Origin of the sequence: Nocardioides segetis (assembly GCF_051390595.1) — a bacterium.
Taxonomy (GTDB): Bacteria; Actinomycetota; Actinomycetes; order Propionibacteriales; family Nocardioidaceae; genus Nocardioides.
The window spans coordinates 1-456433 of the sequence record NZ_JBNINR010000001.1; the positions used below are offsets into that span (position 1 = coordinate 1).

At 72.7% G+C, this 456433-nt stretch carries 393 protein-coding genes, 2 tRNA genes and 1 pseudogene (1 of these 396 cut by a window edge); 236 read left to right on the forward strand and 160 right to left on the reverse strand.

Annotated elements, in window-relative coordinates; all coding sequences use genetic code 11:
• The 3 genes and pseudogenes from fbiC to ACPZVR_RS00015 all read left to right on the forward strand — a co-directional run.
• Positions 1 to 603, forward strand: a pseudogene (gene fbiC, locus ACPZVR_RS00005) (7,8-didemethyl-8-hydroxy-5-deazariboflavin synthase); the annotation flags it as partial.
• 227 nt (positions 604 to 830) lie between these two features.
• The gene (locus ACPZVR_RS00010; RefSeq protein ID WP_436697508.1) at positions 831 to 1700 is read left to right on the forward strand and encodes an alpha/beta hydrolase; all 870 of its coding nucleotides are present in this window, start codon (positions 831 to 833) and stop codon (positions 1698 to 1700) included.
• On the forward strand, positions 1693 to 2940 hold the full coding sequence (locus ACPZVR_RS00015; protein ID WP_436697509.1) for an MFS transporter: 1248 nt from the start codon (positions 1693 to 1695) through the stop codon (positions 2938 to 2940). The genes ACPZVR_RS00010 and ACPZVR_RS00015 overlap by 8 nt, the downstream gene beginning before the upstream one ends.
• 152 nt (positions 2941 to 3092) lie before the next feature.
• Here ACPZVR_RS00015 and ACPZVR_RS00020 read toward each other — a convergent pair whose 3' ends face one another.
• Positions 3093 to 3551, reverse strand: coding sequence for a universal stress protein (locus ACPZVR_RS00020; RefSeq protein ID WP_436697510.1), 459 nt, complete (start codon positions 3549 to 3551; stop codon positions 3093 to 3095).
• Between the two features lie 53 nt (positions 3552 to 3604).
• Between ACPZVR_RS00020 and proC the strand changes: the two genes are divergently transcribed.
• Both proC and ACPZVR_RS00030 read left to right on the forward strand, forming a co-directional pair.
• Positions 3605 to 4453 (forward strand): pyrroline-5-carboxylate reductase, encoded by an 849-nt coding sequence (proC, locus tag ACPZVR_RS00025; RefSeq protein ID WP_436697511.1) that lies wholly within the window; start codon positions 3605 to 3607, stop codon positions 4451 to 4453.
• 71 nt (positions 4454 to 4524) lie between these two features.
• Complete coding sequence (locus ACPZVR_RS00030; RefSeq protein WP_436697512.1) at positions 4525 to 6000, forward strand: DHA2 family efflux MFS transporter permease subunit; 1476 nt, start codon at positions 4525 to 4527, stop codon at positions 5998 to 6000.
• Positions 6001 to 6016: 16 nt separating this feature from the next.
• Here ACPZVR_RS00030 and ACPZVR_RS00035 read toward each other — a convergent pair whose 3' ends face one another.
• A complete protein-coding gene (locus ACPZVR_RS00035) occupies positions 6017 to 6202 on the reverse strand; it encodes a hypothetical protein (RefSeq protein WP_436697513.1) in 186 nt (61 codons plus the stop codon).
• A 97-nt stretch (positions 6203 to 6299) separates the two neighbouring features.
• A complete protein-coding gene (locus ACPZVR_RS00040; protein ID WP_436697514.1) occupies positions 6300 to 7325 on the reverse strand; it encodes a YeiH family protein in 1026 nt (341 codons plus the stop codon).
• A 71-nt stretch (positions 7326 to 7396) separates the two neighbouring features.
• Between ACPZVR_RS00040 and ACPZVR_RS00045 the strand changes: the two genes are divergently transcribed.
• Positions 7397 to 8299 (forward strand): LysR family transcriptional regulator, encoded by a 903-nt coding sequence (locus ACPZVR_RS00045; RefSeq protein ID WP_436697515.1) that lies wholly within the window; start codon positions 7397 to 7399, stop codon positions 8297 to 8299.
• 7 nt (positions 8300 to 8306) lie between these two features.
• On the opposite strand, the gene ACPZVR_RS00050 is transcribed toward ACPZVR_RS00045, so the two are convergent.
• Positions 8307 to 9986 (reverse strand): SulP family inorganic anion transporter, encoded by a 1680-nt coding sequence (locus tag ACPZVR_RS00050; RefSeq protein ID WP_436697516.1) that lies wholly within the window; start codon positions 9984 to 9986, stop codon positions 8307 to 8309.
• The gene (locus tag ACPZVR_RS00055) at positions 9983 to 10318 is read right to left on the reverse strand and encodes an ArsR/SmtB family transcription factor (protein ID WP_436697517.1); all 336 of its coding nucleotides are present in this window, start codon (positions 10316 to 10318) and stop codon (positions 9983 to 9985) included. Before ACPZVR_RS00055 ends, ACPZVR_RS00050 begins: the two co-directional genes overlap by 4 nt.
• A gap of 115 nt (positions 10319 to 10433) precedes the next feature.
• Between ACPZVR_RS00055 and ACPZVR_RS00060 the strand changes: the two genes are divergently transcribed.
• Entirely contained in the window at positions 10434 to 10691 is a 258-nt protein-coding gene (locus ACPZVR_RS00060) for a hypothetical protein (protein ID WP_436697518.1), read from the forward strand.
• 72 nt (positions 10692 to 10763) lie between these two features.
• Here the strand turns inward: ACPZVR_RS00060 and ACPZVR_RS00065 are convergent, their stop codons facing one another.
• The 3 genes from ACPZVR_RS00065 to ACPZVR_RS00075 all read right to left on the reverse strand — a co-directional run bounded on the left by ACPZVR_RS00065 (position 10764) and on the right by ACPZVR_RS00075 (position 13246).
• Positions 10764 to 11618, reverse strand: coding sequence for a hypothetical protein (locus tag ACPZVR_RS00065; protein ID WP_436697519.1), 855 nt, complete (start codon positions 11616 to 11618; stop codon positions 10764 to 10766).
• A 120-nt stretch (positions 11619 to 11738) separates the two neighbouring features.
• A complete protein-coding gene (locus tag ACPZVR_RS00070) occupies positions 11739 to 12647 on the reverse strand; it encodes an LLM class flavin-dependent oxidoreductase (protein WP_436697520.1) in 909 nt (302 codons plus the stop codon).
• A gap of 5 nt (positions 12648 to 12652) precedes the next feature.
• Complete coding sequence (locus ACPZVR_RS00075; protein WP_436697521.1) at positions 12653 to 13246, reverse strand: TetR/AcrR family transcriptional regulator; 594 nt, start codon at positions 13244 to 13246, stop codon at positions 12653 to 12655.
• 74 nt (positions 13247 to 13320) lie between these two features.
• Between ACPZVR_RS00075 and ACPZVR_RS00080 the strand changes: the two genes are divergently transcribed.
• Complete coding sequence (locus ACPZVR_RS00080) at positions 13321 to 14490, forward strand: acyl-CoA dehydrogenase family protein (protein ID WP_436697522.1); 1170 nt, start codon at positions 13321 to 13323, stop codon at positions 14488 to 14490.
• Positions 14491 to 14619: 129 nt separating this feature from the next.
• On the forward strand, positions 14620 to 15339 hold the full coding sequence (locus ACPZVR_RS00085; RefSeq protein ID WP_436697523.1) for a GntR family transcriptional regulator: 720 nt from the start codon (positions 14620 to 14622) through the stop codon (positions 15337 to 15339).
• A gap of 7 nt (positions 15340 to 15346) precedes the next feature.
• On the opposite strand, the gene ACPZVR_RS00090 is transcribed toward ACPZVR_RS00085, so the two are convergent.
• The 7 genes from ACPZVR_RS00090 to ACPZVR_RS00120 form a co-directional block, all read right to left on the reverse strand.
• Complete coding sequence (locus ACPZVR_RS00090) at positions 15347 to 16585, reverse strand: amidohydrolase family protein (protein WP_436697524.1); 1239 nt, start codon at positions 16583 to 16585, stop codon at positions 15347 to 15349.
• On the reverse strand, positions 16582 to 17049 hold the full coding sequence (locus ACPZVR_RS00095) for an OsmC family protein (protein WP_436697525.1): 468 nt from the start codon (positions 17047 to 17049) through the stop codon (positions 16582 to 16584). The genes ACPZVR_RS00090 and ACPZVR_RS00095 overlap by 4 nt, the downstream gene beginning before the upstream one ends.
• Before the next feature lie 254 nt (positions 17050 to 17303).
• On the reverse strand, positions 17304 to 18245 hold the full coding sequence (locus tag ACPZVR_RS00100; RefSeq protein ID WP_436697526.1) for a HipA domain-containing protein: 942 nt from the start codon (positions 18243 to 18245) through the stop codon (positions 17304 to 17306).
• On the reverse strand, positions 18212 to 18562 hold the full coding sequence (locus tag ACPZVR_RS00105; protein WP_436698206.1) for a HipA N-terminal domain-containing protein: 351 nt from the start codon (positions 18560 to 18562) through the stop codon (positions 18212 to 18214). The genes ACPZVR_RS00100 and ACPZVR_RS00105 overlap by 34 nt, the downstream gene beginning before the upstream one ends.
• 3 nt (positions 18563 to 18565) lie before the next feature.
• Positions 18566 to 18931 (reverse strand): helix-turn-helix domain-containing protein, encoded by a 366-nt coding sequence (locus ACPZVR_RS00110; protein ID WP_436697527.1) that lies wholly within the window; start codon positions 18929 to 18931, stop codon positions 18566 to 18568.
• Positions 18932 to 19050: 119 nt separating this feature from the next.
• Complete coding sequence (locus ACPZVR_RS00115; RefSeq protein WP_436697528.1) at positions 19051 to 19587, reverse strand: gamma carbonic anhydrase family protein; 537 nt, start codon at positions 19585 to 19587, stop codon at positions 19051 to 19053.
• A gap of 16 nt (positions 19588 to 19603) precedes the next feature.
• Complete coding sequence (locus ACPZVR_RS00120) at positions 19604 to 20092, reverse strand: winged helix-turn-helix transcriptional regulator (protein WP_436697529.1); 489 nt, start codon at positions 20090 to 20092, stop codon at positions 19604 to 19606.
• A 45-nt stretch (positions 20093 to 20137) separates the two neighbouring features.
• Here ACPZVR_RS00120 and ACPZVR_RS00125 point away from each other — a divergent pair, with 45 nt between their 5' ends.
• The gene (locus ACPZVR_RS00125; protein ID WP_436697530.1) at positions 20138 to 21427 is read left to right on the forward strand and encodes an MFS transporter; all 1290 of its coding nucleotides are present in this window, start codon (positions 20138 to 20140) and stop codon (positions 21425 to 21427) included.
• Positions 21428 to 21506: 79 nt separating this feature from the next.
• Here ACPZVR_RS00125 and ACPZVR_RS00130 read toward each other — a convergent pair whose 3' ends face one another.
• The 3 genes from ACPZVR_RS00130 to ACPZVR_RS00140 all read right to left on the reverse strand — a co-directional run bounded on the left by ACPZVR_RS00130 (position 21507) and on the right by ACPZVR_RS00140 (position 25249).
• Entirely contained in the window at positions 21507 to 23285 is a 1779-nt protein-coding gene (locus ACPZVR_RS00130) for an acetyl/propionyl/methylcrotonyl-CoA carboxylase subunit alpha (RefSeq protein ID WP_436697531.1), read from the reverse strand.
• A 16-nt stretch (positions 23286 to 23301) separates the two neighbouring features.
• The gene (locus ACPZVR_RS00135; RefSeq protein WP_436697532.1) at positions 23302 to 23553 is read right to left on the reverse strand and encodes an acyl-CoA carboxylase subunit epsilon; all 252 of its coding nucleotides are present in this window, start codon (positions 23551 to 23553) and stop codon (positions 23302 to 23304) included.
• A 109-nt stretch (positions 23554 to 23662) separates the two neighbouring features.
• On the reverse strand, positions 23663 to 25249 hold the full coding sequence (locus ACPZVR_RS00140) for an acyl-CoA carboxylase subunit beta (protein ID WP_436697533.1): 1587 nt from the start codon (positions 25247 to 25249) through the stop codon (positions 23663 to 23665).
• Between the two features lie 49 nt (positions 25250 to 25298).
• Here ACPZVR_RS00140 and ACPZVR_RS00145 point away from each other — a divergent pair, with 49 nt between their 5' ends.
• From ACPZVR_RS00145 to ACPZVR_RS00180, 8 genes are all read left to right on the forward strand, one after another.
• On the forward strand, positions 25299 to 25979 hold the full coding sequence (locus ACPZVR_RS00145) for a TetR/AcrR family transcriptional regulator (protein WP_436697534.1): 681 nt from the start codon (positions 25299 to 25301) through the stop codon (positions 25977 to 25979).
• A 139-nt stretch (positions 25980 to 26118) separates the two neighbouring features.
• A complete protein-coding gene (locus ACPZVR_RS00150; RefSeq protein WP_436697535.1) occupies positions 26119 to 27657 on the forward strand; it encodes a S8 family peptidase in 1539 nt (512 codons plus the stop codon).
• 73 nt (positions 27658 to 27730) lie between these two features.
• Entirely contained in the window at positions 27731 to 28381 is a 651-nt protein-coding gene (locus tag ACPZVR_RS00155) for a GTP pyrophosphokinase (protein ID WP_436697536.1), read from the forward strand.
• Between the two features lie 76 nt (positions 28382 to 28457).
• Positions 28458 to 30179 carry a cation:proton antiporter gene (locus ACPZVR_RS00160; RefSeq protein ID WP_436697537.1) on the forward strand — a complete coding sequence of 574 codons (1722 nt, stop codon included), beginning with the start codon at positions 28458 to 28460 and terminating at the stop codon, positions 30177 to 30179.
• 63 nt (positions 30180 to 30242) lie between these two features.
• A complete protein-coding gene (locus ACPZVR_RS00165) occupies positions 30243 to 30440 on the forward strand; it encodes a hypothetical protein (protein ID WP_436697538.1) in 198 nt (65 codons plus the stop codon).
• Positions 30441 to 30681: 241 nt separating this feature from the next.
• Complete coding sequence (locus ACPZVR_RS00170) at positions 30682 to 34536, forward strand: DUF7507 domain-containing protein (protein ID WP_436697539.1); 3855 nt, start codon at positions 30682 to 30684, stop codon at positions 34534 to 34536.
• Between the two features lie 140 nt (positions 34537 to 34676).
• On the forward strand, positions 34677 to 37256 hold the full coding sequence (locus ACPZVR_RS00175; protein ID WP_436697540.1) for a helix-turn-helix transcriptional regulator: 2580 nt from the start codon (positions 34677 to 34679) through the stop codon (positions 37254 to 37256).
• A 231-nt stretch (positions 37257 to 37487) separates the two neighbouring features.
• Positions 37488 to 38636: a zinc-binding dehydrogenase gene (locus ACPZVR_RS00180; protein WP_436697541.1), complete on the forward strand. Its 1149-nt coding sequence runs from the start codon at positions 37488 to 37490 to the stop codon at positions 38634 to 38636.
• Positions 38637 to 38740: 104 nt separating this feature from the next.
• On the opposite strand, the gene ACPZVR_RS00185 is transcribed toward ACPZVR_RS00180, so the two are convergent.
• Entirely contained in the window at positions 38741 to 40462 is a 1722-nt protein-coding gene (locus ACPZVR_RS00185) for an FAD-binding dehydrogenase (protein WP_436697542.1), read from the reverse strand.
• 190 nt (positions 40463 to 40652) lie between these two features.
• Between ACPZVR_RS00185 and ACPZVR_RS00190 the strand changes: the two genes are divergently transcribed.
• Both ACPZVR_RS00190 and ACPZVR_RS00195 read left to right on the forward strand, forming a co-directional pair.
• On the forward strand, positions 40653 to 43763 hold the full coding sequence (locus ACPZVR_RS00190; protein WP_436697543.1) for an MMPL family transporter: 3111 nt from the start codon (positions 40653 to 40655) through the stop codon (positions 43761 to 43763).
• Positions 43760 to 44347: a TetR/AcrR family transcriptional regulator gene (locus ACPZVR_RS00195; protein ID WP_436697544.1), complete on the forward strand. Its 588-nt coding sequence runs from the start codon at positions 43760 to 43762 to the stop codon at positions 44345 to 44347. Before ACPZVR_RS00190 ends, ACPZVR_RS00195 begins: the two co-directional genes overlap by 4 nt.
• Before the next feature lie 89 nt (positions 44348 to 44436).
• On the opposite strand, the gene ACPZVR_RS00200 is transcribed toward ACPZVR_RS00195, so the two are convergent.
• Positions 44437 to 46008, reverse strand: coding sequence for an adenylate/guanylate cyclase domain-containing protein (locus ACPZVR_RS00200; protein WP_436697545.1), 1572 nt, complete (start codon positions 46006 to 46008; stop codon positions 44437 to 44439).
• 47 nt (positions 46009 to 46055) lie between these two features.
• On the opposite strand from ACPZVR_RS00200, the gene ACPZVR_RS00205 reads away from it, so the two are divergent.
• Together ACPZVR_RS00205 and ACPZVR_RS00210 are read left to right on the forward strand one after the other, a co-directional pair.
• Positions 46056 to 46709, forward strand: a complete 654-nt coding sequence (locus ACPZVR_RS00205; RefSeq protein WP_436697546.1) for a nuclear transport factor 2 family protein — start codon at positions 46056 to 46058, stop codon at positions 46707 to 46709.
• Positions 46706 to 47272 carry a PGPGW domain-containing protein gene (locus ACPZVR_RS00210; RefSeq protein ID WP_436697547.1) on the forward strand — a complete coding sequence of 189 codons (567 nt, stop codon included), beginning with the start codon at positions 46706 to 46708 and terminating at the stop codon, positions 47270 to 47272. The genes ACPZVR_RS00205 and ACPZVR_RS00210 overlap by 4 nt, the downstream gene beginning before the upstream one ends.
• A gap of 94 nt (positions 47273 to 47366) precedes the next feature.
• Here the strand turns inward: ACPZVR_RS00210 and ACPZVR_RS00215 are convergent, their stop codons facing one another.
• From ACPZVR_RS00215 to ACPZVR_RS00235, 5 genes are all read right to left on the reverse strand, one after another.
• Entirely contained in the window at positions 47367 to 48872 is a 1506-nt protein-coding gene (locus tag ACPZVR_RS00215; RefSeq protein ID WP_436697548.1) for a hypothetical protein, read from the reverse strand.
• Complete coding sequence (locus tag ACPZVR_RS00220; protein WP_436697549.1) at positions 48869 to 49543, reverse strand: hypothetical protein; 675 nt, start codon at positions 49541 to 49543, stop codon at positions 48869 to 48871. Before ACPZVR_RS00220 ends, ACPZVR_RS00215 begins: the two co-directional genes overlap by 4 nt.
• A 302-nt stretch (positions 49544 to 49845) precedes the next feature.
• The gene (locus ACPZVR_RS00225; protein WP_436697550.1) at positions 49846 to 50538 is read right to left on the reverse strand and encodes a response regulator transcription factor; all 693 of its coding nucleotides are present in this window, start codon (positions 50536 to 50538) and stop codon (positions 49846 to 49848) included.
• Positions 50535 to 52586: a sensor histidine kinase gene (locus ACPZVR_RS00230; RefSeq protein WP_436697551.1), complete on the reverse strand. Its 2052-nt coding sequence runs from the start codon at positions 52584 to 52586 to the stop codon at positions 50535 to 50537. The genes ACPZVR_RS00225 and ACPZVR_RS00230 overlap by 4 nt, the downstream gene beginning before the upstream one ends.
• Positions 52587 to 52710: 124 nt before the next feature.
• A complete protein-coding gene (locus tag ACPZVR_RS00235) occupies positions 52711 to 53229 on the reverse strand; it encodes a hypothetical protein (RefSeq protein ID WP_436697552.1) in 519 nt (172 codons plus the stop codon).
• Between the two features lie 133 nt (positions 53230 to 53362).
• Between ACPZVR_RS00235 and ACPZVR_RS00240 the strand changes: the two genes are divergently transcribed.
• The 9 genes from ACPZVR_RS00240 (at position 53363) to ACPZVR_RS00280 (ending at position 66291) form a co-directional block, all read left to right on the forward strand.
• Positions 53363 to 53947 (forward strand): sugar O-acetyltransferase, encoded by a 585-nt coding sequence (locus ACPZVR_RS00240; RefSeq protein WP_436697553.1) that lies wholly within the window; start codon positions 53363 to 53365, stop codon positions 53945 to 53947.
• A gap of 67 nt (positions 53948 to 54014) precedes the next feature.
• Positions 54015 to 54971 carry a patatin-like phospholipase family protein gene (locus ACPZVR_RS00245; RefSeq protein WP_436697554.1) on the forward strand — a complete coding sequence of 319 codons (957 nt, stop codon included), beginning with the start codon at positions 54015 to 54017 and terminating at the stop codon, positions 54969 to 54971.
• A 15-nt stretch (positions 54972 to 54986) separates the two neighbouring features.
• The gene (locus ACPZVR_RS00250) at positions 54987 to 56171 is read left to right on the forward strand and encodes a TetR/AcrR family transcriptional regulator (protein ID WP_436697555.1); all 1185 of its coding nucleotides are present in this window, start codon (positions 54987 to 54989) and stop codon (positions 56169 to 56171) included.
• 35 nt (positions 56172 to 56206) lie between these two features.
• Positions 56207 to 56458 (forward strand): type II toxin-antitoxin system Phd/YefM family antitoxin, encoded by a 252-nt coding sequence (locus ACPZVR_RS00255; protein WP_436697556.1) that lies wholly within the window; start codon positions 56207 to 56209, stop codon positions 56456 to 56458.
• A 7-nt stretch (positions 56459 to 56465) separates the two neighbouring features.
• A complete protein-coding gene (locus ACPZVR_RS00260) occupies positions 56466 to 56897 on the forward strand; it encodes a type II toxin-antitoxin system VapC family toxin (RefSeq protein WP_436697557.1) in 432 nt (143 codons plus the stop codon).
• Between the two features lie 48 nt (positions 56898 to 56945).
• Positions 56946 to 60383, forward strand: a complete 3438-nt coding sequence (gene recC, locus ACPZVR_RS00265) for an exodeoxyribonuclease V subunit gamma (RefSeq protein WP_436697558.1) — start codon at positions 56946 to 56948, stop codon at positions 60381 to 60383.
• Complete coding sequence (locus ACPZVR_RS00270) at positions 60380 to 63769, forward strand: UvrD-helicase domain-containing protein (protein ID WP_436697559.1); 3390 nt, start codon at positions 60380 to 60382, stop codon at positions 63767 to 63769. Before recC ends, ACPZVR_RS00270 begins: the two co-directional genes overlap by 4 nt.
• On the forward strand, positions 63766 to 65610 hold the full coding sequence (gene recD / locus ACPZVR_RS00275; protein WP_436697560.1) for an exodeoxyribonuclease V subunit alpha: 1845 nt from the start codon (positions 63766 to 63768) through the stop codon (positions 65608 to 65610). Before ACPZVR_RS00270 ends, recD begins: the two co-directional genes overlap by 4 nt.
• A 72-nt stretch (positions 65611 to 65682) precedes the next feature.
• The gene (locus ACPZVR_RS00280) at positions 65683 to 66291 is read left to right on the forward strand and encodes an ACT domain-containing protein (protein ID WP_436697561.1); all 609 of its coding nucleotides are present in this window, start codon (positions 65683 to 65685) and stop codon (positions 66289 to 66291) included.
• An 88-nt stretch (positions 66292 to 66379) separates the two neighbouring features.
• Here the strand turns inward: ACPZVR_RS00280 and ACPZVR_RS00285 are convergent, their stop codons facing one another.
• The gene (locus ACPZVR_RS00285) at positions 66380 to 66826 is read right to left on the reverse strand and encodes a nitroreductase family deazaflavin-dependent oxidoreductase (RefSeq protein ID WP_436697562.1); all 447 of its coding nucleotides are present in this window, start codon (positions 66824 to 66826) and stop codon (positions 66380 to 66382) included.
• A 55-nt stretch (positions 66827 to 66881) separates the two neighbouring features.
• On the opposite strand from ACPZVR_RS00285, the gene ACPZVR_RS00290 reads away from it, so the two are divergent.
• Positions 66882 to 67826, forward strand: a complete 945-nt coding sequence (locus tag ACPZVR_RS00290; RefSeq protein ID WP_436697563.1) for a 1,4-dihydroxy-2-naphthoyl-CoA synthase — start codon at positions 66882 to 66884, stop codon at positions 67824 to 67826.
• 27 nt (positions 67827 to 67853) lie between these two features.
• On the opposite strand, the gene ACPZVR_RS00295 is transcribed toward ACPZVR_RS00290, so the two are convergent.
• Positions 67854 to 68282 (reverse strand): tyrosine-type recombinase/integrase, encoded by a 429-nt coding sequence (locus ACPZVR_RS00295; RefSeq protein WP_436698207.1) that lies wholly within the window; start codon positions 68280 to 68282, stop codon positions 67854 to 67856.
• On the opposite strand from ACPZVR_RS00295, the gene ACPZVR_RS00300 reads away from it, so the two are divergent.
• Positions 68227 to 68805, forward strand: coding sequence for a hypothetical protein (locus tag ACPZVR_RS00300; RefSeq protein ID WP_436698220.1), 579 nt, complete (start codon positions 68227 to 68229; stop codon positions 68803 to 68805). The genes ACPZVR_RS00295 and ACPZVR_RS00300 overlap by 56 nt on opposite strands.
• 99 nt (positions 68806 to 68904) lie before the next feature.
• Here ACPZVR_RS00300 and sigJ read toward each other — a convergent pair whose 3' ends face one another.
• Complete coding sequence (gene sigJ / locus ACPZVR_RS00305) at positions 68905 to 69834, reverse strand: RNA polymerase sigma factor SigJ (protein WP_436697564.1); 930 nt, start codon at positions 69832 to 69834, stop codon at positions 68905 to 68907.
• Positions 69835 to 70151: 317 nt separating this feature from the next.
• Between sigJ and ACPZVR_RS00310 the strand changes: the two genes are divergently transcribed.
• The 3 genes from ACPZVR_RS00310 (at position 70152) to ACPZVR_RS00320 (ending at position 75748) form a co-directional block, all read left to right on the forward strand.
• Positions 70152 to 70454, forward strand: a complete 303-nt coding sequence (locus tag ACPZVR_RS00310; protein ID WP_436697565.1) for an antibiotic biosynthesis monooxygenase family protein — start codon at positions 70152 to 70154, stop codon at positions 70452 to 70454.
• A gap of 321 nt (positions 70455 to 70775) precedes the next feature.
• Positions 70776 to 74378 carry an SdrD B-like domain-containing protein gene (locus ACPZVR_RS00315; protein ID WP_436697566.1) on the forward strand — a complete coding sequence of 1201 codons (3603 nt, stop codon included), beginning with the start codon at positions 70776 to 70778 and terminating at the stop codon, positions 74376 to 74378.
• 308 nt (positions 74379 to 74686) lie between these two features.
• Complete coding sequence (locus ACPZVR_RS00320; RefSeq protein ID WP_436697567.1) at positions 74687 to 75748, forward strand: phenylacetaldoxime dehydratase family protein; 1062 nt, start codon at positions 74687 to 74689, stop codon at positions 75746 to 75748.
• Here ACPZVR_RS00320 and ACPZVR_RS00325 read toward each other — a convergent pair.
• On the reverse strand, positions 75745 to 76668 hold the full coding sequence (locus ACPZVR_RS00325) for a LysR substrate-binding domain-containing protein (RefSeq protein WP_436697568.1): 924 nt from the start codon (positions 76666 to 76668) through the stop codon (positions 75745 to 75747). The genes ACPZVR_RS00320 and ACPZVR_RS00325 overlap by 4 nt on opposite strands.
• A gap of 259 nt (positions 76669 to 76927) precedes the next feature.
• Between ACPZVR_RS00325 and ACPZVR_RS00330 the strand changes: the two genes are divergently transcribed.
• From ACPZVR_RS00330 to ACPZVR_RS00360, 7 genes are all read left to right on the forward strand, one after another.
• A complete protein-coding gene (locus ACPZVR_RS00330; RefSeq protein WP_436697569.1) occupies positions 76928 to 78301 on the forward strand; it encodes a purine-cytosine permease family protein in 1374 nt (457 codons plus the stop codon).
• Between the two features lie 29 nt (positions 78302 to 78330).
• Positions 78331 to 79371, forward strand: a complete 1041-nt coding sequence (locus ACPZVR_RS00335; RefSeq protein WP_436697570.1) for a carbon-nitrogen hydrolase family protein — start codon at positions 78331 to 78333, stop codon at positions 79369 to 79371.
• A gap of 249 nt (positions 79372 to 79620) precedes the next feature.
• Positions 79621 to 80922 (forward strand): flavin-containing monooxygenase, encoded by a 1302-nt coding sequence (locus ACPZVR_RS00340; protein WP_436697571.1) that lies wholly within the window; start codon positions 79621 to 79623, stop codon positions 80920 to 80922.
• A gap of 11 nt (positions 80923 to 80933) precedes the next feature.
• Positions 80934 to 81347, forward strand: a complete 414-nt coding sequence (locus ACPZVR_RS00345; RefSeq protein ID WP_436697572.1) for a RidA family protein — start codon at positions 80934 to 80936, stop codon at positions 81345 to 81347.
• Positions 81344 to 82012, forward strand: a complete 669-nt coding sequence (locus ACPZVR_RS00350; protein WP_436697573.1) for a DUF1028 domain-containing protein — start codon at positions 81344 to 81346, stop codon at positions 82010 to 82012. Before ACPZVR_RS00345 ends, ACPZVR_RS00350 begins: the two co-directional genes overlap by 4 nt.
• Positions 82002 to 83144: a M20 family metallopeptidase gene (locus tag ACPZVR_RS00355; RefSeq protein ID WP_436697574.1), complete on the forward strand. Its 1143-nt coding sequence runs from the start codon at positions 82002 to 82004 to the stop codon at positions 83142 to 83144. The genes ACPZVR_RS00350 and ACPZVR_RS00355 overlap by 11 nt, the downstream gene beginning before the upstream one ends.
• Positions 83141 to 84622 (forward strand): aspartate ammonia-lyase, encoded by a 1482-nt coding sequence (locus ACPZVR_RS00360; RefSeq protein ID WP_436697575.1) that lies wholly within the window; start codon positions 83141 to 83143, stop codon positions 84620 to 84622. Before ACPZVR_RS00355 ends, ACPZVR_RS00360 begins: the two co-directional genes overlap by 4 nt.
• Before the next feature lie 17 nt (positions 84623 to 84639).
• Here the strand turns inward: ACPZVR_RS00360 and ACPZVR_RS00365 are convergent, their stop codons facing one another.
• From ACPZVR_RS00365 to ACPZVR_RS00400, 8 genes are all read right to left on the reverse strand, one after another.
• Positions 84640 to 85629: an asparaginase gene (locus ACPZVR_RS00365; RefSeq protein WP_436697576.1), complete on the reverse strand. Its 990-nt coding sequence runs from the start codon at positions 85627 to 85629 to the stop codon at positions 84640 to 84642.
• On the reverse strand, positions 85626 to 86456 hold the full coding sequence (locus ACPZVR_RS00370; protein WP_436697577.1) for an alpha/beta fold hydrolase: 831 nt from the start codon (positions 86454 to 86456) through the stop codon (positions 85626 to 85628). The genes ACPZVR_RS00365 and ACPZVR_RS00370 overlap by 4 nt, the downstream gene beginning before the upstream one ends.
• 5 nt (positions 86457 to 86461) lie before the next feature.
• Positions 86462 to 87175, reverse strand: a complete 714-nt coding sequence (locus ACPZVR_RS00375) for a maleate cis-trans isomerase family protein (protein ID WP_436697578.1) — start codon at positions 87173 to 87175, stop codon at positions 86462 to 86464.
• Between the two features lie 58 nt (positions 87176 to 87233).
• On the reverse strand, positions 87234 to 87950 hold the full coding sequence (locus ACPZVR_RS00380) for a TetR/AcrR family transcriptional regulator (RefSeq protein WP_436697579.1): 717 nt from the start codon (positions 87948 to 87950) through the stop codon (positions 87234 to 87236).
• 115 nt (positions 87951 to 88065) lie between these two features.
• The gene (locus ACPZVR_RS00385; protein ID WP_436697580.1) at positions 88066 to 88821 is read right to left on the reverse strand and encodes an ABC transporter permease; all 756 of its coding nucleotides are present in this window, start codon (positions 88819 to 88821) and stop codon (positions 88066 to 88068) included.
• Positions 88821 to 89681: an ABC transporter permease gene (locus tag ACPZVR_RS00390; protein ID WP_436697581.1), complete on the reverse strand. Its 861-nt coding sequence runs from the start codon at positions 89679 to 89681 to the stop codon at positions 88821 to 88823. The genes ACPZVR_RS00385 and ACPZVR_RS00390 overlap by 1 nt, the downstream gene beginning before the upstream one ends.
• An 88-nt stretch (positions 89682 to 89769) precedes the next feature.
• Entirely contained in the window at positions 89770 to 90771 is a 1002-nt protein-coding gene (locus ACPZVR_RS00395; protein ID WP_436697582.1) for an ABC transporter substrate-binding protein, read from the reverse strand.
• 40 nt (positions 90772 to 90811) lie between these two features.
• On the reverse strand, positions 90812 to 91669 hold the full coding sequence (locus tag ACPZVR_RS00400; RefSeq protein WP_436697583.1) for an ABC transporter ATP-binding protein: 858 nt from the start codon (positions 91667 to 91669) through the stop codon (positions 90812 to 90814).
• Positions 91670 to 91890: 221 nt separating this feature from the next.
• On the opposite strand from ACPZVR_RS00400, the gene ACPZVR_RS00405 reads away from it, so the two are divergent.
• The 13 genes from ACPZVR_RS00405 (at position 91891) to ACPZVR_RS00465 (ending at position 106751) form a co-directional block, all read left to right on the forward strand.
• Positions 91891 to 92682: an IclR family transcriptional regulator gene (locus tag ACPZVR_RS00405; protein WP_436697584.1), complete on the forward strand. Its 792-nt coding sequence runs from the start codon at positions 91891 to 91893 to the stop codon at positions 92680 to 92682.
• Between the two features lie 105 nt (positions 92683 to 92787).
• On the forward strand, positions 92788 to 93258 hold the full coding sequence (locus tag ACPZVR_RS00410) for a (2Fe-2S)-binding protein (RefSeq protein WP_436697585.1): 471 nt from the start codon (positions 92788 to 92790) through the stop codon (positions 93256 to 93258).
• Complete coding sequence (locus tag ACPZVR_RS00415; protein ID WP_436697586.1) at positions 93255 to 96632, forward strand: molybdopterin cofactor-binding domain-containing protein; 3378 nt, start codon at positions 93255 to 93257, stop codon at positions 96630 to 96632. Before ACPZVR_RS00410 ends, ACPZVR_RS00415 begins: the two co-directional genes overlap by 4 nt.
• 75 nt (positions 96633 to 96707) lie before the next feature.
• Positions 96708 to 97658: a DODA-type extradiol aromatic ring-opening family dioxygenase gene (locus ACPZVR_RS00420; RefSeq protein ID WP_436697587.1), complete on the forward strand. Its 951-nt coding sequence runs from the start codon at positions 96708 to 96710 to the stop codon at positions 97656 to 97658.
• Entirely contained in the window at positions 97655 to 98512 is an 858-nt protein-coding gene (locus tag ACPZVR_RS00425; protein WP_436697588.1) for an alpha/beta fold hydrolase, read from the forward strand. The genes ACPZVR_RS00420 and ACPZVR_RS00425 overlap by 4 nt, the downstream gene beginning before the upstream one ends.
• Positions 98509 to 99528, forward strand: coding sequence for an LLM class flavin-dependent oxidoreductase (locus ACPZVR_RS00430; protein WP_436697589.1), 1020 nt, complete (start codon positions 98509 to 98511; stop codon positions 99526 to 99528). The genes ACPZVR_RS00425 and ACPZVR_RS00430 overlap by 4 nt, the downstream gene beginning before the upstream one ends.
• Positions 99528 to 100823 carry an MmgE/PrpD family protein gene (locus ACPZVR_RS00435; protein ID WP_436697590.1) on the forward strand — a complete coding sequence of 432 codons (1296 nt, stop codon included), beginning with the start codon at positions 99528 to 99530 and terminating at the stop codon, positions 100821 to 100823. Before ACPZVR_RS00430 ends, ACPZVR_RS00435 begins: the two co-directional genes overlap by 1 nt.
• Before the next feature lie 76 nt (positions 100824 to 100899).
• Positions 100900 to 102132 (forward strand): MFS transporter, encoded by a 1233-nt coding sequence (locus ACPZVR_RS00440; RefSeq protein WP_436697591.1) that lies wholly within the window; start codon positions 100900 to 100902, stop codon positions 102130 to 102132.
• Positions 102129 to 103079, forward strand: coding sequence for a PDR/VanB family oxidoreductase (locus ACPZVR_RS00445; RefSeq protein ID WP_436697592.1), 951 nt, complete (start codon positions 102129 to 102131; stop codon positions 103077 to 103079). The genes ACPZVR_RS00440 and ACPZVR_RS00445 overlap by 4 nt, the downstream gene beginning before the upstream one ends.
• Before the next feature lie 50 nt (positions 103080 to 103129).
• Positions 103130 to 104422: a Rieske 2Fe-2S domain-containing protein gene (locus tag ACPZVR_RS00450; RefSeq protein ID WP_436697593.1), complete on the forward strand. Its 1293-nt coding sequence runs from the start codon at positions 103130 to 103132 to the stop codon at positions 104420 to 104422.
• A 23-nt stretch (positions 104423 to 104445) separates the two neighbouring features.
• Positions 104446 to 104598 carry a hypothetical protein gene (locus tag ACPZVR_RS00455; RefSeq protein WP_436697594.1) on the forward strand — a complete coding sequence of 51 codons (153 nt, stop codon included), beginning with the start codon at positions 104446 to 104448 and terminating at the stop codon, positions 104596 to 104598.
• On the forward strand, positions 104595 to 105407 hold the full coding sequence (locus ACPZVR_RS00460) for an alpha/beta fold hydrolase (protein WP_436697595.1): 813 nt from the start codon (positions 104595 to 104597) through the stop codon (positions 105405 to 105407). Before ACPZVR_RS00455 ends, ACPZVR_RS00460 begins: the two co-directional genes overlap by 4 nt.
• 18 nt (positions 105408 to 105425) lie before the next feature.
• Entirely contained in the window at positions 105426 to 106751 is a 1326-nt protein-coding gene (locus tag ACPZVR_RS00465; RefSeq protein ID WP_436697596.1) for a M20/M25/M40 family metallo-hydrolase, read from the forward strand.
• A 29-nt stretch (positions 106752 to 106780) separates the two neighbouring features.
• Here ACPZVR_RS00465 and ACPZVR_RS00470 read toward each other — a convergent pair whose 3' ends face one another.
• From ACPZVR_RS00470 to ACPZVR_RS00490, 5 genes are all read right to left on the reverse strand, one after another.
• Entirely contained in the window at positions 106781 to 108052 is a 1272-nt protein-coding gene (locus ACPZVR_RS00470; RefSeq protein ID WP_436697597.1) for a 2-oxo acid dehydrogenase subunit E2, read from the reverse strand.
• Between the two features lie 11 nt (positions 108053 to 108063).
• Entirely contained in the window at positions 108064 to 110706 is a 2643-nt protein-coding gene (gene aceE / locus ACPZVR_RS00475; protein WP_436697598.1) for a pyruvate dehydrogenase (acetyl-transferring), homodimeric type, read from the reverse strand.
• Between the two features lie 90 nt (positions 110707 to 110796).
• Positions 110797 to 111705 carry a LysR family transcriptional regulator gene (locus ACPZVR_RS00480; RefSeq protein ID WP_436697599.1) on the reverse strand — a complete coding sequence of 303 codons (909 nt, stop codon included), beginning with the start codon at positions 111703 to 111705 and terminating at the stop codon, positions 110797 to 110799.
• 87 nt (positions 111706 to 111792) lie between these two features.
• Positions 111793 to 112455, reverse strand: coding sequence for a lipoyl protein ligase domain-containing protein (locus ACPZVR_RS00485; RefSeq protein WP_436697600.1), 663 nt, complete (start codon positions 112453 to 112455; stop codon positions 111793 to 111795).
• A gap of 134 nt (positions 112456 to 112589) precedes the next feature.
• A complete protein-coding gene (locus tag ACPZVR_RS00490) occupies positions 112590 to 112850 on the reverse strand; it encodes a hypothetical protein (protein WP_436697601.1) in 261 nt (86 codons plus the stop codon).
• A 340-nt stretch (positions 112851 to 113190) separates the two neighbouring features.
• Between ACPZVR_RS00490 and ACPZVR_RS00495 the strand changes: the two genes are divergently transcribed.
• Positions 113191 to 114084: a helix-turn-helix domain-containing protein gene (locus ACPZVR_RS00495; RefSeq protein ID WP_436697602.1), complete on the forward strand. Its 894-nt coding sequence runs from the start codon at positions 113191 to 113193 to the stop codon at positions 114082 to 114084.
• Here the strand turns inward: ACPZVR_RS00495 and ACPZVR_RS00500 are convergent.
• Positions 114081 to 115913 (reverse strand): sigma-70 family RNA polymerase sigma factor, encoded by a 1833-nt coding sequence (locus ACPZVR_RS00500; protein WP_436697603.1) that lies wholly within the window; start codon positions 115911 to 115913, stop codon positions 114081 to 114083. The two genes, ACPZVR_RS00495 and ACPZVR_RS00500, sit on opposite strands and share 4 nt — an antisense overlap.
• Positions 115914 to 116149: 236 nt before the next feature.
• Here ACPZVR_RS00500 and ACPZVR_RS00505 point away from each other — a divergent pair, with 236 nt between their 5' ends.
• Positions 116150 to 117064 (forward strand): helix-turn-helix domain-containing protein, encoded by a 915-nt coding sequence (locus ACPZVR_RS00505; protein ID WP_436697604.1) that lies wholly within the window; start codon positions 116150 to 116152, stop codon positions 117062 to 117064.
• 33 nt (positions 117065 to 117097) lie between these two features.
• On the opposite strand, the gene mftR is transcribed toward ACPZVR_RS00505, so the two are convergent.
• Positions 117098 to 117736 (reverse strand): mycofactocin system transcriptional regulator MftR, encoded by a 639-nt coding sequence (mftR, locus tag ACPZVR_RS00510; protein ID WP_436697605.1) that lies wholly within the window; start codon positions 117734 to 117736, stop codon positions 117098 to 117100.
• Positions 117737 to 117825: 89 nt separating this feature from the next.
• On the opposite strand from mftR, the gene mftA reads away from it, so the two are divergent.
• From mftA to mftF, 7 genes are all read left to right on the forward strand, one after another.
• Positions 117826 to 117924, forward strand: a complete 99-nt coding sequence (mftA, locus tag ACPZVR_RS00515) for a mycofactocin precursor MftA (protein ID WP_436697606.1) — start codon at positions 117826 to 117828, stop codon at positions 117922 to 117924.
• Positions 117924 to 118214 carry a mycofactocin biosynthesis chaperone MftB gene (gene mftB / locus ACPZVR_RS00520; RefSeq protein WP_436697607.1) on the forward strand — a complete coding sequence of 97 codons (291 nt, stop codon included), beginning with the start codon at positions 117924 to 117926 and terminating at the stop codon, positions 118212 to 118214. Before mftA ends, mftB begins: the two co-directional genes overlap by 1 nt.
• Complete coding sequence (mftC, locus tag ACPZVR_RS00525) at positions 118211 to 119440, forward strand: mycofactocin radical SAM maturase (RefSeq protein WP_436697608.1); 1230 nt, start codon at positions 118211 to 118213, stop codon at positions 119438 to 119440. Before mftB ends, mftC begins: the two co-directional genes overlap by 4 nt.
• Before the next feature lie 7 nt (positions 119441 to 119447).
• Positions 119448 to 120689 (forward strand): pre-mycofactocin synthase MftD, encoded by a 1242-nt coding sequence (gene mftD, locus ACPZVR_RS00530; protein ID WP_436697609.1) that lies wholly within the window; start codon positions 119448 to 119450, stop codon positions 120687 to 120689.
• 2 nt (positions 120690 to 120691) lie between these two features.
• The gene (mftE, locus tag ACPZVR_RS00535) at positions 120692 to 121381 is read left to right on the forward strand and encodes a mycofactocin biosynthesis peptidyl-dipeptidase MftE (RefSeq protein WP_436697610.1); all 690 of its coding nucleotides are present in this window, start codon (positions 120692 to 120694) and stop codon (positions 121379 to 121381) included.
• 179 nt (positions 121382 to 121560) lie between these two features.
• Positions 121561 to 122343 carry a mycofactocin-coupled SDR family oxidoreductase gene (locus ACPZVR_RS00540; RefSeq protein WP_436697611.1) on the forward strand — a complete coding sequence of 261 codons (783 nt, stop codon included), beginning with the start codon at positions 121561 to 121563 and terminating at the stop codon, positions 122341 to 122343.
• Positions 122340 to 123797: a mycofactocin biosynthesis glycosyltransferase MftF gene (gene mftF / locus ACPZVR_RS00545; RefSeq protein WP_436697612.1), complete on the forward strand. Its 1458-nt coding sequence runs from the start codon at positions 122340 to 122342 to the stop codon at positions 123795 to 123797. The genes ACPZVR_RS00540 and mftF overlap by 4 nt, the downstream gene beginning before the upstream one ends.
• Positions 123798 to 123816: 19 nt before the next feature.
• On the opposite strand, the gene ACPZVR_RS00550 is transcribed toward mftF, so the two are convergent.
• Positions 123817 to 124404, reverse strand: a complete 588-nt coding sequence (locus tag ACPZVR_RS00550; protein WP_436697613.1) for a tetratricopeptide repeat protein — start codon at positions 124402 to 124404, stop codon at positions 123817 to 123819.
• Between the two features lie 247 nt (positions 124405 to 124651).
• On the opposite strand from ACPZVR_RS00550, the gene ACPZVR_RS00555 reads away from it, so the two are divergent.
• The 3 genes from ACPZVR_RS00555 (at position 124652) to ACPZVR_RS00565 (ending at position 127700) form a co-directional block, all read left to right on the forward strand.
• On the forward strand, positions 124652 to 125806 hold the full coding sequence (locus ACPZVR_RS00555) for a BclA C-terminal domain-containing protein (RefSeq protein ID WP_436697614.1): 1155 nt from the start codon (positions 124652 to 124654) through the stop codon (positions 125804 to 125806).
• Positions 125807 to 125887: 81 nt separating this feature from the next.
• A complete protein-coding gene (locus ACPZVR_RS00560) occupies positions 125888 to 126973 on the forward strand; it encodes a glycosyltransferase (RefSeq protein ID WP_436697615.1) in 1086 nt (361 codons plus the stop codon).
• A 34-nt stretch (positions 126974 to 127007) separates the two neighbouring features.
• Positions 127008 to 127700: an NAD-dependent deacylase gene (locus ACPZVR_RS00565; RefSeq protein ID WP_436697616.1), complete on the forward strand. Its 693-nt coding sequence runs from the start codon at positions 127008 to 127010 to the stop codon at positions 127698 to 127700.
• A 64-nt stretch (positions 127701 to 127764) separates the two neighbouring features.
• On the opposite strand, the gene ACPZVR_RS00570 is transcribed toward ACPZVR_RS00565, so the two are convergent.
• On the reverse strand, positions 127765 to 128526 hold the full coding sequence (locus ACPZVR_RS00570; protein ID WP_436697617.1) for a TetR/AcrR family transcriptional regulator: 762 nt from the start codon (positions 128524 to 128526) through the stop codon (positions 127765 to 127767).
• 124 nt (positions 128527 to 128650) lie between these two features.
• Between ACPZVR_RS00570 and ACPZVR_RS00575 the strand changes: the two genes are divergently transcribed.
• Positions 128651 to 130813, forward strand: a complete 2163-nt coding sequence (locus ACPZVR_RS00575; protein ID WP_436697618.1) for an MMPL family transporter — start codon at positions 128651 to 128653, stop codon at positions 130811 to 130813.
• Positions 130814 to 130896: 83 nt separating this feature from the next.
• Here the strand turns inward: ACPZVR_RS00575 and ACPZVR_RS00580 are convergent, their stop codons facing one another.
• From ACPZVR_RS00580 to ACPZVR_RS00595, 4 genes are all read right to left on the reverse strand, one after another.
• Entirely contained in the window at positions 130897 to 131661 is a 765-nt protein-coding gene (locus tag ACPZVR_RS00580; RefSeq protein WP_436697619.1) for an ABC transporter permease, read from the reverse strand.
• The gene (locus ACPZVR_RS00585) at positions 131658 to 132677 is read right to left on the reverse strand and encodes an ATP-binding cassette domain-containing protein (RefSeq protein WP_436697620.1); all 1020 of its coding nucleotides are present in this window, start codon (positions 132675 to 132677) and stop codon (positions 131658 to 131660) included. Before ACPZVR_RS00585 ends, ACPZVR_RS00580 begins: the two co-directional genes overlap by 4 nt.
• Positions 132678 to 132868: 191 nt before the next feature.
• Positions 132869 to 133498 (reverse strand): PadR family transcriptional regulator, encoded by a 630-nt coding sequence (locus ACPZVR_RS00590; RefSeq protein ID WP_436697621.1) that lies wholly within the window; start codon positions 133496 to 133498, stop codon positions 132869 to 132871.
• Positions 133499 to 133507: 9 nt separating this feature from the next.
• Entirely contained in the window at positions 133508 to 136336 is a 2829-nt protein-coding gene (locus ACPZVR_RS00595; protein ID WP_436697622.1) for an AAA family ATPase, read from the reverse strand.
• Positions 136337 to 136455: 119 nt separating this feature from the next.
• Between ACPZVR_RS00595 and ACPZVR_RS00600 the strand changes: the two genes are divergently transcribed.
• The gene (locus ACPZVR_RS00600; RefSeq protein ID WP_436697623.1) at positions 136456 to 137601 is read left to right on the forward strand and encodes an acyl-CoA dehydrogenase family protein; all 1146 of its coding nucleotides are present in this window, start codon (positions 136456 to 136458) and stop codon (positions 137599 to 137601) included.
• A gap of 81 nt (positions 137602 to 137682) precedes the next feature.
• Here ACPZVR_RS00600 and ACPZVR_RS00605 read toward each other — a convergent pair whose 3' ends face one another.
• From ACPZVR_RS00605 to fdxA, 3 genes are all read right to left on the reverse strand, one after another.
• Positions 137683 to 138447 (reverse strand): IclR family transcriptional regulator, encoded by a 765-nt coding sequence (locus ACPZVR_RS00605; RefSeq protein ID WP_436697624.1) that lies wholly within the window; start codon positions 138445 to 138447, stop codon positions 137683 to 137685.
• A gap of 91 nt (positions 138448 to 138538) precedes the next feature.
• A complete protein-coding gene (locus ACPZVR_RS00610) occupies positions 138539 to 139519 on the reverse strand; it encodes an NAD(P)/FAD-dependent oxidoreductase (protein WP_436697625.1) in 981 nt (326 codons plus the stop codon).
• Positions 139516 to 139815 carry a ferredoxin gene (gene fdxA / locus ACPZVR_RS00615; protein ID WP_436697626.1) on the reverse strand — a complete coding sequence of 100 codons (300 nt, stop codon included), beginning with the start codon at positions 139813 to 139815 and terminating at the stop codon, positions 139516 to 139518. The genes ACPZVR_RS00610 and fdxA overlap by 4 nt, the downstream gene beginning before the upstream one ends.
• Positions 139816 to 140053: 238 nt before the next feature.
• On the opposite strand from fdxA, the gene ACPZVR_RS00620 reads away from it, so the two are divergent.
• The 15 genes from ACPZVR_RS00620 to ACPZVR_RS00690 all read left to right on the forward strand — a co-directional run bounded on the left by ACPZVR_RS00620 (position 140054) and on the right by ACPZVR_RS00690 (position 157092).
• Positions 140054 to 141361 (forward strand): aromatic ring-hydroxylating oxygenase subunit alpha, encoded by a 1308-nt coding sequence (locus ACPZVR_RS00620; protein WP_436697627.1) that lies wholly within the window; start codon positions 140054 to 140056, stop codon positions 141359 to 141361.
• Positions 141358 to 141882: an aromatic-ring-hydroxylating dioxygenase subunit beta gene (locus ACPZVR_RS00625; RefSeq protein WP_436697628.1), complete on the forward strand. Its 525-nt coding sequence runs from the start codon at positions 141358 to 141360 to the stop codon at positions 141880 to 141882. The genes ACPZVR_RS00620 and ACPZVR_RS00625 overlap by 4 nt, the downstream gene beginning before the upstream one ends.
• 13 nt (positions 141883 to 141895) lie before the next feature.
• Positions 141896 to 143104 (forward strand): Dabb family protein, encoded by a 1209-nt coding sequence (locus ACPZVR_RS00630; RefSeq protein WP_436697629.1) that lies wholly within the window; start codon positions 141896 to 141898, stop codon positions 143102 to 143104.
• A 130-nt stretch (positions 143105 to 143234) separates the two neighbouring features.
• Positions 143235 to 144467: a M20/M25/M40 family metallo-hydrolase gene (locus ACPZVR_RS00635; RefSeq protein WP_436697630.1), complete on the forward strand. Its 1233-nt coding sequence runs from the start codon at positions 143235 to 143237 to the stop codon at positions 144465 to 144467.
• Between the two features lie 260 nt (positions 144468 to 144727).
• Positions 144728 to 146116, forward strand: a complete 1389-nt coding sequence (locus tag ACPZVR_RS00640; RefSeq protein ID WP_436697631.1) for a dihydroorotase — start codon at positions 144728 to 144730, stop codon at positions 146114 to 146116.
• Positions 146106 to 146741 (forward strand): cysteine hydrolase family protein, encoded by a 636-nt coding sequence (locus ACPZVR_RS00645; protein ID WP_436697632.1) that lies wholly within the window; start codon positions 146106 to 146108, stop codon positions 146739 to 146741. Before ACPZVR_RS00640 ends, ACPZVR_RS00645 begins: the two co-directional genes overlap by 11 nt.
• Positions 146734 to 147201, forward strand: coding sequence for a (2Fe-2S)-binding protein (locus ACPZVR_RS00650; protein ID WP_436697633.1), 468 nt, complete (start codon positions 146734 to 146736; stop codon positions 147199 to 147201). Before ACPZVR_RS00645 ends, ACPZVR_RS00650 begins: the two co-directional genes overlap by 8 nt.
• Positions 147198 to 150572, forward strand: a complete 3375-nt coding sequence (locus ACPZVR_RS00655; protein WP_436697634.1) for a molybdopterin cofactor-binding domain-containing protein — start codon at positions 147198 to 147200, stop codon at positions 150570 to 150572. Before ACPZVR_RS00650 ends, ACPZVR_RS00655 begins: the two co-directional genes overlap by 4 nt.
• 12 nt (positions 150573 to 150584) lie before the next feature.
• A complete protein-coding gene (locus ACPZVR_RS00660) occupies positions 150585 to 151109 on the forward strand; it encodes a hypothetical protein (protein WP_436697635.1) in 525 nt (174 codons plus the stop codon).
• Positions 151110 to 151176: 67 nt separating this feature from the next.
• The gene (locus ACPZVR_RS00665; RefSeq protein ID WP_436697636.1) at positions 151177 to 151779 is read left to right on the forward strand and encodes a thiamine pyrophosphate-dependent enzyme; all 603 of its coding nucleotides are present in this window, start codon (positions 151177 to 151179) and stop codon (positions 151777 to 151779) included.
• A complete protein-coding gene (locus tag ACPZVR_RS00670) occupies positions 151776 to 153257 on the forward strand; it encodes an amidohydrolase family protein (RefSeq protein ID WP_436697637.1) in 1482 nt (493 codons plus the stop codon). Before ACPZVR_RS00665 ends, ACPZVR_RS00670 begins: the two co-directional genes overlap by 4 nt.
• Positions 153258 to 153524: 267 nt before the next feature.
• Positions 153525 to 154349, forward strand: a complete 825-nt coding sequence (locus ACPZVR_RS00675; RefSeq protein WP_436697638.1) for an ABC transporter permease — start codon at positions 153525 to 153527, stop codon at positions 154347 to 154349.
• Entirely contained in the window at positions 154342 to 155184 is an 843-nt protein-coding gene (locus ACPZVR_RS00680; RefSeq protein WP_436697639.1) for an ABC transporter permease, read from the forward strand. Before ACPZVR_RS00675 ends, ACPZVR_RS00680 begins: the two co-directional genes overlap by 8 nt.
• A gap of 28 nt (positions 155185 to 155212) precedes the next feature.
• A complete protein-coding gene (locus ACPZVR_RS00685) occupies positions 155213 to 155992 on the forward strand; it encodes an ABC transporter ATP-binding protein (RefSeq protein ID WP_436697640.1) in 780 nt (259 codons plus the stop codon).
• A gap of 95 nt (positions 155993 to 156087) precedes the next feature.
• A complete protein-coding gene (locus ACPZVR_RS00690) occupies positions 156088 to 157092 on the forward strand; it encodes an ABC transporter substrate-binding protein (RefSeq protein WP_436697641.1) in 1005 nt (334 codons plus the stop codon).
• A 93-nt stretch (positions 157093 to 157185) separates the two neighbouring features.
• On the opposite strand, the gene ACPZVR_RS00695 is transcribed toward ACPZVR_RS00690, so the two are convergent.
• The gene (locus ACPZVR_RS00695) at positions 157186 to 158661 is read right to left on the reverse strand and encodes an aldehyde dehydrogenase family protein (protein ID WP_436697642.1); all 1476 of its coding nucleotides are present in this window, start codon (positions 158659 to 158661) and stop codon (positions 157186 to 157188) included.
• 211 nt (positions 158662 to 158872) lie between these two features.
• Here ACPZVR_RS00695 and ACPZVR_RS00700 point away from each other — a divergent pair, with 211 nt between their 5' ends.
• The 4 genes from ACPZVR_RS00700 to ACPZVR_RS00715 are packed head-to-tail and all read left to right on the forward strand — an operon-like array spanning position 158873 to position 163751.
• A complete protein-coding gene (locus ACPZVR_RS00700) occupies positions 158873 to 159985 on the forward strand; it encodes a BMP family ABC transporter substrate-binding protein (protein WP_436698208.1) in 1113 nt (370 codons plus the stop codon).
• A gap of 49 nt (positions 159986 to 160034) precedes the next feature.
• Positions 160035 to 161597, forward strand: a complete 1563-nt coding sequence (locus ACPZVR_RS00705) for an ABC transporter ATP-binding protein (RefSeq protein WP_436697643.1) — start codon at positions 160035 to 160037, stop codon at positions 161595 to 161597.
• Positions 161594 to 162841: an ABC transporter permease subunit gene (locus tag ACPZVR_RS00710; RefSeq protein ID WP_436697644.1), complete on the forward strand. Its 1248-nt coding sequence runs from the start codon at positions 161594 to 161596 to the stop codon at positions 162839 to 162841. Before ACPZVR_RS00705 ends, ACPZVR_RS00710 begins: the two co-directional genes overlap by 4 nt.
• A gap of 1 nt (position 162842) precedes the next feature.
• Positions 162843 to 163751: an ABC transporter permease gene (locus ACPZVR_RS00715; protein WP_436697645.1), complete on the forward strand. Its 909-nt coding sequence runs from the start codon at positions 162843 to 162845 to the stop codon at positions 163749 to 163751.
• A gap of 113 nt (positions 163752 to 163864) precedes the next feature.
• Here the strand turns inward: ACPZVR_RS00715 and ACPZVR_RS00720 are convergent, their stop codons facing one another.
• Complete coding sequence (locus ACPZVR_RS00720) at positions 163865 to 164974, reverse strand: NDMA-dependent alcohol dehydrogenase (RefSeq protein ID WP_436697646.1); 1110 nt, start codon at positions 164972 to 164974, stop codon at positions 163865 to 163867.
• A gap of 152 nt (positions 164975 to 165126) precedes the next feature.
• Here ACPZVR_RS00720 and ACPZVR_RS00725 point away from each other — a divergent pair, with 152 nt between their 5' ends.
• The 7 genes from ACPZVR_RS00725 to thpR all read left to right on the forward strand — a co-directional run bounded on the left by ACPZVR_RS00725 (position 165127) and on the right by thpR (position 172104).
• Complete coding sequence (locus ACPZVR_RS00725) at positions 165127 to 167349, forward strand: cytochrome P450/oxidoreductase (protein WP_436697647.1); 2223 nt, start codon at positions 165127 to 165129, stop codon at positions 167347 to 167349.
• Positions 167350 to 167527: 178 nt separating this feature from the next.
• Positions 167528 to 168361, forward strand: a complete 834-nt coding sequence (locus ACPZVR_RS00730) for a fumarylacetoacetate hydrolase family protein (RefSeq protein WP_436697648.1) — start codon at positions 167528 to 167530, stop codon at positions 168359 to 168361.
• 86 nt (positions 168362 to 168447) lie between these two features.
• Positions 168448 to 169608 (forward strand): amidohydrolase family protein, encoded by a 1161-nt coding sequence (locus ACPZVR_RS00735; RefSeq protein WP_436697649.1) that lies wholly within the window; start codon positions 168448 to 168450, stop codon positions 169606 to 169608.
• Positions 169605 to 170378, forward strand: coding sequence for an HpcH/HpaI aldolase family protein (locus ACPZVR_RS00740; RefSeq protein ID WP_436697650.1), 774 nt, complete (start codon positions 169605 to 169607; stop codon positions 170376 to 170378). The genes ACPZVR_RS00735 and ACPZVR_RS00740 overlap by 4 nt, the downstream gene beginning before the upstream one ends.
• Positions 170375 to 170749 (forward strand): cupin domain-containing protein, encoded by a 375-nt coding sequence (locus ACPZVR_RS00745; protein WP_436697651.1) that lies wholly within the window; start codon positions 170375 to 170377, stop codon positions 170747 to 170749. The genes ACPZVR_RS00740 and ACPZVR_RS00745 overlap by 4 nt, the downstream gene beginning before the upstream one ends.
• 59 nt (positions 170750 to 170808) lie before the next feature.
• Complete coding sequence (locus ACPZVR_RS00750) at positions 170809 to 171543, forward strand: VIT1/CCC1 transporter family protein (RefSeq protein ID WP_436697652.1); 735 nt, start codon at positions 170809 to 170811, stop codon at positions 171541 to 171543.
• Between the two features lie 3 nt (positions 171544 to 171546).
• A complete protein-coding gene (thpR, locus tag ACPZVR_RS00755) occupies positions 171547 to 172104 on the forward strand; it encodes an RNA 2',3'-cyclic phosphodiesterase (protein ID WP_436697653.1) in 558 nt (185 codons plus the stop codon).
• Between the two features lie 131 nt (positions 172105 to 172235).
• Here the strand turns inward: thpR and pntB are convergent, their stop codons facing one another.
• The 3 genes from pntB to upp all read right to left on the reverse strand — a co-directional run bounded on the left by pntB (position 172236) and on the right by upp (position 176044).
• Positions 172236 to 173660 carry a Re/Si-specific NAD(P)(+) transhydrogenase subunit beta gene (pntB, locus tag ACPZVR_RS00760; protein ID WP_436697654.1) on the reverse strand — a complete coding sequence of 475 codons (1425 nt, stop codon included), beginning with the start codon at positions 173658 to 173660 and terminating at the stop codon, positions 172236 to 172238.
• A gap of 3 nt (positions 173661 to 173663) precedes the next feature.
• Positions 173664 to 175211 (reverse strand): Re/Si-specific NAD(P)(+) transhydrogenase subunit alpha, encoded by a 1548-nt coding sequence (locus ACPZVR_RS00765; protein ID WP_436697655.1) that lies wholly within the window; start codon positions 175209 to 175211, stop codon positions 173664 to 173666.
• Positions 175212 to 175399: 188 nt separating this feature from the next.
• A complete protein-coding gene (gene upp, locus ACPZVR_RS00770) occupies positions 175400 to 176044 on the reverse strand; it encodes a uracil phosphoribosyltransferase (protein WP_436697656.1) in 645 nt (214 codons plus the stop codon).
• A gap of 326 nt (positions 176045 to 176370) precedes the next feature.
• Here upp and ACPZVR_RS00775 point away from each other — a divergent pair, with 326 nt between their 5' ends.
• From ACPZVR_RS00775 to ACPZVR_RS00790, 4 genes are all read left to right on the forward strand, one after another.
• On the forward strand, positions 176371 to 178647 hold the full coding sequence (locus ACPZVR_RS00775) for a sensor histidine kinase (RefSeq protein WP_436697657.1): 2277 nt from the start codon (positions 176371 to 176373) through the stop codon (positions 178645 to 178647).
• Positions 178648 to 178706: 59 nt separating this feature from the next.
• Complete coding sequence (locus ACPZVR_RS00780; RefSeq protein WP_436697658.1) at positions 178707 to 179201, forward strand: tRNA adenosine deaminase-associated protein; 495 nt, start codon at positions 178707 to 178709, stop codon at positions 179199 to 179201.
• A 35-nt stretch (positions 179202 to 179236) separates the two neighbouring features.
• Entirely contained in the window at positions 179237 to 179671 is a 435-nt protein-coding gene (locus ACPZVR_RS00785) for a nucleoside deaminase (protein WP_436698209.1), read from the forward strand.
• A 66-nt stretch (positions 179672 to 179737) separates the two neighbouring features.
• Complete coding sequence (locus tag ACPZVR_RS00790; RefSeq protein ID WP_436697659.1) at positions 179738 to 180313, forward strand: TIGR03086 family metal-binding protein; 576 nt, start codon at positions 179738 to 179740, stop codon at positions 180311 to 180313.
• Between the two features lie 4 nt (positions 180314 to 180317).
• Here the strand turns inward: ACPZVR_RS00790 and ACPZVR_RS00795 are convergent, their stop codons facing one another.
• From ACPZVR_RS00795 to ACPZVR_RS00810, 4 genes are all read right to left on the reverse strand, one after another.
• Positions 180318 to 180686 carry a VOC family protein gene (locus ACPZVR_RS00795; protein ID WP_436697660.1) on the reverse strand — a complete coding sequence of 123 codons (369 nt, stop codon included), beginning with the start codon at positions 180684 to 180686 and terminating at the stop codon, positions 180318 to 180320.
• Positions 180687 to 180697: 11 nt separating this feature from the next.
• Positions 180698 to 181105: a DUF779 domain-containing protein gene (locus ACPZVR_RS00800; RefSeq protein ID WP_436697661.1), complete on the reverse strand. Its 408-nt coding sequence runs from the start codon at positions 181103 to 181105 to the stop codon at positions 180698 to 180700.
• Entirely contained in the window at positions 181105 to 182628 is a 1524-nt protein-coding gene (gene exaC / locus ACPZVR_RS00805) for an acetaldehyde dehydrogenase ExaC (RefSeq protein ID WP_436697662.1), read from the reverse strand. Before exaC ends, ACPZVR_RS00800 begins: the two co-directional genes overlap by 1 nt.
• Before the next feature lie 99 nt (positions 182629 to 182727).
• A complete protein-coding gene (locus tag ACPZVR_RS00810) occupies positions 182728 to 183906 on the reverse strand; it encodes a GAF domain-containing protein (protein ID WP_436697663.1) in 1179 nt (392 codons plus the stop codon).
• 230 nt (positions 183907 to 184136) lie between these two features.
• Between ACPZVR_RS00810 and ACPZVR_RS00815 the strand changes: the two genes are divergently transcribed.
• Positions 184137 to 184226, forward strand: a tRNA-Ser gene (locus tag ACPZVR_RS00815).
• A gap of 418 nt (positions 184227 to 184644) precedes the next feature.
• On the opposite strand, the gene ACPZVR_RS00820 is transcribed toward ACPZVR_RS00815, so the two are convergent.
• From ACPZVR_RS00820 to ACPZVR_RS00830, 3 genes are all read right to left on the reverse strand, one after another.
• Positions 184645 to 185529, reverse strand: a complete 885-nt coding sequence (locus ACPZVR_RS00820; RefSeq protein WP_436697664.1) for a hypothetical protein — start codon at positions 185527 to 185529, stop codon at positions 184645 to 184647.
• A 242-nt stretch (positions 185530 to 185771) separates the two neighbouring features.
• Entirely contained in the window at positions 185772 to 186950 is a 1179-nt protein-coding gene (locus ACPZVR_RS00825) for a C39 family peptidase (RefSeq protein ID WP_436697665.1), read from the reverse strand.
• A gap of 710 nt (positions 186951 to 187660) precedes the next feature.
• On the reverse strand, positions 187661 to 188323 hold the full coding sequence (locus ACPZVR_RS00830) for a GntR family transcriptional regulator (protein ID WP_436697666.1): 663 nt from the start codon (positions 188321 to 188323) through the stop codon (positions 187661 to 187663).
• A gap of 136 nt (positions 188324 to 188459) precedes the next feature.
• Here ACPZVR_RS00830 and ACPZVR_RS00835 point away from each other — a divergent pair, with 136 nt between their 5' ends.
• Both ACPZVR_RS00835 and ACPZVR_RS00840 read left to right on the forward strand, forming a co-directional pair.
• Complete coding sequence (locus ACPZVR_RS00835) at positions 188460 to 189272, forward strand: DsbA family protein (RefSeq protein ID WP_436697667.1); 813 nt, start codon at positions 188460 to 188462, stop codon at positions 189270 to 189272.
• A gap of 5 nt (positions 189273 to 189277) precedes the next feature.
• On the forward strand, positions 189278 to 190114 hold the full coding sequence (locus tag ACPZVR_RS00840; protein ID WP_436697668.1) for a cytochrome c biogenesis CcdA family protein: 837 nt from the start codon (positions 189278 to 189280) through the stop codon (positions 190112 to 190114).
• On the opposite strand, the gene ACPZVR_RS00845 is transcribed toward ACPZVR_RS00840, so the two are convergent.
• Positions 190068 to 191411, reverse strand: a complete 1344-nt coding sequence (locus ACPZVR_RS00845) for an MFS transporter (RefSeq protein ID WP_436697669.1) — start codon at positions 191409 to 191411, stop codon at positions 190068 to 190070. The genes ACPZVR_RS00840 and ACPZVR_RS00845 overlap by 47 nt on opposite strands.
• Before the next feature lie 104 nt (positions 191412 to 191515).
• Here ACPZVR_RS00845 and ACPZVR_RS00850 point away from each other — a divergent pair, with 104 nt between their 5' ends.
• The 8 genes from ACPZVR_RS00850 (at position 191516) to ACPZVR_RS00885 (ending at position 200873) form a co-directional block, all read left to right on the forward strand.
• Positions 191516 to 192052 (forward strand): GNAT family N-acetyltransferase, encoded by a 537-nt coding sequence (locus ACPZVR_RS00850; protein WP_436697670.1) that lies wholly within the window; start codon positions 191516 to 191518, stop codon positions 192050 to 192052.
• Between the two features lie 196 nt (positions 192053 to 192248).
• The gene (locus ACPZVR_RS00855) at positions 192249 to 193841 is read left to right on the forward strand and encodes a sigma-70 family RNA polymerase sigma factor (RefSeq protein WP_436697671.1); all 1593 of its coding nucleotides are present in this window, start codon (positions 192249 to 192251) and stop codon (positions 193839 to 193841) included.
• Between the two features lie 79 nt (positions 193842 to 193920).
• Entirely contained in the window at positions 193921 to 194250 is a 330-nt protein-coding gene (locus ACPZVR_RS00860; protein WP_436697672.1) for a hypothetical protein, read from the forward strand.
• 195 nt (positions 194251 to 194445) lie between these two features.
• The gene (locus tag ACPZVR_RS00865) at positions 194446 to 197382 is read left to right on the forward strand and encodes a VaFE repeat-containing surface-anchored protein (protein WP_436697673.1); all 2937 of its coding nucleotides are present in this window, start codon (positions 194446 to 194448) and stop codon (positions 197380 to 197382) included.
• A 796-nt stretch (positions 197383 to 198178) separates the two neighbouring features.
• Positions 198179 to 198739, forward strand: a complete 561-nt coding sequence (locus ACPZVR_RS00870) for an LPXTG cell wall anchor domain-containing protein (protein WP_436697674.1) — start codon at positions 198179 to 198181, stop codon at positions 198737 to 198739.
• Positions 198732 to 199361 (forward strand): 2OG-Fe(II) oxygenase, encoded by a 630-nt coding sequence (locus ACPZVR_RS00875; RefSeq protein ID WP_436697675.1) that lies wholly within the window; start codon positions 198732 to 198734, stop codon positions 199359 to 199361. Before ACPZVR_RS00870 ends, ACPZVR_RS00875 begins: the two co-directional genes overlap by 8 nt.
• Before the next feature lie 47 nt (positions 199362 to 199408).
• Positions 199409 to 200542, forward strand: coding sequence for a hypothetical protein (locus ACPZVR_RS00880; RefSeq protein WP_436697676.1), 1134 nt, complete (start codon positions 199409 to 199411; stop codon positions 200540 to 200542).
• A gap of 109 nt (positions 200543 to 200651) precedes the next feature.
• Entirely contained in the window at positions 200652 to 200873 is a 222-nt protein-coding gene (locus tag ACPZVR_RS00885) for a hypothetical protein (RefSeq protein WP_436697677.1), read from the forward strand.
• A gap of 5 nt (positions 200874 to 200878) precedes the next feature.
• Here ACPZVR_RS00885 and ACPZVR_RS00890 read toward each other — a convergent pair whose 3' ends face one another.
• Positions 200879 to 203230 carry a sensor histidine kinase gene (locus ACPZVR_RS00890; RefSeq protein ID WP_436697678.1) on the reverse strand — a complete coding sequence of 784 codons (2352 nt, stop codon included), beginning with the start codon at positions 203228 to 203230 and terminating at the stop codon, positions 200879 to 200881.
• A 150-nt stretch (positions 203231 to 203380) separates the two neighbouring features.
• On the opposite strand from ACPZVR_RS00890, the gene ACPZVR_RS00895 reads away from it, so the two are divergent.
• On the forward strand, positions 203381 to 204052 hold the full coding sequence (locus ACPZVR_RS00895) for a response regulator (protein WP_436697679.1): 672 nt from the start codon (positions 203381 to 203383) through the stop codon (positions 204050 to 204052).
• Between the two features lie 189 nt (positions 204053 to 204241).
• Here ACPZVR_RS00895 and ACPZVR_RS00900 read toward each other — a convergent pair whose 3' ends face one another.
• On the reverse strand, positions 204242 to 206077 hold the full coding sequence (locus ACPZVR_RS00900) for a DUF7507 domain-containing protein (RefSeq protein ID WP_436697681.1): 1836 nt from the start codon (positions 206075 to 206077) through the stop codon (positions 204242 to 204244).
• Positions 206078 to 206421: 344 nt separating this feature from the next.
• Between ACPZVR_RS00900 and ACPZVR_RS00905 the strand changes: the two genes are divergently transcribed.
• The 5 genes from ACPZVR_RS00905 to ACPZVR_RS00925 all read left to right on the forward strand — a co-directional run bounded on the left by ACPZVR_RS00905 (position 206422) and on the right by ACPZVR_RS00925 (position 215807).
• Positions 206422 to 207117, forward strand: coding sequence for a response regulator (locus ACPZVR_RS00905; RefSeq protein ID WP_436697682.1), 696 nt, complete (start codon positions 206422 to 206424; stop codon positions 207115 to 207117).
• A gap of 376 nt (positions 207118 to 207493) precedes the next feature.
• Positions 207494 to 208063: a class F sortase gene (locus ACPZVR_RS00910; RefSeq protein ID WP_436697683.1), complete on the forward strand. Its 570-nt coding sequence runs from the start codon at positions 207494 to 207496 to the stop codon at positions 208061 to 208063.
• 294 nt (positions 208064 to 208357) lie between these two features.
• Positions 208358 to 209935 (forward strand): helix-turn-helix transcriptional regulator, encoded by a 1578-nt coding sequence (locus ACPZVR_RS00915; RefSeq protein WP_436697684.1) that lies wholly within the window; start codon positions 208358 to 208360, stop codon positions 209933 to 209935.
• Positions 209936 to 210106: 171 nt separating this feature from the next.
• Complete coding sequence (locus ACPZVR_RS00920; RefSeq protein ID WP_436697685.1) at positions 210107 to 214885, forward strand: SdrD B-like domain-containing protein; 4779 nt, start codon at positions 210107 to 210109, stop codon at positions 214883 to 214885.
• A gap of 127 nt (positions 214886 to 215012) precedes the next feature.
• Positions 215013 to 215807 carry a hypothetical protein gene (locus ACPZVR_RS00925; RefSeq protein WP_436697686.1) on the forward strand — a complete coding sequence of 265 codons (795 nt, stop codon included), beginning with the start codon at positions 215013 to 215015 and terminating at the stop codon, positions 215805 to 215807.
• Between the two features lie 34 nt (positions 215808 to 215841).
• Here the strand turns inward: ACPZVR_RS00925 and ACPZVR_RS00930 are convergent, their stop codons facing one another.
• From ACPZVR_RS00930 to ACPZVR_RS00940, 3 genes are all read right to left on the reverse strand, one after another.
• Complete coding sequence (locus tag ACPZVR_RS00930) at positions 215842 to 216912, reverse strand: Dyp-type peroxidase (RefSeq protein ID WP_436697687.1); 1071 nt, start codon at positions 216910 to 216912, stop codon at positions 215842 to 215844.
• Positions 216913 to 217077: 165 nt separating this feature from the next.
• Complete coding sequence (locus ACPZVR_RS00935) at positions 217078 to 218412, reverse strand: right-handed parallel beta-helix repeat-containing protein (RefSeq protein WP_436698210.1); 1335 nt, start codon at positions 218410 to 218412, stop codon at positions 217078 to 217080.
• 119 nt (positions 218413 to 218531) lie between these two features.
• Positions 218532 to 218918 carry a hypothetical protein gene (locus tag ACPZVR_RS00940; protein ID WP_436697688.1) on the reverse strand — a complete coding sequence of 129 codons (387 nt, stop codon included), beginning with the start codon at positions 218916 to 218918 and terminating at the stop codon, positions 218532 to 218534.
• A gap of 130 nt (positions 218919 to 219048) precedes the next feature.
• On the opposite strand from ACPZVR_RS00940, the gene ACPZVR_RS00945 reads away from it, so the two are divergent.
• Both ACPZVR_RS00945 and ACPZVR_RS00950 read left to right on the forward strand, forming a co-directional pair.
• Positions 219049 to 219933, forward strand: coding sequence for an AAA family ATPase (locus ACPZVR_RS00945; protein ID WP_436697689.1), 885 nt, complete (start codon positions 219049 to 219051; stop codon positions 219931 to 219933).
• A gap of 7 nt (positions 219934 to 219940) precedes the next feature.
• Positions 219941 to 221371, forward strand: coding sequence for a VWA domain-containing protein (locus ACPZVR_RS00950; RefSeq protein ID WP_436697690.1), 1431 nt, complete (start codon positions 219941 to 219943; stop codon positions 221369 to 221371).
• A gap of 20 nt (positions 221372 to 221391) precedes the next feature.
• Here ACPZVR_RS00950 and ACPZVR_RS00955 read toward each other — a convergent pair whose 3' ends face one another.
• From ACPZVR_RS00955 to ACPZVR_RS00970, 4 genes are read right to left on the reverse strand one after another with little or no spacing between them, the layout of a single operon-like run.
• Positions 221392 to 222858: a flavin-containing monooxygenase gene (locus ACPZVR_RS00955; RefSeq protein ID WP_436697691.1), complete on the reverse strand. Its 1467-nt coding sequence runs from the start codon at positions 222856 to 222858 to the stop codon at positions 221392 to 221394.
• Positions 222859 to 223569, reverse strand: a complete 711-nt coding sequence (locus ACPZVR_RS00960) for a TetR/AcrR family transcriptional regulator (RefSeq protein ID WP_436697692.1) — start codon at positions 223567 to 223569, stop codon at positions 222859 to 222861.
• Between the two features lie 20 nt (positions 223570 to 223589).
• A complete protein-coding gene (locus tag ACPZVR_RS00965) occupies positions 223590 to 225287 on the reverse strand; it encodes an FAD-dependent oxidoreductase (protein WP_436697693.1) in 1698 nt (565 codons plus the stop codon).
• A gap of 22 nt (positions 225288 to 225309) precedes the next feature.
• Positions 225310 to 226314 (reverse strand): AurF N-oxygenase family protein, encoded by a 1005-nt coding sequence (locus tag ACPZVR_RS00970; protein ID WP_436697694.1) that lies wholly within the window; start codon positions 226312 to 226314, stop codon positions 225310 to 225312.
• A 138-nt stretch (positions 226315 to 226452) separates the two neighbouring features.
• On the opposite strand from ACPZVR_RS00970, the gene ACPZVR_RS00975 reads away from it, so the two are divergent.
• Positions 226453 to 226587: a hypothetical protein gene (locus ACPZVR_RS00975; protein ID WP_436697695.1), complete on the forward strand. Its 135-nt coding sequence runs from the start codon at positions 226453 to 226455 to the stop codon at positions 226585 to 226587.
• 76 nt (positions 226588 to 226663) lie between these two features.
• On the opposite strand, the gene ACPZVR_RS00980 is transcribed toward ACPZVR_RS00975, so the two are convergent.
• The 4 genes from ACPZVR_RS00980 to ACPZVR_RS00995 form a co-directional block, all read right to left on the reverse strand.
• The gene (locus ACPZVR_RS00980) at positions 226664 to 228118 is read right to left on the reverse strand and encodes a hypothetical protein (protein ID WP_436697696.1); all 1455 of its coding nucleotides are present in this window, start codon (positions 228116 to 228118) and stop codon (positions 226664 to 226666) included.
• Complete coding sequence (locus ACPZVR_RS00985) at positions 228115 to 229062, reverse strand: hypothetical protein (RefSeq protein ID WP_436697697.1); 948 nt, start codon at positions 229060 to 229062, stop codon at positions 228115 to 228117. Before ACPZVR_RS00985 ends, ACPZVR_RS00980 begins: the two co-directional genes overlap by 4 nt.
• 8 nt (positions 229063 to 229070) lie before the next feature.
• Positions 229071 to 229523: a WXG100 family type VII secretion target gene (locus tag ACPZVR_RS00990; RefSeq protein WP_436697698.1), complete on the reverse strand. Its 453-nt coding sequence runs from the start codon at positions 229521 to 229523 to the stop codon at positions 229071 to 229073.
• 67 nt (positions 229524 to 229590) lie between these two features.
• Entirely contained in the window at positions 229591 to 230760 is a 1170-nt protein-coding gene (locus tag ACPZVR_RS00995; protein ID WP_436697699.1) for a pyridoxal phosphate-dependent aminotransferase, read from the reverse strand.
• Positions 230761 to 230951: 191 nt separating this feature from the next.
• On the opposite strand from ACPZVR_RS00995, the gene ACPZVR_RS01000 reads away from it, so the two are divergent.
• Positions 230952 to 234371 carry an HtaA domain-containing protein gene (locus ACPZVR_RS01000; RefSeq protein ID WP_436697700.1) on the forward strand — a complete coding sequence of 1140 codons (3420 nt, stop codon included), beginning with the start codon at positions 230952 to 230954 and terminating at the stop codon, positions 234369 to 234371.
• A gap of 150 nt (positions 234372 to 234521) precedes the next feature.
• Here the strand turns inward: ACPZVR_RS01000 and ACPZVR_RS01005 are convergent, their stop codons facing one another.
• Positions 234522 to 236039 carry an FAD-binding protein gene (locus tag ACPZVR_RS01005; protein ID WP_436697701.1) on the reverse strand — a complete coding sequence of 506 codons (1518 nt, stop codon included), beginning with the start codon at positions 236037 to 236039 and terminating at the stop codon, positions 234522 to 234524.
• A gap of 62 nt (positions 236040 to 236101) precedes the next feature.
• Here ACPZVR_RS01005 and ACPZVR_RS01010 point away from each other — a divergent pair, with 62 nt between their 5' ends.
• On the forward strand, positions 236102 to 237604 hold the full coding sequence (locus ACPZVR_RS01010; RefSeq protein ID WP_436697702.1) for a potassium/proton antiporter: 1503 nt from the start codon (positions 236102 to 236104) through the stop codon (positions 237602 to 237604).
• A 15-nt stretch (positions 237605 to 237619) separates the two neighbouring features.
• Here the strand turns inward: ACPZVR_RS01010 and ACPZVR_RS01015 are convergent, their stop codons facing one another.
• Together ACPZVR_RS01015 and ACPZVR_RS01020 are read right to left on the reverse strand one after the other, a co-directional pair.
• Positions 237620 to 238162: a LytR C-terminal domain-containing protein gene (locus ACPZVR_RS01015; RefSeq protein WP_436697703.1), complete on the reverse strand. Its 543-nt coding sequence runs from the start codon at positions 238160 to 238162 to the stop codon at positions 237620 to 237622.
• 7 nt (positions 238163 to 238169) lie between these two features.
• Positions 238170 to 238466: a type II toxin-antitoxin system VapB family antitoxin gene (locus ACPZVR_RS01020; RefSeq protein WP_436697704.1), complete on the reverse strand. Its 297-nt coding sequence runs from the start codon at positions 238464 to 238466 to the stop codon at positions 238170 to 238172.
• An 81-nt stretch (positions 238467 to 238547) separates the two neighbouring features.
• Here ACPZVR_RS01020 and ACPZVR_RS01025 point away from each other — a divergent pair, with 81 nt between their 5' ends.
• Positions 238548 to 240164, forward strand: coding sequence for a helicase HerA-like domain-containing protein (locus tag ACPZVR_RS01025; RefSeq protein WP_436697705.1), 1617 nt, complete (start codon positions 238548 to 238550; stop codon positions 240162 to 240164).
• 133 nt (positions 240165 to 240297) lie between these two features.
• Here the strand turns inward: ACPZVR_RS01025 and ACPZVR_RS01030 are convergent, their stop codons facing one another.
• The 3 genes from ACPZVR_RS01030 to ACPZVR_RS01040 all read right to left on the reverse strand — a co-directional run bounded on the left by ACPZVR_RS01030 (position 240298) and on the right by ACPZVR_RS01040 (position 241700).
• Entirely contained in the window at positions 240298 to 240522 is a 225-nt protein-coding gene (locus ACPZVR_RS01030) for a hypothetical protein (RefSeq protein ID WP_436697706.1), read from the reverse strand.
• Between the two features lie 112 nt (positions 240523 to 240634).
• Positions 240635 to 240952 (reverse strand): hypothetical protein, encoded by a 318-nt coding sequence (locus ACPZVR_RS01035; RefSeq protein WP_436697707.1) that lies wholly within the window; start codon positions 240950 to 240952, stop codon positions 240635 to 240637.
• 4 nt (positions 240953 to 240956) lie between these two features.
• The gene (locus ACPZVR_RS01040) at positions 240957 to 241700 is read right to left on the reverse strand and encodes a helical backbone metal receptor (protein WP_436697708.1); all 744 of its coding nucleotides are present in this window, start codon (positions 241698 to 241700) and stop codon (positions 240957 to 240959) included.
• A gap of 17 nt (positions 241701 to 241717) precedes the next feature.
• Between ACPZVR_RS01040 and ACPZVR_RS01045 the strand changes: the two genes are divergently transcribed.
• Positions 241718 to 242065, forward strand: coding sequence for a YrdB family protein (locus tag ACPZVR_RS01045; protein ID WP_436697709.1), 348 nt, complete (start codon positions 241718 to 241720; stop codon positions 242063 to 242065).
• Positions 242066 to 242068: 3 nt separating this feature from the next.
• Here ACPZVR_RS01045 and ACPZVR_RS01050 read toward each other — a convergent pair whose 3' ends face one another.
• Complete coding sequence (locus ACPZVR_RS01050; protein ID WP_436697710.1) at positions 242069 to 243286, reverse strand: DUF480 domain-containing protein; 1218 nt, start codon at positions 243284 to 243286, stop codon at positions 242069 to 242071.
• 25 nt (positions 243287 to 243311) lie between these two features.
• Positions 243312 to 243809 (reverse strand): thioesterase family protein, encoded by a 498-nt coding sequence (locus tag ACPZVR_RS01055; protein ID WP_436697711.1) that lies wholly within the window; start codon positions 243807 to 243809, stop codon positions 243312 to 243314.
• A gap of 142 nt (positions 243810 to 243951) precedes the next feature.
• Here ACPZVR_RS01055 and ACPZVR_RS01060 point away from each other — a divergent pair, with 142 nt between their 5' ends.
• Complete coding sequence (locus ACPZVR_RS01060; protein WP_436697712.1) at positions 243952 to 245223, forward strand: MFS transporter; 1272 nt, start codon at positions 243952 to 243954, stop codon at positions 245221 to 245223.
• Positions 245224 to 245321: 98 nt separating this feature from the next.
• Here ACPZVR_RS01060 and ACPZVR_RS01065 read toward each other — a convergent pair whose 3' ends face one another.
• Both ACPZVR_RS01065 and ACPZVR_RS01070 read right to left on the reverse strand, forming a co-directional pair.
• Complete coding sequence (locus tag ACPZVR_RS01065; protein ID WP_436697713.1) at positions 245322 to 246914, reverse strand: 4-hydroxyphenylacetate 3-hydroxylase family protein; 1593 nt, start codon at positions 246912 to 246914, stop codon at positions 245322 to 245324.
• Positions 246915 to 246924: 10 nt separating this feature from the next.
• Positions 246925 to 247506: a flavin reductase family protein gene (locus ACPZVR_RS01070; protein WP_436697714.1), complete on the reverse strand. Its 582-nt coding sequence runs from the start codon at positions 247504 to 247506 to the stop codon at positions 246925 to 246927.
• A gap of 195 nt (positions 247507 to 247701) precedes the next feature.
• On the opposite strand from ACPZVR_RS01070, the gene ACPZVR_RS01075 reads away from it, so the two are divergent.
• Positions 247702 to 248637, forward strand: a complete 936-nt coding sequence (locus ACPZVR_RS01075) for an AraC family transcriptional regulator (protein WP_436697715.1) — start codon at positions 247702 to 247704, stop codon at positions 248635 to 248637.
• Here ACPZVR_RS01075 and ACPZVR_RS01080 read toward each other — a convergent pair.
• From ACPZVR_RS01080 to icmF, 3 genes are all read right to left on the reverse strand, one after another.
• Entirely contained in the window at positions 248618 to 249889 is a 1272-nt protein-coding gene (locus ACPZVR_RS01080) for an RNA polymerase sigma factor (RefSeq protein WP_436697716.1), read from the reverse strand. The genes ACPZVR_RS01075 and ACPZVR_RS01080 overlap by 20 nt on opposite strands.
• Before the next feature lie 181 nt (positions 249890 to 250070).
• Positions 250071 to 250454 carry a YciI family protein gene (locus ACPZVR_RS01085; RefSeq protein WP_436697717.1) on the reverse strand — a complete coding sequence of 128 codons (384 nt, stop codon included), beginning with the start codon at positions 250452 to 250454 and terminating at the stop codon, positions 250071 to 250073.
• 215 nt (positions 250455 to 250669) lie between these two features.
• A complete protein-coding gene (icmF, locus tag ACPZVR_RS01090; protein WP_436697718.1) occupies positions 250670 to 253840 on the reverse strand; it encodes a fused isobutyryl-CoA mutase/GTPase IcmF in 3171 nt (1056 codons plus the stop codon).
• 84 nt (positions 253841 to 253924) lie between these two features.
• On the opposite strand from icmF, the gene ACPZVR_RS01095 reads away from it, so the two are divergent.
• Complete coding sequence (locus ACPZVR_RS01095) at positions 253925 to 254428, forward strand: MarR family winged helix-turn-helix transcriptional regulator (protein ID WP_436697719.1); 504 nt, start codon at positions 253925 to 253927, stop codon at positions 254426 to 254428.
• 30 nt (positions 254429 to 254458) lie between these two features.
• Here the strand turns inward: ACPZVR_RS01095 and ACPZVR_RS01100 are convergent, their stop codons facing one another.
• Positions 254459 to 256069, reverse strand: coding sequence for a sigma-54-dependent Fis family transcriptional regulator (locus tag ACPZVR_RS01100; RefSeq protein ID WP_436697720.1), 1611 nt, complete (start codon positions 256067 to 256069; stop codon positions 254459 to 254461).
• A 183-nt stretch (positions 256070 to 256252) separates the two neighbouring features.
• Here ACPZVR_RS01100 and ACPZVR_RS01105 point away from each other — a divergent pair, with 183 nt between their 5' ends.
• The 5 genes from ACPZVR_RS01105 (at position 256253) to ACPZVR_RS01125 (ending at position 262626) form a co-directional block, all read left to right on the forward strand.
• The gene (locus ACPZVR_RS01105) at positions 256253 to 257365 is read left to right on the forward strand and encodes an NDMA-dependent alcohol dehydrogenase (RefSeq protein WP_436697721.1); all 1113 of its coding nucleotides are present in this window, start codon (positions 256253 to 256255) and stop codon (positions 257363 to 257365) included.
• A 6-nt stretch (positions 257366 to 257371) separates the two neighbouring features.
• Positions 257372 to 258274, forward strand: a complete 903-nt coding sequence (locus tag ACPZVR_RS01110; protein ID WP_436697722.1) for an AAA family ATPase — start codon at positions 257372 to 257374, stop codon at positions 258272 to 258274.
• A gap of 206 nt (positions 258275 to 258480) precedes the next feature.
• The gene (locus ACPZVR_RS01115) at positions 258481 to 259224 is read left to right on the forward strand and encodes a vWA domain-containing protein (RefSeq protein ID WP_436697723.1); all 744 of its coding nucleotides are present in this window, start codon (positions 258481 to 258483) and stop codon (positions 259222 to 259224) included.
• 89 nt (positions 259225 to 259313) lie between these two features.
• Positions 259314 to 260822 carry an aldehyde dehydrogenase family protein gene (locus ACPZVR_RS01120; RefSeq protein ID WP_436697724.1) on the forward strand — a complete coding sequence of 503 codons (1509 nt, stop codon included), beginning with the start codon at positions 259314 to 259316 and terminating at the stop codon, positions 260820 to 260822.
• Positions 260823 to 260901: 79 nt separating this feature from the next.
• The gene (locus tag ACPZVR_RS01125; protein ID WP_436697725.1) at positions 260902 to 262626 is read left to right on the forward strand and encodes an AMP-binding protein; all 1725 of its coding nucleotides are present in this window, start codon (positions 260902 to 260904) and stop codon (positions 262624 to 262626) included.
• A 78-nt stretch (positions 262627 to 262704) separates the two neighbouring features.
• Here the strand turns inward: ACPZVR_RS01125 and ACPZVR_RS01130 are convergent, their stop codons facing one another.
• From ACPZVR_RS01130 to ACPZVR_RS01145, 4 genes are all read right to left on the reverse strand, one after another.
• Positions 262705 to 263550, reverse strand: coding sequence for a 3-hydroxybutyryl-CoA dehydrogenase (locus ACPZVR_RS01130; protein WP_436698211.1), 846 nt, complete (start codon positions 263548 to 263550; stop codon positions 262705 to 262707).
• Positions 263551 to 263679: 129 nt separating this feature from the next.
• The gene (locus ACPZVR_RS01135) at positions 263680 to 264183 is read right to left on the reverse strand and encodes a low molecular weight protein-tyrosine-phosphatase (protein WP_436697726.1); all 504 of its coding nucleotides are present in this window, start codon (positions 264181 to 264183) and stop codon (positions 263680 to 263682) included.
• Between the two features lie 11 nt (positions 264184 to 264194).
• Positions 264195 to 264587: a phage holin family protein gene (locus ACPZVR_RS01140; RefSeq protein WP_436697727.1), complete on the reverse strand. Its 393-nt coding sequence runs from the start codon at positions 264585 to 264587 to the stop codon at positions 264195 to 264197.
• Between the two features lie 52 nt (positions 264588 to 264639).
• Positions 264640 to 265323, reverse strand: coding sequence for a GntR family transcriptional regulator (locus ACPZVR_RS01145; protein ID WP_436697728.1), 684 nt, complete (start codon positions 265321 to 265323; stop codon positions 264640 to 264642).
• A 55-nt stretch (positions 265324 to 265378) separates the two neighbouring features.
• On the opposite strand from ACPZVR_RS01145, the gene ACPZVR_RS01150 reads away from it, so the two are divergent.
• The 6 genes from ACPZVR_RS01150 (at position 265379) to ACPZVR_RS01175 (ending at position 271808) form a co-directional block, all read left to right on the forward strand.
• Entirely contained in the window at positions 265379 to 265831 is a 453-nt protein-coding gene (locus ACPZVR_RS01150; protein WP_436697729.1) for a hypothetical protein, read from the forward strand.
• Positions 265828 to 266847 (forward strand): Rv0361 family membrane protein, encoded by a 1020-nt coding sequence (locus ACPZVR_RS01155; protein WP_436697730.1) that lies wholly within the window; start codon positions 265828 to 265830, stop codon positions 266845 to 266847. The genes ACPZVR_RS01150 and ACPZVR_RS01155 overlap by 4 nt, the downstream gene beginning before the upstream one ends.
• Positions 266848 to 266961: 114 nt before the next feature.
• Positions 266962 to 267837, forward strand: coding sequence for a hypothetical protein (locus ACPZVR_RS01160; RefSeq protein WP_436697731.1), 876 nt, complete (start codon positions 266962 to 266964; stop codon positions 267835 to 267837).
• A 463-nt stretch (positions 267838 to 268300) separates the two neighbouring features.
• A complete protein-coding gene (gene pdhA, locus ACPZVR_RS01165) occupies positions 268301 to 269434 on the forward strand; it encodes a pyruvate dehydrogenase (acetyl-transferring) E1 component subunit alpha (protein ID WP_436697732.1) in 1134 nt (377 codons plus the stop codon).
• Positions 269431 to 270408 carry an alpha-ketoacid dehydrogenase subunit beta gene (locus ACPZVR_RS01170; protein ID WP_436697733.1) on the forward strand — a complete coding sequence of 326 codons (978 nt, stop codon included), beginning with the start codon at positions 269431 to 269433 and terminating at the stop codon, positions 270406 to 270408. Before pdhA ends, ACPZVR_RS01170 begins: the two co-directional genes overlap by 4 nt.
• An 11-nt stretch (positions 270409 to 270419) precedes the next feature.
• Positions 270420 to 271808: a dihydrolipoamide acetyltransferase family protein gene (locus tag ACPZVR_RS01175; protein WP_436697734.1), complete on the forward strand. Its 1389-nt coding sequence runs from the start codon at positions 270420 to 270422 to the stop codon at positions 271806 to 271808.
• Between the two features lie 187 nt (positions 271809 to 271995).
• Here ACPZVR_RS01175 and ACPZVR_RS01180 read toward each other — a convergent pair whose 3' ends face one another.
• Positions 271996 to 272862, reverse strand: coding sequence for a DUF1707 SHOCT-like domain-containing protein (locus tag ACPZVR_RS01180; protein ID WP_436697735.1), 867 nt, complete (start codon positions 272860 to 272862; stop codon positions 271996 to 271998).
• 120 nt (positions 272863 to 272982) lie between these two features.
• Here ACPZVR_RS01180 and ACPZVR_RS01185 point away from each other — a divergent pair, with 120 nt between their 5' ends.
• The gene (locus tag ACPZVR_RS01185; protein WP_436697736.1) at positions 272983 to 274065 is read left to right on the forward strand and encodes a serine/threonine-protein kinase; all 1083 of its coding nucleotides are present in this window, start codon (positions 272983 to 272985) and stop codon (positions 274063 to 274065) included.
• Positions 274066 to 274122: 57 nt separating this feature from the next.
• Here the strand turns inward: ACPZVR_RS01185 and ACPZVR_RS01190 are convergent, their stop codons facing one another.
• Positions 274123 to 275589, reverse strand: a complete 1467-nt coding sequence (locus ACPZVR_RS01190; protein ID WP_436697737.1) for a M1 family metallopeptidase — start codon at positions 275587 to 275589, stop codon at positions 274123 to 274125.
• Positions 275590 to 275716: 127 nt separating this feature from the next.
• On the opposite strand from ACPZVR_RS01190, the gene ACPZVR_RS01195 reads away from it, so the two are divergent.
• Positions 275717 to 278314, forward strand: coding sequence for an amidohydrolase family protein (locus tag ACPZVR_RS01195; protein WP_436697738.1), 2598 nt, complete (start codon positions 275717 to 275719; stop codon positions 278312 to 278314).
• Positions 278315 to 278494: 180 nt separating this feature from the next.
• Positions 278495 to 281977 (forward strand): (Fe-S)-binding protein, encoded by a 3483-nt coding sequence (locus ACPZVR_RS01200; protein ID WP_436697739.1) that lies wholly within the window; start codon positions 278495 to 278497, stop codon positions 281975 to 281977.
• A 79-nt stretch (positions 281978 to 282056) separates the two neighbouring features.
• Here ACPZVR_RS01200 and ACPZVR_RS01205 read toward each other — a convergent pair whose 3' ends face one another.
• The gene (locus tag ACPZVR_RS01205) at positions 282057 to 283034 is read right to left on the reverse strand and encodes a hypothetical protein (RefSeq protein ID WP_436697740.1); all 978 of its coding nucleotides are present in this window, start codon (positions 283032 to 283034) and stop codon (positions 282057 to 282059) included.
• A 135-nt stretch (positions 283035 to 283169) separates the two neighbouring features.
• Between ACPZVR_RS01205 and ACPZVR_RS01210 the strand changes: the two genes are divergently transcribed.
• From ACPZVR_RS01210 to ACPZVR_RS01230, 5 genes are all read left to right on the forward strand, one after another.
• On the forward strand, positions 283170 to 284795 hold the full coding sequence (locus tag ACPZVR_RS01210) for an AMP-binding protein (RefSeq protein ID WP_436697741.1): 1626 nt from the start codon (positions 283170 to 283172) through the stop codon (positions 284793 to 284795).
• 154 nt (positions 284796 to 284949) lie between these two features.
• Positions 284950 to 285492 carry a toxin-antitoxin system HicB family antitoxin gene (locus tag ACPZVR_RS01215; RefSeq protein ID WP_436697742.1) on the forward strand — a complete coding sequence of 181 codons (543 nt, stop codon included), beginning with the start codon at positions 284950 to 284952 and terminating at the stop codon, positions 285490 to 285492.
• 108 nt (positions 285493 to 285600) lie between these two features.
• On the forward strand, positions 285601 to 286437 hold the full coding sequence (locus tag ACPZVR_RS01220) for a DUF4097 family beta strand repeat-containing protein (RefSeq protein WP_436697743.1): 837 nt from the start codon (positions 285601 to 285603) through the stop codon (positions 286435 to 286437).
• A 144-nt stretch (positions 286438 to 286581) separates the two neighbouring features.
• Entirely contained in the window at positions 286582 to 287724 is a 1143-nt protein-coding gene (locus ACPZVR_RS01225; protein ID WP_436697744.1) for a delta-60 repeat domain-containing protein, read from the forward strand.
• 110 nt (positions 287725 to 287834) lie between these two features.
• Positions 287835 to 289928 (forward strand): CocE/NonD family hydrolase, encoded by a 2094-nt coding sequence (locus tag ACPZVR_RS01230; protein ID WP_436697745.1) that lies wholly within the window; start codon positions 287835 to 287837, stop codon positions 289926 to 289928.
• Positions 289929 to 289961: 33 nt separating this feature from the next.
• On the opposite strand, the gene ACPZVR_RS01235 is transcribed toward ACPZVR_RS01230, so the two are convergent.
• Positions 289962 to 290726, reverse strand: coding sequence for an IclR family transcriptional regulator (locus ACPZVR_RS01235; RefSeq protein ID WP_436697746.1), 765 nt, complete (start codon positions 290724 to 290726; stop codon positions 289962 to 289964).
• 69 nt (positions 290727 to 290795) lie between these two features.
• Between ACPZVR_RS01235 and ACPZVR_RS01240 the strand changes: the two genes are divergently transcribed.
• From ACPZVR_RS01240 to dmpG, 3 genes are read left to right on the forward strand one after another with little or no spacing between them, the layout of a single operon-like run.
• Positions 290796 to 291638: a 2-keto-4-pentenoate hydratase gene (locus ACPZVR_RS01240; protein ID WP_436697747.1), complete on the forward strand. Its 843-nt coding sequence runs from the start codon at positions 290796 to 290798 to the stop codon at positions 291636 to 291638.
• A 5-nt stretch (positions 291639 to 291643) separates the two neighbouring features.
• Positions 291644 to 292624, forward strand: coding sequence for an acetaldehyde dehydrogenase (acetylating) (locus tag ACPZVR_RS01245; RefSeq protein WP_436697748.1), 981 nt, complete (start codon positions 291644 to 291646; stop codon positions 292622 to 292624).
• The gene (gene dmpG / locus ACPZVR_RS01250; RefSeq protein ID WP_436697749.1) at positions 292621 to 293661 is read left to right on the forward strand and encodes a 4-hydroxy-2-oxovalerate aldolase; all 1041 of its coding nucleotides are present in this window, start codon (positions 292621 to 292623) and stop codon (positions 293659 to 293661) included. Before ACPZVR_RS01245 ends, dmpG begins: the two co-directional genes overlap by 4 nt.
• Before the next feature lie 83 nt (positions 293662 to 293744).
• On the opposite strand, the gene ACPZVR_RS01255 is transcribed toward dmpG, so the two are convergent.
• Positions 293745 to 295076 carry an aspartate aminotransferase family protein gene (locus ACPZVR_RS01255; RefSeq protein WP_436697750.1) on the reverse strand — a complete coding sequence of 444 codons (1332 nt, stop codon included), beginning with the start codon at positions 295074 to 295076 and terminating at the stop codon, positions 293745 to 293747.
• 133 nt (positions 295077 to 295209) lie between these two features.
• Between ACPZVR_RS01255 and ACPZVR_RS01260 the strand changes: the two genes are divergently transcribed.
• The 13 genes from ACPZVR_RS01260 (at position 295210) to ACPZVR_RS01320 (ending at position 308310) form a co-directional block, all read left to right on the forward strand.
• Positions 295210 to 296436: a M20 family metallopeptidase gene (locus ACPZVR_RS01260; protein ID WP_436697751.1), complete on the forward strand. Its 1227-nt coding sequence runs from the start codon at positions 295210 to 295212 to the stop codon at positions 296434 to 296436.
• Positions 296433 to 297275, forward strand: a complete 843-nt coding sequence (locus ACPZVR_RS01265; RefSeq protein WP_282402692.1) for an IclR family transcriptional regulator — start codon at positions 296433 to 296435, stop codon at positions 297273 to 297275. The genes ACPZVR_RS01260 and ACPZVR_RS01265 overlap by 4 nt, the downstream gene beginning before the upstream one ends.
• Positions 297272 to 298237: a thiamine pyrophosphate-dependent dehydrogenase E1 component subunit alpha gene (locus ACPZVR_RS01270; RefSeq protein WP_436697752.1), complete on the forward strand. Its 966-nt coding sequence runs from the start codon at positions 297272 to 297274 to the stop codon at positions 298235 to 298237. The genes ACPZVR_RS01265 and ACPZVR_RS01270 overlap by 4 nt, the downstream gene beginning before the upstream one ends.
• On the forward strand, positions 298230 to 299255 hold the full coding sequence (locus tag ACPZVR_RS01275; RefSeq protein WP_436697753.1) for an alpha-ketoacid dehydrogenase subunit beta: 1026 nt from the start codon (positions 298230 to 298232) through the stop codon (positions 299253 to 299255). The genes ACPZVR_RS01270 and ACPZVR_RS01275 overlap by 8 nt, the downstream gene beginning before the upstream one ends.
• On the forward strand, positions 299252 to 300046 hold the full coding sequence (locus ACPZVR_RS01280) for an acetoacetate decarboxylase family protein (RefSeq protein WP_436697754.1): 795 nt from the start codon (positions 299252 to 299254) through the stop codon (positions 300044 to 300046). Before ACPZVR_RS01275 ends, ACPZVR_RS01280 begins: the two co-directional genes overlap by 4 nt.
• The gene (locus ACPZVR_RS01285) at positions 300043 to 300528 is read left to right on the forward strand and encodes a nuclear transport factor 2 family protein (RefSeq protein ID WP_436697755.1); all 486 of its coding nucleotides are present in this window, start codon (positions 300043 to 300045) and stop codon (positions 300526 to 300528) included. The genes ACPZVR_RS01280 and ACPZVR_RS01285 overlap by 4 nt, the downstream gene beginning before the upstream one ends.
• Before the next feature lie 70 nt (positions 300529 to 300598).
• Positions 300599 to 301741 carry a substrate-binding domain-containing protein gene (locus ACPZVR_RS01290; RefSeq protein WP_436697756.1) on the forward strand — a complete coding sequence of 381 codons (1143 nt, stop codon included), beginning with the start codon at positions 300599 to 300601 and terminating at the stop codon, positions 301739 to 301741.
• Positions 301741 to 303261: a sugar ABC transporter ATP-binding protein gene (locus ACPZVR_RS01295; protein ID WP_436697757.1), complete on the forward strand. Its 1521-nt coding sequence runs from the start codon at positions 301741 to 301743 to the stop codon at positions 303259 to 303261. Before ACPZVR_RS01290 ends, ACPZVR_RS01295 begins: the two co-directional genes overlap by 1 nt.
• Positions 303258 to 304262, forward strand: a complete 1005-nt coding sequence (locus ACPZVR_RS01300) for an ABC transporter permease (protein ID WP_436697758.1) — start codon at positions 303258 to 303260, stop codon at positions 304260 to 304262. The genes ACPZVR_RS01295 and ACPZVR_RS01300 overlap by 4 nt, the downstream gene beginning before the upstream one ends.
• Complete coding sequence (locus ACPZVR_RS01305) at positions 304259 to 304744, forward strand: nuclear transport factor 2 family protein (protein WP_436697759.1); 486 nt, start codon at positions 304259 to 304261, stop codon at positions 304742 to 304744. Before ACPZVR_RS01300 ends, ACPZVR_RS01305 begins: the two co-directional genes overlap by 4 nt.
• A complete protein-coding gene (locus ACPZVR_RS01310; protein WP_436697760.1) occupies positions 304738 to 306156 on the forward strand; it encodes an amidase family protein in 1419 nt (472 codons plus the stop codon). The genes ACPZVR_RS01305 and ACPZVR_RS01310 overlap by 7 nt, the downstream gene beginning before the upstream one ends.
• Complete coding sequence (locus ACPZVR_RS01315) at positions 306149 to 307183, forward strand: zinc-binding dehydrogenase (RefSeq protein ID WP_436697761.1); 1035 nt, start codon at positions 306149 to 306151, stop codon at positions 307181 to 307183. The genes ACPZVR_RS01310 and ACPZVR_RS01315 overlap by 8 nt, the downstream gene beginning before the upstream one ends.
• A 14-nt stretch (positions 307184 to 307197) precedes the next feature.
• Positions 307198 to 308310, forward strand: a complete 1113-nt coding sequence (locus ACPZVR_RS01320) for a sugar ABC transporter substrate-binding protein (RefSeq protein ID WP_436697762.1) — start codon at positions 307198 to 307200, stop codon at positions 308308 to 308310.
• Between the two features lie 7 nt (positions 308311 to 308317).
• On the opposite strand, the gene ACPZVR_RS01325 is transcribed toward ACPZVR_RS01320, so the two are convergent.
• A complete protein-coding gene (locus ACPZVR_RS01325) occupies positions 308318 to 309310 on the reverse strand; it encodes a siderophore-interacting protein (protein ID WP_436697763.1) in 993 nt (330 codons plus the stop codon).
• A 99-nt stretch (positions 309311 to 309409) separates the two neighbouring features.
• Positions 309410 to 309985, reverse strand: a complete 576-nt coding sequence (dcd, locus tag ACPZVR_RS01330) for a dCTP deaminase (RefSeq protein WP_308086840.1) — start codon at positions 309983 to 309985, stop codon at positions 309410 to 309412.
• 64 nt (positions 309986 to 310049) lie between these two features.
• On the opposite strand from dcd, the gene ACPZVR_RS01335 reads away from it, so the two are divergent.
• The 3 genes from ACPZVR_RS01335 to ACPZVR_RS01345 all read left to right on the forward strand — a co-directional run bounded on the left by ACPZVR_RS01335 (position 310050) and on the right by ACPZVR_RS01345 (position 311778).
• Positions 310050 to 310823 (forward strand): SGNH/GDSL hydrolase family protein, encoded by a 774-nt coding sequence (locus ACPZVR_RS01335; RefSeq protein WP_436697764.1) that lies wholly within the window; start codon positions 310050 to 310052, stop codon positions 310821 to 310823.
• A gap of 29 nt (positions 310824 to 310852) precedes the next feature.
• A tRNA-Gly gene (locus tag ACPZVR_RS01340) sits at positions 310853 to 310925 on the forward strand.
• Between the two features lie 217 nt (positions 310926 to 311142).
• The gene (locus ACPZVR_RS01345; RefSeq protein WP_436697765.1) at positions 311143 to 311778 is read left to right on the forward strand and encodes a DUF2461 domain-containing protein; all 636 of its coding nucleotides are present in this window, start codon (positions 311143 to 311145) and stop codon (positions 311776 to 311778) included.
• Positions 311779 to 311861: 83 nt separating this feature from the next.
• On the opposite strand, the gene ACPZVR_RS01350 is transcribed toward ACPZVR_RS01345, so the two are convergent.
• The 7 genes from ACPZVR_RS01350 to ACPZVR_RS01380 form a co-directional block, all read right to left on the reverse strand.
• Positions 311862 to 313031 (reverse strand): mandelate racemase/muconate lactonizing enzyme family protein, encoded by a 1170-nt coding sequence (locus ACPZVR_RS01350; protein WP_436697766.1) that lies wholly within the window; start codon positions 313029 to 313031, stop codon positions 311862 to 311864.
• A 103-nt stretch (positions 313032 to 313134) separates the two neighbouring features.
• Complete coding sequence (locus ACPZVR_RS01355; protein WP_436697767.1) at positions 313135 to 313662, reverse strand: HD domain-containing protein; 528 nt, start codon at positions 313660 to 313662, stop codon at positions 313135 to 313137.
• Between the two features lie 116 nt (positions 313663 to 313778).
• Positions 313779 to 314630, reverse strand: a complete 852-nt coding sequence (locus ACPZVR_RS01360) for an ABC transporter permease (protein ID WP_436698212.1) — start codon at positions 314628 to 314630, stop codon at positions 313779 to 313781.
• A gap of 19 nt (positions 314631 to 314649) precedes the next feature.
• On the reverse strand, positions 314650 to 315456 hold the full coding sequence (locus ACPZVR_RS01365; protein WP_436697768.1) for an ABC transporter ATP-binding protein: 807 nt from the start codon (positions 315454 to 315456) through the stop codon (positions 314650 to 314652).
• Positions 315453 to 316463, reverse strand: a complete 1011-nt coding sequence (locus ACPZVR_RS01370) for an ABC transporter substrate-binding protein (RefSeq protein ID WP_436697769.1) — start codon at positions 316461 to 316463, stop codon at positions 315453 to 315455. The genes ACPZVR_RS01365 and ACPZVR_RS01370 overlap by 4 nt, the downstream gene beginning before the upstream one ends.
• A 702-nt stretch (positions 316464 to 317165) precedes the next feature.
• A complete protein-coding gene (locus ACPZVR_RS01375) occupies positions 317166 to 317657 on the reverse strand; it encodes an FBP domain-containing protein (protein WP_436697770.1) in 492 nt (163 codons plus the stop codon).
• A 61-nt stretch (positions 317658 to 317718) separates the two neighbouring features.
• Positions 317719 to 318171 (reverse strand): nuclear transport factor 2 family protein, encoded by a 453-nt coding sequence (locus tag ACPZVR_RS01380; RefSeq protein WP_436697771.1) that lies wholly within the window; start codon positions 318169 to 318171, stop codon positions 317719 to 317721.
• A gap of 107 nt (positions 318172 to 318278) precedes the next feature.
• Here ACPZVR_RS01380 and ACPZVR_RS01385 point away from each other — a divergent pair, with 107 nt between their 5' ends.
• Complete coding sequence (locus ACPZVR_RS01385) at positions 318279 to 318947, forward strand: hypothetical protein (RefSeq protein ID WP_436697772.1); 669 nt, start codon at positions 318279 to 318281, stop codon at positions 318945 to 318947.
• Between the two features lie 77 nt (positions 318948 to 319024).
• Here ACPZVR_RS01385 and ACPZVR_RS01390 read toward each other — a convergent pair whose 3' ends face one another.
• Positions 319025 to 319483 carry an RrF2 family transcriptional regulator gene (locus ACPZVR_RS01390; RefSeq protein ID WP_436697773.1) on the reverse strand — a complete coding sequence of 153 codons (459 nt, stop codon included), beginning with the start codon at positions 319481 to 319483 and terminating at the stop codon, positions 319025 to 319027.
• 206 nt (positions 319484 to 319689) lie between these two features.
• Here ACPZVR_RS01390 and ACPZVR_RS01395 point away from each other — a divergent pair, with 206 nt between their 5' ends.
• A complete protein-coding gene (locus ACPZVR_RS01395; RefSeq protein WP_436697774.1) occupies positions 319690 to 321558 on the forward strand; it encodes an acyl-CoA dehydrogenase in 1869 nt (622 codons plus the stop codon).
• Positions 321559 to 321685: 127 nt separating this feature from the next.
• On the opposite strand, the gene ACPZVR_RS01400 is transcribed toward ACPZVR_RS01395, so the two are convergent.
• Entirely contained in the window at positions 321686 to 322324 is a 639-nt protein-coding gene (locus tag ACPZVR_RS01400) for a response regulator (RefSeq protein ID WP_436697775.1), read from the reverse strand.
• Positions 322312 to 323544 carry a sensor histidine kinase gene (locus tag ACPZVR_RS01405; RefSeq protein ID WP_436697776.1) on the reverse strand — a complete coding sequence of 411 codons (1233 nt, stop codon included), beginning with the start codon at positions 323542 to 323544 and terminating at the stop codon, positions 322312 to 322314. Before ACPZVR_RS01405 ends, ACPZVR_RS01400 begins: the two co-directional genes overlap by 13 nt.
• A gap of 109 nt (positions 323545 to 323653) precedes the next feature.
• Here ACPZVR_RS01405 and ACPZVR_RS01410 point away from each other — a divergent pair, with 109 nt between their 5' ends.
• The 7 genes from ACPZVR_RS01410 (at position 323654) to ACPZVR_RS01440 (ending at position 331152) form a co-directional block, all read left to right on the forward strand.
• The gene (locus ACPZVR_RS01410) at positions 323654 to 324475 is read left to right on the forward strand and encodes an ABC transporter ATP-binding protein (protein ID WP_436697777.1); all 822 of its coding nucleotides are present in this window, start codon (positions 323654 to 323656) and stop codon (positions 324473 to 324475) included.
• A complete protein-coding gene (locus ACPZVR_RS01415) occupies positions 324475 to 326973 on the forward strand; it encodes an ABC transporter permease (RefSeq protein WP_436697778.1) in 2499 nt (832 codons plus the stop codon). The genes ACPZVR_RS01410 and ACPZVR_RS01415 overlap by 1 nt, the downstream gene beginning before the upstream one ends.
• Positions 326974 to 327050: 77 nt before the next feature.
• A complete protein-coding gene (locus ACPZVR_RS01420) occupies positions 327051 to 328148 on the forward strand; it encodes a family 43 glycosylhydrolase (protein ID WP_436697779.1) in 1098 nt (365 codons plus the stop codon).
• A 25-nt stretch (positions 328149 to 328173) separates the two neighbouring features.
• Complete coding sequence (locus ACPZVR_RS01425) at positions 328174 to 328989, forward strand: maleylpyruvate isomerase family mycothiol-dependent enzyme (RefSeq protein ID WP_436697780.1); 816 nt, start codon at positions 328174 to 328176, stop codon at positions 328987 to 328989.
• Between the two features lie 51 nt (positions 328990 to 329040).
• A complete protein-coding gene (locus ACPZVR_RS01430; protein WP_436697781.1) occupies positions 329041 to 329970 on the forward strand; it encodes an oxidoreductase in 930 nt (309 codons plus the stop codon).
• Positions 329970 to 330248, forward strand: a complete 279-nt coding sequence (locus ACPZVR_RS01435; RefSeq protein WP_436697782.1) for a DivIVA domain-containing protein — start codon at positions 329970 to 329972, stop codon at positions 330246 to 330248. The genes ACPZVR_RS01430 and ACPZVR_RS01435 overlap by 1 nt, the downstream gene beginning before the upstream one ends.
• Before the next feature lie 139 nt (positions 330249 to 330387).
• A complete protein-coding gene (locus tag ACPZVR_RS01440; RefSeq protein WP_436697783.1) occupies positions 330388 to 331152 on the forward strand; it encodes a hypothetical protein in 765 nt (254 codons plus the stop codon).
• Between the two features lie 182 nt (positions 331153 to 331334).
• Here ACPZVR_RS01440 and ACPZVR_RS01445 read toward each other — a convergent pair whose 3' ends face one another.
• The 5 genes from ACPZVR_RS01445 to ACPZVR_RS01465 all read right to left on the reverse strand — a co-directional run bounded on the left by ACPZVR_RS01445 (position 331335) and on the right by ACPZVR_RS01465 (position 335212).
• Complete coding sequence (locus ACPZVR_RS01445) at positions 331335 to 331484, reverse strand: hypothetical protein (protein WP_436697784.1); 150 nt, start codon at positions 331482 to 331484, stop codon at positions 331335 to 331337.
• Between the two features lie 121 nt (positions 331485 to 331605).
• A complete protein-coding gene (locus tag ACPZVR_RS01450) occupies positions 331606 to 331749 on the reverse strand; it encodes a hypothetical protein (RefSeq protein ID WP_436697785.1) in 144 nt (47 codons plus the stop codon).
• A gap of 136 nt (positions 331750 to 331885) precedes the next feature.
• The gene (locus tag ACPZVR_RS01455; protein WP_436697786.1) at positions 331886 to 332692 is read right to left on the reverse strand and encodes a crotonase/enoyl-CoA hydratase family protein; all 807 of its coding nucleotides are present in this window, start codon (positions 332690 to 332692) and stop codon (positions 331886 to 331888) included.
• 56 nt (positions 332693 to 332748) lie between these two features.
• On the reverse strand, positions 332749 to 333990 hold the full coding sequence (locus tag ACPZVR_RS01460) for a fatty acid desaturase family protein (RefSeq protein WP_436697787.1): 1242 nt from the start codon (positions 333988 to 333990) through the stop codon (positions 332749 to 332751).
• A 76-nt stretch (positions 333991 to 334066) separates the two neighbouring features.
• The gene (locus ACPZVR_RS01465) at positions 334067 to 335212 is read right to left on the reverse strand and encodes a ferredoxin reductase (protein WP_436697788.1); all 1146 of its coding nucleotides are present in this window, start codon (positions 335210 to 335212) and stop codon (positions 334067 to 334069) included.
• Positions 335213 to 335307: 95 nt separating this feature from the next.
• Here ACPZVR_RS01465 and ACPZVR_RS01470 point away from each other — a divergent pair, with 95 nt between their 5' ends.
• Positions 335308 to 336492, forward strand: coding sequence for a PucR family transcriptional regulator (locus ACPZVR_RS01470; protein WP_436697789.1), 1185 nt, complete (start codon positions 335308 to 335310; stop codon positions 336490 to 336492).
• A 22-nt stretch (positions 336493 to 336514) separates the two neighbouring features.
• Here ACPZVR_RS01470 and ACPZVR_RS01475 read toward each other — a convergent pair whose 3' ends face one another.
• The 3 genes from ACPZVR_RS01475 to ACPZVR_RS01485 form a co-directional block, all read right to left on the reverse strand.
• Positions 336515 to 337396: an HpcH/HpaI aldolase/citrate lyase family protein gene (locus tag ACPZVR_RS01475; RefSeq protein ID WP_436697790.1), complete on the reverse strand. Its 882-nt coding sequence runs from the start codon at positions 337394 to 337396 to the stop codon at positions 336515 to 336517.
• Entirely contained in the window at positions 337396 to 338487 is a 1092-nt protein-coding gene (locus tag ACPZVR_RS01480; RefSeq protein ID WP_436697791.1) for an HpcH/HpaI aldolase/citrate lyase family protein, read from the reverse strand. Before ACPZVR_RS01480 ends, ACPZVR_RS01475 begins: the two co-directional genes overlap by 1 nt.
• Positions 338488 to 338635: 148 nt before the next feature.
• A complete protein-coding gene (locus ACPZVR_RS01485; protein ID WP_436697792.1) occupies positions 338636 to 339232 on the reverse strand; it encodes a DnaJ family domain-containing protein in 597 nt (198 codons plus the stop codon).
• Positions 339233 to 339341: 109 nt separating this feature from the next.
• On the opposite strand from ACPZVR_RS01485, the gene ACPZVR_RS01490 reads away from it, so the two are divergent.
• Together ACPZVR_RS01490 and ACPZVR_RS01495 are read left to right on the forward strand one after the other, a co-directional pair.
• On the forward strand, positions 339342 to 339530 hold the full coding sequence (locus ACPZVR_RS01490) for a DUF1918 domain-containing protein (protein ID WP_436697793.1): 189 nt from the start codon (positions 339342 to 339344) through the stop codon (positions 339528 to 339530).
• Positions 339531 to 339610: 80 nt separating this feature from the next.
• Positions 339611 to 340792, forward strand: a complete 1182-nt coding sequence (locus ACPZVR_RS01495; protein WP_436697794.1) for a PucR family transcriptional regulator — start codon at positions 339611 to 339613, stop codon at positions 340790 to 340792.
• 81 nt (positions 340793 to 340873) lie between these two features.
• Here ACPZVR_RS01495 and ACPZVR_RS01500 read toward each other — a convergent pair whose 3' ends face one another.
• Genes ACPZVR_RS01500 through ACPZVR_RS01510 form a run of 3 tightly spaced genes read right to left on the reverse strand, consistent with a single transcriptional unit; the run spans position 340874 to position 343072 of the window.
• Positions 340874 to 342169 carry an ArsB/NhaD family transporter gene (locus ACPZVR_RS01500; protein WP_436697795.1) on the reverse strand — a complete coding sequence of 432 codons (1296 nt, stop codon included), beginning with the start codon at positions 342167 to 342169 and terminating at the stop codon, positions 340874 to 340876.
• Entirely contained in the window at positions 342166 to 342651 is a 486-nt protein-coding gene (locus ACPZVR_RS01505) for a TrkA C-terminal domain-containing protein (RefSeq protein WP_436697796.1), read from the reverse strand. The genes ACPZVR_RS01500 and ACPZVR_RS01505 overlap by 4 nt, the downstream gene beginning before the upstream one ends.
• Positions 342638 to 343072 carry a hypothetical protein gene (locus tag ACPZVR_RS01510; protein WP_436697797.1) on the reverse strand — a complete coding sequence of 145 codons (435 nt, stop codon included), beginning with the start codon at positions 343070 to 343072 and terminating at the stop codon, positions 342638 to 342640. The genes ACPZVR_RS01505 and ACPZVR_RS01510 overlap by 14 nt, the downstream gene beginning before the upstream one ends.
• A 113-nt stretch (positions 343073 to 343185) precedes the next feature.
• On the opposite strand from ACPZVR_RS01510, the gene ACPZVR_RS01515 reads away from it, so the two are divergent.
• Positions 343186 to 344142 carry a sensor histidine kinase gene (locus ACPZVR_RS01515; RefSeq protein WP_436697798.1) on the forward strand — a complete coding sequence of 319 codons (957 nt, stop codon included), beginning with the start codon at positions 343186 to 343188 and terminating at the stop codon, positions 344140 to 344142.
• Complete coding sequence (locus tag ACPZVR_RS01520; protein ID WP_436697799.1) at positions 344139 to 344813, forward strand: response regulator; 675 nt, start codon at positions 344139 to 344141, stop codon at positions 344811 to 344813. Before ACPZVR_RS01515 ends, ACPZVR_RS01520 begins: the two co-directional genes overlap by 4 nt.
• Before the next feature lie 38 nt (positions 344814 to 344851).
• Here the strand turns inward: ACPZVR_RS01520 and ACPZVR_RS01525 are convergent, their stop codons facing one another.
• A complete protein-coding gene (locus tag ACPZVR_RS01525; RefSeq protein ID WP_436697800.1) occupies positions 344852 to 346837 on the reverse strand; it encodes an ABC transporter ATP-binding protein in 1986 nt (661 codons plus the stop codon).
• A complete protein-coding gene (locus ACPZVR_RS01530) occupies positions 346837 to 347502 on the reverse strand; it encodes a nitroreductase family protein (RefSeq protein ID WP_436697801.1) in 666 nt (221 codons plus the stop codon). Before ACPZVR_RS01530 ends, ACPZVR_RS01525 begins: the two co-directional genes overlap by 1 nt.
• Before the next feature lie 107 nt (positions 347503 to 347609).
• Here ACPZVR_RS01530 and ACPZVR_RS01535 point away from each other — a divergent pair, with 107 nt between their 5' ends.
• The 4 genes from ACPZVR_RS01535 (at position 347610) to ACPZVR_RS01550 (ending at position 352302) form a co-directional block, all read left to right on the forward strand.
• Positions 347610 to 347762, forward strand: coding sequence for a hypothetical protein (locus ACPZVR_RS01535; protein ID WP_436697802.1), 153 nt, complete (start codon positions 347610 to 347612; stop codon positions 347760 to 347762).
• 52 nt (positions 347763 to 347814) lie between these two features.
• Positions 347815 to 349917, forward strand: a complete 2103-nt coding sequence (locus tag ACPZVR_RS01540; protein WP_436697803.1) for an ATP-binding protein — start codon at positions 347815 to 347817, stop codon at positions 349915 to 349917.
• Positions 349847 to 350797 carry a response regulator transcription factor gene (locus tag ACPZVR_RS01545; RefSeq protein WP_436697804.1) on the forward strand — a complete coding sequence of 317 codons (951 nt, stop codon included), beginning with the start codon at positions 349847 to 349849 and terminating at the stop codon, positions 350795 to 350797. Before ACPZVR_RS01540 ends, ACPZVR_RS01545 begins: the two co-directional genes overlap by 71 nt.
• A 101-nt stretch (positions 350798 to 350898) precedes the next feature.
• Complete coding sequence (locus ACPZVR_RS01550) at positions 350899 to 352302, forward strand: cytochrome P450 (protein WP_436697805.1); 1404 nt, start codon at positions 350899 to 350901, stop codon at positions 352300 to 352302.
• 40 nt (positions 352303 to 352342) lie between these two features.
• On the opposite strand, the gene ACPZVR_RS01555 is transcribed toward ACPZVR_RS01550, so the two are convergent.
• Positions 352343 to 352789 (reverse strand): hypothetical protein, encoded by a 447-nt coding sequence (locus ACPZVR_RS01555; protein WP_436697806.1) that lies wholly within the window; start codon positions 352787 to 352789, stop codon positions 352343 to 352345.
• Positions 352790 to 352921: 132 nt separating this feature from the next.
• On the opposite strand from ACPZVR_RS01555, the gene ACPZVR_RS01560 reads away from it, so the two are divergent.
• Complete coding sequence (locus tag ACPZVR_RS01560) at positions 352922 to 353281, forward strand: VOC family protein (protein WP_436697807.1); 360 nt, start codon at positions 352922 to 352924, stop codon at positions 353279 to 353281.
• Positions 353282 to 353454: 173 nt separating this feature from the next.
• Here ACPZVR_RS01560 and ACPZVR_RS01565 read toward each other — a convergent pair whose 3' ends face one another.
• The gene (locus ACPZVR_RS01565; protein WP_436697808.1) at positions 353455 to 354624 is read right to left on the reverse strand and encodes a sulfotransferase family protein; all 1170 of its coding nucleotides are present in this window, start codon (positions 354622 to 354624) and stop codon (positions 353455 to 353457) included.
• Positions 354617 to 355411 carry an SDR family oxidoreductase gene (locus tag ACPZVR_RS01570; RefSeq protein ID WP_436697809.1) on the reverse strand — a complete coding sequence of 265 codons (795 nt, stop codon included), beginning with the start codon at positions 355409 to 355411 and terminating at the stop codon, positions 354617 to 354619. Before ACPZVR_RS01570 ends, ACPZVR_RS01565 begins: the two co-directional genes overlap by 8 nt.
• A 261-nt stretch (positions 355412 to 355672) precedes the next feature.
• Here ACPZVR_RS01570 and ACPZVR_RS01575 point away from each other — a divergent pair, with 261 nt between their 5' ends.
• On the forward strand, positions 355673 to 356521 hold the full coding sequence (locus ACPZVR_RS01575; RefSeq protein WP_436697810.1) for an aldo/keto reductase: 849 nt from the start codon (positions 355673 to 355675) through the stop codon (positions 356519 to 356521).
• 207 nt (positions 356522 to 356728) lie between these two features.
• Here the strand turns inward: ACPZVR_RS01575 and ACPZVR_RS01580 are convergent, their stop codons facing one another.
• Both ACPZVR_RS01580 and ACPZVR_RS01585 read right to left on the reverse strand, forming a co-directional pair.
• Positions 356729 to 357889: a hypothetical protein gene (locus ACPZVR_RS01580; protein ID WP_436697811.1), complete on the reverse strand. Its 1161-nt coding sequence runs from the start codon at positions 357887 to 357889 to the stop codon at positions 356729 to 356731.
• A complete protein-coding gene (locus ACPZVR_RS01585; protein WP_436697812.1) occupies positions 357889 to 358779 on the reverse strand; it encodes a TIGR03619 family F420-dependent LLM class oxidoreductase in 891 nt (296 codons plus the stop codon). The genes ACPZVR_RS01580 and ACPZVR_RS01585 overlap by 1 nt, the downstream gene beginning before the upstream one ends.
• 46 nt (positions 358780 to 358825) lie before the next feature.
• On the opposite strand from ACPZVR_RS01585, the gene ACPZVR_RS01590 reads away from it, so the two are divergent.
• The 4 genes from ACPZVR_RS01590 (at position 358826) to ACPZVR_RS01605 (ending at position 361117) form a co-directional block, all read left to right on the forward strand.
• Positions 358826 to 359311, forward strand: coding sequence for a nitroreductase family deazaflavin-dependent oxidoreductase (locus ACPZVR_RS01590; RefSeq protein WP_436697813.1), 486 nt, complete (start codon positions 358826 to 358828; stop codon positions 359309 to 359311).
• A 61-nt stretch (positions 359312 to 359372) separates the two neighbouring features.
• Entirely contained in the window at positions 359373 to 359804 is a 432-nt protein-coding gene (locus ACPZVR_RS01595; RefSeq protein ID WP_436697814.1) for a nuclear transport factor 2 family protein, read from the forward strand.
• Positions 359805 to 359833: 29 nt separating this feature from the next.
• On the forward strand, positions 359834 to 360433 hold the full coding sequence (locus tag ACPZVR_RS01600; protein ID WP_436697815.1) for a hypothetical protein: 600 nt from the start codon (positions 359834 to 359836) through the stop codon (positions 360431 to 360433).
• 18 nt (positions 360434 to 360451) lie between these two features.
• Complete coding sequence (locus tag ACPZVR_RS01605; protein ID WP_436697816.1) at positions 360452 to 361117, forward strand: HAD family hydrolase; 666 nt, start codon at positions 360452 to 360454, stop codon at positions 361115 to 361117.
• Positions 361118 to 361145: 28 nt separating this feature from the next.
• Here the strand turns inward: ACPZVR_RS01605 and ACPZVR_RS01610 are convergent, their stop codons facing one another.
• Positions 361146 to 362489: an SLC13 family permease gene (locus tag ACPZVR_RS01610; RefSeq protein WP_436697817.1), complete on the reverse strand. Its 1344-nt coding sequence runs from the start codon at positions 362487 to 362489 to the stop codon at positions 361146 to 361148.
• A gap of 115 nt (positions 362490 to 362604) precedes the next feature.
• Here ACPZVR_RS01610 and ACPZVR_RS01615 point away from each other — a divergent pair, with 115 nt between their 5' ends.
• The 6 genes from ACPZVR_RS01615 to ACPZVR_RS01640 all read left to right on the forward strand — a co-directional run bounded on the left by ACPZVR_RS01615 (position 362605) and on the right by ACPZVR_RS01640 (position 368525).
• Positions 362605 to 363231, forward strand: a complete 627-nt coding sequence (locus tag ACPZVR_RS01615; protein WP_436697818.1) for a FadR/GntR family transcriptional regulator — start codon at positions 362605 to 362607, stop codon at positions 363229 to 363231.
• An 89-nt stretch (positions 363232 to 363320) separates the two neighbouring features.
• Positions 363321 to 364094, forward strand: a complete 774-nt coding sequence (locus ACPZVR_RS01620; RefSeq protein WP_436697819.1) for a sulfite exporter TauE/SafE family protein — start codon at positions 363321 to 363323, stop codon at positions 364092 to 364094.
• Positions 364095 to 364260: 166 nt separating this feature from the next.
• A complete protein-coding gene (dnaK, locus tag ACPZVR_RS01625) occupies positions 364261 to 366120 on the forward strand; it encodes a molecular chaperone DnaK (protein ID WP_436697820.1) in 1860 nt (619 codons plus the stop codon).
• Positions 366117 to 366779 (forward strand): nucleotide exchange factor GrpE, encoded by a 663-nt coding sequence (gene grpE, locus ACPZVR_RS01630; RefSeq protein ID WP_436697821.1) that lies wholly within the window; start codon positions 366117 to 366119, stop codon positions 366777 to 366779. The genes dnaK and grpE overlap by 4 nt, the downstream gene beginning before the upstream one ends.
• Positions 366780 to 366858: 79 nt before the next feature.
• A complete protein-coding gene (dnaJ, locus tag ACPZVR_RS01635; RefSeq protein ID WP_436697822.1) occupies positions 366859 to 368076 on the forward strand; it encodes a molecular chaperone DnaJ in 1218 nt (405 codons plus the stop codon).
• A 62-nt stretch (positions 368077 to 368138) separates the two neighbouring features.
• Positions 368139 to 368525 carry a heat shock protein transcriptional repressor HspR gene (locus ACPZVR_RS01640; protein ID WP_436697823.1) on the forward strand — a complete coding sequence of 129 codons (387 nt, stop codon included), beginning with the start codon at positions 368139 to 368141 and terminating at the stop codon, positions 368523 to 368525.
• A 32-nt stretch (positions 368526 to 368557) separates the two neighbouring features.
• Here the strand turns inward: ACPZVR_RS01640 and ACPZVR_RS01645 are convergent, their stop codons facing one another.
• The gene (locus ACPZVR_RS01645) at positions 368558 to 374500 is read right to left on the reverse strand and encodes an alpha-L-rhamnosidase-related protein (RefSeq protein WP_436697824.1); all 5943 of its coding nucleotides are present in this window, start codon (positions 374498 to 374500) and stop codon (positions 368558 to 368560) included.
• Positions 374501 to 374762: 262 nt separating this feature from the next.
• Between ACPZVR_RS01645 and ACPZVR_RS01650 the strand changes: the two genes are divergently transcribed.
• The gene (locus ACPZVR_RS01650; RefSeq protein ID WP_436697825.1) at positions 374763 to 376094 is read left to right on the forward strand and encodes a DUF445 domain-containing protein; all 1332 of its coding nucleotides are present in this window, start codon (positions 374763 to 374765) and stop codon (positions 376092 to 376094) included.
• Between the two features lie 40 nt (positions 376095 to 376134).
• Complete coding sequence (locus ACPZVR_RS01655) at positions 376135 to 377058, forward strand: Abi-alpha family protein (RefSeq protein ID WP_436697826.1); 924 nt, start codon at positions 376135 to 376137, stop codon at positions 377056 to 377058.
• 29 nt (positions 377059 to 377087) lie between these two features.
• Here the strand turns inward: ACPZVR_RS01655 and ACPZVR_RS01660 are convergent, their stop codons facing one another.
• Positions 377088 to 378581 carry a helix-turn-helix domain-containing protein gene (locus ACPZVR_RS01660; RefSeq protein WP_436697827.1) on the reverse strand — a complete coding sequence of 498 codons (1494 nt, stop codon included), beginning with the start codon at positions 378579 to 378581 and terminating at the stop codon, positions 377088 to 377090.
• A gap of 448 nt (positions 378582 to 379029) precedes the next feature.
• Here ACPZVR_RS01660 and clpB point away from each other — a divergent pair, with 448 nt between their 5' ends.
• Both clpB and ACPZVR_RS01670 read left to right on the forward strand, forming a co-directional pair.
• Complete coding sequence (gene clpB, locus ACPZVR_RS01665; RefSeq protein ID WP_436697828.1) at positions 379030 to 381627, forward strand: ATP-dependent chaperone ClpB; 2598 nt, start codon at positions 379030 to 379032, stop codon at positions 381625 to 381627.
• A 124-nt stretch (positions 381628 to 381751) separates the two neighbouring features.
• Positions 381752 to 382873, forward strand: coding sequence for a hypothetical protein (locus ACPZVR_RS01670; RefSeq protein WP_436697829.1), 1122 nt, complete (start codon positions 381752 to 381754; stop codon positions 382871 to 382873).
• A 3-nt stretch (positions 382874 to 382876) separates the two neighbouring features.
• Here ACPZVR_RS01670 and ACPZVR_RS01675 read toward each other — a convergent pair whose 3' ends face one another.
• Positions 382877 to 384052 (reverse strand): pyridoxal phosphate-dependent aminotransferase, encoded by a 1176-nt coding sequence (locus ACPZVR_RS01675; RefSeq protein WP_436697830.1) that lies wholly within the window; start codon positions 384050 to 384052, stop codon positions 382877 to 382879.
• Positions 384053 to 384161: 109 nt separating this feature from the next.
• On the opposite strand from ACPZVR_RS01675, the gene pyrE reads away from it, so the two are divergent.
• Positions 384162 to 384704, forward strand: coding sequence for an orotate phosphoribosyltransferase (pyrE, locus tag ACPZVR_RS01680; protein ID WP_436697831.1), 543 nt, complete (start codon positions 384162 to 384164; stop codon positions 384702 to 384704).
• 62 nt (positions 384705 to 384766) lie between these two features.
• On the opposite strand, the gene ACPZVR_RS01685 is transcribed toward pyrE, so the two are convergent.
• Positions 384767 to 385201, reverse strand: coding sequence for a VOC family protein (locus tag ACPZVR_RS01685; protein WP_436697832.1), 435 nt, complete (start codon positions 385199 to 385201; stop codon positions 384767 to 384769).
• 112 nt (positions 385202 to 385313) lie between these two features.
• Between ACPZVR_RS01685 and ACPZVR_RS01690 the strand changes: the two genes are divergently transcribed.
• Positions 385314 to 385973: a DedA family protein gene (locus ACPZVR_RS01690; RefSeq protein WP_436698213.1), complete on the forward strand. Its 660-nt coding sequence runs from the start codon at positions 385314 to 385316 to the stop codon at positions 385971 to 385973.
• 25 nt (positions 385974 to 385998) lie between these two features.
• Here ACPZVR_RS01690 and ACPZVR_RS01695 read toward each other — a convergent pair whose 3' ends face one another.
• Positions 385999 to 386778: a DedA family protein gene (locus ACPZVR_RS01695; protein WP_436697833.1), complete on the reverse strand. Its 780-nt coding sequence runs from the start codon at positions 386776 to 386778 to the stop codon at positions 385999 to 386001.
• Positions 386779 to 386904: 126 nt separating this feature from the next.
• Here ACPZVR_RS01695 and ACPZVR_RS01700 point away from each other — a divergent pair, with 126 nt between their 5' ends.
• Positions 386905 to 387552 (forward strand): TrmH family RNA methyltransferase, encoded by a 648-nt coding sequence (locus ACPZVR_RS01700; RefSeq protein WP_436698214.1) that lies wholly within the window; start codon positions 386905 to 386907, stop codon positions 387550 to 387552.
• 20 nt (positions 387553 to 387572) lie between these two features.
• Here ACPZVR_RS01700 and ACPZVR_RS01705 read toward each other — a convergent pair whose 3' ends face one another.
• Both ACPZVR_RS01705 and ACPZVR_RS01710 read right to left on the reverse strand, forming a co-directional pair.
• On the reverse strand, positions 387573 to 388070 hold the full coding sequence (locus ACPZVR_RS01705) for a SigE family RNA polymerase sigma factor (RefSeq protein ID WP_436697834.1): 498 nt from the start codon (positions 388068 to 388070) through the stop codon (positions 387573 to 387575).
• Positions 388067 to 388921 carry a hypothetical protein gene (locus ACPZVR_RS01710; protein ID WP_436697835.1) on the reverse strand — a complete coding sequence of 285 codons (855 nt, stop codon included), beginning with the start codon at positions 388919 to 388921 and terminating at the stop codon, positions 388067 to 388069. Before ACPZVR_RS01710 ends, ACPZVR_RS01705 begins: the two co-directional genes overlap by 4 nt.
• A 116-nt stretch (positions 388922 to 389037) precedes the next feature.
• Here ACPZVR_RS01710 and fbaA point away from each other — a divergent pair, with 116 nt between their 5' ends.
• From fbaA to ACPZVR_RS01730, 4 genes are read left to right on the forward strand one after another with little or no spacing between them, the layout of a single operon-like run.
• Complete coding sequence (gene fbaA, locus ACPZVR_RS01715; protein ID WP_436697836.1) at positions 389038 to 390069, forward strand: class II fructose-bisphosphate aldolase; 1032 nt, start codon at positions 389038 to 389040, stop codon at positions 390067 to 390069.
• Positions 390070 to 390079: 10 nt separating this feature from the next.
• Complete coding sequence (ilvA, locus tag ACPZVR_RS01720; RefSeq protein ID WP_436697837.1) at positions 390080 to 391378, forward strand: threonine ammonia-lyase IlvA; 1299 nt, start codon at positions 390080 to 390082, stop codon at positions 391376 to 391378.
• Between the two features lie 57 nt (positions 391379 to 391435).
• Positions 391436 to 391672 (forward strand): type II toxin-antitoxin system Phd/YefM family antitoxin, encoded by a 237-nt coding sequence (locus ACPZVR_RS01725; protein ID WP_436697838.1) that lies wholly within the window; start codon positions 391436 to 391438, stop codon positions 391670 to 391672.
• Positions 391669 to 392079 carry a type II toxin-antitoxin system VapC family toxin gene (locus ACPZVR_RS01730; RefSeq protein WP_436697839.1) on the forward strand — a complete coding sequence of 137 codons (411 nt, stop codon included), beginning with the start codon at positions 391669 to 391671 and terminating at the stop codon, positions 392077 to 392079. Before ACPZVR_RS01725 ends, ACPZVR_RS01730 begins: the two co-directional genes overlap by 4 nt.
• Before the next feature lie 17 nt (positions 392080 to 392096).
• Here the strand turns inward: ACPZVR_RS01730 and ACPZVR_RS01735 are convergent, their stop codons facing one another.
• On the reverse strand, positions 392097 to 393584 hold the full coding sequence (locus tag ACPZVR_RS01735) for a DHA2 family efflux MFS transporter permease subunit (RefSeq protein WP_436697840.1): 1488 nt from the start codon (positions 393582 to 393584) through the stop codon (positions 392097 to 392099).
• Positions 393585 to 393635: 51 nt separating this feature from the next.
• Between ACPZVR_RS01735 and ACPZVR_RS01740 the strand changes: the two genes are divergently transcribed.
• Positions 393636 to 394058 carry a DUF3151 domain-containing protein gene (locus ACPZVR_RS01740; RefSeq protein ID WP_436697841.1) on the forward strand — a complete coding sequence of 141 codons (423 nt, stop codon included), beginning with the start codon at positions 393636 to 393638 and terminating at the stop codon, positions 394056 to 394058.
• Between the two features lie 49 nt (positions 394059 to 394107).
• On the opposite strand, the gene ACPZVR_RS01745 is transcribed toward ACPZVR_RS01740, so the two are convergent.
• From ACPZVR_RS01745 to ACPZVR_RS01765, 5 genes are all read right to left on the reverse strand, one after another.
• Positions 394108 to 394281: a hypothetical protein gene (locus ACPZVR_RS01745; RefSeq protein ID WP_436697842.1), complete on the reverse strand. Its 174-nt coding sequence runs from the start codon at positions 394279 to 394281 to the stop codon at positions 394108 to 394110.
• Positions 394282 to 394369: 88 nt separating this feature from the next.
• On the reverse strand, positions 394370 to 396067 hold the full coding sequence (lysS, locus tag ACPZVR_RS01750; RefSeq protein ID WP_436697843.1) for a lysine--tRNA ligase: 1698 nt from the start codon (positions 396065 to 396067) through the stop codon (positions 394370 to 394372).
• Positions 396068 to 396094: 27 nt separating this feature from the next.
• A complete protein-coding gene (locus ACPZVR_RS01755) occupies positions 396095 to 396988 on the reverse strand; it encodes a diacylglycerol/lipid kinase family protein (RefSeq protein ID WP_436697844.1) in 894 nt (297 codons plus the stop codon).
• Between the two features lie 28 nt (positions 396989 to 397016).
• Positions 397017 to 398855 carry an FtsX-like permease family protein gene (locus tag ACPZVR_RS01760; RefSeq protein WP_436697845.1) on the reverse strand — a complete coding sequence of 613 codons (1839 nt, stop codon included), beginning with the start codon at positions 398853 to 398855 and terminating at the stop codon, positions 397017 to 397019.
• Positions 398855 to 399598 (reverse strand): ABC transporter ATP-binding protein, encoded by a 744-nt coding sequence (locus ACPZVR_RS01765; RefSeq protein ID WP_436697846.1) that lies wholly within the window; start codon positions 399596 to 399598, stop codon positions 398855 to 398857. The genes ACPZVR_RS01760 and ACPZVR_RS01765 overlap by 1 nt, the downstream gene beginning before the upstream one ends.
• A gap of 132 nt (positions 399599 to 399730) precedes the next feature.
• On the opposite strand from ACPZVR_RS01765, the gene ACPZVR_RS01770 reads away from it, so the two are divergent.
• From ACPZVR_RS01770 to ACPZVR_RS01780, 3 genes are all read left to right on the forward strand, one after another.
• Positions 399731 to 401011 carry a sensor histidine kinase gene (locus ACPZVR_RS01770; RefSeq protein WP_436697847.1) on the forward strand — a complete coding sequence of 427 codons (1281 nt, stop codon included), beginning with the start codon at positions 399731 to 399733 and terminating at the stop codon, positions 401009 to 401011.
• 50 nt (positions 401012 to 401061) lie between these two features.
• Positions 401062 to 401712: a response regulator transcription factor gene (locus tag ACPZVR_RS01775; protein ID WP_436698215.1), complete on the forward strand. Its 651-nt coding sequence runs from the start codon at positions 401062 to 401064 to the stop codon at positions 401710 to 401712.
• 88 nt (positions 401713 to 401800) lie between these two features.
• Complete coding sequence (locus ACPZVR_RS01780; RefSeq protein WP_436697848.1) at positions 401801 to 403261, forward strand: carboxyl transferase domain-containing protein; 1461 nt, start codon at positions 401801 to 401803, stop codon at positions 403259 to 403261.
• Positions 403262 to 403334: 73 nt separating this feature from the next.
• Here the strand turns inward: ACPZVR_RS01780 and ACPZVR_RS01785 are convergent, their stop codons facing one another.
• Positions 403335 to 403709 carry a nuclear transport factor 2 family protein gene (locus tag ACPZVR_RS01785; RefSeq protein WP_436697849.1) on the reverse strand — a complete coding sequence of 125 codons (375 nt, stop codon included), beginning with the start codon at positions 403707 to 403709 and terminating at the stop codon, positions 403335 to 403337.
• A gap of 238 nt (positions 403710 to 403947) precedes the next feature.
• On the opposite strand from ACPZVR_RS01785, the gene ACPZVR_RS01790 reads away from it, so the two are divergent.
• Positions 403948 to 405231 carry an adenylosuccinate synthase gene (locus ACPZVR_RS01790; RefSeq protein WP_436697850.1) on the forward strand — a complete coding sequence of 428 codons (1284 nt, stop codon included), beginning with the start codon at positions 403948 to 403950 and terminating at the stop codon, positions 405229 to 405231.
• Positions 405232 to 405245: 14 nt separating this feature from the next.
• Here the strand turns inward: ACPZVR_RS01790 and ACPZVR_RS01795 are convergent, their stop codons facing one another.
• Entirely contained in the window at positions 405246 to 407465 is a 2220-nt protein-coding gene (locus ACPZVR_RS01795) for a serine/threonine-protein kinase (RefSeq protein WP_436697851.1), read from the reverse strand.
• A gap of 200 nt (positions 407466 to 407665) precedes the next feature.
• Between ACPZVR_RS01795 and ACPZVR_RS01800 the strand changes: the two genes are divergently transcribed.
• The 15 genes from ACPZVR_RS01800 (at position 407666) to ACPZVR_RS01870 (ending at position 424154) form a co-directional block, all read left to right on the forward strand.
• On the forward strand, positions 407666 to 409417 hold the full coding sequence (locus ACPZVR_RS01800) for an Ig-like domain-containing protein (protein ID WP_436697852.1): 1752 nt from the start codon (positions 407666 to 407668) through the stop codon (positions 409415 to 409417).
• 94 nt (positions 409418 to 409511) lie between these two features.
• Positions 409512 to 410810: a phosphoribosylamine--glycine ligase gene (purD, locus tag ACPZVR_RS01805; protein WP_436697853.1), complete on the forward strand. Its 1299-nt coding sequence runs from the start codon at positions 409512 to 409514 to the stop codon at positions 410808 to 410810.
• Entirely contained in the window at positions 410803 to 411327 is a 525-nt protein-coding gene (locus tag ACPZVR_RS01810; protein WP_436697854.1) for a GNAT family N-acetyltransferase, read from the forward strand. The genes purD and ACPZVR_RS01810 overlap by 8 nt, the downstream gene beginning before the upstream one ends.
• 111 nt (positions 411328 to 411438) lie before the next feature.
• Entirely contained in the window at positions 411439 to 412059 is a 621-nt protein-coding gene (locus tag ACPZVR_RS01815) for a hypothetical protein (RefSeq protein ID WP_436697855.1), read from the forward strand.
• Positions 412052 to 412546, forward strand: a complete 495-nt coding sequence (locus ACPZVR_RS01820; protein ID WP_436697856.1) for a GNAT family N-acetyltransferase — start codon at positions 412052 to 412054, stop codon at positions 412544 to 412546. Before ACPZVR_RS01815 ends, ACPZVR_RS01820 begins: the two co-directional genes overlap by 8 nt.
• A 280-nt stretch (positions 412547 to 412826) precedes the next feature.
• On the forward strand, positions 412827 to 413393 hold the full coding sequence (locus ACPZVR_RS01825) for a Uma2 family endonuclease (RefSeq protein WP_436697857.1): 567 nt from the start codon (positions 412827 to 412829) through the stop codon (positions 413391 to 413393).
• Positions 413394 to 413410: 17 nt separating this feature from the next.
• A complete protein-coding gene (gene purB / locus ACPZVR_RS01830) occupies positions 413411 to 414859 on the forward strand; it encodes an adenylosuccinate lyase (protein WP_436697858.1) in 1449 nt (482 codons plus the stop codon).
• Entirely contained in the window at positions 414787 to 415263 is a 477-nt protein-coding gene (locus ACPZVR_RS01835; RefSeq protein WP_436697859.1) for an SRPBCC family protein, read from the forward strand. Before purB ends, ACPZVR_RS01835 begins: the two co-directional genes overlap by 73 nt.
• 138 nt (positions 415264 to 415401) lie before the next feature.
• Entirely contained in the window at positions 415402 to 416190 is a 789-nt protein-coding gene (locus tag ACPZVR_RS01840; protein ID WP_436697860.1) for an ABC transporter ATP-binding protein, read from the forward strand.
• Entirely contained in the window at positions 416187 to 417008 is an 822-nt protein-coding gene (locus ACPZVR_RS01845; protein WP_436697861.1) for an ABC transporter ATP-binding protein, read from the forward strand. Before ACPZVR_RS01840 ends, ACPZVR_RS01845 begins: the two co-directional genes overlap by 4 nt.
• Positions 417005 to 418846 (forward strand): AMP-dependent synthetase/ligase, encoded by a 1842-nt coding sequence (locus ACPZVR_RS01850; RefSeq protein WP_436697862.1) that lies wholly within the window; start codon positions 417005 to 417007, stop codon positions 418844 to 418846. The genes ACPZVR_RS01845 and ACPZVR_RS01850 overlap by 4 nt, the downstream gene beginning before the upstream one ends.
• Positions 418843 to 419730 carry a branched-chain amino acid ABC transporter permease gene (locus tag ACPZVR_RS01855; RefSeq protein WP_436697863.1) on the forward strand — a complete coding sequence of 296 codons (888 nt, stop codon included), beginning with the start codon at positions 418843 to 418845 and terminating at the stop codon, positions 419728 to 419730. Before ACPZVR_RS01850 ends, ACPZVR_RS01855 begins: the two co-directional genes overlap by 4 nt.
• A complete protein-coding gene (locus ACPZVR_RS01860; protein WP_436697864.1) occupies positions 419727 to 420851 on the forward strand; it encodes a branched-chain amino acid ABC transporter permease in 1125 nt (374 codons plus the stop codon). Before ACPZVR_RS01855 ends, ACPZVR_RS01860 begins: the two co-directional genes overlap by 4 nt.
• A gap of 33 nt (positions 420852 to 420884) precedes the next feature.
• Positions 420885 to 422183 (forward strand): ABC transporter substrate-binding protein, encoded by a 1299-nt coding sequence (locus tag ACPZVR_RS01865; RefSeq protein ID WP_436697865.1) that lies wholly within the window; start codon positions 420885 to 420887, stop codon positions 422181 to 422183.
• A 108-nt stretch (positions 422184 to 422291) separates the two neighbouring features.
• Positions 422292 to 424154 carry a carboxypeptidase-like regulatory domain-containing protein gene (locus ACPZVR_RS01870; RefSeq protein ID WP_436697866.1) on the forward strand — a complete coding sequence of 621 codons (1863 nt, stop codon included), beginning with the start codon at positions 422292 to 422294 and terminating at the stop codon, positions 424152 to 424154.
• A 16-nt stretch (positions 424155 to 424170) separates the two neighbouring features.
• On the opposite strand, the gene ACPZVR_RS01875 is transcribed toward ACPZVR_RS01870, so the two are convergent.
• The 6 genes from ACPZVR_RS01875 to ACPZVR_RS01900 all read right to left on the reverse strand — a co-directional run bounded on the left by ACPZVR_RS01875 (position 424171) and on the right by ACPZVR_RS01900 (position 437679).
• The gene (locus tag ACPZVR_RS01875; RefSeq protein WP_436697867.1) at positions 424171 to 424488 is read right to left on the reverse strand and encodes an antibiotic biosynthesis monooxygenase family protein; all 318 of its coding nucleotides are present in this window, start codon (positions 424486 to 424488) and stop codon (positions 424171 to 424173) included.
• A 57-nt stretch (positions 424489 to 424545) separates the two neighbouring features.
• Positions 424546 to 425847, reverse strand: coding sequence for an HNH endonuclease signature motif containing protein (locus ACPZVR_RS01880; RefSeq protein ID WP_436697868.1), 1302 nt, complete (start codon positions 425845 to 425847; stop codon positions 424546 to 424548).
• Between the two features lie 114 nt (positions 425848 to 425961).
• Positions 425962 to 428898 (reverse strand): LPXTG cell wall anchor domain-containing protein, encoded by a 2937-nt coding sequence (locus ACPZVR_RS01885; protein WP_436697869.1) that lies wholly within the window; start codon positions 428896 to 428898, stop codon positions 425962 to 425964.
• Between the two features lie 138 nt (positions 428899 to 429036).
• Positions 429037 to 431658 (reverse strand): helix-turn-helix transcriptional regulator, encoded by a 2622-nt coding sequence (locus ACPZVR_RS01890; protein WP_436697870.1) that lies wholly within the window; start codon positions 431656 to 431658, stop codon positions 429037 to 429039.
• 281 nt (positions 431659 to 431939) lie between these two features.
• The gene (locus tag ACPZVR_RS01895; protein WP_436697871.1) at positions 431940 to 437117 is read right to left on the reverse strand and encodes an Ig-like domain-containing protein; all 5178 of its coding nucleotides are present in this window, start codon (positions 437115 to 437117) and stop codon (positions 431940 to 431942) included.
• 10 nt (positions 437118 to 437127) lie between these two features.
• Positions 437128 to 437679: a hypothetical protein gene (locus ACPZVR_RS01900; RefSeq protein ID WP_436697872.1), complete on the reverse strand. Its 552-nt coding sequence runs from the start codon at positions 437677 to 437679 to the stop codon at positions 437128 to 437130.
• A gap of 82 nt (positions 437680 to 437761) precedes the next feature.
• Between ACPZVR_RS01900 and ACPZVR_RS01905 the strand changes: the two genes are divergently transcribed.
• Positions 437762 to 439237, forward strand: a complete 1476-nt coding sequence (locus ACPZVR_RS01905; RefSeq protein ID WP_436698216.1) for an MFS transporter — start codon at positions 437762 to 437764, stop codon at positions 439235 to 439237.
• Here the strand turns inward: ACPZVR_RS01905 and ACPZVR_RS01910 are convergent.
• Complete coding sequence (locus ACPZVR_RS01910) at positions 439176 to 441731, reverse strand: helix-turn-helix transcriptional regulator (RefSeq protein WP_436697873.1); 2556 nt, start codon at positions 441729 to 441731, stop codon at positions 439176 to 439178. The genes ACPZVR_RS01905 and ACPZVR_RS01910 overlap by 62 nt on opposite strands.
• A 95-nt stretch (positions 441732 to 441826) precedes the next feature.
• The gene (locus tag ACPZVR_RS01915; RefSeq protein ID WP_436697874.1) at positions 441827 to 442189 is read right to left on the reverse strand and encodes a hypothetical protein; all 363 of its coding nucleotides are present in this window, start codon (positions 442187 to 442189) and stop codon (positions 441827 to 441829) included.
• Positions 442190 to 442362: 173 nt separating this feature from the next.
• Between ACPZVR_RS01915 and ACPZVR_RS01920 the strand changes: the two genes are divergently transcribed.
• From ACPZVR_RS01920 to ACPZVR_RS01935, 4 genes are all read left to right on the forward strand, one after another.
• Complete coding sequence (locus ACPZVR_RS01920) at positions 442363 to 442941, forward strand: RNA polymerase sigma factor (protein ID WP_436697875.1); 579 nt, start codon at positions 442363 to 442365, stop codon at positions 442939 to 442941.
• Positions 442938 to 443987 (forward strand): hypothetical protein, encoded by a 1050-nt coding sequence (locus ACPZVR_RS01925; protein WP_436697876.1) that lies wholly within the window; start codon positions 442938 to 442940, stop codon positions 443985 to 443987. Before ACPZVR_RS01920 ends, ACPZVR_RS01925 begins: the two co-directional genes overlap by 4 nt.
• A gap of 13 nt (positions 443988 to 444000) precedes the next feature.
• Positions 444001 to 444912 carry a phosphoribosylaminoimidazolesuccinocarboxamide synthase gene (locus ACPZVR_RS01930; RefSeq protein ID WP_436697877.1) on the forward strand — a complete coding sequence of 304 codons (912 nt, stop codon included), beginning with the start codon at positions 444001 to 444003 and terminating at the stop codon, positions 444910 to 444912.
• A gap of 119 nt (positions 444913 to 445031) precedes the next feature.
• The gene (locus ACPZVR_RS01935; protein ID WP_436697878.1) at positions 445032 to 446588 is read left to right on the forward strand and encodes a long-chain-fatty-acid--CoA ligase; all 1557 of its coding nucleotides are present in this window, start codon (positions 445032 to 445034) and stop codon (positions 446586 to 446588) included.
• Between the two features lie 200 nt (positions 446589 to 446788).
• Here ACPZVR_RS01935 and ACPZVR_RS01940 read toward each other — a convergent pair whose 3' ends face one another.
• On the reverse strand, positions 446789 to 447298 hold the full coding sequence (locus tag ACPZVR_RS01940) for a YflT domain-containing protein (RefSeq protein ID WP_436697879.1): 510 nt from the start codon (positions 447296 to 447298) through the stop codon (positions 446789 to 446791).
• A 235-nt stretch (positions 447299 to 447533) separates the two neighbouring features.
• Between ACPZVR_RS01940 and purS the strand changes: the two genes are divergently transcribed.
• Both purS and purQ read left to right on the forward strand, forming a co-directional pair.
• Positions 447534 to 447791, forward strand: coding sequence for a phosphoribosylformylglycinamidine synthase subunit PurS (purS, locus tag ACPZVR_RS01945; RefSeq protein ID WP_436697880.1), 258 nt, complete (start codon positions 447534 to 447536; stop codon positions 447789 to 447791).
• The gene (purQ, locus tag ACPZVR_RS01950) at positions 447788 to 448456 is read left to right on the forward strand and encodes a phosphoribosylformylglycinamidine synthase subunit PurQ (RefSeq protein WP_436697881.1); all 669 of its coding nucleotides are present in this window, start codon (positions 447788 to 447790) and stop codon (positions 448454 to 448456) included. The genes purS and purQ overlap by 4 nt, the downstream gene beginning before the upstream one ends.
• A gap of 61 nt (positions 448457 to 448517) precedes the next feature.
• Here the strand turns inward: purQ and codB are convergent, their stop codons facing one another.
• The gene (gene codB / locus ACPZVR_RS01955; RefSeq protein ID WP_436697882.1) at positions 448518 to 449840 is read right to left on the reverse strand and encodes a cytosine permease; all 1323 of its coding nucleotides are present in this window, start codon (positions 449838 to 449840) and stop codon (positions 448518 to 448520) included.
• Positions 449837 to 450295 carry a nucleoside deaminase gene (locus tag ACPZVR_RS01960; protein ID WP_436697883.1) on the reverse strand — a complete coding sequence of 153 codons (459 nt, stop codon included), beginning with the start codon at positions 450293 to 450295 and terminating at the stop codon, positions 449837 to 449839. The genes codB and ACPZVR_RS01960 overlap by 4 nt, the downstream gene beginning before the upstream one ends.
• Before the next feature lie 112 nt (positions 450296 to 450407).
• On the opposite strand from ACPZVR_RS01960, the gene ACPZVR_RS01965 reads away from it, so the two are divergent.
• The gene (locus tag ACPZVR_RS01965) at positions 450408 to 451949 is read left to right on the forward strand and encodes a PucR family transcriptional regulator (RefSeq protein WP_436697884.1); all 1542 of its coding nucleotides are present in this window, start codon (positions 450408 to 450410) and stop codon (positions 451947 to 451949) included.
• Positions 451950 to 451985: 36 nt separating this feature from the next.
• Here the strand turns inward: ACPZVR_RS01965 and ACPZVR_RS01970 are convergent, their stop codons facing one another.
• Positions 451986 to 453227 (reverse strand): glycoside hydrolase domain-containing protein, encoded by a 1242-nt coding sequence (locus ACPZVR_RS01970; protein WP_436697885.1) that lies wholly within the window; start codon positions 453225 to 453227, stop codon positions 451986 to 451988.
• A 121-nt stretch (positions 453228 to 453348) separates the two neighbouring features.
• Between ACPZVR_RS01970 and ACPZVR_RS01975 the strand changes: the two genes are divergently transcribed.
• Positions 453349 to 454791: a serine/threonine-protein kinase gene (locus tag ACPZVR_RS01975; RefSeq protein ID WP_436697886.1), complete on the forward strand. Its 1443-nt coding sequence runs from the start codon at positions 453349 to 453351 to the stop codon at positions 454789 to 454791.
• A gap of 43 nt (positions 454792 to 454834) precedes the next feature.
• On the forward strand, positions 454835 to 456433 hold the 5' portion of the coding sequence (purL, locus tag ACPZVR_RS01980; RefSeq protein ID WP_436697887.1) for a phosphoribosylformylglycinamidine synthase subunit PurL. 675 nt of this gene lie beyond the right edge of the window; only the first 1599 of its 2274 coding nucleotides appear in the window; the start codon lies at positions 454835 to 454837; the stop codon falls past the right edge of the window.

Genomic DNA, 456433 nt, shown 5'->3' on the forward strand with positions numbered 1-456433 from the left:
GGGCTGGGATCACTGCCCGGCACCGCGGCGGAGATCCTCGACGACGAGGTCCGCTGGGTCCTGACCAAGGGCAAGCTCCCCACCGCGACCTGGATCGACATCATCACCACCGCCCACCGCATCGGGCTGCCCACCACCAGCACGATGATGTACGGCCACGTCGACAACCCCCGCCACTGGATCACCCACCTGGGCGTCTTGAAGACCATCCAAGACACCGCGACCGCCAACGGCAGCGGCGGGTTCACCGAGTTCGTGCCCCTGCCGTTCGTCCACACCTCCGCACCGATCTACCTCGCCGGCGTGGCCCGCCCCGGACCCACCCTGCGCGACAACCTCGCCGTCCACGCCATGGCAAGGATCCTGCTCCACGGCCGCATCCCCAACATCCAGACCTCCTGGGTCAAACTCGGTATCGAGGGCACCCGAGCCATGCTCAACGCCGGCGCCAACGACCTCGGCGGCACCCTCATGGAAGAGACCATCTCCCGCATGGCCGGCTCCCAACACGGCTCCGCCAAGACCATCGACGAACTCACCACCATCGCCGCCGGCATCAACCGACCCGTCCACCAACGCACCACCCTCTACGAGCCGCTCTGACCCGACCCGTCACCCCGCGACGACCCCGGCAACGAGGTGTAACTGCCTGTCCACGTCACTACCGCACCCGTCGACCGGTCACCCAGTGACAACAACAGATAGTTACAGCAGGTGCGGACCGACCCCTCAGAGCAGCTGACCCACTGCCGTGGGTGGCGGGCTGCGCCGGCCGGCGCGACTAGCCTTCGTGTCATGTCGCCCACCCCAGCCTCCGAGGAGCTGGTGTGGTGAGGGCGGGCGCCGAGCCGTGGCGCGCGCTGCCGCCGGCCGAGCTGGCGCGGGAGTACTCGCCCAGCTCGATGGTCGCGTCCATCGACGCCGAGCTCGGCGTCTACGCCGCGGCCAGCGCCGCCGCCCGCGCGCGGCACCCGCACACTGAGCACGCCTACGGTCCGGGCGCGAGCCAACGTCTCGACCTCTTCCATCCGGGCCGCGTCTCGCTGCCGGGCCCGGTGCCGGTGCTGGTGTTCGTGCACGGCGGCTACTGGCAGGCCGAGTCCAAGGAGCGTGCCTGCGGTGCGGCACCGGACGTCCTGGCCGCGGGTGCGGCGTACGTCGCGGTCGAGTACACCCTCGCGCCGGCGGCCTCCCTGGCGCAGATCGTGGCCGAGTGCCGCGCGGCGCTCGCCTGGCTGGTCGCGCACGCCGCGGAGCTGGGCATCGACCCGGCCCGGATCCACCTCGCGGGCAGCTCCGCGGGCGCCCATCTGGCGGCCCTGTTGGCCCTCGGCGGCGACGCCGGGCCGGGGGCGACGATCCGGAGCGCGACCCTGCTCAGCGGCGTCTACGACCTGCGCCCACTGGTCGCCACCTATGTCAACGAGCCGCTCGGGCTGGACGAGCCGACCGCCTGGGAGCTCAGCCCGCTGGCCCGCGTGCGGGCGTCGGACGTCGCGCTCGTCGTCACCTGTGCCGAATACGAGACGGCGGAGTTCAAGCGCCAGAGCCGGGAGTTCGCCGCGGCCTGGGAGGCACGCGGCAACCGGGTCGACGTCGTCCCTGACGTGCCGGGACGCAACCACTTCGACCTTCCCCTCGACCTGGCCGATCCCGCGACGGGGCTGGGCCGGGCGGTCCGCGGGCTGCTGGATGGTTGAGCTCCGGCCGGCGTCCCGCGCGGGCCGCACCGGCCGGTGGGGATCGGGCACCTTCCTGCTGGTCGCGGCCGTGGCGGTGCTCGCCGTCAACCTGCGGCCGCCGCTGGTCGCCGTCGGGCCGCTGACCGAGCAGCTGCGCGCCGACACCGGACTCACCGCCGCCGCCACCAGCATGCTGACGACGCTCCCGCTGCTGTGCTTCGCCGTGCTGTCGCCCGCCGCTCCCGGCATCGCCCGCCGGTTCGGGCTGGAGCGCGCCCTGGTCGCGGCGGCGCTGGTGCTGCTCGCCGGCTGCGCCATCCGGATGCTGCCGTCGATCCCCGCGCTCTACCTGGGCTCCGCGGTGATCGGGGTCGGCATCGCGATCGCCAACGTGCTGGTTCCCGTCGTGATCAAGCGCGACCTCGCGGCCCATCTCGGCGCCGTCATGGCGCTCTACTCCGTGACGCTCAGCCTCGGCGCGGCCGGTGCCGCAGGTGCGGCGGTGCCGCTGGGAGACGGTCTGGGGCTCGACTGGCGGGCGGCCCTCGGCCTGTGGGGGCTGCCGGTGCTCGTCGCGTGCGGGCTGTGGTGGACGGTCCAGCGGCGTCGGGTCGCGGCCGCGGCGGTCGCGCCGGCCGTGCCGGTCGTCGGGTCGCCGCCGTCGGTGCGGGTCTGGCGCTCGCCCACCGCCTGGGCGGTCGCGGCGTACTTCGGACTGCAGTCCGCGGTGTTCTACACGTTGACGGCATGGCTGCCCGCGCTGCTGCGCGACGCCGGACTGGGCGAGACGGCGGCCGGCGTGATGGCCGGACTGCTCAGCGCCAGCGGTGTCGCCGGCGCTCTCGTCCTCCCGCTGGTCGCCGTCCGCGCGCGATCGCAGCGCCTCGCCGCGGCGCTCTGCGCCGCGACCATCGGCGCCGCCGTCGCCGGCCTGGCCCTCGTCCCTGCGACCGGTGTGCTGGTGTGGATCGTGCTCTGGACGGTGCTCCTCGGCCTCGGGTGCGGCGGTGCCGTCGGGCTGGCGTTGACCTTCTTCGCGCTCCGCGCCCGCCGGCCCGCCGGCGCCGCCGCGCTCTCCGGCATGGCGCAGTCGGTGGGCTACGCCCTGGCGGCGACCGGGCCGCTGCTGGTCGGCGTCCTCCACGACCGGACCGGTGGCTGGGGCGCGCCCCTGGCCGCGCTGGGCGTGGCGTCGGTCCTGCTGGCCGGTGCCGGCCTGCTCGCGGGCGCGGACCGGTACGTCGACGAGCCGGTCTGACGCAGAGGGGGCCCGCCCCGTCGTGCCGGAGTCCGGTGGTCAAGTCCCGCGGGTCAGTCGTCGATCCGCTCCACCCGGTGCTGCATGATCCGCTCGCGCCACTCCGTCCACGGGTGGGCCGAGGACGGAGCGGCGGCGGCAAGCCGATCGGGTCACGGCACGACCAGGACCGGCCAGCGGCGCAGCCGCATCAGCTGCACGGGGAGCGGGCCACCGGGCCGGAGGTAGGCGTGCTGGCGCGAGGAGCCCAGGACGATGAGGCCGGCGGACAGCTCCTCGGCGATCGCCGCCAGCACCCGGACCGGTGGTCCGACCCGCACGAACAGCTCGACGTCGACCGGCCAGGCCGTGGTGGCGATGGCCTCCCGCAGCTCGGCCTCGACCTGGTCCTGGCCCTCCACGGCGGCCCGGACCGCGGCCTCGTTGCCGAGGGAGGCCTCGGTGCTCACGTCTCGGGCAAGCACCAGTGCCAGGCGGCTGCTCTGGCGGCGGGCCAGGCCGGCGGCGTACGAACCGGCCCGGCTCGAGGTCACGCTCCCGTCGACGCCGGCCACGATCCATGCGGCGCCATCGCGCCCGAGCTCGAACGCCGCGCTCTGCTCACCTGGCACAGGGGCAGGCTACGCGGCGCCGCGGCCCCGGCCGGCCTTGGCAGGATGCGGGGATGAGCACGTCGATCGCCTTCCTCGGCTGCGGGTCCATGAACGAGGCCATCATGGCCGGGCTGCTGGCCTCCGGTGTCCCCGCGGACCGGGTCGTCGCGACCGTCCGCACGGCCGAGCGCGCACACCTGCTCGCGGAGAGGTACGGCGTCCGGGTGGGCGCGACCACGAGCGCCGACGCCGCTGCCGGCGGTGCCAACGCGCGTGCCGTCGCCGGCGCGGGCCTGGTGGTCCTCGGCGTGAAGCCGGCGCAGGTGGCCGAGCTGGCCGCGGAGATCTCCGCCGGCCTGGCCCCCGACGCCGTCGTGGTGAGCGTCGCCGGCGCCGTGCCGCTGGGGCGCATCGAGCGGGCGCTGCGACCGGGACAGCCGGTGGTGCGGGCGATGCCGAACACGCCGACCCGGCTCGGCCACGGGGTCACCGCGATCGCCGCCGGCAGCCAGGCGTCGGCCGACCAGGTGCGCGCCGTCCGCGACCTGTTCGCCACCGTGGGACTGGTCGTCGAGGTGACCGAGAAGCAGCTCGACGCGGTGGGCGCGGTGAGCGGGTCGGGTCCTGCCTACGTCTTCTACCTGGCCGAGGCGATGGCGGCGGCGGGGGAGCGGCTGGGACTGCCGGCGGACCTCGCCCGCCTCCTCGCCGCCCGGACCGTCGCCGGAGCCGGCCACATGCTCGACGGCGCGCCCGACTCGCCGGACCCGGCCGACCTGCGTCGTGCGGTGACCAGTCCGCACGGCTCGACCGAGCGCGCGATCGCGGTCTTCGCGGAGCGCGACCTGCCCGCCATCGTGGCGGCCGGCGCCGCAGCCGCGGTGGCGCGAACCGAAGAGATCTCCCGCGAGCTGGAATAGACCGGACGTCTCCGCAGGTTGGCGATGCGGCGTACTCTCCCGTCGTCGCGCCCCAGCCCCAGGAGGATCACTTGTCCGCGTCCGCAACACCCACCGGCGAATCCCTCGGCGGAGCCGACGACGACCGGATCACTCCGGACATCCTCAAGGTCGCCGGCGTCGTGGTCCTCGGCTCGATCATGGCGATCCTCGACACCACGGTCGTCAACGTCGCGCTGCCGACGTTCATGGCCGAGTTCCGGGTCGACTCGTACTCCACGGTCGCCTGGACCATCACCGGCTACACGCTGGCGCTCGCAGCCGTCATCCCGGCGACCGGCTGGGCCGCTGACCGGTTCGGCACGAAGCGGCTCTACACGGCCGCGCTGGTGCTGTTCACCCTCGGCTCCGTGCTGTGCGCGACCGCGTGGAGCATCGAGACGCTGATCCTCTTCCGGGTGCTGCAGGGCCTCGGCGGCGGCATGCTGATGCCGCTGGGCATGACCATCATGACCAAGGCGGCCGGCCCGCACCGGATCGGCCGGCTGATGGCGATCCTCGGCATCCCGATGCTGCTCGGCCCGATCCTCGGCCCGATCGTCGGCGGCTGGCTGATCGACTCGGCCTCCTGGCACTGGATCTTCCTCATCAACCTCCCGCTCGGCATCGCCGCCATCATCTACGCCCTGGCCGCCCTCCCGGCCGACGCCCCGGAGCCCAGCGAGTCGTTCGACGTCATCGGCATGGCGCTGATGTCGCCCGGTCTCGCGCTCTTCCTGTACGGCGTCTCGTCGATCCCCGGCGAGGGCACGGTCGCGGCGACGAAGGTGCTCGCCCCCGGCCTCGTGGGACTCGCCCTGATGGTCGGCTTCGTCTTCTGGGCGTTCCGTCCCGAGCACCCGCTGCTCGACCTGCGCCTGTTCCGCGACCGCAACCTCACCGTCGCCACCATCGTCATGTTCCTGTTCGCCGGCTCCTTCTTCGGTGCCCTGCTCCTGGTGCCGACCTACTTCCAGGAGATCCGCGGCGAGAGCGTGCTCAAGGCCGGACTTCTCGTCGCGCCGCAGGGCCTCGGCGCCATGCTGACCATGCCCCTCGCAGGCGCGCTGGCCGACAAGATCCCGGTCGGCCGGATCGTGCCGTTCGGCTTCATCGGCATCATCGTCGGCGTCGGCGGACTCGCGTTCAGCACCGACCCCGACACGTCCTACGCGCAGATCATCGCGTTCCTGTTCATCATGGGCCTCGGCATGGGCGGCACGATGATGCCGGTCTTCACCTCGGCGCTGAAGACGCTGCGCGAGCACCAGGTCGCGCGCGGCTCGACCCTGATCAACGTCCTGCAGCAGGTCGCCAGCTCGGTGGGCGTCGCCGTGATGTCGGTCGTGCTCACCAACCAGCAGAAGACCGTCGCCGACCCGTCGGAGGCGTTCCGGGCGCCGTACCTCGTCGCCGCGATCGCGCTCATCGTCACCCTGATCCCCGTCGCGCTGCTGCCGCGCCGCCGCGAGGAGTCGCACCTGCTCGACGACGAGGACCAGGGCGGCCGTCCGGTCATCCTGCACTGATCGCGGCGCGCCGCGATCAGCGGTGGGCGCCGCCGAGGCGGTGGAGATGTCCTCCGAGATAGCCGGCGACGGCGGCGGCGAGGGCGGCGGCCAGCGGGATGACCACCGGGCGCACCACGCCGCGCCGGCCGTCCAGGGCGCGGATCCCGGCGATCGCGTCCGACCAGCCCGCGACCGCGGGGTCGCCGAGGTCCGTCGTCATCGAGATCGCCTCCGGAGGTGCGCCATCGCCGTGGGAGCAAGCGAGGTGTTCATGTCCACCGGTACCCGGTCGTGCCGGGACGCAGACGCGAGGACCGTCAGCCGATCGTGACGACGCCGACGAGCGAGACCGTCGTGACGACGAGGGTCGCGACCAGTCCGAGCGCGAGCGCCCGGCCGCCGGTGCGCAGCAGCCTCCCGAGATGGACGCCGGTGCCGAGGGCGAACAGCGCCGCCGTCAGGGTGGCGGTCTGCGCGGCGCCGGCCAGGCCGAGCACGGGTTCCGGCACCAGCCCGGTGGTGCGCAGCAGCACGCAGCCGAGGAAGCCGAGCACGAAGGCCGGGACGAGGGCCGGCCGGGCCGCGGTCGCGTCGGTGCTCCGGCGGGTGCGCCGGGTCGCGCCGACCACCGCCACGACCGGAGCCAGCAGCAGCACCCGGGCCAGCTTCACCGCGGCGGCGACAGCGACGGCGGTGGTCCCCGCCGGCCCGGCCGCGGCGACGACCTGGCCGACCTCGTGGATGCTCGCTCCGGCCCAGATGCCGAGCTGACGGTCCGAGAGGCCGAGCGGCGCCTGCAGCAGGGGCAGGGCGAGCATCGCGACGGTGCCGTAGAGCGTGACCATGGTGATCGCCGTCGCCACGTCGTCCTCGTCGGCGTCGGCCGTGCGCTCCATCCCGGCGACGGCCGATGCCCCGCAGACCGCGGTGCCGGTCGCGATCAGCAGGCTGCGGGCGGCACCGACCCGCATCCGCAGACCGAGCCACCAGGTGACGGCCAGCGTGCCGACCAGGGTCAGCACCACCAGCGCGATGACCGGTACGCCGAGCGCGGCGATCGTGGTCAGCGACAGGGAGAGTCCCAGCAGGACGACGCCGATCCGCAGGAGCCGCTGGACGGCGAGGCGCAGGCCCGGCCGCGCGGTGCCGGGCACCAGGTCGAGGTTGGCGACGACGGCGCCGAGCAGCACGGCCCAGGTCAGCACGCCGACGGCGGGCACGAGCCGGTGGCCCACCCACGCGAGGACGACGCCCGCCGCCGTCAGGCCCAGGCCCGGCAACACGGAGGAACGCATGCCGTCGCGCCGCGTCGTCGTACGGTCGGTCGTGGTGGTCGGGGCCATGTCCTCCAGACTGGGTCCGTCCCGCGGCGCTCGGTAGTGAGCACCTGCACATCACGTCATACGGAGAACGCATGAGCACCCGACGGCCGGACCTCGACGATCTCGAGGTGCTCGCGCTGGTCGCCCGGACCGGCAGCATCGGTCAGGCCGCGCAGGAGCTGCGGCTCTCCCAGCCGAGCGTCTCCCGGCGGATGCTGGCGCTGGAGCGGCGGCTCGGCGTCACCCTGCTGCACCGCACCACGCAGGGCACGACGTTGACGGCGCACGGCCGGCTCGTCGTCGACTGGGCCGGCGAGCTGCTCGATGCCGCCGACCGCTTCACCCGCTCCGTCGCGACCCTGCGCGCGGAGGGCGACCTCGTCGTACGCGCGGCGGTGTCGATGACGATCGCCGAGCACTACGCGCCCGCCTGGCTCGCGCGACTGCACGCGGCAGCGCCGGAGCTGGAGGTGTCGCTCGTCGTCGCCAACTCGGCCGACGTCGAGCGGCTGGTCCGCGGCGGTGGGGCCGAGCTCGGCTTCATCGAGGTCCCGACCGCGCCGGAGGGGCTGCGCCGGCAACGGGTCGGCGAGGACCGGCTGGTGGTCGCCGTGGCACCTCGGCACCCGTGGGCCGAGCGCACCGGCCCGGTCAGCGCCGCCGAGCTCGCCGAGGTCGGCGTCCTGGTCCGCGAGGCCGGGTCGGGCACCCGGGTCACGCTGGAGGAGGCGCTGCGCGGCGCGGGTCAGGAGCTGGCGCCCGGCCTGGTCATGGCGTCGAACAGCGGACTGACCCATGCCGCGATGGCCGGGATGGGACCGGTGGCGCTGTCCGAACGCGCGCTCGAGGCCCACCTGCGCCTCGACGAGCTGCGCGCCGTACCCGTCGAGGACCTCGCCCTGGTCCGCCCGCTGACCGCCGTGTGGCGCAGTGACGTCCCGCTCCCGGAGGCCGCCGCGCGTCTCCTCGCGGCGGCCGCAGCCGCAACGGGATGAGGCGGGCTCAGCGGGCCGAGGCGTCCGCGTCGTGAGCCACCCGTGCGGAGTGCAGGCGGGCGTGCGCGATCGCCTCGGGGGTGGTGGCGAAGACGTGGCGCTCGTGGGCGAGGCGGTCGGGGACGCCCAGCCGCTCCAGCACCGTGAGGTGGGCGGGACGGATGCCGGAGAGCAGCACTGTCACGCCGCGCCGCTCCAGCCGCTCGATCGTGTCGGCCAGGACGTGGGCCCCGGTGGCGTCGATGGTCGTGAGGCGGGACATCCGCAGGACGACGACGCGGACCTGTCGAACCTCGGTGAGGTCGAGCAGGAAGTCGTGCGCGGCGGCGAAGAACAGCGGTCCGTCGAGGCGATAGGCGACGATGTGCTCGTCCAGCAGGCGCCGCTCCTCGTCGTGGTGGTCGCCGCCGTCGAGCGGGACCTCCTCCAGTCGGGCGGTGGTCGCGGTCTGGCGTAGCGCGAAGAACCCGGCCGCCACGAGGCCGATGACCACGGCGAGGACCAGGTCGAGGGCGACCGTCGCGACGGCGGTGACCAGCAGCGTCGCGGCGTCGCCGCGGGTGGCGCGCAGGAGCGGCACGAGGCTGGAGACCCGGACCATCTGCACGGCCGTCGCGATCAGCACGCCGGCCAGTGCGGCGAGCGGGATGTGACCGACCCAGCGGGCGGCGGCGGCGACCACGATCAGCAGCAGGAGGGCGTGGCTGAGGGCCGCCAGCCGGGAGCCGGCGCCGGAGCGGACGTTGACGGCGGTGCGCGCGATGGCGGCGGTGGCGGGGATGCCGCCGAAGAGCGGGCTGGCGACATTGGCGAGCCCCTGCCCGAGGAGCTCGCGGTCCGGGTCGTGGCGCTGGCCCACGCTCATCGCGTCGGCCACGGTCGCGGAGAGCAGGCTCTCCAGGGCGCCGAGCGCGGCGACCGCCACCGCGGCGAGCAGCAGGGTGTCGAGGTCGCCCCAGGGCACCGAGGGCAGCCGGGGTGCGGGCAGGCCGGACGGGATCGCGCCGATGGTCTCCAGGGGCCGCTCACCGCCGCGACCGAGCAGCGCGTTCGCCCCGGTCGCCAGGGCGACCAGGACCAGCGCCGCCGGGAACCCGGCGCGGACCCGGGCGAGCGCGACGATGACCGCCGCGACGGCCAGCGCGGTCACCGGCGCGGCCGGGTCGGGCGCCGCGACCCAGGCGCGCACCGCGTCGCCCGTGAGCACCAGGATCCGCTCGGCGTGCACGTCGACGCCGAGGGCGGCGGGCAGCTGCTGGAGCGCGATGATCACGGCGATGCCGGCGGTGAAGCCCTCGATGACGGGGACCGGCACGTAGCGGATCGCGCGGCCCGCGCCGGTCACCGCCAACGCGAGCAGCATCAGACCGGCGAGCAGTCCGACGACCAGGACGCCGTCGGCACCGTGCGCCGCGACGATGGGGATGAGGACGACGGTCATCGCGCCGGTGGGGCCGCTGACCTGGACATGACTGCCCCCGAAGACGGCCGCGACGGCGCCGGCGACGATCGCCGTGACGATGCCGGCTCCCGCGCCGACCCCGGAGCTCACCCCGAAGCCGAGGGCGAGAGGCAGCGCGACCAGCGCGACCATGACGCCGGCCATCAGGTCGCGGCGCGGACGGGCCGGGGTCCAGTCCTCCCGCCGCGGCGCGAGCTGCCGGACCCGCGCCGTGAGGGCGCTCATCGGCGGTCGGGGACCATGAGCTCGTCCTCGAAGTCGGACCGCGTCTCGGCGAGCCCGACCAGGATCCGGCGGGCCGAGAGCAGGAGGTCGCGGACCTCGGGGACGCTGATGGAGTAGACGACCGCGGTGCCCTCGCGGCGCGAGACCACCAGCGACGTACGGCGGAGCACGGCGAGCTGCTGCGAGAGGTTGCTGGGCTCGATGGCGATCTGTTCGAGCAGTTCGTGGACCGCGTGGTCGCGCTCGGCGAGCAGCTCGAGGATCCGGATCCGGGCGGGGTGGCCGAGGGTCCGGAAGAACTCGGCCTTGGTCTGGTAGAGCGGAACGCCCATCGCGGGCTCCTCCCTCTCGCATGCCCACGGACGCCCGCTAGGATACATGACTTGAAGAAGTTTTCATGTGGTGGTTCCGCCAGGGAATCGGATACGAAGGGAGCCGGCAGGACGCATGGACGAGGGCATCGCCGAGACCGTCACCGCCGCGCTGCTCGAGCCCGGCGACATCGTCACGCTGCCCGGCGTGGCCGGTCGCTGTCGGATCCAGGTGGCCCGCGCCGCCGTCCCCGGCGTGGTGTGGCTCTATGTCGTCGACGCGGCCACCGGCGTACGACGCCGAGGCCATGTCGCGCTCCCGCTGCACCGCACGGTCACCCGGCATGCCGCCGGTCGGGTCACCGCACCCGGGGTCGAGACCGAGAGCACCTGACGCCCCCGTCGTACCGGACGAATCGGTCGCCGATCGGGCGGATCCACGACCGATCGGTCCGGTACGACGCCATCAGTTGATCATCTCGACGTCGACCTGCTGGCTGGTCCGGACGACTCCGAGGAGGTTCGTCTGGACGAAGACGGTGACCGTGTCGCCCGCCGCGACCTCGACGAGGAAGTCGTGGGCGAGGCGCTCGCTGGCGAGGGCCGCGTTGTTGACCGTCCGGCTGATCCGGCTGCCCGGCACCACGGGGTCGGTCGGCAGGCCGCCGGCGCCCTTGGTGGCGAAGGCCGACAGGGTGGTCGTGACGAGCGGCGGCTGGAGGTCGACGCCGAAGCTGATCCGGTAGGTACCGGCGCGGGTGAACGTGAGTCCGTTGGGTCCGAGGAAGTCGGGGCCCGAGCCGAGCTTGGTGTACGACATGCCGCTGACGTTCTGCGGGGTGTTCACCACCAGCATCGGGATCGCGATGCTGTTGGGCGCGCTGTCGGTGTAGTAGGCGTACGCGCTGCGCTCACCGCTGGCGCCCTGGGGTCCCGGTGGGCCGACGGGGCCCTGGGGTCCGGCCGGACCGGGGACCCCCTGCGGCCCCTGAGTTCCCTGGGCTCCGGCCTGCCCCGGCGCGCCGTCCGCCCCCGCGGCGCCCGGAGCCCCTGCGGCGCCCGGTGCTCCCGGTGCGCCTGCGGGCAGCTCCCCGGTGCGGAAGTCGAGCGCACGCAGGCTGCCGTCGCGCACCTTGCCCGAGCCGACCGCGCCCTGGTCGATCTTCGATCGGGTGACGGCATGGTGCTGGAGGGCGGCCGTGTCCACCGAGTTCTTGTGGGCCACCACCGCGGCGTACGAGCTGCCGGACACGGCGACGAGCAGGGCGAGGAGGGCGAGGACGACAGCGGCCGGACCGCTGCCCTTGACGGGGATGCGCATGGAGCTGACCTCTCGGGTCGGGTGGGGGAGCCACCGGGGGTCGGACCGTGTCACGCTAGTGCCGACCGCCCGCCCGGAGAGGGTCTTTCGGTCAAGGTCACCCGCCGGATCGCCCGCCCGTCACCGGTCCCGACTGAGCAGGTCCGCCACGAGGTCGACCTGCCGCGGGTCGTCGCTGGTGGGGATCAGCTGGACCTCGTCGGCGCCGATCGCCGCGAACCGGTCGAGTACGCCGCGCAGCTCGTCGAGCGTGCCCGCGAAGCCGGCGCTCGGGGCGAGGGCGTCGACGAGGCCCGCGGGCAGCCAGTTCATGTAGTGGCGCAGGTGCCCGTGGATCTGCCCGCGCGGATCGGACGAGGTCTCGGCGAGAGCGAACCAGAAGGACGTCGTCAGCCGGGGCGCGGGTCGCCCGGCCCGCGCCCAGGCGTCCCGGGCGACATCGAAGAGGGTGGCGGTCGCGTCCACGTCCAGGTCGAGCGTCATGCCGGCCAGGCCGTCGGCCCACCGTGCCGCATGCCGGACGGTGCGGTGGCCGAGGGTGCCGACGAGCAGCTCGGGACCGTCGGGCCGCGCGGGCCGGGGGCCGACCGGGCGGGTGGCGTCGGTGACGTTCTCGCCGGCCCACACCCGGCGCAGGACGTCCGCCCGCTCGGCCATCACGGCCATGGTCCGGCTGCTCCAGTCCGCGCCCACGGCCCGGTAGTCCTCCTCGCGGCCGCCGACCCCGAGCCCCACGCTGAGCCGGCCGTCGCTGAGCCGGTCGCCGGTGGCGAGGGCCTTGGCGAGGTGGACCGGGTCGTGCAGCTGCGGGACGACGACCGTCGTACCGATCCGCACGCGCCGGGTCCAGGCGGCGACCGCGCCGAGCAGGGTCAGCGCGTCGGGGTTGTCGAAGGCGATCCGCTCGCCGAAGCACAGCGAGCTGAACGGCCCGGCGTCGATCCGCTCCGACCAGTCGCGCAGCACGTCGGGCGCGATGTCGGGCTCCATGACCGGCAGGGTCATGCCGACGTCGAGTGGGTGGCTCATGGGGATCAGCCTCGCGCCCGCAGTCCGGTCGACACCAGGTCGACCAGTGCTTGGTAGGCCTGCGCGTCGTCGAGGCCCGTGGCGGCGCCGATCCGGCCGTCGCCGATCGCGTCCATCACCTCCGCGACCGCCGCGCCGACGAAGGTCGCGTCGACCCGGCGGAGCGCGCCGGCCTCGACCCCCTCGGTGACGAGCTGCTGGACGCGCTTCGCCGCGTGGGCGGTGTTGGCGCGGTAGACCTCGGCGCCGGGCGGGAAGCCGGCGAGGTCGGCGTAGAACCGCGGCGAGGCGGGGGCGAGCTCGTCGGCGACCGCCGTGAGGTACGTCGCCAGGCGGTCCGCCGGCTCAGCGACGGCAGCCACCCGCGCCCCGATCCGCTCCGCCGCGCGCTTGAAGAAGTAGCGCACGGTGGCGGTGATGAGCTGCTCCTTGCTCGGCGCGACGAGGTAGAGCGTGCTGCGGGAGCAGGACAGGCGCTGGGCCAGCTCGCCGATCCCGAAGTCCGCGAAGCCCTCGGCCAAGAAGAGCTCGACGAGCTCGTCGAGCAGGGCGTCCCGCCGCCGGCGGGAGCGCGCGGGCTGGGTCGGGGAGGGCGGCACGGTCGCAGGCTAGCAACCGGGCGGGTACTGTGGTCCGTACCAGAAGCGCCATTCTAGTACTCACCGGAGGAACCATGCCCGCACGCCGCCTGATGCCGTCGGAGGAGACCGCCGACCTGCTCCGCCTCGCGCGCCAGCTCGCGACCGACGAGCTGCTGCCGCGGGCCGCGGAGGCCGAGGCGACGGGCACCTTCCCACGCGAGGTCTTCCGGCTCCTCGGGCGGGCCGGCTTCCTGGGCCTGCCCTATCCGGAGGAGGTCGGCGGTGGCGGGCTGTCCTACGAGGCCTACCTGCAGGTGCTCGAGGAGATCGGCGCGGTCTGGTCGAGTGTCGGCGTCGGCGTCTCGGTGCACGCCCTGAGCTGCTTCGGCCTGGCCACCTTCGGCACCGACGAGCAGCGGGCGACCTGGCTCCCGGAGATGCTGGGCGGCGAGCTGCTCGGCGCCTACTGCCTCTCCGAGGCCCATGCCGGCTCCGACCCGGCCGCGATGCGCACCCGCGCCCGCCGCGACGGCGACGCCTACGTGATCGACGGCGCGAAGGCCTGGGTCACCCACGGCGGGCAGGCCGACTTCTACAAGGTCATGGCGCGCACCGGCGACGCCCGCGGCGACATCTCCTGCTTCCTGGTCCCGGCCGACACGCCCGGCCTCGCCGCGGACGCGCCCGAGGACAAGATGGGGCTGATGGGCTCGACCACCGCCACGGTGCGGTTCGAGGGCGTCCGGGTGCCCGTCGAGCGACGGCTCGGCGAGGAGGGGCAGGGGCTGCGGATCGCGCTCGCCGGTCTGGACGCCGGCCGGCTCGGGATCGCCGCCGTCGCGACCGGGCTGGCCCAGGGCGCTCTCGATCGCGCCGTGGCCTATGCGCAGCAGCGCGAGGCGTTCGGTCAGCGGATCATCGACCACCAGGGACTGGCCTTCGTCCTCGCCGACATGGAGGCCGCCGTGCAGTCGGCGCGCGCCACCCTGCTGCACGCCGCCCGCCTCAAGGACCTCGGCCTCCCGTTCTCCCGGGAGGCCTCGATCGCCAAGCTGGTCGCGACCGACACCGCGATGAAGGTCACCACCGACGCCGTCCAGGTCCTCGGCGGCGCGGGGTACACCAAGGACTTCCCCGTCGAGCGCTACATGCGCGAGGCGAAGGTGATGCAGATCTTCGAGGGCACCAACCAGATCCAGCGGATGGTCATCGGCCGCTCGCTCGACCGCGAGGCCGGCGCCGGCGCGATCGTCAGCGCCTGACGCCGGGCGGGCCAGGCGCGGGCCCGCGCCGCGTCGTACCCGGCGATCGGGTCGCGTTGGTGCGGGTCCGACGACCTGGATGCCGGGTACGACGTCCCGGCGGTGCACGGCACGCCCTAGGGTGACGCCGTGAGTGGAGCGGACCTGCCCGAGCCGGTGGAGCGTCGGCTGCAGCGGCTGTGGACCGAGGCTGCGGAGCGCGGCGGGCCGATGCCCAGCGAGATCGCGCTCGCGTCGTCGCTGGAGATCAGCCGGCCCGCCGTCCGTGAGGCCCTGGTGCGGTTGGAGGAGCGCGGCTTCATCCATCGCCGCAAGGGAGCGGACACCGCGGTCAACAGCTCGCTGCTCGCCATCCCCGCCCGCTTCGAGCAGCGCCTCGAGAGCGCCGAGCTGATCTCCGCGATGGGCCGGACCCCGTCGGTGCGTGTCGTGTCGGCGGCGGTCGGTGAGGTCACCCTCGACGAGGCCAGGGAGCACGACGTCTCGCCACGCCAGCCGGTGCTGCGCACGACCAAGGTCTGGTCGGCCGACGACGAGCCGGTCCTGGTCGCCCGCGACGTGGTCCCCGTGCTGACCGACGCGGACCCCGCCTCCCTCGACCCCGCGACGCCGATGCCCCGGCTCGCGCGGACGTTGGCGGGGGAGCAGGTCGGCTGGGAGCTGGTGTGGCCCGGCGCCGACGGCCTGACCGCCGAGGACGCCGGGTTGACCGGCCGTCCGGAGGGTGAGCCCGCCATGACGCTCGACGCGACGGGGATCAGCAGGTCCGGCACCGTCTGCTACTGGACCCGCGAGGTGCACCTGCGGGGCGCGTTCCGCTACGCGCTGGTGCGCCGGGCCGACTGGTAGCGCGCCCCTACCGCTGCAGGCGCGTCGTCGTCTCCGACTCCGCCACGACCCGGCCCGCGCGGATCACCCAGCGCGGGCGGGCGTGCTCGGTGAGCACGTCGCGCAGCCGCCCGTCGGGGTGGACGCAGAGGTTGGCCGGGTTGCCCTCGGCGATCGCGTGGTCCGGTACGCCGAGCACGTCGGCCGCTCGCGTCGTGATCATCTCGAGCAGCAGGCGCTGGTCGTCGGCGGTGAGGAAGCGCAACAGGTGGGCGGCGAGGAACGCCACCTCGAGCATGCTGTGCCGGCCGAACGGGTAGTAGGCGTCCTCGATGTCGTCCTGGCCGAGGGCCACCGGGATCCCGTCGTCGAGGAACTCCCGCACCGGCAGGTGCAGCGGCCCGGTGTGCGGGTCGGAGACGAAGCCCAGGCCCGCGGCCTGCGCGAGGTCCATCAGCCGCTGCAGGGTCGGCTGCGGGTAGGTCGCCAGCGCCCGCGCATGGCAGGCGACCCCCCGCCCGAGGAGGCCGTGCTCGAGCATCGACTCGGCCAGCATCTGCGTGGTCCGCAGGCCCGGGTCGCCGGCGTCGTCGACCAGCATGGCGACGCGGCGGCCGTGTGCGGCGGCGAGCCGGCAGGCCCACTCCACGTGGGCGCGGGCGTCGGTGTCGGTCATCTCGATCCAGGGGATGCCGCCGACGACGTCCGCGCCCATGCGCAGCGCCTCCTCGCACAGCTCGGCGGCACCGGGGTCGCGGAGCAGCCCGTCCTGGGGAAAGGCCACGACCTGGAGGTCGAGCAGGTCGCGGTACTCCTCGCGCACGGCGAGCACCGCCTCCATTCCGACCAGCCGTGCCGTCGTGTCGACGTCGACGAACGCCTGGATGTGCAGCACCCCGTGCGCCACGGCGGCGTCGAGCGCGCTCCGGATGTTGGGCTCGAGCCAGGACCGGTCGTAGTGCCGCTTCACCTGGCTGGCCTCGCGCACGATCGAGCGCAGCGCCGCCCCCATGTTCCCGGAGGTGTACGCCGCCAGCGCGCCGTCGCCGGCGCGGTCCAGCGTGTGCACCTTCTCCAGGTGCATGTGGCCGTTGACGAAGGACTCGGTGACCAGCCCGCCGCCGGCGTCGATGGTCCGCGCGGCGCTCGCGCCCTCCGGAGCCGTGGGCCCGACGTGGGCGTAGCGGCCGTCGCGGATCCCCAGCGTGACGGGGGAGCCGTCGGCGAGACACGCGTCGGTGACCAGCAGGTCGTACGCCGCGCTCATGCCGCGGCCTCGAACGCGATGGACTCCTGCAGGGTGAGGCCGCGGCGCAGCGTATTGCCGACCGGGCAGGTCTCGATGCCGTGCCGTAGGGCGTCCTGCTGGTCGGCGGTGAGGTCGCCGTGGACGGTCACGTCCGCGATGATGCGCGAGATCCGCAGCTCCCGCTCGCCGGGGTCGAGGGGGCCCGACGTCGGCCGGTTGATCCGCAGCGAGAGCCGGATCTCCGCCCGGTCGTAGTCGAAGCCCTGCTGGCGCGCGACGCCGCGCAGGGTGCCGGCCATGCAGCCGCCGAGGGCCGACAGCACGAGGCCGAACGGGTTCGGCGCCGTACCCCCGCCCTCGAACTCGCGCGGCTCGTCGATGACGACGGTGTGCTCGCCGCCGACGACGGCGAGTGAGGCGAAGTCGGCCAGGCTGTGCACGACGACGTCGCGGTTGGCCGACGCGTGGGTGGGTGCAGTCATGGGTCCTCCCGGACTGGAGTCGATCTGTCAGACAGGACGTTCCTCACCTGTCAGACAGGTGTCAAGAGGACCGGACGGGGTCGGCCGCCGGCTCGTCAGATGTCGACGAGCCAGCCCGGGCGTTCGGGTCAGGAGTTGACCTCGACCACCGATCGTCCCTGTCGACTTCTTCCGTCGACCGATCGGAGCCGACACCTGCAGTTGTTGCTGGACATCGCCCCGACAAGGGCGCCGTGATGTTGCGGCTGCCGAGGTCACTCGTCCAGGCGTGCAAGAACCTCGGAGCAGTGCTGTCGAAGGGTGGGCAAGGTGCGCTCGGCGACTTCCGGAGTGCCCGGTGCATCGGCGATCTCCGCAAGCGCGGTCTCGAATGCCTCGGGGAAGGTCTCGGCCATCGTTGCGACGCGCTGGGTGAGGAGGTCGGTGTCGAGCTTGAGGATCTCGGCGGCCTTCCGCCACTGCTTCCCCCGGATCCTGCTGACGATCCGTTCGCCGCCGATCGAGAGGGCGACGGTGCGCTCGACGGCTTCGGGGTCGTAGGTCAGCCCCGTCGCGAGGTCGTAGAGCGGGGCGATCGAGCGACTGCCGTCGGGAGCGAGGACGAGCGAGATGTTCTTGGCATCGCCGTCCGGGGCGCCGGCGACCAGGTTGACGGCCACGAAGTCGGCCAGGGCGCGGAGGTCGTCCTCGGGATCCGTCATCTGCTTGCGGACCAGGTCGGCCATGTCGCGGAGGCCGGGGCCGCCGACCGACTCGTACCTCCTCTCCGGAAGGCGCCCCAGCGCTTGGCAGAAGTCCTCCTGATGGAGGCGGAACACCTTGTCGACGACGGTCACCCGATCGAAGCGGTCGATGACGATCGCCCACTGGTCCTCGAAGGGCAGGAGCCGGCTGTCCGCGACGCTGACGCCGGTCGCAGCGGCGGCGCGCATGGTGACGTGCTCGACGAGGGCCTGGTGGTGCAAGACCTTGATGCCGGGCTTGATGATGTGGGTGGTCGCAGCCGAGCCGCCGGCCTCGTGCCACTGGTCCTCGAGCCAGGTGAGGGCGAACTTCTCCTGTTGCCCGCCGAGCGACCAGTGCTCCCCCGGCATCGTCCAGGAGGCGGGCTGATCCTGCAGCGTGCGCAGGCGGTCCGCGATGTCGTGCTCGGTCAGCGGCGTCAGGTCGGCCGCACGCTGATGGAGCTCTTCCACACGGCCCTCCGGGGTGAACTGGACCGCTCCCGGGCAGTCCCACCCCATCGTCGCGAGGAGGCCGAAGGCATCATCCGGTGCGGTGCGGTGCCGAGGCGGGCGGCCCACTGCTGGCGGGTCTGGAGGTTCTCGGGAAGTAGCCCGCGGAGGTAGGGGAGGATGCGATCGGAGCGGTAGGTCCGCGGCGCGATGGGGAGGCGCGATGACAGCGGGGCGCGGCCTGACGCGGCGTACTCGGCGGTGTAGGTGAAGTCGGGATCGTCGGAGTCGGTGCGGTCGAGGTGCCCGACCTGCTGACCGTAGAGGGGGACGGTCAGCGCTCACCCATCGTCATCTCGACGCTCGGTGGCGGTCCAGGCTCGAGACCGAGCATCCATGTCGCGAGAGCGCCGGGTCAGGAGGGATTCCAGGGCGGCGGCGTACGCCGGGTCGTTCGGCCCCGCCGGCGTCGGCGGTTCGTCGTCGGCGGACGCCCGGCGGAGGACCAATGTGAGGTCGAGGGCGCGGAGCAGGCGCATGATGCTCTCGAGCTCTGCCGTGCGGTGGCCGGCCTCGAGGCGGGCGAGCCAGGATCGGGAGAGCGAGGCGCGCTCGGCGAGTGCCTGCTGGGTGAGGCCGGCGCGTTTGCGCTCCGAGCGGACCGTCGATCCCAGCTTGGTCCAGTCGGGAATCTCGATGTCGGGCATCCGCGTCTCCTGGTGTCTTCGTACGAGGACATCATCTCTCTGTCCTCGTACGAAGACAACCTGCGAATGTCCTCGTACGAAGACAGGTGGGCAACGTCCTTGTACGAGGACGTAGTGGGTCAGGAGTTGCCGTCGACCGGTACGACGCCCGCGCGGTGCCGATGCGCGAGGTCGGCGTAGTAGGGCGCATTGGTCTCGATCCAGAACTGGGCGCCGGTGCCCTCGATGGGCCGCTTCGCCTCGGCCGGCGCCCCGGCGGCGAGCACGCCCTCGGGGATCGCGGTGCCGGGAGTGATGACGGCGCCGGCGGCGACCAACGAGCCCGCGCCGATGGTGGCGCCGTCGAGAATGGTGCTCGCGTTGCCGAGCAGCGACTTCTCGCCCATCGCGTCGCCGTGGAACACGCAGCCGTGGGCGACCGTGGCGTTCGGCCCGATGTCGACGACGACGTCGGGAGCGCCGTGGACGACCGAGTTGTCCTGGATGTTCGAGCCCTCGCGCACGATGATCGTGCAGATGTCGGCGCGGAGCACGGCGCCGTACCAGACGCTGGCGCCCTTCTCGACGCGCACGTCGCCGATCAGGGTCGCGGTCGGCGCGACGAACGCCTCGGGGTGGACCTGGGGCCGCCGGCCCTCGAACTCGTAGAGGAACACGCGCCCACGGTAGAGCTCACGCTCCGGCGCCGCGCAGCCGGTGCTCCGCCCCACGCCACGGCTTGACCCAGGTCATGTCCTCGGGCACCAGGCGCTCCCCGCAGGCGCTGCAGGTCTCCGCCCGGGTCGTCTCCTGGCCGCAGGGCTCGTGGCGCAGGGTCATGTGCCCGCCGCCCGGCGGCTCGCGGGTGTGCTTCTCGCCCCAGATCGCGAGCTGGTGGAGCAGGGGGAGCAGGTCGGCGGCGGCCTCGGTGGCGACGTACCGCTGCCGGGTGCGCCCGTCGCGCACGTAGTCGACCGTGTCGAGCAGTCCCGCCTCGCGCATCGCGCGGAGCCGGCGACTGAGCACCGCTTCGGAGATGCCGAGGTTGTCGCGCAGCTGCTCGAACCGGCCGCTGCCGTGCAGGACGTCGCGGACGATCAGCAGCAGCCACGGGTCGCCGAGCACGTCGAGCGAGCGGCGGACGGGGCAGTAGTCGGCCGACCAGTCGGAGCGCAAGGCCATGCGTGCTAGCGTACCGGTCTGACTTCGCTCAAGAAAGCCTGCTCGATGACCGCGACCTCCACTCCGACCGCCACGCGCGGCGGTCTCCATCCGGCCTGGGGCGTGGCCGCGGTCGCCTTCCTCGCCCTCATCGGCGCCGCGGGCTTCCGGGCCGCCCCGGGCGCGCTGATGGTGCCGTTGCACGACGAGTTCGGCTGGTCGACGAGCGTGATGTCGCTGGCGGTGAGCATCAACCTCGTCCTGTTCGGGCTCACCGCGCCGTTCGCGGCCGCGCTGATGGACCGGTTCGGCATCCGTCGGGTGGTGGCCGGCGCCCTCTCCCTGGTCGCCCTCGGTGCGGGCGGCAGCGTGCTGATGACCGCGTCCTGGCAGCTGCTCGTGACCTGGGGCGTCCTCATCGGGCTCGGGACCGGCTCGATGGCGCTGGTCTTCGCGGCGACCATCGCCAACCGCTGGTTCGAGCGACGCCGCGGGCTGGTGATGGGCGTGCTGACGGCGGGCTCGGCGACCGGGCAGCTCGTCTTCCTGCCGATCGTCGCGGCACTGGCCGAGGGCGCGGGCTGGCGGCCGGCGTCGCTCGTCATCGCGGCGGCCGCCCTGGTCGTCGTACCGGTGGTGTGGCTGGTGCTGCGCGACCACCCCGCGGAACGCGGCGTCCTGCCGTACGGCGCGGACGTGTCCTGGACGCCGCCGCCTGCCGTCACCGGCAGTGCCACCCGCCGCGCGCTCGAGGGCCTGGCGTACGCCGCCCGGACCCGGTCGTTCTGGGCGCTGGCCGGCGCCTTCGCGATCTGCGGGGCGACCACGAACGGGCTCATCGGCATCCACTTCATCCCCTCGGCGCACGACCACGGGATGTCCGCCACCACCGCCGCCGGCCTGCTGGCCGTGGTCGGCGTCTTCGACATCGTCGGCACCATCGCCTCGGGCTGGCTCACCGACCGCTTCGACCCGCGCGTCCTGCTCGTCGCCTACTACCTCTTCCGCGGTCTCGGCCTGCTCCTGTTGCCGAGCCTGCTCGCGGACGCCGTCCACCCGAGCATGGTGCTGTTCATCGTGATCTACGGCCTCGACTGGGTCGCCACCGTGCCGCCCACCGTCGCGCTGTGCCGGGAGGCCTTCGGCGAGCGCGGCACCATCGTCTTCGGCTGGGTCTTCGCCTCCCACCAGCTCGGCGCCGCCGTCGCGGCGTTCGGTGCCGGCGTCATCCGCGACACCCTCGGGGCCTACACCTGGGCCTGGTGGGGTGGCGCGGCCCTCTGCGCCGTCGCGGCCGTGCTGTCCCTCGTGTCCGCCCGACCCGGCGCCCGAATTGCACCGACCCGTCGCGTTTGAACGCGACGGGTCGGTGTTGATCCGGGTTCAATCTGCACCGGGTCAGGGCCGGACAGAGTTCAATCTGCGACGGGTCGGGTCAGTCCTTGATCTCGCAGACGACCTCGCCGTTGCCGATGGTGGCGCCGACCTCCGCGGAGAGGCCGGTGATGGTGCCGGCCTTGTGGGCCTTGAGCGGCTGCTCCATCTTCATCGCCTCGAGGACGATGACGACGTCGCCCTCCTCGACCGCCTGGCCCTCCTCGACGGCGACCTTGACGATGGTGCCCTGCATCGGGGAGGTGACCGAGTCGCCGGACGCCGCGGCGCCGGCCTTCTTGCCGCCCGCCCGCTTCGGCTTCTTCGCGCCGCCGGCGGCCGCGCCGCCGCCCAGCCCGCCGAGACCGGCGGGGAGCACGACCTCGATCCGCTTGCCGCCGACCTCGACGACGACCTTCTGCTTCTCGCCCTGCTCTTCGGCCTCAGCCGCCGCGCCGCCGTACGGCGTGATCTGGTTGTCGAAGTCGGTCTCGATCCACGTCGTGTAGACGTCGAACGAGCCCTCACCCGACGGGTTCGAGGCGCCGACCCAGGCCGGGTCGTTGACGATGACCTCGTGGAAGGTGATCGCGGTCGGCATCCCGTCGACCTCGAACTCCGACAGCGCCCGACGCGAGCGCTCGATCGCCTGGGTGCGGCTCGACCCGGTCACGATCAGCTTGGCGATCAGCGAGTCGAACGCGCCGGGGACCGTCTCGCCGACCTCGTAGCCGCCGTCGACGCGCACGCCGGGGCCCTGCGGCGGGTTCCACGCGGTGAGCGTGCCGGGGGCGGGCATGAAGTTGTTGCCGCCGTCCTCGGCGTTGATCCGGTACTCGATGGAGTGGCCGCGGATCTCCGGGTCGTCGTAGCCGAGCTCCTCGCCCGCGGCGATGCGGAACATCTCGCGGACCAGGTCGATGCCGGTGACCTCCTCGGACACGCAGTGCTCGACCTGGAGCCGGGTGTTGACCTCGAGGAAGGAGATGGTGCCGTCGGCGGCCACGAGGAACTCGCAGGTGCCGGCGCCGACGTACCCCGCCTCGCGCAGGATCGCCTTCGACGACTCGTAGAGGCGGGCGTTCTGCTCGTCGGTGAGGAACGGCGCGGGCGCCTCCTCGACCAGCTTCTGGTGGCGGCGCTGCAGCGAGCAGTCGCGGGTCGAGACCACGACGACGTTGCCGTGGGAGTCGGCCAGGCACTGGGTCTCGACGTGGCGCGGCTTGTCGAGGAACTTCTCGACCAGGCACTCGCCGCGGCCGAAGGCGCCGATCGCCTCGCGGGTGGCGGACTCGAACAGCTCCGGGATCTCCTCGAGGGTGCGGGCGACCTTGAGGCCGCGACCGCCACCGCCGAAGACCGCCTTGATGGCGACCGGGAGGCCGTGCTCCTTGGCGAACGCGACGATCTCGTCGGCGTCCTTGACCGGGTCCTTGAGGCCCGGGGCCAGCGGGGCGCCGGCGGCAAGGGCGATCTGCTTGGCCTTCGCCTTGTCGCCGAGGCCGTCGATCGCCGTGGGGGAGGGGCCGATCCAGATCAGGCCCGCGTCGAGCACGGCCTGCGCGAACTGGGCGTTCTCGGCGAGGAAGCCGTAGCCCGGGTGGACCGAGTCGGCGCCGGACTGCTTCGCGACGTCGATGATCTTGGCGATGTCGAGGTACGTCTCCGCGGGGGTGGCACCGCCGAGCGAGTACGCCTCGTCGGCCAGGCGCACGAAGAGCGCGTTGGCGTCGGGCTCGGCATAGACGGCGACCGAGCCGATGCCCGCGTCCTTGGCCGCACGGATGACCCGCACCGCGATCTCGCCGCGGTTGGCGATCAGGACCTTCTTCAACGACATGGTGTGGCCTTCCAGTTCAGCGGGGCAGGGCGCTGGCGCGCCAGGCGCCGCGTCCGGGGTTCGGGTGGGAGCTGGCGGTACGACGGAGGCGGCGGGCCGGGTTGGTCCACTCCGAGCGTGGCGTCTCGGGCGCGGGGGCGCCACCGCCGAGCGCGGACAGCACGGCGACGATCGCGGCGACCTCCTCCGGTGTGGTGCCGGGGGTGACGACGCGCAAGAGAGGCGAAGACTCCGCCCGGCTCGCCACGTCGGTGAGCTCCTCGGTCATGCCGTCCTCCCTGTGTTGGTTCGGCTTCGGTTGGTCTGAGCATCGACCCGGCGCGTTTGAACACGACGGGTCGGCGCTTCTCAGGCGTTCAGACGCGACGGCTCGGCGCTCACAGCGGGATGTTCCCGTGCTTCTTGGGCGGCAGCACCTCGCGCTTGTTGCGCAGCAGGCGGAGCGCCTTGACCACCTCGGCGCGGGTCTCCGACGGCTTGATGACGCCGTCGACGTAGCCCCGCTCGGCCGCGATGTAGGGGTTGGCCAGCGTCGTCTCGTACTCGTCGATGAGCTCGGCGCGCTTGGCCTCGACGTCGCCACCGGCGGCCTCGAGCTCGGCGAGGGTACGGCGGTGCACGATGTTGGCCGCGCCCTGGGCGCCCATCACGGCGATCTGGCCGGTGGGCCACGACAGGTTGATGTCGGCGCCGAGGTGCTTGGAGCCCATGACGTCGTACGCGCCGCCGTAGGCCTTGCGGGTGATGATCGTCACGAGCGGGACGGTGGCCTCGGCGTACGCGTAGATCAGCTTCGCGCCGCGGCGGATGATGCCGAGGTGCTCCTGGTCGACGCCGGGCAGGAAGCCGGGGACGTCGACGAAGGTCAGCACCGGGATGTTGAAGGCGTCGCAGAACCGGACGAACCGGGCGGCCTTCTCGGAGGCGTCGATGTCGAGGGTGCCGGCGAACTGCATCGGCTGGTTGGCGACGACGCCGACCGAGCGGCCCTCGACCCGGCCGTAGCCGACGATGATGTTGGGCGCGAAGAGCGGCTGCACCTCGAGGAAGTCGCCGTCGTCGACGATCGTCGTGATGACGTCGTGCATGTCGTAGGGCTGGTTCGGGGAGTCCGGGATCAGCGTGTCGAGGGCGAGGTCCTCGGCGGTCGCCTCGAGGTCGGCCGCCTCGTCGTACGACGGCGCCTCGTCGAGGTTGTTCTGCGGCAGGAAGGCCAGCAGCGCCTTGACGTACTCGAAGGCGTCCTCCTCGTCGGAGGCCATGTAGTGGGCGTTGCCCGACTTGGTGTTGTGGGCCCGGGCACCGCCGAGCTCCTCCATCGAGACGTCCTCGCCGGTGACGGTCTTGATGACGTCGGGGCCGGTGATGAACATCGCCGAGGTCTGGTCGACCATGATCGTGAAGTCGGTGACCGCGGGGGAGTAGACGTGCCCGCCCGCGCAGTTGCCCATGATCATCGAGATCTGCGGGATCACGCCCGAGGCGTGCACGTTGCGCTTGAAGATCTCGCCGTAGAGGCCGAGCGAGACGACGCCCTCCTGGATGCGGGCGCCGGCGCCCTCGTTGATGCCGATGATGGGGCAGCCGGACTTGATCGCGAGGTCCATGACCTTGGTGATCTTCTCGCCGTAGACCTCGCCGAGGGAGCCGCCGAAGACGGTGAAGTCCTGCGAGAAGACGCAGACCTGGCGGCCGTCGACGGTGCCGTAGCCGGTGATCACGCCGTCGCCGTACGGACGGTTCTTCTCGAGGCCGAAGGCGGTCGAGCGGTGGCGCGCGAACTCGTCGAGCTCGACGAAGCTGCCCTCGTCGAAGAGCAGCTCGATGCGCTCGCGGGCGGTCTTGCGCCCCTTGGCGTGCTGCTTCTCCTGCGCCTTGGCGGCGGGAGCGTGCACGGCCTCGTCGGTGCGGCGGTCGAAGTCCGCCAGCTTGCCCGCCGTCGTGTGCAGGTCGATCTCCGTCATGAAACTGAGTATCATCCATTGACACTGGAGTTCACAAGGGGGGTGGGGTGTGACGCAATCGCGCGAGGAGGACCGGCGTGGCAGGAGTGCTGCCGCGGCGATCGTCGACGCCGCCTTCCGGCTGTTCGCGGAGTCCGGGTACGACGAGACCAGCGTCGACGACATCGCCGCCGCCGCGGGCGTGAGCCGCAGCTCCTTCTTCCGGCTCTTCGGGTCGAAGGAGATGGTGATCTTCCCCGACCACGACGCGATCCTCGCCGCGGTGGAGGAGCGGTTGGCCGCCTCGACCGAGAAGAGCGCCATCCTGGCCGTGTCCGACGCCGTACGGGTGGTGCTCTTCCACTACATCGCCGAGGGGCCGCTGGCGCGCCGGCGTTACCAGCTCACCTCCACCGTCGCCGCGCTCCGCGAGCGCGAGCTGATCAGCGGCGCCCGCTACCAGCAGCTGTTCCGGCAGTACATCAGCGCCTGGGGCGACGGCTCGGAGGAGTCCGAGCGCCGCGGCGAGCTGATGGCCGCGGCCGTGGTCGCGGCCCACAACCGGGTGCTGCGCCGCTGGCTGCGCGAGGAGTGCGAGGACCCGCACGTGGAGATCGACGAGGCGATGGCCCAGGTCAACGCGCTCTTCGCCCCACAGCCTGGCCCCGCACCGGCGGCACCCGGCGCGATCGTCGTCGTCCGCACCGACCAGGACCTCGGGACCGTCGCGGAGCAGCTCCGCTCGCTCTGATCGGTCCGCGCCGGGTGCTGCCGGATCCGGTCCGGCTGAACTGAGATTTCACGACGGGATCTCTCGCCAAGAGCGCCTCCGAGAGGACAGGATGTGGCCTGGCGCACATCCGCGCCTTCTCTCTCGGAAGGGTTGATCCATGCCTCAGTTCAACCGGCGGCTCCGTGCCGCCAGCGTCGCGGTCGCGGCCGGCCTCACCCTGGCCGGCCTGTCCGTGACCGGGTCCGGCGCTGTCGCCGCGCCCGGCGGCGCGACGGTCGACGGCCCCCCGTCGACCCCGGTGCCGCTCAGCACCCCCGACGGGGTCGTGTCGGCGTACCTCCTCAACGCGAGGAAGGCCAACCCCGGCCAGACCCGCCTGGTCGAGCGCGCGGTCGTCCGGGCCGGCGGCGTCGTCGTCCAGACCTGGCCGCAGATCGGCGTCGTGGTCGCGCACAGCGACCGGGCGGCCTTCCGCGACGACGTCAAGGCGTACGCCGGCAACGCGCTCGAGTCGGTCGGCGCGACCCGCTCCGTCCCGGTCAGCGAGGGCACGCCCGACGGTGTGCAGGCCCCCTGGGGACCGGGCCGCGGCCAGGACCGCACGGCCGCGCCGCGGACGGAGGGCGACGTCGGGGCCGAGGCCACGCTCGCCGTCGTCCCCGACCCACGCGAGGCGGAGCAGTGGGACATGCAGATGATCAAGGCCGACCAGGCCCACGCGATCACCGACGGCTCCCGTGACGTCCTGGTCGGCGTGCTCGACTCCGGCATCGACCCCGACCACCCGGACCTCGCCGCGAACATCGACGTCGCCGCCTCGGTCAACTGCAGCGACGCCGGCCGTCCGGACACCTCACCGACCGGCTGGTACCCGACGACCAGCGACCACGGCACCCACGTCGCCGGCACCATCGGCGCTGCGCGCAACGGCACCGGCATCGTCGGCGTCGCGCCCGGCGTACGGATGGCCTCGGTCAAGGTCGTCAACGACGCGGGCTTCATCTACCCGGAGTACGCCGTGTGCGGGTTTGTCTGGGCGGGCAGCCACGGCATGGACGTCACCAACAACAGCTACTACGTCGACCCCTTCGAGTTCTACTGCGAGGACCAGCCCGACCAGTACGCCGCCAAGGAGGCCGTGCGCCGCGCGGTCGCCTGGTCCACCGGCCAGGGCGTCGCGCACGTCGCGGCGGCCGGCAACTCGGCCTACGACCTGGCGAACAAGACGATCGACAACGGCAGCCCCGACGACGCCGAGGTGCCGGTCCAGCGCACGATCAACAACGGCTGCCACGACATCCCGACCGAGCTGCCGGGCGTCGTGACCGTGTCGTCGCTCGAGCGGTTCCCCGCGACGGGCCTGGACAACCGGCTCTCCGGCTTCAGCAACCGCGGTCTCGGCGTCATCGACGTCGCGGCCCCGGGCTCGAGGATCCTGTCGACCATCGTGAGGGACAACGGCTACGGCCTCAAGAACGGCACCTCGATGGCGTCGCCGCACGTGGCGGGCGTGCTCGCCCTCATGAAGTCGGTGCACCCCGACCGGTCGCCGGCGCAGCTGGTCGCCCGGCTCCGGGCCCAGGCCGACGACCACCCCTGCGGTACGACGACGGCCGGAGCGCCGTGTGTCGGCACCGATGCCGAGAACAGCTACTACGGCGACGGCGTGGTCGACGCGCTCGACGCCGTGAGCTGACCCGGGAGCCGGGGACCCGGGTCGACCGGTGGCCGCCTTCCGGCGGTCACCGGTCACCAGGCAGACTCGATGCGTGACCACGACCAGCGCGCCGCCGAGCGAGGAGTCCGCCGAGGACCCGTCCGCGTTCGACCGGTCGCTGGTCCCGTTCCTGATGAACTACAAGTTCGGCCTCGACGAGATCCTCACCAAGATCAACATCCTGCGCGAGGAGCTCGCCTTCCGGGGGACCGGGAACCCGATCGAGCACGTGAGCTCACGCCTCAAGACCCCCGAGAGCCTGCGCGCCAAGGCGGTACGGATCGGCTGCCCCCTCGACCTCGACGCGATCGGCGAGCAGATCACCGACATCGCCGGGGTCCGGATCGTGTGCAGCTTCATCGCCGACGCCTACCAGGTGCTCGACATGCTGACGACGCAGCCCGACGTCACCGTGCGCGCGATCAAGGACTACGTCGCCAACCCCAAGCCCAACGGCTACCGCAGCCTGCACGCCATCGTCGAGATCCCGGTGTTCCTCTCCGACACCGCCCGCACCGTGCCGGTCGAGCTGCAGATCCGCACCGTGGCGATGGACTTCTGGGCCAGCGTCGAGCACAAGATCTACTACAAGTACGACAAGGACGTGCCCGGCGACCTGGTCGAGGAGCTGTCCGCGGCCGCCCGGGTCGCCCACGACCTCGACACCCGGATGGCCGAGCTGCACCGGATCGTGCACGGGTGAGTCCCTAGGGAAGCGCTGATCGATGTCGCGGCGCGCAGCAGGCGAGATTGATCAGTGGTTCCCTAGGCTCGACCGGGTGAGCCACGAGTTCGTCGTCATCGCCGGCGCGGGACTGGCCATCAGCATCGCAGCGGCCGCGTTCGCGCGGCGTACCGGTGTCGCGGCACCCCTGCTCCTGGTCGCCCTCGGCATCGCCGCGAGCCTGGTTCCCGGGACGCCGCTCCTGGAGGTCGATCCCGAGTTGATCCTCGCCGGTGTGCTGCCGCCGCTGCTGTACGCGTCGGCCGTCCAGCTGCCGGTGCTCGACCTGCGTCGCAACCTGTCCCTCATCGGCTGGCTGTCGGTCGTGATGGTCATCGTCTCGTCGGTGTGCGTCGGCGTCCTGGTGCATGCGGTGTTCCCGGCGATCCCGCTGGCACTCGCCATCGCGCTGGGTGCGGTGGTGAGCCCGACGGACGCGGTCGCCGCGACCGCGGTGGGCCGCCGGGTCGGGCTGCCGCCGCGGCTGATGACGGTGCTCGAAGGGGAGAGCCTCGTCAACGACGCGTCCGCCCTGGTGGTCCTGCGTACGGCGGTCGCCGTGGTCGGCACCACCAGCGCCTTCAGCATCGGCGGCACGATCGGCAGCTTCGCCTGGGCGGTCGTCGGCGCGGGTCTGGTCGGGTGGCTCGTGGCGTGGGTGACCGTCCTGGTGCGCCAGCGCCTCGACGACCCGGTGCTCAACACCACGATCTCGTTCATCACCCCCTTCCTCGCCTATGTGCCGGCCGAGGAGGTGAACGCCTCCGGGGTGCTGGCCGTGGTCGTGGCCGGCCTGGTCACCGGAGCGAGCGGAGCAAAGAGGTTCAGTGCCCGTGACCGGCAGACCCAGACCACGACCTGGGCGACCATCAACTTCATCCTCGAGAGTGGCGTCTTCCTCGCCCTCGGCTACCAGTTGCCCGCCCTCGTCGACGACGCGCGGGCCGAGACCAGCGTCGGCCAGGTGGTCGGCATGGTGAGCCTGGTGTTGGCGACACTGGTCGCCCTGCGCTTCGCCGGCCTGGCCTGGCCGGCGCTGATGGGCCGGTTCGGTCCCGGCGACCGCAGCACCCGGATGCGGGAGCGGCTGGATCAGATCGAGCAGCAGGTCTCCACCTGGGAGCCGAAGGACGACCGGGAGGAGAACCGGCTGCGCTGGGCCCGTCGGCGCATCGCGCGGGCCAATGCCGACGTGGCGTTCGAGGAGCGCGAGCCGATCACCGCGCGCGGCTACCTCGTCCTCGCCTGGGCGGGGATGCGCGGCGTCGTCACCCTGGCCGCGGCGCAGACCATCCCCAGCGGAACGCCGCACCGCGACACCGTGGTGCTGGTGGCCTGCCTGGTCGCGATGGTGTCGCTCGCCCTGTTCGGGCTTTCCCTCCCGGCCCTGATCCGCCGGATGCGGTTCCCGACCGACGACCCCGCCGACCGACGCGACGACGTGCTCACCCTGATGCGCCAGATCGGCGAGGACGCGACGGACGCCCTCGGCCCGCTCGACGAGCAGCGCATCGACGGTGAGCCCCTCGACCCCGAGGTGGTGGAGCTGCTCAAGGAGCGCTTCCTACCGATGCTGCTGGCCGGGGTACGCCGCGGCGCGGCGAGCCGGCCGGGGCAGCGGGAGCAGGTGTTCATCATCCAGCGCCGCTACGTCGACGCGCTGCGCGACGGGCTGCTGCGGGAGCGTTCGGTCGGTGCATTCAGCACCGAGACCTACAAGCAGGTGGAGGCGATCCTCGACCGCGAGGAGCAGCGGCTCGGTTCCGCGACCGGGTGACATCCGGGGTGACAACCGCCGGACCGCCTGCGCGCCGACCTCGGGCGTGCCCACCATTCGTCCATGCACAGCGGGCTGCCGGTCGTCCGGCGCACCACGGAGTTCGACGCGCTCGTCGAGCACCGGCTCGCCCGCCTGCGCCGGGAGATCGACGACCCCCGCTCGCGGCTCGCCGACGAGCCCGAGATCGAGATCCTGACCCACCTGTGCGGGGTCCTGGCCGGCCTCGGCGAGACCCTGTCGCGGACCGGCGGGCGATGACGGCGGCGCCCGGACCTCGGGTGACCCCGTCGGGGCGTCCGCGGGCGGTGCGCGGGCTCGGCGGTTCAGCCGGCTGAACCGTTACCTCACCGCGGGTGAGATGTCGGGGGAGATCGCGGTCGATGCCGTGTCCCCCGTCGGGCCGGGTCGGTATCCGTGGTGCCGGGCCGCTCCACCTCGCCACTCGGAACGAGGGCTGCGCCCTGCTCTCCCGCACCGACTCGGAAAGGGTCCCCCCACCTTGAAGAAGCTCCTGCCCGGTCTCTCGCTGGCGCTCGTCGCCGGCGCGGCGGCCGTCGTACCCACGGTGGCCCTGGCGCCGCCCGCCTCCGCCGCGCCCGGTGACCCGGGCGTCCCCTCCGACCCCGTCGTGATCTTCCACGAGGACTTCGAGAACGACATGGCCGACGGCGAGGTCGTCCGTCTCGGCGACTACGTCGGCGCGAACGGCGAGACCTACTCCGCCGAGGGCCAGTGGGCCAACCCGGCCAACCAGAACGGCTTCGTGCTCGACGGCACGTCGACTGACGCTGCACAGCAGGCGGTCGGCAACACTGGCGGCTTCTCGCAGCTCCGTGGACTCGCGGACTCCCTGGGCGCCTTCAACGGAAGCACGCCCAGCAACGTGAACCACGCCGTGGCCGCCTACACGGCAGGAGACCCCGGTCCTGGCCTGGTCGAGTTCCGGACGGCCTCGCCGCTCCCGCTCGCTGTGGACAACCGCTTCTTGACCTTCTCGGTCAATGTCGGCGTGACCAACTGTCACGCGGCGCATCCCTTGCTGCGGTTCTACCTGGACGACGGCAACGCCGAGATCCCGGTGACCGACGCCGCGCTCGATCCGTGCCCCAACGGCAGCCGCGAGCTCGTCTCCGACGACTCGATCCTGTTCACGGGCACTGAGCTGGGCGTCGTGTTGCGCAACCAGCAGGGCAGCGGCGGCGGCAACGACCACGCCTTCGACGACATCAAGGTGCTCGACGCGACCCCCCAGCTGGACAAGGCGTTCAGCCGCCCCACGGCCGCTCCGGCCGGTGTGACGACGCTGGTCTTCACGGTCACCAACACCTCCGAGCTCGCCGCGAAGGCGGGCTGGGCATTCACCGACGCCCTGCCGGCCGGCATGGAGGTGGCTCCCACCCCGAACTTCGCCACCACCTGCGCCAACGGCGCGGTCACCGCCGGCGGCCAGGCCGGTGACACGAGCGTCGCGCTGACGGGCGACCTGACCACGGGGCAGGCCTCGTGCACGCTGTCGATCGACGTCGTCACCCCCGGCGCGACCGTCGGCGACACCTTCACCAACGGCCCCTCGAACGTCGACCCGACGGTCGGCATCGACCCTCCGGGCACGTCGACCCTCACGATCGTGCCGCCGCAGCCGCTCGTCGGCGACTGCGCCACCCCGATCACCTTCGACAGCGACAACGAGGGCTGGCGCGTCGCGACCATCAGCGGCGCGAACACCGTCGTGATCCCGCCCTCCGGCTCGGGCTGGGACGCCACCGGCGGCAACCCGGACGGTGCGCTGCGGACGAACGACCTCGACAGCAACTGGACCGAGTTCTGGTCGCCGGCACTGCTGGCCAACAGCTTCACCGACGACTACAGCGCGTTGCTCGGCACGACGCTGCGCTTCGACTACCGCAACGACACGGGCATCGGCTACAACCTCTACCTCGCACTGCGGGGCACCAACGGTGGCACCGTCTACTACAACTTCCGTCCCCAGGTGCTCAACTCGCAGGCGCCGAACCGGATCCGAGTTCCCCTGGACCCCACCCTGTGGCACACCGGCTTCTCGGCGGCGGCCGGCGTGGACCTCGGCTCGCCGGCACCCACGGCGACCGAGTTCTCCGACATCCTGGCGAGCCTGGACCGGTTCATCGTCTCCGCCGAGGGCCGTAGCGGCCCCGACATCACCTTCCTCGACAACTTCGGCAGCTCGTGCGACGACCTGGGCGACGCGCCCGCGTCGTACGGCACCGAGGGCGGCGAGGCCGCGGCCCACGGCATCGTCGGGTACGACGCCGGCGCCGGCACCGCCGACCTGATGCTGGGCGCGACGGTGGACAGTGAGAGCGACGGCGTCCCCGGCGCCACCGCCGACGGCGACGACCTGGCCGGCCGCGACGACGAGGACGCCCTGAGCGGCGCCGTGCTCGTCACCGCCGGGGAGACGCCGACGGTCCAGGTCGAGGTCACCAACGACACCGCGGAGGCCGCGACCCTGGCGGGCTGGATCGACCTGAACGAGAACGGCGCGTTCGACGCCGGTGAGCGGTCCGACGTGATCACCGTCCCCGCCAACGACGGCACCGACACCCACACGCTCACCTTCCCGGTCGCGTCCGCGCTGGCGGACGACAGCTACCTGCGGATCCGGCTCTTCGACGGCACGGTGGCCGACCCGGCGCCCACGGGCGCCGCCGACGGCGGCGAGGTGGAGGACCACCTGGTCCAGGCCCGCCTGGCGGCGTTGGAGCTGGTCAAGACCGCGGCGCTGACCACCGACAACGGCACCGCCGGCCAGGCGGACGCCGGTGACGTGATCACCTACACGTTCACCGTGACGAACACGGGCAACGTGCCGGTCACCGGAGTGTCGATCGCCGACCCGCTGCCGGGGCTGAGCGCCATCAGCCCGGCGACGGTCCCCACGCTGGCGCCCACGGACGAGGTCGAGTTCACCGCGACGTACACCGTCACCCAGGCCGACGTGGACGAGGGCGGCCAGATCGTCAACGCCGCCACGGCGAACGGCACCGACCCGGACGGCGACCCGGTCGCCTCCCCGGCCGGCCCGCCGACCACGACGACCACGCCGATCGCGCCCGCCGACCCGGACGTGCAGGTGGTGAAGTCCGCTGCCATCACCACCGACGAGGTGCCGCTGGGCAAGGCCGACGACGGTGACGTGATCACCTACACCTTCACCGCGACCAACCACGGCACGGCCACGGCCTTCGACGTGTCGGTCGAGGACCCGCTGCCGGGCCTGGGCACCATCACCCCGGCCTCCGTGCCCTCGCTGGCCCCGGGCGCCTCGCAGAAGTTCACCGCGACGTACACGGTCACCGCCGCCGACGTGAAGGCGCAGAAGATCGAGAACACCGCCGCGGTGACCTCGACCGGGCCGACCCGCGGTGGCGTGACGCCGCCGGCGGTGACGTCGTCGTCGAACACGGTGAACACCGCGACCGGTCCGCTCGGCGCCCCGTCGATCCAGACGAGCGCGGAGAAGAAGGTCGCGCTGAAGGTGGGCAAGAACGGCCAGCCCAAGCCGGTCGCGCTGCACGACTCCGTCACCGTCACCGGCCTGGTGCCGGGCGGCGGCACGCAGGGCACCGCCCAGCTGTACGGTCCGGTCGCCACGCCGTCCGACGCGATGTGCACGCCGGAGAACCTGGTGGGCACGGTCGCCTTCACCCCGACCGACGGGACCGTCGACACCCCGTCGGTGAAGGTGTCGGAGCCGGGCTACTACACCTGGGTCGTCTCCACGGGCGCGGACCGTCGCAACCTCGCGGCCACCCACGCCTGCGGCCTGCCGTCGGAGACCACGCTGGTGCACCGCGCCGACTACGGCAAGGTGCGGATCGAGACCGGGTACGCCGGCACCGACGCCTCGGTCCAGGGCCGCAAGGTCCGCCCGGCCCAGGTCGCGATCAAGGCTCTCGGCATGAAGGCCAAGCTCGACACGGTGGGCCTGCGCAAGGGCTCGATGGTCATCCCGGGCAACGTCGCCAGGGGCGGCTGGCTGGGGCAGTCGGCCCTGCCGGGCGATCTGGTGGGCTCGACCGTGATCGCCGGCCACGTCTCGGACCGCAAGGACCGACCGGGCGCCTTCGGCAAGCTCCGCAAGGCGAAGAAGGGCCAGGTCGTGTCCGTGCGCGCCAGCGACGGCACCGTGCAGAGGTACCGGATCGACCGCGTCTTCACCCAGCCGCGGAAGAAGGGCTTCTCCGGCGCCGAGGTCTCCACGACCGGTGCGCACCAGCTGACCCTGGTCACCTGCACCGGCAAGGTGAGCTACGCCAACGGTCGCTTCCACTACACGAAGAACCTCGTGGTGGTCGCGACACCGATCGGCTGACCCTGAGGTAACCGGGCACCGGGTGGTCGGCGGGCTTGCCCGCCGGCCACCCCGGTGCCCTCGAGGCCGCTCCCCTGAGGCACGATGCACGGGGCGGCTTCCCCCCGAGCTGCCCTCCCTCTCCCCCCGAGGTACTGACCGTGCATGCCGGTGCGATCCTCCGACCCCGCCTGATCGACCTGCTCGACGTCGACCCGGCGCCGGTCACGGTGCTGCAGGCGCCGTCCGGCTACGGCAAGACCACGCTGGTCCGGCAGTGGGCGGCCGGACCCCGCCCGGCGGGGGAGCGGCTGGTCTGGCTCGCCCTGAGCGCCGAGGTCGAGTCCGACCGCGCGTTCTGGACCTCCGTCATCGCCGCGGGCCGTCGACTCGGGCACCTCTCTCCCGAGCGCGCCGACGTCGTCTCCGACGACGTCGGCGCCCAGGACGATCCGGTCCCCGTGCTCCGAGACCTCCTCGCGGGCGGCCGGCCCGTGACCGTCGTCGTCGACGCCTACGAGCACGTGCGCGCCGCCACCGCGCAGGTCGACGGCGACATCCTGCGCCTCACCGCCGAGCTGCCGCACCTGCGCTTCGTGGTCACCACCCGCGCCGCGACGACGCTCGCGGACCCGGTGCACCTGGTGCGCGACGCGGTCCGGCTCGTCGGCGAGCACGACCTGGGATTCACCCGCGAGGAGACCGTCCAGCTGTTCGCCGAGCACCTGCCCGGTGACCTGGCCGGGCTCGCGGAGGACGTCCACCACGACACCCGCGGCTACCCGCTCGCGATCCGCGCGGCCGAGCTCGCGCTGCGGAACCGGACGCGGCCACCGGCGCGGGGCTCGGCCGAGTGGCGGGCGATCGTCGCGCAGGACCTGAGCTCGCAGATGCACGACCCGGCACTGTCCGCCTTCGTCCGCGACACCGCGGCGGCGCCGTACTTCGACCTCGAGCTCGCCCAGGCCCTCACCGGTCTCGAGGACGCCGCTCCGGTCGTGGAGCAGCTGGAGTGGAGTGGCTTCGGGCGCTGGGTGCCGTATCTCGCCGACCGTCCCGTGTTCCAGTACGTCCAATCGCTGCGCGAGGCCGTCCGCGGCGACCTGCGCGACAACGACTCCGACCGCTATCGCCGCAGCGCGGGCATCGCCGCCACCTGGCTGCATGACAACGACGAGCATGAGCAGGCGCTGGAGCTGGCCGTCGACGCCGGCCGGTACGAGCTGGCCGGTCGGATCTTCCGCAGCGTCCTGCTCAGCGCGCCGGAGAGCTACACGACCGACCATCTCGACCTGCAGCTGAGCCGCATCCCGCGGGCGGCCCTGGCGCAGCACCCGTCGCTGGCCTTCGCGCGTGGGCTGGCGCTGCTCAGCAACCCCGCGACCCGGGGCGCGGCCGTCGAGTACCTCGTGCGCACCGCCGAGCAGACCCCGGCGGACTGGCGCTCGCTGGACCGGCCGTCGTCCTTCTTCCAGCGGGTCGCGAAGTCGGCGTGCCTGCGCTACGTCGGCCGCTACCTCGAGGCCGGGCCGGCTGCCCAGGCGGCGCTCGACTTCTACGACGACATCGACATCGGCGACGACGGGCGGCTGATCGAGCTGCGGGCGATCGGGCTGCGCCAGCTCGGCTACTCCTTCTTCCAGGTCGGCGAGCTCGATCGCGCGCACGAGGTGGTCGCGCGGGCGATCACGACCGCGACCCGACCGTGGTCGCGCAACTACACGGTCGTCTATGGCCTCGGGCTGTCCGCCATCGACGGCCGCTCCCGCGAGGCCGCGCACACCGCGCGACTGGTCGATCCGCGCGCCTGGCCCCGGGACCACGCCCACACCTTCGTCAACGCGCTCGGCCGGATCGGCAACGCGATGCTGCGGCTCGACGAGTTCGACTTCACCGGCGCCCTCGCGGAGTACGACGGCTGCGAGTCCTTCCTGCACACCGCCGAGTTCTGGCCCTTCCTCAGCTGGACGCTGTTGCAGGCGCGCCTCGGGCTGGGGGAGTCGGGTCCCGAGGCCCGCCGGATCGCCGACGCGCTGCAGGCCTCGCCCCCGCCGCCCGGCGTCGGCGAGAACTTCGGGACCAGCGCGCTGCACGGGCTGCTCGCCGTGGCCTGGCTGTCCGAGGGCCGCAGCCGCGAAGCCGCCGAGCTGCTGCGACGTTCCAGCCACTGGCCCGGCCAGCTCGCGACCGCTCAGGTGTTGAGCCGCCTGACCGGCGGAGACGCGGCTGCCGCGCTGCACGTCGTACCGCGCCTCGAGTCGCTGCCGGGCCACAGCATCCGCTCCCGCGCCGGCCTCGCCACCCTCGGCGCCGCGGCCGCTCTGCGCGCCGGTCACCCGGACGCAGCGGGCGCCCTCCTGGACCGGGCCGCCTCGCTCCATGCCGAGCACGGCGCCCGGGCCCACCTGCTGTACGTGCCCGGCAAGGACCTCGAGGCGCTGCGCGACTTCGCCCGGCACTCCGGTCGCGCCGCGGCGAGCGCCTATCTCGACGTCGACGTGGTCGGCACCATCGACCCCGGCGTCGAGGTGAGCCCGCTGACCGCGCAGGAACTGACGGTGCTGCGCACCTCGATCGACCATCCCCGCCGCAGCGACCTCGCGGCCGCGCTCCACCTCTCGCCGGAGACCGTCAAGTCGCACATGCGCAGCATCTACCGCAAGTGGGGGGTCAACTCGCGGGAGGCCGCGCTCGAGCGGGGCATCCGGCTGGGCCTGCTCTCCGACGACGGCTCCGGGTGAGCCGATCCCGGGTGAACTGCTGGGTGAGATGACCTCACCCGAGGCTCCCGGGCGCCGTACCGCACCCAGAATCGGACCGGGCCTCCGAAAGGGGGCTCATCCCCCCAGTACGCGGCCCGGGTGAGACTCCCGGGTCGCGTCATTTCCGGGACAGGTCGCCGCGCTGTTCGTCGGGCGTCTCTCCGGGCGTCCTTCGGGGCGGGCGGGGATCCGGGACGGCATGATGTCCGCATGCGTGCCGTCGTCTGCCACCGGGCCGAGCTCACCGTCGAGGACCTTCCGGCGCTGGAGCCGGAGCGGGGTCAGGTCCTCATCGACGTGGAGCGGTGCGGCATCTGCGGCTCGGACCTGCACGCCCGGCTGCACTGCGACGAGACCGCCGCCGACGTCGCGGAGCTCGGCTACGACCACTTCATGCGGTCCACCGACCGCGTCGTGATGGGCCATGAGTTCGTCGGCACCGTCGCCGACTACGGCCCACGCACCCGCCGGATCCACCCCGTCGGCACCCGGGTCGTCGCGCTGCCGGTCCTGCGCGCCGGTGGATCCACCCACCTGACCGGCCTCAGCCCGCTGGCCTCCGGCGGGTACGCCGAGCAGGTGCTCGCCGTTCCGTCGATGACGATGCGCGTCCCCGACGACCTCGACGCCGACGCCGCCGCGCTCACCGAGCCGATGGCGGTCGCCCTGCACGCCGTACGCCGCGGCGAGGTCGGGGCGCGCGACACCGCCGTGGTCATCGGATGCGGCCCGATCGGACTGGCGGTGATCGCCATGCTCAAGGCCACCGGCGTGCGCCACGTCATCGCCAGCGACTTCTCCGCCGGCCGCCGGGCCCTGGCCGAGCGGATGGGCGCCGACGTCGTCGTGGATCCCGCCGACGAGTCGCCGTGGGCGTCCTTCGCCTCCTCCCGGCGCTACCTCACCGAGGCCATCGCCCTGGCCGATCTCGGCATCGACGCGATGGACAAGCTGCGCGCCGTACCCCTCCTGCCGTGGGCACACCTCATGCGCGCCGCCGAGAAGGCCGGCGCCACCCCGCGCGGACCGGTCGTCTTCGAGTGCGTCGGTGTCCCGGGCATGATCGAGCACATCGTCGCCCAGGCCCCGCTCCTCTCGCGGGTGGTCGTGGTCGGCGTGTGCATGGGCCAGGACTCCTTCCGCCCGTCGATGGCCATCAACAAGGAGATCGACCTGCGCTTCGCCTTCGCCTACGACCCCAGCGAGTTCCACCAGACGCTGCAGTGGATCGCCTCCGGCAAGGTCGACGTCCGCCCCCTCGTCACCGGGACGGTCGGGCTCGACGGCGTCGCCGGCGCCTTCGACGACCTCGGCGACCCCGAGCGCCACGCCAAGATCCTGGTCGACCCGTCGCGGTAGCTGTGGAGAAGTGCCGGGGTTGGACGAGGAAACTCACGCTGGGACGAGGAAGCTTCCTCGTCCCAGCGTGAGTTTCACCGGCCGGCCGGTGAATCTGTCTTCGCTCAGCCCCCCGCGATCGCCCGCCCCGCCGCCCGCCCCGAGAAGATGCACCCGCCGAGGAACGTGCCCTCCAGGGCGTTGTAGCCGTGCACCCCGCCACCACCGAACCCGGCCACCTCGCCGGCGGCGTACAGCCCCGGGATGACCTCGCCGCTCGCGGAGACGGCTCGGGAGGACAGGTCGGTGGCGATGCCGCCGAGAGTCTTGCGGGTGAGGATGTTGAGGCGGACGGCGATGAGCGGACCGTGCTCGGCGTCGAGGATGGCGTGCGGCTTGGCGACCCGGATCAGGCGGTCGGTGCGCGAGCGCCGGGCGTTGTTGATCGCCATCAGCTGGAAGTCCTTGCTGAAGCCGTTGCCGAGCTCCGCGTCGCGCGCCTCGATCTGGCGACGCAGCACCGCGGCGTCGAGGTGGGGGCCGCGGGCCGGGGTGTCGCCGTCGACGATGGCGTTCATGCCGTCGACGAGGTCCTCGAGCGTGGCGGCGACGACGAAGTCGAGGCCGTCGGTCTTGAAGCGCTCGACCGGCGCGGGGGCGCCCTTGGCCAGCCGTGCCCGCAGCATCACGCGCAGGTCCTTGCCGGTGATGTCGGGGTTCTGCTCGGAGCCGGAGAGCGCGAACTCCTTCTCGATGATCGACTGGGTCAGCACGAACCACGTGTAGTCGTAGCCGGTCGCGCCGATGGTCGCCAGCGTGCCGAGACTGTCGAAGCCCGGGTAGTTGGGTGCGGGCAGCCGCCGGCCGGTGGCGTCGAACCACAGCGACGAAGGACCGGGGATGATCCGGATCGCGTGGTCGGGCCAGATCGGGTCCCAGTTGTGGATGCCCTCGGTGTAGTGCCACATCCGGTCCGGGTTCACCAGGCGGGCGCCCGCGGCCTCGGCGATGGTGAGACCGCGCCCGTCGACGTACGCCGGGACGCCGGTGATCATGTGCGCCGGCGCGGGTCCGAGGCGCTCGGTCGGCCAGTTGGCGCGGATCAGGTCGTGGTTGTGGCCGATGCCGCCGGTGGTGACCACGACGGCCGGCGCGCGGTGCTCGAAGGCGTCGACCTCGACCCGGGTGGACGCGAAGCCGCGCTCCGCGTCCGAGGGCTCCAGCACCGCCCCCGAGACGCCGACGACCGCGTCGCCGTCCTTGACGAGCGCGTCCACGCGGTGCCGGAAGCCGAAGCGCACCAGGCCCCGCTCCTCGGCCGCGAGGACCGGCTCGAGGAAGACCCGCACCACCTCGGGTCCGGTGCCCCAGGTGAGGTGGAAGCGGGGCACGGAGTTGCCGTGGCCCGACGCGTCGCCGCGGCCGCGCTCGGCCCAGCCGACGAAGGGCAGCACCCTGAGCCCGAGCTCGCGCAGGTAGGCGCGCTTCTCGGTGGCGGCGAACCGGACGTACGCCTCGGCCCACTGGCGGGCCCAGTGGTCCTGCCCCGGTGCCCCGTCGGCGCCGGGGGCGAGCCGGTCGAAGCCGGCGGAGCCCTGCCAGTCCTGCCAGGCCAGCTCGGCGGAGTCCTTGATCCCCATCCGCCGCTGCTCGGGGGAGTCGACGAGGAACAGCCCGCCCAGCGACCAGAAGGCCTGTCCGCCGAGGTTGGCGCGGTTCTCCTGGTCCAGCACCAGCACCCGCTTGCCGGCCCGGGTCGCCTCGTAGGTCGCCACCAGCCCCGCCAGCCCGGCGCCCACCACGATCGCGTCCGGCTCGAATCCCTGCTCCACGCTGCCCGCACTCACGCGGGGGAGCCTGCCACACCGGCGGTCGCGCCCTTGTAACTAAGGGTTACCGAGCGAAAAGGGGCGCAACAACACCAGGGTAGTAGCAACAGCACCCGGGTAGTCGCGCGCGACAGGACGGCGGCGAGACGGGAGTGGCCCGCACCACACTTCCTTGCCACTGGCAAGGAACCGGTTCTAGTTTCCCAGGATGCCCCCACCGCGCGACGAGGTCGCCCGCTACGCCCGGTTCGTCGTACGACGGGCCGGGTGGGTCGTCCTCGCCTGGCTGACCGTGACGGCGGTGATGAACGTGGCCGTCCCGCAGCTCGAGGAGATCGCCGGCCGCGACTCCTCGCCGATGGTGCCGAAGGACGCGCCGTCGATGCGCGCGGTCGAGTTGATGAACGAGGAGTTCAGCAGCGGCGACAGCGAGAGTTTCATCGTCGTCGCGATGGAGCGCACCTCGGGCCTGACCCGGGCCGACCGCGCATACGCCGAGCTCCTGGTGACCGAGCTGGCGAAGGACCGCGACGACGTCGCCTTCGTCCAGGACGTGCGGGACCCGGCGCTGCGCAAGGCGCTGACCAGCGAGGACCGGCAGGCGCGCTACCTCCTCGTCGGCATCACCGGCGCGACCGGCGCGCCGTCGTCGCTGCGTCAGGTGGCCGCCGTGCGCGACATCGCGGGCGAGCACGCGCCCGCCGGCCTGACCGTCGAGGTCACCGGGCCGACGGCGACGGTGGTCGACCTCGCGACCGAGACCGAGCACAGCGTCCTGCGGATCACCATCGTCACCATCGGCCTGATCGCGCTGATCCTCTTCCTGATCTACCGCTCCTTCGCCATCCCCGCGTTGATCCTCGCCGTCGTCGGCCTGGGCCTCGGGCTCGGGCGCGCGGTCGTGGCCTGGTGCGGTCTGCAGGACCTCTTCGCGGTCTCCACCTTCAGCGGCTCCTTCCTGACCGCCATCGTGCTCGGCGCCGGCACGGACTACGCCGTCTTCCTGGTCGCGCGCTACCACGAGCAACGCCGGCTGGGCGTGGAGCCGACCCGGGCGGCCGCGATCGCCGCCACCCGGGTCGGCTCGGTGATCGCGGGCTCGGCGGTCACGGTCGTCCTCGCCACGCTCGCGATGGCGCTCGCCGACCTCGGCTTCTTCAACACCACCGGCCCCGCCGTCGCGGTCAGCATCGCGGTCAACCTGCTCGTCAGCCTCACCCTCACGCCCGCGCTGCTGGCACTGGCGGGACGCCGGGGCTGGGCCGAGCCGCGCGCGTCCCGCGCCGCCGGCGTGTGGCAGTGGGTGGCCGACCTGGTGGCCGCGCACCCGGTGCGGACGCTGACCGCCTCCCTGGTGCCGTTGGCCCTGCTGGCGGCACTGTTCCCCCTCGCCGACCTTTCGTACGACGTGCGCGACCCGCTCCCGGACGGCGCGGAGAGCAACCGGGGCTATGCCCTGCTCGCGCGCCACTTCCCGGTCAACGAGGTGCTGCCGGACTACGTGCTGGTCCGCGCCGACCACGACCTGCGCACCAGCAAGGACCTGGCCGTCCTCGACCGCGCCGCCGCCGCGGCCGCGCAGCACGACGGCGTCGAGCTGGTCCGCAGCGTCACGCGGCCGCTCGGCGTACCCATCGCGGAGGCGTCGGTCGCCCACCAGGCCGGTCTGGTCGGCGACGAGCTCGGCAGGGCGCGGGGCGAGGTCGCCGAGGGCGCCAGCGGCGCCGAGCGGCTGGCCGACGGGGCCGGGCAGCTCGATGCCGGTGCCGGGGAGCTGGCCGACGGCGCGGGCCGGGCGGTCGCGGGGGCCGATCGGATCGCGTCCTCGACGGGCAAGCTGACTCGCGGGATGACCCAGCTGCTCGACGGCGCCGACGCCGCGATCACCGGCACCGGAGACCTGCGGGCCGGCGCGAGCGGCCTCGCCGACGGTCTGGAGGCCGCCGCGGGCCAGGTGCAGCTCGCCGTGGACGGGCTCGCGCTGGTCCACGACGCCCTGGCGACCAAGAGCCTCACCTGCGGGCTGGACCCGGCCTGCCGGCAGGCCCGCACCGGGCTGAAGAAGATCTGGGAGGCCGAGCGCGACCAGCTGCTGCCCGGGTTGCAGCAGGCCGCCGCGGGCGCCCGCGCGCTGGCGGACGGCACCGGCGACCTGCAGGCGGGCCTGCAGCAGCTGCGGGCCGGGCTGGCGAAGGCGCGTGCGGGGAGCAGGAAGCTGGCCGACGGCCAGCGGGAGTTCGCCGACCGCCTCGGCGACCTCTCCTCCGGCGCCGAGGAGCTGGCCGACGGTGTCGGGCGTCTGCACGGTGGGACGCGGGAGGTCGCCGCGTCGCTCCCGGCCCTCGAGGACGGCCTGGAGAGCGCGGCGCGGCACCTGCGCAAGACCCGATCCGCCGCCGACGACCCGGTCAGCGGAGGCTTCTACCTGCCGCCGACCGCCCTCCAGGACCAGGACTTCGCCGCCGCCATGCGGCTCTACCTCTCACCGGACGGTCGCACGGCCCGGTTCGCCGTCCTCGGGGCCACCGACGCCTTCGGCCCCGAGGCATCGGAGCGGGTCGAGGAGATCCGCGCCCTCGTGGAGACCTCGTTCAACGGCACCCGCCTCGACGACGCCGAGGTCGTCACGACCGGGATGGCGAGCACGAACGCCGACCTGCGGCGCTACTCCGTCTCCGACCTGGAGGTCATCGCCGGCTTCGCTCTGGTCGCGGTCTTCCTCGTGCTGCTCCTGCTGCTGCGCAGCCTGGTCGCGGCCTTCGCCCTGATGGCGACCGTCGTGCTTTCGTACGGCGCCGCGATCGGCCTCTCGGTGCTCGTGTGGCAGTACGGCCTCGGCATCCAGCTGGACTGGACCGTGGCCGCGGTCGCCTTCGTGGTGCTGGTCGCGGTCGGCGCCGACTACAACCTGCTGCTCACCAAGCGGATGCATGAGGAGGCGCCTGACGGCTCGGCGGCCGGGATCGCCCGCGCCACCGCCGTCACCGGCGGCGTCATCACCTCGGCCGGCGTGATCTTCGCGGTGTCGATGATGGCGCTGCTGGCCGGGCGCGTCACGACCATCGGCCAGGTCGGCTTCACCATCGCCGTCGGACTGCTGCTCGACACCTTCGTCGTCCGTTCGCTGCTGGTGCCGGCGCTGGCCACGGTGTTGGGCCGCCGGCTGTGGTGGCCGCAGCGCCCGGCCGCCGGTGTGGCGGCCGCCGGTGTGGCGGCCGGCGGTGTGGCGGCCGGCGATGCGGAGGCCGGCGCGGGGGACGCCGGCGCGCGGGCCGAGGCGGGGGACGACGGACGCGATCGGGCAGGATCGGAGACATGAGGAACGCCGACCTGCGGCAGCGGCTGCTGCGCGCGGCCGAGCAGGAGATCGCCTCCTGCGGCCTGGCCAAGGCCAGCCTGCGCGCGATCGCCCGCCGGGTCGGCGTCTCCCACCAGGCGACGGCGCACCACTTCGACGACCGGGCCGGACTGTTCACGGCGCTCGCGGTCGAGGGCTTCGAGCTGCTGCTGGACCGCACCCACGCGGCGGTGGCCGGCGTACCGGCCGAGGGGGGACAGCAGGTCATCGCCTCCGCGGTCGCCTACGTCGAGTTTGCCGCCACCCGGCCGACCATGTTCGACGTGATGTTCCGGCCCGAGCTGCTGCACGCCGACGACACCCGGCTCGGCGCGGCACGGCTCGAGCACCGGGTGCTCCTGCGCGAGCTGGTCGGCACCGCCCAGGCGACCGGCTGGGCGGCGTCCGTCCCGGCCGAGGAGCTGGCCACGGTGGGGTGGGCAGCGGTGCACGGGCTCGCCGTCCTCCAGCGCGACGCCCAGCTGACCGCCGTACCCACGGGCGTGGAGGTGGATCCGGCGCGGCTGATCGCGCAGGTCGGCCGGGCGCTCGACGCGCTGGCGTGATGTGCTCGGCGTGACCGAATCGCGACTACCCGGGTGCTGTGGCTCCTACCCGGGTGCTGTTGCGGCGGATTTCGTGGGGTAACCCTTAGTTACAAGCGCAGGACCGCGAGCCGGGTCGGCTCCGTCCGCCCCCGCAGCACCGTCTCGCCGTCACCGACCCAGTGGGCGGCCTCGGCCGGGTCGGCGGCGACGACGGAGTCCCAGGAGGCGAGCACCCGGCCGGGCACGTCCTTGGCGAGGTCGGTCAGCCGGGCGGCGGAGTTCACGGCATCGCCGATGACGGTGTACTCGAAGCGCTGCTCGTGACCGACGTTGCCGGCGACGACCTGCCCGGTGGCGACACCGATCCCGGCCGCGACCTCGGGCACCTCGGCGGCCAGTCGCGCGGCCGCGGCCCGGGCCGCGGCGAGCGCTGCGGTGGCATGGTCGGCCAGCTCGACGGGGGCGCCGAAGACCGCCAGCACGGCGTCGCCGATGAACTTGTTGACCAGGCCGTGCTGCCGGTCGACCTCGTCGACGACCATCCCGAAGAACCGGTTGAGGACCGCGACGACCTCCGTCGGCCCGTGCTGGGTGGCGTACGTCGTCGAGCCGACCAGGTCGACGAAGAGCACCGAGCACTCCCGGGTCTCGCCGCCGAGCTCGATCTCGCTCGCGCCGAGCGCGGCGGCCGCGGCGGCGACCTCCTCGCCGACGTGGCGGCCGAACAGGTCGCGGATCTGCTCGCGCTCCCGCAGGCCGTGGACCATCGAGTTGAACCCGCTCTGCAACTGGCCGAGCTCGGTGCCGTCGTACACGACGACATCGGCGTCGAGCCGGCCGTGCTCGACCTCCTGCATCGCGTCGCGCACCGACAGCAGCGGCGCCACCACGGAGCGGGCGTTGAGGTCGGTGAGCAGGAACCCGAAGACGAGCACGATCCCGCACACGATGATCGTCACGACGGCGAGCTGCGCCAGGCTCGCGTCCGACCCGGCAGGGGTGAGGGCGAGGATCGCGGCGATGAGCAGGCCCACGATCGGCGCGCCGGTGCCGAGCGTCCAGAAGATCGCCATCCGCGGACCGACGCCCACGCCGCGCACCCGCTGGGTCACCTTCACGTCCGCGAGCGCGCGGGCCGCGATGGGGCGCAGCGTGAACTCGGTCAGCAGGTAGGCGATGCCGGAGACCACCACGGCGCCGATCCCGACGGTGAGGCCGGTGCCCACCGCCCGCGCGGGCTGCAGCAGGACGGTCAGGACGGTGAACAGGATCGTCCCCACCAGCCAGATGAAGAACTGCGCGGCCGTCAGCGACAGGGGGACCCGCAGCGCCCGCGCCCGCTGCGAGCGGTCCGGGTCGACCTCGGGCTGGGTCGCCCACCGCAGCGCCCGCAGCGAGGACGTCGTCCCCCAGATCGCGCCGACGATCGCGGCCAGCACGACATAGGTCGGGATGGCGATCGCGAGCGCCAGCACCATCGCCCGGTTGGGCGAGGGCGACGGGATCGCCCAGGTGTTGACGACGAACACCACGGCCGCCCCGACCAGGTTGGTCGTCACCAGCATCACCGTCAGCAGCACCTGGATCCGGATCCGCAGGTGCCGGGGATCCTGGTCGCGCGGACCCAGGATCCGCGCGCCGAACGGGCCGCGCCGGAGGGAGCGTGACCGACCTGGCATGGCCAGAAGCGTAGTGCGGGTTGTCGTCCTCTGATTGGATCGGCGACATGAGCGCCGCCGAGATCACCGAGGCCTATGCCGCCTTCCACGAGAAGGTCGCCGGCTTCGTGGCGACCGGCGACTGGAGCGGGTACGCCGACCTGTTCACTCCCGACGCCGTCTACGTCGAGCACGCGATGGGCACGTTCACGGGCCGCGACGAGATCCGGGACTGGGCGGTGCGCACCATGACGTCGTACCCCGGCCGGATGATGCCGGGATTCCCGATCTCCTGGCAGGTCGTCGACGCCGATCAGGGCCGACTGGTCTGCGAGGTGGTCAACCCGATGCCCGATCCCGGCGACGGGACGATGCTCGCCGAGCCCAACATCACGATCATGACGTACGCCGGCGACGGGCTCTTCTCGCGCGAGGAGGACGTCTACAACCCGCTGCGCTTCCACACGATGGCGCAGCGGTGGGCGCGGATCGCGGCCGAGCACGGCAACGCCGACGAGGACGTGCTGGCCTGGCTCGACCGTTGGGGTGGGTCCGGCGGCGCTGCGCCGTCGCGAGCGGCGCAGCGCGCCGATCTGGCAAGACCACGGAGCGATGGCATGCCGGATCGCACGTCGAGCGACGTGGACGCCGCCAGATCGGATGCGATGCGTCGCGCAGCAGGCGCGGCGCTGCCGGAGGCGCCCCAAGGCGGCGGCCGGTGACGGGGGCCGCCAAGCGGGTCCTGCTCGAGATCCTGGGCTGGGTGCTGCTGCTCGCCGGCATCGCCGCCCTGGTGCTGCCCGGCCCGGGCCTGCTGTTGATGGCGGCCGGCCTGGGCGTGCTGTCGCAGCAGTACACCTGGGCCGAGCGGCTGCTCGACCCCGTGCTGCTGCGGGCGCTGCGGGCCGCGGCGGAGGGGGTCGAGACCTGGCCGAGGATCGTGATGTCGACGCTGGGGGCGCTCTGCCTCGCCGGCCTCGGCGTGCTGTGGATCGTCAAGCCGGAGGAGCCCTCCTGGTGGCCGGTCGCGGAGCGCTGGTGGCTCCCGGGCGGCGTGTGGACCGGCGTGACGCTGCTGCTGTCCTGCGTCATCGCGCTGGCGCTGATCGTCTACTCCTACCGCCGGTTCCACGGGAAGCCGGAGGCCGTCGCGGCCCTGGAGAGCCGGATCGACGAGGCCGACGAGGAGGCGCACGAGCAGCGCGGGCGGATGCGCGACCGCGTCGACGAGCGCCGGCACCGCGACGACGACGAGCGCCACCACCCGGACCCGCCCGAGCGCTAGCGCCCCGCGAAGGCGACGAACGGGGTGGCGCCGTGCGGCACCACCCCGTCCCCGTCTGCCGGGTGCAGGTCCCCGGCGGACCGTCAGCGCGGACTCAGCGGACCTTCGCGCGGACGGTGGCGCCGGCGGCCTCGACGGCCGTGGACCCGCCGTAGGCGACCGTCAGCCGGACCTTGCCCCGCGGCAGTCCCTTCCTCAGCACGAGCGTGGCCCGGCCGTCCTTCAGCACCGCCGTGCCCACGACCTTCTTGCCGCGACGCACGACCACCGTGCCGTCGGCGAGGACGGGGGCGGTGACGGCGACCTTCACCTTCACCTTGCCCCGGGCCTTCGGCTTGGCCGTGGCGACGACCTGCGCCGCTGCCCGGGCCACGGGTGCGGTGCCGGCGCTCTGCAGGGTGAGCGGCTCGAACTGCGGTCGCTGCACGGTCAGCCGCACGCTGAGCGAGCGGCCGGCGTCCGCGGCCCCGGGCCGGTACGTCGCCGCGGTGGCGCCGGCGATCGGCTGGCCGTCGCGCAGCCACTGGTAGGCGTGCGTGTCGCCCCCCGCCCGCTCGGGGAGCAGGGTCTCGACCTGGACCTCGGTGACGCCGGGGGCGACCGCGGTGAGCAGGCCGCCGACCCTCGCCTCGCCGGTGATCCGCGCGGGCCCGTCGGCTTCGAGCGACTTCGCGATGGTGAGCGGGCTCGACGTGGCCGGGACGCCGTCGTGGTGCTCGAGGACCGGGACCGACGCGTAGTGGATCGCGCTGCCCGCGTCCTGGGGCCGCACGGTGTAGGTCGGCTCGTCGAAGCCGGTGAGCACGGAGCCGTTGCGGTACCACCGGTGCTCGACCGCCGTCGGCTCCGGGGCGAAGGTCGCCGGCGTCGCCGTGAGCGTCTCGCCCACGCGGGGCGCACCGGAGATCGTCGGCGGCTGCTGGACGGTGAACGTGCCCCTGCGGACGTGGTAGGTCAGGGTCGCCTGCCGGGCGTTGCCGACCGGATCGGTGGTCGTCACGACGAGCGTGCGGGTTCCGGGGGTGCTGGTGTTCAGCGGCGCACCGTTGGCGACGCTGCCGTTGCAGGTGGCCACGCCGGAGTGTCCGTCCCAGCAGCTGAAGCCGCTGAGGACCCGTTGGCCGAGCGCGTACTCCGCGCCCTGACCCAGGTGCCCGGCGAACGTGATCGTGGGCGCGACCCGGTCGATGCCGACCCAGATCCGGGCGTCGGCCCGGTTGCCGTTGCCATCGACCGCGACGATGTCGATCTGGGTGGATCCCTCGTTGCTGACCGGGATGCTGCCCCGGTGGCCCTCGAACATCTCCTCGTGCTCGGTGGCGCCGGTCATCGTGTAGCTGACCTGCCCGACGCCGGAGCTGGCACCGCCGCCGGTGCCCTGGTCGACGACGAGGACCGGCACCGTGCGCGGTCCGGGGAACCAGCCGTCGACGCCGCCCGTCGGGTAGTCGATGTTGATCGTCGGCGGCGTCCGGTCGATGGGGCCGGGCACCGGACCCGGGTCCTCCGGGTTCTCGGGCTCCATCGGCTGGGCCGCCGCGGGGCTGGCGACGAGCAGCGCGGCGGCGGTGAGCGCGCCGAGGATGCGGGACCTTCTCATGACAGTTCCTCCTGGGTGATGCGGCTGCGGCTCAGCGAGAGCCAGGCGCCGACGAGGACGAAGCCGGGCAGGGCGACGAACGGCAGGCCGGGGACGCCGGTCGCGGCCACGGCCACGAAGGCGAGCACGCAGACCAGGCCGGCCAGCACCGCCGGCCCACGGGCCACCAGGCCCTCGCGCAGGCCCATCCAGGCGACGCCGCCGAGTGCGACGGCCAGGGGGAGCGCGGCGATGAACGGGCTGAAGTCGTTCATCACGTAGTAGGTGTAGAGCCCGGCGTCGTCGTAGGTGCCCTCCTCGATCGCGCCGTGGAGGTAGTTGCCGAGGGCCCCCTTCCAGCCGTAGGCGAGGGTCAGCGTGGCGGCCGCGGCGACGGCGCCGAAGGACACGACGGACGCGCCGACCGACCAGTCGTAGCGCTGGCTCACGTGACGGCGCCACACGGCGGCGAACACCAGCAGGGCGGCGACGCAGAGGAAGCCGCCGAAGCCGCCGATGCGGAACGGCAGATGGTCGAGCTCGGGCATGTCCGCCACGGAGACGGTGTAGTCCGAGGACTTCTGCTCGCCGGCGGGCCGCTGGTCGGTGAACAGGGTGCCGACCATGCCGAGCAGGCCGGCGACGCTCATCCACAGCGGCCAGGCGTGGAAGCGGGCGGAGTCCACGGGCACGGGGGCTCCCCGTGGGTCAGTGGCGAGTGACATGAGGATCTGCTCTCTCGGGAGCGGCGCGCGAGCGCCGTCCGCCGTGCTCTACGGCGGTGCCGTCACCCTCCTGCGCCCCGCGGCCCGGCCGGCAGGTGCACGTGTCCTCAGTCCGCTGGGTCGCCGCCTTCGGGAAACACGGACCCATCCCGCCTGCTGCGCGCCGCGATGCACGCACGCTGGCTGCGGCACGGACACTCGACGTGCCCCGGCACGCCTTCGCGCCCGTGTCTTGCCATCGCACGCGCCTCGCGACGCTCGCGACGGCGCTATGAGTCCGTGTTCCCCTCAGGCCGGCTGACGCCGATGCCGGCCTCCCGCGCCTTCACGACGAGCGCGGCGCGGTCGTTGACGTCCAGCTTGGTGAAGATCGCGTAGACGTAGTTGCGCACGGTCTTGGTGGTGAGCACCAGCATCCGCGCGATCGTGGCGTTGTCGTGGCCCCGCGCCACCAGCTCCAGGACGTCGCGCTCGCGTTCGGTGAGCTCGGCGAAGACACCGCCGCGCGCGCTGCGCGCACCGGTGAGGAAGTCGACGGCGCGGCCGGCGACCTGGGGACCGAGCATGACGGCGCCGTTCGCGATCGCCCGCACGGCGCTCTCGATCTCCTCGGGCTCCGCGCCCTTGACGAGATAGCCCCGCGCCCCGGCCCGCAGCGCGCCGAAGAGCGCCTCGTCGTCGCCGAACATGGTGATCACCAAGACGCCGGTCGCCGGCCGTCGGCGCAGGATCTCGCGGGTCGCCTCGGCGCCCGAGCCGCCGCCGAGGTCGAGGTCCATGAGGACGACGTCGGGAGCGGTCGCGTCGACCACGGTGACCGCCTCCTCCTCGCTCGCGGCCTGCCCGACGACGTCGAAGCCGGTCTCCTCCAGCAGCGACGACATCCCGATCCGGAAGACCGGATGGTCGTCGACGACCACGATCCGGATCCGGGCTGGATCGGGAATCTCGTCGGGGCTCATGGCAGCACCATCCTCACGCGGGTTCCGGGAGCCTCGGGACGAGACTCCACCACGACGCTGCCCCCGAGCTCGTCGGCCCGCTCGCGCATCGACGACAGACCGACCCCCGGGCGGGGAGCGTCGCCGAGGCCGCAGCCGTCGTCGACGACGTCGAGGACCACTCCGCCGTCCGCCGGTGCGCTCACGGCGAGGTCGACCGTATCGGCCCGGGCGTGCCGGTAGGCGTTCATCAACGCCTCCGTAGCGACGTGGTAGACCGCGATCTGGTGGCGGGTGTCGAGCACCGCGGCCGGGTCGACGTACGTCCGGACGTCGAGACCCGCGCCGCGGAACCGCTCGGCGAGTACGTCGAGCGCGGCGGCGAGGTCGCCGTCGTCGAGCTGGGCAGGTAGCAGGGAGCGCGCCAGCATCCGGATGTCCTCGGTGCGCCGGGTCAGCTCGGCGCGCATCTCGTCCAGCAGCGCGGAGGCGCCCGGGGGATCGTGGCGCAGCCGGCGCTGGGCGGCGGCGAGGCCCAGGCCGACACCGGCGAGTGCCGGGCCGAGGCTGTCGTGGAGCTCGCGGCGCAGCATCCGGCGTTCCTCGTGCCGCACCTCGCCGAGGCGCTCCGACGCGGCCTGCAGCCGGAGCTGGGACTGGACGAGGTCGAGGCTGAGCGCGAGGACGTCGGACAGCGACCGGAGCACGCGACGGGTCCGCCCGTCGAGGCGTTGCCCCGGTGCCGCCAGCGCGGCCAGGTCGCCGACGTGGCGGTCGTCCACCACCAGCCGGACGACGGCCCGGTGCTCGGCGGTCGCCTGCGGCCGCTCGGTGCCGCTGCTCACCTCGATCAGCGGCTCGGCCGTCGACACCACGGACACCCGGGCGAGCCGCAGGCCGTCGCGGACGCTTTCGACCAGCGCCGGCAGGACGTCGTGCCGGCCCTCGCCGCGCACCTGGCGGCCGAGCTGGGTGAGCAGGCGGACGGGATCCGCGGCGCCGCCGTGCACGAGTCGGTCCACCCGGCTCTGCAGTCCCTGGCGCAGCGGGTGGATCACCAGCGCCAGTCCCGCCACGACCAGCGTGCGCGCGGTGTCGTCGCTCACCGGCAGCAGCCGGATGGCCAGGCCCACCGAGCCGACGTAGAGCAGCGCGACGACCGAGGACAGCAGCGCCCACACCGCGGGCCGGGGTACGACGACGTCCTGGCCCCGGTCCCAGGTGCGCAGCACGACGACCACCACCGACAGGCACAGCACGACCTGCGCGACCGCGATGGTGGGGACGCCGAGTGGCTGGACCGCTGCGCGCCCCCAGCCGGGCGGCCACAGCTGCAGCATCGCCATCCCGGTGAACATGAGGGCGACGGCGGCGACGAGCACGCCGTACGCGCGAGCACCGTCCCGCGCCTCGCGCCGCCACTGCCGCGCGACCGCGACCACGGCCGAGAAGCCGGTCGCGGCGCAGACCCCCAGGCTCGGCCAGATCAGCCGCCCCAGGGCCGCACCGACCGTCGTGCCGTCCAGGGAGAGGGGGTTGCCGGGCGCGCCGACCTGCTGGACCGTGGCGCTGGTGAACGCCAGCACCGCGGTCGCCGCCAGACCGAGCCCGGTCATCAGCCGCCGTGGCACCCGCGCGCGGTCCGGGGGGAGAAGCAGCCAGGGCAGCACCGCGATGGCCAGGAAGCCACCGGGCGCCGCGAGCCAAGCGGATGCGTGCGCGGTGAGCCCCTGCCCCGGCAGGTGCGGGTGCGACCAGGTGAGGAAGCTCCAGCCGAGTGCCGCGACGGAGCCGGCGAAGCCGACCCCGATCACCGCGCTCAGCCAGCCGGCCGGGTGGTCGCCGCGCCGCAGGATCATCGCGGCCGTCGGTCCGGTGGTCAGCGCGACGAGGACATAGAGCAGGAAGAAGCGGCGCTCGGCGTACCACGACACCTCGGCGAACGGCGCCCCTGCCGCCAGGGTCATCCCCGCGCCGGCGAGCACCAGACCCCAGGTCACGACGACGATCGCCAGCGCAGCCCACCGGCGCCCGACGCTGTCGGGCCGATCCCCGACCAGGTCGTCCATGGGCGGCATTGTGCTGGATCCGGCGGCCCGGCGGGCACGGTCCGCAGTCCCCGTCCGTCCGGGCCGCCCGGTCCTCAGCCCGCATCCACCGATTCCCCGCTGCGGCGAATCGACGGATACGGGATCAGGAGGGATCGAAGGCGAGTCGGAAGCCGCCGTCGCGCGGGTCCACCTGGAACCCGGCGTCGCCGGCCAGCCCGCTGACGACCTCGTGGCCGAGGCCGGGCGGCTCCTCGCGGCTGACGTCGTAGCCCTCGGCGCCGCTCAGTGCGTCCTCGTAGTGGTCGAGGACCGCCGCGGCGTCCTCGTCGGTCGCGTAGTCGACGGTCTGCACGCTGCCGTCGCCGCCGGACACCGCGCACAGCACCGCTCCGGCGGGCGGCTCGGGCCAACCGGCCGGCAGGGCCGCGTCGGACAGGTCCGGCTCGCCCCACGCCATCGGGAACGCCGTACCGCACTCCTCGGGCACGCCCGAGTCCGCCTGGGCGTCGGCGAGGTCCTCGGCGGCCGCACCGGTCCCGTCCCCGGTGGCGCTGTCGCCGGAGCCGTCGCCGGCTGCGTCGTCACTGCCGCACGCCGTGAGGGCGAGGACGGCGAGGACCGCGGCGGCGGCCGCGGCGGGGCGGGTAAGGGTGGTCGACATGGCTCTCCTCGGTCGGACGGGTCCGCATCTGTCGCGGACCACGCAACGGGTGGGACGAGCCTGCGGGGACGCGCGACCCGGGATCGAGAGGCCGCGGTCCCCGAACGCTCGGGCCGTCGGGCAGGCTGGGGCCATGACCGGACGACCCGAGACCGACGGCCGCACCATGCGCGAGCGGATGGATGCCGGCGAGCTCTACCTCGCCGACGACCCCGAGCTGATCGCGGCCTACGTGCGCGCGCAGGAGCTGACCGAGGACTACAACGCGACGGGAGTTCGCGACCGCGAGCGGCGTACGGCGATCCTGGGCGAGCTCCTCGGCGCGGTGGGCGAGGAGACGGCCGTCCGTCCGCCGCTCCGGGTCGACTACGGCAGCCAGGTGCGGATCGGGGCGCGGGCGTTCGTGAACTTCGGCCTGGTCGCCCTCGACGTCGCGCCCATCACCATCGGCGACGACGTGCAGATCGGGCCGAACGTGCAGCTGCTGACGCCGCTGCACCCGCTGGAGGCCGGGCTGCGCCGGGAGAAGTGGGAGAACGCGCTGCCCATCACGATCGGCGACAACGTCTGGCTGGGCGGCGGCGTGATCGTGTGCCCCGGCGTGACCATCGGCGCGAACACGGTGGTCGGGGCCGGCTCGGTCGTCACCCGGGACCTGCCGCCGGGCGTGCTGGCCGTCGGCAGCCCGGCCCGGGTGGTGCGCGAGCTCCCCGCATGAACAGCCCCGCGAAGCCCTGCGCCTCCCCCACTGCGCTCCTCCGGCGCACGACGTCGCGGGGAGCCCGATGAGCCACGCCACGACCGCGTCCCTCCTCGCGGCCCTCCGGGAGCGCCGGCGCGCCGGCAGCCGGCCGGGGCAGCGCACCGACGGTCACCGGATCGCCCTCGCCATCGAGGGCGGCGGCAGCCGGGCGGCGTACTCCGCGGGGATGGTGCTGGCGCTCGACGAGGCGGGGCTGACCGACTCCTTCGACGACGTCTACGGCACGTCCGGCGGCGCACTCAACGGCGCCTGGCTGCTCAGCGGCGAGGCGCAGCGCTGGATCCGCAGCTGGGCCTGGCCGGAGGTCGCCGCGGCGAAGGTGACCGACCCGCGGCGGCTGCTGCGCGGCGGGCCCGTGGTGGATCTCGGCCGCCTCGTGCACCACGTCTACGAGAAGGTCACGCCGATGGACTTCGACGCGATCCTCGCCAACCCGATCGGCTTCCACCCGATCGCGACCGACGCCGCCACCGGCGAGGCGGTCGACCTCGCGCCGTACGTCACGGACCGGCTCGGCGCCCAGACCGCGCTGCGCGCCAGCTCCTGCATCCCGCTGCTCGCCGGCCCTCCGGTGCGGCTCGGTGGCCGCACGTACGTCGACGGGGGACTCTCCGAGGGCGTGCCCTTCCGGACCGCGCTCGTGCAGGGTGCGACCCAGGTGCTGGTGCTGCGCACCCGCCGCACCGACCAGCGGGCCGTCCCGCCGTCGCGGGTCGAGCGGGCGCTCCTCGCGCCGTACTTCCTGCGCCACGGGCGGGCGGCGGGCGTCGCGCACATCGGGCGGCACCGGACCTATGCCGAGGACGACCGCCGGCTCGCCGCGGGCAGCGCCGCCGACGTCCCCACGCTCGTCGAGGTGCGGCCTCCACTGGGCTCCCCCGACGTGTCCCGGCTCAGCGGCGATCTCGGCATCATCGACGACGCCATCGAGCGGGGGCGGATCGTCATGAACGCCTTCCTCGACCGGGAAGACGGCTGACGGGGACCCGCGTCGATGTCCGAGACCCCGCAGCGTCGCCCTCGGGACCGCAAGCAGCAGATCGTAGCGGTCGCCGCCCGGCGGTTCGAGCGCGCCGGGTTCCACGACGTCTCCGTCGCCGACATCGCCGCGGAGGTGGGGGTCGCCGGCTCGGCGCTCTACCGCCACTTCAGCGGCAAGGCCGGACTGCTGGCGGCGGCCGCCGAGCAGGAGATCGAGTTCCTCGAGCGTGCCTACGTCACGGCTGAGGACCTGCCCCGCCTGCTCGACGAGGCCGCCGGGCTGCTGCTGCGTCCGGACCGGCCGGGCAGCGTTTGGCAGGGCGCGCAGGTCTTCCTCGAGCCGGGCCGGGCGGCGGAGCTGGAGCGGCGCCACGACGCGGCCCTGGACCCGTTGCGCCGCGCCGTCCTGGCGGAGACCCCGGGCACGGGCGACGCCGACGCCGCCGTGCTCACCTGGGCGGTCCACGCCGTGCTGGGCACCGGACGGGCCTTCGAGCGGGCCCGGGTCGACCGCGACCGGGCCCGGCTGCTGATGGTCGAGGCGGCGCTCGCCGTCGCCCGTCTGGGCTCTCTCGTGCCGTCCGGAGCCGTCGCGGCGCCGGCACCGGGACCGCCCGGAGGGCTGCGCCCGGCGTCGCGGCGCGAGGCGGCTCTCGCGGCCGCCGTCCGCCTCTTCGCCGAGCGCGGCTTCCACGCCGTGGGCATGGACGACATCGGCGCTGCCGCGGGGATCTCCGGTCCGACGCTCTATCACCACTTCCCGCGCAAGTCCGCGCTCCTGGCCCACGTCACCACCCGGTGCCTCGACGCGATGCACTTCGACCTGGCCGGCATCCTGTCCGCCACCGCCGACCCGGCGGAGGCGCTGGACCGGGCGCTCGCGTCGCTCGTGCGGATCAACGTGGCGCAGGGCGACGCGCTGGCCGCGCTGTTCTCCGAGGTGGTGCACGTCCCCGAGGAGGAGCGCGCGCCGATCCGGCGGATGCAGCAGGACTACGTCGACGAGTGGGCCGCGCTGCTCGGCGCCTGCCGGCCCGAGCTCACCCGGTCCGACACGCACGCGCTGGTCCGCTCGACGCAGACGGTCATGAACCGGATGCGGCTGCGCCTGCCTCTCGCCGAGGCCGACCAGCGGGCGGCGCTGGTGCGGATCGGCCGGGCGGTGCTGGGGACGCGGTCGGCAGCCAACGGTTTGTAGATGAAGGTAGATAAATCTCGGATAGCATGTCTCCCATGAAGTCGATCACCGTCGCCGAGCTCCGACAGAACCCCACGGAGGCCTTGCGTGAGGTCGCATCGGGCGAGACGTACGTCGTGACGCGTCATCGCCGCGAGGTGGCGCGCCTGGTGCCACCGGTCGCCGGCGCGGAACTGGCGCCCGCGAGGGTGCGGGCCGGGTCGCGATTGGCCGAGCGTCCCCGACGCCGGCTGCGGACGGCCGGCTCGGTCGAGGAGCTGCTCGCCGCCATGGAGTCGGACCGGTGAGGAGCCGGTGACGACCTACTACCTCGACACCTCGATCGCGGTCCACGCCCTCCTGGGCACCCCTGCCGCCGAGGCGTGGTTCGACACCGTCACGGCCGACCCCGATGACCTGGTGGTCTCCTCGCGCCTCCTCCGCACCGAGCTCACCCGCGTGCTTCGTCGGGAGGGTATCCCCGTCCGCGAGCGGGATGCGGTCCTCGACCACGTTGCCACGATCCTCCTCACCGAGGGGATCTTGACCGGCGCTGAGGCGATCGCCGATCACGTCAAGACCCTCGACGCCGTCCACCTGGCCTCGGCGATCGCGTGCGGCGCGGACACGGTCCTCGTCACGCACGACCAGAACCTCCGGACGGTTGCGACCGGGCTCGGCTTCCGGGTCCGCGATCCCCTGGCCGACGACCTCGACAACCTCGACGATCACGGCGATGCCGGCTGACCGGTCCCGCCTCCGAACGATCGGACCCCGCCACTAATCTCGGCCCCGATGGCCCTCCACCTGCACCGCGCCGCGCGCACCGACCTGCTCGCCGACCAGCTCGGCGAGCTCCTCGCGTCGCCGCTGGCCGACCCGTTCGCCAGCGAGGTCGTCGTGGTGCCGGCGCGCGGGGTGGAGCGGTGGCTCACCCAGCGGCTCTCGCACCGCCTCGGTGCCGGACCGTCGGGTGGCGACGGCGTCTGTGCCGGCGTGCGCCTCCTCCAGCCCGCGTCGCTGGTCGGCCTGCTGCTCGACCGTGACCGCGACGACCCGTGGCACCCCGACCGCCTGGTCTGGCCGCTGCTGGCCACGATCGACGACGTCCTCGGCGAGCCGTGGTGCGCGACGCTGGCGACGCACCTCGGCCACGGGCTCCCGGGCGAGGAGGGGGAGCTGCGCCGGAGCCGTCGGTGGTCGGTCGCGCGCCGGCTCGCGGAGCTGTTCGCGTCGTACGCCGTCCAGCGGCCCGCACTGGTCCGCGACTGGCGCGCGGGGCGCGACACCGACGGCGCCGGCGAGCCGTTGGCCGCCGACCTGGTGTGGGAGGCCGAGCTGTGGCGCCGGCTGCTCGACCGGATGGCGGCCGCGGGCCACCCCGAGCCGCCCGACGTGCGCCACGACCGGGTGTGCGCGGCGCTGCGCGCCGGCGAGGTCGACGGCCTCGACCTGCCCGACCGGCTCTCGCTGTTCGGGCACACCCGGCTGCCCGAGACGGAGGTCGACCTGCTGGTAGCGCTGGCCGCGCACCGCGACGTCCACCTCTGGCTCGCCCAGCCCTCGGCGGCGCTGTGGGACGCCGTCGCGGCGGCGGACGTCGAGGTGGGCGCGCGTGACGTCGCCGCCTCCGTGGAGCTGGCGCACCATCCGCTGCTCGCCTCGCTCGGTCGCGACGCGCGGGAGCTCGCGACGGTGCTGGGGGCGCGGGTGCGCGCCGGCGAGGCGATCGACGCGGGCGCGGCTGCCGACCCGAGCGCGCCCGACGACCTGCTCGGCTGGCTGCAGACCGACCTGCGCGCCAACCGGACGCCCGGCCCCGACGAGCGGGCCCGCCGGGTGCTGCGTGCCGACGACCGCTCGCTGCAGGTGCACGCCTGTCACGGCCCGGCCCGTCAGGTCGAGGTGCTGCGCGAGCTGCTCGTCGGCCTCCTCGAGGACGACCCGACGCTCGAGCCGCGCGACATCGTGGTGATGTGCCCCGACGTCGAGACCTATGCGCCCCTGATCTCCGCGGCCTTCGGCATGGGCGAGCTCATCGGCGAGGCGCCGGGAGCCGCGACCTCCGAGCTGCATCCCGCGCACCAGTTGCGCGTCCGGCTGGCCGACCGCGCGGTGAGCAGCACCAATCCGCTCCTGGCGGTCGCGGTGGTGCTGGTCGAGCTGGCGGGCGGCCGGGCCACGGCCTCCCAGGTGCTCGACCTGCTGGCCAGGCCGGTATGCCGGCGGCGGTTCGGGTTCAGCGACGACGACCTGGCGCGGATGACGCGGTGGGTCGCCGAGGCCGGGGTGCGGTGGGGGATCGACGCCACCCAGCGGGCGGCGTACGCCATGGAGGGGTTCGCGCACAACACCTGGCGGGCCGGGCTCGACCGGCTGCTGCTCGGGGTCGCGATGAGCGACGACGACCACCGTCACGTCGGCCGCGGGCTGCCGGTCGACGACATCGCCAGCGGCGAGATCGAGCTCGTCGGCCGGCTCAGTGAGGCCGTCGCCCGGCTCGGCGCCTGCCTGACCGCCCTCGACCGGGCCACCGGCGCCGACGCCTGGTTCGCCGCGATCGCCGACGGCGTGCGCGACCTGTGCGAGGTCGACGAGGACGACGCCTGGCAGCTGCCCCAGTTCGAGCGGGAGCTGGCGCGGGCCAGGGCGGGCGCCGACCGTGCCGACCGTGCCGACGGCGCCGACGCACCCCCCGCCCGAGACGCCGACGGCACCGACGTGCCGCTGCGCCTGGCCGACGTCCGGGCGCTCCTGCAGGCCCGACTGGCGGGGCGCCCCACCCGCGCCAACTTCCGCACCGGCACGCTCACCGTCTGCACGATGGTCCCGATGCGGTCCGTGCCGCACCGCGTGGTGTGTCTCGTCGGTCTCGACGACGGCGTCTTCCCTCGCAGCAGCGGCGTCAACGGCGACGACGTCCTCGGCCGACGGCCCCGCGTCGGCGAGCGCGACCTGCGCGGCGAGGACCGCCAGCTGCTGCTCGACGCGCTCCTCGCGGCGCAGGAGCGCGTCATCGTCACCTACACCGGTGCAGCCGAGCACACCGGCCAGCCGCGCCCGCCCGCCGTACCACTCGGCGAGCTGCTGGACGCGCTCGACCGCACCGCCGCGGCCCCGGTGCGCCCGGCGGTCCTCGTCCGTCATCCGCTGCAGGGCTTCGACCCGCGCAACCACCTGCCCGGCGAGCTCGTGGGGCCCGGTCCGTTCAGCTTCGACCGATCGTCCCTCGCCGGTGCCCGGGCCTCCGTGCGCGAGCGCACCCCGGCCCCGCCGTTCCTCGACGGCGCCCTGCCGGCCCCTCCGGCCGCGGACGTGTCGCTCGCCGACCTCGTCGACTTCGTGCTGCGTCCGGCGCGCTCCTTCCTCCGCGGGCGGCTCGACGTCGCCACGCCGTTCGAGCCCGGTGAGGTCGCCGACGCGATCCCGGTCGATCTCGACAACCTGGAGAAGTGGGCGATCGGCGACCGGCTGCTGGGGGCCGTGCTGTCCTCCGACGACCCGGCGCGCACCGGTGAGGCGGTCATGCTCGCCGAGCAGCTGCGCGGCTCGCTGCCTCCGTTCGGCCTCGGGTACGCCGCCCTCAGCGACGTCGTCCGCGACTGCCAGGCGCTCCTCCAGCAGAGCGCGCCGCTGCGGTCGGGCCCCGCCCGCAGCGTCGACGTCGATGTCGACCTCGGCGGAGGCCGGCGCCTGACCGGCACGGTGCCGCGGGTCCACGGCAACCAGGTCGTCGACGTGACCTACTCCCGGCCCGGGCCCAAGCAGCGGATCGCCGGCTGGCTGCGGGTCGTCGCCCTCAGCGCCACGCACCCCGACGAGAACTGGACCAGCCATGCGGTGGCCCGCGCCCGCGGGGGTCCGCAACGGGCGCTGGCCGGACCGCTCGACCATCGCGCGGTCGAGTGGCTGCGCGCCGTCGTCGCGCTCTACGACGAGGGAGCCACCCGGCCGCTCCCGATCCCCCTCAAGACGGCGCACGCCTGGGCCGAGGCCCGGGCCAAGGAGCTGCGCGGCATGGACGTCGACCCGGTCGACGCGGCGGCCGCCGCCTGGACCACCGACCCCTACCACCCGTGGGGCATCAAGGGAGAGGACGACGACGCGGTCCACCGCCGGGTCTGGGGACACGCGGCGCCGGTGTCGGTCCTGATCGACGCCGGCCTCCCGGCGTACGCCTGGACCCTGTGGGAGCCGCTCCTCGCCGGCGCCGAGAAGGTGGGCCCGCTATGACCACCCCGCGACGTCCGGACGCGACGCCGATGGCGCCGTTCGACATCCGCGGCCCGCTGCCGGCGGGCACGACCCTGCTCGAGGCCAGCGCGGGCACCGGCAAGACCTGGACCATCGGCGCGCTCGTGACGCGGTACGTCGCCGAGGAGGGCGTGCCGCTCGAGCAGCTGCTCGTGGTCACCTTCGGTCGCGCGGCCAGCCAGGAGCTGCGCGAGCAGGTCCGCCACCAGCTCGTCGAGGCCGAGCAGGCCCTCGCGGGCCTGCCCGTCGAGCCCCGGACCGAGGTCATCGAGCAGATCCTCGACTGTCCGCCGGACGAGCGGCGCCGGCGTCACCGGCGGATCGCGCAGGCCCTCGCCGACTTCGACGCCGCCACCATCGCGACCATCCACCAGTTCTGCTCGCTGGTGCTGGAGTCGCTCGGCGTCGCCGGCGACACCGACGCCCGGGCCCGGCTCGTCGAGGACCTCGACGACCTGCTGGTGGAGGTGGTCGACGACCTCTACCTCCGGGCGTTCGCCCAGCTGCCCGACGGGACCCGGCCCACGTTCACGCATGCCGAGGCCCTCGCCATCGCCCGGACGGTCGTCGGCGACCCGCAGGCCCGGCTCGAGCCCGCGGACCTCCCACGCGACGACCCCGCGGGGCGTCGGGTCGCCTTCGCCGCCGCGGTCCGCGCGGAGCTCGACCGGCGCAAGCGGCGTCTGGGCGTGCTGTCGTACGACGACCTGCTCCGCCAGCTCGCCGACGCGCTGGAGCACCCCGACTCGCCCGCCCGGGTGCGGATGCGGGCACGGTGGCGGATCGTCCTGGTCGACGAGTTCCAAGACACCGACCCGGTGCAGTGGCAGGTCTTCGACCGGGCGTTCACCGGCCACGCGACCATGGTGCTCATCGGCGACCCGAAGCAGGCGATCTACGCCTTCCGCGGGGGCGACGTGACGACGTACCTCACGGCCGCCGAGACCGCGACCACCCGCCAGACCCTGGCGGTCAACCGGCGCAGCGACGCGGGTCTGGTGGCCGGCTTCGGCCGTCTCCTCGGTGGGGCCGAGCTCGGCGACCCGCGCATCGTCGTCCACGAGGTGCGGGCCCACCATGAGGAGGCGCGTCTGGCCGGCGCGCCGCGTCCGGCGCCGTTCCGCATGCGCGTGGTGCGTCGCGAGACGTTCGGCAAGCGCGGCAGCACCGCCCTGCCGATCGCGAAGGTGCGCGCGCACATCGCCCGCGATCTCGCCCACGACATCCGCGCGCTGGTCACCAGTGGCGCCACCTTCGGCGGCCGTCCTCTGCGGCCCGACGACGTGGCCGTCATCTGCTACCGCCACGCCGACCTGGCCGCCGCCCGGGCGGCGCTGCAGGAGGTCGGTGTCGCGGCCGTGATCGCCGGCGGCGGCAGTGTCTTCGCGACCCCGGCCGCCGTGGAGTGGCTCTCGCTGCTCGAGGCGCTGGAGCAGCCGCATCGCACGGCGCGGGTGCGGGCCGCGGCGCTCACCTGCTTCCTCGGCTACGACGCCGCGACCCTCGACGCCGGCGGCGACGAGCTGAGCGACGAGCTCGGGGACCGGCTGCGGTCGTGGTCCGAGGCGCTGAGCCGGCGCGGCGTCGCCGCGGTCGTCGAGGCCGCCACGTCCGGCGGCCTGCCCGAGCGGCTGCTGGGCCAGGTCGGCGGCGAGCGGACGCTCACCGACGTCCGCCACATCGGAGAGGTGCTCCACGAGGCGGCGCTGCGCGAGCAGATGGGCGCGGTCGCCCTGCTGGCCTGGCTGCGCCAGCAGGTGCTCGAGGCGCGCGAGGGCCGGGGCGCCGAACGCACCCGGCGCCTGGACTCCGACGCCGACGCCGTCCAGCTCGTGACGATCCACGCCAGCAAGGGCCTGCAGTACCCCGTCGTCTACCTGCCCTCGCTCGCCGACCGCTGGGTCGGCAAGCCCGACAAGCCGCTGTTCCACGACGCCGCCGGCGCGCGCTGTCTCGACATCGGCGGCTCCGGGCCCGACTGGTCCGACCACGTGCGCCGCTGGACCGACGAGGAGAACGGCGAGTGGCTGCGGCTGCTCTACGTCGCCCTGACCCGGGCGCAGAGCCAGGTCGTCACCTGGTGGGCGCCGACCCGCAACGCGGAGGCCTCGCCGCTGCACCGGCTGCTGATGCGCCGGCCCGCGGCCGACGGGCCCGGTCTGCGCGGCGAGGTGCCGGCCGGGCCGCCCGTGCCCGACGAGGATGCCGCGACGGCGCTGTTCGCCGCCTGGCGCGACCGCGGCGCCTTCGTGCCCGAGGTCGCCGAGCCGGTCGGGGTCCTGCCCGCGGTCGCCATCGACCCTCCGGCCCGGCTCGACGCACGCGCGTTCACCCGCACCGTCGACACCGGATGGCGGCGCACGTCCTACTCCGCGCTGAGCAATGTCGACCTCGGTGCGCCGCCCCCCGGCGTCGCCAGCGAGCCGGAGGTGGCGCCGAAGGACGACGAGGACGACATCGCGGTCGTCGCGGCCGTGCCCGACGACCCCGCGCTCGCCGTACCCTCGCCGATGGCCGGACTCCCGGTCGGCGCCACCTTCGGCTCCCTCGTCCACGCGGTCCTGGAGCACGCCGACCCGGCGACCCCCGACCTGCGCACGGAGCTGCTCGGCCACATCGACGAGCAGCTGTCCTGGTGGCCGGTGCCGCTCGATCCCGAGGAGCTCGCCGACGCCCTCGTCGCGGTGCTCGACACCCCGCTGGGCCCGCTGATGGACGACACGACGCTGCGCCGCATCGGCACGACCGACCGGCTCGCCGAACTCGACTTCGAGCTGCCGCTCGCCGGCGGCGACCACCCCAAGCGCCGGTCCCGGTCCGACGACGTCCTCCTCGGCGACATCGCCGCGCTGCTGCGCGCCCACCTCCCCGCGGGCGACCCGGTGCGGGCCTACGCCGACGCCCTCGACAACCCCCTGCTCGGCGGCCAGGTGCTGCGCGGCTACCTCACCGGGTCGATCGACGTCGTGCTCCGACTGCGACCGCCGGCGGGCGGCGAGCCGCGCTATGTCGTCATCGACTACAAGACCAACTGGCTCGGTCCCGCCGACGAGCCGCTCACCGCGGCGTCGTACCGGCCGACCGCGCTCGACGACGCGATGGGGCACTCCGACTACCCGCTCCAGGCCCTGCTGTACGCCGTGGTGCTGCACCGGTTCCTGCGCTGGCGGCAACCCGGCTACGAACCGGCCCGACACTTCGGGGGAGTGGCCTACCTCTACCTCCGCGGCATGTGCGGCCCCGACACCCCCCGCCCGGACGGCCCCGACGGCAACCCGTGCGGCATCTTCACCTGGCAGCCACCGGTCGAGCTGGTCGTGGCGCTCTCCGACCTGCTCGACGGCGCCGCGGGAGGTGCACCGTGACCGAGATCTTCGAGCCCACCTCGGCCCACGACCCGCGCCTGGCCCGCGGTGCCGGAGGGCTGCTCGGTGCCTTCAACGCCGCCGGCGTCGTCGACGCCGCCGATGTGCGGGTCGCCGAGCGGGTCGGCGCGCTCGCGGGCGAGGACGACCCGCGGGTGCTGCTCGCCGCGGCGCTCGCCGTCCGCTCCGTGCGCGGCGGGTCCGTCGGCCTCGACCTCGCCACGCTGCCCGACCTGACCGCACTGACCGCACCGACCGACCTGTCCGACATGTCCGACCTGTCCGGCGCGGTCGCGCTCGCGTGGCCGGACCGGTCGGACTGGGTCGCCGCGATCGAGGCCTCCGCGCTGGTCGCGGCCGAGGTCCTCCACCTGGAGCACGACCTGGTCTACCTCGACCGCTACCACCGCCTCGAGCGCCAGGTCGCGGGCGATCTCGTCGCCCGGGTCGAGCTCGGGCCGCCCCCGGTCGACGAGGCGGCGCTCGCCGCGACCCTCCAGCGGGTCAGCGGCGCGCACCTCAGCCCCGAGCAGGCCGCCGCCGTCGAGCATGCCGCGCGGCACCGCACCACCGTCCTCACCGGGGGACCGGGCACCGGCAAGACCACCACCGTGGCGCGACTGGTGCTGGCGCTCGCCGACCAGTTCGCGGTCGCCCACGAGCGGCGGATGTCGATCGCGCTGGCCGCGCCGACCGGCAAGGCAGCCACCCGGCTGCAGGAGGCGGTGACGGGGGAGCTCGGTGCGCTGGGGGCGCTCGGCGACGCCGAGCACCAGGTGGCGCCGCCCGAGGCGATGACTCTCCACCGGCTGCTGGGCTGGCGTCCCGACAATGCCACCCGGTTCCGTCACGACCGCGGCAACCGGCTCAAGTACGACCTCGTTGTGGTCGACGAGGCCTCGATGGTCGACCTGACGATGATGGCCCGCCTCCTCGAGGCCGTCCGGCCCGAGAGCCGGCTGGTGCTCGTGGGCGACCCGCGGCAGCTGACCTCCGTCGGCGCCGGCGCGGTGCTCTCCGACCTGGTGGCCGGCTTCGCCGGCCACCCCGATCCGCCGGTCGTGGCGCTGACCGAGAACCACCGCTCCACCGAGGAGATCAAGCGCCTCGCCGCCGCCCTGCGCGACGACTCCCCGGACCTCGACGACACCGCCGACCGGGTGCTCGAGGTGCTCCGGGCCGGCACCGGCGAGGTCACCTGGATCGAGACGGACGACCCGGTCGCCGCGCTGCAGGCCGAGTGCACCGCCGCCGCTCTCCGGGTCCGCGAGGCGGCCCTCACCACCGGCCCCGAGGCCGCCCTCGCCGAGATCGAGGGCTTCCGCCTGCTCTGCGCCCACCGTGACGGTCCCTACGGCGTCCGGGTCTGGAACAGGTACGTCGAGCAGTGGCTCGCCGCCGAGATCGGCGCCCCGCTCGGCTCCGCCTGGTACGCCGGGCGGCCGCTCCTGGTCACCAGCAACGACTACGCCCTCGACGTCTACAACGGCGAGACCGGCGTCGTGGTCACCGACCCCGCGGGCCGTCCGCGGGCCTGGATCGCCGGCGCCGGCGCCCCGCGCCCGTTCGCCCCCACCCGACTCGACGCCATCGAGACCATGCACGCGATGACGATCCACAAGAGCCAGGGCAGCCAGGCCACCCGGATCGCCGTCCTGCTGCCCGAGGAGGGATCGCGCCTGCTCAGCCGCGAGCTCTTCTACACCGCCGTCACCCGGGCCCGCGAGAGCCTCCTCGTCGTCGGATCCGAGGCCGCCGTACGCGCGGCGGTGACGACGACCGCCCAACGCGCGACCGGCCTGCGTCACCGCCTCGCGGCCGGCGCCGCAGGCGTCGCGTAGCCGGCAGGCCGACCGAGCCCATCCCGTGGGCCCGCAATCACGCCGAAACCTCACCGGGTTAGTGTCGAGACCATGCCGTACCTGCTGCGCGTGCTGCTGCCCGACGTCCCCGGTTCGCTGGGGCGGGTCGCGACGGCGATCGGTATGGCGGGCGGTGACATCGAGGCCATCGAGATCGTCGAGAAGCGCGACGACGGTGCCGCGGTCGACGACGTCCTCCTCGAGCTCGACCAGGGGATGATGCCCGACTCCGTCGTCTCGGCGTGCAACGCGCTCGAGGACGTCGAGGTGCTGTGGATCAGCCGCTATCCCGCCGGCGGCAACCTGATGATGGACCTGGAGGCGGTCGAGGAGCTGACCGCCTCCCCCGACCACGCGTTCGACAAGCTGATCGACCTGCTGCCCGCGACGTTCCGGGTGGACTGGGCGGCCCGCGTGCACCGGGCGAAGGGTGTCGTCTACGGCACCAGCGCCGCGCCCGACGAGCTGGAGTTCGTGGAGATCGAGGCGCCGACCCGACTCGAGGTCCCCGACGACGAGGTCACCCTCTTCGCCGCGGCGCGCATCGACGGCAACGAGATCGTCGTGATCGGCCGCCGCGGCGGCCCGGAGTTCGCTGAGTCCGAGATCATGCGCCTGGGCCACCTCTGCGGCCTCGCCGTCACCATCGCCAACAGCTGAGTAGAGACAGTTTCTCCGGCCGGCCGGTGAAACTCATGCTTGGACGAGGAAACTTCCTCGTCCAAGCATGAGTTTTGTCGTCCAGGCCTCAGCCGTCGGCAGGCTCCAGCAGGAAGACGGGGATCTGGCGGTCGGTCTTCTCCTGGTACGACGCGTAGGTCGGCCAGGTCGCGACCGCGTGCTCCCACCACTCCTGGCGCTCCTCGCCCTCCGCGATGCGCACCGTGTACGACTTCGGCTCCGGTCCGTCCTGGAGGTCGACGACTGGGTGCGCGACGAAGTTGGCGTACCAGCTGGGGTTCTCCGGCGCCCCGCCCTTGGACGCGATGGCGGCGTACACGCCGTCCTTCTCGACCCGCATGACCGGGTTCTTGCGCAGCTTGCCCGACTTCGCGCCGACCGACGTGATCACCACGATCGGGTCCTTCCCACCCTGGAGCGTGTTCGCCTCGCGACCGCCGGAGGCCTCGTACGCCGCGACCTGGTCGCGGACCCACTTCTGGCTGCTGGGCTCGTACTCACCGTGAAGAGTCATGTCTCCACAAGACCACGCGACGGGCCGCTATTCCAGACCGGTTAGCGTTCGGCCCATGAGTGCGATCGAGGGCGTGAGCGAGACGTTCGACGCGAGCCAGTGGGACGTCGTGCCCGGGTTCGAGGACCTGACCGACCTGACCTATCACCGCGCGAAGGCGCACGGCACGGTCCGGATCGCCTTCGACCGCCCCGACGTGCTCAACGCCTTCCGCCCCCACACCGTCGACGAGCTGCTGCGTACCCTCGAGCACGCCCGGACCTCCGGCGACGTCGGCTGCGTGCTGCTGACCGGCAACGGCCCGAGCCCCAAGAACGGCAAGTGGTCCTTCTGCAGCGGCGGCGACCAGCGCATCCGCGGCAAGGCCGGCTACCAGTACGAGGACGTGTCGGCCGGTGCCGCCGACACCGGCGCGGAGGAGCCCAGCCCGATCGACAAGGCCAAGCTCGCCCGCCTCCACATCCTCGAGTGCCAGCGGCTGATCCGCTTCATGCCCAAGGTCGTCATCTGCGTCGTCCCCGGCTGGGCGGCCGGCGGCGGCCACAGCCTCTTCGTCACCTGCGACCTCGCCCTCGCGTCGGCCGAGCACGCCCGCTTCAAGCAGACCGACGCCGACGTCGGCTCCTTCGACGGCGGCTACGGGTCGGCGTACCTGGCCCGGCAGGTCGGGCAGAAGTTCGCCCGCGAGATCTTCTTCCTCGGCCAGGAGTACTCCGCCGAGGACGCCGTCCGAATCGGCGCCGCCAACCGCGCCGTCCCCCACGCCGAGCTCGAGGCCACCGCGCTGGAGTGGGGCCGGATCATCAACGGCAAGAGCCCCACCGCCCAGCGGATGCTGAAGTACTCCTTCAACCTGCTCGACGACGGACTCGTCGGCCAGCAGCTCTTCGCCGGCGAGACCACCCGGCTCGCCTACATGACCGACGAGGCGCAGGAGGGCCGCGACCAGTTCCTGGAGAAGCGGGAGCCGGACTGGTCGCCGTACCCCTGGTACTACTAATCGACCCTGTTTGCCCAGGTCATAGCCCTAGTTGACCCTCTCGGTCCCCCATGAGTCCCCAAGAATGGCCTTCGCCAACCGGGAGGCCGCGTTGCGGGTCCGGTCCTCGGCCGTAGGCCAAAGGTGGGAGTACGTGTTCAGGGTCGTGGTTGCCGTTGAGTGACCCATCGCGGTCTGCACGGCAACGACATCGCAGCCGGAGGCGATGAGACCCGAGGCGTAGAAGTGGCGCAGGGCGTGCAGGCGAGTGGACAGGCCCGCTGCTTCCCGTGTGGCACTCCACGGGACTGCTGCACGAACGGGTGTCGAGATGTCACCTATCCGTGCAGCAGTCCCAGTCCCCAGACGGGCTTTCGCCACGCCCAGAACTGTCCGCCGAGGAGTGGGGCAGACTGCCACGGTGACGAACTTCCTTCGGGCCGCGCGGTCTGTGGTTCTGCTCACCGGCATCGCCATGTCACTTGCTGCCTGTTCGTCGGAGAGCGACGCGTCGCCGACGTCCAGGGAGGGGCCGGTCTCCTTCGTCGCCGATGACGAGTTCACGCAGGCAGCGTCGATGCTGGCCGACGAAGGACAGCGGGTCGTGTTCGGCGCGCTCGCAGTGACCAACGAGGGCGATCATCCCGCGACCCTGCACAGTGCCGAGCTGACCGGGCCCGGTTCCGAGGTGCGCGATGACGGCGCCAAGGTCTCGGAGGTGAGAGTCCTCGACGTGACCGGCGGCAAGGATCTCGTCGGCGCCGGGCCATGGCCCTACGAGTACTACGAGCGCGACTCAGTCCCACTCGACGGCTACGAGATCGCTCCGGACGCCCGGGCTGAACTGCTCTTCGTCGTCGACGTCGAGGAGACCGGCAACTGGGCCTGGCCGCAGACCGAGTTGACCTACCAGGCTCGCGGCGAGACCTACACGATCCGCACGAACACCGGGTTCCTCATCTGCCCGACGACGGAGGACTTCTGCGACCTCCCGGGGTGACGGGTCGGCATAGAGACTGGCGACGAACGGGGGACGGCCGAACAGCCCTCCCTCCGTACATTGACGCCGATCTCGGATCCGCGGCGCGCCCGCATCTGGCTAGCGCCAGACCTCGAGCTTCTGCGGGTTGCGCACCGCCCACACCTGCCCGACCCTGCCGGTGGGGATCGTGACGAGCGCGATCACCGCGAGGGTGTGGTCGTCGCTGTCGGTCGCCACCAGGCCGAGCTCGCCGTTGACCAGTTCCTCGCGCAGGGTGAGGTCCGGCTGTCGGCTGACGACATCGAGGAGGAACGTTGCCACGGCCTCCGCGCCCTGCACCGGTTCGCGTGATGCGGAGACCAGCCCGCCGCCGTCGGTGATGGCGCCGGCATCGGGGTCGAGCAGGTCGATGAGGGCCGCGAGGTCCCCGGACTGCCACGCGGTCTTGAAGGAGTGCACCACCGCGGCATGGTCGGCGGGGGAGACGGGGGTGCGCTGTTGTTCGCGGACCCGGCGACGGGCCGACGAGGCGAGCTGGCGGCACGCAGCGGGGGTACGTCCCACCACGTCGGCGATCTCGGCGTAGGGGTAGCGGAAGACCTCGTGGAGGACGAACACGACCCTTTCGGCGGGCGTCATGGATTCCAGGACGACGAGCAGGGCCATCGACACCGAGTCGTCCAGGGTCACCCGCTCCGCGGGGTCGACGGCGGCCGACACGTCCCGGCTGGTCCACCGGCTCGCCGTCGGCAGGGGCTCCGGCAGCCACGCGCCGACGTACCGCTCCCGACGGGCGCGAGCGGTGCTGAGCGTGTCCAACCCGATGCGGCTGGCGGTCTTGACGAGCCAGGCCCGCGGGTGCGCGATGCCGCGGCGGTCCTCCTCGGCCAGCCGATACCAGCGGACGTAGGTCTCCTGCACCACGTCCTCGGCGTCGGCGAGGGACCCGAGGAGGCGGTAGCTCAGGCCGAGCAACACGCTGCGCTCGCGGATGGCGTCGACGAGCTCCGGTGGCTCGCCGGGTTGCGGCCGAGCTCCGATCGGCATGGTCCCTCCCTGCATCGCGTCCGCGCGCACGCTGCCCTGGTGGCAGGCCCAACTTCTACCGGAACGCCTGACCTCGACAAGGAGACGAAGCAGCCCCGCGATGTGTGAGGTCGGATCGGCGAGCCTGGCTCGCGGTCCACGTCGGCCCTCGGTGCGGAACGTCTCGGGAGCGTCGCCTGACAGTTCGCGCGGCTGTCTCGTCTACCTCAGCGAGCGGGCCTCCCGCACGCTCACCGCTCGACGCCCAGGTCTCTCCGCGAGACGGCGGCGTCGGCGCGCCCGACAACACCGTCGCGAACGCGATTCAAGGAGAAGAGATGTCCGACCCCGTCACGTTCATCAATGTCATCGAGGTGGATCCCTCCAGGCAGCAGGAGGTGATCGATGTGCTGGTCGAGGGGATGGAGAAGGCGATCTCCCAGCGGCCCGGCTTCATCTCCGCGACGCTCCTCGCGAGCCTCGACAAGACCCGGGTCGTCAACATCGCGCTCTGGGAGAGGGCCGAGGACCTGCAGGCCACGCAGCGGGACGCCGAAGCGGCCGCGTACGCACGGCGCACCGCTGCCATCGCCCGGCCCGGGTCCGGCATCTACACCGTGATCGGGGAGTTCTCCGCCTGACCCGTTCCCTGCGGGGAGACCGGCACCTCAGGTTGTCCGCCACCCGCGGGACTGGTGCTGGCGTCAACGGGGGAGGCCTTGTCACCCGCTTGGGGGGCAAATCGGCCGTTCTGAGAGATGTGGGTCGCGGCAGCGCCGTCGGCTCGGCCAGTCTGGGCGCGAGGGTTTGTCCAGGCCACCGGTGCCCAGGAGCGCGGCCGGTCCGAGGCGGTGAGCAACTTCTTCGGGCTCCGGCGTCATGTTCTGCGGCCCCGGTGGTCTTGTACTCCGAAGGACCTGCCGAATGGGCGGTAGGTCGCCCGAGGGAATCGAGGCGAGTAGATGCAGGCGATCCGTCCGATCAGAGCGCGCCGGCGCGCGACCGCGCTGGCGAGCGGCCTCGCCGTCGTCGTCAGTGGACTGGCGTGGGTGACGACAGCCACGCCGGCGGCAGCCGAACCCGGCGACGGCCCACTCACCATCGCGGTCGCGCGTGACGTGAGTGGCGATGGCGTCTACGACCCCATCATCGATCCGCCGCAGGCCGGCATCGAGGTCAAGGTCACCGACTCCGCCGGGCACGTGGTGAACGGCGTGACCGACGCCGCCGGCGAGGTCGTCATCACCGCCGCCTCACCCCTGGTGGGCGGCAGATATCGGGTGGAGACGGCCGTTCCGGCCGCGCTCTCCCACCTGATGCCCGCCCCGGCGTCCGCGTCGGGGACGCCCAACGCGTTCCGGAGCGCGACGACCTTCGTCGATGTCAGCGCCGGTGCCGCCGAGACGGTGCGGTTCGGTGTCTGGAACCCCGCCGACTACGCGCCGGTCGACCCCGACTACGTGCTGGCGATCCAGCCGTCCCGATCGTCGCCGGGCACCTCGCGCTCCCTGGTCCGCGCCAACTGGGCCCACCGGGGCAATGGCAACGGCAACGGGACCACGCCCAACACCGAGAACATGACCACGCTGGCGACCAAGGCCCAGACGGGATCCGTCTTCGGTCTGGCCGCCGAGGGCGAGGAGCGCCTGTTCAGCGCCGCCTACGCCAAGGCGTTCGTTCCCTACGGCCCGGGTGGCTCGGGTGCGGTCTACGTCACGGACCTGACGAGCGGATCACCGAACGCGAGCGTGTTCGTGACCATCCCGAACGCCGGGTCGACCGCGCACGGGAACATCGCCGGCGGGCGGGACGACGACTACTACGCCGCGGCCGGTACCGAGGGACTCGGCGCCATGGCGATGTCCGAGGACCGGTCCACGCTGTACGTCGTCAACCTCAACGACCGCCGGCTCTACGCGGTCGACGCCACGGGCGCCACCGGCACCATCACGGGTTCGACTGCTATCGCCGACCCGGGTTGCGTCGGCGGCCAGTGGCGGCCGGGCGCGGTGACGGTGAGGGATGGGGCGGTCTACGTCGGCGGTGTGTGCGACGCCTCGGCGTCGGGAGACCGGTCGAACCTGCGCGCGTACGTGCTCCGCCTCGCCGGCGCTTCCTTCGACACCGTGCTCTCGCAGCCGCTGGACTTCGTCCGGGGAGCGGCTGCCAACGGTGGCACCGCCGTGTCGCGGCAGTGGAACACGTGGCGCAGCACCTGGTCGCGCACGGCTGTCGACGGCCTGCCGGCATCACCGACTCCCGGGGCCGGGTACAACACCGAGTACCCGACCCCGTTCCTCACCTCGCTGGAGTTCGACGTCGACGGCTCGCTGTTCTTGGGCTTCCGGGACCGGCACGGTGACCAGATCGGCGTCGGGGGTTTCGAGCCCGGTGTCGCCAGCGACGCGGCGCTGGTGAGTGCCATCACGGGCGGCGACGTCAACAAGGCCTGCATCAACCCCGACGGCAGCTACGCGTGGGAGGGCACCGGCGGGTGCCCGGACAACACCACCAGCATCCCGGACGGCGGCCAGGCGGCGGCGGTGCAGGAGTTCTTCGCGGGCGACTGGATCTCCCTGAGTGGAAGCACCACGACCAGCAGCCACCAGGAGCTCGCCCAAGGAGGTCTGGCCTACGCTCCGCGCAACGGCGAGCTGGGCAGCATCGCCATGGACCCCACTGGTCTGGTCGGTACGGGTGGCATCGGCTTCTTCGACACCGCCACCGGTGAGGGTCCCGGTGGCGCGCCCTCCCCCGGCGTGCCGGTGACACGCGGCTGGCTCGTGAACACCTACCCCGAGTCCTTCGGCAAGGGCAACGGCCTGGGCGACCTCGACCTGCTCGCTGGTCTCGCGCCGGTCCAGATCGGCAACCGGGTGTGGTTCGACGCGGACAAGGACGGCGTCCAGGACGCCGACGAGCTGCCGATCCCCGGCGCCACGGTGACCCTGCTCGACGCCACCGGCGCCGTCGTCGCGACGACGACCACCAACGCGGACGGCGAGTACTACTTCGGCGGCGACGGCGCCGCCTACCAGATGGTCCCGGGCGCGTCGTACACCGTGCGGTTCGACGTGAGTACGGCCGACACCTCGGGGCTGCCGTCCTCGCCGCCGTCCAGCGCCCTGGGCTACACCACGCCGAACGCCGGAGGCGACGACAGCCTCGACTCGGACCCGACGCCGGTGAGTGCCGGCATCGCCGAGGTCGCGATCACGGCGCCCCTGACCCCGGGCAGCGTCGACCACACGATCGATGCCGGCGTGGTCATCCCGCCCTCGGTGTCGGTGGGTGACTACGTGTGGGTCGACGAGGATCGCGACGGCCGTCAGGACGCGGGCGAGCCCGGGATCCCGGGTGTCGTGCTGGTGCTCACCGGTCCGGATGGTCAGCCGGTGACCGATGTGTTCGGCAACCCGGTGGGTCCGGTGACGACGGACGCGAACGGTGGGTACACCTTCGACGACCTGCCGGTGTTGCCGGCGGGGCAGCACTACACGGTGACGATCGACCAGACGGCGCCGTCGACCCAGACGGCGCTGCAGCCCTACCAGCCGACCCAGGCAGGTCAGGGTGATCGTGAGGGCGACTCCTCGACGTGGTCGGCGGAGTCGTCGGACCTGACCGAGGACGGTGACCGCGACCCGACCCTGGACTTCGGGTTCGTCCTCAAGCCGCCGCCCGCCCAGCCGGGCAACCCCACGCTGACGACCGCCACGTCGGACGCCAAGGCACTGGTCGGCGCCGAGCTCCACGACGCGGTGACCATCACCGGGTTCACGCCGGGCGGCACGTCCACGGGCTCGGCCACGCTGTACGGGCCGTTCTCCTCACCCTCGGCGGCCACGTGTACGTCGGACACCCGGGTCGGGTCGGTCCCCTTCACGCCGACCAACGGCACGGTCCGTACGCCGTCGGTCACGGTGACCAAGCCCGGCTACTACACCTGGGTGGCGTCCATCACCGCGGATCAGTTCAACAACGCGGCCACCCACGCCTGTGGACTCGCGGCGGAGACCAGCCTGGTCCACCGTCCTGAGAACAAGGTGCGCTTCATCGACACCGGGTTCACCGGAGTCGACCCCGGGGCTGCCGGCCGAGCGGCCCTCCCGGGCTCGCCGAAGCGGGTCAAGGTGCCGTTCCTCGGCCTGAACGCGAAGGTCACCCAGATCGGGCTGACCGACGTACGGGCCAATGTCCCCAAGAGCCGCAACCTCCTCGGCTGGCTCCAGACGTCGGCTCGCCTGGACGACGCGATCGGCACGAGCGTCGTCGTCGGGCACGTGTCCGACAACCACGACCGTCCGGGGGCGTTCTACGACATCAAGCGCCTCAAGGCCGGGAAGACCGTGAAGGTGAAGGGCAACGACGGCCGGACCTACCGGTACAAGGTGGTCGCCAAGAAGCGGTTCAGCAGGGCCAAGCCGCTGCCGGAGAGCCTGTTCTCCATGACGGCCGCCCCGCGGGTGCTCCTCGTGACATGCACCAACAAGATCACCCGCCCCGATGGCCGCTTCCACTACCGCGACAACCTGGTGGTGACGCTGAAGCCGCTGAAGAAGTAGAGACCGGGCTACGGGTGCCGAGCCGGGAGCGCTGATCCTGTGGTCCCTTCAGGTGCAGCGGGCCTGCACCTCGGCAGTTGGGCTCCGTAGCCCCCAGGGTGGCCCCGATCGCGACCACGCGGTCGGGGCCACCGCCTTCGTTCGGCACCACAACCTGCGCGGACGCTCGTGAGAGCATCGGCGCAGCTCCCCGGTGCCCGCCCTCGAGTCATCGGGAAAGCCGATGCAGTGCTCAGGAAAGCAGCGCTTTCCCTCAGCAACGGGCGCGGCCAGGATCGACCCATCCGAAGCGAGAGGGTGGTTGGTCCATGTCGAAGGTCGTGCAGGTCGAGAGTGCTGTCGCGTCCCATCTGTGTCCGGTCGGCAGCTCGACGTCATCGCGGGAACGCCCGGAGTTCGACTCCTACACGGGCCGCCTCGACATCGGCGTACGCCAGGTCGTCATGGCCTACTTCGGTGCTCAGGAGCCGTCGGCCGCGGCCGACGCCGCGCTGGAGGACGTGCTGCGGATGAGGTCCCTCATGCGCCGACCGGACGGGCCGGGCCACCTGGAGATCTCGCGGTACGTCGACGAGGCCGGCTTCGGCACCGCCCTCATCGTCGGCTACTGGCTCTCGCCCGAGACCTTCGATGCCTGGTACGCCGCGCATGGCGCCGCCTGGACGAGTGGCGAGGCCTCGCTCGGTCACTTCGTCGAGGTCGTCCGTCCGTCGGTACGCCGCTTCGAGACGATCTACTCGTCGAACCGTGAGCTGCAGGGCATCGGTGCGCTCGCCGCACGGCCGAGTGGCCCGATCCTGGAGCACGGGTACTGGGGCGGCATGCGCGAGCGCCTCCCCGACGCGCGCGAGAGCGACCTGGCCGCGTCCGGTACGCCGGAGCGGGAGTCGCGCGACGGGGTCGTCGAGATCGTGCCCCACGACGGGCTGTGCCTGATCCGCTCCGGCCAGGACTTCAGCAGCACGGAGGGAGCCGAGCGCGCCTTCTACCTGGAGGAGGTCGAGCCCCAGTTGCGCGCGGGCATGGACTTCCTGCGCGACGACGGGCGCAGTGTCGGATGCTTCGCCAACCGGTACGTGTCGGTCCTGGCCGAGGACGGGGCGCGGCGGGAGAAGACGTACGCGATGAGCTGGTGGAACGACCTGGCGGACCTCGAGGGGTGGGCCAGGTCGCACCGGACGCACGTGCGCATCTTCGGTGCGTTCACGGCCCACATGAAGAGGTTCGGCGCTGACGCCCGCCTGCGGCTCTACCACGAGGTGGCGGTCGTCCCGCGCGAGCACCAGTTCTTCCGGTACTCCCGGTGCCACGAGGGCACCGGCATGCTCCGGGCGGTCCCGAGCCAGAGGCGCAGCCCGGGGCATCGCTAGGCCGACCCCTCGCGCCACCTGCCCACGGTCCGGCGACACATGCGTACCATCTCCCGTGCCCGCGCGGTGAGCCGAACGCCGCGCATGGTGGCCACGACCATACTCAGCGGCGGCACCTCGTCGCGGATCCGGAGCGCGACCACCTTGCCGCCGTCGTAGGTCAGGTCGTGCGCCGGACGCTGGTTCAAGATGGCGAAGCCGTGTCCGTGGGCCACCATGGAGCGCACGGTCTCGAAGCCCGTGGTCTGGTGCCGGATCCGAGGGGCGAAGCCGGTGGTCTCCATGATGGAGCTCATGTACCCGGCCGTGTGGGGCAGGTCGAGGATGACCATCGGGTCGTCGGCGAGCTCGTGCAACGACACCTGTCGGCGACGTGCGAGACGATGCTCGGCACCGACGAGGACGTACGGCGCCACCTCGTAGACCACGACGTGGTCCAGGTCCTCGTCCAGGTCGTAGCCGTACATCAGCGCGACCTCGCACCGCGCCTGACGCAGCATGCTCTTCAAGGTGGCGTGCTCGGCCTCGATGACGGAGACGTCCACCCGCGGGTGCTGCGCGTTGTACGCCGCCAGCAGTCGCGGGAGCTCGAACGGCCCCAGCGTGCTGAAGCAGCCGATGGTGAGCTCGCCGGTGAGGTCGTCGCCCGCGGTGCGCGCCGCCTCGGCGAGGTCCGACGCGTGGGCGAGGAACCCGCGCAGCTCCTGGTAGAACGACTGGCCCGCAGCGGTCAGGGTCAGTCCCCGGGCGTGGTGGCGGATGAGCAGCTGGATCCCGAGATCCTTCTCCAGCTGGGCGACCGCGGTGGAGACCGCGGACTGCGAGACCATCAGCGCCTTGGAGGCGCCCGTCATGCTCAGGTGCTCGGCTGCTGCGGCGAAGTAGCGCAGCTGCGTCAGAGTGAAGGCGGGGTCCGCCACGGGTCCTCCCGGGAGTTGGGGTACGCCGACCGGTCGTCGGGACCCCACCCTACGCCAGTCATCTATCCGAGCGATGCTGTTCATCGGAAAGATTGGTTTGACTGATGCATCACGCCGGGATCAGGCTGCTGCCAATCGCACAGCCTGGCGGCCGGTCCGTCGCCCGAACATGGAGATCCCGATGACCGATTCACGATCCACCTCTGCACCAGGCTCAGGCTCGGCCGGCCCCCTCCTCGAGACGCGAAGCGTCGACTACGTGCCGCCGCAGGAGCGCTACGGCACAGCGAGGAGCCTCTTCACGCTCTGGTTCGGCGGTACGGCAATGGGGGTCACGCTGCTGACCGGCTCGCTGGCGGCGCTGACCGACCTCAGCCTCCTGTGGAGCGTCGTCGCCATCGTCTGCGGCACGTTGATCGGCGTCGTCTTCGTGGCGTACCACTCGGCGCAGGGGCCGGTCCTCGGCCTGCCGCAGATGATCCAGTCACGCGCTCAGTTCGGGTTCTTCGGCGCCAACCTTCCGCTCGTGGTCGTCATCGCGATGTACCTCGGGTTCTTCGGAGGCGGCGCGATCCTCGCCGGGCAGGCGACCGGTGAGCTCTTCGGGATGAGCGCCAAGGCGGGCATCTTCATCAGTGGTCTCGTCTCGATCGTCCTGGTCGTCTTCGGATACGACCTCCTGCACCGGGTGGCGAGGGTTCTCACGCCGGTGTTCATCGTCTCGTTCGCCGTCCTGACCGTCGTGCTCGTCGTCAACTGGCCCGGCACCGCCGACCGTGTCGTGGCGGAGAACGGGTTCTCCGCCACGGGCTTCTTCTTCGTCCTCGGGATCGTCGCCGCGTACTTCATCACCTACGGGCCGTACGTCGCCGACTACTCGCGCTATCTTCCGGAGTCCACCAGCCATGCCGCGACGTTCTGGTACACCTACGCGGGCATGGCTCTCGCCGGGATCTGGTTCATGTCCCTCGGCGCGGCGATCCAGATCGGCTACAGCCGGCTCCCGATCGTGGAGGCCCTCGCCGCGGCCGGCGACAGCGCGAGCGGTGCGCTGCGGATCCTGGTGCTCCTCGCCCTGCTGGTCGGGCTCATCAACATCGGCGCCCTCAACATCTACGGAGCGGCGATGTCCGGCATGACGATCGCGACCTCGTTCCTGAGCGACGTCCGGCCGAGCAAGGGGCTGAGGATGGCGTTCATGCTGGCCACCGGCGCCATCGGCACGATCGGGGCGTCGCTGCTCTCGGGCGACCTCATCGTCTCCTACGAGAACTTCATCTTCTTCCTGATCGCCTTCCTCGTCCCCTGGTCGGCGATCAACCTCGCCGACTTCTACGTCGTCGCCCGGGGCGAGTACGACGTCAAGGCGCTCTTCGACCCGCGGGGCCGGTACGGCCTCTTCAACGGCCCCGGCGTGCTCGCCTACGTCATCGGCTGTGTCGCGCTCGCCCCCTTCGTCTCGACCGTGTACTGGAGCGGGCCGATCGCGAAGGAGCTGGGCTTCGACATCTCGTGGCTGGTGGGTCTGGTCGTCCCGGCCGCGCTCTACATCGGCATCTGCCGCGTGTGGCGGACACGTCCTACTGTGGACGAGCTGATCGCCCCGCGGGTCGACGCATTCGACCAGGCCTGATGGTCACCGACTCGAGAGGAACAGAACCCATGGCACACATCGACCCGATCGTGCGGGTGGCCGCGGTGCAGGCCGCGCCCGTCTGGATGGACAAGGACAAGTCGGTCGACAAGGCGATCCAGCTCATCGACGACGCCGCCGCGCGCGGTGCGCAGCTGGTCGCCTTCGGCGAGAGCTGGCTGCCCGGCTTCCCCTTCTGGATCTGGCTGGGAGCGCCGGCCTGGGGGAGCGACTACTTCGTCGAGCTCCACCAGAACGCCGTCGAGCTCGACGGTCCGGAGCTGCGTGCGCTGCGCGCCGCCGCTCGGCGCGCGGGCGTGGAGGTGGTGATGGGGGCTACGGAGCGCGACGGGGGCAGTCTCTACTGCACCCTCTTCTTCATCGGAGCGGACGGCTCGCTGCGCGGGCGTCACCGCAAGCTCAAGCCCACGCACGTGGAGCGCAGTGTCTGGGGTGAGGGCGACGGCAGCGACCTCTTCGTCCTCGACACCCCCGTCGGCCGGCTCGGCGGCCTGAACTGTTGGGAGCATCTGCAGCCGCTGTCGAAGTATGCGATGTACGCGGCCGGGGAGCAGATCCACATCGCGGCGTGGCCGGCCCTGTCCATCTATCGGGAGCAGGCCTACGCGCTCGGCGTCGAGGCGAACATGGCCGCCTCGAAGGTCTATGCGCTCGAGGGCCAGGCGTTCGTCCTGGCGTGCACCAGCATCGTCGACGAGGACGTGATCTCCCGGTTGTGCGACACCCCGGAGAAGCAGCGCCTGCTGGAGCTCGGTGGGGGGACGACGACCATCTTCGCGCCGTCCGGCGCCGAGTTGGCCGGACCGCTTCCCTACACGGCGGAGGACATCTTGGTGGCCGATCTCGACTTGGCGGAGATCCGTCGCGCCAAGCAGGCCGCGGACCCGGCCGGGCACTACGCCCGTGCGGACGCGACCCGGCTCGTCGTGAACCGGGAGCCCCGTCGTCCGGTCGACCACGCGGCCGTCGCCGGCGGTGGCGACGGTGCGGGACTCGCCGCGCCGGGCGCGCTCCCCGCCTTCGACGAGGACGACGAGGCCTCCCTGTAGGCGGGCTATTGCCGGTCGCGGCGCGGCCGTGGCGACGGGGTGCGGCGCTGCCGCGCCCCGTCGCGGTGATGAGCTCTCTCGCTCGGGGCTCCATCGCTCCGCGGCGCCCGGATGCATCGAAATTGCAGATCTAGAAGTCCAACAAGATCCGTTGGACATGTGTAGATGGCGCCGTCAGGATCGAGATGCGGTCCCGGCCGGCGAGTCGCCGGTGGCGCGAGAGCCGCGAAGAGACGTGGAGGTTTGGAGATGTCGAGTGAGGACGTGGAGGTCGTCGTGGTCGGCGGCGGCCAGGCGGGCCTGGCGATGAGCGAGCACCTCGGTGCGCAGCGCATCGCGCACGTGGTGCTGGAGCGCCACCGGATCGCGGAGCGATGGCGCACCGAGAGGTGGGACTCGCTCGTCGCGAACGGTCCGGCCTGGCACGACCGCTTCCCCGGCATGGAGTTCGCGGACGTGGAGCCCGACGGCTTCGCGACCAAGGACCAGGTCGCGCAGTACTTCGAGACCTACGCGCGCAGGATCGATGCCCCGGTGCGGTGCGGCGTCGAGGTGACCGCGGTACGACGTCGGCCGGGTCGGTCCGGCTTCCGGGTCGTGACGACCGACGGCGTCATCGAGGCCCGGTTCGTGGTGGCGGCGACCGGACCGTTCCAGCGTCCCGTCATCCCGCCGATCGTCCCCGCGGACGCCGTACCCGCGCAGCTCCACTCGAGTGCCTACCGCAACCCCGGGCAGCTCGTGGACGGCGCCGTCCTGGTGGTCGGGGCCGGATCGTCGGGGGTCCAGATCGCCGACGAGCTCCGCAGGTCGGGACGACGGGTCCTCCTGTCCGTCGGCCCGCACGAGCGGCCCCCGCGGAGCTACCGCGGCCGGGACTTCTGCTGGTGGCTGGGAGTCCTCGGACTGTGGGACGCCGATGCCCCACCGCAGGGCGCGGAGCATGTCACCATCGCCGTGAGCGGTGCTCGTGGTGGGCGCACGGTCGACTTCCGCGCGCTGGCGGAGACGGGCGTCGAGCTGCTCGGGATGACCAGCTCCTACGCGGACGGTGTCCTGCGGTTCGCGCCCGATCTCGGGGCGACGATCGCCCGCGGTGACGCCAACTACCTGGCGCTCCTCGACGCAGCCGACGCCTATGTGGAGCGTCATGGGCTCGACCTGCCCGAGGAGCCGGAGGCGCGGACCCTGCGCCCGGACCCGCCCTGCATCACGGAGCCGGTGCTCTCCCTGGACCTGTCCGCCGAGGGCGTCACGACCATCGTCTGGGCGACCGGCTTCGCCGCGGACTACGACTGGCTCCAGGTCGACGCCTTCGACGAGGCGGGCCGGCCGCGCCACCAGCGCGGGGTGTCGGCCGAGGCAGGTGTCTACTTCCTGGGCCTGCCGTGGCTGTCGCGCCGCGGATCCAGCTTCATCTGGGGTGTCTGGCATGACGCGAAGTACGTCGCGGACCACATCGTGACGCAGCGCCGCTACCTCTCCTACGCGCCGGATCCGACGCCGGGTGAGCACCACGAGCGGCTCGGCCTGACGGGAGCGATGCGGTGAACGGTCCGATCGTGGCAGGCGGCCACACGCGCATCCGCCCCTTCAACACGCGTGACACCTACCCGGAGCAGCAGCTCGACAACGACCTCTGCCAGGCGGTCGTCGCCGGCGACACCGTCTACGTCCGTGGCCAGATCGGCCAGGACCTCGACACCAGCGCGTCCGTCGGAGTCGGCGACGTCGAGGCGCAGACCGAGCGGGCGATGGCGAACATCGAGCTGCTGCTGTCCGAGGCCGGCGCCCGGATGGAGCATCTGGTCAAGCTGACGATCTACATCGTCGACCCGCGCTATCGCGAGACGGTCTACCAGACCATCGGACGCTGGACCCGTGGCGTCCACCCGATCTCCACCGGGCTCGTCGTGAGTGCTCTCGCCCGACCGGAGTGGCTGGTCGAGGTCGACGCGATCGCGGTGATCCCATGACCATGTCGTTCATCGGCGCCGACCCGAGTGGCTTCGGCATCGCGATCGCCTCGTCCAGCCCCGCGGTGGCCGCCCGGTGCGCGCACCTGCGCTCCGGGGTCGGTGTCGTCGCCTCCCAGAACGTGACGGATCCCCGGCTCGGACCCCGCCTGCTCGATCTCCTGGAGGATCTCGGTGATGCCGATGCCGCGATGCGCAGGCTCACGACGTCCACCGAGCTCGTCGACTACCGCCAGCTGACGGCGCTGGATGGCAACGGCGGCGCGTCGTACTCCGGCGGACGTGTCCTCGGCATCCATGCGGCGGTGCACGGCGGTCGTGTCGTGGGGGCAGGCAACATGCTCGCGGACGAAGCCGTGATCACGGCCGGGGTCGCGGCGTTCGAGAGCGCCGCGGGCGATCTCGAGGAGCGCCTGCTCGCCGCGCTGCGAGCAGCGGTCGACCGCGGCGGCGAGGAGGGGCCGTTGCACTCGGCGGGCCTCATGGTCACGCGCGTCGGCCGCGCCTGGAACGAGACCGACCTCCGGGTCGACTGGTCCGACGGCGACCCGGTCGAGGAGCTCGACGGACTGCTGCGTCGCTGGCTCCCCGAGCGGGACGACTACGTCGCGCGTGCCATGGAGCCCGCCCGGGCGCCGAGCTACGGGGTGCCCGGTGACCTCTGACGTCAAGGACGTCGCGGCCAGGCGCGTCGATCGGCTGATGCCCGATCTCGTCACCCTCTCCCGCGACCTGCACCGCCACCCCGAGACAGCCTGGGAGGAGACCCGGGCCGCGGCATGGGTGGCGGAGCGCCTCTCCTCCTACGGCTACGCCGTCACGCCGTCGTACCTCGGCCTGCCGACCGCCCTGCACGCGCGGATCGGCGACGGCCCGCTCCGGATCGGCGTCTGCGTCGAGTACGACGCCCTCCCGGGCCTCGGTCATGCCTGCGGTCACAACCTGATCGCGGCGATGTCCACGGGCTGCGCCGGCGCACTGGCGCGGGTCGCCGACGACCTGGGGCTCACCGTCGAGGTCTACGGCACGCCCGCGGAGGAGGGCGGAGGCGGCAAGATCGAGCTGCTCGAACGCGGGGCGTTCACCGGTCTGGCTCTGGCGATGATGGCCCATCCGGCACCGGTGGACGTGGCCGAGGCTCGGCCGTACGCCGTGTCCCACTCCGCGCTCACGTTCCGGGGCCGGGCCGCGCATGCCGCCGCGTATCCGGAGGACGGCGTGAACGCGGCGGACGCCTTCACCGTCGCGCAGGTCGCGATCGGCCTCCTCCGGCAGCAGCTGCCCGACAGCGTCCGCGTCCACGGCATCGTGACCCAGGCGGGAGAGGCGCCCAATGCCATTCCGGAGACCGCCCGCGGTCGGTGGTACGTCCGAGCCGAGTCGCTCGCGGAGCTCGCGGACATCGAGCCGCGGATCTGGCGGTGCTTCGAGGCCGGCGCCCTCGCGACGGGGTGCGAGCTCGACATCACCCCCGAGTCCAAGCCCTACGCGGAGTTCCGGACCGACGGGTCCGCCCTCGCGTCGTACGTCGCGAACGCCGAGCGGCTGGGGCGGCGGTTCGACACCTCGGGGCGCGCGGCTCGGATGAACCGTGCGTCGACCGACATGGGCAACGTGTCGCAGGTCGTGCCGGCGATCCACCCCTATGTCGGCATCGACTCGCTGCCCGCGGTCAACCACCAGGCCGAGTTCGCGGCCCACACCCTCGGCCCCGCTGCGGAGCGGGCTCTCCACGACGCCGCGGTGGCCCTGGCCTGGACGGCGATCGACCGGGCCCGACAGGGAGGTCGACGATGAGCCTCCCCGGTCCCGTCCCCACCCGCACGGAGGCGGACTTCCTCGGCGAGGTCGACCTTCCCGCCGACGCGCTCTGGGGCATCCACACCGCGCGGGCCCTGCAGAACTTCCCGATCAGCGGCGTCCCGCTGCGAGCCCATCCCGAGCTGGTCGAGGCGCTCGGTCTGACCAAGCTGGCCGCCGTCCGTGCCCATCGCGACCTGGGGCTGATCGAGCCGGCGCTGGCCGACGCGATCGAGCGAGCGGCGTCCGAGGTGGTGGACCATCGGCTCGACCGCTTCTTCGTGGTCGACGTGATCCAGGGCGGCGCCGGCACCTCGACGAACATGAACGCGAACGAGGTGATCGCCAACCGCGCGCTCGAACTTCTCGGGCATGCTCCTGGCGCCTACGACATCGTCCACCCGATCGATCACGTCAACCGCTGCCAGAGCACGAACGACGTGTACCCGACCGCCCTCCGGCTCGCGCTCGCGCGCGCACTCGACCAGCTCGCCGGGAGGCTGCTCGCCTGCGTGGAGACCCTGCGCGACAAGGGCGAGGAGTTCGCCGGGATCGTCAAGGTCGGGCGCACCCAGCTCCAGGACGCCGTGCCGATGACGGTGGGCCGGGAGTTCCGCGGCTGGGCGGTGACCCTGAGCGAGGAGCTTCCGCGGCTGCGGGAGACGCGGACACTCCTCGCCGAGGTCAACCTGGGTGGCACGGCGATCGGCACCGGCATCACCGCGCCCCCGGCGTACTCCGCGCTCGTGTGCCGACATCTCGCCGACCTGACGGGCATGCCGATCGCGCCGGCGGTGGATCTGGTCGAGGCGACGTCGGACACCGGCGTCTTCGTCCTGGCCTCGGGCACGATCAAGCGCATCGCGGTGAAGCTGTCGAAGATCTGCAACGACCTGCGCCTGCTCGCGTCCGGACCGCAGTCGGGCCTCGGCGAGCTCCGGCTCCCGGCCCGGCAGGCCGGCTCCAGCATCATGCCCGGCAAGGTCAATCCGGTGATCCCCGAGGTCGTCAACCAGGTCGCCTACGCGATCTGCGGGAACGACGTCAGCATCACGATGGCGGCCGAGTCCGGGCAGCTCCAGCTGAACGCCTTCGAGCCGCTGGTCGCCCACCGGCTCCTCGAGGGCGGTCGCTGGCTCGACCGGGCGCTGGAGACCCTGACCGTGAACTGTCTCGCCGGCATCGAGGTCGACCGTGCCCGACTGAGTGCCGAGGTCGATCGCAGCGTGGGGGTCGTGACCGCGCTTGCGCCGACGATCGGCTACGCGGCGGCCTCCGAGATCGCCAAGGCGGCGCTTCGCGGCGAGGGCACCGTGCGTGAGCTCGTGGTCGGTCGAGGACTGCTCGGCGAGGCGGAGCTGGCGGAGCTCCTGTCGCCCGCCCTGCTCTGCGGTCACGATCCGGCGCTCCCCGAGGGAGATGATCCGGTCGCACGGGCGCGTGGACTGATGGCCGGGACGTCGCTGCGCTGGTGAGCCCGCGCGCCGCGGCGTCAGGCAGTCCCGGCGGTCCCGGGGCGGGACGCGTCGAGCAGCCGTTGCAGCTCGGGTGCGCCGGGCGTCCGCCCGTCGGCGAGCGCGACGGCCAGCAGCAGCCGGGCCTTCTGCGGGCTCAGTCCGCCCGCGCCGAGCAGCGGCGCGGAGGTCGGGGCGACCCTGCCGTACGGCGTGCGCTGGGCCTGGCACACCACGACGCCGGCCGCCGCGGCGTCCTCGAGGGCCTGCCGCTCCCCGCCGGTGGGGAAGCCGGCCCCCGTGCCGGCGGAGACGATCGCGCGCACTCCGCGCTCGGTGGCCGAGCGGACGGCGGCGCCGTCCGCGCCGACGTAGGAGGTGACGATCTCGACCGGCGCCAGGGCGGCGGGAAGGGGGTGGTCGCGGAGGGGGGCCGGGGCCGCGGGGCGGCTCCAGTGCGGTACGCCGGAGCGGAGCTCGCCGAGCGCAGTCGCGCTGGCCCGGAACGAGTCGACGCGTGAGCTGTGGCTCTTCGTCGCCTCCGCCGGGTGGAGCACGGCGCCGTCGGAGACCACCACGACCCCGTGCTCGCGCGCTCCGCCGGACCGGGCGACCGCCACGGCGTCGACCAGGTTGGGCAGCGCGTCGCTGCCGATCGCCGTCGGGGGCCGCATCGACGCCGTCACGGCGACCGGCACCGGTGCGCCGAGGAGCCAGATCAGGAAGGCGACCTCCTCGAGACCGTTGGAGCCGAGGGAGACGACGGCGCCGGCGACGTCGGCCGGGTCGAGGGCGCGCAGTCGGGCGACGAGTGCGAGCAGGTCGTCGGATGTCAGGTCGTGGCTCGGCCGGGCGTCGACGGCCTCGACCCGCACCGGTCCGAGCAGCGCGCGGACCGGCGCGAGCACCTCCTCGGGCGTCAGCGATCGGCCGGTCTTCCAGTAGCGGTCGGCGTCGAGCGGGTCGTGTCCCCGGGCCTGGATCGTCCCGCCCAGGCTCAGCCAGTGGACCGGGAGCCCGGCGCTCACCGTCCTGCCGCTCCGTCGTCGAGGAAGCCGGCGACGGCGGCGGCGAAGAGGTCGGGGCGATGGTCGACGGAGGCGACGCCCGTGGCGGGGAGCACGGTCGACACGGCGCCGGGGATCGACGAGCACAGCCGCGGGACGTCGGGGAGGGAGTAGCTGTCGTCCTGCCCGCACAGCACCAGGGTGCGGCTCCGCACGAGACCGATCCGGTCCTCCATCCGGTAGGCGTTCACCGCCCGGTGTCCCTCCTCGACCCGGTCGACCACGCGCAGGCCGTCGGCGACCAGGCGGGCCAGCAGGTCGGGCCGGTCGGCGGGGTAGAACGCCCGACGCCGGTTCCACAGCTCGCCGAGGTGGCTGCCGTCGGCAGCGGGCGTGACGTGGTCGATCGGGGGAGCGCCGGCGACCCGGGCGCGCCGGGCCGCATCGACGTACGGGACCCCGGAGAGGACGAGGTTCTCGATCGCGGAGCCGCGCCGGGCAGCGACCTCGATCGCGACCACGCCGCCGGTGTGGTGGCCGACCAGGCTCAGGCCGCTCAGTCCGAGCGTGTCGATCAGGTCCTCGACCGCGTCGGCGAACAGCTCGATGCGGAAGGGCTCGGGCGTGCGGGCGGAGGCGCCGAAGCCGAGCGTGTCCATGGCGATGGCGCGCCGCTCCGCGCCCAGGAGGGGGAGGACGTCGCGGTACTCGTCCCACGAGCGCGGCGTCTGGTGCAGCAGCAGCACCGGGGCGCCCGAGCCGCACTCGGCGTAGTGCAGCTGGCCGAAGCGGGACCCGGCGTAGCCCTTCACGATCGCCGGCGGGGCCGGCCTCTGGTCGACGGACATGATCCTCAGTGCTCCTCGCTCAGTAGACGGCCGTAGCCCGGGACCGGCGCCCGGAGGTCGAGCAGGCGCAGGACCTTCCACAGCAGCGCCTGGTTGCTGGCCACCACGGGGATGCCCAGCGCGTCCTCGATCTGCGCGATGCTGGTCGCCACCTGGGCGCCGGCACAGCTGATCAGCACGGCGTCCGCGTCCCGCGCGTCGACGGCGCGGGCGATCCGGCGCCACTCCTCGGGCGGCAGGCAGCCCTGCTCGACCGGCGTGGCGCACTCGGGACCGCCGCGCGCGACGACCTCGTGCCCGGCCGCGGACAGGTGCGCGACCTCGGCGTCCTCGACCTCGCGCGGATACGGGTCGAGCAGCACGAGACGGCGGGCGTCGAGATGCGCCAGCGCCTCGAGGACGGCCTCGATCGTGGTGACGGCGGCGATGCCGGTCGCGGCGGTGATCCGCTCGTTGACCCGGTCGGCGCCGAGCAGCATGCTCGCCGCGGTGCAGTTGAAGGCGATCAGGTCGACCTCCGCGTCCGCGAGCAGCCGGGCGTGCGCCTCCAGGTCCGCGGCCAGGGCGAGGTCGTCGGCGACGCCGGTACGCCGGAAGGGCATCCGCGTGGTGAGGAACTGGACGCCGGCGGGTGCCATGAGCTGGATCTCGTAGTCGCACAGGCCGCCGGAGGGGTAGAGGTGGCCGACGCGCGCGGCCGTACCGAAACCGATGCTCACCGGGACCCCCTCGCTCTTTTGGTACAGCGTACGGGATGCTGTACGGAGCGAGCAACGGTCAGGAGCGGCGCGTCTCCCTCTCGAGTGCGCGGGCCAGCACCTCGACGAGGAGGTCGACGCCCCAGTCGAACTGGTCCTCCGTCGGCAGCATCACCAGCTGCGGTGCCAGCTCGACGACCAGGGGGAACTCGCTGGCCGGCAGGCCCGCCCAGTAGTGCTGCTGCTGGCGGCGCAGCTCGGCGCCGTCCTCGCCGCTCGCCGCGCCCCACTGGCGCGGGGCCTGGTAGGCGGCGAAGCCCAGCGCGAACTGGATGAGCAGGCCGTAGCAGCGCACCGCCGTCTCGGCCGGGATGCCGGCGTTCACCAGGCGCTGCAGCACGTCCTCCATCGCCGCCTTCAGCGACGCGTGGGACCGGGTGACCCGGGAGGAGAGCAGCCAGGAGACGCTCGGATGCTCCGTCATCAGCTTCACGAAGGCCTGGGCCACGACCCGCAGCGCCTGCTCCGGGGTCTCGTCCTCCACCGGCGGCAGCTCGATCCCGCTCATCACGTGGTCGGCCATCGCGTCCAGGATCTCGTCCTTGCTGCGGAAGTAGCCGTAGAGCGTCATGGTGCCGGTGCCGAGCTTGGTGGCCAGGCTGCGCACCGTGACGGCGTCGAGGCCCGCGCTGGAGTCGGAGACCTCGAGCGCCGCGGCCACGATCGCCTCCCGGCTGATCTTGCCGCGGCTCCCGCTGCGACGGCCCTTGGACCCGGCCTTGGCTGTCGTGGTCACGTTTCCCCTGTCTCCTCTGCTCGCGGCGGCAGGCATCCGCGCCGGTTCGTCGTACACAGTACGACACGAAGCACCGGGCCGGATCCGCTTCGGGCGGACCCGGCTCCGGAGTCGGTCAGAGGTGGGCGCCCCAGTGCAGCTGCTTGGTCTCGACCCGGACGTAGAGCCAGTTGATCAGGTTGCCGAGTACGCCGAGGATGACCAGGGCCGAGAACATGCCCGCGATGTCGAACAGCGACTGGGCCTGGGTCAGGTAGAAGCCGATGCCGTTCCGGCCGCCGACGAGCTCGGAGACGACCATCATGATCAGCGCGATCGGCAGCCCGACGCGCAGGCCGGCCGAGATCATCGGCACCGCAGAGGGCAGGATCACCCGGCGGACGACCTGGAGCCGGCTCAGGCCGAACATCTCGGCGACGTCGATGCGCTCCTGACGGCAGCTGCGCGCTCCCGAGGCGGTGTTCACCAGCACGGGGAACAGCACGCCGAAGGCGATGATCGAGATCCGCATGCCGTCGCCGAGGCCGAAGAGCAGGATCGCGACGGGCATGACGGCGACGGCCGGAAGGGCGCGCAGGAACTCCAGGGTGGGGCCGGTGTACTGCGCGACCCGGCGCGACGAGCCGATGGCGAGCCCGACCGCGATTCCCAGCACGCTGCCGGCGACGTAGCCCAGCGCGAACCGCTTCAGGCTGGGCAGCAGGTCCCGCGTGGTGTGCTCCCACATCCAGTCGTCGCGCAGCGCCCTCGCCACGTCGCTGGCCGGCGGCAGGTAGATGCTCGCGGTGTGCCGCCCGGCGTACTCCCAGACGACGAGCAGCAGCAGGGGCGCCACCCAGGGCAGCAACCGGGTCGTGAGTGCCGACCGCATCACCGGTCACCGCCCTCTCGGATGTCGGAGTTCCAGAAGATGACCCGCCGCTCCAGGCCGGCCACGGCCAGGGCGACGAGGTAGCCGATCACGCCGACCACGAAGATGCCGGCGTACATGTCCTCGGTGCGGATCGCGACCTGCATCCGGACGATGTAGTAGCCGAGCCCGCCGCTGCGGGTGAGGATCTCCACGGTGATCACGAGGATCAGCGCGATCGCGGAGCTGATCCGGATGCCGGCGGCGATGTTGACCGCGGCGCTCGGGATCTGCACGCGGAAGAAGACCTGACGGCGGTTCAGCCCGAAGATCCGTGCCGACTCGATCGCCACGGGGTTCACCGCGCGCACGCCGTAGTAGGTGTTGAAGAGGATCGGCCAGAAGGACGCGAAGACGATCATGGCCACCGTCGTGGTGGTGCCCACGCCGAGGAGCAGGATCGAGAACGGGATCAGGGCCACCGAGGGCAGCGGTCGCAGGAACTCGATGAGGACCCGGAAGGTGTGGTACGCGAGATCGGAGGCGCCGAGCGCCGCGCCCAGGACGACGCCGGCGACCGCCGCGATCGCCAGGCCCTGCAGGTAGGCGCCGAGGGTGATGCCGATGCCGCTCATCAGGTCGCCGCGCTGCAGCTCGGAGACCAGGGCCCCACCGACCTCCGAGGGACGGGGCACGTAGACGGACGTCACGACCGTCGCGGTGAGCAGCTCCAGGACCAGCACCAACCCGATCGCGAACGCCAGGCCGCGCAGGTTGACGGCGGAGCGCCACCGTCGCGTCGGTCGTCGGCGGCGCGTCGCCGCGGTCTCGGGTCGGTCGGCGCCGGCTGCGTCGACCCGCTCAGCGGTGGTGGTGCTCATCGTTCATTCCCTCCGGCCGTCGGCCAGCTCGTGTCGTCCACGATCGATGCCGGTGGAGGCCCGGACGGGGCCTCCACCGGCACGCCGATCACTTGACGTCGGCGATGATGTCGTCGGCCTTGACCGGCCGGGGGAGCACCTCGAAGTGCTCCATGATGTCGATGACCGGCTGGATCAGCTCCGGGGTCACGTCGTCGCCGAACTGCAACAGCTGCAGGCCGTTGAGCATCTCGTCGGCCAGGTCCGTGTACTCCTGCAGGATCTGCTTGCGCTCGGCCTCGTTCGCCGGGTCGTTGGCCCAGGCGTTGGTGTCGCGCAGCGCGTCCTGGAACTTCTTCACCACGTCCGGCTGCTTCTCGGCCAGCGCGCTCTGGCCGAACCAGATCGTGTTGTAGAAGTCCTCGCTGTCGTTGACGGCGTCGTACGGCGAGGCGATCGCGTGCCCGAGGCCGTCGCCCTCGATCTGGTAGTTGAACGGAGCGGTCACGGTCGCGGCGTCGACCTGGCCGCTCTCGAAGGCCTGACCGACCTGGGTGAAGTCCAGCGTGACGACGTCGAGCGACTTCGCGTCGACGTCGACGCCCGCGGCCTCGAGCGTGGCCAGGGTCGAGAGGTGCGGCATGGTGTTGAGGGCGTTGACGGCGATGCTCTTGCCCTTGAGGTCGGCGGGCGAGTCGATGTCTCTGCCCTCGGGCACCATGATCCACACGCCCGGGTTGTCGACGGTGTACACCGCCCCGCCGGCGACGATCGTGAAGTCGACGCCCGCCGACTTGGCCGACGCGATCGACGTCGGCGACGTCAGGGCGAACTGCGCGTCGCCCGACTCGACGGCGGCCGCGAGCTCGGGGACGTTCGCGACGATCTTGACCTTCACGTCCAGGTCGTGGTCCTCGAAGAAGCCCTCCTTCTCGGCGATGAACGCCTGGGACCCGGAGTCCGAGCCCACCGTCGCGATGGTGATGCTGGCCGTGCCGTCCTCGTTGGTCGTCACCTCGGAGCCGCCCGAGTCTCCTCCGCAGGCACTCAGGACGGTGGAGGCCGCGAAGGCGAGTGCGACCAGTCCGCCCATCGTCTTGTGGTTGCGCATGGTGTGACCTGCTTTCCTCATGTCTCTTCCAGGGGGCCTTTCAGTGGGTCGCCGGGGAGCCGGCCGCGCCGCGGCGCTGGTCGGTGAGTCCCATGACGTCGTGGATGTGCGCCCGGATCCGCAGGAACTCCGGGTGGCTGCGGGTCTCGATCTGGTTGCGCGGCTTGGGCAGGTCGATGACGAGCTCCTCGGCGACCATGCACGGCGGCTTGCTCAGCACCACGATCCGGTCGGCGAGGTAGATGGCCTCGTCGATGTCGTGGGTGACCATCAGCATCGTGTTGCCGGCGTCCTGCATCCGGTCGCGTACGTCGAGCAGGGTGTCCTCGAGGCCCTCCTTGGTGAGCGCGTCGACGGAGGCGAACGGCTCGTCGAGCAGCAGGATCTGCGGCTGGAAGGCCAGCGCGCGGGCGATCGAGACGCGCTGCTGCATGCCGCCGGACAGGGCGCCGGGGTGGTACGACTCGAAGCCCGTCAGCCCGACGTTGTCGAGGGCGCGCGCGACACGCTCGGCCTTCTCGGCCTTGGAGAGCGACTTGTCCTTGGCCAGTGGGAAGCGGACGTTGCGCTCGACGGTCAGCCACGGATAGAGCGAGCGGGTGTAGTCCTGGAAGACCAGCGCCATCTCCGGCGGCGGCTTGGTGATCGCGCGCCCGTGCAGGCTCACCGTGCCGGAGGTCGGCTTGAGGATGCCGGACATCATCCGCAGCAGGGTCGACTTGCCGCAGCCCGAGGGGCCGATGATCGCGACGAACTCGCCCTCCCGCACCTGGAACGTGAGGCCGTCGCAGACCAGGGGCCGGTCCGGGGCGTACCGCTTGCGAAGCTCGCTGACGTCGAGGATCGTGCGCGCGGGAACGCGGTCGTGGACCTGGGTCGGCTCGAGCGAAGTCGTCATGTGTCATTCCCTTCGGGTCGCGTCCGCCAGGTGGGGCGCGGGGTCGTCCGCGTGTGACGGCGAACACTTGCGTACGACGTACGGTACAGTTTCTCCCGACGGAATGGGAGCCCGTCCCGGAAACTTTTCCCAGCCGAAACATTTCCGGTGGGCGGCAGGGTGTGCCGGTGCCGCCTCGGTCGCCACGGTCCCGCGCGGGGATCGCAGAGAAGGGAAGTTCCGTGGAGCGGAAGGAAGTCCGCGGCCAGCCGACCATGCTGGAGAAGTGCCTGCGGATCCTCCGGGCGTTCGACGGCGGGGCCGCCCCGCTGCGCCTCTCGGACCTGGCGCGACGTACCTCGCTGCCGCTCTCGACGGTGCACCGGCTGGCCGGTGCCCTCGTCGAGCAGCGCCTGCTCGCGCAGGACGAGGGCGGCTACCAGCTGGGCATCGGGCTGTTCGAGCTCAGCAGCCTCGTCCCGGTGGAGCAGGAGCTGCGCGTCGCCGCCCGTCCCTTCCTCCAGGACCTCTTCATGGCGACGCACGAGACGGTCCACCTCGGCGTCCGGGAGGGAGCCGACGTCGTGTACGTCGAGAAGATCCACGGCCACTCCGACCTCGGCCTGCCCTCGCGGGTCGGCGGCCGGCTGCCGCTGGGCTGCACCGGCATCGGCAAAGCGCTGCTCGCGTTCAGCGGCGAGGAGGTGCGCGCGGGCTACCTCTCGGAGCCGCTGCGCGCGATCACCCCGAAGTCGATCGTCGACCCGGAGCGACTCGAGCGCGAGCTCGCCGAGGTGCGTGCCACCGGCCTGGCCTTCGAGCGGGAGGAGGCGACCGTCGGGCGCGAGTGCGTGGCGGCGCCGGTGCTGGTGCAGGGCGTCGCCGTCGCGGCGATGTCGATCTCCGTGCCCGTCTCGGCCTACCGGATGCCCCAGCTCGCCGCCGCGGTCAAGACCTCGGCCCTCGGGCTGGCGCGCCAGCTGCGCACCGCGCGCGAGCAGCGCCGGCCGCCCGGCGAGGAGATGTTCGGCTGAGTCGGACCGGGCGGGGGCCTCGGTGGACGGCTTGTCCGGTACAACGTACGGAATCTCGGGATAGAGTCGCACTGCCGCGACGCCGGTCGTGGCGAGGAGGATGGCATGCAGCGCTTGAAGATCAACGGCGAGCAGGTCGCGGTCGACGTCCGGGGCGCGGAGTCCCTCGCGGCGGTCCTGCGGGAGCGGGTCGGGCTGACCGGGACGAAGATCGCCTGTGAGCGGGGCGAGTGCGGTGCCTGCACCGTGCTGGTCGACGGCCGGGCCACGATGTCCTGCATCGAGCCGGCCGCCCTGGTCACCGGCGAGGTCGAGACGATCGAGGGGCTCGCGGAGGAGATCCGCGACCTCCGGGAGGAGTTCGCCGACCGCGGCGCCTTCCAGTGTGGCTTCTGCACGCCGGGACAGCTCGTCCGGGCGACGGCCCTGCTGCGCGAGGAGGCGGCCCGCTCCGGCCTCGACCCCGACGTCGTCCGCCATCAGATGTCCGGCAACATCTGCCGGTGCACCGGCTACCAGGCCATCGTCGCCGCCGTGGTCGACGTCGCCGAGCGTCGATCGGGAACGGCGCGATGAGCTACGTCGGCACCTCCCAGCGGCCGCACGACTGGGCCGCACGCACCGATGGCAGCACTCTCTTCGCGGCCGATCTGCGCCTCCCGGCCCTGCACGGGGCGGTCCTGCGATCGCCCCACCCGTTCGCCGACATCGTGGCCCTGGACACCTCGCGCGCGGAGCGGATGCCCGGTGTGGTCGCGGTGATCACCGCGGCCGACTTCGCCCCCGACGCGGTCTACGTCCATCGCGGCGCACCCCTCTCCGACCGACCGCCGCTCGCCCGGGGCGCGGTCCGGCACGTCGGCCAGGAGGTGGCCGCCGTCGCGGCCGAGACCTACCCGCAGGCGGTCGCGGCGCTCGCCGCCATCCGGGTGCGGTACCGCCCCCGCCGGGCCCCGCTGACCGTCGCCGCGGCCACGGCGCCCGGCGCGCGCCGGCTGCACGAGCGCGGCACCGCGGAGCCCAACGTCTCGGTCCTGTTCCAGACCGAGTGGGGGGACGCGGCGGCCGGCCGGGCGCACGCGCGCGCCGCGGTCGAGGGTCGCTTCGTCTACCCGAGCGTCTCGCACGCCTGCATGGAGACCAACACGACGCTGGCCCGCTGGAACGAGGCCGACGGAACGGTCGAGCTGTGGACCTCGACCCAGGCGCCGTGGTTCATCGGCAAGGAGGTCTCCCAGCTACTCGGGCTCGACCACGACCAGGTGATCTTCCGAGAGATCGCCACCGGCGGCGGGTTCGGCTCGAAGTCCAAGGCCTCCGAGCACGAGGTGCTCGCCGCGGCCCTCTCCCGCAAGGCGAAGCGGCCGGTGCTGCTGAGCCTGACCCGGGAGGAGGAGTTCGGGGCCAACAAGCCGCGGCACCGCTTCGAGACCTGGCTGCGCACGTCCGTCGACGAGGACGGCCTGGTCCGGCTCTACGAGAGCGACATCCGCGTCGACAACGGGTCCTACAACCACATGGGTCCCTCCGTCATGCGGGTCGGCGCGATCACCCTGGGATCGATGTACCGCCCGGACGGCGCGGTCGTGGAGGCGCGGCTGATCGACACCGCGACCCAGCCCGGCGGGCAGTTCCGGGGCTACGGGACGCCCCAGGTCTCGCTCGCCGCCGAGTCGCAGATGGACGAGCTGGCCGACCGTCTCGGGCTCGACCCGCTCGAGATGCGGTTGCGCAACGTCAACCGCGAGTACACCACCACGCTCTGCGGCTACGACGTCACGACGGCCCGGCTCGCCGACTGCCTCGACGCGGTCCGCACCGGGCTGGACTGGGACCGCCGTCGCGCCGACCCGCGTCCCGACCGCGGGGTCGGGGTCGCCGCAGGCAGCCACGGCAGCGGCGCGTACGCCTACGACCTGGCCAACCGCAGCGACGCCGCGGTCGACGTCTTCGACGACGGCCGGGTCCGGGTCCGGTACGGCGGCTCCGACGCGGGCACCGGCCAGAGCACGATCCTGGCCCAGATTGCGGCCGACGAGCTGGGCGTCGACCTCGCCGTCGTCGAGGTGCTGTCGATGGACAGCGAGCACACCCCGTTCGAGCTGGGCGCCTGGTCCTCCCGCGGCACCCACATGACCGGCTTCTCCGTGGGTAAGGCGGCCGGCGAGCTGGCCGAGCGGCTGCGCGACCTGGCGCGCGCCAAGCTCGGCACCCAGGACGTCGTGCTCCGCGACGGGCAGGCCGTCGGCGAGCACGACGCGGTGGCGCTCGGCGACCTGGTCCGCCTCAGCGACGAGGCCGCCGACGGCATGCTGTCGCACGAGACGACCTACCTGCTCGAGGGCACCGAGCCCCTCGCGCCCGGCAGGTCGACGGCCAATCTCTCGCCGACCTACGCCTACGCCGCCCACGGCGCCTACGTCGAGGTGGACCGCCGCACCGGCGCCGTCGAGCTGCTCGACTACGTGGCCGCCCACGACGTCGGGCGGGCGATCAACCCGACCGCGGTGGAGGGGCAGATCGCGGGCGGCGCCGTGATGGGGATCGGCGCGGCGCTCGGCGAGGAGCTGGTGCGCGAGGGCGGCCGGGTCGTCAACACCGACTACCTGCACTACGCCATGCCGCGCTCCGCGGACGTGCCCTCGGTGCGCCCGGTCATCGTCAACGCGCACGACCCCGCGGGCCCGTACGGCGCCAAGAGCGTCGGTGAGATGTCGATCATCCCGCCCGGCGCGGCGCTGGCGAACGCCGTGCACGACGCGGTGGGAGTGCGCATCCGCGAGCTGCCGCTGACCCCGGACAAGGTGATCACCGCGCTCGCCGAGAAGGAGGGGCGCCGCCGTCACCACCGGATCTGGCGGCGGCCCGGACGCTGGTGGATCGCGCTGATGCGCGCGCTCTACCCCCTGGGCCTGCACCACGTGCTCCATCGCTGGGGCACCCGGTTCGGTCGCGGCGTCGGCACCGGCGTCCCCGACCCGGAGTCCGTCGCGTCGCTGAGCGCGCCCGACACCCTCGACGGCGTCCTGAGCGAGGCGGCTGCCGGCGCGCAGGTGATCGGCGGCGGCAGCGACGCGCTGGTGGAGCGTCGCCGACAGGCCGCGCCCGCCACGGTGCTGGTGTCGACGCGCAGCGTGCTCGCCCTGCGGGGCGTGCGCTGGGCCGAGGACGGCGCGCTCCACTGTGGTGCCGCGGTGACGCTGGCCGAGCTCGCCGAGGCCACCCGCGAGACGGTGCCGGTGATCGCCGACGTGGTCGACTCCATCGCGTCCGCGCAGATCCGCAACGTGGCCACGGTGGCGGGCAACCTGGTGCAGGAGAAGAGATGCTGGTTCTTCCGCAACGGCTTCTCCTGCTACAAGCGCAACGGCGTCACCAGCCCCTGCTACGCGGTCATGGGCGATCACCGGTTCCAGCACGCGGTGATCGACGGGCACCGCTGCCAGGCGGTCACGCCGTCGGACCTGGCGACGGTGCTGACCGCCCTGGATGCCCGCGTCGAGCTCGCCGCCGAGGACGGCCGCCGGACGCTGACGATCGAGGAGTTCTTCGTCGGTCCGGGGGAGACCGCGCTGCGTCCGGGCGAGGTCGTCGTCGAGATCGTGGTGCCGGCCGCTGCCGTCCGCCGCCGCAGCGCCTTCCGCAAGCTCAACCTCTACACCGGCGACTTCGCGGCCGCCTCGGCCGTGATCTCCGGCGAGGTCGACGCCTCCGGCACCTGGGGCGAGAGCCGGCTGGTCCTCGGCGCCGTGGCGCCGGTGCCCTGGCGTGCCGTGGAGGCGGAGCGATGGCTGCGCGGGCGGACGGCGCCGACCGCGGCACAGCTGCGTGCGGTGCTCGACCGCGAGCTCGACCGGGAGGCACACCCGCTGCCGGGCAACGGCTGGAAGCTGGACGCCGTCGCGGGTCTCGCGGAGCACGTCCTGGAGGCCGTGACCGCGACCCGCTGAACCTCTCGTCGTTCGCTGTCGACGGCGGCATCCTCCGTACCGTACGATGTACGGAACAAGCGAAGGAGTGGTGCCATGAGCCGGATCGTGCTGGGCGTGGGGGCATCCCACAGCACGCTGATGAACACACACTGGGATGAGGTCGACCACCTGCCCGCCGCCCACGGGTTCCGCGACGGCCTGGGCCGCGCGGCCGCCGCGATCGCCGCGGCCCGCCCGGACGCGGTCGTCGTCATCGGCAGCAACCACTTCCGCGGACTCTTCCTCGACCTGATGCCCTCGATCACCGTCGGCGTCGCCGAGGTGATCGGAGCCGGAGAGGCGGACACCCCGGCCGGGCCGCTCCCGGTCGACCGCGACCTGGCCAAGCACATCGTGGACACGCTGGTCGACAGCTCGTTCGACCCCGCGTTCTCGCTGCGGCTCACCGTCGACCACGGGATCACCCACGGGCTCCAGCACCTGGTGCCCGCGCTCGACGTACCGATCGTGCCGATCGTGCTCAACATGTTCGCGCCGCCGCTCATCCCGCTCGCGCGGGCCGAGGCGATCGGCCGGACGCTGCGCGCGGCGCTGGCGTCGGACGGGGAGGACAAGCGGATCGTCGTCATCGCCTCGGGCGGCCTGTCGCACCGGCTGCCCTGGCCCGACTGGTCGCAGACGCTGTCCGACGACGACCGCTTCCTCGTCGAGGCCTGGCTCAACGGGCGGGAGCAGTGGAAGGAGTTCGAGGTCCGGCGCCGCCAGATCATCCGCGCCGCGCCGGCCCAGATCAACCCGGCGTTCGACCGGGACTTCCTCGAGCAGCTCGCGGCGGGCGACCTGTCGCGCACCATCGCGAAGTCGAGCGACGAGATCGAGAAGGAGGCCGGCAACGGCGCCCAGGAGGTCCGCTCCTGGATCGCCATGACGGCCGCCGTCGGCGCCGGCCGCGGCACCACCTTGGCCTACGCCCCGATGGACGAATGGCTGACCGGAATGGCAGTGGCTCTCTACGAGCCGCTCGACGAAGGAGACCGAGCATGACCCTGTGGACCCAGCTGAGCACGACCGACTACCGCCACGGCTTCATCGACGCGGGCGGGCTCCGCACCCGCTACGTGCGCGCGGGCGCCGGTGACCCGGTCGTCATGCTGCACGGGACGAGCGGGCACCTGGAGGCCTTCGTCCGCAATCTCACCGTCCTCTCCGACGAGTTCGACTGCCACGCCGTCGACATGGTGGGGCACGGCTACACCGACGGTCCGGACGCCGACTACCGGATCCCGCGGTACGTCGAGCACGTGCTGGCCTACCTGGACGCCCAGGGCATCGAGCGGGCGCACTTCATCGGCGAGTCGCTGGGCGGCTGGGTCGCCGGGCGGCTCGCCGCCGACCACCCCGAGCGGGTCGGCAGCCTGATCCTCGTCGCGCCCGGCGGCACGGTCGCCAACCCGCCCGTCATGGAGCGGATCCGCACCAGCACCCGCGCCGCGGTCGAGGGCGACGACATCGCGCTGACCCGCAAGCGGCTCGAGCTGCTCATGTTCGACCCCGCGAACGTGTCCGACGAGCTCGTCGACGTCCGCCACGCGATCTACCACCGCCCCGAGTTCGTGGCGCGCATCGACCGGCTGCTGTGCCTGCAGACCATGGAGAACCGGGTCGAGGACCTCCTCTCGCCCGAGCAGATGGCGCGGATCGCCGCCCCGACCCGCATCGTGTGGGGTGCCGAGAACCCGTTCGGCGACGTACCCGAGGCGGAGCGGATGCACGCCTCGATCCCGGGCTCGGAGCTGGAGATCTACGGCGAGTGCGGGCACTGGCCGCAGCACGAGCACGCGGACCGCTTCAACAAGGAGGCCCGCGAGTTCTTCGGCCGGGCCGGCGCACTGCGATGAGCCTGCCGATCGGGATCCGCCTGCCTCCCTGCACGCGGGCCGACGAGGTGGCGAGGCTCGCCCGCCGGGCCGAGGAGCTCGGCTTCGCGCAGGTGTTCCTGCCCGACTCCCAGGTCCTGTGGCGCGACGCCTTCCTCACCGCCTACGCGGTGGCGCTGGAGACGGAGTCGATCCGGATCGGCACCGCGGTCAGCAATGTCGTGACCCGGCATCCCAGCGTCGTCGCGGGTCTGACCCGGACCGTCGGCGAGGTCGCGGTCGGCCGCTTCGACCTCGGCCTCGGCGTGGGCAACAGCTCGGTGGAGCCGGTCGGCCTGCGGCCCAGCCGCCAGGACGACCTCCGGGCCGGGGTGGGCGTGATCCGTGCCAGCCTGGCCGGCGAGACGGTCGACTACGGACCGGTCAGCTCCCGGATGCGCGACCCGCATCCGGGAGTGCCGGTCCTGCTGGCCGCGAGCGGCCCGCGCAACCTGCGGCTCGCCGGCGAGATCGCCGACGGCGCGATCCTGCTGAGCGGCGTCTCGGCCGCGGCGATCGCGCGCTCGCGCGGTCTCGTCGAGGCCGGCGCGCGGGACGCGGGCAAGGCTCCTGAGGACGTCCGGATCATCGTCTCCGCCCACGCCCGGGTCAGCGACGACATCGAGCGCGACGCGCGGGTGCTCAAGCCGATCTGTGCGGGCATCGCCCAGCACGGCGGGCAGGCCGCGTTGCGGGCGGCCGGCATCGAGATCGAGGTGCCGGCCCACGTCCCGGAGGTCTACCCCGACCTCGTGCACGCCGAGGACTGGGACCGCGCGGTCGACGTCTGCGGCCGCTGGGTCAGCGACGCGGACGCCGTGCGCTTCGCGCAGGAGTTCTGCCTGTTCGGCACCGCCGGCGAGATCGCGGCCAAGCTCGACCTCGTCGAGCAGGCCGGCGCGACCTCGGTCTTCATCCAGCACGTCGGCTCCTACGACCTCCCGCGCGACCTCGTCGAGCAGGTCGGCGCGGAGGTGCTCGGGGCGCCCGCGCGCTGATGGCCGGAGCGACCCTCGACGCCCTCGCGCGGCGCGGTACGACGGTCGCCGGGCGGGTCCGCGCGGGCGAGGAGGACCTGGTCCGGGCCGCCGCCCTGCTCTGCGTCGACACGCTGGCGTGCCTCGTCGTCGGTGCCGACCACCCGACGGTGGGCCGGCTCCTGGACTCGCAGGAGTCGGCCACGTCGGACCTGGCCTGGACGCCGCTGGCGGCACCGGCCGCCCGCCGGAGCCGCGACGATGCCGTGGTCGCCGACGTCACGGCGGCGCACATCGACGAACTCGACGCGGTCCACCCCGGCTCGGGCACCGTGCCGGGAGCCGTGGTGGTGCCGCTCGCCGTCCAGCTCGGCGCCCGGGCGGACGCCTCCGGGCCGGGCCTGCTGGCCGCGGTCGCGGCGGGCTACGAGGTGACCGCTCTCGCGGCCGGCGTGCTCGGCGGTCCGCGGCTCTACGGGTCGTCCTGGTGGCCGGGCGCGGTCGCCGGCCGGCTCGGCGCCGCGATGACGGCCTCCTGCCTCCTGGGGCTCGACGAGGACCGGACCCGGCAGGCGCTCTCTCTCGCTGCCGCCTCGCTCGGCGGTCTGCTGACCGAGGACGTCTTCGCCGACGGCCACTACGTGCTCCTCGGCGACGCGGCCGCCGCCGGGCTGCGGGCGGCGGTGCGGGCCGCCGCGGGGCTGCGCGCGTCGTCGACCCTCCTCGACGGTCCCGCCCGGCGGGCGTTCGGCGCCTCCCCGGACGCCGTGCTCGACGGGCCGGCGCGGATCGTCGAGGGGATGGTCAAGGAGTTCCCCTGCTCGACCCCGCTGCAGGCCGTGATCCGCGGACTGTCGAGCCTCACGGAGCGTTCGGGCCGCGCGTCGATCGGCGCGGCGCCGGCGATCGAGGTGACCCTGCCTGCGGCCATGACCGCCTACGTGTCGATCGACCGGGTCGTGGACGGCCCGCCGGAGGCGGCCGCGAGCCTCGCCTACGCGGTCGGTGCGGTCGTCCGGGGCCGGGAGCGCGACGTGCGGTACTTCCGGACGGCCGACCCGGCGACCGCGTTCGCGGGCCGGTTGACGCTGACGCCGAGCGCGGCGGCCGACGCGGTCGAGCTCGCCGTGACGCTGCCGGGCGCGACGCTGCGGCACCGCGAGCCCCTGCGCCGCGACGTCGACCCGGCGGAGGTTCTCGCCCGCAAGCTCGGTGCCCTCGTCGGGGACGACCCGCGCTGGGCCGGCCTGGCCGGCGACCTGGCCCGTGGTCTCGCGCCGCGGGAGCTCACCCGGCTCCTCGCCGAGCCGCGCTGAACGGGCGGACACCGGCCCTTCCCCAGCCCCGGTGAGTTCCTGTACGGTACAGCGTACGGCGAAAGGACCTCAGCCCATGACCAGCACGACCGAACCGAGCACGACGACCGGCGTCCGTGCCGTCGCCGGCGTGCTGGGGACGCTCGTCGCGGTCTCCGTGCCCCCGTTCCTGGTCGGCACGCTCGCCCTCCAGATGGGCCGGACCATGGCCTTCGGTGCGGGGGAGGTCGCCACGGCGGTCGCCGGGTACTACGCGGTCTCGGCGCTGCTCTCGCCGTTCTCGGGCCGGTTCGTCGCCTGGTGCGGGCCGCTGGCGGCGCTCCGGCTCGCCGCGCTCGGCAGCATGCTCGGGCTGGTCGGCGTGGCCCTCGCCGGGGACGCCGGCTCCGTCGTCGTCGCGCTGACCCTCATCGGGATCCCGAACTCGCTCGTGCAGCCCGCGTCCAACCAGATCCTCGCGGGCATCGGAGCAGGGCGGGTGCGTGCGGTCGCGTTCGGCGCCGTGCAGTCCGCCATCCCGGCCGCGACCCTGATCGCCGGCGCCCTGCTCGCCGCGGTCGGTGGTACCGGATCGTGGCGGGTGGCGGTCTGGACGGTCGTCGCCCTGGTGGCGGCGGTGCAGCTGGCCATCCCGTTCGACCGTGACGCGGTGCCCCGGCCCCCGCGGCCGTCGGCCTCCCGCCCCGCCGGCGGGCCGACCTCGGTCCCGACGCCGGTCCGGGCGCCGGTCCCGGTCGGCGGCGCGCCGCTGGTCGCGGCGCTCGTCGGCGGTGCGTTCCTGGGCTCCGTCGCGGCGACCACCCTGCCGTCGTTCCTGGCCGTCACCGGGCAGCACGCGGGTGTCTCCCCGCAGGCCGTGGGCGCCGTCCAGATCGCGGGGAGCCTGACCTGCATCGTCGCCCGGGTGCTGGCCTCGTGGTCCGGCGGGCGTCACGAGGGGGCCGACTCCCTGCGCGCGGTGGGCATCATGCTCGCCGGCGGGGCCCTCGGCTACGTGCTGCTCGGCACCGGCTCGGGGTGGGGCTTCCTGCTCGGCGCGCTCGCGGCCTATGGCCTCGGCTGGGGCTGGAACGGGCTGTTCAACCTGAGCGTCACGCAGGCGCGACCGCACAGCATCGCCGCCGTCACCGGCCTGACCCAGGGCGGCGTCTTCTTCGGCGGGATGTGCGGACCGCTGCTGTTCGCCGCCGTCGCCGGGGCCGGCCGCTACGGGCCGGCCTGGTACGTCATCGCGATCGCCGCGGCCGCCTCGGCCGCGCTGATCGCCCATGCCAGACAACGTTGGGTGAGAAGCGGAGTGGAGATATGACCAACTGGGACGACGAGGGCGTCTTGGACCTGATGATCGGCGCGATGCGGGTCGAGGCCGACGGCGTACTGAGTCTCGAGCTCGTCGATCCGGAGGGCGGGATCCTGCCCGAGTGGACGCCGGGGGCTCACATCGACCTCGGGATGCCCGACGTCGTGCGGCAGTACTCGCTGTGCGGCGACCCGGCCGACCGCGACCGCTATGTCGTGGGCGTGCTCGCCGAGCCGCAGTCACGAGGTGGCTCGAGCTACCTGCACGAGGAGGCCCGGCCCGGCGACCTGGTCGAGGTCGGCGGTCCGCGCAACCACTTCGCGCTGGTGCCGGCCAAGCGCTACCTCTTCGTGGCCGGCGGCATCGGCATCACCCCGATCCTGCCAATGATCCGGCAGGCCGAGGCCGAGCGGGTCCCGTGGCGCCTGGTGTACGGCGGACGGACCCGCGCGTCGATGGCCTTCCGTGACCTCCTCGCCGGCTACGGCGACCGGGTCCTGATCCAACCGGAGGACGAGGCCGGGCGGCTCGACGTCGCCGGCATCCTGGCCGACCCCGAGGAGGGCACCGCCGTCTACTGCTGCGGTCCCACGGGGCTGATCGACGCGGTCGAGGCCGCCTGCGAGAGCTGGCCCGAGGGCGCGCTCAACGTCGAGCGCTTCGCGGGCAAGGACCTCTCCGGCCTGGAGTCCGCGCCGGTGCGGGTCCGCTGCGCGAAGTCCGACGTCACCGTCGACGTCGCCGCCGACGAGAGCATCCTCGACGCCCTCGAGACGGTGGGCATCAGCGTCGCGAACGCCTGTCGCGACGGGGTCTGCGGATCCTGCGAGGTGCGGGTGCTGCAGGGGGAGCCCGAGCACCGCGACTCGTTCCGCTCGCCGGGCGAGGGCGACGACACGGCCCTGGCGGTCTGCGTCTCCCGCGCGCGCACGCCCGAGCTGGTCCTGGACATCTGAGCCCGGCATCCGAGTCCGGCACCGACGTGAACCTGGAGGAAGGAAAGACCATGAGCCTCACCGAGAACGAGCAGTCCACGACGGACGCACCCGAGCGCCGGGCCGCCCGCCGGCGGGCGCCGGGCGAGGCGCCGCCCGCCCCGCGCCGCGTCGCCGGCGAGCGCCGACCCCGCGCCGGGCGGCGCCGTACCGCGTCCAACGAGCACGGCAACGACTGGTCGTCGTGGCCGCTCTACGACGCCGCCGAGCTCGGCTTCCGCGACTACTGGTACCCGGTCATGTGGGCCGAGCAGGTCGGCAAGAAGCCGGTGCCGGTGGAGCTGCTGGGCGAGCGGATCGTGCTCGTGCGCGAGAAGGACCGGATCTTCGGCCTGCACGACCGCTGCCCGCACCGCGGCGTGCCGCTGTCGCTGGGCCGGCGCCAGTACGAGGGCACGATCAGCTGCCCGTACCACGGCTGGACCTACCAGCTCGACAGCGGCCGGATGTGCGCGGCGCTGACCGACGGCCCGGACTCGCCGATCAACAACAAGGTCTCCGTGTCGACCTACCCGGTCGAGCAGCGGCTCGGCCTGGTGTGGATCTATGTCGGCGACGCCCAGGGCGACGACGTGCCGCCGGTCGAGCGGGACATCCCGGACGAGCTGCTCGACAACGACTTCGTGATGGGCGGCCGGTGGGACATCCGCGAGGGCAACTGGCGCTTCGCGGCGGAGAACGGCTTCGACGAGGGCCACGCGAAGTACCTCCACAACACCGCGCTGTGGCGGCTGTTCAAGGTGATGCCCGCCTGGAACATGACGCGCATCGTCGAGGAGGACGGCTGGCTGATCCGGGTGCAGGACGAGGTGCACTGGGAGGCCGAGTTCCCGGGGCTGGGCACCTGGACCAACAAGCGCTGGTGGAAGCGGATGCCGCTGCCCGACGCCCCCGGCAAGGGCAAGCGGGTCAACCCGGTCATCAAGGGGCTCAACATCCCGGGCTTCGTGTCCTTCCGGCTGCCCGGCCTGCTGCGCGTCGCCTACCCGGAGTTCATCCACTTCGAGTGGTACGTCCCGGTCAACGAGGACCAGGTCCGCTACGTCCAGATCCTGGTGCGCTTCGAGAAGGGCGCGAAGGCCTCGATCTTCAAGGCGAAGTACCTCTCCGCGATCCGCTGGCTCTTCCACGGTCAGTTCACCGGTCAGGACGCCTGGATGGTCGACGTGATGAACGCGCCGCCGGAGAAGCTCTACCGCCCCGACCTGTCCCTGACGGCGATCCGCCGTCACATCGAGCAGGTGGCGCCGACCGTCCAGGTCGACCGCACGCCCGGCTCGAAGCGCCAGCCCCCGGCCGAGTGACCGACCCGAGAGGACTTTCGAGGATGAAGCTCCACCCCAAGGCACTGCTCCGCGTCGTCGCCGTGCTCGCCGTCCTGGCCGTGCTGCCGCGGCTGGTGCAGGCGGTGCTGCTGCGCCTGACCGGCACGGTCGTGCGCGACGTACGCCGCCAGGACCGGCCCGCCTCCCTGCGATGACCGCCGCCCGCCCTCGCCTCGCCGTCGAGCGGCGGGGCGAGGGGACGGCGTCTGCGCCGCCGATCGTCGTGCTGCACGGTGGCGGGCCCGGCTGCCACGCCGCCGCCGACTTCCGGGCGCTGTTGCCCGCCCTCGCCGACCGGGTGCTGTACCTGGTCGACCTGCCCGGGTACGGCGGGTCGCCGCTGCCCGCCTCCCGCGGGCCGCGGATGACCGGTGGCGCCGACGCGCTCGCCGCGCTGCTCGACGAGCGGGGGCTGGCCCGGTGCGACGTGCTCACGACATCGCTGGGCGGGATCGTCGCGATGGTCCTGTCGGCGCGCCGGCCGGACCTCGTCGGCCGGCTGGTCGCCTGCGGCAGCCAGCCGCTCCCGGCGCCACCGGGCATCGCGGCCGACCTGGGGCTGGGCCCGCGCGCCCGCGCAGCGTACTACGACTCCGCCGAGCCGACGCCCGAGCGCCTGCGCGAGACCGTGCTCGCGCTCGAGTGGCGGGACCCGAGCCGGATCCCCGACGAGCTGGTCGCCCTGCGCCACGCGGCGAGCCTGACGCCCGCGAGCCGGGCGGTCGCCGCGGACCCCGGCCTGCTCGGCGACCCCGAGGACCTCACCGGCCTGCTCGGCGAGGTGCGCGCCGAGACCCTCGTGCTGTGGGGCGAGCACGACCCCTTCGGCGAGCCGGCGTACGGCGCCTGGCTCGCGGACCGGCTGCCGCGGGGGTCCGCGGCGGTGGTCCACGGCGCCGCCCACCACCCCCAGGCCGAGTTCCCCGAGCGCACCGCGGCGCTGGTGCGCGCCCACCTGTCCTGAGCAACGAGGAGAACGAGCATGACGACACCCGACCCGAACGCCGTCCGGACCGCGATCGACGCCGCGTGGCGCGAGATCGACCGCGACCGGCTGGCCGAGCTGGTCGTCGGCCTCGTCGACATCCCGTCCCCGACCGGAGAGGAGGCCGAGCTCGCGCAGTGGGCCGCCGCCGAGCTCGACGCGCACGGCGTGTCCGCCCGCACGCAGTGGCTCGACGAGCGGCAGGCCAACGCCGTCGGCGAGCTCGCCGGCAGCGGTGGCGGTGAGGACGTGCTGCTCTACGCGCCGATCGACACGCTGACCGTCGGCGACGCCGCCGAGGACGTGCCGTGGATCGGCCCCGTCCTACGCGAGGACATGGAGCCCCGGGCCCGGGTGGACGGCGACCACGTGCTCGGTCTCGGCGCCTCGAACCCCAAGGGCCACGCGGCCTGCGTGATGGCCGCCGCCGAGGCGATCGCCGCCGCCGGGCTCGAGCTCCCGGGCAGCGTGCTCGTCGGGCTCGGCGCCGGCGGGATGCCGACCAACGGGCGCATCGAGCGCGGCCTGACCCGGCACAACGCCGGCCAGGGCGCCGGCTGCTCCTTCATGCTCGAGCAGGGTGTCTGGGCCGACCACGCGGTGATCGCCAAGCCGGGCTGGGCGGTGGCCTGGGAGGAGGTCGGCCTGTGCTGGTTCGAGGTCGAGGTGGAGGGCAACTTCTCCTACGTCGGCAGCCGGCACCGGATGCCGTACCGCAACGCGATCGCGGGCGCCTCGGTCGTCGTCCTCGAGCTCGAGCAGTGGTTCGCGACGTACGCCGAGTGGCACACCGACGGGCTCGTGGCGCCGCAGGGCATCGTGTCGGCGATCGAGAGCGGCTGGCCCCGGATGTCGTCGGTGACCCCCGCCCTGTGCCGGTTCTACGTCGACCTGCGCACGAGCCCCCGCACCCCGCTCGCCGACGTGCGCCGCGAGTTCGGTGCGGCCGTCGACGAGATCCGCGCCCGGCACCCCGAGCTCGCGGTGCGCTGGCGCTCGCGGCTGACCATCCCCGGCACCGCCACCCCCCAGGACGCCCCGGTGGTCGCCGCCGCCGTCGCCGCGTGGGAGGAGCTCGCCGGTGCGCCGCACCGCCCGATCGTCGCCAACAGCGGTGCGACCGATGCCAACATCCTGCGTCAGAAGGGCCTGCCCACGGCGCGCATCGGCATGGACCGGATCGGCCCGGACGCGCCGTTGCCCCTCGACTTCCCCGCGGGCATGAACGTCGTGGACCTGCGGGAGGCCGAGCGCCTCACGCGCCACCTGGTGCACACCGCCGTCACGCTCGCCAGTCGCCCCGCGGGTCGCCCCTCGGCCTAGCCCGCCGCCCCGGCAGCCGCGTCCCCGCGTCAGAGCACCAGGCGTCGTACGTCGCCGGCGAGGTGCGCGAGGTGCGCGGTGAAGCGGGCGGCGAGCGCGCCGTCCACGACCCGGTGGTCGTAGGACAGGCACAGCGGCAGCATCAGGCGCGGCACGAACGTCTCGCCGTTCCAGACGGGTGCCGTCTTCGAGCGGACGACTCCGAGGATCGCGACCTCGGGAGCGTTGACGATGGGGGTGAAGTGGGTGCCGCCGATGCCGCCGAGGCTGCTGATCGTGAACGTGGCGCCCTGCAGGTCGGTGGCGGTGAGCCTGCCGTCGCGGGCCCGCGCGGACAGATCGGCGAGCTCGCGGCTGAGCTCGAGGATGCCCTTGCGGTCGACGTCGCGCACCACGGGGACGACGAGGCCGTCGGGCGTGTCGACGGCGACACCGATGTGGACGTAGTCCTTGAGCACGAGCTCCTCGCCGACGAGCGAGCTGTTGACCTCGGGGTACTGGCGCAGGGTCGCGGCGGCCGCCTTGAGCAGGAAGCTCAGCAGGGTCACCCGGTAGCCGTCGGCGCGGGCGGCCTCGTCGAGCTCGCGGCGGTAGGCGTCGAGGTCGGTGATGTCGGCCTCGTCGGCATGGGTGACGTGCGGGACGTTGAGCCAGGAGCGGTGCAGGTGCGGGCCCGAGATCCGCTTGATGCGGGAGAGCGGGACCCGGCGGACCGGGCCGAACTTCGCGAAGTCGACCTCGGGGAGCGCCGGGATCCCCGCACCTGCGGCGGATCCGGGGGTCGCGGGAGCGACGCCGCGGTCGTAGTGGGTCAGCAGATCCTGCTTGGTGACCCGGCCCTTCGGGCCGCTGCCGGTCACGGTGGTGAGGTCGACGTCGAGCTCGCGGGCGAGGCGTCGTACCAGGGGCGTGGCCCGCAGGCCGCCGTCGTCGGAGCCGGCCGTCGCCGGCTCCGTTACCTCGACCGCCTCGGCTACGACGGCCGGAGCGGGCGCCGGCTCGACGGAAGCCTCGACCGGAGCCGCCTTCACGGCGGCGCTGTCGGCGGCGCTGTCGGCGGCGGCGCTCTCCGCGACCGCGATCACCGTGCCCTGGCTGACCGTGTCACCCACCGTCACCGAGACCGACACGATGGTCCCCTCGACGGGCGACGGCACCTCCATCGTGGCCTTGTCGGTCTCCAGGGTGACGAGCGGGTCCTCCACCCGCACGACGCTGCCGGGGCCGACGAGCACCTCGATGACGGGTACGTCGGCGAAGTCGCCGATGTCCGGCACGCGAATCTCCACGGGGCTCTCCATCGTTGCTGTCCTCACGCGTGGGCCGGGTCGGCCCGGTCGGGGTCGATGCCGTACTTCTCGATCGCCTGGGCGACCACGGCCGGGGTGACGGTGCCCTCGTCGGCGAGCCGGCGCAGGGCGGTGACGGCGATGAAGTGGCGGTCCACCTCGAAGTGCCGGCGCAGGTTGCGGCGGTAGTCCGACCGGCCGAAGCCGTCGGTGCCGAGCGCGGTGTAGCTGCCGGGCACGAAGGCGCGGATCTGGTCGGCGTACGCCTTCATGTAGTCCGTCGCGGCGACGACCGGACCGGGCCGCCCCGCCAGGCAGGACGCGACGTACGACGCCCGCGGCTCCTCGAGCGGGTGCAGGGTGTTCCAGCGCTCGGTGGCCAGGCCGTCGCGGCGCAGCTCGGTGAAGCTCGGGGCGCTCCACACGTCGGCATCGATCCCGAAGTCCGCCGCGAGCAGGTCGGCGGCGGCGAGCACCTCGCGCAGGATGGTGCCCGAGCCGATCAGCTGCACCTGCGCGGCACCCTCGGCCGGCCGCAGCTCGTAGAGCCCCTTGAGGATGCCCTCGGTGACGCCCTCGGGCATCGGCGGGTGCTCGTAGTTCTCGTTCATGAGCGTGAGGTAGTAGAAGACGTCCTCTTGCTCGGCGTACATCCGGCGCAGGCCGTCGGCGACGATCACCGCCAGCTCGTAGCCGTAGGTCGGGTCGTAGGCGACGCAGTTGGGGATCATCGCCGCCTGGAGGTGGCTGTGGCCGTCCTCGTGCTGCAGTCCCTCGCCGTTGAGCGTCGTGCGTCCCGCGGTGCCGCCGACCAGGAAGCCGCGGGCCCGGATGTCGCCGGCCGCCCAGGCGAGGTCGCCGACCCGCTGGAAGCCGAACATCGAGTAGTAGACGTAGAACGGGATCATCGGGGTGTCGCTGCTCGAGTACGACGTCGCGGCGGCGATCCACGACGACATCGCGCCGGCCTCGTTGATGCCCTCCTGGAGGATCTGCCCGCTGGCGTCCTCCTTGTAGAACATCAGCTGCTCGGCGTCCTCGGGCGTGTAGAGCTGGCCGCTCTGCGAGAAGATCCCGATCTGGCGGAACAGCCCCTCCATGCCGAAGGTCCGCGCCTCGTCCGGCACGATCGGGACGACCCGCTTGCCCACCTCCTTGTCGCGCAGGAGCTTGGTGAGGATCTGGACGAAGGCCATCGTCGTGGAGATCGCGCGCCCGTTGGAGCCGGCCAGCTGCCCGGAGAAGGCCTCGACGCCGGGCACCGCCAGCGCCGACGACGTACGCCGCCGGGCGGGGAGGTAGCCACCGAGGTCCCGGCGACGGGCGTGGAGATAGGCGTGCTCGGGGGAGCCCTCGGGGAACGACACATAGGGCAGGTCGAGCAGGTGCTCGTCGGCGACCGGGATCGCGAACCGGTCGCGGAAGGCGCGCAGCGCCGGCTCGGCGACCTTCTTCGCCTGGTGGCTGATGTTCTGCGCCTCGCCGGCGCTGCCGAGGCCGTAGCCCTTGACCGTCTTGGCGAGCACGACCGTCGGGCTGCCGGTGTGGGCGGCAGCGGCGGCGTAGGCGGCGTACACCTTCTGCGGGTCGTGGCCGCCCCGGGTGAGCCGCCAGATCTCGTCGTCGCTCCAGTCCGCGACCATCGCGGCGAGCTCGGGATCGACGCCGAAGAAGTGCTCCCGGACGTAGGCGCCGTCCTTGGACTTGAAGGTCTGGTACTCCCCGTCGACGCACGCCATCATCCGGCGCTTGAGCGCCCCGGTGCTGTCGCGGGCGAGCAGCTGGTCCCAGCCCGAGCCCCAGATCAGCTTGATGACGTTCCAGCCGGCGCCGCGGAAGACGCCCTCGAGCTCCTGGATGATCTTGCCGTTGCCGCGCACCGGGCCGTCGAGGCGCTGGAGGTTGCAGTTGACGACGAAGACGAGGTTGTCGAGCTTCTCGCGGGCGGCCAGGGAGATCGCGCCGAGCGACTCGGGCTCGTCGGTCTCGCCGTCCCCGAGGAAGGCCCACACCTTGCGGCCGGCCGTGTCGGCGAGGCCTCGGGCGTGCAGGTACTTGAGGAAGCGCGCCTGGTAGATCGCCATCAGCGGGCCGAGGCCCATGGAGACGGTGGGGAACTGCCAGAAGTCCGGCATCAGCCACGGGTGCGGGTACGACGAGAGGCCGTCCCCGCCGGTCTCCTGGCGGAAGTTGTCCAGCTGCGCCTCGGTGAGCCGGCCCTCGAGGAAGGCGCGCGCGTAGATGCCGGGGGAGAGATGGCCCTGGACGTAGACGAGGTCGCCGCCGTGGTCGTCGGTGGGCGCGTGCCAGAAGTGCTGGAAGCCGACGTCGTAGAGCGTCGCGGCGGACTGGAAGCTGGCGAGGTGACCGCCGAGCTCGGTCGAGTCCTTGTTGGCGCGCAGCACCATGGCGATCGCGTTCCAGCGGATGGCCGAGCGGATCCGGTGCTCGATCTCGCGGTCACCGGGGTGGACCGGCTCGTCGGCGGTGGCGATCGTGTTGACGTAGGGCGTGGTGGCGACGAACGGGACGCGCGACCCGAGGCGCTGCGCCTCCTCGAGGACCTGGTCGAGCAGGTACGCCGCGCGCGGCTCGCCCTCGAACTCGAGGACGGCCGCGAGGGCGTCGCGCCACTCCTGCGTCTCGGCGGGGTCGATGTCGCTCATCCCGGGGTCCTGTCGCTCGGAGGTGGGGCGGCTCCATCCTCAGCGCGGCAGGAACATGCGTCCAATGCCTAGTTCACAGGACAACGATGTCTACTGCGCATGGATCTCGTGGCTGGTGCGCAGCGCGTGCGCTCGGAACGCCGCCGAGGCGGGCGGCAGCGCACGGTCCCTCACCCAGGCCAGGCCGATCTCCCGGGAGGCCGGGACGTCGGTGACCCGCAGGTGCGGCGTCGTGGGCGCCGCGGTGCTGCGTGGCTCGGGCAGCAGGGCGACGCCCAGGCCGGCGGCCACCAGGCCTCGGAGGGTCTCAACCTCCTCGCCCTCGAAGCCGATCCGCGGCGTGAAGCCCACCTCCCCGCACAGCTCCTCGGTGATCGCGCGGAGGCTGAAGCCCTTCTTGAGCACGATGAACTGCTCGTCGGCGACGTCCGCGAGACGCGCCCTCCGGCGTCCGGGGGCGGTGCGGCGCCCGGCCAGCCGGTGGTCCGGCGGCACGACGAGCCGGAGCGGCTCGAGGAACAGGCGGCGACTCTCGAGCTGCGGATGCTCAGGGCGGTCGCCGGTGATCGCGAGGTCGACCAGCCCGCCGAGCAGGTCGTCGACCAGGCCGGCGTCACCGTGCTGGCGCAGGTCGAAGCGCACGTGCGGTCGCTCGACGCGGAAGCTGCGGATCAGCTCGGGCACCAGCCAGGTCCCGAGCGTGTGCAGGAAGGCCACGGGGACGAAGCCGGCGTCCGGCGCGGTGAGGTCCTGCACGGAGCGCACGCCCCGTTCGTAGGCGTCGATCGCCTCGCGGGCGTGCCGGGCCAGCTCGCGCCCCGCGGGGGTGAGGGTGAGCCCGCGACCCACGCGCTGGAAGAGCGGGGTGCCGACGTCGCGCTCGAGGCGCGCCAGCGCGCGGGAGACCGCCGGCTGAGTGCGGTGGACCCGCTCGGCGGTCTCGGTCACCGTGTGGCCGTCGGCCACCGCGAGGAATGCGCGGATCGTGTCGAGCTCCATGACCCCATGCTCCCAGTGCATGGGTCGCCCCCGCGTCGTCCCGGACGGATCGGTCGTGGATCAGGCGGCTCCGCGACCCGCCCCGCCTCAGGTGCCGAGCAGCTCGCCGAGGACCGCCGCGCGGAGCTCGGGGAGACGCGGCCCGACGCCCGTCGCCCGATCGGCGAGGTCCGCGCCCGCGCGGCGCCGGTCCGCCTCGCCGAGCTCCAGCAGGTCGAGGACGGCGTAGGGGTCCCAGTGCTCGTAGACGATGCACTGGAAGCGAGCGCCCACGCGGGTCCGGCGCTGCGAGATCCCCACCAGCTTGCGGCCCTCGACGAGCACCTCGCCGGGGCCGAGCGCCGCGAAGCAGACCAGCCGCCCCCACGGGGTCTGCTCGAGCCCGCCGCGGTAGAGCTCGGCCGCCACGCCCAGGCTCGCCAGTGCCCGTTGCCACGCCTCACCGAGCCAGTGGACGGAGGCGCGGACGTCGTCGCTCCACCGCGGGTCGTCACGGGGCACGACCACGTCGAGCCACAGGGAGCGGTCCGGGTCGACGTACACCGCGCCGCCCCCGCTGCGCCGGCGGACGACGTCGACCCCGGCCGCCGCGGTGGCGACGGCGTCGGCCACGGTGGGGTCCTGCGCGCTGCCGAGGACCAGTGCCGGGCGGTCGGGGAGGAAGGACCAGACCTCGGCCCGGGCCAGGTCGTCGGGCACCGGCCGGGCATGGAAGTCCGCGATCGACCCGGTGACCTCGCGCAGCAGCACGTCACCGGATTCTGCCCGAGCCGGTGTCGGGTTGCGGGGTCGGGCCGGAGGGGAGACCCGTCCGGCGCGGTGCGGCGACGACTCGCCCCGGATGTCGCTGCCGCACCGACGGGGGTGGGCGTGGGCGCGGACCACTAGTGACGGGAGGCCCGCGGCTCGCTCCCGTGCTGGTGCAGCTCCTCGGTCCCGGCGGCGACGAGCAGCTCGGCCTCGACCTGCCACACGGACTCGGCGTAGGTGAGCGCGGCGCTGAGGCGGCGGTAGTCGGCCACGTCCTCCTCGCTCGGCGCGATCCCGGCGGCCCACCGACGGGTCAGGCGGTCGGCGGCGCCGTTCGCTCGCTCGAGCGCGAGCTGCAGGGCGCGGGCCGCGCGGTCGTAGGGCGTCTCGGTCACTGTCGCTCCTCCGTCCGGGCGGTGTCGCTGCCGGCTGTCGTCGTCCGCATGGGATCCCCTCGGGTCGAGGTCTCCTGCCGACGGGTGGTCGGGGGAGGCCGTTGGGTGTTCAGGTGGCCCGAGCCGGGGCACCCCGAGCGGTGCATGTCGACGCTACCCACGCGATCGGGCCCGGGCACGGGATCCGCGGGCATGGTTCTCTGATGAGGTATCGATCCCACGTCCCCGTGAGGCAGATCGCGTCGGGGTGGGGAGACTCGGTGTGGGCTTGGCGGGATCGGGGAGACTGAGCCCGAGCGTCGCCGGTGGGGAGGCCGCGGCGCCGACACCGGAGGGGCGCATGTGGAGCATCGTCGAGCGATTCGAGACACGACATCGCGGCGACGTACCCCTGCGCCACGTGTGGCGACGGGGGCAGTGGGCGATCCGGCCCGCCGAGGGCCCGCGGCACCAGGTACGACGCGTGGTGCTGGCCAACGCCCTCGCGCTGGTCTCCTTCGCCGACGACGCCGACCTGGACGATCTCGAGGAGCTCGCCCGCCAGCTCGGCGTCGCCCGCCTGGCCGACCTGCAGGAGGAGGTGCTCGCCGCGATCGACCCCGCGTCGAGGCGACCGCGCACCACGGCGCTGGTCGTGCGGCTGGCCCGGGCGGCCTGGGCCGAGACCGCCGGTGACGAGGACGGTCGGGACGGCCGGGACGGTCAGGACGCCGACGGCACCGAGGGCGTGGAGCTGCGGCGCGCCGCGCGCCTGCGGTGCGCCGACCTGGTCACCCACCTCCTGCTCCGCGGCGACGATCAGCACTCCGCGCCCCCTCCCGCCGCGTCCCGGGCCGACGTCCTGCGCGCCTTCGACGACGGCGACCTGCCGTCCTGGCGCCGGCACGTGGCCGCGATCGCGGCGGAGCCGTGGGCCGGCCCGGGCTCGGACTGGATGGCCCTGCTCGACCCGGACCGCGACGCCTTCGCCCTCGCCTGCCTGCGGGCCCACGTGGCCCGCGCGCAGCGGGACGCGGCGGACCGGGAGCGCGGCGCGGTCGCGAAGCACATCCGGCGCACGATCGCCGAGGCCGGGATCTCCCAGCGCGAGTTCGCGCAGCTGATCGGCACCTCGCAGTCGCGGCTCTCGACGTACGTGTCCGGTGCCGTGATGCCGTCGGCCGCGATGCTGGTCCGGATCAGCCAGGCCGGCGACGGGCTGCGCCGCTCCACCCGCACGACCCGGTCGGGCTAGGACGCCTCCTCGACGCCCGCGGCAGCCGGGACCGGCTCGGCGATCGGCACGGAGTCGACGAGCGCGTCGTCGGCGTACAACAGCACCGCGGACAGGAACTCCGCGGGCGCGAGGCCGAGGGGCGGGAGCAGCAGGAGGTCGAGCGCCGCGGGGTCGGTGCCGTCGTAGTCGAAGGTGCACGCGACCGGATGCCACGGCGTGGCGATGCCGACCTCGCCGAGCGCCGGACAGGTCCAGCCGTCCGGCCACGTCGGATGCTGGTAGAGCACCGTGCGGGTGAGGGTCACCACGACCCGCAGGGTGCGGGGCGGTCCACCGTCGAGCTCGGGCAGGACGCGCAGGCGCCAGCGCCCGGAGCCGAGGTCGTCCGCGGGGGCGATCGTGACGGGGCCGAGCCGGGTGCACGGCCCGAGCTCGCCGAGGTCGCCGGTGAACCGGGCGGGCGTGTCGGGCGCGAGCTGGTAGCCGGGCTCCGCGTGGGCGACCACGGTCCACGGCCCGGTGCGGCCGTCGCCCTCGACGAGCTCGTAGCGGATCCCCTCGGTCACCGGCAGGACCAGCCGGCCCGGCGTCGCGCAGTCCGCGACCGGGTACGCCGCCGGCGCCACGGGCGTCACCGTCACCCGCGGCACGACCGTGGGACCCGCGGTCGGAGTGCCCGTCGGGGCCGCGGTCGGCCCCGGCGTCGGCTTGCCCCCCGGTCCCGGCTTCCCGGGCTCCGGGTCCTCGGGCTGCGGCGCGGGCTTCGCCGGTGTCGGCGCCGGTGTCGGCGCCGGCGGGGGCGCGACCGACGGTGGCGTGGTGGGCGTCGGCTCCTCCTCCACCGACGGCGGCACCGAGGGAGGTGCCGGCGGCGGGGCCACGCGGTCCGGGTCCGATGCCGCCGACGACGCGGAGGGCGACGTGATCGCCGGTGCCTCCGCCGCGGCCGGGTCCTCGGTCCGCGCCTCCGACAGCACGAAGCCGGTCGCGACGGCGAGCGCGCCGGCCGCGGCGCCGGTGGCGAGCGTGAGCCGCAGCGGGTTGGTCCGCGGTCGTGGGACGACGACGGCCCCGCCGCCGGCGCCGGCGGCGGTCCCGCCCGCCAGCCAGGCGACCGGAGCGCCCGCCGCGGGCAGCGCGCCGAGCAGCACGACCGGGAAGAGGTACGCCGCGAGCCGGGTGTTGAGCCGGTCGAGCATGAGGTACGCCGCGCGGCACTCGGCGCACTCGTCGAGGTGCGTCGCCATCCGGGCGTGGGCGCCACCGGTCAGCCGGCCGCGGACGTAGCGACTGAGCCGAGGACGGGCCCAGGCGCACCCCGCTCCGAACGGGGCCTCGTCCAGGTGTCGGTCGAGATAGGCCTGGCGCAGGCCCTCGCGCGCGCGGTGCGCCAGCGAGGAGACCGCCCGGGCGCGCATGCCGAGGATCGCGGCGGTCTCGACCGGCTTGCGGCCCTCGACCTCGACATGCCACAGGACGCGCTGCCAGGACTCGGGCAGGGTCGCGAACGCCTCCCGCGCGGTGTCGGCCTCGACCCCGTCGAGGACGGCGTCCACCGGCGGCACCTCCGTGTCGAGCAGCCACTCCTGGTCGGAGGCGGGCCGCTCGCGCGGGCGGCGGTGCGACTCGCGGAACCCGTTGCGGATCGTCACGTGGAGATAGGCCCGGAAGTCGGCGATGGAGCCGGGCTCGGCGCGGAGCCGGGCGATCACGCGCGAGAAGGACTCCGCGACGAGCTCCTCGGCCCCGTCCTGCCCGACCAGGATCGTGGCCAGGCGGCGAGCGTCGTCGACGTGGTCGCGGTAGAGCTTCGCCGCGTCGTCGTGCGATGGCGCGCGGTCATGCATGTCGTGTGGTCCCCCCGATCAGGGCAGCTGGGCCCCGATCCCCTCGCGACAGGTGTCGCGTCCTGCCTCGCATGGTAGGCCGCCTACCCCGAGGTCAGCGAGCTTTCGCCGACCAAGGGTAAAAGTTTCACGTTCCGCGTGATATCCGGCGATCTCGCGCATCTAGGTCTGCAGGCGTCGCCTCGCGATGGTCCGGCGCCTTCCGTCCGTACCGCCTCGCCAGGAACCGCCGATCGATGAGCAACGCACCGAGCCGCCTGCACCCCGTCCACCCCGCGCTGACCGCCGCTGTCATCGAGGGCGTGCTCGCGCGGCGCGAACGGGTGCGCCGGAGCGACCGGGTGGTCTGGGCCCGGTTCCTGGCACTGCTCGACGAGCGGACGGACGAGGCGCGCTCCGCGCAGCTCTTCGCGGTGCTGGCGAACCTCGTCGGCGTGGTCGCCTTCGCCGATCCCGACGACCACCGCACCACCGCTCAGCTCGCCGAGGCGATCGGCGAGCAGCAGCTCGCCCGGCTCCAGCACCGGGCCGCGAGCCTCCTCGAGGCCGACGCGGCGGGGCGCTGGACGGCCGAGGCGTGCCGGCGCTGGACGGCCGACGACGTCCCGGCCGAGGTCGCGCGGGCCTGCGCCGCGACGGCGTACGCGCTGGTGCTGCACGACATCGAGTCGGGCCCCGCGGTCCCTTCCGCCTCCGCGGCCCCCGCGGCGCCCGCGGCGCCGCCGGTGCGCACCGTCGGCCAGCTCCTCGCGCTGCTGGCCCGCGGCTCGACCGCCGAGTGGCGCGCCCAGCTCGACGCCGTCGCCGCGAGCCCCTGGGGTCCGTACGCCCACGAGCTGCTCCGCCTCGCGGAGCGGAGCCGGTCGCCGCGCGCACGGGCCGTCGTCGAGACGGTCGTCGACCGGTGTCGCGAGCGCCGCGAGGCCTCGGAGCGCGCGCTGGTCGCCCGCGACATCAAGGCGTGCATCGCCCGGGCCGGCATCTCCCAGCGGGCCTTCGCCGCCCACATCGGCACGTCGCCGTCGCGACTCTCGAGCTACGTCACCGGAGCCGTGGTGCCGTCGGCCGCCATGCTGCTGCGGATCCGCCGGGTCTCGCGCCGGCTGCGCGACCGGGCCGCCGAGGAGATGGCGGCGACGCGGGGCGCCTGAGCGTGGATCCAGGCTGAGGCCGGACGGCGCCCGTCACACCGCCAGGTAGGACCGCAGCCCGGCCATCGCCCGGTCGATGATCTCCGGCAGCTCGGGCGCATCGGCGTCGGGCTCGGCCAGCCACGTCTCGTACGCCGACAGCGAGATCGCCAGGGACGCGTGGCCGGCGACCCGGGGGACCAGGTCGTCGGGGTGCGCGCCGGTGCGCCGGGCGACGTACTCGGCGATCACCCGCCGCCACTCGGCGTACCGGAGCACGGAGTGGGCCTGCAGCTCCGGGGTGGTCAGGATCAGTCGCATGCGCTCGCGGTGCGGCGGCCGGGCGTCGGCCGGGAAGCGGTTGAACTCCATGACGCCGCGGTGGATGGCGGCGTGGACCGGCAGGTCGTCGGGCTGGTCGTCGAGCAGCGCCCGGAAGTGGTCGAGGGTGCGGTCGAACCGGCCCCACGGGATGTCGTTCTTGGACTGGTAGTAGCGGAAGACCGTCCGCTTGCCGATCCCGGCCTCGCGGGCGATGGCCTCCATCGTCGTACCGGCGAAGCCGTGGGAGGCGAAGAGCCGGAACGCGGCCTGCTCGATCGCGGCGTGGGACGTCGCGACGGGGCGTCCGCGGGCGGAGGAGCGCGCCGGCGTCGGTCCGGCGGCGACCGCATCGGGCGCGGGTTCGGGCATGGGGCCGGAAGTTAGCACGTCGGCCCCCTTCCATTTTGGCATCCGGTGCCATTAGTGTGGCGCGAACCACAACCGACGAGAGGATCACGATGAACCCCGAGCTCGAGAACCAGACCCCGTCGACCGAGCTGGCGGCCGAGGACCTCATCGAGGAGGTCTCGATCGACGGCATGTGCGGCGTCTACTGATGGACGCCCTGCTGGGGGAGCCGTGGGCGCTCTCGCCGTCGGTGGCGCTGCGGCCCGAGCCCTTCGGGGCCCTGGCCTACCACTTCGGCAACCGGAAGCTCACCTTCTTGAAGCGGCCCGAGCTGGTCGCCGTCGTCCGCGGCCTGGACGCGGCGCCGGACGTGCGGACCGCACTCGAGTCGGCCGGCGTCCCGGCCTCCCAGCACGCCGCCTATGCGGCGGCCCTGCGCGGCCTGGCCGCGACCGACATGATCCGCCCGCGCACCACCTTCCAGGAGGACCCCGCATGACGATCGCGCCCGACCGGCCGCAGACCGCGAGCCTGGTCCAGCAGTTCGAGTACGGTCTCGACGCTCCGATCTGCCTGACCTGGGAGCTCACCTACGCCTGCAACCTGGAGTGCGCCCACTGCCTCTCCTCGTCCGGTCGCCGCGACCCGCGCGAGCTGAGCACCGAGCAGTGCAAGGCGGTCATCGACGAGCTCCAGCGGATGCAGGTCTTCTACGTCAACATCGGCGGCGGCGAGCCGACCATCCGCCCCGACTTCTGGGAGCTGTTGGAGTACGCCGTCGACCACCAGGTGGGCGTCAAGTTCTCCACGAACGGCGTCCGGATCACCCCCGAGCGGGCCCGCTTCCTCGCCTCGCCCGCCTGTCGTGGCTACGTCGACGTGCAGATCTCGCTGGACGGCGCGACCGCCGAGGTCAACGACTACGTCCGCGGCCCCGGGTCCTACGACACCGCCCTGCGTGCCCTGCGGAACCTCCAGGACGCGGGCTTCCAGGACGCCAAGATCTCGGTCGTCTGCACCCGGGAGAACATCGGTCAGCTCGACGAGTTCAAGGCCCTCGCCGACGCGTACGGCGCCACGCTGCGCCTCACCCGGCTGCGCCCGAGCGGCCGCGGCGCCGACGTCTGGGACGAGCTGCACCCCCGGCCGGAGCAGCAGCGCGAGCTCTACGACTGGCTGATGGCCTACACCGCCGACGGCGAGCAGGTCCTCACCGGCGACTCGTTCTTCCACCTCGCCGCCTTCGGCGAGTCCCTGCCCGGCCTCAACCTGTGCGGCGCCGGTCGCGTGGTCTGCCTGATCGACCCGATCGGCGACGTCTACGCCTGCCCGTTCGCGATCCACGACGAGTTCCTGGCCGGCAACCTGCTGGCCGACGGCGGCTTCCAGCGGGTCTGGCAGACCTCCGCGCTGTTCCAGGAGCTGCGCTCGCCGCAGACCGGCGGCGCCTGCTCGTCGTGCCGGTTCTTCGACTCCTGCCGCGGCGGCTGCATGGCGGCCAAGTTCTTCACCGGCCTGCCGCTCGACGGCCCCGACCCCGAGTGCGTCCAGGGGTACGGCGAGCAGGCGCTCGCCGCGGACCGGGTGATCCCGCCCGCGAGCCAGGACCACTCCAAGTCCAACCCCACGCGCAACCAGCCGGTGATGCTCACGCTGCGCACCCGACCGCCGGTCTCCGACTGCGCGGAGAGCCCGCTCGCCGGCTTCGTCCCCGATCAGACCTGAGGAACCCATGAAGCTCGAGAACCCCTGGAAGCAGAACCCCTGGTTCGAGTCCGTCGCGGTCGCCCAGGAGCGCGCCCGCAGGCGCCTGCCGCAGCCCGTGTACGGCGCGCTCGTCGCCGGATCCGAGCGCGGCCAGTCCGTGACCGACAACCAGGCCGCCTTCGCCGAGCTCGGCCTCGCGCCGCACGTCGTGGGCCAGCTCCCCGAGCGCTCGCAGGCGACCACGGTGTTCGGGCACACGATCGGGTCGCCGGTGATCATCTCCCCGACCGGCGTCCAGGCCGTCCACCCCGACGGCGAGGTCGCCGTGGCCCGCGCGGCGGCCGCCCGCGGCACGATCATGGGCCTGTCCAACTTCGCGTCGAAGTCGGTCGAGGAGGTCACCGCGACCGGGGCGACGACCTTCTTCCAGATGTACTGGACCGGCGACCGCGACACCATGGTCCAGCGGATGACCCGGGCCCACGACGCTGGCGTGCAGGGCCTGATCGCCACGCTGGACTGGTCGTTCTCGATGGGCCGCGACTGGGGGAGCCCGGAGATCCCCGAGAAGGTCGACCTCAAGGCGATGATCCGGCTGGCCCCCAAGGTGGCGACCAAGGGCCGCTGGCTGTGGCAGTTCGGACAGCAGTTCCGCGAGACGGGGAGGCTCCCGGACCTGACGGCGCCCAACCTCGCGCCCCCGGGCGGCGCGGCGCCGACGTTCTTCGGGGCCTACTACGAGTGGATGACGACACCGCCGCCCTCCTGGGAGGACGTCGCGTGGATGCGCGAGACGTGGGCGCAGATCAGCGGCACCCCGTTCGTGCTCAAGGGCGTGTGCCGCGTCGACGACGCCCTCCGCGCGGTCGACGCCGGGGTGGCCGGCCTCTCGGTCTCCAACCACGGCGGCAACAACCTCGACGGCACGCCGGCCGCGATCCGCATGGTCCGTCCCATCGCCGCGGCGGTCGGCGACCAGGTCGACGTGGTCATGGACGGCGGTGTGCGCCGCGGCTCCGACGTGGTCAAGGCGCTCGCCCTCGGCGCCAAGGCGGTGCTGATCGGCCGAGCGTACCTCTGGGGCCTGGCCGCCAACGGCCAGGCGGGCGTCGAGAACGTCCTCGACGTGCTGTCGGGCGGCATCGACTCCGCGCTGCGCGGACTCGCGCTGTCGTCGACCGCCGACCTGCGCCCCGAGCACCTCCTCATCCCCGACGGCTTCGACCGCGCGCTCGGCGTGCCCGAGCCGACGGCCGTAGGGCGCTGACGATGGCCCGCGCGCTCCGGACGCTGGCCGCCGTCGCCTCGCCCGCGGTCCCGGTCGCGGCGACCGTCCTCGTGCCGGTGGGCTCGATCGAGCAGCACGGGCCGCACCTGCCGCTCGACACCGACACGGTGATCGCCACCGCCGTGGCCACCGAGGCCGCGCGGCGCCTGACCCTGCGCGACCTCGACGTCCTGGTGGCGCCGGCCCTGGCCTACGGCTCCAGCGGCGAGCACCAGGACTTCCCCGGCACCAGCTCGATCGGCACCGAGGTCCTGCACCAGGTGGTGGTGGAGCTGACCCGCTCGATGCGCACCTGGGCCCGCCGCGTGGTCCTGGTCAACGCCCACGGCGGCAACGGGGCGGCGCTGCGGGGCGCCGTACGCCAGCTGACCGCGGAGGGACACGACGTCGGGTGGGTGCCGTGCGCGACCGAGGACGTCGACCTGCACGCCGGGCGGACCGAGACGTCGCTCATGCTGCACCTCGCGCCCTGGCACGTGCGCCTCGATCGCGCCGAGGCCGGCAACACCGATCCGCTCGAGGAGCTGCTCCCCGCGATGGTCGCGGGCGGCGTCAAGGCGGTCTCCCCCAACGGGGTGCTCGGCGACCCGGCCGGCGCCAGCGCGGAGGAGGGCGCCGCGGTGCTGGCCGCGATGGTCGGTGACGTGGTGCGCTTCGTGAACGGCGCCTAGATGATCGACTCCGAGGGATCGTGCCAGCGAGCGGCGCTCGACGCGGGCGATGACCGAGGCCATGTCGTTCAGGCCTCGATGCGAGGGCATCGCGGGCGCACGTCGAGCGTCGGTGACGCCGCCAGCGCGCGTGGAGAGCGCCGCGGAGCGTGCGCGACCTCGGAATCGATCGTCTCGCGATGAGCGCCCGGGTCGTGCTCGTCACGGGCGCCGCCCGCGGCATCGGTGCGGCGACGGTGCGCGCGCTCGTGGCCCGCGGCGACCGGGTGGTCGCCGTCGACGGGTGCGCCGGACCGCCGTTCGCGACCCGAGCGGACCTGGACGCCGTGGTCGCGGCCGGTGCGGACGAGTCCACCGGCCAGGTCATCGGCCACGTCGCCGACGTCCGGGATCGCGCGGCGCTCGCCGCGGCCGTCGACCTCGCGATCACCCGCTGGGGCCGGCTCGACGCGGTCGTGGCCGCGGCCGCGGTCATCGCCGGCGGCCGGCCGCTGTGGGAGACCCCGCCCGCCGACCTCGACCTGCTCTGGGACGTCGACGTGCGCGGGGTGTGGAACACCGCCGCCGTCGCCGTCCCGGCCATGCTGGCCGGCCCCGACCCGTCGGGCTGTCGCTTCGTGGCGATCGCGTCCGCGGCGGGTGCCCACGGACTCCACCACCTCGCCGCCTACACCGTCGCCAAGCACGCCGTCGTCGGCCTGGTGAAGGGCCTGGCGGCCGACCTGGTCGGCACCGGCGTCACGGCCTGCGCGGTCTCGCCCGGGTCCACGCGGACGCCGATGCTCGACGCGACCGCCACGCTCTACGGGCTGCCCGACGTCGAGGGCTTCGCCGAGAACCAGCTGGTCCGGCGCGTCCTCGACCCCGCCGAGGTCGCCGCGGCCGTCGTCTTCTGCTGCTCGGCCGAGGGCGGGGTCGTCAACGGCTCGGTGGTGCACGCCGACGGCGGGTTCGCGCCATGACCACCGCGGCGGCCGACCCCGCCGCGCTGCCCGACGGGTTCGTCATCCGCCTCCGCGCCGACCTCGCGGTGGCCGACCGGGGCCGGCTCCTGGTCGGCGGCTCACCCGTGCGGGCGGTGCGCCTCGCGGCCCGGGCCCGCCGGCTGCTGGCCGGCGGTCGGCTCACCGTCGACGGTCCGGCGACCGCCACGCTCGCCCGACGCCTCCTCGACGGCAACCTCGCGGACCCGGTGCTCGACGAGCTCACGGTGCCGCACGCCGACCTCACCGTCGTCGTACCCGTCCGCGATCGGGCCGCGCAGCTGGACCGCTGCCTGGCCGCCCTCGTGCCGTTGCCGGTCGTCGTGGTCGACGACGCGTCCCACGACCCCGCCTCCGTCGCCCGCGTCGCCCGCCGCCGCGGCGCCCGGTTGGTGGCGCTCTCCCGCAACCGGGGTCCGGCCGGCGCCCGCAACGCCGGACTCGCGGAGGTCCGCACGCCGCTCGTCGCCCTGGTCGACTCCGACGTCGAGGTCGACGCGAGCGCGCTCCTCGATCTCGCCCGCCACTGCGCGGATCCGCAGGTCGCGCTCGTCGGCCCGCGGGTCGTCGGGCGGGTGGCCGCCGCGGCGCACGGCCGCCGGCTCCGGTGGTACGAGCGGTACGACGTCGCCGCCTCCTCCCTCGACCTCGGTCGGGTCGGGGGGCGGGTCCTCCCGGGCGCCGCGGTCGGCTGGTTGCCCTCGGCCTGCCTGGTCGGTCGCACCGCGGTCCTCCGTCCCGGCGGCCCGGTCGGCGTCGGCGGGTTCGAGGACACCTGGCGCGTCGCGGAGGACGTCGACCTCGTGTGGCGGCTCGCCGACGCCGGGCACGTCGTCCGCTACGACCCGACGGTCGTGGCCCAGCACGACGTCCGGCCGAGTGTGCGGACCTGGCTGGGCCGCAAGTTCGTCTACGGCACCGGGGGCGCCGACCTCGCCGCGCGTCACGGCGCCAAGGTGGCGCCCGCGGCCCTCTCCCTGCCGGTCGCGCTGGGCGCCGCCGCGGTCCTCCAGCGCCGCTGGTGGTCCGTCCCGGTGGCCGGTGCGGTGGTCGCTCTGACGACGCGCTCGGTGCGCCGCCGTCTGCCCGACGGAGAGGACACCACGGCCGTCGCGACCCGCCTCGCGCTGCGCGGACTGGGGTGGGGGGTCCGTCAGGAGTCCGCGCTCCTGCTCCGGCACTGGTGGCCGGTCGCCACCGTCGCCGCGACCCGCAGCCCCGCCGCGCGGCGGGCGGTCCTCACCGCGGTCGCCGTCGACCTCGCCGTGTTCCTGCGGGAGCGGCCGGGGATCGATCCGGTCACGGCGCTGGTCGCGCGCCGTCTCGACGACCTCGCCTACGGTGCGGGGCTGTGGTGGGGTGCGCTGCGCCGCCGCAGCCTCCGCTGCCTGGCGATCCGCTGGACCGGGCGCGGCTGGTCCGGGCGCGGCTGACCCGGCCGCGGACGCGCGCTCACCCGGCGTACGACGGGGCCGGCACGTCCTTCATCGCCGGGTCGAGCTCGATGCCCTTCGCGAGCAGGGTCGCGGCCTCGTCCTTGCGGCCCAGGTGGTGCAGCGCGAAGCCGAGGCGCATGTGCGTGGCGGCGTCGTCCGGCTTGACCTCGAGCACCCGGCGGTAGAGGTCGACCGCCGTCGCGAGATCCGCCGACTCGGTGAGGAGGGCGAGGTTGTAGAGGGCGGGCGCGAACTCCGGGTCGCTGGTGAGCGCCTCGTTGTACTCCTCGATCGCCCCGGCCACGTCGCCGTCGTCCTGGGCGAGATAGCCGAGGTTGTAATGCGCGTAGGCGTTCTCCGGGTCGAGGGCGAGGACGCCCCCGAACGCCTTGCGCGCACCGTCGACGTCGCCGGCGGCGATCCGGTCCAGCCCCGTGGCGATCAAGGTGTCCGTCGCGGCCGCGGTCGACGTCGCCGCTGCCGGCCGTCCGGCGGCGGATTCGTCCTCCCCGCCGCCGCATCCGCCGAGGAGGAGGGTGCCGGCGAGCGCCAGCGCGGTCAGGGCGGAGGCGAGGCGGCGATGACGGCGGGGGATCGAGAGCACGGGTGACCTTCCAGGGCTGCGAGCGGGGACGCGGTGATCACCTCATCGGCCGGCAGGGGTGCCCTTCTGAGAAAGATCCGCCGGCGAATGTCTCAGTCCGGCCCGCGGGCTGCCGATGGGGCCGCTCGGTTCCGGCGTTCCGCCGTGCCGCTCCCCCCAGGGCCTCGCTGCGGGCCCGCGCCCCCGAGGAAGATCGATGTCGATGAACAAGAGATGGCGCCAGGCAGGGCTGTACTCCGTGTCCGTCATGGCCACGACGGCTGCGACCCTGTTCCCCCACATCCCGGCCTCCGCCGCCGACGCGGCGGACGCCGCCGGCAAGGCGAAGCTGCGGCAGGTGATCGGCTGCTACGACCAGGAGACCGGCGCGCTGCGCCTGGTCATGAAGAACGGCCGCTGGCTGGTCGACGGCGCCGATCGGCAGTGCCGGCCCGGCGAGCGGGTGATCCGCTGGCGGATCGGCAAGGTCACCAAGGGCGGCGAGCGCGGGCCGGCCGGGCCGCAGGGCGTGCCCGGTGCCCGCGGCGCGGACGGCGCTGACGGGGCGGACGGCGTCGACGGCGCGACGGGCGCGACCGGTGCCACGGGTGCCACGGGCGCCACGGGTGCGGCCGGGATCGCCGGCGCGGACGGTGCGACCGGCGCGACCGGCGCGACGGGTGCCACCGGCGCGACGGGCATCACCGGTGCGACGGGCGCCGACGGCCTCGACGGCACCGACGGTGTCGACGGCGCGACCGGTGCCACCGGCGCGACCGGCGCCATCGGCGCGACCGGCCCGACCGGACCCACCGGCGCGACGGGTGCCACGGGCGCGACCGGCGCCGACGGCCTCGACGGCCTCGACGGCACCGACGGTGTCGACGGCGCGACCGGTGCCGCGGGCGTCGACGGCGCCACCGGCCCGACCGGTCCGACCGGCCCGACGGGCGCGACCGGTGCGACCGGTGCGGACGGCGCCACCGGCGCGACGGGTGCCACGGGCGCCCCCGGCGCCGGTGTGGCTCCGGCGTACGGCTCCTTCGCCAACACCGACGGTGACACCATCGCCGTCCTGCTCGGCGGCACGCCCGTCTCCCTCCGGACGGCGGGCGCGACCCTGGGCGTCACGTCGAACGGCACCGACAACGTGTTCACCGTCGCCGAGGCAGGCATCTACCAGGTCTCCTACGCGATCCAGACCACTGCCGGACTCCTGATGAACTCCCGGGTGACCGTCAACGGGGTGCCGTCGCCGCTGCTGGACGACCAGGCCGCGGTATCGACGAACACCTGGACCGGGTCGGCCACGCTGCCGTTGGCCGCGGGGGACAATCTCGCACTGCAGCTGTACGGACTGATCGGCACCGCCGTGCTCGAGGGCGGCGTCGGCGCCCGTCTGTCGGTCGTCCGGGTCGGCTGACCGGACCGACCACTCCGCGCCGGGGCGGGCCGTCGTACGGCGGCCCGCCCCGGTGCCCGTCCACGAAGGGAGCCGCGAGGCATGCCCGGCATCGGCCTGATGATGATCGTCAAGGACGAGGCGCCCGTGATCCGGCGCTGCCTGGACAGCGTGCGGCCGTTCGTCGACTGGTGGGTCGTCGCCGACACCGGGTCGAGTGACGGGACCCAGGAGCTCGTCCGCGAGGCGTTGCGCGACCTCCCCGGCGAGCTCGTCGAGCGGCCCTGGGTCGACTTCGGCCAGAACCGGCAGGAGGTGCTCGACCTCGCCCGGCTCTCTCCGCACCGCGGACCCGACGACTACGCCCTGTGGATCGACGCCGACGAGCAGCTGCGCGGCATCCCGCCGCGGCGCCCCGACCTCGCCGCCGACGGCTATCACCTGCAGGTCGCGTATGACGCGACGCGCTACGCCCGTCTGTGCCTGGTCCGCCTCGCCGCGCCGTGGCGGTGGAGGGGCCCGATCCACGAGTACCTCGACCTGCCCGGCGCGAGCCTCGGCTCCCTGGCCGCGCCCACGGTCCTCGTCAGCCACGACGGGGCCCGGGCCGGCGATCCCGACACCTACCGCAAGGACGCCGGGCTGATCGAGCGCGCTCTGCGCGACGACCCCGACGACCCGCGTCTGCAGTTCTACCTCGCCCAGTCCTGGCGCGACGCCGGGGAGCTCGAGCGGGCACTGGCGGCCTATGCGGTCCGGGCCGCCAACCCGGCCGGGTGGGACCAGGAGCGCTGGCAGGCGCTCTTCCAGGCGGCCCGGCTGCGCGAGCGGCTCGGCGAGCCGGCCGCCGCGGTGATCGACGCCCACCTGGCGGCATACCAGCACTGCCCCTGGCGCGCCGAGCCGCTCGTCGAGGCGGCCCGGCTGGAGCGCTCCCGCGAGCGCTACGAGATCGCCCTGCTCTACGCGCGCACCGCCGCGGCCCTGCCCCAGCCGGGCGGCGAAGGGCTCTTCGTCGACACCGAGACCTATGCCTGGCGGGCCTGGGACGAGGTCGCCGTCAGCGCGTACTGGACCGGAAGGTACGACGAGGGCCTGGCCGCCGCGCGCCGCGCCCTCGCCGCCCGGCCGGACGACGAGCGGCTGCGCGCCAACGTCACCTGGTGCGAGCAGGGACTGGCCGGGTGACCGTCGTCACCCGGTGGGCGGGTAGCCTCCGGTCGTGCCTCAGATCGTCGTCCTGACCGGTGCCGGCATCTCCGCCGAGAGCGGAGTCCCGACCTTCCGCGATGCCGACGGGCTGTGGGAGGGCCATCACGTCGAGGACGTCGCGACACCGGAGGGCTTCGAGCGCGACCGCGCGCTGGTGCAGCGCTTCTACGACGAGCGCCGCGCGGCGCTGGCGAGCGTCGAGCCGAACCCGGCGCACCGCGCGCTGGCCGAGCTCGAGGAGACTCTCGGCAGCGGCCTGCTCGTCGTCACCCAGAACATCGACGACCTCCACGAGCGTGCCGGGTCGCGCCATGTCGTCCACATGCACGGCGAGCTGCTCAAGGCGCGCTGCCGCTCCTGCGGCGTGACCTCGCCCTGGCGCGGCACCCTCCGCGACGAGCCCGCCTGCCCGGGCTGCGGTGCCCACGACCTGCGCCCGGACGTGGTGTGGTTCGGCGAGGTGCCCTACGAGATGGACCGGATCGCCGACGCGCTCGCGGAGGCCAGCCTCTTCGTCTCCGTCGGCACGTCCGGCGCGGTGTACCCCGCCGCCGGCTTCGTCCAGCACGCCCGCCGCCATGGTGCGCGCACCCTCGAGCTCAACCTCGAGCCCAGTGAGGGCAGCCACTTCTTCCACGAGTCCCGGCAGGGCCGGGCCGGCGACCTCGTGCCGGTGTGGGCGCGCGAGGTGCTCTGGTCCTGACCGACCCGGCGGGTTTGAACGCGCCGGGTCGGCGTCGCTGAGACGTTCAGATGCGCCGGGTCGGTCAGGGGCGGGCCAGCTCCTCGTCGAGGATCGCGGTGAGCCGGCCCCGCTCGTGCTGGAGGCCCAGCGGCTCGAGCCAGTCGAGGATGGTGGCGCGGAAGAGCTGCCCCGACTCGATCACCCGGGGGTCGCAGTGGCCGGTGGACTCAAGGGTGACGACGCCGTAGAGCGCGGACCAGGCCCGCATGTAGATCCACAGCAGGCCGCGGTCCTCGGGCGGGATGTGGTCGGACTTCGCGGGGATGAGCGGATCGAGGACGGCGTCGCGGATGACCGGGTCCAGGTCGTCGAGGGCGGGGTAGGGGAACTGGTAGAGCTCCCAGATCCGCCACATCAGGTCGGTGAAGTAGTGGCCGGAGGTGGCGAGCGTGAGCAGGTCCCGGCGCTCGGTGTCGGCCTCGGCGATCGGGTTGGCGAAGATCAGTGCGAACTCCCGCGGCTTGGTCAGCGCCCACTGCCGGAAGCGCGCGCAGGCCACGACGAGCCGGGCGGCCGGGTCCTCCTCCGGGAACCGGGACGCCGCCTGCGCCCAGGCGGCCGTCGCCGCCTTGTCGAGCTCGAAGGCCACCAGGTCGACCAGCTCCTGGTAGTTGCTGACGTAGCGATACAGCGCCGGCGCCGTCATCCCCATCCGGGCGGCCACCGCCCTCAGGGACAGGTCTGCTCCCTCGGCGAGCAGGTCCGCGGAGACGGTGACGATCTCGTCGTACGTCGCCTCGCGCTGACGTTCGCGGCGGGTGACGGGCGCACGGAGATGGGCCACGGGACTCCTCGAGATCGATGGGCGTGCACCTGCGTGAACGCTTGACGACTGCAGTTTACACCGTTTACCGTTAACGGTGTTCACCAAACTGACATGAGTTCACCAAGGCCGGGAGGTTCGACAGATGATGGAGCGATGGGGCGGCCTGCTCGTACGCCGGGCGGTGGCGGTCCTGCTGGTCGGCCTCGGGATCACGGCGCTCGCCGGGATCGCCGGGATCGGCCTCGAGGACAAGCTCTCGGCCGGCGGCTTCGAGGACCCCGGCACCGAGTCGGCCCGGGAGCTCGCACTCGAGCGTGAGACCTTCGGCAACCGCTCGATCGATGCCGTGGTGATCTTCTCCAGCGACGACGAGGAGGCCGCCGCCCCCGCGTTCCGGGAGGAGGTGGAGCGGACCCTGGCCGCCATCCCCGAGGACAGCGTGGTCGCGGTCCAGACCTGGTACGACGTCCAGGACCCCGCCATGGTGAGCAAGGACGGGCACGCCACGGCGGTCTACGTGTCGCTCGCCGGTGAGAGCCAGAACGACTTCATCGACTCCTTCGACCGGATGCGCCCCGAGGTCGAGGACAGCGCGCTCGAGACGGCGTTCGCCGGGCCCTACGCCGTCTACACCGACGTCAACGAGGAGACGAAGTCCGACCTCCTCCGGGCGGAGATCGTGTCGATGCCGATCGTCCTCATCTTGTCGCTCATCATCTTCCGCAGCGTGGTCGCGGCCCTGATGCCCGTCCTCGTCGGTCTCGTCGCGGTGCTCGGCGCGCGGGCCACGATCGCGGGACTCAACGAGCTCGTCGACGTGTCGATCTTCGCGCCCAACATCATCACCCTCCTCGGGCTCGGCCTGGCGATCGACTACGCCCTCTTCGTCGTGTCGCGCTTCCGGGAGGAGATCGCGCGCGATCCGGACGACGCCCGCGGCGCGGTCACCCGGACCATGGCGACCGCGGGGCGCACCGTCGCCTTCTCCGCACTGACCGTCGCGGCGGCGATGAGCTCGCTGCTGGTGTTCCCGCAGACCTTCCTCAAGTCGATCGGGTACGGCGGCATCGCGGCGGTGCTCATCGCGATGGTGGCCGCACTGACCCTCCTGCCCGCCGTGCTGGCGCTGCTGGGCACGCGGATCGACGCGTGGCGGATCCCGTTCCTCCAGCGGTCCACGCCCGTCGAGACCGACCACGGCGCCTGGGCCCGGCTGGCCCGGGCCGTGATGCGCCGGCCGGTGGTCGTCGCGACCGCGGTCGTCGCGGTGCTCCTGGTGGTCGCGTCGCCGTTCCTGGGCGTGAACTGGGGCAGCGTCGACTACCGGGTGCTGCCGGCGGACACCCCGTCGCACCAGGCGTCGGAGCGGCTCAACAGCGACTTCGGGCCGGAGCGCTCGACCGCGAACATCCTCGTGGAGGGTGCCGACGAGGCCGGCGTGGCGTCGTACACGCAGGCACTGGCGGAGGTCGACGGCGTCGTCGACGTCCGACCGGTGGCGACGGAGGGCGGGACCACGCTGCTGCGCGCGGCGTGGGAGGGCAACAGCCAGACCGACCACTCCCAGCAGGTCGTGCGCGATCTGCGGGCGGTGGATGCCCCGGGCGACGCGGAGGCACTCGTCGGCGGCCTGACCGCCGACACGGTCGACCTGGCGGGCTCGGTCGGCGACCACCTGCCGCTGATGGGCCTGATCGTGGTCGGTGTGATGCTGGTGCTGCTCTTCCTGGCCTTCGGCTCGGTGGTGCTGCCGGTCAAGGCGGTGTTGATGAACGCGCTGTCGATCACGGCGTCGTTCGGTGTCGTGACGTGGATCTTCAGCGACGGTCATCTCGCGGACCTGCTGGGCTTCACGCCGCAGGGCTTCCTCGACCTGACCAACCCGATCGTGATGCTCGCGGTCCTGTTCGGCCTGTCGATGGACTACGAGGTCTTCTTGCTGTCGCGCATCCGCGAGCAGTGGGACGCGACCGGTGACAACGACCTCGCTGTGGAGACCGGCGTCCAGAAGACCGGTCGCATCATCACCAGCGCCGCGTTGCTGCTGGCCGTCGTGATCGGCGCCTTCAGTCTCAGCGGGGTCGTGTTCATGAAGATGCTCGGCATCGGCATGCTGGTCGCGATCCTGGTCGACGCCACGGTGGTCCGGGCGCTCCTCGTGCCGGCGACGATGAAGCTCCTCGGTCGCTGGAACTGGTGGGCGCCCGCCCCGCTCGCCCGGTGGTGGGAGCGCTACGGATTCCGTGAGGGGCCGGCCGCCGCGCCGGGCGCCCCGGAGGCGCCGCAGGACCGGGTGCTGGTCTGAGCCAGCGTGGATCCAGGCTGAGCCGGACCGGTCGTACGTCGTCCGCCCGACCGGTGGCGGGGCGGACGACGTGCGGCCGAGGATCAGGCGTTCTCCTTCTTGAACACCGAGGTGCCCCACCACACGGCGAGAGCGAAGAGCACCGCGGTCCAGCCGACGCCCCACAGCATCGAGCTGTCGAAGTCGCCGAAGAACGCGGCGCGGACGGCGTCGACGATGTGGCGGATCGGCATGAAGTCGCTGAGCCGCTCGAGCCAGCCGGCGCCGAAGCTCATCGGGAGCAGGATGCCGCTGAGGAGCAGCACGGGCATCATGATGAGGTTGATGACCGGCGCCATCACGTCCTCGCTCTTGGTCGTCAGCGCCAGGGCGTTGGACGCCGCGGCGCAGGCGCCACCGAGCATCAGGGTGAGGACCACGCCGACGACGATGCCGCCGAACGAGGCGTCCATGCCCATGACCAGGCCGAGGACGACCAGGATGACCGCCTGGACGAAGAGCTGCAGCAGGTCGCGGTAGAGACGGCCGAACAACAGCGCCGAGCGGTGGGCGGGAGTGACCCGCTCGGCCTCGATGACGCCCTCGCGCCACTCGCCGATGAGGGAGAAGCCGGCGAAGAAGGCGCCGAAGATGCCGAGCTGGACGAGCATGCCCGGCACGAACCAGGTGTACTTGTTGCCGCCGAGCTGGGCGATGACCGGCTCGAGCAGGGGACCGAAGAGCAGCAGGTAGAGGACCGGCTGCAGCATGCCGATGATCACCCAGGCGGGATTGCGCAGGTTCATCCGCAGCTGGCGGTTGAAGACGATCCAGGACTCCCGGAAGAAGGTGTTCGACGGGGCGGTCACGCGGGGGCTCCTTCGGTGAGTACGTCGGCGTCGGGACTGTCCGTCGCCTCGGCGGCGGCCTCGGCGTCGCGCAGCGAGCGCCCGGTGAGGGTGAGGAAGACGTCGTCGAGGGTGGGGCGCACGACCTCGATCGACTCGAGCCCGACGCCCGAGATCTCCAGGTCGCGCAGCAGGCCGGGCACCGCCTTGCCCGCACGGGCGACCCGACCGCGGACGTGGTGGCCCTCGACCTCGACGTCGGCGCTGATCGAGGCCAGCTTGTCGCGGGCGATCGTCACCTCCTCGTCGGTGGCGACCTCGAGGTCGACCAGGTCGCCGGCGACAGCGGCCTTGAGGTTGTCGGCGGTGTCGCTGGCGACGATCTCGCCCTTGTCGATGATGACGATCCGGTCGGCGAGCGCGTCGGCCTCGTCGAGGTAGTGGGTGGTCAGGAAGACCGTCGCCCCCTCCTTGGCCCGCAGGTCGGAGATGTGGTGCCACAGGTTGATCCGCGCCTGGGGGTCCAGGCCGGTGGTCGGCTCGTCGAGGAACACCAGCGACGGCGAGTGGATGAGCGCCATCGCGATGTCGAGGCGCCGCTTCTGGCCGCCGGACATGTTCTTCGGCATCCGCCGCCACAGCCCGTCGAGCTGCAGCTTGTCGAAGAGCTCCTGGCCCTTGGCCACGGCCTCCTTCTTCGACATCCCGTAGAGCATGCCGTGGTCGACGACCTCGTCGCCGGCGTAGGCGCCGGAGAAGGTCGAGCCGACCTGGGAGCAGTAGCCGATGCTGCGGCGTACGTCGACCGCCTGGGTCGCGACGTCGAAGCCGGCCACGCTCGCGGTGCCGGCGGTCGGCTTGAGCAGCGTGGTCAGCATCCGCAGGGTCGTGGTCTTGCCGGCGCCGTTGGGCCCGAGGAAGCCGACGACCTCGCCCTCCTCGACGTCGAGGTCGACGCCTCGCACGGCGTGGACCTCCTTCTTCTGCTTGCCCTGTCCGCTGTGGAAGGTCTGCACGAGTCCTCGTGCACGGATCATCTTCGAATCCCCTCGTAGTCAAGGTTGAACAGGTGAGTATTCAAACTTGAACACCCACCTGTCAAACGGCGTCCCCGAGGTACGACAGCACCAGCCGCCGACATTCATCGCAACCGGGTTTCCGGTTCAACTACCGAATTGGTCGCCGATCGGCCGGAATCACCGCACATTCGGTAGTTGAACCGTGCAGATCAGCCGCCGAGCAGCGCGCGGTAGCGCTCGCGGTCGGCGTTCATCTGCCAGCCCGGGTCGTCGGCGGGCGGCGTCCACGTCGCCGGGTCCAGCGCCAGGCGCCCGGCCTTCATCAGCTCGATCGTCTCGCGCAGCCAGGCCAGCTCGGCGACCGCGAGGTCGAGCCACATCACGACGGTCCGCAGCGCATGGGGCGGGGCCTCGGCCGGCGCCGTCGGCTCCGCGAGGCGCGCGACGAGGTCCTCGAGCGCGACCCGGCGCCGGATGAGCGAGCGCAGCGCGCGGTCGGGCGGCACCAGCGGCAGCAGGCCGAACGCCGCGCTGAAGCCCTTGCGGTCGACGACGCTGACCTCCTCCAGGCCGGCGGTGACCAGACGCTCGAGCTCGGTCCGGCCCGCGCCGGTCACCTCGTAGACCGCGACCTCGCGGCCGCCGTCCTCGAGGTCGTGGCGGAGCAGGAAGCCCTGCTTCGTCAGCGTGGCCAGGCCGTTGTAGATCGAGCCCGGATTGAGGTTGGCCCAGTCGTCGACGGTCCAGGACAGCAGCTCGCGCCGGATCTGGTAGCCGTTGACCGGCTCGAAGAGCGCGACGGCACCCAGCAGCAGCATGCGGGTGTCGTGGGCGGCCATGCCCGGATTCTAGGAGTCGCCGGTGCCGTCGCCGGAGGAGAGCAGCCCGCGCAGGCCGTCGCGGCCGACGCCGAGCTTGCGGTAGGCGCGCGACAGGTGCACCTCGACCGTCTTGGTGGTGACGAACAGGCGCTGCGCGATGTCCCGGTTGCGCAGTCCCGTCGCGGCCAGCTCGCACACCCGTCGCTCGGCGGAGGTCAGGGCCGCGACGCCGGTGACCTCGATCCGCCCGGCGCGCCCGCCCGCGAGCGCGAGCTCGGTCGTGGCCCGCTCGGTGAGGACGCTGGCACCGAGACGGTGCGCCAGCTCGCGGCCGATGCGGAGCTGCTCGCGCCCCTCCACCCGGCGTCCGGTACGACGCAGCGCGGAGCCCAGCGCGACCCGCGACCGCGCCTCCTGGAGTCGTGCCTGGGATCCGTCGAGCACCGCGACCGACCGTTCCAGCAGGGCGATCTGGCCGGCACCGGCGACCTCGCCGGCGATCCGCAGCGCCTGCCCCAGCACTCCGGCCGCACCCTTCTCCTCCGCCCGCGCGAGCTCGACCGCGGCCAGCTCGCGTGCCTCGTCGACCCGGCCCAGCGCCCAGAGGCTCTCGACCGCGGCCGCCCGCCACGCGCACCAGGTGGGGGAGTCGACCTGGAGGGCGTCGAGGCGCCGCCCGCAGGTGCGCAACGAGTCCAGCGCCGCGGCGTGGTCGCCGAGCGCGGCCAGGACCAGGCCGCGGGCGCGCAGCAGGTGGATGCCACCGGCGTGCATCAGGTCGGCGAGGATCTCGTCCGGGACGCTGTCGACGGCCGCCCGCGCCTCGACGTACCGACCCTGCTCGAGGAGCGCCTCCGCGCGACCGGCGTGCGACAGGACGCCGACGATCGTGCCGCCGGCGACCAGGTCGGCGTGCTCCAGGGCCGCGTCGAAGTCCGCCATGCCGTCGTCGAGCCGCCCGGCCCACAGGTGCGCCCAGCCGCGGACGAAGGACGCCGCGACGTGCATGAGCACCGAGCCCTCCCGGGCGGCGAGGTCGAGACCCTGCGCGCACAGGCCCGCCACGACGGCGTACTCACCCGCGGCGGCCAGCTGGAGCCGCGCGATCGTCCACTCGAAGGGGTTCGCGACCTGCTCGGGAGTGAGCCCGTCGCCGATCGCCCGGCGGGCCAGGGAGTGGACCTCGGTGCTGGGAGCGCTGACGGCGTTGGCGACCGCGGCCTGCTGGATGAGGAGCAGCCGCTCGCCGGGAGTCTCGCCGGAGAGCCGGCCGTGTGCCGCGAGGCGGGCGCGCGCCGCCGTGACCTGGTCCGGAACCTGCAGCGCTGCCGACACCAGGACCGCCTCGACCACCAGGGCGAGGTCGCCGTGCTCCGGGCCGAGGCCGGCGAGCGCGGCGGTGAGGATCGGCACCGTGCGGTCGTAGAAGCCGCCGACGTTGTACGCCGTCGCGAGGGCCAGCGCGGACCGGGCGCGCAGCGCCGGGTCGCTCACGCCGTCCCCGGCCCGCTGGAGGGTCGCCACCGACGCGGGGTCGCCGGCGTGGAGCTCGGCGGTGCCGAGCTCCAGCAGCACACCGGGAAGGTCGGTCGCCGCGGGCGGCTCGGCGATCGCCCGCCGCAGCAGGTCGACGGCCGCCTGGGGGGCGCCGTCGGCGAGCGCCGCCCGGGCGGCGGTGCGCAGCAGCTCGACCGACCAGGGATCCCCGACGCCCTCCGCCTCCAGCAGATGGCCGGCGGCCAGGTGCAGCCCGTCGGCCTCGGCCGCGAGCGCCCGCGCGGCGCGGCGGTGCAGATCGTCGCGCGCGGCGGCTCCGGTCGCCGCCGCGACCGCGCTGCGGAGCAGGGCGTGCCGGAACCCGAGCCGCCGTTCGGTGGCCAGGAGGCCGGCGTCGCGGAGCCGGTCGGCCGCCGTACCCGCCGCGGCCGGGGTCAGCCCCGCCAGGTCGGCCGCCACCCGCAGCGGCGCGGTGTCGAGGACCGCGACCGCGCGGGCCAGCGCCTGCTCGGGCGCGTCGAGCGCCGTCAGCCGCTGCACCACCGCGTCCACCACCGTGCGGGGCACGAGCGTGCGCACGTCCGTCGTGGCGGTGTGCGCGGGATCGGTCGCCGCCAGCAGGTCGGCCAGGGCGACGACGAGGAACGGATTGCCGCCGGTCACGTCGGCGCACGCGGCGGCCAGCGCGTCGTCCACCTCGGCGTGCCACAGCTCCGCCAGGCAGGAGTGGACGCCGCCGACGCTCAGTGGAGCGAGGTCGAGCCGGGGCGTGTCGGCGACCAGCGCCGCGAGGGCCGGACTGCGCCGCTCGGGCAGCACGTCGCGGGCGGCGACGACCAGGAGCACGGGGAGCTCGTCGGCCCGGCTCAGCACGTGGTGGCAGAAGAGCAGCGACGCCTCGTCGGCCCAGTGCGCGTCGTCGACCGCGAGGACGAGCGGTCCGTCGGCGGTCAGCCCGTCGAGCAGCCAGTACAGGCTGTTGAGCATCACCGACGGGTCCGCCACCGGTGCCCCGCGGTGCAGCACGAGGTCGACCGCCGGCCGGGCCGCACCGTGCGCGACGCCGTCCAGGCCGTCCAGCGCGACCGCGTCGAGCGCGGCCAGGACCCGTCCGAAGAGCTGCCGTACGACGCCGTACGGCGCATGCGTCTCGAGCTCGGCGCCCCTGGCCCGGAGGACCCGCACCCCGCCGTCGGCGACGGGAGGGGTGGTGAGGGCGGCGTCGAGCAGCGCGGTCTTGCCGACGCCGGCCGGCCCCAGCAGTCCGAGGGCGCCGCCCCTGCCCGCGCGCAGCCGGTCGAGGGCGGCCCGGGCCTCCGCGAGGCTCGCCTCCCTCTCGAGCAGTCGCGCCGAGATCACGCTCGTGAGCGTAGGGGACGAGCGGCCCCCGGGTGGCGGCGTGCGACCGATCTCCGAGCGGGATTCCTTGTGCCCGGGGACAAGGACCGCGGATGTGACCCGCGAGTAGAGTCGCGGGCATGAAGCGTGAGATCTACGACGAGGACCACGAGGCCTTCCGCGCGTCCGTCAAGGAGTTCGTGGACCGGTCCGTCCTGCCGCACACCGAGGAGCACATCGCCGCGAAGGCGCTCCCGCGCGAGTTCTGGCTCGAGGCGGGCAAGCAGGGCCTGCTCGGCCTGTGCATCCCGGAGGAGTACGGCGGCTCGGACGCGGGCGACTACCGGTTCAACGCCGTCCTGCAGGAGGAGCTCGCCAAGGCGGGCGCGGCGTACCCGACCTGTCACGGCATCCACGCCGACATCACGGCGCCGTACATCGTCGAGCTCGGCACGGAGGAGCAGAAGCAGCGCTGGCTCCCCGGCGTCGCGTCGGGCGAGATCCTGCTGGGCATCGGCATGACCGAGCCGTCGGGCGGCTCCGACCTCGCCGCGCTGAAGACCACCGCGGTGCGCGACGGCGACTCGTGGATCATCAACGGATCCAAGACCTTCATCACCAACGGCTACTCCGGCGACCTCTTCGTCACCGCCGTGCGCACCGACCCGGAGAAGGGTCCCAAGGGCATCACGCTGTTCGGCATCGAGGCCACGATGGAGGGCTTCTCGCGCGGCCGGAAGCTCGACAAGGTGGGCATGGAGGAGTCCGACACCGCCGAGCTGTTCTTCGAGAACGTCCGCGTCACCGACGCCGAGATCATCGGCGAGCTCAACATGGGCTTCATCCACATGATGCAGAAGCTCCCGCAGGAGCGGCTCGGCTGCGCGGTCGCGAACATCGCCCACGCCAAGCAGATCCTGCTCGAGACCGTGGACTACGCCAAGGAGCGCCACGCCTTCGGCGCGCCCATCGGCACCTTCCAGCACAACAAGTTCCTGCTGGCCGACCTGGTCACCCGGATCGAGGCCGCCGAGGCGTACATCGACAAGTGCGTCCTCAACCACTCCCAGGGCACGCTCACCGCGATCGACGCGGCCAAGGCGAAGTGGTTCTCCTCGCAGGTCCAGTCGGAGGTGCTCGACCACTGCGTGCAGCTGCACGGCGGCTACGGCTTCATGAACGAGTACCGCGTGGCGCGCGCCTGGCGCGATGCCCGCGTCACCAAGATCTGGGCCGGCTCCAACGAGATCATGAAGGAGCTCATCGGCCGCGACCTCGGCCTCTGACCCGCATCGACCCGGCGCATCTGAACGTCTCAGACGCATCGACCCGGCGCGTTCAGACGCGCCGGGTCGATGCGTCTGCGCTCAGTGGCCGCCGAGTCCCTCGGAGAGAGCGCGGGTGGTGCGCAGGAGGGCGCGCGCCATCGGGCTGTCGACATCGGCCGAGACGGTGACGGCCGTGCCGACGATGGCCATGGCCGCGACGATGGTGTCGCCCTCGAAGATCGGCGCCGCGATGGTGCGCACCCCGTTGATGTCGGGCGAGTTCAGCGACAGCCCCAGCTCGCGGATGTTCTCGAACTCGGCGGCCAGCTCGGGGGAGCGGCGCAGGATCGACTTCAGGCCGGGGACCTGCTCGGGCGGCAGGAACGAGCAGAAGACCCGCCCCTGCGCGGAGTCGGTGAGGTCGAGCCGGGCTCCGGAGCGGACGCCGATGCGGATGATGTGGTCGGTGTTGTCGACCGAGCGGACGACTGTCGCCGTCTCGCCGTCCCACACCGAGAGCACGACGGTCTCGTCGACCTCGTGCAGCAGCGCCTCCATGTAGGGCTCGGCCGCGGCGACGATCGGCAGGCCCGCGCGGGCGGAGGCGGCGAGGGTCAGTACCTGGGGGCCGAGGGAGTACAGCGCGGTGCGCTCGTCGTACCGGAGCAGGTGGGCGGCGCGCAGCGCCTTGGTGTAGCGGTGGGCCGTCGCCTTGCTGGTGCCGAGCGACGCGGTCAGCTCGTTGAGGCTCAGGTAGGGCTTGGCGACCGTGAAGGAGCCGAGCACGACCGCGGCCCGCTCCACCGTCTGGATGGTGGGAGCGGTCTCGCTCGTCTCTTTCTTGGGGCTCTTGCTGGTGCTCATGTGACCTCGAATCGGGGCGCTGGGCTCGACGGAGTATCGCACGGGTGGAGCGCCGCGCCGCCGTGCCCGGCGGGCGCGGACGCCCGTGTCGTCACAGGTCCGACGAATGTCCCGGCGTGAGCGCGGATCCGGGGCGGACCAGCGCGGTGATGTGGTTCACGGCGAGGGCCGCCTCGCCGAAGCCGATCGAGATCAGCTTGACCTTGCCCTCGTAGTGGGCGAGGTCTCCGGCGGCGAACACCCGGGCCCGGTTGGTACGCATCGTGCGGTCGACCAGGATGTGCCGGCGGTCCTGCTCCAGGCCCCAGCCGTCGATCGGGCCGAGGTCGGCGATGAAGCCGAGTGCGGCGACGACGGCCTGCACCGCGAGGGTGCGGCTCTCGCCGTCGCGGGTCTCGACCACGACCTCCTCGATGCGCTCCTCGCCCGACACCTTGGCGACCTCGTACGGCGTCAGCACCTCGACGCTCGACGTACCGAGCTGTGCCACGCTGCGCTCGTGGGCGCGGAACTGCGGGCGGCGGTGGACGAGGGTGACGCTGCGCGCGATGTCCTCGAGGCCGAGTGCCCAGTCGAGCGCGGAGTCGCCGCCGCCGACGACCAGCACGTCCTGGCCGGCGAGCTCGGCCAGCCGCGGCACGAAGTAGCGCAGGCCCCGGTCGAGGTACTCCGAGCCGACGGGCAGCTCGCGCGGGGTGAAGCTGCCGATGCCGGCGGTGACGAGCACCGCGCCGGCGCGCACGGTCTCGCCGGTGTCGGTGGTGACCTCGACGCCGTCCGCGTGCTCCTCGAGGGCGACGGCGGTGCGGCCGAGCAGCATCAGCGGGTCGGCGGAGCGGGCCTGGGCGTGCAGCGCGTCGACGAGCTCCTGGCCGCGCACGGACGGGAACCCGGCGACGTCGTACAGCGCCTTCTCGGGGTAGAGCGCGGCGACCTGGCCGCCGACCTCGGGCAGGGCGTCGAGGAGGGCGACCCGCAGCTCCCGGAAGCCGGCGTAGTAGGTCGCGTAGAGGCCGGTCGGTCCGGCGCCGACGACGAGCAGGTCGACCTCGTGGACCGTGCCGGTGCTCATGCGACGTCCGGGTGGTCGGCGCCGACCCGGCCGACCTTGCGGGCGCCACCGGGGGAGCCGAGGTCGGTGAAGAACTCGGCGTTGATCCGCTCGTAGTCCTTGGCCTCGTCGGGGAGGTCGTCGTGGTGGTAGATGGAGATCTGGGGGCAGACCGGTTCGCAGCGGGCGCACTCGACGCACTCGTCGGGCTGGATGTAGAGCATCCGGTCGCCCTCGTAGATGCAGTCGACGGGACATTCCTCCACGCACGACCGGTCCATCACGTCGATACAGGAACCAGTGATCACGTAGGGCACGGCGTCTCCGTTCGTTGTGCAGTCCGAGATAGCGTCTCTTATTACAAGACAGGACAATGAACCCAGAAGGGCGTCGTCGTCAACCCGTCGGACGGATTCATCCGACCTCTTGACAGCCCCGGTGGGGTGGGCGAGGCTATGTCGCATCGCGAGATGGCATCTCGCAATGGTGATCAGGCCAGACGGTGAAGGAGCGATCGACATGTCAAGCGAAGTGTCCGAGCGAGTAGCGGAACCCATGCTCGTCGAGGACTGGGAGCGGCTCACGTTCCGCGTCAACCGGGAGGCCTACCGGTCCCCGGAGATCTTCGCCCGCGAGCGGGTGGACGTATGGCTGCGGACCTGGCTCTACCTCGGGCACGAGACGGAGATCCCCGACGCCAACGACTTCAAGGTCCGCACCATCGCCGGCCGGCCGCTGATCTTCTGCCGCGACACCGAGGGGCAGGTGCGGGCCTGGCTCAACTCCTGCCCGCACCGCGGCACCGTCCTGTGCCGCGAGACCGAGGGCTCGCAGCGCCGGTTCCAGTGCTTCTACCACGCCTGGACGTTCAACAACGACGGCACCGTCGCGGCCATCCCGGACGACGGCGCCTACGAGGACATCGCGTCGCTGCAGCAGAACATGATGCTGCGCGCGGTGCCCCGCCTCGAGATCCACGAGGGCTACGTCTTCATCTCGTTCAACCCCGACGTGCCGCCGCTGCTCGAGCACCTCGGCGACGCCGCCGACTACATGACGATGATCGAGCAGCAGCACGCCAGCGGCGTCACCACCCTGCCCGGCGTCCAGCTCTACAGCGTGCGCGGCAACTGGAAGCTCGCGGTCGAGAACGCGATGGACGGCTACCACTTCTCGCCGACCCACAACACCTTCGTGGGCTACCTGCGCGAGTCCGGCTTCGCGGTCACCGACGACGACCAGTACGCCTACAACCTCGGCAACGGTCACTCGCTGCTCGTGCTGACCGGCCACGGCGGCCGGATCTCCATGGTCTGGGAGCCGCGCTTCGGCGAGGACGAGAAGGTCCGCACCGAGGAGCACCGCGCCGAGATGGTCGAGCGACTCGGCGAGGAGCGGGCGCACTACGTCGCCGACGAGAGCCACATCCTCTTCGTCTTCCCGAACCTGCTGCTCTTCGACATCGAGGGCCTCTCGATCCGCCAGCTCGAGCCGGTCGCGCCGGGACACACCGACGTCCGCGCCTGGCAGCTGGTGCCGCGCGAGGAGCACCCGGACTCACGCGCGCTGCGGATGAAGACCGTCGTCAGCTTCGTGGGCCCCGGCGGTCTCGCGACGCCCGACGACATCGAGGCCTACGAGGCCGTCCAGCGCGGCATCGAGGCGACCAGGGGTGCCGGCGAGCTCGACTACAGCGACATGTCCCGCGGCATGCGCGACGAGGTCAAGGGCGAGCAGGGGCGCTCGATCGACGAGGGCGCGATGCGCGGCTTCTGGCGGTACTGGGAGCAGGCCGTCGGCGGTGGCCTCGAGGTGATCGGCGACCGGCCGGAGCGCTTCCTCGAGGGGAGGGACGTGCGATGACGCAGGCAGACGTGCGCGGCCAGGTCGAGGTCGCCGGCCGCACCATCACCCGCGGCGACGTCGAGGACTTCCTCTACGCGGAGGCCGACATCCTCGACGCCTGGGACTACGACGGCTGGTTCGCCCTGTTCGAGGAGGGGGCCCGCTACGAGGTCCCGACCACCGACTACCGCGGCTGGTCGCTGCACACGGGCGGCTCGTTCGTCGACGACGACTACGACCTGATCAAGGCCCGGGTGAAGCGGCTGAAGTCGCGCAAGGCGCACGCGGAGAACCCGCACTCGCGGACCCACCGGCTGATCTCGAACGTCCGGCTCTTCCCCGGTGAGGAGGACGGCACGCTGCGCATCCGCGCCTCCTTCGTCGTCCACCGCGCGCGCGACGGCCAGTTCGACCAGTACGTCGGCTGGTACGAGCATGTCGTGGTCCCCACCGACGACGGGCTCAAGTACCGACTGCGCCGGACGATCCTCGGTCACGAGGCGCTGCCCGTCGGCGCCCGCCTGAGCTTCATCCTCTGACAAGGACGGACCGATGATCCGACACACCCTGCTCTTCCGGTTCGCCGACGAGGTCCCCGCCGGGACCCGGCAGGCGATCCTCGCGGAGCTGGAGACCTTCCCCGAGCGCTATCCCGCCATGCGGCACTGGTCGATGGGGGAGAACATCAGCAGCCGGGACCAGACCTACACCCACGGGATGTCGGTCGAGTTCCCCGACGAGCAGGAGCTGCTCGCCTACCTCAACAGTGAGTCGCACGAGACCTTCGTGCGCGAGAAGTGGCGGCCGGTGATCGCCGACCAGGCGATCGTCGCCTACGAGTTCGCGGGCCCGGAGGGCGACGCGGGAAGGGAGGGACGCGTGACCCAGCGTCCGCACGGGCCGTTCGGCATGGAGTACGCCCGCATCGAGGTTCCGGACATGCAGGCGACGATCGACTTCCTGGAGTACCACGTCGGTCTCCAACTGGAGCAGCGCACGGACGAGTACGCCTACCTGCGTGCCGACATCGAGCACCACGCGATCGAGCTGATCAGCGCCCCTGAGCGCACCGACGGCTGGACCACCGCGGTCGGCTTCAGCGTCGAGAGCGAGGAGGTGCTGGAGCAGATCAGGCAGCGCGTGGTCGACGCCGGCCTCGAGGTCCTCCCGCTGCAGGAGCGGCAGCAGGCGCTGTGCGACAACGGCTTCGCGGTTCTCGACCCCGAGGGGCTGATCGTCGAGCTCTTCACCGGCTTCCAGGAGTACGCCGAGCCGCCGAGCATCGAGATCCGCCCGCTCGACCTGGTCCACCCCTTCCTCGCGACCACCAAGTACGAGGAGATGCTGGACTTCTACATCAAGGTGCTGGGCTTCATCCCGTCCGACCACATCGTCGGCTCGGCGACCTTCCTGCGCTGCGAGGACCGCTACCACCACAGCCTGGCGATCCAGAAGAACGACGAGCACTACGTCGCGCACCTGTGCTTCGCGATGAAGAGCCTCGACCACGTCATGCGGATGCGGGCCCGCGCGCTCTACAAGGGCGCGCCGATCGCCTCGGACATCGTCAACCACTCCGCGTCGACCTCCATCGCGTTCTACCTGCACGACACCAAGTTCGGTCCGCGCTTCGAGCTGTGCGACAGCCACCGGGTGTTCACCCCGGAGGAGCACGAGACGCACCGGGCCCGGAAGATGCCGGCCGACCCGCGCAACATCGACGTGTGGCGCCCGGCGTCCGACGACTGGGGCCGTTTTTGAGCCTGGACCCGCGGGTGGGCGCCTACTACGCGACACCACAGCGGCACGCTCGCTGCGTTGCGGACGCTCGACGGCCAACCAGACCGCCGTCGCGCCCGCGCCTTGCGATCGCACCGCTGTGGCGCCGCTCGTGACGGCGCCCTCCCACGGCTCCAGGCCCAGCGAGCAGCTAGTCGAGCTCCTCCGGGTGCTCGACCGGACGCCGGCGCCCCGTGGCCGCGAGCGGGTCGCGGCCACGGCGCTGGCGCAGTGGTGCGCTCAACGGTGGCCCGCGATCACCTGGACCGTGCAGGACTACGGCGCCGAGGGCGCCAACCTGGTCGGGTACGCCGGGCCGGGGCCGCTGCTCTACTCGCACCTCGACACCTCCCTCGACGGCGACGGGAGCTCCGCGCCCCTCGTGACCGGTCGCGACGACCCGGTCGGTCCACTCCGGATCGCCGACGGCACGGCCGAGGGGTTCGGCCTCGGTGTGGCGCGCGCGCCCGCGGCCGCGGCCCTCGCCGCCTTCGCGACGGCGCGCCGTGGCACGCTCCTGCTCGCCGGCAGCGGCACCCATCGCCGCGGTGGCCGGGGCGAGGGCGTCCGCGCCTTCCTCGCCGACGCCCCCGCGATCCCCTCGGCGATCGTGGCCAAGGGCGGACCGCGGGGACCGCTGTGGGAGGAGCCGGGCGCGGCCTACCTGCGGGTCCGGGTCACCGGCACCTCCGGCGCGGCGCTCGCTCCCGAGTCGGCATCGCCGCCGGGCGGCGTACTGCGCCACGCGGGCGTGGTCCTCGATGCGGTGGAGCACTGGCGCGAGCGCTATCTCGCCAGCCGCGCGCCGGTCGGCCAGGTCGGGCCGCAGGTCGGTGTCGGCGCCCTGCGCGCCGGCTGGCCGGACAAGCCGGACCTGCTGCCGGCCGAGCTCCTCGTCGACCTGTACGTCGTCACGGTGCCGGGTGAGCGTCCGTCGCGGCTGGCCACCGAGCTGACCGCCTGCCTGCACGCGCTGCTGGCGTCGACCCCCCTGGCCGGCTGCGGCTGCGCGGTCGAGGTGGAGTGGCTCCACGGGGCGCAGGCGACGCCCGAGCGGGCGCCGGTCGTCCGGGCGGCGCAGGACGCGTGGGAGCGCGTCTTCGGCGCGCCGCCGGCGCGGATCACCGGCTGGACCGGGTCGACCGACGGGGTCGTGCTGCGTGAGCACGGCATCGACACCGTCCGGGTCGGCCCGCAGAGCGTACGATCGACCTCCGACCCGCGACGCGACGTCGTGGACCTGGCCGAGCTGGAGCGCTATCGGGAGCTCTACACGGCCCTTCTCGGGAGTGACCACCACCCGCATCAGCGGCCGCCGCGACACCGCCACGCGCACGAGCACTGAGCGGTAGGACCGGACTGCGATCGCCGTGAGCAGGACCTGAAGGTGATATCGCATTGCGAGATGTCATCACGCATGCTTGACGAGTGTGGCCCGGCTCACTAGAGTCTCCGACGACGGCATCGCCTCCCGACCGGGAGTCGATTACAGCCCTGACGCACTGTGCGCCGGGTGTGCGGCCGACAGCCACCCGAGATCTCCTGCCAGTGCATCGCGAGGCGAGGTTGCGCTCTACGAGAGCGGGAACTGGAGGTCGGATGCGCGTGGACACCATCGTCGTGAATGGCCGGATCGTCAGCCCCAGCGGCGTGGTCGACGCCGCGGTCGCCGTGCGGGACGGCCGCATCGTCGCCGTCGCCGACGAGAGCGTGCTCCCGGAGGCCGCCGAGCGGATCGACGCCCAGGGGCGCTACGTCCTGCCCGGCATCGTGGACCCGCACGTCCACCTGGGCGGCGGGCGGCCGCTGTCGGAGATCTTCGCCTCCGAGACCGCCTGCGCGGCGGTCGGGGGCGTGACGACGGTGCTGCAGTACCGCCGGTCCCCGTCGACCTTCTTCGACACCTTCCCCGCCGAGCTGGAGACCGCGAAGACCCGGATGCTGGTCGACACCCAGTTCCACTTCATCATCTCCACGATGGAGCAGGTGGAGGAGATCCCCCGCTACGCCGAGGAGTTCGGCGTCACCAGCTTCAAGTTCTACATGGGCGGCTACGAGCCCGGTAACCCCATCGGCCTGGTGTCGGTCAACGACGCCGTGCTCTACGCGGCCATGGAGAAGATCCGCGAGCTCGGCCCCTACGGCTGGTGCATGGTGCACTGCGAGGACGACTCGCTGGTGTGCCACCTGACCGCCAAGGTCAAGGAGAGCGGCGGCGACGACCTGGCGGCGTACAGCGCGTCGCGGCCCGACTTCGTCGAGGAGCAGGACCTGCTGCGCGCCATCTGGCTCGCCGACCTGCAGGAGTGCCCGCTCTACGTCCCGCACACCACCGTCGGCATGGCCGTCGACGCGGCCGCCGAGTCGCGGCGCAAGGGCCGCACGGTCGTCCTCGAGACCTGCCCGCACTACCTCGCGCTGACCGCCGACGACGAGCGTCTCGCCGGCTCCGGCGTCGGCAAGGTCGCCCCGGCGCTGCGCAACGAGGCCCACCAGGCCGAGCTGTGGCGCGGTCTGCGCGAGGGCTGGATCTCCACGATCGGCTCCGACCACGTGCCGATCCCCAAGTCGGGCAAGGGCATCTGGGAGGAGGCGCCCGGCTTCGCCGGCCTCGCCACCATGCTGCCCGTCGTCCTCACCGAGGGCGTGCTCAAGGGCCGGATCGCGATCGAGAAGGTCGCGGAGACCATGGCCTACAACCCCGCCCGCCTGTTCGGCCTCGCGCCGACCAAGGGCTCGATCCAGGTCGGCGCCGACGCCGACCTGGTGATCGTCGACATGGAGGCCGAGAAGGTCGTCGGTCCCGACGTCACCCAGAGCGAGTTCGTCAGCGCCTTCGAGGGCGTGCCGCTGCGCGGCTGGCCGACGCTGACCATGCGGCGCGGCGACGTGATCTACCGCGACGGCGAGGTGCTGGCCGAGCCGGGCAGCGGCCAGGTGGTCGTGAAGCCCGAACCCGACAAGGACAAGGAGAGGAACTGGCATGCCGCTTAGCGTGAAGCTCGACCCGCGGGACGTGGGCCTGCTCGTCGTCGACATGCAGAACGGCTTCTGCCACCCCGAGGGGTCGCGAGGCCAGGCGTTCGGCGCCGACGCGGTGAAGAACCCGCAGGACATCATCCCGAACGTCGAGAGGACGATCGACCTGGCGCACCGCCTGGACATCCCGGTGTGGTTCACCCAGCAGGTGCACTACGACGACGACGTGCTGCGCAGCCGCCGCCGGATCCCGTCGCACCTGGAGCGCCGGGGCGTCAAGCTGGAGCTGTGCCGCCGCGGCACGTGGGACGCCGAGCTGCTCGACGAGATGAAGGCGATCAAGGAGGACCGCGACGAGGTCGTCGTCAAGCACCGGTCGAGCGCGTTCTTCCAGACCACGCTCGAGGTCGAGCTGCGGATGAAGGACGTGCAGGTGCTCGTCGTCACCGGTACGACGACCAGCTTCTGCGTCGACTCCACCATCCGTGACGCCTATGCGCGGGACTTCGACGTCGTCGTCCCGGCCGAGTGCGTGGCCGACTCCGACGACGCAGCGCATGCCGCGACCCTGGCGAGCATCGAGCGCTTCCACGGCGTCGTCACCGATCTTCCTGGGTTGACCGCCGCCCTCGATGGCTGAGCTCCCGGCTGAGCACCTCCGGGTCGATGGCGACGTCGTCCCGGCCGGGGGGCCCGGCGCCTCCCTCCTGGAGGCTCTCCGGGCCGCCGGGATCCACGCCGCGAAGCAGGCCTGCGGCCGCGGCGAGTGCGGCGCCTGCACCGTGCTGGTCGGCGACCGCGCGGTGATGTCCTGCACGATGCCGGCGGCGACGGTGGCCGACGAGGTCACCACCGCCGCCGGCCTCGGCGACGACGCGGCCGACCTGCGCGCCGCCTTCGCCGACCATGCCGCCTTCCAGTGCGGCTTCTGCACGCCCGGCCAGGTCGTGCGCGCGGCCGCCGTGCTCCGCGCGTCCGTCGACCGGACCCGCGACGAGATCGTGCGCGCGATGTCGGGCAACGTGTGCCGCTGCACGGGGTACAAGCAGATCGTCGACGCCGTGTGCGCCGTCGCCGAGAGCCGGCGGGCCGCCCGATGATCGGGGAGTCGATCCGTCCGCTCGACTGGGCAGAGAAGACCTCCGGCACCGCGCGGTACGCCGCCGACGAGCCGCCGGCCGGCACGTTGGTCGCGCGGGTCCTGCGCTCCCCGCTTCCCCACGCCGACATCAAGCGCCTCGACGTGTCCGCGGCGCTGCGGGTGCCCGGCGTCCACGCCGTGGTCACCGCTGCCGACTTCCCCGCGGGCCGGCTCTACGAGCACAGCGGCGCTCCCTACTCCGACCGGCCGCCGATGGCCGTCGACCGGGTGCTGTACGTCGGCCACGAGGTCGCCGCCGTCGCCGCCGAGACCGCCGCGGCCGCGGACGAGGCGATCCGCCGGATCGTCGTGCGCTACCGCCGCCGCAAGGCCGTGCTGACCGTCCCCGACGCGCTCGCCGCCCGCGCGCCCCGGCTCCACGAGCGGGAGGCCGGTGGCAACGTGGCCGTCGCGACCGCCGACGCCTGGGGCGACGTCGACCTCGCGCGCCGCAACGCCGCGTTCACCGCGCGCGGCACGTTCCACTACCCCCGCGTCAACCACGCCTGCATGGAGCCCAACACCACGATCGCGTGGTGGCACGACGAGCGCCTGGAGATGTGGACCTCCAGCCAGGCGCCCCACTTCGTCGTGCACGAGCTCGCGGCGCTGTTCGGGCTCGCGCTCGACCAGGTGGTGTGCCGCGACGTCGCGGTCGGCGGCGGCTTCGGCTCGAAGTCGAAGATCTCCGAGCACGAGGCGCTCGCCGCCGCGCTGTCCATGAAGTGCGGCCGCCCGGTCCTGCTGGAGCTCACCCGCGACGAGGAGTTCGCGTTCACCAAGCCGCGGCACGCGTTCACCACGCAGCTGACCGCGCACGCCGACGCCGGTGGACGGCTCTGCTTCCTCGACGCGGTCATCGACGTCGACAACGGCGCCTACAACCACTACGGCCCGTCGGTGATGCGCGCCGGCATCAAGCAGCTCGGCTCGATGTACCGGCCCGACGCGGTGCGCTGGGACGCCCGCCTGGTCGACACCAACCTGGTGCCCGGCGGCCAGTTCCGCGGCTACGGCCAGCCCCAGACCGCGATCGGCCTCGAGACGCTGATGGACGAGCTCGCCGAGCAGTGCGGCCAGGACCCCATCGACTTCCGCATCGCCAACGCCGGCCTGCCCGACACGACGCAGCTCTCCGGATCGCAGGTCGGGTCCAACCGGCTGCGCGAGTGCCTGGTCGAGGTCCGCGACCGGATCGGCTGGGACGCCAAGCGCGGGCCCGACCGCCGGCCCTTCCGCGGTGTCGGCGTCTCCTCCGGCATGCACGCGAGCGGCTCCTATGCCTACCCCGGCGGCAACACGAGTGCCGCCGGCATCGAGGTGCGCAGCACCGGCGAGGTCGTCGTCCGCTTCGGCGGCGCCGACGCGGGCACCGGCCAGCGCACCATCCTCGGCCAGATCGCGGCCGACGTGCTCGGCGTACCGATGGACCGGGTGAGCGTCATCATGGCCGACTGGGACGAGACGCCGCCCGACATGGGCGCGTGGTCCTCGCGCGGCACGCACATGGGCGGGCACGCCGTACGCCAGAGCGCCGAGGCCATGGCCGCCCGCCTGCGCGAGCTCGGGGCGGCGAAGCTCGGCACCGCCGAGGTGGTGCTGGCCGACGGCCACGTCGCCTCGGCCGCCGACCGGGTCGCGATCGCCGATCTGGTCGACCTCGCCGACGAGTCCGCCGACGGCGCGCTGCGCATCGACACCGAGTACGTCGAGCCGAGGATGCAGCCCTACTGGACCGGCATCGAGCGCCCCAACATCTCGGCCACCTACGCCTACGCGGCACACGCGGTCGAGGTCGAGGTCGACCCCGGCACCGGGGTGATCCGGGTGCTGGACTACGCCGCGGTCCACGACATCGGCCGGGCCATCAACCCGGCCCTCGTCGAGGGACAGGTCGTCGGCGGCGCCGTGCAGGGCCTGGGCGCCGCGCTGGGGGAGAAGCTGCACTACGAGGGCGGGCGGCTGGTCAACGCCGGCTACGTCCACTACCCGCTGCCGCGGGCCACCACCGTGCCGTCGATCGGGGTGACCCTCATCGAGGGTCCCGAGCCGGCCGGCCCGTTCGACGCCAAGAGCGTCGGCGAGATCGCGCTCATCCCCGCCGCGCCCGCGCTGCTGAACGCGGTGTACGACGCCACCGGCATCCGCTTCCGGGAGCTGCCGCTGACGCCCGATGTCGTGTTGGCCGCGCTGCGGGAGCGTGACGGCACCGCGCCGCGCAGGCACCATCTGGCCCGGCGCCCGTCGCGCTGGCAGATCGGGCTCTTCCGCGCGCTGTACCCCTATGGCATCCACCTGCTGCTCGACCGCTGGGGCACGCGCTTCGCCCGCCGTCGTACGCCCCGGCCGGTGGAGCGCTTCGCCCGGCCGACGACGGTCGCCGAGGCCGCCGCCGAGCTCGTGTCCCCCGACGCGACGGTCGTCGGCGGCGGCACCGATGTCCTCGTCCAGCGCGACCAGGAGCTGCTGTTCCCGACCGTACTGGTCGGCACGGGAGCCATCGCGTCGATGCGCGGGATCGACGAGGAGCCCGGTGGCGCCTGGCGGATCGGCGCCGCGGTGACGCTCACCGAGCTCGCCGACTGGGCGCGGACGCGGGTGCCGATGGTGGCCGACGCGATCGCGACGATCGCCTCCGCCCAGATCCGCGAGGTGGCGACGGTCGCCGGCAACCTCGGCCAGGAGAAGCGCTGCTGGTTCTTCCGCAATGGCTTCGACTGCTACAAGCGCGGGGGCGTCAGCTGCCCGTGCTACGCCGTCGACGGCGACCACCGGCTGCACCACGCCGCGATCGGCGGGCACCGCTGCCAGGCCGTGACCCCGTCCGACCTCGCCACCGTCTTCGACGCGCTGTCGGCGACGGTCGTGATCGCCGGTCCGGCGGGCAGCCGGGAGGTCTCGATCTCCGGGCTGTACGCCGGCCCCGGCGAGCTCGACCTGCGGCCCGGCGAGCTGGTCGAGGCGGTCGTCCTCCCGGCCGCGGCGCTGCACAGCCGGGGTGCCTTCGTCAAGCTCCAGCAGTGGGACGGCGACTTCGCGCTGGTGTCGCTCGCCGCGTGCGCGAGCGTGGGCGCCGACGGTCGCTGGACCGCGGCGCGGTACGTCTTCGGTGGGCTGGCGCCCAAGCCCTGGCACCCACCGCGGCTCGGGGGCGCGCTGTCCGGCGCCACGCCGACGCCCGACGCGGTGGCCGCCGTCCTCGAGGAGGACCTCGCCTGGGAGGCCCATCCGCTGCCGGGGAACCGGTGGAAGCTCGACGCCGCCGTCGGCCTGGCCCGGCAGGCGACCGAACTGCTGCTGCGACAGCGCCGCGAAGTGACGAACAGATGAGGAGGAGTGGCGATGACTGACGTCGACACCGCGACGGCGCGGGGCACGGCGATCGTCGATCGGCTCAAGGCCGGCGGGGTGGGCCTCGCGGCCTACCTGCCCGACAGCTGGCTGAGCCCGCTGATCGGCGAGGTGGTGGCCGATCCCGGTCTCGTCGACGTCCGCGTGACGCGCGAGGACGACGCCGTGGCCGTTGCGGGTGGTGCCGCCCTGATGGGCCTGCGCTCGGCGGTGCTGTGCCAGAACGCGGGGGTGCTGCTGTCGGCCAACGTGCTCGCGGCGTTCGCCCACCACCACGAGCTGCCGCTCGTGGTCGTGGCCGCCGCGCGTGGTGGTGCCGAGGACGGCTTCTACTACCAGATGTACAAGGGGCAGGTGACCGCCGGCGTGGCCGCGGCAGCGGGCCTCACCGTGCACCACGTCGACGGGCCCGCCGACGACTGGCTGTTCGAGAGGGCGAGCGAGCAGGCCTGGCTGCTGCGGCGTCCCGTCGTGCTCCTGTGCTCGCGCCGCGCACTGCTGGGGGAGTCGGCGTGAACCACCCCACGAAGCTCTATGTCTCCCTCGCCTCGCTCCACCGCCGCACGACGTCGCGGAGGCCCCGATGAGGCGCGCCGACGTCGCGGGCGCGCTCGCCGCGGCCGCGCCCGGCCATGTCGTCGTCGCGAGCCTCGGCACCGCCGGGCGGGCCTGGCGCGAGCACGGCGGTCCGAACCCGACGTTCTACGCGTCCGACCCGATGGGCGCGGCGCCCGGTCTCGCGCTCGGTGCCGCGTTGGCCAGGCCGGACCTGGACTTCGTGCTGCTCGAGGGCGACGGCGACCTGGTGATGAATCTCGGCTCGCTGCTCGCCATCGCCGACGCCGCGCCGCCGAACCTGCGCGTGGTCGTCTTCAACAACGGCCGGTACGAGACGGGCGGGGGCCAGCCGCTGGCGGCCGGTGCGTCCGCCGACCTGGCCGCGATCGCGCGCGGAGCCGGCTGGCCGTTTGCGCGCACCGTCGTACGCGACACCTCCGCCGAGGAGCTCCCGGAGCTGCTCGGCGAGCTGCTCGGGGCAGCACCCGGACCGGCGATGCTCGTCGTCGAGGTCGACCCGGAGCCCTCGCCGTACGGCGGGCCGGGCGAGCTCTCGGGCGCGGAGGCGCAGCGGGAGTTCCGGACGGCACTGGCGAACTGGGAACGATCGAAGGGTGACGAAGGATGACGACACGGCTGCTGCGCAACGCCCGGCTGCTGGACCTCGAGCTCGGTGGTGAGCTCGGCGACGTGGTGGTCGTGGACGGCGTCATCGCCGACCTCGGCCCCGGCGCCGCCGACCGCTGGCTCGCCCAGGCGGGCTCCGCCGCGAGCGCGGCCGAGTCGACCGACCTCGGCGGCGACCTGCTCATCCCGGGTCTGGTCAATGCGCACACGCACTCCAACCAGACCATCGAGAAGGGCCTGTGCGACGCCCTCCCGCTCGACGCGTGGATGGTCGTGGCGTCGTACGGCGGCGCGGGCGCGCGGCTGTCTCCGCGCGACCTCTACGTCTCGGCGATGGTCGGCGCGATCGAGATGATCCGCAGCGGCGCGACCTCCGTGCTCGACTGCGCCCGCTCCGACAGCGAGTGGGTCGACGACGGCATGGACGCGATCATGCAGGCGTACGCCGACCTCGGGTTCCGCGCCAACGTGGCGATCCAGTACTCCGACCTCGACTTCTTCTCCTCGATCCCGGTCGACCTCGTGCCGGGTGGCGCGGAGCTGCGCAAGCCGCCGGTCGCGTCGCCCGACGTGGTGTTGGCGGCGGCCAACCGGTTCGTCGACCGCTGGCAGGGAAGGTCGCCGCTGCTGCAGCCGCTGCTCGGACCGTCGTCCCTGCCGCGCTGCTCGACGGAGCTGTTCGAGGCCAGCGTCGAGACGGCGCGCTCGCGCGGCGTCCGGATGCAGACGCACCTGCTCTCCGCGCAGTCGCAGATCCGGATGGCGCAGCAGCGCTACGGTGTCTCGACCGTCGAGTTCCTCGCGAAGCTCGACGCCCTGCAGGACTGGGCGTCCTTCGCGCACGCGATCTGGCTGAGCCCCGAGGAGGTCGAGCTCTTCGCGCAGACGGACGCGGTCGCCGTCCACAATCCGGCGAGCAACCTCAAGCTGGGCGCGGGCGTCGCGCCGGTGCCGGCACTGTTGAAGGCGGGTGCGAAGGTCGCCATCGGCTCGGACGGGGCGTCGAGCAACGACACGCAGAACATGTTCGAGACGCTCAAGCTCTCCACGATCCTGCATCGCGTGCAGGGCCCGCCGGAGACGTGGCCGACCGCCAACGACGGCCTGGGCATGTGCTGGACCAACGGTGCCGCCGCGCTCGGTGCCGACGTCGGTCGCCTCGCCGTGGGCGCCCAGGCCGACCTCACCGTCATCGACACCGACTACGTCTGGCCGGCGCCCGCGGAGCAGTTGCGCCACCAGCTCGCGTACGCCGAGCTCGGCTCGGCGGTGCGCAGCGTCTACGTCGCCGGCGAGGGCGTGTTCGTGGACCGCGCCTTCCCCGGCATCGACGAGGACGCGATCCGTGCCGAGGCGCGCGAGATCGCCACGCGGATCTGGACGACCCTGCCCGACCGGCTCGCCCGGTTCGAGGAGGTGCGGCCGGTCCTGGAGCAGGTCGAGGCCGCCGTCGGCGGGGGATCGGCCGTCTGCCACTGAGTCGGTCGGCGCTGTAACACGCCGTTGCCCGCAGTAACACGCCGTCCACGTCGCTGGGACGGCGTGTTACTGCCGATTTCGGCAGGTGGACGGCGTGTTACTGCGGGGCTGGCACGTGATCCCCCGCCCTCACTGCTCCGTCGCGCCATATTGCTATGCGAGATGTCGGATTGCATGTTGACATGGGCGACGGCGGACCTCTAGGTTCGATCGCAACGTGACGCGGGTCACGTCGCCGAGAGATCGCCGTCCTCGCCAGGGGGTCCGATGAAGACCGACCACGCAGCCGTCCGCGGCCCGGAGCGGGTCGACGGCTCCGGCCGGGCCCGCTGGACCGAGCGGACGGCCCCGGTCGCGCTGGGAGTGGCCGGGGTGGTGAGCCTGCTGCTGCTCTGGCAGTTGCTCGGCACCCTCGACATCGTGCCGCGCTCCTCGCTGCCCGGTCCGTGGTCGGTGCTGGGTGCGCTGCCCACGATCCTCGGCGACCGGGACTTCCTGGCCGGCGCGGTCGACAGTGCCGCGGCCACGGGCATCACGGTCCTGGTGGGCTCGCTGGTCGCGGTGGCCGTCGGCCTGGTCGCGAGCAGCTTCGCCTTCCTGCAGCGCCCGACCATGGTCGTGGTCAACACCTTCCGCTCGGTGCCGGCCACGGCGCTGATCCCGATCGGCGTCCTCATCTTCGGCCTGGGCATGGAGATGAAGGTCTCCATCGGCCTGTACGCCGTGGTGTGGCCGATCCTGATCAACACCATCTACGGCGTCGCGACCACCGAGCCGATGCGGCGCGACGTCGCCCGCTCGCTGCGCTGGGGCTGGTGGCGCCAGCAGGCGTGGGTCACGCTGCCGAGCGCGCTGCCCTCGATCCTCACCGGTGTCCGGGTCGCGGTCGGCATCGCGCTGGTCGTGGTGATCTCGACCGAGCTGCTCGGCGCGCGGTACGGCGTGGGCACGGTGCTCGTGCAGTACACGCAGGCCTCGCGCCCCGAGGTCGTCTACGCCGGGGTGCTGCTGCTCGGAACCGGCGGCGCCCTGCTCTTCTCCGCGCTGGTCCGTGCGGAGCGCCGGCTCGTGAGGTGGGTGGCCCATGACTAGCCGAACGACGAGGACGGGCCCGCGCCGCGTGGCGACCGCGCTGCGGCGAGCGGCGTCGGCGGTGGGGAACCTCTGGCTCCTGGCGCTCGTCCTGGTGCTCTGGGAGGTCTACGGCCGCGTCAGCGAATCGCTGTTCGTGCCGCCGATCTCCCGGATCCTGGAGAACTTCGGCGAGGTGTGGCTGGGCGGACCGGCCTCGCAGCTCTTCCTCTCCGACCTCTTCTGGAGCGAGGTCACGACCAGCCTGTCGCGCTTCGCCCGCGGCTGGGGACTGGCAGTCGTGGTCGGCATCGGGTGCGGCGTGGTGCTCGGCCGGAGCCCCGTGATCGCCCGGATGTACGGACCGGTCGTGCGCTTCTTCGCCGCCATCCCCAACACGGTGCTGCTGCCGATCGCGGTGCAGATCTTCGGCGTCGCCAGCAGCATGAACGTCTTCCTCATCTTCCTGGGCAGCGTCTGGGTGGTCATGATCAACACGGCGGACGGCGTCGCGGGGGTCGACCCGATGTGGCTGCGCAGTGCCCGCAGCATGCGGGTCTCACGCTGGATCCTCTACCGCCGGGTGATCGTCCCGGCCGCGGCACCGCAGATCCTGGCCGGCCTGCGGGTCAGCCTCGGGATCGGGCTGATCCTCATGGTGATCTCCGAGCTCTACGCCACCACCGAGGGCCTCGGCTTCCAGATCGTCGTCGCCCAGTCGAGCTTCCGCTACCTCGACATGTGGTCGGCCTTCGTCCTGATCGGCCTGATCGGGATCGTCCTCAACCTGGCCTTCGGCCGGATCGAGACCCGGCTGCTGCGCTGGCAGCGGCGGACCGGTCTCGACGCGCTGTGACCCGCCGGCACCCACAGGGAGTGAACCGATGAACGTCGTCGTCGACCGAGTCCGCAAGTCCTACGGCCGCGGTGCCGAGGCCAAGGAGGTGCTCACCGAGACCTCGCTGACCATCCGGTCCCAGGAGTTCGTCAGCATCGTCGGGCCCTCGGGCTGTGGCAAGTCGACGCTCCTCATGATGATGGCCGGTCTGCTGAGGCCGACCGGTGGCGAGATCCGGCTCGGCGACGAGCCGGTCACCGGTCCACCGGCCGGGCTCTCCGTGGTCTTCCAGGACTACAGCCGCTCCCTCTTCCCGTGGATGAGCGTGCGTCGCAACCTCACCACGGCGCTGACGGCCGCGCGGCTGGGCAAGGAGGAGCAGCGGTCCCGGGTCGAGCACGCGCTGGAGTCCGTCGGACTGGCGGGCAAGGGGGAGATGTACCCCTGGCAGATGTCCGGCGGCATGCAGCAGCGCGTCGCCATCGCCCGCGCACTCGTCACCGAGCCCACCGTGATGCTGATGGACGAGCCCTTCGCCGCCGTCGACGCCCAGACCCGCGCCGACCTCGAGGACCTCGTGCTCCGCGTGCGTCACGAGTACGACGTCACGGTGGCGTTCGTGACCCACGACATCGACGAGTCGGTCTACATGGCCGACCGGATCGTCGTCCTGGCGGCCAACCCCGGCCGGATCGCCGCCGACCTCACGGTCGACCTCCCGCGGCCGCGGGACCAGGTCGAGACCAAGCTCGACGCCCGCTTCGCCAAGCTCCGCAGCGAGGTGTTCCGCCTGGTGATGCGGCCCGACACCCCGACCGTGGCCTGACCGATCCCGGCGTCGCCGGGTCGCCCGCTCGCCCGCGGCGCCGCCGCGGGGCGATGTCCCTCCCCAACGAATCCCTCCCACCGAAAGGGCGCGCCATGAGAGCTCGTCATGCATCCACCCTGCGTCGCCGACTCGCGGTCGTCGGCGTCCTCGGCCTCGGCGTCGGTACGACGCTCACCGCGTGCGGCTCGTCGGACGACGACGCCGGAGCCGACGCCGGGGGCAGCCTTCGCGTCACGACCCTGGGCCTGTGCAACGAGGTCGTCTACTGGGCCCAGGAGAAGGGCCTGTTCGCCGAGCACGGCGTGGACGTGGAGCTGGTGAAGTCCACGGGCGGCGCGGCGGCCCTGACGGCGCTGCAGAGCGGGGACATCGACCTCGCCTTCGCCAACCCGTTCTCCACGATGATCGCCATCGACCAGGGCCTGGACCTCAAGTGGATCGCCACCGCCTACGAGACCACCAGCGTCGAGGCCGACGCCGCCAACGCCATGGTCGTGGCCAAGGACGCCGGGATCACCGAGGCCGCCGACCTGAACGGCAAGACCATCGGCGTCAACGAGGTCGGCGGCATCAACCAGATCGCGTCGAGCCAGTGGATGAAGCTCGAGGGCGGCGACCCGAGCACGGTCAAGTTCGTGGCCCTGCCCTTCAACGAGCTCGCCTCCGCCGTCGCGTCGGGCAAGGTGGCGGCCGCCCAGGTCCCGGCCCAGAACGTCGACCCCGAGCTCGGCCTGGTCAGCCTCGGCGACCCCTACGTCGTCGCGGGCGAGGGCAGCAACCTGGTCTTCGCCGGCTATGTCGCCACCGGCAAGGAGGCCGAGGAGAAGGAGAAGCAGCTCAAGGCCTTCCAGGACGCGCTGATCGAGACCAACGAGGCGTTCAACGACCCCGCCAACGACGACGAGCGCTTCGCGATCGCCTCGGCCCAGTGCAAGCAGGACGCGGCCGTGCTGAAGACCCTGCCCGAGAACATCTACGAGGCGCGCGTCGACACCGACGCCCTCGAGCGGATGGGCGAGATCCTCGTCGGCCAGGACCGGCTCGACGACCCGCCCTCGCCCGAGGACTTCGTGCCGTCGTACGTGACCACGAAGTAGCGGCTTCCCGCGCCGCCCGGCGCGGGCTGCCGGTGACGGACGAGGGCGCCCGGACCTTCGGGTCCGGGCGCCCTCGCGTCGGGTCGGGTCGGGTCAGCCGAGCAGCTTGACCGCGACGGCCTTCTCGCGCGTGAACTCGTAGAGCCCGCGGTAGCCGTTGCCGGAGGAGAACCCGCTCTGCTTGGCCATGTTGAACGGCATGCCGATCACGCCGGCGTCGGAGAACTGGTTCACGGAGATCTGCCCGGCGCCGATCTCGGCGGACATGCGCAGCGCCCGCGAGACGTCATTGGTCCAGATGCAGGCGAGCAGGCCGAAGTCGGTGCCGTTGGCGAGCGCGATCGCGTCGTCGTCGCCGGCGAAGGTCTCCACGGTCAGCACCGGACCGAAGATCTCCTGGCCGACGATGGCGGCGGCGCGGTCGGTCACCTCGAGCACGGTGGGGGCGAGGAAGTTGCCGGTGTCGCGGCCCGCCGGCCGGGCGCCGCCGAGGAGCAGCTCGACGCCGTCGCCGAGCGCACCCTCGATGAGGTCGCTCACGCGGGCGTGCTGGACCTGGTTCACCAGGGGACCCATGTCGAGGTCCTCGTCCCAGGCGCCGATCCGGATCTCGGCCATCGCGGCGAGCACCCGGTCCCGGACCTCGCCGGCGATGCCGGCCTCGACGAGGAGCCGGGAGCCGGCGTTGCAGTTCTGGCCGGCGTTCTCGGTGATCGACCGCACGATCGCGGGGACGGCGACGTCCAGGTCGGCGTCCGCGAAGACGACGTTGGGCGACTTGCCGCCGAGCTCGACCTTGATCGGGACGAGGTTCTGGGCGGCGGCCTGCATGACCAGGCGTCCGGTGGCCACGGAGCCGACGAAGCTGATGTGGTCGATGCCCGGGTGGCCGACCAGGGTGGCGCCGAGCTCGGCGCCGACGCCGGTGAGGACGTTGAGGACGCCCGGAGGCAGCCCGGCCTCCTCGGCGAGCTCGACGAGCGCGTGGATGACCAGGGGGGCGACCTCCGACGGCTTCAGCACGACGGTGTTGCCCGCGGCGAGCGCCGGTGCGAGGTTGGCGGCGCACAGGACCGCGGGGACGTTCCAGGGCAGCACGATCGCGCACACGCCGTGCGGCTCGCGGCGCGTGAAGCCGAGGTAGTCGGGGGAGCGGGTCGGCAGCGTGGCACCGGTCAGCTTGTCGGCGCCGCCCGCCGTGAACTGCAGGATCGAGCCGGCGATCTGGACGTTCAGCAGGCCGCCGGACAGCGGCTTGCCGACGTCGCGCGCCTCGAGCGCGGCCAGCCGGTGCTGGTGCTGGAAGACCAGCCCCGCCCAGCGGCCGAGGATCGCGCCGCGCTCCGAGGGGGACGTGCGTGACCAGTCGCGCGCGGCCGCGCGTGCCGCGGAGACGGCGCGGTCGACGTCGGCGACCTCGCTCGCCGAGATCCGGCCGAACGTCTCGCCCGTCGCCGGGTCGACGGAGGGGAACGCGGAGCTTCGTTCGAGCCAGCTCCCGCCGATGAAGGTGCCGAGGTGATCACCGCTCGGAGCGGCTGCTGCGGGGGTCTTCGCATCCGTGGTCACCCTCCGATCGTCCGACCCGCCCATAACAATAGTCAAGATGATGTGTTGCATTGCGAGACGGGCTGGTGCATGCTGGCGCAGTTCCCGGGGCTCGGCCGGCAGGCACTCGGACCAGGTCGGAACGACCCGCAAGTCACGCACTACTCGGATGGATCGAGGGCGGAGAAACATGCGAATCCAGAAGTTCTCAGCAGCCTGCGTTGCTGTGGCCATGCTCGCGATGGCCGGCTGCGGCTCCAGCGACGACGAGCCGAAGAAGGCGAAGGGCTTCGACGGCCCCGACCCGTTCGCCGTCGCGCGCGGAGCCACCATCGGAGAGCCCGGTACGGCGACCGCGCCCCAGTGGGCGGGCGAGGGCGCCGTCCCGAAGGGACAGCCCGACCAGAACGGGGACGGCAAGGTCTCCGTCGGCGTCATCACCTCGGGCGACACCAACGACGGCACCTACTACCAGAGCACCGCGGACGCGGTGGCCTACGCCGCGGACAAGTACGACTGGGAGCACACTGTCCAGGGACTGGTCCCGCTGACCCAGGCGGTCACCGCGGCGGAGAACCTGTGCCGCCAGCGGGTCGACCTGATCGTGATCAGCGACGCGCAGCTCGCGCAGGCCGTCACGGCGGCGTCCAACCCGCTGTGCAAGGACACCTTCTTCTACCTGCAGGGCGGCTACGGCTCGCCGGAGCAGGACGAGACCTTCACGCAGTCCTACGACGTGGGCCTCGACTACGCGTACGTCGCCGGCATCGCCATGGGCGCGTACATGAAGGCCAACGACATCAAGAAGACGGGCTTCCTGTCCGGCATCGCCGCGCCGTTCAACACCACCATCGGCAAGGTCTTCACCGAGGGCGTCAAGGCCCAGGTGCCGGACGCCGAGGTCGTGGAGACCTACACGGGCGACCAGATCGACGTCGGCAAGGCCGTCGAGGGCTTCAACGCCCAGGCATCGCAGGGCATCGGCGCGGTGTACCCGTACTTCGGGGCGCCGACGATCGCGGTCGCGAAGAAGGCGAAGGAGGCGGGCATCCCGGTGCTCGGCTCGCCGAAGACCTTCTGCGACTCCGGCGAGGCCGATTTCATCGGCGATGTCGTCTTCGCGCCCGGCTACTACCTGGCCCCGATGCTCGACCTCTTCGCCGAGGGCGAGCTCGAGCTCGGCGTCACCCGCAACTGGCGCCTTGGTGTCGACCCGGTGCCCGCGGTCCACGCGTGCGACGGCGCGGGCGACGGCAAGGACGCCATGAGCCAGGCGATCGAGCAGGCCCAGGCCGACATCAACGCCGGCAAGATCGACCTGTTCGGCATGGCCGGCGCGTCCTGATCCGACGATGATGAGTGAGGCTGCGGCTTCCCGACCGGAGGTGGAGCCGATGACACCGGCGCTCCGCATGGCCGGCATCACCAAGCACTTCAACGGGGTCCCGGCCTGCTTCGACGTCGACCTCGAGGTCGCGCCGGGGGAGATCCACGGCCTGCTGGGGCAGAACGGCGCCGGCAAGTCGACCCTGATGAACATCCTCCTCGGGCTGGTCCGCCCCGACCGCGGAGAGGTGATCCTGGCCGGTGAGCAGGCGGTCATCCGCGACCCGAACGCGGCCCGCGCACTCGGCGTGCGGATGGTGCACCAGCACTACAGCCTCATCCCCACGCTGTCGGTCTGGGAGAACGTCGTCCTCAGCGGGGAGGGTCGGGTCGACCGGGACCGCACCATCGCGCAGATCGAGGAGGTCAGCGAGCGCTTCGGGCTCGAGGTCTCGCCGCGGGCGCTCGTCGCCGACCTTAGCGTCGGCGAGCAGCAGCGCGTCGAGCTGGTCACCTGCCTGATCGACCGGCCGCGGCTGCTCGTCCTCGACGAGCCGACCGCGGTCCTGACCCGGCAGGAGTCGCGCTCGCTGTTCACCATGCTCCGCCGGCTGGTCGACCAGGACGGCTGCTCGGTCGTCCTGATCAGCCACAACCTGGCCGAGATCACCGCGGTGGCCCATCGCGCCACGGTGATGCGCGGCGGTCGCGTCGTCTCCCGGGTGATCCCCGCGGAGACGCCGGTGACCGAGCTCGCCCGTCACATGATCGGGCGCGACCTGCCCGGTACGGCGGACGTGGCCGCCGCGATCGGCGCCGACCCGGCTCCGGTCGCGGGCGAGGCGCGCGGGCCGGGCGGGCGGGGCGAGTCGCCCCCGATGGCGGACGACGAGCCGGTGCTGCGCATCGTCGGCGCGACGGCGACCCACGACGGGACCCGCGCGCTCGACGCGCTCGACCTCGAGATCCGGGCGGGCGAGATCGTCGGCGTCGCGGGGGTCGAGGGCAACGGCCAGCAGTGGCTGTCCGCGCTGCTCGCGGGCTCGCTCCCCCTGCAGGCGGGCGAGGTCCGGGTGCACGGGCGCAGGGTCCCGGTCGGCCGACCGGGCTCGACGCGCAAGGCAGGCGTCGGCGTCGTACCGGAGGACCGGAAGACGTCCGGCTGCATCCTCGACATGTCGGTCGCCGACAACCTCGCCCTCGCGGGCCTGAAGTCGCTGTCGCGCGCGGGAGTCGTCTCCCGGCGCCGGCTGCACGGCCTGGCCGAGCGGCTGGTCGAGGAGTTCGACATCGCCGTCGCGACGGTCGACCAGCCGATGCGGTCGCTCTCGGGCGGCAACCAGCAGAAGGTCGTCCTCGCCCGGGAGATGTCCGCCGGGCCGGCGGTCCTCGTGCTCGCCCAGCCCACCCGGGGCCTGGACGTCGGGGCCGTCGCCGACCTGCACGAGCGGATGCGCCAGGCGGCCGCCGCCGGCGTGGCCGTGCTCCTGATCTCGTCCGACCTGAACGAGATCATGCAGCTCTCCGACCGCATCGCCGTGATCTACCGGGGCCGGATCCAAGGAGAGCTGGCCCGCGCCGAGGCCGACCCCGAACGGCTCGGTCTGCTGATGGGAGGAGTGAGCGCATGACCACCCCAGGACCTTCGTCCCCTCCGCTGCGCTCCCCCGAGCAGGCTCCCGGGGACGGCGTTCGGAGCACCGAGGTCTCCGAGCCGGCCGCGACCCCGGGCGGTACGCCGTCGCCACCGTCGGGCGGAGGAGCCGACGCGGTCGCCGCCGGGCTCCTCGGCTCCCTGCGCTCGGGAGCGCGGCCCGCGACCGAGCAGGTCCTGGCGTTCGTGGCCTTCCTCTCGCTGGGCATCGGCGTCGGACTGCTGCTCGGCTGGGCGACCGGCCACGACCCGGGCGTGATCCTGGGCGACCTGTTCGAGGGCAGCATCGGCAGCAGCATCTCGATCGGCTACATGCTCACCGCCGCCGCGCCGTTGCTGCTCGTCGCCGTCGGCGCGGTGATCTGCATGCGTGCCGGCCAGTTCAACATCGGCCAGGAGGGCCAGGTCACCCTGGGCGCGATCGGCGCCGGCTTCGTCGTCTTCCACGTCGACGCCTCCGGCCCGGTGACGATCGTGCTGGCCTTCGTCGCCGCCGCGCTCGCGGGCGCCGGCTGGGCCTTCCTCGCCGCGCTGCTCAAGTTCGGACGCGGCGTCGACATCGTGGTCAGCTCGCTGCTCCTGGTGTTCCTCGCCGAGCAGCTCCTCACCGCCCTGATCAGTGGCGACGGGCCCCTGCACGATGACGGGGACGGGGTCCTCGGCGGTGGGACGGCGTCCCAGTCGCCGCGCGTCCCCGAGAAGTCCATGCTCCCCTCGATCCACATCCTCGGCGTCGACGTGCCGCTGGCGTTCGTGCTGGCGCTCGTCGCCGCGGCCCTCGTCGCCTGGTTCCTGGCGTCCGCGCACGCGGGCTACCGACTGCGGATCCTCGGCCAGAACCCGGCGGTCGCCGGCACGATCGGCATCAGCGCACCCAGGCTGGGCTCGCTCGCGGTCGCGGCGTCCGGTGCCTTCGCCGGTACGGCGGGCGCGGCGATCCTGATGGGCCAGAGCTTCCAGCTCAACCCCGGCGTCTCCAGCTCGATCGGCTGGAGCGGCCTGCTCATCGCCCTCGCCGCCCGGACCAACGCCGGCGTGAGCGTCCTGCTGGCCCTGGTGTTCGGTGCGATGGTCGCCGGTGGCGGCCTGCTCGGTGGTCACGGCGTCCCCGTGGACATCGTCAACGTGATCACCGCCGCGATCGTGGTCGCCCTGCTGTGTCCCCCCGTCCTGCTCGCGGCGCTGCGCCGCCGCCGGATCCGCCGTTCCGTGGAGGCCTGAGATGAACCTGACGACGGACCTCGAGACGATCCTGACCGCGTCGGTGCCGTTGATGGTGCCGCTGCTCTTCGCCGGGCTGGGGGAGTACGTCGCCCAGCGGGCCGGCACCTTCAACCTCTCCGTCGAGGGCATGATGCTCGGCTCCGCCTTCGCCGCGGCCTACGCCGCCTCGGAGACGGGATCGCCCGTCGTGGGGCTGCTGTGCGGCATGCTCGCGGGACTCGCCGTGGCCTTCGTGCACGGCAACCTGAGCCACCGGCTGCAGCTCAACACCTACGTCGTGGGCCTCTCGCTCAACGTGCTCGTGCTCGGCGTGACCAACTACCTGCTGTCGACGACGATGCTCGACATCCCCGGCAGCTCGGCCTGGCGGATCCCGCTGGTGTCCGACCTTCCGGTCATCGGCAAGGCGTTCTTCGTGCAGCCCTGGGTGGTCTACCTGCTCTTGCCGCTGCTCCTCGTCATCTGGTGGGTCCGCCGCCGCCGTGTGGGCCTCGAGCTCCGGGCCGCCGGCGACGACCCGGTGGCCGGCGACCTGACCGGCATCGACGTCAACGCCCGCCGCCGCCAGGCGCTGCTCTTCTGCGGCCTGTGCTCGGGCGTCGGTGGGGCGTACCTCTCGGTCTTCCAGTCCGGCTCGTTCACCTCCGGCATGACCGCGGGGCGCGGCTACATCGTGATCGCCGCCGTCATCTTCGGCGGCTGGATGCTGCGGGGCGTGATCGGCGCCTGCGCCGTCTTCGGCATCGCCCAGGGCCTGCAGCTGGCCCTGCCGGCCATCGGGTACTCCGTGTCGCCGCAGCTGCTCGCCGCGACGCCGTACCTCCTGGCGCTGGTGTCGCTCGCCCTCCTCGGCGCCCGGTCCCGACGACCACTCGCGCTCGGCCAACCCTTCGCGCCGGCGCGTTAGCGCGGCGGACGCCTCCGGCCGGTCGCCGGTGCCGTCCGGCACGACGCGACGACAACAGGGCCGCATCCGATCGGATGCGGCCCCGTTGTCGTGTCGAGCGTCTGCTGCGGCAGTCAGTCGAAGAGGACGACCCCGCGCAGGTTGCGGCCCGCGTGCATGTCCTCGTAGCCCTGGCCGATCTCGTCCAGCGCGTAGGTGCGGGTGACGATCTCGTCGAGCTTGAGGACGCCGGCGCGGTAGAGGTCGAGCAGCGCCGGGATGTCGGCGGTCGGGTTGCACTGGCCGAACAGGGAGCCCTGGATGCGCTTCTGGTAGAGCGTGAGCTCGGTCAGGCTGATCGGCGCCCCGACGGCGGCGTTGTCGCCCAGCCCCGTGACGACGGCCGTGCCACCCTTGCGGATGGCCGAGAAGGCCTCGCCGACGTGCTCGCCCGTGACCACGCCGACCGTGACGATGGCGGCGTCGGCCCCCTGGCCGTTGCTGTGCTGGCGGGCGATCTCGGCGGCCTCGGCCATCGTCGCGAAGGCGTGCGTCGCGCCGAAGCGCTTGGCCTCCTCGCGCTTGAACTCGACCGGGTCGACGGCGATCACCGTGGTGGCGCCGGCGTGCACCGCCCCCTGGACCGCGTTGATGCCGATGCCGCCGATGCCCATCACGATGACGATGTGGCCGGGCCGGACGGCGCCGGAGTTGACCGCCGCACCCCACCCGGTCGCGACGCCGCAGCCGACGAGGCACGCCTTGTCGAGGGGCAGGTCGTCGCCGATCCTGACGACGGAGCGGGCGTCGACCGTGGTGGTCTCCACGAAGGCCGAGACGCCGCACATCTGACCGACCGGGTCGCCGCCGTCGGCGAGGTGGAGGCGGGGCATCTCCGGTGCCATCCAGACCTTGCCGCCCTCGTCGCAGAGGTTCTGCATCCCGCTCGCGCACCAGCGGCAGCGGCCGCAGGCGGGCAGGAAGGAGAAGATGACGTGGTCGCCCTCGGCGAGGCCGGTCACGCCGCGACCGACCTTGGTCACCACGCCCGCGCCCTCGTGGCCGAGGGCGAAGGGATAGATCGCGACCGGGGAGTCGCCGACGGCGATGTGGTCGTCGGAATGGCACAGGCCGGCGGCGGCCAGGCGGACCTGGACCTCGCCCTCGGCGGGGTCGGCGACCTCCAGGTCGACCACCTCGTAGGGGCCCGGAGCCGTCCGGACGATCGCGCCTCTGGTTCGCATGAGCAGATCCTTCTCGTGTCCTCGCAGGTGTGTCGCTCCGACGGTAAGGGACACCGACTGATCGCGCAATGCGAGACGTTGACTCGTCTTGCGAGACGGTCTAGTCTCACTTGAGAGTTCGCTCACACAGGTACGGCCGATGAGGACGGGGTATGTCAACCTACGAGAAATTCGACCACCACTCGCCGGAATGCCGCGATGACATCGTCGGCTACTACGCGGCGTTCCGAGAGAAGTGCCCGGTGGGCCGGTCGGATGCGCACGAGAACGGCTACGTCTACCTGACCCGGTACGCCGACGTCTTCCACGTCGCGCGCAACGACGCCCTGTTCTCCTCCACGCGCGCGGCGGGCAACCTCGAGGGCACCGCCATCGTGATCCCGAGCGGTCCGTTCGGCGGCAACATGCAGCAGCCGCTGGAGCAGGACCCGCCGGACAACGTGGAGTACCGCCGGCTGCTGGACCTGATCCTCTCGCCGGCCGCCGTCGACGAGCTGCGCCCGATGATCGCGCGGCACGCGTCCCGCATCGTCGACGAGTTCATCGAGTCGGGCAGTGCCGACCTGGTCGAGGTGCTGACCAACCCGCTCCCCAGCGCGGTGACGCTGGACTGGATCGGCTTCCCCGAGGAGGACTGGATGCGGATCGGCCGTCCGATCCACGACGTCTTCACCTCCGAGCCCGGCAGCGAGCGCGCCCAGCGCGCGTACGAGGGCATGGCCTACATGGAGAAGCGCCTCGCCGAGCTCATCGCCGAGCGTCGCGCCGCGCCGAAGGACGACGTGATCAGCCGGTTGCTCCAGGAGCGCAAGGCCGACGGCACGGAGTTCACCGACGCCGAGCTGTTCTCGGTGATCGGCATCGCCATCACCGGCGGCGTCGACACCACCACCTCGCTGACCGGCTCGGTGCTCGTGCACCTCGACGAGCACCCCGAGATGCGCCAGCAGCTCATCGACGCGCCCGACCTGCTCGTCGACGGCACCGACGAGTTCCTGCGCCGCTACGGCTCGGTCACCGCCATGTCGCGGACCACGACCACCGACACCGAGATCGGCGGCTGCCCCGTCCGGGCCGGCGAGCGGGTGCTCGTGCCGTGGTTCGCGGCCAACCACGACCCCGAGGTCTTCAGCGAGCCGCACGAGGTCCGCCTCGACCGCGACGCCAGCCGGCACCTCACCTTCGGCATCGGCACGCACCGCTGCCCCGGCGCGCACCTGGCGCGGGCCATGTTCCAGGAGATGATCCACCAGGTCCTCACCCGGCTCCCCGACTACAAGGTCGACCGCGACCGCGTCGTCGGCTACGCCTCGCGCGGCAACCACATGGGCTGGGACGTCATCCCCGCGACGTTCACCCCCGGCCCGCGGGTCGGCGACCAGGTCGACCGGTTCACAGGCGCCAGTCACGGCACCGAGACCTACGACGTCGTCCTCGACACCGTCGACGTGGCCGCCGAGGACGTGCTGGCCATCACCGTGCGGGCGACCGACGGCCGCGCGCTGCCCCGGTGGCAGCCGGGCGCGCACCTCGAGGTGCGGCTCCCCTCCGGCCGGCTGCGGCAGTACTCCCTGTGCGGCGCGCTCGACGACCGCTCGTCGTACCGGTTCGCGGTGCTGCGCGAGCGCGCCGGCCGCGGCGGGTCCGAGGAGCTGCACGACGTCGCGGTCGCCGGCCGTGAGCTGACCGTCCGCGGTCCGCGCAACCACTTCCCCCTCGTCGACGCCGACGGCCACCTGCTCATCGCGGGCGGCATCGGGGTCACGCCGATCCTGGCCATGGCCCGCTCGCTCGCGGCGCGCGGACGACCGGCCCGCGTGGTGTACGGCGGCCGTTCGCGCGCCACCATGGCCTTCGCCGACGAGCTGACCGCCCTGCCCGGCATCGACGTGCAGCTGGTGCCCCAGGACGAGCACGGCCTCCCCGACCTGCGGGCGGCCGTCGCCGCGACGCCGCCCGGCACGGCCGTCTACTGCTGCGGTCCCGGCGCCATGATCGCGGAGGTCCAGCGGATCTGCGACGAGCTCGGCCGCCGGGCCGACCTCCATATCGAGCGGTTCGCCGCGAGTGACGAGATGGAGGCGCGGCTGACCTCGACCGAGGGCAACACGCCGTTCCGCGCGGAGCTGCGGCGCTCGGGCGTCACCGTCGACGTCCCGGTCGACAAGCGGCTGATCGAGGTCGTCCGGGAGGCGGTCCCGGGCATCGCCTACGACTGTGAGAAGGGCTTCTGCGGCTCCTGCGAGACCCGCGTGCTCGAGGGCACGCCCGACCATCGTGACGAGGTGCTGAGCGAGACCGAGCAGGCCGCCGGTCGGTCGATGATGATCTGCGTCAGCCGGTCGTGCACGCCCACGCTGGTCCTCGACCTGTAGCGACGCCACCGGCGTGATCTGACCCACGCGACACCCGGCACCGAAGACCCGGTGCCGGGTGTTCGTGCTGCCCAAAACCCTGTCCCCATGCGGGTTCTGGGCCTCGGCGACCCCTGGCCGTCGGGTGCCGCCATCTCGCGTGCGTATCGCTTGACATGATGCCATCTCGCAATAAAAGATGACTGCCATGCACGCGGTGACGACCGAACACGGGCTCGGACGAGTCGAGGGCGACGAGATCGCCCTCCTCGCCACCCCGTTCCCCGATCTCGGCGCGGTCGTCGAGGCGACCGGCTCGCTCGCCTGTCTCGACGACTGCGCCGTCACGGGTCGGATCCCGACCGACGCCACCCGGCTGCTCGCGCCGCTGGGCCGGCCCCGGGCGATGTGGGGCGTCGGGCTCAATTACCGGTCCAAGGCCGCGAAGGCCGGGCGCGACCTGCCCACGGAGCCGATCCTCTACCTGGCGGCGTCCTCGGCGATGCTCTCGCCGGACGCCGAGGTCCCGTTCCCGGCGGACGCGACCGAGCAGCTCGACTACGAGGGCGAGATCGCCGTCGTGATCGGGCGCCGTCTCCACCGCGCCGGTCCGGAGCAGGTCTGGCCGGCCGTCGCCGGCATCACCGCCGCCAACGACATGACGGCGCGCGACGTGATGAAGCGGACCGCGACCCCGACGCTCGCGAAGAGCTTCCCCGGGTGCAACCCGCTCGGCAGCTCGGTCTGCTCGGTCGAGGAGCTCGCGGACGCCGACGCGATCCCGGTGCGGACGTGGGTCAACGGCGACCTGCGTCAGGAGGACACCAGCGCCGGGATGATCTTCGCGATCCCCGACCTGGTCTCCCGCATCTCCTGGTACGCCGCGCTCGAGCCGGGCGACGTCGTGCTGACCGGCACCCCGGCCGGCACCGGCCAGGACCTCGACCGGTTCCTCGCCCCGGGCGACCGGATCCGGATCGAGGTCGGACCCGTGCTGCCGCTCGTCACCACCGTGGGCGCGTCGACCGGCTGAGCCGATCGCCCGACCCTCCGGGTGATCCGTCCCGGATCCGCCCGTTCCCTCCGGCCCAGCCACGACCTTCACAAGGAGCCAGCAGCATGTCCGACACGCAGGGGTACGACCTCGTTCTCACCGGCGGCACCGTCCTCGATCCCGCCTCGGGGCGCGACGAGCGCGCCGACATCGCGGTCAGCGGTACGACGATCGCCGCGATCGGCCCGGACCTCGCCACCGCCGGCGCCCGGGTCATCGACTGCTCCGGCTCGACCGTCGTCCCGGGCCTGGTCGAGGGCCACAGCCACATCTTCCAGCACGTCTCGAAGGTCGGCGCCCCCGCCGACGAGGCGCACCTGCGCCGGGGCGTCGTCGCGGTCGCCGACGCCGGCACGGCGGGTGCCTCGACGTTCGACGCCTTCCGCAAGGTCGTCGTCGAGGGCAACGCGATCCGCGTGGTCAACTTCCTCAACGTCTCGGTGCTCGGTCTCATCGACTTCCGCTTCGGCGAGCTCCTCAACCCCGACACCCTGGTGGTCGACGACGCCCTCGCCGTGGCCGCGGCCCACCCCGACGTCGTACGCGGGTTCAAGATCCGCCTCTCCGAGGATGTCGTCGGCCACCACTGGCAGGCGCTGCTGAAGAAGTCGGTCAGCCTGGCCGAGCAGGCCGGCCTGCCGCTGATGGTCCACATCGGCGAGACCGAGGAGCCGGTGCCCGCCGTGCTCGACTACCTGCGGGCGGGCGACATCGTCGCGCACTGCTACACCGGCAAGCCGCACGGCATCCTCGCCGAGGACGGCACCGTGCTGCCCGGGGTGATGGCGGCGCGCGAGCGCGGCGTCCTGTTCGACTCCGCCCACGGCAAGAGCAACCTCAGCTTCGAGATCGCCCGCCGGGCGATCGCCGACGGCTTCCTGCCCGACATCCTCAGCTCCGACACGAGCGCCCGGAACTGGCGGGGACCGGTCTTCGACCTGGTCACCAGCATCTCCAAGCTGCGTGCGCTCGGCGCTCCGCTCGACGAGTGCATCCGCCGCGCCACCGTGGTGCCGGCGCAGGTCCTGGGTCTCGAGGAGGAGGGCTACGGACGGCTCGAGGTCGGCGGCCGGGCGAACGTCACCGTGCTCACCGAGACCAGCGAGGTCACGCTCCCGGACGCCTCCGGCAACAGCATCGTCGCGCCGCGACTCGAGCCGACCACCGTCCTCCACGACGGCGCGCTCGTCGAGACCACGCCGTGGCGAGGTGGCGTGACGGCGTGAGGACCGTCCACCGGCTGCGGCGACAGGTCCGCGAGGGGCTGACGGGCGGGCGCCGCCAGGTCGGCATCTTCGTCAAGCTCGCCTCGCCGGACGTCGTCGAGCTGGCCGGACGCGCCGGACTCGACCTGGTGGTCGTCGACCTGGAGCACTCGACCCTGACCGAGCGCGACGCGATCGGCCTCGTCCGGCACGCCGTGCTGTGCGGTATCCCCGCGCTGGTGCGGCTGCCGGAGGTCGACGCGCCGCTCGTCGCGCGTCTGCTGGAGAACGGCGCTGCCGGCATCCAGCTGTCCACCCTCCGCTCGGCCGCCGAGGCCGCGCGGCTGCGGGACGCATGCCGGTTCGCGCCGACCGGGGCCCGCTCGGTCAGCCTGGCCAACCGGGCGGCCGGCTTCGGGTCGGTACCGCTCGCGGACTTCCTGCGGATCGAGGCCGCCGACCCGCCCCTCCTGGTCGGCCAGATCGAGACCCGGGTCGACGAGCCGCTCGCCGAGGTCGTCCGCGGGCTGGACGTGGCCTTCGTCGGCACCACCGACCTCGCCGTCAGCCTCGGCCTGCCCCCGCCGGACGTGATGGCTGACGCTGTCGGCGCCGTAGGCGCGGCAGCGGCGGAGGCGGACGTGGCCTTCGGCGGCTGGGCCGGCGCGCTCGCCGACGCCGACCGGCTGGGACTCGCCACGGCGTCGTACCTGCTCGTCAGCTCGGACCTGCAGCTGCTCGCCCACGGCCTGGGGGCCGTCGTACCCGTCGCATCTGAGGAGGAAGCGTGACCGCACTCAACCCGTCGCTGTTCGGCAAGGTCGTCAACTGGGACGACATCCCCCAGCGCGAGATCCGGCCCGGCGTCCGGCGTCGGATCTTCGCCACCGACGAGGTCCTCATCGCCCACCACGAGCTCGAGGTGGGGATGACGCTCAACCCGCACTCCCACGAGGACTTCGACCAGCTCGTCTTCATCGCCTCGGGACGCTGCCGCTACCACGTCGCCGGGACCCCGCACGAGATGGGCCCGGGCTCCTTCCTCCTCGTCCCCCGTGGCGCGGAGCACTACGTCGAGCCGACCGAGGGCCCCTGCGTCAACATCGACTACTTCGTGCCGCCCCGCGCCGACCTGCTGGAGAAGCTCGAGCTCCCCGTCTGACCCGACGGGTCGGCGGAACTGGATCGCGCCGGGAGCGCGTCGTGGGGGATCATGAGGGCGTGGTCGATGCGGACGCGACAGGGCAGGCGATCGGGCCCCACGAGGACGAACCCCACGAGCAGGGCTTCAACGACCGGCTCAACTGGCTGAGGGCGAGTGTTCTCGGCGCCAACGACGGCATCGTGTCGACGGCGGGCATCGTGCTGGGGGTCGCCGGCGCCACGAGCGACCGGTCGGCGATCCTGATCGCGGGCATCGCCGGCCTGGCGGCGGGAGCGATGAGCATGGCCGCCGGCGAGTACGTCTCGGTCAGCACCCAGCGTGACTCCGAGGAGGCACTGCTGGCCAAGGAGCGCCGCGAGCTGCGGGAGGATCCCGAGGACGAGCTCGCCGAGCTGGCCGGTCTCTATGTCGACAAGGGCCTCGACCCGGACCTGGCCCTCCAGGTGGCGCGCCAGCTCACCGCCAACGACGCGCTGGCCGCGCACGCCGAGGTCGAGCTCGGCATCGACCCCGACGACCTCACCAGCCCCTGGAAGGCGGCCTTCGCGTCGATGCTGTCGTTCACGGTCGGCGCCCTCCTGCCGCTGCTGACGATCGTCCTGGTGACGGCCGACGCCCGCGTCCCGGTCACGGTCGTCGCCGTCGTCGCGGCCCTGGTCCTGACCGGCTGGCTCAGCGCCCGGTTCGGCTACGGCTCGACCGGTCGCGCGGTCGTGCGCAATGTCGCCGGCGGTCTGCTGGCCATGGCGGTCACCCACGGCATCGGCCAGCTGGTCGGCACCCAGGTCTAGCCCATGTCGCGGATCTTCACCGCCGTCGTCCCTCCGGACGAGGCCGTCGAGCATCTCGACGCCTTCCTCGACCCCCGCCGGGCCGCGGCGTCGTTCCGCTGGACCCGGCCCGAGCACCTGCACGTCACCCTCGCGTTCATGGCCGACGCGGCCGACCACCGCGTCGACGGGTACGTCGACCGCCTGGCCGAGGCGCTCGACGGCATCCCGCCCGCGGAGCTGTCCCTCGCCGGTGCCGTGGTCTTCCCGAACGTCGCCGAGGGCCGGGTGCTCGCCACCGGCGTCGCCGGTGGGACCGACGTCCTCGCCACCGCCTCGGTCCGGGCGCGCAACGCCGCCGTGGCCTGCGGCATCGAGGTCGACGGCCAGCGGTTCCGGCCGCACGTCACCGTCGCGCGCACGGGCGGCCGACCCACCGAGCTGACCAGCTGGGTCCGGCTGCTGGAGACGTACGCCGGCCCGGCGTGGCCGCTGCGGGCGGTCCAGGTCGTCGCCTCCCATCTCGGCGAGGGGCCTCGCCGCTCGCCGCGCTACGAGACCCTCGCCGAGATCCTGCCCTAGCCTGCTCGAGCCCGCTGTTGCCCCATGCCGCCCACGCGTCCACCTGACCGCTGTCGGCGCCTCGGCGGCGCGTGACACGCCGAGGGCCCGGTCCGCGCTGGCGGAACCGGGCCCTCGACGTACGACCGGGGTCAGTTGAGGTGGTGCACGATCTCCTCGACCTTGTCCTTCGCGTCACCGAACAGCATCTGGCTGTTCTCGCGGAAGAACAGCGGGTTCTGCACGCCGGCGTATCCCGCGGCCATGGACCGCTTGAAGACGATGACGTCCTTGGCGTTCCAGACCTCGAGGACGGGCATGCCCGCGATCGGGGAGGACGGGTCCTCGGAGGCCGCCGGGTTGACGGTGTCGTTGGCGCCGATGACCAGGACGACGTCCGTCTCGGGGAAGTCGTCGTTGATCTCGTCCATCTCGAGCACGATGTCGTAGGGCAGCTTGGCCTCGGCGAGCAGCACGTTCATGTGGCCCGGGAGGCGACCGGCGACGGGGTGGATGCCGAACCGGACGTCGACGCCCTTGGCCCGCAGCTTCGAGGTGAGGTCGGCGACCGGGTACTGGGCCTGCGCAACCGCCATGCCGTAGCCCGGCGTGATGACCACCGAGGACGCGCCGGCGAGGAGCTCGGCGACCGCGTCGGCCTGGATCTCGCGGTGCTCGCCGTAGTCGACGTCGGCGCCCGCGGGCGCCTCGATGCCGAAGCCACCGGCGATGACCGAGATGAACGAGCGGTTCATCGCCTTGCACATGATGTAGGACAGGTAGGCACCGGAGGAGCCGACGAGGGCACCGGTGACGATGAGCAGGTCGTTGCCCAGCAGGAAGCCCGAGGCGGCCGCGGCCCAACCGGAGTACGAGTTGAGCATCGACACCACGACCGGCATGTCGCCGCCGCCGATGGAGGCGACGAGGTGCCAGCCGAGCGCCAGGGCGAGCAGCGTCAGGACACCGAGGAGGAGGTCGGCCGAGGTGTTGTCGTGGGTGTCCATCGAGACGTAGACCGCGGTCAGGACCGCGAACAGCACGAGCGAGCCGATGTTGATGAGGTTCTTGCCCGGCAGCATGAGCGGGGCGGACTTCATCTTCGCCGACAGCTTCAGGTTCGCGACGATCGAGCCGGTGAAGGTGACCGCTCCGATGAAGATGCCGATGGCGACCTCGGCCTCGTGGATGTTGACGAGGCTGTCCATCGACTCGTGCGAGCCCAGGATGTGGCCGTTCCAGCCGATCGCCACCGCGGCGAGACCGACGAAGGAGTGCAGGAGCGCGATGAGCTCGGGCATGCCGGTCATCTCGACGATCTTGGCGCGCCACAGGCCGATCGCGGCCCCGATGGCGATGGCCGCGAGCATCAGGATGATGACCAGGGCGCGGTCGTCGAGGAACTCGCTGACGTCGATGACGGCGGCCACCGTGGCCACGAGCGCGATCGCCATGCCGACGATGCCGTAGGTCAGGCCGTTCTTGGCCGACTCGTGCTTCGACAGGCCGGCGAGCGAGAGGATGAAGAGCAGCGAGGCGATGATGTACGCCGCGCCGGTGATGGAGATGATGTCCATGGCTCAGGCCCCCTTGCTGAACATGCTGAGCATGCGCCGGGTGACCGCGAAGCCACCGAAGATGTTGATCGAGGCGAGCAGGATCGCCGCGGCCGAGAGGCCGACCACGAGCTTGTCGTCGCTCGCGACCTGGACCAGCGCGCCGACCACGACGACGCCGGAGATCGCGTTGGTGACCGACATCAGCGGCGTGTGGAGGGCGTGCGCCACCTTGCCGATGACGTAGTAGCCGATGACGATCGACAGCATCAGCACGGTGAAGTGCCGGCGGAGGTCCTCGGTCGGGGCCAGGGCGTTGACCAGCCAGAACAGGCCGATGGCGCCGAGCACGAGGCCGACCTTGGTGCCGGCCGACATCGGGGCCTTGGGCTCCGGGGCGGGCGCGGCCGCGGCCGGGGCCGCCGCGGGTGCGGCGGAGACCTGCACGGCCGGCGGGGGCCAGGTGATCTGCGCGTCCGCCTCCCGGCCGTCGACGACGGTGATGCCGCGCTGGACGACGTCGTCGAAGTCGAGCGTGAGGATGCCGTCCTTCTCGGGGGTCAGCAGCTTGAGCAGGTTGACGATGTTGGTGCCGTAGAGCTGCGAGGTCTGCGCGGCCAGACGACCGGCGAGGTCGGTGTAGCCGAGGATCGTGACGCCGTTCTCGGTGACGACCCGCTGGTCGGTCACGGTGCCCGCGGCGTTGCCGCCGTTGGCCGCGGCCATGTCGACGATCACGGAGCCGTTCTTCATGCCGGCGACGGTCTCCGCGGTGAGCAGGCTGGGGGCCGGGCGTCCGGGGATCAGCGCGGTCGTGATGACGATGTCGGCGGCGCGCGCCTCCTCGTCGTACATCGCGGCGGTCGCGGCGACCTGGGCCTCGGACATCTCCTTGGCGTAGCCGTCGGAGGAGACCTCCTGCTCCATGTCGACGTGGACGAACTGCGCGCCCATCGACTCGACCTGCTCGGCGACCTCGGGACGCACGTCGAACGCGCGGACGATGGCGCCCATCGCGGACGCGGCGCCGATCGCGGCGAGGCCGGCGACGCCGGCGCCGACGACGAAGACGCGCGCCGGCGGGATCTTGCCGGCCGCGGTGACCTGGCCGGTGAACATCCGGCCGAACTCGTGGGCCGCCTCGACGACGGCGCGGTAGCCCGCGACGTTCGCCATCGAGGACAGCACGTCCATCGACTGGGCACGCGAGATCCGCGGCACCGCGTCCATGGCCAGGGCCGTCGCGCCCTGCGCCCGCAGCTTCTCCAGGAGCTCGGGACTGCGGCCCGGCGCCATCATCGAGATGATCGTGGCGCCGCGGCGGAGCCGGGCGATCTCCTCGTCGGTCGGGGCGTTGACCTTGACGACGACGTCAGCGGCCCACACCTCCTGGGTCGTCCCCACCCGCACGCCGGCCTCGGTGAACGCGCCGTCGGGCTGGTCGGCGAGCTCGCCGGCGCCCGACTCGACGATCACGTCGTAGCCGAGGTTGGTCAGTTGGGTTACGGTCTTTGCGGTCGCCGCTACCAGGGTTTCGCCCTGTTTCGACTCGCGCGGGATGCCGATCAGCATCGAGCCTCCAGCCCTTCTGTGGATAAACGCGAGCCAACCTACACAGAGCGCACCCCCTCTCGGGGGGCGTCTTACGTGTGACGAACATCTAGGGACACACCCTTGCGCCCGACCGGTCGGGGGTGCCTGCGGAGGCGTCTCCCGGGTGGCTCGCGGGGTGGTACTCGCGGGAGACGCGCCGCGACGCGTCAGCCGGCGGCGATCCCGTACATCCGGTCGCCCGCGTCGCCGAGCCCCGGGACGATGTAGCCCTTCTCGTTGAGCCGCTCGTCCATGGCCGCCGTCACGATCGTCACGGGGATGTCGAGGTCGCCCAGCTCCTCCTCGAGGCGGGCGCAGCCCTCGGGGGCGGCGAGCAGGCACACGGCCGTGATGTGGTCGGCGCCGCGGTCCACCAGGAAGCGGATCGCCGCCGCCAGCGTGCCGCCGGTGGCCAGCATCGGGTCGACGACATAGCACTGCCGGCCGGACAGGTCGTCGGGGAGCCGCTCGGCGTACGTCGTCGCCTCGAGGGTCTCCTCGTTGCGGACCATCCCGAGGAAGCCGACCTCGGCGGTCGGCAGCAGCCGGACCATGCCGTCGAGCATGCCCAGGCCCGCGCGCAGGATGGGCACGACCAGCGGCCGGGGAGCCGCGAGCCGCGTGCCCGTGGTCGGCGCGACCGGCGTCTCGATCCGGGCGGGCTCGACCCGGACGTCGCGGGTCGCTTCGTAGGCCAGCAGCGTCACCAGCTCGTCGGCCAGGGACCGGAACGTCGGCGAGTCGGTCTCCTTGTTGCGGAGCACGGTCAGCTTGTGGGCGACGAGGGGGTGGTCCACGACGAGGGTGCGCATGCACCGGAGCCTAGTGCCGCTGCCGGCGGCACCGCCTGCTACCGGGGGACGCAGCGCCGGTCCTACCCCGCCCGCCGGGTCCCGCGCCGCAAGACGTTCCGCAGCTGGGGTCCGGAGCAGCTCGTGGTCGTCGGGTGCTCGGGCAAGCCGCTGGGGCCGGGCCGCTGGGGCCGGGCCGCTGGGCCGGGCGCACGATCTGGTACGCCGCGCCGGTCACCGGCTGAGGTGTCGACAGCGGCGCCGGCGGGGCGTTCGGTACCTTCCTGGTGCTCCACCGACGCCGGTCGCCGGGTCGAGCCAGTTCGGGTGAGGGAGGGGGAGGCAGGGTGACCGATCGGGGATGGGCGACCGCCAGCTTCCAGCAGGCGGTCCGCCGAGCGTTCCTCGCCGGCATCGTGGTGTGGACGCCCGTCGTGATCGCGGCGTACTTCGTCGGTCCTGAGCGTCACCACGACCCCACGCTCATGGTGGCGGTGAACGCCGCTCTCCTCGTCGTCGCTGCTGCCGCCGGCGTGCTCCGAAAGATCCCGGCACGGTGGGTCTTCCTGCTCCAGCTCGCCGTGTTCGTCTTCGACTGGGCCCAGACCACCGGTCCCTCGACCCCGTTCGCGGTGGCGACCTACCAGATCTTCGTCTTCTCCGCCGTGGCCCAGGGGCTGCTGCTGCGGCGTCGTTCCGACCTCGTGCTCTCGATCCTGTGCTGTCTGCTGGCCGCGGCCGCGCTGAGCCTCGCATCACCCGACGACGGTGTCCGGGTCTCGATCTCGGCCGCGGTGACCGGACCGTTGGCCATCGTCGTCGGGCGCCCCGGCCTGGAGCCGCTGCTGCGCTTCGCCCGGTCGGTCGACGCGAACCACGACGCATCGGTGCGGGCGCTGGTGCGGCTCGACGCCCAGCGAGCGACCCTGCGCCGGGCCGCCGAGGAGCAGCGACGGGTCCACGACACCGCGATCAACACGCTGGCGGCCGTCGCCCGCGGCGGCTCCGCGGTGGCGGACGTCGAGGCGGTCCGGGTCCGGTGCCGCGCCGACACGCTCGTCCTGGAGCAGCTGATCAGCGCCTCCGCGCGCGAGGCCGCCGCGTCAGCGTCGCCCGACGAGCCGCTCGCGCGACGGGCGATCGACGTCTCCCTTCCCGGACTCGCGGGAGCGGCACTCGCCGCGCGCTGGGCGGAGCTCCCCGTCGGCGTACGGTCCGCGCTGGGCGGTGCGATCGGAGAGCTGGTCACCAACACCGAGAAGCACGCCGGCGTGGGGGAGGCGATCGTCGACATCCGTGACGAGGGCGACGGCATCCGGGTCGTCGTCCGTGACCACGGCCGGGGCTTCGCGCCGACGAGCACCCGAGAGCGTGGGCTCGCGACCTCCGTCCGGGCGCGCCTGGCCGAGGAGGGGATCGACCTCGACCTCCACGCGGCGCCCGGAGAGGGAGTCCGGGCGGAGATGGTGTGGCGCCCCGGGGCCGGACGAGGGGAGGAGACCACCGACTTCCGTGGCGACGTCGACCGGATCCGCATGATCGGCGCGCTCCTGATGTCCTCGCTGGTCGCGGCGGGCGGGGTCGTCATCGGCGCGTCGAACCATCCGGGGGAGCTCTCCCCGGACTACCTGCTGGTCGTTCTCGTCGTCGCCAGCACCGCGATGGTGTGGCGGAGTTGGCGGCGAAGCGAGCGGCTCACCCGCGCCGCGACGGCCGCACTGGTGGCGGTCGCGCCGATCGCCTTCCTGGTCTCGGGATCCAGTGTCGGCTTCGGCACGGGCTACAACCTCGCGTGGCAGGCCGTGGCGCCGATCGGCCCGCTGTTCGTCCTCGTCGCCGGTGCCCGATCGCGCCGGGCCGTGGCGTGGGGGGTGCTCGCCTATGCCGCTGTCGGAGTGGCGGCGGCGCTGGTGCTCGCGGACACGCCGACGGCCAGGGCCACGACGGCGGTCGTCCTGATCACCGGTTTGGTCTGGGTCGCGGGATGGTGCCTGTTCAACCACCAGCTCCGTCGGATCGCGTCCCGCGGCGTCCGCGAGCACGAGCTGACGGTCCGGACCGACGAGGCCGCCGAGGTCCAGGCGGCTGCCGCCCTGATCCGCGCGCGCTGGCGCCTGGCCGGGATCGAGAGCGCCACGAAGCTCCTGCGGGAGCTCGGCGGGTCGATGGACCCCGCGTCGGCGGAGGCGCGGCGGCGCAGTGGACGCGAGGAGACCTACCTGCGTCAGGTGGTCCTGCTCGCCCCCGAGCTGGTGCACGTCGGCGCCTGGTTCTGCCAGGCGCTGCTGGCCGCTCGAGAACGCGGCGTGAACCTCCAGGTCCGAGCCGGGACCCAGGACATCGCGGCCGAGGTCGCCGAGGCGTTGGGCACCTATCTCGTCGACGCGACCTCCGCGGTCGCGCCGGGCGCCACGGTGACCGTCTCCCTCTTCGAGGAGGGCGAGGGTCTGCAGTTCCGCCTGGTCGCCGACGACCCGCGGGTCGCCGATCTCGCCCGCGCGCGCGACTGGGACCGCCGGCTCCGGCCCGAGATCCGGCAGTACGGCGAGCAGGTGCTGGTCCGGGTCGGGCCGGTGCGCGCCGAGGACCCGTGGACGACCGCCGCCGCCACGGCGCGCCCCTGAGCCGCCCGCGCCGGGAAACCCTCTGGCCCTGCGCCCCGTCCCGTGTCAGGCTTGATGCCATGACCGCTAGCGGGACGGCCATCGAGTCGGTCGACTTCGCCCTCGCCGCGTACCGCGAGGAGGGCGTGTGGCAGGTCGCCGAGCTGGCGCCCGACCACGCCGTCGACGTCGACACCCTGGCCGCCGCGCTGCGTCGCTTCCCCGGTGACGGTGGCGCGGTGGGGCTGGTGGCGGTCGAGGAGGACTTCTTCATCGTGGTCCGCGTCGCGGGCCCACGGACCCGGGTGATGCTCTCCGACGTCACCGCGGCGACCGAGTGGGAGCTGGCCGCGATCGTGGTCGAGCACCTCGGGCTGCCGGCGGTCGACGACGAGGACGACCCCGAGCCCGCGGGCGACCTGGAGCTGCTCAGCGACCTCGGGGTCGACGCCATGGACCTCGCGGCGATCCTCGACGACGACGAGCTCTACCCCGACGAGATGCTGTCCGAGATCGCCCGCGGCCTCGGCTTCGGCGACCTCTTCGACGACGCCGTCGGCCTCACCTCCGCGTGACGGCGCCGGTCCCGGTCGCCCGCTGGGTGGAGCCGATGCGGGTGGCGCTCGCGGAGGCCTCCGCCGCGCTGGGCACGGGCGACGTCCCGATCGGCGCGGTCGTCGTCGATTCCGCCGGTGCCGTCGTCGGCACCGGGCGCAACGTCCGCGAGCGCGACGCCGATCCCACCGGCCACGCCGAGGTCGTCGCCCTCCGGGAGGCCGCCGCGGCCCGAGGCGAGTGGCGCCTGGCCGGCTGCACCCTCGTCGTCACCCTCGAGCCGTGCACCATGTGCGCCGGCGCGGCCGTGCTGTCCCGCGTCGACCGCGTGGTCTTCGGCGCCTACGACGACAAGGCCGGCGCGGTCGGCTCGCTGTGGGACGTCGTGCGGGACCGGCGGCTCAACCACCGGCCCGAGGTCGTCGCCGGTGTGCTGGCCGAGGAGGCCGCCGCGCTGCTGGACGGGTTCTTCGCCACGCACCGCCGGTGAGATCCCGGTGAGATCCGATCGGGGATCGCCGATGAGTCCGGGCCGCGCCGCGGGTCCGTACCCGTCATGACGACCCTCGACCTCGGACCTGCCACCGCCTCGATGCGCGACCTGGTGACCGCCGTGCGCGACGACCAGCTCGCACTCCCGACCCCGTGCTCGGCGTACGCCGTCGGCGACCTGGTCGACCACGTCGGCGGGCTCGCCCTCGCCTTCACCGGCGCCGCCCGCAAGGAGCCCGTGCCGGGCGCCGAGCAGGGCGGCAGCGGCGATGCGTCCCGGCTCGAGCCCGGCTGGCGGGACCGGATCGACCGGAGCCTGGCGGAGCTCGCGGAGGCCTGGCGCGACCCCGCCGCCTACGACGGCGACACCCTGGCCGGCCCGGTCGAGATGTCCGGTGCCGAGGCGGCGGCGGTCGCCCTCAACGAGGTGGTCGTGCACGGCTGGGACCTCGCGACCGCCCTCGGGGTGCCGTTCACGGTGCGGGAGGAGGACGTCGCCGCGTGTCTCGCCTTCGCGGAGCCGTTCTCCACGCCCGAGGCCGCGGCCTTCCGCGGTGACGCCTTCGGCGAGGTGCTGCCCGTCGCGGCCGGGGCTCCACCGCTGGTGCGGCTGCTCGCGCTGCTCGGCCGCCGCGGCTGACGGCTCAGAGCTCGGCGGCGGCCTCGTCGGCTCCGGCCACGCAGAACTCGTTGCCGGCGGGATCCTTCAGCGTGACCCAGGAGAAGCCCTCCTCGCCGCGCCGCCCGACCATCGTGGCCCCGGCCGCGACCAGCCGCTCGACCTCGGCGTCCAGGTCAGGCGCGCCCAGGTCGAGGTGGAGGCGGTTCTTGCCCGGGCTCGGGTCGTCGACCTTCTGGAAGGCCAGCGCGACCGGCAGCGAGCCCCCGCGCACGAAGACGAACTCGCCGCCGTAGGGGTCGTCGACCTCGGCCCCGAACCGGCCGGCCCACCACGCGGCGAGCGGAACGGGGTCGGTGGAGTCGGTCGTGATCATGCCCAGGGTCAGTGCCATGCCCCGGGACGCTAGACCCCGCCACCGACACCCGGCCCCGGGAGCGCGCGCAGCTCCTCGTCGGTGAGCAGCCGCGACCGGATGAGGAAGCGCACGCCGTACGGCGCCTCGAGGGAGAAGCCGGCGCCGCGCCCGGTCACCACGTCGATCGTCAGGTGGGTGTGCGACCAGTAGGCGAACTGGGCCCTCGACATCCAGACCGGCACCGCCCGGTCCAGGCCGATGTCGAGGTCGCCGAGGTGGACGTCGGCATCGCCGAGCAGCAGGTCGCCGTCGGGGTAGCACATCGGCGCCGAGCCGTCGCAGCAGCCGCCGGACTGGTGGAACAGCAGCGGACCGTGGGCCGCGGTGAGGCGGCGGAGCAGGTCCACCGCCTCACCCGTGACGTCCACCCGCCGTGCCCCGCGGGTCGGGCTCATCAGAAGAAGCCGAGCGCGTCCGGGCTGTAGGACACGAGCAGGTTCTTCGTCTGCTGGTAGTGGTCGAGCATCATCTTGTGGTTCTCGCGGCCGATGCCCGACTGCTTGTAGCCGCCGAAGGCCGCATGCGCCGGATAGGCGTGGTAGTTGTTCGTCCACACCCGGCCGGCCTGGATCTCTCGGCCGGCGCGGAAGGCCTGGGACCCGTCGCGCGACCACACGCCGGCGCCGAGACCGTAGAGGGTGTCGTTGGCGATCTTCAGAGCGTCGGCCTCGTCGTCGAAGCTGGTCAGCGACACGACCGGGCCGAAGATCTCCTCCTGGAAGATCCGCATCGAGTTGTCGCCCTCGAACACGGTGGGCTGCACGTAGTAGCCCTCGGCGAGGTCGCCGTCGAGGACCAGCCGGTCGCCGCCGGCGAGGACCTTCGCACCTTCCTGGCGGCCGATCTCGAGGTAGCTGAGGATCTTCTCCAGCTGGTCGTTCGACGCCTGGGCGCCCATCATCGTCGTGTCGTCGAGCGGGTTGCCCTGCTTGATCGCCTTCACTCGTTCGATGGCGTCGGGCACAAACCGGTCGTACATGCTGCGCTGCACGAGGGCCCGCGACGGGCAGGTGCAGACCTCGCCCTGGTTGAGCGCGAACATCGTGAAGCCCTCGAGGGCCTTGTCGTAGAACGCGTCGCGCTCGGCGGAGACGGAGTCGAAGAAGATGTTCGGGCTCTTGCCGCCGAGCTCCAGGGTCACCGGGATGATGTTCTGGCTGGCGTACTGCATGATCAGCCGGCCGGTCGTGGTCTCGCCGGTGAAGGCGATCTTCGCGATGCGCGAGCTCGACGCGAGGGGCTTGCCGGCCTCGACGCCGAAGCCGTTGACGACGTTGACGACGCCGGCGGGCAGCAGGTCGCCGATGATCTCCATCAGCTTGAGGATCGACCACGGTGTCTGCTCGGCCGGCTTGAGCACCACGGCGTTCCCGGCGGCCAGCGCCGGCGCGAGCTTCCAGACCGCCATCAGGATCGGGAAGTTCCACGGGATGATCTGGCCGACGACGCCGAGCGGCTCGTGGAAGTGATAGGCGTAGGTGTTCGCGTCGATCTCCGAGATCCCGCCCTCCTGGGCGCGGATGCAGCCGGCGAAGTAGCGGAAGTGGTCGATCGCCAGCGGCAGGTCGGCGTTGAGGGTCTCCCGGACCGCCTTGCCGTTGTCCCAGGTCTCCGCGACGGCCAGGGCCGTGAGGTTCTCCTCCATCCGGTCCGCGATCCGGTTGAGGACGGTGGCCCGCTCGGCCGGGGAGGTCCTTCCCCACGACGGCGCGGCGGCGTGGGCGGCGTCGAGGGCGGCCTCCACGTCCTCCGCGGTGCCGCGGGCGATCTCGGTGAAGGCCTTGCCGTTCACCGGCGAGACGTTCTCGAAGTAGTCGCCCTTGATCGGGTCGACCCACTGGCCGCCGATGAAGTGGCCGTAGCGGCTCTCGACGGCGACCAGCGAGTCGGGCTGTCCGGGCGCGGCGTAGACGGTCATGTCTGCTCCCTGTGAGGTGTCGGGACCGTCGGTGTGACGGTCGTCACGACGCTAGGGAGCGCAACGTTGCAGGCCCGTTGCGTGGACCGCCTCGTGTCCTCAGGCGAGCTCCGCGTCGAGCCGGGCGACCTGCCCGTCGACGAGGGCCCGCATCGGCGACGACGCCGGTACGACGGCGCGCTGGGCCAGCCACATCTCGTAGTCGTCGCGTCCCCACCCGGACCGGGTCCAGGTCGACATCAGGTCCGGCGCCCCGGAGCGGAGCAGCGCCTGGCGCAACGAGGCCGCCAGGCTCTCGCGCAGCCGCACCACGCCCGGCGCGGTGGAGCGCGGGAGCACGGGACCGGTGTACCCGCGCATGGCGCCGCGCAGGTCGCCGGCCGCGAGCTGCGCCTCGACGGCCAGCCAGTCGCCGCTCACCGGCGCGCCGAGCCGGTAGGGGCGGGAGGCGAGGAGCTCGTCGCCCAGCAGTCCGCGCAGTCGGTTCAGCTCGGCACGCAGGGTCGACGTACCCCCGTCGGACTCGTAGAGCAGGACGCCCAGCTCGTCGCCGGTCAGGCCGGCGGGGGAGGCGGCGAGGAGCGCGACGATCTCGCTGTGGCGGCGCGAGAGCCGCAGTCGGCCGGGGCGGCCGCGCCCGTCGTCGACGCTCACCAGCGCCTCGTCGTGGCCGAGCAGCTCGAGCACCAGCCGCATCCCCGTGCCGCGGTCGGTGCGCGCCGGGGGAGGCGCCTGACGGGCGAGCTCCGCCTCGGCCAGGCGAGCGGCCGCCCGCACCATCGCCATCGTCTGGGGTACGACGATCGCGTCGCCGCCGGTCACGTCCAGCACGCCCAGTAGCCGGCTGGTCCCCGGGTCGTGGATGGGCGTCGCGGCGCAGCTCCACGAGCGCACCGACGAGCGGAAGTGCTCGTCGCGGGTGATCAGTGCCTCGCGGCCGGTGGCGAGCGCGAGTCCCGGTGCGTTGGTGCCGGCCAGCCGCTCGTCCCAGTTGCTCCCCTCGACGAAGCCGATCCGCTCCGCCTCGCGCAGTCGCTCCGGCGTACCGCACACCCAGAGCAGGGTGCCCTCCGCGTCGGCCAGAGCCATCACCGCACCGCAGGCCCGCACCTCCCGTCCCAGCACGTCGTCGAGCAGCGGGAACACCCGGGCCAGCGGATGCGCCTCCCGCTGCCCCCGCAGGTCCGGGATGTCCAGCGCGATCGGAGCCTCCCGCAGGGTGACGTCCACCCCGGCGGCCGCCGACCGCTCCCACGACGCGGCGACCTCCGCGCGCATCCCGCCGCCTCGGCGCGGTCCGGCGGTGGCTGTCGTGAGTCCGGGCACGGCGTCTCTCCCCCTATGACGAGCGTCTCTCGCGCCGACGATCCCGCACAGAGGTTGCAACCAGGTTGCATCGGACCGATGCGCCCCGGCCCGCGGGCTGCCCGAGCGTCGGCCGGACCTGCCGCACGCCGTGGTCCCGGGCGATTTCGGGCCCGCCCCGCCGCTCCGGTAAGGTCTCCCGCGGTGGCGTGTCCGAGCGGCCTAAGGAGAACGCCTCGAAAGCGTTTGTGGGCGCAAGTCCACCGAGGGTTCAAATCCCTCCGCCACCGCCAGATGAATCAGGTAGGAACCCTCGGTGAGCGAAAGCTCGCCGAGGGTTCTTTCGTTTCTGGCCCCCCTTTGCGGCGCCGTGTCGGGCGGTGTGGCCGCCGTCCGGGTCGGGTGTGGCGAGGACGGCTCCGATGAGGGGGTTGAGCGGCCCGTGGGCGGTGACGGGGCCTGTGGGCGGTGACGGGGCCTGTGGCGGCGTCGTCCGGGTGGGTGTCGACCTCGAAGGGTCCGAAGACGGCGGTGTTGAGGAGTTGGCGGGCTTGGTCCGGTTCGTGCAGCAGGCCCACATCATCCGCATCGCCGTCGCTCTCCACAGCCCGAGCGCGAACGGCAGGCGTGGGATCGGGCGACTGCGGACGGAGCCAAGGGTGCGGCCTGGGTGCCGACCGGCCGACGCCGTCCTTGCTGGCGGGTATCGCGCTAGGGCGTCGCGTGTGCGCGCGCACTGTGGATGACTTCTGTGGTTCCGGCGCGCTTCTTCTCTCGTGATTCGAAGATGGCGATGGAGTTGCCCGAACAGACGGGAGCTGACAGGACCGCGACCTGCTCGGAGGCGGGAAGTTCGAAGGCTAGTTCCAGGCCACGCTCGGGGCTCCACCGCATGAGTCGGCCCTCCATCTGCCGGAGGAACCATGCCGAGTCTCCGCACCACGTAAGTGACCCCGTCGTGCCGTAGCCGAGAGACTCGACCTTCTCTCCCGGCAATCGGTACTTGATCTCACTGACTTCGATCTGACGCGGCTTCGGCACCTCGCCCCAAACGGCACCGTCGCCCTTGAGAGGCAGGACGTCCCACACCTTGCACGCGGTCGGTCCTGGGACGTCGGCCACGGACCCCGGTGCTCGCTGTGCCCGCGCTGTCCCGCAGGAGGCCGGCCGGCGGTCGTCGAACCGCGCATAGCCGATGCCATACGGTGATTGGCCGACCTGATGGAATCCGTGCCGCGGAGGCACGCACTCCACCATGGCGCCCTCCGTGGAGTCGAGCGTTGTCGCTGCCAGGCAGTAGCGGTCGCCGCTATCGCGTGCTCCGTAGGTGACTCTTCCCGCGCGCAGCGACCAGCCGCCCGACCAGGTCTGCGGTGTCACTGCGGGGAGATCGCGCTCGGTGTGTGATTCGAGATCGATCACGACCGGGTGGTCGCCCTGCTCGTCGGTGGGGTCCGAGTTGACGACCATGAGGTGCGGGGGCTCGAGGAACACCTCTCTGATCTCGAATCCGTCTGGAGCCTCGTAGGTGAACAGGGTGCGAAGAGAGCGACGGTCGCGCACGTTCGCGGTCGACTCACCCGAGGTGGTGACCACGTACTTGCCGCCGGCCGCCTGCGCACCTTCCTCTCGGGGAAGGGCATCTGTGCTTGCCCACGCGAGGTCTGTGGCAGCAGGCGGCTCCGCGGGAGCGGACGGCGTGCGTGAGGTAGGCGTGTCAGGGACGGTCGCAGTTGGCCCTGCTACGCGCGGTGGGTCCTTCTCCTCGCCCGAGCATCCGGCGAGGAGAAGGACCGCAACGGTCAGAACGACTGTCCCGCGCAGAAGTGCGCAGCGCATCAAACTCCGATGTTGTGCTGGAAGTGCTCCTTGTTGGCCAGATAGGAGTTCTTTGCCCAGCGCTTCTGCTTGCGCGGGATGAAGGGCTCGGAGGGGTTGAAACGCTGCTGGTTCCACGGCTCATAGTACTTCAACTGCCAGGAGTCGGCTTTGTGGGACTCGAAATCCCATCCTCGGCCCAGTTGGAAGTGCCCAGAGCCGTTGTCGTCGAGGTAGGGGTAGTACTTCTTGAGCAAGATCGGGTGAAGCACGACCGGCGTCGACCAAGTGGAGTAGTGGTTCACGTTGAGCTGGTACCACTGCGCGTAGGTGTGACCACTGATGTCTAGCGCCAAGTACTTGGCGCCCTGTTGGGTCACCCATTTGCTCAACTGGCCATTGTTGTTGATCACCCGGATCATGTCGCTGATAGCCGTTCCGGCGCTAGTGGTGTTGAGACGCGTGGCCCACGTCGACTGCGCGACCTTGGCGTGGCTGCCATAGTTCCAAGCCATCATCTGCAGAGTGGTCGGCCCGCACCAATAGGTCGTCTCCTGCTCTGAGACCCGGCCTTGCAGGATGCCCCCGCTTTCAGGGTAGGTGTAGCCGCCTATCACCGCCCTCGCGCCGACACTGCCCGCAGGTGCGTCGATCGACACCGGATCCGGACCGAGCCGAAGCTCCTCGAGCTGAATGAACTTCTCGATCCCGGTGGCGGCATCTTCAAGCTCTCGTCGATCCGCAAGGGCCCGCTCGTCAACGGACATGGCCGAGGAGCGGTCGATCATCTCCTGCAGCGAGAGGTCGCCCGTCTCCTCGGCCGCCGAGCGTCGCGTGCTCTCCGTGACCGCCACTGCTTGCAGTTCAGCCTGCACCGCATCTTCGGTCGAAGTCGTCCATCCGTAGCCGAGGCAGTACCGCGCGGTCTCCATGAACTCTGCGCACCGGAAGACGTTCTCGACCTGCTGATCGACACCTGGTACGCCCGCAGCGGGCTGGCTCTTCAGCTTCCGGAGATCTTGAACTTCGGCGACAACCCTGTCGATCTCGGCGCTGATGGCGTCTGCGTCCGGGATCTCGTGCACGACCTGTGAGCCGGGCGGTGGTTCGCTGGCTATCGCGGGACCTTGATACGCCGGTGCAAGGATGGTAATAGCGACTGAGAGGCCCACGGCCAGCGGAACCGATTTCCGGCGCATTTCTTCTCCTAGATTAGTCAAAAGATGCGAATGAAAGCCGGCCTCGACGTTAATTGGTGCGGCGAGTTCTTGTAGGGCGTCACAAGAAATTGTCCTTGCGCGAAGGGGGAGTTGTCACGGGGGGTGACAACTCGGTACGCGGCCGTAGTGGGGTTGACGCGCGACCTGCGATTGCCGGGATTTCCGCGGTAACACTGGCTTCGCGGGATGCCTCGCTATTGGGGGCCTTGGGGTCGATCGGCCGGTTGGTAGTCGGGGTGCGATGCGCTCGTAGGTCCAGCCCTCAGCGCGGAGCGCAATCACCCGCTTCAGGTCGTCACCGGAGATGGCCTGCGGATTGGTTGGCCGTGGTGTGATGCCGCGAGCGTGCAAGTTGTTCAGCACAGTCTGGGGATCGATGCCGTACTTCTTTCCGACTGCTATGGCCGAGAAGCCGGCCAAGTAGTCCCTGGTGACCAGATCCATGCCCGCTTCGGACAGCCGTCGTTGCCGCTGGACCGGCCGGTGACCGGGTCCTCCCGAGTATCGGCCGGCGCCCCGACGGCAGCCACCTCAGCTACATGATCCCAGACTGTCTTGTTCCAACCCTGCGTCAGTTGGGCCGCCAGAAGATGTCGCACGACATCGGCGACGGACCCACGGAGACGTGGGTCCGTTCGTCGTTCTGGGACGTCCCGGTCCACCACGGCGCGCGCGGCGCCGCCTCCGGATCAGTACGCCGCGGCGGGCGAGCCGCCCTCGAACCCGTGGCTGCGCGCCTGGTGGCGCTCGAGCAGGTCGGCGAACCGGGCGCTGTCGCCGGCGAGGGCGGCGTCGAGCAGCCCGCGGTGCTCGGCGAGGACCTGCTGCGGCTCGCCGACGATGCGGCCCGCGCTCTGGTTGATCGACAGCAGTTGGCGGTCCTGGAGGCGGTCGTACATCGCGAGCATGAGGTCGTTGTCGGCGAGCGCCACGAAGGTGCGGTGGAACCGCAGCGCCAGGCGGGCGAACGCCGGGACGTCGCCGGCCTCGAGGGCTCGCTCCTGCTCGTCGAGGTTCTCCCGCTGCCGGCTCTCGCTCTCCTGGCGCGCGGGCGCGGCCGACCGCCTGACGCCCGCCGTCTCGAGCGCGTGGCGGACCTCGGCGGACTGCTGCACCTCGCGCGCGCTGAGGCCGTTGACCAGGGCCCCGCGCTGGGCGTAGATGGTGACCCAGCCCTCCTCCTGCAGGCGCACGAGGGCCGCGCGTACCGGAGTCCGGCTCATCGCCAGCGACGTGGCGAGCTCGTTCTCGCTCAGCATCGTGCCGACGGCGAGTTCGCCGCCGAGGATCGCCTCGCGGATGTGGGCGTAGGCGCGCTCGCCCGCGCTCGGGCCTGTCCCCCGACCGCTCATGGCGTCTCCTTCCGCTCCCGTGCCCGGTGTCCGAGGCGATCCTAGGGATGTCGCGGAGCCGATCGGACGGCACGACTGGGATGCATCTAGGATACAAGTCTCCTGTCCCATGCACTCCCGAACGCGGAGGTTCCCTGTGCCACCCCTCGACCGCCCCGACCCCACCCAGCCGAGCGAGGGCCGCCGCCGCGCACTCCTCGTCGTGGTGCTGGCGATCGTCGGTGTGCTCGGGGTCGTGCTCCTCGTCTCCGGTCTGCGCGGCGACGGCGGCGACGGGGGCGACGGCGGCGACGGCGGCGATCAGGCGGCGCGGAGCGAGGGCGACGCCGCGCGCGGAGAGGAGGATGGTGCGTCCACGGACCCGGCGCCGCGGGACGACGACCCGGGCCTGGCGCGTCGGCTCCCGGGCGACCCGATGGCCGTCGGCGACCCGCGAGCACCGGTGGCGATCGTGGAGTACGCCGACTTCCGCTGCCCCTTCTGTGCCAAGTACGCGCGGGAGACGTTGCCGCGCCTGGTCGAGAAGTACGTCGACGCGGGCCTGGTGCGCTACGAGTTCCGGGACCTGCCGATGTTCGGGGAGGATTCGGAGAACGCCGCGCTCGCCGGCCGCGCCGCGGGCAGCCAGGGGCGGTTCTGGGAGTTCTTCGACGCGCTCTACGGGGCGGCGCCGGACTCGGGCCACCCGCCCCTCCCGCGGCAGCGCCTCCTCGAGCTCGCGGGGGAGGCGGGCGTGCCCGATCTCGGTCGCTTCGAACGGGAGATGGACGACCCGGCCACCCGACGCGCGGTCGAGGCCGACCTCGCCGAGGCCCGGGAGCTGGGCCTCACGTCGGTGCCCTTCTTCGTGATCGACGACGTCGCCCTCTCCGGCGCGCAGCCGTGGGAGGTCTTCGAGCAGGTCATCGACGAGCAGCTCGAGGAGCGCGGTCTGCCGGAGGGGGACTGAGCACCGTGCAGCTCCAGGCCGGGGTCGACGTCGGGCTCGTCGCCGCCGTGCTCGCGGGACTGCTCACCCTGCTGAGCCCCTGCTCGGTGATGCTCCTGCCCGCCTTCTTCTCCGCCGCCTTCGGCGACCCGCGTCGCCTCGTCGGGCGCACGGCGGTCTTCTATCTGGGGCTCGCGACCGTGCTGGTGCCGATGGGCGTGGCGGCCGCGACGCTGGGTGGCGTCCTGGTCGAGCACCGCTCGACGATCGTCGCCGTCACCGCGGTCGTGCTGGTGCTGCTCGGCTGCGGTCAGGCGCTGTCCCTGCGGCTGCCCGGACGGACGGCGGGACCGGCCCGGTCCACCTCGGCGGTCTCGGTCTACTTGCTCGGCACCGTGTACGGCGTCAGCGGCGCCTGCTCCGGTCCGCTGCTCGGCGCGGTGCTGGCCTACGCCGCCTTCGGCGCGGGCCCGGCGTACGGCGGCACGCTGATGGCCTTCTTCGCGGCGGGCATGGCGATCCCCCTGCTGGTGCTGGCCCTGGTCTGGCGACGCTCCCCGGGGGCGCGGGTCGCCGTACGGCCGCGACCGGTGGCCGTCGGTCCGGTGCGGACGACCTGGGCGCAGGTGGCCGGCGGCGCTGTCACGATCGCGATCGGCGTCCTGCTCCTGCTCACCGACGGCTTCGCCGAGGTCGGCGGGCTCGGCTCGGTCGGGACCCAGGCCTGGTTCGAGGAGCGGGCAGCGGACCTCGCCGCGCACGCGTCGGATCGCGCCCTGCTGGGGGCGCTCCTGATCATCGTCGCGGTCCTCGGGTTCATCCGGTTCCTGCGCCCGGCACCCCGCCGCGATCCGGACGCGTAGCCGCGCGTCGGCCGGTCGCGTACCAGAGGGCGACCGGGACGAGGACGAGGGCCAGCATGCCCCCGCCGATGGCGAGCGTGGGGAAGCTCGTCAGCCGGACCACGAGCCCGGACGCGGCGCCGCCGGTCGCGCCCGCGAGGGCGATGAGGACGTCGACCGAGCCCTGGGTGCGGGCCCGGTCGTCGCCCGTGGTCGAGTCGACGATCAGGGCCGTACCGGCGAGGAGACCGAAATTCCAGCCCAGACCGAGCAGGACCAGCGCGAGCGTCAGCCAGGTCGTCGACGTCGGCGGCGCCGCCGCGGCGACGATCCCGGCCGTCAGGAGCGTGGCCCCGGCAGCGGCCGCCATCGGCAGCCGGCCCACCCGGTCGACGAGCCGGCCGGTCACCAGGGACGGCAGGTACATCGCGGCGATGTGGAGGCTGATCACCAGTCCGACGGCCCGCAGCCCGTGATCGTGGTGGCGCATGTGGATCGGTGTCATCGTCATGATCGCGGTCATCGTGCACTGGGTCAGCACCATGACCGTCGCGCCGACGACGACCCCGGGGGCGATGCCGCTCCGCCGCGGAGCCCCTCCGGGCGCGGCCTGCTCGCTCGTGGGCGCGCCCGGCTCCACGACCAGGGCGCGCGCCACGTGCAGGGGATCGGGGCGCAGCAGGACGAGGAGACACAGGCCGGCGGCGCCGTACGCGACCGCCGCGAGCAGGAACGGTCCCGCGAGGTGGGGTACGCCGACGACGCCGGCGAGCTCGCCCAGCGGGCCGATCAGGTTGGGGCCGGCGACCGCGCCGACGGTCGTCGCCACCATCGCCGCCGCGGCGGCCGTCGCACGCGTCGCCGGCGTCGCCAGGTCGGTCCCGGCGTACCGTGCCTGCAGATTCGTCGCGGTCCCCGACCCGTAGACCAGCAGGGACGCGAACAGCAGGACCGGGCTCTCGACCACGGCGGCGACGACGATGCTGACCGCGCCGGCGGCTCCGGTGAGGAAGCCCGCGGCCAGGCCGAGGCGACGTCCGGCGCGCTGCGAGTAGCGCCCGATCGAGAACGCGGCCAGTGCCGACCCGAGCGTGAAGACGCCGGAGGGCAGCCCGGCGACACCCTCGCTGCCCAGCATGTCCTCGGCGATGAGCCCGCCGACCGTGACTCCGGCCGCGAGGCCGGCGCCGCCGAAGACCTGGGAGGTGATGACGACGGCCAGCGTCCGGCGCTGGATCGCGCGGACCGCCGGGTCGTCGGCCGTCGCCCCGTGGGGCGGTGCAGGGGCGTGCGTGGAACGCGATGAAGAGGGGGCCACGGTGACTGCGCTTCTTGTCGTGCGGCCGGGCGCCGCAGGGGCGCAACTAGGGTACAACTTGTATCCCAATAGGGTCGCCTCGAACCCGGGGGAGGATGGAGGCCATGCGCCCCGACCACGAGTTCCGCACCGCCACCCCCGCCGACGTCCCCGCGCTGGTGGCCCTGGTCGAGTCGGCGTATCGCGGCGACGTGTCCCGCCAGGGCTGGACGACCGAGGCGGACCTGCTCGAGGGTCAGCGCACCGACGCCGACGACGTCCGCCGGGTGGTCGAGGCGGCGGACAGCGTCGTGCTGGTCGCCGTCGCGCCCGAGGACGGCCGCCTCGTGGCCTGCTGTCACGTGGAGCGGCGGGGCGAGCGCGCGTACTTCGGGCTGTTCGCGGTGGACCCGACCCGGCAGGGCGGTGGCCTGGGCCGGCAGATGATGGAGCGTGCCGAGGAGGTCGCCCGGACGACCTGGAGGAGCACCCACCTGGAGATGACGGTGATCCGCCAGCGCACGGACCTGATCGCCTACTACCTGCGCCGCGGGTACGTCGACACACAGGTGCGCTCGCCGTTCCCGTACGGCGACGAGCGGTTCGGACTGCCCCAGCGCGACGACCTGGAGTTCACCCTGCTGGAGAAGCCGCTCGGCTGACGCGGGGCCTGCCCCCCGTTCGGGGGACAAAACCGGCCCCGACCGCCATCCGTACCCCCGAGGAGGGACCTTCGGCCTAACCTGCGGTAGGGATAGGTGTTCGGCCAGCGGCCGACGGGTCGCCCGGAGAGGTGCCGCCGTCGCGGCCCGGGCCGGGCTCAGGGGGGACATGGAGTTTCACTCCGAGGAAGAGCTGTTGGACCGGGTTCGTCGGGGGGACGAATCCGCGTTCGACGTGCTCTTCGTCCGACACCGCGCGTACGCGCTGGGCGTGGCCCGACGCGTCGTCGGGCCACGCGACGCCGAGGACGCCGTCGCCGAGGCCTTCGCCCGGATCTTCGCCATCCTCAAGAACGGCGGCGGGCCGACGACGACCTTCCGGCCGTACCTCAGCGTCACGGTCCACAATGTCGCCGTCAACCGGCTGCGGACCCAGAGCCGCGAGCTGACGACCGAGCCGAGCGAGTTGATCCCCCTGCTCGTCGAGGACGACGCCTCCGGGCGGCACCTCACCAACCGCGTGGTGCGGGACGCGTTCACCACGCTGCCCGCCCGCTGGCAGCAGGTCCTGTGGCTCTGCGAGGTCGACCGGGTTCCGCACGAGGAGGTGGGCGAGCTCCTCGGCATCAAGCCCAACGCCGTCGCGGCGCTCGCCGTGCGGGCCCGGCGCGGACTCGCGGACGCCTATCTCGCGCAGTACGCCCAGGCCACGGACTCGACCGAGTGCCGCAAGATCGTCAGCTACCTGCCCGGGTACGTCAACGGCCATCTCAGCCGACCGCGGCGGGAGACCGTCGACCGCCACCTGCGGGCCTGCGGCTCCTGTCCGGTCGCCCTCCTCGAGCTCGGTGAGGCGCGCCACGACGTCAGCGCGCTGCTCGCTCCGCTCGCCCTGTCGGTGGCCGCGTCGGGAGCGGCGGGGGCGGCGGCGACCGCCGGCGGCGTCGGGGCCTTCCTCGGCGGTTCGACGGGCAAGACGCTCACGGCCGTCCTCGCCTCGACAGCGGTCGCCGGCGCGGTGGTCGGCGTCGCGCTGGCGGCGGTCCGCATGGCCGCACCGGACGTGACCGACGAGCCGGTCGCGGCGGCACGGACGCAGGTCGGCGCGGAGGCGTCGGAGGCTCCCGCCTCCTCCCTGCACCCCCGGGCCGACTCCACGCCTCCGAGAGCCACGACCCGACCGCACCCTCGGGTCGCTCCGCCCGGGAGCCCGTCGGGGCGCGGCCGCTCCGTCGACGAGCTGGGCGGTGAAGCCGATTCGACGGCGGGGGAGACGACGCCGCTGCCGCCGCGTGCCGAGGCCCCGGCGGACCCGCCGAGCACCGCGCCGCCCTCGCCGACGGACGCTCCGACGGATGTCCCGACGGACATCCCGACCGACACCGTGTCGCCCGGGGCGGGCGACCCTCGCCTCGCCGTCCCGGTCTGGAGCACGTCGCCGGCCGGCCCCGCGTGGCGGCGGGTCACGATCCAGGTGGACGGAGATGGGCAGCCCGTGCAGGTCGCGATCAACGGCGTCGGCGCGACCCGCTACTGCGTGGCCGTCGGCGACGCGGGGGTGAAGGCCTGCGCCTCCGGCCCCGGGAACGCGCTGTGGGTCGACACGGTCCTGGCCGGGTCCGGGACCACGCAGCTGACGGTCGACGTCAAGGCCGCGCACACGACGTACCTCGGCTTCGGCATCGTCGGAGTCGAGGGTCGCGACGCCGACCTGGGCAACAACGAGCGGGCGATCTCGGTGCCCTCGCCGGGACGCGACGACGAGGAGACGACCGGCTCCGTCGACTGAACCGGCGCCCGTCCCGGGACGATCGGAACTTTTTCTTCCGAGTCGCGTCATATCCACCGGGCACGGGTGTCTCCCGGGCATGGGAGCCGTCACCACGAACCGCTGGTCGGACGATCCGTCACCCGATCGGGCTGACGATCGCCGGACCGAGGCAGCACTGCAGCTGCTGCTCGACCACGTCATCAGCGAGGGCGTCGCCGACCTCGACCGTCCGCACGTCCTGACCATCACCGAAGGTGGTTCCACCTACGTCTCGGGTCCGTACGCCGACGCCCTGGCGGCGTTGTGCGCATCGGAGGACGACCGACGGGTCAACGCGGACGTCGAGGGCGAGCGCAGCTATCGCGTGACGCCGTTGCTGCCGCCGTTCTGCCCCCATCTGGTGGAGCGATCGGGAGAACGCGGATGAGCGACGCGCTCCTGTCCCCCGAACGGGGGACATTCGGCCGTGGCACCGGCGCTCCTGGCGCCATGGCTCGTTTCAGTTCGTACGGGAGCCCGGCGGCCGGGGTGGGGCCCGGGGCAGGGACGGAGACGTGCGGATCCATGTCGAACGACCTATGCGTCGCGCACCACGCGACGTCGAGATGAAGGGGACAGATCAGTGAGCAAGTGGAGTTGGAGCCACCGCGCGTGGCGGATCTGGGTGGTGGGCCTGGCCCTCGCTCTGGGGGCGGCGGTGTTGCCGTCGCTGGCGACGTCGGCGTCGGCGACGAGCGAGCCGGGAGACGGCGACCCCGTCTGGATCGGCTCGGCGACGGAGGGCTACAGCGGGACCAGGATCCACAGTGTGTACTCGCCGATGCCGGCCAATACGGCCAACCCGGGTACCGCCGACTACTGGGCCTACTGCCTCGAGAACCGGATTCCGGCGAAGTCCAACAGCACCGCGGTCGCCGGCGACTTCTCGTCGTTCCTGGGTGTCAACTACTTCGACACCGACCCGACCGTGGCCGGCAAGGTGCTCTGGATCGTCATGCACAGCTACCCGTCGATGAGCCTGGCTGCGTTCGGCGCCCAGGTCGGTGCGCCGGGGATCTCCGTGAACGACGCCGTCGAGGCGACGCAGTACGCCATCTGGCGCTACACCGACCTCGGCTTCGACGCGCCCTGGAGCTGGTCGTCGCCCGACTCGCAGGCCGCCTACGAGTACCTCGTCAACGCCGTGAACGGCGGCGCGACGATGTCGCCCGGTGACATCCCGTCCGTGACCGCGACGGTGACCGCGCCGGCGGGTGCCCAGCAGGCCGGCACCCTGGTCGGGCCTTTCACGGTGCACACCAACCAGCTGACCGTCAGCGTGACCGGGCCGTCCGGTGTTCCCGTGACCGACGCGTCGGGCAACCTGATCGACACCTCGGCCGTCGTCGACGGCCAGGAGGTCTACCTCGACCTGCGCGGCTCGACCACCGCGGGCTCCGCCACCGTCACCGTGACCGCTCAGGGTGCGGGTGGCTCGGGCATGGTGATCTCGGTGCCGACCACCTCCGGCGGCACGCCCACGGAGGGCAGCCACGCGCAGTCGATGATGCTGGTCGCGGGCAGCACCGCGACCACCACCGGCTCGGCCGACGTCACCTGGGCCGCCGCGCCCGCTCCGTCGATCGGCACCACCCTCGTCGACGACGCGGACGGTGACCACGTGATCCCCGCCGACGGCGGCACGGTGGTCGACACCATCGCCTACCAGAACCTCGTGGTCGGAACGTCGTACACCGTGACCGGTGAGCTGCGGAAGAAGTCCGACGGCTCGGCGACCGGGATCACCGGCACCACGACCTTCACCCCGACCACGGCCAGCGGCACGGTGGACGTGACGTTCACGGTCCCGTCGGGCTACGCCGGCGAGCAGCTGGTCGCGTTCGAGGAGCTGAAGGTCACCGGTCAGCCGGCCGTCGTCGCCGAGCACAAGGACATCAACGACGCCGCGCAGACCGTGACCGTCTCCCCGGCCCCGTCGATCGGCACCACGCTGGTCGACCAGGCCGACGGTGACCACACCATCCCCGCCGGAGGCGGCACGGTCGTGGACACGATCGCGTACCAGAACCTGGTCCCCGGCGTGGAGTACACCGTGACCGGTGAGCTGCGGCGCAAGTCGGACGGGTCGGCGACCGGGATCACGGGCACCACGACGTTCACCCCGACCACGGCCAACGGCACGGTGGACGTGACGTTCACGGTCCCGGCCGGGTACGCCGGTCAGTCGCTGGTGGCGTTCGAGACGCTGACGACCAACAACGGCAGCACCATCGTCGCGGAGCACAAGGACATCAACGACGCCGCGCAGACGGTGTCCGTCTCGCCGGCTCCGTCGATCGGCACCACACTGGTCGACAAGGGCGACGGTGACCACACGATCCCGGCTGGGGGCGGGATCGTGGTGGACACCATCGCGTACCAGAACCTGACCCCGGGTACGTCATACACGGTGACCGGTGAGCTGCGGAAGAAGTCGGACGGCTCGGCGACCGGGATCACGGGCACGACGACCTTCACCCCGACCCAGGCGAACGGCACGGTCGCGGTCGAGTTCACGGTTCCGGCCGGGTACGCCGGTCAGTCGCTGGTGGCCTTCGAGGAGCTCAAGGTCACCGGTCAGTCGGCCGTCGTCGCGGAGCACAAGGACATCAACGACGCCGCGCAGACGGTTTCCGTCTCGCCGGAGACGGGTGGGGGTGGCCAGTCCACGGTCTCGCTGACGACGGAGACCTCGCACGACCGGGTCAAGCCCGGCGACCGGGTCTCGGACAAGGTGACGATCACCGGCTTCGTCCCAGGGTACGGCGCCACCGGCTCGGCCACGCTGTACGGTCCGTTCGCCTCCCGTGCCGAGATCACCTGCACGCCGGCCCACGCGGTGGGCACGGTGAGCTTCACGCCGGCCAACGGCACGGTCCAGACGCCGAGCGTGCAGGTGAACCGGACCGGGTACTACACCTGGGTCGCGTCGACCACCGCGGACAGCCGCAACACCGCGGCGTCGCATGCGTGTGGCCTGGTGTCGGAGACGACGCTGGTGCACAAGCCGTCCTACCCGGCGCCGACCGTCAGCACGGGCTACGGCAACGACGGGTGGACGCCTGCGGGTCGTCGTAGCGTCGAGCGGATCCGGATCCCGTCGCTCGGCGTCAACGCGCGCACGTCGCCGGTCGGCATCAAGCGGGGCACCATGCAGGTGCCGGGCAATGTCGCCCGCACCGGCCAGCTCAGCCAGTCCGCCGCGGCCGGCGACCTGATCGGTACAACGGTCATCGCCGGCCACGTCTCGGACCGGCAGGACCGGCCGGGGGCGTTCTGGAAGCTCACCAAGATCCGCAAGGGCAAGGTCGTCACGGTCCGGCAGGGCGGCAAGAAGCTGCGCTACCGCGTCACCTCGATCGAGAGGTTCTCGCGGAAGTCCACGCTGCCCGACCGGTTCTTCTCGACCACGGGTGAGCACAAGCTGGTGCTGATCAGCTGCGCCGGCAAGGTGACGACGTCGGGTGGTGGCTTCCACTACCGCCAGAACGTCGTGGTCACCGCGGTTCCGCTGGGCTGAGCCCGGCACGGAAGCCGACACAGACTCCGGTGGCGGTGGCGGTGGTGGGCCAACTTTCCGTCACCGCCGCCGGACTCGCATCATTCCCACTTCATCTCCAGCAGAGAAGGAACAGACCATGCCACCACGTCCAGAGTTGGGGTATCTGGCCACCGTCTCGGGTGTCATGACGTTGAGTGTGCTGGCCGTGGGCTCCCAGGCCCAGGCTCAGCCCGAACCCACCGCCGCGGCGCAGGAAGGCGTGACCTGCCTGCTGCCGTCCGCGCCGGACGGGAAGGCCGGCGCCGACGGGGCCGCGGGCCCCGCCGGCGACCCGGGAGCCAATGGCGCCGACGGCACCGACGGCGAACCGGGACCGGCGGGTCCAGCCGGCCCGCAGGGTCCGGCCGGACCGCAGGGCGAGACCGGCCCCGCCGGACCGCAAGGAGCGCCCGGCGAACCGGGTGCGCCGGGACCGCCCGGCGCGCCCGGAGCCCCTGGTGCGGCGCGGCAGGTCCACGCCGCGCCAGGCCCTGTCGACTGCGGCGCCGTGCCCGGCGTCTGCGTCGTCGTGGTGCCCGGCGTGGACGGTGCCCCGGGCGCGACCGGCCCGAAGGGTGAGACCGGCCCGGCGGGAGCCGACGGCCTGCCGGGCGACGATGGGGACCCCGGACCGACCGGTCCGGCTGGTCCGGTCGGAGCGCCTGGCGACACCGGGGAGTCCGGTCCGGCCGGTGAGCCCGGCCTGCCGGGCGAGCCCGGGCCTCCGGGAGAGCCAGGGACTCCGGGTGCCGGGCCCGCACGGATCGTCCACGCCGTGGTGGCCACCGACTGCTCCGCGTTCGACCCCGCGTGCGTCGCGACCGTCACCGGTGCGCCGGGCCCGGCCGGCGCCACCGGCCCGAAGGGACCCACGGGCGAGCCCGGCGAGGCCGGCCTCGACGGCGCGCCCGGAGCGCCGGGACCGCAGGGCCCCGCCGGCCCACGAGGCGACACCGGGGAGCCCGGTGCTCCCGGACCGCAAGGACCACAGGGACCGATGGGCGAGCCCGGACCCCCGGGAGAGCCGGGAACGCCGGCCGGGCCCGGGCGCGTCGTGCACGCGGTCGCCGCCACCGCGGGCACCGTGCACACCTTCCCGGAGATCTGCGCGGGCAAGGTCGCAGGCGAGAACGACCAGAAGAACGACGGGAAGAGCGGCGGGAAGAAGGACGATGGCGACGTCGAGGCGGCATCGGCCGGCAACGGCTCGGGCGGCCTCCCGGCGACGGGTGCGGCAGCCGGCACGCTCGGCATGCTCGCGCTCGGCACCGCCATGACCGCCGCCGGCGTGGTCGTGGTCCGGCGCTCGCGCACGGACCGGACCGCTCATGAGTGAGAGCCTCGTGGAGACGGAGGGCGCCGCGGCGTCCCCGTCTCCACGGAGCATCGTCTACCGGCTCTGGAACGGCGTGATCCCGCCCGAGGTCTGCCAGGCGGTGATCGACTCGTTCGCCGACGAGGAGCTGTACCCCGCCACGATCCAGCTCGCCAGCCGCCCGGTGGAGGTCGTCTCCGAGCAGCGCAAGACCAAGCACACCTTCATCGAGCCCGGTCACTGGGCCGGGGCACTGGTCTCGCACTTCGCCCATCTCGCGAACCTGCTGTGGAGGTTCGACGTGACCGGTCTCGGCACGCTGAGCATCCTGCGCTACGACGTGGGCGACCAGTTCGCCTGGCATGTCGACGCGCTGAGCTACAACAGCACGGACTACGGGGAGCTGGGTACCGGACTCGAGCGCAAGGTCAGCGTGACCGTCAATCTCTCGGACCCGAGCGGTTACCAGGGCGGCGACCTGGAGTTCATGAACGGCGTCGGGCAGTTGCTGGCCCAACCCCAGCTGCGCGAGCAGGGTTCGGTCGTCGTCTTCCCATCGACGGTGGGCCACCAGGTCACGCCCGTGACCTCGGGAACGCGGTACTCGCTGGTGGGCTGGATGGTCGGGCCGCCCCTGAGGTGAGGGCGGGCACGAGACACCGAGGAAGGTGGGTCCTGGCGGCGCTGGCGGTGATCGGCCTGTTCGCGCTGCCAGGACCGCTCCCGGGGACCGCCGACGGGACGGCGCGGACCGTGGTCCAGGACACCATCGAGGTCTGGGTCTGCACGGTCCCGCTCGACACCCAGGCGCCCATCTACCAGCCGTCGGCGCTGCGGCTGGACCTTGACCCAGCCGTCGTCGCGGGACAGCTCGACGAGCCCGTGCGGCGCTGGTTCGCGACCCTCTCCCACGGCCGTTACGCCCCGCGCTTCGTCGCCGGCGGGGTGCTGGCCCTGGGCGTCGCCGAGGGCGGGGACGAGTGTCTGGGGCGGGCCCAGGACCGCTCGCGCCGGACGGCGGACGCCGTTCTCGCCGTCGCGAACGCGGAGCACCGTGCCGACGCCCACGGCGGCCACGGCTACGCCGGCGCCGGGTGCGCACCGGCGGCCGCGCCCTGCCCGGCGAGCGTCTCCCGGCGCGGCGCCTACGTCGGCGCCAGCGATTTTCACCCCGACTGGGGGCCGTTGCCGGCCTTCGACCTCGTCGAGCACGAGTTGGGGCACACCCTGGGCTGGCCGCACTCCGGAAGCCCGGCGTCGGAGTACGACAGCGCGCTGGACGTGATGAGCGACAGCACCGCACCCCGGTCGGCGTACCCCGGCGAGCGCCACGCCGGTGGCACCCTCGGCGTCAACCTGGCCGACGCCGGCTGGATCCCGGAGAGCGACATCGTGCAGGCGCCTCGGGACGGCTCCGTCTCGGCATACCGGATCGAGCGTTCTGCCGGACCGACCGGACTGCGGCTGCTCGAGCTACCGCTCACCGCGGACCGGTATCTCTCCGTGGAACTGCTGACCGCGGACGATCTCCACCGCCATCTCCCCGAGTCGGGCATCGCGATCACCCTGGTCGACGCGTCGGCGGCGGCCTGCGGTACGCCGTGCAACCGGCTGCGGCGCCGGCATGTCGCGCAGGGGCACGTCCCGCCCTACACGGATCTGCTCCAGGCCGGCGAGGGCCCGTGGTCGGGCCATGGCTGGCGGGTCGAGGTCGACAGCATCGATGACGGTACGGCGGTCGTCACGGTCACCCATCGACCCGTCGCTCCGGTGCGGTCTGCTGAACCGGTCCGGTGGGCCCGGCCGTTCGACCGAGTCAGGTGACCGGAGGCGCATCATCAATCGCGCTGCCCGGTGTCTACCAGGTGTGATCCCACCACATGAAGACGCAGCAGGCGACGACCCTGGTGATGCCAGCCGTAAGCTCGACCTGGTGGTCGAGCGCTGGGCCCGTGACCTGGTCGCCCGACTGGACCAGCCCTACGCGGTCATGGTCCGCACCACGTGGGTGACGGAGTACCTCGGCCCCTTCCCGAGCGCGCTGGCCGCCGCGTGCGCCGCCGAGCACGAGACGCGTGACAACGACCTGCTGCCCACGGACGAGCAGGTCTCGGTGCGTCTGCTTCCGCTCCGCCCGCCGACGGACGCCGCCTGATCGGATCAGGCTTCGAGGTCGACGACGATCTCCACGATGTCCTGGGCGGCGACGGAGAGCACCCGGGCGCCGTCGGCGAGCGGGCCGTCGGCCGCGCGCACGCCGCTGGCGAGGTGCGGATGGGGGCCGACGAGCGTCATCCGCGCACCCGTGGGGCCGGGGAAGAGCGTCACGGTCAGCTCCTGGCCGGCCGGCGTCGCGGCCACCGCGGCGAGCAGCAGGCGGCCCAGCTCGGCGGCGACGTCCGCGGAGGGGTCCTCGCCGCCGGCGCGGACGACCAGGCGTACGCCGCGGTCGTGGGCGTCGCTCAGGGCCCGGGCGAACCACTCGCCCATGTGCACCAGGTCGGGGTGGAGCAGGGTGAGCTGGCGCAGGTAGGCCTCCTCCACGGCGCACTGGGCGCGCAGCGCCGGATCGGCGGGGTCGACGGCCGCGCGTGCGGTCTCCAGCAGCCCGAGGGAGCGGTTCAGCCCGGCCGTCCGCCAGCGCGCCCGGGCCCGGTCGGCTGCCTCGCGCTCGGCCAGCCGGGTGCGCGCGGCCCAGGCGGCACGCTGGTCGGCGGCGGCGCGGACGCCGATCGCGCCGATCGCGTGCTGGAACCGCCGCCACGCCCCGATCAGTCCGAGCGCCGCGGTGCCGGCGATCAGCACGATGGTCCGGGCGGCCGAGGAGGACTCGCCGACGGCGACGGCGACGGCGAGCACCACGACCGCGTAGCCGAGGCCCACCCACACGATGGTGGTCCGACGCGGGGCCAGCTCGGCGAGGATCACCAGGAGCCCGGTGGCGCCGACGGCCTGCCAGAGCACCGGATCGTCCCGGCCGTAGTCGACGGAGGCCGCGGAGAGCACGAAGGCCGCGCCAGAGGCGACGGCGAGGGCGAGGACCACCCAGGCCGGCAGCGTCCGCCGACTCCGGGTGCACCACCAGGCCAGCGCGGTGCCGAGGGTGGAGAGCAGTGCCATGAGGTACTCCGGCGTCGGCTCGCCGGGATGGTTGCCGACCGCGAGCACGAAGCCGATGGCGGACACGCCTCCGGCGTAGACGAGGCAGGCACGACGGCGCAGGACCCGCACGACACGGGTGATGTCACCGCGACGACGGCGGGGTCGGGGCGCGCTGTCCGATCCGCCCGGCACGGTGAGTCGGACCCGGGTCCCGGCTCCCGGGGCGGTGTCGAGATCGACGTCGATGCCGACCTCGCGCGCCCGGTCGAGCACCGACGTGGCCAGCCCGCCGGCCCGGCCGGCGCGAGCGGCCCGGGGGTCGAAGCCGACACCGTCGTCGGCCACCGTGACGACGAGATCGCCGTCGCGCGTCTCCGCGTGCACCCGGACCTCGTCGACGCCGGCGTGCTTGGCCGCGTTCTGCACCAGCTCGGTGGTCGCGCGCCGCAGGGCGCGCAGGCGCGCGGGAGCCAGGGCGTCCTCGATCCTCGTCAGGTCGGCGTCGTCCAGCCCCAGGTGACGGACCCGGACCCGAGCGTCGTACGACGCCGCGCGGATGCCGTCGTCGTCGCCGGTCGGCTCGGCGCCGGCCTGCAGCGCGGCGACGGTCGCGATGTCGCGGGCGCAGCGCTGGCGGACCGCCTCGGCGTCGCGGACCGCGCCCCCGCCGCTGGCGATCGCGGCCAGGGTGTTGATCACCGTGTCGTGCAGCACCCGGGTGTCCTCGGCCGCCGCGCGGCTGGCGGCGACCTGGGACGCCACGGCCGCCTGGTCGCGGTGTGCCGCCGCTGCCTCCGCGTCGGCGCGGCTCGCGAAGTCGAAGAGGTAGGACTGGCCGACCCGGGTGGCGAGCACGATGGCCCAGACGGTGACGAAGACCGCCACGGGCAGGGTCGGCGGCAGGTCGGGCCGTAGCGCCAGCATGGCGGCGGGCACCAGCACGGAGGAGAGCGCCGGGAGCACCAGCGCCGTACGACCGCGCAACACGAACGCCGGCGTGACGCCGCCGAGGTTCATCATCCAGCAGGACGCGAACAGCAGCGGGTCGTCCATCGAATCGGCCGCCGCCCAGTCGGCGAGGAAGAGCGCGTAGACCCCGAGCACCGGCAGCCAGGTCGGCAGCCGTCCGTCCCGTGTGGCGAGGGTCGCGACCAACATGCCGGCATGAGCGACAAGAAGGGGGAGCAGGGCGGACACGCGGCCCGGTGACGCGACGACGGCGATCAGCATGACGAGCTGCCACGCGGCGGTGCCCATCAAGAAGGCTCGCGTCAGCGCGTCGGTCAGGCTGCGCGTCGCCCAGCCGCTGACGTCCGGAGTGAACGGTGCCGTCCGCCGCAGCAGGTCGCGGACCAGGCGGTGGACCAGCTCCCGGCGCTGCCCGCGACCGGGCTCTCGGACGATCTGCACCCGACCACCCTGCCGCACGGACCGGCCGGGCGTGGCGACAGTCTGTCCTTCCGGCCGCGATCCCGCCCGCGATGTCACCCGGCATCCTTCGGCGGGCGAGTTCTGCTCACCTGTGCACGGCCGGACGCCGGACCTGCCAGAATGCGACTCGTGGGAGCGGGGGAGGCGACGACCGAGGTCTGGCGCGTGGCGCTGGTGGAGGATCACCTGCTGCAGCGACGCCGCACCGAGGAGATCCTGGGACGCGAGTCGGGGCTGACCGTCGTCGCGAGCTGCAGCACGCTTCCGGAGTTCCTCGCCTGGGTCCAGCGGACCCCCGTACACGGGCGCCCGCACCTGCTCGTTCTCGACCTCAGCGTGGACCGCGGACCGAGCGTGGATCCCGACGTCGTGGCCCGGTTGATCGATGCCGGGCTGCGGGTCCTGGTGCTCTCCGCGCTCGCGTCGCCCGGTCTGGTCCGCTCGGTGATCAAGGCCGGCGTGGCCGGCATCGTGGGCAAGCGCGACTCCGAGCAGGACGTGATCGACGCCGTGTGGACGGTGCTGCGGAGGGGTGAGTGGATGACGCCCGACCTGGCGGCCGTCATCGCGGCCGATGTCGACCGCCCGCAGCTCAGCGACCAGGAGGAGCGCGCACTCGTCCTGTATGCCTCCGGACTCACCCTCGGCGCGGTCGCCGAGGCGCTGGGCGTCAAGCCGGAGTCGGCCAAGACCTACATCGCCCGGGTGAAGTCGAAGTACGCCGCGGCCGGTCGGCCGGTCCGGTCGAAGGTCGACCTCAGCCGGATCGCCCTCGACGACGGGTACGTCGAGCGCGGCTGACGACGCCCCACGAGCAGGTCTCGGTGAGCGCTCTCCTCCGTCCGCCGCCGGAACGCCGGCCGACCGCGTCGCGACGGGCCGTCCTGCGCCTGCCTCGACTCCTCGTTCCTGCATGACGAAGGGGCCGCACCCGGTCGGGCGCGGCCCCTTCACCTTCGACATCCTCCCCCCGGGAGATGCCTGTCTGGATCAGCGTCCGGAGAGGCTCCGGGCGCCGGTCGCGGGCGTGCCCGCCACCTTCTTGGTCTTCTTCAGCTTCGGCGTCTTGACCTTGGCCTTCGACGGCAGCGACTGGACCGGGTTGCCGGCGGGGGTGGTGCCGGTAGCCGTGGCGACGTTGACGACCTTGCCGGCGACCAGGTCGCGCTTGTGGACCTTGTAGGTGGCCGTGCAGGTGATCGAGGCGCCCGGGGCGAGGCCGGTGGCCGCGAGTGCCGGGCACTTCGGGGTCAGGGTGCCCTTGCCGCTGAACTCCTGCTCGGCGATGGTGACGGTCTTCAGCGCGATGTTGCCGGTGTTGGTCACCGTGAAGGTGTACTTGATCTTCTGGCCGAGCTTGGTGACCTTCTTGGGCGTCGCCTTCTTGACCAGCGCGACGCTCGGAGCCGCCGGCTGCACGGTGGCCGCCGCGGTGTTGTTGGCCGGGTTGCCACGGTCGGTGACGCTCACGTTGTTCAGCACCGGCGCGTTGCCCGTGAGGACCTTGCTGTAGACCAGGGTCAGCTTCTCGCCGTTGTCGAGACCGCGGACCCCGTCGCCCACCGGCCGCGAGCAGTCGAGCTCGCCGTCGGCGGGGATCGCCGATCCGACCGCGGTGTCACAGGTGAACGGCGTGCCGCTGCCGCTGGCCTGGACGGACACCAGGGTGCCGCCGCCGGCCTTGTCGTCGGTCACGGTCACGGTGTCGTCGATGCCCATCAGGTCGGGACCGTTGTTGGTGATCACCAGGGTGTAGGTCACCGGCGTGCCGGACTCGAACACCTCGGCCGCGGCCGTCTTGGTGACCGACAGGTCGTAGTTGCACGGCACCCACTCGATCTCACCGGTGCCGTTGCGGCTCGGCTCGTCGTCGGCCAGTTTCTCGCCCTCGGCCTGGGGGATGAAGTCCGCGCCCTGGGCGGTGTCGAAGTAGCTGGAGCCGCCGCCACCGCCGCCGCCGATGATCAGACCGTTCCCGCCGTTGACGTCGCCGATGGTGGTGGCGCCGCCGCCGCCGCCGAAGTAGCCGGCGCCGCCGCCGCCGCCCTGGTCGAGGCCGTTCGGTCCGCCGCCCTGGCCGCCGTTGCGGCCGTCCCCGGGAAGGCCGTTGTTGTCGGCGTCGGTCGCGTGGACGCCGCCGGCGCCGGGCGCGCCGGTGTCGCCGCCCTGGCCGCCGCCGGGAGCTTCAGGCGTGTCCGCGGCGGCGTCGTTGCCGGCCGCACCGTCCTGGCCGGCCCACGCTCCGGGACCGTCGACGACGCCGGCGTGACCGCCGCCGCCCGCGTCGGGGTTGTGGCCGCCGCCGGATCCGCCGCCGCCGCCGACCAGGGCGACGAGGTTGTCGTTGAGGGCGAAGCTGGTGTAGCCGCCGCCACCGCCGCCGGTGTGGCCGCCCGGACCGCCGTTGCCGCCCTTGTCGTCACCCGACGCGCCGCCGAGGCCGCCGCCGGTGCCACCGGCGCCGACCACCCCGGTGAGCACGTCGCTGGGTGCGAGCGGGATCCGGAACTGGACCCGGGCGCCCTGGCCGCCGCCGATCTGGACCGGATTGTCCGGGTCCTCCGTCTCCGGGTCGTCGTCGCCACCCGAGACGGCCGTGCCGCCGTTGGCGCCCTCGAGGGTGACCACTGCCGCGCAGGAGCCGGGCGCGGGGGTCACCTCGAACTCGCCGACGTCTAGCGTGAGCGGCTCGTCGGGGGGCGTGGCGGGATCGGCGTGCGACGTGGGCACGCTGCCGAAGATGCTGATCGTGGCGGTCGCGGTGGCCAGCGCAGCGATGCCGGCGAGCCTCACGCGGCGACGGGGGTGCGTTGTCAGTACGGACATAGCCGGTTTTGTAGCGGCCTTCCAGCGCTGGGGATCCCCAAAATTGGGGAACTCGGCTCAAATGCCCCCCGAACGGGTGACGGGGCGATGCGCGTGGCGTACGACCATGCTGGAGCCGCGGGCGTGGAGCCCCACCCCAGTGATGCCGACCGATGGCCGGTGTGCCGCTGCCCGCACGCCGACCGGGGCCTCGAGCGGCCGTCGACGGACCCTGGCGTGCCTGCCGAGCGTCCCCCCATCCTTCCACCGGATCGTGTCCGAGCGGGCCTTCGCCTGCGCCCGAGACGTCGGTGATGCCCGGGGACAGGTGACGAGACAGCGCGAGATTCAGGAGGGTTCCAGCGGTGACAGAGGTGCAGGAGGGCGGGCCGGCGTGCTGGCGCGTCGCGATCGTCGAGGACCACCGGTTGCAGCGACTGCGAACCGAGGAGCTGATCAACCGGCAGCCGGGCCTGCGGGTCGTGCGCTCCTGCGAGACACTCGACGAGCTGACCGCCTGGATGGCCGACGGCTCGCCGCAGTCCATGCCCCACGTCGTCATCCTCGACCTCGTGGTCGACCGTGGTCGCGACGCCGACCCAGCCGTCGTCGCCCGGTTGATCCGCTCCGGAATGCGCGTCCTGGTGCTCTCTGCGCTGGTTTCGGTGCCGCTCGTGCGCGCCATGATCCGCGCCGGAGTCTCCGGTTTCGTGGGCAAGCGGGACACCGAGGAGGACGTCATCGCCGCGGTCTGGGCCGTGCTGCGGCGCCGGCAGTGGGTCACCCCGGAGCTGGCGAGCGTGATGGCGGGGGACGCCCAGCGGCCCCGGCTCAGCGACCAGGAAGAGCGTGCCCTGGTTCTCTATGCCTCCGGGCTGACTCTCGACGCGGTTGCCGTCGCCCTCGGCGTGAAGCCCGACACCGTCAAGAAGTACCTCGAGCGGGTGAAGGCCAAGTACGCCGAGGTGGGGCGTCCCGTGCGGACCAAGATCGATCTCAACCGGGAGGCGATCCGAGACGGACTGATGACTCCGTCGCCCGTCGAGAACGACGGCGGGTGAACCGCGTCCCCTTGCTGGCCGCGAGTGTCGCGTACCAAGGCGTCCAATTCGATGACCCGACTCTGCCCCCGTTTCAGGGGACATTTCGCGACCGGATCTGCGGACGCACGGAGTCGGCCGCGCTTGTGCGGCTAGCGTCGTCCGGCGTGGCGGCCGGAATCGTCCGTGCGCGCTCCGGATCGCCCGCAGGCCCCAAGGCATCGGCTTCCTGGAGGTACTCGTGCCCCCCGACCAACCCGGAGTGCGGCAGGTCGAGCAGACTGCCGGCCCCTTTGTCAGGTTCCCTGACCATGCCCGCCCTGCTCGGGGCGGCCGTAGGAAGGGGTTCGCCGGCCTCCGCACCGCCGCCCACGCCGGCCTCGCCGCGGTCCTGACCGTGACCGTCGCCGTCGCGCTGGGGAGTGCCGCCGTCCCTCGTGCGGACGGGACCCCGGACGAGAGGCTGCGCGTCGCCACTGCGTGCACCACGCCGGCCGGCCCGCTCTCGCCGGCGACGGTCAGCATCCCGGCGATCGACCGGTCCGTCCGCGTCGTTCGTGTGCGCCGTACTCCCTCGGGTGCGGTCGGCACTCCGCCGGTCACCCAGCGCGGCAAGTGGCTGATGGGCCTCGACCCGCAGGTGCGGCCGGGAGGTGGCAAGGGCACGGTGATCATGGCGGCGCACACCTGGCCCGACAACTCCGCGCTCGGCAACGCGCTCCTGCGTTCGCTGGCCGTGGGTGACCGGCTGGTGCTCGGCAACGGGTCCGCGACCGCCTGCTACCAGGTCACCAAGCGCAAGAAGTACGGCGCCGCCAAGGTCCCCCGCAAGAAGGCCTTCCGCTGGTGGGGGCCGGAACAGCTGGTGGTCGTGGTGTGCTCGGGCAAGCGGCTCGGTCCGGGGCGCTGGACACACCGCACGATCTGGTACGCGACGCCCGTCTCCGGCGGTGCTGCGGCAGGGTGAAACCGGACCGCCTGTTGCGCCCTGGAACACCCTCGGCGCCTCCGCCGGCTCGAAGCGGGCCTCATGGGCCGCGTCGCCGGATGCGCGCCGGCAGCCTCCGTGGTGCTGGGCGGTCGAGGGCCGGTCGATCTCGAGTGGGGTGATGACGCGTCCCCCGATCGGGGGGCAAATCGGCTCCCATCGAGGGACATCGGGGTCGTCGGCCTCCGCCCTGCGCCAGGCTGCACCGCGACGCAACAGCGCGCGCCCCGGCGGCCGGCCGGGGGATGAGCCCCGGCGAGGAGGCCCCACCCGATGTCCACGGTCAGATCCGTCGACGCCCTCGGCGCGCTGGTGGCCGCGGGGCGGACGGGTGAGGCGATCGACGCGTTCGAGTCCGGCTGGGTGGAGCTGTGGTACGTCACCGAGCCGGCCGCGCTCCGCGCCTTCCTCGCCGCACTGCCGCCTGACCGGATCGCCGGGAGCCCGGGCCTGCGGTTCGTCGCCGTCGCCAGCGGCCTGACGACAGGCCCCGAGGCTTGGGCGCTGGTCGACAAGTCGATGGCGCGGATCCGGAGCGGCCACCGCAGCGACGAGGAGGTCCTGCTCGCCCATCTGCTGTCGAGCCACCAGCACCGCGCCACCGGGCAGTACCTCCAGGCCCGCCTGCTCCTGGACGGTGCCCGGCCGGTCACCACCCGGATCGCCTTCGTGAGCGAGGGTGACGTCGACCCCGCGCTGCTCGCCTTCTCCCGCCTGCAGTACGGGATCACCGCCCTGCTCGGCGGCGACGTGGCCGGCGCCCGCAACCTGCTCCAGGCGGCGTACGACGCCGAGGGGCTCCACGGCTCGCCGGCCGGCCGGGCGTACGTCGGCTCCCACCTGGCGCTGGTGTGCGCCGTCGCCGGGGAGCTGCTCGCCGCCGAGGAGCACCTCGCCCGGGCCGAGGCGTTCGCGGCCGGTCTCGGGCGCGTCGTCACGGCGACCGCGGACGCGCTGCGGCTGGCCCGGCTGATCCTGTTCATCGACCGCCGCATCCTCCCCGGCGCCGGCCGGATCGTGCAGGCCCGCAAGCCCGCCTCCTTCGGCGTGCTGTGGCCGCTCGCCCTGTGGGCGCACGTCCAGTTCCTGCTGCTCACCGGGCGGCACGAGGCCGGCCTGCGCCTGGTGGCCCAGGCCGAGACCGCGACGCTCGGCGACGACACCGGCGAGGGCATCGCGTCCGAGGTCGGCCGAGCGACCCGCGCCGACCTCAACCTGGCGCTGGGCAACGTGCGGGAGGCCTGGGTCGCCGTCGAGCCGGGCAGCTCCCGGTCGCCGTGGTCGGCGGTCGCGGAGGCGACGGTGCTCTACGTCAGCGGCGAGTTCGAGACGGTCCGGTACGCCGCCCGGGTGGCCCGCGCCGCGCACGACCTCACCCCCCGGGAGTCGGTCCGGCTGCGCGGCCTCGAGGCGGCCGCCTGCATCGCCGGCGGCGACGACGACAGTGCCCGCCGCATGCTCGACGCCATCGTCGCCCTCGCGCGCAAGCAGGGCTGGCGCTCCTTCGTCTCGTGCCTGCCCCGGCCGCTGGTCGCCTTCGCGCTCCGGGAGGGCCGGCTGCCGGCCGAGCTCGCCGAGGGCGCCCGGGACGCGGTCGGGATCTGGGTGCCCGGGCCCGCGCTCGCCGCGCCGCTGTCGCCGCGGGAGCGCCTCGTCTTCCGGCTGCTGCTCGAAGGAGTGGCCCGCGCCGACATCGCCGACCGGCTCGGGGTCTCGATCAACACCGTCAAGACCCAGATCCGCAGCCTCTACTCCAAGCTCGGCGTCACCAGCCGCGCCGAGGTGCTGCAGAAGGTCGCCCTGATGCCGCCCGACTGGACCTACGACGTGCCCGACTGGTCGGGGACGTGACGTGGTCCGCACCCCCGTTCCAGACCGCCTGCCGGGCATCGACCATCCGTCGTGGGTGAGCGCGCCTCGCCCCGATTCATCCCTTTTTACGAAGGAGTCCGGGTGCTCCCGCACCGGAAATACCATCGCGCGCATGTCCGAGGCATGCTCCGACCGAGGAGAGACAACCTGATGAAACGCTGGCTCGAGCAGGTGAGGTCGTCGCTGTCGGCGGCTCCGGTCCGGGGGCTGACGGCCCTGGCCGTGGTCGCGTCGGGCACCGCGGTGGTGGGTGTGGCCCAGGTGGCCGCGCCGGCGTACGCGGCGCCGGGTGACGGCACGGTCAAGGTGCGGGTGGTCCAGGACTACAACGGCAACGGCAGCTGGGACGATCCGTTCGTCGAGCCGGGACTCGCCGGCGTGACGGTGCGGGTCACGGACAGCGCTGGCGTCAGCCAGGACCTGACCACGGACGCGGACGGCCTGGTCACCGTCGTCGGCACGCCCGGCAGCTACCGGGTGCAGGCGATCAACCCCGACCCGGCGACCCTTCAGCCGGCGTTCGCTCGGGAGAAGACCGGCACGGCCGACACGCCCAGCGCCAAGTGGCTGTCCTCGAACGACGAGTTCGTGACCGTGGCGGCCGACAAGACGGTCGACGTCACGACCGCCTTCTGGGACGTCCGGGACTACTGCCAGTCGAACCCGTTGATCGTCAACGCCTGCCAGCCGCCGATCTTCACGCCCGGCGGCGCGCTCGCGAACAACGACACCGCGGAGACGCTCTTCACCGCGCCGTACCGGGCGTGGGGCAACGACCGCGGCAAGACCTCGATCGCCACCAAGGCCGACACCGGCGCGGTCTACGGCATCGGCTACCGCAAGCAGGACAAGCGGATCTTCGCGGCGGCCTTCGCCAAGCGCGGTATCGCCTACGGCCCCGGCGGCCCCGGTGCGATCTATGTGACTCCGCGCGACGGTGGCGCGACCTCTCTGTGGGGAACCGTGCCCAATCCCGGTACCCGCGCTCACAGCTTCGACACCGCCGGCCTGCGCCAGGACTGGGACTTCGCACCGGCCGTGGGCAAGGAGTCGCTGGGTGACCTCGACATCTCCGAGGACGGCGACGACCTGCAGGTGATCAACCTCAACGACCGCAAGCTCTACGTGTACGACGCGACGGCAGCCACGATGGGCGCGCCGACCCACGTCGTCGACCTGTCGGCGAACCCCGGCTGCGCCGCGGCCTCCGACTGGCGCCCGGGCGCGCTCGGCGAGCGCAACGGCGTGCTCTACGTCGGCGGTGTCTGCACGGCCGAGTCGACCCAGGACCCCGCCGACCAGCGGGCGATCATCCTGACCTTCGACGCGTCGACCTACACGCAGACCGGCACGGTGATGGACCAGACCATCAACCGCAAGCGCGAGGCGCAGTGGTTCCTCGCCGCGCAGTGCGACCCGCGCGACACCGCGGACGGCGTGCACAGCACGTCCTTCCGTCCGTGGAAGGACGGGATCAGCTGCAACTTCAAGAGCGGCGGCCGGCTGCCCGACCCGCAGGCGTGGATGGACGACATCGTCATCGAGAACAACGGTGACCTCGTCATGGCCTTCCGGGACCGCACCGGTGACCAGCAGATGGGCGCCAGCTCGCGCTACTACGCCAACACCGACGGCACCGGCGCCCTCGTCGGCGTCATCGACTACGTCGTCGCCGGTGACATCAACAAGGCCTGCCCGCCCGCCGGCGGCGGCGACTTCGTGCTCGACATCAACGGTGGCTGCGGCAAGGAGAACCGCGCCCAGACCGCGGTGTCGGACGAGTACTTCGGAGGCGACGGTGGCGTCCACGAGGAGGAGGCCTTCGGCGGTCTGGCGCTGAGCCGCGGCGAGCGCGGCATCGTCAGCAGCGCGATGGACCCGGCCGGCGGCATCTTCACCCAGGGCTACTTCCGGGTCGACCGTGAGACGGGCCGGCCGCTCATCTCCGGTGACGGCGGCACCCAGCCGACCTCGCCCGAGAGCCTGCAGGCCGACGGCGGCAACAGCGGCGGCAACCGGATCAGTGGCGCCGACAACTTCAGCAAGGGCCAGGGCATGGCCGACATGGAGGTGCTCTGCGACCTGGCGCCGATCCAGATCGGCAACCGGGTCTGGAACGACGGCAACGGGGACGGCGTGCAGGACCCGGGTGAGGACGGCATCGCCGGCGTCACCGTGAACCTGTACGACGCCCAGGGCAACCTCGTCGCAACGACGGTGACCAACTCGCGCGGCGAGTACTACTTCGACTCCGTCACCGACGGCGTCGAGTTCAACACCGACTACGTCATCCGCCTCGACAAGCCGACCGACTACACCGGCAGCGGCAAGCTGGCCGGCGTCGCGCTGAGCGACGCGGACCAGGGCACCGGCCCGGAGCAGGACCGGCTCGACTCCGACGGCACGACCGTCGGGGGCTACCCGGAGGCGTCGATCACCACCGGCAACCGCGGCGAGAACGACCACACCATCGACTTCGGCTTCAGTCCGGCGTCGGTGTCGGTGGGCAATTACGTGTGGATCGACAGCGACGGCGATGGCATCCAGGACCCGGGCGAGTCGGGCATCGAGGGTGTCGTGTTGAAGCTGACGGACGCGAACGGCGACCCGGTCGTCGACGTGAACGGGGACCCGGTCGGTCCGGTGACCACGGACGCCAACGGCCACTACCTGTTCGACAAGCTTCCCGTCCTCCCGCCCGGTGAGCACTACACGGTCACCATCGACCAGACGGCGACGTCGACGCAGACCGCGCTCGCGCCGTACCTCCCGACGCAGGCCGGTCAGGGCGGCGACCCCGCACTGGACTCGTCCCTGTGGACCGCGGACTCCACGGAGCTGACCACCGCGGGCGCGAAGGACCTGACCCTGGACTTCGGGTTCACCCCGAAGCCGGTCGCGGTCGGTGACTTCGTGTGGGTCGACAGCGACGGCGACGGCGTCCAGGACCCGGGCGAGCCCGGGATCCCCGGCGTCACGCTCACGCTGGTGGGCCCCGACGGCAACCCGGTTCCCGGTGTCGGGCCGGTCGTGACGGACGCGAACGGCTTCTACAGCTTCACGGACCTCCCGGTCCTCACCAACCCGGACGATCGCTACACCGTCCGGATCGACAACAGCCAGCCGGCGTTGGCGCCGTACGTCCCGACCCAGGCGGGTCAGGGCGGCGACCCGACGAAGGACTCGTCGACCGGCAGCGCCACCTCCGGGCCGCTCACGCAGCCCGAGGACCGCGACATGACCCTCGACTTCGGCTTCGTGCCGGCGAAGGTGTCGGTCGGCGACCTGGTGTGGGCCGACACGGACCGTGACGGCGTCCAGGACGCCGGCGAGCCGGGCATCGAGGGCGTCGTCCTCACGCTCGAGGGTCCGGACGGCGAGCCCGTGACCGACATCCACGGCAACGTCGTGGGTCCGGTGACCACGGACGCGGACGGCAACTACTCGTTCGACGACCTGCCTGTCCTGCCGGCCGGCCAGCACTACACGGTGAAGATCGACCGGACCGACCCGTCCACGATCGACGCGCTGGCCGACTACATCCCGACCCAGACGGGTCAGGGCACGCCGGCCACCGATTCCTCGACGTGGTCCGCGGAGTCGGGCGACCTGACCCGCGACGGCGACCGGGACCCGACCCTCGACTTCGGCTTCGTCCGTCCGGCGGTCTCCGTCGGCGACTTCGTGTGGGCCGACGCCGACCGTGACGGCATCCAGGACGCCGGCGAGGCCGGCATCCCGGGCGTCGTGCTGGTCCTGACCGGTCCGCGCGGCGAGACGGTGACCGACATCTACGGCAACCCCGTGGGCCCGGTCACCACCGGTGCCGATGGTCGCTACGTGTTCGAGAACCTCCCGGTGCTCGCGCCCGGCCAGAGCTACACGGTCGCCATCGACCGTGACGCACCGTCGACGCAGACGGCGCTCGCGCCGTACAGCCCGACCCAGGCCGGTGCGGGCGGCGACCGTGGCGCCGACTCGTCGACGTGGTCCGCGACCTCGGGCGATCTGGTCGAGGACGGCGACCGGGACCTCAGCCTCGACTTCGGGTTCGTGCTGCTGCCGGCCAAGGTCACGCTGACGACCGAGACGTCGCACGCCGAGGCCAAGGTCGGCGTGGCGCTGTCGGACGTCGTCACCATCAGCGGGTTCCGCAGCGGTGGCACGGCGACCGGGTCGGCGACGCTCTACGGCCCGTTCAGCAGCCCGGGTGCCGCGACCTGCACGCCCGCCACCGCGGTCGGCACCGTGGCCTTCACGCCGCAGAACGGCCGGGTGACCACCCCGTCGATCACGGTCAAGGCGCCGGGCTACTACACCTGGGTGGCCAGCACGACGGCCGACGACCTCAACGAGGCGGCGACCCACGCGTGCGGTCTCAAGGAGGAGACCAGCCTGGTCCGCCGTGCCGTCAACCCGGTCCGGGTGATCGACACCGGCTTCGAGGGCACCACGGCAGGCGGCACCAGCGCCCGCAAGGCCCAGCCCGCGAAGCTCGGGTTCGCCAAGCTCGGCATCCAGGCCAAGGTCAAGCCGATCGGCGTGACCGGCAAGAAGGCCAACGTCCCCGCGAACCGGAACCTCACCGGCTGGCTGCGGACCTCGGCCGAGCTGGGTGACGTCATCGGCACGGCGGTCATCGTCGGTCACGTCTCCGACAACCACGACCGGCCCGGTGCCTTCTTCGACCTGAAGAAGGCCAAGAAGGGCCAGACGGTCGAGCTGACGGACAAGTCGGGCGTGGTCCGGACCTACAAGGTCGTCAAGACCAAGCGGTACCTCCGGTCCAAGCTGCTGCCGAAGAAGCTCTTCTCGATGACGAGCCAGGCGCGGGTCCAGCTGGTCACCTGCACCGACAAGGTGACCTACGGCAACGGCCGGTTCCACTACCGCAAGAATCTGGTGGTGACCCTGGTCCCCGTGAGCTGAGCTGGGGGGCTCAGCAGCACGGACGAACCTCACCCCGGGCTTCCGCGTCAGCGGGACCCGGGGTGAGGTTCGTCAGGGGCGGTCCGAGAGCATGGCCCCGGCGCAGGAGAGGAACGAGGATGGGCAGATGACGGTGCGAGTACAGCGCAGGACCCTGCTCGGGGGCGCGCTCGGCGTGGTGGGCCTGGCCGTGACGGCGACCGGCTGCGGGGCGGACGACGCCGCCGCGCCGACGCCGGAGGAGCCGCGGGCGCTCGGCGGCGAGGAGGCCGAGGCGCTGGCGCTGGTGCGCTTCCAGCTCTACTCCGCCTCCCCGGTGGCGGTGCGCATGGCCTGGCCCGGATCACCCGCGATCTCCTACGCCATCACCCTCGACCTGCGCGAGCACCTCGCCTACGGCACCTTCGAGACCCGCGAGGGCGACGAGACCGACGGTGGCTTCGCGGCGTGGGACCTGGCGACGGTCGCCACGGCACCGGGTGCCGCCGGCGACCCGCCCCCGGAGCCGGGCGCCTGGACCCAGCGCGCGCTGTCGACGCAGTATCCCCACGACATCTTCCTGGCACTCGCCCTCAACCTGGGCAGCGACCGGCCGGAGAACCCGGCGCTGCTGCGCCAGAGCACGGCTCGCTTCCTGCGCTCCGACGAGGTGGACGGCGTCGAGGTCTCGGTCCTCGAAGGTCCGCAGCCCGCATCCGCGACCGCGTCGCCGACGGCCGGGGGCGGATCGACGGAGTCCGGCCGGACCCGGTACTGGATCGACGCCGAGGGGGCGCTGCTCCGCTTCGAGGCCTACCTCGGCCAGGCCCAGGGCGAGTTCGCCCGCGTCGACGTGGTCCGCGAGGACGCCGCCTCCTCGCCGGCAGCGGGTGACGCCGCCCTGCGCGCCCGGGCCGCGGAGGTGCTGGCGTCCCGGCGCTGAATCGACCCGGCGCGTTCAAACGCGCCGGGTCGATTCAGGAGCCGAAGAGAGCGGCGCCGAGCGGTCGGTCCGCGGTGAACCCCGGCAGGACCAGGTAGCCCAGTTCAGCGGTCGGCGTCGCGAAGTCCATCAACCGGTCCGTCCGGTCCATCCGCTGCTGGGTGCGGGCGAAGACCCGCACGTCGTTCTGGAAGCTCCAGAAGAGCAGCCCGGGCTGCGGAGCCGCGCCGTCGCGGTCGATGCGGACGGCGTAGCTGCGCCGGGCCATCAGCGGGGAGCCGGTGAAGGAGGGATGGGCCGCGCGGGCGTGGGAGTCGGCGGGCACGAGGTACTCCCCGTGCGGGGTCTTCGCCGTCAGGTCGACGTCGTCGTCGGGCTTCCCGCCGCTCAGCGGTGTGCCGTCGGGCCGGCGCCCGATTACGGCTGACCGGTCCTCGGGGTCGAGCGCGCCGAAGGACGCCACGTCCAGGGCGAACCGGCGCACCACGCCGATCGTCCCGCCCGCCGCGGCCCCCTCGGCGATCCACACCCCGTCGTCCATCGCGGCCGCGTCCGCCGGCTGGACGATGCCGTCGCGGAACCCGAGCGGGTTGCGGACCACCGCCCCCTCGCCCGGGGAGCGGAACGCCCGCTGGACCCAGCTCACCCGCAGCCGGTCGTCGGCGGCGGGACCGGCGAGGAGCAGGTCGACGACGTGGTCCGGCAGGGCCGCGTCGTCGGCCGCGACGGCGAGCACCAGGTCGCCGTCGCGCCGGTCGCGGGGCAGGGCGTCGCTGCCTCGGAACGCGGGCAGCCGGACCAGGTCGCCGAGGCCCGGCTCGGCGAGGTCGGCCCACGCGGCGCCGATGCCGACCTGCACCGTCAGGTTCCCGGGCCCGTCAGGCAACCGGGGGTCCGGTGGGTCGGTCGCCGTCAGGGCGCGGATCTCGTCGCCGAGACCGGCGAGCAGGGCGGCGACGGCCGCCCGGTCCAGCGGCGTCCCCGCGCGCTCGCCGAGGACGACGAAGGACAGGTGGTGCGGGGGAGTGGCGGGACGGTCGACCCCGGCCTGCCGCCCTCCGGTCGCCGCCACGGGGGCGCCGCGACCGCGGGCAGCGGCAGCCACGTCCGGGTCAGGGGGCGTGGCTGCGGCAGGCGGTGTGCCGGTCTCGTCGGTCGCGCGCCTCCCGGCCCACAGCCCGCCGGCCCCGCCGACGGCGAGGCCCCCGGCGGTTCCCGCCAGAAGTCGCCGGCGAGTGGTCGCCGGGCGGCTCTCCTCGTCCACCGGCGGCTAGCCCCGACCGAGGTCGGCGAGCAGCGATGCCGCGGGCACCGTGATCCCCGAGAGGTCCGGGTGGATGAGCGTGTCCGGCAGCGGGAGCGGTATGTCATCGGTGGCGTCGAGCGACGGCAGGTCTCCGGGCAGCGGCACCTCCAGGAAGCTCATCCCGTCGGGCGCCTGGCCGCCCGGCAACGCGTCGGCGGTCACGGCGGGCTGGGTGCCGCCGCCACAGCGGTCGAGGAGATCGAGCGGGAGGAGCGAGAGGCCGGCGGCGTCGGCGACACAGTTGCCGGTCGCCGGGGCCAGCTCGTCCGAGGCGTTGGCGAGGTCGACGCCGTTGTCACGGAAGGCGTTGCCCTCGAGGGTGTTCCCCGTGCTCGGGACGTCCTCGACGCTGTCGAGGAGCACCCCGGCGCGCACGTTGCCGGCGACGAGGTTGCGCACCAGGCGGTTGTCCTGGCCGCCGCCGACGCCGATGCCGATCCCCCAGCCGCCGTCGGCCTGCGAGGGCGAGCGCTGCTCGCTGTTGTCGGTGACGACATTGCCGGCCACCAGGTTGCCGCGCTGCGGGACGAACGCCTCCTGGTAGTTGGAGGTCAGCGTCATCCCGACCCGGTTGCCGCTGAACCGGTTGCCGACGATCGACAGCGAGTCGGACGCGTTGGCGTTCTCGAAGCCGACCGCGTTGCGGGTGGTGACATTGCCGGCCACGACGGTGTCGCACTCACGGCACTGGCCGACGTAGATCCCGCTGTCGGCGGACCCCGACGCCCACGAGTCGACGATCATGCCGTGCCGGGTGTTGAAGGCGTAGATGCCGTAGAGGCCGTTGTTCGTGGCCGTCACGTGGTCGATCCGGAACCGCTCCAGGGGTGGGAAGCGCTCCGGATCGAACGACTCGTAGCCGTCCTGGGCCGGCGTCAGCACCTCGCGGCCCTCGTGCACGCCGGTGAACAGCACGCCGTAGAGCGTCGTACTGGTGACGGTGAGGTTCTCGACGGTGACGCCGTCGGCGATGACCACGATCCCGGAGGTGCGCCGGCCCTCGCCGGTGATGACCACGTCGTTGCGGTCGGTGCCCCGGATGGTCACGCCCGGCACCTCGACCAGCACCTGCTCGGCGTAGGTGCCCGGACCGACGAGCACGAGGCCGCCCTCGGCCACGGACTCCAGCGCCTCGCTCACGGTCGACGCGTCCTCGGGGACCCGCACGACCTCCGCGCGGGGCGCGGCGGGCTCCTTCTTCCCGGATCCCTCGGCGGAGGGGTCGGAGGAGCATCCGGCCAGTGCGGTGCCGGTCAGGAGGAGTGCGAGCAGGGCCGCGGGAAGCCGACCTCGGGACACGGGCAACCACTGCTCCTTCGTACGTCGGCGTCGGGCTGCACGCCAACCGTAGTCACCCGCGGCGCGCGCGGCACGAGGACCCACCCCCGGCGCCGGGTCGGCGGCCCTAGGGGTGAGTCCTACTCACCCCTCGGGCCCAGGCAGACCGCGACCAGCTCGCCGGCGACCTCCCCGCTGAAGACGGCCCACCCGCGGTCGAAGGAGACCAGCTCGGTGCTGCCGTCCGGCGTGCGGACGATCGCCTTGCTCGGGATCACGCTGCGGTCGAAGCCGGTGACCGAGCAGCGGTTGGCCTGCATCATCGCGTCCAGCGGTCCCGAGGACATGTCCAGATGGGGCGTCGGACCGGCCGGTCGCGGCGACGCCGACGGGCTGATCGCGCCGAAGCCGACGAGCAGCGTGAGCGCCGCGATGGTGATGGCCGTCCGGACGGCGTGGACGCCCACCCGGATCCAGTGCGGCGACCGGTCCGGCGACCGGTCCGGGGGCGCGACGGATGCGCTCATCACGTCCCCCTTGCCCACTCAGTCGTTCGCCCGGAGCCGGGCCTTCCCCACTGCCGATCACAACGACCGCGGGCCGCTCGGGTCACGACCGCGTGACGCGGCCGACACGCCCGCACGGCAGGATGGCTCCATGACCTGGTTCGACGCTCCGGCCGACGCGGCCGCCCGGCTCGCGACCGCGGGCTATCTCGCCGACGCCGCCACCGCGACCACCACCTACCTCGCCGGCGCGCTGGAGAAGCCCCTGCTGCTGGAGGGGCCGGCCGGGGTCGGCAAGACCGAGCTGGCCAAGGCGGTCTCGCGGGCGACGGGCGCCGAGTTGGTGCGGCTGCAGTGCTACGAGGGCCTCGACGAGGCGCGGGCGCTCTACGAGTGGAACTACAAGAAGCAGCTGCTCCGCATCCAGGCCGCCAACGCCGGCGGTGGGGACGGCGGGGGCGTCGACTGGGACGCGACCCACGACGACATCTTCTCGGAGGAGTTCCTGCTCACCCGGCCGCTGCTGACGGCGATCCGCCGCGAGGAGCCGACCGTCCTGCTCATCGACGAGGTCGACAAGACCGACATCGAGGTGGAGGGCCTGCTGCTGGAGGTCCTCAGCGACTTCCAGGTCACCATCCCCGAGCTCGGGACCGTCGCGGCGACCCGTCGCCCGTTCGTCGTCCTGACGTCGAACGCCAGCCGGGAGCTGTCCGAGGCGGTGAAGCGGCGGTGCCTCTACCTGCACATCGACTATCCCGACGCGGCGCGCGAGCGGGAGATCCTGCAGCAGCAGGTGCCCGGCCTCGACGACCGGATCGCCGAGCAGCTGGTGACGACCGTCGGCCGGCTGCGCGACCTGGAGCTCAAGAAGGCCCCCTCCATCGCGGAGTCCGTCGACTGGGCGCGGACCCTGATCGCGCTGGAGATCCGTGACCTCGACGCCACGGCGATCGCGCAGACCCTCGGCGCCGTACTCAAGCACCAGTCCGACCACGAGCGCGCGGTCAAGGAGCTCAAGCTCGCCCGGGCTTGAGGCCGTCATGACGCAGTACGCCGAGCAGTCCGGGCTCCTCGACCGCCACCTGGCGTTCGTCGAGGCGCTGCGCGGCGCGGGGCTGTCGGTGTCGCTCGCCGAGGACATCGACGCGCTGGCCGCGCTCGGTGCCGTCCGCTGGAGCGACCGCGCGATGGTGCGTGACGCGTTCGCGGCCACCCTGGTCAAGAAGCAGGCGCAGCGCACGACCTTCGATGCGCTCTTCGACGTCTACTTCCCGGCGATGGTGGGCGACGGAGCCGCCGCGCACGGCGCCGACGACGCCGGCGCCGACGCGGAGGGCGGTGCCGGCGAGGCGGCCGTCCGCGACAACGCCGCCGCCCTCGTGGACTTCCGCGACCGGCTCGCCGAGGCCCTCGAGGCGTCGCAGATCGACGAGGCGGAGCTGCGCCGCATGGCCGCCGAGATGGTCGGCGTCTTCGGTGCCATGCCCGGTCGCGGCCCGGGCCTGTCCTCGTGGTCGGCCTACACCGCGCTCCAGCGCGTCGCTCCCCAGGAGCTGGTCGACCGGCTGGTCGCGGGCCTGATGGCTGAGGGCGTCGACGAGGAGGACGCCCGGCGCCGGGCCAACCGCCGGATCGGCTCGTTCACCGCGATGGTGGAGGACGACGCCCGGCGCCGGATCGCGGAGGAGAAGGGACCCGACCACGTCGCCGACGTCGCGATCCGCCCCAGCATCGACAAGCTCGCCTTCATGGCCGCCCGGCGCGCCGATCTCGACGAGATGCGCAAGGAGATCTTCCCGCTCGCGCGTCGGCTCGCGACTCGGCTCGCCAAGGAGCAGCACTCCCGCCACGCGCGCACGGCGCCGCTGGACTTCCGGCGTACCGTCCGGGCCTCCGTCGCGACCGGCGGCGTCCCCCTCACCACCCACCATCGCCCGAAGCGACCGCATCGCACCGACCTGGTCGTGCTGTGCGACGTCAGCGGCTCGGTGGCCAACTTCGCCCAGTTCACGCTGCTCTTCGTGTTCGCCCTGCGCGAGGTGTTCCAGAGCATGCGGGCGTTCACCTTCATCGACCACGTACACGAGGTCACCGGCCACTTCCGTCCCGGTGCCGATCCGGTCGACGTGCTGGCGGACCTCTCGGCGAGCGCCAGCCACGCGGCACTGTGGGGCCGGACCAACTACGGCCGGGCGTTCGCGAAGTTCGAGGAGAACCACGCCGACGCCCTCACACCGAAGACCACCCTGCTCATCCTCGGCGACGCCCGCTCCAACTACAGCGACCTCCACGAGGACGCGCTGCGCCGGCTGACCGGGTCGGTGAAGCGGGCGTTCTGGCTCAACCCCGAGCACGAGCGCAACTGGGGCACCGGCGACTCCGCCGCGCCGTCGTACGGCGAGATCGTGCGGATGATCGAGTGCCGCAACCTCGCGCAACTGAGCGAGTTCGTCCACGACCTGGCCTGGTGAGCGCCGGGTCGGCGGGGCGGTCAGGCGGTGAACTCCAGCGTGTCGTCGGCCACCGGCTTGCGGAAGACCAGGACGTCCTTGAAGTAGTTCATCTTCAGCCGCCAGGGGAACACCGCCCCCTGCTTGGGCAGCGTGTCGATGGAGCGCATGACGTAGCCGGCCTCGAAGTCGAGGAAGGGCTCCTCCGCGACGCCCGGGTCGCGACGGGGTACGACGATCCGGGTGCCGGTGCGGTCCAGATGGCGCAGCACCTTGACGACGTACTCGCACACGAGATCGGCCTTGAGGGTCCACGAGGCGTTCGTGTAGCCGATGATGAACGCGAAGTTCGGGATGTCGCTGAGCATCAGGCCCTTGTAAGCCATCGTCTCGGACGGCGTGATCTTCGTGCCGTCGATGCCCAGCGTCGCGCCGCCGAAGATCTGCAGGTTGAGGCCGGTGGCGGTGACGATGATGTCGGCCTCGAGCTCCCTGCCGGACTTCAGCAGGATCCCCTTCGGCGTGAACCGGTCGATGTGGTCGGTGACGATGTCGACGGTGTGCTGGCGCAGCGCCTTGAACAGGTCGCCGCCGGGGACGGCGCACAGGCGCTGGTCCCAGGGGTCGTACGGCGGCTTGAAGTGCTCGTCGAAGCTGACGTCCTTCGGCAGCTGGCGCTCCAGCAGCCTGCGCAGCAGGGCGCGCGACTCCTTGGGCCGGGCCTGGCAGAACTCGTAGAACGCGATCCGGCTGGTGAGGTAGCGGGTGCGCACGAGCGCCTGGGCGACCTTGTCGGGCAGGCGCTTGTACATCTGCGCCGACAGCTTGTCGTACGTCGGCTGGCTGATGATGTAGGTCGGCGTGCGCTGCAGCATCGTGACGTGGCCGGCGCCGGAGTCGGCGAGCGCGGGGATCAGGGTGACGGCGGTGGCGCCGGACCCGATGACGACGACCCGCTTGCCCTGGTAGTCGAGGTCCTCGGGCCAGTGCTGGGGGTGGACGATGCGTCCCTCGAAGTCCTCGGTGCCGGCGAAGTCGGGGGTGAAGCCCTCGTCGTAGCGGTAGTAGCCGGAGGTCGACCACAGGAAGCTCGAGGTGAGCTCGATGGTCTCGCCGGTGTCGGTGCGCTCGACGGTCACCGTCCAGCGCGCGTCCTGCGTGGAGAACTCCGCGTGCACCAGCTTGTGGTGGTAGCGGATGTGGCGGTCGATGCCGTTCTCGGCGGCCGCCTCCTTGAGGTAGGCGAGGATGTCCGGCCCGTCGACGATCGCCTTGGCACCCTTCCACGGCTTCCAGCCGAAGCCGAGGGTGTGCATGTCGGAGTCGGAGCGGATGCCCGGGTAGCGGAACAGGTCCCAGGTGCCGCCGAGGGAGTCGCGCATCTCGAGGAGCGCGTAGGTCTTGTCGGGGAACGCCTTGCTCACGTGGTACGCCGCGTCGATGCCGGACAGCCCGGCGCCGATGATCAGCACGTCGACGTGCGTGGTCGCGTCTGCGGTGTCGCTCATTCAGGCTTCCTTGAGGTTGAGGAGCTGCTCGATCGGGAGGTCGGGCACCTCGATCCGGCGGGAGGCTGCGAGACCCTCGATCTGCAGCCAGGTCACGTCGGCGAGCAGCCGGGTGAACTGCGGGGCCGGCGGGCGCAGCTCCTCGCGGGAGCTCCAGTTGCGCACGGCGGCCATCACGCCGCCGACGAGCAGGAAGACCCACGGCGTCAGCGCGTCGCGGTCGTCCTCCTCGACGTCGGCCTCGAGGACGGCGAGGAAGCCGCCGATGACCAGCTCGATCTGCTCGGCGATCTGGCCGATCGCCACGTCGAGTGGCTTGGTCGGGGCACCGGGGATGTCGCGCTCGGCGAACCTCATCAGGGCGACGTTCCGCGCGCCCCAGCCGACGTACGCGTCGATGATCCGGTGCACGATGTCGCGCGGGGTGCCCTCGAGGGTCACGGCGGCGAGCAGCAGCTCGCCGGCGCGGTTGCAGATCTCCTGCTGGATCGCGACGTCGAGGTCGGTGCGGTCCTCGAAGTAGCGGTAGAGGACCGTGCGGTGGATGGAGGCCTCGTCGGCGATCAGCTGCACGCTCAGCTCGGCACCCGGCTCGAGGTCGCGGGCGAGGACGGTGACGGCGGCCTCGATGATCGCCTGGCGGCGGTCGGCGTTGTGCTGCTGCCAGCGTCGCTTGCGACCGTCGGGCTGGTTGCGTTCGGCCGTCCCCATGGCGGCACCTCCTCGCGTCGTCACGATGTCATCGACACCGTACGTCGAAGCAGCCCGCGGCGGCGGGTCGCGACCGGGGCGGCGGAGACCGAGCGCTGCTCGTCGACATCGGTGATCTTGACCCGGGGGCGGCCGGCCTGCCCGCCGCGCTCGCGCTCGGCGGCGTCCAGCCGCTGCCACGCAGCGAGGTCGGCGGCGCCGGGATGACGGGCGGCGACGAGGGCGGTGACGGAGGCGGCGCTGCCGCTCGGTGCCGGCAGGCCGGCGTCGAGGTCGTCGAGGATCGTCTCGACGGTCTCCTGGGCGTCGGTCTTGTTGGTGCCGATGAACCCGACCGGTCCGCGCTTGATCCAGCCGACGACGTAGAGGCCGGGCTCCACGCGGCCGCGGTGGTGGGGCACGGTGGCGGTCCGCTGGTCGAACGGGAGCCCGGCGACCGGTGTGCCGCGATGGCCGACGGAGCGGACCACGAGGCCGGTCTCGATCGTGCGGACGTCGTCGGTGGCGACGGCGCGGACGGTGCCGTCGGGGTCCTCGACCAGCTCGTTGCGGGCGACGCGGACGCCGACGACCCGGCCGGCGTCGCCGAGGATCTCGACGGGGGAGGCGGCGAAGGTGAGCACGATCCGACGCCGGCCGGGGTCGCCCGAGGGGGCGCGCTCGGCCAGCTCGCGCAGCAGCACGCTGCGCTGGTCGTCGCCGGCGAGCAGCGCGGGATCGGCGTCGACGACCACGTCGACGTCGTCGAGCGCGGCGAGTCCGATCAGCTCGGGCACGGTGAACGCCGCCTGGGCCGGACCACGCCGGCCGAGGACGACGACCTCGTGGACCCCGCTCGCCCGCAGCTGCTCCAGGGGGCCCGGCGCGAGGTCGGTGCGCTCGAGGACCTCGATCGGGCGGGACAGGACCCGCGCCACGTCGAGTGCCACATTGCCGTTGCCGACGACGACGGCGCGCCGCGAGGGGTTGGAGCCGGCGTCGAGCGGGACCGTGAGCCCCTGCTGGTCGGGGTGCCCGTTGTACCAGCCGACCAGCGCGGTCGCCGGGATCGAGCCGGTCAGGTCCTCGCCCGGGATGCCGAGGCCGCGGTCCGCGGACGCGCCGACCCCATAGACGACGGCGTCGTAGTGGGCCCGCAGGTCGGCGAGGGTCACCCCGGCGGGCGTGCCGATCTCGACGTCGAGGAAGTAGCGGAACCGCGGTTGCCGCTCGATCGCCTCGAACAGCCGGGTGACCAGCTTGGTCGACGCATGGTCGGGCGCGACGCCGTGCCGCACGAGGCCGTACGGCGTGCGCAACCGGTCGTAGACGTCGACCCCGTCGATCTCGGGGTGCTTGAGCAGCTCGTCGGCCGTGTAGAGCCCGGCCGGCCCGGCCCCGACCACCGCGACCCGGAACGGCCCGGGGCGGGTGAGCCGGCGCTGCGGCGGCACCAGCGCGACCGGCGTCCGGTCGGCGTGCGGGAAGGCGTCGTAGTAGGACGCGTTCAGGTCGAGGAAGGGCAGCTGCTTGGTCGTCAGGGCCGCGTCGGGCACCATCGCGCCGACCGGGCAGGCCGTCGCGCAGGCGCCGCAGCCGACGCACGCGGTCGCGTCGACGTACACCATCTCGGTGGTGCCGAAGCCCGGCTCGCCGGGTGCGGGGTGGATGCAGTTGACCGGGCAGGCGACGACGCACGAGGCGTCGGCGCAGCACGACTGCGTGACGACATAGGCCATGGCGCGGGCTCGGGGGGTCCGGTCAGACCGCGGCGGACTTGGGCTCGCTGCGGAAGCGCGAGGGACGCCCGTCGATGCCGAGCAGACGCCACACGCGGCGCGAGACCCGGTTCATCAGGCCGAGCTCGTCGGCGAGCATCCGGACGTCGCCGAAGGTGTCGCGCAACAGCTTCTCCGACTTCTCGGACTTCCAGTAGACCTCGCGCATGACGTGCTTGGGGATGCCGAGGTCCTTCTGCATCTGCTTGCTGGGCTTCATGATGACGTCGCACAGCACCCGCATGATCACCGGGAACGCGAGCGACAGACCGAAGCGCTGGAGCGTGCCGTAGTCCTTGGAGCGCTCGACGAGGTAGGAGTGCGCGAAGCCGATGTGGCGGGCCTCCTCGGCCACGTGGATCTGCATGACCCGGGTGATGATCGGGTGCATCTCGTGGCCCGAGCGCAGCACCGACTTCTGCAGGTAGTCGATCGGCTCCTCGCCGGCGAGTACGCCGAAGAAGAAGATGTTGGGCAGTGGGCCGCCGGCCAGGGAGAGGAACGGGGCGACCTTCACGAACCACTTCGGGCCGCCCTGGACGTCGACGCCGATCCGGTTCACCGCCTCCTGGAACATCTGCGTGTGGTGGCACTCCTCGGTCGCCTCGTGCGTGGAGTAGCGGAACTCGGCGCGGTTGTTGGGCATGGCGATGAGGTGGCTCATGATGCCGCCGATGAGGATCTGCTCGAACTGCAGGCCGACCTTGGCGATATTGGCCATGCGGTACCTGCCGATCTCGATCTGGCGCTCGCGGGGCAAGGAGCGGTACCACTCGGTGCCGCCGAGCGAGTCGACCTCGGGCAGGATCCAGCGCGGGTCGTCGGGGACGACCTCGAACTCCGGGCTGTCCCAGGCGATGTCGAGGAAGGCGTCGAAGTGCTGGTGGACCGAGGCCTCGGAGAGCACGCGCAGCGTCTCCTGGTAGCTCAGGCCCTCCAGGTCGCGCGGGGCGGGGGTGTCGATCGGGGCGTCGGCGGTCGCAGTCATGGTCGTCGATCCGTTCTCTTCATCGAAAGCGGGAGCGTGCACGCTGTTAGCGCAACAACATGTTGCATACATTGACCCCGGTTTTGTCAAGGGGATCGGGCGAAGTGCCCGAGCCGGACCGCTCCGACCCGGTCGGGTGTGACCGGGATCGCTCGCGGTAGCGTCGCCGACGAGCGGCGCGCGAGCATCGCCGACCGGTCCCACGACGGCGAGGAGTGGACGGTCCGCTACGACCGGACCTCCGGCACGCTGCCGGGGGAGTTCGCCATCTGAACGGTTCACCTACCGATGGGGCGTGCTGGCGGCCCCGGGACGACGAGCTCGGGGGGTAAGCCGCGGCGCTGTCGGATCAGCGGTCGGAGCGCAGGTAGCCCAGCTCGCGCCAGCGGGCCAGCGCCGCGACCAGATCAGGGTGGTCGGCGCGGTCGGCCGCCCGGCCGCCGGCCACGGGAGCGGGGACGCCGGGCTCCGCCGCGGCGTCGTACACGACGGTGAGGCGGTTGGCGGCACCGGCGTTGATGAGCGAGCCCAGGAGGGCGACCGGGTCGCTGCGGTCCTCCAGCGACAGCAGGCGGACGTCGTCGGGCAGGCGCGCGAGCTGGGTCGAGGGGGCCTCGGCCGTGACGACCTGGTCGACGACGAAGCCGGGCAGGTCGGTCCGGGTCGCCACCTCGAGGGCGACCGCGCCACCGCTGCCGCGGCCCACGAGCATCACCCGGGCCGGCGCCTCCCCGGAGCCGGTCGGTCCGGTCGGCCCGGTCGTCCCGGCGGCGTCGGCGAGGGCCCGGACCACGGCGGCCGCCTCGCTGGAGGGGTCGCCGGACACCAGGCGCAGTCTGCCCGGCGCGGGGGCGGGTGCCGCGGCACCGGAGAGGAAGGCCAGGAGTCGTCCGGGCGCGACCCGCAGGATCCGGACGGGATCACCGTCGGCGCCGTCGCTGAGCAGGGTCATCAGGTCGCCGAGGCCGGCCGGGACCTCGGCCGGGTCGTCGACGGAGGCGGCCGGCGCGGGGGGCGTCGGCTCGGTGATCCCGACCGCGACGTCGCGCAGCGCGGCGCCCCAGTCGTCGGCCAGCGGGGCGATCCCGGCCGCTCGCAGCCCTCCGGCCCGGGCCGAGCGTCCCGCGCCGCCGGAGAGCACCCCGGCGGTGAGCAGGCCCCGCATCTGCAGGCTGTCGAGGACGCCGCCGCCGGTGGTGACGTGCTCCATCAGCTCGGGGTTGGCCTCCGCCAGCTCGCCGAGGTAGGCGGCGACGCCGTCTCGGTCGAGCGCATCGGTCTCGATGAGCCCGGCGGCGACGATGGCGCCGCCGAGGTTGACCTCGGGGGCGAGGTAGCCGATGGCCTTGCCGGCGATCGAGCCCAGCGTCTGGTACGCCGCCGCCTGGAGCTCGTCGATCCAGCGGTAGGTCATCACGGTCGCCCGCAGGACGAGGGCGTCGGCGTCGAGCTCGATCGACCGGCTGAGCAGGCTGCCCTTGCCGGACGTGGCCGCGCGGACCTCCTCCTCGGCGGTGGCCCAGGTCGTCGGCGAGAGCGGCGCCGCGTCGGCGACCTCGGGATCGTTCAGCACGTCGCTCCCGAGCTGCGCCCACTCCCGCATCTGCGCGCCCGCGTCGTCGAACAGGTCGGCGAGGCGCAGCATCTGGTCGTACGGCCCGTCCGGGCCGAGCGTGTCGGATATCGAGCTCGCCGCACGGTCGCTCGCTCCGCTCGGAGCGTTGGCGTCGCGCGATGCGGCGTCGCTGCCGTCCGCCACGCTGCCGGCCCTGCGGCCGAGCTCGGTCTCGTCGGCGTCGGTCACCGGATCGCCTCCCCGAGCGCGGGGGCGACGAGGAGCGCGAGGTCCTCGGGCGCCATGGCCTGGACCTCCAGGCGCAGGACGCCGCCCTCGTGGTGGGGCCGCAGCGCGCGCCAGCCGTCGGCGAGCAGGGTCCAGGAGACGACGCCGACGGTGTCGACCTGCGCGCCGGACACGTCGGCGACGAGCGCCCGGAGCCGGCCTTGCGCCTCGCTCGCGAGCGCGCTCAGCACGCCCACGACGGCCTCGTCGGAGAGCGGCCCGCTGTGGGTGCGCACCGCGCCACCGTGGCGGGCGGCGAGCACGGACAGCAGGTCACCACGACCCGACCCGCTGGCCTCCGCGGCGGCGTCGGCGAGCTCGAACGGCAGGTCGACGTACGACGGCACGGCGGACCGGCCGAGCTCGACCTCCTCCGACACCGCGGCGACCCGGGCCAGCTCGCCCGCCCAGGCGTCGGTGGCGAACCAGCCGAGCTCGAAGACGATCCCGTCCACCGTGGCGAGCGACGCCACGGCGCCGCCCTCCTGGCGGTGCCAGACCTTCGCCTGCACGCCGGCCATGGCGACGTCGATGTCGAGCGCGAGGCGCGGCGCGGCCAGCAGGCCGATCGCGCCGGCCAGGCCGGGGTCGAGGGCACCGGCGGTGACGAGACCGCGGCGCTCGAGGGACTCGGCCGGGTCGTGGAGCGCGGCGACCGCCCGGCGGAAGGACTCGTCGTCGAGGGCGGCGGGACTCTGTCCGAGCCGGGCCTGGATCGGGTCGGCCGCCTGTGGCTCGGCGATGTCGAAGGGCAGCGGCGCGCCACCGGCCAGGCGCGCGGCGTGCTGGAGCTCGACGAGGGTCAGGCCGATCCGCCGCGGCGCGGCGGCGAGGGCGCCACCGTCGGAGCCCGAGCCGGCCGCGGCCGAGAGGGGCGTGAGGCCGGTGAGGTCGATGGTCGGCATGCCCGCGATCAGCGCTCCAGCCCGGGGACGTCGACGGTGAGCCAGTCGCGGTGGCCGTCCGGGGGCGGGCTGAACGCCGCCAGCATCTCGTCGAGCGGGTCGGGGGAGATCGTGGGGCCGTCACCGGCCTCGTTGCGGGCGGCGATGGCGGCGATCCGGGCCCGCGCGTCGGCGACGAGCGCCGTGACCCGGGCCTGGGTGGCGGCGATCTCCTCGCGCACCGCGTCGACGCTCTCGGCGTGGTCGGCGAGGGCGTCCGCGGCGGCCGCGTGACGGTCGGCCGCCACGCGCAGGTGGCTGGCGCGGTCGGTGACCCGCTCCCGCATCGCCTCGGCCGCGCGACCGGTCCAGCCCAGAGCCTCGACCCGGGCGACCAGCTGGTCCGCCAGGGCGCGTACGTCGGCCCCCTGGTCCCGCACCTGGCTGGCACGACGCCGGATGACCTCGCTGTCGCCGTACATGAGACGCGCCCTTCCCCTTTCCCGCCTGGACCAAACCCCGCCGACCCGCCGGTCCGCCGGCTCCTTCCTACAGGTTGCCGTCGAGGCGGTCGAGCGCGGTGGTGATGTCGTCGGACGTCCCGGCGAAGCTGAACCGCAGGAACCGGCCGCCGTCAACGGTGTCGAAGTCGATGCCGGTGGCGACGGCGACGCCGGTGCGGGCCAGCAGGTCGCGGCAGTACGCCATCGAGTCGGTGGTCAGGTGCCCGACGTCGGCGTACGCGTAGAACGCGCCGTCGGCCGGGGCGAGCCGGGTGATGCCCAGCCGCTGCAGCCCGTCCAGGAGCAGCGTGCGGTTGTGGGCGTAGCGCCGCACGTGCCCGTCGAGCTCGGCGTACGCCGCGTCCTCGAACGCGCCGAGGGCCGCGTGCTGGGCGAGCACGGGCGGGCAGATGGAGAAGTTGCCGGTCAGGACGTCGACCGGCCGGCGCAGCCGCTCCGGCGCGAGCATCCAGCCCAGCCGCCAGCCGGTCATCGAGAAGTACTTGGAGAACGAGCCGAAGACGACCGCCTCCCGGGAGGTCTCCCACGCGCAGCCGGCGCGCGAGCCGGCGTACTGGATGCCGTGGTAGATCTCGTCGGACACCAGCTGCACGCCCTGCTCCTCGCACCAGCGGGCGATCGCGGCGAGCTCCGCGGGCAGCAGCATGGTGCCGGTCGGGTTCGCGGGGCTGGCCACGACGAGCCCGTCGAGCGGCTCCCGGGCGTGCGCCTCGGCGAGCTGGTCGACCGTGGGCTGGAACCGCGTCTCCGGTCCGGTGGCGATCTCGACCACCTCGCAGCCGAGCGCGGCCAGGACGTTGCGGTAGCAGGGATAGCCCGGCCGGGCGATCGCGACCCGGGCGCCCGCGTCGAAGGCGGCGAGGAAGGCCAGCAGGAAGCCGCCGCTCGACCCGGTCGTGACGACGACGTCGTCGGGCTCGACCGCCACGTCGTAGCCGCGCCGGTAGTGGCGGGCGATGGCGGTGCGCAGCTCGACGATGCCGGTGGCGGTCGTGTAGCCCAGCGGGCTGCCGCTGCCCAGCAGGCGCATCGCCGCCACGTTGACCGTTGCCGGCGCCCCGGTGCTGGGCTGGCCGGCCACGAGGTTCACCAGGTCGCCGTGCGTGCGCTGGCGCTCGCCCGCCGCGGCCAGCAGGTCCATCACGTGGAAGGGCGGGACGTTCGCCCGAGCGGCGGCGGCGAGGCGGTCGGTCACGTGGCCGACCCTAGTGCCGCGGTGTGGGCGCCGTGTCGGACATCCCGGTCGTCCCCGGCGCCGGATCACAGCGGGAAGGCCCGGTACGCCGCCGCCCGGCGCCGCCGCCTGTCCGGATGTTGACAAGGTGTCGAGAAAACCGAGGAGTCGCATTAGGGTTGCCTAACCTAATCTCCGAGGAAGGTATGTGCATGCTGTCCGCATTCCCCCGCCGGCGCCGGGCCCGATGGTCCCTCGCGCTGGCCTCCGCAGTCGGTCTCGGCTCGCTCGGCCTGGTCGGTGTCGCTGCCGCGCCGGCCCAGGCCGCCGTCGCCCCGATCACCACCGGCCCCGGCCTCGACTGGGGCGTCAAGGCGTCGTGGCGCACCTACATCGGCGAGGAGGGGACGACCCTGGGTGACGGTGCCAGCCGCAACGAGGACGGCACCTTCCACTTCCCCGTCGCCGGCGGCTCCTACGACGACGCCACCCGCACCACCCGGCTCGAGCTCGACGGTTCGGTGGAGTTCCTCGGTCACTGCCACGGCGCCGGCGGCACCCACGTGCGCCCCTGCGACCTCGACCTCACCTTCAGCGACGTGCGCGTGGAGATCTCCGAGGACCGGGCGAGCCTCTTCGTCGACGCGGAGAGCCGGCCGATCTCCGGCGGCGACGTGGTCACCTTCGACGACGTCCCGCTCGTCGACCTCGACGTCGAGGACGTCGAGCCCGTGGTGACCGGCGGCACCACCCGCTGGCCGGAGCTGGCCGCGACCATGACGCCGGACGGCGAGCGGATCTTCAACTACGCCGCCGGCACTGTGGTCGACCCGGTCTCCTTCGCGTACGACGGCCCCGGTGGGCGACCGGTCGGGGAGACCTGGGACGTCGCCGGGCAGAGCGTCCACGAGGCGGTGGCCGCCGATCCGCAGCCCTCCACCCTGCCGAGCCGTATCGTCGGCCGGCTGAGCAGCGGCGAGCTGGTCGGCTGGAGTAGCGCCACCTACCAGATCGCGGTCCTCGATCCGACGACATGGGCGCCGCTCAGCGACTGGGTGAGCGGACCCGGCGTCACCGGCAACATCCTGCGCGACTCGATCGCCATCGACCCGGCGACCGACACGATCTTCGCGGCCAATGTGACGAACAACCTCGACGACCGGCGACTCGCCACGTTCCACTGGGACGGCAGCACGCTCGCGATGACCGAGGTCGCCGGCGGCTACGCGCCGGACCTGAGCCCCGACAGCGGCAGCGGCGCGACCTGGGACGAGGCCAACGACCGCTACCTCATCGCGCGCACCCGGTCGGCCACGGCCACCGACCTGTGGGAGGTCGTCGACCTCGCCGGTACCTGGACCGCCCGCAAGCTCGGACCGGTCACCCTCAGCAGTCCCGGAGCGTCGACGTGGGAGAACGCGATCGTCAACCTGGTGGCCGTCCCCGACGGCCCCGGGCGAACCGTCCTGCTCGGCACGACCCTGTTCGGGGACCGGCCGCTCCAGCGCATCGCGCAGGTCGGCGCCGGCTTCCGCGGCGAGCCGCTCGCGGAGGCGGGCGACCTGCGGCCGCAGCGGATCCTGCGCACGCGCAATGGCGTCTACGCCGTCGTCTCCGGCGTGGAGGCTGCCTTCCTCCCCCTCGTCGGGTACGCCGAGGGCCGCCGACTGGGCAGCGCGACCGAGGCCGTCCCCTTCCGCGTCGCGACCGACTCCAACCGCAACCGGTCGATGCTCGCCGTCGACGGGGACAGCGACACCCTCCTCGGCGTCACCGACTCGAACCAGAACATCACCCGGCTGGAGCGCGGGAGGCTCGTGGCCCGCGGCGCCCTGACCACCGGCGCCTACGGCGACAACGCGGTGCTCGGACTCGACGCGGACGGCCACGTCCGGGGCGTGCGGAGCGACCAGCTCCAGGTGCTGCGCGTGATCGCTGAGAGCCCGGCGTTCGCCCGCCAGCCGGAGGCGCCGGTCGCCGATCTGACCGGCGCGTCCGCGGCGATCGCGATCGCCGCCGAGGTGACGGGCACGCCCGCCCCGACGCTGACCTGGCAGACCCGGACCCCCGGTCACGCATGGAGCGACGTCGCGGGGGCGGACGGCGCCACCCTGACCGCCGAGGTCACCGCCGCCGACCTGGGTCGGCAGTACCGTCTCGTCGCCGAGAACGCCGGTGGGCGCGTGGCCAGCGACCGGGTGACGCTGACGCTGCGCACCCCGCCGCGGATCATGGTCCAGCCCGCCGACGTCAGCGTCGCCCCCGGCGAGGATGTCGAGCTCAAGGTGATGCCCGACGGCACGCCCGCGCCCGACGTCCGCTGGCAGCAGCGGATCGGCGGCGTCTGGCACGACGTGCCCGGACAGGACGCGGCCACGCTGCGCCTGGAGGACGTCGACGCCAGCCTCTCCGGCACGGCCTTCCGGGCCCGGCTGAGCAATGCCGTGGGCACTGTCGTCAGCGACCGGGCGACGGTCACCGTCGCGGCGCCGTCGACAGACCCGCGGGAGATCACCGGCGGGACGGTCGACTGGGGCGTCAAGGCGTCCTTCCGCGCCTACATCGGCGGGCCGATCGCCCACGGCTCGATCAGCGCCGAGGACGGTGTGGTCGTCAACGACGACGGCACCTTCGCCTTCCCGGTGCGCGACGGCGCGTGGGACCCCGCCGGCACCAGCACCGTCGAGCTCGGCGGGTCGGTCCACTTCACCGGTCACGACTCCGGTGCGGGCCCGCAGCTCGACCTCCGGATCACCGATCCGCGGCTGGTGATCGACGCCGACGGCTCGACCCTGGTGGCTGACGTCGTCTCGCGCGGCCTGGCGAGCGGCGACCTCGCGACGTACGACGACGTAGTGCTCGCCGACCTCGCCACCGGCGACCGGGTCCGGGCGCTCGGCGACACCCTCACCGTCGCGGCGGTGCCCGCGACCCTGACCGCGGCCGGTGCCCCGGCGTTCGCCGACTTCTACCCGGCGGGGACCGACCTCGACCCGATCGACGGCGCGATCGAGCTCGGCGAGGTGATCGGGGAGCCGGGCACCGAGCCGGAGCCGGTCGGCACGACGACCGGGCTCCTCGTGGCCGGCGCGACGCCGTACGGCCAGGAGGTGGGTGTGCAGGTGGCGGTGCGCGCGGCCGATCGCCGCGCGGTCCACGGCACCGTCGAGCTCGGCCTGGCCGGCCGGACCTGGACCGCGCCGGTCGTCGACGGCGTCGCCTCGACCTCGGTGCCCGCCGGCACCGCCCCCGGCGCCCACCGGCTGGAGGTCAGCTTCCCCGGCGCGGACGGATTGCGCTCGTCGAGTGCTGGGGGCTGGGTCCAGATCGTGAAGGCGACCCCGACGGTGCGCGCTGCGCTGCCGAAGAAGCGGGTCAGCCGCCGGGCACGGGCGAAGGTGGCCGTCGTGGCGTCCCTGCCGGGCAGCCCGCTGCCGGTCGACGGCCGGGTGGTCGTGCGGGTCGATGGCAAGGTGGTCGAGCGCGCGCCGCTCGCCCCGAACGTCCGGGGCCGGACGGTCCTGCGGCTGCCCCGGCTCGCCCCCGGCCGGCACCGGGTGACGGTCACCGTCGCGGCCGACCCCCGGTACCGGGCCACCACCGGCAAGCCAGTGGTGCTCCGGGTCCGCTGACCCGGCACAGATGAAACAGCCAGGCACGCCGACCCGGCGCAGATTGAACGGCCAGGCACGCCGACCCGGCGCAGATTGAACGGCCAGGCACGCCGACCCGGCGTGAGCCGCCCGAGCTCCCCGAGCTCGCCCGCGGCTCGCGCCGGGCGGCTACCGCGCGTGGCCGGGCACCTGCGCCCGAGCCGCCGCGTGCCGGCCCGCCCGGCGGCCGAAGAAGGAGCCCTCGCCGAGCTGGGTGCCCGAGCAGTAGCCCGCGCCGTCCTGGGCGATATTGGACGCGCAGGCCCCGGCGGCGTACAGGCCCGGGATCACGGAGCCGTCGCCCCGGCGGACCTCGCCGTCGACGGTCGTCGCCATGCCGCCGATGGTGAAGCCGGCGTACAGCGCGACACCCAGCGACAGGTCGAGCACCGCCCAGGGACCGGCCGTCTGCGGGGCGATCCAGTCGGGGTGCTTGTGGAAGTCGGGATCCTCGCCGGCGGCGGCGTTCTCGTTGTAGCGGGTGATCGTCGCGACGAGCGAGCCGTCCGGCATGCCGAGGCCGGCCTCCATCTCCTCGAGGGTCTCGAAGCCGTCCTTGAGGGGGACCAGGGGCATGTGGTCCTCGCCGAGGTGCTCGCTGTCGACGATGAGGTACGCGACGGCGTCCGGCTGCTGCATCACGTGGTACGACGTCCGCGCGTGGTAGCTGTCCTCGGCGACGAACCGCTGCCCGTCCCGGTTGACGATGATCCCCTTGCAGCGCGAGGACGGCGGATAGAAGGGCGCGGTGATGAACGGCTCCTCCATGTGCTCCAGCGCGGCGCCGACGGACTCGCCGAGCCGGATGCCCAGCCCGTCGTCGTACGTCGACCCGAGCGTGAACAGCTTCGACCCGAGCGCCGGCGTGTAGCGGGCGACCATGTCGGCGTTCATCACGAAGCCGCCGGCCGCGATGACGACGCCGTCGGCGCCGACCACGCCGGTGCGGTCGAACGACCTCCACGCGAGGCCGAGGACGCGGCTCGTGCCCGAGCCGGGGTCGCCCTCGACGACGAGGTTCGTCGCGCCGGTCTCGTAGCGGACCTCGACGCCGGCCTTCTCGACCTGCGTGCGGAGCAGGTCCATCACGATCCGGGTGCCCTCGGTGTCGCCCGGGACGGGGACCTTGTGGCCGCGGGGCGCGGGTGCGACCTGGTCGCGGAACGGCCACACCTTCTCGTTGCCGGTGAACATCAGGCCCTCGGTACCGGGCTGGATGACCGCCTTGCCCGGGAAGTAGGAGCGCTCGAACGCGAAGCCGAGGTCCTCGAGCCAGTCGAAGTGGGCGACCGATCCCTCGCAGTAGGCGCGGATCTTCTCCTCGTCGGGCTCCTTGGTGCTGGCCATCAGGTAGCCCACCATCGCCTCGACCGAGTCGTCGTGGCCGGTGGCCCGCTGCACCGCCGTACCGCCGCCGAGGTAGAAGTGCCCGCCCGACATCGACGAGGTGCCGCCGTGGACCGCGGCCTTCTCCAGCAGCAGCACCCGCGCGCCCGCGCGGGCCGCCTCGAGGGCGGCGCAGCCCCCGGCGATCCCGAAGCCGACCACGACGACGTCGAAGCGCTCGGAGTCGTCGCCGAGGACGTCGGCGGGAAGGACGTCGGGAATGGCCAGACCGGCCGGCAGGTTGCTGCTCACGGAGGACACGGTCTGAAATCTAGAACATGTTCTACCGATAGACTAGGCCCCCGCCACCCGACGAAAGCCGAGTGCCCTCTGTGACCTTCGACGTCCACCAGCTCGACACGTTCCTGCTGATCGGCGCCGGGGTCACGTTCCTCGCCGTGCTGGCGGTGCGGATGTCGTCCGGGGTCGGCCTGCCCAGTCTTCTGGTCTACCTGCTCATGGGCGTCGCCCTCGGCGAGTCCGGGCTCGGCATCGGCTTCGAGGACGCCCAGCTGGCGCACGCGATCGGCTTCGGTGCCCTCGCCATCATCCTCGCCGAGGGTGGTCTGACGACGAGCTGGCGCGACGCCCGGCCGGCGATGCGGATGGGCGTCTCCCTCGCCACGGTCGGCGTGCTCATCTCGATCGCGGTCGTCGCGGTCGGCGCGCACTTCCTGCTCGGCCTGTCCTGGCAGCTCGCCATCCTGCTCGGCGCCGTCTGCTCGCCGACCGACGCCGCGGCGGTGTTCTCGGTGCTGCGCGTCGTCCCGCTGCCGAAGCGGATCACGGGCACGCTCGAGGCGGAGTCCGGCCTCAACGACGCGCCGACGGTCGTGCTCGTCACCCTGGTCTCCTCCGGAGCCGTGGGCGAGTACGGCCTGCTCGGGACGACCGGGATCGTGATCTACGAGCTCATCGCCGGTGTCGCCTTCGGCCTCGCCGCCGGTTTCGGCGGCGCCTGGGTGATGCGCCGGGTGGCGCTGCCGTCGTCCGGTCTCTACCCGATCGCCGTGCTCTGCCTGACGCTCATCGGGTACGGCACCGCGGCGGCCGTGCACGCCAGCGGCTTCGCCGCGGTGTACGTCGCCGCGCTCGTGCTCGGCAACACCGACCTGCCGCACCGCGCGGCCACCCGCTCGTTCGTCGAGGGCCTGGCCTGGCTGGCCCAGATCGGGCTGTTCGTCATGCTCGGCCTGCTCCTCTCGCCGGGGCGCCTCTCGTGGGAGACCATCGGCATGGCGGTCGTCGCCGGCACCGTCCTCACCTTCGTGGCCCGCCCGCTGTCGGTCCTCGCGAGCGCCGTGGTGCGGCCGATGAGACTGCCCGAGCTGGCCTTCCTCTCGTGGGCGGGGCTCCGCGGCGCCGTACCCATCGTCTTGGCCACCATCCCGCTCGCCGAGGGCGTCGACGGGGCGGACCGGCTCTTCGACATCGTCTTCGTCCTCGTCGTCCTCGACACCGTGATCACGGCGCCCTCCCTGCCGCTGACCGCCCGGCTGCTGCGCGTCGCACGCCGCTCGGAGCCCCGCGGCATCGAGGTCGAGGCGGCACCGCTCGATCGCGTGGCCGCCGACCTGCTCCAGGTCACGATCAGTCCCGTCTCGAAGCTGCACGGCGTCGAGGTGGGCGAGCTGCGCCTGCCCGTCGGCGCCAACGTGTCGATGGTCGTGCGGGAGGGACACACGCTGGTGCCCGAGCGTCGTACCGTCCTGCGCCACGGGGACGACCTCATCGTCGTCACGCCCCGGCGGCTGCGTGAGGCGACCGAGCAGCGCCTCCGGCAGGTCAGTGACGGCGGCCGCCTCGCGCAGTGGCTCGAGGACTGACGGGACCGGACCGGCTCAGGACACCTCGTCGTCGGGACCGCTGCTGAGCGGCGGGGTGCACACGTAGGCGTCGCTGCGGGCGGTCACGGTCGGCTGCCCCTCCACGACGCCCTTGAAGCGCTTGCCGACCACGATCGTCACGCCCGGATAGCCCGAGGGCTGGTCCACGACGTCGACGTCGGGGCCGAGGTACGACGCCAGGAGGAGCGTCGCCGGGTCGTCCGGGTCGTCGGACCACACCTGCGCCGCCACCGGCCCGTCGGGGTCGACATTGCCGAGCTTGCCCTGGACGAAGCCGAACTTCGCCAGCTTGTCCATCGTCTCGCCGGCCAGGCCGTTGGCGCCGCCGCCGTTGAGCACGGTGACCATGACCTGCGGTGGGGCGAGGTCGTCGCCCTCGGGGATCAGGGTGTCGGTGCAGGGTGCGGCCTCGACCTTCTCGGGGAAGGGCTCGGTCACCCGCGACCAGCCCCATGCGGTGCCCGCGACGAACACCACCGCCAGCGCACCCATCGTGATGGCGGAGCGGCTGCCCGCCTTGACGTCGAGGCCGTCCATGTGGCGCTCAGCCCTCCATCCGGATCACACGCGCGTGGAGGACGTGCCGCTGCTGCAGCGCGGCCCGCAGGGCGCGGTGCAGCCCGTCCTCGAGGTAGTAGTCGCCACGCCACAGCACGACGTGGGCGAAGAGGTCGCCGAAGAACGTCGAGTCCTCGTCGAGCAGGGACGACAGCTGCAGGGTGTCCTTGGTCGTGACCAGCTGGTCCAGCCGGACCTGGCGCGGCGGCACCACGGCCCACCCCTTCGAGGTGAGGCCGTGGTCGGGGTAGGGACGCCCGTCGCCCACGCGCTTGAAGATCACGGCTTCGGAGTCTACGGGGCGTGCCGCGCCCTGACCGCGACGGCGGGTTCGACCCGGTGACGCGGCACTAGAGTTCCGAGCATGACCCAGGAGCAGACGCCCACTCCCGACGCAGCACCTGAGACACCGGCCGCCGCCGAGCAGAGCCCCATCGAGCAGGCGATCGCCCCCGGGTACGCCTTCGAGGGCCCGGCGCTCGAGCTCGGTGGCCTGATGACCGGCCCGGACGACCTGTCCGGCAGCACGATCCGGATCCCCCTCGCCATGCTGAACCGGCACGGCCTGGTCGCCGGCGCGACCGGCACCGGCAAGACGAAGACGCTGCAGCTGATGGCCGAGCAGCTCTCGGCGGCCGGCGTACCGGTCTTCGCCGCGGACATCAAGGGCGACCTGTCGGGCCTCGCCACCGCGGGCGAGGCCAGCGACAAGCTCCTCGCGCGCACCAGGTCGGTGGGACAGGAGTGGACGGCGACCGCCTTCCCCGTGGAGTACTACGCTCTCGGGGGCCAGGGCATCGGCATCCCCGTCCGGGTCACGGTCTCGTCCTTCGGTCCGATCCTGCTCAGCCGGGTGCTCGGGCTCAACGACACCCAGGAGTCCAGCCTCGGCCTGGTGTTCCACTACGCCGACAAGCAGGGCCTGCCGCTGCTCGACCTCCAGGACCTGCGGGCCGTGGTGCAGCACCTGACCAGCGCCGAGGGCAAGGGCGACCTCAAGGAGCTCGGCGGCCTCTCCTCGGCCACGGCGGGCGTGATCCTGCGGGAGCTGATCGCGTTCGCCGACCAGGGCGCGGAGGCGTTCTTCGGCGAGCCGGAGTTCGACTCCGCCGACCTGCTGCAGCAGGCCGCCGACGGCCGCGGGCTGATCAACCTGGTCGAGCTGCCCGACCTGCAGGACCGCCCGGCGATCTTCTCGACCTTCCTCATGTGGCTGCTGGCCGACCTCTTCCACGACCTGCCCGAGGTCGGCGACATCGACCAGCCCAAGCTGGTGTTCTTCTTCGACGAGGCCCACCTGCTGTTCAAGGACGCGTCGAAGCCGTTCCTCGAGCAGATCGCGCAGACCGTGCGGCTGATCCGGTCGAAGGGCGTCGGCGTCTTCTTCGTGACGCAGAGCCCCACCGACGTACCCGACGACGTGCTCGCACAGCTCGGCTCGCGGATCCAACACCAGTTGCGGGCCCACACCCCCAACGACGCCAAGGCGCTCAAGGCGACCGTCAACACCTACCCCAAGAGCGCGTACGACGACCTGGGCGAGGTCATCACGACGCTCGGGATCGGCGAGGCGATCGTCACGGTCATGGGCGAGAAGGGCGCCCCGACGCCGGTCGCCTGGACCCGGCTGCGCGCGCCGGAGTCGCTGATGGCGCCGAGCACTGCCGCGTCGATGGAGGCCGCCGTCGCGGCCAGCCCCCGTCGGGCGAAGTACGCCGACGTCGTCGACCGCGAGTCGGCCCACGAGATCCTCGCGAAGAAGCTCGAGGAGGGCGCGCAGGCCGAGGCCGAGGAGAAGGCGCGGAAGGCGGAGGGCTCCGGCGGGGGCAAGGCGGCCCCGAAGGCCAAGAAGGACGACGGCGGCGGGGCCGGTGAGATCGTCAAGGACGTCGTGAAGTCCTCGGCGTTCAAGCAGTTCATGCGCACCGCCGCGGCCGAGATCGCGCGCGGCATGTTCGGCACCGCGCGCCGCCGGCGCTAGTACCGCGCCGGTACCGGCGAGCGACGACGTATCGAGACGCCCTCGCCGCGTCTCGATACGCCGCTCGCCGGTGCCCGCGGCTACGTGACGGCCGGGGAGCCGCTGTCGGCCCCTCGGCGGACAGCAGCGGCCGCTATGCCGTCCAGCGGATGGCGTCGTCGACGAAGTCGGCGAGCTGGTTCACGCCGCGCAGGTCGGTGCGCTCGTCCATCAGGCGCGCGAGTCGCTGGGCGTGCCGGGTGCGCAGCGCGGAGCGGCGAGCGAGGGAGCGGTCCACGGCGTCGAGGACGTCGAGGTCGTCGACGGACTCGAGGTGACGTCCTGCGGTCCGGGTCTCAGAGGAGGTCGTCTGGTTCATGCCTCCAGCCTGCGCCGGACAGGTTTCCGATGCTCGGCGCTCCGGTTACGACTCGGTGACCCGGGCTGTGAGCCCCGCGACACCGCCCTGCGAGACCGCGCCGAGTGCCGGATCAGGCGCCGTCGAAGCCGTTCAGCAGCAGGAAGAACACGGCGACGCCGACCAGCGCACCCGCCACGCCGAGGACCGCGCCGACCAGGACCGGCCGGCCCGCAGGGCTCCCGGGGCCCTGGGGACTCTCGGGGATCCCGGGGCTCTCGGCGGCGAGCACGACGCGGCCGAGCAGCCCGCCCACCGCGGCCGTGAGCAGGATCTGGGCCGGCACGACGAGGCCCTCGCCGGTGTCGGATCCGTCGAGCACGGCCGCGCCCAGGGGCAGGGCCACACAGCCGACGACGACGAGGACGACGAACAGGATCAGGATCCGCACCGCGTCAGGATGACAGCACGTCGTACGCCTCGACCATCGCCGGGCCGTACCAGGTGAGCAGCCGCCCGGACACGAGCCGGGTCGGCACCCGCGTGAACGCCTCCGGGCCGTCGTCGGCGGTGAACACGTAGGGCTCGTCGGGCAGCAGGACCAGGTCGAGGTCCGCCGTGTCGAGATCGGGCAGGTCGACGTGCGGGTACCGCTCGTCGCCGTCGTCGAACGCGTTGACCCACCCGAGCCGGCGCAGGAGGTCGCCGGTGTAGGTGCGCGGCCCGACGACCATCCACGGGTCACGCCACACGGGTACGGCGACGCGGCCGCGCGGGGCCGGCGGTGGAGCCGCCCAGCAGGCCCGTGCCCGGACCAGCCACGGCGGCGCGATCAGCCCCAGCGCCTCCTCGTAGAGGCGGGTGAGCGAGTCGAGCGCCTGCGGCACCGTCTCGATCACGGTGACCCAGACGGGCACACCGGCATCGCGCAGGCGGCGTACGTCGAGCTCGCGGTTCTCCTCCTGGTTGGCGACGACCAGGTCCGGTCCCAGCGCGCGGATCGCCGTGAGATCGGGGTTCTTCGTGCCGCGCACCCGATCGACCGCGAGATCGGCGGGGTGGGTGCACCAGTCCGTGGCGCCGACGAGGCGGTCGGGCACGTCGGTGGCGAGCGCCTCGGTGATCGACGGGACGAGGGACACGATCCGGGTCGGGGGCACCGGCAGCGACAGCTCGTGCCCGAGATCGTCGGTGGTCACGGGCCTATCATCCCCTCGTGAACGCGATCTTCGGCTGGGCGGTCCTCGCGTTGGTCTTCGTCGACGAGCTGCTGGCCGTGGCCGCGTTCGGCGTCTGGGGCTGGGACCACGACCCGCGCTGGCTGCTGGTGTGGCTGCTGCCGATCGCGGCGATGACGGTGTGGTTCTGCTTCGCCTCCCCGAAGGCACCGTACGGCGGAGCGCTGGTGCGCCCGGTCGCCAAGGTCGTCGTCTTCGGCCTGGCCTGCCTGGCGCTGGCGGACGCCGGACACGGGGACTGGGCGCTCGCGCTGCTCGTCTTCTCGGTCGTCGTCAACGGGCTCGCGCTGTTGCCCAGCGTCCGGGTCCTCGTCGAGGAGCAGTAGGCGTCAGCGCGGCGTGCGCGCGACGACGTACAGCCGCTCGCTGGTCTCGCCGAGGCCGGCCACCGGCCCGCGGCGGTACCACTCCACATCGACGAGGCCCGCCCGCTCGACGAGCGCGACGACGTCGGCCGCCTCGTGGAGGACGACGTCGAGGTCGACCTCGTGGTCGAACCAGGTGTCGTGGTGGCGTACCTCCGTCCCGGCGTGGAGGGCGAGCACCAGGAGCCCGTCGGGTCGCATCGGCCGCGTCAGCGCCTCGAGTGCCGCGGGTAGCTCGGACGCGGCGAGGTGGATCAGCGAGTACCAGCCCAGGACGGCCGCCCATCCCGAGCCGTTGACCGGGCGCATGAGGGTGCGCAGGTCGCCGACCTCGTAGACGCCGTCCGGGTAGCGCTTGCGTGCCTGGGCGACCATCTCGGGCGTGAGGTCGAGGCCCATCGCGTCCGCGCCCGCCTCGGCGAGGTACGCCGTGACGTGGCCGGGCCCGCACCCGACCTCGACGACGGGGTCGGTGCCGGCGTGCGCGGCGACGCGGTCGAGCAGCCACCGCTCGAAGGGAAGGCCGTCGAGCTCACCGGTCAGGGTGTCGGCGTACGCGGTAGCGACGGCGGAGTACGACGCGCGCACCTTCGCGTCCCGAGCCTCGGCCCCACCGGCGATCACCGCGTCACGGTCGACGGCCGGAGCCGCCGCGCCGGATGCCGCGGCCGGAAGGTCGACGGGCCCGAGGAGGTGGACCCAGCGGGCGTCCTGCTCCCGGGGCTGCCGGGGTAGCGCCCGGACGAGTGGCTGCTCCCGCTCCGCCAGCCGCCGCAGGCACGCCTCGACGGCACCGCGGTCGGCGAACGCGTGCAGCCGTTCTGCGCGCGTGCGGAGGGCGCCCGGCGGCTGCGGGCCGCGCAGCAGCAGCACGGTGATCAGGGCTCGCTCGTCGTCGGCGAGGTCGAGCCGCACCGCGAGCTTCTGGAGGTACTTGAGCGTGCGCCGCCCGCGGTCGTCCCAGGTGACGGCGACGAGGTCGCGCTGCTTGAGCTCGCGCAGCGTGCGGTGCACGAGGTCGTCGTCGTAGTCGACGACCGGCTCGCGGCTGCTCTGCTGGTTGCAGGCCGTGCGCACGGCGGTGACCGTCATCGGGTACGACGCCGGCACCGTCACCTCCTTCTCCAGGAGGCTCCCCAGGACGCGCTGTTCCTCGGCCGTCAGGACGGGCAGGTCGCTCACGGTGCCGACCCTACCGAGCCACGGCTCAGCGCAGGGCCAGACAGCCGGACGTCACCGGCTCCCACGGGATCGTGGCGTGCTCGGCGACGCGCTTGTCGAGGCCCGCGGCGACCTCGCCGGGCCAGGGTGCGGTCTTCCGGTCGGCCAGCTCGACGCACAAGAAGATCTCCTCGAACACGCAGGCCACCCGCTGGTTGGTGTCGTCGAGGATGAAGACCAGGGCGTGCGCGGCGCGCTCGGAGCGGCCGAGCAGCCGCACCCGCACCGACATCTGGTCGCCGGTCCGCAGCTCGTGCAGGTAGGTCAGATGATGCTCCGCCGACAGGCACGCGAAGCCGCTAAGCATCGGCCAGTTGAACGGGATGCCGATGTCGTAGAGCGACTCGTCGAGACCCTCGCTGCCGATGCCGAGGTAGTGCCGCACGTTGAGGAAGCCGTTGCTGTCCTCGAAGGCGCTGGGGACCGGCTGGACGGCGAAGGCCGGCAGCGTGACGAGCTGTTCGTACGTCGGCTGGGTGCTCATGACGGGACCCTACTGAATCGGGATCCGGATTGGTGGCGGCCCGGCCCGCCGACGTACCATCGAGGCACCGATCCACCGCGTGTATCACCTCGCGCCGGTCCCCGGCGGTCCAAGGCGGCACCTGAGCCCTTGGACGAAGGACATGCCTGATCACTCCCCGACGCTGGTCCGCGCCGCCGGTCCGTCGTACTTCCCGATCGCGCTGGTCGCGCGGCTGCCCTACGCGATGATGGTCGTGGGGGTGCTCACCCTCGTCGTCGCCGGGCGCGACTCGCTCGCCTTCGGCGGGCTCAACTCCGCGGTCGTCGGCCTCGGCGCCGCCTGCGTCGGCCCACTGCTCGGCGCCGCCGCCGACCGGTTCGGCCAGCGCCGGGTGCTCCTCGCCAGCGGGGTCGCGTCGACGACGGCGCTCGGCTTGATGGCGTGGGTCGTCTACAGCCCGCTGCCGGCGGTCGCGGTGCTCGCCGTGGCGTTCCTGGTCGGCGCGAGCGCGCCGCAGATCGCGCCGATGTCGCGCAGCCGGCTGGTCCAGATCATCGGCGCCCGGATCGCGCCCGACCGGCGCTCGCGCACGTTCGACGCGACGATGGCCTACGAGTCGGCCGCGGACGAGCTCGTGTTCATCGTGGGCCCGTTCGTGGTCGGCCTCCTCGGCACCGCGCTGGACCCGTGGGCGCCGGTCGCGGGCGCCGCGGCGCTGACCCTGGTCTTCGTGACCGCCTTCGCGCTGCACCCGTCGGCACGCGCGGCGGGGGGCCGCGACGAGCGCGCGGCCGCACCGGCGCCGGCCCGCGAGCTCACCCGCCCGGCGCTGCTGGCCGTGGTCGCCGGCATCTTCGGCGTGGGCCTCTTCTTCGGCTCGATGCTCACCTCGCTGACCTCCTTCATGGCCGATCACGGCACCGCCGAGTCCGCCGGCCTCGTGTACGGCGTGATGGGCATCGGCTCCGCCGCGCTGGCGCTGGGCGTGGCGCTCTTCCCGGCGTCCTTCTCCCTGCGCGCCCGCTGGCTGGTCTTCGGCGCCACGATGCTCGTCGGTGCCGCGCTGCTGCCGGTCGTGTCGTCCGTCGCGGCGATGTGCGCGGTGCTGGTCCTCATCGGCTGCGGCATCGGACCGACCATGGTCACGCAATACAGCCTCGGCGCGCTGCGCAGCCCGGCCGGGCGCTCGGCCACCGTGATGACGATCCTCGGCTCGGCCGTCATCGTCGGGCAGTCGCTGTCGTCGGCGGTGACCGGCAGCCTCGCCGACCGCCTCGGTACGGACGCCGCCCTCGTCATGCCGATCCTCGCGGCGTCCGTCGTCGTCCTGGCGGGTGTCGCCAACGGCGTGCTGTCGCCCCGTCCGACTCCCGACCCCGCCCGGATTGAACCCGAGATCGCGCCGACCCGTCCCGCTCTTACGTCGAGTTGAGTCCGACCCGGCGCGTTCAAACGCGCCGGGTCGGCGTATCTCAGGCGTTCAGATGCGCCGGGTCGGCGCCTCCCAGACGTTCAGATGCGCCGGGTGGGTCAGAACAGGTCGGGGACCGTCCAGCCGTCGAGGTCGTACTCGCCGAGGAACTCGTCGGCGAAGCCCTTCATCTGGTCGACGATCCCGCGGTTCTGGGCGGCGAAGAGCAGCTCGGCCTTCACGTTCTCGTGGTTGCCGGAGTAGTTGCGCTCGTAGAGCTCGTGCCGTCCGCCGAACTCGGAGCCGATGGAGTCCCACAGCGCCTTCATCACCTTGACCCGGTCCACGGCGGTGATGCCGTTGGAGCCGCGAACGTACTTGTCGAGGTAGGGACGGACCTCGGCGGACTTGAAGTCGGCAGCGCCGGAGGGCAGGTAGATCAGGCCGGAGGCGACGTCCTGCTCGATGATCTCCTTGACCCGCGGGTAGCCGTGGATCATGAACATCCGGTAGGTCAGGCCGTACTCGAGCTTCGGGATGACGGCGTCGCCGACCCACGGCTCGGGGTCGCGCGCCATCGACTCGGTGAGCGACCAGAAGAGGTTGCGCCAGCCGATGACCTCGCCGACGCGGGTCTGCACGCCGCGGAAGTCGCCCGAGCCGGTGGTCTCCAGCGCCTTCATCAGCAGCCCGGCGATGAAGTCGAGCTTCACCGCGAGCCGGGTGCAGCCCTGGAAGGTGAAGCGCGGCAGGAAGCCGGACTGCGGGAAGAAGGCGTTGATCCGGTCGACGTCGCCGTACATGAAGACGTTTTCCCAGGGCACGAGTACCTTGTCGAAGACGAAGATGGTGTCGTTCTCGTCCATCCGGCTCGACAGCGGGTAGTCGAACGGGGTGCCGTTCCGCGCCGCCTGCTCGGTGTACGACGAGCGGCAGATCAGCTTGATGCCCGGGGCGTCCATCGGCACGGTGCAGATCAGGGCGAACTGCTTCTTGCGGATCGGCAGGCCGTAGTGCGCGATGAAGTTGTAGTTGGTGATCGCCGAGCCGGTCGCGACGACCTTCGCGCCGGAGACGACCAGGCCGGCGTCGGTCTCCTTCTCGACCTTCATGTAGACGTCGCCGACCTCGTCCGGCGGCAGGTTGCGGTCGACCGGCGGGTTGATGATCGCGTGGTTCCAGTAGAGGACCTTCTCCTGCGACTCGCGGTACCAGCGCTCGGCGTTGTCCTGGAACGGCGCGTAGAGCTCCTTGTTGGCGTGCAGGGTGCCGAGGAAGCTGGCCTTGTAGTCGGGACTGCGGCCCATCCAGCCCCAGGTCATCTTGGCCCAGCGGGCGATCGCGTCGCGCTCCTTGAGGAGGTCGGCCGACGAGGTCGGGGTCTTGAAGAACGGCATCGTCACGCCGCCGTTGCCGGTGTCGGTGGGCACGGTGAGCTCGTCGACGTGCGGGCCGGTGTGGAGGGCGTCGTACAGCCGGGCGGTCATCCGGATCGGGTTGCGGAACGCCGGGTGGGTCGTGACGTCCTTGACGCGCTCGCCGTGGAGGTAGATCTCCCGGCCGTCGCGGAGGCTCTCGACGTACTCGTCGCCGGTCATCGGCCGCGACGCGAAGTTGGTCTGCTGGTTGGCCGGCGCGCCGGCGGCCGGGTTGACGGTGGGCGGCCCGTCGTCGGGTACGGCGGCCGTCTCGGGGGCGAGGGTGTCGGTCATCGGGATCTCCTCAGTAGTGGGTGTCGGCCGGGACGAGCGCCCGTCCGTGGTGGGTGGGTGCGAACTCGGTGGTCGCGTCGAACCAGCCGGTGTGGGGGTCGTCCTGGCAGCCGAGCCACACGACGTCGGACGAGCGGCTGCCGATCTGGTGGAAGGCGCTGTCGTGGAACAGCAGCGGCGGGCGGCCGGTGGTGAGTACGTCGACCACCTCGCCCAGGAACAGCAGGTGGTCGCCGCCGTCGTCGACGCGCCACGGCCGGCAGGCGATCGTGGCGGCCGTGCCGCGCAGCGTCGGCGCCGTCGTGCCCTCGCACCAGGGGAGCGGGTCCCGGCTCGGCCGGCCCGCGAAGTGCATGGCGACGTCGACCTGGTCGCTGGCGAGGACGTTGACGGCGAACGCCGCTCCGTCGAGGTACTGCGCGGCCTTCGAGGTCCGGGTCAGCGCCACCTGGACGAGCGGCGGATCCAGCGAGATCGGCGTGAAAGCGGTGACGGTCGCGCCGTGATGCGCGCCGTCCGGCGTACGGCAGGTGATCACGGTGACGCCGGTCGCGAAGCGGCCGAAGGTCGACCGCAGGGTGCGCGGATCCATGGTGACTCCTCCGTCGGGCTCGGGGACCGCCGGTGATGACGGTCACGGTGAGCCGGGACGCTAGGCCGGTACGCCGGTCCCGGCGATCCGCTCCGCGAAGGCGCTGTCCGCATTGCGCAGCGGGTTGGATCCGGTGCGTTTTCCGGATGACGGAGTTCGCCTACTGTGAGGGTGATCACGTGAAGGGGGTGGACGATGAGCGCGATCGGGACGGTCTGCGCGTCCTCCGACGAGCTCGGCGACTTCTCCGACGCCGTCGCCCGCGCGTACTTCCCCCACCGGCTGCTGGTGAAGGGCCGCGCGACCGGCCCCGCGGACCTGCGTGCCGTCGACCTGGGGCCGGTCCGCCTCGCCCGGATCGGCTGGGGCTCGGAGGTCTCCGTCGAGTCCGACCACCCCGAGGCCTGGGCGGTCAACGTGCCGCGCAGCGGCGTGCTGGAGGCACAGATCGGCGCCCACCACGTGCTCTCCCTCGACGGGCAGGCCACCGTGTGCCCGCCCGACGAGGAGACTCGGATGACCCGCTGGTCGGCCGACTGCTCGATCGTCGGGATGCGCGTGGACCGCGGCTACCTCGTGGAGGAGGTGGCCGCGCTCGTCGGTCTCCACACCGACCGGCTCCCCGCCCAGCTGGATCTGCGCACCGACAGGGGCCGGGCGTGGATCGGGCTGCTCGCCTCGATCGGCACCGAGGCCCTGCGCAACCCGTCCCTGGCCCGCGACGACCGGGTCGCCCGACGGCTGGCGGCGACGCTCACCGCGGCCTTCGTCGCGGCCTCCTTCCCCGAGGAGCCCGGCTGCGGGACGATCCGGCCGCGGATCGTGTCCCGGGTCGTCGAGGCGATCGAGGCCGACCCGGCCCGCGACTGGACCGCCGCCGAGCTGGCGCGCGAGTCGGGCGTCGGGATCCGCCGGCTCCAGCAGGGCTTCCAGCGCTATCTCGGCCACACCCCGACCCAGCACCTGCTCGCCGTCCGGCTCGAGCGGGTGCACGCCGACCTGCTCGCCGCGACGGAGGGCAGCGTCGCCGACATCGCCAGTCGGTGGGGCTTCGCCCACCTCGGGCGCTTCGCCGCCTCCTACCGCGAGCGGTACGGCGTCGCGCCGTCGGTCACCCTGCGCGGCCGCTAGCGGCCGCCGCCCGCCGTTCCAGCAGGGCGCGCTCGTCCGCGTTGCGCGTCCGCGCAGCCGCCTCGCTGAACGCCGCGGCGGCATCGGTGTGCCGGCCGGCGCGCTCGAGCAGGTCTCCGCGCACGCTCGGCAGCAGCGGAGAGTCGCGCAGGGCGTCGGCGGGCAGGGCGGCGAGCACCGCGAGGCCGGCGTCGGGCCCGGCGGCGCGACCGTGGGCGACCGCGCGGTTGACCTCGACGACCGGGCCGGGTGCGGCAGCCGCCAGGACGTCGTACAGCCGGGCGATGCGGGTCCAGTCGGTCGCCGCCGCGGTCGCGGCGCGGGCGTGCTCGGCGGCGATCGCGGCCTGGAGGTAGTAGCGCCCGACCGGTACGCCGCGCGCGGCGATCTCCTCGGCGCGGGCGAGGGCGGCCAGGCCCCGCCGGATGAGCAGCGCGTCCCAGCGGTCGCGGTCCTGGTCGTCGAGGAGGACCGGTGCCCCGGCGGCGTCGGTACGGGCGGGCAGCCGCGAGCCCTGGAGCTCCAGCAGCGCCTGCAGCCCGTGCACCTCGGGCTGGTCGGGCGCGAGCCCGGCCAGCAGCCGGGCCAGCCGGATGGCCTCGGCGACGAGGTCGGGCCGCGTCCAGTCGTCACCGGCGGTGGCGACGTACCCCTCGGTGAAGACGAGGTAGACCACGGCCATCACGTCGTCGAGCCGCTCGGTGCGCTCGGTGCCGGTCGGCAGCTCCAGCTGCGCGCCGGCCTCGGCGAGGGTGCGCTTGGCGCGCGAGATCCGCTGGCCCATCGTCGCGTCGGGCACCAGGAACCCGCGCGCGATCTCGGTCGTGGTCAGGCCGCCGACCAGCCGCAACGTCAGCGCCGCGCGCGACTCGGGGGTCAGCGCCGGATGGCAGCACAGGAAGATCAGCCGCAGGACGTCGTCCTCGATGTGGTCCACCTGGGCGTCCAGGTCGGGCATCGGGCTCACCTCCCCGGCGGCCTGCGCGGCATGGCCGAGCTCGTCGGTCTTGCGGCGCAGCGTCTCGGCGCGCCGGATGTGGTCGATCCCGCGGCGCTTGGCGGTGGTCATCAGCCAGGCAGCAGGGTTGTCGGGCACGCCCGTGCCCGGCCACTGCTCGAGGGCGGCGACGAGCGCGTCCTGGGCGAGGTCCTCGGCGAGCTCGACGTCCCGCGTCATCCGGACCAGTGCGCCCACCAGGCGCGCCGACTCCAGCCGCCAGACCTTCGTGATCGCGTCGGCGGGGTCTGCCATGCGGCCAGGCTAGTGTCCTGATCCGGTTGAAGCGCTGATCACTGTCGCCGTCGCGGCGGGCAGCAGGCGAGATGGATCAGTGGTTCCCTGGGGCCGCGTCCGCCCCGACCGGGGCGTGTGCCCGGGAACCGGGACCTCCCCGGGTCTCAGGCACACGACTCCCCGTCAGCGGGGTGGAGCCTCAGGCGTCGGAGGGCTCCGGCGGAGCGTCCGAGATCTGGCGCAGGGTCGCGACCATCTGGCACTCGGGCCAGTGCTCGGCGTGCAGGGCGGCGAACTCCTCCTGGCTGGCGATCGCCTCCTCGACGGTGTCGTACTGCAGCAGCGCCCAGCCGCCCACGGCCTCCCGCGCCTCGGCGTACGGTCCGTCGACCCGGGTGACCTCGCCGGTGCGGACCACGAAGTTCACGGCGTCCTCGAGGCCGAACAGCCCGCCGCCGTCGAGGAAGTGTCCCTTCTGCGCCTGCTCGCCGATGTAGGAGTCCATCGCGTCGAACAGCGCCTGCGGCGGGTTGCCCTGTCCCTCTTCCATCCGCACGAGTCCCATGAAACGCGGCATCGTCATCAGTCCTTCGGTTCGTTGGTGGGTGACTTACGAACCTACGTCGGACGGGGACCGGGGCTTTCGACATCGGGGCCGGAACATTTTTCTCCGGGGTGTCGATGGGGTGGGACGTCGGTCTCGTCGGCTCCGCACCTGTAACTACCTGTTCGGTCGCCTCCCTCACCCGTCGACGGGTGCGGCAGTGACAAGAACAGGTAGTTACAGCAGCGGCGGGCTCACACGTTGCGCCGGTACTGCCCGCCGACCTCGAAGAACGCCTCGGTGACCTGGCCGAGGGAGCAGACCCTCGCTGCATCCATGAGCACGGCGAAGATGTTCTCGCCGCTCGTGGCGGCCTCCTTGAGGCGGGCGATCGCGGCCGTCGCCTCGTCGGCGTGACGGGCCTGGAAGTCGCGCAGCCGGACCAGCTGGGAGTCCTTCTCCTCCGTCGTGGCACGGGCCAGCTCGATCTCGTCGGGCGTGCCGTCGCCACTCTCGGGCGCCCGGAAGGTGTTGACCCCGATGATGGGCAGGCTGCCGTCGTGCTTGCGGTGCTCGTAGAGCATCGACTCGTCCTGGATCCGGCCGCGCTGGTAGCCGGTCTCCATCGCGCCGAGGACGCCGCCCCGCTCGGAGATCCGGTCGAACTCGGCCAGCACCGCGGCCTCGACGAGGTCGGTGAGCTCGTCGACGACGTACGCGCCCTGGAGCGGGTTCTCGTTGGAGGCCAGGCCCCACTCGCGGTTGATGATCAGCTGGATGGCGAGCGCCCGGCGGACCGACTCCGTCGACGGGGTGGTGACCGCCTCGTCGTAGGCGTTGGTGTGCAGCGAGTTGGCGTTGTCGTAGATCGCGATGAGGGCCTGCAGCGTGGTGCGGATGTCGTTGAAGTCCATCTCCTGCGCGTGCAGCGAGCGGCCGGACGTCTGGACGTGGTACTTCAGCTTCTGCGAGCGCTCGTTGGCGCCGTACCGGTCGCGCATGGCGATCGCCCAGATGCGGCGGGCGACCCGGCCGATCACGGTGTACTCCGGGTCCATGCCGTTGGAGAAGAAGAACGACAGGTTGGGCGCGAAGTCGTCGATGTCCATGCCGCGCGCGAGGTACGACTCGACGTAGGTGAAGCCGTTGGCGAGGGTGAACGCGAGCTGGCTGATCGGGTTCGCGCCGGCCTCGGCGATGTGGTAGCCGGAGATCGAGACCGAGTAGAAGTTGCGGACCTGCTGCTGGATGAACCACTCCTGGATGTCGGCCATGCAGCGCAGCGAGAACTCCGTGGAGAACAGGCAGGTGTTCTGGCCCTGGTCCTCCTTGAGGATGTCGGCCTGGACGGTGCCGCGCACCGTCTTGATCGCCTCGTAGGGGTCGATGCCGCGCTCGCGGGCCTGGTCCATCGCGGTGTTGAGGTAGAACGCCAGGACGGTCGGCGCCGGGCCGTTGATCGTCATCGAGACCGACGTGCTCGGCGCGAGCAGGTCGAAGCCGTCGTAGAGCGCCTTCATGTCCTCGAGCGTCGCCACCGAGACGCCGGACGTGCCGACCTTGCCGTAGATGTCGGGCCGCTCGTCGGGGTCGCGGCCGTAGAGCGTGACCGAGTCGAAGGCCGTAGACAGCCGGGTGACGTCGTGGTGCGCGGAGAGCAGCTTGAACCGCTTGTTGGTGCGGAACGGGTCGCCCTCGCCGGCGAACATCCGCGCCGGGTCCTCGTCGGCGCGCTTGAACGGGAAGACGCCGGCCGTGAAGGGGAAGTGACCGGGCAGGTTCTCGCGACGCCAGAAGCGGACCAGCTCGCCGTGGTCCTCGAAGCGGGGTACGGCGACGCGCGGCACGCGGTTGCCCGAGAGCGACGCGCGGCCCCGGGTCGCCGTGTCCTCGTCGTACTGCGCCACGGTCGCCGGCCACGCCGCGAGCTGGTCGCGGAGGTCGAGCGGGAGGTCGTCGTTGGCGCGGGCCGCGGCGGCCGCGAGGTCCTCGATCTCGCCGAGCTCGTCGGCGACCGCGGCGAACCGTTGCGCGCGCCGGGCCTTCTCGACGAGCACCTCGGTGTCGGCGTGGTAGCCGCGCACGGTCTCGGCGATCTCGGCGAGGTAACGCACCCGGTCGGCGGGCAGGACGGTCTGGATCCGGGTCGACCGCTTCCCCTCGACCGGGGCGAGCAGGCCCTCGCTCACCGCGAGACCCTTCCCGGCGAGGAGGCCGCGCAGGTGCTGGTAGAGCGCCGTGACACCGTCGTCGTCGAAGGTCGCGGCGGAGGTGCCGAAGACCGGCATGTCGGCGGGCTGCTTGCCGAACGCCTCGCGGTTGCGGACCAGCTGGCGGCCCACGTCGCGCAGCGCGTCCTCGGCGCCGCGGCGCTCGAATTTGTTGATCGCGACCGCGTCGGCGAAGTCGAGCATGTCGATCTTCTCCAGCTGCGACGCGGCGCCGAACTCCGGCGTCATGACGTAGAGCGAGGTGTCGACGAAGGGCACGATGGCGGCGTCGCCCTGGCCGATGCCGGGGGTCTCCACGACGACGAGGTCGAAGCCGGCGGCCTTGATCACGGTGAGCACGTCGGTGAGGTGCTCGGGCACCTCGTGGGCGCCGCGGGTGGCGAGACTGCGGAAGTAGACCTGGTTGCGGTCGAGCCCGTGGCCGGTGAGGTCGAGGCTGTTCATCCGGATCCGGTCGCCGAGCAGCGCGCCGCCGCCCTTGCGCCGGGTCGGGTCGACGGCGAGCACCGCGACGCGGACCTTGTCCTGCTGGTCGACGCGCAGGCGGCGGACCAGCTCGTCGGTCAGGCTGGACTTGCCGGAGCCGCCGGTGCCGGTGATGCCGAGGACGGGTACGGCGTGGGCCGCTGCTGCCTCGGACAGCCGGCCGAGCAGCTCGGCGTCGAGCCGGCCGAGCTCGGCGCCGGTGATGGCGCGGGCGAGGGCCGCGCGGTCGCCGCTGAGGACCTGATCGGCGGTGACCGCGCCGGTCTCCCACAGGTCGGTGTCGCAGGCCTCGACCACGGTGTTGACCATCCCCGGCAGGCCGAGCCGCTGGCCGTCCTCGGGGGAGAAGATCGTGACGCCGGACTCGCGCAGCCGCGCGATCTCGTCGTGGACGATCACGCCGCCACCGCCGCCGACGACCTTGACGTGCCCGGCGCCGCGCTCGCGGAGCAGCTGGGTGAGGTACTCGAAGTACTCCACGTGACCGCCCTGGTAGGACGACACGGCGATGCCCTGCACGTCCTCCTCGATCGCCGCCTCGACCACCTCGGCCACGGACCGGTTGTGCCCGAGATGGATCACCTCGCAGCCCTGGCTCTGGAAGATCCGCCGCATGATGTTGATTGAGGCGTCATGGCCGTCGAACAGGCTGGACGCCGTGACCAGGCGGACGGGGTGCTGCGGGACGTGCAGGGCGTGCTCGGGCATCGATCCTCCAAACTCCTTGGATCTCCGATAGTAGGACGTCCAAGTAATCTGGAAAAGTCCCCGGATGGCTTAGGGTTCGGAGTCGTGCCCGAGTCCCGCCTGCCGTTCGACCCGATCGACCGTGCCGGGGACCTGTGGGAGAAGCACTTCGGCGACGCCACCGCGATGCGGCTGGCGACGTCGGTCATGCGGGTCCAGCAGCTGATGATCGGTGCGCTCGACGCCGCGCTGAAGCCCTTCGAGCTGACGTTCTCGCGCTACGAGGTGCTCGTGCTGCTGCTGTTCAGCCAGCACGGCTCGCTGCCGCTCAGCAAGATCGGCGAGCGTCTGATGGTGCATCCGACCTCGGTCACCAGTGCGATCGACCGGCTCGAGGCGCAGGGCTTCGTGGTCCGCGTGCCCGACGAGGCCGACCGTCGCCGGACGCTGGCCCGGCTCACCCCCGCGGGCCGCGCCATCGTGCGCGACGCCACCACCGCGGTCACCGCGATCGACTTCGCCGTCACCGGGCTCACCGGCGACCAGCAGGCCGACGCCTACGACCTGCTCCGCCAGGTGCGCCGGGCCTCGGGCGACTTCGCGGAGTGAGCCCGCGGGCCCGCGGCGCCGGACGAGGACTCAGTAGACCGTGATCCGCAGCGCCCGCATCTTCGCGTAGAGCGTGGTGCGCGAGATCCCGAGCGTCTGGGCCGCCTTCACCTTGTTGCCGTCGTGCTCGCGCAGTGCCTCGACGATGACAGCCCGCTCGGCGTGCTCGATCGGCGCGAGCCTTTTCGTCGGCTCCTGGGCGCGGTAGGCCTCGGGAAGCTGGTCGAGCACGACGGCGCCGGTGCGCTGGTGGCGGACGACGTGGTCGACGACGGCGCGCAGCTCGCGGAGGTTGCCGGGCCACGGCTGCGCCGACAGGGCCCGGAGCGCGCCCGGCGTGAAGTGCAGCGAGGGGTCCGCCCCCAGGTCGGCGAGCATCCGCCGGACCAGCTCGGGCAGCTCGTGCGGCCGGCTCGACAACGGTGCCAGCAGCCGGCGCTCGGTGCACTCGCCGGCGAGCGCGGCGGCACGTCCCGACAGGCCGTCGACCGGACCGCACACCAGCACCAGTCGCGGCGCGCGCCGCTCCGCGAGGTGCGAGGCGACGAGGTCGACGAGGTCGTCGGGGAGCAGGTCGATGCCGTCGACGCAGACGGTCCCCTGGCCGGCGCGGACCAGCGCACCGAAGTTCCGGGCCCACGCCTCGGCGCCGTCGAGCAGTGCCGAGGCGGCCGTGAGGACGGTGACCGGTTGGACCTCGCTCGCGCGGCGCGCCTCGGTGGAGCGACCGGACCCCGGGGGACCGGAGACCAGCACGGGGGCGTGGGCGAGGTCGGGGCGGACCGCGCGAGGTGCCACGCGGAGCTCGCGGCGGGGCTCGACGTGGAGCAGGGCGCCGCCGCGTGCGCCGCCGACCCGGCTGGCCTCGACCCGGACCTCCAACCCGGACTCGAGGGTGAGGTCGACGTCGGCGCTGTCGTGCAGGTCGCCGACGAGCATCCGCAGGAGGGCGACGTCGGTCGAGCCGAGCAGGTCGGAGGCGGCCTGGTTCGACATGAACAGGTCCTGCCCGATCGCCACGACGGCGCGGCGGCGGGTGCCGGCCGCCTGGAAGGCCGCGAGGAGCTGCTTGTCGGACACCCGGCTCCGGTCGAGCAGGCGCTGCTCGATGTCGGCGACGGCACGGGCGACGAGCGGAGGCAGCAGCGGGCTGGCCTCCTCCATCAGCGCCGTGATGTCCAAGACGCCCTCGATCCGGCGCGTGGTCGGGTGGAAGATCGGGTGGCCGTAGCAGCTGAACCGGCGCAGGGGTACGGCGAAGTGCTCGCCGCCGTTGATGGTGATGCTCGTGCGCGTCTCCAGCACGGTGCCGAGCGCGTTGGTGCCCACCGCCTCCTCCAGGAGCGAGGCGCCGACGTCGAGGCCGAGGTTGTCGAAGGCTCGCCGGCCTCCCGTGTCGCCGCACCAGCGCTGGGCGATCCGTCCCTCCCGGTCCACCAGGAGAGTGGAGAACATCGTCCCCTGCAGCTGGTCGTTGAGCTCGTCGAGGACCTCGGACGCCGCGGAGAGCAGGGGACCGGACGTGTCGACGTCGCTGTAGGTCAGGTGGTCGAGCGCACTGCCCGGCGTCAGACCGGCCATCGCGGCGCGCTGCCACGACTGCGCGATCGGGTCGCGGAGCTCGTCGGTTCCAGTCGTCACGCGTCTCTCCTCAGCCTGCCGTCCACCGGCCTCGTGACCGCGGTCACAGTAAACGCCAGAGGGTTGGCGGCCGGTTGTCCAGTTTCTGAACAGCCGCGGGCCCGCCGGGTTGCGAGTGTGGCGGGCGTCACCTCAGCCCCTTCCCGGCGCAGCCCCTTCCCGGCGCGAGATCAGGAGAACCTCATGAAGACCAAGGCCGCAGTCGTCTACGAGACCGGCAAGCCGATCGAGATCGAGGAGCTCACCCTCGACAAGCCCCGCGAGGGCGAGGTCCTGATCCGCTACACGCACGCCGGCCTGTGCCACTCCGACGTCCACATCGCCCACGGCGACCTGGAGGCGCGGCTGCCGATGGTGCTGGGCCACGAGGGCGCCGGCGTCATCGAGGAGGTCGGCCCCGGCGTCACCCGGGTCAAGGTGGGCGACCACGTCGTGTGCTCGTTCATCCCCAACTGCGGCACCTGCCGCTACTGCGCCAACGGGCAGCAGTCGATCTGCGACATGGGCGCCACCATCCTCGACGGCTATCTGCCCGGCGAGCGCTTCCCGATCACCGGGCCCGCGGGCCAGTACGGCGCCATGTGCATGCTCGGCACCTTCAGCCAGTACGGCGTCATCCACCAGAACTCCTGCGTCAAGGTGGACGACGACCTGCCGCTCGAGAAGGCGGTGCTGGTCGGCTGCGGCGTACCGACCGGCTGGGGCGCCGCCGTCAACACCGCCGAGGTCAAGGCCGGCGAGACGGTCGTGATCATGGGCATCGGCGGCATCGGCATCAACGCCGTCCAGGGCGCCGCGCTCGCCGGCGCGAAGAACGTCATCGCGATCGACCCGCTCGCCAACAAGCGGGAGAAGGCGATGGAGCTCGGCGCCACGCACGCCTTCGAGTCCGCCGAGCTCGCGATGGAGACCATCACCAACCTGACCCGCGGCCAGATGGCCGACTCGGCGATCCTCACGCCCGGCCTGATGACCTCCGAGATCGTCGCCGACGGCTTCAACGCGGTCGGCAAGGGTGGCAAGGTCGTGCTCACCGGCCTCAACAAGCTCGAGGAGATGAACATCCAGCTGCCCGGCTCGATCCTCACCCTGTTCCGCAAGGAGCTGCGCGGCAGCCTCTTCGGCGACTGCAACCCCACCGTGGACATCCCGCGGATCCTCGGGCTCTACCAGGCCGGGGACCTCAAGCTCGACGAGATCCTCACCCGCACCTACACCCTGGAGGAGGTCAACGAGGGCTACGACGACCTCCTCAACGGCAAGAACGTGCGCGGCGTGGTCGTCCACGAGCACTGAGGACCGATGACTGCTGTGCTCGCGGCGCTCGCGGTCGTCGACCGGGCGCGGGAGACCGAGCTCCTCGAGGCGGCGCTGGCCAGTGGCGCCCACGTTGTCCTCGAGGGGCCTCCCGGCACCGGCAAGACCACCCTGCTGCGCCGGGTCGCCGCTGCCCGGGACCGCTCGTTCGCCCTCGTCGAGGGCAATGCCGAGCTGACGCCCGCGCGGCTGGTCGGCCACTTCGACCCCGCCCTGGTGCTCAGTCGCGGCTACCAGCCGGACGTCTTCGTCGACGGCCCGCTGCTCACCGCGATGCGCGAGGGCGGCCTGCTCTACGTCGAGGAGCTCAACCGGGTGCCCGAGGAGACGCTCAACACCCTCCTCGCCGTGATGTCGGAGCGGGAGATCGCGGTGCCCCGCCTCGGCGCGGTGAGCGCGGCGCCGGGCTTCGCCGTCGTCGCGGCGATGAACCCGTACGACGCGGTCGGCACGGCGCGGGTGTCGTCGGCGGTCTACGACCGCACCTGCCGGATCGCGATGGGCTACCAGTCCGCAGAGGCGGAGGCGCAGATCCTCGCCCAGCGGGCGCCGGTGCCGTCGGAGACGTGGCGGGACCGCGCGGTGGCGCTGGTGCGGGCGACCCGTGAGCACCCCGAGCTCAGGGTGGGCTCGTCGGTGCGCGGCACGATCGACCTCGCCGGGATCAACCACCAGCTGGCCCGGTCGCGGGGCGTCGCCGAGGACGACTGGCGGACCGGGCTCGACGCCGCGCTGGTCGCGCTGAGCGGCCGGGTCCGCGTGGACGAGGCGTCGACGCGGCCGCCCGAGGAGGTCATCGCCGAGCTCTACACGGCGCACTTCGGTGCCGACCCGGACCAGGCGGCCGACCCGGCCGCGGAGGAGGGGTCCCGCTCGGGGGGAGTCTGAGCCCGCCCCCTCCCGGGGCGGGCGGCACCCCACCTCCGCCGTCCGGGTCCCGGCGCGGCCGTCCGGACCGGAGCCACGGCCGCGCCGAGCTGGCCCGCAACCCGCGTTTCGAGGAGCTCTCGCCGGAGGTCGGCGAGCTCGACGTCGCGGCTGTCGAGGCAGCCGTCGCCGAGGACCCGGACGAGGTCCTGCCGCTGTTGGCGCTGATGAGTCGGGCCACCGATCCCGCGCTGCGGGCACGGGTCCAGGCGCTCGTGCCGCGGCTCGTGCTGGAGCGCGCCCGCAGCGGCCCGCACGGCCGGATCGGCGCGGGCCGGCTGCGGCCGACCCGTGCCGATCGCGGGGGCGACCTCGACCTCGACGCGTCCCTGGAGGCGGTCGCCGTCGCCCGGGGCGAGGGGCGCCCGCCGGCCCTCGACGAGCTCACCGCCTCGGTGTGGGAGCGGCCGGCCAGCGCGCTGTGCCTGCTGGTCGACCGTTCCGGCTCGATGGACGGCCATCGGCTCGCGACCGCCGCCATGGCCGCCGCCGCGTGCGCCCTTCGCGCGGCCGAGTCCGGCGGCGAGCTCGCGGTCGTGGCCTTCGACCGCCGGGCCGAGACCGTCGTCGCCCTCGGTACGGCGATCCCGGCACGTCGTACCGTCGAACGCGTGCTCGGCCTGCGCGGCCACGGGATGACGTCCCTCGACGCGGCCCTGCGGGCGGCGCGCGAGCAGCTCGCCGGCGCACGGGCCCGGCGCCGGATCACCCTGCTGCTCTCGGACTGCCGGGTCACCGACGACGTCGACCCGCTGCCGGCCGCACGCGGGCTCGACGAGCTGCTCGTCGTCGCGCCGGTTTCGGACGACGACGAGGCCCGGCGGTTCGCCCGCGAGGCCGGCGCGCGGATGGCCTCGCTCGACGCGCTCGCCGAGCTGCCCGTCGTCCTGGACCGGCTGCTGGCGCCCTGAGGTCGACGAATGTCCAGAAGCTGAACACCGCCGCGGGGCGGGCCGGACGACGCTCGCACCGCACCGCACCGATCCCCGACGGAGGAACCATGACCGACCTGCTCGTCCCCACCGACCACGCCGCGCTCCCCGCGGTGCGCGACTGGCTCGCCCGCCCCAAGGGCCTGTTCATCGGCGGCTCCTGGGTGGACGCCGCCTCCGGGCGCACCTTCGAGACCCGCGACCCGGCGACCGGCCAGGTGCTCACCGAGGTGGCGCACGGCGAGGCCGAGGACGTCGACCGCGCGGTGCGCGCCGCCCGGACCGCCTTCGAGGGCGAGTGGGCGCTGTGGACGCCCGCCCAGCGGCAGCGGCTGCTCTTCCGGATCGGCGAGGCGATCTACGACCACGCCGAGGAGCTGGCCCAGCTGGAGTCGCTCGACAACGGCAAGTCGGCCGCCGTCGCGCAGGCCGTCGACATCACCTGGGTCGCCGAGCTGTTCCAGTACTACGCCGGCTGGGCCACCAAGATCGAGGGCCGCACCATCCCGGTCTCCGTCCCGTGGGCGCCGGGCACCCAGTGGCACGCCTACACGCTGCGCGAGCCGGTCGGCGTGTGCGGCGCGATCGTGCCGTGGAACTTCCCGCTGCTGATGGCCGCCTTCAAGATCCCGGTCGCCCTCACCTGCGGCAACACGGTCGTGCTCAAGCCCGCCGAGGACACCCCGCTGACCGCACTCCGGCTCGCCGAGATCATGGCCGAGTGCGGCCTGCCGGACGGCGTCTTCAACGTCGTGACCGGGTACGGCGACGCCGGCGCGGCGCTGGCGGCGCACGACGACGTCGACAAGATCGCCTTCACCGGGTCGACCGAGGTCGGCAAGCTCATCGTCGACGCCGCCAAGGGCAACCTGAAGAAGGTCTCGCTGGAGCTGGGTGGCAAGAGCCCCCAGGTCGTGTACGCCGACGCCGACCTCGACCTCGCCATCCCGGGCACCGCCTCGGGCTTCCTGTTCAACCACGGCCAGACCTGCACCAGTGGCACCCGTCTGCTGGTGGAGGACCGGATCTTCGACGAGTTCACCCAGGGCGTCGCCGAGGTCGCCGCGGCGAGCAAGCTCGGCCCCGGCCTCGACCCGACCTCCACGGTCGGGCCCCTGGTGTCGCAGACCCAGCTCGACCGGGTCCTCGGGTACGTCGACCAGGGCCTGCGCGACGGCGCCCGGGCGCTCACCGGGGGTGGACGACACGGCGACACCGGCTACTACGTCGAGCCCACCGTCCTGGTCGACGTCGACTCCTCCTTCAGCGTCTATCGCGAGGAGATCTTCGGCCCGGTCGTCGTCGCCACCCCGTTCAGCGCGGAGCGCGGCGTCGCGGCGGCGGCCAACGACACGCCGTACGGGCTCGCCGCGTCGGTGTGGACCAAGGACGTCACCAAGGCGCATCGCACCGCCCGCCAGATCAAGGCCGGCACCGTGTGGATCAACTGCCACAACGCCTTCGACGCCGCGATGCCCTTCGGCGGCTACAAGCAGTCCGGCTGGGGCCGCGAGCTCGGTGCGTCGGCGATCGACGCCTACACCGAGCAGAAGTCGGTCAACGCGCTGCTGGCCTGACCGGCCGAGCCCTCCACGCCGGCGCGGTGCCCTCGATCGAGGGTGCCGCGCCGGTCGCCTTCCGACGAGAGTGAGCACCATGAGCACGACGACTGCCCCCACGACCACCGCGCTGCGCGACGCCCGGGACGGCCTGCAAGCCCGGCGCACGTCGTACGACGCGGCGGTGGCGGACTTCGCGTGGCCGGAGGTCGGTCCCACGTTCAACTTCGTCCACGACTGGTTCGACGGCTACGCGCGCGGCAGCGACCGGCCGGGCCTGGTCATCGTCGAGGAGGACGGCAGCCGGGCGGCGTACTCCTTCGGCGAGCTGGTCACCCGCTCCGAGCAGGTTGCGGCCTACCTCGCCGCCCAGGGGATCGGCCGCGGCGACAGCGTCGTGGTGATGCTCGGGAACCAGGTCGAGCTGTGGGAGTCGATGCTGGCGCTGATCCGGCTGGGCGCGGTGATCATGCCGACCACGACGGCGGTCGGGCCGGCCGAGCTGGTCGACCGGCTCGGTCGCGGCGACGCTCGCGCGGTCGTCTGCAACGGCGCCGACGCCCCGAAGTTCGACGAGGTGCCCGGCGACTACGTGCGCGTGGCCGTGGGCGACGCGCCGTCCGGCTGGCTGAGCTACGCGGCGGCGTACGACGTCCCGGCCGCGCCGCTGCCCCACCCGGGCAACGCCAGCACCGACCGGCTGCTCCTCTACTTCACCTCGGGGACGACCTCGCGGCCCAAGCTCGTCGAGCACACCCACGTGTCCTACCCCGTCGGCCACCTGTCGACGATGTACTGGCTCGGCCTGCGGCCCGGCGACGTGCACCTCAACATCTCCAGCCCGGGCTGGGCGAAGCACGCCTGGTCGAACTTCTTCGCGCCCTGGCTCGCGGAGGCCACGGTCTTCGTCTACAACTACGCGCGCTTCGACGCCGCCGCGCTGCTCGGCCAGCTCCGTGCCGAGGGCGTCACCACGTTCTGCGCGCCGCCGACGGTGTGGCGGATGCTGATCAACGCCGACCTGTCCGGCGGCCCGGGCGCGCTCCGCGAGGCGATCGCGGCCGGCGAGCCGCTCAACCCCGAGGTCATCAGCCAGGTCGAGCGGCACTGGGGACTCACCATCCGCGACGGCTTCGGCCAGACCGAGATGACCGCGGCGATCGCCAACACCCCCGGCCAGCCGGTGAAGTCCGGCTCGATGGGGCGCCCGCTGCCCGGCGTACCGGTCGTCCTGGTCGACCCGCTCACCGACGCCGTCGTCGACGGCGTGGGCGAGGGCGAGATCTGCCTGGACCTCGCCGCCGACGGTCGTGGGCCGCTGACGCTGATGACCGGCTACCAGGGCGACCCGGCCAAGAACGCCGAGGCGATGGCCGGCGGCCGCTACCACACGGGCGACGTCGCGGCGCGCGACGAGGACGGCTACATCACCTATGTGGGCCGCACCGACGACGTGTTCAAGGCCTCCGACTACAAGATCAGCCCGTTCGAGCTGGAGTCGGTGCTCATCGAGCACCCCGCGGTCGCCGAGGCGGCGGTGGTCCCGGCGCCCGACCCGGTGCGGCTCGCCGTCCCGAAGGCGTACGTCGCCCTCGTGGCCGGACACGAGCCGACGGCGGAGACGGCGGAGTCGATCCTGCGCTACGCCCGCGAGCACCTCGCGCCCTTCCTGCGGGTGCGCCGGCTGGAGTTCTACGAGCTGCCCAAGACCATCTCCGGCAAGATCCGCCGGGTCGAGCTGCGCCAGCGCGAGACCGAGGTCGAGGGGGCGCGCCCGGCCGGGGAGTTCCGCGACGAGGACTTCCCCGGGCTGAAGGGCTGACCCGGCTGGCGTCGTACCGGACCTCCGGGTCGTGATCTCGGTGGATTCACGCCCCGGATGTCCGGTACGACGGGGACCTCAGCCGTAGGTGTAGAACCCGCGGCCGGTCTTGCGGCCGAGTAGTCCGGCCTCGACCATGCGCGCGAGCAGCGGCGGGGCGGCGTAGAGCGGCTCCTTGAACTCCTCGTAGAGCGACTCGGCGACGGCCTTCACGGTGTCGAGGCCGATCAGGTCGGCCAGCGCGAGCGGGCCCTGCGGGTGCGCGGCGCCGAGGACCAGGCCGTGGTCGATGTCCTCCGCGGAGGCGAAGCCGGACTCGAACATCCGGATCGCGGAGAGGATGAAGGGGATCAGCAGGGCGTTGACCACGAAGCCCGCGCGGTCCTGGCAGTCGATGGCGGTCTTGCCGAGGTCGTCCTGCACGAACGCGCGGGCGGCCTCGGTGGTGGCCTCGTCGGTCATCAGGGACGGGACCAGCTCGACCAGCTTGAGCACGGGGACCGGGTTGAAGAAGTGCACGCCCAGGACGTGGCTGGGCCGCTTCGTGGCGACCGCGAGCTTCATGATCGGGATGGAGGAGGTGTTCGACGCGAGGATCGCGTCGGGGCTGGTGACGATCTCGTCGAGCCGGCGGAACAGGTCGGTCTTGGCCTGCTCGTCCTCGACGATGGCCTCGATGACGATGTCGCGGTCGGCGAGGGCGGTGAGGTCCTCGACGACGCGGATGTGGGCGAGGACGGCGTCCGCGGACTCGATCTTGCCGCGGCTCTCGGCGCGCTTGAGGGAGCTCTCGAGGCGCTGGCGGGCGGCCTCGACGGCGGCGGGGGAGGACTCGACGACGATGACGTCCTTGCCGGCACGGGCGTTGACCTCCGCGATGCCCGACCCCATCAGGCCGCCGCCGACCACTCCCACTCGCGCGATGCTCGTCATCAGGTTCCCCTCGTTCGTCGGCTCCGTGCCGGGTCGCCGGGGCCGTTGCTAGGACGTCCTACTAAAAGTACGGGTGACCGGTGAGTAGGGCCAACCGGGACCTCCCGCCCCCGCGTCAGGTCAGCCGAGCGCGTCGACCACCGCGGCGACGATCGCCGCGGAGGTCCGCTCGACCATCGTGAGCACGGTCCGGAAGCCGGCGTCGCCCCCGTAGTAGGGGTCGGGCACCTCGCCGCCGGGCTCGTCGGGGTCGAAGTCGCGGAAGAGGCGCACCCGGTCGGCCTCGGCGTCGCCGAGCGCACGCAGGTCGCGCAGGTTGTCGCGGTCCATCGCGAGCACGAGGTCGTGCTCGTCCAGCCAGGTCGCGAGCACCTGCTGGGCGCGGTGCCGGCTGGCGTCGTACCCCTCCGCCGTGAGCAGCGCCGCGGCGCGGCGGTCCATGGGATCGCCGGCGTGCCAGTCGCCGGTGCCGGCGCTCACCACCGTGACCCGGTCGTCGACGCCGGCCTCGACCACGCGGGCGGACAGGACGACGTCGGCCATCGGCGAGCGGCAGATGTTGCCGAGGCAGACGAGGGCGATTCGGTACTGCCCCGGCACCCGGGGCTGGGGAGCGGCGACCACCGGCGCGGCGCTCAGTCGTCGACGCCGATGATGGCGTCGAGGAACCAGGTCGTCACGCTGATGATGATCGAGCCCCAGACCGCCGGCCAGAAGCCGTCGACGTGGAAGCCGATGTCGACCGCGTCGGCGAGCCAGGCCGTGAAGCGCAGCAGCAGGGCGTTGAGGACGATGAGGAACAGGCCCAGCGTCACGAGGATGAAGGGAATCGACAGCACCGTCAGCAGCGGCTTGACGAAGGCGGTGACCACGCACGAGATGAGCGCGACCCCGACCAGGGGCAGCCACTTGTCGTCGAACTCGGCGCGGCCCGAGGTCGCTCCCTCGAACCAGATGCCGTCGATCAGCTGCGCGGCCACGGCGAGCGCGGCGGCGGTGATCGCCCAGCGGGACAGGAAGGCCAGCATGCGGCCAGTCTTGCAGAGGCCCCACCGACCGCGCGACGACCACGCGGGTCGCCTACTCCAGCCCGAGCGCCTCGATGATCTCGACCTCGGCGTCGTCGATGTGGGCGCGCAGGAACGCGTGCGCGCCGCCCGGGCCCTCGATCCGACCGGCCTCGAGCAGCTCCACCAGCCCCTCGTGGGACTCCGCCTCGTCGTGGGCGTTGCGGTGCATCCGCTCGACCTGCGCCAGGGCCAGCTTGAGCTCGTCCATCAGCGCCTCGGCCATCTGCACCAGCCGGGTGCTGCCGGTCAGCTCCACAAGGGAGACGTGGAAGGCCAGGTGCCGCTCGTTGAGCTCCTCGTAGGACGCCTCCCCGCCGCGGACCGCCGATGTGTAGGCGTCGAGCGTGGTGCGCACCCGCGCCCGACGTACGTCGTCCGCGGTCGGCCAGGCCTGGACCCCGGCGCCCTCGAGCACCCACCGGGCGCGGCACACGTCGCGGACGGAGTCCGCCCGCGGGGTCGCCACCATCACGCCGCGGTGCGGCTCGCGGGTCGCCAGCCCCTCGGCGACGAGGACGGTCAGCGCCTCGCGGACCGTCGGACGGGAGACGCCGAGGGACTCCGCGAGAGCGACCTCCCGCAGCGGGGTGCCGCTCTCCAGCTCACCCTCGAACACGGCGCGCCGGACCTCCGCGGCGACCCGCGCGACCGTCGACGCGTGCTCCCCGCTCAGCGGCGTGAACACTCCGGTCATGACCCCATTGTGCAAGCGCCGGCTCTAGTGGAGTTACTCATCTAGGCTGACCCCCGTGCCTCCCGAGCTCCCGAGTGAAGGCCCGTCCCTCGAGGTGGGCGGCGGTCGCAGCCTGCGCGCCGTCCTCGCCGTCGGCGGCGTGCTGCTGCTCGTGGCCGTCGTGGCCGCGGCCGCGTTCCTGGTGGCCGGTCGCGACGACGGCGGCGACGACCGCGGTCGGGGTGGCGAGGACACCAGCAGCACCGTGCCCCCGGCCCCGGCGTCGGGCTCGACCCTCGACCTGCCGACGATCGACCCCTCCGACTTCCCGAGCGACCTGCCGACGACCGTGCCCACGATGCCGGCCAGCGAGCTGCCCAGCCTGCCCGCGCCGCCGGCCGGGAAGCCGACCAAGGTTCCGAGCGGCTTCCCGTCGGGTATGCCCTCCGACATCCCGGACTTCCCCTCGGATCCCGCTGGCATGGAGTCCTGGTTCTCCGCATACGTCGAGCAGATGGGTCCCTCATGAGCCAGCCCCCACCGCCGTACGGCGCCCCGCCGCCTCCGCCGCCCGCCGGCCCGCCCAGCGGACCACCGCCGAGCGGCCCCCCGAGCGGCCCGCCGCCGTTCCCTCCGCAGGGTGGCCCCGGCGGCCCCGGACCCTGGGGACCGGGCGGCCCGGCCGCGCCGGGGCGCGGCTCCGGCAAGGGCCTGTGGATCGCGCTGGGCATCGTCGGCGCGGTGCTGCTCGTCGGCGTGATCATCGGCCTGATCGTGGTCCTGACCGGTGACGACGACGATGACGGCGACCGCCGTGGCGACGACAGCTCCGCCGGCGGCCCGGAGGACGTCGTCGAGGACCTGGTCGACGCCGCGGAGGACGGCGACTGCGCCGCGGCCGAGCGGCTGCTCACCGAGGAGGCGAGGTCGGCGGAGCCGTGCAGCTCCGAGGCCTTCGAGCTGCTCTCCTCCGAGGACGTGGAGTCCGAGGTCCACGACGCCAGCGTCGACGGCTCGACCGCGAGCGTGCAGGCCGACTTCACCAGCTCGGCCGGCAGCGCGACGTACACCTTCCTGCTCGAGAAGGTCGACGGCGACTGGCTCGTGTCGTCCTACGCGCCGTCGCGGACGACCGGCTCCGACGGCTCGGACGGCCCCGACGAGGACCCGACCGGCACCCTGACCGACCCGCCGAGCTCGGGCACGGGCCCGTCCGCCGGTGGCAGCAGCACCGCCGACGCCGTGCCGGACGAGCCGGCCGCGGTCGTGACCGCCTTCTTCGACGCCGCCTTCGCGGGCGACTGCGCGACCGCGGAGGATCTCGTCACCTCGGCCTACCTCAGCAAGGGCGGCAGCTGCAGCGCCGACCAGATCCCCACCGGCCTGGGCGACCTCGTGACCTACGAGATCGGCGCGGTCGAGACGGACGATGCGGCCGGCACCGCGACGGTGACCGTCGAGTTCTCCATCCAGGGCACCAGCCAGGACTTCCAGATCGAGCTGGCGCGCGAGGACGGCCGCTGGAAGATCGACAAGGCCGGCTGACCACGACCGCCGGCGCCGGGCCGGGCCGGGGCGGCCGCGCCGTGCCGGCCGACTCGGCACCCCGGCCGGCACGAGGTCCGTCGCCGGCCGGGGCCGCTGCGGCATCCTGACCGCGTGCGCTCCTTCACCACCGCGGTGGCCCTCCTGCTGGCCACCCTCCTCGCCCCGTTCGCGATCGCCGGCACCTGGCTGACCGCCCGGGTCGACGACCGGGACGAGTACGTCGCCACGGTGGGCGGGCTCGCCGACGACCCGACCGTGCGCCGGATCCTGGCCGACGCGGCCGCGGCCGGTGCGGTCGAGGCGCTCCAGCAGTACGTGCCGGTCGGCCTGCCCGCGGCGGTGCGCGACTGGGCCCGCGCCGCCGCGACCGTGGTCGTCGAGAGTCCCGAGTTCCCGACGTTCTGGCGCTCGGCCAACGCCGACCTGCACGACCAGGTGCTGACGGTCCTGGAGGACCCCGACGCCCCGGCCGACGGCGTCATCACCGTCGACGCCAGCATGCTGCTCGCCCAGGTCCTCCTCCAGCTGCAGGACCGCGGCATCCCGGTCGCGGTGCTGCCCGACATCCCGCTCCTGGTGCCCGTCGAGCGGGAGGCACGGGTCGCCGAGGCGGGGCCGGCGTACCGGGCCGCCGACGGCGTCATCCGGGTCCTGCCGTTCGCGTGGCTGGCCCTGGTGGGCGTGGCCCTGGTCGCCGCCCGCGGGTGGCGCGGACGTTGTCGCGCCGTCGGCCTCGCGCTGCTCGGCGGCGCGCTGGCGGCCGCCGTGCTGCTGGTGGCGGCCGACCCCCTGGCGTCGGCCGCGCTCGACCGGGTCGAGGTGGAGCGGCGCGAGCTGGCCGGCGTCCTGCTCGACACGGTCATCGGCTCACTCGAGCCGTACGCGCGCGGCTTCCTCCTGGCCGCCCCGGTCGGGCTGGCCCTCGTGGTGGCCGCGTCGTGGTCGGGTCGTCGCGAATCGCCGTCGGCGGAGCCGGGCTACCACTAGGCTCACGCGGGTGAGCGAGCCGTTCCCGCACCCGGCCAGCCGCGACCGGGCGGGCCGTCACCGCCCGCGGGCCCCGGGCGGGCCCGTCTCGACCGCGCAGTGACGCACCGGTACGACGACCCGGCTCCCCGCGCCGTCGTACCGCCCTGGGGGGTCAGGGCGCCAGGAGGAGCTCCTGCGCGTCACGCCCGACGTCGTCGGACGTTGAGAGACCAAGTGCCGTTCATGGGGACGAGTATCGTGGTGATCGCAGATGTGCTCCGGATCACACGTCACGCCACCCCTGTGACGCAGACCGGATCCACGGACAACCCCCGACCCGTGCCGCGGCGATCCCGCGGGCGGCTGCAAGGAGTGGCGACATGAATCACCCCACGAAGCACTTCTCACCCGCTGCGCTCCTCGGCGCCGGTCGCTTCGCTCCCCGCCTACCTCGTATCCGGACGACGTCGCGGGGATCCCGATGACCGACCCCGTCTTCGGGCCGGCCCCCGAGCAGGCACCCGAGCCCGAGCTCGTCCAGCTCCTCACCCCCGAGGGCGAGCGGGTCCACCACCCCGGCTTCGACGCCGACTTCACCGCCGACGAGCTGCGCGGCTTCTACCGCGACATGACGCTCGTGCGCCGACTCGACGTGGAGGCGACCGCGCTGCAGCGGCACGGCGAGCTCGGGCTGTGGGCCCAGCTCCTCGGCCAGGAGGCCGCCCAGATCGGCGCCGGCCGCGCCCTGGCGCCCCAGGACTACGTCTTCCCGACCTACCGCGAGCACGGCGTCGCCTGGTGCCGCGGCGTCGACCCGGTCCGCCTGCTCGCGCTCTTCCGCGGCGTCGACCAGGGCGACTGGGACCCCGCCGAGCACAACTTCGGCCTCTACACGATCGTCATCGGCGCCCAGACGCTGCACGCCACCGGCTACGCGATGGGCATCCAGCGCGACGGCCTGGTCGGCACCGGCGACCCCGACCGCGACACCGCGGTCGTCGCCCACTTCGGCGACGGCGCGTCGTCGCAGGGTGACGTCAACGAGGCCTTCGTGTTCGCGGCGTCCTACAACGCCCCCGTCGTCTTCTTCTGCCAGAACAACCAGTGGGCGATCTCGGAGCCGTTCGAGCGGCAGTCACGGATCCCGCTCTACCGGCGCTCCCAGGGCTTCGGCTTCCCCGGCATCCGCGTCGACGGCAACGACGTCCTGGCGACGTACGCCGTCACGAAGGCCGCGCTGCAACGGGCCCGCGACGGGCAGGGGCCCATCCTGATCGAGGCCTACACCTACCGGATGGGCGCTCACACGACGACCGACGACCCCACCCGCTACCGGCTCAGCGACGACGTGGAGCACTGGAAGCTCAAGGACCCCATCGCGCGCCTCGAGGTCCACCTCCGGCGCAACGGCCTGGCCGACGACGCGTTCCTCGCCGACGTCGCGGCCGAGGCCGACGCCCTCGGCGAGCGGATGCGCCGGGAGTGCCACGCCCTCCCGGATCCGTCGACCCACGACCTGTGGGACTTCGTCCACGCGGAGAAGACCGCGGAGCTGGCGACGCAACAGGCGGAGTACGACGCCCACGCCGCCTCGTTCGAGGAGGTGCGCGGATGACCACCATGACCCTCGCCAAGGCGCTCAACGCCGGTCTCCGCAAGGCCATGGAGGACGACGACAAGGTCGTCGTCATGGGCGAGGACGTCGGCGCGCTCGGCGGTGTCTTCCGGATCACCGACGGGCTGCAGAAGGACTTCGGCGACGCCCGGGTGATCGACACCCCGCTCGCGGAGTCCGGCATCGTCGGCACCGCCGTCGGCCTGGCCATGCGCGGCTACCGGCCGGTCGTCGAGATCCAGTTCGACGGCTTCGTCTACCCGGCCTACGACCAGATCGTGTGCCAGGTCGCCAAGCTGCACTTCCGCAGCCGCGGCAAGGTCCGGATCCCGATGGTGATCCGCATCCCGTTCGGCGGCGGCATCGGCGCCGTCGAGCACCACAGCGAGTCGCCCGAGGCGCAGTTCGTGCACACGCCCGGCCTCAAGGTCGTCGCGTGCTCCCACCCCGCCGACGCCTACGCGATGATCCAACAGGCCATCCACGCCGACGACCCGGTCGTCTTCCTGGAGCCGAAGCGGCTCTACCACTCCACGAAGGCCGACGTCGACGAGTCGGCGCCGGCCGCGCCGCTGTGGCAGTCGCGCGTCGTCCGTCCCGGCGCCGACGCCACCCTCGTCGCCTACGGCCCGACGGTCTCGACCTGCCTCGACGCCGCCACGGTCGCGGCCGAGGAGGGTCGCTCGCTGGAGGTCATCGACCTGCGCACCCTCTCGCCGCTCGACCTGGTGCCGGTGGTCGAGTCGGTCCGCCGTACCGGTCGGCTGGTGGTCGTCCACGAGGCGCACGTGACGCTCGGCCTCGGCGCCGAGATCGCCGCCCGGGTCACCGAGGAGTGCTTCCACTCGCTCGAGGCGCCGGTGCTGCGGGTCGGCGGCTTCGACACGCCGTACCCCCCCGCCCGGATCGAGGAGGCGTTCCTGCCCGACCTCGACCGGGTTCTCGACGCCGTCGACCGGACCTTCGGGTTCTGAGGAGTCTGCAGATGACGAACGAGTTCAAGCTCCCCGACGTCGGCGAGGGCCTGACCGAGGCCGAGATCGTGGCGTGGCGGGTCAAGGAGGGCGACGTCGTCGCGATCAACGACGTCGTCGTCGAGATCGAGACCGCGAAGTCCATCGTCGAGCTGCCCTCGCCGTACGCCGGGCAGGTGCTCGCGCTGCTCGCCGCCGAGGGCGACACCGTCGAGGTGGGCACGCCGATCATCCGGATCGGCGAGGCCGGTGCGGCGCCCGCCCCGGCGGTGCAGGGCTCGGCCGCGGCCGCCCCCGCAGCGGCCGCCACGGCGCCCCCGGCGACCGAGGTGATCGACACCAACATCCCGCCGGAGGGCAACGTCACCCTCGTGGGCTACGGTCCCAAGCAGCGGTCGCTCAAGCGCCGGGCGCGCAAGGCCGCGCCGGGGGAGAGGGCCGCGCCGGGGGAGGGAGCCACGCCGCCGACGGGTCCCGTCGCGCCCGATCTCGCCCGGCCGGTCCGGGCCCTCGCCAAGCCGCTCGTCCGGCGCCTGGCCCGCGACCTCGGGGTCGACCTGACGGCGCTGGTGCCCACCGGCCCGAAGGGCACGGTCAGCAAGGAGGACGTGCTCGCCGCCGCCGGTGGCGCGGCGCCCACCGCGCCCACCGCGTCCACCCGGCCGGTCGCTCCGGTCGCTCCGGTCGCCGCCGATCCGGCCGGCCGCGAGACCCGCGAGCCGGTCAAGGGCGTGCGCAAGAACATGGCCGCCGCCATGGTCGCCTCCGCGTTCACCGCCCCGCACGTGACCGAGTGGGTGACCATCGACGCCACCGCGACGCTGGAGCTCGTCGCGCGCCTCAAGGAGCGCCCCGAGTTCGCCGGGGTGAAGGTGAGCCCGCTGCTCGTGGCCGCCCGGGCCTGCCTGCTCGCGCTGCGTCGCACGCCACTGGTGAACTCGACCTGGGACGAGGCCGCCCAGGAGGTCGTGGTCAAGCACTACGTCAACCTCGGCATCGCCGCCGCCACGCCGCGCGGCCTGGTCGTCCCCAACGTCAAGGACGCCCACGCCCTGTCGCTGGTCGAGCTCGCGCAGTCCCTCGAGGCGCTGACCGCGACCGCTCGCGACGGCCGCACCCAGCCCGTCGACCTCGCCGGTGGCTCCTTCACGATCACCAACGTCGGGGTGTTCGGCGTCGACGGGGGGACGCCGATCATCAACCCCGGTGAGTCGGCGATCCTCTGCCTCGGCGCGATCAAGCCGCAGCCGTGGGTGGTCGGTGACCAGGTGGTCCCGCGTCAGGTGATGACGCTGACCCTCTCCTTCGACCACCGCCACATCGACGGCGCCACCGGCTCGCGCTTCCTCGCCGACGTCGCCGACCTCATCAGCGACCCCGCCACCGCGCTGTTGTACTGAGCGGGCTGGGGACGCAACGGGGTCGAGGGTCCCGGAACCGCGATCACCCGGACGAGGTCGTCGAGCCCGGTGACGTCGCCGGGGTTCGTGGTGACGACGGCGAGCCCGTCGGCTGAGGCCGTGGCGGCGATCATCAGGTCCGCGATCCGGCGGCGAGGAGCTCGGCCCACGTCGAGAACCGCGCCACTCAGCCGCAGGGCTCCTCGTCCTCGGCGAGCACCTTCCCCGCCAGGGTGGTCGTGATCCGGTAGCAGCTGCCGCTCGAGCGGTTGCCTGCGGAGACCACCACCGCGGGCCGGCCGTCGGTGCGCAGGATGGTCACGCCGAGGACGTCGACGGGGCCGGTGGCCGACCGCTGTGCGGTGTCCACGTGCCGGAACATCGCGTCGATGTCGACCTCGGCGAGCGAGATCAGGCCGGGCTCGAGCGGCGCGCTCGGCGTCCGTGCGCCGTCGTCGAGGAAGATGCCGTCCCGCAGGAACCAACGGTGGATCTTGCCGGGCGCTCGCGAGGGCCGATAGATCACGGCCTGGTGATCGGTGAAGCCGAAGGCCAGCGCGCGAGGTCGCCGGCCGAACTCCTCCTCGTAGAGAGCGGCGAAGCTCCGCACACCGTCCGGCGTGAAGGAGTAGACCGCCTCGTCGGAGGGTCGGCCGTCGTCGACCGGCGGCTCCGGCTCGAGTGCGGGGGGCGCGTCGGTCGGCTCGTCCGGTGGCTCGGCGGCCGGCGCCGGTTCCGCCAGGCTGACGGCGGGTGCCGGCGCGGGCTCGTCGTCGTGCAGGGCGGTGTAGGCCGCTCCGCCCATGCCCACCAGGGCGACGGCGACTCCGGCAAGGAGGAGGCGCGAGCGCGTCAGGCGTCCGCCGGCGGTGCGGCCGGCTCGCAGATCCTCGGTGAGCGCGGCGAGCTCGGCTCCGGTCTCCGCGCGCAGGGCGAGCTCGCCGCGCCTGTGCCATTCGGCGCGGGAGAGGCGCCCCTCGCCGTACGCCGACTCCAGGAGGCTCAAGGCAGCCATCCGGTCGGCCTCGCTCGCCCACCCGTCGCGCTCGTCCATGCCCCGACGCTAGTGGCCGGCCGCCTGCTCGCCCCGGTGGGGCGGCGCGGTGCGCCGATGCTCCTCCCGGGCTGGGGATGGCCGCTCGCCCGCGGGGCGAGGAGCGGGTAGAACGGTGGGATGCCGACCCCGCCGCGCTCCGGTACGCCGGTGCCGGGCGACCGTCTCGGCCCCTACCGCATCGCGCGGCGCCTCGGCCGGGGCGGCATGGGCACGGTGTACGACGCCGTCGACACCGTGCTCGACAGGCACGTCGCGCTGAAGCTGATCGTGCCGGAGCTCGCGGACGACCCGGACTTCCGGGCGCGGTTCGTGCGCGAGGCTCAGGCCCAGGCGTCGCTGGACTCACCGCACGTCGTCCAGGTCTTCGCGCACGGCGAGGTCGGCGGCCGGCTCTATCTCGCGAGCCAGCTGGTGCCCGACGGCGACCTCGGCGCCGCCCTGCGCGCGCACGGACCGCTGGCCCCGGCCGAGGCGGCCGACCTCGTCGCCCAGGTCGCCGACGGGCTGGCCGAGGCGCACCGGGTCGGCCTGGTGCACCGCGACATCAAGCCGGCGAACGTCCTGCTGCGCCGACGCGGCACGCACACCGTGGCCTATCTCGCCGACTTCGGGATCGCGGGCCGCCCGGACGGCGACCCGGCGCGCGACGTGACGGGCGACCTGCAGGCGCTGGGCCGCCTGCTCGGCGCGTGCCTGACCGGCCGCCCGCCGTACGACGGGCAGCCACCGCACGGGCTTCCGCACGGACTCCCGCCCAGGCTCCCGCGCGCCGTCGCGCGGGTCCTCCACGCGGCCCTGGCCGGCGACTACTCCTCGGCCGCCGCACTGCGTGACGACCTGCGGGCGAGCATCCCGGCGCGGACCGCGCCGCGGGCCGGGAGGACGGGGAGGGGCGGGAGGACGGGGAGGATGGGCGTCCCGGCCCGCCGCGCGGCCGGGGTGGCAGCGGTCGTGGTCGGGCTGGCGGGCCCGGTCACCGTGCTGGCCGGCGGGGATGACCCGGCGGCCCCCGGACCCGGGGTCGCCGCCCTCGCGAGCGCCCTCGAGCGCGACGCGGCCCTCGACGCCGCGACCGCCCACTGCACGGCCCAGGCGCTCGCGGCCACGCACGACATGGGGCGTCTCGAGGACCTGCCGCCCGACGCGGTCCTGGCCGCCGCGGCCGGCTGCCTCTGGCCCGCAGCGCCGCCCGGCCGCTGACCCCGCCGGTCCGTGGGCCAGGCTCGGTCCGGCTCGACGGGGCGAGGCTGAGCAGGCTCAGTCGCGTGGCGGGGTCGTCCGGTCCAGCAACCAGTCGTCGAAGAAGGCGGACAGCTCCTCCCCGGTCGTCTCCTCGATCCAGGTGAGGTACTCGGTGCGGTCGGCGGTGTCGTTGGCCTGTGCGGCCGGCCATTCGCGGAGCATCGTGAAGAAGCGCTGCTCGCCGATCCGCTCGCGCAGCTCGTGCCACATCAGGGCCGGGCCGTAGTAGATGTTGCCGTCGCCGAACTGGGCCGGGTCGAAGGCGCCGGGCGGGCCGGCCGCCGCCCTCAGGTCCGGCTCGAAGGCGGCCCACTCGTCCATCTTCCGCGCGATCGGAACGCCCTCCTGCTCGGCCTCCCACATGCCCTGGAGGTACATCGCCATGCCCTCGTTCATCCACACGTCGGACCAGTCCGCGGGCGAGACGGTGTCGCCGTACCAGTGATGCGCCGCCTCGTGCACGATCACCGCCGCCGAGAGGCTGTACGGCGTGTCGCCCAGCGTCACCATGGTCTGCGTCTCCATGCCGCTCTCGTTGTCGACGACCAGGATGCCGAAGCTGTCGAAGGGGTAGGGACCCAGGATCCGCTCGAGCCAGTCGATCGCCTCCGGGGTGGACCCCGTGTCGCCGGGAAGGGCGTCGCCGTCGGCGTCGGTCCACACCTGGATGGGCACGCCGCTCGGCGACTCCAGGTCGGTGTGCTGGAAGTCCCCGAACGCGACCGTCACGAGGTACGACGACGCCGGCTCCGCGAGGTGCCAGGTGGTGACGCTCTGCCCGTCCTCGGTGGTCGAGGAGGTGAGGACGCCGTTGGCGACGCCCGCCCAGGGCGCGGGGACGGTGAGCGTGAAGTCGTAGAGCGCCTTGTCGGACGGGTGGTCGTTGGCGGCGTACCAGGTGAAGGCGCCGTAGGGCTCCTGCAGCGTCCAGGTCTCGCCGTCGCCGGTGACGTTCCAGCCCAGGCCGTCGGAGAAGTCGGAGCGGGCGCTCGGCGCGGGGGCGGTCGCCGGCGTGCCGGCGTACTCCAGGACCAGCTCGTAGCGCCGGTCGGCGGTGACCGGATGCGCGACGGTGAGGTCGTTGCCCTCGACGGTGACCTCGGCCGGGCTGCCGTCGACGGTGGCGCGGCTGATCGCGAGCTCCTCGTTGAAGTCGAGCGGGATCTGCGGCGCGTCGGCGGTGGCCCGGAAGGTCAGCGTCTCGGTGGCGGCGAGCCGTTCCTCCTCGGGCGTCCAGGTGAGGTCGAGGTCGTAGTGCAGGGCGTCGACGAGCGGGTCGCCGATCTCGGGGTAGACCGAGTCGGCACGGGTGTCGTTGCGCGCGATCGCGAGATCGCCCGCGGCGGCGGAGTTGCTGGGGGAGCTCGTGGGCTCGCCCCGACCCGGCCCGGCGGGTTGCCAGGACGCGCCGCCGCAGCCGCCGAGCAACAGGCAGCCCGCGGCCGTCGCCAGGGCGGCTGCGGTGCGCGCGCCGCGTCTCATGGACGCATCATGACGCCTGCCCGAACGTGACAGCGATTCACATTCGCCGTCACCCGGGACCGCTGCCGTCGTTGGACGAGGTGACCGGGGTCACTGTCGTGCGCCCGGAATCGCGGGAGGTGAAGTGGTGGTCGAAGCACACGTCGAGCCCACGCAGGGGTGGCAGCGGGTCGGCCTGGCGACGCTGGTGGCGCTGTCGGTGGTGGGGGTGGCCCTGGCGGTCCCGGCAGCGGACACCGGTGCCCGAGGGCCGGGGGAGGACGGCACGCTGTCGCTCGCCGCGGCCTCCGAGCAGCGCAAGTCCGACCTCGGCGTCCCCCACGACGACGCACTGCTGGCGCCGCACGACCACAACGACCCGGCGACCAAGAACGACGTCGCCCGCGGCCTGGCCGTCGGCTCCGACGCCGCCACCGCGATCGACCCGACCACCGCGGCACAGCGCACGGCAGCCGCGTCGTACGTCGACAGCGAGCGGGCGCTGCCGGACCCGAGGCTCGTCCCGACCGCCGCCTATCCGGCCCGCGCCCCGGAGCCCGCCGACCGGTTCGCGATGGCGGGCGGCTGCTACGCGCTCAGCGGTGGCGGAGGCTCGTTCGGCCCCTATTACTTCAAGGCCACCCGGCTCGGGGGCTACCTGCTGCACACGGCGCAGGGTGAGCTGAGCCGCAACGGCAACGGGTCCGTGGGCATCGCGAAGCCGAGCCCCGCGGCGGACTGGACGGTCTCCGGCGGCCCCGGCGGCTACACGTTCGCGATCGAGGGCGCCGGCGCGCTCGTCGCGCAGGGCGACACCCTCACGACCGGGCCGGCCGGGACCCCCTTTCGGCTGCGGCTCGTCGGCGGCTGTCCGGACTACCCCGAGGCCGACGTCAACGTGAGCGGCGAGCCCTTCGGCGGCGCCGCGGCGTACCAGGAGGTCCGGGGGTTCGTGGACGCGCACACCCACGGCATGGCCTTCGAGTTCCTCGGCGGCAAGGTGCACTGCGGCCGCCCGTGGCACGAGTACGGCGCGCCGTACGCCCTGCAGGACTGTGCCGACCACCGGCTCACCGGCGGCAAGGGCGCGCTGCTCGAGTCGGTGCTGTCCGGCAAGCCGTCGCACGACCCGGTCGGCTGGCCGACCTTCAAGGACTGGCCGGCGCCCGAGTCGCTGACCCACGAGGGCACCTACTACCGGTGGCTGGAGCGGGCCTGGCGGGGCGGGCAGCGGCTCTTCGTCAACCTGCTCGTCGAGAACAACAAGCTCTGCCAGCTCTATCCCCTCAAGCGGAACTCCTGTGACGACATGACGTCGATCCGGCTGCAGGCCAAGGACATGTACGTCATGCAGGACTACATCGACGCCCAGTTCGGAGGTCCGGGCAAGGGCTTCTACCGGATCGTGAAGGACCCGTTCGAGGCCCGTCGGGTGATCAACGCCGGCAAGATGGCGGTCGTCATGGGGATCGAGACCTCGATCCCGTTCGGGTGCACCTACAAGACGCTGCTCGGCCGCGACCTCCCCGCCTGCAGCAAGGCGGAGATCGACGCGAACCTCGACGAGATGCAGGCGCTCGGCGTGCGCCAGATGGAGCTGGTCAACAAGTTCGACAACGCGCTCGCCGGGGTGGCCGGCGACGCCGGCGCCATCGGGCCGCTGGTCAACGCCGCGAACTTCCTCGAGACCGGCACCTTCTGGGCGATGGAGCACTGCGAGCCCGCCGACGGCGAGTCGGCCGACAACCCGCAGATCACCCTCCCCGACATCAGCGCGGGGCAGCAGGACGCGCTGTTCGGGGCGCTCGGCCAGGTGCTCGGCATCCTCCCGGCGCTGCCGCTCTACCCCCAGCCCGCGCACTGCAACCGGCGCGGCCTCACCGAGCTCGGCGTGCACACCATCAAGGGCCTGGCCCAGCGCAAGATGGTGTTCGACCCCGACCACCTCTCCGTGAAGGCCCGCGCCGCCTCGATGGACGTCATCGAGGAGCTGAGGTACGCCGGCGTCATCTCCAGCCACTCCTGGTCGACGCCGGACACCTACCCGCGGATCTACCGCGCGGGCGGCTTCATCACCCCGTACGCCGGCGACTCGACCGGCTTCGTCGAGAAGTGGCGCCGTCACCTCGGCTGGGCCGATCCCCGCTACTACTTCGGCTTCGGGTTCGGTGCCGACATCAACGGCCTCGGTGCCCAGGGCAACCCGCGCGGCGCCGACGTACCCAACCCGGTGCGCTATCCCTTCACGGGCCTCGGCGGGGTCACGGTCGACCGCCAGCGCGCGGGCGAGCGGGTGTGGGACATCAACACCGACGGCGTCGCCCAGTACGGGCTCTACCCCGACTGGGTCGAGGACCTGCGTCAGGTCGCGGAGGCGCAGCGGCGCGGCGACGGGGCGAAGATCGTCGACGACATGGCGCGCGGCGCGGAGGCGTACCTGCAGATGTGGGAGCGGGCGTACGGCGTGCGCCCCGACTCCTGCCGCAACCCCGGCCTGCGGATGTCGCTGGCCAAGGCCAAGAAGCTCGGCAAGCGGATGGTCCGCAAGCGGATGACGACCGACCAGGTGATCGCGAGGGTCGGCCAGCCCTACCTGCGCCTCGACACGAAGTTCACCTTCTGCGCCCAGGCGAAGAAGGCGAAGGCGAAGAAGAGCGGCAAGGCGGCCAAGAAGAAGGCCATGGTGCGGGTCGTGGTGAAGCTCCGCCCCGGCGGCACCGTCAAGAAGGTGAGATTCCGGCGGTGAGGCGCGGATCACGGCACCGGGCGGCTACCAGTCGGTAGCATCCCGGTGCCCGCTGCGCCTCGTGCACGTGGGTAAGGCTTGCCTATCGCGCTCGGCCCCGCCTCTCGGCACTAGGCTCGTCGGGCGCACTCCTGTGCGCGCGCCTTGACTCCCCTTCCGGATGAGGAGCTGTTGGACACCATGCAGATCGTTGCGATCGTCGTCTCCTTGGCCGTCACGGTCGCCGCGGTCGCGCTGACCGCGCGTGCTGTCGTCGCGATGCTCGGCGTGATCAAGCGCGGTCAGCCGGCGCCCGGCCGCACCGGCAACCCGGCGGGGCGCACGCTGACGATGATCAAGGAGACCTTCGGTCACACGCGCATGCTGCAGTGGACCTGGGTCGGCATCCTGCACTGGTTCGCCTTCGCGGCCTTCATCGCCCTCTCCACGGCGGTGGCGGCGGCGTACATCCAGCTCTTCGACCCCGAGTTCACGATCCCGGTCATCGGCAAGTGGTGGGTCTACGAGTGGCTCGCCGAGCTGCTCGGCCTGCTCGGCACGATCGCGATCATCCCGCTGATCGTCTACCGGGTCACCCACAAGCCCTCCCAGCTCGGCCGTCGCAGCCGGTTCTTCGGCTCGACGATGTGGCAGGCGTACTTCGTCGAGGCCATGGTGCTCCTCGAGAGCTCCGCGATCCTGTTCATCCGCGGCGCCGAGTACAACCTCGCGAAGGCCCACGGCGGCGAGGCCGCCGAGCACGCCGACGCCTTCCACTTCCCGGTCTCGCAGTTCTTCGCCCACCTTTTCCCGACCGGCCACGACTCCATCGGCACGCTCGAGAACGCGATCTTCTTCATCGCGATGATCAAGATCGTCTCCGCGATGGTCTGGCTGATGGTGATCTCGACCCACCTCACGATGGGTGTCGCCTGGCACCGGTTCACGGCCTGGTTCAACATCTGGTTCAAGCGGGAGGACGACGGCCGGACGGCGCTGGGCGCGGTCAAGCCGCTCACGTCCGGGGGCAAGCCGATCACGCTCGACGACGTCGACGACCTCGACGAGGACGCGATGCTCGGCGCCGGCTCCATCTGGGACTTCTCCTGGAAGGACATCCTCGACTTCACGACCTGCACCGAGTGCGGTCGCTGCCAGTCGCAGTGCCCCGCGTGGAACACCGAGAAGCCGCTGTCCCCGAAGCTGATGATGATGGCGATGCGCGAGGAGGCGTACGCCGTCGCCGGCGGTGCCGAGCAGCGCGCGCTGGTCGGGTCCGCGGGACGCGACCAGAGCGAGGGCGTCGACGACTGGTTCTACATGCCCGAGGGCGGCGACTTCGTCGTCGACGAGGACGCGCTGTGGGCCTGCACCAACTGCGGCGCCTGCGTCCAGCAGTGCCCCGTCGACATCGAGCACGTCGACCACTTCGTCGACATGCGCCGCTACCAGGTGCTCGTCGAGTCCAACTTCCCCTCCGAGCTCAACGGCCTCTTCAAGGGCCTGGAGAACAAGGGCAACCCGTGGAACATGTCGCCCACGGCGCGCCTGGACTGGGCCAAGGACCTGCCCTTCGACGTCAAGGTCGTCGGTGACTCGATCGAGTCGCTCGACGAGGTCGACTGGCTGTTCTGGGTCGGCTGTGCCGGCGCCTACGAGGACCGCGCCAAGAAGACCACCCGCGCCGTGGCCGAGCTGCTCGACCTCGCGGGCGTCTCCTTCGGCGTCCTCGGCAACGGCGAGACCTGCACCGGCGACTCCGCGCGGCGCGCCGGCAACGAGTTCGTCTTCCAGGGCCTGGCCCAGCAGAACATCGAGACGCTCACCGACGCCAAGGCGAAGAAGGTCGTCTCGACCTGCCCGCACTGCATGAACACCCTCAAGAACGAGTACCGCCAGCTCGGTCTCGAGCTCGAGGTCATCCACCACACCCAGCTGCTCAACCGGCTCGTGCGCGAGGGCAAGCTGACCCCGGTGGCGTCGGGCGCCGGCGCGCACAACCGCAAGATCACCTACCACGACCCGTGCTTCCTCGGTCGGCACAACCAGGTCTACACGCCGCCGCGCGACCTGCTGCAGATCCTGCCCGGCGCCGAGTTCGCCGAGATGGAGCGCTCGGCGGAGCGGTCCTTCTGCTGCGGTGCCGGTGGCGCCCGGATGTGGATGGAGGAGACCATCGGTGAGCGGATCAACCTGAACCGCACCGCCGAGGCGGTCGGCACCGGTGCCGACCAGGTCGCCGTGGGCTGCCCCTTCTGCCGGGTGATGCTCTCCGACGGCCTGACCAAGATGCAGGCCGACGGCGAGGCCCGCGAGGAGGTCGAGGTCCTCGACGTGGCGCAGATGCTGCTCGCCTCGGTCAAGGGGGAGCAGGCGACCAAGCTGCTGCCCGGCGAGGGCGCGCCGCTGCAGCCCAAGGCCGCGGCTCCCGCTGCTGCTGCCGCTGCTGCCGCGGCTCCGGCGGAGGCGAAGCGGTCGGTCGAGACGAAGGCCGAACCGGAGGCGGGCGACGTCACCATCACCGAGGACACGGTCGTCGACACCGAGGACGTCGGGCCCGCCGCGAAGGCCTCGGGCGGCTCGTCGATGTTCGACGACCCGGGCTCGATGTTCGACACCCCGGCCCCTGCTGCTCCGGCCGCTCCCGAGGCCAAGGCCGCGTCGGCCGAGGGCGGCTCGCTGTTCGACGACGCGGGGTCGCTCTTCGACACCCCGGCCGCTCCGGCTGCTCCGGCTGCTCCGGCCGCTCCGGCCGCTCCGGCCGCTCCGGCCGCTCCGGCCGAGGAGAAGCCGGCCGCTCCCGCGGGCGGTGGCTCGCTGTTCGACGAGGGCGGTTCGCTGTTCGACACGCCGGCTCCGGCCTCCCCGGCCGAGAAGCCCGCGGCCGAGAAGCCCGCGGCCGAGAAGCCCGCGGCCGAGGAGCCCGCGGCCGAGGAGAAGCCCGCGGCTGCTCCCGCGCCCACGACGGATCTCGGTGCCGGCGGCTCCCTGTTCGACATCGCCGCCCCGGCCGAGGAGCCGGCCGCCGCGAAGCCGCCGGCCCCGAAGCCGCTCGAGGAGCAGGTCGTCGAGGCCGAGGTCGAGGGCGGGGTCGCCGCCGCGGCACCTGACGAGCCGGAGGCGCCTGCAGCCCCGGGCGTCGACCTGAACGCCGGCGGCTCGCTCTTCGACATCGCCGCGCCCGAGCCCGCGGCGCCCGCAGCCACCACGGCACCCGCGCCCGGGCCGGTCGAGACCGAGCCGGTGGAGGCGGACGCCCGCGTCGAGGAGGCCGCCACCGACGAGGAGGCGCCCGCGCCGCCCGCCGCGACCACGGCCGGCTCGACCACCGCCGACGCCGGCGCGCCGGCGACCGACGTCGACATCAACGCGATGGGCTCGCTGTTCGACATCGCCGCCCCGGCGGCCCCGGCGGCCCCGGCGCCCGCGCCGACTCCGGAGCCGGAGATCGCCGCCGAGCCGGAGCCGGCCCCCGAGCCGGCGGTCGAGCCGGAGGTCGAGCCGGAGGTCGCGGCCGACTCCGAGTCCGAGGCGGCCCCCGCGGCCGACTCCGAGTCCGAGGCGGCGCCCGCGGCACCGGCCGCCCCCGCGCCCTCAGCGGCCCCGGCGTCGTCCTCCGGCGAGGCCCACCAGCCCCGCACGGACGCCGACATCAACGCCGCGGAGTCCCTCTTCGACCTCTGAGCTGCCGAAGTGTGGAGTGTGGTGCCGCGATCCCGCGCACCGCGCTCCACACTTCGCCTCTCCGCGGCGGTCGCGGCGGTCACGCGCAGCGCGGACAGGGGTGCCCGGCCCCCGGCCAGCCGCGGACCTGGAGCAGGCGGGCCACCTTGACCGCGGTCGCGCAGCCACGCTCGAACACCTGGCCGTAGCCGAGGCGCACGGTGTGCTCCCGGTCGAGAGCGGCGTCGAGGTCGCGCTCGAGGTCTCGGTCGCGGGCGCCGGTGCCGTCGTGGCCCAGGCGACCGTCGAGCTCGACGATCTGCGTCCAGGTCCGCCGGCGATCGCGATAGACGACGTCGCGCAGCATGGGCCGCTGGTCCCCGGAGACCGCAGCGACCTGGCGCTCACCGCTCGGGAGGCCGTGGGGCCGCTCGACCAGGGTGAGATAGCCGTGCTCCAGGACCGAGCAGGTGCCCTGCGCGATGTCGTCGAGGATGCGGGCGAGCCAGGCGCGTCGGTGCAGTCGGGGCAGTTGGTCGAGGCGCTCGCGCAGGCGGGCGGCGGTCGTGCGCCGGGCGCCGCAGGCGTCGGCGAGGGTGGCGATCGCATCGAGCTCGCGGGCGGTCCCGTCCGCCACCCGGAGCACCGCGTCGTCGTACCGAAGGCGCGGCGGGGACAGGTTCCACCGGACCGCGGTGTCGAAGTGGGCCGAGCGATGGACGACGACCCCGGACGGCGCCCGGATCCTCCGCTCCCGGGCGACGATGACCTCGATCGGCCGGTCCTCGATGCCGCGCCGGCCGGGTCCCTCGTGCGCCCGGATCGCGGACCGGCCCTCCAACGCCGCCGGCCAGCACGCGAGTACGGCGGACCAGGCGCGCTGCTGCCAGGTGAGGGCTCCGGTGTGGTCGACGTACACCGAGGGATGGACCGCGGACCAGACCCGCCGGCGGAGCATCCGCTCGACGTCATGGCGGGCCAGGCCACTGGCGATCGCCTGGCGGCGCGCGACCACGCCGGCCTGGAGTTCGATCAGTGCGAGCAGGGACGCGGGCAGGTCGGGTTCGAGCGGGGACATGGTCGACGGATTCCCCGGTCAGCCCGGCGTCGCACCCCGGGACCCCGAGGCTGTGGACAGGGCAGACGGGGTCCGCGCCGACGTACCCCCTTTCGAGGGGTGTGATGGCGCTCACCGGGGCGTCACCATGGGGTCATGACGGAGTCGTACGCCGCCGGCGAGACCACCACGCCCCTGCTGGACGAGACCATCGGTGCCAACCTCGAGCGCACCGTCGCGCAGTGGCCCGACCGTGAGGCACTGGTCGAGGTGGCGAGCGGACGCCGGTGGACCTGGCGCGAGTTCGACCACGCGGTCGACGAGGCGGCGCGCGGCCTGATCGGCCTCGGCATCGCGAAGGGCGACCGGGTCGGGATGTGGGCACCGAACTGCGCGGAGTGGACCATCATCCAGTTCGCCGCGGCCAAGGCGGGCGCGATCCTGGTCAACGTCAACCCGTCCTACCGCACCCATGAGTTCGCCTACGCCGTCAACCAGTCCGGCCTGCGGCTGCTGCTCGCCGCGACCAGCTTCAAGACCAGCGACTACCGGGGCATGGTCGAGGAGGTCACGGCCAAGGGCGAGGTCCCCGGCCTGGAGCGGACGCTGTACGTCGACAGCGACGACTGGCAGCGCCTGGTCGATGCCGGCCGCGACCTGCCCGCGGACGCGCTGACCGAGCGGCAGCGCGACCTGACGCCCGACGACCCGATCAACATCCAGTACACCAGCGGCACCACGGGCTTCCCGAAGGGCGCGACCCTCAGCCACCGCAACATCCTCAACAACGGCTACTTCGTCACCGAGCTGATCAACTTCACCGAGCAGGACCGACTCTGCATCCCGGTGCCCTTCTACCACTGCTTCGGGATGGTGATGGCCAACCTGGGCTGCGTGACCCACGGCGCGACCATGGTGATCCCGGCTCCCGGCTTCGACCCGTCGATCACCCTGCGCACGGTCCAGGACGAGCGCTGCACCGCGGTCTACGGCGTACCGACCATGTTCATCGCCATGCAGAACGCCCCCGACTTCGCCGACTACGACCTCGCCACCCTCCGCACCGGCATCATGGCCGGCTCCATCTGCCCGGTGGAGGTGATGAAGCGCTGCATCAACGACATGCACATGGCGGAGGTGTCCATCGCCTACGGCATGACCGAGACCAGCCCGGTGAGCTGCCAGACCCGGGCGGACGACGACCTCGACCGGCGTACCTCCACGATCGGGCGCGCCGCGCCGCACGTCGAGATCCGCATCGTCGACCCGGCGACGGGCGAGACCGTGCCGCGGGGCGAGCCGGGCGAGTTCTGCACGCGCGGCTACTCCGTGATGCTCGGCTACTGGGACGACCCGGCGAAGACCGCCGAGGCGATCGACGCCGACGGCTGGATGCACACCGGCGACCTCGCCGTCATGCGCGAGGACGGCTACGCCAACATCGTCGGCCGGATCAAGGACATGGTCATCCGCGGCGGCGAGAACATCTACCCCCGCGAGATCGAGGAGTTCCTCTACACGCATCCCGACGTCGAGGACGTCCAGGTCGTCGGCGTCCCCGACGAGAAGTACGGCGAGGAGCTGTGTGCCTGGATCCGGCTCCGGGCCGGCGCCGACCCCCTCGACGCCGACGCCGTGCGCGCGTTCGCGACCGGCAAGCTCGCCCACTACAAGATCCCGCGCTACGTCCTGCTGGTCGAGGACTTCCCGATGACCGTGACCGGCAAGATCCGCAAGGTCGAGATGCGCGAGCGCTCCACCGAGCTGCTCGGCCTGGGCTGACGCCCACCCGACGCAGGCTGATCCACCCCACGCCGACCCGGCGCGTTCAAACGCGCCGGGTCGGCGGGTTTCTCGGGTTCAGACTGAGCCGGGTCGGCGACCGTGACATCAGGATGACTTGAAATGACGTCATCATGATGTCACTCTGGTGCGCATGGACATCACTCCGTACGTCGACAGCCTCCGTCGGGACCTCCTGGCGGCGGCCGAGAGTGCCGGGCCGCAGGCGCGCGAGGTCGCCGAGCGGCTGGGATACGCGCTGGACCCGGCTGTGCGGCTCGCGGTGATGGAGGCGGTCGGCCAGGCGGCGAGCGAGATCACCGCGGCGATGCCGGCGGGCGGCGTGGACGTGCGGCTCGACGGTCGCGACCTCGACTTCGTCGTCACCCCGGGCGTCGCGGAGGAGACCGCGTCGCCGCACCAGGTCACCGGACCGGTGCCCGCCGAGATGCCGGTCGAGGACGAGGGGCAGGCGCGGGTGAGCCTGCGGCTGCCCGAGTCGCTCAAGGCGCGGGCCGACGACGCGGCCGCCCGGGCCGGCCAGTCGCTCAACACCTGGCTGGTCAGCGTGATCCGCGCGGCGACCAGCGAGCGGGCGATCCGCGTCGACGTCGACCTGTCCAGTCGGCCGTTCGGCGCCGACTTCCCCTTCGGTACGCCGCCCGGTGCCGACCGCCGGATGACCGGCTGGCTCTGACGGCCCGTCCCCGTCACCCGTCCGCGACCACCCGCCAGCAGCCCACCAAGCAGCCACAGGCAGCCACAAGCAGCCACGCAGCCACCAGCAGCCCGCCAGGAGAACCCGATGACCACCCACGAACCACTGCGCCAGATCCTCGACACCCCCGGCCCGGTCAAGCTTCTCGTCGAGAACGGCCGCGGCCGGATCAGCGTGCGCGCCGCCGACCAGGCGACCACCGACGTTACGCTCAGCGGCCCCCGCGCCGCCGAGGTGCGGGTGGTCCAGGACGGCCGCCGGGTCGACATCCGCGCGCCCAAGCCCCGCGGGGGCATCTTCGGCGGCGGCGACGAGCTGCACATCGAGGTCGTCGTACCGCTCGACAGCGACCTCGACGCGCGCAGCGGCAGTGCCGCCGTGACCGCCGGCGGCCGGCTGATGACCGTGCGGGTCAAGAGTGGGTCGGGTGCGGTGACCCTCGACCAGGCGACGACCGTCGTCGTCGCCACGGGCTCCGGCGACGTCACCGTCGCGGAGGTGGCGGGCGACGTACGGGTCCGCACCGGTTCCGGCGCGGTCGACCTCGGCCGGATCGAACGGTCCGCCACCGTGTCCACCGGGTCCGGTGACGTGTGCCTGGGCCAGGTGCTCGGCACCGTCGTCGTCAAGACCGGCTCCGGGGACCTCGAGGTCGGGGAGAGCCGCGCCGACCTCACGAGCAAGACCGGGTCCGGCGACGTGGTCGTGCGTACGGCGCGCCGCGGTCGCATCCACGTCAAGGGCGCCTCGACCCGGGTGCACGTCGGCATCCCGGTCGGGACGCCGGTGTGGACCGACGTCACCACGGTGACCGGTCGGGTCAGCTCCACGCTGCCGCCGGTCGGTCCGCCCGGGTCCGGCGCCGACCACGTGGAGCTGCGCGCCAGCACGGTCTCCGGGGACGTCTCGCTCGTGCCTGCCTGACACGGCAGGAGCATCCTCCGCGCGCCGCCGAACTACCCCAATTGCGGTGACGCCGGACCCGACGTCCTGGCCTAGCGTCGCGACAGCGGCCGTACCGGCGGCCGGCGGACCGGGGGAGGGTTCATGAGGCGACGGTTGCGTGGCATGGGCATCGCGATGGTGGTCCTGGTGACGACGGCGCTCGCGGCCGTCGCCCAGGCGAGCCCGTCGCCGACGACGGCGCCGACCGCGAAGGTCGACTGCGTGGTCTACGACGAGGCGGCGGCGCGGTGCACCGTCGTCGGCGTGGTCTACGCGATCGCGCAGATCGGCGACCTGACCTACCTCGGGGGGTCCTTCACCGCCGTCAACGGCGTCGGGCGGGCGAACCTGGCCGCGGTGCGCGCGGACGGCTCGCTCGATCCGTCCTGGACCCCGTCCACCGACGGCATCGTGTACGCCCTCGCGGCGTCCGCGGACGGCAGCAAGGTGTACGTCGGCGGCACGTTCACGACGGTCAACGGTCAAGCACGCCGGCTCGCCGCGGTCACCGCGGACACCGGCGCGCTCGTCGCCGGGTGGTCGACGACGACGTCGAACAACACGGTCCGGGCCCTCGCCGCGGACCGGGCCGGTCGCCTCTACGTCGGCGGCAGCTTCAGCCGGATCGGTGGCCGCGCGATCGCCCGGCTCGCGGCGCTCGACCAGGCGACGGGCGCCGTCGACCCCGCGTTCGCGCCCCAGCCCAACAACACGGTGCGGGCGCTCGGGCTCACCGACGACGGCTCGCGGCTGTACGCCGGCGGCTCGTTCACCACCGTGGGCGGGCAGCCCCGCCCCGGCGCGGCGGAGCTGACGACCGCGGGCGCGACGACGTCGTTCGCGCCCACGGAGGGCGGGGTGGCGATCTCGCTCGACGTGTCGCCGACCGGCCGGCTCTTCTTCGGCACGACGAACAACCGGACGTGGGCCTACGACCCGACGCTCAGCGACCTGCCGCGGTACCGCGTGCGGACCTCGGGCGACGTCCAGGCCATCCTCGCCACAGCCGACGAGGTCTACGTCGGCGGCCACTTCTCCGGATTCCCCGAGGCGAAGCTCAACCGCCTCCACATCGGTTCGTTCCTCGCCGCCGACGGTACGCCGACCGCGTGGGACCCCGGCGCCAACGGCACCTACGGGGTGTGGGCCCTCGGGCTGACCCGCGACGGTCCCCTGCCCGGAGCCGTCGACGCCCTCTCGGTCGGTGGCGACTTCACCCGGGTGGCCGGCGCGGCGCGGCGGGGCTACGCCCGCTTCCTCTTCTGAGGACCGGTCCGTCCTCGCCACGGGGCCGCCGGGACGGACCTGCCGAGGTCGGCGTGACCGACACCACGGTCGCGTCGTTACCCGTGGGTAGACCCACGGGAGGGACCCGGATGACCGACCTCGACCTGCGCCGACTCTCGATCGACCCCGCGCGCCGTCGCCGCTTCACCGCCGCGCTCGCCAGCGCCGGACTCGCAGCTGCCCTCGTCCTGCCGATCGCCGGTGACGCCGCCGGTACGCCGGCCGCCGATGCCGCGCGGCAGGCGGCGTCGGCCGAGCGGGCGGCCGCGACCACCCCGGTCGCCCAGAAGCCGAAGAAGTGCACGAAGGCGAAGAAGGCCAAGAAGCACAGGAAGTGCGGCAAGGCGACGAAGGGCACGGCGGCCCAGGCGAGCGCCGTCCCCCAGACCGGCGCACCGGGTGGCGCCGCACCCGCGCCGACGACAGGCGCGCCGTGGACCCCGCGCCCGGCCGAGTACGACGCCACGGTCGTCACCCGCGACATCCCGATCGTCATGGACGACGGCGTCGTCCTCCGCGGCGACCTGCAGCGCCCGGCCGCCGCCGACGGCACGCCGGTCGCGACCCCGCTGCCCGTGATCGTCACCATCACCGCCTACAACAAGACGGTGCTCTCCGCAGGCGCGGGCGCGGTGCTGTCCGGGGCCGAGCCGGCGTACCTCGTCAAGCGCGGCTACGCCCAGCTGACCGTCGACGCGCGCGGCACCGGCGGCTCCGAGGGTCAGTGGGGCGCGTTCAGCGCGCGGGAGGGCAAGGACGCCGGCGCCGTCGTCGAGTGGGCCGCCGCCCAGCCGTGGAGCAACGGCAAGGTCGGCATGACCGGCGCGTCGTACATGGGCATCTCGCAGCTCTTCGCGGCGGCGCAGCAGCCGAAGGGGCTCAAGGCGATCTTCCCGCAGGTCCCGGCGGCCGACGTCTACCGCGACGTCGTCGCATCCGGCGGGCAGATCGACGTCGGCTTCATCCCGTTGTGGCTCGGCCTGGTCACCGCGACCGGGATGATCCCGCCCGCCTACGGGCTGCAGGAGCCGCAGGCGGGCGTCGGGATGGCGCTCGACCACCTGATGGGCGGGCTCACCTTCACCCTCCCGCTCGCCACCCAGGCGCTCCTCGGCGGCGACCCGGCGTTCGACGGCCCGTTCTACCGCGAGCGCTCGCCGATCGACGTGCTCGACAAGGTCACGGTGCCGACCTTCCTCGTCGGCGGTGAGTTCGACCTCTTCCAGCGCGGCACCCCGCTCGTCTTCGAGCGGCTCCAGCAGCGCGGTGTGCCGACGAAGCTGATCTTCGGCCCGTGGGACCACCTGCAGGGCTCCGGAGGCGGCGACGTCGGCGCGGCCGGGTACGGCTCGCTCGCCGAGCTGCAGCTGCGCTGGTTCGACCAGTACCTCGGCGGCATCGACGGTCGGCTCGACCAGATCGCCCCGCTCACCTACTACGAGCAGGGCTCCGGCGCCTGGGTGCGCACGGCGAAGTGGATCGACGACGACCTGTCCGCGCGCAGCTACCGGCTCTCCGGCTCCGCCGCGGTCGGCGGGAGGGCCGGCGCCCTGACCACCGGTACGCCGGAGGCCGGCTCGGCCGTCGTACCCCCGCTGCCCGTCACGGGACTGTGCACCCGCTCGGCCAACCAGTGGACCGCGGGTCTCCCGAACGCCCTGCTCCCCGACCTGCCCTGCTTCCGGGACAACCGCCTCAACGACCTCGGCGGCGTCGTCTTCGACACCGCGCCGCTGGACGCCGACGTGCGCCTCCAGGGGCCGCTCAACGCCCGGCTCCACGTCTCGACCCCGAGCGGCGACGGGATGCTCTCGGTGGCCGTCGAGGACGTCGCGCCGGACGGCACGGTCTCCCGGATCAGCGGCGGCTGGCAGACGATCGCCCACCGCGCGCTCGACGAGGGGCGCTCGCGCTACCTCGACGGGCAGCTGCTGCAGGCCTACCATCCGTTCACGCGGGAGGCGAAGGCCCGCCTGCCCCGCGGGGAGATCGCGCCGGTCGACGTCGAGATCTTCCCGACCGGCGCGGTGATCGCGAAGGGTCACCGGCTGCGGATCGCGGTCCAGGCCTTCGACGTCCCGCACCTGCTCTCGCCGGTCACCGACCTGGTGACCCAGCTGGTGCCGGTCACGGTCCACACGGGACCGCAGTACCCGTCGGTGCTGACGATGGCGGTGCGCTGACGACAGCCGACGCCCCGCCGGCGACGCTGACTCCTACAACCCGCCCGGTCGGCGTGCCAGGGTGCTCCCGAGCGCCGTGGCCGCCGCCCGGACCGCGTTCTGGTGGGCCTCGGGCCGGAACCGCCCGATCGGGCCGGTGACGCTGACCGCCGCGACCGCGGTGGCGCCGTCGGGCTGGAGCACGGGCGCGGCGACGCAGAGCAGTCCCGGCGTCGACTCCTCGCGCTCGAAGGCGAGTCCGGTCTCGAGCGCCCGGTCCAGCTGCTGCTCGAGCAGGCCGGGCGCCACCACCGTGTGCGGCGTACGCCGGGCGAGCGGCCCGGCCAGCACCGCGGCCCGCACCGACGGCTCGGCGTGGGCGAGGAGCACCTTGCCGAGGGCGGTGCAGTGCATCGGCATCCGCCCGCCGGTCCGCGACGGGCTGCGTGCCTGGCGGTGTCCGCCGATCTTGGCGACGTAGACGACCTCGGTGCCGTCGCGCACGCCGAGGTGGACGGTCTCGTGGGTGCGCTCGTAGAGGTCCTGCAGGAACGGCATGGCGACCTCCAGCAGCGTGCGCTCGGTGGCGGCGCGCATGCCCAGCTCGAACAGCCCACCGGCCAGCCGGTAGCCGTGCTCGGTCTTCTCCAGCAGCCGGTGCCGGACCAGGTCGCCCGCGACCCGGTGGGCCGTGCCCTTGGGCAGCCCGGTGCGGCGGACCAGCTCGGCGAGGGGGAGCAGCCGGTCCTCGGGGCCGAACGCGCGCAGCAGCGCGACCGCCTTGCCCAGCACGGTGTCCAGGCCCTGCTCGTCCGTCACCGCCACAGCGTACCGGTGAGTGGAACGCTGCCGTGGCGGGCGGTCATCCGAGGCCCGAGAGTGGGCACCATGACCGAGACCCTCGACCCTGCCGACACCGGCGCCGTGGCCTCCGCCGTCGGTGCCGCCGCCGAGCGCCTGCACACCGCCCTGGTCGAGAACCGGCCCTGCGCGCCCGTCCGCGAGCTCATCGGCGAGCGCGACATCACCCTCGCCTACGCCGTGCAGCAGCAGCTCAACGCCCACCGCCTCGAGGCCGGCGCCGTCGTGGTCGGCCGCAAGATCGGCGCGACCTCCGTCGCCGTCCAGCAGCAGCTCGGCGTCGACACCCCCGACCTCGGCGTCCTCTTCGACGACATGGAGTACGACGCCTCGGCGCCCGTCGACATCAGCGGGCTGCTGCAGCCGAAGGTCGAGGGCGAGATCGCGTTCGTGCTGCGCGAGGATCTCGCCCAGGGCGACCTCGACCTCGACCAGGTCGCTGCGGCCGTCGACTACGCCGTCGCCGCCATCGAGGTGTGCGACAGCCGGATCGCCGACTGGGACATCAGCTTCGCCGACACCGTCGCCGACAACGCCTCGGCCGGCGGCTACGTGCTCGGCACCGAGCGGCGCACCCTCGACGGCTCCGACGGTCGCGGTGCGTTCGTGCCCAAGGATGCCGCGATGACGATGACCGTCACCGGACAGGACGACGTGGCCGGCACCGGCGCCGCCTCCCTCGGGGACCCGCTGGTCGCCCTGCAGTGGCTGGCCCGCCAGGCCCGCGACCTCGGCGACCCGCTGCGCGCCGGTCAGGTCGTGCTCTCCGGCGCCCTGGGCCCGATGCGCCCCGCCGCGCCCGGCGCCGACGTCGCGCTCACCATCGACGGACTCGGCTCCGTCACCCTCAGCTTCAGCGAGAAGGAGTGATGACCATGAGCAAGGCCGCCAAGACGAAGGTGGCGATCATCGGGTCCGGCAACATCGGGACCGACCTGATGATCAAGGTGCTGCAGACCGCGCAGCACGTCGAGATGGGCGCCCTGGTCGGCATCGACCCGGACTCCGACGGCCTCGCCCGCGCGCGCGACCTCGGCGTCCCGACGACGCACGAGGGCGTCGAGGGCCTCATCGCGATGCCGGAGTTCGCCGACATCGACATCGTCTTCGACGCCACCTCGGCCAAGGCGCACCTCCACAACGACGCGCTGCTGCGCCCGCTCGGCAAGCGGCTGATCGACCTCACGCCCGCTGCCATCGGCCCGTTCGTGATCCCGGCCGTCAACATCGACGAGCACCTCGACGCGCCGAACCTCAACATGGTCACCTGCGGCGGCCAGGCCACGATCCCGATCGTCGCCGCGATCTCGCGCGTCGTCCCCGTGGAGTACGCCGAGATCGTCGCCTCGATCTCCTCGAAGTCCGCCGGCCCGGGCACCCGCGCCAACATCGACGAGTTCACCGAGACCACCTCGGGCGCGATCGCCCAGGTCGGTGGCGCCAAGCGCGGCAAGGCCGTCATCATCCTCAACCCGGCCGAGCCGCCGCTGATGATGCGCGACACCGTCTTCGCCCTCGTCCACGCGCCGGATCCCGCCGTGCACGACGAGATCCGCGCGAGCGTGGAGAAGATGGTCGCCGACGTGGCGGCGTACGTGCCCGGCTACAAGCTGGTCCAGAAGGTCCAGGTCGCCGAGATCCCGGCCGACCAGCCGGTCGAGACGCTGCTCGAGCCCGGTCCGGACGGATCTGTCGAGCGGCCCACCCACCAGGTATCGGTGTTCCTCCAGGTCACCGGTGCCGGCCACTACCTCCCGGCGTACGCCGGCAACCTCGACATCATGACCTCGGCCGGCCTCCAGGTCGCCGAGCGCATCGCCGCTGCTCGCGACAACGACAGGGAGGCCGCACTGTGAGCACCACCGCCGAGAAGACGAAGATCTTCGTCCAGGACGTCACCCTCCGCGACGGCATGCACGCGATCCGGCACCGGATCTCGCCCGCCGACGTGAAGCGGATCGTCGTCGCCCTCGACGAGGCCGGCGTCGACGCCCTCGAGGTCGCCCACGGCGACGGCCTCGCCGGGGGATCGGTCAACTACGGACCCGGCTCGCACACCGACTGGGAGTGGCTCGAGGCCGCCGGGTCGGTGCTGAAGAACGCCCGGCTCACCACGCTGCTGCTGCCCGGCGTCGGCACGGTCCACGAGCTGAAGCGCGCCTACGACCTGGGCGTCCGCTCGGTGCGGATCGCGACCCACTGCACCGAGGCCGACGTCTCCGCGCAGCACATCGCGGCCGCCCGGGAGCTCGGCATGGACGTCTCCGGCTTCCTCATGCTGTCGCACATGGCGCCCCCGGAGGCGCTGGCCCAGCAGGCCAAGCTGATGGAGTCGTACGGCGCCCACTGCGTCTACATCACCGACTCCGGCGGCCGGTTGACGATGGACGACGTCGTCGCCCGGGTGAAGGCCTACCGCGACGTGCTGGACGCGGAGACCGAGATCGGCATCCACGCCCACGAGAACCTCTCGCTGTCGGTCGCCAACTCCGTCGTCGCCGTCCAGAACGGCGTCTACCGGGTCGACGCCTCCCTCGCCGGCCACGGCGCCGGCGCGGGCAACTGCCCGATCGAGCCGTTCATCGCGGTCGCCGACCTGATGGGCTTCGAGCACCGCTGCGACGTCTTCAAGCTCCAGGACGCCGCCGACGACATCGTCCGCCCGCTCCAGGACCGCCCGGTCCGGGTCGACCGCGAGACCCTCACCCTCGGCTACGCCGGCGTCTACTCCTCGTTCCTGCGCCACGCCGAGCGCGCCGCCGAGCAGTACGACGTCGACGTCCGCGACATCCTCATGGAGTGCGGTCGCCGCCGACTCGTCGGTGGTCAGGAGGACATGATCGTCGACATCGCGCTGACCATCGTGGCCGAGCGCGAGGCGGCTCTGGTCTGAGCCGCACCTGCGCGTCGTACCGGACAGAACGGTCGCGAATCCGCCGGATTCGCGACCGTTTCGTCCGGTACGACGGGTGCGGGTCAGGAGCGCGGGGCCCCCATCGCGGCCGTGAGCTCGGCCAGGCTCTCGCGCAGGATCGCCAGCGCCTCCCGTGCCTCCTCGCGGGTGACCGACATCGGCGGGGTGATCCGCAGGACGTTGCCGTAGAGGCCGCCGCGACCGATGAGCAGACCGCGTCGCCGGGCGATCTCCAGGCAGGCCACCGCGGCCTCCGGCGCGACGTCACGGCTGCCGGGACGCACGAGCTCGACGCCGAGCATCAGCCCCATGCCGCGCACCTCGCCGACGACCGGGTTCTCGGCTGCGATCGCCTCCAACTCGCCTCGTAGGTAGCCGCCGACGAGGTCGGCATTGCGCTGCAGGTCGTGGTCCTCGATGTAGTCGAGGACCGCCAGCGCAGCGGACATCGCGACCGGGTTGCCCCCCGCGGTGGAGATCGAGTTCGCCTGAAGGCAGTTCATCGTGCGCGCATCGGTGACGACGCCGCCGACAGCCAGGCCGTTGGCCAGTCCCTTGGCGAAGGTGATCGCGTCCGGCCGGACGTCGTGGGCGTGCATCCCGAAGTAGGCCTTGCCGGTGCGGCCCCACCCCGACTGGACCTCGTCGGAGACCAGGGGGATGTCGTACTCGTCCAGCACCTCCTTCGCCAGCCGGAAGAAGCCGGGCGGCGGTGTGGCGAAACCGCCCGCGCCCTGGACCGGCTCGGCCAGCAGGCAGGCGACGCTTCCGCTCGTCGCGGTCTCGATCATCGTCCTCAGCTCGTCGGCGCAGGCACGGTTGAACGCGTCGTCGGGCAGGTGGCCGAACGGGCTCCGGTACCGGTAGCCGCTGTGCACGTAGGTGACGTTGAGCGGGCTGAGCGAGGTCGCCGACCAGGCCCGGATGCCTGTCGTCGCGACGGTGCCGAAGCTGCGCCCGTGGTAGCTGCCGCGCAGGGCGAGGACCTGGTTGCTCCGCTGCCGCGTGGTCATCAGCAGCAGCGCCGCCTCGACCGCCTCGCTGCCGGAGTTCACGAAGAACACCCGCGCGTCCGGGATGCCGCTGCGTGCGGCGATCCGCTCGGCGAGCTCGACCTGCGAGCGGATCAGGTACAGCGTCGAGGAGTGCAGGATCCGATGGCTCTGCGCCCGGATCGCCTCACCGATCTCCTCGATGTCGTGGCCGACCATCGTCGCCAACAGCCCGCCGAAGAAGTCCAGGTAGGTCCGGCCGTCCCCGCCGACCACGTGCCGGCCCTTGCCGGACACGAGCTCCAGCGGCTCGTCGTAGTACAGCGTCATCCAGTCCGGCATGACGTTCCGGTGCCGCTCCAGCAGCGCCGCGTCCGTGCCCGTCCGCTCGTCCATAGCCATGCACGCAACGTAGACGTCCGCTCGTGCGCTCCGGCGTGCACGGTGGGAAATTTCAGATAGTCGAAATCGCCGTTCGCTTTAGGCGCACCAGGTCGGCGATGTGGTGAGGATCATGCCCCGAGGAGGCACCTTCGTGATCGATCTGACAGACCGGGACGTGACCCGGATCCGCGACGCCGTCGACGTGCTGAGCGCGCCGTTGACCGAGCTGCTCGTGCGGGCCGTCCGCTGTCCCAGCGTGACCGGCGGCGAAGGCGAGGTCGCCGTCTTGATGCACGAGTGGATGACGGCGCGCGGCTGGACGCCGACGCTGGTGACGGTCGAGCCGACCGCGGGCCACGACCGCGCCAATGTCGTCGTCCGCCGGGGCGCGGCCGACGGCCCACTGCTCGTTCTCAACGGCCACCTCGACGTCGTGCCGCCCGGGCCCGCAGACGCCTGGACGCGCTCGCCGTACTCGGGTCAGGTGGTCGACGGGCGGATCCACGGTCGCGGCACCGTCGACATGAAGGGCGGCATCGTGGCCGGCATCGGGGCGCTCCTGGCGCTCGAGAGCGCCGGGATCGAGCTCGCCCATCGGATCGAGCTCCAGCTGGTGGTGGGGGAGGAGACGACCGGGGTCGGCACCCGGGAGGCGGTGCGAGCCCTCGACCTCACGGAGGTGGCCGGCGCCATCGTGCTCGAGCCGACCTGCGGCCGGATCGTCACGGTCAACACCGGTCTCCAGTTCTTCGACGTCCGGGTGAGTGGACGAGCCGCGCACAGCTCCGCGCCCTGGGAGGGCGTCGACGCGTTCGCCAAGCTCCTCCTGGTCCGGGAGGCGATGCAGGCCGAGGCGCAGCGACGCTCGGCCCGCTACCGGCACCCGCTGCTTGCCGGCGTCCCCGACCCGATGCCGTTCGTGGTCGGAGAGGTGAGCGCCGGCACCTATCGCGCTGCCGTGCCCGCGCACGCCCGGATGACTGGTCGCTACGGGCTGCAACCGGGGGAGTCCGTGCGGGAGGCGCGCGCCGCCTTCGCCGCCGCGATCGACGAGGTCGCCGACCGGGACCCGTGGCTGCGCGACCACCGGCCCGAGCTGGTCTGGGACCACATGGGTCTGCCGGGGTGGGACACGGACCAGGACAGCGACGTGGTCCGCGCGTTGGTCCGCGCGCGCGAACTCACCACCGGGAGCGCGGAGCTGACCGGATTCACCGCCGGCTCCGACGCGGCCGTGTACGGCGCCGCGCTGGTCCCGACGGTCGTCTTCGGCCCCGGCGACGTGGCCCTCGCGCATGCGCCCGACGAGTCGGTGGCGATGGTCGACGTGTTGGACTGCGCAAAGACCCTGGCGTTGGCCCTGGCGGGGCTGGCATGAGCGCCTCCAGCACGCTGAGCACGCTCGAGCGCGGGATCGCGATGCTCGAGTACGTCGCCGAGCACGGCCCGATCACCGCCAAGCGGGTCGCGCGCGAGATGGATCTCAAGACGAGCAGCTGCTATCACGTGCTGCGCACCCTGGTCGGCTGCGGCTTCCTGGCCCGCCTCGAGGACGGCACCTACGACGTCGGCCCGCGGTCCCACGCCTACGCGAAGGCGGTGCAGGCCAAGTACGCGATCCAGCCGGAGCTCGCGCTCGTGTTGACGCGGTTGCACAACCTGACTCGGGAGACGGCGTACATCTCCGGGTGGCGCGACGGGAACATCGTGCTGCTGCACTACATCGCGGGCCTCCATGCGCTCAACGTCGGGCGCCTCGCGGTCGGATACACCGGCGACATGCACGCCCGCGCGTCCTGCAAGGCGGTGCTCGCCCACCTGCCCGAGGAGCACGTCGCCGCCATGTTCTCGGGAGTGCGCCTGGTCGCGCTCACCGCCAACACCATCACTGACTTCGAGGAGCTCAGGGTCGAGCTCGTCCAGACCCGGCGCCAGGGCTTCGCGATCGACCGTGAGGAGTACGTCGACGGGGTCAGCTGCGTGTCCGCGCCCTACTTCGACCGCGACGGCAACCCACTCGGCGCCTTCACGGTCTCGGTGCCGACCGAGCGATTCCAGCGGAGCAAGGCCCGTCTCATCGAGAGCGCGACGCAGGCGGCGTCCATCGCGACCCGACTGATGACGACCGGTCGGCTCTCGCTACCCGACCTGTCCGAACCACCCGACCGAGGCGGCCCGCCACCAGACGGGTCGCACCAACCGATGGAGAGCAAGTGAGCAACGAGGAACGGGTGGCCGCACTGTCGGTCCACCTGGAGCAGATGGTGCGGATCCGTCAGTTCGAGGAGAAGGTCCAGGAGCTGCGGGCGCGCGAGGAGATCGTCGGCTCGGTGCACCTGTGCAACGGCCAGGAGGCGATCTACGTCGGTTCCTGCGCCGCACTCGACCTGACCCGCGACGCGGTCTTCCCGACCTATCGCGGGCACGGCTGGGCGATCGCCTGCGGTGTGCCGCTGGTGCAGCTGTTCGGCGAGCTGATGGGCCGCACGGTCGGCGTCAACGGCGGACGCGGCGGCTCGGCGTACTTCACGGCGCCCGACTACGGCATGTACGGCGAGAACTCGATCGTGGGTGCCGGCGCCCCGATCGCGGCCGGCGCGGCGCTCGCCGCGACCTTCGACGGTTCCGGCCGGGTCGCGGTCGCAGCGTTCGGCGACGGCGCCATGAACCAGGGCTCGGTGCACGAGGCGATGAACTTCGCGGCCGTGCGCTCGCTGCCGGTCATCTTCGTCGTCGAGAACAACAGCTACTCCGAGCTCACCCCGATCGCGAGCATGGTGCGCATCGAGCGGCTCTTCAAGCGAGCCGCCGGCTACGGCATGCCCGGGGCGCGGGTCGACGGCAACGACCCCGAGGCGGTCGCGTCCGCGATGAGCCAGGCCACCGAGCGCGCGCGCAAGGGCGCCGGTCCGGTCCTGCTCGAGATGCTCACCCAGCGTCTGGTGGGCCACTACATCGGCGACGCTCAGCAGTACCGGCCCGCCGGTGAGGTCGAGGCCTCGATGGCCGCCGAGCCGATCGGCCGGCTCACCCGTGTGCTGGCCGGGCTCGGCGCGGGCTCCGACGTACTGCGGGAGGTGGAGGCCCGGGTCGCGGCCGAGGTGGCCGCGGCCGTCGCCGAGGCCACGGCCGCCCCGCTGACCGACCCCACGAGCGTCATGGAGCACCTCTATGCCTGAGCTGACCACGCCGACGGAGATCCGCACCGAGACCCTGTCGTACGCCGAGAGCGTCAACGCCGCGTTGCGACGGGCGCTGACCGACTGGCCCGAGGCCCTCCTCTTCGGTGAGGACGTCGCCTTGCCCGGTGGCGTCTTCGGCGTGACCAAGGGCCTGCGCCGGCTGTTCGGCGAGCGCGTCTTCGACACGCCGATCTCCGAGTCGGCCATCCTGGGTGGGGCCGTCGGCTCGGCGATGATGGGTGCCCGCCCGATCGTCGAGATCATGTGGGCCGACTTCGCCCTCGTCGCCTTCGACCAGATCGCCAACCAGGCGGCGAACGTCCGCTACGTGTCGCGTGGCCGGCTGTCGGCTCCGCTCACCATCCGCACCCAGCAGGGCTCCGCGCCCGGCGCGTGCGCCCAGCACTCGCAGTCGCTCGAGGCGCTGTTCGCGCAGATCCCAGGGATCAACGTCTGCATGCCGGTGACCCACCAGGATGCCTATGACCTGACGCTCGCGGCGATCGCGGACGACGACCCGACGGTGGTCATCGAGAACCGGACGCTCTACCACGGACGCAAGGAGAGCATCCTCACCGGCGGTCCGGTCGAGCCGATCGGCGGCGCGGCCATCCGTCGGCCCGGCAGCGACGTGACGTTGGTGACCTGGGGCTCGATGCTCCACCGGGCACTCGCCGCCGCCGAGTCCGCCGCGGCGGAGGGCATCGACGTCGAGGTGGTCGACCTGCGCTGGATCCGTCCGTTCGACGCCGACACGGTGCTCGGCAGCATCGAGCGCACCCGTCGGGTCGTGATCACTCACGAGGCCCACACCTTCGGGGGCTTCGGCAGCGAGATCGCGGCGCAGGTCGCAGAGGCCGGGATCGCTCTGCGCGTGCCGCTGGTGCGGGTCGGGACGCCGCCCACGCGGATCCCCGCCGCCGTTCAGTTGGCGGGCGCTGTCGTCCCGGACGCCTCCCGCATCCTCGACGCGCTGCGCCGCGCTGCCCACGACGTTGCGGTGACCGTCGCATGACGCCCCTGTCGATGCCCGCCTTCGCCCCGCTGTTCCGCGCGGGGGAGGAGACGGTCGGCGTCCGCTGGCTGACCGTCGTGTACGACGTCGACGCCGACGTCGCGCGCCGGGCGCTCCCGGCGCCCCTCGCCCTGCCCGAGCGGCCGCGGGCGGCGCTCTGGCTCGGTGAGTTCAGCAACGCCACCTTCGACGACGGCAAGGGCGCCGACGTACGGCCGCCGTACCTTCAGGGTGGGGTCTCGCTCGCCTGCGCGAGAGACGGTGTGCCCGGCGCGTACGCCCTCGAGACGTTCGTGGCCGGTCTCAACCACGGCATCCTCGGCCGCGAGCTGTTCGGTCTGCCGAAGAAGCAGGTCCGTCAGGTCGAGCTGCTCGAGGCGGACGGCCGCATCTCCTTCGCGATCGTGAGCGCCTCCGATCTGCGGCTGCTGCGCGGCGCGTCGGTCGATGTCGACGAGACGGCCGGGACCGAGCTCGTGCCGACCTGGTTCGGCGAGCACCACACCGCGAAGGTGATACCCAGCGCCGACGGGCGCGGGTACGACGTGTGCCGTCTGGTCCGTCTTCCGTGGACCTTCGCCGACGCCAGGGTCGTGCAGACAGGCCGGGCCGAGCTCCATTGGAGCCGAAGCGTCTCGGACCCTCTCTACCTTCTCGCCGAGCGTCCGAGCGGCGTGTTCGCGTACGGCGAGGCGACGCTGCGGATCGAGTACGGCACCTATGTCGCCGAGCTGGACCTGCCCGAGCCCCTCGGGCAGGAGCAATGGGCACGTGACGAGGTCCGGCGATGACCAGCACGGCCCTTCGCAGGCTCGAGCATCGGGTGGCGATCGAGGAGCTGCACGGCCGCTACGCGGAGCTGTGCGACCAGGGCTTCCCACCCGACCGGATCGCGGACCTGTTCGTCGCCGACGGCGTGTGGGAGAGCGCGCCGAACGGTGTCGTCCGGCGCGGTCGCGACGAGATCGCCGAGCACTTCCGCGTGGCCGGGGCGGCGTATCCCTGGGCGCTGCACGTCAACGTGCCGGTGCGGATCACGCTCGCCGAGGACGAGCGGCACGCGACCGGCGTCTGGTACCTGCTGATGCCCTGCGTCGACGAGACCGGCGGTACGGCGCGAGCGGGCTGGCTCGCGGGCCGTTACGACAACGAGTTCGTGTGGCGTGACGGTTGCTGGCGGTACCGGCGGATCCACGTCGACTTCGGCCTGATGGCCCACCACCTCGGCGACTGGTCACAGGACCGCTATTCGCTCGCCGCCCACGACGGCTAGGGCAGACCTCTTGCCGGCTCGGCGGCCTCGCACGAGCCGGCACCGACCGGGAGAACCTCAAGGAGATCGCATGAACATCCACCACCTTCGGCCCGCTCGCGGTCGTCGCCCGGCCCGCGGCCTGCTCGCCGTCGGTCTGCTGGTCACGCCTCTGCTCGCGGCCTGCCAGTCCGCGGGTGCCGGTGGCGGCGGCTCGGATGCCGACGCGGCCGCCATCGTCAAGGAGTCCGAGGCCCGGGTGAAGGCCGCGATGGCCGACGTCACCACCGGTGCGCCGTCGTCGAGTCCGCCGGTCCAGAAGGACAAGTTCGTCATCATGATCCCGTGCTCGGTCGCCTCCGAGGGCTGCGCCCAGCCGGCGCGGGCAGCCTTGGACGCTGCCGAGGAGATCGGCTGGCGGGCACAGATGATCGACGGCAAGGACACCGCCGACACGCAGAACGCCGCGGTCCGGCAGGCGCTGGCTCTGAAGCCCGACGGCATCATCACCTTCGCCATCAACCCGAAGACCATCCAGGGAGCGCTGGACGAGGCTCGCCGTCAGGGAGTGAAGGTCGTCGCGTCGTCGGCGACGAAGTCCGACCTGGTCGACTTCTCCGACAACCCCTCGACCGAGGCCTGGAAGCTGAGTGGATCGCTGCTCGCCGACTACGCGATCACCCGGACGAAGGGAAGGGTGAAGGCACTGGTGCTGCACGACACCGGCTTCGACGTGCTCGTGGACCGGCACGGTGCGTTCGTCGACCGGCTGAGGGAGTGCACGACCTGCACCATCCAGGAGGACCAGACCTTCACGTTCTCCGACCTGGCCAACTCCGTGCCGCGCCTCGTACAGCAGATGGCCCAGCGTCACCCCGACTTCAACACCATCTACATCGACTACGACTACGCCGTGCCGGCGGTGCTCCAAGGACTCCGCTCGATCGGGACCGAGGGCAAGGTCGTCCTGGGATCCGACGGGACGTCGGCCGCGATCCAACTGATCCGCGAGGGCGGCGGCCAGTCGGCGACGACCGCGTTCGCGCTCGGGTGGATCGGCTGGTCGGACGTGGACGCGCTCAACCGGATCTTCGCCGGAGAGAGCCCGGAGCCGGCCGCCGAGGTCATCGGCGTCAAGCTGATCGATCAGGGCATCGCTCAGGACATCGACGGACTCTGGGGCGGCGACGTCGACTACGAGGCGGCGTACCGGACGCTCTGGAAGGTCGGCTGATGACCACGGCGAGCGTCGAGCTCATCGGCATCACCAAGCGCTTCGGCGGTCAGACGGCGCTGGACGGAGTCTCGATCGGCTTCGGAAGGGGCGAGATCCACGGCCTGGCGGGAATGAACGGCTCGGGGAAGTCGACCCTGGTCAAGATCCTGGCGGGGGTCTACACCCCCGACGAGGGCACGCTTCGCTTCGGGACCGAGTCGCACCGCTCGCTCACCCCGGCCAAGGCGACCGAGCTCGGGCTCCGCGTGCTCCACCAGGACCCGGCGGTCTTCCCGACGATGACGGTGGCGGACAACATCTCCCTCGGCTCCTTCTACGGACGCAGCAGGGCGACGCGGGTGCGGGTCGGACGCGAGCGTGAGCTCAGCCGCGAGGTGCTCACCCGCCTCGGCATCGAGGGCGTCGACCCGCGCGCGGTGCTCGGGGAGCTCTCGCCCACCGAGCGGACCATGGTCGCCATCGCCCGTGCCGTCCAGGATCTCGACGACCGGGGACTTCTGGTCCTCGACGAGCCGACCGCCTCCCTTCCCGAGCACGAGGCGTCCCTCGTCACCGACCTGGTACGGCGGGTCGCCGAGCGCGGCATCCCGGTGCTCTACATCACCCACGACCTGGCCGCCCTGATCGAGCTCTCCGACCGGGTGTCGGTGCTGCGCGACGGCCGGCTGGTGGGGAGTGAGTCGGCCAGCACGACCACGGAACGCGAGCTGGCCGACCTGATGGCCGGCGGTGACACGGCCCACGGGTCCGTCGTACGTGTCGCGTCGGCACGCGGCGGCGAGCCGACCCTGGTCTGCGCGGGGGTCACGGGCGGTCGGGTTCGCGACCTGGACCTGCAGGTGCAGGCGGGTGAGGTGGTCGGGATCGCCGGCCTGCTCGGGTCGGGCAGAAGCACCCTGCTCCGGATGATCGCGGGTGCGCAGGGACGCGAAGGCGGCCGGGTCGTCGTCGATGGCAGGAGCGTGCCCGGCGGCAGCCCGCGGGTCGCCCGGAGCAACGGCATCGCGTTCGTGCCGGAGGACCGGCGTGGACAGGCGGCTTTCGCCGGCATGACGCTGTCGGAGAACCTGACGATCGCCGCGCTGCCGGAGCTGTCGCGCCCGTGGTGGATCAGGGCGCGGAGCGAGCGCCGGAGGACCGCCGAGTCGATGGAGGCTCTCGACATCCGCCCGCGGATGCCCGAGCGCCGATTCGCCCTGCTCAGCGGCGGCAACCAGCAGAAGGCGATCATCAGCCGCTGCGCGCAGACCCGGCCGTCGGTCCTCCTGCTCGACGAGCCGACCCAGGGCGTCGACGTCCATGCCCGCCAGCAGATCCACGCGACCGTGCGGCAGATGGCCGCTGACGGGATGGCCGTCGTGGCCGTCTCGTCGGACATCGGCGAGCTGATCACGATCAGCGACCGGATCCTCGTGATGCGGCGCGGCGCGATCAGGGCGGAGCTCCCCAACGAGGGACTCAACGAGACAGACGTGCTGCATCTCGCGGCAACCAACGAAAGGCCGGAAGACAAGTGACCACCGAGATCAGCGAGACTCAGGTGCCCGAGGTCCACCTCGCTCAGGAGGGACCTGCCCGGCGCGGCGTCGGCGGCCTCCTCCATCCACGCTGGTTCGGGTTCTACGGCGTGGTCGGTGTCGTCGTCCTGTTCAGCGTGCTGCTGCCGGTCACCTATCCCACGATGACCAACATGACCGCCGTGCTCGGAAACGAGGCGGTCGGCCTGATCCTCGCCATCGCGATCCTGATCCCGGTCGTGGCCGGCTACTTCGACCTGTCGGTCGCGAGCGTGCTGACGCTGTCGATGATCGTGTCGATCGGCTGCTTCCAGTTCTTCGAGACCCCGACGCCCGTCGCCTGTCTGGCGGGCGTCCTGGTCGGCTCGTTGTTCGGACTGGTCAACGGGTTCTGCGTGGCGTGGCTCGAGATCAACGCCATGGTCGCCACGCTCGCCACCGGCAGCATCGCGCTCGGCATCGCGCTGTGGTGGACCAACGGCTCGATCTTCGCCGAGAACGTGCCGCCCGGCTTCCGCAGCCTGGGCGACCGGGTCGGTCCGGTACCGCTCCCGATCGTGTACGCCGGCGTCCTGTGCCTCGTCGCATGGTGGATCCTGGAGAAGACGCCGACCGGACGCTACCTCTACGCCATGGGCGACGGACCGGTTGCCGCTCGTCTGGTCGGACTGCCGACGACGACGCTCACCGTCGGCTCGTTCGTCGCGTCCGGCACCGTCGCCGGGTTGGCCGGTGTCGTCGAGGCGGCGATCCTCGGGTCGGGCAACCCCCAGGTGGGTGCGGGCTTCCTGCTGCCCGCCTTCGCCGCGGTGTTCCTCGGTGCCGCGATCTACACGATCGGCCGCTACAACGTGATCGGGACCGTGGTCGCGGTCCTCATCCTGGCGGCACTGGTCGCGGGCCTGCAGCAGCTCGGCCTGCCGTTCTACATCGAGTCGCTGCTCAAGGGCGGCGTCCTGCTCGTGGCCGTCGCGCTCACCAGCGGCAGGTTCAGCCGATGACGGGCGATCTCGCCGCGCAGGTCGCACGGCTCGGCCGGCAGGTCGACCTGCTCGAGGCCGAATCCGCCGTCCACCGGCTCAAGCGTCGCTACGCCCAGCTCTGCGACGAGGGCTACGACGGTGCCGCTCTCGCTGCGCTGTTCGCCCCCGATGGCAGCTGGAGCAGCAACCACGACGGTCCGTTCACCGGCCGCGCGGCCATCGCCGACTTCCTCGCCACGGTGGGCGCCGACCGGTTCTCCTGGGCGGCGCACTACCTCGCCAACGGCTCTGTCGACGTCGACCTCGACGCCGGAACCGCTGCCGGGAGGTGGGAGCTGGTGCAGCTCGCCACCGACCGACGAGCAGCGCCGGGACCTGCGGGCTCGGTGGTCGCCACCGGCACGTACCGTGATCGCTTCGTCTGCGTGGACGGGGCGTGGCTGATCGCGTCGCTGGAGCTCCGGCTGCACCGGCTCACCGATCTCGTGGCGGGATGGTGAGCGCCGTGGAGCCGCCGGCGGCCGTCGTCGCCGACCTCGTCGCTGCCGGCGAGCACCTCCCGGCAGTGCCTGCGCTCGCGCTGACGCCGACCGTGGAGCGGGAGGCGCGAGCCGGCGCGCGGTCTGACGACCCGTGGAACGCGGTGCGCCGGTGGATCTCGGTGCGTGGTGCCCGGACCGGTGCGTTGTCCGGGCTCCGGGTCTCGGTCAAGGACTCGGTCGCGATCGGTGGGGTGCCGCTGACCTGCGGCTCGGCGGCCCTGCCCGACTTCATCCCGTCGGGTGACGCCTCGGTCGTGCGGGAGCTGTTGGACGCCGGTGCCGAGCTGGTCGCCGTCACCACGATGGACGACCTCGCCTTCTCCGGTGGTGGCGACTCGTGCGTCGACGGCCCCGTGCTCAACCCGCACGACCCGACCCGCAGCGCGGGCGGCTCGTCCGGCGGTGCCGCGGCCTCTCTCCACCTCGACGGCGTCGATGTCGCGATCGGCACCGACCAGGGCGGTTCGTCGCGTGTCCCAGCGTCGTGGTGCGGGGTCCTCGGGCTCAAGCCGACCCGCGGCCTGGTGCCGTACACCGGGGTGGTGCCGGGAGAGCCGAGCCTCGACCACATCGGCCTGCTCGCGCGCACGGCCGGCGTGCTGCGCCGCGTGCTGGGTGCGATCGCCGTCGACGACGGGACCGATCTGCGCCAGCGCGGCGTGCCCCGTCTCTCGGAGTCGACCTCCGCCGGACCGGTAGGCGCTCGGGCCGTCGTGCTGCGCGCACTGGTCGACCGGTCGGCGCCCGAGGTCGCCGCGGCATTCCGTCGCGACTGCGACGCCGTCCGGGCGCTGGGGGTGAGCGTCGTCGAGACCGACCTCGATCCCGACGCCTTCGGCCCGGTCGCCACCGGGTTGTTCGTCGAGGGGCTGGCAGCGACGCTCGCCGGTACGGCGTCCGGATTCGGGCACCGGCACGTCGAGTGGCGTGAGCTCACCCGCGCGCTCGAGGACGGAGTGCGCCGACACGAGGAGCGGCTCAGTCCCGCCGTACGCGTGACGCTGGCCGCGGCGCGCACGCTCGCTCGGACCCGTCCGGGTGAGGCCTACAGTCGGGCCGCCGCGCAGGCGGGAGCAATGACCGCCGCGTTCACGGCGCTGCTCGCCGAATTCGACTTCGTGCTCACCCCGACCACGCCGTTCCCCCCGTTCCCGGTGGTGGCCGCGGGACCTGAGGAGCAGGTGCGCCGCGGCTGGGCGGTCCTGGGCAACACCGGCTTCGCCAACGTGACCGGCCAGCCGGCGCTCTCCGTCCCGCTCTCGCTCGCCGACCAGATGCCCTCCGGGCTCCAGATCGTCGGCGCCCACGGCACCGACCTGCGGTTGCTGGACCTGGCCGCCGCCCTACTCGAGGAGGATCCACGTGATTGAGCAGACCCCGACCCCGCGCCTGATGCGCGCCGCCGTGTGCGAGGGCGGCCCCGGCGGCCGGGTGACAGTGTGCGAGGTCCCGGTCCCGGTGCCCGGCCCCGGGGAGGTGCTGCTGCGCGTCGACCGCGCGGGACTCAACCGGCACGACCTCTTCGTGCTCGACCGCGCGGACGACACCGTGCGCGGACTCGTGCTCGGCTCCGACGCCGTAGGCGAGGTCGTGGCCTGCGGACCCGGCGTCGACGACGCCATGCTCGGCCGCACCGTCATCGTGAACCCCTGCCTGGGCTGGTCCGACCCGACCCGACCTCCCTTGGTCCCCGAGGTGCTGGGCGATCCGCGACCCGGCACCCTCGCCGAGTACGTCGCCCTGCCGTGGGAGAACGTCGTCCCCGCGCCTGCCCACCTCCAGCCCGACGAGGCCGCCGGGCTGGGGCTCGCGGCGATGACGGCGTACCGCGCACTGTTCAGTCAGGGTGGCGTCGCCGACGGGACCCGGGTGCTGGTCACCGGCGCCGGCGGTGGGGTCGCCGGCCTCGCGATCACGTTGGCGCACGCCGCGGGCGCCTGGGTGGCGGCCACCTCCCGCTCGGCGCGGGCGCTCGAGCATGCAGCCGCGCTCGGCGCGGACGCGGGCGTGCTCGACGACGCGGACTGGTCCGCGGAGCTCGGCGACGTCGACGTCGTCCTCGACTCGGTCGGCGCGCCGGCCTTCCGCCGCGCGCTGGGCACGCTGCGGCCGGGAGGGCGGCTCGTCAGCTTCGGCGCGACGGTCGGGGCGTTGACGGAGCTCGACCTGCGGGATCTGTTCTTCCGGCAGGTCTCGGTGACGGGGAGCTCGATGGCGAGCGCCCCGGAGTTCGCCGCGATGCTCGCCTTCGTCGAGCGTCATCGGATTCGTCCGCCGGTCGGCGCGGTCCACGACCTGGACGACGTGGAGACCGCGTTGGCCGACCTTCGCGATGGCGCCTCTCTGGGAAAGGTCGTCGTCCGTATCACCCGCACTGCTACTGAGGAGAAGCGTTGACTCGAACGAACAGCATGACGGTCCGACTCACTCTGGCCGTCACAGCCCTCGCGGTGCTGAGTGCCTGTGGCGACGGGGCCGGCGGCGCCAGCACGGATATCGACCAGGAGAGCGTCGCCGCCGCTGCGCAACGGGTCGCGTCGGCGCGCGACGCGTTGCCTGCCGACCTGCCGGATGCGCCGATCAAGGCGCCCACGGGCAGTTTCGTGGCTGTCGTTGCGTGCAACGCCGCGCAGCCCGGCTGCGCAGACCCGGCCCGGGGTGCGGTCGAGGCGCTCGAGGCGGCCGGACTCCGCGCCAAGCTGATCGATGGACAGGGCACCAGCGACAAGCAGAACGCCGCCATCCGGCAGGCCCTGGCACTGCGCCCGGACGGGATCATCACCTCGGCGATCGACCCCGAGACCGTGCAGCAGGCGTTGGGGGAGGCGCGGCGCCAGGGTGTCGCGGTCGTCAGTCTCGCCGCGCTGGGCGAGAGCGAGCTCGTGGATGCCAACGTCGGACCGACCGTCGCCGACTACACGGCGACCGGCACCCTCCTGGCCGACCTCGCGATCACCGAACTGAAGGGCGCGGTCAAGGCCCTGGTCCTGCATGACGAGGGTTTCGCCGTCCTCGAGCCTCGCTACCGCGGCTTCGTCGAAGGACTCGACGCGTGCTCGTCGTGCGAGGTCTTGGAGGAGCAGACCTTCACCTCGGCGGACCTGGCCGTCGGCGTCCCGCGCCTGGTCCAGCAGCTCGTCCAGCGTCACCCCGACGTCAACACCTTCTACGTCGACTACGACGACGCGGTGCCGCCACTGCTGCAGGGCCTGCGGTCGGTGGGCCGGGACGACGTACTCGTGCTCGGCTCGAACGGCACGGTGGACGCGACCCAGTGCATCGCCTCGGACTGCGGTCAGGCCGCGACGACCGCGTTCTCGCTCGACGGCATCGGCTGGGCCGCGGCGGACAGCATGCTGCGCGTGCTCGCCGGCATCCCGGCGTCGGACGCCGTCTACGGTCTCGGAGTGAAGCTCATCGACGCAGAGGTGGCTCGCGCGGTCGTCGACTCGTCGGAGAACGGGATGTGGGACGGCGACGCCGACTACCGAGCGGCGTACCTCGCGCTGTGGGGCGCGGCCTGACCGCGCTTCAGGAGCGCATGGAGACGCCCTCGCGCCAGTAGCCCATGAAGGCGACCTGGCGCCGGTCGAGGCCGAGGTCCTTGACCAGCTTGCGCCGCAGGCCGGTCACGACCTTGGACTCGCCGGCGATCCACGCGTAGAGGCCGGCGTACGGCGCGTCGCCGGTCGGGACGGCCGTCGCGGTGGCGACCTCCTCGCCGGAGGAGGAGTGGACCGGCGTCTCCCAGAGGTCGGGGTCGATCTCGTCGTCGGTGACGACGATGGCCTCGGTGGGCGTGGCGCCGGTGAGGTGCGCGAGGACCGCGGCGTGGAGCTCCTCGCCGCGGGCGCCGCCGTTGCGCGGCAGCCAGGTCACGCGGACGCCCGCCGGTGCGACGAGCTCCTGGATGTCGGCGTCGACCGGCACCTCGAGGTATGCGGCGCCGGTCGCGTCGGCCGGCAGGTCGCGGAGCACGCCGCGGATGGCCGGGACGGCGGTCTCGTCGCCGACCAGCAGCAGACGGTGGGCGTCGCCGGGCGACCACTCGATGCCGCCGAACTCGTGGCCCTTCCGGGGCGCCAGCGTGACCAGACGCTGCCCGGGCGCCGCCTGGAGCGCCCAGCGGTTGCCCGCGCCGTCGAGGGCGTCGCCGTGTCCGTCGGCGTCGTCGCTCTCGTGCACCACGATGTCGACGACGAGGCGGGTGTCCGGTCCCTCGCCGAGGATGTCGCGGATCGTGTAGGTCCGCATCGAGCCCCGCTCGTGCTCCGGGATCTCGATCCAGGTGGTCCACCAGGACTCGTCCGCGTGCGCGAACGACGGCAGCGTGCCTGCCGCGTTGGGGAAGATGAGCTTGATCCGCTGGTCGTAGACCGGTCCGTCGGGACCGAGGTCGGCCAGCGCCGCGCCGCCGAGCTCGACGCGCACGAACGACGGCGAGACGCGCTCGACCCGCAGCACCTCGACCTCGGTGAGGAGCATGGGCAGCGTGGCGACGTACTCGTTCTGCTCGACAGTCATGAGGTCAGGCTAACCTAACCGGACGAATCCCGGTCGGCCGGTGGTTCCTGCGCCTGTCGGACGCTGCACCGCCCGACCGGCGCAGGGGATGCCCGAGCGTCAGATCGTCGTACGGTGGAAGTTCTGGAACGAGCGCGACGGCGTGGGGCCGCGCTGGCCCTGGTAGCGCGAGCCGTACCTCTCCGAGCCGTACGGGTGCTCGCTCGGCGAGGAGAGCCGGAAGAAGCAGAACTGCCCGATCTTCATGCCGGGGTAGAGCTTGATCGGCAGCGTCGCGACGTTCGCCAGCTCGAGCGTGACGTGCCCCGAGAAGCCCGGGTCGACGAAGCCGGCCGTCGCATGGGTGAGCAGGCCAAGACGGCCCAGCGAGGACTTGCCCTCGACGCGGGCGGCGATGTCGTCGGGCAGCGTCACGACCTCGTACGTCGACCCGAGCACGAACTCCCCGGGGTGCAGGATGAACGGCTCGTCACCCTCGGGCTCCACCACGCGGGTGAGGTCGGACTGGTCGGCCGCGGGGTCGATCGAGGGGTACTTGTGGTTGTCGAAGACGCGGAAGAAGCGGTCCAGGCGGAAGTCCACCGACGACGGCTGCATCAGCCCCGGGTCGTACGGTTCCAGGCCGATCCGGCCTGCGTCGATCTCGGCGGTGATGTCGCGGTCGCTGAGCAGCACGCCCCGCACCCTACCGGCCGGTGCCGGTTGCGCGTGGCGCCGATCACGGGCGCAGAATGCTGGGATGACGTTCAGCAGGTACGTCGCCCTGGGCGACTCGTTCACCGAAGGGGTCGGTGACCCCGACCCGGCGCGCCCCAACGGCCTGCGCGGATGGGCCGACCGGACCGCGGAGGCGCTCGCCGCCGCGGCCGCGGCCGAGGGCGCGGAGTTCGGCTACGCCAACCTGGCGATCCGCGGCCGCAAGCTGCCCGCGATCATCGCCGAGCAGGTCGACGCCGCGATCGCGCTGCGCCCGGACCTGGTCAGCATCCACGGCGGCGGCAATGACGTCCTCCGGCCCAAGGTCGACATCGACGCCCTGGCGGCGTCGTACGACGAGGCCATCGGCCGGCTCGCCGCCAGCGGCGCACACGTCGTCATGTTCACCATCGCCGACCCCGGCCTCAACGGCGTGATCAAGGTGATCCGCGGCCGGACCGCGATCTTCAACGAGTGGGTCCGCGAGATCGCGGAGAAGCACGGCGCGACGCTCGTCGACATGTGGCGGATGCGCGGGTGGAAGGTCGCCGAGGTGATGGACGAGGACCGCCTCCACCTCAACGCCGTCGGTCACCAGATGATCGCCATCTCCGCCCTGGACGCCCTCGGCATCGCCCACGACCTCGAGCCGATCCCGCCCACCCCGGCGCCCGTCCTGAGCGCCCGGCAGCAGCGCGCCGCCAACCTGGTCTGGGCCCGCACCCACCTCGCGCCCTGGGTGCAGCGGCGGGTCACCGGGCGCTCGTCTGGCGACGGAGTGGAGCCGAAGCGCAGTACCTTCCAACCCATCGGGTAGCATCCTCCACGCTCCGGTTTTCGGGGCATGCGGACGTAGCTCAGTTGGTAGAGCGTCAGCTTCCCAAGCTGAATGTCGCGAGTTCGAACCTCGTCGTCCGCTCCGATATGCGGCGACACGCTGCCACGCACGCGGTCGAGTGGGGTGCGTCCCGGCCTGGCACGGCGGCAAGCCTTCGGCGGATGGTGGTTGGCATCCAGCACGCTCTACGCTGGAACGTGCCGGTGCCGTCGCACCCGTCATCCCCGCTGGGATCGCGCTCGGATCGCGACCGAGATGCCGGGTACGACGCCTCGCCGGAGCCGCCTACCCTTCTCCCATGACGGACTTCACCGGCTTCCCCGTCGCGGCGCTCGACTTCTACGACGACCTCGAGGTCGACAACACCAAGTCGTTCTGGGAGGCGCACAAGTCGGTCTACACCGAGAGCGTGAAGGCGCCGATGGTGGCGCTGACCGACGCCTTGGGCCAGGAGTTCGGCCCGGCGAAGGTGTTCCGGCCCTACCGCGACGTGCGCTTCGCGAAGGACAAGACGCCCTACAAGACCCACCAGGGTGCGTTCGTGGGCGTGGGTCCGGCGACCGGGTGGTACGTCGAGGTGGCGGCGCCCGGAGTCCGGGTCGGCGGCGGGATCTACGACGCGTCCGGCGCCCATCTCGCTCGGCTGCGGGAGGCGATGGCCGAGGAGAGGACGGGCAGGGTGCTGCAGCGGATCCTGCGCGACCTGGAGCGCGGCGGCTTCGAGGTGGCCGGCGAGCGGCTCAAGACCGCGCCCCGGGGCTACGAGAAGGACCACCCGCGCATCGAGCTGCTGAAGATGAGGACCGTCCTCGGCATGCGGTCCTACGGCTTCGAGCCGTTCGTGCACACCGCCGAGCTGCTCGACCGCGTGCGCGACGACTGGCGCCGGCTGCGCCCGCTCGTCACCTGGGTCGCCGACGCGATCGCCGAGTAGTCGGAGCACTCGGAGTGGTCCGACCTGTTGCTCATCCTCCTGGAACGGGCTGCTCACCCAGCACTCCGCTCGACCAGGTCAGGTCAGACGTTGCCCTGTGACCAGTCCGTCCAAGCAGCCGTGCTGGCCGGCACCTCGATGTCGGCGACCCGAGCAGAGCGGCCGACCAGTGCGGCCTCGTCGACCTCGATGCCCAGGCCCGGGCCCGTCGGCACCGCGAACGCACCCCGCTCCAGGTGCTCGAGGGTGAACGGGTTGATGTCGAGGATCTCGTGCCACGGCTCGGCCATCGAGTAGGGGAACTCCACCAGGCGGAGGGTCTTGAGGGCACTGGAGGCGTGCAGGTTCGCCGCGAAGGCGACCGGACCGGCGGCCGAGTGCGGCATGACGGGCACACCGGCCAGTTCGGCGAGCTCCCCGACCCGCACCAGTTCCAGCAGCCCCCCGGATGTGGCCGGGTCCGGCTGGAGGACGTCGGCACGCCCGTCCCTGATCGCGCGGTCGTAGTCCCCCGACATGCCGAAGTGCTCGCCGTACCCGATCGCCACCGCAGACTGTTCCACCAGCCGTTGCACGCCCAGGTGTCGCTCCTGGGGGATGGGCTCCTCGAACATCGAGACCCCCAGGTCCGCCAGGGCCCGGCTGACGCGCAGGGCCGTGTCCAGGCTGTAGTGCTCCGTGCCGTCCACGAAGATGTCGACCGTCGGCCCCAGCCGATCGCGCACCTGAGCCAGGGTGGCCAGGTCCGTACGCCAGTCCAGTCCCAGCCGGAGCTTCACCGCACCCACCCCGCGCGCCAGCCAGGGCTCGAGGTTGCGCACGTGCCAGTCGGCATCGCCCTGGAAGAGGAAGTGGCTGGAGGCGTAGACCCCGAGCCGTTCCCGGTGGCCGCCCAGCATGCTGCGCACGCTGAGCCCGTCCCGGCGACCCACCGCGTCCCACAGGGCCATCTCGACCGCGCTCACGGCGTGGCCGACCGGGCCGGCGAGCCCAGGTCGGCGCCGCAGCTCCGACTTCAGCAGACCGGCGACCTGGGGCACCGAGACCATGCCCGGTCGACCCAGCAGCGGCGCCAGCACGTCCTGCACGATCGTGCGCAGCAGACCGGGATGGGCAAACCCGTATCCATCGCTCGCCTCGCCGAACCCGGTCACCCCCTGATCGAGTCGCACCCGCACCATGGCATGGGGCAACCCATCGAACTCGAACTCGTACACCCGCAGGTCCTCGACCCTGAACGCAGGCAACGACATCTCCCCTCCTCCGGACCGTGACGAACGAACTCCCCAGCTCCACACGTCCGGGGGCACAGCAGGCGGGGGCGGGGCCGGCCAGAGCCAGCCCCGACCCCAGCGCTCAGAACGAGTTCCTGCGGGACAGGATCTTGTGCACCAGCGGCTCGAAGTGCTCCAGTGGGGCGCTCACGTAGTCCGGGTCGAACGCGGCCTGGTCGTACTTGAAGCAGAACTCCTCGGTGTACTCGAAGTACTCGGAGCCACGGAACTTCTCCCGGGCGTTGCGGTCCCACCCGAGGTGGTGCCAGAAGTAGTACCCCTGGAAGACGTCATGGTTGGCGACCATCCAGTGGTTCGCCTCGGAGACGAACGGCTTCAGGATCGCCGCGGCGATGTCGGGGTGGTTGGCCGGAGCCATCACGTCCCCGATGTCGTGCAGCAACGCGCAGAGGATGTACTCCTCGTCCCGACCGTCTGCCTCGGCGCGGGTGGCCGTCTGCAGGGAGTGCTCGAGCCGAGTGATCGGGAACTCACCCTTGGCGTCCCCCAGGGTCCGCAACATCTGCAGGGCGTGCTCGGGCACCTTGCTCTGCTCGGTCGCCCAGCCCGGCGTGATGAGGTCCCAGTCCTCCTTCGTGGACTCGATCATGCTGGTGAACTTCACTCCAGGTTTCACAACGAACACCTTCTTCTCTCACTCATCTGTGGACTCTTGAACGTCGCTGCCGGCCGCCCGTCCGCGCGGGTCCCGGGCCGGCTCGGGCACTACTTGGGGGCGCGGCCGTGGTTGTCCCACCACAGGACCCGTCTGCGCAGGAGCGTCAACGCAGCGACGAAGAGCAGGCCCAGCACGCAGAACATCGAGATTCCGGCCCAGGTCACTTCGAGGTTCGCCTGGGATGCGGCGATGGAGATCATGGCTCCCAGCCCGGCGGCCTCTCCGGCAGCCACGAACTCGGCGACCGCGGCCCCGATGATGGCGAAGGGGATGGCGATCCTCAGTCCGGCGAAGAAGTACGGCATGCTCCCCGGGAGCCGTAGCCTCCAGAAGATCTCCCACCTGCTCGCGTTGACCACGCGGAGCACGTCCAGCGTGCCCGGGTCCACCGCCCTGAGCCCGGCCAGCGAGTTGATCAGGATCGGGAAGATCGCCACGATGATGGTGACGATGTACTTGGGCAGCATCCCGAATCCGAAGGCCACCACCAGGGCCGGAGCGATCGCGATGACCGGGGTCACCATGATGACCATCACGACCGGCATGAGAGCGCGTTCCAGAATCTTGAACTCGCACATCAGGACGGCCAACAGATAGCCCAGGACGATGGCAGCGCCGCCTCCTACGGCCACCTCTTTCAGGGTGACCAGGAGATTGTTCCAATAAGCGCTCGGGTCGCTCGTGATGCTCTCGACGATATTGCCCAGAGGCGGGATGACGAAGGGATTCGAGTGTGCCACGTACTCCCAGGCGATCCCCAGCAGCACAAAGGTGACCAGGGGTGGGACCCAGAGACCGAAACGCCAGCGCGCCCGGGCAGAAACCTGCGGAACCACCCTCTTCGCGGGATTTCCGGCGGCCTTCTCGGCACGTGGTCGACGCGTTTGCTCCAGCTGCATGGTCACGCCGGATGCCTTCTCAGTCCTGGACATTCTTCATCACCCTCCTCAGGCCCTCCCGGATTCGGATCTCGTACTCACGGAACTGCGGACTCAGGAACACCGACTCGTCCCGGGGTCGTGGCAGGTCGATCTCGGTGATCTCGGCGATTCGTCCCGGTCGAGCCGCCATCAGCACCACGCGGTCCGAAAGCAGGATCGCCTCGGGAACCGAGTGGGTGATGAACATGACCGAACGCCGGTTGGACTGCCAGAAGTCCAAGAGCCCCAGTCGTTGCTGGTCTCGCGTGATCTCGTCCAGCGCAGAGAACGGCTCGTCCATGAGCAGGACGGGCGGGTCGAACACGAAGGCGCGGGCGATCGCGACGCGCTGCTGCATGCCGCCGGACAACTGCCGCGGGTACTTGCGCAGGTCCTTCCCCAGGCCGAAGGAGGTGAGCAGCTCGTCGACGTCCAACAGGTTGCGGCCCGCGTTGGCTGCGGTGTTCACCTGCGTGGGCAACAGGACGTTGTCACGTACCGAGCGCCAGGGCAGGAGGGCGGGGGTCTGCGGCACGAGTCCCATCGCCTTGTGGCGGATCGCCTGGGGAACCGCCTCGCCGTTGATCGCGACCGAGCCCTCGTCGGCATCCAGGAGGCCGGCGATGATGCGCAGCAGCGTGGACTTGCCGCAGCCGCTGGGGCCGATCACCGAGACGAACTCGCCCGGGGCGATGCGCAGGTCGACGTCATCGAGAACCGTGACCGGTTGGCCCCGGACGCCGAACGTCTTGGTGACTCCTCGTGCCGTGACCTCGGCACCCGCGGTGGTCAGCGCCGCGTTCATTCGCCCGGCCAGATCAGTACGCCGTCGGCGTCGTACAGGTCCGTGACCAGGTCGAAGTCGACCACGGTGTCAAGGTCCGGGATCTCCTTCACGTCGCTGAACTCCCGGGTCAGGGCAGCGGCTGCCTCCCACTCCTCACGGGTGTGGGCGCCCAGCGGCTTGACCGTGCTGTCCCGGATCCACTGCGACTCCACGGCCCAGGTTCGCCTCTGCTGGTCCAACGGGAACGAGTCGCCCTGGTTGTCCTCGGCGGCCAGTTCGGTCACGTGCTCCACGCACTTGTCCTCGTTGTCCAGGCAGTACTGGAGCGCCTTCAACGTGGCCCGCATGAAGTCGGCGGCGGTGTCCCGGTGCTCCTCCAGGAAGGTCGAGTTCACCTCCATCACGCTGTAGGTGCTCTCGACGCCTGCGTCGGCCGGCAGGAACTCGCTGAACTCGATGCCCTGCTCCTTGAGGCTGGCGCACTGACTCGACGCGTAGGCGATCTCGGCGTCGATCGTGCCGCGGGTGACGATGGTCGGGTCGTAGTTGGTGATCTTGGTGAACGTCACCTTGTCCAGGTCGACGCCGGCCTTGGCGAGCTGTGCCCGGGCGACCGGGGCGACCTGCGTGAAGTAGCCGAGCCGCTTGCCCTCCAGGTCCTTGAGGGTCTTGATGCTCTTGTGGGCCAGGATGCAGTGAGGGTCGGTGGTGCCGTAGGTCGCCACCGCGGTGATGTTGTCGGCGTTCACCACGGTGTCCAGGACGCTGGGCGCCGACCCCACGGAGGTGAACTGGGCCTTGTTGGCGTTGACCAGCTGCTGGCCCGACGCACCGGCGGTGTTCATCTCGACGTTGAGGCACAGGGCGTCGTAGTAGCCCAGGTCGCGCGCCATGAAGACGTCCATGATCGAGCCGCTGGCGGCGTAGCTGTAGGACGAGATGTAGGTGATCTTCCCTGCATCCTTGTTCCGCTGACATGCCGCGTCGTCCGGCGCGTAGCCCGCGACGTCGGTGGCGCCTTCCACCGGCTGACGGGCCGACTTGTCGGCAGCGTTCGAGTCCGATCCACAGGCACTGATGGTCAATCCGAGAACAACGGTCAATCCGCCGAGCGCAAGCTTTGAAATGGTCGTCATGGTTCCTCACTTGTAGGCAGCGATTGGATTTGCTGGGGTCGCCAAAGAAGGCTCGCGCCCAAAATCAGGCGTCACGAATTGACGTCGCGGGGACGCCGAATCAGAGACGGGGTGCCGCGGTCTCAGCAACGGCCGCCGAGGACCCGGTGCTGAAGGGCGGGTGCGACCCATCGAAGACGAGTCGCAACAACTGGTGATGATGTATTCGGATCGACTCCTCTCTGACGTAGCGTCCGTCACGCGCGATGGGTGGCGCGCATCCGAACAAGGGGATACGTCAGCAGAAGGTCGGCCATCTCCGGGGCACTCGGCATCACCGGGACCGTCGATCTACATCTCGACCGCTTGAATCTCATTCACGTCAAGCGATACGCCATGTTGGCATGTGGGATAAGTCTCTGTCAACGATTTCCTGCCGCCCTTGACGCCGGCTTCGCGAGGGACAAGACATGCCAGGTCGCGTTCGTGGTGTCGGACCGGCGAACCGGGTCGAACGTCGAGGTGGCGGCGCCCGGTATGCGTGTGGACGGCACTAGGAGAAGGGCCACCCGCGCATGGTTGGCCGGCGCGGTGGCGGAGTGACCTCGCCGCTCAGCCGCGCACGCGACGCAGGAAGGCCGCCAGGTTGTCGGTCAGCCGCTCGATCTGCTGCTCGAGGCCGAGCGACTCCGGGAGGCGCCCCTGGTCGCTGACCCTCTTGCCGCGGACGTACAGCGAGCACTGCAGGTCGGCGCACATGTAGGTGCCGACCGAATCGCCGTTCTGCCCGGCCTTGCCCGACCGCGGCGCCACCATGAGCACGACCCCGCCGGAGCCGTGGGGCGTGAGGCACAGCGCGCAGAGGTTCTTGCGCGGGGTCCCGGCGCTGCCGTCGGTCGCCCGGAGCACGATGCCGTACGGCGCCCCGTCGACCTCCGCGACGACGTACCCGCGCACGCGCGACTGGGGGTCACGCCAGCCGAGGAAGTCGAGGTCCTCCCACGGCTGGTCGCCCAGGGTGCGCGGCACGTTGAGCCGCTTCGCCTCGCCCTTCGAGCAGTTCACGAAGGACGCGCGGATCTGTTGCTCGGTGAGGGGTTCCACGTCGATCCACCTTAGGCGCCCGCGCCACCGATTTTCGCGGGCGGGAGGTCGCGCCCGGGGCTCAGGCGGAGGTGAAGCTCGCCATCGTGCGGTCCGGCTCCCAGAACGCCTTCATGGACTTCACGCGGCCGTCGTCGTCGACGACGTAGACCATGATCAGGTCGGTCGTGGTGTGCGAGCCGTCGGGGAAGGACGTCTTGATCCGGCCGATGTTGGCGCAGGTGTTGGAGCCCGGGTTGGCGAAGGAGTCGTTGATCTGGAACTCGAAGGTCGCGATCGGCGCGATCGCCTTCTCCCAGAACGCCGAGATGCCGGCGTGGCCGTGGTGCCCCTTGCCCTCGGGATCGAACATCGACGGGCCGACCGGGTCCTCGAGGACCGCGTCCTCGGCGTACACCGTGAGCCACTCGGCGAGGTCGCCCTTCGCGACCGCGGAATAGGAGCGCTGGGACGCCGCGCGGGCCGGGTGCGGGTCGTTAGGAGCGTTCCAGACGATCGCGTCGGAGGTGATCATGAGGCCATCGTAGGGCGGATCTAGAACGTGTTCTACCCCTCTGAGTGGACCGCTCCCCGTCACCGTGGGTTCATGGGGCGCTCATCGGCGGCTGTCACGGTGCGAGCATGGCGAAGAAGCAGAAGGCCTGGATCCACGTGGGCATGCCGGGCGTCGGCGATGTCGTCGAGTCCGCCCTCGCCCACCACCATGCGGCGCTCGTCGAGCTCGGCGTCGCCTCCCTCGCCCGGTCGACCGCGGAGAGCTTCCGCGCCGCGGTCGAGATGACCCGCTCCCACAAGGACTGGGGGCTCAAGCGCACCGACGTCGAGGGCCAGTGGACGCGCCTGGTGCGCCGGGCCCGCAAGAGCCGCTGCGACCTGGTCTTCAGTCAGTCGCTGCTCGCCGCGGCCGCCCCCGACCAGGTGGCGCTCCTCGTCGATGCCCTCGCCGGCTATCAGCTCAACGTCGTCGTGACCACCGGCCTCGACGACGAGGCCGCCGCGACCGCCCGTTGGAGCGCGGCCTGCCGCAATCCCGAGCGTCTCCACGTCATCGCGACCGACGGCCTCGAGCCCGGCCAGGTCTGGACGGCCTTCGGCCGGCTCGTCGGCTTCGGTACGGCGTCCCTGCGCCTCGACGACGTCCCCCGCGCGTCGGCCACCCTGCAGACGCTCCCCGAGGCGCTGCGCGAGGTCGAGCGGCTCGCCCGGCGCAATGCCTCGCTCGAGGTCCGGCTCGAGGAGCTGGATCGCAGGCGCCGCAAGCTGAAGCGGAAGCTGAACAGCGCCGCCTGAACGGTTCAACTACCGAATTCGTCGCCAGCGCGCGCGTTTCGCGACAGATCTGGTAGTTGAACCGCGGTGGGGAGGAGTCAGTGCGGAGCCCAGGCGTCGTCGTCGGCGGTCCGCGAGGTCACGGTGTCGGGGAGCTCGCCGTCGGCGAGCTGCTGGATCGACACGTCCTCGAACACCTCGCGCAGGGCCCGGCGGGCCGCGATCCACACGTGCTGGAGCACCTCGGCGGCGGCGTTGTAATTGACCGCCTCGGGACGCAGGCCGTAGACGGAGACCAATGGGCCGTCGACCGCGCGGATGACATCGGCGACCGAGACGGTCGCGGCCTCGCGGGCCATCCGCCAACCGCCGGACTGGCCGCGCTGGGACATCACGATGCCGGCGCGGCGCAGGTCGGCGAGGATCGCCTGGAGGAAGCCGTGGGGGATGTCCTGGAGCCGGCCCAGCTCCTCGGCGCTCACCGCTCGACCGTCGGACCGGCTCGCCATGGCGATCAGGGCCCGCAGTGCGTAGTCGGACTTGGCGGAGACGCGCATGGGGACAGTCTGTCAGATTGCTCGATCGACTCAGTCGACCTACGCGTGGTTCGCCGCCCGCCGTACGTCGCCGCGCGGGGCGGGTGTCGTGTGAGCGATCCCGCGCCCCCCGTGCTTGCCCGCAGCTAGCACCCCCCGTATGATGAAGTTACTGGCGAGTAGCAGCCAATGAGAACCCTCTCCGAACCCTGGGAATGGTGGGAACTGTGAGCCACTACAAGAGCAACCTGCGCGACATCGAGTTCAACCTCTTCGAGCTCTTCAACGTGCAGGACTACCTCGGCACCGGCATCTACGAGGAGATGGACGCCGACACCGCGCGCGAGATCCTCTCCGAGGTCGAGCGCATCGCCCGCGAGGACCTCGCGGCCTCTTTCGTCGACTCCGACCGCAACCCGCCGGTGTTCGACCCGACGACCAACACCGCGCCGCTGCCCGCGTCGTTCAAGAAGTCCTACGACACCTGGATGGAGTCGGGCTTCTGGGGCCTGGGCCTGCCGGAGGAGATCGGCGGCACCACCGCGCCGCCGTCGCTGGTGTGGGGCAGCGCCGAGATGGTGCTCGGCGCCCACGCGCCGATCTGGATGTACTGCACCGGCCCCTCGATGGGCTCGGTCGTGTTCAAGAACGCCAACGGCGTCGCGCGTGACATCCGCATCGCCGAGATCATGGTCGAGCGCCTGTGGGGCGCCACCATGGTGCTCACCGAGCCCGACGCGGGCTCCGACGTGGGTGCCGGCAAGACCTTCGCCACCCCCAACGAGGACGGCTCCTGGAACATCTCCGGCGTCAAGCGCTTCATCACCAGCGCCGAGTCGGACCTGCAGGAGAACATCATGCACCTCGTCCTCGCCCGCCCGAAGGGCGTCGAGGGCGTCGGCGGACCGGGCACGAAGGGGCTGAGCCTCTTCCTCGTCCCGAAGTACCACTTCGACCACCAGACCGGTGAGCTCACCGGCGAGCGCAACGGCGTCTACGTCACCAACGTCGAGCACAAGATGGGCATCAAGGTGTCCAACACCTGCGAGCTCACCTTCGGCGACCCGCAGGTCGGTGGCGGCGAGCCCGCCCGGGGCTGGCTGCTCGGCGAGGTCCACGACGGCATCCGCCAGATGTTCGACGTCATCGAGAACGCCCGGATGATGGTCGGCACCAAGGCCATCGCGACCCTGTCGACCGGCTACCTCAACGCGCTGGAGTACGCCAAGGAGCGGGTCCAGGGCTCCGACCTCACCCAGGCCTCCGACAAGACCGCGCCGCGGGTGACGATCACGCACCACCCCGACGTGCGCCGCTCACTGATGACGCAGAAGTCCTTCGCCGAGGCGATGCGCTCGCTGGTCCTCTACACGGCGACCTGGCAGGACACGGTCTACCGGGCCAAGGCCGCCGGCGAGCGCGACGAGCTGGCCGAGGCCGTCAACGACCTGCTGCTCCCGATCGTCAAGGGCTACGGCTCGGAGCGCTCGTGGGTGCTGCTCGGCACGGAGTCGCTGCAGACCTTCGGAGGCTCGGGCTTCCTGCAGGAGTACCCGATCGAGCAGTACGTCCGCGACGCGAAGATCGACACGCTCTACGAGGGCACGACCGCCATCCAGGGCCAGGACTTCTTCTTCCGCAAGATCGTCAAGGACCAGGGCAAGGCGCTGGGCCACGTCGCGAGCGAGATCAAGTCGTTCATCGAGTCGGGAGCCGGGAACGGCCGCCTCAAGAACGAGCGCGAGCTCCTCGCCACCGCGCTCGCCGACGCCGAGGCCATGGTCGGCCTGATGATCAACGACCTGATGTCCGCGCAGGACGAGATCAAGAACATCTACAAGGTCGGCCTCAACACCACCCGCCTGCTGATGGCTCTCGGTGACGTCGTCTGTGCCTGGCTGCTGCTCCGCGGCGCCGAGGTCGCGCTCGCCCGGCTCGACGGCGACGCGGCCGGCAAGGACAAGGCGTTCTACGAGGGCAAGGTCGCCGCCGCCCAGTGGTTCGCGCAGCTCAACCTGCCGCGCGTCTCGGCCGAGCTCACGATCGCCCAGGCCACCGGCCTGGACGTCATGGAGCTCGACGAGGCCGCCTTCTGAGCGCGGCCCCGACGCCGCACGGCGCCTGACCGCACGACGGCCGCTCCGGATGACCGGGGCGGCCGTCGTCGTACGCCGCCGCGGCGGGTCGGCACGTGGTCGGCGCGCGGTCGGCACATGGCCGGCACTAGGAGCGCAGGTAGGCCAGGACCGCGAGCACCCGGCGGTGTCCGCTGTCGGACGCGGCGAGCCCGAGCTTGGCGAAGATGTTGCCGATGTGCTTGCTGACGGCGGTCTCGGTCACGAACAGCCGGGCCGCGATCGTGCCGTTGTCGAGGCCCTCCGCCATCAGGCCGAGGACCTCGCGCTCGCGGGGCGTGAGCGTGCGCACCGGGTCGTCGGCGCGTCGGCGGCTCAACAGCTGGGAGATCACCTCGGGGTCCATGACCGTGCCGCCGGCCGCGACCCGGCGCAGCGCGTCGACGAAGGACGCGACCTTGCCGACGCGCTCCTTGAGCAGGTAGCCGAGCCCCTCGGCCCCCCGGGCGAGGAGTTCGCCGGCGTACCGGTCCTCGACGTACGCCGACAGCACGAGCACGGGGAAGCCGGGACGCCGGGCCCGGGCCTCGGTGGCCGCCTTCAGGCCCTCGCTGGTGAAGGTCGGCGGCATCCGTACGTCGAGCACGGCGGCGTCGGCCTCGTCGAGCCGGGCCAGGAAGTCCTCGGCGTTGTCCACCGCGGCGACGACCTCGAACCCCTCGCTGCGCAGCAGCAGGGCGAGGCCCTCCCGCAGCAGGGTGTCGTCCTCGGCGATCAGGATCCGCATGTCAGCTCCGCCCTCACGGTCGTCGGCCCGCCCTCGGGGCTCGTCACGGTCAGCCGGCCCTCGAAGGCCTCGACCCGCCGGCGCATGCCGGCCAGGCCGCCACCGGGGCGCTCGACGGCACCACCGGCGCCGTCGTCGGCGACCTCGACGCGCAGCAGGTCGCCGTCGGTGGCCACCCGGACCCGCACGGTGTCGGCCGCGCTGTACTTGTTCACGTTGTTGAGCGCCTCCGCGACGAGGAAGTAGGTGGCGGACTCGACGGCCGCCGGCACCCGGCCGAGGTCGTCGAGCTCGAGGGTGCACGGTACGACGCTGCGGCCGGCGAGCGACGCGAGCGCGCCCTCGAGGCCGAGCTCGTCGAGGATCGGGGGATAGATGTCGTGCACGGTGCGCCGCAGGCCGGCGAGCGCATCGCTCGCGGCCTCCTGGGCGCGCCGCAGGTGGGGGAGCCCGTCCTGTCCGTTCTCGAAGGCGCGCTCGGCGAGGCCCATCATCATCGTGACGCTGACCAGCCGGTTCTGGGCGCCGTCGTGCAGGTCGCGCTCGATGCGCCGCAGCTCGGCGGCGTGTGCGTCCAGTGCCGCGGCCCGGCTGAGCGTCAGCGAGTCGACCCGGGCGCGCAGCTCGGAGCGACGGTCCGGGGTGAGCAGGCGCGCCGAGACCGCCGCGGTCGCGCGAGCCGCGGCCGGGACGACGTACCACGAGACGGCGGCGTAGGCGGCGGCCACCAGCGGCATGGTCGCGGCCAGGGCCCACGAGGTGACCGGGTACGGCGCGACGACCGGCTCGTCCGTCGGCACCAGGAACCAGTAGAACGGCACCAGCAGCGAGCTCACGACCCCGAGCGGGATCACGAGACAGACGAGGCCCACGACGAGCGCCGGCAGCGCGTGGACGGCCAGCCAGGCGAGCTCGCGTGCCGTCTGTCGCGAGAACGCGAAGCGGAGCCGGGCGTCGATCGTGCGGTCGACCGGCTCCTGGGAGCGCGGCTCGGCGATCGTCGTGCCGCGGAACGTCCCGACCCGCAGCCGGGCCCGGGCGCTCCACCGGCGCAGCAGCCGGACCGCGTCGGGCAGCACCAGCACGCCGCCGGTCAGCAGCATGAAGGGCGCCAGCAGCAGGAACGCCATGAGGAGCGCCAGCGACCCGGCGCAGGCGCCGACCTCCACGGCGAGGAAGCGCCAGCTGCGCGTCCACGAGCGCAGCCGGTCCGACATCATGGCCCCAGTCTGCCGGGCGCCGCGGCGCGAGACGGTAGAGCCAGCTCCACCATCGAGACGGTACGCAGCCGGATTCCGCGCAGGAGCGGGGATTCCTAGCGTGGACGCCATGTTCCGACGCACTGCCGCGACCCAGGTCGCCACGCCTTCCGCCGCTCCCGCCGCTCCCGCCGCTCCCGCCGTGCCAGGCTCTCCGGGCGCTCCGGCCGAGGCGCTGCGCCTCGACGGCGTCGTGAAGACCTACGGCACCGGCAGCTCGGCCACCGTCGCGCTGCGCGGCGTCGACCTCGTGCTCGCGCCGGGCTCGTTCACGGCCATCATGGGGCCCTCGGGCTCGGGCAAGAGCACCCTGCTGCACGCGGCCGCCGGCCTGGACAGCCCGACGCGGGGCAGCGTCCGGCTCGGCGGGACCGAGATCTCCGGTCTGCGCGCGGCCCAGCGGACCCGCTTCCGGCGCGACCACGTCGGCTTCGTCTTCCAGGCCTACAACCTGCTGCCCGCCCTCACCGTCGAGCAGAACGTGACGCTCCCGCTGATGCTCGGTCGGCGGGCGGTCGACCCGGCGTGGCTCGACTTCCTGCTGTCCTCGGTCGGGCTCACCGAGCTGCGGCACCGACTGCCCAGCGCGCTGTCGGGCGGCCAGCAGCAGCGGGTCGCCATCGCCCGCGCCCTGATCACCCGGCCCCACGTCGTGTTCGCCGACGAGCCGACCGGCGCCCTCGACTCCCGCACGGGCAAGCAGGTGCTCGACCTCTTCGCGCACACGAGCCGCGAGCTCGACCAGACCGTGGTGCTGGTGACCCACGACCCGGTCGTCGCTGCGCACGCCGACCGGGTGGTCTTCCTCGCCGACGGCGCCTTCGCCGGACACCTCGACGGCGCGACGCCGGCGCGGATCACCCAGTACCTGACCGGCCTGGGGGAGTGGTGATGGGCACGAGCCACCCCCGCCTGGGCCAGCTGGTGCGCGCCGACCTCCGGCGCCACCGGGCCGGGTTCGCGGGCGTCGCCGTCGCCATCCTCGTCGCGACCATGGTGGTCACCGGGCTGGGTGTCCTGGTCGAGTCGGGGATCCGCGGCGGCCTCGCCCCGCAGCGGTACGCCGGGGCCGATCTCGTCGTCACCGGGAAGCAGAGCGTGCCCGTCCCCGAGGACCTCTCGATCAGCCTCGCCGAACGGGCGCCGGTCGCCGACGGCTCCGCGATCGGCTCCGTGCCCGGCGTCACCCACGTCGTCGCCGACGTCACCGTGCCCCTGGTGGAGATCCGCGCGGACGCGCCGGACGCGCTCGCGCAGGCGCATCCGTGGGGCGCGGCCCGGCTCACCCCGTTCACGCTCACCGAGGGAGCCGAGCCCACGGCCGACGACGAGGTCGCGGTCGTCGCGGGCAGTGCCGCCGTCGGTGACCGCCTCACGCTCGCGCACGGGGGCGTCCGGGCGTCGTACCGCGTGGTGGGGGTGGTCTCGGCGCCCACGACGGTCGATCGCGCCCGCCACGTCTTCCTCACCTCGGATCGGATCGCGGAGCTGGACCCGCGGGAGGGCGCCGCCCGGGCGTGGGGGGTCTTCACCGACGACGAGCCGGAGGCGCTCGCGGACCGCATCCGCGAGCGGTTCCCCGACCTGACGGTGGCCACCGGTGCCGCCCGCGGCGACGCGGAGTTCCTCGACTCCGGATCCTCGCGCGCCACGCTCGTCGCGATCGGCAGCGCCTTCGCCGGCACGACCCTCCTCGTCGCCCTGTTCATCGTGGCCGGCACGCTGTCGTTGTCCGTGCAGTCGCGGCGGCGGGAGTTCGCGCTGCTGCGTGCCGTCGGCGCACTGCCGCGGCAGGTCCATGCACTCGTGGCGCGCGAGGTCCTCGCCGTCGCGGGAGTGGCGGCGCTCCTCGGCGTCGGTCCCGGCTACGCCCTCGAGGGCGTCCTGCAGCGCGCGTTCGTCGCCGGCACGGTGATCCCGGCCGACTTCGCGCTCGCCTACGGACCTCTCCCCGGGATCGGTGCGGTCGTCGTCGTGCTGCTGACCGCGTGGGGCGCGGCCCGTCTCGCCGCCCGCCGACCGGCGAACCTCGACCCGGTCGCGGCACTGCGCGAGGGCGCGACCGGGCCGACGGCGCTCGGCACCGCGCGGATCGCCACCGGACTCGCGCTCGTCGCGAGCGGCCTGGTGCTGTCCCTGATCCCGATCTGGATCCGCGGCGAGGCCGCGGCCGGCGCCTCGGCCGGCGCCGCGCTGGTGCTGATCATCGGCGCCGCGCTCCTGGGCCCGCGGCTCGTCACCGTCGCGGTCCGCGCGGCCCAGGCGATGCTCGGCCGCACCTCGCCCGCGGCGCTCCTCGCCACCACGAACGGCCGGGTGAACAGCCGCCGACTCGCCGGCGCGGTCACGCCCATCGCGCTCGGCATCGCCCTGGGCCTGGTCCAGCTGGGCGCACCGGCGATCGTCGCCGACGAGGCCGCTGCCCAGGCCAGCGACGGGGTCACGGCCGACCTGCGGATCGTCGTACCCGCGGGCGTGTCGGCGGCCGCGCTCGCCCCGGTCGCCGATCTGCCGTCCGTCACCGCGGTCTCCCCGGTCACGCTCAGCCAGGCGATTCTCGACCACCGCGCCTTCGACGGCGCGCTCGAGCGCGGCGAGCAGGTCCTCCAGGGCATCGACCCCGCCACCGCCGGGCCGGTCCTCGACCTGCGGGTGCGCGAGGGATCGCTCGACGCCCTCGACGGACCGGAGCGGGTCGCCCTCAGCACCGACGCCGCCCGCACGCTCGGGGTCGGCGTGGGTGCGCGGGTCTCCGGCCGCTTCGGCGACGGCACCCGGCTGCGGGCGAGCGTGGTCGCGATCTACGAGCGGGGCCTCGGCTTCGGTGGGGTCACGATGGACGAGGCCGCGGTGCGGGCCCACACCACCGACGGTCTCTCGTCCTTCGCCCTCGTCGCGAGCGACGACCCGGCGACCGCCCGCGCCGCCATCGACGAGCTCGGGCTCCCCGTCACCCCGGGCTCGGGCGAGGCCGTCGGTGCCGACGCCCAGACCCAGCAGGGCTGGGTGAATCTGATCGCCCTCGTCGTGATCCTCGGCTACATCGCGATCGCCGTCGTGAACACGCTCGCCATGGCCACCGCGGAGCGCTCGCGCGAGTTCGCCCTCCTGCAGCTGGTGGGCGCCGGACGTCGCCAGGTCCGCGCCATGATGCGGCTCGAGTCGGTCCTCGTGGCGTCGATCGCGGCGCTCCTCGGCGTCGCCCTCGCCCTGCCGCCCCTCGTCGGGATCAGCATCGGCATCTCCGGGCAGCCCCTGCCGAGCCTCCCGCTCCCGGGCAGTGCGGCCGTCGTCGCCGTCATGGCCGCCCTCGCCCTGGTCACCCTGGGCGTCGCCACCCGCGCCGCGCTGCGGACGCGGCCGATCAGCGAGATCGGCTCCCGGCAGTAGCCGGACCGGTCGCACCGCCGTCGCGCCACCGTCGCGCCGTCGTACGCCGGCGGCGCGGCGTGGCCTATGGTCTGCGGGTGTCTCGACCCGCGTCCCGCCTCGCCTGCGTCCTCGCCGTCCTCACCGCGCTGGTGCTCACGCTGTGCGGCACGCCGGCCCGGGCCGACGACCGGCGCGAGCGCTACCCGGAGCCGTACTTCAACGGCAACGTGGGCGATCCCAGCGTCGCCATGGTCGGCAAGCGGATGGTCGTGGTGGCGACCGGGCCCCAGATCAACCGGGCGTACAAGGACCCGGGCCGGACCTGGCGCTACGAGCAGCCGGTGCTCACCCGGCGGCCGGCGTGGGCCGCGGAGCAGGGTGGCATCTGGGCCGCCGACATCGCCAAGGTCGGGCGCAGGTGGGTGCTGTACTTCGCCGTCCCCGTCGCCGGGCTCGGTGAGTTCGGGCGCTGCATCGGTGTCGCCGTGGCGAAGAAGGCGCTCGACCCGTTCAAGCCGGTCGGCAAGCGGCCGCTGGTGTGCCCGTCGCGGGCGTTGGTGCCGACCGCCCAGGACCCGGTCGCGACCCCGGACCTGCCCAGCCGCGGAGTGATCGACCCGTCGCTCTACACCGAGGGCAAGCAGCACTACCTGCTCTACAAGACCGACGGGCGGCCGTCGTCCATCCGGCTGCTGCCGCTGAGCCGGAGCGGGCGCAAGGTGCGCGCCGGTCAGGACCCCGCCAACCCGAGCGTCGAACTGGTGCGGGCCGAGGGGGTCATCGAGAACCCGACGCTGCTGCGCAACGCCGGCGGCTACTACCTCTTCGCCTCCGAGGGCGACTTCGCCCGGTGCTCGTACCAGCAGACGTGGCGCCAGTCGGCGTCGCTGACCGACTGGTCCGCCTCGGTGCCGGCGGTGCTGCTCGACCGCACCATCACCGAGGGCCTCTGCGGCCCGGCCGGTGGCGACGTACTCGAGCACCGGGGGCGCACCACCCTCTACTTCCACGGCTGGGTGCGGCTGCACTCCTCGAAGCCGAAGGGCGCGGGCTACTGGGCGTGGAACGGCGGTGAGAAGTACGGCCGGCGGGCGATGTACGCCGCCCGGCTGACCTTCCCGGCCGGCGTACCGACGGTGAAGAAGTACCTCACTCGCAAGGGCGTCCCGGCGCGCGTTCCCACGCCCTATTGATGTCCGGGTCGGTAGGGTCGGCGGCATGAGCGACCGCGACCTCCTGGCCGGCTACGTCGAGAACTGGTGGAGCGCGATCGGCGACTTCGTCGCCCTGCTCGAGCAGCTCGACCCCGAGGAGTGGAGCATGCCGACAGACCTCGCCGGGTGGGACGTGAAGGCGGTCGCCTCGCACACCGCCCACCTGGAGTCGATCCTGGCCGGCGGCCCCGAGGAGACCGCCGACATCGGCAGCCCGTCGCACGTCACCGGGCCGATGGGCCAGTTCACCGAGATCGGCGTCGTCACCCGCCGCGACCGGGAGCCGGCCGCCATCATCGAGGAGATCCGTACGGCGACCGGCGCGCGTCGCGCGGCGCTCGATGCCGCGCCCCCGGAGGACGCCGCCGCGCCGGCCGACGGGATCTTCGGACTGATCGGCTGGAACACCCGCACCCTGCTGCGCAACCGCCCGCTCGACGTGTGGATGCACGAGCAGGACATCCGCCGCGCGGTCGGTCGGCCCGGCGGCCTCGACACGCCGGGCGCCCAGCACACGGCCGACTACCTCGTCGAGGCGTTCGGCTTCGTCGTCGGCAAGCGGGCCGCCCCGCCGGCCGGGACGACCGCCGTGCTGGCCGTCGAGGGGAGTGCGCCGATCGCGGTGCGGGTCGGCGACGACGGCCGCGCGAGCCGGCTGGACGTCGTACCGGACGAGCCGACGGTGTCGCTCGCCATGGACCGGGAGAGCTTCATCGTGCTCGCCGGTGGCCGGCGCGCGGCGGCGCCCGGTGCCGTCACCATCTCGGGGGACCAGGAGCTCGGCGCGCGGATCGTCGCCGGGCTCGCCACCACGCCCTAGTTCGGGGCACGAGCCTGGCGATCAGGCCGGAGCAGCCGCAGAAGGAAGACGATGACCGACAGCTGGAATGTCGCCGACCTGCCCGACCAGACCGGCCGCACGATCGTGGTGACCGGCCCGACGCTGGGTGGGCTCGGCCACCACACCGCGCTGGAGCTGGCCCGCCGGGGCGCTCGGGTGATCCTCGCCGGCCGCAATCCGGCGAAGGTCGAGGAGACCGTCGCCGCGATCCGGGCCGAGGTCGACGACGCGCAGCTCGAGGCGCTGCACCTCGACCTCGCCAGCCTCACCTCGGTCCGCACGGCGGCCGCGGCCGCCGCGCAGGTCGGCCCGATCGACGTCCTCGTCAACAACGCCGGCGTGATGGGCACGAAGTACTCCCGCACGGCCGACGGCCTCGAGCTGCAGATGGCGACCAACCACTTCGGGCCGTTCCTGCTGACCGGTCTGCTCCTGCCCCAGCTCGTGGGGAGCGCCGACGGTCGGGTGGTCACGGTCTCCTCGCTGTTCCACACCTTCGCGGGCAAGGCGCCGCTCGGCGACCCGCGCGAGCAGACCGGTCGCTACCACACCTGGCGCGTCTACGGGCAGACGAAGCTCGCCAACCTCTACTTCACCGCCGAGCTCGACCGCCGCCTCCGCGCCGCGGACCTGCCGGTCCGCGCGCTGGCCGCGCACCCGGGCTTCGCCGGCACGCACCTCGCCGCCAACGGCCAGTACGGCCGTTCCTCCGGCGGCATCGCGAGCATCCTCGACGCCGGCGTGAAGGCGGTCTCCCAGTCCGCCGAGGCCGGTGCCTGGCCGTCGCTGATGGCCGCGACCGCCGACCTGCCCGGCAACACGTTCGTGGGTCCGGGCGGGTTCCGCCAGCTCTCCGGCCGGCCGCGCACGGTCGGCCGGAGCAAGCTCGCCCGCAACGCCGACCACGCACGGCGGCTGTGGGAGATCAGCGAGGAGACCGTGGACCTGAGGTATCCGTGATGGACACCGGGATGAACCGGTACTTCCCGGACCGCGACCGGAGCCTGTCGGCGTTGATCCGCGCGGCGCGGTTCAAGCCGGTGCGCATCGTCCACGGCTACGAGATGGGTGATGTCGACGACCTGCTCGAGCGACTGGCCATGGCGATCGACGCCGGGCGCCCGGTCCGACCTCTCGTCGCCGGCGCCGACCTGCGACTCACCCGGTGGCGCGAGGGGTACGCACGCCCGGAGGTCGACGCCCTCCTCGCCGAGGTGCTCCGCCGCACGGACGTCTGAGGCGGGGGCCGCCGCCAACCGCCGACCGGCGCCACGGACGTCGGTCGTCCCCGGCGCTCGTCCCCGACCAAAGTCGGGGGAGGAGGCGGACCGTCGGAGGATGTGCGTCGGCGCCGCACCCGCCTACCGTGGACGCATCATGAGCGAGAAGCCCCCGGTGCAGGTGTGGGAGGGTGTGGTCGACGGTCGCCGGCATCGCGTCGAGATGAGCAGCGGGCTGCTTCCCGCCATCTCCTGGACCGTCGACGGCGAGGCCGTCGGGTCCAAGAAGGTGACCGACGAGAAGCTCACGCTCACCGAGACCCGCGCCGACGAGGGTGGCGCCGCCCGGCTCGTCGTACGGACGACGCGGTTCTCCACGAAGCCGCGGCGGGCGACGGTCCTGGGGCCGGACGAGCTCGTCGGCGGGGTCGACCTGACCCCGGCCCCCGGGTCCCCGGCGGCGATCCACCACGACAAGGTGCTCGCGCATCCGCGCCGCTACACCGCTCTCACCACGCTCGGGGCCGCCGCGGGCGTCATCGTGCCGATCGTGGTCATCGCCCTGCTGGCCCGCCTGGCGACGAGGATCCCGTGGCCCGACATCCCCTGGCCCGACATCGACCTGCCCAGCATCCCGTGGCCGAGCATCGACCTGCCGAGCATCCCGTGGCCCGACGTCGACCTGCCGGACGTCACGCTGCCGGGCTGGGTCGAGCTGATCCTCGACAACGCCCAGTACGTCGTACCGGTGGTCGTGGCCTTCGTTGTCGCCCGCGCCGAGATCCGGCGGCGGCGCGGGCAGCAGGCGCCCCCGCAGGACGGGGCAGCAGCCGACGCCGGCCGGGACGGACGCGACCGACGCGACGAGGCCCGCGACGAGGCCGGCGACAGGGCCCGCGACAGGGCCCGCGACGAGGGCTGAGCCGCCGCGTCGCGGTCGGCTCAGCCTGGAATCACCGATTCGCCGCGTCGCGAGCGTCACCAGACGGGTGCGATGGCAAGGCAGCGGCGCGACGGCGGTCTGGTTGCACCATCGAGCGTCGCTAACGCCGCCAGCGTGCCTGGCTGGTGGCGCGTAGCAGCGGGAAATCGGTGATTCCAGGCTCAGGCGGCCAGCGCGGCGGAGCCCGGCAGCAGGGTCGGCGGGCAGGCGCAGGTGTCGCTGCAGGCGAGGTGGGTGTGCACGGCGTGGCCGCACGCGGGGCACGGCAGGTCGTGGCTGAGGTGCTGGGTGCTGGGGGCGGTGGTCCACATGACCGTGTCTCCTTCGTGGTCGTCCTGGCGCTTCTACAAGGACGACGAAGCCGAGTGCCCGGATACGACACGTTGGACGCGGGAACCTGCAGGAATTCCGTCCGCGCCGCCGCCGGGACGGTCAGGCGACGGCCACGGCGACGGACGAGCCGGGCATCGCGGTCGGCGTGCAGTCACAGGTGTCGCTGCAGGCGAGAAAGGTGTGCGCGGCGTGCCCGCACGCGAGACAGGGCAGGTCGTGGCTGAGGTGCTCGGTGCGCTCCATGGTGGCCCTCCTCTCGACGCGCTGGTCGTGATCGTCTGCTCAGGATGACCCGACCACCGCGCCCGATTCATCGGCCGTTCGGCGCCGAGGTGGAGTGGCCCGGATGGTCCAGGGCGTGGCCCGACCGGACCAGGGCTCAGCGCCCGCGCGGTCCGTAGCTGGCGTCGGCCTTCTTGAACGCCGCCTCGCGCGCGGCCTTCGTGTTGCGTGCCAGGAGCAGGTAGGCCTGCTCGATCCGCTCGCGGGCGAAGGTCCGCCGAGGCGAGGATCCCCAGGTGTCGTTGAAGAGTCGCTTCGCGGCGGCGAGGGCGTCGGGGGAGCGGTGGGACAGCTCGCCGGCGAGCCGCAGCGCGCCCGACAGCGGGTCGTTGTCGAGCCGCGTGACCAGACCGAGCTCGTGCGCCCGGGAGCCGTCGACGACCTCGGCGGTCATGGTGAGCAGCTTGGCCTGGTCGATGCCGACGAGCTCCTGCAGCGCCTGGATGCCGGACATGTCGGGGATCAGGCCCCATTTGCCCTCCAGCACCGACCAGCGCGAGTCGGGCGTGGCGATCCGGAAGTCCGCGGCGAGCGCGATCTGCAGGCCGCCGCCGAGGCAGTGTCCGTGGACCGCGGCGATCACGGGCACGGGGATCCGGCGGAAGGCCCATGCGGCCTCCTGGAAGGTGTTGGTGCCCCGCAGCGGTCGCGGGACGAACGCCTTGGCGATCCCGGCCGGGTTGCGCATCACCGAGGCGAAGTCGAGGCCCGCGCAGAACGCGTCGCCCTCGCCGCTGACGACCACCGCGCGCAGCGTCTTGTCGCGCCGCAGGTCGTGCGCGGTCGCGACCAGATCCTCGAGGATCGCGAGAGTGAGGGCGTTGAGCTTGTCGGGACGATCCAGCCGCACGTGGGCGATGCCGTCGGTGACCGTGCAGCTGACGTGACCGTCGCGTGTGCTCATGACCCCGATGCTACCCGCAGGTAACATCGGGGTCCAAGTGAGAGTGGAGCGCCCGCTCAGGCCGCCTTCGCGAGCTCCTTCTTCGCGGCGGCGCTCTCCAGGAGGCGCTGCATGACCCGGCGCTTGCGCTTGTCGGCCGTCGTCATCGCGTAGAGCAGCTTGAGCTGGCTCGGGAGGTTCTTGGCGTTCGTCGTCGCCAGCCAGCCGTTCGGGAAGGACAGCCGGACCACCCGGTGCCAGGCGCTCGCGACCTGCTGGGGGAGCGGTGCGGAGTGGTAGTTGAGGCCGTACTTCTCGAAGACGGCGCGGACCTGGGGCGCCACCTCGGCGTACCGGCTGCTGGGCAGGTCGGGAAAGAGGTGGTGCTCGATCTGGTGCGACAGGTTGCCGGTCATGATGTGCATCAGCTTGGAGCCGGAGATGTTGGCCGAGCCGAGCATCTGGCGCAGGTACCACTCGCCCCGCGTCTCCTTCTCGGGGATCGACTTCAGCTCGAAGGTCTCCACGCCCTCGGGGAAGTGGCCGCACATGATGACCGAGTGCGACCACAGGTTGCGGATCACGTTGGCGGTGAAGTTGGCGGCGAGTGCAGGCAGGAAGGAGCCGGTCGGCAGGGCGAGCGCCGGGTTGACGACGTAGTCCTTGGTCGCCTGCTTGCGGATCTTCTTGAGCGTGTTCTTGAGGTTGCGCTTGAACTCCTCGCTGCGCTTCTCCTTGGGCGTGCGCAGGTTGCGGCCGAGCTCGAGGTCGTACGCCGCGATGCCGTACTCGAAGAAGCAGGCGTTGATGAAGTTCCACAGCGGCTGCGCGAGATAGAGCGGGTACCAGCGCTGCTCCTCGTCGACGCGCATGATGCCGTAGCCGAGGTCGTTGTCCTTGCCGACGATGTTCGTGTAGGTGTGGTGCACCTCGTTGTGCGAGTGCTTCCAGCCCTCGGCGGTCGAGGCGTTGTCCCACTCCCAGGTGGTCGAGTGGATCTTCGGGTCGCGCATCCAGTCCCACTGGCCGTGCATGACGTTGTGGCCGATCTCCATGTTCTCGAGGATCTTGGCCACCGAGAGGCCGGCGGTGCCGAGCAGCCAGGCCGGCGGGAACGCGCTGACCAGCAGCACGGCGCGGGAGCCGAGCTCGAGCTTGCGCTGGATGTCGACCATGCGCCGGATGTAGGCGGCGTCCTTCTCGCCGCGCGCGTCGAGCACCTGCTGGCGGATGGCGTCGAGCTCGGCACCGAGCGCCTCGATGTCCTCGGCGGACAGGTGCGCGGTGGGGTTCTCGGGCTTGTTGGTGATCGTCGTCATGGGGGGCTCCTTCTCGGTGACCCGTCGCGTTTGAACGCGACGGGTCGGCGTGATTCAGGTGTACAGATGCGACGGGTCAGTGGTCGAGGGTGCAGTCGCCGGCGGCGGCGCTGATGCAGGTCTGGATCTTCACGCCGTCGGGGTGGGTCTCCCCGGGGACGGCGACGGTGAGCTCGCCGTTGCGCAGGTCGCGCACGGCACCGGACCTCATGGGCAGCACGCAGCCCATGCAGATGCCCATCCGACAGCCGCTCGGCATGAGGACGCCGGCCGACTCGGCGGCGTCGAGGATCGGGACGGTGCCGTCGGTCTCGACGGTCGTGGCGCTCGCGCCCGCGAAGGTCAGCGTGCCGCCCTCGGCCGCCACGTCGACGACGGTCGGACGGAAGCGCTCGGTGTGCAGCGTCAGTCGGCGCTCGTCGTAGTAGGCCTCGAGCGTGTCGAGGAGGCCGGCGGGCCCGCAGGCGTACGCCGTGCGCTCGGCCAGGTCGGGCACCTCGGCCTCGAGATCGGCCGTGGTGAGCAGGCCGTCGGTGTCGGTGTGCCGCTCGATCAGGCGCAGCCGACCGGCGTCGGCGTGGGCGCGCAGCTCGGCGCCGAAGATCACCTCGTCGCGCTTCATCGCGGAGTGCACGAGCACGATGTCGTACGCCGCCGTCGCCTCGGACTCGTTGCGCGAGTAGAGGTTGCGCAGCATGCCGATGACCGGGGTGATGCCGGAGCCGGCGGTGACGAGCAGCAGCTTCTGGCGGCGCCCGGCCTGCGGCGGCGTGAGCACGAAGTCGCCCTCGGCCTGGGCGAGCTGGAGCATCTGGCCGGCGCGGGCGCCGCGCACCAGGTGCTGGGACACGGCACCGTCGGGGATCGCCTTGACCGTGATCGAGATGTGGCCGTCGCGACGTGGACCGTGGGTCAGTGAGTAGGTGCGCCACAGGCGCGTGCCGTCCACGTCGACGCCGACGCGGACGTACTGGCCGGGGATGTGCCCGGCCCAGTCCCGGCCCGGCTTGATGACGAGGGTCGCGGCGTCCGCGGTCTCCTTCTCCACCGCGACGATCCGGCCCTGCAGCCCGGTCGCTGCGCCGGTGCGCAGGGGAGCGAAGTGGTCGAGCAGGTCGTCGACGCTCAGCGGCGTGACGGCCGCGTCGAGGAGCGAGCGGAGGCCGGCGCGGAGGCGTCCGGCCCGGGCGGCCGCGACAGGGGCGGCGGTCGTCGTACTCACACCTCAAGAGTCCCAGCCAGGACGGTTAAACTCATGACCTCAGCCGGTGAATCCACTCCTCGGTTTTGTTCGACCAAGACAAAGAAGGGCCATTGATGTCGCGTCGGGTACTGCGCCAGGCCGGGACGGACGAGCGGGTCCTGCTCCCACCGGCCACGGTCGCCGCGATCCGGGCCGAGCTCGCGGCCGTCGCCGACGACGTCGTCGACCAGATCATCCGCGACGTCCCGGCCTACGAGGACGCCTTCGGCGGGCCGATGGGCGAGACCATCCGCGGAGCCGTCCAGGTCGCGCTCGGTGGCTTCCTCTCGCTCACCAGCGACCGGCGCGGCCCCGACGCGCTCGCGCCCCGGGCCTCCGCGGTCGACGGCGCCTACCAACTGGGGCGGGGCGAGGCGCGCAGCGGCCGCAGCACCGACGCGCTGTTGTCGGCCTTCCGGATCGGAGCCCGCGTCTGCTGGCAGCGGCTCTCCGCCCGCGCCGTCGAGGAGGGCATGGAGCCGGCGACCATGGCCTCCTTCGCGGCTCTCGTCTTCGCCTACATCGACGAGCTGTCCGCCGCCTGCGTGGCCGGGCACCAGGACGAGACCGCGACCGAGGGCCGGGTGCGGCAGCGGATGATGGAGCGCCTGGCCCGCCAGCTCCTGACCGGCGCGCCCGAGGCGGCCGTGCTGGCCGCCGCCGAACGCGCGGAGTGGGCGCCGCCGGCCACGCTGACCGCGGTCATCGTGCCGGAGTCCCAGGCCGGTGCGCTCCAGCAGTCCCTGCGCCAGGGCACCATCCAGGCCAGCGACCTGCCGGAGCTCGACGGCGCGGCCCTCCTACTCGTGCCCGACGCCCACGACCGCCGCCGGCCCACCCTCCTGCGATCGGTGCGGGGGCGGGACTGCGTGGTCGGGCCGCCGCGTGCGTGGCTGGAGGTGCGCTCGTCGTACGACCGCGCCGTGCGGGCGCGCGACCTCGGTCTGGCCGGAGACACCGAGGCACACCTCCCGCGACTGGTGCTCACGGCCGACCCGGCCGCGCTCGACGACCTCCGCGCCCGGGTGCTCGCCCCGCTCGACGCGCTGCGTCCGGCCGCCGCCGCGAAGCTGCGCGAGACGCTGCGGGCCTGGCTGCTCCACCAGGGTCGGCGCGACGACGTGGCCGCAGCGCTGTTCGTGCACCCGCAGACGATCCGCTACCGGATGACCCAGATCCGGGAGCTGTACGGCGAGCGCCTGGAGGATCCCGACACCGTGCTCGCCCTCACCATCGCCCTGGGCGTCGAGCGGCGCTGATCCGCCGGCGGAGCCCGACGGGTCAGGGCTGGAGCGCCTGGATCGCCTCGTGGATCGCGAGCGTGCGCTCGGCGGACTCGACGTGGAGGCTCTCCACCATCTTGCCGTTGTAGGTGACGACGCCGGCTGCCCCTCCGAGAGCACTCCGTCCGTCCTCCCAGGCCTGGATCAGGCCGCGGGCGTCCTCGACGGCCTTCTCGTCGGGGGCGAAGCCGGCGTTGGCGCCCTCGACCTGGCCGGGGTGGATCAGGGTCTTGCCGTCGAAGCCCATCTGGCGGCCCTGCTCGACCTCGGCCAGGAAGCCCTCGGTGTTCTTCACGTCGTTGTAGACGCCGTCGATGATCACGATGCCGGCGGCGCGGGCCGCGAGCAGGGCGAGGCCGAGGCCGGTGATCACGGGCTGGCGGCCGGGCACGTGCTCGGCGTACAGCTCCTTGACCAGGTCGTTGGTGCCCATGACGAAGCCGGTCAGGCGCTCGGAGGCGGTGGCGATCGCGTGCGCGTTGAGCATGCCGATCGGGGTCTCGACCATGGCCCACAGGGTCGTCCGCTCCGGCGCGCCGGCGGCCTCGAGGGCGGCGACGAGCTGGCGGACCTCGTCGGCGGAGTTCACCTTGGGGACCAGGACGACGTCCGGGCCCGCGGCGGCGGCCGCCTCGATGTCGTCGGCATGCCACTCGGTGCCGATGCCGTTGACCCGGATGATCAGGTGACGGCTGCCGTACTCCCCGGACCGCACGGCGGCCGCGGCGGCCTCGCGCGCGGCGGGCTTGGCGTCCGGGGCGACCGCGTCCTCGAGGTCGAAGATGATCGCGTCGGCGGGCAGCGTCTTGGCCTTCTCGAGCGCCCGCTCGTTGGAGCTGGGCATGTAGAGGACGGAGCGCAGCGGCTTGAACTCGGACATCAGGCCTCCTGGGGGGCGGGGATGGCGTCGTAGACGGCCTTGAGGTCGGGGTCGATCTCGGCCAGCTTCTCGGCGAGCTCGACGAGGACCAGGCACTGCTTGAGGGAGGCGTCGTCCTCCATCTTCCCGTCGATCATGACCGCACCGGTGCCGTCGCCCATCGCGGCGACCACACGCCGGGCGTGGGCGATGTCCTCGGGCGAGGGGGAGAAGACCCGGTTCGCGATCTTGATCTGCACCGGGTGCAGCGACCAGGTGCCGACGCAGCCGAGGAGGAACGCGTTGCGGAACTGGTCCTCGCAGGCGACCGTGTCCTTGATGTCGCCGAACGGCCCGTAGTAGGGGTAGATGCCGTGGGTCGCGCACGCGTCGACCATCTTCGCGATCGTGTAGTGCCACAGGTCCTGCTGGAAGATCGCGCGCTGCGCGTCGAGGATCGGCAGGCCGTCCTCGCCCCGCGGAGCGTCCTCGCGCACGAGATAGCCGGGGTGGCCGCCGCCGACGCGGGTGGTCTTCATCTTGCGGTCGGCCGCGAGGTCGGCCGGGCCGAGCGAGAGGCCCTGCATGCGCGGGGACGCACCGCAGATCTCCTCGACGTTCGCGACGCCGCGCGCCGTCTCCAGGATCGCGTGGATCAGGATCGGCCGGGTGATCCCGGCCTTGGCCTCGAGCTGGGCGAGGATCCGGTCGACGTAGTGGATGTCCTCGGCGCCCTGCACCTTCGGGACCATGATCACGTCGAGCTTCTCGCCGATCGCGGGCACGAGGGTGGTGAGGTCGTCGAGCACCCAGGGGCTGTCGAGCGCGTTGATGCGCGTCCACAGCTGGGTGGGGCCGAAGTCGGTCTCCTGGGCGATCCGCACGAGGCCCTCACGGGCGGCGACCTTGTTGTCGGCCTTGATCGCGTCCTCGAGGTTGCCCAGCAGTACGTCGACCGTGCCCACCATGGCGGGGATCTTCGCGGCCATCTTCTCGTTGCTGGGGTCGAAGAAGTGGATCGCGCGGCTCGGCCGGGCGGGGATCTCGCGCAGCGGCTGCGGCGCGCCCACGGCCAGCGGTCGGAAGAAGTCCTTGGCGCTCTTGTGGCTCACGTTTCGACAACCTACCGGCGAGTCACGCTGTCCGGGTATGACGGATGTCTCGCGAGACGCGACTGCGTCGAGGCGTCGCCGGAGGCCGTGGTGGGGCACGGTCCTGGCGGCGCTGCCGACCGGGGCGGGCGCTCGGTCCGGCACTCGCTCAGGTCCGGTGCCGGCGCCGCCACCAGCGGCGGCGGGGCTCCGGCGCCGCGGCGGCGGCCGGCGCCCGGCGGGCGGCCCGCCGGTCGTGCCAGGCGGCGAGGGTCGCGTCGACGTCGCGGGGCAGGGTGATCAGGGGCGGTCCGTCGACCGGCGTGTAGCGGGCCCGGAGGACCCGCGCGTTGAAGTCCTCCACGAACGCGCGCGCCTCGCGCTCCGAGCCCAGTGCGTCGAGCGCCGCGTCCAGCTCGGCGTCGTCCTTGCGGAGCTGCAGCGCGGCCGGCAGGACGGTGATGTGCTCCCGCTCGACCAGGCGCTTGACCCACCAGTCCGGGTCGTGGGTGGTGCCGAGATCCGCGATCGGCTTGCCGGCGCCGGGCAGGTCGTCGAAGTCGCCGCGCTCCATCGCCTGGCGCACCTGCAGGTCGACCCAGGTCTGCTGCTGCTCGATCCGCGCCCGGGCGGCGGCGCGGCTCGCCGCTCGGTCCTGGACCGGGCGCGGGGCCGGTCCGTCCGGCTGCTCGGCCTCGCCGGCGGAGGCGGATCGGACCTCGGGCCGGTCGCCGGGCCGGTGGGTCCGGTCGTCGCTCTCGGGCATCGCGCTCACCTCGCGGCCCAGCCTACGTGCGGAGCAGTGACGCACCGAGCGTGCGCCGACCGCCTGCGGGCCCTTGTGCCGACCGCCGCGGCGGGCGCATGGTGCACGCATGCAGGCGCGCGTGGGCGACCGGCTGGTCGTCGAGAGCCGGACGGATTCGGCGCACCGCCGCGAGGCGGAGGTGCTCGAGGTGCGCGGGGCCGACGGCGCACCGCCGTACCTCGTGCGCTGGGAGGACGGCCACGAGTCGCTGGCCTTCCCGGGACCCGACGCGCACGTCCTGCCCGCTCGGTCCTGAGCGTCCGGCCCCGGGGCGCACGGAGACGCTCCCGCACGCCGTGTGTGCGCAGGCACAACCCGACCGCCTACGCTCGACCCGTGAGTGGGCCGGACGTGAATCCCGAGGTGCGCAAGCTCAGCGCGCGACTGCTGCCGGAGGCCGAGCTGCTCGGGACGGCGATGGCGCGGCGGATCCGTGCCGAGATCCCCGTGTACGACGCCGGCGAGGTCGTGACGCACGACGAGCTGATCGCCTCCTGCACCGTCAACACCCGCTACATCCTCGGCAACCTGGCCGGCGACGTCGCGGCGGTCGAGGTCCCCACCCGGACCGGCACGACCCGCGCCGAGCAGGGCGTGCCGTACGCCATGGTGCTCCAGGCGTTCCGGGTCGGCTCCCGCTTCCTCTGGGAGGTCCTGGTCGAGCGGGCCGATCCCGAGCACCGCGACCGGCTGCTGCTCGCGGCCGCGGACATCTGGGCGGTCAGCGACCAGCTGGCCGCCGACGTCACCGACGCCTATCGCCGCGCCATGGCCGACCGGGCCCGCCGCGACGGTCAGATGCGGGCGGTCCTGGTCGGCTCACTGCTCGACGGCGCCGCCGACGCCACGTCGTTCGTCGGCGAGACGGCGGGGATGCTCGACCTCGGCCGGGCGACGGAGTACGTCGTGGTCTCGGCCGAGTCGCCGACACCCGGCAGCGAGGGTCTGCCCGACGTGGAGCGCGCGCTGCGGCGTACCAACGTGCGCTCGGCCTGGCGTCTCGACCACGACCATCAGGAGGGCGTCGTCGCCCTGCGGCCGGGCTTCGGCGTCGACCACCTGGTCGAGCTGCTCTCCGGCCTGGCCCGGGCCCGCGTGGGGATCAGCAGCGTCGTCTCCCGGCTCGACGACGTCCAGGAGGCGCGCCGCCAGGCCCGGACCGCCTGCGCGTCGGTCTCGCCGGGCGCCGCCGAGGTCGGGCGCTTCGGCGCCGACCCGCTCGCCGTCCTGCTGGCGGCGAGTCCGGACCAGTCCCGCGTGCTCGTCGACGCCGTCCTGGCGGGGGTGCTCGCGCTGCCGGAGGACGACCGGGCCGTCGTGTTCGCGACCGCCCGTGCCTGGCTCGCCGCCGGCGGGTCGACCTCCACCGCGGCCCGCGAGCTGCACGTGCACCGCAACACCGTGCGCTACCGGATCCGCCGGCTCGAGGAGATCACCGGCCGCGACCTGGCCCGGCCCGTCGATGCCGCCGAGCTGTACGTCGCGCTGGAGTGCGTGCGGATCCTCGGGCTGGGCTGAACCGTTCAACCACCGAATTCGTCGCCGATTCAGCCGATGCGCGACAGATTCGGTAGTTGAACCGTTCACAACGGGCTGCGGCTAGGCCAGCGCGAAGTAGCGCAGGTAGACGTAGAGCCAGGCGACGAGCAGCGTCATCACCGTCACCACCACGCCGTACTTCGTGAACTGCCAGAAGCTGATCGGCTCGCCGGCCTTCGCGGCGATGCCGAGGACGACCACATTGGCGCCGGCCGCCACGGCCGTCGCGTTGCCGCCGAGGTCGGCACCGAACACGAACGCCCACCACAGCGGGCTGTCGGCGCCCGAGGTCGCGGTCGAGGCGACCATCTCCTCCACGATCGGCACGGTGGCGGTCGTGTAGGGGATGTTGTCGACGAAGGCGCCGACGACGCCCGAGCCGAAGAGCAGCGCGGTGGCCGCCAGCAGCTCGCGATCGCCCATCGCGTCCGCCGCGAACTCGCTGATCCGGCCGATCACGCCCACCTGGACCAGCGAGCCGACGAGGACGAAGAGCGCCATGAAGAAGGCCAGGGTGCCCCACTCCACCTCCTCGAGGAACTCCTCGGGCTCGGTGCGGGACACCAGCACGGTGGCCCCCGCTCCCATCATCGCGACGACCGACGGGTCGAGGTGGAGCACGGTGTGGAGGCTGAACGCGATCATGACCAGCCCGAGCACCACCAGGCAGCGCACTAGCATCCGCATGTTGGTGATCGCGTCGCGCGGGTGCAGGTCGCCGAGCACGTCGCCGACGTCGACCGGCTCGCCGAAGTACCTGCGGAACAGCCACCGTGCCATGACCACGAACAGCACCAGCAGGATCACGGTGAGCGGCAGCGAGTGGACGAGGAAGTCGCTGAAGCTCAGGCCGGCCCGGCTGCCGATGATGATGTTGGGCGGGTCGCCGATGAGGGTCGCCGTCCCGCCGATGTTGGAGGCGAGGATCAGCGAGATCAGGTACGGCGCCGACGGCAGCCCGAGCTGGCGGCAGACCGAGATCGTGACCGGCGCCACGAGCAGCACGCAGGTGACGTTGTCGAGGATCGGGGCGACGGTGGCGCTGATCAGGACGAGCAGCACCAGCAGCCGGTAGGGATGGCCCCCGGACTTCCGGGCCGCCCAGAGCGCGAGGAACTCGAAGAGCCCGGTCTGCTTGAGGACGCCGACGATCACCATCATCCCGAACAGCAGGAAGATGACGTTCCAGTCGATGCCGGTCTCGTGGTCGAAGAAGGCGGACTTCGCGTCGACCAGCCCGATGACCACCATGCCCGCCACGCCGCCGAGAGCGGCCGCCACGCGGTGGACCCGCTCGGTGGCGATGAGGGCATAGGCGACGATGAAGATGGACAGTGCGGCGGAGGTCAGGATCACGCCGCACCTCTCCCGATGCCGCGGATGCCGAAGCTCCGGGCGGAGCTCGCCGGCTCCATCGACGCGTACCAGCCCGCCAGCCGGCCGTACCTGCTCACCGAGCGCAGCCGGTCCTCGACCTCGCTGACCTGACCGAGGCCCGCGACCGCCAGGACCTGGTCACCGGTGCGCAGCACGGTCCGCTCCTGCGGCACGAGCGCGGCCGGGCCGCGGGTCACCAGCGCGATCGCGGCGCCGGACGGCAGCCGGAGCTCGCCGATCTCGACCCCGGCGAGGCGGGACTCCGGCTCGACCTCGAACCGCAGCAGGACGGCGTCCATCCGGTCGAGGGTCGCGAACCCGATCGAGACCTTGTGCACGAAGCTGCCCTTCTCGGCCCACCGCGGCTGCCGACCGCGTCCGATCGCGAGCCCGACCGCGAACCCGAGGGCGGCGCAGAGCATCCCGACCGCGACGGCCAGCTCCAGCTCAGCGCTCCCCATGCTCACCGCCCTGGTCGGCGTCCGCGGACGGCGACACGAGGAGGTGCTCCACGGCCACGACCTCGACGGAGAGCAGGTCCGCACCCAGTGCGCGGGTCTGGTGGCACACGCTCTCCTCGACCTCGCGCAGCCGCGGGCCCAGGGAGTGCTCCAGGGCGGCGAGCCGCTGACGGCGTACCCAGGCACTGGCGGCGGGCACGACGAGGGCCAGCGTGATCCGGTCGATCTCGCCGAGGGGCAGGGTCGCCGAGGACAGCTTCGCCTCCAGCAGGAGCCGGATGTCGGCGTCGTCGTCGGTGCGCTCCCGGACGGTCACCGGTACGACGAACACCGGCTGACCCCCGTCCGCGGCTCGGGGCCGGGCGGTGTCGTGCCTGCCGGATCGCAGGCCGAGGGCGCGACGCAGGGAGGGGAGGGCCATGGCTCCAGCCAAGTCGGCGCGCTCGCGCGACGGTATGGGTGCTAGCCCCCATTTCGGCGCCGGGAGGGGCGCGCGACTGGTCCCCGACGCCCCGGTCGGCGAAGGTGGACACCGTGCGGCTCGCGAACTCCTCCCTCTACTGGAAGGTCTGCCTGATCAACGGCGCCGTGCTGTGCGCGAGCCTGCTGGTGCTGCTGCTCTCGCCGGCGCGCGTCTCCCGGCAGGTGGTCGTCTCGGAAGCGGTCGTCCTGGTGGTCGGGCTGGCCCTGGTCCTCGGGGTCACGGCGGTCCTGCTGCGGCGGGCACTGGCTCCGGTCGACCGGGTCATCCGCGAGATGGCGACGGTGCGGCTCGGTGGGGTCGGCCGGCGGCTCGACGCGGGGGGCGACGGTCCGGGGGCGCAGCTGGTGCGCAGCTACCACGCCATGCTGGAGCGCCTCGACGACGAGCGCCGCGCCAGCAGCGCGCAGGCCCTGGCCGCGCAGGAGGCCGAGCGACACCGGATCGCCCAGGAGCTGCACGACCAGGTGGGCCAGAGCCTGACCGTCGTGCTGCTGGGTCTCAAACGGCTCGAGGAGCAGGCTCCACCGGACCTGCGCGCCGAGCTCGCGGCGGTGCGCGAGAGCGCCCGGGCCGGCCTCGACGACGTACGCCGGGTGGCCCGTGAGCTGCGCCCCGGGGTCCTCGACGATCTCGGTCTGCAGGCGGCGCTCGCGTCGCTGGCGACCGATGTCGCGCGGCACGGCGGGCCGGCCGTGCGGCGGACCTTCGGCCCGGGGCTGCCCGACCTCACTCCCGAGGCCGAGATCGTGATCTACCGGGTCGCCCAGGAGGCGCTGACCAACGTGGTGCGGCATGCGGGCGCGTCCCGGGTCGAGCTGTCCCTCCTGCGACTGGGTGAGGAGGTGGTGCTCGAGGTCGTCGACGACGGGCGGGGCCTGCCGCGCGACGGCGCCGGCAACGGGACCGGTCTCGCGGGCATGCGCGACCGGGCGGACCTGGTGGCCGGGTCGGTGGAGGTCGTCTCGTCGGGCCAGGGCACGACGGTGCGGCTGCGGGTGCCGGCGTGAGCGGCCCCGGCGCGGCGTCCGGCGGCCGGATCCGGGTGCTGCTCGCCGACGACCACGCGCTGGTCCGGCACGGCGTCCGGCTGATCCTCGAGCAGCAGCCGGACATCGAGGTCGTCGCCGAGGCCGCCGACGGGGCCGAGGCCGTGGCCCTGCTGCGCCGGCACGACGTCGACCTCGTCGTCCTCGACATCGCAATGCCCACGATGACCGGGCTCCAGGCCGCGCGCGAGATCAACCGTCGCCGCGAGCCGCCGCGGATCCTGATGCTCTCGATGCACGACAACGAGCAGTACTTCTTCGAGGCGCTCAAGCTCGGCGCCAGCGGCTATGTGCTCAAGTCGGTGGTCGACGAGGACCTGGTCGAGGCGTGCCGGGCGGCGATGCGCGGCGAGGCGTTCGTCTACCCCGGCGCGATGGGGGCGATCGTGCGCGACTACCTCGACCGGCTGGCCCGCGGCGAGCGGGTGCCGGAGACGGTGCTGACCCCGCGCGAGGACGAGGTGCTCAAGCTGATCGCGGAGGGCCGGTCGTCGCGGGAGATCGCCCGGCTGCTGTCCATCAGCGTGAAGACCGTCGAGAAGCACCGCTCCAACATCCTCGCCCGGCTGGGCATGAGCGACCGGACCCAGCTGACGCGGTACGCGATCCGGGCGGGTCTCGTGGAGCCGTGAGTCGTGGAGGAACAACCGACCGGTTCGTTCCTAGCCCCTCAGAGGGGGACGTCGGCGCGCCGCGGGTCGCACCAGGGCGTGCCGGCGGGGGCGCGGGAGAACTGCTCGTCGTAGAGCCGCTTGTAGAGACCGCCGGCGGCCATCAGCTGGTCGTGGCTGCCCTGCTCGACGAGCCGGCCGTCCTCCAGGCCGAAGATCACGTCGGCGGAGCGGATCGTGGAGAGGCGGTGGGCGATGGCGATGGTGGTACGCGAGCGGGTGGCCCGCTCCAGCGCCTCCTGCACCAGCCGCTCGGTCTCGTTGTCGAGCGCGGACGTCGCCTCGTCGAGGATCAGGATCCGCGGGTCCTTGAGCAGCACGCGGGCGATGGCCAGCCGCTGCTTCTCGCCGCCGGAGAGGCGGTAGCCGCGCTCGCCGGTGATCGTCTCGTAGCCCTCGGGGAAGCTCATGATCCGGTCGTGGATGTTGGCGTCGCGGGCCGCCCGCACGATCTCCTCCGGACTGGCGCCGGGCCGCGCGTAGGCGATGTTGTCGCGGATGGTGCCGTGGAAGAGGTACGGCTCCTGGGTGACCATCCCGACGGCGTCGGCCAGCGAGGAGAGGGTGAGGTCGCGGACGTCGTACCCGTCGATGAGGACCGCGCCCTCGGTGACGTCGTAGAACCGCGGTACGAGGTACGTCGCCGTGGTCTTGCCGCTGCCCGAGGGACCCACGATGGCGGCGAGCTGCCCGGGCTCGACCACGAGCGAGACGTCGTCGAGCGCCCACGCCGGTCCCGCGGGACGACCGGTGCCGGCCTCGGTGTCCTCGTCGGTGTCGTCCTCGATCCGCACCCCCGTCTCGCCGAACCGGTCGCGGTTGACCGTCCCGGAGAGCGAGCGCGGCTCGGGGTAGCGGAAGCGGACGCCACGGAGCTCGACGCGACCCTGCAGCCGCTCGGGGTCGAGCGCGACGGCCCCGGGCCGCTCGGTGATCGCCGGCTCGAGGTCGAGGTACTCGAAGATCCGACGGAACAGCGCCATCGACGTCTGGACGTCGAGCGTCACCCGCATCAGCTGGAGCAGCGGCATCTGCAGCCTGCTCTGCAAGGTGGTGAACGCGACCAGGGTGCCGGCGGTGATGGTGTCGGCGCCGACCGGCACGTTGCCGGTGATGATCCAGCCCGAGACCAGGTAGATGAGCGCCGGCGTGATCGCGAAGAAGGTCTGCACCATCGCGAAGAAGGTGCGCCCGGTCATCGCCTGGTCGACCTGGAGCCGGGTCTGGCGCCGGTTCGCCTCGCGGTAGCGCTCGACCTCCGACTCGGACCGGTTGAACACCTTGGCGAGCAGGATCCCGCTCACCGACAGGGCCTCCTCGGTGATCGCGGTCATCTCCGAGAGCGACTCCTGGGTGCGCCGCGCGAGCCGCTGTCGTGCCCGCCCGACCCGGAACTGCAGGCCGACGAACAACGGCATCAAGAAGAGCGTGAGCACCGTGAGCTGCCACGACAGCACCACCATCGACACCAACGCCGCCGCGACGGTGACCGAGTTCTGCACGATGGTCGTCGCGGTGTCGGTCAGCACCGTCCGGACGCCGGCGACGTCGTTGGCGAGCCGGGACTGGATCGCGCCGGTCTTGGTGGCGGTGAAGAACGCCAGCTCCATCTTCTGCAGGTGCTCGAAGAGGTCGCCGCGCAGGTCGGCCATCGCGGAGTTCCCGACCGTCGAGGTCAGCCACATCTGCACGATGCCGATGAGGGCCGCCACGATCGGGATCGCGCACATGCCGGCGACCAGCCAGGTCAGCAGGTCCAGGCGCGGGCCGCCGCCGCCGAGCGGGAACAGTGCGTCGTCGAAGACCGCGCGGGTCAAGAAGGGCACCATCGCCTGCAGCGCCGCGGCGGCCAGCACGGCGACGAGGACCAGCGCGATCTTGCCGCGATAGGGCCGCAGCAGGCGCGCGATCCGGGGCAGCACCGGCGCCCGCGCCTGCAGGTCGGCGGCGGTCAGGTGGGTGACGACCGGACTCGGGCGCGGCATCAGGCCTCCGGCCCGGGCCAGCCGGCGCCCCAGCGGCCACGGTGGGCCACCTCCTGCCACGGGGTACGACGCCGCCGGCTCGCGGAGCCCTGCGCACCCGTCGCCCGCGGAGCGGGGTGGCCGATCGTGATCGCGCCGATCGGGTGCGGCGCCTCCTCGCCCGCGGTGTCCCGGAGAGCGAGCACGTCCTTGACGGCCTCGACCCGGGCCGGGACCAGCCCGAAGAAGCAGGCTCCGAGCCCGGCATCGGTCACCGACTGGAGCAGCAGGAGGGCCGCCATCGCGGTGTCGAGATGCCAGTACGGCATCGCCCAGCGGCTCTCGTCGCGCTCGTGCAGGCCGGCGCGGCGCTTGTCGCCCTCGGCGTACCTGTCGAGGTACGCCGCGCGGCGACTGCACGGCACCACCACGACGGGCGCGCTCATCATGCCGGCGAGCCAGCGGTCGGGCGCGCCGCCGGGCGCGGCGTCGTCGGTCTGCGCGGTCCAGAAGCCGCGGACGGCCTCCGGGGTGTCGAGCACGACGAACGCCCAGCCCTGCGAGAACCCGGCGCTGGGCGCGCGGGTGGCGTGGTCGAGCGCCCGCTCCAGCACCGCGGGGTCGACCGGATCCGAGGTGTACGCGCGGGTCATCCGCCGTCGGCGTACCACCTCGGAGAAGTCCACGGGCCCAGCCTAGGGGCGAGGCACGGCGGAACCTGAGGTAGCCGGGCGGTCGGGATAAGGCAGTTGTCCGATGTGAGGGGCTACCTCAGGCGACGAGTCTCTACGTCATGAGCAACGACTACTTCATCACCGCGGAGAACGACTACCGCCGCCAGCAGGCGGCGCGGAACATGGCCGCCAGCCGGGCGGGACGCAGCCGCGCGTCCTGGCTGCGGCGGATCGCGGCCACCGACCCCAGCGTGGAGCGCCGCTCGCGCTGAGCCGGTCGCACCCGTGCCGGTCCTGTCGGTGGCGGACGTCATGATGGTGTCCGTGGCCGCACACAGCAGCCTGACCATGGTCGGGCGAGACACCGAGCTCGCCGAGGCCATCGCCGTGCTCGACGACGCCGTGAGCGCCGCCGAGGCGGGGACGGCGCAGCGGGCGGTGCTGCTGTCCGGCGACGCCGGCGTCGGCAAGACCCGCCTGCTGCGGGCGCTGCGCGACCACGCCCTCGACGCCGGCTGGCAGGTCCTGGCCGGCCACTGTCTCGACTTCGGCGACAGCGCCCTGCCCTATCTCCCCTTCAGCGAGGTGCTCGGCCGGCTCGACAAGAGCCACCCCGACCTGGTCGAGGCCGTCGCCGCCGTGCACCCGGCCCTGGCCCGGCTCCAGCCGGGCCGGCGCACCCGCGTCGTCGGCGACCCCGCCGACGAGCACAGCCGCGGCTCCGACCGCGGCGACACCCTGGTGGCCGTGCACGCCCTGCTCGAGGCGGCCGCCACCGAGGCCCCCGTGCTGCTCGTCGTCGAGGACCTCCACTGGGCCGACCAGTCCACCCGCGACATGCTCGGCTTCCTGTTCACCCGCGCCTTCGCGCGCCCGGTCGCCATCGTCGCGTCCTACCGCTCCGACGACCTGCACCGCCGCCACCCGCTGCGCCGCCAGGTCGCCGAGTGGACCCGGCTGCCCCAGGTCGGGCGGCTCGCCCTCGGCCCGCTGCCGGCCGAGGCCGTGCGGGCGCTGGTCCACGAGCTCGCGCCGGCCGGTCTCGACGAGCGCTCGGTGAGCCGGATCGTCGAGCGGGCCGAGGGCAACGCCTTCTTCGTCGAGGAGCTCGTCGCCTCGGGCTCCTGCGCCGACGGCGACGTCCCCGGTGACCTCGCCGACCTGCTGCTGGTGCGCCTCGACCGGCTCTCCGAGGGCGCCCGGCAGGTCGTCCGGGTCGCCAGCGTCGCGGGTCGACGGGTCTCCCACGACCTGCTCGCCGCCACCGCCGACATGCCTGCCGACGAGCTCGACGCCGGCATCCGGCAGGCCGTCGAGATGAACGTACTCGAGGTCGGCGGCCACCTCTACGCCTTCCGTCACGCGTTGCTCGGTGAGGCGATCTACGACGACCTGCTGCCGGGGGAGCGGGTGCGACTGCACGCGCGCTACGTCGCCGCGCTGTCCAGCGGCGCCGCCCGGGGGACCTCGGCGGAGCTGGCGCTCCACGCCCGCCGGGCCAACGACCTCGACCGGGCGGTGACGGCGAGCATCGAGGCGGGCGACGAGGCGATGGCCGTCGGCGGTCCCGACGAGGCGGCCGACCACTACGAGCAGGCGCTGGAGCTGCTCGAGGACCCCGACCGGGTCGCGCGGCTCGGGGTCGACCACGCCCGTCTCGTGGTCCGCGCCGCCAACGCCCTGATCACCGGCGGCAACGCCGTCCGCGCCGGCCAGCTGGTCGCCGCGCGGCTCGCCCAGCTGCCGCCCGACGCGGCCGCGGCCGACCGCTCCCGCCTGCTCAGCACCCACGCCGAGGTGCTGTACCTGACCGAGACCGAGCTCGACCCGGTCGCCGTCTCCGCCGAGGCGCTCGCGCTGGCCCCGGAGGGGGAGAGCCCGCTGCGGGCCAAGGCGTTGGCCGCCCCACGCCCGGATCCTCGGGGCTCACCGCCGCGACCGGCAGGACGAGGCGGAGGCGCTCGCGACCGAGGCGCTCGCGCTGGCCGAGCGTCTCGCGATGCCCGAACTGGCCTCCGACATCGTCACCACGCTGAGCGGCCTGCGGGTGCAGACCGTCGCCGGGTCCGAGCAGGACGCACTGCGGCGGGCCCTCGAGTCGGCCGTCGACAGCGCGGTGCGGGCCGGTGCGTTCCAGGCGGAGCTCCGCGGGCGCTGGCTGCTCGGCCGCTCCTACCAGGACTCCGGCGACTGGGAGCAGTCCGCGCGCTGGTTCCGCTCGGCGATGGCCCTCGGCGAGCAGGCCGGTCTCGTGTGGGCCCCGTTCAGCCTCGAGGCCCGCTGGCAGCTCACCCGGATCGGCTATCTCCTCGGCGACTGGGACGAGGTGGTCGCCCTCGTCGACAGCGTCGACGCGATGAGCGGACCGCCCATTCCGCGCGGGATCCTCGAGCCGGCCCGCCTGGCGGTGCTGGCCGCCCGCGGTGAGGACGTGCTCGACCGGCTGCTCGCCCTGCGCCGGCTGTGGGAGGACGAGGGCGGGGTCGCGGTCTACAGCGCGGGCGTCGAGATCCAGGTGCACGGCACCCGTGGCGACGCCGCGGCCGCGATCAGCGTCTACGACGACGTCGTCGAGGTGCTCGGCCGCATCTGGGGCGAGTACTTCGGCGGCCGGATCCGGCTCGCCGCCCTCGCGTTGGTGGCGATCGCCCGCGCGATGTCGGGAGCCAGCGCCGCCGAGCGCCGGGGCCTGGTCGCGCACGCCGACCGGTTGCGGGCCGACGGGGACGCGGTGCTCGCCGCGATCCGCGAGCGCGGCGGTCCCTGGGGCCCCGAGGGCCGGATGTGGACCGACCGTCTCGTCGCCGAGCACCGGCGGGTGCACTGGCTCGGCGGCACCGAGGGGGAGGAGTCCCGGCGCGACGACCTGCTCGCCGCGTGGGAGGCGGCCCTCGACTCGACGCTGAAGGTCGGCGACGTGCCCGAGCTGCTGGGCGTGCGGGCGGCGTACTCCCAGATCCTCCGGCTCACCGGCGACCCGGCCCGGGCGCGCGAGGAGGCTGACCAGGCGCGCGCGCTCGCCGACCGGCTGCGGGCCCCGCTCCTGGTGGCGGACCTGCAGGCCGACCCCGGGCCGGGCCGGAGCGCGGCCGCGACGACGCACAGCGGCGGGGCCGCCCTCACCGCGCGCGAGCTCGAGATCCTCGCCCTCGTCGCGGAGGGACGGTCGAACGGCGAGATCGGCAGGCAGCTGTTCATCAGCACCAAGACCGTCAGCGTGCACGTCTCCAACATCCTCGGCAAGCTCGGTGCCGCCGGGCGCACGGAGGCCGCCGCCATCGCCCGCCGCGACGGCCTGCTGCCCTAGCTCGGGTCCGCGGAGCCCCCGCCCGGGCGCTCCCTCCGGGCCCGGCGATCTCCTACCGTGGGAGGGTGCTCGGGCGCTGCCCGCGGCGTAGCGTCGCTCCCGTGACGAGCATCGAGGACCGCGAGGACACCCTGCCGCTCACGATGCGGCGCTTCCGCCGGATGAGCGTCGTCGGCGGTGGCGACCTCCCGCCGGTCCCGATGGACCGACTCCCGCCCGGCCCGGGCTGGCCCGCGCTGGCCCAGACGGTGGCGCTGATGCGGTTCCGGCACTGGTTCCACCCCTGGCTGCACCGCAGGTACGGCGAGGCGTTCACCCTCAACCTGATCCCCGGCAACCGGCCGCTGGTGCTGTTCACCTCGCCGGCGGTGACGAAGGAGATCTTCGCGGGCGACCCGGAGGTCTTCCACGCCGGCCGGGGCAACGCGATCCTCGGCCCGATCATGGGCGAGCACTCCCTGCTGCTCCAGGACTCCGGCGAGCACCACCGGGCCCGCAAGCTGCTCATGCCGGCCTTCCTCGGCCACGCGCTGCGCGGCTACCGCTCGATGGTCGCCGAGGTCTCGGCCGCCGAGATCGCGGGCTGGCGCGAGGGGGAGGAGTTCCGCGCCCTGGAGCGGATGAACGCGCTCACGCTGGAGGTGATCCTGCGCGTCGTCTTCGGCGTCACCGACGAGGGGCGGCTGGCCCGGCTGCGGCCCGCCGTCAACCGGACGGTCGAGATCAACCCGGCCGTCCTGCTCGGCTGGGCCTACCCGCGCCTGCAGAAGCTCGGACCCTGGCGGCGTACGGTCGACAACCAGGTGGAGCTGGACCGCCTGATGTATGCCGAGATCCGCGAGCGGCGCACCGCCACCGACCTCGCCGAGCGCTCCGACGTGCTCTCGCGCCTGCTCGCCGCGCACGACGCCGACGACCCGGGCAGCGGGCTCTCCGACGTCGAGCTGCGTGACCAGCTGGTCACGCTGCTGCTCGCCGGCCACGAGACGACCGCGTCGGCCCTGTCCTGGGCCCTGGTCGAGGTCGGCCGCAGCCCCGACCTGCTCGCGCGGACCCAGCGCGCGGTCGACGAGGGCGACGACGCCTGGCTGGAGGCCGTGCTCAAGGAGTCGATGCGGCTGCACCCGATCATCCCGATGGTGGTGCGCACCCTGATGGAGCCCGCCACCGTCGGCGGCTGGGAGCTGCCGCGCGGCACCACCGTCGGGCCGTCGATCGTGGTGAGCCACCAGCGCGCGTCGAACTTCCCCGACCCCGAGGTGTTCCGGCCCGAGCGCTTCCTCGGCGACGACGTCCCGGCGCTCAACGTGTGGATCCCGTTCGGCGGCGGCGTCCGGCGCTGCATCGGTGCCGGCTTCTCGCTGATGGAGGGGGTGGAGGTGCTCCGCCAGGTCTTCGGGACCTACGACGTCACCGCCGTCGGCACCGACGTGCCCAAGGTCCGCAACATCACCAGCGTCCCCCGGCGGGGTGCCCGGATCCGGGTCGGCCGACGGACACGCTGAACCCGTCCCACGACCAGAGCGACCGGGGAGCACCGGCGGATCACGCTGCGGTGCGCGGAGACAGCTCGACCGTCGCGGCGACGTCCTCGAACAGGTCGTAGTAGTCGCCGTAGTCCGCCCGGGCGACGCTGCCGGTCAGGGTGACGCCCACGCCGTCGCGGAGCCAGGCCCACTGGTCGCACAGCACGTCGACCTCGCCGAGCCGGTGGGAGAACCGGTGGTAGGCGGTCGGCTCGCCGTCGCGGTCGAAGACGTCGGTGTCCTCGACCTCGAGGTCGACGAGCTGCCCGGCGAGGGCCGCCAGGGCACCGGCGCGCCACGCCGTGAGCGACAGGGCGCCCTCGATCGGACCGACGCGCACGACCAGCTCGGGGGTGAAGCCCGACGCGGTCGCGGCCGGCGCGCGGGCGAGCAGGACGACGCCGGGGGCGGGGTCGTCGCGGGTGGACCAGCGGCGGGGGACGGCGAGCGACACGATGTGGTTCATGCGCGGCAGCCTCGACAGCCCGCCCTGTGGACAAACGCCGGGTGTCCGCGCCTGTGGACAACGGCGTGCGCGCCGCGGGCGTCGTCCGTCCGGACGCGCACCGATGTCCGTGCGGCGTCCTAGGGTCGCCCCATGGCCATCGCACGCAATCCCCAGTTCGTCATCGACTGCCCCGACCCGAGACTGCTCGCGGAGTTCTACGCCGCGCTGCTCGGCTGGCGGACCAGCATCGAGGAGGACGGCTCCTGGGCGACCGTCCGCTCCGGCGACCACGCACTGCACCTCCAGCGGGTGGACGGCTACCGCGCCCCCGCCTGGCCCGACCAGGAGGTGCCCCAGCAGATGCACCTCGACGTCGACGTCGACGACCTCGACGAGGCCGAGGCCGCCACCCTCGCCCTGGGCGCCACCAAGCACCCGCACCAGCCCGGCACGTCCTTCCGGGTCTTCCTCGACCCCGCCGGCCACCCGTTCTGTCTCTGTTTGGCGTGAGCGTGTCGGAGATCGCGCTCGCCGCCCGGTCCTCGCTCCGCTCGGACCGCGGGCGTCGCACGATGCGGCTGCGCCGCCGTCCGCCACGCTGCCACGCGTGTCTGGCGTGAGCGTGTCGGAGATCGCGCTCGCCACCCGGTCCTCGCTCCGCCCGAACGGCGCGTCGTCCCGGCTCAGCGGGTGAAGGAGGCCCGGACCTCGTCCTCGGTGAGGCCGTAGTCGGCGAGGTCGTAGCTGTGCGACGGGCGGCGCGGGCCGCTGCGCGACTCCTCGTCCAGGCGTCGCACCTCCTGCTGGGCCGCCGGACTCCAGGTGAGACCGAAGGCGTCGTAGATCGCGCCCACGGTGCCCACCGGGTCCTGGACGAAGCCGCGGTAGTCGACGTCGAAGAACTGGCTCTCGTCGTACTTCTCCCGCGCCTGCCAGAACGCGTCCCACTGCCGGGTCAGGTGCCCGAGCTGGTCCCGGCCCAGGGTCTCGCCGACGAAGGTCGTCGAGTGCCCGGCGGTCGCCTCCGCGGAGAGCGAGCAGGCCGACGCGACCGACGTGACCGGGTCGCGCTGGGTCATCACGACGAGCGCGTCGGGATAGACCTCCAGCAGCGCGTCGAGCGCGATCAGGTGCGACGGGTTCTTCAGCACCCAGCGCCGGTCCTGGTCGTTGAGGCCGATCAGCTGCAGGTTGCGGCGGTGGCGCTCGTAGGCGTCGGTCCACGACTGGGTCGCCAGCCAGCGGGAGTACGCCGGCACGTGGGCCAGCGACTCGAAGCCGAGCGACTTCCCGGTCTGGCGCAGCACCCGCCAGCACTCCTCCGGCTCCGTGGCGTCGGAGTAGTGGATCCCCATGAACTCCGGGTTGGTGACGTGGTGCTCGCGGAAGGCCGCCTGCATGGCGGTGAAGATCGGGTCGTCCTCCCAGGTGTCGCGCGGGGGACGCGGCTGCGGGAACTCGGTCAGCCACATCTCCAGGCCCTGGTGCGCGGGATCCGCGCAGAGCAGTCGGCTCAGCGCCGTCGTACCGGTGCGCGGGAGGCCGAGCACGAAGATCGGCCGCTCGATGGCGACGTCGGCGTGCTGCGGGAACTCGGCGAACCGCGCCTGGGTGAGCAGGCGTGCGACGAGCGCGCTCTTCACCTGCGAGCGCATGAAGTAGTTGCCGGCCCCGGTCAGCCCCGCCTCCGCGGAGCCGAGGTCCTCGACCAGGAGCCGGAACGCCTCCTCGTGGCCCGGCGCGTCCGCGAAGCCGAAGTCGGTCAGGCCGGTCGTGCGGGTGGCGGCGGCGCAGATGTCCTCGAAGGAGCCGACGTCCGCGCGCTGGCGGGGCCCCTCGGTCTGCTCAGGCATGGAACTCGCCGCAGTCGACGTTCAGCATCTGGCCGGTGACGGCCGAGGCCAGGTCCGAGGCGAGGAAGAGCGTGGCCCGGGCGACCTCGTCGGGGGTGGCCAGCCGCTTGAGGTCCGTCGGCGCCGCCTTCTCGGCGTACACCTCCTCGTGGGTGCGGCCCGACTCCTCGGCGATCCAGTCGAAGTAGGCCTTGTTGACGTCCTCGTAGATGTACGACGGCGCGACGCTGTTGACCCGGATGCCGCGCGGACCGAGCTCGGTGGCGAGCGACTGCGCGAGGTGCTCGAGCGTGCCCTTCGACAGCTTGTAGCCGGAGTACTCGGGCTGGCTGCTGTAGATGACGCAGGAGTTGACCATGATCACCGAGCCGCCGACCTTGTCGTCGGTCTGCGCCAGGGCGTCGGCGAACAGTGCCGAGAGCCGCAGCGGCGCGAAGACGTTGGTCTCGTTGGCGGTGCGCAGGCCCTTGAGGTCGAGGGTGCTGATCGGATCCATCGGCGGGATGCCGAAGGCGTTGTTGATCAGGCAGTCCACCTTGCCGAACTCGTCGAGCGCGGCCTCGACGAGGGCCTTGCGCTGGTCCTCGTCGGTGATGTCGGTCGGCACGACGAGGGCGCGGCGGCCGTAGGAGCGGACGACCTCGGCCATCTTCTCCAGGCGCGCCGGGGTGCGGCTGGCGAGGACCAGGTCGGCGCCCATCCGGGCCGCCTCCTCGCCCAGCGAGCGGCCGAGGCCGGGGCCGACACCGGACAGCACGATGACCTTGTCGGTCAGCAGATCCACCATGGCGGACAGGGTAGAACGTGTTTCAGTTTTGGGGAAGGTGTCGAGACAGATTCACCGGCCGGCCGGTGAAACTCATGCTGGGACGAGGAAACTTCCTCGTCCCAGCATGAGTTTTGTCGTCCCAGTTGACGTTATGACACCGCGCCCGCCCGCCGCACCCGCCCGCCGCACCCGCCCGCCGCGCCCGACCCAGCCGTACCCGCCCGCGCCGGTGAGCATCGGGCCGCCGGAATACCCCAGCGGCCTGCCGGTTGACACCATGTGAGCATTCCTCGGATCGAACTCAACGACCAGACCTCCATCCCGCAGTTCGGGCTCGGCGTGTGGCAGGTGCCCCAGGCCGACACCGAGCGCGTGGTGTCCGACGCCTTCGAGCTCGGCTACCGCCATGTCGACACCGCCCAGATGTACGGCAACGAGGAGGGCGTCGGCGCCGCGATCGCGCGCTCCGGCCTCGCCCGCGAGGACCTCTACGTCACGACCAAGCTCAACAACAACCGGCACGAGCCGGCGGCGGCCACGGAGTCGCTGAAGGTCTCGTTGGACAAGCTCGGCCTGGAGAAGGTCGACCTGTTCCTCATCCACTGGCCGCTGCCGACGCGGTACGACGGCGACTTCGTCTCGACCTGGGAGGCGCTGCTCGAGCTGAAGGAGGCCGGTCTGACCACCTCGGTCGGGGTCTCCAACTTCCAGCCCGGCCACCTCGACCGCATCGTCGAGGCGAGTGGTGTGGTCCCGGCGGTCAACCAGGTCGAGGCGCACCCGTACTTCGCCAACGACGCGGTCCGCTCGGCCACCACCCGTCACGGCGCCCGCGTCCAGGCGTGGTCGCCGCTGGGTCAGGGCGGCGGCGAGCTGACCGATCCGGCGGTCACGGCGCTCGCCGAGCGGTACGGCAAGACGCCCGCCCAGGTGCTCCTGCGCTGGGCGCTCGACCGCGGCGACATCGTGTTCCCCAAGTCGCTGAGCAAGGCGCGGCTCGCGGAGAACGCCGAGGTGTTCGACTTCGCGCTCACCGCCGACGAGGTGGCCGCGCTCGCGGCTCTCGACAAGGGCGAGGCGGGTCGCCAGGGCCCGAACCCCGACACCTTCGACTGGATCCCCGACTGATCAACGCCGCGAGCTCGACGACGGCGCTGCGTCGACGCTAGAGCCCGGGCAGGGGCGGGTCGAAGGTCAGCGCGACACTCGGCTCGTGCCCCTCGATCTCGCGTCGGGGGCCCGCCGGGCGTCCTACGCGGCATTCGGGTCGTCAGAGCCTCCCGTTGACGACCCGAATGCCGGGTACGACGCCCGGCGGCTGCCCGCGCTACGCGATCACGAGATCATCCGTCGTGCGACCGCGCGCTGCCGGGCGGTGATCCGCGCGGCGTACTCCTCGGCCGACAGGCCGACCAGGCCGGGCAGGTGCTTCGGGACCTCGGTCACCGGCACGATCTCGACGCTCGGTCCGTCGGAGGCCGAGAGCGAGCGGGTGAGCTGCTGCCAGCGGAGCATCATCGGGCCGGTGCGGTGGCCGGTGGTCTCCAGCCAGTTGGCGACGGGTGTGCCGTCGGGCCCGGGCGGGCGCTCGGAGATCACGAACCGCATCACGCCGTCGTCGTCGGTGAGGGCCTGGGCCTTGGTCAGCGAGGTCTGATGCGTCTCGTAGTCGGTCGAGACGTACCAGTCGGACCCGATCTGGATCGCCTGGTAGGTGCAGTCGTCGCAGCGCGGGACGGACACGATCATCGCCTCGTCCTCGGCCAGCCCGTAGTGGCCGATCGAGGAGAACTGCGACGACAGGCCGCCCGGCGTGGGGGCGGGAGCCGTCAGCGTGTTGACCGGCTCCTTGTACTGGAAGAAGTGGGGGAAGGCGAACCAGGTCTGGATCGAGCCGATCAGCGAGCGCGCCGCGATCTCGTACTGACGCCGCAGCAGGTCCGCGGTCGGCTCCCGGCGCGGCCGGCCGAGGGTGTCGGGACGCTCGATGGTGAGCGTGCCGCGCTCCTCGGTGTCCCAGTCGTTGAAGACCTCGCGCACGATCAGCGTCTTGGCGCCCTGCTCGGCGAGGTAGGTGAACTCGAAGGAGCCGTCCGGCCCGATCTCCAGCTCGCGCTCGTCGAAGGCCATCAGCGAGGTGGCGGCCGAGTCGGCGCTGTAGGCGCCGCCCATCACCTGGAAGGACAGGTCGGCGGAGGTCCCCCGCCGGCCGCGCACGACGTACTCGACGCCCTCGCGCAGGTAGGCGTTGAAGTAGATCGCGTCCGGGTTGTCCAGGCCCTGCTTGGAGAACTGGTGGGTCGGGTTGATGAACAGGGGCTGCTCGAGGTCGTAGTCGAACGCCGTCTGCATCGCCATCCGGATCCGTCCGGCGAGGTACTCGTAGCCCTCGATCCGGTCGGCCTCGCTGTCGATGAACGGCGCGTTCGCGATCAGCTCCTCGGCCTCGGCGATCGCGTCGCGCAGCGGCTGGGTGAGGTCGAGGGAGGCGGACATCAGCCGTTCACCTTCGCGATGACGTTCTCGGCGTACTGCTCGAGGTGCTTGATCTTCGTCTCCAGCGGCTCGGTGTCGGGCCCCTTGATGTAGGGGACCCGGAAGCCGACGATGCAGTCGGTGACTCCCCGGTCCTCGAGTCGCTTGACGCCGTCGACGGTGTAGGCGTCGTAGGAGATGACGTGCACCTCGAAGTCGTCGCGGGTGTCGCCCTCCTCGGCGCGGATCTCCGCGAGCCGGGTCAGCAGGCGGTCGAGCTCCTCACCGTCGCCGCCGGCGTGCATCCACCCGTCGCCCTTGCGTACGGCGCGTCGCAGCGCCGCGTCGGAGTGGCCGCCGACGAGTAGCGGGATCCGCTCGGTCGGGGCGGGGCACTGCTGGAGCGGCTCGATGTCGTAGAACTCGCCCTGGTAGCCGAAGAAGGTCGGCTCGTCGCCGGGCTGCGTGAGGCCGCGCAGGATGTCCATGCACTCGTCCATCCGCTTGCCGCGTCTCTCCCACGGCACGCCCATCGCCGCGAAGTCCTCGGGCCACGGCGAGAGCCCGACGCCCAGGCCGAGCCGGTTGCCGGAGAGGTACGCCAGCGACGACGCCTGCTTGGCGACGAGCACCGGCGGCCGGATCGGGAGCTTGAGCACGAACGGCGTGAGCCGCAGGCTGCTGGTCACCGCGAAGAGGTGGCTGCACAGGATGAAGGTCTCGATGAACTCCTTGCCGAGCAGGAACTCGCGGTCCCCGGTGTCGGTGTAGGGGTACTTCGAGTCGGACTCCTGCGGGTAGATGAGGCTGTCCGCGATCGTCATCGAGGTGTAGCCGGTCGCCTCGCAGGCCTGGGCGAGCGGGGCGTAGTAGTCGGCGTGGGTCATGCCCTCGGCGAAGGAGAAGCGCATCCCGCAACACTAGAACCTGTTCTACATTTCTGCCAGAGTGAGTTCCATGGCAGCGACCAAGCCGAAGCCCGACGGCCTTGACAAGCCGATCGTCGCGAAGATCATCAAGTACGGCGCCCGGGCGAACGTGCGGATCTACCGGCTCACCAACGGCCGGATCGGCGCGAAGTGGCGCATCGGCGCCGGGTGGAGGAAGCCCGTCCCCGTGCTGCTGCTCGACCACCTCGGCCGCCGGAGCGGGACCCGGTTCACGACGCCGCTGCTCTACCTCGCCGACGGGCCGGACCTGGTCGTCGTCGCGTCCCAGGGCGGGCTGCCGAAGAACCCCCAGTGGTTCCACAACCTCCTCGCGAGCCCCGACACCACCGTGGCCGTGCCGGGGGAGCGGAGCCGGCCGGTCCGGGCGCGGGTCGCCGGACCCGAGGAGCGCGCCGCGCTGTGGCCGCGGCTGGTCGACCTGTATGCCGACTTCGACAGCTACCAGGCCTGGACCGACCGGGAGATCCCGGTCGTGGTCCTCGAGCCCCGCTGACCCCGACCCGATCCGAGCCCGACCCGAGCCCGACCCGAGCCCGACCGACCCAGGAGCCACCGTGGACCTGCAGGAGCTGATCGACCGCGCCGAGATCACCGACGCGATCACCCGCTACACCCTCGCCGTCGACGACGGCGACTTCGACCTCCTCGACTCGGTCTTCACGCCGGACGCCCGGATCGACTACACCGAGAGCGGGGGCGTCGCCGACAGCTACCCGGTCGTGAAGGCGTGGCTGGCCGAGGCGCTGCCGGCCTTCTCGCGGCACCGGGTCCACCTGGTCGGGCAGGTCGCCGTCGACTTCGCCGGCAGCCGCGACGAGGCCGACGTGACGGCGTACTTCCACAACCCCATGCGCATCGCCGACGGCAAGGGCGGGGAGCGGGTGGTCGAGGTCGGGGGCCGCTACCGGCACACGTTCGTACGCACGGCGGAGGGCTGGCGCTCGCGCCGGCTGCACGAACAGGTCGTCTGGACGCGCGGTTTCTGATTTCTTCGGGCGGTCTGGACAATGGTCGGGTGAGCGACCAGCAGCAGCCCCCTGCCGAACGTCCCGTGCTCAACGGGCTGGTGGCGCTGCTCGCCGTCGCCCTCGGGGTCGGCCTGATCCTGGCCGTCGTGGCGCTGCTCGGCACCAAGGTGCTCGGCCTCGGCGGTGACGACGGCGACGCGGCCGGCGACTCGACGGCGCGCCAGTCGATGTACCTCCCCACGCCGGTCGAGACCGACGAGGCCACCGGTCCGCTGGTCACGCTCCACACCGAGGACCCCGACGAGCCGACCGACGCCGAGTCCGTGGTCCCCGAGGACGAGCCGACGACCGAGCTCACCAGCGAGACGGCCGCGGCGGGCGAGATCTCGCTGCAGGCCGTCGCCACGGCGGTCGCCAGCGGCGAGCGGATCTACTTCAGCGGCGTCTACCCCGGTGGGGAGGGCGCGATCTTGTGGGTCCAGCGCTTCGAGAACGGCGACTGGGCGGACTTCCCGGCCAGCGTCGGCGTCACCAACGGCACCTTCTCCAGCTACATCTTCACCGGCGTCAGCGGCGTCAACCGGTTCCGCGTCATCGACCGTGACAGCGGCACGGTGAGCAACGAGATCAGCGTCACCGTCGGCTGACGGTCCGGACCGCGCCCCGTGATCGTCACCGTCGACCTGTTCAGCGCGGCGACCGACACCCGCGCCGGCGCCGGATCGGTCCTCGGCGCGATCGCCGAGCGGCGGGGCTGGGCGATCGACGGCGTCGCGCTGTATGACGTGTGGGACCGCCACAACAAGGCCCTCCAGCGACAGGCCCGGCCGCCGCAGACCTTCACGGAGGTGTCGCGGGAGGCGCTGCGGCGGGCCTACGCCGAGCTCGGGCACGATCCCGGCCTCGCCGGAGCGGACCTGGCCGTGCTGCACGAGAGCGTCGACACATGGCCGCTGTGGCCCGATGTCGCCGACGGCCTGCGCGGTGTCGCCGCGATCGCCCGCGTCGGTCTGCTGTCGAACGTCGACGACCACCTCGCGCGGCGTACCCGGGCGGCGGGACTGGTCGACCCCGACCTGCTGCTGACCTCGCAGCGGCTCGGCGCCTTCAAGCCGGACCCCGCGATCTACCTCGCCGCGGTGCGTGCGGTGGCGCCGGAGCGGCTGGTCCACGTCGCGGCGTCCGCGCGCGACGTGCGCGGCGCGTTGGAGGCGGGGATCACCGCGGTCAGGCTGGCCCGACCGGGACACGCGGTGGACCCGGACGGGCCGCCTCCGCCGGTCGAGGTGGGCGACGCGCGCGAGCTCGCGGAGGTCGTCCGCACCCTGTAGCCCGGAGCGCGCGGGTGCTCGGCCGGGCTCAGGCCGTGGGGACGACGAGCAGCGCCCACGCCACGAGCGGGGCCACGACGACGATCGACATGCCCCACTGCATGAGCCGGCGGAAGACCATTTCCCGCTGGTCGGGGTCCGCGTTGGCCACCACCAGGGCGCCGTTGGTGGAGAACGGGCTGCAGTCGACGACCGAGCTCGAGATCGCCAGCGCCGCGATCAGGGCGATCGCGTTGACCTGGTCGGTCAGCAGGAACGGGACGGCGAGCGGGATCAGCGCGCCGATGATGCCGGTGGTGGAGGCGAAGGCCGACACCACGGCCCCGATCAGGCAGATGAGCAGCGCCGCGACCAGGGGCGAGCCGACGTCGGCGACGCCGTCGCCGAGCCAGTCGACGACACCCTGGTTCTGCAGCAGCGTCACGTAGGTCACGATGCCGCCGATCAGCAGCACGGTGCCCCAGCTGATCTTCTCCACGGCGCCCTTGGCCGACGCCGGGAACGCCAGCGTGAGCGCCACCGCGATGGTCAAGGCCGTGAAGCCGACGTCGAGGTCGAAGCCGAGCGCGCCGACCATGAGCGCGACCAGGCCGACCAGGGTCAGCGAGCGCTGCGGGTCGAGGCGGGTGGCGTCGTCGGGGGTGTCGGCCCGCGTGCTGCGGCGGGCCTCGACCGCGGAGTGCGGCGTGGCGGGCCCGGTGCCGCGGGTCGCGGCGTACGACGCCTCCTCGGCCTCGGCGCCGACCGCGACGCTCTGGCGGCCCCGGGCGACGAGCTCGCGCCCCCCGAAGGCGAGGTAGGTGATCGCGGCGATGACGGTGGCGGCGAGGAAGGTCGACGAGAAGAGCACGCCCTGGTTGCCCGGCAGGTCGTTGGTGTCGACCACGCCGTTGGTGATCGAGCCGAAGATGCCGATGGGCGAGAAGCTGCCGGCGGTCGCGCCCTGCACGACCATCATGCCCATCATCACGGGGTGGATCTGGTAGCGCAGGGCGAAGCCCATGGCCACGGGGGCGACGATCGCGACGGCCGCCGGGCTCACCGCCCCGATCGCCGTGACCGCCGCGCAGACCAGGAACATCGCCCAGGGCACGAGGGCGACACGTCCGCCGACGGCGCGGACGGCGCCGTGCACGATCCAGTCGACGGTGCCGTTGTTCTTCGCGAGCGCGAACAGATAGGTGACGCCCACCAGGATCACGAAGAGTCCGCTGGGGAAGCCGGCCAGGACGTCCTCGGTGGTCGCGTCGTAGACCGCCAGGCCGACGACGAAGGACGCCACCAGGGCCAGCGCGCCCATGTTGACGCCCCGCACCGTGGCGATGAGGAAGACGACGACGAGGACGGCGAGCGAGATCAGCTCGTGGGACATGGCTCTCCTGGGTTCGGGGACCGGCCACGGACGTGACCGGCGTCATAGGACCATCGAGTGTGCCAGTGGCTAGGCCACCTGTCCACTGGGCGGTCCGGGCCACTACGATGACCCCATGTCCGCCACGCGTGATCGCCCGCAGGTGCCGCCGTTGCGCCGGGAGCGGCTCTACGAGACGCTCGCGAGTCACATCTCGGACTTCATCGAGGCCCAGGGCCTCGTCGGCGGAGACCGGCTGCCGCCGGAGCGCCAGCTGGCCGCCGAGCTGGGCGTGAGCCGGGCGACGCTGTCCCGGGCGCTCGCCGCCCTCGAGACCCGCGGCCGGATCGAGGTGCGCCACGGCGTGGGCGCGCTGGTGCGCGACGCCGGTGCCGAGCCGGGGGCCGGGATGCTGCTCCCGGGCTTCGACGCACGGCCGCGCGTCGAGGTCGTCGCCGCTCGGGAGGCGGTGCTCGCCGGCATCGCCCGCGCCGCCGCGGCCAACCAGCAGAGTTCGCTGCGGCTGGCGATGCTCGCCGACGACGGCCGGCCGCGCAGCTTCGAGCACACCTGGCGCTGCGTCCGCCGGCTCGCCGACTCCGCGCTGCTCGCCGATCTCGACGACACCCTGGCGGGGCACGCGCCCGACCCGGTCCCGTCGCCCGGCCTGCAGGTGCGCCTCGGCGATCTCGCGGACGCGATCATCCGGGGCGACGCCGCGGGCGCCGCCACGGCCTGCGTCGGACTGCTCGGCGACGAGTGAGTTCGCCCGGGCTCGGTGGCCCGGTGGCCTAGCCATAGAGACAATGCCAGCATGTCGCCCGTGACCCCCGCCGTGCCCCAGGGCCGCCCGTGACCGGCCTCGAGCAGCTGCTGGTCGTCCTGGCCGGTCTGGGTGCCGGCGTGCTCAGCACGACGGTCGGGGTCGCGTCGCTGCTGAGCTTCCCCGTGCTCCTGGCGGTCGGCCTGCCGCCGGTCGTCGCGAACGTGAGCAACACGATCGGCCTGGTGCCCTCGGGCGTCGGCGGCGGCATCGGCTACCGCGAGGAGCTGCGCGTCCACCCCCGGATCACGACGGCGGTCATGGTGCTGACCGGACTGGGCGGGGCCGCCGGCGCGGCGCTGCTGCTGGCCCTGCCGCCGGGCGTCTTCGAGGCCGTCGTCCCCTGGCTGATCCTCGGCACGTGCCTGCTGGTCGGCGTCCAGCCGCGGCTCTCCGCCTGGCTGGCAGCCCGGCGGGGCCGCGACGGCCGCGAGGTGCACCCGCGACTGCGGCTCTCGGTCGTGGCGACCGGCTTCGTCCTGCTCACCGGCGTCTACGGCGGCTACTTCGGGGCAGGGGCGGGCGTGATGATGATCGCGACGCTGGCCCTCTCGCTCGACATCGACCTGCGCGTGATCGCCGGCATCCGCACCATCGCCCTGCTGGCCTCGAACTTCGTGGCCGCGCTGGTGTTCGTCGTGGTCGCCGACGTGGACTGGCTCGCCGTGGCGCTGCTGTCGGCCAGCTCGATCATCGGCGGCTACGTCGGCGCCCGGGTCGCCCGCCGCCTCCCGGCCGGCGTGCTGCGCACGCTCGTCGTCGTCGCCGGCGTGACCGCGTCGACCGTGATGCTCGTCGGCTGAGCGCCCTCCTCGGGGCCGGGACGCACGGGATCGGGAGGCCCCGGGAATTCCTCCCCGCCCCCGGGAACAACCCGCCGGGGCGTCCGGTTGGAGCCTGTGTCAGACTTGAGTCCATCCGGCTCAACTAACTTGCACCACCAACCTCACGCACGGAGGAGACACACACATGGCACGAGCTGTCGGCATCGACCTCGGTACGACGAACAGCGTCGTCGCGGTCCTCGAGGGCGGCGAGCCCACGGTCATCGCCAACGCGGAGGGAGCCCGGACCACGCCGTCCGTCGTCGCCTTCGCGAAGAGCGGTGAGGTGCTCGTCGGCGAGGTCGCGAAGCGCCAGGCGGTCACGAACGTCGACCGCACCATCCGGTCGGTCAAGCGCCACATGGGCACCGACTGGACCCAGCACATCGGTGACCCGGTGGACAAGGACTTCACGCCGCAGCAGATCTCGGCGTTCATCCTGCAGAAGCTCAAGCGCGACGCGGAGGCCTACCTGGGCGAGACCGTCACCAACGCGGTGATCACCGTCCCGGCGTACTTCTCCGACGCGCAGCGCCAGGCCACCAAGGAGGCCGGCGAGATCGCGGGCCTGACCGTCGACCGCATCGTCAACGAGCCCACCGCCGCCGCGCTGGCCTACGGCCTCGACAAGGGCGACGACCAGACGATCCTCGTCTACGACCTCGGTGGCGGCACCTTCGACGTGTCCCTGCTCGAGATCGGCGAGGGCGTCGTGGAGGTCAAGGCCACCAGCGGCGACAACCACCTCGGTGGCGACGACTGGGACAACGCGATCGTCGCGTGGATGGTCAAGAAGTTCAAGGACGCCAACGGCGTCGACCTGTCCGCCGACAAGATCGCCGCGCAGCGCCTCCAGGAGGCCGCCGAGAAGGCCAAGATCGAGCTGTCGTCCTCCAGCGACACCACGATCCACCTGCCCTACATCACCCACGGCGAGAACGGTCCGCTGCACTTCGAGGAGCGGCTCACCCGCTCGGAGTTCCAGCGGCTCACCGCCGACCTGCTCGAGCGCACCAAGGCGCCCTTCCAGAACGTCCTCAAGGACGGCGGCGTCGAGCTCTCCGCGATCGACCACGTGGTCCTCGTGGGCGGCTCCACCCGGATGCCCGCGGTCACCGAGCTGGTCAAGGAGATGCTGGGCGGCAAGGAGCCCAACAAGGGCGTCAACCCGGACGAGGTCGTCGCCGTCGGCGCCGCCCTGCAGGCCGGCGTCCTGGCCGGTGAGGTCAAGGACGTGCTGCTCCTCGACGTCACCCCGCTCAGCCTCGGCATCGAGACCAAGGGTGGCGTGTTCACCACCCTGATCGAGCGGAACACCACGATCCCGACCAAGCGCTCCGAGATCTTCACGACCGCCGACGACAACCAGCCGTCGGTCGAGATCAAGGTCGCCCAGGGCGAGCGGGCCATCTGGTCGCAGAACCAGCCCCTCGGCAACTTCGAGCTGACCGGTCTCCCGCCGGCTCCGCGCGGCGTGCCGAAGATCGAGGTCACCTTCGACATCGACGCCAACGGCATCGTCCACGTCTCGGCGAAGGACCAGGCGTCCGGCCGCGAGCAGTCGATGACCATCTCCGGCGGCAGCGCGCTGTCGAAGGAGGACATCGACCGCATGGTCAAGGAGGCCGAGCAGTACGCCGAGGAGGACGCCAAGCGGCGCGAGGCCGTCGAGGTCCGCAACCAGGGCGAGCAGCTCGTCTACACGACCGAGAAGTTCCTCGCCGACAACGGCGACAAGCTCCCGGACGACGTCAAGACCGAGGTGAGCGCCGACGTCGAGGCGCTCAAGAGCGTCCTCGAGAACGCCGAGGCCGGCTCCGAGGAGCTCACCGCCGCCATCTCGAAGCTGGGCGAGTCCAGCCAGAAGATGGGCGCCGCGATGTACGCCGCCGCCGAGGCCGACGCCGCCGCGGCCGGTGGCTCCACCGGCGCCACCGGTGAGGCCGACGACGACGTCGTCGAGGCCGAGATCGTCGACGAGGACACCGAGGGCGACGCCAAGTGACCGAGGAGAACCTCAACCCGGAGGAGGGGGAGCTGCAGGAGACTGCGGCTCCCTCGCCCGAGGGCCCGGAGGCCGCCTCGGACCCGGCGGCGGACGCTGGGGAGGGCAGCGCCGAGGGTGTCTCCGCCGACGCCGCGGAGGACGACGCGCACGACGCCGACAACGCCGACGACGCGGACACCGCGGACACGGCGGACAACGCGGACGCCGCCACCGCCGAGGCCGACGAGCTGACCGTCACCCGGATGGAGCTGGAGGAGCGGACCCTCGACCTGCAGCGCCTGCAGGCGGAGTTCCTCAACTACAAGCGCCGGGTCGAGCGCGACCGCGAGCTGCTGCGGGAGAACGCGACGTACGCCGCGCTCACCCCGATCATCGACGTCCTCGACGCGATCGACCGGGCCCGTGAGCACGAGCCGCTCGAGGGCGGGTTCAAGGCCGTCGCCGAGCAGCTCGAGCGCGTGGTCGCCGGGCTGGGCCTGGCCAAGTTCGGCGAGGTGGGCGACGCCTTCGACCCGACGATCCACGAGGCGCTGTCCCACATCGGCACCGACGCCGAGGTCGAGGTGACCACCTGCAAGGTGATCGCCAAGTCCGGCTACAAGATGGGGGAGCGGGTGGTCCGCGCCGCCCAGGTGCTGGTGGTCGACCCGGCTTGACGATGACGATGAGGAGGCCCGGCAGCGTGGCGCACCGGGTGCGACCTGCGCGGGCACAGGCAACGAAGGGAGGTGTGCGATGAGTGACGACGGGATCCGGTCCGACTGGGCGACCAAGGACTTCTACAAGGAGCTCGGCGTCGCGAAGTCGGCGACGCAGGACGAGATCAAGAAGGCCTACCGCAAGCTCGCGCGCGCCAACCACCCCGACTCGCATCCCGGCGACACCGCCAAGCACGACAGGTTCAAGGCGGTGGCCGAGGCGTACGACGTCGTCGGCGACCCCGACAAGCGCAAGAAGTACGACCAGGCGCGGGAGCTGTTCGGCCGCGGCGGCTTCCCCGCCGGGGCCGGCTTCGGGGGCGCCGGCGGCTTCGGCGGCGGCGGCATCAACGTCGAGGACCTGCTGCGGGACCGCGCGGGGGGCGGGGGTGGCTTCGGCGACCTGTTCGGCGACCTCTTCGGTGGTGGCGGCCGGGGCCGGTCACGGGCGTCGCGGGCCGCCCGCGGCGCCGACCTCGAGACCACCGCGACCATCGGCTTCACCGAGGCGCTCGACGGTGCCACGGTGTCGCTGCGGGTCAGCGCCGACGGTGCGTGCGCGACCTGCCACGGCACGGGCGGCAAGCCCGGCACCCAGCCGCACGTGTGCCCGACCTGCGACGGCAGCGGCTTCGTCACCGCCTCGGTCGGCGGCGCGTTCTCGATGAACGAGACCTGCCCGACGTGCGGGGGCCGTCAGCTCGTCTACGACGACCCGTGCCCCACGTGCCACGGGTCGGGTCAGGGGCGCAGCACCCGCACCATCCAGGCGAGGATCCCCGCCGGGGTGAAGGACGGGCAGCGGATCCGGCTGCGCGGCAAGGGCGCGCCGGGGGCGAACGGCGGTCCCGCCGGCGACCTCTACGTGACCGTGAAGGTCACCGGGCACCGCGTCTTCGGGCGCAAGGGGGAGCACCTCACCGTCGACGTACCCGTCTCCTTCGCCGAGCTGGCTCTCGGCGCCGAGATCCGCATCCCCACCCTCGGCGGCGCCCCGGTGACGCTGAAGGTCCCCGCCGGCACCCCCAACGGTCGCACCTTCCGGGTGCGCGGCAAGGGAGCGGTCAAGGCCGACGGCTCGCGGGGCGACCTGCTGGCGACGGTCGAGGTGCAGGTGCCGAGCACCCTCGGGGCCGAGGCCAAGGAGGCGCTCGAGGCCTACGCCGCCGCGACCGCGGACAGCCGGCTGCGTTCGGGCCTCTTCGAGGGCGAGCCCGCCGGTGAGCGCGGCGACCGGCACCAGGACGTGAGCTGATGGTGGGCCGTGACGCGCCCGGACGGTCGGGCCCCCTCGGCCCTCCGGGTGAGGACGACGCGGTGTACGTCATCAGCGTCGCGGCCCAGCTCAGCGGCCTGCACCCGCAGACGCTGCGGACCTACGAGCGGGTCGGCCTGATCACACCGGGCCGCACGGGCGGCGGCGGCCGCCGCTACTCCTACCGCGACATCGAGCGGCTCCGCGAGATCGCCCGGCTCACCGCCTCCGGCATCGGCATCGAGGGCGTCAAGCGGATCCTCGACCTCGAGAACGCCGTCACCGCGCTGCGCGCCCGCAATGCCGAGCTGGTCGCGGAGCTGGAGGCCGCCCGCGAGGCGCTCCGGCAGGCCAGCGCCGCGCGTCCCGCGACCCCGCGGTCCAATCTTCCCGCGCTGCCCGGCACCGCCGTCGGCCAGTCCGTGGTGGTCTGGCGCCGCAACCCCTGACCCGGCGGGGTCGCGGCGCCTCGACGGTCACCTCATTCGACCCGCACGCGATAGGTCCTCGACCTGTCCGCGGCCCGGACGGTGATCGTCACCACGCCCGGGGAGGTGGCGAGGATGCGCCCCGCGGCATCGACGTCGGCCACGCCCGGCCGCGAGGAGCGATACGTCACCGTGACGCCGGTCGCCTTCGCCGAGCGGTACCTGCCGGTGATGAAGGCCGACTGGCCGACCTGCATCCGCCGGGGTACGACGGCTCGGACCTTGGTGACCTTCGCCTTCGGCCTCGACGCGACGACGCGTGCCGTGATGCTCGTCGACAGCCTCTGCCCGGACGCGTCCGTCCCCACCGTGGTCGCGGTGATCGTCGCCTTCCCCGCCCGCTTCGCCCGCACCACGCCGGTGGAGCTCACCGTCGCGACCCTCGGGTCGGAGGACGTCCACACGACGGCCCCGGCGTAGGCCGGGTGCACGTCGGCGTAATAGACGGCCTCCGCCAGCCGCAGGGCGTCGCCCCGGACCAGGCGCAGCTGCCCCTGGTTCAGCTTGACCGACGACACGACCGCGGTCGCCCCCGCGGTGGCCGCGGCCGGCACGGGTGTCAGGCCCAGCACGGCCGAGGTCAGCTCCTCGACGGCGCCGTCGATCCGGGACTGCGTCGCCGACGGGTCCGCCAGGACCACGGCGGCGTCGGCCAGCTCGGCCTGGAGGGCGGCCCACGACGCCTCGGTGTAGGTGCCGTTCGCGTTCGACAGCGCCCTCGCCGCGGCGTAGACGTGGCGTAGGACCGTGGGGTCGCTCGTCGCCGGCCGTACCGTCAGACCCTCCAGCGCCGCCTGCAGACCGGCGGAGGCGCTGTCCAGCTGCTCCTGGGTCCGGTCGTCCCGATCCTCATGGACGGCCTGCGCCCCGGCCAGGGCGTCGCGCAGCGCGTCGGCCGACGCGTCGGTGAAGCCGTCCAACGAGCCCTCCAGCGCCTCGGCCGCGCCGATCAGCGTCGCCAGCACCGTCGGATCGCCCCGTCTCTCCAGGGCCTCGACGGCCGCGTTCAGCGCCTCGGTCGCGGCGTCGATCTCCTCCTGGCTGGAGTTCGCGTCGTCGTAGACGGCCTGGGCGCCCTCGTCGCCCTCGACGACCCCGGTCAGCGCGGCCCACGTCGAGGTCGTGTAGTCGTCGGGATCGAGGGCCGAGTGCTCGAGCAGCGCGAGCTCCAGGGCGGACCTGTCGACAGCGGCCACCACGTAGGAGAGCGTTCCGGTCGCGCGGTTGCCGGCGTTGTCCACGACGGTCCGGGTGATCGTGTGCTGCCCGACGGCCCTCGAGTAGCCCGTCTGCTCGCACGAGGCGACGCCGGAGGTGGCGTCGGTGCCCAGGCACGCCGGCTCGTCCGGGACGTCCTCCGGCCGGAGCGGCCCGGTCGGCCAGGGGCCGAACGCCGGCACCGGCGGGGTGGTGTCGATCCGCACCCGCAGCTCCTTCTCGTCGGAGCTGTTGGCCGAGGCATCCGCGGCGGCGTACCGCAGCACGTGGGTGCCGTCGGTCCCGACCGGGACCGGCCCGGTGTACGGCGTGCGCGGCCCGTCGTCCAGCGCCACCGTGACGGACGGCGACGGATCGACGTCGTCGACCGCCTCCACCCGCAGCTCGGTCGGCTCGGTGATCCAGCCGTTGTTCCCGTAGACCGTGGTGTCGGCCGGAGCGGCCGACACCGTCGGAGCCCGTTCGTCGACGGCCGGCGCGCTCGGCTCGGACACCCACAGATCGGTCAGCGACGGGTCGTAGGTCGCCTCGTCGGGGCCGGTGTAGAGGTAGCTGACGCGCACCTTGCCGTCACCGTCGATGTCCAGCGCGTCCGGGTCGTCGACCAGTACCTGGTAGCTGGCGAGCGTGTCGCCGACGACGCCCTCGTTGGGCATCAAGTACCGCACCTGTCGGACGACCACGTCGTCGACCAGCACCTGGTAGGCCTTGGGCCGGGTCTGGACGACGGCGAGACTGGTGGGCCCGGAGGTGTCCGCCGTCTCCCGCATGGTGAGCACGAAGGGCTCGCCGGTGGTCACCTCGACGTCCACGGCGTACCAGCTGCCGTCGCGGGCCCAGGTGAAGCGTCGGCTCAGGCCGCCCTCGGTGTTCGTCCCGCCCACGGGGATGCCGGCGCGGTAGTTCCACGTCAGGTTGTGCGCCAGCTCGGTCGGACCCGGCTTCACGTTCTCCGGGGCGTTGCCCGTCGTGCCCGGGCCGCCGTCCCCGAAGTCGACGAAGTCGGTCGCACCGGGAACCGCCGCGGCCCCGGTGGCGTTCCAGCCCTGGCCGCGGGGCCCGTACCACTTGATCCGGGTGTCGCTCGTGGCGCTGGCCAGGACGGATCCTCGGTCGACGAAGTCGACCGTGACCGACTGCATGATGGGCAGTCCGTACTCGCCTCCGCCGTACACCGTGACGGGCACCTGCGCCGACCCGCCCGCCGGGACGGTCACCTGCTCCGACGGCGCGCCCGCCTCCAGCACGCCGGCCACGGATCGCGCCGCCAGGCGCCCGGTCACGGGGACGGGTCCGTCGTTGCGGACGGTCGCGGTGACGGTCCACGCGCCGGTCCTCGGGTAGGCGCCGGTGCGTTCGCCGATCTCGACCGCCTCGACGGCCACGTCGGCGGCGACCTGCAGATAGCTCGAGACGGGCCGGGTGAACGTGCGCTGCTGCCCCCCGTAGACGACCGTCACCTCGGCCTCGGCGTCGAACGAGGCGCCGTTGCGCGCGCCCTCGGGCACGGCGACGGTGAAGGGCAGCTCCGCGCGCTCACCCACCGCGACCGGGCCACCGGTCAGCGTGACCGGCGCCGTCAGCCCGGGGATCCGGACCACGCCGGAGATCGAGTCGATCGTCGACAGGCCGGTGTTCTCGACGGTCACGACGCCCGCCGCGCTCTGGCCGGGACTCACCTGCCCCACCCGGGGGACGGTGACCTCGGCCGGCGGTCCGGCGACCGTGAACGCGTAGGCGCCCGACTCCACCCGCACCACGGTGTCGCCGGTGGCGGCGTCGACCCGCACGTCGAGCACGCCCGGCGTCGACGCGCCCAGCGGCGCACCCGACTCCGCCACGTCCCCCACCTCGCCGGTCGGCAGGTGCACCTCGGCCACCGTGCCCTCGGGCACGGAGAGATCCAGCGCGTAGGCGTGGGGATCGGTCGCGTCGATCGTCACCTCGATCATGCCGTTGACGCTGTGGACCGTGGCGTCGACCGTCTTCAGCGAGCCGAGATCGGGGTTCACGACGAACTCGGCGAAGCCCGGCGCGAGCGGCCGGATGCCGGCCGCGTAGCGGCTCATCATGGTCAGCGGGCCGCCGGTCCAGGCGTGGTTGAACGTGCCTGCCGCATCCTGCTCGGGACCGGCGAAGAACTCCCAGAGGGTCGAGTGGTCGGGGTCGTTGACCATCGGCGCGTAGCGGTCCTTCATCCGCGCGATCGCGTCGTCCGGATAGCCCATCAGGTACAGCGCCTCGAGCACGTACTTGTCCATATAGGGGCTGGACTTCTTCACGTTGACGAGCACGTCGCGGATCTGCTCGTAGTGGGCCTCGTCCGCCAGGCCGGCGTACACGGCCAGCGCGTTGGCGCGGTCGTCCGCCCCGCCGTCGCCGGTGGACTCGTAGTAGCCCTTGCCCTCGACCCAGAACCTGTCGATGTTGTCCCTGATCGAGTCGGCCCGGCCGCGCATCCACGTGATCTGGGCGTCGTCGGACGGTACGCCGAGCGCTGCGGCCGACTTGAGCGTCGAGTTCAGCGCGATGTAGTACCACAGGGTGTCGATCAGCCGGCCGTCCTCGCCGTAGCCCCAGTCGTGCCAGTGCCACGTGCCGCCGTGGTCGTGCCGCAGCAGGCCGTCGGCCGCCATGTTGTAGGTCCGGAGGTAGGCCACCGACGGCTGGTAGGTCTCCTCGAGCGCCGTCTTGTCCCCGGAGTACTCGTAGAACATCCAGAAGCTCATCACCGCGGCCAGCGACTGCGCCGGCAGCTCGGAGAAGTCCGCCGCCGGAGCCTGGGTCGGGATCAGGTCGCCGTTGCGGAAGCCCATCAGGTTCGTGATGCCCTTGCGGGCGAGGTCGGCGGCGGCGGGATCGAGGGCGTAGAAGGCCTCCTCGAGCTCGTTGGTCGCGTCACCCCACCACTGCGACCGCTCCCGGTCGGGGCAGTCCATGTAGGAGTCGCGCATCGTGACGTACAGGGTGTCGCGCGCCATCGTCCACAGCTTGTTGAGGTAGGCGTCGTCGGAGACGAAGGAGCCGTCGAACTCGGTGGCGTAGCCGGAGAGGCGGTAGCCGATCTCCTCGACCTCCGCGCCCTCCTCCGCGGTGATGATCAGCTTGTCGCCGTTCATCCAGATGAGGGACTCGTGGTCCTGGGCGCCGGCCCGGGTGACGTACTCGCCCTGGACCGCCTGCTCGATCCCTCCTCCGCGGACCGTGGCGTGATCGGTCTTGAGGCCCACCGTCCGGCCCGCCTGCGTGCCCGCGCCGAGGCGCACGTAGGGCGTGAGCTGGTGGTTCACCGGCATCCGGACCTCGTACTCCGTGACCGCCCCCCGCGTGCGCACGGTCACCGCCGGGTCCGTGACCGCGAACGTCGTGAAGTCGGCGTCGTACTTCAGCAACGGGATCGGTCGGTCGACCAGGTCGTTCCACGGCGCGCTTCCCTCGTTGCCGTGGGTGACCGCGTCCGGCCAGGCCGCGTCGTCGAAGCCGGTCTTCCGCCAGTCCGCCCAGCCGGGGATCTCCGCCCCGGCGTCGTACCTGATGTTCGGCTCGGCCAGCCGATAGTTGGTGTCGACCGACATCGCGCCGTAGGCGTCGAGCTTCAGCGCCTTCCAGCTGGCGTTCGATCTCAGGTCGATGTCCGCCGCCTCGACGAACAGGCCCGCCCGGCCCGAGTACGGCGCGGAGAACCCGCCGCGGCCGTAGGAGACGGCGAGGATCGCGATGGTGTTCTCGCCGGACCTCAGATGGGGCCGCAGGTCGACGTTGTCGACGTAGGAGTCCTCGCGGTCGGGACCGCGCTTGACCCCGCCCTCGAAGACGATCAGCTCCTCGTTCAGGTAGAGCCAGTACTTGGTCTCGACGGCGATCCGCGCGTTCACGGTGTCCGGCAGCGCGGCGACGTCGTCGATCGTGAAGGTCTTGCGGAACGCGGTCCAGTTGTTCACCGAGGACGCGTCCGAGCTCCAGATCCAGTAGGCGTCGGTCGGCGAGTCGGGCACGGTGCAGACATCGGTGATCTCCAGGCCCGGGTAGCCGGCCGCGGTGGCACCGGCCGATCCGAGCGCCCGGTCGTCGAAGTCGTCGGCGTAGAGGTGGGCGCCGGTGTCGAGGCGCCGGACGACCAGGTTGTCCAGGGTTCCGGTCTCCTGTCCGGAGACGCGCACCCCGATGGTGCCCGAGGCAGGCAGCCAGGTGCGGGAGTACTCGGCGTGCTTGACGCCGTCGACCCAGGCGGTGACCTGCTGGCCGCGCACCTCGATCCTGAAGTGGAAGGGGACGCCGGCCGCGAGCGTCTTGGCCGGCAGCGGGAAGCTGCCGTCCGCCGACCAGCCGCCGTTGTCCAGTCGGAGGGGGTCGAGGGCGTTCCGGCCGGCCGAGAACTGGAGCGCGGGGCCGTTGCGACCGTTCTGTCGGAAGGACACCGCGAGCGTGTTCTGCGTCGTGGCGTCGCCTTCGAGTGCGTAGTCGGTCCATTCCGCCGCCGCGGCGGGCGGCAGGTAGCCGCCGGCGTAGGAGTCGGCGCCGGTGCCTCCGGTGGCCGGCAGCGGCAGCTGGACGTCGCGGTTGGTGCCGCTGCTCAGCGCCACCGCGCAGATCTTGCCGGGCGCGGCGTGCGCCGTCGGCGTCGTCGCGAGGACGGGTAGCGCGAGCAGGACCAGCAGGGCTGCGACGACGATCCGCCCGAGAGTGCCGCGCCAGGGAGAGGGGCGAAGAGCAGGCATGGCGGTTCCCTTGTCTCTTGAAACGTTGCAATCGGCTCAGGCTACGAAAGTGTGACCTACGTCTCAAGATCGGGTGGGGTGATGGCCGGATCCGGCCGTCGCCGCGTGCGGGGCCGGGTCGCGGCGGGCGGCGCTCCGGGCGTCGGGGAGGCGCGAGGCGAGATCCCTGTGCCGTCGCCCGCGGCACGGGTTAACCTCCCTTCCGTCGGGTCCGCCGGGCGCATGGGGGCGCGGGCCGGGATCCGCAGGACGAGAGGTGCGCGTGGACGCAGTGCTGGGTTGGCTCGGTGACTGGGTCGACCACGTCGACTGGTTCGCGTTCGTCTCCATCCCGTTCTTCACCGGGATCATCGGCTGGCTGATCAACTGGTCGGGCCTGTGGATGCTGTTCAAGCCGATCACCTTCTACGGCGTGCGGATCCCCGGACTGCGCGAGGTGGCCGGGGTGCTGCCCCGCAAGCTGCAGGAGATCCCCGGCTGGATGGAGGGCGGCCTCGGCTGGCAGGGCATCGTCCCCGCGCGCGCCGCGAAGATGGGCAGCATCGCCGTCGACAAGGTGATCGCCAAGCTGGGCACGCCCGCCGAGTTCTACGCCCAGCTCGAGCCCGACCAGATCGCCGAGCACATCGTCAACGTCTTCCGCCCGGACCTGCCGGCGCTGGTCGACGAGGTGATGATGCGCGAGCACCCGCGTCTGTGGCGGGACCTGCCGCGGCCCGTGCGCCAGGCCGTGATCGACCGGGTGCAGGCGCAGCTGCCCGGGGTGGTCAAGACGATCACCGACGAGATCGGCGTCCACATCAACCAGCTGCTGGACCCGAAGATCATGGTCATCGACCACTTCCGCAAGAACCCCGAGCTGGTCGTGCGGGTCTTCAAGGACGTGGGCCAGCGCGAGCTCAACCTGATGGTCGCCTTCGGCTTCATCTTCGGCTTCCTGCTGGGCATCCCGGTCGCGGTCGTCGACCAGACCTGGCACATCTGGTGGCTGCTGCCGCTGCTCGGCGTCGTGGTCGGCTGGATCACCAACCTCCTCGGCATGTGGCTGATCTTCGACCCGCCGGAGGAGAGGCGGATCCTCGGCATCAAGGTGCAGGGACTGTTCCTACGCCGTCAGGACGAGTGCGCGGAGGTCTACGCCCGGATCATCGCCGAGGACGTGATCACGCTCGAGCGGATCGGCGACTTCCTCATGGACGGTCCTCGCGGCGACCGCACCCGGCAGATGATCGCCACGGCGATGAGGCCCGCCATCGACAAGGCCGCGGGTCCCCTGCGGGGCGCCGTCAACGTCGCCATGGGCGGGCGGCGCTACGACAGCATCAAGGACTCCTTCGCGAAGGAGGCGGTCGGTCGCACGATCACGCCCTTCCGCGACCCGGGCTTCAGCAAGCAGCAGTCGGAGAAGATCCGGGTCCTCATCGCGCGCCGCACCAAGGAGCTCCCGCCGAAGGACTTCGTCGAGATGATGCGCGCGGCGATCAAGGAGGACGAGTGGATGCTCTACGCCCACGGCGCGATCATGGGTGCCGCCGGCGGGTTCCTCCACCTGGGGATCTTCAACTGGGGTTGGATCCCCGGGTTCCCGCCGTGAGACGCGGCCAGAGCACCGACCCGACCAGCGGAAGGCGGACATGACCGAGGAGATCGACAGGGACGGGCTGCCGCGTCTGCCCGCGCTGCCCCCGCTGACCGGGCCGGCCGTGGCGGAGTCGCTTCCGGGCCTGGCCCGGGTGGCCGGGTCGGCCGCCCTGCACACCGCGGGTTGGGGACTGCGCACGACCACGCGCAACTGGATGCGGGTCGGTCGCGCCGTGACCAGTCGCGACGAGGCCGCCGCGCTGATCCGCGACGTCGGGTCGTACGTCGGCGCGCTCGGCGAGGTCGCCAAGCAGGTGTCCGACGGCGTACCCGTCGCCACCGCACTGATGCGGGCCGGCGAGTCGCTCGGCGCGAGCCCCGATCGACCCCGCGAGGTCGTGGCGACGCCGGTGGTCGACGGCCAGGTGCTCGGGTCCCGGCCGCAGTCGCTGCGCGAGCGTGGCAACGACCTGCTCGAGCGCTCCCGCGACGTGTGGAGCACCGACGACCGGCACCCGGCGTTCGACCGGATCCTCGACGAGCTCGCCCCCGACGAGGCCCGGATCCTGGTGATGCTGCTGCGCGACGGTCCGCAGCCGTCGGTCGACGTCCGCACGGGCGGCCCGATCGGCATGGTGAGCAGCCAGCTCGTCGCCCCCGGGCTCAACATGATCGGTCCGCGGGCCGGCCTCCGCTATCTGGAGCAGGTGCCGTCCTACCTCAACAACCTGTTCCGGCTCGGCCTGGTCTGGTTCTCCCGTGAGCCGGTGCGCGACCACCTGGAGTACCAGGTGCTCGAGGCGCAGCCCGACGTGCTGGCCGCGATGCACTCCGTGCGGTTCGCCAAGGTCGTGCGCCGCAGCGTCCACCTCACCCCGTTCGGCGAGGAGTTCTGCAAGCTCGCGCTGGTCGACGAGGTCACCGCCGCGAGCGACGACCTGCCCGAGCACGAGGCACCGCCCGACGTCGACGCCTGAGCCTGGATCCGGCACGCCCCCCGCGGGGCTCAGCCCACGATCCGCCCGCCGGCGGCGCGCCACCACGTCGCCGCCCGCCGTACGTCGACCGGCAGGTGCGCCGCGGACGCCAGCTCGGCCAGCTCGGGCTGCTGGGCCATGCCGGCCGCGAACAGCGCCGCGTAGCCGGTCTGGTCGTGGCGGACGGTGAGCTCGCGGAGCAGGTCGGGTGCCAGCGGGACGCCGGCGAAGCCGCAGATGCTCAGCCCGGCCCCCCGCAGCACCTCGTCGTCGGATGCCAGCCACGGGGCGGGATCCGCGGTCTCGAACGGGATCATCAGGTTGGCGAAGGCGAAGGCCGCGCCATGCCGGGTGATCTCGTCCGGCCCCTCGAGCGCCGAGCGACAGATCACCTCGCGGACGTCGTCGGCGAACGGCGACGCGACGAGCAGGAACGACGACGTCGTGACGTGGGTGGCGCGGAAGTCGTAGAGCACCTCGAACAGCAGCCGCGCCAGCATCGCCTCACCGGCCCGGTTCTCCGCGATCTCCGCGGCCAGGCCGGCGGCGTAGGCGAAGTGGCGGTTGCGGCGGGTCCGGGTCCAGGCGGCGGCGCGGCGCGGCTCGACGAGGTCCTCGGTCAGCCGCGCCCGCACGGCGGCCCGGAACTCGGGCGGACAGCAGGCCAGCGTGGAGCTGAGGATCGGCTGTCGCCGGGCGTCGCCCACCGCGGCGTCGCAGGCCGCGGCGAACAGCGGGACGAGCGGGAGCCAGTCGGACCGGCGCAGGCCGCCGACGCTGCGCATGTTCTGGATGCCCAGGCAGCCGGCGCGCGCGATGATCCACGACTCGTGGCCGAGCAGCTCGCCGCACCACGCGACCAGGTCGGGAGTGGGGAGCTCGGTGACCGCGCTGAGCAGGTCCGCCGGACGCTGCATGCCGGGCTCCTCGACGGCCGCGCGCACGACCTCGGCGACGAGGCCGGCGTACGGGCTGCAGCGCAGCTTGCTCAGCGCCTCGTAGCGCAGCTGGTAGCCGAGACCGGCGGACCGGCCCACCTCGTCGGCCAGGCGGGCGAGGAGCGGGCGGATCGCGGGCGCGGCCAGCCCGAAGGGGCTGCGGACGTGGTACTCGGCGAAGCGCAGCCAGTCGTGGGCGTCCGCGCCGTCGGCCTGGACGGCGTCGACGGCGCCGGTGAAGCCGCCCAGGGTCGGCTCCGGTGCGTAGGGCTCGGTGTCGGGCGGCGCGTAGGAGAAGGTCCGGCAGAGCACGTCGACCGGCGCGCGCAGGTGGCCGTGGGGGAGCCCGAGCGCCTGCTCGTACGCCGCGACGACGGCTCCGCTGCGACGCCCGCTGGTCTCGACCCGGGACAGCGTGGCCGGTGACAGTCGCGTGCCGTTCCCGGTGCGCGCGGCGAACTCGCGCAGCGGCACCCCCGCCGCGACCCGGCTGGTGCGCAGCAGCCACCCGATCCGGGCCGCGACATCGATCCTCGCCCCGGCCAGCGGGGTGGGGTCATCGATCTCGTCGGTGTGCCGAGCCACGCGGTCATGCTGGCACCGTCGGGCGGTCCCGGCGGCGGAAGCGACATTGTTTCGCCCGAAGCCCGACGCGAAACAATCCGCGACCGGGGCCGGAGCCGTGCGACCGTCGTCCCACGCGGTCGGTCATGGCGCCGGCGCGATGTGGGGTCGCGTCCCGCTGCGGGGACGAGTGGGGCGGCCCGGGCCGACCGCGGCGACCCGTGGTGGGTGGATGGGCCCGAGACCTGTCCACTCATCACGCTCCCCGGCTCCCGCCGTTCCTCGGCCCGTTCCTCGGCCCGTTCCTCGGCCCGTTCCTCGGCCCGTCCTCCGTCGGCCCGCGCGGGGGCCGCGGTGCGGGTCCGCGCGGGTCGCACGGAATCGGGCGAAGTTGAGTGGAACAGACTAAACTTTCCTGACGTTGGGGCAGTAACTCGATCCTCCCCACGACACAGGAGACACTCTGCACATGAGCCAATTCGGGGCCGACAAGTTCACCACGCGCAGCCGCGAGGCGATCGAGGCCGCGCAACTCGCCGCGACCACGGCCGGCAACACCAGCGTCGAGCCGATCCACCTGCTCGTCGCCCTGCTGCTGCAGGAGGAGGGCACCACCGCCCACCTCGTCGCCAAGGCCGGTGTCGACGTGTCCGGGCTCGTGCACGCCGCCTCCGCCGCCCGCGACGCGCTGCCGCGAGCCAGCGGCGCGACCGTCCAGCAGCCGGCGGGCTCCGCCGGGCTGACCCGGGTGCTGGCCTCCGCCCTCGACCTCGCCCGCTCGATGACCGACGAGTACGTCGCGACCGAGCACCTCCTCATCGCGCTGGCCACGGTCGAGTCGACCGCGCAGAAGGTGCTGGCCGACGCGGGCCTGTCCGCTGACGCGCTGCGCGAGTCGCTCACCGCCGTGCGCGGCAACCGACGGGTGACGTCGCAGGACGCCGAGGCGACATACGAGGCGCTGGAGAAGTACTCCGTCGACCTCACCGCCGCCGCCGAGGAGGGCAAGCTCGACCCGGTGATCGGGCGCGACCAGGAGATCCGCCGGGTCGTCCAGGTGTTGTCGCGGCGCACCAAGAACAACCCGGTCCTCATCGGCGAGCCCGGCGTCGGCAAGACCGCCGTCGTCGAGGGGCTGGCCCAGCGGGTCGTGGCCGGCGACGTGCCCGACTCGCTCAAGGGCAGGCGGGTGCTGAGCCTGGACCTGATGGGCATGGTCGCCGGCGCGAAGTACCGCGGCGAGTTCGAGGAGCGGCTCAAGGCCGTCCTCGACGAGATCAAGCAGTCCGAGGGCCAGGTCATCACGTTCATCGACGAGCTGCACACCGTCGTCGGCGCGGGTGCCGGCGGCGACTCGCAGATGGACGCCGGCAACATGCTCAAGCCGATGCTCGCGCGCGGTGAGCTGCACATGATCGGCGCCACCACGCTCGACGAGTACCGCGAGTCGATCGAGAAGGACCCCGCCCTGGAGCGCCGCTTCCAGCAGGTCTTCGTCGGCGAGCCCTCGGTCGAGGACACCATCCAGATCCTGCGCGGCATCCAGGAGAAGTACGAGGCGCACCACGGTGTGCGGATCACCGACGCCGCCCTCGTCGCCGCCGCGACCCTGTCCGACCGCTACATCACCGGCCGCCAGCTGCCCGACAAGGCGATCGACCTCGTCGACGAGGCCGCCTCCCGGCTGCGGATGGAGATCGAGTCCTCCCCGGAGGAGATCGACCAGCTCCGCCGCCAGGTCGACCGGCTCAAGATGGAGGAGTTCGCGCTCGCCAAGGAGTCCGACGACGCCTCCCGCGACCGGCTGGAGGCGCTGCGCGCCGACCTGGCCGACAAGGAGGAGTCGCTGCGGGGGCTCGAGGCCCGCTGGGAGCGGGAGAAGGCCGAGCTCGAGGGTGAGGGCGCGCTGCGCCGGCAGCTCGACCAGCTCCGCAGCGAGGCCGAGCGGCTGCAGCGCGAAGGCGACCTCGGCGGTGCGAGCGCGATCCTCTACGGCCGGATCCCCGCACTGGAGCAGCAGATCAAGGCGGTCGAGGCCGTCGAGGACGCCGAGTCGCCCGAGGAGAAGCTCGTCGGCGAGGAGGTGGGCGCCACCCAGATCGCCGAGGTCGTGGAGGCCTGGACCGGCATCCCGACCGGGCGCCTGCTGCAGGGCGAGACCGCCAAGCTGCTCGACATGGAGCTGGCCATCGGCGCGCGCCTGATCGGCCAGGCCGACGCGGTACGCGCCGTCAGCGACGCCGTACGCCGCGCGCGGGCGGGGATCTCCGACCCCAACCGCCCGACCGGGTCCTTCCTCTTCCTCGGCCCCACCGGCGTCGGCAAGACCGAGCTCGCCAAGTCGCTGGCCGACTTCCTCTTCGACGACGACCGCGCGATCGTGCGCATCGACATGAGCGAGTACGCCGAGAAGCACTCCGTCGCGCGACTCGTCGGGGCCCCTCCGGGCTACGTCGGCTACGACCAGGGCGGTCAGCTCACCGAGGCGGTGCGCCGGCGTCCGTACTCGGTGGTGCTGCTGGACGAGGTGGAGAAGGCGCACCCCGAGGTCTTCGACGTGCTCCTCCAGGTGCTCGACGACGGCCGCCTCACCGACGGCCAGGGCCGCACGGTCGACTTCCGCAACACGATCCTGATCCTCACCTCCAACCTGGGCTCGCAGTTCCTCGTCGACCCGACGATGGACCCGGCGGCGCAGAAGGAGGCCGTCCTGGGCGTGGTGCGGCAGGCGTTCAAGCCGGAGTTCCTCAACCGTCTCGACGAGATCGTCACCTTCGACGCGCTCTCGCGCGACGACCTCGCGCGGATCGTCGAGCTCCAGCTGCGCTCGCTCGAGGCGCGGCTCGCCGCGCGGCGGATCACGCTCACCGTCACCCCCGAGGCGCGCCGGTGGCTGGCCGACGTCGGCTACGACCCGGCGTACGGCGCCCGGCCGCTGCGACGGCTGGTCCAGAGCGCCATCGGCGACGCGCTCGCGCGGCTGCTGATCGGTGGCGAGGTCACCGACGGCGGGTCCGTCAGCGTCGACCGGGGCGACGACGGGCTGGTGCTCACCGCGGGCGGCTGATCGCCCGGTGCAGGAATCGCCGGTCGACCGGCGATTCCTGCACTTGTCGGGCATTGCGACGCCCGACAAGTGCAGGAACTGCCCGTCCAGTGTGACGTGTGGGCCGGTCTGGTGGAATGGACCCATGAGCCAGGAGCAGCCCCGGCCGGGACAGGCGACGCTGGCGGGCGCGCTGATCATCGGCGGTTCCGTCTTCGTCGTCCTCGCCGCCTGGCAGCGGATCTCCACGCTCCACACGCTGGAGGTGCAGGAGGAGCTCGAGCGGTTCATCACCGAGCCGATGACCGGCGACCTCGGCATCAGCGTCGACACCCTGGCCACCCTGATCCGGGTGCTGTGCCTGATCGGCGCGGGCGCCGCGACGGCGTCGATGATCCTCGGCGTCCAGGTGTTCAAGCGCTCGGCGAGCGCACGGATCGCCCTGACCGTGCTCTCGCCCCTGCTGTTCGTCGGCGGCCTGACGGCGGCCGGATTCCTCGCGCCGATGGTGCTCGCCGGCATCGCACTGCTCTGGCTGCAGCCCACCCGTGACTGGTACGCCGGCCGCCCGTGGATCCAGCGCTACGAGGAGCGGCGCGCCGCCCGGCTCGCCGGCCTCCGACCGCCCGGCGCACCCGGCTCGCCGGGCACGCGGGGCGGAACGCCGGCCGAGCCGACGCAGTCGTCGACGCCGGCGACACCGGCGACACCGGCGACACCGGCGACTCCGGCGATGCCGCCGGCGCCGCCCGCGCCCGGCCTGGCACACCCGCCTCACGCCGCGCCGTGGCCGGCGCCGGTGCCGCCCGCGACCGGGCAGCGCCCCCGGCGCGGCGACCGTCCGCAGGCCCTGCTCCTGGCGTGCGTGCTCACCTGGCTCACGTCGGGTCTCGTCCTGGCCGTGCTCGCGGTCGTCGCGGCCGTCGTGCCCGCCCAGAGCGAGGAGCTGTACGCCGAGATGCAGCGTCAGCAGCCGCAGATGATGAAGGAGTCCCAGCTCGGCGAGCAGGACCTGGTGGCGGTGCTGTTCGTCTTCATCGGGGGACTGGCCGTGTGGGCCCTGACCGCCGCGGCGCTCGCCGGGCTGGCGTTCGCCGGCCACAACTGGGCCCGCATCGCACTCGCGATCTCCGGCGCGGGCGCCGCCGTCGTCGCGCTCGCCCTGTCGCTGGGCGCCTGGCCGCTGGTCGTGCTGGTCGCGGTGGCGGCCGGGACGATCTGGCTGCTCGTGCGGCCCGAGGTCGGGCACTGGTACTCCGGGCGTTGAGGCTCAGGCCCGCAGGTCCGCCGCCGTGAGCCGGCGGACCGCCTCGGCGAGCACGTCGGGACGCTTGCAGAACGCCCAGCGGACGAGATGCCGTCCGCTGCCCGGCGCGTCGGGGTGGTCGTAGAACACCTCCGACGGGATGGCCACGACACCCGCCCGCTCGGGCAGCGCACGGCAGAACGCGCTGCCGCTGGACCAGCCGAGCTCGCCCACGTCGGTGGTGGCGAAGTAGGTGCCCTCGGGGACGTACGTCGTCAGGCCGGCCGCGCGCAGCCCGGAGACGAGCTGGTCGCGCTGCTCGCGGAGGTCCCGGGCCAGAGCCGTCGGGAAGGCGTCGCCTGCGTCGAGTGCGGCCGCGACCGCGGGCTGCAGGGGTGAGCCGGAGGTGAAGGTGAGCCACTGCTTGGCCGCCGTCACCGCCGCGACCAGCTCCGCGGGGCCGGTCGCCCAGCCGACCTTCCAGCCGGTGACCGACCACGACTTCCCGGCGCTCGACAGCGTCAGCGTCCGCTCGGCCATGCCGGGCAGCGTGGCGATCGGCACATGCCGATGGCCGTCGAAGGTGAGATGCTCGTAGACCTCGTCGGTCACGACGATCAGATCGTGCTCGGTCGCGACCCGCGCCACGGCGGCCAGCTCGCCCGCGTCGAGTACGCGTCCGGTCGGGTTGTGGGGGGTGTTGAGCAGGATCAGCCTGGTCCGTGCCGACACCGCGGCCTCGAGCTCGGCCGGATCGAGACGGAAGTCCGGCGCGCGCAACGTCACCGGCCGGCGTACCCCTCCGGCGAAGTCGATCATCGCCGGATAGGAGTCGTAGTACGGCTCGAGCACCACCACCTCGTCGCCCGGGTCGACGAGCCCGAGCAGCGCTCCGGCGATCGCCTCGGTGCATCCGGTGGTGACCACGACCTCCCGGTCGGGATCGAGCTCGATGCCGTAGTGCCGCTGCTGGTGCCGGGCGATCGCCTGGCGCAGCGCGGGGACACCGATGCCGGGGGCGTACTGGTTCGCCCCTCCGTGCAGTGCGGCGACGGCAGCCTCGATCAGCTCGGGCGGGCCGTCGGTGTCGGGGAAGCCCTGACCGAGGTTGACGGCGCCGGTCCGGACGGCCAGCGCGGACATCTCGGCGAAGATGGTCGCGCCCATCCCGGCGACGCGACGGGCAGCAGGGTGGTGCACGAGACCCGACCCTACTGCCGGACGATCCCGCGCCGGCGCGCTCCGCGGGCTTCGGTGGGCCGGGCGACCTCGATCGGCACCCGGGCCGGGGAGGCAATAGCCTCAGACCGTGACGACCACCGACACCGACCTCGCCGCCGACATCGACGCCACCTGCCGCCTCACGGGTGAGTTCGTGCTCCGGTCCGGCCAGGTGAGCAACGAGTACTTCGACAAGTACCTCTTCGAGGCCGACCCGCTGCTGCTCGCCCGGGTCGCGCGCGAGGTCGCCCAGCTGCTGCCGGCCGACACCGAGCTCCTCGGCGGCCTCGAGATGGGCGGCATCCCGATCGCGACCGCCGTCAGCCAGCTGGTCGGCCTGCCGGTCGTGTTCGTCCGCAAGAAGGCCAAGGAGTACGGCACCGCCAAGCTCGCCGAGGGGCCGTCGTACGACGGCCGCCGGGTGGTGCTGATCGAGGACGTCATCACCACCGGCGGCGCCGTGCGTGACGCGACGAACGCGCTGCGCTCGGGCGGGGCCGTGGTCGAGACCGTCGTCTGCGCGATCGACCGCAGCCCGGCCGGGGAGAACCCGCTCGCCGACGTCGAGCTCGAGGTGCGCGCGGTGCTGACGAAGGCGGAGCTGGACGCCGCGCGGGCCGCCCGGGCCTGAGGCCGCCGCCGCCGACCTTGCAGGAATCGCCGGTCGACCGGCGATACCTGCACCGGCCCGGCTCAGCCCTCGCTCGGCGCGCCGGCGATGTTGACCAGCCACGCGACGCCGTACCGGTCCTCCAGCATGCCGAAGCTGTCACCCCACGGGGCCTTCTCCAGCGGCTGATGGATCGTGGCGCCCTGGGACAGGCCGTCCCACCAGGCGCGCAGGGTCGCCTCGTCGTCGCTGGGGCCGCTGATGCTGACCTGCTGGGTCTGCGGCTCGCCGGGCACGTGCGAGGGGTGGTCGGCGCCCATGAGGAGCACCGTGTCGGACACCGACAGCGATGCGTGCATGACCCAGTCGACCTCGGCCTCGGCGACGCCCATCGCGGTGCCGCCCATGTCGGCGAAGGTCATCACGGTGAGCTCGCCGCCGAGCACGGACTGGTAGAACTCCATGGCCTCGCGGGCCTGCCCGCGCCAGTTGACGTAGGGGTTGAGGTTGATGGTCATCGCTGCTCCCTGGTGTTCGGTGGATGCGGTCAAGTAGGAGGACCGGGCGCGCGGTCCGGACTCATCGCCGATCCGGCTCCCTCAGGGAGGATGCAATAGCCTCGGGGCCGTGATGAACCCGGGCACCGGCCAGGAGGACCTCACCGGCATCGCCGGGTGGGCCGTCGACCTCATGGAGAAGCTCGGCCCCTTCGGCGCCGGCGTGGCCATCGCGCTGGAAAACCTGTTCCCGCCGCTGCCCAGTGAGATCATCCTGCCGCTCGCCGGCTTCACGGCGAGCCGGGGCGAGTTCACCCTCGCCGAGGCGCTGATCTGGACGACGGCCGGCTCCGTCGTCGGTGCGGTCGTGCTGTACTGGCTCGGGGTGCTCATCGGCCGCGACCGGATCTACTGGATCTGGGAGCGGCTGCCGCTGACCAAGCGGAGCGACCTCGAGCGCACCGAGGCGTGGTTCGCCCGGCACGGCAAGAAGACGGTGTTCTTCGGCCGGATGATCCCGATCTTCCGCAGCCTCATCTCGGTGCCCGCCGGGGTCGAGCGGATGCCCTTCGCGACGTTCCTGGGCCTGACGGCACTGGGCAGCGCCCTGTGGAACACGACCTTCGTCCTCGCGGGCTACTACCTCGGCGAGCAGTGGCACCGGGTCGAGGACTACGTCGGCGTCTTCCAGTGGATCGTCATCGCGGTCGTCGCCGTGGCGGTGTGCTGGTGGTTGGTGCTGCGGGTGCGCTCGACCGTGCGCGCCCGTCGCGGCGACGCGGACCCGGCCTGACCCGACCCGACCGGCGGGGCGTCGGTCAGACGCCGTCCTTCGGCTTCACGTCGAAGCCGGCGATGTCGCGGTCCGGCCGACCGTCGTGGTCGAGATCCTCGGCCGCGGGGGCGTTGGTCCGCTTGCGCCGGATCGCCTCGACGAGCATCAGGACGCCACCGAACGCGAAGATCGCGATGATCACGTAGTCGATGTTGTCGCCCAGCCACGGGATGCGCTTGCCGAGGAAGTAGCCGAGCATCGAGATCGACGCGACCCAGAGCACCGCGCCGATCGCGCTCCACACGTAGAAGCGCCGGCGGTCCATGCCGGTGACGCCGGCGACGACGGTGATGTAGGTGCGGACGAAGGCGACGAAGCGGCCCAGGACCAGCGCCTTGTTGCCGTGCTTGTCGAAGAAGACGTCGGTCTCGTCGATGTACTTCTGCTTGAACAGTCGGCCGTCGCGGGCGTAGATCCGCGGCCCGATCTTGCGGCCGATCTCGTAGCCCGCCACGTTGCCGGCGAAGGCCGCGAGGATGAGCAAGGTCATGCCGATGAAGAGCTCGACCAACGGGGAGCCGGGGAAGACGTCGAGGCGTTCGGTCGCGACGAAGATGCCGAAGGCGAACAGCAGCGCGTCGCCGGGCAGGAACGGGAAGAACAGCCCGCACTCCACGAACAGGATCAGGAGGCTGAGCCAGAGGAACTCGGTGCCGAAGCGCTCCAGCAGCCACTCGGGATCGAGCCAGTCGATGCCGAGGAACAGCGGGGTGATGTGCTCGGTCGCACTCGAGACGATCGGCAGCATGTCGAGCGAGACCACGGGCCAACGCTACCTGCCCGAGCCCAGGGACGGAGCGGCACGGTGGGATCCGGTGACATCCGGTGGCACCGCATAGGGTCGGGCCTCGTGAAGGAGTCGGGGGAGGAGCGGGCGCCGTACGACCCCATGCCCCACGGGCAGCCCGAGGTCGGGGTCGGTCCCTGGCCGGGCCCGTGGCCGCAGGGTCCGGGCAGCGAGGTGTACGACGAGACGCTGCTGCGCGACGGTGATCGCCGCAATGTCGTCGACCGCTACCGGTACTGGAGCGTCGAGGCGATCGTCGCCGACCTCGACCGTCGCCGCCACGGCTTCCACGTCGCGATCGAGAACTGGCAGCACGACTTCAACATCGGCACCATCGTCCGCTCCGCCAACGCCTTCCTCGCCGCCGAGGTCCACATCGTCGGCAACCGCCGCTGGAACCGCCGCGGCGCGATGGTCACCGACCGCTACCAGCATGTGCGCCACCACCCGAGCGTCGCCGAGCTCCACGCTTATCTGGCCGAGACCGGGGTGCCGCTCCTCGGCATCGACAACCTGCCGGGATCGGAGCACCTCGAGACGATGGCCCTGCCCGAGCGGGTCTGCCTGCTCTTCGGCCAGGAGGGCCCCGGCCTCTCGGAGGGGGCGAGGGAGGCCTGCGACGGCACCTTCTCGATCGCGCAGTTCGGCTCGACCCGCTCGATCAACGCGTCCGCCGCCGCGGCCATCGCCATGCACACCTGGATCCGCCAGCACGCCGACCTGGGCGGCGCCGCGGCCTGGCGCGGGTGAGCCGGCGACGGGCCAGCATGTCAGCCGGTCTCGACCTCCGCCAGCCGTCCGCGCAGCGCGGCCAGGCCGCGCGAGGTGTGGCTCTTGACCGTGCCCTCGGCGATGCCGAGCTCGGCGGCGACCTCGGCGACCGGGAGTCCGAGCCAGTGCCGCAGCAGGACCGCCGCCCGCTGTTGGGCGGGTAGCTCCTGGAGGGCGGCGACGAGCGAGTCGCGGTCCTCGACGCCGAGGCCGGGGGAGGCGGCGAGGTCGGGGAGGGTGTCGGTCGGGATCTCGCGGCGGACGGCGCGGCGGGACTCGTCGATGGCCGCGTTGAGCAGGATCCTGCGGACGTAGGCGTCCTCGGTGCCCTGCCGCGAGACCCGGGGCCAGGCGACATAGAGCCGGACGAGCGCGGTCTGCACGAGGTCGTCGGCGCGGTGCCAGTCGCCGCACATGCCGTAGGCGATGCGCCGCAGTCGGTCGCGGCGGGCGGTGGCGAACTCGACGTACGCCGCCTCGCGCTGGGCGCGCCTCACCGGCCGGTCCGCAGGTGGTCGACGAAGTCGGCCATCGTGCCGTGCCCGTCGGCCGGCGGGTAGTCGTCGGCGACGGTCAGCAGGGTCAGGTCGTCGGCGCGGTGGGCCACGCCCCACACCTGCTCGGAGCCGACCCGCAGCCGGACCGGCACGCCGTCGGCGAGGAAGGGCAGGGGGTCGCCCTGGCGGACCAGCTGGACGCCGTAGCGGGCCGCGAGCCGGCCGTCGTCGTCGAACGCGACGAGCTGGTCGGTCGAGCCGGTGAACTGCAGGTCGGCCTGGTAGGCGACCCAGGTGTCCAGGTCGGGGAAGACGCCGCTCGCCTCGGGGTCGGCGACCCCGCTCCCGCTCTGGGCCGCGCTGCCGCCGTCGTCCTCCACGCCGCGCTGGTAGAGCAGCGCCCAGACGACCTGGTCGCCGTTGCGGACGGCCAGCGCCACCGACGCGACGACGCGGGAGTCGTCGTCGAGCGCGAAGCCGGTGAACGGCTCGTTGACGCGATCGACCACGGTCCAGCCGCGCTGCACGACCAGGTCGCCGGTCTCGGCGTCGTACCCGACGGGGAACGCGGCGGGCAGGTCGCCAGTCGTGCGGAGGTCGTCCGTGCGGACGCCGGCGGCCGCCGCGACCGGAGCCGACCGGTCCCGGCCGCGCTCGGCCACCGAGCCGGTGGCGGCCCATACGGTGCCGCCCAGGACGAGCGCCAGGGCCAGGCCCGCGGTCGACACGGTCAGCCGGCGACGGCGCACGGCGCGCCGGCCGGCGCCGATCGTCGCACCGATGTCGAAGTCCGGGGGCGGGGTACGGCGCTCCCCGAGCTCGGCCTGCAGCCGGTCGATGATGTCCTGCACGGGTCCTCCGAGGGTCGGAACGATTCACTCAACCACGGATACGCGCGCCGACCCCGATCGGTTGTCACGGTAGGTTGAGACGGACGTAACCGGACCCCGCGCAGGAGCCAGCCAGCATGCCCATCGCCACCCCTGAGAAGTACGCCGAGATGCTCGACGCCGCGAAGTCCGGCGCGTTCGCCTTCCCGGCCATCAACGTCACGTCCTCGCAGACGCTCAACGCAGCGCTCCGGGGCTTCGCCGACGCCGGCTCCGACGGCATCCTCCAGGTGTCGACGGGCGGGGCCGAGTACCTCTCCGGCCCGTCGGTGAAGGACATGGTCACCGGCTCCGTCGCCTTCGCCGCGTACGCCGCGGAGGTCGCGAAGAACTACCCGGTCAACATCGCGCTGCACACCGACCACTGCCCCAAGGACAAGCTCGACGGCTTCGTCCGGCCGCTGCTCGCGATCTCCGCCGAGCGGGTCGGCCGGGGCGAGGCGCCGCTGTTCCAGTCGCACATGTGGGACGGCTCCGCCGTACCGCTCGACGAGAACCTGCAGATCGCCGAGGAACTGCTCGCCAAGGCGGCCGCCGCCCGGGTGATCCTCGAGATCGAGGTCGGCGTCGTGGGTGGCGAGGAGGACGGCATCGTCGGCGCGATCGACGAGAAGCTGTACACGACGCCCGAGGACGCCCTCGCCACCGTGCGTGCGCTCGGCATCGGCGAGAAGGGCCGCTACCTGACGGCCCTGACCTTCGGCAACGTGCACGGCGTCTACAAGCCCGGCAACGTCAAGCTGCGCCCCGAGATCCTCCGCGACGCGCAGGCCGCGGTCGTCGCCGAGCTCGGCCTCGCCGAGGGCGCCAAGCCGTTCGACCTCGTCTTCCACGGCGGCTCCGGCTCCACCGCGGACGAGATCGCCGCGGCGGTCGACTACGGCGTGGTGAAGATGAACGTCGACACCGACACGCAGTACGCCTTCACCCGGCCCGCCGCGGACCACATGCTGCGCAACTACGACGGCGTGCTGAAGATCGACGGCGAGGTCGGCGACAAGAAGGCCTACGACCCGCGCGCCTGGGGCAAGGCGGCGGAGGCCGGCATGGCCGCGCGCGTCGTCGAGGCGGCCGAGAACCTGCGCTCGGCCGGCAAGACCGTCGGCTGACGGCCCACCGGTGGGCACCGAGGTTCCCGAGCTCCCGACCGCGGCGGACGTCGACCGGGCGGCCGGTCTCCTCGGGTCGGTCATCGCGCCGACCCCGCTGCAACGCGCCGACCGGCTCTCGGCCGTCACCGGTCACGAGGTCTGGCTCAAGCGCGAGGACCTCACTCCGGTGCGCTCCTACAAGGCCCGCGGCGCCTACACGGTGCTCGCCGGGCTGTCCGAGGAGGAGCGCGCCCGCGGGGTGACCTGCGCGAGTGCCGGCAACCACGCCCAGGGCGTGGCCTTCGCGTGCGCCCGCGCGGGCGTGCACGCGACCATCTTCCTGCCGCGCACCACGCCGCGACAGAAGCGGGACCGCGTGGCGGCCCTGGGCGGCGACCAGGTCGAGGTGGTCATCGCCGGCGACCAGTACGACGACGCGGCCGTGGCGGCGGCCGAGTTCGCCGCGGCGTCGGGTGCCACGGTCGTGCCCGCGTTCGACCACCCCGGGATCGTGGCGGGCCAGGGCACGGTCGCCGCCGAGATCCTGGCCCAGTCCGCCGAGCTCGGCTGGCAGCCGGACGCGCTGGTGCTGCCCGTCGGGGGTGCCGGACTGATCGCCGGCTGTCTCACGGTCCTCGGCGAGCGGCTGCCCGGCGTCCGGGTCCTGGCCGCCGAGCCCGCGGGAGCCGCCTCGCTCGCCGCGGCCCTCGCCGCCGGGGGCCCGGTCGAGCTCGACACGGTCGACCCGTTCGTCGACGGCGCCGCCGTACGCCGGGTCGGCGACCTCACCTACCGCGCCGTCGCCGCGGCGCAAGGCGCCGTCGACCTGTCGCTCGCGGCGGTGCCCGAGGGCCTGATCTGCGTGGAGATGCTGGACCTCTACCAGGTCGACGGCATCATCGCCGAGCCCGCGGGGGCCCTCGCACCCGCGGCCCTGCGCCTGAGCTCCGGCGGCCTCGGGGGCCTGCCGCCCGGCAGCCGGGTGGTGGTGGTCGTCTCCGGCGGCAACAACGACGTCTCCCGCTACGCCGACATCGTCGAGCGCGCGCTGGTGCACGAGGGCCTCAAGCACTACTTCCTCGTGGAGTTCCCGCAGGAGCCCGGCGCGCTGCGCCGCTTCCTCGACGACGTCCTCGGGCCCGACGACGACATCACGCTGTTCGAGTACACCAAGCGCAACAACCGCGAGACCGGACCGGCGCTGGTCGGCGTCGAGATGCAGTCGCCGGACGACCTCGCGGGGCTGCTCGCCCGGATGGAGGAGTCCCGGCTGCGGGTGGAGAAGGTGCCGCCGGACAGCCCGCTGTTCGGGTTCGTGCTCTCCTGAGGAACGGCGTGGGCCGCCTGGTAACTACGTAGTACCATATGAAGGGGAGGTGGTTCGATGAGCGTTGTCAGCGCGCGTGCTTTCAACCAGTCCCCTTCTGCGGTCAAGGCGATGGCCGACAAGGAGCCGGTGTTCGTGACCGACCGCGGCGAGCCCACCATCGTCGTGCTCAGCATCGAGTACTACGAGCGGCTCACCGGCGGCGGAAACCTGCGGGACTCCCTGGTCATGGAAGGGGATGCCGACTTCGAGCCCGTGGTCGTTCGAGAGCCGGGACAGGTCGCGGATCTGTGACCTACCTGCTCGACACGAATGTCGTCAGTGAACTGCGCAAGCCGGCGGCCGACCGACGCGTCGTCGCCTGGGCCAGCGCGCTCGGGAAACGGGACGCCTTCCTCAGCGTCGTGACGATCCGCGAGCTCGAGGCGGGCGTGCTGCTGGTCGAGCGCCGGGACGCCGAACAGGGCTTCCGGCTCCGCGCGTGGTTCGAGCAGAGCGTGCTCGCCGGCTACGCGGACCGGATCCTCCCGGTCGACCTCGCCGTGGCGCGGCGGGCGGCCGTCCTGCATGTGCCCGACCCGAGGCCGGAGCGGGACGCGTTGATCGCGGCGACGGCGCTGGTCCACGGCTTCGCTGTCGCCACCCGCAACGTTGCCGACTTCGCGCCGACGGGGGTGCGCATCGTCGATCCCTGGGCGTGATCCGGAAGCCTGGGAGGTCAGTGCGCCGCGAAGCCCTCGTGCCGAGGCAGCTCGTAGAACATCACGGCGACCAGGCCGAGGACGTAGACCGCGGCGGGCAGCCAGAGCGACTGCTGCATCGCCCGGCTGAACAGCTCGGCCACCTGGGGGTCGGGGATCCGCGCGGCGCCGGCCTCGCCGTGCGCGGCGGCGCCCGGCAGGTAGTGGGCCAGGCGGCTGTCCATGATCACCGCGATCGCAGCGGCGCCGAGTACCGAGCCGACCTGGCGGGTGGCGTTGTAGACACCGGCGCCCGCGCCGGCCTGGTGCATCGGCAGGTTGCGGTTGGCGGTGGTCGCGGTCGGCGCCCAGATGAAGGCGTTCCCGACGCCGATCAGCCCCATGGGGAGCGCGAGCTCCCACACGGGGACACCGGGCTCGAGGCGCCAGATGAGGGCGAGGAAGCCGACCAGGCTGGCTGCGAACCCGAAGCCCAGCACCCGGCGCGGGTGCTGACGATCGGAGAGGCGGCCGACCAGCCGGGCGAGCAGGATCGACATCACCGCCATCGGCAGCATCAGCAGCGCAGCCTGGGTCGGCGAGTAGCCGCGCACCGCCTGGGCGTAGAGCATGAGGGGGAAGCCGAAGGACGCGGCGACGGCGCCCATGCAGGTGATCGCGATCGTCGACACCGAGAAGTTGCGGTCGCGGAACAGCTCGAGCGGCACCAGCGGCTCGGTGCGGTTGAGCCGCTGCCACACGATGAAGGCGACCAGGGCGACGCTGCCGCCGGCGATCATCGCGATGATCCAGTCCGCCCAGTCCTTCTGGTGGCCCTCCTGGATGCCGAAGCAGAGCAGGAACATGGCTCCGCCGGACAGGGCCACCCCGATCCAGTCGAACCGGTGCGCATGGGTGGGCAGCGCCGGCACCAGGCGCCACGCCATCACGAAGGCGAGCAGGCCGACCGGCAGGTTGACGAAGAAGATCCACTCCCAGCCCAGGCCGTCGGTGAGCACGCCGCCGAGCAGCGGGCCGACGACCATCGCGACGCCCGCGGTCGCGCCCCAGACCGCCATCGCGCTGCCGCGCTGGGCGGGCGGGAAAATGCGGGTGATGATCGCCATCGTCTGCGGTGTCATCATCGAGGCGCCGAGGCCCTGGACGACGCGCGCCAGGATCAGTGCCTCGACGGTCGTCGTCAGACCGCACCACAGCGAGGCGAGGGTGAAGACCGTGAGGCCGATCAGGTAGAGGTACTTCGCGCCGTAGCGATCGCCGAGCCGTCCGGTGATCAGGACGGGCACGGCGTAGGCCAGCATGTAGGCGCTGGAGACCCACACGACGTCGTTCACCGAGGCGTCGAGGTCCTCGATGATCGTCGGCGTCGCCACCGTGACGATCGTGAGGTCGACCAGGATCATGAAGAACCCGATGACCAGCGCCCACAGCGCGGGCCACGGGTTGATCGGCCGCTCCGCCGTCGACCGCGTGACGGATGAGGGTGCGTTCCGAGCCACGACCATCAGTCAACACCCTGCGGCCGACATCCCTCCCCGGCGGGGGAGAATGGCGGCATGAGCATCACGCCCGGCGCCGACCTGATGGCCGGCCCTCCGCCCACCCACCTGCCCGTCGACCCGGCCGAGGCGCTCCTCGCCGAGGGCCACCAGCCCTCCGACGTCGTCCGCCGGCTCCCGTCGTCACCGCTCGCCTGGGCCACCCTCGCCGAGCAGGCCCGTGACGGTGGCGACGACGACGTCACGGTGTACGCGTACGCCCGGGTCGGCTATCACCGCTCGCTCGACCTGCTCCGCCGCAACGGCTGGAAGGGTCACGGCCCGGTCCCGTGGGAGCACGAGCCCAACCGCGGCTTCCTGCGCGCCCTCGCCCTGCTCGCCCAGTCCGCGCGGGCGATCGGCGAGACCGACGAGTGGGAGCGCTGCGCCACCTTCCTGCGCGACTCCAGCCCGACGGCGTACGACGCCCTGCTCGGCTGAGCGTGGATCCAGGCTGAGCGCGGCGGGCGCCGGTGACCCGGACCCGGTGTCAGGCCCGGACGGCCAGGTAGGCCGCGGCGACCAGCAGGATCAGCCCGAGGGCCGCTGCGATCGGGAGGTCGCTCGGCCGGGGGGCGCGGTGCGCACGGGTGGGCGCCGGCCGTTCGGCGGCAGGGGTGGGCTCGGTCGCGCGGTGCTTGCTGGTCAGTGGGGTGGTCCGCATGGGATCTCCTTCTCCGAGATGTCACCTGACCGGACGGGATCCGGGGGCGTTCATCACGCGGATCCGGGAGATTTCTCGCGGAGCGCGGCTAGGGAACGAGCAGGGAGCGCACCTTGTCGTGCCCGAGCGCGGCGAACAGCGTGGGCAGTCGCGGCCCCCGCTCGGCGTCGACGAGCAGGTGGTAGAGCAGCGTGAAGAACGCCTTCTGGTCGGCCTTGACCTCGTCGGTCGGCGCGTCGGCCAGCGTCAGCCCGCGCGCGATCTTCGGCACGCCGTAGATCACCGTGGTGAGCATGTCGAGCTGGTCGTCGGCACCGTAGGCGGCGGCGAGCCGCTTGACCAGGAGCCCGATCCAGGTCGACTCCTGCTCCGAGAGCGACCGGAGCCGGTCGACGTCGGCGACCTCGCGGACCGTGGTGCGCTCCTCGGGGTCGACGTACTCGGTGATCCAGGTGGCCGCCTTCGCCAGTCGCGGCTCCAGGTCGGCCTCGGCGGCCCCGACGGTCCGCGCGGTGATCTCCCGGGAGCCGGCGGTCACGTCGGCGACCGACGACAGCATCCGGAACGGTACGACGACCGCCGGGGTCGGCAGGGTGCCGGCCGTCGACGTCGCGGAGGCGCGCTCCCAGGCGAGGACCGCGGCGTCCCGCTTCTCCGGGATCGCGGCCTTCTTCGTCAGCGCGTCCCACTCGTCGTAGAGCCGCAGCACCTCCTGGCCGAAGTCGACGTTGAACGCCTGCTTGGGCTGCCGGCGCGCGTAGAGCCAGCGCAGGATCGGGGCCTCGAGGATTCGCAGCGCCTCGGCCGCGGTCGGCACCCCGCCCTTGGACGACGACATCTTCGGCATGCCGGCGACACCGACGAAGGAGTAGCCGACGAAGGACGGCGCGGTGCCGCCGAAGATCGGGCCGACGATCTCCTTCCCGACGGTGTAGGACGAGCCGGGGGAGGCGTGGTCGACGCCCCCGGGCTCGAAGTGGACGCCCTCGAAGGTCCAGCGCATCGGCCAGTCGACCTTCCAGACCAGCTTGCCCTCGTCCTGCGTTGCGACGTTGGTGACATAGGAGTCGCCGCACACGTCGCAGGTGTAGGCGAGGTCGGTCGTCTCGTCGTCGTAGGACGTGAGCGTGACGGTGTCGCGGCCACAGCCGCGGCAGTAGGGCTTGTAGGGGAAGCGCGCGAGGTCCTCGGTCGAGCCGTGCCCCGCCTCCTCCTCCGCGGTGGACTCCTCGCCCTCGACCTTCTTGGTGCGGAACCGCGACATCACCGCCTCGATCTCGCCGCGCTTGCGGATCGCGGTGAGGATCTGCTCGCGGTAGCTGCCGGACCGGTACATCGCGGTCTGGTCGACCTCGACCATGTCGCAGCCCATCTCGACGAGTGCGGCGCGCAGCGGCGCCTTGTAGCGCTCGCCCCAGTTGGCGAACTCGCCCGTGGGGTCCGGGACGGCGGACAGCGGGCGTCCGATGTGCTCGTTCCAGGCGGTGTCGATGCCGGCGGGGACCTTGCGGAACCGGTCGTAGTCGTCCCAGCTGTGCAGGTGCCGCACGGCGATGCCGCGGCGGCGGATCTCCTCGGCCACGAAGTGCACGGTGAGGAACTCGCGCAGGTTGCCGAGGTGGATCGGCCCCGACGGGCTGATGCCGGACGCGCAGGTGACGAGGTCGGGCAGGGTGCCGCCGTTGACCTGCTCCGCGTGCCGCAGCGCCAGGTCGGCGGTCCGGGTCACCCAGTCGCTGGGATCCTGCTGCCGGTCGTCCTGGGAGCTGCGCTGTCCTCGTGCCACGGCAGGAAGCCTATTGCGCCCCTTCCGCTAAGCCACAACGCACACCATGGAGTACGCCGCCGGCAGCACCCGCCACGCGCGCTCGGTCACCGGGCCGTCGATCTCGCCGTCGCTGTTGCAGTCGAAGGCGTCCCCGCGCACACGCACCGAGGCGCCGCGGACGATCCGGACGTCGCCGTGCTCCTCGTGCCGCGCGAAGGGCAGGCGCACGAGATAGCCGAGCCGGGCGAGCGTGCTCGCCGGCGTGGCGATCAGCACGTCCACCTGGCCGTCGTGGGGCTGCGCGTCCGGGGTGAGCTCGGTGCCGCCTCCCACGGAGGCGCCGTTGCCGACGGCGACCATGAGCACCGGCTGGTCGACATCGACCACGACCGCGTCGTCGACCTCCACCCGGATCCGGAGGCTGGGCGGGTGGAGCGCGGTCTGCAGCGCCCCGATGGGATATCCGATCCGGCCCAGTCGCGCCTTCCAGCGAGCACCGCGCTTGCCGGCCTCGGCGCCCGCGCCGAGATGGACGCTGTTGACGGTGACCTGCCCCTCGTCGTCGACGACCAGGTCGGTCGGGCGCGTCCTGCCGGCGAGGACGACCCGGGCGGCCTCCTCGGGGTCCAGCGGCAGGCCGAGCGTGCGGGCGAAGTCGTTGCCGGTGCCCAGGGGGATCAGCCCGAGTGTCCTCCCGGCGAGGTCGCCGCTGCTGTGCAGCTGCTGGACCACGGCGTGGATGCTGCCGTCGCCGCCCGCCGCGACGATCGTGCGTGAACCGGCGCCGGCCAGCACGTCGGCGAGCTCCTCGGGCGAGGCCGTGGCGCGGACCTCGACCTCGGCGCCCTCCCGGAGCACCGCGAGCGCGGCATCGACGGCCTCCTGGTCCGCCGTCCCGGCGTCGCTGTTGGTGATGAGCAGCAGCGGAGGAGTGGCCACGGAGCAACCTTAGGTCCACGGTCGAGGGTCAGGTCCGGATCCGGACCACGGGCAGCACCGCCGCCACCACGGTCACCGCCGCGCAGGAGCCGGCGATCGCGAGCAGGCTCGCCCACGGCACCGTCAGCGGTACGTCGTCGAGGCCGGCCGTCATCGGCGCGCGCAGCAGCACCGCGACGGTCACGGTGACCGCGGCGCCGAGGAGGAGAGCGGCGCACGCGACCATGACGGACTCGGCGAGCACCATCCGGCGCACCTGGGCGGCGGTGGCGCCGATCAGCCGGGTGGCCGAGAACTCCCGGCGCCGCTGCAGGCTGCCCATGAGCAGCGTGTTGGCGATGGCGATGCCGGCGTAGAGCCCGGTGGGAGCGAGGATCGCGACCAGGCCGACCTGGTTCTGGTCGCGCTGGGCCCGGTCGATCCGGGTGATCCACTGCTCGGCGGTGAGCACGTCGCCGGTGGTCCGGGGTGCCAGCGCGGCCCGCAGCGCCGCGGGGTCGCTGCCGGGCGGGGGCAGCACGAACCAGGTGCCGGTCGACTCGGCCCCGTGGGCGCGCGCGAGCTGCCGTGGGAGCAGCAGGTCGTCGTGCAGCGTGGCGGCGTCCTCGACGACGGCGACCACCCGCAGGCGCATCCGGGCGCCGTCGGGGAAGCGGACGCGCACCTGCGAGCCGAGGCCGAATCCCGCGTCGAAGACGGCGGAGCGGCTGATCGCCAGGGTGCGGCCGGTCAGCCGGGACAGGTCGCCCTCATGGGTGCGGATGCCGCGCGTGGCCACCGCGGTGGCGGGGTCGATGCCCTCGGCCGTCCAGTCGCTCGCCATCTCGCCGCCGGTCGCCACGGCGACGGTGTTGCGATCGTCGACCACGGCACCCGCCGGTGCGACCGGGGCCGTGGTCGTGCCGGTGACCACGACGGGTGCGGCGAGCCGCTGGCGGGTGATGCCCTGGTCCCAGTCGGCCGCGAAGCTCAGGCTGAGGATCAGCGAGCCGGCGATCGCCGAGATCGCCAGCACCGGCGCGGCCAGCGACGTGGTCCGCCGGGCCTGGTTGCCCACGTTCTCCCGCGCCAGCCCGAGCACGGGGTGCTCGCGGAAGGGCGCCGTCAGCGCCCGCACGAGCAGCGGGAGCAGGACCGGGCCCCAGCAGACCAGGCCGACGACGATCAGCTCGGGCACGAAGATCGACAGCAGGAGCGCGAGCACCGGGTCGCCGGCGCGGATGCCGACCAGCATGAGCGCCGCGCCCACCAGGCACAGCGCGCCGACGCCTCCGCGCACCACCCCCACGCGTCGACCGGTGTCGGTCGCCTCCCGCAACGCCTGGGCCGGCGGCACCTTCGCGGCGCGGCGCGACGCCGTCCAGGCGCCGAGCAGCGCCACGACGACGCCGCACGCCGCCGAGATCAGCGGCGGGCGCAGGTCCCAGGTGAGCGGCACCCGCCCCGGCGTGACGCCCTGGGCGGCGAGGAGGACGGCGAGTGCCAGGGCCACCAGCCGGCCCAGCACCGCGCCCGCGGCGGCCGCCAGGACGGCGACCACGACCGCCTCGACGCGCACCTGGCGTCGTACCTGCCGCGGAGTGGCGCCGACCAGGCGCAGCAGGCCGAGCTCGCGCCGCCGCGCGGTGACCGCGAAGCCGAAGGTGCTCGCCACGACGAAGACCGCCATGAAGCTGGCGAAGCCCGCCATCACGCCGAGCAGGGACAGTGTGTCCTGCGCCTCCGGGCCCTGGTCGCCGACCGAGACGGAGAGCACGACCACCCCGGCGATGAGCGCGACACCGAGGGCGACCGCGACGAACGACCCGGCGTAGAGCGCGCGATGCTGGCGCACCGAGCTCAGCCCGAGATGGATCGCCGGGGGCATCACCGCTCCAGCTCGCTCATCGCGGCCGCGATCTGCGCCGCGGTGCCGCGGGCGAGGTGACCGACCACGACGCCGTCCTCGAGGAAGAGCACGCTGTCGGCGTACGACGCCGCGAGCGGGTCGTGGGTCACCATGACGACGGTCAGCCCCTCGGTGTCGACGGTCGAGCGGAGCAGCTCCAGCACCTGCCGGCCGGTCGTGCGGTCGAGCGCCCCGGTCGGCTCGTCGGCGTAGACGACCTGGGGACGGGTCACGAGCGCGCGGGCGATGGCGACCCGCTGCTGCTGGCCGCCGGAGAGCTCGGCCGGCCGGCGGCGCTGGTGCTCACCCAGTCCCACCCGGGTCAGCGCGGCGGCCACCTCCCCGCGCGCGGGACGACGGCCCGCGAGCCGCGCCGGCAGCGCCACGTTGTCGTAGGCGGTGAGCGCGGGCAGCAGGTTGTAGGCCTGGAAGACGAAGCCCATCGCGACGCGGCGCAGCCGGGTCAGCGCGGCCTCGTCGAGGCGCCCGAGGTCGTGACCGCCGACGAGGACCCGCCCCGCGCTCGGCCGGTCCAGGCCCGCGGCACACTGCAGGAGCGTCGACTTGCCCGAGCCGGACGGCCCCATGATGGCGGTGAAGCTGCCGGGCGCGAAGGCATGGGTGACGCCCCGGAGCGCGTCCACCCGGCCGGCCCGGGAGCCGTAGCTGCGGGCGACGCCGTCGAGGACGATGGCGGGCGGGGCTAGGGTCGTGGAGCTCATGGGGACCAGCCAACCGGCGTCCGGGCGCGGGCGCGCTGGCCCGGGCGCGAGAGCGAGGGTAGCGCGGGCGCCACCTCCGCCCGGGCCTCCGCACCCCTCCGCGCGTCCCCGCGGATCCCTACGCTGGGGCGCATGTCCCGCCCGGAGTCCGCCTGGAGTGCGTTGCGGGGCAACCCGGCGCGGTTCCTGCTCTCCTCCTGGCCCTGGCGCTCGCTGGCCTACCTGGCGGGCACGGCCGGCGTCGGCTTCGCGGTCCTGGTGGTCCTGCTCGGGCTGCTGCTGGCCGGTGCCGTCACCGCCGTCGTCGTGGTCGGCTTCCTCCTCATCGGTGCCATCCCGCTCGTCGCGGTCGCCGTGCTGACGCTCGAACGGCGCCGGATCCGGCTGATGCGACCGGGCGTCGTGCCCCTGGGCGAGCCGCGCCCGCCGGTGGCCGGCGGCCCGCGGGCCTGGGTGCGACAGCGCCGGCGGGAGCCGCCGTCGGGCCGCGAGGCCGGCTACGTCGTCCTGCTGGTCACCCTGCTCTGGCTGGTCGACGCGGTGGTGGCGTTCACCGCGGTGTTCCTCACCGGCATCTTCGTCGTGGCGCCGCTCGTCGCCTCGGTCGACCAGGTGGTGGTGTTCGCCTGGACCCCGGACTCCGCCGGCGAGGCGCTCCCCCTGCTCCTCGTCGGCGCGCCGCTGAGCTTCGTGCTGAGCGCCTACATCGTCACCGCGCTGGCCGCCGCGCAGGCGGCGCTCGCCGGGCTGCTGCTCGAGCCGGGGGAGGAGGAGCTGGAGCGACGGATCCGCCAGCTGCGACGCTCGCGCCTCGATCTCGTCGACGCCTTCGAGACCGAGCGCCGGCGCATCGAGCGGCATCTGCACGACGGCGTCCAACAGCGACTGGTGGCGCTGAGCATGACCCTGGGGCGCGCCGAGCTCGACGTGCCGGAGGGGCCGGGACTCGACCTGGTCCGGCAGGCGCACCGCGAGACCGAGGCGGCGCTGGCCGACCTGCGCGCGGCGGTGCGCGGCATCCACCCGCGGGTGCTCGTCGACCACGGCATCGCGGCCGCGGTGCGGGAGATCGCGGACCGGATGCCGGTGCCGGTGAGCGTCGCGCTGGACCTGCCGCGGCTGCCCGGCCCGGTCGAGGCGGCGGCGTACTTCGTCGTGAGCGAGGCGCTGACCAATGTGGCTCGCCATGCGGGCGCGCACGCGGTCGGGATCTCCGGCTGGGTGGCCGGCGACGAGCTGGTGGTCACGGTGACCGACGACGGCGCCGGCGGCGCCCGGATCGGCGCGGGCACCGGACTGGCGGGCCTGGTGACCCGGCTCGACGCGCTCGGTGGCACGCTGGACGTACGCAGCCCCGAGGGCGGGCCGACCGAGGTGAGGATGGAGTGTCCGTGCCGGACCGAGGCCCCGTGACCGGATCGCCGACCGGCTCCCCGACCCGCTCGCTGACCGGCGGACGGCGGCTGCGGGTGGTGATCGCCGAGGACCTGGCGCTGCTCCGCGAGGGACTCGTCGGCATCGTCGAGCGCGCGGGACACGAGGTGCTCGCCGCCGTCGAGACCGCCGAGGCGCTGGTGGCGTTCGTGCGCCACGACCCGCCCGACCTCGTCGTCACCGACGTGCGGATGCCGCCCGGCCACTCCGACGAGGGCCTGCGCGCCGCGGCCGCGATCCGCGCCGACCACCCGGGCATCGGCATCCTGGTGCTCTCCCAGTACGTCGCCGACGCCTACCTCGACGGCCTGCTCGAGACCGACGGGAGCGGCGGGACGGGCGGGATGGGCTATCTGCTCAAGGACCGGGTCGGCCACGTGCGCGAGTTCCTCGACAGCGTCGACCGGGTCGCGGCCGGCGGCCTGGTCGTCGACCCCGACGTGGTCCGCCAGCTGCTCTCCCGCCGTCGCGACGACGGCCCGCTCGCGGCGCTGACCGAGCGCGAGCGCGAGGTGCTCTCGCTGATGGCCGAGGGTCGCACCAACGGATCGATCGCGGCCGAGCTCGTCGTCAGCGAGGCGGCCGTGCGCAAGCACGTCGGCAACATCTTCGCCAAGCTCGACCTCGACCCCGACAGCGACCGCCGGGTCTCCGCGGTGCTGACCTACCTGCGCGGCTGACGCGGCGTGGCCGATCGCCACCCCAGGAGCGGCGCTTCGGCAGAAGTTGCCGACGTACGGCCCACGGGAGCGTGGTTGGATCCGGTCCATGAGCACGGCCGAGAGCACGCCCCGCCGCTGGACCGCACGTGAGCTGATCGACCTGGTGCTCGACGAGGGCTCCTACGAGTCGTGGGACGTCCCGGTCGACATCAGTGGTCACGACGAGGCCTACCAGGCCGAGCTGCGCGCCGCCGCGGAGAAGGCGGGCACCGACGAGTCGGTGCTGACCGGCCGCGGCACCGTGCGGGGCCGGCCGGTGGCGTTCGTGGTCAACGAGTTCCGCTTCCTGGCCGGCTCGATCGGCGTCGCTGCCGCGACCCGGATCGCGGCCGCCGTGCGCCGGGCCACCGCCGAGGGTCTGCCGGTGCTGGCGAGCACGTCGTCCGGCGGCACCCGCATGCAGGAGGGCACCCGCGCGTTCGTGAAGATGGTGGAGATCTCGCGAGCCCTGATGGAACACCGCGGCGCCGGCCTGCCGTACCTCGTCCACCTGCGCCACCCCACCACCGGCGGCGTGTACGCGTCGTGGGGCTCCCTCGGCCACGTGACGGTCGCCGAGCCGGGCGCGCTCGTCGGCTTCCTCGGGCCGAAGGTCTACGAGGCGCTCAACGGACGCCCCTTCCCGCCCGGCGTACAGCTCGCCGAGAACCTCGCCGCCCACGGCGTCATCGACGCGGTGGTGCCGGCCGAGCACCTGCCGGCGCTGGTCGACCACGCCCTCGGCGTCCTCGTCGACGCGGCCGAGGAGCCGACCCTGGAGCGTCGTACTCCGGTCGCGCCGGGCACCGCGCTCGACCACCCGGTCTGGGACGACATCGAGGCGACGCGCGCGGAGGGCCGGGTGGGCGTGCGCGACCTGATCCGGTACGGCGCCGCCAGCACCCTGCGCCTCAAGGGCACCGACGAGGGGGAGCGCGACGACACGGTGCTCATCGCCCTCACCCGCCTCGGCGGCCGGCCGTGCGTGCTCGTCGGCCAGGACCGCTCCCGCCAGACGCCCGCGACCCCGATGGGCCCCGGTGCCCTGCGCGAGGCCCGGCGGGCGATGGAGCTCGCCGAGGAGCTGCGGCTCCCGCTCGTCACCGTCATCGACACCCCCGGTGCCGAGCTGTCCCAGTCGGCCGAGGAGGGCGCCATGGCCGGCGAGATCGCCCGCTGCATCGCCGGCCTGGTCACCATGACGGTGCCGACCGTCTCGGTCATCCTCGGTCAGGGTTGCGGCGGTGGCGCGCTCGCCCTGCTCCCCGCGCAGACCGTCCTCGCCACCTCCCGCGGCTGGCTCTCGCCGCTGCCGCCCGAGGGAGCGAGCGTCATCGTCCACGGCGACCCGTCCCGCGCCGCCGAGATGGCGGCCCATCAGAAGGTCGGCGCGCTCGACCTGCTCGCGGACGGCAACGTCCACGGCGTCGTACCGGAGCTCCCCGACGACACCCCCGAGACGCTCGCCCGGGCCGTCGTGGCCGAGATCGCCGCCCGCCTCGCCGACCCGGCGCGTCTGAACGTCTGACAGACGCCGACCCGGCGCGTCTGAACGTCTGACAGACGCCGACCCGGCGCGTTTGAACGCGCCGGGTCGGGGTTCAGCTGACGACCATGTCCTCGCCGGCCCAGAACGCCCGCATGCTGGTGATCCGGCCGTGGTCGTCGAAGGTCATCACGTCGATCGGGGCGAGGGTGTAGGTCTGGTCGCCGGCCTTGGTGACCAGCTCGAAGGAGAAGGCCGCCTCGTTGCCGGCGACCCGGGCGAAGAGCAGGCGGGCGGACTGCTCGAGGCCGTCGAGGGCGGCGTAGAACTCGGCGATCTGCTCCCGCGTCGTGCGCACCTCCGAGCCGACCGGGTCCTCGACCGTGGCGCCCTCGGCGTACAGGGCGACGACGTCGGCGGAGGAGCCGGTGGCCACGAGGTCGACGTAGGACTGGATGGTCTCGAGGATGGTCTCGCGGCTGGCGCCCATGACGGCTCCTTGGGTCGGGTCGGTGCGGTCGGTCGCGACGAACTAGAACGTGTTCTCGCTGTGCCGAATCTAGTGCCTAGGTCGCGTTTTGGTAACGTGACGCCGCAAGAGCCCCGGTCTTGCCGGGGCTCCTTGCATGTGAGGACACCAGCAACAACACCGACAACAGTGGTGCGTTGAGCAGCCGGCCCGGCCCGCCGGGACGGAGGGACTCCGTCCGTGCGAAGGAGCAACCAAGATGCCTGCAATCGTGATCGTCGGAGCCCAGTGGGGCGACGAGGGCAAGGGCAAGGCCACCGACCACCTCGGCAGCCAGGTCGACTACGTCGTCAAGTTCAACGGCGGCAACAACGCCGGCCACACGGTCGTTATCGGCGACGAGAAGTACGCCCTCCACCTGCTGCCCAGCGGCATCCTCACCCCCGGCTGCACGCCGGTCATCGGCAACGGCGTCGTCGTCGACATCGACGTCCTGTTCCAGGAGATCGACGGCCTCGAGGCCCGCGGCATCGACACCAGCCGGCTCAAGCTGAGCGCCAACGCGCATGTCATCGCCGACTACAACCGCACCCTCGACAAGGTCACCGAGCGCTTCCTCGGCTCCCGCAAGATCGGTACGACGGGCCGCGGCATCGGGCCGACCTACGCCGACAAGATGAACCGCATCGGCATCCGGGTCCAGGACCTGTTCGACGAGAAGATCCTCACCCAGAAGGTCGAGGGCGCCCTCGAGCTCAAGGGCCAGATCCTCACGAAGATCTACAACCGCCGCGCGCCGTCGGTGCAGCAGACCGTCGAGGAGCTGCGCAGCCACGCGGACCGGCTGGCGCCGTACGTCTGCGACACGGGGCTGCTGCTCAGCCAGGCGCTCGACCGCGGCGACGTGGTGCTGATGGAGGCCGGCCAGGCCACCCTGCTCGACGTCGACCACGGCACCTACCCGTTCGTGACCTCCAGCAGCGCGATCTCCGCCGGCGCCTGCACCGGCACCGGCATCCCGCCGACCCGGATCGACCAGGTCATCGCGATCGCCAAGGCCTACACCACGCGCGTCGGCGAGGGCCCGTTCCCGACCGAGCTGCACGACGACAACGGCGAGTTCCTGCGCAAGGCGGGCTGGGAGTACGGCACCACCACCGGCCGCCCGCGCCGCTGCGGCTGGATGGACACCGTCATCACGCGGTACGCCGCCCGCGTCAACGGCGTCACGGACTTCGTGCTCACCAAGCTCGACACCCTGACCGGCCTGGCCGAGCTCCCCGTCTGCGTGGCCTACGACGTCGACGGTGTCCGCCACGACGAGATGCCGGTCAACCAGACCGACTTCCACCACGCCGTGCCGATCTACGAGAACCTCCCCGGCTGGACCGAGGACATCTCCGGCTGCCGCAGCTTCGAGGACCTCCCGAAGGCCGCACAGGACTACGTGGAGTACGTCGAGGCGCGCTCCGGTGCGCGCATCTCGGTGGTCGGCGTCGGCCCCGAGCGCGAGCAGGCCGTCGTCCGGCACCCGCTGCGCTGAGACGAGCCGCCGGGTCAGTCGACGAGGTCGAACCCGTCGTCGCACTCGGGCGCGCAGGCCAGCGCCCCCCAGCGCTGCCGGTCGCCGAACGCCGAGCCGTCGGAGAGCTGGACCCACAGGTCGAGACCGTCGTCGTTGCGGCCGTTGTTGGCCTCGTAGCGCAGCTCGACGAGGTCGGCGTCTCCGTCTCCGTCGACGTCGCTCAGCGCGCTGCCGGCGACGCCGCTGTCGTAGAGGTTCTTGCGGGCCTCGTCGAGCGCGACCTTCTCGGTGTACCAGCGGGCGCGGGGCACGAAGGCGCCGTCGGCGAAGTCGTAGACGAAGATGACCCGGCCGGCCGCGTTGGGTGCCACGATCTCGTCGTCCCCGTTGCCGTCGACATCGCCGACGAACCACTCGATGAGGACGGGGTCGACGCCGGCCCCGGTCAGGGTCCGCTCGGTGAGCATGACGAGCCTGCCGTCCTCGGGACGCAGCACGCGCATGACGTCGACGTCCTGGGCGTCCTTGCCGAACGCGACGACCTCCACGGCCCCGTCGCCGTCGAGGTCGGCGACCTTGACGAAGGTGTCGGCGAGCTCGCTGGAGTACCACTGCTGCGGCGTCGCGAAGCCCCCGTCGCCGGCCAGGGCGACGTGCAGGCTGTCGAGCTCGTCGGAGGGGTCACCGTAGAGGATCAGGTCGTCGCGTCCGTCGCCGTCGAGGTCGCCGAGGCCGGCGTTGTAGGCCTTGATGTCGAAGGCGGGGTCGAGGTCGAGGGTCGTGGTCCACCGCTCGCCTTCGCCGGGCACGACCGCCACCGTCAACCGGTCGTCGTCCTCGTCGAGCCACACCACGTCGGGGCGCGCGTCGCCGTCGACCTCCCCGATGAGGGGGTTCCCGGCCTCCGCGCCGGCGCGGACGGGCGTGCCGAACTGCAGGCCGGTCGAGGGCACGGTCCAGGTCGACAGCGGGTTGAGCGCCTCGAACCGGGTCTGGTGGATCAGTACGTCGCCGTACCCGTCGCCGTCGAGGTCGCCGGCCACCCGCGGCGCGGGTGCCGGGCTCTCGTCCCCGCCCGCGGCGGCGGTGTCGTCGCCGCGGGCGACCAGCCAGCCGATGCCCGCGACGAGCGCCAGGGCCACGATCGCCGCCACCGCGAGCGGCCAGCGCCGACGAGCGGCGCCCGTGGGCGCCGGGGAAGACGGGGATGACGGGGATGACGGGGATGACGGGGATGACGGCGACGCGGCGGCCGGGGACGCGGACGCGGGGGGAGGCGGAGGCGGGGGCGGCGGGACGGGGGACGCGGCATCGGAGCGGATGACGGTGGTGCCCGAGGAGCCCGACGGCCCCGTCGCTCCCGACGGCACGCCGTCGTCGGCGCCGTCGCCGCCGCTGTCGGGAAGGTCGGGGGCAGTCGCGGCGAGTCGCTCGAGGTCCACGCGCAGCGACGACGCGTCGGCGTACCGATGGGCGGGGTCCTTGGCCAGGGCCCGCGCGATCACGGCGTTCATCTCGGTCACGAAGGCCGAGTCCCCGTCGAGCTGCGGCACCGGTGCCTGCTGGTGGGCGAGCGCGACCTGCACCTCGGTGCCCTGGTAGGGCTCGTGTCCGGTCAGGCACGCCCACAGCACGCAGCCGAGGGCGTAGACGTCGCTGGCCGGCGTGGCCGGCAGCCCCTCGGTGCGCTCGGGGGACAGATAGGACCAGGTGCCGGCCACCGAGCCGGCCGCCGTGGGCACCGGGCTGTCGACGCCGTCGGTGCGGGCGATGCCGAAGTCGCAGAGGTAGGCGTGCTGATCGGCCGTGCCGGGGTCGCGGATCAGCACGTTCGACGGCTTCACGTCACGGTGCATGACGCCGACCCGGTGTGCGTCGGCGAGCCCGCGAGCCAGCTGGGCGCACAGCCGGAGCGCCTGCCGGGCCGGCATCGGGCCGTGCTCGCGCAGCCAGCTCCACAGGTCGCGCCCGTCGACGTACTGCGTCACGATGTACGGCGTCCCGTCCACCTCGTCGTGGTCGTGGATCGCGATGACGTGGGGTGAGTCGAGCCGGGCGAGCGCTGCCGCCTCGGCCTGGAACCGCTGCCGGAACTCCGCCGACTGCGCGAGCAGCCCGGTGATCACCTTGAGGGCGACGGTCCGCTGCAGCCGGGGGTCGGTTGCCGCGAAGACGACGCCCATCCCGCCCTGACCGAGCACCCGGTCCAGCTGGTAGCGGCCGAACTGCTCGCCGACGCTGGGCACGCGCATGAAAGCTCCCCCGAGATCTGTGGTACGACGCCCGCCAGTCTGCCTCAACGGCGCTCCGATGACCCGTTCTGCCCAGGAGGCGTGGTCCTTTCCGACCATCTCTGGTCGTTCGGACGTGTCGGCCGCGATGGTCATGTTTGTCTGGGGCGTCTCGGGACCGCCGGAAGCTCCCCGGCGGGAAGGACGAGAGAAAGAAGCGCATGCACAACTCAATTGCTCCACAAGCGGGTCGCCGGGCTGGGGTTCTGGTCAGTGCCCTCGCCCTGGCCGCGACGGGTGTCGCGCTGGCCGACGCTCCCGCGGCACACGCCGTCCAGGTAGCCCTGACGCCGTCGCAGATCGACACCTCCGCGACGCGTGCCAACGGTCACCACGAGTTTCTCGCCGATGGGGTGCGGGTCTGGACGACGGTGGGCGACGCGCAGGCGAAGGCGGCAGGGTACTTCGATGTCAACCTGCCGCTGGACGATGTCGGCGAGCCGAGCATGGACTGGGCGAACAACACGCCCGCACAGAACTACCGTCCCGGCCTGCAGCTCAAGACCGACTTCAACGGCGACGGTGACATCGACGGCATCCTGGTTGGTGAGCCGATCATGGCCGACGGCACCACCTTCTTGGGCAATCGCTGGTGGCTGGCCGGAGGTACGGACCGCAAGGCGAACGTGGAGAGCCCGGGCGTGACGCTCCCGGTCGACGGCACCCAGCCCTCGTACCGGCAGAACATCGCCACCCTCGACGACTGGCGCGCGGCCTTCCCCGACGCCGAGGTCGTCCAGGCAGGCTGGTCGCTCGGCTCCGGCGCCCTCGGCGACGGCGTCATCTACGGCATCACCGTGGGCGGCACGGAGCACCTGTTCACCGGAGACGAGCAGACCGTCACCCGGACCATCTATCCCAGCGATGTCGACCTCAGCCAGACCCGCGCCACCGGTCACCACGAGTTCCGGCTCACCTCGGGGGTGCGTGTGTGGACCGAGGGCGCCACCTCGACCGACAAGGCCGCCGGCTACTTCGCGGTCGGCATGCCGTTCGCCGAGATCGGCGAGCCGAGGATGGACTGGCGTGCCAACGCCGGGTCGACGGCCCGGCCGGGTCTGCAGCTCGTCGTCGACATCGACGGCAACGACTCCCCGGACGGGATCCTGGTCGGCGAGCCCATCTATCAGGACATCGCGGTCGCCACGAACTGGTGGCTCTCCGGCGGCTCGGCCACGCAGGCGTTCAAGGACCTTGCCCCGTCCGACGACGGCGGCAACGGGTCGTCGTGGAACGGCACGCTCGCCGAGTGGCGCGCAGCGCTGCCGGCGACCGCGCAGGTGCTGTCCAGCGGGTGGTCGCTCGGGTCCGGGGTCCAGGGCGACGGCGTGATCGAGTCGATCACGCTCGGCCGCACCTCCTATGTCTTCACCGGCAAGAACCGCGTCGCCGAGTCGGCGTTCGCCACCGTCGCGACGACGGCCGGCAGCACCGTGTCCTTCACTCTGCCGGCCACCGACCCGGACGGCGATGTGCTGACCTACCGGGTCGACAGAGGCACGGTCGCCGACAACAAGGTCACGGTCCAGGTCCCGGCCGACTTCGTGGGCGACCTCCCGGTGGGCTACACGGCCGACGACGGCAACGGAGGCATCTCCGACGGTGTCGTGACTCTCCAGGTCGGGAAGGCCTCGTCGAGCGCCACCCTGCGGATCAAGCCGGCCAAGGTGACCGCGAAGCAGAAGGTCAAGGTCGTCGTGCGGATCGTCTCCACCGGCGCGACCACCGGCGGCGCGGTCGTGGTCCGCTCCGGCGGTGATGTCGTCGGCAGCGGTACCGTGGTCGGCGGCAAGGTCAAGGTCAAGCTCGACCGGAAGCTGGCCGCGGGCAACCGCAAGCTCAAGGTCGCCTACGCCGGCACCGCCGCCACCCTTCCCGTCCAGGCGAAGGTCGTGGTGAAGGTCGCCCGTTGACCGGCCACCACCACGAGGCCCCCGGCGCCGCGCCGGGGGCCTCGTGCCGTCCGGGCGTCGGCCGGTGGCGGACGCTCATCTAGGCTGGGCGTCCGTGAAGACCCTCGTGATCGGCACCGGCGGCCGCGAGCACGCCCTCGCTCTCGCCCTGTCCCGCGACCCCGGGGTGAGCGAGGTGCACGCCGCGCCGGGCAACCCGGGCATCGGCGCCTTCGCGACCCTGCACGACGTCGACCCGATGGACGGTACGGCGGTCGCGGACCTCGCGACGCACATCGGCGCCGACCTCGTCGTCGTCGGTCCGGAGGCGCCGCTCGTCGCGGGTGTCGCCGATGCGGTCCGCGAGGCCGGCGTCGCCGTCTTCGGCCCGTCGCGGGCGGCGGCGATGCTCGAGGGGTCCAAGGCCTTCTCGAAGGAGGTCATGGCCGCCGGGGGCGTGCCGACCGCGGGCTCGCGCACGTGCAGCACCGCGGAGGAGGTGGCGGCCGCGCTCGACGAGTTCGGGGCGCCGTACGTCGTCAAGGACGACGCCCTCGCCGCGGGCAAGGGTGTCGTGGTGACCCGGGACCGGGCCGAGGCGCTCGCCCACGCGGCCGGCTGCGGACGGGTCGTGGTCGAGGAGTTCCTCGACGGCCCGGAGGTCTCGCTGTTCGCGGTGTGCGACGGCACGACCGCCCACCCGCTCCAGCCGGCGCAGGACTTCAAGCGGATCTTCGACGGCGGTCGCGGCCCCAACACCGGTGGCATGGGCTCCTACTCGCCGCTGCCGTGGGCACCCGCCGACCTCGCGGCCACCGTGATGGCGACCGTCGTGCAGCCCACGCTCGACGAGATGGCGCGCCGCGGGACGCCGTTCGTCGGCTGCCTCTACGTCGGCCTGGCGCTGACAGCGGCCGGCCCCCGCGTCATCGAGTTCAACTGCCGGTTCGGCGATCCCGACGTGCAGCCGGTGCTGGCGCTGCTGGAGTCGCCGCTCGGCGAGCTGCTCCGTGCCGCGGCCGAGGGCCGGCTCGCGGACGTCGCGGCGCCCCGGTTCCGCGACGCCGCCTCGGTCACCGTGGTGCTCGCCTCGGCCGGCTATCCCGCCTCGTCGTCGAAGGGCGACGTCATCACCGGTGTCGGGCGCGCCGACGGCGTCAGCGACGTCGACGTCATCCACGCCGGGACGGCGATCGTGGCCGCGCCCGAGCAGGGCGACCCCGGACACCGGCACCTGGTGACCGCGGGGGGCCGGGTCCTGGCCGTGCGCGCCGTCGGGTACGACGTCGCCGACGCCCGGGCCCGTGCGTACGCCGCCGCCGACCTCATCGCCTTCCCCGGGATGCAGCGGCGCTCCGACATCGCGGCGGAGCCGCTCGGCGTGGTCGAGGGCGCCTCCCTGGCCGATGGCTGAGTCGTCCGTCCCCGGCGACCGGGCGGCCGCCGTCCGCGAGGCGACGGACGCCGACCTCGATGCGGTCGCCGCGATCTACGCCCGCGAGGTCCGGCACGGTCACGCCACCTTCGACACCGAGCCGCCGCCCCGCTCGTACTGGGAGCGCAAGCTCGCCTCGGCGCACCCGGGCGACCACTTCCTCGTCGCTGCCGCCGACGGCGCGGTCCTCGGGTTCGCCTACTCCGGCCCCTTCCGCGACCGCGGCGCCTACGACCGCACCCGCGAGGTGACGGTCTATCTCGACCCGGCCGCGACCGGGCGCGGCCTCGGACGTGCGCTGTACGGCGAGCTCCTGCCGCGCCTGGAGGCGGCGGGGATGCGCACCGCCCTAGCCTGCATCGCCCTGCCCAACGACGCGAGCGAGGGCCTGCACCAGGCGTGCGGGTTCGAGCGGCAGGGAGTGCTGCGGGAGGTCGGCCGCAAGTTCGACCGCTGGATCGACATCGTCTGGTGGCAGCGGATGCTGGGCGCCTGACCGGCGCAGTGGAGCGCCGCGACCCGCGCGGACCTGCCTGACCTGCCTGACCTGCCTGAACTGCCTGACCTGCGTGCGGGGTGCACCGGTGCTCGGTGGCAGAGTGGCGCCATGGCCGAGTCCGCCGAACAGGTCCACGCCCGGGTGAGTGCCGTTGCCGGCGAGGACGGTCGCGTCCCGCTGCCGTCCGTCGTCGCCTGGGACGCCTTCCCGTGGGAGGTCGTCGACGGCGCGCTGGCGGCCAAGCCGCTAGCCCCACCGGCCCCCGAGGAGCCGCGCGAGGGCAAGGGCGGCGTGGACTGCGCGGCCTGCACCGACGTGTCCCGTGGGGTGATCTGGGCCAACGACCGGTGGCGCCTGCGTCACCTGTCCGAGCGCAGCGGACTGCCACTGGTGCTCATCCTGGAGCCGTCGGCCCACCTCGACCTCCCGGATCTCGACGACGCGATGGCTGCCGAGCACGGTGTGCTCGCGGTCCGGATCGCCCGGATCGTCGAGGGACTGCCGAACATCGCGCGCTGTCACGTGCAGCGCATCGGCGACGGCGCCGAGCACCTGCACACCTGGTTCATGGCGCGCACCGCCCGGCTGTCGTCGATCCGCGGCTCCTTCGCCGTCGACTGGGACGACATCCTGCCGCCGGGTCCGGAGGACGTGTGGCGCCGCGACCTGGCCACGGTTGCCGAGCAGCTGGCGGCGTACGACGGCCGTGCGGTGCCGCTCGATGACTGATCATCGTCCCGCCGGGGTGGGGACCGAGCGCCTCGAACTGGTCCTCTGGGACGAGCCGACGGTGAGCGCGATCCGTGCCGGCGCGCGGCTGCCCGGCTGGCACGACGACTTCCCGCACGAGGACGACCGCGGCGCCGCGACCCTGTGGCGTGACGGCGATCCGTGGGGTCCGCGGTCGATCGTGTCGCGCAAGCAGCGTCTCGTGATCGGCTCGATCGGCTTCTTCGGACCGCCCGAGCCGGCGGCCGACGACGTGCCCGAGGTCGAGGTGGGCTACGGGCTGGTCGCCGCCGCCCGCGGCTACGGCCTGGCCACGGAGGCGCTGTCGGCCCTGCTCGCCCGCGCCGACGCTGCGGGCGTCCGGGTCCGGGCCTCGATCGCGCCCGACAACGCCGCCAGTCTGCGGGTCGCCGCCAAGACCGGATTCACCGGCATCCGGGGCAGCACCGAGGACGGCGAGCTGGTCCTGGTGCGTCCGCTGCGTTGACCCGACGTCTTCCCCTTGACGCCGACGAGGAGCGACCTACGAGCGCCTCACCGTCGACCTGATGGTCGGCGATGTCCTCCCGGTCCTGGAGCGGCACGGCGTCCGGGTCGAGTGGAACCGCGAGCTCGGCACCGGATCCTGCTCGACGACGTCGACACGGTGGTCCTCGTCTGAGCCGGTGCGCACCTCTGCTCCGGTGATGCCTGTGGAGGGCGGGAGCAGGCTCCGCTGATCCGTGCTGGTCTTTCCCCGGGCCCGACGACGAGCCAGAATGGAGGGGATGGATGTGTCAGTGGCGGCCGTGGAGGAGACCGACGGGCTCCGGCGCGTCTCCATGTCCTACGAGGAATGGCTCGCGCTCCCACAGCAGCCCAAGGTCGAGTGGGTCGACGGCGAGGCCGTGTTCCACGTGACCGGGTCACCCGACCACCAGGACGCCGCGGCGAACCTGCTGATCCTCCTGCGGCAGTCGCTCACCGGCGTCAAGGTCTATCCCGAGGTGGCCGTGCGGCTGCCGCGCAACCGGATCCGGATCCCGGACCTGCTCGTGACCGAGCGCCGGCCGGAGGGGCACCACGTCACCGAGCCGCCGATCCTGGTGGTCGAGGTGCTCTCGCCCAGTACCCGCAACGAGGACCTGTTCCGCAAGTCGCTGGAGTACGTCGCCGGCGGTGTCGGGCAGTACTGGATCGTCGACCGCAGGCTGCACAGCATCGACGTGCTGGGCAACGAGGACGGCGAGTGGAGCGTGCTCCTGCACCTCGACGAGGAGACCCCGGCCGGCGAGGTGAGCGTGGGCACGCACGGCGTCGTCCCGCTCGACCTGGCGACGATCCTCGGCGGCTGAGCCGTTCGCCGGTGGACATGGGAGAATCAGCACCCGTGACCGCGCCGACCGCCGTACCCAATGTCTTGGCCACCCGCTACGCCGCCGCCGACCTGACCGCGATCTGGTCACCGGAGCACAAGATCGTGCTCGAGCGGCAGCTGTGGATCGCCGTCCTCAAGGCGCAGAAGGACCTCGGGATCGACGTCCCCGACGGCGTGGTCGAGGCCTACGAGAAGGTCGTCGAGGACGTCGACCTGGCGAGCATCGCCGACCGGGAGCGGGTCACCCGCCACGACGTGAAGGCGCGGATCGAGGAGTTCGCGGCGCTCGCCGGGCACGAGCACATCCACAAGGGGATGACCAGCCGCGACCTCACCGAGAACGTCGAGCAGCTGCAGGTCAAGCAGTCCCTCGCGCTGCTCCGGGACCGTGCCGTCGCCACGCTCGCCCGGCTCGGCCGCCTGGCCGCCGAGCACGAGGCCACCGTGATGGCCGGCCGCAGCCACAACGTCGCCGCGCAGGCGACCACCCTCGGCAAGCGGTTCGCGACCGTCGCCGACGAGCTGATGATCGCCGTGGAGCGGATCGAGGACCTCCTCGCCCGCTACCCGCTGCGCGGCATCAAGGGCCCGATGGGCACCGCGCAGGACATGCTCGACCTGCTCGGCGGCGACGCGGACAAGCTCGCCGACCTCGAGCAGCGGGTCGCGCGCCACCTCGGCTTCGACCGGGTCCTCACCAGCGTCGGGCAGGTCTACCCGCGCTCCCTCGACTTCGACGTGCTCTCTGCGCTGGTCCAGCTGACCGCGGCGCCGTCCAACCTCGCCACCACCATCCGCCTGATGGCCGGCAACGAGATCGTGACCGAGGGATTCAAGGAGGGCCAGGTCGGCTCGTCGGCGATGCCGCACAAGATGAACACCCGCTCCTGCGAGCGGGTCAACGGCCTCGCGGTCGTCACCCGCGGCTACCTCTCCATGGTCGGCGAGCTCGCCGGCGACCAGTGGAACGAGGGCGACGTCTCCTGCTCCGTCGTACGACGCGTCGCCCTGCCCGACGCCTTCTTCGCCGTCGACGGGCTCTTCCAGACCTTCCTCACGGTGCTCGACGAGTTCGGCGCCTTCCCCGCGGTGATCCAGCGCGAGCTCGACCGCTACCTGCCCTATCTCGCGACCACCAAGGTGCTGATGGCGGCCGTGCGCAACGGTGTCGGGCGGGAGAGCGCGCACGAGGCGATCAAGGAGGCCGCGGTCGGCACCGCGCTGGCCATGCGCCAGGGCCAGGCCGAGAACGACGTCTTCGCCAAGCTCGCCGCCGACGAGCGTCTCGGGCTCACCGAGAGCCAGCTGCAGTCGCTCGTCGCCGAGCCGATCACCTTCACCGGTGCCGCGGTCGCGCAGACCCAGGAGGTGTGCCGCCGGGTCGCCGCCGTCGTCGCCGCGCACCCCGGCGCCGCCGACTACCGCCCCGGCGCGATCCTCTGAGCTCCGCGGCGCGCACCGTCGTCCCGTTCCCGGTGTCCGCGGAGCGGGCGTTCGACCACCTCGCCGACCCCCGCCACCGGCCCGGCTGGCAGTCGTCGCTGCGCGCGGTCGCCGACGTGCGTCCCGACGGCCTCGCCTGGACGGACGTCACCGTGGTGCCCGGTGTCCGGCCGCGGATGCGCACGACGGTGTCCGAGCGACCGCGCCGCTGGGCGGAGGAGGGGGAGTGGGGACCCTTCCGGGCGCGCCTGGAGCTCGCCTTCGCCGCGGATCCGGCCGATCCGGCGCGCTGCCGGGTCGGCGCCGAGTTCGCCGTGCGCGGGCTGGGCCTGGGCCGGGTGCTGACCCGCGCCGCCCGGCGCGCGGTGGCCGCCGACCTGCGCCGCGCTGCGCGACTCCTGTGACCCGGCTGACCCGTCCCGCTGCCTGCGACCGTCGGTAACATTCCGGACCTACCAGCGGGTAACCACTGTCCAAGGTACGACAGGTGCCGTTACATTCCTCCGAACTTGTGATGTCGATCACAGTCGGAGGGGGCGCGGGTGCTCGCTGTGCAGAACCTCGAGGTGGTGTACGACGACGTCGTGCTCGCTCTGCGCGGCGTGAGCCTCGGAGTCCCGGACGGGCGCATCGTCGCGCTCCTCGGGGCCAACGGCGGCGGCAAGTCGACGCTGCTGCGCTCGCTGTCCGGGCTGCTCGACGTCCACGACGGCGAGATCCGCAAGGGCACGGTGACGCTCGACGGTGACCGCGTCGGCCACCTCGGGCCCTCGGCCCTGGCCCGGCGCGGGATCAAGCACGTCCTCGAGGGCCGCCGGGTCTTCAAGGAGCTCAGCGCCGAGGAGAACCTCCGGGTCGGCGCGTACGCCGACCGGCGCAACCTGAAGGCCAACCTGGAGCGGGTCTACGGGCTGTTCCCGGTGCTGCGCGAGCGCCGTGACGGACAGGCCGGCCTGCTGTCCGGCGGCGAGCAGCAGATGCTCGCGATCGGCCGGGCGCTGATGTCGGATCCCCGCTACCTGCTGCTCGACGAGCCGTCGCTGGGCCTCGCGCCCAAGGTCGTCGAGCAGATCCGCGACATCGTCGTCGAGATCAACGGCCAGGGGACCGGGATCCTGCTCGTCGAGCAGAACGCCACGATGGCACTGGAGATCGCCCACCACGGCTACGTCCTGGAGAACGGCCGGGTCGTCATGGACCGGCCGGCCGCCGAGCTGCGCGAGGACGCCGACGTCCGTGAGTTCTACCTCGGTCTCGGTGCCGACGGCGAGGCTGCCTCCTCGTTCCGCAACGTCAAGCACTACCGGCGCCGCAAGCGGTGGGCGTCATGAGCGCCCCCGGTGGCACCGTCCTCGAGTTCGAGGACGTCCACCTGTCCTTCGGCGCGGTCAAGGCCGTCAACGGTGTCAGCTTCACCGTGGGCGAGGACGAGCTGTTCGCGGTGATCGGGCCCAACGGCGCGGGGAAGACGAGCATCTTCAACGTCCTCTCGGGTGTCTACCGGCCGCAGCGGGGCCGGGTGGCGCTCCACGGCACGTCACTGCTGGGGATGCGGCCGCCGGCGATCGCCCGGCTGGGCATGGCCCGCACGTTCCAGAACATCGAGCTGTTCGCCAACCTCACGGTGCTCGACAACCTGATGCTCGGTCGGCACCAGCACATCGGCTACGGCACCTTCGCCGCCCTCGCCTGGGTCGGGCGGGCCCGCAACGAGGAGCTGCGGCACCGGCGCCGGGTGGAGGAGATCGTCGACTTCCTCGAGCTGGAGCAGTGGCGCAAGCTGCCCGTCGGCCTGCTGCCGTACGGCGTGCAGAAGCGGGTCGAGCTCGGCCGGGCGCTGGCGATGGAGCCGCGGCTGCTGCTGCTCGACGAGCCGGTCGCCGGCATGAACCTCGAGGAGACCGAGGACATGGCCCGCTACGTCCTCGACATCCGCGACGAGCTGAAGATCCCGATGATCATGGTCGAGCACGACATGGGCCTGGTCATGGACATCGCGGACCGGGTGCTGGTCGTCGACTTCGGCACCCCGGTCGCCACCGGCACTCCGGCGCAGGTGCAGCGCGATCCCGACGTGATCCGGGCCTACCTCGGCGGAGCGGCCGAGGTCGCCGTCGACGCCGCGGCCGGCGAGGAGACCTCGGCATGACCACCCGCACCGTGGTGACCCGCATCCGCGACCGGGCCCGGGCGACGCCCGGTGGCGTGGCCATGCGCGAGAAGCGGCTCGGCATCTGGCGCGAGATCACCTGGGCCGACTACTGGGACACCGTGGTCGACGTCGGCCACGCGCTCCTCGCGCTCGGCGTGCGGCCGGGCGACCGGGTCTCGGTGCAGAGCGAGAACCGGCCGGAGTGGCTCTTCCTCGACATGGCGACCGTGGCCGTCCGCGCCATCACCGTGGGGCTCTACCCGACCAACCCGACCGCGGAGACGGCGTACCTGCTCTCCCACAGCGGCGCCTGCCTCCATCTCGCCGAGGACCAGGAGCAGGTCGACAAGGCCCTCGGCGTCGAGGACGTCCCGCAGCTGCGCCGGATCGTGTACGTCGAGCCGCGCGGCCTCTCGCCGTACGACGACCCGCGGCTGATGACCTGGACCCGGCTGCTGGAGCTCGGCCGTGAGCACCGCGCCGCCAACCCGGGCGCGGTCGACGCGCTCGTCGACGCGGCCGAGCCCGACGACGTCATGACGCTCGTCTACACCTCCGGCACGACGGGTCCGCCGAAGGGAGCGATGCTCACCATCGGCAATGCCGAGTTCGCCCTCGAGACCGTGCTCGAGCGCAGCCCGTTCGCCGACCCGCCGCCGGGTCCGCGTGACCTGACGCTGTCGTACCTCCCGCTGTGCCACGTCGCGGAGCGGGTGCTGACGACCTGGTACAACGCCGGCGCGGGCACCCAGGTCAACTTCGCCGAGTCGATCGAGACCGTGCCCCAGAACCTGCGCGAGGTGCAGCCGTCGCTGTTCTTCGCGGTCCCGCGGATCTGGGAGAAGCTGCTCGCGACCACCCGGATCAAGCTCGACTCCGCGACCTGGGCCAAGCGCCGGTACGCCGCCTTCTGGCTGCGGCGCGCGGAGCGGCTCGGCGCCCGGCTGGCGGCGACCGGCGGGCGGCACACGATCGGCACCCGGCTGGCGTACGCCGTCGGCTGGGTGCTGTTCTACCGTGCGCTGCGCGACCGGCTCGGCCTGCGCCGGGTGCGGCACGCGAGCAGCGGGGCGGCGCCGATCGCCCCGGAGGTGCTGCAGTTCTTCATGGGCATCGGCGTGCCGATGCACGAGCTCTACGGCATGACCGAGAACACCGCGATCGCGACGGCGAACCGGCCGGGGCGGGTCCGGCTCGGGACGGTCGGCGAGATCCACGAGGGGACGGAGGTGCGCCTCGACGCGGAGACCGGCGAGATCCTCACCCGGCACGCCGCGGTCTTCGCCGGGTACTGGCAGGACCCGGCGGCCACCGAGCGCACCATCAGCGTCGACGGCTGGCTGCACACCGGCGACGTGGGGGAGTGGGTCGACGGCACGCACCTGCGGATCACCGACCGGATGAAGGACATCATCATCACCGCCGGCGGCAAGAACGTCGCGCCGTCGGAGATCGAGAACGCCCTCAAGGCCTCGCCGTTCGTCAAGGAGGCGGTCGTCCTCGGCGACGGCCGCAAGTACCTCACCGCGCTGATCGGCATCGAGCTCGACACCGTCGGCGCCTGGGCTCAGCAGCAGCGACTGGCGTTCACGACGTACCGCGACCTGGCGGAGAAGCCGGAGGTCCGGGCGTTGGTGCAGGGCATCGTCGACGACGTCAACAGCCGGCACAACCCGGTCGAGCAGATCAAGCACTTCCGGATGCTGCCCAAGGAGCTGGACCACGAGGACGGCGAGCTCACCGCGACCCAGAAGGTCAAGCGATCGGCGATCGACGCCATGTTCCACGACCTCGTCGAGGAGATGTACGTCGCGGGACGGGAGGGGGCGGCATGACCCAGTTCCTGGGCGCGGTCGCGGGCGGCGTGGGTCTCGGGTCGATCTACGCCCTGCTGGCGCTGGGCTTCGTGATCATCTACAAGTCGATGCGCGTGATCAGCTTCGCCCAGCCCGCCTTCATGCTGGCCGGCGCGGTGCTGGTGTCCTACCTCTCGCCGTCGATCGGGTTCGTGGCAGCGGTCGTGGTCGGGGCGATCGCGATCGCCGGGGTCGCGCTCGTCGTGGAGCGGGTCGCGATCCGGCCGATGGTCGGCAAGGCCGTCTTCGTGATCGCCATCATCACCATCGGCATCGACATCGTCGTGCGGGTCGTCGCCGGTGCCTTCATCGGCCGGGACCCCCGTCAGGTCGGCGATCCGTGGGGCATCGACGCCTGGGAGATCGGCGGCGTCTACATCGCGCACCGTCACATCGCGGCCTTCGTCGTGACGACCGTGCTGGTGCTGGCGCTGTTCGCCTTCTTCCGCTGGACGCCGATCGGCCTGGCCATGCGCGCCTCGGCGCTGGACCAGGAGGCGGCGATGGCCCAGGGCGTCAGCGTGGGCGCGGTGTTCGCGGTGTCCTGGGCGCTCGCCGGCGGACTGGCCGCCGTCGCGGGCGTGTTCGCCGCCAGCGGCCGGACGATGGACCAGAACCTGTGGCACATCGCGCTCGCCGCCCTGCCGGTGATCATCCTCGGCGGGCTCGACTCGCTCGGCGGCGCGGTGCTCGGCGGGCTGCTGATCGGGGTGGCGCAACAGGTCGTGGCGTCGTACCACCGCCAGTGGTTCCCCGGACTCGACACCAACATCGGCTCGATCACGCCCTACCTCGTGATGCTGGTGGTGCTGCTCGTCCGGCCCTACGGCCTGTTCGGCACGAGGGAGGTCGAACGGGTATGAGCATCGGGACTCCGTGGGGGCGGCCGGAGCTCTACACGGCCTACAAGCAGGACATGGCGCTGCTCAACACGCGCGCCAAGATGGTCGGCGTCGCGGCGATCCTGGTCGTCGCGGCACTCCTCCCGCTCCTGGTCGCCGACGACCTCCTCGTCATCCTCGGCGGCGGGCTGGTCCTCGCCATCGGCGCGCTCGGGCTGAACCTGGTCACCGGGTACGCCGGCCAGGTCTCGCTCGGCCACGCGTTCTTCGTCGGGGTCGGTGCCTACACCGCGGCCGTGATGGCGGGGGACCCGGACGGCCGCTACCTCGGCCTCGGCATCGACGCCATGCCGCTGTGGCTGCTCGGCGCCGGTCTGGTCGCGGCCGCGTGCGGCGCCCTCGTCGCGCCCCTGGCGACCCGGCTGCGCGGGCTCTACCTGGCGATCGTCACGCTCGGGCTGGTGTTCATCGGCCAGTACTTCTTCTTCGAGTGGGACGAGATGAGCGGCGGCGCGCAGGTCGGCCGCGAGGCCGCGAAGCCCGCTCTGCTCGGCATCGAGTTCACGGTCGACAACGGCTTCAAGGGCGGCTGGACGGAGGAGCAGAAGCTCTACTGGCTGTTCCTGGCGATCCTGGTGATCGCCGCCGTCGCGGCCCGCAACATCGCGCGCTCGCGTATCGGGCGGGCGTTCGCGGCGATCCGCGACCGCGACGTGGCCGCCGGCGTGATGGGGGTCAACCTCACCCGCTACAAGGTCATCGCGTTCACCCTGTCGTCGTTCTACGCCGGGGTCGCCGGCTCGCTGCTGTACGCGGGGACCGGGCACTTCACGCCCGAGTCGTTCAGCCTGCTCATGTCGGTGCAGTTCATCGCGATCGTCCTCATCGGCGGCGTCGCGACGGTCTCCGGGACGATCATGGGCGCGATGCTGATCGCGCTGCTGCCCCGGATCGCCAGCGAGCTCCCGGCGTTCGTGCCCTTCCTGTCCGACTCGGCCAGCGAGCACCCCAACATCTTCGAGTTCGAGCAGGTCATGTACGGCGTGCTCATCGTCGTGTTCCTGCTGTTCGAGCCCCGTGGCCTGTTCGGGATCTGGCACCGGATCCGCACCTATTGGAAGAGCTTCCCCTTCTCGTACTGAGCCGGGGACCGCACCAGAAACCCAGGAGGAACCGTGAATCGTAGGTCGAGAAGGCTGGGCGTCCTCGCCAGCGCGCTGACCCTGTCCGTGGCCGTCACGGGTTGCGGTCGTGACGACGGCGGCGACGGGGACGGCGGGGGTGGCGCGGCGCCGGGCGTCACCGACGAGGCGTGTCCCGAGGCGGTCGACGACGCCAAGGGCTGCATCTATCTGGGGACGATCACCGACCTGACGGGCGTCTTCAAGGGCGTCGGTGAGCCGTTCACCGCGGGCCAGAAGGCGTTCTGGGAGGGCGTCAACGCCGACGGCGGCATCGGCGACTACGAGGTCAACGTGACCGAGTACGTCAAGGACAGCGGCTACGACCCGGAGAAGCACGCGGAGCTGTTCAACGAGATCAAGGACGACATCCTCGCGGTGGGCCAGTCGCTGGGCACCGCGCACACCAACGCGATCCTCGAGGACGCCACCAGCGAGTCGATCCTGCTCGGGCCCGCCTCGCTGGGGTCGAACTGGATCTTCGACGACACCTCCATCGAGGTCGGCTCGAGCTACTGCACGGAGGCGATGAACATCGTCGACTACGCCGCCGACGAGGGCGCGACGTCGGTCGCCGTCGTGCACTTCCCCGGCGACTACGGCGACGACGCCATGGTGGGTGCCCGGATCGCCGCCGAGGAGCGGGGCCTGGAGTTCACCGACATCACGACCGGCACGGTCGACGGCGGCGACGACCAGTCGGCGGCGGTGGGCGCGGTCCTCAAGGCGCAGCCGGACTTCGTGGTCATCGCGACCAGCCCGAAGGAGATGGCCGCGGTCGTCGGCGGCACCGCGCAGCAGGGCTTCAAGGGCCGCTTCGTGGGCTCGATCCCCAGCTGGAACGCCGCCGTGCTCGCCTCCCCGGCGGGCCCCGCGATCGAGGCGATGTACATGCAGGCGTCGTCGTTCCCGACCTGGGACGCCGACACCCCGGGCATGGAGAAGATGCGGGCGGCGGCCGGTGGCACCGCGCCGAACGACTGGTTCTCGATCGGCTACAGCAGCGGCTACGTCATGAAGGCGATCCTCGAGAAGGCGATCGAGGACGACAAGCTCGACCGTGAGGGCATGGTCGACGTGGCGAACAGCCTGACCGGCATCGAGAGCGAGGGCACCCTGCCCGAGGGCACGGCCAACTGGGCCGGCGACCCCAACGAGGACGCCGTCCGGGTCACCCAGCTCAACAAGGTCGACCAGGCGTCGTCGTCGAAGGTCTCCGTGGCCGTCGACCCGTTCACGGGCGCGACCGCGGAGGGCTACGAGTTCACCGAGCCCTGCTACCTGATGAAGTAGCCGGACGAGACGGCCGGACGAGACGGCCGGACGAGACGGCCGGACGAGACGGCCGGACGAGATCGGCGGCCCGCCGTTCCCCCGGGGACGGCGGGCCGTTGTACCTGCGTGCCCCCTCTCCGACTCCTCCGCCCGCTCGTCGCGCTGGTCCTGGTCCTCGGCTGTCTCGGCGGACTCGGCGTGGCCGGGCCGCCCGCGGCCGCGGCCGCCGGTGTCATCACCGGTCACGTGACCGACGGCGAGGGGGACCCGATCGCCGGGGCGTCGCTCACCCTCTACACACGGACGGGCACGCTCTGGATCCAGGCGGGCACGACGTCGACCGACGCCACCGGCCGCTACGACACCTCCGCGCTCTCCCTCGCCGCGACCGACTATCGGCTCCGGTTCAGCGCGAGCGGCTACGCCACGGAGTGGTACGACGACGCGCGGGTGCCGCGCAGGGCGACGACCCTCGCGCTGTCCTCCGCGGACGTCGTCGTGGACGCCCAGCTCACCCCGGCCGTCGCCGTCTCCGGCGTCGTGAGCGACGACGCGGGGGTGCCGGTCCTCGGCGCGCGCGTCGAGGTGCTGCAGAACGCGGGAGGCGGCTTCTGGGACGTGGTCGCCGAGACGACGACCGGTGTCGGCGGCTACGCGGTCGCGGTGGCACCCGGCACCTATCGGGTCAGGGCGGAGGGCAACGCCCTCCCCGTGGGCGGCGGACAGGAGACCTACGGCTACGGCACAGGGTCGTACGACGGCGGCGACCTCGTCGTACCGGTCGGCGGCGCCACCGGCATCGACATCCGGTTCGCGCCGCTGTCCCATGTCTCCGGTGTGGTCACCGATCTCGGGAACCGCCCGATCGGCGGCATCACGGTCTCCGCGTCCGGGTCGTGCGGCGACGACTGCGTGACCCCGGTCGCCAGCGCGAGGACGGCCGCCGACGGGTCCTACCGCCTGCGCGCCGTCCCGGGCAGCTACACGATCCTCTTCGACGACCAGGACGGCGGGGCATGGTTCGCGCAGCGGTGGGACGACGGGACGCCGGTCCCCGTCGACGCCGCCGGCGTCGACGACGTCAGCCCGCAGCTCGCGGCCGCGCGCACCATCACCGGCCGGGTCACCGTCGACGGCGTGGCCCGGGGCTTCGCCCGGGTGTCCTGGCGCGACGCATCGGTCGCGGTGTCCGAGCCGTGGACCGAGGACGACTGGACGTTCAGCAGACTGGACGGCAGCTACACCCTGACCGTTCCGGAGGGCTCCTATCTGGTCCGGTTCCGCGACCCGGCGCTCCACCGGTGCGAGTTCTACGCGGGTGCCGGGACGCCGGAGGGCGCGACGCCGATCGAGGTCGGGAGCCAGAACCGTGCCGGCATCGACGCCAATCTCACCTCCGCGGACGCGGGGGAGTGCACGGGCGCAGACCCGGGGCGCAGCATCGCGAACGTCCAGCCGCCGGTGATCACCGGCACGCCCGAGGTCGGCCGAACCCTCACCGTCACCCCCGGCGTGTGGGAGCCCGGTGACGCCGAGGTCCAGTCCTACGTGTGGTCGGCCGGTGACGCGATCGTGGCGACCGGACCCTCCCCGACGTACGTCGTCCGGCCGGGCGACGCGGGCCGCAGCATCGTCGTCCAGGAGGTCGTGACCGCCGCGGGCTTCGCCGAGCCCGGCTTCGCCGAGTCCGCGCCGCGCGGGCCGGTGAAGGACCCGGCGGCGTGCGCGGCGGCCGCGAACGCGCTGGCCGGGGCGAGCGCGGCGGCGACGGCCGCCGCGACGGTGGTCGACGCGGCGAGCGTCAAGGCGGCCACGATGGCCAAGAAGCTCAAGAAGCTGAAGAAGGCGGGCGCCGCGAAGGCCAAGATCGCCAAGGCGAGGAAGCGCGCGAAGGCGGCCCGGAAGGCGCTCGCGGCCGTGCGGTCCGACCAGGCGGCGGCGACCGCAGCGGTCACTGCCGCCCAGGCCGCGGTGCCCGCCGGCTGTTGACCGGGACCGGGATCGCTCAGGCGGGCTTGACGTCCAGCACGACCTCGAACTCCAACAGGTCCGCGCCGGTCGACACCGGCTTGCGCGGGGCCTCGCCGGCCGGCGTCGCGTGGGCCGCGCGCGCGTCCCCGTCCCGCCAGGCCGCGAAGGACTCCTCGTCGGCCCACTGGGTCACGACGAAGTAGCGCTCCTCCCCGGCGGTGGGCCGCAGGAGCTGGAAGCCGAGGAAGCCCGGCGCACCCTCGACCGCCCCGGCGCGTGCGGCGAACCGCTTCTCCAGCTCGGGGCCGGCCTGGGGCGGGACCTGGATGGCGTTGATCTTGACGACGGACATGGGTTCCTCCGGGGCGGTGGGCTGGTGTGAGCCTATCCAGCCCCGGTGTCCGTCGACCTACGTGCGTCGGTGGAAGCGGATGTCGCCGTTGGGGAGGCGGGTGTGGGTGTAGCGGTGGTCGTGGATGCGCTGATGGTGGTGGCCGCACAGGGTCACGGCGAGGTCGAGATCGGTGGCCCCGCCGCTGGACCAGGGATCCAGGTGGTGCAGGTGGCACCAGCGGGCGGGGATGGTGCATCCCGCGGCACGGCAGACGTGGTCGCGGAGTCGGATCGCCACGCGCTGGGCGGGCTGGAACAACCGGGCCGACCGACCGAGGTCGAGTACGCGTGCGTGGCCGTCGAGGACCACCGGGATGATGCGGGCCTGGCAGGCCAGGCGTCGTGCCTCGCTCGCGGAGATCGTCTCCTCTCCCTCGCCCGTGAGCAGGCCGGCGGTGGCGAGGTCCGTGCGGAGCTGGTCGAGGCTGATGGTCACCGTGACAGTGGTCGCGTCGCCGCCGTGCTCAGGGAGGCGGTCGGGGTCGAGGAGCTCGAGCAGGTCCATGAAGGCCCAGGCCCGGCGGCGGTGGAACGGCGAGCGCGCCAGGTCCGGGTTCAGGTCGGGTTTCGCGTCCTCGGTCGGGCCGGTGTCGATGTCGTCGGTACCGCTGGTGTCGGAGGTGCGGCGGGCGGGATTGGTGTGGGCGTCGAGATAGCCCTTGAGTCGCTCGACCGTGCTGGTCGGGAGCACTCCGGACATCCGGGAGCGTCCGTCGCCGAGGTTGCGGAATTTCAGGGAGGCCCGTTCGCGGGCGGCGGCTTCCTCGGCTTCTATTCGCTTGGCCTCTTCTTCCTCGGCGATCTCCGGCGCGAGCACGTCGAGGATCCGTCGGCCGAGTCGCCGCAGGTCTGCGGGACCGAACTCGCCGGCATAGTCGACCAGCCGAGCCTCGGCATCGGCGCGCAGGTCGGCCCCGAGTCGATCGGGCAGGTCATCGACGGCTGCCGCGATCACTCGGGCCTGTGCCGCGTTGACGCCACCGGCTCGCATGCCGGCCGCCAGCAGCGGCCGGTCCTGCAAGGCGCCGGCGAGTCGTCGATCGGCGCTCGCGGCCGCCGGGTCGAGGTGGGTGGCGTGTGCCAGCCAGGCTCCGGCGTCACGGGCACCGTGCTTGTCCGCGACATCTCCTGCCTCGGCGAGACAGCGCAGCCGAAGCTCGTCGACCTGCGCCGCCAGTCGGGCCGACTCGACCAGCAGTCGCTCCTTCTCCCCGACCGAGAGGTACAACGGCTGCAGGTCGGCCACCCGACCCAGCACCGCACGCGCGTCGGCCACCGCGGCCAGCAACGGCTGCTCAACGAGTGGTGCGACGGTCATCGTGCGGCCTTTCCGAGAGCGCGACGTACGTCGATCCTATCAGATGAGTCGAACATATGTTCGATTCATGGGCCGCCTGTGGAAAGCTCTTTCGTGGCCGGTCTTGCGGTCCTCTCAGCGGGCGTGTCGCCGGCGGGACGTGCCCACGACTGCGAGGCCGGCGAGGAGGAGCAGCGCGGCGACGAGTCCGTGCCACCAGGTCACCTCGGATCCGGTGGCGGGCAGGGCGCCGGCGTCCCCGGCGCCGGCGCCCTGCCCGCCGGCCCCGGTCCCGGGCCCGGAGCCGGTCCCGCCGGGTCCGCCCTTGCCGCTGCCTCCCTTGCCGCCGGCCCCGCCCGTCCCGTCGTCGCCGGGGGTGCCGCCACCCGGGCTCCCCGCGCCCGGACCGGTCGTCCCGGGGCCGGGTGTGCCCGGCGCGGTGACGGTCAGGGTGGCCGTCCCGGTGACGGTGTCGCCGGGCGCGGCGAACGCGGCGCCCGGTCCGTCCGAGGCGAGCCGCTGCAGCAGGGGAGGTGCGGGCACGACGTACGAACCGGTGACGGTCAGCTCGCCGGCCCGGCCGGACCCGCACGCGTTGGCGGCGCAGGTGCCGGGCTCGGACACGGTGAAGGTCGTCGCCTCGGTGAGATCGCCCACCTCGTTGCCGAAGGCGTCGAGGCCCGTGGTCGTGAACGTCTGGGTCTCGCCGGTCCGGATGGACGCGGTGCCGGGCGAGACGACGACCTCGTCGACCGGCCCCGGGACGACCCGGAGCTGCGCATCGGCCGTCTTGCCGTCGTAGGTGCCGGTGACCGGGTACGTCGCCGCGACGGTGCTGGTGCAGCGGCCGGTCGTGCAGGTGGCTCCCGCAGCGGCGACGAGGTCGGTCTCGTCGGTGACGTCGGCGACCACGTTGTCGTAGGCGTCGTACGCGGTCGTCGTGAGCTCGGCCGACTCTCCGGCGGGGACGGTGACGCTGGCCGGGTCGATGCCGATCCGGTCGACCGGGCCCGGGACCACGGTCAGGACGCCGGCGAAGAGCCAGGCGGTCTCCTCGTCGACCTCCATCCCGTTGACCGACTTGATCGCGATCAGGTAGGCGCCCGCCTTCGTCGAGCCGCAGACCTGGCCGGTGCACGTCACGCCGGCGCTGCCCCGCAGTTCGAGGCGGCCGAACGTGGCGGAGACCTCGACCAGGTTCCCGTAGCGATCCATGAGGCCCGGGAGGAAGGTCTGCGTCTCACCCGCGCTGATCACGGCGTTCGCCGGCGCGAGGCCGCTGAACACGCCGGAGCCGTCGCTGACGACGACCATCGTGGTGGTCGCCGTCAGCTCGCCGAACCGGGCGGTGACGGCGTGCTCGCCGACGACGGTCGACGTGCAGGTGTCGGCGCTGCAGGTGAGGCGGCGCTCGCCGTAGATGCCGTTGCGCCAGGTGCCCGCCCCCTCGATGGTGAGCGTGGCGTCGTCGGTGACGGTGCCGAGCGGCTCGCCGCCGGGGCCGTAGGCGCGTACGACGAACGTGCCCGGCTCGCCCGCCAGGACGCTCGGCGCGGTCGGCGCGACCTCGATCCGGGCGATGCCCTGCGTCGGCCGGGTGTCGGCGTGGACCCGCAGCGTCGCCGCCGCCGACCGGCCGTCGTGGTGGGCGGTGACGACGTAGGTGCCCGGGGTGGCGGACGTGCAGGCGCCCGCGGCGCAGGTGCCGGGCGCCTCGATCGTGTAGGTCGCCCCCTCCGCCGGGATGCGGTTGCCGTGGGCGTCGACGAGTGCCGCCTGGAAGGCGTGCGTCGTGCCGGCCGTGACGGCGGCCTCGGCGGGGTCGAGGACGAGCCCGACGGGTGCGGCCGGCACGACCTCGACCTCGGCGTCGGCGGTCAGCGTGGAGCCGGCGACGGTGACCAGGATGCGGTACCTGCCCACGTCGGTGAACGTGCACGTCGCGGCGGGACACTCGCGTTCGGCGGTCAGGTCCGGCACGCCGTTCCCGTTCACGGGCCAGGCCCGGACCGTGGCCCGGTCGGTGACGTCGACGTCGTGGCCGCTGGTCGTCAGCCCCTGGACGACCAGCGGCACCGGCGCTCCGGCAGCGACGGTCGTCATCCGCGGGTCGACGGAGATCCCGGCGAGGGCGTCGTCGCCGGGCTCCCCGACCAGGGTGGAGGTGGCCGTCCGGGTCGGGTCGCTGCGCAGGTTCGCCGTGATGGTGTAGGTGCCCGGCGCGGTCGGCCAGCATCGGATGCTGGCGGTCTCGGTCGTGCAGTACAGCCCGGGGTCGGGCGTGAAGTCGACCTCGTCGGCGTCGTCGACGCGGTTGCCGTACTGGTCGGCGAGCTTCGCCTCGAAGACCCGGTTGCCGCCCACGCCGACGGTGGCGGTCGCGGGCCGGAGGATGATCCCGGTGGGCTCGCCGGGTGCGACCCGCAATCGGTTGAAGGCGGTGAAGCCACCCCAGGTCGCCTTGAGCGGGAAGAGCCCGCTGCTCGTCGACAGGCACGAGCCCGCGGCACACGAGCCGGCGTCGCCCACGAACTCCACGACGGCCTCGTCGGTCACGTCGGTCAGCGCCATCCCCTGGGCGCCGATGGTCCACACCTCGTACCCCACCGCGACACCGGCCCGTGTGGTGCCCGAGCGCGGATCCACCACGATCCCGGTGGGAGTCGCCGCCGCGTCCGCGGTCTGCTCAGGTTGCCCGGTCTGCTCGGGCTGCTCGGGCTGTCCCGCGTGCTCGGCAGGCTCGGCCGGTCCCGCCGGATCGTCACCGGGCCCGGTCGGGGAGGCGGGGCCCCGCCCGCCTTCCGGCGTCGACTCGGTCTCCGTCAGCTCGCTCTCCGGCGGCTCGCTCTCTGTCCGCTCGTTCTCGGGAGTCGGCTCGCTCTCCGGGGTCGGCTCGGGCTCCGCCGTGGCGCCGGCGCCGGCCTCGGTCCCGGAGGCGGCGTCGGTGGTCGCGGCGGCGGTGCCGTCCGGGGACGCGGGGTCGTCGGCCGCGGCGGGCGCGATGCCCGTCAGCAGGAGCAGGGTGGCCGCGCCGAGGGCGAGGGCCACGGCCGGGCGACGGCGTGCGCGCATGGGGAGGACTCCGATCGGGGGATCCCGCAGGCCGGTCACGCTGCGGGCGACTCCACCGAACGCCGCCCCGTCGGTCTCGGCAAGGGCACCGGGCCACAAGTCGCCCCGAAAGTCACCCCACCGCGTCGGAGCGGAGGCCTACAGCAGGTCGAGCTCGATCGCGCGCTCGATGACCGCCTTGCGCGAGCTGACGCCGAGCTTGCGGTAGATCCGCTGCAGGTGCGTCTTCACGGTGTTCTCCGACAGGTGCATCGCGGCCGCGAGCTCGCTGCGACTCGGGTGCTGCGCCAGCGCCGCGAGGACGGCCCGCTCCTGCCGGGTCAGCGCCACCACGGTGGGGGCCGCGACGAAGCAGGCCGGGACCGGCGCAGCCAGATGGTCCTGGACCGCCAGGCTGCTGCGCCGCGCCGCGGTCCGGCGCAGGGCGGCGACGTCCTCCGGCGGGAGGTACAGCAGGTGCAGCTGGGCACCGCCGGCACCGACCTGGGCGAGCACCCGCTCCAGCAGGGCGGCCGCCGCCTCCTCCTGGCCGGTGCGCGCGGCGGCCGCCGCGCCCAGGACGAGCAGGGCGGCCAGGGAGCGCGCGGTGTGCCCGCGGTCCGCCTCCCACGCCGGCAGGGCGGCGAGGGTGCCCGCCGCGTCGCCCGCCAGCAGGCCGGCCAGCGCGGCCGCGGGCGCCAGCTGCCCGGCGTACCTCGTGCGGGAGCGCAGCACCGCCGTGGCCCGCGCGTGGTTTCCGGCGGCGAGCCAGGACGCCGCCAACGCGCCCCGGACGGCGGCGGCCCCGACGCTGTCGCCCATCACCGGCGGGGCGGGCGTGCGGCGCAGCAGCTCCTCGACCCGCCGCGCCTCGGCCGCCGCGGTCCCCAGGCCGATATGCGCATGCAGCAGGGTCCAGGTCAGCAGCGGCCAGTGCTCGGTGGTGTCGCGGAAGGTCGTGGCCTCGAAGGCGGCCGCGGCACCGGCGAAGTCGAAGTCGTCGAGCAGCAGGATCGCCTCGCCGATCCGGCCCAGGGCGTTGGCGTAGGACCGGTCCTCGCCCGGACGCCATGCCGCCGGCGTCAGGAGCGACCGCGCCGAGCGGGCCTCGACCGTGCGGCCCTCGAAGGCGCCCAGGCCGACGGCGTACACCGCGGTGTGGTTGCGCACCACCGGGTCCGTGGCCATCGCGACCGCGCGCGCGGTGCTGTCGCGCGCGCCCTCGGGGTCGCCCGCGAGGAACTGCGAGTAGGCGAGGTTGCGCAGCGCCATCGGGCCGAGGAAGGCGACCCGCTCGCGATCGCCGTCCGGCATCCGCTCGTGGAAGGACAGCGCCTCCGCGGCCGCCCGCCCGGACTCCTCGACCCGGCCGAGCAGGCGCAGGCTGACGACCTTCGCGACGTACCCGAGGAGGTACTCGCCGGCGGTCGGGTTCGCGAACCGGGGCCCGTCCCAGCGCGCGGAGATCCGGAAGTAGTCGGCCGCCGCGCCGCGCAGCGACGGGTCACGGAAGCAGGCCAGCCCGCGGCCGAAGGCCAGCGCGGGGAACTGGGTGAGCGCCCGGCTCGGGACGGAGGCGAGGTGGCGGTCCACCAGGCCGGCCGACGTGGCGTCCTGGGTGGTCACCACCACCGCGGCGTAGACCCGGGCCGCGATGCTGAAGAGGCCGGCGCCGACGGCCATCTCCAGAGCCGCCTCGTAGCTGCCGTGGCGATACAGCCACGACGCGCTGCGCTCCGCCGCCCGCCGCTGCTCGTCGGCGGGCTGCCGGCGGGCCTCGGCGAGCATCGCGTCGCGCAGCGGCTCGACGTACTGGAAGACCTGGTGGCCCGGCGCGAAGGGGATCCAGCGTCCGAAGCCGTTCCACTCCAGGTCGTCGAGGATCTCCTTCACCTCCGCCGGTCCGGTGACCCCGGGCAGGGCGGCGGCCAGCTCCAGGGCCAGCTCGGCGTCGAAGTACGGCGGCACGCTGGTCGCCAGCACGAAGGGGTACGCCGCGCCGCGGGCGAGCTGGCCCCGCAGGTCCTCGGCCACCAGGGCCTGCCAGGCGGGGTCGCGGTGGCCCGCCGCGGCCCGCGGTCGGTCCTGGGGCCGGGCCAGCAGCGCGGCGCGCAGCGCCAGCGGGTAGCCGTGCGTCGCCGTGTACAGGGCCGGCGCGGCATCGGCACGCCTCGGGTCGCCGAACGCGGCCACCAGGTCGCGGGTCTCGTCGAGGGTGAAGGCGAGGTCGTCCTCGGTGAGCACGTGCACCTCGCCGCGCAGGCTGCGGGCAGGGCCGGCGAGACCACCGGGCGTCCGGGTCGTGATGACGACCCGGAGCCGCGGGACCAGACGGACCAACCGGAGCAGGTCGGTGTCCACCTGCGCCGCCGCGGCGCGGACCTTCTCGTAGGCGTCGACCACGAGCACCGGACGGTCGCGGCCGGTGAGACCGCGGGCGATCACCGCGGCCGGGTCGGAGCTCGACTCGATCTCGGTCAGCAGGCCGGTCGCCGTACCGTCCACGATCCCGACCCGGCCCGCCGCCGCCAGCACGGTCTGCCAGAAGGCGGAGCGGGACTCGAGGTCGTTCTCGAGCGTCACCCAGACGACCTCGGCGGCAGGGTCGGCGGCAGGGTCGGCGTCAGGGTCCGGCGGGACCAGGGTGTCCACCCAGGCCCGGACCAGGCTCGTCTTCCCGAACCCGCTGGGCGCCGCGAGGACCGTCAGGGGCGTGGTCGCCCCGTCGAGGGCGTCGTGCAGTCGGGCTCGCGACAGGAGCACGGGACTCCCTGTCGCCATCGCTCCTCCTCGACCCGAGTCGACGAGACCATCATCGCGTACGACGGGTGCGGGAGGGGAGGGAGGTGCGACCCGGACCGGCCTGGGGGGAGTGGGCCGTCCGGGTCGCACCCGTCTGCCGGCGTCGTCGCCCCACCCGCGACGCCGGAGCTGTGCGCGGTCCGCGGATGCGGAACCACGCGCCGCCGGTCAAGCCAACGCGCACCGCCGTGGTGGCGGCAACGCGGCGAGGCGGATGTCGCCCGTCATGTCACCCGTCCGTCCGCTCGCACCGCTCGCCCTCATCCCAGCGGGACGGCGGTGACGACGAGGTTCTTGGTGTAGTGGAAGTTGCCGTTGCGGTAGGTGACCCGGCCGGTGCAGGTGACCAGGGTGAGCTGGTGCTCGCCGGTGGTGGAGGTGGCGGTGCCGGTGAGTCCTCGGGTGCGGGGCTGGGTGGTGATGGTCTTGATCCGGTAGCGCTGGAGGTCTCCGCCGGCGGTGCGGACGGTGATGACCTGGCCGGGGCGGGCCTTGCGGAGCCTGCCGAAGGCGCCGGGCCGGTCGCCGCGGTCGGAGACGTGGCCGGCGATGACCGTGGACCCCACGGCGTCGCCGGGGGCGGCGGAGCGGGAGAGCCAGCCGCCGCGAGCGGTGTCGGTGGGGATGACCATCGACCGCTTGCGGATGCCGACGGTCTCGATCCGGGCGTCGAGCCCGATGCCGGGGATCTTGATCCTGGTGGGCCGGATCCGCCGGTCGGTCGTGCCGTGGTCGGCACGGACGCCGGTGTAGCCGGTCTTGACCTGGACCTTGCCCGGGATCGCGGGCCGGTGGACGAGCGTGGTCGACTCCGGGGACGCACACGACTGGGTGCTGGCGGTGTTGTCGCCGTCGGCGCCGGTGGTGGCGACCCAGGTGTAGTGGCCGGGCCTGGTGACCTCGACCGGGGGCAGCGCGGTGGTGCCGTTCACCGGCGTGAACGCCACCGTCGCGACCGCGGCGGCGGGGGTGCACATCGCGGGCGACGCCTTCTTCGCGGGACCGTAGAGGGTCGCCGTCCCGCTGATCGCCGCGCGGGCCGTCGTGGGGCGGGTCGCGGGGTTGATGCCGGTGATGGTGACGCTTCCGGTGAGCGCGAGCGGCCGGGGCTGTCCGGCCTTGGTGAGCCGGAGGGTCGCCCGGTCGGGTGCGTGGACGGTGATCGTCGGCCCGGAGGTCGGCGACGGCTTGGGCTGGACGGTGACCTCCACGACGGCCTCGGCGCACTGCACGGGTACCGCGGTGTCGCAGACCTCGACGACGTAGCTGTCGGTGCCGCTGAACCCGTGGGCGGGACTGTAGGTCACCGCGCCGGTGGCCGGGTCGATCGCGATGCTGCCGTGCTCGGGCGAGGTGATCGACGTGGTCGCCGCCGGCGCGAGCGGGCTGCCGGCGACGGTGGCCAGGTCGTCGAGTCCCGTCGTGACCGGGGTGTTGTACGCCGTCGTGACGGACGCGCCCGTCGTGAACACGTTGTCGACGGTGACCGTGACGGTGGCCTCGTCGCAGACCGGCGTGGGCGTGGAGGTGTCGCAGACCTCGTAGTCGTAGCTCGTCACGCCGGAGAATCCCGCGTCCGGGGTGAAGGTGATGTTGCCATCGCTGACCGTGGCCGTGCCGCCGGTCGGGTCCGAGGTGACCCGCGGCGCCGCCCATGCCTGCGCGGAGGCGCTCGTGTCGTTGTCCCGCACGTCGGTGACGACGGCATCGCCGGCGGTCGTCGCTGCGGTGTCGTCGTTCGCGATCACGGTGTTCGCGCCCACCGTGACGGGCACGGTGATGTCGGCACACTCGCGCGGAGTGGCCGTGTCGCAGACCTCGACCACATAGGAGTCGCTGCCGCTGTAGCCACCGGTGGGGCTGTAGGTCACCGCCCCGGTGGCCGCGTCGATCGACAGCCCCCCGTGCTCGGGGGCCTGGACCATCGTGACGGCGGTCGGAGCGAGCGGCTTGCCCTGGGTGGTCGCGATGCTCGACAGCGGGGTCGTGACCGGCTGGTTGTGCATCGTGCTCACCCCGGCGCCGGGGACGAAGGCGTTCTGCACGGTCACCCCCACCTCGGCGGAGTCGCAGACGTCGAGGTGGAGATAGGCGGTGAGCCCGATGAACTCGGCGGTGCCCTCCACGGTGACCCGGGTCTGGTAGACGTAGTGGTCTGTCCCGGAGAAGGCGGCCTGCGGGGTGTAGGTGATCCTCCCGTCGGAGCCGGCGCTCGCCGTGCCTCCGTCCGGCTGCACCGACACCGTCGTGACGGCCGTGACGCCCTCGACGCCGACGTCGTTGGCGTGCACGTCCGTGGTCACCGGGGTCGCGACGGTCGTCGCCGCGGTGTCGTCCTCGGCGGTGATGCCGACCGCCACCATCATCAGGATGTCGTCGTTCTCCGGATCGGCGACGATCAGCCGGTCGTTGTCGGGGGCGGCGATCCAGGTCGGCGTGCGCGTGTCCCACCGCTGGGCCACGGACTGGGCGTAGCCGGAGCCGTTCGGCGTCAGCTGGAGCAGACGCCGGTTGTCGGTGTCGGCCACGAGCACCACGCCGTCCGGTCGGACGGCCACCCCGATCGGCCCGCTGACGCTGGTGGACACCACGCTCAGGGCGTAGTCGGGACCGGACGGGGTCAGCTTCACGACCCGGCCGTTGCCGCGGTCGACGACGAAGAGGTTGCCGTCGGCGTCGACCGCGACGCCGCGCGGGCTGTCGAGGCCGGAGGCGACCAGCGACGAGGTGTAGGACCCGCCGGACGGCGTCAGCCGGTGGACGTGGCCGCTGCTGCGCTCGGTGAAGAACACGTTGCCGTCGGCATCGACGGCGACGCCGGCAGGCCGCTGGAGGTCGCCGGCGAGGACGGTCCTGGTCGTGTAGTCGCCGTCGTCGTCGGACCAGGTGAGCTTGACGATCTCGTGGTCGCCCTCGTCGGCGTAGTAGACGTTGCCCTGCGCGTCCGCCGCGATGCCCTGCGGGTCCAGGCCCTGGCCGTCGTCGATCGTCGACGGGCCGGCGCCCGGCGCCCAGGCGGCCACCTCGGCCCCGCCGGGATCGGAGATGAAGACGAAGTTCCTCGGGTCGGTCGCGACCCCGGCCGGCTCGGAGAAGTCGTCATCGCTGACGACCACGTCGTAGCCGTACTCCTTCGACGGGATGTCGCCGCAGCCGTCGGACGTGGTGACGGTGATGCTGACCCGGGCGACCGCGCAGACCTGGTCGGCCTCGTCGCGGATCAGGTAGTCGTAGTGGTCGGTGCCCGTCCAGCCGGGCGTCGGCGTGTAGGTCACCGTGCCGTCGTCGTTGACCTCGGCGGTGCCGTGGCCCGGTGCGTCGACGATGCTGGGCGCGCCGAGGACGGCGTTGGCGATGTCGTTGGCGCGCACGTCGGTCGTGACCGATCCGTTCGCCCCGACCGTGGCGGCGTCGTCGCGGGCATCGACTCTCGCCGGGCCCAGCATGACGACCTCGTTGATGCTGGCGTCGGTGGCGAAGACGGTCCCGTCCGGGCCGACCGCGACGCCACTGGGGCCGTTCTCGTCGCCCCAGCCCGGCAGTTCCGACTCCGTCCACCCCGACCCGGAGGGGGTCAGCACGAGGATCCGGCGGTTCCAGGTGTCGGCGACGTACAGCCGGCCGTCACCGTCGAAGCCGAGCCCCTCGGCGTCCTGGACGGAGCTCGTGACCGTGACCAGGTCGTAGCTGCCGTTCCCGAGATCCTCGAGTCGCTGCACGCCGTCGGCGCTGAGGACGAAGACCTGGCCGTCGTCGTCGAGCTCCACGTCCTGGCCGTACTCGAGACCGGTGGCGAGGACCTGCTGGCCGTACGACGACGCCGCACTCAGCCGCAGCAGCCTGCCCTCGGCCCCGCCGACGTCGCTGGTGATGACGTAGAGGTCGCCGTTGTCGGCGACGTCGATCCCGGCCGCCCAGGAGAGGTCGGAGCCGGTGGCGACGGTGGTGCTGGTGTAGGTCGAGCCCGACGGGGTGAGCCGGACCACGGTCGCGGTGCTCCAGGAGGTGACGTAGAGCGTTCCGTCGTCGGCGATGGCGAGGTTGGACACCCCCGGCAGGCCGGACACGGCCACGGAGCGGACGTAGCCCGATGCCGTCGGCGTGAGCCTCACGATCTGGTCGTTGTCGGGGTCGGGGACCAGGACGCTGCCGTCGGCGTCCACCTCGATGTCGCCCGGATAGTCGATCCCCGCCGGCAGGATGGTCCGGGCGTGGCCGCCGGTGGTGCCGAGCGGGTCGCAGGCGTTGCCCTGCGTGACCGTGACGGTGACCTTCGCGGTCGCACAGACGGTGTCGGTGGTGTCGCGGACGGCGTACGTGTAGGTGTCGGTGCCGGAGAAGCCGGCGGCCGGCGTGTAGGTGATCGTGCCGTTCGGGTTGACGGTCGCGGTGCCGTGGGCCGGGTTCCTCGCGATGGTGGGCGCGTCGGCCAGGTCGGCACCCCGGGCGCTGTCGTTGGTGAGCACGTCGGTGGTGACGGCGTCGCCGGCGGCGGTCGTCGCGGCGTCGGCCTCGGCGGCGACCGCGAGCGGGGTCAGCTTGACCACCCGGTCGTTGCCGGTGTCGGAGACGTAGATGTTGTCGTCCTCGTCGACGGCGACGTCGTAGGGGTCGGACAGACCGGTGGCGGGGAGCGTCGACTGGGCGAAGTTCCAGCCGCCCGGTCCGGCGAGCGTCAGCATCACGACCCGGTCGTTCCCGGTGTCCGCGACGACGAGCCGGTTCTGGGAGTCCAGGTCCAGTCCGTGCGGGGAGCTCAGGTCCGTGCCGAGGGCGGTGCCCGCCGCCGCGCCGCCCTTGTCCAGGACGCGCACGGTGTCGTCGGAGGCGGTGACGAACATCGTCGTCGGGCCGGCGGCCTCGATCCCGGTGACGACGGCGGGAGCCGTCGACTGGAGCGCCGCCTGGGCGTAGCCGGACTGACCCGGGGTCAGCTTGACGACGCGCTGGTTGGGGACGTCCCCGACGTACACGACGCCCCCGCCGTCGACGTCCAGCGCCTGCGATCCGCCGAGCCCCCAGGCCACGTTGCCCTGGTAGTACATGCCGCCCGACAGGGTGAGCCGCTCCACCTTGCCGTTCGGGGTGTCGGCGACATAGATCGTCCCGTCCGTCCCCACGGCGAGCCCGTACGGCGAGAAGGCCCCGCCGGTGCCCTCCTTGGTGTAGTCGTCGCCCGACGGGGTCAGCCGGGCCAGCTCGCTGCCGTCGTCGCTGACGCCGCCGACGTAGACGACGCCGTCGCCGTCGACGTCGATCCCGCGCGGCGTGTGCATGTCGGTGCCGATGGTCGACTGCCGGTAGCCGGACGCCGTCAGGGCGTCGCAGCCGACCGTCGCCGCCTGGGCGGCGGGCGCCAGCGTCGTCGCGGCGCCGGTGATCACCAGTGCCCCGCTGGCGGCCAGTGCCGCGGCGAGTGCGATCCGGGGGAGCTTCATGGGGGGCGCCTCACTTGTCCTGGTCGGTGCTGTTGACGGCGCGGACGACGCACGACGTCCCCGCGGGTGCCGCGAAGGCGCGTTCGGCCGTCCACGTGCCGGTCTCGCCGGGGGCGACGGTGACCGTCGCCGACGCGGAGTCGACGATCCGCGCCTGCGGGTCGGTGAAGAACACCAGCACGGTGAAGCCCTGCTCGGCGGTGCCGGGGTTGGCGGCGGTGCCCTCGGCCCGCCAGCCGTCGGCGGTGGCCTCGCAGCCGGTCTGCGCGACGAGTTCGTAGAGGTCCGGGACGTTGTCGAGTGCCGCGCCCGTGGGGATCGCGTGCTGCGTGCCGGTGAAGGCCGGCGCCGTGCGCCGCGCGGTCGTCGCGCTCCCGTCGGCGCCCGAGGGCTCGTCGGTGGGCCTGCTGGGCGCCCCGCCCGACGAGGAGGGCTCCTCGCCGGTGGACGGACCGCCCGCGCAGGCGGCGAGCGCCAGGGCGGCGGTCGTCGCCGTGCAGGCGAGGGTCAGTCGCCGGGAGGAGGGCAGGCGGAGGCAGGAGGGAGTGCGGGGAGCGCGCATCGTCGGGGAGCAACTTTCGGTCCGCGGTGCGGACCATGCGCACCGGCGCACCCAGCGAACCTCCACCATTACTCGGGTGACAATGCTCCGTCCCGGATGTCGCCCGCCGGGTCACCCGCTCCTGGCCGTCATCGTGCTGCTGGCCGTCGTCGAGGTGGCCAGCGGCGTGATCCAGGGCTACTACGGGCCGATCATGGTCGACATCGCCCACGACCTCGACGTGCGGTACGCCGACCTCAACTGGCTCGAGGCCTCGCAGCTGATCTTCTCGGCGCTGGTCGTGCCACCCCTGACCCGGTTGGGCGACCTGATCGGGCACCGGCGGGTGCTCGTGGTCGCGACCGCCGTCACCGCCGCGGCGACCTGGGGGATCGCGTTCGCCCCGAGCTTCCCGCTGATGCTGGTCGCGTGGACCCTCCAGGGCGTCTACGTCGTCTGGCTGCCGATCGAGGTCGCGGTGATCCACCGCCGGACCGCGGGCCGGCCCGACCAGGGCAGGGTCACCCGCAGGGTGGCGGCGATCCTGGTGGCGACGCTGGAGCTCTCGGTGATCGTGGCGGCGGTGCTCGCCGGTCAGCTCGCGGACCGCGTCTCGGTGACGACCATGCTGGTCCTGCCCGCGGTGGTGGTCACGCTGTGCCTCCCGGTGCTGGCCCTCCTGGAGGAGGTGCCCGGCCAGCGCGGCGGCCGGTTCGACTGGGGTGGTCTGGGGCTGATGGCGCTGGCCGTCCTGGCGGTCCTGGGCGGCCTCGTGCTGATCCGGGTCGACGGAGTGACGTCCGTGCCGGCCTGGCTGCTGGTGCTGGCCGGCGCCGCGCTCCTGGTCCTGTGGTGGCGCTACGAGTCCCGCCACGCCGACCCGCTGGTCGACGTCCGGCTGCTGGCCCACCCCGCCCAGTGGAGCGTCCAGGCGACCGCCTTCCTGGTCGGCATGTCCCTGCTCGGGGCGCAGGTGCCGTTGTCGACGTACTTCCGCAGCGACCCGGCCGTGCACGGCTACGGCTTCGGGCTGACCGCGGCCGAGGGCTCGGCGCGGATCGCGCTCTACGTCGCCTGCCTGGCGGTGGGCGCGCTGTCCCTGGGCCCGGCCAGCAGGGTGCTGGGCGCCCGGCGCGCGATGGTGGTCGGCTGCGTCGTCTACGCCGTCGGGTACCTCGCGTGGCTGCCCCTGCACGCGAGTCCGGCGGCGGCCTGGGGGGTGATGGCGGTGATCGGCCTCGGGACGGGCGGGCTGGTGGCGGCGATCCCGGCAGCCGCGGCGGCGGCCGCGCCGCCCGGTCGGGTGGGCTCGGCGACCGGGCTCACGAACGCGGCCAAGACCATCGGCGGTGGCATGGCCTCGTCGGTCTTCGCGATCTGCCTGGCCAGCACCGGCACGCTCCGGCTCAGCGGCGGCAGCATCGGGGGCTACTACGCGGTGTGGTCGATCTGCGCGGCGTCCGGTCTCCTGGCCGCGGTCGTGCTCGCGGGCACGGCCCGCCGGAGCGCCGCCGTGGTCAGCGCGGAGTCAGCAGGTCCAGCTCGATCGCCTTCTGGACGACCGCCTCGCGGGAGTTGACGCCCAGCTTGCGGTAGATCCGCTGCAGGTGGGTCTTCACGGTGTTCTCGGAGACGTGGAGGGCGGCCGCGGCCGCCGCGCGCGTCGGGTACCGGGCGAACGCGGCGATCACGGTGCGCTCCTGCGGCGTCAGCGGCGCGGTCACGATCTCCCCGCTCATGCAGTCCGGCACCGGCGCGGCCAGGTGGTCGCGCAGGGCCGTGTCGCCCTGGTCCGCGGCGAGGGCGCGCAGCCCGGCCAGGTCGGGCGCCGGGAGGTACATGAGGTGCGCCCGCGCGCCGCGCGGGCCGACGATCGCGAGCGCCCGGTCCAGGAGGGCGGCCGCCGTGTCGGCGCGGTCCGCGCGAAGCGCGGCCGCGGCGCCGAGCGTGAGCAGCGCGGCCGTGGACCGGGTGGTGTGGCCGGGCCGGGTCTCCATGCGGGGCAGCGCCCCCAGGGCGTCGGTCGCCTCACCGGCGAGCAGCCGGCTGAGCAGGACCGCGGGAGCCAGCTGTCCGGCGTACCTCGTCCGGGTGCGCAGCAGCGGGCCGGCCTTGGTGCGGTTGCCGGCCGCCAGCCAGAGGACGGCCAGGGTGGCGCGTACGGCGGCGCCGCCCAGGCTGTCGGCGGTGCCGGGTGGCGCGGGGATGCGGGCCAGGGCGGCCTCGACCCGGTGGGCCTCGGTCGCCGCGTGCCCCAGGCCGAGCCGGGCGTGCATCAGGGTCCAGGTCACGAAGGGCCAGAACTCCGAGGCGGTGACGAAGGGGCAGTCGTCGTACTCGGCGACGGAGCCGGTGAGGTCGAAGTCGTCGAGCAGCAGCGCGGCCTGCCCGATCCGGCCCATCGCGTTGACGTAGGTGCGCGTCTGGCCGGGCCGCCAGGCGCCGGGGTCGACGTGGGCCTGCGCCGCGCGGGCCTCGCCGCACCGCCCGTCGAGGGCATTGAAGCCGACCGCGTAGACGGCGGTGTGGTTGAGCGTCTCCGGTCGGGTGCTCATCGTGATCGCCCGCGTCGCCGCGGTGCGGGCGGCCTCGATCTGGGCGTCCTGGAAGAGCGAGTAGCCGAGGTGGCGCAGGGTGGTGGCGCCGAGGTCGGCGACGTGGTGCTGCTCCCCGTCGGGGATGGTGTCGAAGTGGGCCAGCGCCTGCTGGGCAGCGCGCCCGGAGTCGTCGAACCGACCCAGCGCGCGCAGGCTCGCGACCTTGGCGGTGTGCACCATCAGCACCTCGCCGGGCGTCGCGCCGGGCGGGGGATGGCTGACGGAGGCGGGGATCCGGAAGTACTCCGCCGCGGCGCCGAGGGTGGCGGGGTCGCGGTGGCACGCCAGTCCGCGGCCGAGTGCGAGAGCGGGGTACTGGGTGAGCGCCCGGCTCGGGACGCTCGCCAGCTGCCGGTCGAAGCGGGCGGTCGTGATCGTCTCCGGGTTGCTCGCCACCAGCGCGGCGTAGCCCCGGCCGGCCACGTCGTACTGCCGGGCGTTGACCGCGACCTCGAAGGCCGTCTCGAAGTTCCCGTTGCGGTAGAGCCAGGTCGCCGCCAGCCGGGCGTGGCGCGCCTGGGTCGCCGCCGGGAGTCGCGCGGCGTCCGCCAGCATCGCGGTCCGCAGCGACTCGACGTACTGGAAGACCTGCCGCCCCGGCGCGAACGGGATCCAGCGGCCGAAGCCGTTCCACTCCAGCTCGGCCAGCGTCTCCTTCACCTCCGTGGTGCCGGCCAGCTCGGCGGCGAGCTCGGTGTCGAAGTACGGCGGCAGGCAGGTCGCGAGGACCAGGTCGTAGGCGGCGCCGGTGCCGAGCTGGATGCGCAGGTCCTCGGCGACGAGCGACTGCCAGTCCGGCGTGGTCGGGTCCGTCGCGGCGCGCGCGAGCGACAGCATGCCGGCGCGCACGGCGAGCGGGAAGCCGCCCGTGGCCGCGTGCAGCTGGTCGGCCCGCTCGGCGACCCCCGGCTCGCCGAAGGCCCGCAGCAGTTCGCGGGTCTCGTCCGCGGTGAAGGCGAGGTCGGCCGCGGTGAGGAGCTCGACCTCTCCGCGCAGCGTCCGGCCGGGACTGGCGAGACCGGTGGCGGTACGCGTGGTGACGACGACCTTGAGCTCCGGGCAGAGCCGGACCAGCTGGGACAGGTCGGCGTCGACCGGCCCGGTGTCGTCGCGCAGCCGCTCGTGGGCGTCGACCACCAAGACGAGCGGGCCGCGGTCGGCGAGGGCGCTCGCGACGAGCGCGGCCAGGTCCGCCGTGCGCTCGACGTCGTCGACCAGCCCGGCCGCCTCCGCGGCGGGCAGCACGTCGAGGCGGCCGGCGTTGGTCAGCACGGCCTGCCAGAAGTTGGTCCGCGCCACGTGGTCGGTCTCGAGGGTGACCCAGACGACCTCCCCGGGCCGGTGGGCGGCCACCCAGCAGCGCACCAGGCTGGTCTTGCCCGAACCGCTGGGTGCCGACAGCACGATCAGCCGCGGTTCGTCCTGGTCCAGCCGCGCGTGCAGCCGGGGACGCGCGAGCAGGACCGGTCCCGTCATGAGTCGCCACCTTTCGGGGTGACTCTAGTGTCGCCGGGCGGCCGGGGAAGCCGAATCCGAGACGCGACCGGTGGTGCCGCTCGCGGGGCGCAGGGTCAGGCGCGGGCTTCGCCGCCCCAGTTCGCGAGCTTCACGGCGATGTCGTGCAGCCGGCTCTCCGGGACGCCCTCGGCCTCGAACGCCAGCTGGACGTGGTCGTCGGAGGTGCGGGTGAGGCCGACGCGGCCGGCCTCGGGCAGGTGCTCGATGATCCGGACCAGGCGGTTCCCGATCCGGCCGAGCTGCGAGGCGTGCTCGTCGGAGAGCTGGCCGAGGGCCTCGGGCTCGCGGTGGTGAAGGGTCAGGCCGAGCCGGTCGCCGGCGTCGTGGCGGGCGAGGATCCAGACCTCGTCCTCCCAGATCACCTGGCCGGGGGCGAAGGACGTGCTGTCGATGAGCGGCTGCGCGGACTCCGTCATGGCCTCACTCTGCCATCTGCTCCCCCGGCGTCGCCCGGCGCCCCTGGGTCGGTGCGGCTCACCTACCGAATTCGTCGTCGCGGAGCCTGGTTGACGACAATTCCGGTCGGTGGACCGCGCGGGCCGCGGCCCGGCGCTGCAACGATCGTCCCGGAGCCGGACATGGGAGAGGCATGAGCGACATCGCGGGCCCGGGCTCGGCCCGGGAGGACGACTTCCGCCGCCTGTACTCCGCGCACTTCGACGCGGTGCTCGGCTTCGCCCTGCGCCGGACCGACCGACCCGAGGACGCGGCCGACGTCACCGCCGACACCTTCCTGGTCGCCTGGCGCCGCCTGGGGCACGTGCCGCCGGGGGAGGGCACCCGGCCGTGGCTCTACGGCGTCGCGCGGCGCACGCTCGCCAACCATCGCCGCGGCGAGGGGCGCCGGGCGGCGCTCGGCGAGCGGCTGCGGCTCCAGATCGCCCAGGCCATGGCCGATCTGGCCGACGACGTGGTGCACCGGGCCGACGTGACCGCCGCGATGAAGCGGCTCAGCGCTCGCGACGAGGAGGTTCTCCAGCTGCACCTGTGGGAGGGCCTCGAGCCGCGTGAGATCGCCGAGGTGCTCGGCGTCCCCGCCGCCGTCGTACGGCCCCGGCTGTCGCGGGCCCGGACCCGGCTGCGGGACCTGCTCGGCAACGATCCGCCCCGCCCCGGACATCTCCCTGCAGAACCCGTCACCGCCACCCGGAAGGAAGGGCCCCGATGAACCGCACCATCACCGACGCCGGTGTCGCCGGCCTCGCCGTCCACGAGGGTCGCGCCGAGCTGCTGGAGGAGATCATGACCCTCGCCCCGATCGACACCACCGAACCCGCTCCGCCCGGCCGGTACCGCCGGGCGCTGCCCGTCCTCGTCGCCGTGGCGGCGGTCGCGACCGTGGTCGCCGGAACGGCCTGGCTCGGCCGACAGGGCGACGACGGCTCCGCCGTGACCGCGACGCCCGGTCGGGGCAGCGGCGAGCTCGCCGTCCTGGAGGCACCGGGCTGGGTGTTGACCTACGCCAGGGTCGACGACCAGGGCGGCGACCTGGTCTACCGGAGCGGCGACGAGGCGGATCTGGAGATCAACTGGCGCCCCGCCGACGCGTACGCCGGATATGTGACCGATCGCGAGGACATCGGGGTCAGCGAGGACGTCGAGGTGCTGGGCGCTCCGGCACGCCTGTGGGCCTACGCGGACGACGACCACACGGTGATCCGCGAGGTGGTCGGCGAGCACACCATCGAGGCGCGGGGCACGGGCCTCTCCAAGCGCGCCTATCTCGCGTTGCTCGACCGGCTCACGCCGCTGGATCCGGCCGACGCCCGCGACCACCTCCCGGCGAAGGCGTTCGCCGACGCCGGCTACGAAGCGCCGGGAAGCTATCGTCCGCTCATCCCGGACCGGCCCGCCCTGATCCGGGCTCCGGGCTGGTCGCTGGGCATGGAGGACCATCAGTACTTCTACGAGCGCGGCCGCGCGCAGGTTCTCATGTCGCCGGTCGGCGGCGTCGAGGACCCGTTCGTCTACGACCGCTACCTCGAGGCCGACGTCCGCGAGGAGATCACGGTGCTGGGCGAGCGGAGCCTTCTCGCCGAGTGGAAGGAGGCGGACGGCACGCAGTACCGGGTCGCCGCCGTTCCTGCCACCTCGACCTCGGCGCTGATCTTCGAGGGCACCGGGCTGACCCGCAAGGAGTTCCTCGAGGTCGTCGCCTCGGCGGAGTGGGTCTCGTCCGAGGAGTACGCGGCGGCGGTCACCGGACGGGGCTGAATAGGCTACGCCCGTGACGCTCGCGAACATCCCGCCCGCCCCGGAGCTCCCCGGCGCCCGCCACCTGCACTCCGGCAAGGTGCGCGACCTCTACGAGCTCACCGAGGGACCGCACGCCGGCAAGCTCCTCATGGTCGCCAGCGACCGGCTCTCGATCTTCGACTTCGTGTTGGAGACGACGATCCCCGACAAGGGCGAGATCCTCACCCGGATGTCCCTGTGGTGGTTCGAGCAGCTGGCGTCGCTGGTGCCGCACCACGTGGTCTCGACGGAGGTCCCCGAGGCGGTCCGCGGCCGCGCGGTGGTCTGCGAGCGGCTCGAGATGTTCCCGGTGGAGTGCGTCGCCCGCGGCTACCTCACCGGCTCGGGCCTCCTCGACTACCGCGCCTCCGGCCCCGATCACCGCGTGTGCGGCATCGCCCTGCCCGCCGGCCTCGAGGACGGCAGCCGACTGCCGGAGCCCATCTTCACGCCCGCGACCAAGGCCGAGCTCGGCGACCACGACGAGAACGTGTCGTACGACGCGGTGGCCGCCACCGTGGGTGCCGAGACCGCGGCGGCGCTGCGCGACCTGACCCTGCGGGTCTACGGGCGGGCCGAGGAGATCGCCCGCGTACGGGGGATCCTGCTGGCCGACACCAAGTTCGAGTTCGGCGTGGTCCCCGGCGGCGACGGCCGGATCGTGCTCGCCGACGAGGTGCTCACCCCCGACTCCTCCCGCTACTGGCCCGCGGACCAGTGGCAGCCCGGCCGCACCCAGCCGTCGTACGACAAGCAGATCGTGCGCAACTGGGCGCTCTCGCCGGAGAGCGGCTGGGACAAGGAGTCCGGTGCGGCCCCGCCGCCGTTGCCCGCCGAGGTCGTCGAGCGCACGCGGCGCCGCTACATCGAGGCCTACGAGCTCCTCACCGGCGAGACCTTCTGAGCCGCGCGGGTCGCGGTCCGCCACGAGCTGCTCATCCGGGTCCGGGGCACAAGAGGCCTCCGGCGGGATTGGGCGCGCGACCAGTGACCGGGCTCACGACCGGCCAGTAGTTTGTGCGCATGACGAACCTCGCCGAGTTCCTCGAGAACAGCGCCCAGAACTTTCCCGACCGCACCGCGATCGTCTTCGGGGACACGCGACTGTCCTACCCGCAGGTCGACGGCGCGGCCAACCAGGTCGCCAACCTCCTGGTCTCGCGGGGGATCCGGCCCGGTGACAAGGTCGCGCTGAGCTGCCCGAACCTGCCGTACTTCTCGATCATCTACTTCGGCATCCTCAAGGCCGGCGCGACCGTCGTCCCGCTCAACGTGCTGCTCAAGGGCCGCGAGGTCGCCTACCACCTGGGCGACTCGGACGCGAAGGCCTACTTCGCCTTCCAGGGCACGCCGGACCTCGCGATCGGCGCCGAGGCGCACGCCGGCTTCCAGGAGGCGGACGGCTGCGAGCACTTCTTCGTCATCACCGCCGACCCGACCGCGCCGTCGCCGATCGAGGGCACCGAGACCTTCGGGCAGGCGCTCGCCGGTCAGGCCCCGACCTTCGACACCGTCGCGGTGGACGACGACGACACGGCCGTCATCCTCTACACCTCGGGCACCACCGGTCAGCCCAAGGGCGCCGAGCTGCGGCACCGCAACATGCGCGACAACGCGCTGTCCGGCACCGACCTGTTCGGCGCCGACCCCGCCCGGCCGGACACCTACCTGTGCGTGCTGCCGCTGTTCCACTCCTTCGGCCAGACCGTCATCCAGAACGGCGGCTTCGCCTTCGGCGGCACGGTCGTCATGCTGCCGCGCTTCGAGGCCGCGCCCGCGATCGGGCTGATGCTCAAGGAGAAGGTCACCTTCTTCGCGGGCGTGCCGACGATGTACTGGGGCCTGCTCAACGCGCTCGACGACAGCGTCGACGTGAAGACGCTCGCCGCCAACCTGCGGGTCGCGGTGGCCGGCGGCGCGGCGCTCCCGGTGGAGGTGCACCACCAGTTCGAGGAGCGCTTCGGCGTCACCATCCTCGAGGGCTACGGCCTCTCCGAGACCTCGCCCGTGGCGAGCTTCTCGCCGTTCGGCTCGCCGGTGCGCGTCGGCTCGATCGGCACCCCCATCCCGGGAGTGGAGATGAAGCTGCTCGTGCCCGAGACGTGGGACGAGGTCACGGATCCGGACGGCATCGGTGAGATCGCCATCAAGGGCCACAACATCATGAAGGGCTACTACAAGCGGCCCGACGCCACGGCCGAGGCGATCGACGCCGACGGCTGGTTCCGCTCCGGCGACCTCGGCCGCAAGGACGCCGACGGCTGGTACTACATCGTCGACCGGTCCAAGGACATGATCATCCGGGGCGGCTTCAACGTGTACCCGCGCGAGATCGAGGAGGTCCTCCTCACCCACCCCGCCGTCTCCCTCGCGGCCGTCATCGGCGTCCCGCACGAGAGCCACGGCGAGGAGATCAAGGCGTTCGTCATCCTGAAGCCGGGCGCGAGCGCCACCCCCGAGGAGATCGTGGCCTGGGGCAAGGAGCAGATGGCGGCGTACAAGTACCCGCGCATCGTGGAGATCGTCGAGGCCTTGCCGATGACCGCCACCGGCAAGATCCTCAAGCGCGAGCTGAGTTGAATGGCGCGAGCGCGGCGCCCGGTCGTGCTCGCCGCCCGGCCGCTCGCTCCGCTCGGGCCGCGGGCGTCGCACGACGTGGCTTCGCCACGTGGTCGCCGCGCTGCCGCGCGCGGTTGGCACGCGTAGGTTCTGCGTCGGTCCGGCGGCCGGCCTGAGTCGGTCGGGGCCGAGCGTGTCGCCTGTCGAAGGCGGCGCGCGGGTCAGCTGAACGGGTTGGGCAGGGCGCCCGGGAGCTTCGTGAGGAGCTCCCGGGCCTGCGCTGCGACCTTGTGCTCGACGAGCACCTCGTAGCGGGTGGCGACGACCGAGCTGACCGACGAGAAGTCCCGTTGCCCGCGGGTGACGGCGTAGCCCGCGAGGGCGAACACCACGCCGAAGGCCAGGCCCAGCAGGACCGTCGAGGCGATGATCGCCAGGGTGTCGCCGGTGCCGAAGAAGCTGAACAGGACGCCCACGAACAGGCCGAACCACAGCCCGCTCATGGCGCCCCCGGCCGCCACCCGGCCGCTGGTGAGGCGACCGGTGATCCGCTCGACCTGCTTGAGGTCGGTGCCGACGATCATGCAGTTCTGGACGGGGAAGCCCTCGTCGGCGAGGAAGTCGACCGTGCGCTGCGCGGTCGGGTAGTCGTCGTAGACCGCGAGCGACTGGGGGAACTCCAGCTTCAGCAGCGAGGAGCGGGCGTACGCGCCGGGCGTCGGGTTGCTCATGCTCCCAGTCTGCTCCTCGTCCGGCAGGAGAGCGGGGAATCGGGCCCCGCGCGGGTCGCCACTAGATGATTGATGCGCGGGGATCGTGCTGCGAGCGGTGCCTGGCGCCGCGCCGGCAAGGCGCCGGCGCGACGGCATGCTGGGCGCACGTCGAGCGTCGGCAACGCCGCCGGAGCGGATGCCAGGCGCCGCGCAGCGTGCGAGACCCGTGCATCAATCATCTAGACTGCGGGCCGTGGCCCGAGTCGTCGTAGCTGTCATGCCGAAGCCCGAGATCCTCGACCCCCAGGGGAAGGCCGTCCAGGGCGCACTGCCCCGGCTGGGCTTCACCGGCGTGACCGACGTCCGCCAGGGCAAGCGGTTCGAGATCGAGTTCGATGGCGAGGTCACCGACGCCATCCTCGCCGAGGTCGACAAGATGGCCGAGACGCTGCTGTCGAACCCGGTCATCGAGAACTACACCGTCACGGTCGAGCAGGGCGTCGCCCCGTGAAGGTCGGGGTCGTCACCTTCCCCGGCTCGCTCGACGACGTCGACGCGCGCCGGGCGGTCCGGATCGGTGGCAACGAGGCCGTCGCGCTCTGGCACGGCGACGCCGACCTCAAGGGCGTCGACGCGGTCATCCTCCCGGGCGGCTTCTCCTACGGCGACTACCTGCGCTGCGGCGCGATCTCCCGGTTCGCCCCGGTCATGGAGCGGGTCGTCGAGGCCGCGAACGCCGGCATGCCCGTCCTCGGCATCTGCAACGGCTTCCAGATCCTCTGCGAGTCCCACCTGCTGCCCGGCGCGCTGATCCGCAACGACCACCGCAAGTTCGTCTGCCGCGACCAGCTGCTGCGCATCGAGAACAACCGGACCCCCTGGACCTCGGCGTACGACGCCGGCCAGGAGATCCGGATCGTCCTCAAGAACGGAGAGGGCGGCTTCGTCGCCGACGCCGAGACCCTCGCCCGGATCGAGGGCGAGGGCCAGGTGGTGGCGCGCTATCTCGAGGTCAACCCCAACGGCTCCCTCGACGACATCGCCGGTGTCGCCAACGAGCGCGGCAATGTCGTCGGCCTGATGCCGCACCCCGAGCACGCCGTGGAGGAGCTGACCGGCAGCGGCCTCGACGGGCTCGGCTTCTTCACCTCGCTCGTCGAGACCGCGTTCGCCTGACGCCTCCGGGTGTGCCCCGGCCCCGGACCCGCCCCAGTGGGGCCCGGGGCCAGGAGCCGGCTCAGTGCCCGGTGGGGGTGAGCCGGCGGTTGAGTCCGGCGCGCCCGACGGCGTACGAGCCGATGGCGGCCAGCACGACGCCGATGACAGGTGGCACGCCGAACTCGGTCTCCTTGGCGATCCAGGCGACGCCGCTGGCGAGCGCGTAGACCGCGAGGTTCACGACGTTGAGGGCCGGCAGGCGCTCGCCCTCGGGCATCCCGCCCCGGCGCCAGCGGGCGAAGTAGTCGCCGATGATGACGCCGCCGAGCGGCGGGATGAAGACGCCGAGCAGGACCAGGTAGTCGACGAGGTGGTTCTGCACGCCGACCAGGGCGAGCACGGTGCCGACGATCGAGCCGCCGACGACGAACGGCGTCTTCTTCGGCTTCTCGAACAGCTCCGCCCCGGCGACGCCGAAGGCGTAGGCGGTGTCCGCATTCGACTTCCACAGGTTGCCGAAGAGCAGCACCAGGCCCCAGGTGACCAGGCCGAGGTCGTAGAGGACGAGGACGAAGTCGCCCTGGCCGAAGGTCATCGCGCCGGTCGCGCCGAAGAAGATCATCAGCCCGTTGCCGATGAGGAAGCCGATCACGCAGGCGACGAGCGCCTGGCTGCCGGTGCGGGCGAACCGGGTCCAGTTCGGTGCCTGGGTGCCGGCCGACACGAAGGTGCCGACCACGGTGGTGATCGCGACGGCCATGGTCATCGAGCCGTTGGGCTCGACGTCGGCCAGTCCGGACCAGCCGCCGACCTCGTCGAGGGAGCGGAAGAGCACCCAGAAGGCGAGGATCAAGATGAGCGGCGTGGAGATCGCCGACACCCAGTACATGCCGCGGTAGCCGTAGCAGGCGGTCAGGCACATCAGGACGCTGGTCAGGATCATCACGGCGGCCTTGGCGGCACCCGACTCCCACTCGAACGCCTGCGCGGTGAGATCGCCGATGGTGCCGATGACGACGCCGTACCAGCCGATCTGCGTGCCGCCCAGCAGGATCGAGCCGAGCTTGCTGCCGCGGTAGCCCAGCACGTAGCGGGCCATCACGACCGTCGTCAGGCCGGTGTGGGCGCCGATCCAGCCGAGGAGGGCGACGTACGTCCCGAGGACCAGCGACCCGAGCAGGATGACGACCAGCAGGTCGCGCAGCGCGAAGGCCGATCCCAGCTGCGCGCCGGCCAGCATGGTCGGCGTGAAGACGGTGAAGCCCAGCAGCACGATCGCCAGCGAGATGAACGACTTCCGCGCGTGCGGCGGGACGGGCGTGACCGGATAGTCGGGGTCGACGACCGCCGGGGTGCCGGTGCCGTTGTCGGCCGGCTGGACGGCGGCCGGTGGGGTGCTCATGCCTCTTCCCCGATGTCCTCGGCCCACAGGTCGGGCTTCTCGCGCATCATCGTGTCCATCAGGTCGCGGCAGACCGGGTCGTCGAGGACGTCGACCACGACGCCGCGCGAGCGCAGCCACTCCTCGGAGGCCTCGAAGCTCCGGTTCTCGCCGACGACGATGCGCGGGATGTCGTAGAGGACCGAGGTGCCCGCGCACATGAAGCAGGGCGAGAGGGTCGTGTAGAGCGTGCTCGCCCGGTAGATCTTGGCGGGGAGGCGGCCGGCGTTCTCGATGCAGTCGGTCTCGCCGTGCCGGATGGCGGAGCCCTGCTGGACGCGCCGGTTGCGTCCGACGGCGAGCACCTCGCCCTCGTGGACCAGCGCGGCGCCGATCGGGATGCCGCCCTCCTCCCAGCCGATCCGGGCCTGCTCGATGGCGAGGCCGAGGAACCTGCGGTCGTCGTCGGTGATCATGGGCTGCCTCCGGTGAGTCGGTGTGTCGGGGCTCACATCACCAGAGGCGCTGGCGGACGACAAGGGACATACTGTCTCCCATGACCCATGATCGTACGGACGGATCGTCCTGATGGGGGCAACTCTCGCCGAGGTCCTGGCCCTCCCGTCGTTCCGTGCTGCCAGCACCGAGGTGCTGCACGGCGACGTCGACCGGGTCCAGGTGCGGTGGGTCCACTCCTCGGAGGTCTTCGAGATGGGCGCCCTGCTCGCCGGGGGCGAGGTGCTGCTGACCACCGGCCTCGGCCTGCACGGGCGCACGGCCGACCACCTGGCGTCGTACGTCGACCAGCTGGCCGACGCGGGAGTCGCGGCTCTCGCGCTGGAGCTGGGCCGGACGTTCTTCGCCGTTCCGGAGCCGATCCTGGCGGCTGCCCGTCGCCGGGACCTGGCGCTGCTCGCCTTCCCGACGATGGTGCCCTTCGAGCGGATGGTGGAGGACTTCCACGAGCTGCTGGTCCGCCGACGGGTCGCCGCCGGGGGAGATGCCGGTGACGCCGGCTGGCGGGCGCTGACCCAGGTGGTGATCGAGGGGCGTGGGCTGCGCGCCCTCCTGGACGAGGTGTCGCGGCTCGCGGGCTGTGCCGTCGAGCTGCGCGACCCCGAGGGCCAGACCGTCGAGCGGAGCCGGATCGCCTCGGTGTCCGACGACGAGGGCATCCCCACGCCGGTGCGGGGCGCGGCCGGGCCGGTCGGCACCTTGCGCCTGCTCGGCGCCGAGAGCCCGGAGCGCCTGCGCCTGGCCGAGGTCGCCGCCCACGCGGTGGCGCTCGAGGTCGGCCGGGGGAGCGGTGCGGGGCATCGGCCCGGGCCGGCGCAGTCCCTGGTCTCCGACCTGGTCGCGGGCGTGGTCGTGTCGCGCGCCGATGTCCTGCACCGGCTCGCGGCGCTCGGCTGGCCGCCGCAGGAGGGACGCCACCTGGTGGTCGCCGCGGTCGAGATCGACGCTGCCGTCCCGCTCACCGACGCGGTCGCGGCGACCGAGGAGGCGTTCCACGACGACGACCGCGGCGACCCGGCGGTCCTCGCCGGCGCCAGCGGCGGACATGTCGTGGTCGTGCACCGCGGTGGTCGGCGGCCGGTGCCGGCCCAGGTCCGCGACGAGCTGACCGGGGCGCGCGAGCGACTCGCCGCGCGCCTCCCGGGCCGGATCCTGTTCGCGGGAGCCACGCCCGTGGCCGATCCCGGCGATCTCGCCGCGGCGGTCGGCCGGGCCCGCCAGGTGCTGCGCACCGCCCGGCGCTACGGTCACCGCGACGGGGTGGTGATGGAGCGCGACGTCGCGGCCCACCGGCTGGTGACCTCGTCGGTCGACCCGGTGGTGATGCGCGGGTTCGTGCGCGAGCAGATCGGGCCGCTCATCGACCACGACCGCGAGCACCGCAGCGAACTGCTGCGCACCCTCGACGCCTACCTGGCCTGCTCGCTGTCGAAGGCGCGCACGGCGACCCTGCTCGGGATCCGCCGCCAGTCGCTCTACGACCGCCTGGCGCGGATCGAGCGGCTGCTGGGGGTCTCGCTGGACGAGCCGGACCACCGCACCGGCCTCGGCATCGCGCTGCTGGGCTGGCGGATGCGGACCGGGCTGGACCCGCAGGTCGGCTTCGGAGCCTGACCCGCGTGTCCGTTCCCGTCGCGGCGGTGATCCGGCCTACGAGGCGCCGCCGGCCAGGAGCGAGGCCCAGTTCTTCTTGGTCCACTTGTCCTTGACCTTCTGGCCGGCCCGCGCCTGCCAGCCGTGGATCCCGGCCCGCAGCTTCTTGTTGTATTTCTTCGACATCTTGCCCGGGTAGAGGCTCTGCTCCTGGAGCAGGCACTTGAGCGCCCGGACCTGCCGCGGCTTGGCCTTGGTGGGGGTGATCTTCTTGTAGTTCGCCAGGTCGACCTTGACGCCGCCGCACCGCAGCGGCGCCGCGTTGCCCAGCTCGAGGTAGTTGCTGTCGATGTTGATGGTCACGCCGCCCCAGGTCTCGTTGTGGCCGCCCCGGTACTGCTTCATCCGATTGCCGGGTCGCCAGCCGTCCTCGGCGATGTAGCTGGTGGAGGTGTTCGCGACGCCGTCCCAGCGCGCGATCCAGATCCGGTCCGGGAGGACCACGTCGGCCCGGCCCTGCCGGCGCGCGTCGTCGAGGATCCGGATGCCCGACCCGGCGCTGGAGTAGACGCCCGAGACATAGCCGAGCGCTCGGATGCGGGCGGTCCAGCCGCTCAGGAACGCGAGGGAGGACTCCCGGCAGGTGGCGTCCTTGTAGTTGCTCCAGCCCTCGAGGTCGTACCACAGCGTGCTGCCGGGGACGATCCCCAGCGCCTGGGCGGCGGCCACGGCGCTGTCCGCCTCGGCACTGCCCTGGCCGCGGGCGGCCGCGTAGCCGTTGGCGCCCGCGTTGCTGATCGTCGGGTCGATGGCGGCGCCGTAGCGCGGGAACCGGCCGACGCAGGTCGACTGCGGGCCGAGCGTGATCGGGAGGATCCGCCAGCCCTTCGCGAGCTGGGTCGACACCCAGGTCGGGGTGAGGTTCTTCTGGGTCCGGCAGAAGCGCGAGGCGCCGGAGATGTACACCCCGACCGCCCGGAAGGGCGAGTGGGCCAGCCAGGCGTCCATGTTCTTCTGCGACTGGGTCTCGCACTGGTCGAAGCCGTAGCCGGTGAAGTCGCCCGGCGTCACCGGGTTCGTCGAGTTCGCGGCCAGGTTGATCGGCGCGTCGACCGACGTGTCGACCGCCGCGTCGACGGGGGCGTCCGGGTCGGCCGCGCGCGGTGCGCCGCCCAGCGGCGTCAGCAGGGCCAGGGTCAGCAGCACGGCGAGCGCGCCGGCGGCCGCGCCCGCGATCGGGACGCGGAACCGGTGGCCGGGCCGGGGACGGGGGGACGGGTGAAGGGGCCGGGAAGGCATCGCGGACTCCAGGGGAAGGGGAAGCTGGCGGGCGGGAGCCGAGTCACGATAACCACAACTTTCACACGAGTAACAGGCCTCGCGATGAACTACAGATCTGTAATTCGCATACGGTGGCGGGGTGGCGCTGCAACCGGGTGACTCCTTCGGTCGGTACGACGTCACCGGACGACTCGGCCGCGGCGGCATGGGGGTCGTCCTGGCGGCGGTCCACCGCGACCTCGACCGGCCGGTGGCGCTCAAGGTGCTGGCCCCGCACCTCGCCGACGACGCGGCGTACCGCGCCCGGTTCCTGCGCGAGGCCAAGGCGCTCGCCCGGCTGGACTCGCCGAACGTCGTTCGCGTCTTCGACGCCGGCGAGGAGGACGGCGCGCTCTTCATCGCGACCGAGCTGGTGGCCGGCGGGGACCTCGACCAGCTGCTGCGCGACGAGGGCCCCCTGTTCCTGGCCGATGCCGTGGCGCTGGTCCGCGACCTCGCCCTCGGGCTCGGCACCGCCCACGACGTCGGCATCCTGCACCGCGACATCAAGCCCTCCAACGTGCTGGTCGCCCGGCAGCCCGACGGCCGGATCCGCCCGGTGCTGTGCGACTTCGGCATCGCCGCCGTCGCCGACCTCGAGCAGCTCGCCACCACCGGGGCGGTCGGGACGCCCGGCTACATGGCGCCCGAGCGGCACCAGGGCGCCGACGCGACGACCGCCGCGGACATCTACGCGCTCGGCTGCGTGCTCTGGGCGGCCCTCACCGCGCGGGCGCCTTACGAGGGCGCGACCGGGCAGGTCCTGCTCGGTCATCTCCAGGGACCGGTCCCGCAGTTGCCCGCCTCGAGCGCCGACGCGCTGGCGGTCAACGCGGTGCTCGCCGTGGCGATGGCGAAGGACCCCGCCGAGCGGTTCGGTACGACGGCAGAGCTGGTCGCCGCCCTCGACGCGGTCCCGCTCGACGACCCCGAGCCCACCCTCGTCGACACCGGCCCGCCGACCCGGCCACGCCCGGCGCCCGCCCCGCCGGCCGGACGCCCCCGGCGGTTCTCCTGGCCGGTCGGACTCGTCGTCCTCGCGCTCCTCGCCCTGGTCGTCGGCGCGGCCGCCTGGGCCCTCACCCGCTCCGACCCGACGCCGTCGGCGCGCGCCGACGCCCCGACGGAAGGCGTCGCCGAGCCGGAGTCCGACCCGCTCGTCGCCGCCTTCCCCCGTGCCGCAGGCTGCACCGAGGTGGCCGATCCGAAGCCGACGCGGGTGCTGGCGAGCTGGTGCCACGACGAGCCGTCCGCCGTCTCGGTGCACTACACCCAGTGGCGCGACTGGGGGGTGATGGACGCCAACTACCGCCGCGACGCCCTCCGCTCGGCCGACGTCCGCGACGACCTCGAGGCGGCCTGGGTCGCGGTGACCAAGGCGGACGGCCGGGACCGGGGGCGCAAGCTCGCGGTCTGGTACGCCGAGCACGGGGCGCCGTACTCGGTGACGATCTACGCCCCGACCGAGGCCGAGGTCCTCGACGTCTTCGCCGAGCTCGACTTGCGACCCGGCGCCGAGGTCGCGCGCAGCTCCGGGGGCTGAGCCGATCGGGGCGATCGGGCCGGCCACGGATACCCTTGGGGCCGTGGCCGACACCGCTTCCGCACCCGCCCGTCCGACGCTCGACACCGTGGCCGTGGCGGCCGGTGACCCCGACCGGGAGCAGCCCTGGTCCGAGCTGGGCCTGAAGGCCGACGAGTACGACCGGATCCGCGAGATCCTGGGCCGTCGCCCCACCGGTGCCGAGCTGGCGATGTACTCGGTGATGTGGAGCGAGCACTGCTCCTACAAGTCCTCCAAGGTGCACCTCCGGCAGTTCGGCGAGCTCGCCCAGGAGACCCCCATCGGCCCGATGCTCGCCGGCATCGGCGAGAACGCCGGCGTCATCGACATCGGCCAGGGCTACGCGGTCAGCTTCAAGGTCGAGAGCCACAACCACCCGTCGTACGTCGAGCCCTACCAGGGCGCCGCGACCGGCGTCGGCGGCATCGTCCGCGACATCATCGCGATGGGCGCGCGCCCGATCGCGGTCATGGACCCGCTGCGCTTCGGCCCGCTCGACGCCGACGACACCCACCGCGTGCTGCCCGGGATCGTCGCGGGCGTCGGCGGCTACGGCAACTGCCTGGGACTGCCCAACATCGGCGGCGAGGCCGTCTTCGACGAGACCTACCTCGGCAACCCGCTCGTCAACGCGCTGTGCGTCGGCGTGCTGCGCCACGAGGACCTCCACCTCGCCAAGGCGTCCGGCGAGGGCAACCTCGTCGTTCTCTACGGCGCCCGGACCGGTGGCGACGGCATCGGCGGCGTCTCGGTGCTGGCCTCCGAGACCTTCGACGCCGACGGCCCGGCCAAGCGGCCCAGCGTCCAGGTCGGCGACCCGTTCATGGAGAAGCTGCTCATCGAGTGCACCCTCGAGCTGTTCCGGGCCGGCGTGGTCGCCGGCATCCAGGACCTCGGTGGCGCCGGCCTGTCCTGCGCGACCTCCGAGCTCGCGTCCGCCGGTGACGGCGGCATGCTCGTGCACCTCGACAAGGTGCCGCTGCGCGACTCGACCCTCTCGCCCGAGGAGATCCTCATGAGCGAGAGCCAGGAGCGGATGATGGCGATCGTCGAGCCGGGCGACATCGACGCCTTCCTCGCGATCACCACGAAGTGGGACGTCGAGGCCGCCGTGATCGGCGAGGTCACCGAGACCGGTCGCCTGGTCATTGACTGGCACGGCGAGACCGTCGTCGACGTACCCCCGCGCACGGTGGCGCACGATGGCCCGGTCTACCAGCGTCCGTACGCCCGCCCGGACTGGCAGGACGCGTTGCAGGCCGACGGGGCCGAGCAGCTCGCCCGGCCGCGGACCGGTGAGGAGCTGCTGCAGACGCTGCGCACGCTCGTCGCCAGCCCCAACCTCTGCGACAAGTCCTGGATCACCGACCAGTACGACCGCTACGTCCAGGGCAACACGGTCCTGGCTCAGCCTGCCGACTCCGGCATGGTCCGCGTCGACGAGGAGACCCATCTCGGCGTCTCGGTCGCCACCGACTGCAACGGCCGCTTCGCCAAGCTCGACCCGTACGCCGGCGCGCAGCTCGCGCTCGCCGAGGCCTACCGCAATGTCGCCACCGGCGGCGCGCTGCCGCTGGCGGTCAGCGACTGCCTCAACTTCGGCTCGCCCGAGGACACCGAC

Bases quoted from the DNA above. Each gene is read 5' to 3' on its own strand.
- ACPZVR_RS00315 (WP_436697566.1), top strand. From the start codon at position 70,776: ATGCAGGCGATCCGTCCGATCAGAGCGCGCCGGCGCGCGACCGCGCTG.
- ACPZVR_RS01970 (WP_436697885.1), bottom strand. From the start codon at position 453,227: ATGCCTTCCCGGCCCCTTCACCCGTCCCCCCGTCCCCGGCCCGGCCAC.
- ACPZVR_RS00350 (WP_436697573.1), top strand. From the start codon at position 81,344: ATGACCATGTCGTTCATCGGCGCCGACCCGAGTGGCTTCGGCATCGCG.
- ACPZVR_RS00420 (WP_436697587.1), top strand. From the start codon at position 96,708: ATGAGCCGGATCGTGCTGGGCGTGGGGGCATCCCACAGCACGCTGATG.
- ACPZVR_RS01285 (WP_436697755.1), top strand. From the start codon at position 300,043: ATGACCAGCACGGCCCTTCGCAGGCTCGAGCATCGGGTGGCGATCGAG.
- ACPZVR_RS00610 (WP_436697625.1), bottom strand. From the start codon at position 139,519: ATGAGCACCGGCACGGTCCACGAGGTCGACCTGCTCGTCGTCGGCGCC.
- ACPZVR_RS00395 (WP_436697582.1), bottom strand. From the start codon at position 90,771: ATGCGCAACCACAAGACGATGGGCGGACTGGTCGCACTCGCCTTCGCG.
- ACPZVR_RS01390 (WP_436697773.1), bottom strand. From the start codon at position 319,483: ATGCGCGTCTCCGCCAAGTCCGACTACGCACTGCGGGCCCTGATCGCC.
- ACPZVR_RS01535 (WP_436697802.1), top strand. From the start codon at position 347,610: ATGAGCAACGACTACTTCATCACCGCGGAGAACGACTACCGCCGCCAG.
- ACPZVR_RS01080 (WP_436697716.1), bottom strand. From the start codon at position 249,889: ATGGCAGACCCCGCCGACGCGATCACGAAGGTCTGGCGGCTGGAGTCG.
- ACPZVR_RS01920 (WP_436697875.1), top strand. From the start codon at position 442,363: ATGAGCGACATCGCGGGCCCGGGCTCGGCCCGGGAGGACGACTTCCGC.
- ACPZVR_RS00985 (WP_436697697.1), bottom strand. From the start codon at position 229,062: ATGCCGACCATCGACCTCACCGGCCTCACGCCCCTCTCGGCCGCGGCC.
- ACPZVR_RS00050 (WP_436697516.1), bottom strand. From the start codon at position 9,986: ATGAGCGCCCTCACGGCGCGGGTCCGGCAGCTCGCGCCGCGGCGGGAG.
- ACPZVR_RS01565 (WP_436697808.1), bottom strand. From the start codon at position 354,624: ATGCCTGAGCAGACCGAGGGGCCCCGCCAGCGCGCGGACGTCGGCTCC.
- ACPZVR_RS01200 (WP_436697739.1), top strand. From the start codon at position 278,495: ATGCAGATCGTTGCGATCGTCGTCTCCTTGGCCGTCACGGTCGCCGCG.
- proC (WP_436697511.1), top strand. From the start codon at position 3,605: ATGAGCACGTCGATCGCCTTCCTCGGCTGCGGGTCCATGAACGAGGCC.
- purB (WP_436697858.1), top strand. From the start codon at position 413,411: ATGGGAGAATCAGCACCCGTGACCGCGCCGACCGCCGTACCCAATGTC.
- ACPZVR_RS01655 (WP_436697826.1), top strand. From the start codon at position 376,135: ATGACCGAGGAGATCGACAGGGACGGGCTGCCGCGTCTGCCCGCGCTG.
- ACPZVR_RS01140 (WP_436697727.1), bottom strand. From the start codon at position 264,587: ATGCTGGCCTTCCTGTCCCGCTGGGCGATCACCGCCGCCGCGCTCGCC.
- ACPZVR_RS01380 (WP_436697771.1), bottom strand. From the start codon at position 318,171: ATGATCACCTCCGACGCGATCGTCTGGAACGCTCCTAACGACCCGCAC.
- ACPZVR_RS01085 (WP_436697717.1), bottom strand. From the start codon at position 250,454: ATGACGATGCCGCGTTTCATGGGACTCGTGCGGATGGAAGAGGGACAG.
- ACPZVR_RS01825 (WP_436697857.1), top strand. From the start codon at position 412,827: ATGGATGTGTCAGTGGCGGCCGTGGAGGAGACCGACGGGCTCCGGCGC.
- ACPZVR_RS01940 (WP_436697879.1), bottom strand. From the start codon at position 447,298: ATGAGCAACCCGACGCCCGGCGCGTACGCCCGCTCCTCGCTGCTGAAG.
- ACPZVR_RS01180 (WP_436697735.1), bottom strand. From the start codon at position 272,862: ATGGACGAGCGCGACGGGTGGGCGAGCGAGGCCGACCGGATGGCTGCC.
- ACPZVR_RS01815 (WP_436697855.1), top strand. From the start codon at position 411,439: ATGGCCGAGTCCGCCGAACAGGTCCACGCCCGGGTGAGTGCCGTTGCC.
- ACPZVR_RS01075 (WP_436697715.1), top strand. From the start codon at position 247,702: ATGAGCGCGATCGGGACGGTCTGCGCGTCCTCCGACGAGCTCGGCGAC.
- ACPZVR_RS01000 (WP_436697700.1), top strand. From the start codon at position 230,952: ATGCTGTCCGCATTCCCCCGCCGGCGCCGGGCCCGATGGTCCCTCGCG.
- ACPZVR_RS00800 (WP_436697661.1), bottom strand. From the start codon at position 181,105: ATGAGCCCGACCCGCGGGGCACGGCGGGTGGACGTCACGGGTGAGGCG.
- ACPZVR_RS00240 (WP_436697553.1), top strand. From the start codon at position 53,363: ATGACCGGACGACCCGAGACCGACGGCCGCACCATGCGCGAGCGGATG.
- ACPZVR_RS01890 (WP_436697870.1), bottom strand. From the start codon at position 431,658: ATGGCGACAGGGAGTCCCGTGCTCCTGTCGCGAGCCCGACTGCACGAC.
- ACPZVR_RS00320 (WP_436697567.1), top strand. From the start codon at position 74,687: ATGTCGAAGGTCGTGCAGGTCGAGAGTGCTGTCGCGTCCCATCTGTGT.
- ACPZVR_RS01190 (WP_436697737.1), bottom strand. From the start codon at position 275,589: ATGAGACGCGGCGCGCGCACCGCAGCCGCCCTGGCGACGGCCGCGGGC.
- dnaK (WP_436697820.1), top strand. From the start codon at position 364,261: ATGGCACGAGCTGTCGGCATCGACCTCGGTACGACGAACAGCGTCGTC.
- ACPZVR_RS01455 (WP_436697786.1), bottom strand. From the start codon at position 332,692: ATGAGCACACGCGACGGTCACGTCAGCTGCACGGTCACCGACGGCATC.
- ACPZVR_RS01525 (WP_436697800.1), bottom strand. From the start codon at position 346,837: ATGCCGCGCCCGAGTCCGGTCGTCACCCACCTGACCGCCGCCGACCTG.
- ACPZVR_RS00795 (WP_436697660.1), bottom strand. From the start codon at position 180,686: ATGGCACTGACCCTGGGCATGATCACGACCGACTCCACCGACCCCGTT.
- ACPZVR_RS00810 (WP_436697663.1), bottom strand. From the start codon at position 183,906: ATGCGCGCGGAGGTCGCCGCGTCGTGGGAGCGGTCGGCGGCCGCCGGG.
- ACPZVR_RS00960 (WP_436697692.1), bottom strand. From the start codon at position 223,569: ATGGGGACGGCCGAACGCAACCAGCCCGACGGTCGCAAGCGACGCTGG.
- ACPZVR_RS00150 (WP_436697535.1), top strand. From the start codon at position 26,119: ATGCCTCAGTTCAACCGGCGGCTCCGTGCCGCCAGCGTCGCGGTCGCG.
- upp (WP_436697656.1), bottom strand. From the start codon at position 176,044: ATGCGCACCCTCGTCGTGGACCACCCCCTCGTCGCCCACAAGCTGACC.
- ACPZVR_RS01030 (WP_436697706.1), bottom strand. From the start codon at position 240,522: ATGAACCAGACGACCTCCTCTGAGACCCGGACCGCAGGACGTCACCTC.
- ACPZVR_RS01555 (WP_436697806.1), bottom strand. From the start codon at position 352,789: ATGAACCACATCGTGTCGCTCGCCGTCCCCCGCCGCTGGTCCACCCGC.
- ACPZVR_RS00285 (WP_436697562.1), bottom strand. From the start codon at position 66,826: ATGACTCTTCACGGTGAGTACGAGCCCAGCAGCCAGAAGTGGGTCCGC.
- ACPZVR_RS01570 (WP_436697809.1), bottom strand. From the start codon at position 355,411: ATGGTGGATCTGCTGACCGACAAGGTCATCGTGCTGTCCGGTGTCGGC.
- ACPZVR_RS01325 (WP_436697763.1), bottom strand. From the start codon at position 309,310: ATGACTGTCGAGCAGAACGAGTACGTCGCCACGCTGCCCATGCTCCTC.
- ACPZVR_RS00280 (WP_436697561.1), top strand. From the start codon at position 65,683: ATGCCGTACCTGCTGCGCGTGCTGCTGCCCGACGTCCCCGGTTCGCTG.
- ACPZVR_RS01230 (WP_436697745.1), top strand. From the start codon at position 287,835: ATGACCGACCTCGACCTGCGCCGACTCTCGATCGACCCCGCGCGCCGT.
- ACPZVR_RS00700 (WP_436698208.1), top strand. From the start codon at position 158,873: ATGCTCGCGATGGCCGGCTGCGGCTCCAGCGACGACGAGCCGAAGAAG.
- ACPZVR_RS00415 (WP_436697586.1), top strand. From the start codon at position 93,255: ATGAGCTACGTCGGCACCTCCCAGCGGCCGCACGACTGGGCCGCACGC.
- ACPZVR_RS01590 (WP_436697813.1), top strand. From the start codon at position 358,826: ATGGCAGCGACCAAGCCGAAGCCCGACGGCCTTGACAAGCCGATCGTC.
- ACPZVR_RS01015 (WP_436697703.1), bottom strand. From the start codon at position 238,162: ATGGACGGCCTCGACGTCAAGGCGGGCAGCCGCTCCGCCATCACGATG.
- ACPZVR_RS00180 (WP_436697541.1), top strand. From the start codon at position 37,488: ATGCGTGCCGTCGTCTGCCACCGGGCCGAGCTCACCGTCGAGGACCTT.
- mftB (WP_436697607.1), top strand. From the start codon at position 117,924: ATGGACGCCCTGCTGGGGGAGCCGTGGGCGCTCTCGCCGTCGGTGGCG.
- ACPZVR_RS00470 (WP_436697597.1), bottom strand. From the start codon at position 108,052: ATGGAGAGCCCCGTGGAGATTCGCGTGCCGGACATCGGCGACTTCGCC.
- ACPZVR_RS00660 (WP_436697635.1), top strand. From the start codon at position 150,585: ATGACTGACGTCGACACCGCGACGGCGCGGGGCACGGCGATCGTCGAT.
- ACPZVR_RS01410 (WP_436697777.1), top strand. From the start codon at position 323,654: ATGTTCCGACGCACTGCCGCGACCCAGGTCGCCACGCCTTCCGCCGCT.
- ACPZVR_RS00140 (WP_436697533.1), bottom strand. From the start codon at position 25,249: ATGACGGAGATCGACCTGCACACGACGGCGGGCAAGCTGGCGGACTTC.
- ACPZVR_RS01225 (WP_436697744.1), top strand. From the start codon at position 286,582: ATGGGCATCGCGATGGTGGTCCTGGTGACGACGGCGCTCGCGGCCGTC.
- ACPZVR_RS01580 (WP_436697811.1), bottom strand. From the start codon at position 357,889: ATGTCCGCCTCCCTCGACCTCACCCAGCCGCTGCGCGACGCGATCGCC.
- ACPZVR_RS00410 (WP_436697585.1), top strand. From the start codon at position 92,788: ATGCAGCGCTTGAAGATCAACGGCGAGCAGGTCGCGGTCGACGTCCGG.
- ACPZVR_RS00900 (WP_436697681.1), bottom strand. From the start codon at position 206,077: ATGTCCGTACTGACAACGCACCCCCGTCGCCGCGTGAGGCTCGCCGGC.
- ACPZVR_RS01185 (WP_436697736.1), top strand. From the start codon at position 272,983: ATGCCGACCCCGCCGCGCTCCGGTACGCCGGTGCCGGGCGACCGTCTC.
- ACPZVR_RS00235 (WP_436697552.1), bottom strand. From the start codon at position 53,229: ATGTCGACCACCCTTACCCGCCCCGCCGCGGCCGCCGCCGCGGTCCTC.
- ACPZVR_RS00915 (WP_436697684.1), top strand. From the start codon at position 208,358: ATGTCCACGGTCAGATCCGTCGACGCCCTCGGCGCGCTGGTGGCCGCG.
- ACPZVR_RS00585 (WP_436697620.1), bottom strand. From the start codon at position 132,677: ATGATCCGTGCACGAGGACTCGTGCAGACCTTCCACAGCGGACAGGGC.
- ACPZVR_RS01860 (WP_436697864.1), top strand. From the start codon at position 419,727: ATGAGCATCGGGACTCCGTGGGGGCGGCCGGAGCTCTACACGGCCTAC.
- ACPZVR_RS00495 (WP_436697602.1), top strand. From the start codon at position 113,191: ATGTGGAGCATCGTCGAGCGATTCGAGACACGACATCGCGGCGACGTA.
- ACPZVR_RS01435 (WP_436697782.1), top strand. From the start codon at position 329,970: ATGGACACCGGGATGAACCGGTACTTCCCGGACCGCGACCGGAGCCTG.
- ACPZVR_RS01885 (WP_436697869.1), bottom strand. From the start codon at position 428,898: ATGCGCGCACGCCGTCGCCCGGCCGTGGCCCTCGCCCTCGGCGCGGCC.
- ACPZVR_RS01155 (WP_436697730.1), top strand. From the start codon at position 265,828: ATGAGCCAGCCCCCACCGCCGTACGGCGCCCCGCCGCCTCCGCCGCCC.
- pntB (WP_436697654.1), bottom strand. From the start codon at position 173,660: ATGGACATCATCTCCATCACCGGCGCGGCGTACATCATCGCCTCGCTG.
- ACPZVR_RS01305 (WP_436697759.1), top strand. From the start codon at position 304,259: ATGACGGGCGATCTCGCCGCGCAGGTCGCACGGCTCGGCCGGCAGGTC.
- ACPZVR_RS01245 (WP_436697748.1), top strand. From the start codon at position 291,644: ATGAGCAAGGCCGCCAAGACGAAGGTGGCGATCATCGGGTCCGGCAAC.
- ACPZVR_RS00065 (WP_436697519.1), bottom strand. From the start codon at position 11,618: ATGCGCATCCCCGTCAAGGGCAGCGGTCCGGCCGCTGTCGTCCTCGCC.
- ACPZVR_RS01450 (WP_436697785.1), bottom strand. From the start codon at position 331,749: ATGGAGCGCACCGAGCACCTCAGCCACGACCTGCCCTGTCTCGCGTGC.
- ACPZVR_RS00540 (WP_436697611.1), top strand. From the start codon at position 121,561: ATGAGCGCCCGGGTCGTGCTCGTCACGGGCGCCGCCCGCGGCATCGGT.
- ACPZVR_RS00780 (WP_436697658.1), top strand. From the start codon at position 178,707: ATGACCGCTAGCGGGACGGCCATCGAGTCGGTCGACTTCGCCCTCGCC.
- ACPZVR_RS01935 (WP_436697878.1), top strand. From the start codon at position 445,032: ATGACGAACCTCGCCGAGTTCCTCGAGAACAGCGCCCAGAACTTTCCC.
- ACPZVR_RS01900 (WP_436697872.1), bottom strand. From the start codon at position 437,679: ATGCGCGCTCCCCGCACTCCCTCCTGCCTCCGCCTGCCCTCCTCCCGG.
- ACPZVR_RS01105 (WP_436697721.1), top strand. From the start codon at position 256,253: ATGAAGACCAAGGCCGCAGTCGTCTACGAGACCGGCAAGCCGATCGAG.
- ACPZVR_RS00730 (WP_436697648.1), top strand. From the start codon at position 167,528: ATGACTGCCATGCACGCGGTGACGACCGAACACGGGCTCGGACGAGTC.
- ACPZVR_RS01065 (WP_436697713.1), bottom strand. From the start codon at position 246,914: ATGACCGACACCCTCGCCCCCGAGACGGCCGCCGTACCCGACGACGGG.
- ACPZVR_RS01670 (WP_436697829.1), top strand. From the start codon at position 381,752: ATGAGCCAGGAGCAGCCCCGGCCGGGACAGGCGACGCTGGCGGGCGCG.
- ACPZVR_RS00785 (WP_436698209.1), top strand. From the start codon at position 179,237: ATGCGGGTGGCGCTCGCGGAGGCCTCCGCCGCGCTGGGCACGGGCGAC.
- ACPZVR_RS00850 (WP_436697670.1), top strand. From the start codon at position 191,516: ATGCGCCCCGACCACGAGTTCCGCACCGCCACCCCCGCCGACGTCCCC.
- ACPZVR_RS00400 (WP_436697583.1), bottom strand. From the start codon at position 91,669: ATGACGACTTCGCTCGAGCCGACCCAGGTCCACGACCGCGTTCCCGCG.
- ACPZVR_RS01220 (WP_436697743.1), top strand. From the start codon at position 285,601: ATGACCACCCACGAACCACTGCGCCAGATCCTCGACACCCCCGGCCCG.
- ACPZVR_RS00600 (WP_436697623.1), top strand. From the start codon at position 136,456: ATGAAGCGTGAGATCTACGACGAGGACCACGAGGCCTTCCGCGCGTCC.
- ACPZVR_RS01400 (WP_436697775.1), bottom strand. From the start codon at position 322,324: ATGCGGATCCTGATCGCCGAGGACGACACCCTGCTGCGGGAGGGCCTC.
- ACPZVR_RS01425 (WP_436697780.1), top strand. From the start codon at position 328,174: ATGAGCGACCGCGACCTCCTGGCCGGCTACGTCGAGAACTGGTGGAGC.
- ACPZVR_RS00685 (WP_436697640.1), top strand. From the start codon at position 155,213: ATGAACGTCGTCGTCGACCGAGTCCGCAAGTCCTACGGCCGCGGTGCC.
- ACPZVR_RS00200 (WP_436697545.1), bottom strand. From the start codon at position 46,008: ATGCCAGGTCGGTCACGCTCCCTCCGGCGCGGCCCGTTCGGCGCGCGG.
- ACPZVR_RS00130 (WP_436697531.1), bottom strand. From the start codon at position 23,285: ATGTCGTTGAAGAAGGTCCTGATCGCCAACCGCGGCGAGATCGCGGTG.
- ACPZVR_RS00965 (WP_436697693.1), bottom strand. From the start codon at position 225,287: ATGGCCTATGTCGTCACGCAGTCGTGCTGCGCCGACGCCTCGTGCGTC.
- ACPZVR_RS01470 (WP_436697789.1), top strand. From the start codon at position 335,308: ATGTCGCGTCGGGTACTGCGCCAGGCCGGGACGGACGAGCGGGTCCTG.
- ACPZVR_RS01215 (WP_436697742.1), top strand. From the start codon at position 284,950: ATGGACATCACTCCGTACGTCGACAGCCTCCGTCGGGACCTCCTGGCG.
- ACPZVR_RS01385 (WP_436697772.1), top strand. From the start codon at position 318,279: ATGGCGAAGAAGCAGAAGGCCTGGATCCACGTGGGCATGCCGGGCGTC.
- ACPZVR_RS00460 (WP_436697595.1), top strand. From the start codon at position 104,595: ATGACCGCCGCCCGCCCTCGCCTCGCCGTCGAGCGGCGGGGCGAGGGG.
- ACPZVR_RS00425 (WP_436697588.1), top strand. From the start codon at position 97,655: ATGACCCTGTGGACCCAGCTGAGCACGACCGACTACCGCCACGGCTTC.
- ACPZVR_RS00560 (WP_436697615.1), top strand. From the start codon at position 125,888: ATGCCCGGCATCGGCCTGATGATGATCGTCAAGGACGAGGCGCCCGTG.
- ACPZVR_RS00385 (WP_436697580.1), bottom strand. From the start codon at position 88,821: ATGCGGTCGGCACTCACGACCCGGTTGCTGCCCTGGGTGGCGCCCCTG.
- ACPZVR_RS01175 (WP_436697734.1), top strand. From the start codon at position 270,420: ATGACGAACGAGTTCAAGCTCCCCGACGTCGGCGAGGGCCTGACCGAG.
- ACPZVR_RS01460 (WP_436697787.1), bottom strand. From the start codon at position 333,990: ATGACGACGATCACCAACAAGCCCGAGAACCCCACCGCGCACCTGTCC.
- ACPZVR_RS00675 (WP_436697638.1), top strand. From the start codon at position 153,525: ATGAAGACCGACCACGCAGCCGTCCGCGGCCCGGAGCGGGTCGACGGC.
- ACPZVR_RS00435 (WP_436697590.1), top strand. From the start codon at position 99,528: ATGGCCGGAGCGACCCTCGACGCCCTCGCGCGGCGCGGTACGACGGTC.
- ACPZVR_RS01430 (WP_436697781.1), top strand. From the start codon at position 329,041: ATGACCGACAGCTGGAATGTCGCCGACCTGCCCGACCAGACCGGCCGC.
- ACPZVR_RS00825 (WP_436697665.1), bottom strand. From the start codon at position 186,950: ATGCGCCGGAAATCGGTTCCGCTGGCCGTGGGCCTCTCAGTCGCTATT.
- ACPZVR_RS01295 (WP_436697757.1), top strand. From the start codon at position 301,741: ATGACCACGGCGAGCGTCGAGCTCATCGGCATCACCAAGCGCTTCGGC.
- ACPZVR_RS00630 (WP_436697629.1), top strand. From the start codon at position 141,896: ATGATCCGACACACCCTGCTCTTCCGGTTCGCCGACGAGGTCCCCGCC.
- ACPZVR_RS00680 (WP_436697639.1), top strand. From the start codon at position 154,342: ATGACTAGCCGAACGACGAGGACGGGCCCGCGCCGCGTGGCGACCGCG.
- ACPZVR_RS00310 (WP_436697565.1), top strand. From the start codon at position 70,152: ATGTCCGACCCCGTCACGTTCATCAATGTCATCGAGGTGGATCCCTCC.
- ACPZVR_RS01740 (WP_436697841.1), top strand. From the start codon at position 393,636: ATGAGCATCACGCCCGGCGCCGACCTGATGGCCGGCCCTCCGCCCACC.
- ACPZVR_RS00955 (WP_436697691.1), bottom strand. From the start codon at position 222,858: ATGAGCGACACCGCAGACGCGACCACGCACGTCGACGTGCTGATCATC.
- ACPZVR_RS00690 (WP_436697641.1), top strand. From the start codon at position 156,088: ATGAGAGCTCGTCATGCATCCACCCTGCGTCGCCGACTCGCGGTCGTC.
- ACPZVR_RS00370 (WP_436697577.1), bottom strand. From the start codon at position 86,456: ATGTCCGTCGACCAGAGGCCGGCCCCGCCGGCGATCGTGAAGGGCTAC.
- ACPZVR_RS00590 (WP_436697621.1), bottom strand. From the start codon at position 133,498: ATGGCCGCCCACGACACCCGCATGCTGCTGCTGGGTGCCGTCGCGCTC.
- ACPZVR_RS01320 (WP_436697762.1), top strand. From the start codon at position 307,198: ATGACGGTCCGACTCACTCTGGCCGTCACAGCCCTCGCGGTGCTGAGT.
- ACPZVR_RS00040 (WP_436697514.1), bottom strand. From the start codon at position 7,325: ATGGCCCCGACCACCACGACCGACCGTACGACGACGCGGCGCGACGGC.
- ACPZVR_RS00945 (WP_436697689.1), top strand. From the start codon at position 219,049: ATGACCTGGTTCGACGCTCCGGCCGACGCGGCCGCCCGGCTCGCGACC.
- ACPZVR_RS01170 (WP_436697733.1), top strand. From the start codon at position 269,431: ATGACCACCATGACCCTCGCCAAGGCGCTCAACGCCGGTCTCCGCAAG.
- ACPZVR_RS00250 (WP_436697555.1), top strand. From the start codon at position 54,987: ATGTCCGAGACCCCGCAGCGTCGCCCTCGGGACCGCAAGCAGCAGATC.
- ACPZVR_RS01725 (WP_436697838.1), top strand. From the start codon at position 391,436: ATGAGCGTTGTCAGCGCGCGTGCTTTCAACCAGTCCCCTTCTGCGGTC.
- ACPZVR_RS01700 (WP_436698214.1), top strand. From the start codon at position 386,905: ATGCCCCACGGGCAGCCCGAGGTCGGGGTCGGTCCCTGGCCGGGCCCG.
- ACPZVR_RS01790 (WP_436697850.1), top strand. From the start codon at position 403,948: ATGCCTGCAATCGTGATCGTCGGAGCCCAGTGGGGCGACGAGGGCAAG.
- ACPZVR_RS01070 (WP_436697714.1), bottom strand. From the start codon at position 247,506: ATGGATCCGCGCACCCTGCGGTCGACCTTCGGCCGCTTCGCGACCGGC.
- icmF (WP_436697718.1), bottom strand. From the start codon at position 253,840: ATGCCCGAGCACGCCCTGCACGTCCCGCAGCACCCCGTCCGCCTGGTC.
- ACPZVR_RS01895 (WP_436697871.1), bottom strand. From the start codon at position 437,117: ATGAAGCTCCCCCGGATCGCACTCGCCGCGGCACTGGCCGCCAGCGGG.
- ACPZVR_RS00710 (WP_436697644.1), top strand. From the start codon at position 161,594: ATGACCACCCCAGGACCTTCGTCCCCTCCGCTGCGCTCCCCCGAGCAG.
- mftD (WP_436697609.1), top strand. From the start codon at position 119,448: ATGAAGCTCGAGAACCCCTGGAAGCAGAACCCCTGGTTCGAGTCCGTC.
- ACPZVR_RS00190 (WP_436697543.1), top strand. From the start codon at position 40,653: ATGCCCCCACCGCGCGACGAGGTCGCCCGCTACGCCCGGTTCGTCGTA.
- ACPZVR_RS01475 (WP_436697790.1), bottom strand. From the start codon at position 337,396: ATGTCCGAGTTCAAGCCGCTGCGCTCCGTCCTCTACATGCCCAGCTCC.
- ACPZVR_RS00500 (WP_436697603.1), bottom strand. From the start codon at position 115,913: ATGCATGACCGCGCGCCATCGCACGACGACGCGGCGAAGCTCTACCGC.
- ACPZVR_RS01745 (WP_436697842.1), bottom strand. From the start codon at position 394,281: ATGCGGACCACCCCACTGACCAGCAAGCACCGCGCGACCGAGCCCACC.
- ACPZVR_RS01910 (WP_436697873.1), bottom strand. From the start codon at position 441,731: ATGACGGGACCGGTCCTGCTCGCGCGTCCCCGGCTGCACGCGCGGCTG.
- ACPZVR_RS01205 (WP_436697740.1), bottom strand. From the start codon at position 283,034: ATGTCCCCGCTCGAACCCGACCTGCCCGCGTCCCTGCTCGCACTGATC.
- ACPZVR_RS01560 (WP_436697807.1), top strand. From the start codon at position 352,922: ATGGCCATCGCACGCAATCCCCAGTTCGTCATCGACTGCCCCGACCCG.
- ACPZVR_RS01800 (WP_436697852.1), top strand. From the start codon at position 407,666: ATGCACAACTCAATTGCTCCACAAGCGGGTCGCCGGGCTGGGGTTCTG.
- ACPZVR_RS01210 (WP_436697741.1), top strand. From the start codon at position 283,170: ATGACGGAGTCGTACGCCGCCGGCGAGACCACCACGCCCCTGCTGGAC.
- dnaJ (WP_436697822.1), top strand. From the start codon at position 366,859: ATGAGTGACGACGGGATCCGGTCCGACTGGGCGACCAAGGACTTCTAC.
- ACPZVR_RS01880 (WP_436697868.1), bottom strand. From the start codon at position 425,847: ATGACCGTCGCACCACTCGTTGAGCAGCCGTTGCTGGCCGCGGTGGCC.
- ACPZVR_RS00990 (WP_436697698.1), bottom strand. From the start codon at position 229,523: ATGTACGGCGACAGCGAGGTCATCCGGCGTCGTGCCAGCCAGGTGCGG.
- ACPZVR_RS00195 (WP_436697544.1), top strand. From the start codon at position 43,760: ATGAGGAACGCCGACCTGCGGCAGCGGCTGCTGCGCGCGGCCGAGCAG.
- recC (WP_436697558.1), top strand. From the start codon at position 56,946: ATGGCCCTCCACCTGCACCGCGCCGCGCGCACCGACCTGCTCGCCGAC.
- ACPZVR_RS00575 (WP_436697618.1), top strand. From the start codon at position 128,651: ATGATGGAGCGATGGGGCGGCCTGCTCGTACGCCGGGCGGTGGCGGTC.
- ACPZVR_RS00940 (WP_436697688.1), bottom strand. From the start codon at position 218,918: ATGAGCGCATCCGTCGCGCCCCCGGACCGGTCGCCGGACCGGTCGCCG.
- ACPZVR_RS01820 (WP_436697856.1), top strand. From the start codon at position 412,052: ATGACTGATCATCGTCCCGCCGGGGTGGGGACCGAGCGCCTCGAACTG.
- ACPZVR_RS01440 (WP_436697783.1), top strand. From the start codon at position 330,388: ATGAGCGAGAAGCCCCCGGTGCAGGTGTGGGAGGGTGTGGTCGACGGT.
- ACPZVR_RS01875 (WP_436697867.1), bottom strand. From the start codon at position 424,488: ATGTCCGTCGTCAAGATCAACGCCATCCAGGTCCCGCCCCAGGCCGGC.
- ACPZVR_RS01405 (WP_436697776.1), bottom strand. From the start codon at position 323,544: ATGATGTCGGACCGGCTGCGCTCGTGGACGCGCAGCTGGCGCTTCCTC.
- ACPZVR_RS01810 (WP_436697854.1), top strand. From the start codon at position 410,803: ATGGCTGAGTCGTCCGTCCCCGGCGACCGGGCGGCCGCCGTCCGCGAG.
- ACPZVR_RS00060 (WP_436697518.1), top strand. From the start codon at position 10,434: ATGGACGAGGGCATCGCCGAGACCGTCACCGCCGCGCTGCTCGAGCCC.
- ACPZVR_RS01345 (WP_436697765.1), top strand. From the start codon at position 311,143: ATGACGGACTTCACCGGCTTCCCCGTCGCGGCGCTCGACTTCTACGAC.
- ACPZVR_RS00245 (WP_436697554.1), top strand. From the start codon at position 54,015: ATGAGCCACGCCACGACCGCGTCCCTCCTCGCGGCCCTCCGGGAGCGC.
- ACPZVR_RS00920 (WP_436697685.1), top strand. From the start codon at position 210,107: ATGAAACGCTGGCTCGAGCAGGTGAGGTCGTCGCTGTCGGCGGCTCCG.
- ACPZVR_RS01760 (WP_436697845.1), bottom strand. From the start codon at position 398,855: ATGCCCCCGGCGATCCATCTCGGGCTGAGCTCGGTGCGCCAGCATCGC.
- ACPZVR_RS01275 (WP_436697753.1), top strand. From the start codon at position 298,230: ATGCCTGAGCTGACCACGCCGACGGAGATCCGCACCGAGACCCTGTCG.
- mftE (WP_436697610.1), top strand. From the start codon at position 120,692: ATGGCCCGCGCGCTCCGGACGCTGGCCGCCGTCGCCTCGCCCGCGGTC.
- ACPZVR_RS01685 (WP_436697832.1), bottom strand. From the start codon at position 385,201: ATGACCATCAACCTCAACCCCTACGTCAACTGGCGCGGGCAGGCCCGC.
- exaC (WP_436697662.1), bottom strand. From the start codon at position 182,628: ATGACCGTCTACGCCGCGCCCGGACAGCCCGACTCGCTGGTCGCCGTC.
- ACPZVR_RS01485 (WP_436697792.1), bottom strand. From the start codon at position 339,232: ATGCCCGAGAGCGACGACCGGACCCACCGGCCCGGCGACCGGCCCGAG.
- ACPZVR_RS01055 (WP_436697711.1), bottom strand. From the start codon at position 243,809: ATGAGCACCCAGCCGACGTACGAACAGCTCGTCACGCTGCCGGCCTTC.
- ACPZVR_RS01770 (WP_436697847.1), top strand. From the start codon at position 399,731: ATGTCCCGCCCGGAGTCCGCCTGGAGTGCGTTGCGGGGCAACCCGGCG.
- ACPZVR_RS00705 (WP_436697643.1), top strand. From the start codon at position 160,035: ATGACACCGGCGCTCCGCATGGCCGGCATCACCAAGCACTTCAACGGG.
- ACPZVR_RS00875 (WP_436697675.1), top strand. From the start codon at position 198,732: ATGAGTGAGAGCCTCGTGGAGACGGAGGGCGCCGCGGCGTCCCCGTCT.
- ACPZVR_RS00715 (WP_436697645.1), top strand. From the start codon at position 162,843: ATGAACCTGACGACGGACCTCGAGACGATCCTGACCGCGTCGGTGCCG.
- ACPZVR_RS00450 (WP_436697593.1), top strand. From the start codon at position 103,130: ATGAGCCTCACCGAGAACGAGCAGTCCACGACGGACGCACCCGAGCGC.
- ACPZVR_RS01255 (WP_436697750.1), bottom strand. From the start codon at position 295,076: ATGGCTATGGACGAGCGGACGGGCACGGACGCGGCGCTGCTGGAGCGG.
- ACPZVR_RS00655 (WP_436697634.1), top strand. From the start codon at position 147,198: ATGATCGGGGAGTCGATCCGTCCGCTCGACTGGGCAGAGAAGACCTCC.
- ACPZVR_RS01780 (WP_436697848.1), top strand. From the start codon at position 401,801: ATGAGCACGGCCGAGAGCACGCCCCGCCGCTGGACCGCACGTGAGCTG.
- ACPZVR_RS01615 (WP_436697818.1), top strand. From the start codon at position 362,605: ATGTCCGCCACGCGTGATCGCCCGCAGGTGCCGCCGTTGCGCCGGGAG.
- ACPZVR_RS00670 (WP_436697637.1), top strand. From the start codon at position 151,776: ATGACGACACGGCTGCTGCGCAACGCCCGGCTGCTGGACCTCGAGCTC.
- ACPZVR_RS00015 (WP_436697509.1), top strand. From the start codon at position 1,693: ATGGTTGAGCTCCGGCCGGCGTCCCGCGCGGGCCGCACCGGCCGGTGG.
- ACPZVR_RS00090 (WP_436697524.1), bottom strand. From the start codon at position 16,585: ATGAGCGCGGCGTACGACCTGCTGGTCACCGACGCGTGTCTCGCCGAC.
- ACPZVR_RS01445 (WP_436697784.1), bottom strand. From the start codon at position 331,484: ATGTGGACCACCGCCCCCAGCACCCAGCACCTCAGCCACGACCTGCCG.
- ACPZVR_RS01965 (WP_436697884.1), top strand. From the start codon at position 450,408: ATGGGGGCAACTCTCGCCGAGGTCCTGGCCCTCCCGTCGTTCCGTGCT.
- ACPZVR_RS01785 (WP_436697849.1), bottom strand. From the start codon at position 403,709: ATGGGCGCCAGCCGCGAGACCATCCTCGAGACCATCCAGTCCTACGTC.
- ACPZVR_RS00095 (WP_436697525.1), bottom strand. From the start codon at position 17,049: ATGACTGCACCCACCCACGCGTCGGCCAACCGCGACGTCGTCGTGCAC.
- ACPZVR_RS01145 (WP_436697728.1), bottom strand. From the start codon at position 265,323: ATGACCGGAGTGTTCACGCCGCTGAGCGGGGAGCACGCGTCGACGGTC.
- ACPZVR_RS01795 (WP_436697851.1), bottom strand. From the start codon at position 407,465: ATGCGCGTGCCCAGCGTCGGCGAGCAGTTCGGCCGCTACCAGCTGGAC.
- mftC (WP_436697608.1), top strand. From the start codon at position 118,211: ATGACGATCGCGCCCGACCGGCCGCAGACCGCGAGCCTGGTCCAGCAG.
- ACPZVR_RS00225 (WP_436697550.1), bottom strand. From the start codon at position 50,538: ATGAGCCCCGACGAGATTCCCGATCCAGCCCGGATCCGGATCGTGGTC.
- ACPZVR_RS01115 (WP_436697723.1), top strand. From the start codon at position 258,481: ATGAGTCGGGCCACCGATCCCGCGCTGCGGGCACGGGTCCAGGCGCTC.
- ACPZVR_RS00290 (WP_436697563.1), top strand. From the start codon at position 66,882: ATGAGTGCGATCGAGGGCGTGAGCGAGACGTTCGACGCGAGCCAGTGG.
- ACPZVR_RS00720 (WP_436697646.1), bottom strand. From the start codon at position 164,974: ATGCGAACCAGAGGCGCGATCGTCCGGACGGCTCCGGGCCCCTACGAG.
- ACPZVR_RS01265 (WP_282402692.1), top strand. From the start codon at position 296,433: ATGAGCGCCTCCAGCACGCTGAGCACGCTCGAGCGCGGGATCGCGATG.
- ACPZVR_RS01280 (WP_436697754.1), top strand. From the start codon at position 299,252: ATGACGCCCCTGTCGATGCCCGCCTTCGCCCCGCTGTTCCGCGCGGGG.
- ACPZVR_RS00650 (WP_436697633.1), top strand. From the start codon at position 146,734: ATGGCTGAGCTCCCGGCTGAGCACCTCCGGGTCGATGGCGACGTCGTC.
- ACPZVR_RS00135 (WP_436697532.1), bottom strand. From the start codon at position 23,553: ATGACCGAGGAGCTCACCGACGTGGCGAGCCGGGCGGAGTCTTCGCCT.
- ACPZVR_RS00110 (WP_436697527.1), bottom strand. From the start codon at position 18,931: ATGCCCGACATCGAGATTCCCGACTGGACCAAGCTGGGATCGACGGTC.
- ACPZVR_RS00555 (WP_436697614.1), top strand. From the start codon at position 124,652: ATGGCCACGACGGCTGCGACCCTGTTCCCCCACATCCCGGCCTCCGCC.
- ACPZVR_RS00340 (WP_436697571.1), top strand. From the start codon at position 79,621: ATGTCGAGTGAGGACGTGGAGGTCGTCGTGGTCGGCGGCGGCCAGGCG.
- ACPZVR_RS00255 (WP_436697556.1), top strand. From the start codon at position 56,207: ATGAAGTCGATCACCGTCGCCGAGCTCCGACAGAACCCCACGGAGGCC.
- ACPZVR_RS01310 (WP_436697760.1), top strand. From the start codon at position 304,738: ATGGTGAGCGCCGTGGAGCCGCCGGCGGCCGTCGTCGCCGACCTCGTC.
- thpR (WP_436697653.1), top strand. From the start codon at position 171,547: ATGTCGCGGATCTTCACCGCCGTCGTCCCTCCGGACGAGGCCGTCGAG.
- ACPZVR_RS00390 (WP_436697581.1), bottom strand. From the start codon at position 89,681: ATGAGCACCACCACCGCTGAGCGGGTCGACGCAGCCGGCGCCGACCGA.
- ACPZVR_RS00455 (WP_436697594.1), top strand. From the start codon at position 104,446: ATGAAGCTCCACCCCAAGGCACTGCTCCGCGTCGTCGCCGTGCTCGCC.
- ACPZVR_RS00725 (WP_436697647.1), top strand. From the start codon at position 165,127: ATGTCAACCTACGAGAAATTCGACCACCACTCGCCGGAATGCCGCGAT.
- mftF (WP_436697612.1), top strand. From the start codon at position 122,340: ATGACCACCGCGGCGGCCGACCCCGCCGCGCTGCCCGACGGGTTCGTC.
- ACPZVR_RS01905 (WP_436698216.1), top strand. From the start codon at position 437,762: ATGCTCCGTCCCGGATGTCGCCCGCCGGGTCACCCGCTCCTGGCCGTC.
- ACPZVR_RS01510 (WP_436697797.1), bottom strand. From the start codon at position 343,072: ATGGCCCTCCCCTCCCTGCGTCGCGCCCTCGGCCTGCGATCCGGCAGG.
- ACPZVR_RS00120 (WP_436697529.1), bottom strand. From the start codon at position 20,092: ATGGCCTTGCGCTCCGACTGGTCGGCCGACTACTGCCCCGTCCGCCGC.
- ACPZVR_RS00080 (WP_436697522.1), top strand. From the start codon at position 13,321: ATGCCCGCACGCCGCCTGATGCCGTCGGAGGAGACCGCCGACCTGCTC.
- ACPZVR_RS00070 (WP_436697520.1), bottom strand. From the start codon at position 12,647: ATGAGCCACCCACTCGACGTCGGCATGACCCTGCCGGTCATGGAGCCC.
- ACPZVR_RS00430 (WP_436697589.1), top strand. From the start codon at position 98,509: ATGAGCCTGCCGATCGGGATCCGCCTGCCTCCCTGCACGCGGGCCGAC.
- ACPZVR_RS00335 (WP_436697570.1), top strand. From the start codon at position 78,331: ATGGCACACATCGACCCGATCGTGCGGGTGGCCGCGGTGCAGGCCGCG.
- ACPZVR_RS00950 (WP_436697690.1), top strand. From the start codon at position 219,941: ATGACGCAGTACGCCGAGCAGTCCGGGCTCCTCGACCGCCACCTGGCG.
- ACPZVR_RS01240 (WP_436697747.1), top strand. From the start codon at position 290,796: ATGACCGAGACCCTCGACCCTGCCGACACCGGCGCCGTGGCCTCCGCC.
- mftR (WP_436697605.1), bottom strand. From the start codon at position 117,736: ATGCCCGAACCCGCGCCCGATGCGGTCGCCGCCGGACCGACGCCGGCG.
- clpB (WP_436697828.1), top strand. From the start codon at position 379,030: ATGAGCCAATTCGGGGCCGACAAGTTCACCACGCGCAGCCGCGAGGCG.
- aceE (WP_436697598.1), bottom strand. From the start codon at position 110,706: ATGAGCGACATCGACCCCGCCGAGACGCAGGAGTGGCGCGACGCCCTC.
- ACPZVR_RS01355 (WP_436697767.1), bottom strand. From the start codon at position 313,662: ATGATCGAGTCCACGAAGGAGGACTGGGACCTCATCACGCCGGGCTGG.
- ACPZVR_RS01845 (WP_436697861.1), top strand. From the start codon at position 416,187: ATGAGCGCCCCCGGTGGCACCGTCCTCGAGTTCGAGGACGTCCACCTG.
- ACPZVR_RS01365 (WP_436697768.1), bottom strand. From the start codon at position 315,456: ATGAACGCGGCGCTGACCACCGCGGGTGCCGAGGTCACGGCACGAGGA.
- ACPZVR_RS01360 (WP_436698212.1), bottom strand. From the start codon at position 314,630: ATGCAGCTGGAGCAAACGCGTCGACCACGTGCCGAGAAGGCCGCCGGA.
- ACPZVR_RS01585 (WP_436697812.1), bottom strand. From the start codon at position 358,779: ATGCGCTTCTCCTTCGCCGAGGGCATGACCCACGCCGACTACTACGCC.
- ACPZVR_RS01025 (WP_436697705.1), top strand. From the start codon at position 238,548: ATGACCCAGGAGCAGACGCCCACTCCCGACGCAGCACCTGAGACACCG.
- ACPZVR_RS01690 (WP_436698213.1), top strand. From the start codon at position 385,314: ATGAACCCGGGCACCGGCCAGGAGGACCTCACCGGCATCGCCGGGTGG.
- ACPZVR_RS00360 (WP_436697575.1), top strand. From the start codon at position 83,141: ATGAGCCTCCCCGGTCCCGTCCCCACCCGCACGGAGGCGGACTTCCTC.
- ACPZVR_RS01610 (WP_436697817.1), bottom strand. From the start codon at position 362,489: ATGTCCCACGAGCTGATCTCGCTCGCCGTCCTCGTCGTCGTCTTCCTC.
- ACPZVR_RS01735 (WP_436697840.1), bottom strand. From the start codon at position 393,584: ATGGTCGTGGCTCGGAACGCACCCTCATCCGTCACGCGGTCGACGGCG.
- ACPZVR_RS00645 (WP_436697632.1), top strand. From the start codon at position 146,106: ATGCCGCTTAGCGTGAAGCTCGACCCGCGGGACGTGGGCCTGCTCGTC.
- ACPZVR_RS01490 (WP_436697793.1), top strand. From the start codon at position 339,342: ATGCAGGCGCGCGTGGGCGACCGGCTGGTCGTCGAGAGCCGGACGGAT.
- ACPZVR_RS00625 (WP_436697628.1), top strand. From the start codon at position 141,358: ATGACGCAGGCAGACGTGCGCGGCCAGGTCGAGGTCGCCGGCCGCACC.
- ACPZVR_RS00790 (WP_436697659.1), top strand. From the start codon at position 179,738: ATGACGACCCTCGACCTCGGACCTGCCACCGCCTCGATGCGCGACCTG.
- ACPZVR_RS01545 (WP_436697804.1), top strand. From the start codon at position 349,847: ATGAGCGGACCGCCCATTCCGCGCGGGATCCTCGAGCCGGCCCGCCTG.
- mftA (WP_436697606.1), top strand. From the start codon at position 117,826: ATGAACCCCGAGCTCGAGAACCAGACCCCGTCGACCGAGCTGGCGGCC.
- ACPZVR_RS00605 (WP_436697624.1), bottom strand. From the start codon at position 138,447: ATGAGCACCAGCAAGAGCCCCAAGAAAGAGACGAGCGAGACCGCTCCC.
- ACPZVR_RS01960 (WP_436697883.1), bottom strand. From the start codon at position 450,295: ATGATCACCGACGACGACCGCAGGTTCCTCGGCCTCGCCATCGAGCAG.
- ACPZVR_RS00125 (WP_436697530.1), top strand. From the start codon at position 20,138: ATGACCGCGACCTCCACTCCGACCGCCACGCGCGGCGGTCTCCATCCG.
- ACPZVR_RS01850 (WP_436697862.1), top strand. From the start codon at position 417,005: ATGACCACCCGCACCGTGGTGACCCGCATCCGCGACCGGGCCCGGGCG.
- ACPZVR_RS01125 (WP_436697725.1), top strand. From the start codon at position 260,902: ATGAGCACGACGACTGCCCCCACGACCACCGCGCTGCGCGACGCCCGG.
- ACPZVR_RS00970 (WP_436697694.1), bottom strand. From the start codon at position 226,314: ATGACTGCGACCGCCGACGCCCCGATCGACACCCCCGCCCCGCGCGAC.
- fbaA (WP_436697836.1), top strand. From the start codon at position 389,038: ATGCCCATCGCCACCCCTGAGAAGTACGCCGAGATGCTCGACGCCGCG.
- ACPZVR_RS00925 (WP_436697686.1), top strand. From the start codon at position 215,013: ATGACGGTGCGAGTACAGCGCAGGACCCTGCTCGGGGGCGCGCTCGGC.
- ACPZVR_RS00480 (WP_436697599.1), bottom strand. From the start codon at position 111,705: ATGGAGCTCGACACGATCCGCGCATTCCTCGCGGTGGCCGACGGCCAC.
- ACPZVR_RS00735 (WP_436697649.1), top strand. From the start codon at position 168,448: ATGTCCGACACGCAGGGGTACGACCTCGTTCTCACCGGCGGCACCGTC.
- ACPZVR_RS00270 (WP_436697559.1), top strand. From the start codon at position 60,380: ATGACCACCCCGCGACGTCCGGACGCGACGCCGATGGCGCCGTTCGAC.
- ACPZVR_RS00035 (WP_436697513.1), bottom strand. From the start codon at position 6,202: ATGACGACGGACCTCGGCGACCCCGCGGTCGCGGGCTGGTCGGACGCG.
- ACPZVR_RS00165 (WP_436697538.1), top strand. From the start codon at position 30,243: ATGCACAGCGGGCTGCCGGTCGTCCGGCGCACCACGGAGTTCGACGCG.
- ACPZVR_RS00665 (WP_436697636.1), top strand. From the start codon at position 151,177: ATGAGGCGCGCCGACGTCGCGGGCGCGCTCGCCGCGGCCGCGCCCGGC.
- ACPZVR_RS00295 (WP_436698207.1), bottom strand. From the start codon at position 68,282: ATGGCGATGCCGGTGAGCAGAACCACAGACCGCGCGGCCCGAAGGAAG.
- ACPZVR_RS01120 (WP_436697724.1), top strand. From the start codon at position 259,314: ATGACCGACCTGCTCGTCCCCACCGACCACGCCGCGCTCCCCGCGGTG.
- ACPZVR_RS01645 (WP_436697824.1), bottom strand. From the start codon at position 374,500: ATGCCTGCTCTTCGCCCCTCTCCCTGGCGCGGCACTCTCGGGCGGATC.
- ACPZVR_RS01765 (WP_436697846.1), bottom strand. From the start codon at position 399,598: ATGAGCTCCACGACCCTAGCCCCGCCCGCCATCGTCCTCGACGGCGTC.
- ACPZVR_RS00440 (WP_436697591.1), top strand. From the start codon at position 100,900: ATGACCAGCACGACCGAACCGAGCACGACGACCGGCGTCCGTGCCGTC.
- ACPZVR_RS01505 (WP_436697796.1), bottom strand. From the start codon at position 342,651: ATGGGGAGCGCTGAGCTGGAGCTGGCCGTCGCGGTCGGGATGCTCTGC.
- ACPZVR_RS00830 (WP_436697666.1), bottom strand. From the start codon at position 188,323: ATGAGCGGTCGGGGGACAGGCCCGAGCGCGGGCGAGCGCGCCTACGCC.
- ACPZVR_RS00465 (WP_436697596.1), top strand. From the start codon at position 105,426: ATGACGACACCCGACCCGAACGCCGTCCGGACCGCGATCGACGCCGCG.
- ACPZVR_RS00765 (WP_436697655.1), bottom strand. From the start codon at position 175,211: ATGCTGATCGGCATCCCGCGCGAGTCGAAACAGGGCGAAACCCTGGTA.
- ACPZVR_RS00505 (WP_436697604.1), top strand. From the start codon at position 116,150: ATGAGCAACGCACCGAGCCGCCTGCACCCCGTCCACCCCGCGCTGACC.
- ACPZVR_RS00445 (WP_436697592.1), top strand. From the start codon at position 102,129: ATGACCAACTGGGACGACGAGGGCGTCTTGGACCTGATGATCGGCGCG.
- ACPZVR_RS00230 (WP_436697551.1), bottom strand. From the start codon at position 52,586: ATGGACGACCTGGTCGGGGATCGGCCCGACAGCGTCGGGCGCCGGTGG.
- ACPZVR_RS01350 (WP_436697766.1), bottom strand. From the start codon at position 313,031: ATGTCGTTGCCTGCGTTCAGGGTCGAGGACCTGCGGGTGTACGAGTTC.
- ACPZVR_RS00045 (WP_436697515.1), top strand. From the start codon at position 7,397: ATGAGCACCCGACGGCCGGACCTCGACGATCTCGAGGTGCTCGCGCTG.
- ACPZVR_RS01290 (WP_436697756.1), top strand. From the start codon at position 300,599: ATGAACATCCACCACCTTCGGCCCGCTCGCGGTCGTCGCCCGGCCCGC.
- ACPZVR_RS01335 (WP_436697764.1), top strand. From the start codon at position 310,050: ATGACGTTCAGCAGGTACGTCGCCCTGGGCGACTCGTTCACCGAAGGG.
- codB (WP_436697882.1), bottom strand. From the start codon at position 449,840: ATGAGCACCCCACCGGCCGCCGTCCAGCCGGCCGACAACGGCACCGGC.
- sigJ (WP_436697564.1), bottom strand. From the start codon at position 69,834: ATGCCGATCGGAGCTCGGCCGCAACCCGGCGAGCCACCGGAGCTCGTC.
- ACPZVR_RS01855 (WP_436697863.1), top strand. From the start codon at position 418,843: ATGACCCAGTTCCTGGGCGCGGTCGCGGGCGGCGTGGGTCTCGGGTCG.
- ACPZVR_RS01915 (WP_436697874.1), bottom strand. From the start codon at position 442,189: ATGACGGAGTCCGCGCAGCCGCTCATCGACAGCACGTCCTTCGCCCCC.
- ACPZVR_RS00215 (WP_436697548.1), bottom strand. From the start codon at position 48,872: ATGAGAAGGTCCCGCATCCTCGGCGCGCTCACCGCCGCCGCGCTGCTC.
- ACPZVR_RS01415 (WP_436697778.1), top strand. From the start codon at position 324,475: ATGGGCACGAGCCACCCCCGCCTGGGCCAGCTGGTGCGCGCCGACCTC.
- pdhA (WP_436697732.1), top strand. From the start codon at position 268,301: ATGACCGACCCCGTCTTCGGGCCGGCCCCCGAGCAGGCACCCGAGCCC.
- ACPZVR_RS00860 (WP_436697672.1), top strand. From the start codon at position 193,921: ATGGGAGCCGTCACCACGAACCGCTGGTCGGACGATCCGTCACCCGAT.
- ACPZVR_RS01110 (WP_436697722.1), top strand. From the start codon at position 257,372: ATGACTGCTGTGCTCGCGGCGCTCGCGGTCGTCGACCGGGCGCGGGAG.
- ACPZVR_RS00055 (WP_436697517.1), bottom strand. From the start codon at position 10,318: ATGGGCGTTCCGCTCTACCAGACCAAGGCCGAGTTCTTCCGGACCCTC.
- ACPZVR_RS00205 (WP_436697546.1), top strand. From the start codon at position 46,056: ATGAGCGCCGCCGAGATCACCGAGGCCTATGCCGCCTTCCACGAGAAG.
- ACPZVR_RS01925 (WP_436697876.1), top strand. From the start codon at position 442,938: ATGAACCGCACCATCACCGACGCCGGTGTCGCCGGCCTCGCCGTCCAC.
- ACPZVR_RS01060 (WP_436697712.1), top strand. From the start codon at position 243,952: ATGCCTGATCACTCCCCGACGCTGGTCCGCGCCGCCGGTCCGTCGTAC.
- ACPZVR_RS00620 (WP_436697627.1), top strand. From the start codon at position 140,054: ATGCTCGTCGAGGACTGGGAGCGGCTCACGTTCCGCGTCAACCGGGAG.